Source organism: Variovorax sp. GW821-FHT10D07 (assembly GCF_059415325.1).
In genome coordinates this window covers 782,969-1,134,274 of sequence record NZ_JBWKMZ010000001.1, presented here as the reverse complement: position 1 = coordinate 1,134,274, position 351,306 = coordinate 782,969, and the positions used below count along the sequence as shown (strand labels likewise).

Below are 351,306 nucleotides of genomic sequence, written 5' to 3'. Positions count from 1 at the left end.
AGTGGGGTCGCCTTTCTTTGCTTACTTTCTTTGGCGAGACAAAGAAAGTGAGCCGCCCGCCGGGGCGGGACCCGGCCTACGGCCTCACCAAAGAACAAAACCCCAAAACAAAAGAAGCCTACTTCTTGGCCTCATCAACATAGACATCCGCCAAATTCGACTCCACCCCATCCGCAGTCAACGAATGGTCATGCACCCGCTGATTAGCAATAGTGATGAACACAGGCTGATAGAGATTCAAATCCGGCACATCCCGCGCCACCGTCTCCTGAAACTCCTTGAACAGCTTCAGCCGCCGCGCAGGATCGTTCTCCACCGCCGCATCCTCGAGCAGCTTGTCCACCACAGGACTCTGATAGTGCGTGCCATTCGAGAACGGCACCCCCTTGATGAAGTTCTTCGACCAATACAACCGCTGCACCCCCACGGTCGGGTCGAACAAATTGCTCGCCCCGTTGTGCGTGAACGCGAAATCGCGGTCCGTGTAGATGCGCTTGATGAAGGCGCTCGGGTCCTGTGCCCGCACCGTCACCGCGATGCCGATGCGCGCCAGGGTCGAGCGCAGGTAGTCGGCCAGGCGTGGACCGTCGGCGCCGATCGGGTTGAAGTCCAGCGGCACGCTGAAGCGCACGCCGCCGGCCTTGCGCGGATAGCCGGCATCGTCGAGCAGGGCGTTGGCCTTCTTGAGGTCGAAGGCATAGGGCGAGGGCGCGGGATCGTGGAAGGCCTTGAGGCCGGGCGCGATCGGCGAATAGCTGACCTGGCCGTAGCCGTAGTTCACCACCTTCACGATCACGCCGCGGTCGACGGCATGGGCCACGGCCCGGCGCACCTTCTCGTTCTTGAAGTACTCGTTGTCGAGGTTGAACTCGAGCCGGGTCACGTTCGACGAGTAGCTGTTGCCCTTGGTCTCGAAGCGTAGCGCGGGCACCTTCTTGAGCCGCTCGAGGTCCGCGAGCGGCACCGGCGTGCGATAGCCGAGGTCGACGGTACCGGTCTCGAAGGCCACGGCGGCTGCCGCCGGGTCGGTCACGAAGCGCACGATCAGCTGGTCGATGAAGGGCTTGGGCTTGTCCCAGTACTCGGGATTGCGCTCGTACACGATGTGGCTGCCGCGCACCCACTCCTTGAACCTGAACGGGCCGGTGCCGATCGGCGCGTTGTTGTTTGGGTTGTTCGCCGGGTCGGTGCCCTCGTAGACGTGCTTGGGCACGATCGGCGTCTCGGTCGCGACCAGCGCGCGGATCAGGTAGGGCGCGGGCTTCGACAGCCGCAGGATCGCGGTGTACTTGTCGGGCGTGTCGATGGCCGTGAGGTTGGCAAAAGTGTTGCGGCCGCGCGGATGGATCTTCTTCAGCAGCTCGATCGAGTAGGCGACGTCGGCCGAGGTGAAGTCCTTGCCGTCGTGCCACTTCACGCCCTGGCGCAGCGTGAAGGTGTAGGTCAGGCCGTCGGGGCTGATGACCCACTTGGTCGCCAGCTGCGGCTGCGGATTGACGTCGTAGTCGTACTTGAGCAGGCCCTCGGTGACCTTGGCGCTGACGCTGAGGATCGGCGTGGCGACATTTCCGATGGTCACGAGCGCGGTCGGCTCGCTGGTCGACAGCAGGGTCAGGGTGCCGCTGTGGTTGGGCGGCGCGGCCTGCGTGGTGGCGGCGAGGCCGGCGGCGAGCAGCAGCGCGACGGCGGCGCGGCGGAGGTGCGGGGGGCGGAGCAGGGAAGACATGGTGGGAGGAGCGAGAACGGAAAGAAGAAGAGGAACGAAATCAGGCCAGCGCAGGATCGGTCGCGGGCGCCGGCACGGCCGTCACCAGCCCTTCGCGCAGGTCGCGCGCGATAGCGGCTCCGGCACGCTGGGCGGCATCGCCGAGGCCACCGCCGCCGGGCGTCTCGACCACCAGCTTGTCGCCGGCCGGAATGAGCTGGCGCCCCTTGGCGCGCAGCGCGCGGCCCGAGGCCAGCCGCAGCCGGCCCGGCGCGCCGTCGCCGCCGCCGAGCGCGCCGCGCGCCGGATGGTCGACGCGGTCGAAGGCGGCGGCGATCAGGAAGGCCGCGTCGGGCTGCGCATGGCGCACCTCGATCACCTGGCCCAGGCCGCCACGCACGGTGCCGGCACCGCCCGAGTCGACGCGGAACTCCTTGCGCTCGAACAGCAGCGGTGCCTGGGTCTCGAGGATCTCGAGCGAGACGTTGCGCACGCCGCTCGGGTAGGCGGTGACCGAGAGGCCGTCCTTGCCGGGCCGCGCGCCGGTGCCGCCGGTGCTGAAGCTGATCACGTTGAAGCGCGGCCCGCGGCGCACCGCCTCGGCATCGGCCGGCGCGGTGCCGGCCAGCACCTCGCCGCCCACGAGCTGCAGGTTCCACAGCGACGACGAGCCCTCGGCCGGCACGCGGTCGGGCCGGGCCTGGCGCAGCGCGCCGAACACGGCATCGGGCAGCAGCTGGCCGATGACGTGGCGCGCGGTCACGGCCGCGGGATGCAGCGCATGCAGGATGCAGCCCTCGGGCGCGGCGACGCGGATCGGCGCCAGCGAGCCCGCGTTGTTGGGCACGTCGGCGCCCACCAGGCAGCGGATGCCGAAGGAGGTGTAGGCGTCGGTGTAGGCCTTGGGCACGTTGATGCCGCGCGCCACCGTGCCCGAGGTGCCGGCGAAGTCCACGTCGATGCCGTCGTCGCCGATGGTCACGGCCACCTGCAGCGTGATCGGCGCGTCGTAGCCGTCGGCCACCAGCGTGTGGTGCCAGGTGCCGCGCGGCCATTCGGCCAGCGCCTCGCGCATGGCCTGCGCCGAGCGCGCGATGACGAAGTCGCCGAGCGCCTCGAGGTCGACCAGGCCGAACTCGCGCAGCAGGGTGCGCAGCCGCCGGCCGCCGACCTCGTTGCAGGCCACGAGCGCGAACAGATCGCCCTCGACCTGCTCGGGATCGCGCACGTTGGCGCGGATGATGGCGTGCACCGCCGGGTCGACCGTGCCGCGGCGCACGAAGCGCAGGATCGGCAGGAACAGGCCCTCGTGATAGATCTCCAGCCCGTCGGGACTCGAGCCGATGCCGCCGATGTCGACCACGTGCAGCGTGGAGGCGAACAGCGCGACCGCGCGTCGCGCCGCGCCCTCGCCATGGAACACCGGCGTGACCATGGTCATGTCGAACAGGTGGCCGGTGCCCTTCCACGGGTCGTTGGTGAGGAACACGTCGCCGTCTTCCATGGTCTCGATCGGGAAGCGGCGCAGGAAGTGCTTGACCGACTCGGCCATCGAGTTGACGTGGCCCGGCGTGCCGGTCACGGCCTGCGCGATCATGCGGCCGTCGGGCAGGAACACGCCGGCCGAGAGGTCGCCGGCCTCGCGCGTGGAGGTGCCGAAGGCGGTGCGGATCAGCGTCTGGGCCTGCTCCTCGACCACCGAGAGCAGGCGGTTCCAGGCGAGCTGGTGGCGGATCAGTTGGCGGCCGGCGGGGGCCGCGGGCTTGGGTGTGGAACTCATGCGTGGTGGTCCGAAAGTTCGGGGGCGAAGGAAGACGAAGAAGAAGGAAGGGAAGCCACGGCTGCATGGCTGATCAGCCCGGCTTCGAGGTCGCGCGCGATCAGCGCCGGATCGCGCTCCGAGGGATCGCAGAGGCCGGCACCGCCGGGCGTCTCGACCACCAGCACCTCGCCGGCCGGCACGAGCTGGCGCCCCTTGCCGCGCAAGGTCGTGCCCGCATGCTTGAGCCGTGCGGTGCCTGGCGCGCCATCGCCGCCGCCGAGCGCGCCGCGCGCCGGAAAGCGCACGCGGTCCCAGGTGGCCGACAGCACCATCGGGTCGCCGTCGGCGTTCTCGACCTCGATCACCTGGCCCAGCCCGCCGCGCGAAGTGCCCGCGCCGCCCGAATCGGGCCGGTACTCCTTGCGCCGGAACAGCAGCGGCGCCTGGGTCTCGAGGATCTCGAGGGAGACGTTGCGCACGCCGCTCGGGTAGGCGGTGGCCGAGAGGCCGTCCTTGCCGGGCCGCGCGCCGGTGCCGCCGGTGCTGAAGCTCACGATGTTGAAGCGGCGCGCGCGCCGCAGCGCGTCGTTGGGCCCGCCCTCGATCGGCTGGCCGCCGTACAGGCGGATGTTCCACAGCGACGAGGCGCCCTCGGCCGGCACGCGGTCGGGCCGGGCCTGGCGCAGCGCGCCGAACACCAGGTCGGGCAGCATCTGGCCGATGGCCGCGCGTGTGGCAACGGCCGCCGGCGGCAGCGCATGGACGATCGAGCCCTCGGGCGCGATCACGCGGATCGGCGCCAGCGAGCCCGAGTTGTTGGGCACGTCCGCGCCGATCAGGCAGCGGATGCCGAAGGAGGTGTAGGCATCGGTGTAGGCCTTGGGCACGTTGATGCCGCGCGCCACCGTGCCCGAGGTGCCCGCGAAGTCGACCAGGATGCCGTCGTCGGAGATCGTGACCGCCGCATGCAGCTCGACCGGCGTGTCGTAGCCGTCCACGGTCATGTGATTGCGCCAGGTGCCGCGCGGCCAGTCGGCCAGCGCGGCGCGCATGGCCTGGGCCGAGCGCTCGATCACGTAGTCGCCCTGCGCCCGCAGGTCGTCCAGCCCGAACTCGCGCAGCAGCCGCTGCAGCCGCGTCGCGCCCACCGCGTTGCAGGCCACCAGCGCATGCAGGTCGCCCTCGACCTGCTCGGGCTCGCGCACGTTGGCGCGCACGATGGCCAGCACCGACTCGTCGAGCACGCCGTCGCGCGCGAAGCGCAGCGGCGGCAGGAACAGGCCCTCGTGGTAGATCTCGAGCGCGTCGGGGCCGGCATTCACGCCGCCGATGTCGACCACGTGCACGGTCGAGGCGAACAGCGCCACCAGCCGGCCGCCGTGGAACACCGGCGTGACCATCACCACGTCGAACAGGTGGCCCGTGCCCTTCCAGGGATCGTTGGTGACGAACACGTCGCCGTCGCGCATGCTGTGGGCCGGAAAGGCGCGCAGGAAATGCAGCACCGAGTCGGCCATCGAGTTGACGTGGCCCGGCGTACCGGTCACGGCCTGCGCCACCATGCGGCCGTCGGGCAGGAACACGCCGGCCGACAGGTCGCCGGCCTCGCGCGTCGGCGTGCCGAAGGCGGTGCGGATCAGCGCCTGCGCCTGTTCCTCGACCACGGCGAGCAGGCGGCTCCACACGAGCTGCTGGCGCAGCGCCTGGCGCCCATTGGCGGTACTGGCGGTGTTGGCCGCGGTGGCAGCACTCATGCCGCCACCGCCGCTGCGTGCTCTTCCTCCTCGTGCCGCACGACCGTGGTGTCGTCGAGCACCAGCGCGCCGAGCCGGCTCACGCGCGCTTCGAAGCCCGCGATCAGTTGCGTGGTGGTCTCGTCCTCGACGACCAGCGCCGGGCCCTCGACCCACAGGCCGGGCCGCAGCGCGGCGCGCTCGTACACCGGCACCGCCTGCCAGCGGCCGGTCTCGGCGTCGTAGAGCTCGCGCGTGGCCGAGGCCGTGGCGCGGCCCTCGTCGGCCACGAGCCCGTCGGCCTCCGGCGCGGCGCGGCCGCCGGCTTCCACCGCGACCGACCAGCTCACGGCCTCGGCCGCGATGTGCGGCAGGCTGCGGCCGTAGAGCGCGGCATAGCGCGCCTCGAAGCGCTGGTGCAGCGCGGCGCTGGCGGCCGCGTCGAACGCGCCCTCGGGCAGCTCGACCGGGATCTCGTGGCCCTGGCCCGCATAGCGCATGAACACCACGCGCTGGCGCACCAGCGGCGCGCCCGGCGCGGCGCGCAGCACCACGTCGTCGGCGGTGGCGGTGAGTTCGTCGAGCAGCCGGCCCACGGCCGCATGGTCGATGCGGTCGAGCCGCTGGTGCAGGCTGCGCACCGTCTGGTAGGCCACCGGTGCCCAGAGGAAGCCCAGCGCCGAGCCCACGCCGGCCGAGTTCGGGATCACCAGCCGCGCGATGCCGAGCTTGCGCGCCAGCAGCGCCGCATGCAGCGGCGCCGCGCCGCCGAAGGCGATCAGCGTGCTCTCCTCGGCCACCTTGCCGAGTTCCGAGGCATGCACGCGCGCCGCGTTGGCCATGTTCTCGGTCACGATCTCGACCACCGCCTGCGCGGCCGCCTCGACCTCGAGCCCGGTCTGCGCGGCCACGCCCTGCAGCAACGCGGCGCGCGCGCGTTGCGGATCGAGCCGCACCTTGCCGACCGCGAAGCGCGCCGGGTCGATCGCGCCGAGCGCCGCATGCGCGTCGGTCACGGTCGGCTGCTCGCCGCCCAGGCCGTAGGCGGCCGGGCCGGGCGAGGAGCCCGCGCTGTCGGGGCCGACCTGCACCACGCCCAGGTGGTTGACGCGCGCGATCGAGCCGCCACCGGCGCCGATCTCCACCATCTCGATCACCGGGATGCGGATCGGCAGGCCCGAGCCCTTGAGGTGGCGGTGCACGCGGCCGAATTCGAAGCTGCGGCTCAGCTGCGGCTGGTAGTCGTCGATGAAGCAGATCTTGGCCGTGGTGCCGCCCATGTCGAACGAGAGCGCGCGCGTGGCGCCGATCTGCTCGGCCACCTGGCGCGCCAGCACCGCGCCGCCCGCGGGGCCCGACTCGACCAGCCGCACCGGCTCGTCGATGCCGGCCTGCAGCGTGGTGATGGCGCCGCCCGAGGTCATGAGGAAGGGCTCGGCCTTCAGGCCGCGTTCGCGCGCGCCTTCCCGCAGCCGGTGCAGGTAGCCGGCCACCTGCGGCTGCACGTAGGCATTGGCGCTGACGGTCGAGAGCCGCTCGTACTCGCGGATTTCGGGGCAGACGTCGGAGGCCAGCGACACCCACAGCTGCGGCGCATGCTCGCGCAGCAGCTCGCGCACGCGGCGCTCGTGCACGGGGTTCGCATAGCCGTGCAGGAAGCACACGGCCACGCTCTCGATGCCGTCGGCCACGAGCTGGCGCGCGAGCACGGCCACCTGCGCCTCGTCGAGCGGCGTGACCACGCGGCCGGCCGCGTCGGTGCGCTCGACCACGCCATGGCGCCAGTGGCGCGGCACCAGCGGCGCCGGCTTGTCGAGGAACACGTCGTACTGCGCGAAGCGGTCCTCCAGCCCGATCTCGACCAGGTCGCGGAAGCCGTGCGTGGTCAGCAGCGCCGTGGGCGCGCCCTTGCGCTCGATCAGCGCATTGGTGGCCAGCGTGGTGCCGAGGATCAGCAGCTCGACGTCGGCCCAGGCCGCGCCGGCCTGCTGCAGCACTTCCGCCACGCCGTCGAACACGGCCTGCTCGGGCGCGGCCGGCGTGGTGAGCACCTTCACGGTGTGCTTGCGCTCGCCGCGCAGCAGCACGATGTCGGTGAAGGTGCCGCCGACGTCGACCGCCACGCGCACGCGGGGGTCGATGACGGGGACGGTGGGGGAGGAGGAGTGCGAGGACATGGCGACGGTACGGGAAAAACGGGAGAGGAAGGAAAGGCTCAGAGCAGGTGCGCGCCTGCGCTCAATTCACGGAACGGCGCCGCGGCGGGGGCCGGTGCGGTTGCGGTTGCGGTTGCGGTTGCGATCGGCGTCGCCTTCGCGAAGGCCCGCGCCAGGTCGGCCACCAGGTCGCCCGGATCCTCGAGGCCGACATGCAGCCGCACCACCGGCGCATTGCCCTGCCACTGGCGGTGCTCACGCAGCCGCTCGGGCTGGGCCGCGAGCGCCAGGCTCTCGTAGCCGCCCCACGAGGCGCCGATGCCGAACAGCGTGAGCGCGTCGACGAAGGCATCGGCCTCGGCGGCCGTGGCATCGCGGAACGCGAAGGACACCAGGCCGCTCGCGCCGCTGAAGTCGCGCCGCCACAGCGCATGGCCCGGGTCTTCCGGCAGCGCCGGGTAATACACGCGGCCGACCTGCGGCTGCTGCTGCAGGAAGCGCGCGACCTCGGTGGCATTGCGCTGGTGCTGCGCGAGCCGCACTGGCAGCGTGCGCAGGCCGCGCAGCGCCAGGTAGGCGTCGTCGGCACCGATGGTCAGGCCCAGCGCCTCGTGCGCGCTCAGAAGCTTCGCGGCCAGCGCGGGGCTGTCGACCACCACGATGCCCTGCATCAGGTCGGAGTGGCCCGAGATGTACTTGGTGGCGGCCTGGATCGAGATGTTGGCGCCGAGCGCGAGCGGCTTGTAGAACCAGCCGCCGCTCCAGGTGTTGTCGGTGGCCACGGTCACGCCGCGATCGCGCGCGATCTTGCTGAGCGCGGGCAGGTCGAGCACCTCGTAGAGCAGCGAGGTCGGCGACTCGAGGTACAGCAGCCGCGTGTTGGGCCGCAGCAGGCTCGCCAGGTCGTCGTGCGCGGGCGAGAAATATTCGACCGTGATGTTCAGCCGCTTGAGCAGGGTGCTGTCGACGCGCCGCAGCGGCGCATACACGCCGTCGGCCACCAGCGCATGGTCGCCGGGCGACAGCAGCGCGAGCAGCACCAGCGTGATCGCCGACAGGCCCGAGGGCGTGAGGAAGGCGCGGTGCCCGCCCTCGAGCGCGGTCACTGCATCCTCGAGCGCGCGGTGCGTGTCGAGGCCATGACGGCCGTAGGAGGCCACGCGCTCGCCCGCGGCGCGGCGGTGGTGATGGTCGGCATGGGCAGCGGTGTTCTCGAAGCGCACGGTGCTCGTGCGCACCACGGGCACGTTGACCGGGCCCGAGCCGGCGCGCAGCTGCGGCGCGCCCGCATGCAGCAGCCGCGTCGCGTCGTGCAAGCCATCGGCCGCGCTCATGCCACCGCCTTGCTCGGCTGCAGCTGCGTCGCGTTGTAGTTGACGATCGCGCCGGTCTCGAGGTTCACGCCGATGCGGCGCGACAGTGTCTCGAGCGGCTGGCCGTAGAGATGGAAATGCAGCGTCGGCCGATCGCCGATCACATGGATGCTGTGCAGGTCCTCGGGCAGGAAGGCGATCGAGGTGCCGGGCTGCACCGTCACCTCGCGCTCGAGTTCGAGCCGCGCCTGCGCGGGATCGCTGCCGTCGTCGGTGCGCCGGTAGACGCGGTTCTCCTCCTGGCCCTCGACCGCCACGATGGTGGCCCAGGTCGTGTGGTTGTGCGGGATCGAGGTCTTGCCGGGATTGATCGAGTTCAGGTAGAGCGCCACGTCGTCGTCGCCGTCCCCGGGGTTGAGCCGGTAGCGCGTGGACGCGCCCACGCCTTCGCTCGCGGCCGGCGGCGGGAAATCCTCGCGCGTGAACAGGGCGGCGTTGGCCGCGAGCTTCTCGAGCCGCGCCGTGATGCGCGCGAGCACCGCGCGGTCGAGTGCCTGGGCGGCGGCGATGGCGCGGATGTCGGCCAGGGCCTGGTCGACGGCGATGCGGCGTTGCGCCGCGATGGCGGTCGTGTCGTTCTGGGATGTGGTCATGGGGAGCCTCGGTGGGTCAGAGGGCGAAGCGCAGCCGGTCGAAGGGCGGCGTTTCGGGGAACGGGGCGGGGCGGCGCGCGGGCACGGCGGCGTCCGCCTCGTCGGAGCGGTCGCGCGCGCCGTCGCCGAGCGCGCGGTGCAGGAAGGCGCGCGTGCGGTCGCTCGCGGGTGCGCGGAAGATGCGCGCGGGCGGGCCGTGCTCGACGATCACGCCGGCCTCGGTGAAGTAGACGGTGTCGCTGATCTCCTCGGCGAAGCGCATCTCGTGCGTCACCAGCACGCAGGTCAGGCCTTCGCGCACCAGGTCGCGGATCACGGTCAGCACCTCGCCCACGGTCTCGGGGTCGAGCGCCGAGGTCACCTCGTCGAACAGCATCAGCTCGGGCCGCATCGCGAGCGCGCGCGCGATCGCCACGCGCTGCTGCTGCCCGCCCGAGAGCTCGCCCGGATAGGCCGCGGCCTTGTGCGAGAGCCGCACCTTGTCGAGCAGCTCGCGCGCCTCGCGCTCGGCGGCGGCGCGCTCGCGGCCGGCCACGCGCGTGGGTGCGATCATCAGGTTCTCGAGCACCGTGAGGTGCGGGAACAGGTTGTACTGCTGGAACACGAAGCCCACGCGCTTGCGCAGCGCGATGAACTCGGCCTCGGCGCGCAGCGCGTCCACGCGCGTGTCGCCGACGCGGATCTCGCCGCGCTGCGGGCGCAGCAGCCCGGTGATGCAGCGCAGGATGGTCGACTTGCCCGAGCCCGAGGGCCCGATGATCGACACCGCCTGGCCGCGCTGCACCTCGAGCGAGATGCCGCGCAGCACCGCGTTGGCGCCGAAGGCGAGCTCCACGTCGCGCAGGGCGACCAGGGGCGTGTCGGAGATGGGGGTGGCGGTCTCAATGGCGGGCATGGCGGCGTTCCAGCGCGCGCGTGGCGCGGGCGATCGGGTAGCAGTAGGCGAAGAACACGGCGAGCAGCGTGAAATAGACCAGCACCGTGAAGTCGGTGCGTGCCACCGTGTTGCTTGCGACCTGGGCCGCATCGACCACGTCGTGCGCGCCGACCAGCGAGGACAGCGCCGTGCTCATCGTGATGCTCGCGTAGAGGTTCATCCACGGCGGCAGCATGCGGCGCAGGCACTGCGGCAGCACGATCAGCCGGAAGATCTCGCCGCGCCGGAAGGCCAGCGACTGCGCGGCCTCCCATTGCGCGCTCGGAATCGACTGGATCGCGCCGCGGAAGATCTCGGCCACCACCGCGCTGGTGGGCAGTGCGAGGCCCAGCACCACCTTGAGCCAGTCGGGGAAGGGCACGGTCCAGGCCACCAGCCGCAGCTCGAACGGAAACACGTAGGTGGTGAAATAGATCAGCACCAGCACCGGCGCGTTGCGGAAGAACTGCACGTACCAGCGCGTGGCCCCGCGCACCGGCGCGAACGGCGAGAACGACAGCGCGCCCACCAGCAGCCCCACGGCGGTGCCGATCGCCATCGCGAGCACGCTGATCTGGACGTTGGTGAGCAAGCCCAGCAGCAGCGTGGGCGACCATCGCCACAGGTGGCGCAGCGCGACGGGCGTGGTGCCGGTGGCGGTCCAGGCCGCGACCAGCAGCAGCACGGCGGCCAGCGCGGCGAGCCAGGGATGGCGGCGCGGATCGAGGTGCGCGATGAAGCCGGCGCCAGCATTGGCTCCGAGCGGGGAAGCGGCCGGGGCCGCGGCGATCTCACTGGCCATAGCCGGGCATCCGCCAGCGCGCCTCGAGCCAGCGCCCGGCCAGGCTCACGAGCCAGGTCAGCAGGCCGAAGTACAGCAGGATCAGCAGCAGCAGCTCGAGCACGTTGTCGCGCTGCGTCCAGATCATGATCGACTCGTAGGTCACGTCGCCCACGGCAATGGCGGAAGCCACCGCGGTCATCTTGACCAGGTCGACCAGGTTGTTGACCAGCGACGGCAGCGCGAAGCGCAGCGCCAGCGGCAGCTCGACGCGCCACAGCAGCTGGCGCTGCGAGAAGCCCAGCGAGCGCGCGGCCTCGAGCGTGACGCGCGGCACCGCCTCGATGCCCGCGCGCAGCGCCTCGGCATGGAACACGCCCTTGTGCAGCGCGACCACGATCACCACCCAGACGAAGGGCGTCAGCGGATTGCCGCCCAGGCCCTGCAGCTGCTGCGTGATCAGCATGTTGAGCACGAGGAAGGCGCAATAGAGCTGCACCAGCGTCGGCGTGTTGCGCGTGACCTCCACGAAGGCGCGCGCCGGCAGCGCGACCCAGCGCCGCGGCGAGGTCAGCGCGGCCGCGATCGCCACGCCGGCCGCGAGGCTGCAGGGCACGGTCAGCACGCAGAGCTCGAAGGTGACGAGCAGGCCGCGCAGGAAGGCCTGGCGCTCGCCCGCGTCGAGCACGAAGGCGTAGTTGAGGCCCAGGGTCTTGAGCGCGACCACGGCCTGCGCGAGCAGTCCGGCGTCGTTCATGGCTGGCGCGCCGACGATGGCGTGTCGGTGGAGTGGCGTGGCTTCATGGCGCGAACGGAAAGGGCAGGGCGCGGCGCCGGTTCAGGGGCGCCGCTCACCGCGAACGAAAAGATGCGGTGCGGCCGGGCCGTGTATTCAGGGCGCGGCGCGCAGCTTGGCCTGCAGCTCGGGCAGCAGCGGCTGCGGCGGCTCGATGCCGTTGCGCTTCTCGGTCTCGATCAGCCAGCCGCTGCGGTGCCATTGCTTGACCACCTTGTCGACGGCGGCGATGGTGTCGGCCTCGCCCTTGCGGGCCCAGACCACCGAGGGCGCGGGCAGGATCTCGTCGCGGATCGGCGCGGCGTAGGCGGCCCACTCGGGATTGCTGCGCAGCAGCGGCTGGATCAGCGTGGCGTCGTGCACGGCGGCCACGCAGTTGCCGCCGCGCAGCGCCAGCAGCGACTCTTGCGCGGTCTTGAAGCCGCGCACCTGGGCGCCGTACTGTTCCTGCAGCGGCTTCACGAAGCTGCTGCCCTGCGAGGCGCACACGGTCTTGCCGCGCAGGTCCTCCCACTTGGCGATGCCGCTGGTCTTGAGCACGGCGGCCGTGCCGCCCACGCGGTAGAACGGCGTCGGCGCATGGCCGAGGATCTCGCCGCGGTCGGCGTTGTATTCCATCGAGGCGATCAGCAGGTCGACCTTGCCCGACTGCAGGAACTGCACCCGGTTGGCCGGTTGCACCTGCACCAGCTCGACCTCGGCGCCGAGCTGCTTGGCGAGGTCGCGAGCGAGGTCGGGGTTCCAGCCCACGAGCTGCTGCGTGGCCGGGTCGATCGAGCCGAAGGGCCCGCCGTTGACCACCACGCCGATCGCGACCTTGCCGCGCTGCTTGATGCGGTCGAGCGTGGCGTCGGCATGGGCCGCGCCGGCCAGGCCGAGCAGGGTGGCGAGCGCCGCGGCGGCGAATCGGGAGGAAGAGGGGGAGAAACGCGAACGCGGACGGGAAGTCATCGAATGAAAGGGGCGAAGCAGGGCAGGCGGCGATCTTCCGAGGCCGCGCCTGCCGTCGCAACGAAGGCCTTCAACTATCGATATGCGCTTTTCCGTGCAAGCCTCGGGTCGCTTCGCCGTGCGGCCGGAACACGGCCAGTTCGTCGCCCGCGCATTGCGCGATCAGGCCCAGCTCCCAGTCGAGGTAGCGGCGCGCCGCGTCGAGGTTGCCGTCGTGCCGGTCGTGCACGAAGAACAGGTAGTCGATGGCCTCGGCATCGCCGGGCGACGCGGGCGTGGCCTCGACGCCGTGGCCCGCGGCCGAGAGCGCCTCGTGCGTGGTCCAGGTCGGCGCGGGCCAGCCGGCATCGCGCAGGTCGGCGGCGGCGAGCCGTGCCACCAGCGCGTCGGGCGCGATCAGCAGCAGCGGACGGCGCGTGTCGCCGCCGGTGGCGGTGCGCGCATCGGCCAGCAGGCGCGGGCGGATGGACCAGCGCGCGCCGTGCACGTGGGCCTGGCGGTAGGCCGGCGACGGACGCAGGTCGAGCAGCACCGTGCCTTCGGGCAGCGCGGCCAGTCGTTCGGCCGAGGCCGAAGCGGGCACCGGGCCCAGCGCCGGCGCCGCGCCCTCGGGCACGCGCAGCCCGCTCGCGAGGCCGCCATCGACCAGCGCGGCCTCAAGGCCCAGCCGGCGCAGCCACAGCGCGATCACCGGCGCGCGCACGCCATCGTCGTCGAGCACCAGCACGCGCGCATGGCGCACGCCGATCTGCTGGTCGGTGGCCTGCAGCAACTGGCCGCCCGGCGCATGGCGCGCGCCGGGCAGGCTGCCGGCCGCGAATTCCTCGGCCGTGCGCACGTCGAACACGAAGGCGGTGCGGTTGGCGTCGTCGAGCCAGGCCTGTGCCGCGGCACGCGACAGCACCGGCACGCCGAAGCGCCGCGCGGCGGCCTCGGCACTCGCGCGCGCGGCTTCGTGCTGCGCCGCATCGGGCGCGGCCGGCAGCGCGCGGCGGCTGCCGCGTTCGAGCGCGAGGCCGGCCAGCGCCCAGCCCTGGGTGCCGTTCTCGAGCGCGAACACCGGGTTGGGCACGCCGAGGTCGCGCAGGATCTGCGCGCCGACGATGCTGCGGGTGCGGCCCGCGCAGTGCACCACGATCGGCGTGCGCTCGTCGCTCACCTGGGTGCGCCAGCGCAGCGCCAGTTCGCCGTTGGGCACGGGAATGGCGCCGGGCAGCGTCATCTTGCGGTGCTCCTCGAGCGTGCGGCCGTCGAGCAGCACGAAGGGCTCGGCTTCGCGCTGCCAGCGCGCCAGCGTGGGCGCGTCGATGTGCGGCACCTCGAAGGCATGCTCCGCGACCTCGCCGAAGGTCTTCGAAGGCAGGTTCACGCCCTTGAACAGCGTGCGGCCCGCGCGCTCCCAGGCCGGCGCGCCGCCGGCCAGCACCGAGACGCCGGACCAGCCGAGTGCGGCCAGCCGCACGGCCGCGCGCCGGGCCAGCGCATCGCCGTCGATGCCGTCGTCGAACAGCACGGTGCGGGTCGCGCGGCGCGGCACCAGCCGCGCCACCTCGGGCTCGAGCCGGCTGTAGGCCGCATGCACCGCGAAGAAGGGATGGCCCTCGCCGTACTGGCCGTGCTCGCGGATGTCGAGCAGCGCGAGCTCGTCGCCGTCCTGCAGCCAGCGCTGCAGGGTGGCGGCATCGATGGCGGGCACGCGTTCGGGGAGGGAAGAGGGCGCCGCGCCGGTGGCGGGCGCCGCGAGATCGGCGAGTGAGGACATGGAATGGGGACGGTGAAAACCGGCGGCACCTTAGCGGCCGCCGATGGGCGCGGCTACGAAGCCTTCCGCATAAGCAAATGCGGTTCAGGCCGCGAGCGACTCGGCCACGAAGTCCTCGATGCGCCGTGGTGGCCGGCCCAGCACGCGTTCCACCGTGTCGGTGACGGTGGCCGCCTCGCCGGCACCGATCAGCGCGGCGAATTGCGCATGCACCCGCGCGATGTAGGGCGAGGGCGCTTGTGCCTGGCGCGCCGCGAGTTCCTGCGGCGACAGCGGCTCGGCCACCACCGGCCGGCCGCTGAGGCCGGCGGCGATGCGCGCGAGCTCGCCATGGTCGACGGCGCGCGCACCGGTCAGCACCCAGGGGGCGGGCGGCGCCTCTTCCGCGTCGTTCAGCAGCGCCTCGACCGCCACGTCGGCGATGTCGCGCGCATCGATGTAGGCCACGCGCGGCAGGCCCGGCGGCGCGTGCAGCACATCGCCCGCGGCCAGCTCGGCCGCCAGCCGCGCGAGCACCACTTGCGTCCAGGCATTGGGGCGCAGCACGCGGTGCGCGATGCCCGATGCGGCCAGCGCGGCCTCGATGCGCGCATGCGCGTCGCCCGACAGCGAACGGCCCGGCGGCTCGATGGTCCAGTGCGAGCCCGAGAGCTTGACGATGCGGCGCACGCCGGCTTCGGCCGCGGCCTCGATGGCGGCGATCTGCTGCGCGGCCAGCTCGGGCACGATCGGCGACAGCAGGAACAGGTGCGAGACGCCCTCGAAGGCGCGCCGCAGCGAGGCCCGGTCCTCGAGGTCGCCCACCGCCACCTCGAAGGGCGCGCGCTCGTGTCGGCTCTGGTCGGCCAGCGCGGCGGCATTCGCCACCTGCCGCGTGAAGGCGCGCACCACAGCGCCGCGCTCGCGCAGCCGCGGCACCAGCAGGCGGCCGAGCCGGCCGGTGGCACCGGTCACGAGGATGCGCGGCGCCGGGTTGGAGTTCGCGGCGCTCATGCGGCGGCGAGCACCGCGGCTTCGGGCGCTGCCGCCTTGCCGGCACGCAACGCACGCAAGGGCTCGGCATCGACCCACTCGCCGAGGTCGAAGTCGCCCGGCAGGAAGCCCCACTGCAGCAGGAAGTCCTTGAAATGCCCGATCGCCTCGACCAGCGGCGCGTCGAGACCGATGCCCAGGTGCCGGTGCACCTCGGGCCCGTTCGAGGCCAGCACCGCTTCCTCGCTGGTGGCGATCTCGCGCGCCACGAAGCGCACCGTCTCGTCGGGATGGTCCTCGGCCCAGCGGCCCGCGCGCTCGACCACCTCGAGCAGGCGCAGCACCAGGTCGGGCCGCCGCTCGGACAGCGCCGCATCGACCGTCAGCACGCGCGGCGTGCCGTTGTTGATGCGGATCTTCGGATCGGGATGGCTGCCGAACTCGGACACCACCTGGGCGCCGATCAGGTTCGCGACCACCAGGCCCTCGGCGCCCTTGACGAAGATCGCGTCGACCTCGCCGCGCACCAGCGCCTCGACCTCGCGGAAATAGGGATGGCGCCGGCGCAGCCCGAACAGGCTGGGCTCGCCCTGCGCGAGGATCACCGATTCCTCGATCGGCAGCTGCACCAGCGTGAGGTCCTCGGTCGTGAGGCCGGCCAGCGACAGCGCCGACACCACGCCCTTGAGCGCGGTGGCGCGGTGGAAGTCGATCAGGTCGTTGACGCGGCGCGGCACCGCGAAGCGGCGGCCCGCGAGCTGCTCGATCGACGCGATGCCGCGTCCCGGCAGGGTCACGATGGCCTGGAACTCGTCGGTCCAGGTGATCGCCACCAGCCGCGTCGCGCGGCCGTTGGCGCGGGCCCAGATCGGCGGGATGTTGCCGCCCTGGCGGAAGGACCAGGCCAGGTGGTGGTCGAAGTGGCTCTCGCGGATGCTGCGGTCCTTCGAGTCGATGATCGATTCGATCGCGATGCCTTCCTCGGCGAAGGTCTGGGCCAGCCAGCCCTGGCGCGCGGCGATGCCCAGCGGCGAGGGCACGGGGCAGCGCGTGTACCAGAGCACGTCGGGGCGGTCGGTGGTGGCGGTGGTCATGGAGAGGGTTCCTTTCACTGTCGATCAGGTGCCGATCCACGCACCGGCCAGGTTGCCGGCGATGCCGTCGGCGCTGACCGTGTGGCCGCGCACGCGGCGGTCGGCGATGGTGTAGTTGTCGAGTGCCAATAACGTGATATCGGGCAGGTCGCGCACGATGTGGCGCTGGAACTCGGCGAAGGCCTGGCGCCGGCGCGCCTCGTCGGTCTCGATGGCGGCCGCCTCGAGCAGCCGGTCGACCTCGGGGTTGTTGTAGCCCGAGCCGTTGGAGAACGGCAGGCCCTTCTTGAAGTTCTTCGACCAATACAGGCGCTGGATGCCCACGGTGGGGTCGAAGGTGTTGCTCATCACGCTCACGTGCAGGTCGAAGGCGCGGTCGGCATAGATGCGGCGCACGTAGGTCGCGAAGTCGGTCGCGTTGATCGTGACCTCGATGCCGATGCGCCCCAGGCTCTGCTTCAGGTACTCGGCGGTGCGCTGGCCGCCCTCGTTGGGAATGGGCGTCAGCGCGAGCTTGAGCCGCAGGTTGGGGCCGGCCTTGCCGCGTGTCAGGCCCGCCGCGTCGAGCAGGGCCTCGGCCTGCTTCGGATCGTGCGGCAGCACCGTCAGGTCGGGCAGGTAGAACTTCGCGAGCGCCGGATGCACCGGGCCCGGGATCAGGCGGCCCTGGCCGTACCACACGGTCTTCTGCACCACCTGGCGGTTGATGGCGTGCGCGATCGCCTGGCGCACGCGCAGGTCCTGCAGCGCGGGGTTCTCGAGGTTGAACTCCACGCGCGAGACGTTGTTGATGTACTGGTAGCCGTTCGGCTCGAACACCAGGTTCGGCCTGGCGCGCAGCCGCTCCACGTCGCCCAGCGGCACCGGCGTGCCCGGGCTCAGGTGCACCTCGCCCTTCTCGATCGCGGCCGCGCGCGCGGCGGCGTCGGGAATGAAGCGCACGATCAACCGGTCGACGTAGGGCTTGGGGTTGTCCCAGTAGTCGGGGTTGCGCTCGTAGCTCACGTGGCTGCCGCGCACCCATTCCTTGAAGACGAAGGGGCCGGTGCCCACGGGCGCGTTGTTGGCCGGGTTGGCGTCGGCCTTGCCGTTCTCGTAGAGGTGCTTCGGCACGATCGGCGACTCGGCCGCCGACAGCGCGGTGATCAGGTAGGGCACCGGCTTCGACAGCACCAGGATCGCGGTGTGCGCATCGGGCGTGCGCACCTCCGACACGCTCGAGAAGGTGGCGCGCCCGCGCGGGTGGTATTGCTTGAGCAGGCCGATCGAATGCGCGACGTCGGCCGAGGTGAAGGGCCGGCCGTCGTGCCACTTCACGCCGCGGCGCAGCGTGAAGCTGTACTGCAGACCGTCGGCGCTCACGCTCCAGGCGGTCGCGAGCTGCGGCTGCGGCGAGAGGTCGAAGCCGTAGCTCAGCAGGCCCTCGGTGGTCTTGGCCGAGATCAGCACCGAGGCGCCGGCCGAATGCGCGATGGTGGTGAGCGTGGGCGGCTCGGGATCGATCAGCACGGTCAGCGTGCCGCCGCGCACCGGCGTGCCCGCGTCGCGACCCTGCGCGAGCGCGGACACCGCCGCGAACGGCGAGGCCAGGCCCGCGAGCCCGAGTCCCGCGCCGGCCTGCAGCCAGGCGCGGCGCTCCATGTTCCAGTCCTGCATGCTCATCCCTTGAGGTGAAGATCGGCGAAGTTGCCCGACAGGCCCTCGGCGCCGACCGTGTGTCCGCCGATGCGGCGATTGGCCACCGTGACCTGCGCCACCGCCACCAGCCCGATGGTCGGCAGCTCGCGTGCGATCACGCGCTGGAACTCGGCATAGAGCGCGCGCCGCCTGGCGACGTCGTTCTCGACCGCCGCGGCCTCGAGCAGCCGGTCGACCTCGGGGTTGTCGTAGTGCGCGCCGTTGGAGAAGGGCACGCCGGGGCGGAAGTTCTTCGACCAGTAGAAGCGCTGGATGCCCACCGCGGGATCGAACATCTGGCTCATGCCCTGGTTGTTGAAGTCGAAGTCGCGATCGGTGTAGACGCGCTTGATGTAGGCGCCGAACTCCTGCGTGCGCACCGTCACGTCGATGCCCACGCGCGCGAGCGCCTGGCGGATGTACTGGCCCACGCGGTTGCCGCCGCCGTCGAACACGTCGTGGCTGACGCGAAAGCGCACGCCATCGGCGCCGCGCGCGAAGCCGGCCTCGTCGAGCAGCGCCTCGGCGCGCTTGCGGTCGAAACCCGGCACGCCCGCCGCGGGCTCGTAGAAGGCGCGCAGCACCGGCGAGATCGGGCCCGGCGCGGCCAGGCCGTAGCCGTACCACACGGTCTTGAGGATCACCTCGCGGTCGATCGCATGAGCCACCGCCTGGCGTACCTTGGCATGGCGGAAGTAGGGGTTGTCGAGGTTGAACTCGATGCGCGTGGTCGAGTTGTTGAAGTACTCGTTGCCGCGCGTGTCCAGGCTCAGGTGCGGCAGCGCCTTGAGCCGGTCGAGGTCGGGGATCGGCACCGGCGTCGCGCCGGCCAGGTCGACCGTGCCGCTCTCAAGCGCGGCCGCGGCCGCCGCGGGATCGGGCACGAAGCGCACCACCAGCCTGTCGATGTAGGGCTTTCCGGCATCCCAGTAGTCGGGATTGCGCTCGTAGATGACGTGACTGCCGCGCTGCCATTCCTTGAACACGAAGGGCCCGGTGCCGATCGGCGCGTTGTTGGCCGGATGGCTCGCGAGGTCGCGGCCCTCGTAGACATGGCGCGGCACGATCGGCGACTCGGCGGCCGCCAGCGCGGTCAGCAGGAAGGGCGCGGGCTTGCTCAGCACCAGCACCGCGGTGTGCGCATCGGGCGTGCGCACTTCGCTCACGCTCGCGAAGGTGGCACGACCGCGCGGATGCGACTGCTTGAGCGCGAGGATCGAGAAGGCCACGTCGGCCGAGGTGAAGGGGCGGCCGTCGTGCCACTTCACGCCGCGGCGCAGCCTGAAGGTGTATTGCAGCCCGTCGGGCTGCACTTCCCAGGCCACGGCGAGCTGCGGGCGTGGGCGCAGGTCGAAGTCGTAGCTCAGCAGGCCCTCGACTGCCTTGGGCGACACCAGGAAGGTGCCGGCCGCGGAGTTGACCAGGCCCACCAGCGTGGGCGGCTCGAGCGCGGTGAGCAGGGTGACGACGCTGCCGGGCTTGTGGCGCGGCGCGGCATCCGGCTCGGTATGGGGCGTGGCATTTGCCGCGGCGGCCGGCACCGCGGCCAGCGCGAGCGGCAGCCCCGCGAGCCGCCGGTGGAAATGCCGGCGGCTGATCGGAGGCGTCGGCGTCATGCGGCGGGTGCGGTCGGGGCTGCAGGCGTGGCGGGTGCGGACACGCTGTCCTCGTAGCCCGGCGGCGCGATGAAGCCGCCATAGGCCTCCTCGAGCAGCCGCGCGAAGGCGATGGTGGTGCGGTCCTCGAGGTAGGCGCCGACCGCCTGCGCGCTCACCGGCAGGCCCTCGTCGTCGAGCCCGATCGGGAAGCTGGTGGCCGGCAGGCCCGGCAGCACCGGCAGCCCGGCCCAGGCGAACAGGTCGAGGAAGCGCACCTCGCGCGTGCCGTCCTCGAAGGCCACGGGATAGGTGCGCGCATCCTTGGGCTCGTCGTGGTTGTGGCGGAAGGCCGGCAGTGGCGCCACCGGCGTCACCACCACGTCGAACTGCGCGAAGAAGCGTTCCCACTGGTGGCGCAGCGCCACGCGCGCCTCGTGGTCCTGCAGCCACTGGCTGTGGCGCAGCGTGGAGGCGCGCAGCCAGGCCGCGTCGGCGCTGTCGTCCTCGGGCGAGAGCGCCTCGAACCGCTGCTGCGCGGCCTCGCTGAGCGCCGGCGGCGTGGCCAGCGAGGAGCCCAGCAGGCTGCGGTAGACGCGGTGCGAGCGCACCAGGTCGGGCAGCAGACCCGGCGGCAGGTCGGCCGGCCGGCTCACCTGCACGCCCTGCGTGCGAAGCCGGTCGACCACGCGCTCGCTCACCTGGCGCTCGTGCACGCTGCGCTCGTTGCCGGGCCACTGGTCGATCACCAGCACGCGGAAATCGGACAGCCGCGCATGGCGCGCCGGTGGCAGGGTCGCCTTCCAGCCCTTGGCCAGCAGCGGGTCGCGATTGATCAGCAGGCCGAGCGCGAGCTCCAGATCGGACGCCGTGCGCGCGAGCGGCCCGGCCACCACCAGGTCGCGCTCGGCATGGCGGCCCGAGGGCACGCCGGTGCCGCGCAGCGCCACCAGGCCCGCGGTCGGCTTGTGGCCGTACACGCCGTTGAAGTGCGCGGGAATGCGGATCGAGCCGCCGATGTCGGTGCCGATCTCCAGCGCCACGTAGCCCGCGGCCAGCGCCGCGGCCGAGCCGCCCGAGGAACCGCCCGGCGTGCGCGCCGGGTCCCAGGGGTTGTTGCTGATGCCGTAGACCGCGTTGTAGCTCTGCAGGTCGGCCAGGCCCAGCGGCACGTTGCTCTTGCCGACGATCACCGCGCCGGCCTCGCGCAGCGCGGCCACCGCGAGCGAGTCCTCGCGCGCCACGTTGTCGGCGAAGGCCGGGTTGCCGCTGCTCGTGACCAGGCCCGCCACGTCGAAGGATTCCTTCACCGTGACCGGCACGCCCAGCAGCGGCCGGCGTTCGCCGCGCGCGAGCGCCGCGTCGGCCTCGCGTGCCGCGGCGCGCGCGCGCTCGTCGTCGCGCACGGGCACCGCGTTGAGGGTGGCGTCGAAGCGGTCGATGCGCGCGAGCAGGTGCTCGAGCAGCGCCACCGCGCTGACGCGGCCCTCGGCCAGCGCGCGGGCCTGTTCGCCGGCGCTCGCGAAGCTCAGTTCGTGCAGTTGGTCGTTCGTGATGTCCTGGAGGCTCATGGCGTTGCGTCCGTCTCTGTCTTACTTGCGGGGTTCGATCCAGGCATCGGCGAAGTCGCCGGCCGTGAGGTCGATGCTGTTGTTGAGTTCGTGCACGCGGGTGCTGTAGACCTGCAGCGCCGAATGCACCGTGACCAGCGGCACCACCGGCAGCTCGCGGCCCACGATCTGCTGGATCTGGCGGAACTGGGTGGCGCGCTTCGCGCCGTCGAGCTCGACCGCGGCCTGGCGGAACAGCTCGTCGACCTGCGGGTTGTCGTAGTGCGAGGCATTGATCCAGATCAGCGGATTGCGCACCCCGTCGCCCCAGTAGATGCGCTGCACGCCCACCGTCGGGTCGAACAGCCGGCCCAGGCCGTTGAGGTTGATGTCGAAGTCGCGCGTGCTGTAGACGCGCTTGAGGAAGGTGGGCAGGTCGCCGTCGACGATCTCGACCTTGACGCCGATGCGCGAGAAGGCCGCGCGCAGGTAGTCGCTGGTGCGCTTGAATTCCGCGCCCGGGATGTAGCTCAGCCGCAGCGAGAAGCGCGTGCCGCCCGCGCCGCGCGGCTGGCCGGCCTCGTCGAGCAGGCGGTTGGCCGCGGTCACGTCGAAGGGATAGCGGAAGCTGCTGTCGTCGTAGTAGTCGGCCAGCACGCGCGGGATCGGCGAGTTCACCACTTCCACGCGCTTGTAGTAGATGGTGTCGCGGATGAAGTTGCGGTCGATCGCCTGCGCGATCGCATGCCGCACCTTCGGGTTCGCGAGCACCGGGTTCTCGAGGTTGAACTCGAGGAACGAGGCGTTGTTGAGGAAGGCGTCGTAGGTGGCGTCGACCTTGAGCTTCGGGTTCTTCTCGAGCCGCTCGAGGTCGGCCAGCCCCACGCCGAGCGCCGCGTCGACCTCGCCGGTCTCGACCGCGGTGGAGATCGCGGCCGGATCGCGCACGAACTTCACGATCACGCGGTCGAGGTGCGGATAGCCCTTGCGCCAGTAGTTCGGGTTCTTCTTGAGCACCAGGTGGCTGCCGCGCACCCACTGGTCGAACACGAAGGGACCGGTACCCACCGGCGCCGTGACGTTGGGATTGCCCAGCGGCTCGCCGTCGGCGTAGCGGTGCGAGGGCACGATGGGCAGCTCGGCGGAAGACAGCGACTTCAGCAGGAAAGGTGCGGGCTTCGACAGCACGATCACCGCGGTCAGCGGATCGGGCGCGTCGACGCGCTCCACGTTCGCGAGCGTGATGCGCCCGCGCGGTCCCTGCTTCTTCTGCGTGAGGATCGAATAGCGCACGTCCTCCGCGCTGAAGTCGCGGCCGTCGTGCCACTTCACGCCGGGGCGCAGCTTGAAGGTGTACTTCAGGCCATCGGCGCTGACCTGCCACGACGTGGCGAGCAGCGGCTGCGCGCGGAACTGCGCGTCGTAGCGCAGCAGGCCCTCGGTGATCTTCGCACTGATGTTGCGGTTGTCGGTCTTGGTGTCGAGGAAGGACACCAGCGAGGTCGGCTCCTGCGACACCGCGAGCGTCAGCGTGCCGCCGTCGATGGGTTGGGGGGAGGGTGCGGTGCCCTGCGCGAAGGCGCCCGGGAGCGCGGCGGCCACTGCCGCGGCGAGGGCGACGCGCAGTGCCCATCGATCGAATTTCATTCTCTGACTGGTTAGCGGTTGGGCCGCCGATGGTCTGGGATATCCCCGCGAAATCCAAGCGCGCGCTTAGCATCTTTTCGCGTTTGGAAATGCGCCGTGCTCCACGCGATCCGTGTCCGTTCGCCATTGCAGGAATGCGAGTTTTCTTATGCGGGAAACGGCCATGCCGCGCGCCCATACTGCGTTCATCCTCGACCGCTCGCTGCCCGCACCTTCACCGATGAACGCACCCGACCGCGCCGCGCTGGCGCCCGACCTCCAGACCCTGCTCGATCGCCTGCCCGCGCTGGCAACCGCCATCGCACAAGGCGCCTCGCAGCGCGAGCGCGACCGCGTGCTGCCCTTCGAGGCCTTCGCGCTGTTCCGCGCCTCGGGCCTCGGCGCGCTGCGCGTGCCGCCCGAGCGCGGCGGTCCCGGCGGCTCGGTCGAGGATCTGATCGAGGTCGTTGCGACGCTCGCGGCCGCCGACTCCAATGTCGCGCATGCGCTGCGCATCCACTACAACGCGATCGAGCTCTGGACCACGGCCCCGCCCGATGCGAACAGCGAGCTGCAGCTGGCGCGCGTGCGCGAGGGCGCGCTGTTCGGCGGCGCCTTCACCGAGCTCGGCACGCCCAAGTCGGGCACCGTGACCACCGCGCTCGAGCGCGACGGCGATCGCCTGGTGCTCAACGGCCGCAAGTACTACGCCACCGGCACCGCCTTCTCGGACTACGCGAGCATCGCGGTGCGCGACCCCGAGGGCCGCGACGTCGCCGTCGTCGTGCCCACCCGGCGCGAAGGCCTGCACGTGAAGGACGACTGGGACGGCATGGGCCAGCGCCTGACCGCGAGCGGCAGCCTGGAGTTCGAGGGCCTCGAGGTGCATGCCGACGAGCTGGTGTACGGCAGCCCCAAGACCCTGCAGCGCCGCCATGCATCGTCACTGCGCCAGCTCTACCTGGTGGCCGTGGCCGCGGGCATCGTGCGCAACATCTTTTCCGACGCACTCGACTACGTGCGCCACCATGCGCGGCCGGCCGCGCACAGCCCGGCCGACAGCGCGGCGCAGGACCACTTCACGCAATGGGTGGTCGGCGACCTCGCGACTGCCACGCATGCGGTCGATGCGCTGGTCGCGGACAACGCGCGGCGCCTCGATCGTTCGGCGCAGGCGCTACGACACGATGCGGCGACGGGTCAAGAGAACGAACGCACGCGCCAGCTCGTGCTCGAAGGCGCGCTCGCCACCGCGAAGACCCAGCTCGCGGTGAGCCGCATCGCGCTGCAGGCGGCCGAGCGGCTGTTCGAAGCCGGCGGCGCCTCGGCCACCTCGCGCCGCCACAACTTCGATCGCCACTGGCGCAACCTGCGCACTATCTTCAATCACAATCCGCTGCAGCAGAAGGCACGCGTGATCGGCGACCACCACCTCAACGGCACGACCACGCATCTCGAAGAGGGCAAGGTGTTCTGACAAGGTGTGAATAAACCTACTGCGCGCCCCGATCTCGCACCTGCGGTCCTCACCGTACAGAGTACGGCTGCGGTCCTCGGCGCGACCTCGGGGCGCTCGCTACGGTTTCTTCACACCTTGTTGGCGTTCAGTCAGTCCTCGATTGCCTCGATGCCCGCGCGTCTGAATTCCTCCAGGCGCTCGCGCATCGCCTGCAGCTGCTCGGGCGCATGGCCCTGCCAGTCCTTCACCTCGCCCGTGATCCGCAGCGGCTGCCGCGTGCGGTAGGACTTGGTCGGGTTACCGGGGAATTTCTTGTCGGTCAGGTTGGGGTCGTCCTCGATGGCGCCGGTCGGCTCCACCGTGTAGATCCGGCCGCGGCCCTCGCCGACGGCCAGCTCGGCGCCCCAGGTCGCGGCCTCGAGCGTGGCGCTCAGGTACACATACACGGCCTTCCTGCGCTGGCCGTAGTTGGAGCTGTAGCCGGCCTCGATCAGGTCGCCGATGCTCAGGTCGGCCTTGGTGCCGTGGTAGTAGGGCGGCGGGGTGGGGGTGGCTGACATGTGCGGATGTACCTCCGAGAAAAGTCGAGCCGAAGGAGGTTAGCGGAGTTCCATGCCCACGCTCCTACGCTTTCTCGTGTTCCCACAAAGGCGCCCGCCTTTGCCATTGCGCCTCCCCGCATGTCGATATGCGAATTACGGGCGTGCCATTCCCGCCCCTGCTGGCCAGAATCCGCGCCAGCAGAAAGCAATCCTCCAATGTCCCTGTCACACCGACCCGGTGCCATCGCCGGATGGGAGCGCTTCGTCGCGCCGACCGAATTCGCCGCCAGCCCGATCTCCCGCGCCTTCGAGCAGCCGGTGCTGCTGGGCCTGTTCCTGCCGATCCAGGCCGGCGGCTGGAGCGCGTCGACCTTGCCGCGCACCACCGACTGGCGCTTCGACTACAACCGCGACCTGGTGCTGCAGGCCGAACGGCTGGGCTTCGACCTGGTGTTCGCGCTCTCGCAATGGCTGCCCAAGGGCGGCTACGGCGGGGTCTTCAACGGCAACGCGCTCGACTCCTTCATGACGACGGCCGCGCTCACCGCGGTGACGCAGCGCATCCTGCTGATCTCGACCATCCACGTGCTCTACGGGCCGCTGCATCCGCTGCACCTGGCCAAGTACGCGGCCACGCTCGACCACATCTCGGGCGGGCGCTGGGGCATCAACGTGGTGACGGGGCACCGCGCGGTCGAGCACGAGATGTTCGGCTCGCAGCGCATCGAGCACGACCGGCGCTACGAGCTCGCGGCCGAGTTCCTCGAGGCGGTGCAGCGGCTGTGGGCCGACACCGAGAACTGGTCGTTCAAGGGCGAGTCGCCGTGGAAGCTCGATGGCGCCTTCGTGTCGCCCAAGCCGCGCTTCGGGCGGCCCGTGCTGGTGAACGCGACCGGCTCCGACGCCGGCATCGAATTCGCGGCGCGCTATTCCGACATCGTCTTCATCACCAGCCCGGCCGGCTCGAGCTTTCCGAGCGCGATCGAGGCGCTGCCGGCGCACACGGCGCGCGTGAAGCAGGCCGCGCGCGACGTGGGCCGCGAGGTGCGCACGCTGCTCAATCCCATGGTCGTCAGCCGCGCGACCGAGAAGGAGACCTGGGCCTACCACGATGCGATCGTGGCGCATGCGGACGTCGACCCGCAGGCCAGCTTCAACCGCTTCGACAGCGACGCCCATGCGTGGCGCGGCCGGGTCGGCAACGACGCCGCCAAGCGGCGCGCCATCGGCGGCAACATCGAGGTGATCGGCACGCCCGAGCAGGTGGTCGAGCAGTTCGTGCAGCTCAAGCGCGCGGGCGTCGACGGCCTGCAGCTGAGCTTCTACGACTTCAAGCCCGATCTCGAATTCTTCGGCGACCGCATCCTGCCGCTGATGAAGCAGGCCGGACTGCGCTTCTGATTCCGGCGCGTCACGCGCGCCGTCTCTTCCTACCTCTCTTCTTCCTTCTCCCATGAGCACCATCGACTACCGGCCGCTCGGCCGCAGCGGCATCCTCGTCTCGCCGCTGACCCTCGGCACCATGATGTTCGGCGGCCAGACCGACCGCGTGACCTCGCAACGCATCGCCGACCGCGCGCGTGAGCAGGGCGTGAACTTCATCGACACCGCCAATGCCTACAACCAGGGCCAGTCGGAGACGGTGGTCGGCGAGCTGATCGCGCCGCACCGGCAGCACTGGGTGCTGGCGACCAAGTTCGCCAATGCAGATCCCGACATCGAAGGACCGAACAACCGCGGCACCGGCCGCCACGGCATCGTGCGCTCGGTCGAGGCCAGCCTGAAGCGCCTGGGCACCGACCACATCGACCTGCTGTACCTGCACCGCGAGGACCGCCAGACACCGGTGGAAGAAACCGTGCGTGCACTCGGCGACCTGATCCGCGCGGGCAAGCTGCGCAGCTACGGCCTGTCGAACCACAGCGCCTGGAAGATCGCCGAGTTCGCGCGCACGGCCGATGCGCTCAACGTCGACCGGCCGGTGGCGACGCAGCCGCTCTACAACCTCGCGAACCGCCAGATCGAGGCCGAGCACCTGCCCGCGGCCGAGTACTACGGCCTGGGCGTGGTGTCGTACAGCCCGCTCGCGCGCGGCGTGCTCACGGCCAAGTACCGGCCCGGCGAGGCGCCGCCGCCCGGCACGCGCGCGGGCCGCGACGACAAGCGCATCCTGCAGACCGAATGGCGCCCCGAATCGCTGGAGATCGCGCAGCGCGTGAAGGAACACGTGGAAGGCCGTGGCATCACGGCAGGGCAGTTCGCGCTGGCCTGGGTGCTCAACAACCGGCTCGTGACCTCGGCCATCGCCGGGCCGCGCACGCTCGAGCAGTGGGAAGACTACGTGCCCGCGCTGCAGTACCGCTTCACCGACGCGGACGAGGCGCTGGTCGATGGCCTCGTGACCACCGGCCATTCGTCGCGCCCGGGCTTCAACGATCCCAGCCACCCCTTCTTCGGCCGCAAGCCGCGGCATCGCGCGGCGCCATGAGCGCGCTGGTCGCATCGATCGAGGCCCAGGCGGATCTGCCGCGGACCGCGCGCCGCGTCGAGCCGGCGCAGCGGCTGCGCTCCGATGCCGAGGTGCTCGAAGCCGCGCAGCGCGTGGCCAGGTCGCTGGCCGAAGGCGCGGCCGCGCGCGACAGCCAACGCCTGTTGCCCGAGCGCGAGCTCGACCAGGTCTCGGGCGCCGGTCTGTGGGCCATGAACCTGCCGCGCGCCCATGGTGGCGCGGCCGTGTCGTACGCCACCGTGGCGCGGGTGTTCGCGATCCTGTCGGCGGCCGATGCCTCGATCGGCCAGGTCCAGCAGAACCACAACAGCGCCGTGTTCTGGCTCTCGACCATCGGCAGCGAGGCGCAGAAGGCCTTCTTCCTCGGCGAGATCCTGCGCGGCTGCCGCTTCGGCAATGCCAACGTCGATGCGCCGCGCGACGGCGCCGTGCAGCCGCTGCTGATCGAGCGCACGCCCCGAGGCTGGCTGCTGCGCGGCGAGAAGATCTACGCCACCGGCGCGTTGTTCGCGCACTACGTGTCGGCCATCGGCCTGAACGCGGCCGGCGAGAAGACGGTGGCGATCATTCCGGCGGGCACGCCGGGCCTGACCATCGAGGACGACTGGCAGAGCTTCGGCCAGCGCACCACCGCGAGCGGCCGCGTGCATCTCGACGACGTGCTGCTGCCCGATCTCTGCGTGCTGCCGATCCACCGCGCCTACAGCGAGCAGCCGATGGGCGCGGTCTCGCAGATCAGCCATGTGGGCATCGACCTCGGCATCGCCCAGGCCGCGCTCGACGACACGGTGCGCTTCCTGCGCGAGCAGGCATCGATCGCGCAGCCGGCCGGTGCGCCGCGCGCGATCGTCGATGCACTGGTGATCGCGCAGGTCGGCGAGATCCAGATTCGCCTGCATGCGGCCGAGGCGATGACGCAGCGCGCCGGCCTCGCGCTCGACGAGGCCATCGCCCGGCCTGACCGAGAACGCCGCGCCTCGGCCTCGCTCGCGGTGGCCGAGGCCAAGGTGCTGACCTCGGAGATCGCGCTGCATGCCTCGAGCAAGCTGTTCGAGCTCTGCGGCACGCGTTCCGCGCAGGCGCCGCATGCCTTCGACCGCCACTGGCGCAACGCGCGCGTGCACACGCTGCACGACCCGGTGCGCCACAAGTTCACCGTGGTCGGCGACCACCTGCTCAACGGCATCCTGCCCGAGAGCGCGGGTGCGCTGTGACCCTGGCTCTTTCTCGCTGAATCGATCCCTGCCATGCTGACCCGCCGCCAATTCACTCTCGCCGCAGGCGCCGCCTCGCTGGTCGCCGCCCCTTCCGCCCGGAGCGCCGCCACCGGCCTCAAGGGATCGACCTTGACGCTGGGCTACCAGAAGACCGGCATTCCGCTGGTAGCGCGGCAGCTCAAGGTGTTCGAGAAGCGCTTCGAGCCGCTGGGCATCCGCATCGAATGGGCCGAGTTCACCTCGGGCCTCAACCTGCTGCAGGCGATGGACACCGGCGACGTCGCCTTCGGCAATGCGGGCAACGTGGGCTGCATCTTCCTGCAGGCGTCGGGCGGGCGCGTGGCCTATGTGGCGGCGCAGCCCTCGACGCCGCGCTCCGAAGGCATCCTCGTGAAGGAGGATTCGCCGATCCGCAGCATCGCCGACCTGCAGGGCCGGCGCATCGGCTATGCCAAGGGATCGAGCTCGCACAACCTGGTGGCGGCCGCGCTCGAACGCCAGGGCCTGGACATCAAGGCCGTGACCAGCATCGGCCTGGGCGCGGCCGACGCGGCCTTCGCCTTCGATGGCGGCGACATCGATGCCTGGGCCATCTGGGACCCGTACTTCACCATCGCGCGCCGCCGCAACAGGACGCGCGTGATCGCCTGGCAGGGCGACGTGCTCGAGGACAGCGCCTCCTTCCTGCTCGCCAACACCGGCTTCGCCAAGGCCTGGCCCGCTCATGTGAAGGCGCTGGTCGAGGGCTCGGCCGAGGCCGGCCGCTGGGCCAGGGCCAATCCCGCCGAGGTCGCGAAGTCGGTCGCGGCCGCCACCGGCATGCCGCTGGACGTGGTGACCGAGGTCAATGCCAATGCGGGCTTCGACGTGGTGCCGCTGTCGAACGCGATCCTCGCTTCGCAGCAGCGCACGGCCGACCGGCTGTTCAGGCTCGGCGTGCTGCCGAAATCGGTCGCGGTGCGCGAGGCGGTCTGGGACGACGCGGATCGCGGCTGAGCTTCGCCGAACAGGCGCACAGGATCGCGCGTCGATGAAGCCGGTCAATTGCCTGAATATTAATTAAAAGAACGGCAATTCAGATCAATTGCGACTGATTCCATGGCCTTTCTAAAAGGCATGTGAATTGCTTCTCCGCGCGGTCCGCAATGGCGAGATGCGCACACCACCAGAGACAGGCGTCGCTCGGCGACGCATCGACAGAACCGCATGCGCGAATCGGACACCACTCGGAGCGAGTCGTGCCTCGATCGCGGATCGCTCCCATCGTCGAAACAATGTCTGGGAGAAGATCAATGAATGGACAGCGTTGCATGCGCTTGTTGAAGGCCTGCGCGGTGCTTCTGGGATTCGCGCTCGCGAGCGGATGTGGAGGAGGAGGCGATGGCGGTGCGGGATCCCTGGCCCTGGTTCCACCCGTGTCCACGACCACCGTCACCGGCGGAACGGCCGACCCGGCGCCGACGATTCCGGTGACGACCCCGCCCGAGCCGGAAGATCCTTCCGTCGTCACCCGCTTCACCGCGACCGTGCCCTTCGGAGAGAAGGGCGGCTACCTGTCCTCCGAACAGGTCGTCTATGGCTTCGGCACCACGGCCGTCTCCGATGCGCGCTACAAGGACGTGATCTACACGGTGCCGCTGCAGGGCACGGTGCGCTATCCGACAGGGCCGGCCAGCGTGCAAGGCACATCGAAGGTCCAGCCCTCGGCCAGCGGCGGCCATCCGGTGGTGGTGTTCCTGCACGGCATGCATGATTCCTCCGATCTCAACAATGCCAAGGGCTACGACTACCTGCAGAAGAGCCTGGCCGAGAACGGCTACGTGGCCGTCTCCATCGACGCGGGAAAGATCAACGGGCTCAACGGCAATGCCTCGGATTCCGGTGCGCTGGCGCGCGGGCAGTTGCTGATGACCACGCTCGACCTGCTGCGCGAAGGCAATGAGAGCGGCATCTTCAACGGCGTCGCGCTGCCAGGGCTGAAGGGAAAGATGGACCTCGAGCGCGTGGGCCTGATCGGGCATTCGCGCGGCGCCGAAGCGGTGGCCTATGCGGTGGAACTCAACCGACAGCGCGTGGGCATCAGCTACCAGAACATCGAGGCGACGCGCGCCCTGCGCCTGGCGGCCCTTCCGCTGCAGGCCGCGCAGGAAGCGGCGCAGAAACGGGTCGACGAGGCCCTGACCGCCTCCACCGACGCGGCCGTGCAGCTGCTGCTGGCGAAACTCCAGCTCAAGGCCGCGCAGGATCGGTCACCGCCCGCGCCATCGTCGGAAATCGATGCCCTGGCCCAAGAGGTCGAGCGGCTGCAGCGCGAGGCGCTCGACGCCAAGGCCAGGCTCGACGACGAGCAGTTGGCCCTCGAGAAGGCGGATGCCGCGCTCAGGGACATGAACACGGTGCTTCGACGCATCAACGCGAACAGCGAGCAGTGGCTGCAGCAGATCGCATCCGAGGAGGAGCTGCGCCGCTCCGGGGTCGTGCTGCCCTCGGCCACCGGGCTGCCGCATCGCATCCGCGCGGTGTTTTCGCTGGCGGCGATCAACAAGAAGCAGCTGTCGCGCGTCACGCACGTGCCGTTCATGACCTTGCTGCCGAGTTGCGACGGCGACGTCTACACGCTCGAAGGCGGGCAGATCTTCGACGAGAGCCGCTACACCGCCGAGGACGACAGCGCGCCCAAGTACCAGGTCCTCGTGCGGGGCGCCAACCACAACTTCTACAACGACTACTGGTCCAAGACCGACGATTCGCAGATCCGGGCGCCGCTCTACTGCAAGGCCGCGGAGGCGGAAACCTTGCGCCTGAGCCGCGAAGACCAGCGGCGCAACGGCCAGTTCCTGATGGAATCGTTCATGCGCTACTTCGTCGGCGACGAGTTCCAGTTCGCGCCGTACTGGAAGGGACAGGCGCCGATCCCGGCCGCGGGCTGCCCGGTGGGCGAAAACAGCTGCGACGAACGCGCCGTGCTGACCATCCACCAACCGGCCGCGCAACGCAAGTTGCTGCAGAACTTCCGCAGCGCCGACGCCAGCGCGAGGAATCCGAGCGGACTGTCGACCGCCTACGAGAAGTTCAGCCAGGCCGTGCAATGCCGCTTCCTCGCGCTCAAATCCGATCGCGTCGCAGCATGCAACGATCCCGTGAGCCAGCTCGCCGTCGACCGCCTGTTCAAGGAAGGCGCGCTGTACGACTTCAGCTATGACGCGAAGACGCTGCTGACCTGGTCGATCACGGACCAGGCCCAGCTGCAATGGACCGCGGCCGGCGCCGCGATGACGATCCACACCGGCGACCTCTCCACCAAGGGCTTCGACACGCTGAGCCTGCGCGTCGCCGTGGTGGCACCGATCGGGCAGGAGGTCGAGATCGCGCTGACCGACACGCAGGATCGCAAGGCGGCGATCAAGGGCAGCGACTTCAGCGACGCGCTCTACGGCATCGCGCGCAAGCCCGATGGCGCGATCCCGCTGGTCGACGCGCCCGCGGATGCGATCTATGCCGACACCGGCACCACCCGGCCGCTGCTCAACATGGTGGCGGTTCCGCTGAAGGCCTTCGCGCTGCATGGCGTGGACCTCGCGCACATCAAGCAGGTCACGCTGCGGTTCCCGAAGGCCTCGGGCAGCGTGGCGGTGACCGACGTGCTGCTGCAGCGCATGAACTGAGGATCATGCCCGCCGCTTGCTCGCAAATCACATAAGCAAGCGCCGATTCATCGCTTGGGAGGGCGGCATCGCGCCGCTAACCTGCGCAGCGCCGGACGTTCCTGCGAGGACAGGGCGATCCGGCGTTTTTCATTTCTGACGATGAGGGAATTCCAACCATGACGTTTTCGTTTCAGCGCGCCTTCTCGGTGATGGTGCTGTCGGTGGCCGGTCTGGGCGCGATCTCCGCGCAGGCGCAGGAGACGCTGCGCGTGGCGGCCTCGCCGGTGCCGCATGCCGAGATCCTCGAATTCATCCGCCCGCAGCTCAAGGCGCAGGGCGTGGACCTCGAGGTCAAGGTGTTCAACGACTACGTGCAGCCCAACCTCGCGGTCGGCGACAAGCAGCTCGACGCGAATTTCTTCCAGAACCGTCCCTACCTCGATTCCTTCAACAAGGACCGCAAGACCGACATCGTCGAGGTGCCGAACAGCGACGTGCACATCGAGCCCTTCGGCGCCTACTCGCAGAAGATCAAGAAGACGGCCGACCTGCGCGAGGGCGCGGTGGTGGCCATCCCCAACGATCCGTCGAACTCGGGCCGCGCGCTGGCGCTGCTGGCCAAGCAGGGCCTGCTCAAGCTCAAGGACCCCAGCAACATCAAGTCGACGGCGCGCGACATCGTCTCGAACCCGAAGAAGCTGGTGATCCGCGAGATCGAATCGGCGCAGCTGCCGCGCGCGCTGCCCGACGTGGACCTCGCGCTGATCAACACCAACTACGCGCTCGAGGCCAAGCTCGATCCGGGCCGCGACGCGCTGTTCATCGAGGACGGCCGCAATTCGCCCTATGCCAACTTCATCGCGGCGCGCAAGGACAACCTGCAGTCGCCGGCCATCGCCAAGCTGGTGAAGACGCTGCACACGCCCGAGGCGCGCAAGTTCATCCAGGACAAGTACAAGGGCGCGGTCATCCCGGCGTTCTGAGCGAGCTTCGTTGGCCACACGCATCCGAACATGACATCTCCCTCTCGCAACAAGAACATCGGCCCGCTGCGTCGCCGCACGCTGGCCGCCGGCGCCGCCGCGCTCTCGGCCCTCGCGCTGCTGGCCGCGCCCGCGGCCTGGGCCCAGCCCCGGCAGGGCGGCACGCTGAACTGGCTGGTCAATCCCGTGCCGGCTTCCATCGTGCCGCTGACGACCACGGCCGGCGGCAATGCCGAGATCGGCCCGAAGATCGTCGAAGGCCTGCTGACCTACGACTACGAGCTCAAGCCCAAGCCGCTGCTGGCCACGGCCTGGTCGCTGAGCGCGGACGGCCTGCAATACACCTTCACGCTGCGCAAGGGCGTGAAGTGGCACGACGGCAAGGACTTCACCTCGGCCGACGTGGCCTTCTCGATCCTCACGCTCAAGCAGGTGCACCCGCGCGGCCGCGGCACCTTCGCCAACGTGGTGGAGGTGCGCACGCCCGATCCCTACACGGCCGTGGTGGTGCTGAGCAAGCCCGCGCCCTTCCTGCTGACGGCCCTGGCCGCGACCGAATCGCCGATCGTGCCCAAGCACCTGTACGAAGGCACGGACATCGCGGCGAACAAGTACAACAGCCAGCCGATCGGCACCGGCCCTTTCGTGTTCAAGGAGTGGGTGCAAGGCAGCCACATCATCCTCGAGCGCAACCCGAACTACTGGGACAAGCCCAAGCCCTACCTCGACCGCGTGGTGGTGCGCTTCGTGCTCGATGCCGCAGCGCGCGCGGCGGCGCTCGAGTCGGGCGCAGCCGACCTGGCCAACGGCACCGGCGGCATCCCGCTGTCGGACGTGGAGCGCTTCCGCAAGCTGCCCGGCGTGGAGATCGACACGCGCATCTCGCCGTACCTCGGCAGCCACCAGCAGATCTATTTCAACCTCGACACGCCGGCGCTGCAGAAGGTGGAGGTGCGTCGTGCCATAGCTCAGGCGATCGACGTGAACGCCTTCGCCAAGACGGTCTGGTACGGCCTGGGCACGCCCTCGGCCTCGCCGATCGGCAAGGGGATCTCGCGCTACCACGATGCTAGCATCCAGCCCTATCCCTACGACCCGAAGGCGGCCGAGGCGGCACTCGACGCGGCCGGCTTCAAGCGCGGCGCGGGCGGCACGCGGCTCAAGCTGCGGGTGCTCTACAACCCGTTCCAGGAACGGCGCGCGGCCGACTTCGTGCGCCAGTCGCTGGGCCGCATCGGCATCGACGCCGCGGTCGAGAGCTACGACTTCGCGACCTACGTGACCAAGGCCTACACCGAGCGCGCCTTCGACATCACGCTCGAGAGCCTCACCAACCTGTTCGATCCCACGGTGGGCGTGCAGCGCGTGTTCTGGTCGAAGAACTTCAAGGTCGGACTGCCGTTCTCGAACGCGGCGCACTACGTCAATCCCGAGGTCGACCGGCTGCTGGAAGCGGCTGCCGTGGAGGTGGACGAGACCAGGCGGCGCCAGCTGTTTGTCGACTTCCAGCAGATCGTGCACCGCGACGTGCCTTCGATCGAGCTGGGTGCGAATCCGGCGATCACGGTGCTGGCGAAGAAGGTGCGCGACTACGGGCCTACCGGCGAGCACATCCGGGGAAGCTTCGCGGACCTCTACTTCCAGCCCTGAAGCCGCGCCCGGCCGGCCGCTCAGGCGGCCGCCGGAAAGCGCGGCACCGCCGCGGCCAGCTCGGCGGTGTAGGGATGCCGCGGACGCTCGAACAGCGCCTGCGGTGCCCCTTCGTCGACGATGCGCCCCGCGCGCATCACCAGCACGCGTTCGCACAGCAGCCGCACCACGCCGAGGTCGTGCGAGATGAACAGGATCGCGAGGCCGAGTTCGCGGCGCAGCCCCGACAGCAGCGCGAGCAGGCCGGCCTGCACCGAGACGTCGAGCGCCGCGGTGGGCTCGTCGAGGATCAGCAGCTCGGGCGCGGGTGCCAGCGCGCGCGCGATGCCCACGCGCGCGGCCTGGCCACCCGAGAGCTGGTGCGGCCGGCGCGCCAGCAGTTCGTCGCCGAGCTGCACGCGCCGCGCGGTCTGCAGCACGCGTTCGCGCAGCGCGGCGCCGTCGAGCGCCGCGAGCCGGCGCAGCGGATCGGCGATCGCCTCGAAGGCGCTGCGGCGCGGGTCCAGGCTTTCGTACGGGTCCTGGAACACCATCTGGATGCGATGGCGCCAGGGCGCCTCGGCCGCCTGGCTGGCGCGCACGGTGGCGAGATCGATGCCGTCGAACAGCAGCCGGCCCGACAGCGGATCGGCCAGCCGCGCGAGCACGGATGCCAGGGTCGACTTGCCGCAGCCCGATTCGCCGATGAGGCCCAGCGCCTCGCCGCGCGCCAGCGCGAAGCTCACGCCGTCCACGGCCGGCAGCCAGCGGCGGCGATGCAACAGACCACCCCAGGCTGGCACCGCGGGCAACGCATGGCGTGCGCGCAGGTCCTCGACGCGCAGCAGCGCTTGCGACTCGCTCATGGGTTCAGCGCAGCCCGATGCGTTGTGCGGCCAGCGCCTCGACCAGCCGGTGGCGGCCGCGCAACTGCGCGGGATCGCGCAGCCGTGCCAGCGAGTGGTCGCTCCAGCGCACCGCCGGCATGCCCTGTGAGGCATAGAAGGACTGCATGGTCGCGTCGTAGTGCTTCACATGGCCGACCGTATCGCTGGCCGCATGGCGCTCGTGCGAGAGCACCGCGCGCTGCGGCAGCCGCGGCTTGACGGCCGCGGGCCGCGCCGGATCGGGCCAGCCGATGCACAGGCCGACGACGGCGAACACGCCGGGCGGCAGGCCCAGTTCGGCCGCCACCTCTTCGGGCCGGTTGCGGATCGCGCCGAGGTAGACGGTGCCCAGCCCCAGCGATTCGGCCGCGGTCACGGCGTTCTGCGCGGCCAATGCGGCATCGATCACGGCCATCAGCGAGGTGTCGAGGAAGTCGGCGCCCTCGATCGGCACCGCGGCGTCGTCGGCCAGCGTGCGCAGGCGCGCGACGTCGGCCAGCCACACCAGCAGCAGCGGCGCATCGCGCACCTGGGCCTGCCGACCCGCGTACTCGGCGATGCGGGCCCGGCGTTCGGGGTCTTCGACCGCCACCACGCTCCAGGTCTGCAGGTTCGACGAACTGGGCGCCGACTGCGCCGCGGCGATCAGCCATTCGAGCGTGCCCGGCGGCAGCGCGCGCTCGGCATCGAAGGCGCGCACCGAGCGGTGGGCCAGCAGGGTTTCGAGCACGGGGTTGGCCGGTGGCGGCGCGGACTGCGGCGACTCGCCGCCGTAGCGGCTGCGAAAGAGCGAGGCCAGGGTGTCGGACGTGGGCTGTGTCATGCGGGGATTGCTTCGGATGTCTGATGAACGGGATGCTCGGCGCCGGGCTGCGCGGCCGGCGCCAGCGGCAGCCAGCAATGCACGCGGTGCGCGGTGCCTTGCCGCTGCGCCACCGGCGGCTGCATCCGGCAGCGCGCCTCGGCCTGCGGACAGCGCTCGGCGAAGCGGCAGGCCGGCAGGTCGGTGCGCGCGAGATCGGGCAGGCGGCCATCGACGCCGCGCAACGCATCGAGCGTGTTCGCCGATTGCGGCGTGGCGCGCAGCAACTGGCGCGTGTACGGATGGGCCGCGCCCTCGCGCAGGCGCCGCGAGGGCAGGGTCTCGACCACCTGGCCCGCATGCATCACGGCGATGCGGTCGCAGCGCTGCGCGGCCAGCGCGAGGTCGTGGGTGATCAGCAGGGTCGCCAGCCCGCGCTCGCGCGCGAGGCCGGCCAGCAGGTCGAGCACCCGCGCCTGCGTGACCACGTCGAGACCGGTGGTCGGCTCGTCGGCGATCAGCAGCTCGGGCTCGCCGGCCAGGGCCAGCGCGATCATCGCGCGCTGGCACTGGCCGCCCGAGAGCTGGTGGGCAAAAGCGCGCTGCCGGCGCTCGGGCTCGGGCAGGCCCACGCGCTCGATCCATTCGAGCGCGGCCTGGCGCGCGGCGCGCGCCGACAGGCCGCGGTGCAGCCGCAGCACCTGTTGCAGCTGGTCGCCGATGGTGCGCAGCGGATGCAGCGCGCGGCGCGGACTCTGGAACACGAAGCCGATGCGCCGGCCGCGCAGCGCATCCCAGGCCGCGCGCGCCGGACGGCCGCTGCCGTCGAGCAGGTCGAGCCCCTGGAAGCGCAGCCGCCGCGCGGCCGCGTCGGCCTGCGCATCGAGCAGGCCCGCGAGCGCCAGCGCGGTCACCGACTTGCCCGATCCGCTCTCGCCGACCAGGCCCAGGGTTTCGCCGGCCGCGAGCTCGAGGCTCACGCGGTCGAGCACATGGACCGCGCCCTGCGCGCCGTGGAAGCGCAGGCTCAGCGCATCGACCTCGACCAGCGGCGCGCTCATGGGCCGCTCCGGTCGGCGGCGCCGCGCGGATCGAGCCGGTCGCGCAGCGCGTCGCCCAGCAGCGTGAAGCAGCCCACGGCCATGAACAGTGCCAGGCCCGGGAAGCCCGCGAGCCACCACTGGCCCGTGATGATGTAGGGCGCGCCCTCGCTCACCAGCACGCCCCACTCGGGCGTCGGCGGCTTCACGCCGAGGCCGATGAAGGACAGGCCCGCGCCGTTGAGCAGCGCCCAGCCCAGGTTGATCGAGCCCTGCACCGCGAGCATGGGCAGCACGTGCGGCAGCAGCACGCCGAACAGCAGCCGCGCCGGCCCCTGGCCGCCGAGCCGCGCGGCCAGCACGTAGCCGGCGCCGCGCCGCACGCCGACCTCGCTGCGCGCGAGCCGGATGTAGAAGGGCAGGTTGATCAGCGCCGTCGCATAGACGATGTTGATCACCGTGTTGCCCCAGGCCGCGACCAGCGCCATCGCCACCACGAACAACGGGAAGGCCATCAGCACGTCGACCAGCCGGCCGACCCAGCGGTCGAGCCGGCCGCCGACGAAGCCGCACAGCGCGCCGATGGCGCTGCCCGCCGCCAATGACAGCAGCACCGCGCCCGCGGCCATCGAGAGATCGAGCCGCGTGGCCACCAGCACGCGCGAGAACAGGTCGCGGCCCAGCGCGTCGGTGCCGAACCAGTGCAGCGCGCTCGGCGGCTGCAGCCGCGCGGGCACGTCGGTGGCCAGCGGATCGAAGGGCGCGAGCGCGGGGCCGGCGATGGCGGCGAGCAGCAGCAGCGCGAGCAGCAGCAGGCCCAGCGCCTCGTTGCCGCGCGGGCGCCAGCGCGGCCGCTCATCTGCCTCGAACTTGCCCGGCACCGCGCTCATGCCGCATTCCCCACGCGCGGATCGATGCGCTCGTGCAGCAGGTCGATCGCGAAATTCACCAGCACGAACATCAGCGCCACCAGCAGCACGAAGCCCTGCAGCGGCGCATGGTCGGCCGCCATCAGCGCGTCGAGCGCATAGCTGCCGATGCCGGGCCAGGCGAACACCTTCTCGATCACCACGTTGGCGCTCAGCATGTACGAGAACACCATGCCGGCACTGGTGACCACCGGCAGCAGCGCCAGGTGCAGCGCGCCGGCCAGCACGGCGTGCGGCGGCAGGCCGAGCGCACGCGCGGTGCGCACGGGGTCGCTGCGCAGCACGCCCAGCAGCGACGCGCGCGTGAGCCGCGCCACCGGCGCCAGCGAGAAGGCCGCCATCGCCACGCTCGGCAGCAGCAGCCGGCCGGCCGCGGAAGCGAAGGCATCCCAGCGCAGTGCGAGGGCGGCATCGAGCAGCATGAAGCCGCTGCGCACCGGCGGCGGCTCGATCATCGCGTCGATGCGGCCCGTGGGTTCGGGCGCCCAGCCGAGCAGGAAATAGAAGACGTAGACCAGCAGCAGCGCGATCACGAAGCTCGGCACGCAGCTGCCGCCCACGGTGAGCACGGTGCAGGCGCGGTCCCACAGCGAGCGCGGGCGCAGCGCGGCCGCCGTGCCCAGCGGCAGCGCCACCAGCAGCGTGAGCACGAAGGCCGCAACGGTGAGCTCGAGCGAGGCCGGCAGGCGCTGCCACAGGTCGGTCAGCACCGGCTGCCCCGTCGTGTGCGACTGGCCCCAGTCGCCGTGCGCCAGGGCCTGCAGGTAGTGCCACAGCTGCGTGGGCAGCGGCAGGTCCAGGCCCATGCGCGCGCGGATCTGCGCGATCTCCTCGGGCCCGGCATTCGGCCCCGAGGCGAGGAAGGCCGCGGGGTCGCCCGGCAGCACGTGCGTGAGCACGAAGGTGAAGACGGCCGTGCCCGCGAGCACCGGCACGGTGGCCGCGAGCCGCGAGACGACGCGCCGGGCAAAGCTCATGAACGCGTCAACGGCCGGAAGTCCACCTGGCCATGGATGTAGTAGGTGAAGCCCTGCAGGTCGGGCTGCAGCGCCGCCTCGAAGGTGGGCAGCCACAGCGGCACCAGCGGCACCTGCTCGAAGGCGATCTCGATCGCGCGCTGGATCGCGCGGTCGTATTTCGCGCGGTCGGTCTCCCAGCGCGCCTGCTCGAGCAGCTTGGCGAGTTCGTCGTTCTTGAACGAACCGAAGTTCCAGCGCCAGTCGCCCTGGAAGAAGATGCGGAAGAAGTAGTCGGGGTCGTTGAACCAGGCCGAGGAGCTGTCGATGAAGAAGGGCAGCTTCTTCTCGGTCTGCAAGGTGCCCCACTGGGCGCTCGGCACCTTCTCGATGCTCAGCGCGATGCCGATCTTCGCCAGCGCCTCCTGGATCAGCAGCGCCGCGGGCTCGGCCAGCGTGGCGTCGCCGACGTTGTAGCTGAAGCTGGTCTTGAAGCCCTGCGGATAGCCGGCCTGCGCCAGCAGCTCCTTCGCCTTGAGCAACTGGGTGTCGTAGGGATAGGGCTGCGGAAAGCGGCTGCTCGCGGGCTTGCCGGGCCTGGCGCCGTACAGCGCCTCGCCGCGGCCCAGGTTGGCGCCGCGCAGCAGGGTGGTGTAGGGCAGGGCGTAGGCGATGGCCTGGCGCACGCGCACGTCGTCGAAGGGCTTGGCCTGGGTGTTGAAGGCGACGAAGCGGAAGCTGGTCGTGACCGGCACCGACACCACCTTGGCGCGCGTGGTGTCGGTCAGCGCGTCGAGGTCCTTGGGCGGCAGCTGCAGCGCCACGTCGGCGTCACCCTTGAGCAAGGCGGCCACGCGGTTGGAGGCCGAGGGCACGACCTGGAACACGGCGCGGCGCAATTGCGGCGCGGCGCCGCCCTTCCAGCCGTCGAAGCGGGTGTAGACCACCTGCTGGCCCGGCGTGAAGCTCTCGATGCGGAAGGCGCCGCCGCCGGCCTCGTGCGCCTTGACCCATTCGGTGGCCCAGGGATCGGCCGCGGTGGCATGCGACTTCGCGAGCTCGCTGTTGAGCACCGAGGCGAAGCTCAGCGCGAGGTTCGGCAGCGTGTAGCGGTCGGCGCGCGGCAGCGCGATGCGGAAGGTGTGCGCATCCACCACCGTGAACTGCGAGGGATTCTCGAGCGAGCCGGTCGCGAGCTGGCGCTTGCTGGCCGGCAGCGAGACCGCGCGGTCGAGCGACCATTTCACGTCGGCGGCCGTCACGGGCTTGCCGTCGTGGAAGGTGGCGTCGCGGCGCAGGAAGAAGGTCAGCGTGCGGCCGTCGGCACTGGTCTCGAAGCGCTCGGCCAGCTCGCCGCGGAAGCGTCCGTAGTCGTACTTGAAGACGCCCGGCGAGAGCTGCGCGCGGTCGAAGTTGATGAGGCGGTCGTAGACGTTGAAGAACAGGCCCAGCGATTCGCGGCTCACGCCCTCGCCGTGCGGGTCCTGCGAGTTGGGCGCGCCCTCGGAGAGCACGCGCAGCGTGTCCTTGCGCGCCTGGGCCCAGGCCGACAGAGGCAGGCAGGTGCCGGCGACGGTGCCGAGCGAGAAGGCGGCGCTGCCTTGTTGGATGAAACGGCGACGGTCCATGGTGATGGCTTTCGGAGAGACGATGAGGAATCAGATCGAGGCGTGGCGTTGCGGGCTGGCACCGTTGAGCCAGTGGTTGCCCACGGCATGCGGCTTCCAGCGCACCGGGTCGTGCACGGTGTGGGTGCGCGCATTGCGCCAGTGGCGATCGAGGTTGTGCTCGGCCAGCGTGGACTGCGTGCCCGCGAGCTCAATCAGCGCGGTGGCGGCCTCGAGCGCGAATTCGGTGCTCAGCACCTTGGCTTCGGCCACCGCGATCGAGGCCTCGGTCACGTGTTCGGCACCGGGCTCGTCGCGCGCACGGTCGAGCGCGCGGCCCGAGCGTTCGAGCAGCGCCTCGGCCGCATGCTGCTGGATCACCAGCCGGCCGACGCGTGCGAGCGTGAGCGGATCGTCGGCCGCGCGCGCCACGCCGCTGTCGGGCCAGGGCCGCGCGCGCTCGCGCAACCAGTGGTGCAGGTCGGCCATGGCGGCACGGCCGATGCCGAGATCGATGGCCGCGTGCAGCACTTGCGCGAACGGGCCGTGGATGGTCGGCGGCTCGAACAGCCTGGCGCGCGGCAGCACCTGCAGCGCGCCGACCGCCACGTTGTCGGCCGTGACCGTGCCGCTCGCGGTGGTGCGCTGGCCGAAGCCGCTCCAGTCGTCGACGACCTCGAGGCCCGGCGCCTCGCGCGCGACATAGACCAGCACCTGCTTGTCCTGCTCGTCCTTGGCCGCGACCGGCACCCAGTGCGCGAACAGCGCGCCGGTGCAGTAGAACTTGCGGCCGTCGAGCCGCAAGCCCTCGGGCGTGGCGCGCAGCCGCGCGGTCACGACCTTGGCGTTGGCGGTGCCGCTTTCCGACACCGCATTGCCGAAGCGCCGGCCCTCGATCGCCTCGCGGAAGAAGAAGGTCTGCTGCTGCGCATCGCCGATCAACCGCACCGCGTCGACCAGGCAATAGTGGTTCTGCGGAATCTGGCCGAGCGCGGGATCGGCTTCGGAGATCAGCGCTGTGACCTCGGCCAGCGTGGCATGCGAGACCGCGGCGCCGCCGAAGGCGCGCGGCACCGTGATGCCCCAGAGGCCGCTGGCCGAGAAGCGCTCGACCTCCTCGAAGGGCAGGCGGCGCTGCCGGTCGCGTTCGGAGGCGCCGGCGGCGAAGTCGGCCGCGAGGCGGCGTGCGATGGCGAGGGCCTCGGCATCGTCGCGCACGACATGGACCGGGCCGGTGGGGAGGGAGGAGAGAGCTGTCATGGCGATGTGGAGGTGCGCCGCCGCACCCCGGTGTGGGAGGACGGCAGCCGGGCGCGGCCCGGGCCGAAGATCTTTTCGCGCCAGCTGCCTTCGGCATAGGCGCGCTTGTGCAGGCCGCGGCGCTGCAGCTCGGGCACCACGAGGTCGACGAAATGCTCGAGGCCCTCGGGGCTCACGGTGCGCACGAGGTTGAAGCCGTCGATGCCGGCCTCGCTGACCCAGGCCTCGATGGTGTCGGCGATCTGCGCGGGCGTACCGACCACGGGCGCATGGCGCGCGCCCAGCGGCATCTGCGCGAGCAGCGCGCGCGGGGTCAGCGGCGCGCCGCCGGACCCCTTGAGCGAGGCGACCGAACTCTGGATCGCATCGGCGCTGCCGCCGCCGATGGCGTCGTCGAGGCCATGGCGCGAGAGGTCGTGGCCGATCGCGCTGCTGAACTGCACCAGGCCGGCCTCGGGCTGCGCGTAGCGGCGGTACTCCTCGTAGCGCGCGCGGGCCTCGGCTTCGGTGGAGCCGGTCACGACCAGCAGCGTGGTCACGAAGCGCACCGCGTCGGCATCGCGCCCGGCCTCGGCCAGCGCCGCACGCAGCTTGCGCACCACGGCCGCGGTGGCGGCCAGGCCCTGGTTGGGCACGAACACCACCTCGGCATGGCGCGCCGCGAAGGCCGTGCCGCGCGCCGAGGCGCCGGCCTGGAACAGCAGCGGCGTGCGCTGCGGCGAAGGCTCGCAGGGATGCACCGCATCGAGCCGCCAGCCTTCGCCCGCATGGCGGATGGCGCGCACGCGCGCCGGGTCGGCATAGATGCCGCGCGCGCGGTCGGCGATCACCGCGTCGTCGTCCCAGCTCTCTTCCCAGAGCCGGTAGACCAGCGTCATGAACTCGTCGGCCAGGTCGTAGCGCCGGTCATGGCCGGCGGCGGCGGCCGCGCCCTGTGCGCGCGCCGAGCTGTCGAGGAAGCCGGTCACGATGTTCCAGCCGATGCGGCCCTCGCTCAGGTGGTCGAGCGTGGATATGCGGCGCGCGAAGGCATGCGGCGCCTCGGCCGCGATGGTGGCCGTGATGCCGAAGCCCAGGTGGCGCGTGACGCTGGCCATCGCGCTCACGAGCACGGCCGGGTCGTTGATCGGCACCTGGATGCCGTGGCGCAGCGCGGCCTTGGGGCTGCCGCCCCAGACGTCGTAGACGCCGGTCACGTCGGCGAGGAACAGGCCGTCGAACAGCCCGCGCTCGAGCGTGCGCGCGAGGTCGAGCCAGTAGGGCAGCCGCTTGTAGTCGGTGGCGCGGTCGCGCGGATGCCGCCACAGGCCGTGGGTCAGGTGGCTGGGCGTGTTCATGTCGAACGCGTTCAGCAGGATGGGGCGGCGGGGGAGGGACATGGCTGGCTCGCGCGCGCGCCGCCGCGCGGGGCGGTGGCGCGCATCGCGCTGCGGGTGGGAAGTGCCGGTGGCGGTGTCAGTACGGGCGGCTGCCCGAGAGGCTGATGCGCTTGAGCACGCGGCGCTCGCCGTTGTCGAAGGCGCTGCGCGCGTGCAGCGTGGCCTGGTTGTCCCAGTAGACGATGTCGCCCACGCTCCAGCGGTGCGTGTACGCGAAGCGCGGCTGCAGCAGGTGCTGGCGCAGGCGCGCGATCAGCGCGGCGCCGTACTGCGGATCGACGCCCACCACTTCGACCTCGGTGCGCGCGCCCAGGTAGAGCACGCGGCGGCCGCTGTCCGGATGGGTGCGCACCAGCGGATGCACCTCGAAGGGCTCGAGCGGCGTGATGTCGGGCGTGCGGTAGAGCGGGAAGCCGGTGGTGAGCGGCTTGAGCTTGCGCAGGAAGGGGTTGTAGGTGATGAGCCGCAGGTGCTCGATCTCGCGCTGCGTGCCGGCGTCGAGTTCGTCCCAGGCGGCCGCGAGGTTGTACCAGGTGGTGTCGCCGCCCTCCGAGGGCACCTCGATGCCGTAGAGCAGCGAGCCCGACGACGGCACCGGCGTCCAGTGGTGGTCGGCATGCGCCGCGAGCTCGTCATGGCCGAGCACGCCGCCATCGACATTCGACACCCGCACGATGTCGGGCGTGTTGCCGCCATAGGGATCGGAGCCCAGCACCGGCACGTTCGACGGCGGACGGAACACGGCGCCGAAGTAGCTGGCCAGGCGCTCGAACTGCGCATCGTCGAGCCGCTGCTGCTTGAGCACGAGCACATGCCGCTCGAGCAGCGCCTCCTTGAGCGCACGCACCTGCGCGGCCGGCACCGGGCGCGTGGCATCGAGACCGGTGACCTCGGCGCCGAGCGACGCGTCGATCGCGGCGATCCTGAACGGGACAACGGAAGAAGGTTCGGCAACGGTCGGCCGTTCGGCGGCAAGCACGGAGGACATGGCGTGGGAGCGCGGGCGCGCTGGGTGGAATGGATGCTGCGCCCGATGCTAGGAAAGTTCGCATGGGTTGCATGCGCTCTTTGCGCATGTGCTTATGCGAAGAATCGAAGGGGAGTGGTTCGGGCCGGGCTTAGGCCTTTTTCTTTGGCATTCAGATTCAACCGGAATAGAATGTCCAATATTTTTGACATATTTCGGATTCAATCTTCGCCATGAACCTGATCGACATCGGCCACGCGGTACGCGCCAGGCGCACTGAGTTGGGCTTGTCCCAGTCTCAGCTGGCGCACCTGAGCGGCCTGTCGCGGCAGACCCTGGTCGGCCTGGAGAACGGTGCGCTGAGCGACCTGGGCGTCAACCGCGTGGGCCAGGTGATGGCGGTGCTGGGGCTGGACAGCCCCGCGCCGGATACGCTGGCGCGGCGCAAGAAGCGTGGCCTGTGGATGGCGGCCAAGACGGCCAGCGTCAGCTACGCACGCGAACTCCGCCCCGAAGCGCTGGAGAAGGTCCTGGCGAGCGGCGACGTGCCGCCGCCATTCACCGCGCACCTGACCCATCTGCTCGATGAAGCGCCCGTTCCCGTCGTCGTGATGGCCGTGGAAGAAACTGCCTCGCGCGCGCACCTGCCGCCGCGGCAGGTCTGGCGCAACGTGGCGAAGCTCGCGGAGTCCTTGTCCGTGCACCGGCGGGCGCTGTGGGCATGAAGCCGAGACCATTGCCCAACGGCCCCTGGGAGGCACTGTTCGCGCGGGCGCTGACGCTGCTCGACGACATCGGCCGGTACGGCGGCATCGCCGATCCGTTCTGGACCCTGGGCGGCGGGACCGTGCTGATGTTCCGCTACCGTCATCGGCTGAGCAAGGACATCGATATCTTCGTGCCCGATCCGCAATACCTCGGCTATGTCACGCCTCGGTTGAGCGACACGGCGGCGGACTTGACGCAGGACTACACCGAGCAGCCGGGCGCCTTCGTCAAGTTGCAGTTCGAGGAGGGCGAGGTCGACTTCGTGGCCGCTCCCAATCTGCTGCCGGACAAGGCCTGGGAAATCTGGCCCATCGGCGGCCGACAGGTGAAGGTGGAGACAGCCGCCGAGATCATCGCCAAGAAGATGTACCACCGCGGCCACCGGGTCACGGCGCGCGACCTGTTCGACCTTGCACTCGTGATCGAACGCGAGCCTCTAGCTCTTCTGCCGGCGGCACCGTTCCTGCTGCGCCACCGGGACGCCTTTCTCGGCCAGATCCGGCAACCGCATGCCGGCTTGCGCGCCGCGTTCGATGCCATCGCGACGCTGGATTACGCGCCGGACTTCGAGCACTGTGCGACCACGGCCGAAGAATTCCTGACCGGCCTGTAGCCCCTCAAGCCAGCACGTCCAACGACACGTGGTTCGCGAACCGAACCACGTCCGTGCTCTTCTTCAGGATCCCCGCATTCCGGAAGTCCGTCGCAAACGCCTCCACCTCGTTGCGCAGCGCCTTGCCCGCCGGATGGTGCTTGTAGGTCAGCTCGGTGAACAGCTTCTGCAGGTCTTCCACCGCGACCTTGGGCGCGTACTTGGCATAGATGCGCGCCGACTCGTTCGGGTTCTCGGCCACGTAGTCGGAGGCCTGCGCCAGCGCGCGCACGGTGGCGGCGGCGCGCGGCTTGTCGTTGCGCGCGAACTCGCCGCGCGCGCCGACGATGCAGCACAGGCGTTCGGCGTACTCGCCCTTGGCGCTGTTGGCGATCTCGGTGAAGACGCCGGGGTTGCGCTTCTCGATCAGGTAGACGTTCGGGTCGCCGTCGGCAATGGCCTGGATCTCGCCCTTCTTCACGGCGATGTCGAGCAGGTCGGCCGGATAGACGCGCCAGTCGACGTCCTTGTCGATGTCGATGCCCTTCTTCGCGAGATGGATCGCATAGAACTGGCGCGCCGGGCTGTTCTGGTCCGACACGCCGATGGTCTTGCCCTTGAGGCTCGCGAGCTCGGTGGTCACGCCGGCGGCCTTGGCGCCCACCAGCCGCAGGCAGCCGCCGTGCACGCTGCCGACCACCTTCACGTCGAAGCCGGCTTCCAGCGGCTTGACCCAGCGGTGGATCAGGCCCACGCCGACGTCGGCCTTGCCGGTGGCCAGTGCCTCGAGCATCTGGTCGGACGAACCGGCCCAGTTCAGCAGCTCGACGTCGAGCCCGTTCTTCTCGAAGAAGCCGCGCTCGAGCGCGACCGGTACGGGCGCGAGGCAGAAGCCGGCCTGGCTCCAGGCAAAGGTCAGCTTGCGCGGCTGCGACCAGGCCGAGGCGCCGAGCAGGGCCGCGGAGCCCACGACGGCGGCGGCGGCGCCGGCTTGAAGGACGCCGCGGCGCGAAGGCGGCAGGCGCGAGGAAAGAGAGTCGGTCATCAGGGCTTCTCCACCGGAATATTCGAAGCGGCGAGTGTCCGAGCGCGGTCCACGCGTATCCAACGAATGTTTTCGGTCATGCATATGTCCGGCCTGCAAGAGCGCCAAGAGCGCGACATGGCTTGCTCGGAAAACGCATATCGCGCAGCGCTTTTTTTCGTTCCAGCGGCCCCGGGCAACGCGAAGAATGGCCGGCCTGATCTTCATGCCCCGGGACCCCCACACCATGCCAACACCGATCTCCCGCCAACGCTTCCTGCGCCGGATCGCCGCGCTGTCGCTGGCCGGCGCCGCCTTCGCGCTGTCCGCACCCGTCCTGGCCGCGCCGGCCAGCGGCGAGCCCGTCTGGTTCGGCGTCAGCGGGCCGCTGACCGGCCAGAACGCGCAGTACGGTGCGCAGTGGAAGGCGGGCTTCGACCTCGCGCTCGAGCACATCAACGCGCAGGGCGGCATCCATGGCCGGCCGCTGGCCTACAACTTCGAGGACAGCCAGAGCGATCCGCGCCAGTCGGTCGCGATCGCGCAGAAGCTGGTGAACGACAAGCGCGTGTTGATCGAGCTCGGCGACTTCTCGAGCCCGGCCTCGATGGCGGCCTCGCCGATCTACCAGCGCGCGGGCCTGGTGCAACTGGGTTTCACCAACTCGCACCCCGACTTCACCAAGGGCGGCGACTACATCTGGAGCCCGTCGATCAGCCAGGCCGACGCGCAGCCGCTGCTCGCCGATCTCGCGGTCAAGACGCTGGGCTTCAAGCGCATCGCGGTGCTGTATCTCAACACCGACTGGGGCCGCACCAGCAAGGACGTGCTGGTGAAGGCCGCGCAGGAACGCGGCGCGCAGCTCGCCATCGCCGAGGGCTACCAGCCCGACGAGAAGGACTTCCGCTCCACGCTCGTGCGCGTGCGCGACGCCAACCCCGACGGCCTGGTGCTGATCTCCTACTACCCCGACGGCGCGCTCATCGCGGGCCAGGTGCGCAGCGTGGGCCTGAAGCAGCCGATCGCGGCGGTGGGCTCGGTCTATTCGCCGAAGTTCATCGAGCTCGGCGGCGCCGCGGTCAACGGCATCCACACCAACACCGCCTTCTTCCCCGAGGAACCGCGCGCCGAGGTGCGCGACTTCGTGAAGAGCTTCCGCGCCAGGTACGACAAGGAACCCGACGCCTTCAACGCCTATGCCTACGACGCCGTGGTGTACGCGGCGGCCGCGCTGCGCCAGGCCGGCCCCAACGCCGACCGCAAGGCGGTGCGCGACGCCTTCTACAAGATCAAGGACGTGCCCAGCGTGATCTTCGGCAAGACCAGCTTCGATCCGCAGACGCGCCGCGTGATCGGCGTGAAGAGCGTGAACCTGGTGGTGAAGGACGGCAAGTGGGCGCAGCTCGACGAGAAGGCGGCGCTGGCCTCGACCAAATGAGCGTGCTCGCGCACGGCGCGCCTTTCCGTGAGGAGAGGGCGGTCCTTCGATGAACTTCGGCTCCTTCTTCGACTACACGGTCAACGGCCTGATCATCGGCAACATCTATGCGTTGCTGGCGGTCGGGCTGGCGCTGATCTTCGGCGTCTCGCACCTGATCAACTTCGCGCACGGCTCGGTCTACACCGTCGGCGCCTACATCGGCTGGGCCTCCACCACATACCTGCACACGCCGCTGCCGGTGACGATCGCGCTGGTGGTGCTGGGCTCGGGCGCGCTCGGCATGCTGATCGAGCGCGTGGGGCTGCGCCCGCTGCAGGGCGCGGCACGCATCGCGCCGCTGCTGGCCACCATCGGCATCAGCTTCGTGCTCGACATCCTGGTGCAGCTGGTCTTCAGCCCCGACCCGCGCGCGCTGCCCACGGCGTTGCCCGACTGGCGGCTGCAGGTCGGCAGCGGCACCATCGGCGCGCTCGACCTGCTGATCGCGGGCATCGGCCTCGCGAGCGCGGCCATGCTGTTCGGCTTCCTGCGCTTCACCAGGCTCGGCTGGGCGGTGCGCGCCACCGCGCAGGACCGCGATGCGGCGCAGCAGATGGGTGTCGACGTCGACCGCGTGAATCAGACCGTGTTCGCGATCGCGGCCGCGCTCGGCGGGCTGTCGGGCCTGCTGGTGGGCATGTACTACAACAACATCAGCCCCGCGATGAGCTTCCAGGCCACGCTCAAGGGCGTGGTGGCCACCGTGGTCGGCGGCGTGGGCAACGTGCCGGGCGCCATCGTCGGCAGCCTGCTGCTCGGACTGATCGAGAGCTACGGCGTGGCGCTGCTGGGCACGCCCTACCGCAACCTGTTCGCCTTCGCGCTGCTGCTGGCGATCCTGGTGTGGAAGCCCAACGGCCTGTTCGGCCGCAAGCGCGCGCTGCCGCCCGAGCCGCTGACCGGCACCTTCATCGCGCCGAGCAAGCCCTGGCGCGTGCCACGCCGCCTGCTCGTGGCGCTGTTCGCGGCCGCGGTGCTGCTGCCGCTGTTCGATCCCTCGCCCTACCTGCTGCAGACGCTCACCAATGCCTGGCTCTATGCCGCGCTGGCGCTGAGCCTCACGCTGGTGGCGGGCACTGTAGGCCAGATCTCGCTCGGCCATGCGGGGCTGCTGGCCATCGGCGCCTATGCCTCCTCGCTGCTGGTGCTCGACCTGCACCTGCCGGTGGGCACGGGCATCGTGCTGGCGGGCATCCTCACCTCGCTGATCGGCACCGCGCTGATCTTCCCGGCCTTCCGGCTGCGCGGCCACTACGTGTCGATCGCCACGCTGGGGATCGGCGAGATCGTGGCGCTCACCATCCTCAACTGGGAGAGCCTCACGCGCGGGCCGATCGGCGTCTCGGGCATTCCGCCGCTGTCGCTGTTCGGGCGCGACGCCTCGTCGAACGGCGCGATCTATTGGGCCTCGTTCGGCGCCATGGTGCTGCTCGCGCTGCTGCAGTGGCGGCTGCTGGGCTCGCACCTGGGCCGCACCTTCCGCGCGGTGCGCGAGGACGAGGTGGCCGCGCGCGCCTACGGCGTGAGCCCCGATCGCTACAAGGCGCTGGCCTTCGGCTTCGGCGGCTTCGCGGCCGGCGTGAGCGGCGCCTTCACGGCCCACATGTACTCGTACATCAACCACGAGACCTTCGGCTCGCAGATCTCGATCCTGGCGCTCACCATGGTCATCCTCGGCGGGCTCGGGAACATCAGCGGCGCGCTGCTCGGCGCGGTCGCGCTCGTGAGCCTGCCCGAACTGTTCCGCGTCACCGCCGAGTACCGCATGCTGATCTACGGCGTCGCGCTGCTGCTGTTGATCCGTTTCCGCCCGCAAGGCCTGCTGGGCACCGTCTGAAGAAAGAACCACACACCATGAGCCATCTCAACGACTACCTCGCCGAGAAGCGCGCCGCCGTGCTGGCGCGCAATGCCGCCGTCGACGCGGGTAGCGCGCAGCCGCTGCAACTGAAGGCGAGCGTGAAGGCCGAGGGCCGCAGCGGCGTGCGCCGCCTGCGCATCCGCGACCACCAGGTCATCAGCGACAGCCCGCCGAACTTCGCGGGCTACGACCTCGGCCCGAGTTCGCCCGAGCTGCAGCTCGGCGTGCTCGGCACCTGCGTCACGCACATCTTCCTGATCCAGGCGGCCGAGCGGCAGGTGCCGCTGGAGAGCCTCGAGGTCGAGGTCACGGGCCTCATCGATCCGCGCGGCGGCAAGCCGGGCCACGAGAGCACGCCGATCTGGCCGCACCAGATCGGCTACACGGTGCACATCGATTCGCCCGCGAGCCAAGCCGAGGTCGACGCGCTGTTCGAGGCAGTGGAGCGCAACTGCCCGATCCTCAACCTGCTGCGCAACCCGCAGAACATCCGCGCCGAGGTGAAGCTCGTGAACTCGAAGGCGCAGGCCGCCAACGCGCCGCAGGAAGCGGGCGATGCCATCGCTGCTTGAGATCCGCGGCCTGGTGCGCCGCTTCGGCGGCCTCACGGCCGTGAACGCGGTCGACCTGCACGTGGCCGAAGGCGAACTGCTCAGCGTGATCGGCCCCAACGGGGCCGGCAAGACCACGCTCTTCAACCTCGTGACCGGCCTGGACCGGCCCGACGCAGGGCAGGTGCTGTTCGAGGGCCGGGACATCACGGGCCTGCCCGCGCAGCAACTCGCCGCGCGCGGCCTGGCGCGCACCTTCCAGCATGGGCGCGTGTTCGCCAACCTCTCGGTGCTCGACAACGTGCTGGTCGGCGCGCACACGCGGCTGCGCGCCGTGAAGCCGCGCGTGGGCGGCGTGCCGGGCCTGGGGGCGATGGCCGAGCTCGCGCTCGCGCTGGTGCAGCCCGCCGCCGTGCGGCGCGAGGAGCAGACACTGCGCCGGGATGCGCTCGAGATCGTCGCGCTGTTCGGCGAACGGCTGGCGCCGCGCATCGACCACCCGGCCTACAGCCTCTCGTACGCCAACCGACGCCGGGTGGAGATCGCGCGCGCACTCGCGCTCCAGCCCCGGCTGCTGCTGCTCGACGAACCCACGGCCGGCATGAACGAGAGCGAGACCGCCGAGATGCTCGAGATCATCCGCGGCCTGAAGGCGCGCGGCCAGACCATCCTGCTGATCGAGCACAAGCTCGACCTCGTGATGCAGCTGTCGGACCGCGTGGCCGTGCTCGACGACGGCCGCAAGATCGCCGAGGGCCGGCCCGACGACGTGCGCAACGACCCCGCGGTGATCGAGGCCTACCTCGGCCACCGGCAGGTGGGGCAGGCACGGCCCGAGGCGGTGCCCGCATGATCGCCACCGTCGCCCGCACGGGCCTGCCGCCGTCGCCGTTGTGGGGAGACGGGCGCGACGAGGACCATGCCGCACCGGCCGTGCCGGCCGCTGGCCCCGCGGCCCGCACCGCCGTTCATCCGCTGCTGCAGCTGCGCAAGGTCAACAGCTTCTACGGCCCGGTGCAAGCCCATTTCGGCCTCGACATCGAGGTGCGCAAGGGCCAGATCGTGAGCCTGCTCGGCGGCAATGCCAGCGGCAAGTCGACCACCATGAAGATCGTGCTGGGCCTGCTCAAGCCGCGTTCGGGCGAGGTGCTGTTCGACGGCGTCTCGACGCTGGGCCTGAGCACGCCGCAGATCATCCGCAAGGGCATCGGCTCGGTGCCCGAGGCGCGCCGGCTGTTCCCGGCGATGACCGTGCGCGAGAACCTGCTGATGGGTGCCTACGCGCGCAACGACCGCCGCGCGGTGGCCGAGGACCTCGAGCACATGCTCGAGCTGTTCCCGCGCGTGGCCGAACGCATCGACTTCCAGGCCGTCACGCTCTCGGGCGGCGAGCAGCAGATGGTGGCGATGGCGCGCGCGCTCATGGGCCGCCCGCAGCTCATCTGCATGGACGAGCCGACCATGGGCCTGTCGCCGCTGTACGTGGACAAGGTGCTCGAGCTGATCGCGCGCATCAATGCCCAGGGCGTCTCGGTCTTCATGGTCGAGCAGAACGCCAGCCTCGCGCTGCAGATCGCGCACCACGGCTACGTGCTGCAGACCGGGCGCATCGTGCTCTCGGGCCCGGCCGCCGCGCTGCTCGACGACCCGCGCATCCGCGATGCCTACCTGGGCGGCGACGGCGCCGCGCGCACCGCCTCCTGAACTTCACACGCCCCCAACGGGAGAACACACGACCATGTCATTGAAACTCGACCACATCGTCATCGCGGTGCACGACCTCGAGAGCGCCATCGCCGACTACGCGGCGCTCGGCTTCCAGGTGCTGCGCGGCGGCGACCATCCGGGCCGCACCACGCACAACGCGCTGGTGGTGTTCCAGGACGGCAGCTACTTCGAGCTGATCGCCTGGCGCGCGCCCTCGCCCGAGGAGCGCTGGTGGCAATTGCTGCAGCGCCATGGCGAAGGCATCGTCGACTTCGCGCTGCTGCCGCGCAGCACCGCGATCACCGTCGAGGAGGCCAAGGCGCGCGGGCTCGCGCTCGACGGCCCGCTCGACGGGGGCCGCGTGCGCCCCGACGGCGAACGACTGCGCTGGCAGACCGCGCGGCCCGCGACGGCCGACCTGCCTTTTCTGTGCGGCGACCTCACGCCGCGCGCGCTGCGCGTGCCCGAGGGCGATGCGCGCACGCATCCCAATGGCGCGCTCGGCGTCGCCAGCCTCGCGCTCGCGGTGCACGACCTCGACGCCACGCTCGAGCGTTACCGCGCGCTGCTCGGCGACGGGCATGGCGAGGTGGCGGTGCATGTCGGCGAAGCCGTGGCGCTGCCGGGCAGCGGCGTGCGGCTGGCCGTGATCGCGCTCGGCGGCAGCGCGCTGGTGTTCTCGTCGCCGCGCGCGAGCGCGAAGACCGATGCCGCCACGCCCATCGGCCGCGCGGTGGAGCAGCGGCTCAGCGCGCGCGGCGAGGGGCCGTACGCGCTGGTGCTGCACACCGCCGCCACGCCGTCGCCCGAGGCGCCGGACCTCGCGATGACGCATGGCGCATTGATCGAATTCGCGCCGGGCGCGCGCGAAGGCGCCGCGCGGCGCGCCTCGGCGCTCGACAGCCTCGTGGGCGGCTGAACGGCGCGGGAGCGGGCCGCTTACTTGTCGGCGTGCTCGTCCTTGGCTTCTTCGCCGTCCTCGGCCGACTCTTCCTCCGACTCCTCTTCTTCCTCTTCCGATTCCTCGAAGTACTCGGGGATCGGCTGCTCGGCCAGCGCCTTCGCCAGCTGCAGGCGGAACTCGGCCAGCGCCTTGGCCGACTTGGCGATGTCCTTCGCGCCCTGGTCGGCGATCTTCTCGACCAACAGGGCCGGTTCTTCCGACAGGATGATCTCGATGTAGTGGTCGGCGAGTTCGGCGGCGGCGATGAGCTTGGCGTCGGTGGACATGCGGTGCTTTCGATGAAGTGGAGAAAGACGCCATCCTGCGCAGCGAAGGTGACGCCGGCACTACACACGCCGGCGCGGGGGTGTCATGCGTGCGTCATCGGAAGCGGCGTCAATGCCCGGGTCCGCAACAAACCGGGCCGCGACGCGCGGCCTCGCGTCACGCCATGAATCCTGGCCATCCCGTCCACGTCCTGTTCCTCTGCAACAGCAATGCCGCGCGCAGCCTGATCGCCGAATCGCTGCTCAACCAACTGGGCCACGGCCGCTTCGTCGCGCATTCCGCGGGCCATGCGCCCACGGCCGACGGCCAGGCCGATCCGCGCACGCTCGAGGCGCTACGGGGCGCGGGTCTGCCGACCGAAGGGCTGCGCAGCAAGAGTTGGGAAGAATTCGGTGCGGCCTCGGCCCCGCACATGGACCTCGTGATCACGCTCTGCGACGAATCCGCGGGCGAGACCTGCCCGGTCTGGCCCGGCCAGCCCGCCTCGGCGCACTGGTCGCATCCCGACCCGCGCGCACCGGGCGCGGAGCTTGGCGACGACGCCTTCGTGCAGACCATGCATGCGATCCGTCGGCACGTGGAGCTGCTGGTCAACCTGCCCGACGAACGCATCGACCGCCTCGTGATCGAGGCGGAGGCGCGTCAGATCGGGACTTCCTGAGCCGCTCGCCGCCAGGTCTCAAGCGTCGCGGCGATAGAGCGCCCACCGGACCGTGAGGATGTCGGCGGCGATCTTGGCGGCGTTGGCGCCCGCGTAGTCCTGCGTGGGGTCGAACTCGAAGCCCTGGCGGTAGCGCACCACCTGCCCGTAGTCCCGGTCGAACACCATCGGCCCGGTCAGTTCGGCGGGATCGGTGCCGGACGGAACGGCCATGAATTTCTCGGGATCGGTGACGCTTTGGTAGAGATCGACGCTGAGCTGGGACATGGTTTTTTTCCTCGAGGTCTTGGTCGGAAGAATGATCGGCCGCCGGCGCGGGCGGCGGGCAGTCCTCCACCGGCAGGCCGAGTCGGCAATGACCTACAGAAGACGCGCGGTCCGATCGATACGGTGTATCAAGGCGTAGATGATTGCGACTGCGCCCAACTTCTTCGCTGGGGAACAAGCATGCAAGACAACCGGGACGCCGCCTTCGCGGCATGGGTGGGCGCCGAGGACGCGGCCCAGGCGGCCATTCACGTGCTGCACCAGCGAACGCGCGGCGGCCGCATGAAGGTCGCAGCCCAGGAGATCGAGCAGATCGCGCGCCTGCGCAAGGAAGCCGACGTGCGCTTCGCGGCCGTGTGGGGCGCGCTCGGCACGGCCGCACCCGAGGCCTTGCCCGAGCCGCTGCCGCGCGCGGAACGGCCCCAGCGCATCGTGGTGGGACCACGCGCCGCGCAAGGGCAGGCGCTGCCTTCGATCGCGATTTGAGCGCGGGCCGCGCTGCGCGGCACTCATGAGCCGAGGCGTCCAGAAGAGCTATCTCTTCTTGCGTAGGTGAGCGCGTTTGCGTGGCGAATGAGCCCGCAGAAGACTGGAATCCTCGAAGCGGTCGCTCCTTTTCGACGTGCAGCAGGACTGGCGACGACACCAGCGAGGATCGCGCAATATCCCAAAGGGCGAGTCCCTTGCCGATGGCGCCGATCGTTCGCCGCACAGCAGCTGCTTTCATGACTTTGGTCATTTCGGTTTTCGCTCGAGGCAGCACTAAGATGCCCGCCCATGGCCCACGCCACACCCCTGTCACCGCATGCCGCGTCGCTGCGCAGCGAAGCCGGCCTGCCCCTGCCGGCGCGCGGCATCCTGGTGGTCGACGACCATGAGCTGGTGCGCCTGGGCCTGCGCGCGCTGCTGCTCGCGGAGACCGGCAGCGTGCCGGTGCACGAGGCGCGCTGCCTCGCCGACGCCTTGCACCTCTACGCGCTCCATGAGGCCTCGCACCACCTGGTGCTGCTCGATCTCGACCTGCCCGACTCGCAGGGGCTGGACACCCTGGTGCGCTTCCGGCGCGCCTTTCCTTCCTCGCCCGTGATCGTGCTCTCGGGCAAGGACAGCCATGCGCTGATGCACGGCGCGATGGCGCTCGGGGCGCAGGCCTTCCTGCCCAAGACCGGCCATCTGGGCGAGGTGCTGCGCTACGTGAGGGACAACGACCTGATCGGCCTGCCGGCCCGGCCATCGACGACCTCGAGCGGTGCGCCCACGACGCCGGCGCGCGCCGAGTCGCAGCCGCAGCTCAATGCGCGCCAGGTCGAGATCCTCGACTGGCTGCTGGCCGGCAAGTCGAACAAGGAGATCGCGCAGCTGTCGCACCTGACCGAGGGCACGGTCAAGAACCATGTGTCTACCTTGCTGCTGCTGTTCGGCATGCGCTCGCGGGCCCAGCTCATCAGCAGCCTTCGATAAGCTCTCCGCGCCATGCGGCCTTCGATGGGAGATGCCCGCATGCTCGCGATGACTGAGTCACCCCCACCCGAACTGGCCCGGCGGGTGCTGCGCGAACAGGTGGCGGCGGTCCATGCGAATGCGCCGGCCGCCTATCTCGCGGACATGCTCACGGCCCAGGCGCTGGGCATCGGCCTGTTCGTGGCCACCTGGCGCTGGCAGGTGCTGCTGTGGATGGCGCTGCACCTGGCATTGACGCTGCGACGCGCCTACCGGCGCTACCGGCGCAGCCCCGATGCGGCCGAGCATCCCGAGTACTGGGCGCGCTTCAATGCGCGCAACGTGCTGCTGCGCTCCTGCGTCTGGGGCCTCGCGCCCTGGCTGTGCGTGCCGCCGGGGCGCAACCTCGGGCTCTGGGTCATGGTCATCGTCATGATGATGGGCGGCTGCGCGGGCGGTGCGCTGTCGCTGGCGGTTCTCAAGCGCAACATCCCGCGCTTCATCGTGCCCAGCATGGCGAGCCTGACCCTGGCGCTGGCCTGGCGCGGCGACACGGTGCACCTGTTCCTGGCCACCGGTTGCCTGCTCTACATGTGCGTGATGATCACCTTCGCGCTGCAGCACCATCGGCTGCTGACGGCCTCGCTGACCATGCGCTTCGAGAAGGAGGCGCTGGCCGAGCAGCTGAGCCACCAGATCGCCGCGACGCAGCGCGCCAGCGAGGAGAAGACGCGCTTTCTCGCCGCGGCGAGCCACGACCTGCGCCAGCCCCTGCATGCGATCGCGCTGTTCGGCGCGGTGATCGAGAAGAAGCTGCAGGGCAGCGAGGAATGGGACCACGCGGTGCGGCTGATGGATGCGGTCGGAACGCTCGGCGATTCGCTCGATACCTTGCTGGACATCTCGCGGCTGGACGCCGGCGAGGTGGCACCGCGGATCCGGCCGGTGGAGCTCAATCCGCTGTTCCTCGCGCTCAACAACGTGTTCGCGGCGCAGGCGACCGGCAGGGACCTGCAACTCCGATTGCGCGCCACGCCGTGCTGGGTGCTGAGCGACCCGCAGCTGTTGCAGCGGCTGCTCTCCAATCTGGTGGACAACGCGCTCAAGTACACGCCGCGCGGCGGCGTGGTGGTGGCCGCCCGTGCGCGCGGGCCGCTGGTGTGGATCGATGTCTGCGACACCGGCATCGGCATCTCGCCCGAGCACCTGGGCCGCATCTTCGACGAGTTCTACCAGGTCGACAATCCGGGCCGCGATCGCGCACAGGGGCTGGGCATCGGCCTGTCGATCGTGCAACGGCTCTCGCGCCTGCTGGCGCATCCGCTGCAGGTGCATTCGCGCCCGCGGCGCGGCAGCCGCTTCCGCATGGTGCTGCCGGCGGTGTCGGCCTCGGGTGTCGCGCCGTCCATCGCGCGCCCCGACGCCGTCCTGCCCTTGCCGCGACGCGTGCTGCTGATCGACGACGAGGCGCCGATCCGCCAGGCCGTGACCGGGCTGCTGCAGGCGCATCGCGTGGCCATCGACGCGGTGGCCAGCGAGGCCGAAGCCGAGGCCGTGCTGGCGCAGGCCGCGCAGGCGGGCGCCCCGGTCGACGTGTTGTTGTGCGACGTGCGGCTGGCCGATGGCGCCGACGGGCTGGCCGTGGCGCAGCGGCTGCGCGCGCGCTTCGGCCCCGGCTTGCAGGTGTTGCTGATCACCGGGGAAACCGCGCCACGACGGCAGCAGCAGATGCACGACGCAGGCCTGCAGGTGTTGCTCAAGCCGGTGGCGGCCGACAGGCTGCTGCAGGCCCTCGCAGCGCTGACGCGACACGAAACGACGCCCGTCAGCAGGCACGCCTGAGCGTCTTTTTTCCGCCGAAAGTCGATGACCTTCGACACTAGATCGCAGGTGTCGCGATCCCTACCGTGGAGGCCTTCTCATCCACTCACTTGAAAGAAGGAAGGCCTCTCATGAACACCCGTCTTGCCGTTTGCCGTGCAGCGCGCACACCCGTCGCGTTGCTGGTCATGAATCTCGTGCTGGTGGCCTGTGGGGGCGGCGGCGGTGGCGGGGGCTTTGCCGGCTTCCCGGTCGCTCCCGCTCCCGCTCCCGCTCCCGCTCCCGCTCCCGCGCCTGCCGCGCAGACACCTCCGCCGGCACCCGCTCCAGCCGCGGCCTCGATCACGACGCAGCCATCGAACACCACCGTGGGCCAGGGCGTGTCCGCCACCTTGAAGGTGCAGGCCGTGCACGCCACGGCCTACCAGTGGCAGCGCAGCACCGACGGCGGTGCCCACTGGAGCGATGTCGCCGGCGCCACCGGCGACAGCTTCCGCACGGCCGCCAGCCAACTGGCCGACAGCGGCCAGCAACTGCGCGTGCGGGTGACGGGCGCCAGCGGCAGCGTGACCAGCCGCGCCGCCACGTTGACGGTCAAGCCCTGGGTCGCCACCGTGCTGGCGACGACGGGCGTGAGCTACAGCAGCCCCTATCAGCTCGCGCTCGATGCGAGCGGCGCGAAGCTCTACGTGGCCATGGGCGGCAATGGCTCGGTCTATCGGATCGACACGGCCAGCGGCAGCGGTGCCGAGGTGACGCCGGGGACGACGATGAATGCGCCGGTCGGCCTGGCACTGGCGGCCGACGGCACCCTCTACGTGAGCGACCAGCATCGCATCAGCAGGATCGCGCCCAACGCCACGACCGCCAGCACCTGGGTCGGCACCGGCAGCAGCGGATACGCCGACAGTCCGGCCACCGCGATGTTCAACAACCCCACCGGCATCGCGCTCGACAGCGCGGGCAACCTCTTCGTGGCGGACACGGAGAACAAGCGCGTGCGCAAGGTCGCGCCCGACGGCACCACGAGCACGCTGGCGGGCGACGGCACGCAGGCCTACCTCGACGGCGTCGGCACGGTCGCCCAGTTCGCGCGCCCGCAGGGCCTGGCGCTCAGCCGCGACGGCAAGACGCTCTACGACACCGACACCGACAGTCCCTGCCTGCGCAAGATCGACGTGGCCAGTGCCACGGTGAGCACGCTGCTGGGCGATTGCGCCAACGGCAACGCGGGCGCGGGCGTGGTCGACGGAACGGTGGCCACGCCGGCCAAGCTCGGCTATTCGTACGGCGTGGCGGTGGATGGGCACGACAACGTGTTCCTGACCCACGCCTGGGATGGCGTGGCGCGCGTGGTCACGCCCGCGGGCGAGATCAGCACCCTGCAGGACGGCACCGGCGCGCCGATCGCCTTCAATTTCCCGATCGGCGTGGCGGTGGCCGCCGACGGCACCGTCTATGTGGGCGCGAACCACGGCAACCAGATCCTCAAGCTCACGCTCGCGCCCTGAGCGCGCATGCCCGGTAATGCAACTCGCTCTCGACACGGGGACATTCGTCGAAAAGACGAGGGCGATTCGACGCTCGCCCCTAAGATCGCGGCCTCAGTCATTGGGGAGTAGCTGACCTGCGCAACGCAGGAGCCCGCGTCAACACACTTGGCCTTCGGCCATGGCGCGAGCAGCTTTAGAGCCTGGCAAGACCTTTGACCACGTCACCTCGGTATGGGCCGGGAAGTGGCGTGGTCTTCGCGTCGCTGGCCCAGGGAGTTCTCTTTTCATCATGGAAGCCTTACTCGTATCCACGGGCGTGGTCGCGCTCGGGGAAATGGGCGACAAGACCCAACTGCTCGCGATCATCCTGGCCGCGACCTTTCGCAAACCCTGGCAGATCGTGGCGGGCATCTTCACCGCCACCGTCGTCAACCACGCGGCCGCGGGCGCGCTCGGCGGCTGGGTGGCCCAGGCCATGGGGCCGAACATCCTGCGCTGGGTGATCGGCGCCTCGTTCCTGGCCATGGCCGCGTGGATGCTGATCCCCGACAAGATCGACGACGACGCCGCGAAGACGAAGAGCCGTTTCGGCGCCTTCGGCACCACGGTCATCACCTTCTTCCTCGCGGAGATGGGCGACAAGACGCAGATCGCGACTGTGGCGCTGGCCGCGCGCTATCCCGACGTGGTGCAGGTCGTGATCGGCACCACGCTGGGCATGATGCTGGCCGACGCGCCCGCGGTCTTCCTCGGCGAGAAGATCGCGGCCAAGGTCTCGATGCGGCTGGTGCACGGCGTGGCCGCCGTCATCTTCGGCGTGCTGGGGCTGCTGACGCTGTTCAACGTCGGCAACCTGTTCTGAGCCCCGGCGGGCGGCCGCCTACTTGGCGGCGGCCGCCGTGCCCAGGCCCAGCTTGTCGATCACGGCCTTCTCGGTCTTCATGGTGCGCACCGCGTACTGCTTGTAGGCCGCGCTGTCCATGTAGAAGGTCTCCATGTCGAACTTGGCGAGCGACTCCTGGTAGTTGGGCATCTCCATCGCCTTCTTGAAGGCGTCGTGCAGGATCGCGACCACCTTCGGGTTCGCGCCCTTGGGCAGCACCAGGCCGAAGGGCGAGGCCTGCACCATGTCGATGCCCGACTCCTTGAGCGTGGGCGCGTTCGGATACTTCTTCGAGCGAGTCTCGCCCCAGGTCGACAGCAGCCGCAGCTTGCCCTGGTCGACGTACGGGCCCCAGCCCGGCGTGTCGGCCACCGACATCACGTGGCCGCCGAGCACCGCCTGCAGCGATTCGGAGTTGCCCTTGTAGGGCACGTGATTGAACTCCACGCCGGCCTGGATCGCGATCGCTTCCATCGTCAGGTGCAGCGTTGTGAGCGCACCCGGCGTGCCGTAGCTCAGGCGGCCCGGGTTGGCCTTGGCATAGGCGAGGTACTCGCGCATCGACTTGATCGGCGAATCGGCGGGCACCACCAGGCCGAAGGAATAGCCGGCGAGGCCGATCACGTAGCTCAGGTCGTTGGCCGGGTCCCAGTTGAGCTTGGTGGTGTAGGGCAGGCGGAACACCGGCAGCGGCACCTGCGCGAGCGTGTAGCCGTCGGGCGCGGTGGCCTGCATGGTCTGCGCGGGCAGCACGCCGCCCGCGCCGGGCTTGTTCTCGATGATCACCGGCTGGCCGAGGATCTTCGAGGCGTTCTCGGCCAGCACGCGGAAGGGCACGTCGGTCGAGCCGCCGGCGGTGAAGCCGATCAGCACGCGGATCGGCCGCACCGGAAAGGCATCGGACTGCGCGAAGGCGGGAGCGGCGGCGAGGCCGGCGGCCAGCAGCAGGGCGTGCAGCGCACGGCGGGTGAGGGTGGGTTGTTTCATGGCAGGACGTGCGAACGAGGAAAACGGAAAGGGCGGTGCGGCCGCCCCGCGAACGGGACGGGCCGCACCGGCGCCGTCAGGGCGCGGGACAGCCGCCGCGGCTGGCCGAGGAGAACTTGCAGCCGTAGTCGGCGCGCGCCACGGTCGCGGCGTCGAGCACCTCGTCGCCGGCCGGCTTCACGCCGTTCTGCTCCCAGTTCGTCATCGCGTCGAAGGCCTGGGTCTGTTCCTCGGTCGTGAAGTCGCAGTGGCTGATGCCGCGGATCGCGCGCTGCACGAGCCACTTCGAGGTGCCCAGCGCATCGGCGCGGCGCTTGTAGATCTGCTCCATGCTGAACGGCACGTAAACGTCGCCCAGCGTGTGGATGGTCACCACCGGCACGTCGATGCGCGCATTGGACTTGGGGAACCAGCGCAGGCCGTCGCGCCGCAGCCGGTTGGCCTCGGGGTCGGCATGCAGCCGGTAGGCACCCTGGTTGAAGGTGACTTCCTCCGGGCTTTGCGCCGGGTCGTTGTCGAGCTGGTAGACGATGCCGGTGGTGTCGTAGCCGTCGCGGTTGAGGATGCCGTTGATGGTGCCGTCGCGGCCGAAGGTGCCCCACACGGTGGCGTTCATGCTGCCCGCGAAGCCGGCGTCGAACATCGGGCGCTCGCCGCCCGTGAGGTTCTTGACGATGGCCTTGTACTTCTCGCCCTGCGCGGTCGTCGCGCTCGGGAATCGCGTGAACAGCGCGGCGCGCACCGTGGGCAGCAGGTCATTCCAGTTGCTCACGGGCCAGCCGTTGACGGGCAGGCCCGCCAGCTGCTGCGCCGCGATCTGCGAGGCGCCGAAGTAGTTGTAGAGCTCGGTGTCGCCGAGCACGCCGCACATCGGCACCGCGCCCGCATAGCGCACCTTGTGGTTGGCCGTCTCCGTCGCCTCGGCATCGACCGCGGCCGCGGCCACGTGGCCGCCGAGCGACTGGCCGACGATGTAGGTCTTGCGCGGCGCATCGAGCGTGCGACCGTTCTGCGAGGCGATGCGCTGGAAGGCCAGCGCGAGCGCGTTGGTGTCCTCGACGCCGGCGCGCACGTCGTAGTAGTTCTTGGTGTAGCTCGACGCGGCCCAGGCATAGCCCTGGCCGATCAGGTGCGCGCGGATGGTGGGATCGCTGACGCTCACCACCGGGCCCGTGCCGCCGTAGCCGTGCGCGTACATCACGAGCATGCCGTTCCAGTTCTTCGGCACTTCGACGCGGTAGCCCGCGCCCTCGAGCACGCCCCACCAGCGGTCGGTGTCGGGCGCGCCCGAGATGGCCGCGAACGGCAGCTTGGTCTCGTCGACCGTGAACTGGCGGCCGTCCTGCGCGCGCGTTTCCTCGGGCTCGGGTGCGGCCGGGGGCGGCGGTGCCGGGGGATTGCCGGCGCCCGCGCCGCCTGCACCGGCCTGTTGCGCGGCGATGGCGGCGGCCAGCGCCGCGGCGCTGGCGCCCGACGAATCGCCGCCACCGCCGCCGCATGCGGCCAGCGTCGCGGCGGCGATGAGCGAGAGAAGGGTGGCGCGGCGGCCCGGATGGCGATGGAACTTCACGAGATGTCTCCTGCGTGTGGGGATGGGTTCCGCGTGAATCTTTTAATTTCGTTAAGCGGAATTAGATTTATGGAACGTTCTTTCGAACGACGGCGAGTATCTTTCCGCTCGCGTTTCTCTCGTATAGGGAATTCCATGAACCGTTTCCAACTGCGGAAAATATAATTCCGTCAAACGAAATTAAATTGAGAGAAACGAATGGGCCGCACCAAGCAGATCGACTTCGAGGAGGGTGCCGACAGCCCGCGCTTCGTGACCGCGCTGGCGCGCGGGCTGGACATCCTGGCCGCCTGGGGCCCCGACGAGAAATGGCTCACCAGCACCGAGCTCGCGCGTCGCACCGGCCTGCCCAAGCCCACGATCGCGCGCCTCGCCTACACCCTCGTCGTGGCGGGCTACCTGCGCCACTCGCGCGAGACCGGCAAGTACGCGCATGGCGACAGCCTGGTCGCGCTCGGCATCACGATGGTGTCGAACCTCAAGCTGCGGCGCATCGCGCGGCCCTACATGCAGGACCTGGCCGACCGCTACGACGCCTCGGTGTCGCTCGGCATCCGCAACGGGCTGTCGATGCTCTACGTGGAGAACTGCCGCTCGAGCGCGCCGCTGTCGCTGGGCCTGGACATCGGTTCGCGGCTGCCCGTGGCGCGCTCGGCGATGGGCCACGCCTACCTCTGCGCGCTCGATGCGAAGGAGCGCGAGCGGCTGCTGGGCGAGATCCGGCTGGCCGACCGCGAGCGCTGGCCGCAGACGCAGCAGGCGATCGAGACCTCGCTCGCCCACTGGCGCGAGCGCGGCTTCACGATGGTCGTGCGCGGCTGGGAGAGCGACATCAGCGGCGTGGGCGCGGCCATCCGGCAGGCCGACGGCAACGTCGTGACCTTCAACGTCGGCGGCTCGGCCAGCCGCTTCGGCCGCGAGCTGCTCGAGCAGGACATCGGCCCGCAGCTCGCACGCATGGTCAAGGTGCTCGAGTCCTTCGTGCGCGTAGACGACAACTGAGCGGGCGTTGCCCGCGGTGCGCGCTCAGGCGTGCCAGGCCAGTATCCGTTCGCGAGCGCGACCACGCGTGTCGTGACACCGGGCGTCGCGCCCTGTGCCGCCTTCAAGGGTGGGCTGGAAGTGCTCACGCGCTACATGGCCAAGGAGTTCGGCGTGCGAGGCATCCGCGCCAATGCCGTTTCGCCGGGCGCCATCCGCACGGACATGACCAGCGACGCGCTCGACCAGAGCCCCGGCTTCGAAACCCAGCTCGCCGCGCAGACCGCGCTCGGCCGCATCCGCAGGCCTGAGGCCGCTACGCCGCGAACAGCGTGGGCCGCAGCGCCCGCGCGGCATCGGCCAGCGCCTCGCGCGTTGCGTCGAAGGGCCAGCGCATGAACTCGTGGATCATGCCGTCGTAGCGCTTCACGCTGACCGGCACGCCGGCCTCGCGCAGGCGATCGCCATAGGCTTCGCCCTCGTCGCGCAGCGCATCGAACTCGGCCGTGACGATATGGGCCGGCGGCAGTCCGCGCAGGTCCCCGGCCAGCAGCGGCGAGACCAGCGCATGGGTCTTCAGTGCCGCGTCGCCGAGGTAGTGGTCCATGAACCAGTGCTGCATCTCGCGGCCGATGTTGCCGTACTGCCCTGCATAGGCCTGGATCGAGGTGTTGATGCGGCGGAAATCGACATCGGGATAGATCAGCAGCTGGTGCGCGATCCGCGGTCCCGCGGCATCGCGCGCCTTCAGCGCGACCACCGCCGCGAGGTTGCCGCCGGCGCTGTCGCCCGCGACCGCGAGCCGATGCCCGTCGGCCCCGAGCTGCGCCGCATGCTCGGCCACCCAGGCGGTGGCCGCGAAGGCCGCGTCGACACCGGCCGGGAACTTGTGCTCGGGCGCCAGCGGATAGGCCACCGAGACCACGACCGCCTGCGTCGCCATGGCGAGCGCGCGCGCGAGGCCGTCGTGCGTGTCGAGGTCGCCGAGCACGAAGCCGCCGCCGTGGAAGAACACGATGACTGGCAGCACCTGCTGCGGCGACGGGTGGTAGATGCGCACGTCGAGCGGCCCGGGCGCGGTGTCGATGCGCCGGTCGGCGACCGAGGCCACCGGCGCGCCGGGCGGCAGCGCCGCGAGCATGCGGCGCATGCCCTGTCGGATCGCGTCGGGCGCGAGCGTGTGCATGTCGGAGAAGCGGGTGGCGGCGAGGCGATCCAGATGCGCCTGTGCCTGGGGATGAAGCGGCATGTCCTGTCTTCCGGTGGTGAAGGGGACGGCCAATCTACGACTTGAACTTCGGTTCAAGTCAAGCGCTTCTTCGAGGTTTCTTGCTAACGCACCAGCTCGCGGAAGTTGGCCTTGAACTTCGGGCATTCGACCAGCGAGGCATGCGTGCACACGGCCGCGTGCTTGAGGCTGTCGCGCATGGTCTGCAGTCGCTCGATCTCGTGGTCGAGCTCGGTGGCGCGCTTGGCCATGCTGCGTCGCAGCTCGACGTCCTTGGGCGTGGACGCGAGGAAGCGGCCGATCTGCGCGAGCGAGAAGCCGGCCGACTTCGCGCAGTGGATCAGCGCCAGCCGCGCGACCACCTCGGGCCGGTAGGCGCGCCGCAGGCCGGTGCGGCCCGCGGACTCGATCAGTCCGCGCCGTTCATAGAAGCGCAGCGCCGAAGGCGCCAGGCCGGCGCGCTGCGCGACCTCTGCAATATCGAGCATGGGATGTCTCCATCGTGGATCTCGTCGGCCGGGCCTCAGGCGAATTGCGCGAGGCCATGGCCCACCGACCAATTCTCCTTCGGCGAGTCGACGATGTTCACGAACAGGTCTTCGCCGCGCAGGCCGGGGCTCTCGGCGAGCAGCTCCGCGAGCCGCCGGAACAGCGCCTGCTTCTGCTGCGCGCTGCGCGTGTCGAACACCGTGATCCTGATGTAGACCACGTCGTCGCTGCGCGTCACGCCGTAGGCGTTGCCGTGGCGGAAATTCGCGGGCTCGTGCTCGCTGAGCGTCATGAAGCGGTTGTCCTCGGACACGCCGAGCGCGTCGCTGAGCGCGCGGCCGAGGCCGTCGAGGATCGCCTTGCGATAGGCCTCGGGCTTGCCGGCACGCAGGAAGACATGGCTGATGGGCATCGTGATTCCTTCAAGGGGGTGGTGATGTCGGACGATGCTAGTCATACGGAATTGCTATGGATAAATATATCAACGACAATTTTTTGAAATGATTGCACGCCCCCTCGATCTCGATGCCGTCCTGGCCTTCATCCGCATCGTCGAGCTCGGCAGCTTCACGCTCGCGGCCGAGGCGCTGCAGACCACGCAGGCCGGCATCAGCCTCAAGCTCAAGCGGCTCGAGGAGCGGCTCGGCTGCCGGCTGGTGGAGCGCACGCCGCGGCACGTGGAGCTGTCGGCCAAGGGCGCGGCCTTTCTCGAGCACGCGCGCGAGCTGCTGGCGGTGCACGACCGTGCGCTCGGTGCCTTCGCGCAGGCGCGGCAGCGGCTCACCATCGGCATCAGCGACCACGTGGCGGGCCCCGAGCTGCCCGCGCTGATCGCGCGCATGAACGCGCAGGACCCGCAGCTGCTGATCGAGATCCGCATCGGCTCCTCGGGCGAGCTGCTGCAGAGCTTCGACCGGCGCGAACTCGACACCGTGATCGTGCGCCTGCATGCGGGCCGCAACGACGGCGAGCTGCTGGCCGAGGAACGGTTCGGCTGGTTCGCGGCGCCGACCTGGCAGCACCGCGCGGGCGAGCCGCTGCCGCTGGCCACCATGGCCGAGCCCTGTGGCGTGCGCGCGCTGGCCGCGCGGCTGCTCGACGAGGCGCGCGTGTCCTGGACCGAGGTCTTCGTCGGCGGTGGCGTCGCCGCCGTCGCGGCTGCCGTCATGGCCGGCCTCGGCGTGGCCGCGCTGGCGCCGCGCATGCTGCCCTTCGGCGCGGTCGATGTGGGCGCGCGACTCGGGTTGCCCGAGTTGCCGCGCCTGCCGGTGCTGCTGCACACGCGTGTGGGGGAAGGAAGGCCGCGCGCGGCGCTCGAGGCGCTGTCGGTGGCCTTCCGCAGCGTGGTGCGAAGCTAGTTCAGAGGAAGCCGATCGACAGCCACGGAACCGCCGCCACCACGATCGTCCCCGCCAGCAGCGCCAGCATGTACCCCACGATCGGCCCGATCCCCGCATCGGGCTGCACGCGCCCGATCGCGCAGGCCGCGTAGTAGCCCACGCCCAGCGGCGGCGCGAACAGGCCCAGGCCCATCGACAGCACCACCACCATCGCATAGTGCACCTCGTGGATGCCGAGCTGGCGCGCGATCGGAAACAGCAGCGGGCCGAACAGCACGATCGCCGGGATGCCCTCGAGCACCGAGCCGAGGATCACGAAGATCACCAGCGACACGGCCAGGAACATCCCGGCGCCGCCCGGCAGGTTCGCCATCAGCTCGGCGAGCCAGCGCGAGAAGCCCGACTGCGTGAGGCCCCAGGCCATCGCGGTGGCGGTGCCGATGATCAGCAGGATCGCGCCCGACAGCGAGGCCGTGGCCACCAGCATCGGCCCGAGCCGGCGCCAGTCGAACTGCCGGTAGATCGCGATCCCGGCCACCACCGCGTAGACGATGCCGATGGTCGAGACCTCGGTGGCGGTGGCCACGCCCTCGACCACGGCGGCGCGGATCACGAAGGGCAGGGCGAGCGCGGGCAGCGCCACCAGCGCGAGCCGCAGCACCTGGGACCAGGGCGAGCGCTCGACCCGGCTCAGGTCCTCGTGGCGGCTGCGGAAGTGCACCACCACGCACAGCATCAGCCCGAGGATCACGGCCGGCAGCAGCCCGCCGGTGAACAGCGCCGCGATCGACACGCCGGTGACCGAGCCGATGGTGATCAGCACCAGGCTCGGCGGCACGGTCTCGGTCTGCGCGCCGGTGGCCGCCAGCAGCGCGACCAGCTCGCCGTCGCTGGCGCCGCGCTTCTGCATCTCGGGAAACAGCGCCGGCGCGACCGCCGCCATGTCGGCCGCCTTCGATCCCGAGATGCCCGACACCAGGTACATCGCGCCCACCAGCACGTACGACAGCCCGCCCTTCACGTGGCCGAGCAGGCTCGCGAGGAAGGCCACCATCGCCTTGGCCATGCCGGTCATCTCGATCAGCAGGCCGAGGAAGACGAACAGCGGCACCGCGAGCAGGATCAGGTGCGACATGCCCTCGTCCATGCGCCCGACGATCACGGGCAGCGCGGTGTCGGTGGTCAGCGCGAGGTAGCCGAAGGTGCCGAGGCCGAAGGCGAAGGCGATCGGGATGCCGCCGAGCACGCAGGCCAGCACCACGCCGACGAAGAAGACCAGCAGGTTGAGCCGGCCCAGGTCCTCGAACACGGCGCGCCCGAAGCCGAAGGCCGCGACCAGGATCGCCACCACGCAGACGGCCTTGGTGGTGGTCTTCCAGTCGAAGTCGCGGAACAGCCGCAGCACCGCGAACAGCGCCATCAGCGCCACGCCCGCGGGCAGGGCGGCGGCGCGCCAGGCGTTCGAGATGTCGAGCGCGGGCGTGGTGATGAAGCGTTCCTCCGCGGCGTACTCCCAGGCCGGCCACGCGATCATCGCGAGGAAGGCGAGCGCCGCGCACAGCGCGAGCGCTTCGGCCAGCTGCCGGCGTTCGGGCGCGAGGCCCGACACCAGCGCCGTCATGCGCATGTGCTCGCCGCGCCGCAGCGCGACCACCGCGCCCAGCATCGCCAGCCAGATGAAGAGCATCGAGGCCAGCTCGTCCGACCAGATCAGCGGCTGGTGCAGCACGAAGCGCGCGACCACGCCCGCGAGCAGCACCGCCACGTCGGCCAGCACCAGCGCGCCCGCCGCGACGCTCACCGCGGCGCCGAGCGCCTGCTCGATGCGCGCCGCGAGCGGGTTCGACGCCGCCGGGTCGAAGGTCTGCGCGGGCCCATGGCCGTGCGCGACCACCAGGCGCTGCGTGCTCATGCCAGCTTGCCCACGCTGCGCTCGAGCAGCGCCCAGGCCTCGTCGCCGTACTTGGCCTTCCACTCGGCATAGAAGCCGGCCTTGCGCAGCTGGTCGCGGAACGCGGCCGGGTCGGGCTGGTTGATCTGCATGCCCTTGGCGGCCAGCTCCTTCTGCAGCCCGGTGTTGAGCTCGGCCACGTCGGCGCGCTCCTTGAGCGCGGCGGCATTCACGTGCCGCGCCACGATGGCCTGCAGCTCGGGCGGCAGGCGGTCCCAGGCGCGCTTGTTGGCGAGGAACCAGAAGCCGTCCCACATGTGGTTGCTCATCGAGCAGTACTTCTGCACCTCGTAGAGCTTGGCGGTCGAGATGATCGCGAGCGGGTTCTCCTGGCCGTCGACGATTTTCGTCTGCAGCGCCGAATACACCTCGGCGAAGTTGATCGAGGTCGGCGCGGCCTCGAGCGCCTTGAACATCGAGGTCCACAGCGGCGAGACCGGCACGCGCACCTTGAAGCCCTTCAGGTCGGCCGGCGCCGCGATGGGCTTGCTCGAGGACGTGATCTGGCGGAAGCCGTTGTCCCAGATGCGGTCCATCGCGAGGATGTTGGCCTTGGCGATCTGCTGGCGGATGTGGGCGCCGAGCTCGCCGTCCATCGCCTTCCAGACGCTGGCGTAGTCGGGGAACGCGAAGCCCACGCCGCTGATGGAGGCCGCGGGCACCAGGGTGGCGAGGATCAGGCCCGACAGCGTGAAGAACTCGACCCCGCCCGAGCGCAGCTGGCTCAGCATGTCGGTGTCCGAGCCGAGCTGGTTGTTCGGAAAGATCTGGATGTCGACCTGGCCCTGGGTCTCGGCGCGGATCGCATCGGCCATCTCCTTGGCCCGGATGTTCATCGGATGCGTGACCGGTAGGTTGTTCGCGTACTTGTAGCTGTAGGGCTTCTTCTGCGCGAAGGCGTGGCGCAGCGGCAGGGCCAGCGTGGATGCGGCGGCGGCGGTGCGCAGCACGGTGCGGCGTTGGATGTTCATGGCGCTTGTCTCCTGTTGTGTGGGTTTTCTCTTGATCTGTCGAACGCTGTGGGGGACGGAAATGGAACTTCAGGCGATGGCGGCCTCCGCGATCTCCGCGCGCTCGGCCAGCAGCCGGCGGATGTCGTTCTTCGCGACCTTGCCGTAGCCCGACTTGGGCAGCGCGGGCCAGAACAGCACGTGGCGCGGCCAGCGGTACTTGGCGCAGCGGCCGTCGAGGTGGCGCAGGATCTCCTCGGCGTCGACGTCGTCGCGCTCGCACACCAGCACGGCCACGCCGACCTCGCCCCACTTGGCGTCGGGCCAGCCCAGCACCGCGGCCTCGCGCACCGCCGGATGGGTCAGCAGGATCTCCTCGACCTCGCGCGGATAGACGTTGGAGCCGCCCGATATGTACATGTCGGACTCGCGGCCCGTGATGTAGAGCAGCCCGCGCTCGTCCATGCGCCCGAGGTCGCCGGTGTGGAACCAGCCGCCGCGCAGCGCCTTGGCCGTGGCCTCGGGGTTGTCGAAGTAGCCAGCGAACACGGCGGGGCCGCGGCAGCAGATCTCTCCCACGGCACCGGCCGGCAGGCGCTGCATCTGCGCATCGAGGATCGCGACCTCCATGCCGGTGCGCGGCCGGCCGCAGGAGCCGACGTTCGCGTGGGGATCGGCATCGTCGGTCGAATGCATCGAGGGGGTCAGCACGGTGATGCAACCCGTGACCTCGCCGAGGCCGAAGTACTGCACCAGCACCGGCCCGAGCTTGTGCAGCGCGCGCTTCTGGTCGGCGCGGTACATGGGCGCGCCGGCATAGATCAGGTAGCGCAGCGAGCTGTGGTCGAAGGCATCGACCGACGGGTCTTCCACCAGCATCTTGACGATGGTGGGCACGGTGAAGAGGTTGCTGACCCGGTGCCGCTCGACCAGCGCCCAGATGGCGGGCGGCTCGAGCCGGTCCGAGGCTGGCAGAACGGTGGCCGCGCCGCGCGCGACGTTGAGCAGCGCATGGATGCCCGCGCCGTGCGACAGCGGCGCGACGGCGATCGAGCAGTCGCGCTCGGTGGTACCGGGGATCAGGTCGGCGAGGTGGTTCGTGACCACGAAGGCCAGTTGCCCGTGGGTCAGCACCGCGGCCTTGGGCTTGCCGGTGGTGCCCGAGGTGTAGAAGTACCACAGTGGCGTGCAGTCATCGACCGGTGCCGTGGCATTGGGCGCGCCCGCGTGCGCCGCGAGCAGCGCCTCGTAACCCAACGCACCCTGCGGCGGCACGCCGATCGTCACCACGTGGCGCAGATGCGCCGAGGCTGCGCGCACCGCCTCCACGTGCGCGCCGAAGCAGTCCTCGGCGAGCATCACCGTGGCCCGGCTCGCGCTGCCGAGGTAGGCCACCTCGGGGGGCGTGAGCCGCGCGTTCACCGGTACCCAGACCGCGCCCAGGCGGAACGCGGCCCAGCAGCTCTCGAACAGCGCGATGTTGTTGCGCGACTGCACGAGCAGCTTGTCGCCAGGCTGCATGCCGAGCGCGCGCAGCGCATCGACCAGCGCGTCGACGCGTGCGTCGATCTCGCGCCAGGTCCAGGTCCGGTCCTCGAGGATCAGGCCCGGCCGGTCGGGAAACAGCGCCGCGGTCTGCGACAGCAGCACCGAGAGGTTCGCCGCCTGTGCTGCGCTCACACCGCCTCCAGCACGCTGAGGTAGTTGGCGACTGCCGCGCCGCCCATGTTGAAGACGGCACCGGGCCGTCCCGTGGCCACCTGCATGTCGCCCGCCAGGCCGGCGAGCTGCATCGCCGCCATCACGTGCTGCGACACGCCGGTCGCGCCGATCGGATGGCCGCGCGACTTGAGGCCGCCCGAGGGATTGACCGGCAGCCGGCCGTCCTTGCGCGTCACGCCGTCGAGGATCGCGCGCGCACCCTGGCCGTGCGGCGCCAGGCCCATGGCCTCGTACTCGAGCAGCTCGGCGATGGTGAAGCAGTCGTGCGTCTCGACGAAGCCGAGGTCGTCCAGCCCGAGTCCGGCCGCCTCGAGCCCGCGGCTCCATGCAAGCGCCGCGCCCTCGAAGCGCGTGGGGTCGCGGCGCGACAGCGGCAGGTATTCGTTGACCTGCGTGCGCGAGCGCCAGCGCACGGCCGGCACGCGGGCCGACGGCGTCGGCGCGGCCGAGATCACCAGCGCCGCGGCGCCGTCGGAGACCAGCGAGCAATCGGAACGCTTGAGCGGGCCCGCGACCACCGGATTGCGTTCCGACACCTGGCGGCAGAAATCGAAGCCCAGGTCGCGCCGCATGTGGGCGAAGGGGTTGTGCATGCCGTTGGCGTGGTTCTTGGCCGCGATGGCCGCGAGCGCATCGCCCTGGTCGCCGAAGCGCTCGAAGTAGCTGCCTGCGATGCGGCCGAACACGCCAGCGAAGCCCGCGGGCGTCTCGCCTTCCTCCTTCACGTAGGAGCAGCGCAGCAGCGTCTGCGCGACCACCGGGGTGGGCACCGCATTCATGATCTCGAAGCCCACCACCAGCGCATGGCGCACGCGGCCGCTCTGTACCGCGTCGAGCGCGGCCCAGATCGCGGCCGAGCCGGTGGCACAGGCGTTCTCCATGCGCACGGCCGGCACATGGCGCAACGCCGGCACCGCGAGCGCGACCAGCGAGGCGCTGAAGTCCTGCGGCATGAAGCCGCCGTTGAAGTGGCCGACGAAGACACCGTCGATGTCGGTGGCCTCGAGCCCGGCCGTGTGCAGCGCGGGGTCCACCGCATCGCGGATCAACTGTTCGCTGTCGATCGCGTCGAGCTTGCCGAAGACCGTGTGGCCCCAGCCGGTGATGAAGGCGTTGTCGTTGTTCATGGCGTGCGGCTCCTTCAGGCGTGCGCTGCTTCGGCGGCGCGTTCGGACGGCAGTCCGCGGCGCAGGGTCGGCAGGCCGACGCCCGCGGCGTCGAAGCCGCCATCGACCGCGATCACCTGGCCATTGATGAAGCTGGCGGCATCGCTGCAGAGGAAGCCCACCGTGTTCGCCATCTCCTCCACGCTGCCGTAGCGCCCGAGCGGGATCGCGTCGTAGTAGTCGGAGCGGATCGCCACGCTGTGGACCAGCTTGGCCATCTCGGTCTCGACCGGGCCCGGTGCGATCACGTTCACGCGCACGCCGGCATTGCCGAGCTCCACCGCGTACTGCTTGGTCAGGTGGATCAGCGCCGCCTTGCTGGTGCCGTAGGCCACGCGCAGCGTGCTCGCGCGCAGGCCGGAGATCGAGGCCACGTTCACCACCGCGCCGCCACCGGCCTGCACCATCAGCGCGCCGAAGGCCTGGGTGCAGAGGAAGGCGCCGTCGAGGTTGGTGCCGAGCACCGTGCGCCAGTCGGCGAAGCTGGTCTCGGCCACGCGCTTGAACACCGCCACGCCCGCGTTGTTGACCAGTGCGTCGACGCGGCCGAAGCGCGCGACCACGGCATGCGCGGCCGCATCGACCTGCGCGGGATCGGACACGTCGCAGTTCACGGTCAGCACGCGATCGGGCTGGGCGAGCGTGCGGCCGGTCGCTTCGAGCGTGGCACGGTCGTTGTCGAGCAGCGCGACCTGGTGGCCGTGCGCGAGGAACCATTGGCCGATCGCGAGGCCGATGCCGCGCGCGCCGCCGGTGACGACGGCGACGCGCCGGGAGGAGGAGGTGTCTGTCATGGGAGTCCTGCAGTTGTCGAAATCAGTTGTTGTCGTCGGCGGGCAGCCACTCCTCGAGCGTGACCTCGAAGGTGACGCACACGGTGTTGGCGCCGGCCACGAAGGGCCCGCCATAGACCCGGCCCTCGGTGTCGGCGACCACGCCGGTGAGGGCCGAGCGCAGGCTGCCGTCGGGCTGCCGGCGCACTTCGCCGGCCAGGCTCACGACCTCGATGGCCGGGCCGCGGATCACCTGGCAGGCGCCGTCGGGGCGTTCGAGGCAGGCGTCGATCAGGCTGCCGAGCGCGCCGCGCACGAAGGCGTGGCGAAAGCCCTGGGCCACGCAGAGCTTCTCGACGCCCTGCATCAGGTCTTCGTTGGGGCCGATGCGTGCGTAGGCCACGCGGCCCATGCGGCCGCGTTCGATCCGGTGGACTTCAGACATGGCCGGTCCTGGCCTCGGGGCGCATCAGCGGCATGCGCGTCTCTTCGTCGTAGGCCACGCGCAGCTCGAAGCTGTCGAGCGCGGTCACGAGCACCGTGACCGGCACGCGGCCGACCACGCTGCGGTCGCAGAGGATGTGGCCGCCGCGCACCGCGCCGTCCGCCTCGCAGAAGGCGCCATGGCAATGGACCAGCGGCGTGTTCGAAGCCGAGCGGCCCAGCGTGGCATTGCCGAAGATCAGCCGCGCGCCGCGCAGCGGCACCGGCGCGCCGTAGGTGGCGAGCACGCGGCCCGAGGGGTCGGGCAGGGCCATGCAGAAGCTCAGGCTCTCGAGGTCGCCGCCGAGCAGCGTCATCGAGGCGCTGTGCACCGCCTCGCGCGCCAGGGCCTCGACCAGGCCCTCGTGCAGGGTGCGGCCCGCGGGCAGCGAAAGCCGGAAGTGCCGACCGTGGTCGGCACGCATGTGGTTGATCCTCACGGGGCCGCTGGGCCCAGGGTGGACCACGGTCCTTGCTCGTGGCAGGGCCGTCGTCGACTGCTTGTTCACGTTGTCTCCTGACTGCGCGGCAGGGGGTAGGGCCGGCGCATGGCCGCGGAGTCTAGGAGCCCCAATCCATAGCAACAAATCTACAATTCAGATCGATCAATACAGGATTCAGATCGATGGAACTTCGCCACCTGCGCTGCCTGGTCGCCGTCGCCGAGGAACTCCACTTCGGCCGCGCCGCCGAGCGCCTCAATCTCTCGCAACCGCCGGTGAGCCTGGCGATCAAGGAACTGGAGGAGGAGCTCGGCGTCGCGCTGTTCGAGCGCAGCTCGCGCCGCATCGCCATCACGCGCGCGGGCGAGGAGGCCCTGCGCGACGCGCGCGCCGTGCTCGGCGGCATGGAGAGCCTGCGCCGCCATGCGAAGGACGCGGCGGCCGGCCTCAAGGGCTCGATCGCGGTCGGCTTCATCAGCCTGCCGGCCTACACCTTCCTGCCGCAGGTGCTGCGCGACTTCAACGAGAACCATCCCAACGCGAGCATCGCGCTGCGCGAGGGCATCACCGAGCAGATCCTGGCCGACGTGCAGTCGGGCCGGCTCGACATCGGCCTGATCCTGCAGCCGGCCGAGATGCCGCCGACGCTGGACTCGCGGCTGGTGCAGAAGGACACGCTGATCCTCGCGTTGCCCGAGACGCATGCGCTCGCACGGCCCGGCAGCGTGGCGCTCGAGCGCTTCGCGAGCGAACGCTTCCTGGGCTTCGAGCGCCACATCGGGCCGCAGATGTTCGATGCCATCGTCGCCACCTGCATGCGGCGCGGCTTCAGCCCGCGCATGTTCCCGGCGCGCCAGATGAACACCATCGTGAGCCTGGTCTCGGGCGGCGTGGGCGTCGCGCTGGTGCCGGCCTGCGTGAAGGCGCTGCATCGCGAGGGCGTGGTGTTCCGTCCGCTCAAGGGCGAGAAGACGCATGTCGACACGCTGGTGGTCTGGCGCAAGTCGGACGAGTCGCCGCTGCTCAAGGCCTTTCTCGCGCTGCTGCCGAGACTGCGCGACTGACGCGCCGACTTTCTCAAAAGAATACGGACAGACGGTCCTATCCCTCGAGCGCCCGGGCAATTATTCTTTTCCGCCAGCAGACATCACCCACGCGGTGAGCCTGCCCCGGGTGCGGAACAGGGAGGGAACGCACCCGCGCGTCCATGCGCCATTCATGACTCCAAGACGGTTCCTTTCGGGGGGCCGCGTGGACGCGAATTTCCGATGCCCCTTCAAGACGGTGCCGGCCTGGTTCGCCGTAGCGCGAGCCTGTCCGGTGAATTTCATGAATGCAGCACAGGACAACCCACATGAGAGCTGGTCTTCACGCCGCGCCGCGGCCCAAGCGTCTTCGTCTCGCGATCACCGGCCTGATCGTGCTCGCGCAACTCGCGCCCCTCGCGACCGCGCAGGGCACGGCGAACCCCGCCGGTGCACCGCCAGCGCAGCTCGAGCAGGGCCGCATCTGGTCGGTGCGCGTGTCCTATGCGACGCGCGAGGACATCCAGCGGCTGTCGCGCTGGATCGATCACATGCGGGTCGACAAGGTCGGCAAGACCATCGCGACGGAACTCGACTCGCGCGGCGTCGAACGCTTGCGCAGCCTGGGCTATGCGGTCGAGATCGATGCCGAGCGCTCCGAGAAGATCCGCGGCTTCCAGCATGAGCGGCAGCAACTCCTGAAGCAGAGCACGCCCGGAACGCCGCAGGCTTCGCAGAAGACATCGGCACTGGGCAAGCCTGGCGACCCGCTGTTCGACGGCAACGCCGCCTGCTACCGCACCGTCGAGCAGGCCAACCTCGACATCGATGCGCTGGCTGCTCGCTATCCGAAGCTGGTCCGCGTCGCTCCAGTGGGCCAGACCTGGGTGCAGACGCAACTGCTCTCGTTTCGCAACGTGCTGATCAAGTACCTGCCGCAGAGCGTGCTGAGCACGATCGACTTCGACCTGCTGCCCGACAGCGAGGCCAACCCGCTGCGTGCCGTCGTCATCGGCAACCAGGAACGCATCCAGGACAAGACCGTACCGCGCATGGTCACCACCTCGTCGATCCATGCGCGCGAATACACGCCGGCCGAGATCTCCACGCGCTTTGCCGAATGGCTGGTGAAGAACCACGGCACCGATCCCACGGCCACATGGCTGCTCGATCACAACGAGTTCCACTTCATCCTGCATGCGAATCCCGATGGCCGAAAGCTCGCGGAACAGGCCGTGGCGCAGAACCTCGGAAGCGGTTGGCGCAAGAACGTGAACCTGGTGGACGGCTACTGCAAGTCGCCCGATAACGAGGTGCTGGCCCAGTTCATAGGCCCCGTGGATTCCGGCGTCGACCTGAACCGCAACTTTCCGTTCGGCTGGAACAGCACCAATGGCAAGGGATCGAGCGGCGACGCGTGCGAAGGGGACTTCCGGGGCAAGGCCGCCGCCTCGGAGCCGGAAACGGCCGCGATCGTCCGGTACGTCGCGGGCACGCGCCAGCAGGACGGCAGCTTTGCGGGCGGCCTGCTGCAGGACCGGCGAATCGCCGCGGCCAACGATTTCTCGACCGGCGCGCCCAGCGACTACGAAGGCCTGTACCTCGACATCCACAGCTTCTCGCAACTGGTGTTGTGGCCCTGGGGGATTCGGCGCGACACCTTGGGCGGAGACTCCAAGACCGCGAACGACGACGGCATGGCGGCCTTCGCGCAACGCCTCGCCTGGTACAACGGATATGCCGCCGATCAGATCGTCGGCTACGACACCGACGGCACGACCACCGACACCTTCTATGGCGAGCTCGGCGCGCCTTCGTTCACGATCGAGCTGGGCACCTCCTTCTACGAGCCCTGCGAGGAGTTCGAGAAGGACACCTTCCCGAAGAACGTGGCGTCGCTGCGCTATGCGGCACGCACGCTGAAGGCGCCGTACCAGCTTCCACTCGGGCCCGACGCGGCGGATCTCAAGCTCTCCGCCACCAGTGTCAGGCAGGGCGAGTCCGTCACGCTCACGGCCACGATCGACGACGACCGCTATCGCTACGCCGAGGGCGACAGCGACTGGCCGGTGACCAGGCACGATCCGCAGCCCATCCAGGCCGCCAACGCCTACATCAACACGGTGCCCTGGGACAGCGCGGCCAAGGCGATCCCGCTGAGCGCCACCGCCGACATCGCCTTCGGCGCGGGGCCCAAGGTGACGGTCTCGGGCGTCATCGACACATCGGCCTTCCTGCCGGGCAAGCACCTGCTCTACGTGCAGGGCGTGAACCAGAAGGGCAGGGCCGGTCCGCCCGACGCGGTCTTCCTGGAGGTACTGGCCAAGGAAGCACCGCAGCCCTGCCCGCCGACGCCGTCGGCGAGCTGACCGACCTTGCCTCGTCTTCGACATCGGGAGTCACATCATGCAGATCCAACTCGTGGTCTTCGCGCGGCGCCTGTGCGCGCTGTTCTTCTGCCTTGCGGTTGCCGCCTGCGGCGGCGGCGATGGAGGCGGCGCCAGCTTCATGCCCGTGGGCATCGCCCCCGGCACCGGAACCATCGCGCCGGTCATTCCGCCGGTCACCGAAAGCAACTGCAAGTCCTAGCGTCGTCGCCGTGCATCGCGGCGCCGTTCACCTGCATCCCACGATCGACAAGGAGTGACCATGAAAAGCGATGTTCGTCCGCGCCGCCCCAAGGCGGCCACCCGCGTCTGGTGCGTCCCGCTGCTGTGCCTCGTGCTGTCGGCTTGTGGTGGAGGCGATGGCGCGAGCATCTCTCCGCTCGCCATGGCGCCGCCAGCGACGGCCGGGGATGGCGTTGGCGCGCCGGTTCCACCGACAGTTCCCGCCGTCGTGCCGCCCTCGCTCGAAGGCATCGAGTACCTCGACATCGCGGGCCTGAGCGAGAAGATGGCGCAGGGCGCCACCTCGCGCGACATGGCGGCCTACCTGCTGGCCCGCATCGATGCGCTCGACAAGAAGGGACCGGCCGTCAATGCGGTCATCGAGCTCAACCCCGATGCCATGGCCATCGCCGACCAGCTGGATGCGGAACGAGCCGCGGGCCAGTCGCGCGGGCCGCTGCACGGCATTCCGGTCTTCCTGAAGGACAACATCGACACGGGCGACAGGATGCAGACCGCGGCGGGTTCGCTGGCGCTGGTGGGGCAGCCCGCGCTGCAGGACGCCTTCGTCGCGAAGAAGTTGCGCGAAGCGGGCGCACTGATTCTCGGGAAGACGAATCTCAGCGAGTTGTCGGGCTTTCGTTCCCTCTTCCTCCCCAGCGGATGGAGCGGGCGAGGTGGCCAGACATTGAATGCACATGTGCTGGACAAAGAACCTTGCGGATCGAGCGCGGGATCGGCCGTGGCGGTGGCTGCGGGCTTCGTGCCCATCGCGATCGGCACCGAGACCGATGGATCGATCCTGTGTCCCGCGGCGATGAACGGCATCGTCGGTATTCGCCCTACGCTGGGCTTGGTGAGCAGAACAGGCGTCGTCCCGATCGCGAGCATTCAAGACACCCCGGGCCCGATGGCACGCACGGTGCGCGATGCGGCCCTCCTGCTTTCCGCGATGGCGGCCGCCGATCCGAAGGACACGGCCACGGCCGACGCACAGGCGCACGCGGTGGATTTCACGAAGTTCCTGAGCCCCGACGGCCTGAAGGGCAAGCGCATCGGCTATGCGCCCGGCCCGTACGCCGCAGCCGACATCTACCCCGACTTCATGGGCGCACTGGACACCCTGCGCCGCCTCGGAGCCACGGTGGTAACCGTGGAGAGCCCCAACGAATCCGAGGTCGATGAATGGACGCTGCTGACGTATTACTTCGGCAGGGAACTGAACGCATACCTTGCAACCAGAACCGGGCTTCCCGTCAAGAACATCGAGGAACTGCAGGCGTTCAACAAGACCACACCCTTGCGTCCCGATGGAACACCCTACTCGCAATGGTGGATCGACCAGGCCGTCGCTCTGCTCGGACCTCCCACCGTTCCCTATGAGCAACTGGCCCGCGAACAGAAGGCACGGGTGGCCGGCGAGTTCGATCGCATCCTGTCGTCGAATGGGCTCGATGCCCTCGTGAGCCCGGGGCGCAGCGGCGCCATGGCCGGCTACCCCGGCATCACGGTTCCGATGGGGATCGACAGCGGCGGCATGCCCGTTGCGATCTTCTTCGTCGGCACGCGCTGGAGCGAACCCACGCTGCTGTCGATCGCCTACGGCTTCGAGCAGGCCACGAAGGCAAGGCGCAATCCGCAGTTTCGCAAGAATGCCCCTGTGCCATGAGCCTCAACCCGACGGCAGCAGCAGCTCCAGCACGGCCACCGCCACGCCGCCCAACGCGCACAGCCCGCTGCTGACCCGCAGCGCCCTGACATCGCGTGCTTCGCAGCCTTGCCGCCGGGCGGCCCATGCGGCATAGCCGATGCCCGCCGCGAGCACCAGCCCCATCCAGCCGCCCGCGCCGATCATCGGGCACCTCGCCGATGCGCGGGCGCGAACGACGGCTGCATGCGGTAGTCGAGCCGAACGAGGCCCGGTGTGACCGCTATGCGGCGAAACAGGAAGGGATTCGGCATCGGCTGCGCGCGCAGCGCTCGATGGATGGTCCGCAGGACCCGAAGAAGCTCGGCCATGGCAACACCTCGACAAGGTTGCAGGGCCGTCCCTCAATGTGCGTCAGCGCCGAAGTCGTCCTCGGCGCGTCTCGATGCCGTGCGCATCGAGCGCGCCGAGGATAGCAGCCGCATCCGCGATGTCGCGCGAATCGGCCTTCATGTCGAACGGTTATGCGGTTCAACGCGCCTCGGCCGCCCAGGCGACGGCATCGGCGCCGGCCGGGATGCGCATCGGCGCCGCGGGATCGGTGGCCGCGCGCCACACGGCCTCGGCGACGTCGAGCGCATGGGTGGTCGGGGCGGAAGTGTCCTGGAACTGGGCGAAGACTTTCTGCGCGAGCTCCGCATAGTCCTCATGATCGAAGCCCGCCATGTTCGGCCGCGCGTTGTCGCCGAAGCGCGTTTCGGGCGAGCGGCCCGGCAGCACCAGTCGCAGCCGCACGCCCAGCGGCTCGAGCTCGATCGCCATCGACTCGGTGAAGGCATTGACCGCCATCTTGCTCGCGCGGTAGGCCGCGATCAGCGGCAGCGCCTTCAGCGTCACGCTCGAGGTGACGTTGACCACCACGCCCGCGCGGCGCTGCCGGAACTGGGGCAGCACCGCCTGCATCAGCGCGAGGGTGCCGAAGGTGTTGGTCTCGAAGAGCTGGCGCACGGTGGCCAGCGGCGTGAGTTCGGCCGGCGAGGCCGCGCCGAAGCCCGCATTGTTGACGAGCACGTCGATGGCGCCGGCCTCCTCCACGGCGCGCTCGATGCTGCGTGGATCGGTGACGTCGAGCGCGAGCACGCGCAGGCGCGGCGATGCGGGCAGCAGGTCGGTGCGCGGGGTGCGCATGGTGGCGACGACCTGCCAGTCGCGGTCGAGGAAATAGCGCGCGGTTTCGAGGCCGAAGCCCGAGGAGCAGCCGGTGATGAGAACGGTCCGGGTCATGGAGATCCTTGAGAAGGGGAGTGATCGATGCCTGACGATAGGCCGCGAGGGCCGGACTTGCTACGATCCCGAGTCCGAGTCTCATCAGGAATCGTCCGAACATGGTGGATCCCCTGGCCGAAGTGGTCATGCTGCTGCGGCCGAGCGCGCGCTTCTCCAAGCGCGTGTTCGGCGCCAGCCCCTGGCGCATCGAGCGCTCCGATGCGGGCGAACCCTTCTACTGCGTGATCCTCGAGGGCGGCTGCCGCCTCACGGTCGACCGGGGCGAGGCGATCGAGCTGCAATCGGGCGACTTCGTGCTGGTGCCCGCGGCCCGGCACATCGCGCTCTGCAGCCTCGAGCCGCCACCGCCGGGCGTGCAAACCGCGCCGCCGGTGCCGCTGGGCAATGGCGAGTTCAGGGTGGGCGATGCACAAGGCGCGATCGACCTGCGCATGCTCGCGGGCCACTGCAGCTTCGATTCGCCCGATGCCTCGCTGCTGGTGTCGCTGCTGCCGCGCTTCGTGCATGTGCGCGGCGACGAGCGGCTGGCGATGCTGGTGCAGTTCGTGCGCGAGGAGTCGCGCGAGCAGCGGCCGGCGCGCGAGGTGGTGCTGGCGCGGCTGCTGGAACTGCTGCTGATCGAGGCGCTGCGCTCCACCGGCGGAACCAACGCCTCGTCGGGGCTGGCGCGCGGCCTCGCCGAGCCGCGCCTCGCGGCCGCGATCCGCGCGATGCACGAGCGCCCGGCGCAGGACTGGACGGTGGCCGAACTCGCGCACGAGGCCGCGCTCTCGCGCTCGACCTTCTTCGAGCGCTTCGGCCGCACGGTCGGCGTGGCGCCGATGGAATACCTGCTGGCCTGGCGCATGGCGCTCGCGAAGGACCTGCTGCGGCGCAACGCGGGCAGCGTGGCCGAGATCGCACAGCGCGTGGGCTACAACGCCGCGAACACCTTCAGCAGCGCCTTCGCGCGGCACGTCGGGCTGCCGCCGACGCGGTATGCGCGCGAGCACGCGGGCCTCGCGCAGGTGCCGGACGGCGCCTGAGCGCTTTGTCTACGCCATGTCGATCGGCACGTAGACCACGCCCTCCATCAACTGCCGCGCCGTGCGCTGAAGACCCAGCGCCGTGAATTCCGGCAACGCTGCGCCGGGCCGCGTCGCCACCTTGACCGCCATCACGCCCAGCGGATGCCCGATGCGCAGCACCTCGCCGCGCAAGCGGTCGCCCGTGGCCGCATGGACCAGCGTGCCCGGAATGCGCGAGGCCGCCGCGGTGCAGATCGACCCCGTGCCCGCCATGCTGTCGTGGCACTTGCCGAGGAACACGAGGCGCGCGCGCAGATCGCTGTCCTCGTGCCCGGCCGGTGCCACGATCACGGCCAGCGGCAGGCCCGGCAGATGCACGTCGCGCCAATGCGCGTAGAGCCCGATGCGCTCGCCGGCCCTGGCCTGGATCTCGCCGATGGTCTCGATCAGCGCGCGGTCGCCGCCGATTGCAGTCGGCAGCTCGTCGCCGTGGAGCCCGAGCGACTCGGCCGCGATGAAGACGCAGGGCGTGGCCGCATCGACGATCGAGACCTGCACCTCGCGTCCGTCCTCCAGCGTGATCGCGTCGACCGGCTGGCCCGTCGGCAACAGGCGGCCCGTCTTGGCACCGAGCGTGTCGGTGTAGTCCATGAGGATCTCGGCCCCGGTGCCCGGGACGCCCGCGATGGCGCAGTCGCCCGTCACGCGCGCCTTGCCGTCGCGCACCTGCACGCGCGCGACCAGCACGGTGCCCGTGTTCGTGTTGTGGATGCGCACCACGGTCAGCGGCTCGACCGCCTCGACCAGCCCCTCGTCGACCGCGAACGGCCCCACGGCCGAGGAGATGTTGCCGCAGTTGGCGTCGTAGCCGACCAGGTCGCGCTCCACGTCGCATTGCGCGAAGGTGTAGTCCACGTCGGCATCGGGCCGTGTCGACGGGCCGATCAGCGCCACCTTGGAGGTCACCAGCCGCGAGCCGCCCATGCCGTCGATCTGCAGCGGGTCGGGCGTGCCCATGGCGCGCTTGAGGAAGGCGTCGCGCGCCGGGCCCGGCGGCGGCACGTGGCGCAGGTGGAAGAACAGCGCCTTGCTGGTGCCGCCGCGCATCAGCACGCAGGGCACGCCATGCTGTTCGCCGAAGGTGCTGGGGTCGTCATGCGCCATGGCTTACTCCGGCGTGACACCAGCGGCGCGCGCGGCCTCGCCCCACTTGCGGTTCTCGGCGATCAGGAAGGCCTTGAGCTGCTCGGGCGACCCGCCCTCGAGCTCGCTGCCCGAGGTCTCGGCCGAACGGATCACGTCGGGGCGGCGCTGCGCCTGGAGCAGGGCCTTGTTGAGCTTCTCGACCACGGCGGGCGGCGTGGCGGCCGGGGCCAGCACGGCGGTCCACGACGCGACCTCGAAGCCCGGATAGCCCTGCTCGGCGATGGTGGGAACCTGCGGCAGTTCCTTGTAGCGGCCCTTGCTCGACACGCCGAGCACCTTGAGCTTGCCCTGGCGCACCTGCGGCAGCACCAGTCCGCCCGCGTCCATCATCACGTCGATCTGGCTGCCGATGAGGTCGGTGAGCGCGGCCGACGAACCCTTGTAGGGCACGTGCACGATGTCGGCGCCGGCCGCCTTCTTGAGCATCTCCATCGCGAGGTTGGCCGTGATGCCGCGCCCGCCCGAACCGTAGTTGAGCTTGCCCGGATGGGCCTTGGCATAGGCCACGAGGTCGGCCAGCGTGTGGAAGGGCGAGGCCGCCGGCACCACCACGTAGAGCCGGCCCACGCCGTTGAGCATGACGGGCGCGAAGTCCTTGACCGGGTCGTAGCCGGGCTTGGCGTAGATCGAGGGATTGATGGCCAGCTGGCCCGAGGTGCCCAGCAGCAGCGTGTAGCCGTCGGGCGCCGCGTTGCGCACGTCCTGCGCGCCGAGGATGCCGTTGGCGCCTGCCTTGTTGTCGACGAACACCGGCTTGCCGAGGATCTCGGTGAGCGCGATCGACAGGGCGCGCGCGCCGGTGTCCACGGTCTGCCCTGGCGGATAGCCGACGACGATGCGGATCGGCCGCGAGGGATAGCCGTCGCCTTGCGCCCATGCGAACGAGGGCACGAGCGACGCGGTGGTGGCCGCGGCCGCGCACTGCCCGAGGAAGCGGCGGCGAGAGGGGTTCGAATGCATGAAGTCTCCTTGGAATGTGTTCGGGGATCGGGGACGGCTCAGGCCGGGTCCAGCACCGACCGCGGCGCCCAGGCCGTGCCGTCCATCAGGCGGCGCGCCGTGCGCGCGAAGCCCAGCGCCTCGAAGGCCAGCGGTCGCGAGGCCTCGCAGCGCCCCTGGACATCGACGCGCATCGCGCCGAGCGGATGGCCGATGTGCAGGCTGTCGGGCACGACGCGTTCGCCGATGCCGCGCGCCGCCGCATGCACCACCGAGCCCTCGACGCTCGCGCAGGCGGCGGTGCAGATCGCGCCCGTGCCCGCCATGCTCTCGTGGCAACGGCCGTAGAACACCAGCCGCGCGCACAGGTCGACCTGCGCGGCCGCTACGGTGCGGCCCTGCGCATCGGCATAGGCGGTGGGCGGCGCGACGATCACGACCAGCGGCAGCGCGGGCGACACGCTGTCGGCCTCGCGCCAGTGGTCGCACAGGCCGAGCAGGGCGGCCGCGCGCGCACGCAGCGCCTTCAAGGTCGACAGCAACGCGGCATCGGCATCGATCGCTTTCGGCAGCTCGGTGCCCGAGAGGCCCAGGGCATCGGCCGCGACGAAGACGCAGGGATTGCCGACGTCGCAGAGGCTGACCTCGAAGCGCCGCCCGTCGTCGAGCGCGATCTCGTCGCGCGCATGGCCCGTGGGCATGCCGCGGCCGGTCTTGGCGCCGATGGTGGCGCGGTAGTCCATGAAGATCCGCGCGCCGGTGCCGGGCACGCCGGGAATCGCGAAGTCGCCGTGCACGCACGCATGGCCATCGGCCACGGGCACGTGCGCCACCAGCAGCTTGCCGGTGTTCGTGTTGTGGATGCGCACGCGCGCCACGGGGCCTTCGGCGGGCACCAGCCCGGCATCGATCGCGAACGGCCCCACGCCCGCCGAGATGTTGCCGCAGTTGCTCGTGAAGACCACGCGGCCCTCGCCCGGCGGCACGATGCCGTAGGTGTAGTCCACGTCGGCCTCGGGATGCGTGGGCGGCCCGATGATCGCGAGCTTGGCCGTGACCAGCCGAGAGCCGCCGAGGCCGTCGATCTGCAGCAGGTCGTGCGCGCCGAGCAGCGCCATCAGCAGGCGGTCGCGCCGCGCGCCCGCAGGCGGCAGGTCGGCGGCGTTGAAGTAGAGGCCCTTGCTGGTGCCGCCGCGCAGCACGGTGCACGGCACGCCGACCTGTTCGCCCATGATTTGCATCGCCTCAGTCCTCGAGCGGGAAGCGCTTGACCAGCGCAGCGAGGCGCGCATCGTCCTCGCGGATCATGGTTTCGAAGGCGGCCGGGCTGGTGAAGGCCGGCTCCGCCCCCGCGACCGCCAGGGCTTCGCGCACATGGGCGTCCTTGCCGGCTTCGCGCGTGGCATCGGCGATGGCGCGCGCGATCGCGGCCGGCGTTCCCTTGGGCGCGAACACGCCGTACCAGGTCACCGAATAGGAGTCGGGCCAGCCGGCCTCGAGGCTGGTCGGCACCTCGGGCAGCGCCTGCGCGCGATGCTCGCCGTTGGTCACGAGGATGCGCACGCGCCCGGCCTTGTGCAGCGGCATCGCGGCCGTGATGCCGGTGAAGGCCATCGTGAGATTGCCCGAGACCAGGTCGCCCACGATCGGTGAGGTGCCTTTGTAGTTGACGACCGCGAGGTCGCGCAGTTGGTAGTCGGCCGCGAACTTCTGCGCCCGCACCTTGGAGCTGTTCTCGCCGCTGCCCGCGTTGCAGGGCCTGGTGCGGCAATGGGCGATGAGCTCGGGCAGGGTCTTGAAGGGCAGGGTGGCCGTCATCACCAGCGCCGTCGGCGAGGTCGCCACCGCGGTCACGGGCGTGAGCCGGGTCACGGGGTCGATCGCCTTGAGGCTGCGCTGGTACTTCATCAGCAGCAGCGAGGGCACCTGGAACAGCAGCGTGTAGCCGTCGGGCGCGGCCTCGATCACGCGCCGGGTGCCGATCAGGCCGTCGGCGCCGCCGAGGTTCTCGACCAGCACCGGCTGCTTCCACAGCACCGACAGCCGGCTCGCGACGGCGCGCGCGGTGGCGTCGGTGCCGCCGCCGGGGTTGTAGGGCACGACCAGCGTGACCGGGCGTTGGGGCGCCCAGGCGGTCTGGGCCTGGGCCGTGGCGGCGCCGAGGCCGCAGGCCGCGCAGAGCGCGGGCAGCCAGTGGCGTGCCAGCGAGCGAAGGGATGTGTCGAACATGAAAGGCGGTCTCCGGTGGTCAGGATTGCGGCACGGCGGCCGCCGGCCAGGCCCAGGGGCGGGCCGCGCGGTCGCGCGCCTGCCAGGCATCGACGGCACCGCGCAGCTTGAGCGTGCGGCCGATGTCGTCGAGCCCTTCGAGCAGGGCTTCGCGGCGCAGCGGATCGACCTCGAAGGGCAGCTCGCCGCCGTCGGGCAGCGCGATGCGCTGCGTGCGCAGGTCGACCTGCCACGGCCCGTCGGCGCTGCAGGCCGCATGGGCATGCGCGAGTTCGGCCGGTGCGAGGCGGATCGGCAGCACGCCGTTCTGGAAGCAGTTGGCGTGAAAGATGTCGCCGAAGCTCTCGGCGATCACGCAGCGGATGCCGCGCGCGAGCAGTGCCCACACGGCGCCCTCGCGCGACGATCCGCAGCCGAAGTTGCGGCCGGCCACCAGGATCGGTGCCTCGCGCCAGCGCGGCTGGTTGAGCACGAAGTCCGGGTCTTCGCTGCCGTCGGCGCGACAGCGCAGCGCCTCGAAGGCCCACGGGCCGAGCTCGCCGCGCGCGAGGCTGGTGAGGCGCTCGATGCGCACGATCAGGTCGGTGTCGACGTTGTCGATGGAAAGCGGCGCCGCGGCGCCGCGCAGGAGGGTGAAGGGCTGCATGTTCAAAGGCTCCGTGGATCGGCGATGGCGCCGGCCAGCGCGGCCGCGACGGCGCTGGCCGGGCTGGCGAGGTGGGTGCGCGCGCCCGGGCCCTGGCGGCCGACGAAGTTGCGGTTCGAGGTCGAGACCACGCGCTCGCCCGGTGCCGCCTGTTCGCCGTTGGCGGCCACGCACATGCTGCAGCCCGGCTCGCGCCATTCGAAGCCGGCTTCGCGGAACAGCCGGTCCAGGCCTTCGCGTTCGGCCGCGCGCTTGACGTTCTCCGAGCCCGGCACCACCCAGGCCCGCACATGCGAGGCCACGCGGCGGCCGCGCAGCAGGGCCGCGGCCTCGCGCAGGTCCGACAGCCGGGAGTTGGTGCACGAGCCGATGAACACGCGGTCCACGCGCTGGCCCTGCAGCGGCGCGCCGGCCGCGAGCCCCATGTAGTCGAGCGCGCCCTGCCAGGCCTGGCGCTGCGAGGCATCGGTGGCATCGGCGGGATCGGGAATGCGCGCGTCGATCGCGATCGCATGCTCCGGGCTCGTGCCCCAGGTCAGCGTCGGCGCCACGGCGCTCGCGTCGATCCGCGCCTCGTGCGCGTAGACCGCGCCGGGGTCGCTCGGAAGGCTGCGCCACCAGGCGGCGGCTTCGGCGAAGCGCGCCTCGGGCGGCGCGAAGTCGCGTCCGCGCAGATAGGCCTCGGTCTTCTCGTCGGGCGCCACCATGCCGATGCGCGCGCCCAGTTCGATCGAGAGATTGCACAGCGTCATGCGCTGCTCGATCTCCATCGCACGCACCGCCTCGCCGGCGTACTCCACCGCGAAGCCCGTGCCGGCGCTGGCACCGAGCCGCGCGATCATCGCGAGCGCGAGGTCCTTGGCGCCCACGCCGGCACCAGGCAGTCCGTCGAAGTGCACGCGCAGGGTGCGCGGCCGGCGCAGCACCAGCGTCTGGCTCGCGAGCGCATGCGTGACCTCGGACGAACCCACGCCGAAGGCGATCGCCCCGAGGGCACCGTTGGTGCAGGTGTGGCTGTCGCCGCAGATCAGCGTCATGCCGGGCTGCACGATGCCGAGTTCCGGTCCCATCACATGCACGATGCCCTGGCCGGGCTGCCCCAGGTCGAACAGCCGGATGCCGGCACCGCGCGTGAGCAGCTTGAGGCCCTGGTACAGATGCACGCCGCCCGCGAAGCTCTGGCCGGTGCGGCCCGGCGCGCTCGAGACGGCATGGTCGGGCGTGGCGAAGGCCAGCTCGGGGTTGCGCACCGGCAGGCCGCGCTCGGCCAGCTCGCGCAGCCCGGCGGTGCCCGAGAGGTCGTGCAGCAGGTGGCGGTCGATGTGCAGCAGGTCCCAGCCGTCGGGCAGGGGCTGGACCACGTGTGCGTCCCAGACCTTGTCGAACAGCGTGCGCGGCGCGGTGGTGGAGGAGGTCGTCATGGCCGTCATTCCGCCGCCTGGAAGCGCGTGCGCAGCGCATCCCATTCCGCGGCGCCCAGGCGCCGGAAGCGCTCGGCCACGCCGGGCGCATGGGCCGAGCTCGGCGGCTGGCCCGTGCTGCGCAAGGCAGACAGTGCCTGTTCGCAGGCCGAGGCCGCGGCGCCGATCAGCAGGCTCGGCAGGATCGCGAGGCGATAGCCCATCTGCTGCGCCGTCGCGAGGTCCAGGTCGGGCGTCTTGCCGCCGCGCACGATGTTGAGCAGGCATGGCCCCTCCACGCGCCGCGGGATCGCGGCCAGTTCCTCCATCGACTGCGCGGCCTCGACGAACACCATGTCGGCACCGGCGGCCAGCGCCTCGCGTGCGCGTTCCACCGCCTCGTCGAGCCCGAGCATCGCGCGCGCGTCGGTGCGCGCGATCACCAGGAAGGCCGGGTCGCGCCGGGCCGCGAGGGCGGCGCGGATCTTGGCGACGAACTGGTCGCGCGGGATCACCTCCTTGCCGTCGAGGTGGCCGCAGCGCTTGGGCGCGACCTGGTCCTCGATGTGCAGCCCGGCCACGCCGCGCATCTCGTACTCGCGCACGGTGCGCGTCACGTTGAGTTCGTTGCCGTAGCCGGTGTCGGCATCGGCGATGACCGGCACGCCGACCGAGCGCGCCAGCACGCCCGCGGCCTCGGCCATCTCGTTCATCGACAGCAGGCCGTAGTCGGGAAAGCCGCGCGCCGCCGAGGCGCCGGCGCCGGTCATGTAGACGCAGGCGAAGCCGGCCGCCTCGACCATCTTCGCGGTCATGCCGTCATAGGCGCCGGGGGCGACGACGAGTTCGGGACGGGAGAGCAGCTGGCGCAGGTCGTGGGCGGTGGTCATGGGACGAGGCATCGAAGTGATTTAGTAATGACATCATAATGCTATAACCTTTCGACGTTGTTAGGGTATGCCTGAATGGGCGGGCACAATCGGCCGAACGCGCGGGCGGCCCGCGCCGCCGAAGCAATGCTCTCCATGGACACACCGAACCCTTCCCAACTGCGCCGCGAACCCGGCACCGCGCTGCACCGGCAGCTCTTCATGGTGCTGCGCGACCAGATCGCCCAGGGCGCCTACCGCGTGGGCGAGCTGATTCCGGCCGAGGACGCGCTGTGCGCCCAGTTCGACGTCTCGCGCATCACCGTGCGGCGCGCGGTGTCGGACCTGGAGCACCTGGGACTGGTCGAGAAGCGGCCGGGCCGCGGCACCTTCGTGCGCGCCGTGCCGCGCGCGCAGCGCCCGCAGCCTTCGTTCGGCCTGATCGAGTCGCTGGGCCGGCAGGCGCGCGAGACCGAGGTGACCGTGCTCAAGGTCGAGACGGCCCTCGCGCCGCCGACGGTGGCGCAGCAGCTGCAGCTGGAGGCGGGCGCGGTCGCCGTTCACGCGGTGCGCCTGCGTTCGGCGCATGGCACGCCGATGATGGTCACCGATGCCTGGGTGCCGCAGGAAGTCGGCCGGCACGTGACCGCCTCCGAGTTGCAGAAGCGCGCGCTGTTCGAGATCCTGATGGCCGAGGGCATCAAGTTCGGCCGCGTGATCCAGGAAGTGACCGCCGTCGCGGCCGACCCGGTGCTCGCGGGCCTTCTGCGCGTGGACCTCGGCGCGCCGCTGGTGCGGCTGGTGCGCCTGCTGCACGACCGGCGCAAGCGGCCGGTGCAGTACATCACCATCCATTTCACGGGCGAGCGCAGCCGCGTGCTGATGGAGGTGCCGGCGGAGGCGGTGAACACGATGGGGGCGGGGCAGATCGTGCATGACCTGGAGCTGCCGCCGGGCTGAGCCCATGTTCGAACCCTACCTGCAGCGCTGGGACCTGGTCCCCGACGGCGAACCCTTCTCCTCGTTGAGCGGCCATCTGTTGCCGGTCCGCGCACGCGGCCTGCCGGCCATGCTCAAGCTCTCGCACCAGCCCGAGGAGATGGCCGGTGCGGCGCTGATGGCCTGGTGGGACGGTCAGGGCGCGGCGGCCGTGCTGGCGCAGGCCGGCGAAGCGCTGCTGATGGCGCGCGCCCAGGGCACGGCGTCGCTGGCGCGGATGGCCAGGGACGGGCAGGACGACGAGGCGACGCGCATCCTCTGTGAGGTCGCGACGCGCCTGCACGCCCCGCGCGACAAGCCGCTGCCGCCGCTGGTCCCGCTGACGCGCTGGTTCGCCTCGCTGTGCGCTGAAGGCGCCGGCCACGCGGGCGTGCTCGGTGCATCGGCGCGCACCGCGCGGGCGTTGCTGGCCGCGCCGCGCGAGGCCAGCGTGCTGCATGGCGACATCCACCACGGCAACGTGCTCGACTTCGGCGCCGAGGGCTGGCTCGCGATCGATCCCAAGGGGCTGGTCGGCGAGCGCGGCTTCGATGTCGCGAACATCTTCTGCAACCCCGACGACGCGACCGCGCTCGCGCCGGGCCGTTTCGAGCGGCGGCTGGCCATCGTGGCCAAGGCCGCGGACATCGAGCGCGAGCGCCTGCTGCAATGGGTGCTCGCCTGGGCCGGCCTGTCGTCGGTCTGGATGATCGAGGACGGCGACGAGCCCGGCGGCACGCTCGAGGTCGCCAGGCAAGCGGCCGCGGCGCTCGGCATCGCGCATTGAGGCGCCTTCGGCCGGGGCCGCCGAAGAGGGCGGTGCCCGCTACCCGGCCTCGAGATCCAGGTCGAAATTCAGCTCGACCTTGAGCCCGAGCGGATCGCTGAGGAAGACCTGGTGCAGCGAGGTCCCGGTCAACGGCGTTTCGATGAAGGGCACCTTTGCCGCGCGCAGCGCCTGCCGCGTGGCTTCGAGGCCGCGCGCCTTCAGGGCCACGTGATCGAAGGGGCCGCACTCCCGCGCCGGCGACACCGTCCGCAGCGCGTTGAGATGCACGATCGCGTGCCCGTCGGCATACAGCCAGTAGCCCGGATGACGCAGCGCGGGGCGGTGCCCCTCCTTCAGCCCCAGCGTGCCCACGTAGAAGTCGTGCAGCGCGGGCAGGTCCTCGACCGCGCAGCCGACCGTGAAGTGATGGATGGCGCTGACTTCCATGCTCATGCGGCGCTCCCGGGCGCCGCCGCGCCGCGGCACAGGATGGCGTTCATGACCTCCTGCAGCGCGGCGCGCGGGTCGTCGGCGCCCGATGGCGAGCGCCAGGTCACATGGCCGTCGGGCCGCACGAGGACCGCGCCGTCTTCGCGCAGGCCATAGGCCGCGAGCCAGTCGCCACCGTCCTCCTCGCGGATCTCGTCGCCGATGACGGCAGTGGCGACACTGGGCCCCTCGAGCCGGTCCGCGGCGGCCCGCCAGGCCGAGCCCGCGGGCGCGGTGAGCAGCACGAAGCCGCGGCCCAGCAGGTCGGTGGTCGAGAGCTTCCGCGAACCCTTGCGCAGCGCGACATGGGGCGCGCGGCAGCCGGGCGCGGCGCTCGGCACATAGGCCTCGATCGCGTCCGCGACGGGCGCGGGCTCTTCCTGCGACACGACCGCGCGCGATGCGTAGCGCGCGCCGAACACCAGGCCGATCTCGTTGAGGAACTCCTTGCGCGGCAGCACGGCCTCGGTCTGCCGCGCCGTGCGCCCCATCGACAGCGCGTTCAGCAGGCTGGTGTGGGTGACGGCCTCGCCGACCGGGCGGCGCTCGGCATCGTAGCTGTCGAGCAGCGCGTCGCCGGCCTCGCCGCGCAGCACCGCGGCCAGCTTCCATGCGAGGTTCTGCGCATCCTGCACGCCGGTGTTGAGGCCGAAGCCGCCGGTCGGCGGCATCTCGTGCGCGGCATCGCCGGCCAGGAACACCGGCCCCGCGCGGTAGCGCTCGGCCACCATCGCCGACGCCCTCCAGGCGCTGACGCCCAGGACCTCGACAGCGAGGTCGGCTACACCCACCGCGCGGCGCACGATCTCGGTGCTGAACGCGGGCGTGAACTGCTCGGGCGTGAAGCCGTAGTGCGACAGCGAGGTGACCAGGAAGCCCCAGCGGTCGCTGCCGTTGATCGTCAGAAAGGTGCCGCGCAATTCCGGCTGCTCGATCAGGTACAGCGCCGCCGGGCGCTCCGTGATCCACGGCGTGAGGTCGGCACGCAGGTGGATGTTGATGCTGTCGTAGACATCGGCTTCGCCGCGCCGGCCGATCCCGAGCTGCTGCCGGATGCGGCTCTGCGAGCCGTCGGCGGCGATCAGGTAGCGCGCGCGCACCTGTTCGCCGCGGCCCTCGGCATCCTCGATGCTGGCGGTCACGCCGTCGGCGTCGCAACTCAGTTCGCGCAGCGCGGTGCCGAAGCGAAGCCTGCCGGGACCGGCCGTCTCGGCCCGATGGCGCAGCACCGGCTCGAGGATGTCCTGCGAGCAGCCGCAGTTGCCGGCGATCGACAAGGCCTGGTTGGCCGCCGATCCGCGCCCGGGATGCAGCCGCTTGATCTCGCGGCCGGCCAGGCTCTCGGACCAGAGGATGGTGCCGCCGAAGCGATCGGGCATGGCGACGGCGCGGATCGCGTCCTCCAGATCGATCTGGCGGTACATCTCCATGGTGCGGGCATTGAGGGCCCGCGCCTTGGGAAGGATCGCGGTGCCCGGATGGCGCTCGACCAGCAGCGACTCGATGCCGAACAGCGACAGATACAGGGATGCGGTGAGGCCCACGGGACCGCCACCGACGACGAGGACCGGTACATCAATCATCGAACGAAGACTCCATGCGCCCTGCGGCGCGGAACGGGGGAAATGGAAAAGGAAATGGGGTTCACGCCAGGAACTCGCGCAGATGCAATGCGAGCGCCTCGGGGGCCTGGGCCGTGCCCAGGTGGCCCACGCCGGGCAGCAGCACCGAGCGCGTGTCGCGGATGTGCTGCGCCAGCGAGAACGTGAGCGCGGCCGGCACCACGCGATCGAGCTCGCCCGCGACGAGCAGCGTGGGCCGCTCGATCTCCGACAGCGCGAGCGGGGGCAGGTCGCCGACGACCGCGGCCCGGCGATCGGACCGCGCGGAGCGCGCCGGTGCCGCGGCGAAATGCGCCCTGAAGGCGGGATGCTCGGCCAGGAAGGGCGCGGGAAAGAACAGCGCCGCGAGCTGTTCGGCGCTCGCGGGCAGTTGCGCGCGCAGCACGGCGATCTCGTGCGCGACCTCGGCATTGGCTTGCGCGAGCGAAACGGGCAGGGGCCAGGTGCTCGCCAGCACGAGCCGGCGCACGGCCTTCGCATGGCGCACCGCGAAGACCTGCGCAACCCGGCCGCCGAACGAGGTGCCGAACACGAAGGCGCTCGCGTGCCCGAGGGCCTCGAGCAGTTGCATCGCATCGTCGGCGAGATCGATCAGCGTCGGTGTCCGCTCGGGGCCTGACGTGTCGCCGCAGTCGCGTTGGTCGTAGCGGATCACGGTGTAGCGGTCGCTCAGCGCCGGCAGGATGCGCGCGAACTGCCGGCGGCTGCCTTCGGCGCCATGCAGCATCAGCAGCGGCGGTCCTTCCCCCGCCACCTCGAAGGCGGTGCGGACGTCGCCGAGGTCGATGAATTCGGGCATGGCTGCTCCTAGCCGATCTGGATGTCGAGTGGCGGCAGCAGCCGGCGGTAGCGCCCGATCTCGGCCGTGACGTAGGCCCTGAACGGTTCGGGCGGCATCAGGTCGGGTTCGTCGCCGTTGTCGCGCATGTAGGCGATCAGCGCGGGCGTGCGCGCCGCCTTGACGATGGTGTCGTGCAGCGCATGCACCGCGTCGGGCGCCATCTTTCCGGGACCGAACAGGCCCGACCAGGCCGGGATGTCCTCGACCGTGAAGCCCTGCTCGGCAAAGGTGGCGACCTCGGGCAGCAGCGCCGAGCGCCGGCCGCCTGAGATCCCGAGCGCGCGCAGGCGGCCCGCGCGGATCTGCGAGCCCGCGGTCGACGGCGCGAGGAAGGCGCAGTCGACCGTGCCCGCCAGCAGGTCGTTGGTCGGCGAGCCCTTGAACGGCACGTGCAGCAGGTCCACGCCCACGCCCTTGCCGAAGAACACGCCCATCACGTGCGTGGTGTTGCCCACGCCCGAGGAGCCGAAGCTCAACTGGCCCGGCCTGGCCTTGGCGGCCGCCACGAACTCCGCGAGCGAGCGGTACGGCGACTTCTCGCCGACCAGCAGCGCGAAGCCCGAGGACAGCGCCAGCCGCGTGATGGGCAGCAGGTCCGCGACCGGGTCGAAGGGCAGCTTCTTGATCAGCACCGCGCTGGTGGTGTAGCCGCCCGTGGTGTAGAGCACGGTGTTGCCGTCGGGGCGCGAACGCGCCACGTCGACCGAGCCGAGCACGGTGCCGGCGCCGGGCTTGTTGTCGACGATGACGGTGCGCCCGCTGCTCTTGACGATCGCATCGCCCAGCACGCGTGCCGTCACGTCCGTGCCGCTGCCGGCCGAGAAGGGAACCACGATGCGAAGCGGCTCTTGCGCCCGCACCAGCGCCGGCGCGAAGGTGGCGGCCGCGGCCGCCCCGAGGAATGTTCTTCGATCACATGCCATCTGCTTGTCTCCGTTCTTGTGAAGTCCGGCGCGCCACCCGGTGGGCGGTGGCGGCAGCGGACGGCGCAAGATTAGGGACGCGCGCGGCGCAGGTCCAAGTGAATTTTCTGACCGCCCTCATAACGAAGCGGCATGGCCCGGCGCGGCCTGCTCAGGACAGCTGCGCGTTCGGCCACTTGCCTTCGCGCACGTGCCGCTCGATCACCGTGCGCAGCACGCCCATCACGCCTTCGGTGGCGCGCGACGCGGGACGGTCCGAGGCGCGCGCGAGCACGCGATGCAGGAACAGGCCGTCGATCGGAACGGCGCGCAGCCGCGACGCCGCCAGGTCCTCCTGGACCGCCGCCGCGAAATGGGCCGTGAGCCCGACGCCGTCGAGCACGAGCCGGCGCGCCACCTCGGCGGTCTCGACCTCGACCACGCGATGCAGCTCGAGCTTGGCGCGCGCGGCGGCCGCCTCGAGCTCGAGCCGCACGCCCGACTTCACGAGCCCGGTCATGATCAGCGGCACGCCGGCCAGGTCGCGCATCCGGATCTTCGGCTTGCGCAGCCGGGGGTCGTCGGGCAGGCCGATCAGGCAGATCTGTTCCTTCAGCAGCGGCAGGGTGCTCAGGTTCGATCGCTCGATGGGCTCGATCAGCAATGCGATGTCGACCTCGCCCTGCGCCAGCATGGTCTGCAGCGACGGCGCAAAGCCCTCGATGAAGCGCAGCCGGACTTCGGGCAGGTACTGGAGCACCGCCTTGGTCAGCAGCACCGTGAGCTGCTGCGCAAGACCGGGCGAGAGCCCGATGGCGACCGGCCCGCGAGGCTCCCGCTGCCGGGCCAGCAGGTCGGACTTGATCTGGTCGACGTAGCGCAGCAGGAACAGCGCCCGCTCGAGCAGCAGCCGCGCTTCGTCCGTCGGCGCCGCGCCGCGCGCGTGGCGCTCGAACAGCTGGACGCCCAGTTCCTCCTCGAGCAGGCGGATCTGCCGGCTCAGCGCCGGCTGCGTCACGTGCAGGATGCCCGCCGCCTTGCCGTAGTGCTGCTGGGTCGCGAGCGCGACGAAATAGCGGAGTTGCCTGAGGTCCATCGCGCTATCGTAGCCAGCGGGGGGCGGGAGCCGCGACGCCTCGGCATCGCTTCCGCGACACGGGGCCACGGTAGCATCCACCCCATGCTCCCCAGCCTGCTCTCGACCTTCGCCGACCTGATCCTCTTCATGGGCCTGTCCTGGGCCATCTGGCGCGCCCTCGGCCGCTCGGTGCCGATCGCGGTGCTGCCGATCATCATCGGCCTGCTGCTCGCGGCCACTGGCGTGCTGCCCAAGGCCGCGGGCATTCCGTCGGCGGGCGGCGACTTCATCGGCTGGATCGGCGTGCTGCTGCTGGCCTTCACCGCGGGGCTCGAAACGCGGCAGACGGTGCACCTGCCGGGCGCGACCGACCTGCCGCCGGCGCGGCCCGGCGAGACGTTGCGCTTCGTCGCCAGCGCGGTGATGGCGCTGCTGTTGCCGTTCGCGGTGGGCACGCTGGCCGCCAAGCTCTGGTTCAACCACCTGCCGGGCTGGAGTGCGCCGCATGGCGGGCAGTGGTGGGGCGCGCTGGCGATCGGCCTGTGCCTCGCCGTGAGTGCGCTGCCGGTGCTGATCGGCATCGTGCGCGAGCTCGGGCCGCTGCACCGGCCGCTGACGCGCATCGCGCTGCGCATCGCGGTGCTCGACGACGCGGTGCTCTGGATCGGCCTGGCGCTGCTGCTGCTCGCGGCCGAAGGGCAGGCGCTGCTCGCGGGCTCCTGGGTCAAGCCGGCCGCCGCGATCGCGCTGGCCGCGACGCTCGCGGGCATTGCCGCCGTCGCGCGCAAGGCGACGCGCGAACCACCGGCCTGGGCGATCTGGCTCGCGATGCCGCTGTTCCTCGCGGCCGGTGCCTGGTCGAGCTCGCAGCTGGGCCTGCACGAGCTGCTCGGTGCCTATTTCGCGGGCGCGATCGTGCCGGCGGCCTGGTCCCGGCGGCTGCCGGTGGAGCGGCTGGGCCAGTTCGCGCTGATTGGCCTGGCGCCGGTTTTCTTCGGCCACAGCGGGCTCAAGATCGACGGCAGCGTGCTGGGCTGGGCCTCGCTGCAGGCCTCGGTCACGCTGCTGGTGCTGGCGGTGGGGGCCAAGCTGGTGGCGGTGCTGGCGTGCTCGCCGGCCCAATGGCTGTCGCGGCGCGAGGCGCTCGCGGTGGGCACGCTGCTGCAATGCAAGGGGCTGATGGAGATCGTGGCCGCGACGATCCTGCGCGACAAGGGCTTGCTGTCGGAACATGCCTTCGCGGCGCTGGTCACGCTCGCGGTGCTGTCGACCTTGCTGACCGGGCCGGCCTTCCGCTGGATCGTGCGGCGCGTGGTGCCGATGGAGAACGCCAACGGCCGCTCGGCCTCCCACTGAAGCGCGGGGCTTCCGAAAAGACTTGCCTGCCGTGCACGCGGGACTGCTACAGTAGCGCGGACGACGCCGCAAGGCCTCGACATTGACATGGAGCAGTGAAGCTCCCAGCGGCCTTGAAGGCTGCTGGGGGCTTTTTTCATTGGGAGTCCAGACGTGACCGGATCCAAACCACAACCCTGGCGAGTCGGGGTGCTTTTCTCATCGACGGGCGTGACCGCGGCCGTCGAGCGCACGCAGCAGGCCGCGACCCTGCTCGCGATCGAGGAGGTCAACGCGAGCGGCGGGGTGCTCGGGCGCCCGATCGAGCCGGTGGTGCTCGACCCGGCCTCGCGGCCGCCGCGCTACCGCGAGCTGGCCAAGCAGCTGTGCGACCAGGCGGGCGTGGCGGTGATCTTCGGCTGCTACATGTCGAGCACGCGCAAGGCGGTGCTGCCGGTGGTCGAGGCGCATCGCGCGCTGCTGTTCTATCCCACGCTCTACGAGGGCTTCGAGTACTCGCCGAACTGCGTCTACACGGGCGCGGCGCCGAACCAGAACTCGGTGCAGCTGGTGCGCTACCTCACGAGCCATTTCGGCAAGCGGCTGTTCCTGATCGGCTCGGACTACGTCTACCCTTACGAGTCCAACCGGATCATCGCGGACCTGTTCCGCCAGGCCGGCGGCGAGGTGCTCGACGAGATGTACGTGCCGCTGCGCGTGGCCGACATCGACATGCCCAAGGTGATCCGGCGCATCGAGGCCGCGCAGCCCGACGTCGTCTACTCGACCGTGGTCGGCGACGGCATCGCGCGCTTCTACGAGGCCTACGGCGAGGCGGGCTTCGACCAGCAGACGCATCCGATCGCGAGCCAGTCGACGCAGGAGGCCGAGATCGCGCAGATGTCGGCACGCGCGGCCGCGGGCAGCATCACGGCGGCGCCGTACTTCTCGACCCTGCAGACGCCGGTCAACCTCCGGTTCGTCGCGGCCTGGCGCAAGCGCTTCGGCACCGGCCTGCCGATCACGGCCTGCGCGGAGTCGGCCTACTTCCAGGTGATGCTCTATGCGCAGACGCTGGAACGCGCGGGCAGCGACCGGCTCGAGGCGATGCTGCCGCACCTGCACGAGCACGAGTTCGATGCGCCGCAGGGCCGGGTGCGCATCGACCAGGAGAACCACCACACCTACCTCTGGCCGCGCGTGGCGCGCGTCGATGCGCAGGGCACGTTCCAGGTGGTGGACGATCCGGGCCTGCGCGTGAAGCCCGATCCCTACATGTACGAGAACCGGTTCGATCCGCTCGCGGGACGGCCGGCCTGAGGGAAGCGGAGGCGCCATGACCATTTCGCTGCTGCGCGAACTGCCCGAGCTCAAGATCGTCGTCGTCCATCCGCCGGACGAGGAGGGCGACGCCCTCGTCAGCCATCTGCGCCGCGTGGGCTGCATGGTCAGCATGGCCTGGCCCATGCCGGCCACCGTGCCGCCCAACGTCGACGTGCTGTTCCTGCTGGTGGAGGGCGAGTCGCGCCAGGCCACCGAAGCCCTGCTCAAGTCGATGCCGCGGCCCGAGCCGACGGTGATCGCGATCGTCAACTACGAGGACCCGACCACCCTGCAGCTGGTGCTCGAGAGCGCGGCCTTCGCGGTGGTGCAGAAGCCGATCAAGCCCTTCGGCCTGCTCGCGCATCTGGTGACCGCGCGCAGCCTGTGGGCCGAGCGCCAGGCGATGCTCAAGGAGAACCGCAAGCTGCGCCGCAAGATCACGAGCGACCAGGCCATGAGCCGCGCGAAGACGATCCTCATGGCCTCCAAGGGCATCAGCGAGGGCGAGGCCTACCAGGCGATCCGCGCGCAGGCGATGGCCAAGCGGCTGTCGATGGAACAGATCGCGAGTTCGATCATCAACATGGAAACCCTGTTGCACCCGGCGCCCTAACTCGCTAGCATGACTGCATCGAGTCGGTCCTCCGGCTCGGTGGTTGCATCCCCTTGATTCGTCAGGCGCCGATGCAGCCGGCACCGGGAACCATGTGTGTTCTCCGGTCCACCTGGCAATGAAGCCCACGCCGCGGTCCCCACCGCGTTGTGGGTTTTTTTTCGCCTGCGCCCGACAGTGCTGTCGGCTGGTTCCACCCATCGAGCTCTTCAACCATTCGTCAGCGCATGGTCGCTGCGTCACGTCCTGAGGTCCCATCATGTTGACAACCAACCGTCGCCACTTCCTCGCTTCCTCGGCTGCTTCCGCGGCCGCCCTCGCGTCGCCCGCGCTGATGCGCAGCGCCTACGCGGCCGACACCATCAAGGTCGGCGCGCTCTATTCGCAGACCGGTGGTCTCTCGATCGTCGAGAAGATGCTCGCCAACGGCGTGCGCATGGCCGTGGCCGAGATCAATGCCGCGGGCGGCGTGATGGGCCGCCAGGTCGAGGTGGTGCTCGAGGACGGCGCCTCCGACCCGAAGACCTTCAACGAGAAGGCCTCGAAGCTGATCACGCGCGACCGCATCGAGACCGTGTTCGGCTGCCACACCTCGGCCAGCCGCAAGGCGGTGCTGCCGGTGTTCGAGCGCCGCAACGCGATGCTGTTCTATCAAACGCACTACGAGGGCTTCGAGTGCTCGAAGAACGTGGTCTACAGCGGCGCGGTCGCCAACCAGCAGCTGGCCAACTACGTGCCGTGGATCGTCGAGAAGCTCGGCAAGAAGAAGTTCTTCATCGTCGGCTCCAACTACGTCTATCCGCGCGAGATGTCGAAGGTCAGCAAGAAGCTGATCGAGCAGTCGGGCGCCAAGTGGGTGGCCGACGAGTACCTCGAGCTCGGCCATTCGGAGTGGGCCTCGGTGGTGCGCAAGATCAAGGAGTCGGGCGCCGACGTGGTGCTCTCGCATGTGGTGGGCGATTCGCTCGTGGCCTTCTACCGCGAGTACAAGAACCAGGGCATGTCGCAGGCCGCGGTGCCGATCTGCGCCACCGTGATCAGCGAGATCGAGATCGCGGCCATGGGCGGCGAGTACGCGGCCGGCAGCTACACCTCGGTGCCGTACTTCATGTCGATCGACACGCCGGCCAACAAGTCCTTCATCGAGCGCTACCGCAAGTTCGTCAACGACCCCAAGGCCGTGACCTACCACTCGCTCGAGGCCGCCTACTTCCAGGTCTTCCTCTGGAAGCAGGCGGTGGAGGCCGGCAAGGCCACCACGGCCGACGCCATCCGCGCCAACATCGGCGGCCAGAGCTACGACGCGCCCGGCGGCAAGGTGCGCATCGATCCCGAGAGCCTGCATGCCTGGGTCACGCCGCGCATCGGCCAGTGGCAGGCCGACGGCCAGAGCAAGGTGGTCGACGCCAGCCCGCAGCCGGTGCGGCCGCTGCCGTACTTCGCCTACGGCGAGACCGACGCAAACTTGATCTGCAAGCGCAACGGCGCCGCGCCGGTGAAGGCCTGAAAAAGGCCTGAACAGCCGGCCGCGGGCGCGGCGGCAACCGCCGCGCCCGCACTCACCCTCAAGAGAAAGACTTCCGATGTTGGACGTACTCCTGATCGGGCTCAGCATGGGCTCGATTCTTCTGCTGGCCGCGCTCGGCCTGGTCATCATCTACGGCGCGATGGGCGTGGTGAACATGGCGCACGGCGAGATGATCATGGTCGGCGCCTATGCCGCGGTGCTGGCGCAGATCTGGCTCGGGCTCGGGCTGTTCGCCGCGATCCCGATCGCCTTCGTGGTCGCGGCCGCGCTGGGCCTGCTGATCGAACGCTGCGTGGTGCGGCGCCTCTACGGCCGGCTCGGCGACACGCTGCTCGCCACCTGGGGCGTGGCGATCCTGGTGCAGCAGGCGGTGCGGCTCGAAGGCGGCCTGGCCTTCTTCGGCATCCACATCGAAGGGTTGGGGCCGGGGCTGCAGAACATGCCGATCCCCGCCGTGCTGCAGGGCGCGGTGATGGTCGGCGACACGCCGATCAATGCCTACCGCGCCTTCATCGTGGCCTGCACCGTGGTGCTGACCTTCGCGACCTGGCTGCTGCTCTACCGCACGCGCATCGGCATGCAGGTGCGTGCCATCATCCGCAACCCGCGCATGGCCGCGGCCTGCGGCATCGACGTGCAGCGCGTCAACGCCTGGACCTTCGCCTTCGGCGCCGGCCTGGCCGGCATCACCGGCGTGCTGGTGGCGGGCTTCAAGACCGTCTCGCCCGACATGGGCACGGCACTCGTGGTCGACAGCTTCCTGGTGGTGGTCTCGGGCGGCGTCGGCAGCCTGCTCGGCGCGGTCGTCACCTCGATCGGCCTCGGCGAGGTCACGGGCGTGGTGGCGGCGGTCAGCAACGACATCCTTGCGCGCGCGGTGGTGTTCGGCCTGGTGATCCTGCTGATCGTGGTGCGGCCGCAGGGCCTCTTCTCGTTCAAGGGGCGGTGAGCGGCATGGGCACTCCTCTGGACCGGCGCGCGACCTTCGCCGCCTACGCACTCTTCCTGGCCCTGGTCGCGCTGGCACCGCTGGTGCTCGACGGCTTCTGGCTCAACCGGCTCGCCAAGTACCTGGTGTTCGGCATGCTCGGCATCGCCGTCGCCATGAGCTGGGGCTATGCCGGCATCCTGAACCTGGGGCAGGGGCTGTTCTTCGGCCTCGGCGCCTACATGCTCGCCATGTCGCTGAAGATGGCCAGCCCCACCAGCCTGCAGCATGGCGGTGCCAACCCGGTGCCGGACTTCATGCTGTCGAACGCGCAGCCCGGTGCCACCGTCGACCTGTGCTGCATCAACCCGGGCGCCTTCCTGTGGCAGCCGTTCCAGTCGCAGGGGTTCGGCCTCGCCATGGGCCTGCTGCTGCCGGCGCTGGTGGCCTTCGTGCTCGGCGCGCTGCTGTTCCGCAAGCGCATCGCGGGCGTGTTCGTCTCGATCGTCACGCTGGCCCTGGTGCTGCTGGTGCGCCTGCTGCTGGTCGACGCGCAGCCGATCACCAACGGCTTCAACGGGCTGTCGGACCTGGCCTGGCTGCGCATCGCGGGGCACGAGCTCGATCCCTACGGCGTGTCGACCTACTACCTGGTCGCGGGCGTGCTCGCCGTGGTGCTGGTCGGCGCGCGCGCGTTGCTCGCCACGCGCGCCGGCGTGATCCTGCGCGCCACCTCGGGCGATCCGCAGCGCGCGCGCTACCTGGGTTTCGACGTGGCGCACTACCAGACCTTCTTCTTCGCGCTGTCGGCGGCCATCGCCGCGGTGGCCGGGATGCTCTACGTGGTGGTGGCCGAGTTCGCCTCGCCCACCTTCATGGACCTGAGCTTCTCGATCACCATGGTGGTGTGGGCCGCGGTGGGCGGGCGCGCCTCGCTGCTGGGCGCGTGCATCGGCGCGATCCTGATCAACATGCTCGAGGCCACGGCGAGCGAGACCCAGTCGCTGGTCGAAGCCTGGCGCGTGATCGTGGGGCTGACCTTCGTGCTGGTGGTGCTGTACCTGCCCAAGGGCATGGCGGGCTGGGCGCACGAGCTGCTCGAGCGCATCGGCCAGCGCCGTGCTGGCGGAGGTGCGCCATGAGCGACATCGCACTCGAACTGCATGCGCTGGGCGTGAGCTTCGGCGGCTTCAAGGCGGTGGACGGCGTGTCGCTGCGCGTGGCCGAGGGCGAGCTGCGCGTGCTGCTGGGCGCCAACGGCGCCGGCAAGACCACGTTGATGGACCTGATCTCGGGCAAGACGCGCAGCACCGAGGGCCGGGTCGAGCTGTACGGGCGCGACCTCACGAACTGGCCCGAGTACCGGATCGCGCGCGCGGGCATCGGCCGCAAGTTCCAGATCCCGAGCGTGTTCCGCGAGCTCACGGTGCGCCACAACCTCTGCGTGGCCGCGAGCCGCGAGCCCTCGATCCTGCGCAACCTGCGCTGGGGCTTCGGGCGCGAGACCGACCGCCGCGTCGACGAGATCCTGGCGCTGGCCGGCCTGGAGGAGGTGCAGCAGCAACAGGCCGGCGACCTGAGCCACGGCCAGACGCAGTGGCTGGAGCTGGGCCTGCTGATCGCGCAGCAGCCGAAGGTGATCCTGCTCGATGAACCCACGGCCGGCATGACGGCCGGCGAGACGCGCAAGACCGCGCAGATCCTCAAGAGCCTGCGCGGGCGCCACACCATCCTGGTGGTGGAGCACGACATGGCCTTCGTGCGCGACATCGCCGAGCGCATCACCGTGCTGCACCTGGGCCGCGTGCTGGCCGAGGGCAGCGTCGCCGAGATCGAACGCGATGCGCGCGTGCGGCAGGCCTACCTGGGATCCCACGCCATTTCCCACACCACTGCATCAACATGCTGACACTCGCCAACGTCGACAGCTACTACGGCCGCAGCCACGCGCTGCAGGACGTGAGCCTCGCCATCCCGAAGGGGAAGATCACCGCCATCCTCGGGCGCAACGGCATGGGCAAGACCACGCTGCTGCGCACCCTGATGGGCAGCATGGTGCGCGCCACGGGCCGCATCGAACTCGACGGCCTGCGCATCGACGGGCTGCCCACGCACCTGCGCGCGCGCGGCGGCATCGCCTACGTGCCGCAGGGGCGCGAGATCATCCCGGACTTCAGCGTGCGCCAGAACATCCTGATGGGTGCCTTCTCGGGCCGCGGGCCGCGCGCGATCCCGCCGCTGGCGCTCGAGCTGTTCCCGTACCTGGCGGCCAACCTCGACCGGCCCGGCGGCGTGCTGTCGGGCGGCCAGCAGCAGCAGCTCGCGCTGGCGCGCGCCCTCGCGGCGCAGCCCAGCGTGATGCTGCTCGACGAGCCCAACGAGGGCATCCAGCCCTCGGTGGTGCAGGAGATCGAGGCCGCGATCGCGCGCATGAACCGCGAGCTCGGCCTGACGATGGTGCTGGTCGAGCAGAACATCGACTTCGTGCGCCGCGTGGCCAGCGGCTTCGCCATGTTCGAGAAGGGAACCATCGTCGAGAGCGGTCCCATCGAGCAGCTGAGCGACGAGATCATCGATCGCCACATGACCTTCTGACTTCCCCCCATTTTTTTTCTTCTTTCTCTCTTCATTCACCGCATTCACGAGGAGTTTCTTCGCCATGAGCCAGACCCCCCCCGCCATCGACCTCGCCACGCTGACCGTCGACACCGTGCAGGAAGGCTTTCGCAACGGCAGTTTCACGGCCGAGTCGCTCGCGCGCGCCTGCCTCGCGCAGATCGAGACCTGGAACGGGCGTTACAACGCCATCATCTTCCTCAACGACGAGGCCATCGACGATGCGCGCGCCATCGACCGCCGGCGCGCGGCCGGCGAGGCGCTCGGCCCGCTCGCGGGCGTGCCCGTGGTCGTCAAGGACCCGATGGACATGGTCGGCTTCCCGACCACGGCCGGCTGGTCGCTGCTGCACGGCAAGAGCGGCGGCGTCGACCTGATGCCCGCCACCGACGCCCCCGTGGTGGCGCGCATGCGCGCGGCCGGCGCCGTCATCCTCGGCAAGACCAACGTGCCGGTGCTGAGCCACACCGGCACCCATGCCGACGACAGCTGGGCCGGCCCCACGCTCAACGTGGCGCTGCCCGATCGCGTGCCCGGCGGCAGCAGCGCGGGCACGGCCACCGCGGTCGGCGCCAGCATGGCCGTGCTGGGCCTGGCCGAGGAGACCGGCGGCTCGATCCAGAACCCGGCCTCGGCGCAGGACCTGGTCGGCATCAAGCCCACCATCGGCCTGGTGCCCAATGCGGGCGTGATGCCGCTGTCGGGCAACCGCGACGTGGTGGGCCCGATCGCGCGTACCGTGAAGGACGCGGCGCTGTGCCTCGACGTGCTCGCGGGCTACTCGCCGGAAGATCCGAAGACCTTGGCCGGCGTCGGCAAGAAGCCCGTGGGCGGCTACACCGCGCAGTTCGGCAGCCGCAACCTCGCGGGCGCGCGCATCGGCCTGTACGGCCCGGGCTGGCGCGCCCAGCCGCTGTCGGCCGAGGCGAGCGAACTCTATGCGCGCGCCGCGAAGGAACTCGTGCAGCGCGGCGCGGTGCTGGTCGACGATCCCTTCGCCGACACCGGCTTCGCGCAGCTGCGCCAGCCCACGCTGCCGCTCACGAACTTCGATGCGCGCGGCATGGAGTCGGTGCCCTACGACCTGCAGAAGTACCTCGAGCGGCTGGGCCCCGACGCGGCGCTCAAGTCCTTCGCCGATTTCGCGAAGGCGACCGAGAAGGAATCGGCCTTCGCGCCCGGCGGCGTGCTGAGCTACCTGCACAACCTGCCGCAGTTCGCGGCCGCGCTCAAGTCGCCGGGCACGCCGCCCGACCTGTCGGACTTCATCGCGCTCAAGGAGGCCTACCTGCGCATCGTCGACGCGGTGTTCGCGCGCGAGCGGCTCGATGCACTGGTGTTCCCGCAGATGCGCGAGGAGCTGCCGGTCACGCGCGGCGGCACGATCCAGGAGACCACGGTGGGCGAGCTCAACATCGCGGGCCTGCCGGCCGTGACGGTGCCCGCGGGCTACTACGCCTCGGGCGCGCCCTTCGGCCTGCTGTTCGTCGGGCCGCTGTGGAGCGAGGCAACCCTGCTCGCGCTGGCGCACGACTACGAGACGGCGACGCGGCATCGCAAGGCGCCGCGGCTCGCGGCCGCCTGAGCGCAGCGTACGGAGCGGCGTCTCCGTACTTTCCCGGGCGATGTATAGCTCTGCTCAATACATTGACCGAAAAACTTGAATTGGACGAATAGAAGCTTCGAGCGGACAGTGCACCCAACGCGAGACCACAAGGTCTCCGAGACAAGTCACTGATTTCCAAAGGAGCTTCCCGATGACATTTCAAGCCGAGACCGTCCTGGCCAATGGACGGCACTACGCGAAGCCGCGCGCGCCGGTGGTCGTGGTGTGCGTCGATGGCTGCGAGCCCGACTACATCACGCAGGCCATCCAGGCCGGCGCGACGCCGTTCCTGCAGCGCATGCTGAAGCAGGGCAGCTCGCTGATCGGCGACTGCGTGGTCCCGAGCTTCACGAACCCGAACAACGTGTCGATCGTGACCGGCGTGCCGCCCTCGGTGCACGGCATCTGCGGCAACTTCTTCTACGACGTGGCGGCGGACAAGGAGGTCATGATGAACGACCCCGAGTACCTGCGCGCGCCCACGCTGCTGTCGGCCTTCTCCGATGCCGGCGCGCTGGTGGCGGCCGTGACCGCCAAGGACAAGCTGCGCACCATGCTCGGCCACGGCCTGCGCGGCATCTGCTTCTCGGCCGAGAAGGCCGACAAGGCGACCGTCGCCGAATGCGGCATCGACCGCGTGCTCGAACTGGTCGGCAAGCCCGTGCCCTCGGTCTACAGCGCCGACCTCAGCGAGTTCGTCTTCGCCGCCGGCGTGCGCCTGCTCGAGACGCGCAAGCCCGACCTGATGTACCTGTCGACCACCGACTACGTGCAGCACAAGTGCGCGCCCGGCACGCCCGAGGCCAACGCCTTCTACGCCATGATGGACGGCTACCTCGCGCGGCTCGACGCACTGGGCGCGGTGATCGGCCTCACGGCCGACCATGGCATGAGCCCCAAGACCGATGCTGCCGGCAATCCGCGCGTGCTCTACCTGCAGCAGGAACTCGATGCGCGGCTCGGCGAGGCCAGCACGCGCGTGATCCTGCCGATCACCGATCCCTACGTGGTGCACCACGGCGCGCTCGGCTCGTTCGCGACGGTGTACGTCAACCGCGCGCCGCTGGAGCAGGTGCACGAGGCGCTGGCCGGCCTGCCCGGCGTCGAGCAGGTGCTCACGCGCGATCAGGCGGTGCGGCAGTTCGAGCTCGCGGGCGACCGCATCGGTGACCTGGTCGTGGTCGGCGACCACCTGACGGTGCTGGGCACCAGCGCGGCCCGGCACGACCTCAGCGGCCTCACGGTGCCGCTGCGCTCGCACGGCGGCATCTCGGAGCAGAAGGTGCCGCTGCTGTTCAACCGCGCGCTGCAGGGGGTCGACCCGCGCCGCCGCTTGCGCAACTTCGACGTCTTCGACCTGGCCCTGAACCACGCGGGCGCCGCCCACTGAAGCGATCCAGATGTCCCAGGAATTCTTCAATCCCGTGCGCAGCGTGTACGGGGCAGGGGCCCTGTCGTCCCTGCCGAAGCTGCTGGCCGGCCGCAAGGCCGTGGTCGTGACCTTTCCGGAGGCGCGCCGCTTCGGGCTCGTCGACCGGCTGCAGGCCCTGCTCGGCGACGGCCTGGCCGGCGTGATCGACGCGGTGCTGCCGAACCCCGACGTGGCCGAGCTGCGGGCGCTCTACGAAGCGTTCTGGCAGGAGTCGGCGCAGGCCGAGGTGCTGGTCGCGGTCGGCGGCGGCAGCGCGATCGACACCGCCAAGGCGCTGATGGTCGGCACGCAAAGCGGCCGCTTCGACGACCTGGTGGCGGCCCTGGCCGCGGGCGGGCCCTTCGTGCCGGCGCGCGTGAAGACGCTGATCGCGGTGCCGACGACCGCCGGCACCGGCAGCGAGGTCACGCCCTGGGCCACGATCTGGGACCGCGAGGCGCAGCGCAAGCATTCGCTGCACCTTCCCGAGACCTGGCCCAGCATCGCGATCGTCGACCCCGAGCTGATGCTCTCGCTGCCGGCCTCGGTGACGTTGCAGAGCGGGCTCGACGCGCTGTCGCATGCGCTCGAGGCGATCTGGAACGTGAATGCGAATGCGCTGTCCGACACCTTCGCGGTCGCGGCGGTGCAGCAGATCTTCGAGACCTTGCCGCTGCTGATGGACAAGCTCGGCGACCTCGAGCTGCGCGCCCGCATGGCGCTGGCCGCGCTACAGGCCGGCATGGCCTTCTCGAACACCCGCACCGCGCTCGCGCACTCCATCTCGTACGAGATGACCCTGCGCTACGGCCTGCCGCACGGCATCGCCTGCTCGTTCCCGCTGCCGATGGTGCTGCGGCGCGCGATCGGGCAGGACGCCGGCCGCGATGCGGTGCTCGAGCGCGCGCTCGGCCCGCTGGACCGCGCACCGCAGCGGCTCTCGGACTTCATCGAGCGCCTGGGCGTCAAGACGCATTTCTCGGACTACGGCGTGTCGAGCGAGCAGGCGGACCGCATGGTCGCGCATGCGCTGACCGGCGCGCGCGGCAAGAACTTCATCGGCACCCCACAGAAGGAGGCGGCATGAACGCCATTCTCGACAGACAGGACATCCGCGCCGAAGCGCTGCGCATCGGCGGCGACAAGGTCCACACGCCGCGCACGATCGCCGTGCGCAACCCCTACACCGGCGAGACGGTGGGCACCGTCGCCATGGCCACGCTGGAGCATGTGCGGCGTGCCTACGAGATCGCGCACGCCTACGTGCCGCGCCTGTCGCGCTACGAGCGTTCCGCGATCCTCAACCGCGCCGCGCTGCTGCTGCGCGAGCGCACCGACGAGGCCTCCACGCTGATCACCAGCGAGTCGGGCCTGTCGAAGAAGGACAGCATCTACGAGATCGGCCGCGTGGCCGACGTGCTGAACTTCGGTGCCAACGAGGCGCTGCGCGACGACGGCCAGGTGTTCTCGTGCGACCTCACGCCGCACGGCAAGCAGCGCAAGGTGATCACCACGCGCGAACCGCTGCTGGGCGTGATCACCGCCATCACGCCCTTCAACCACCCGATGAACCAGGTGGCGCACAAGGTGGTGCCCTCGGTCGCGACCAACAACCGCATGGTGCTCAAGCCCTCGGAGAAGGTGCCGCTGTCGGCGCTGTACTTCGCGGACCTGCTCTACGAGGCCGGCCTGCCGCCCGAGATGCTGCAGGTGATCACGGGCGACCCGCGCGAGATCGCCGACGAGATGCTGACGCATCGGCACGTGGAACTGATCACCTTCACCGGCGGCGTCGAGATCGGCAAGTACATCGCGAACAAGGCCGGCTACCGGCGCATCGTGCTCGAGCTCGGCGGCAACGACCCGCTGATCGTGATGGACGACGCCGACCTCGACCGCGCCAGCGACCTCGCCGTGCAGGGTTCCTACAAGAACTCGGGCCAGCGCTGCACCGCCGTCAAGCGCATGCTGGTGCACGAGAAGGTGGCCGCGGCGTTCACCGAGCGCGTGGTGGCCAAGACCCGCGCCTGGAAGTTCGGCGATCCGATGGATGCGGGCAACGACATGGGCACGGTGATCGACGAGGCCGCGGCGCGCCGCTTCCAGGCGGTGGTGGACGAGGCGGTCGCGCAGGGCGCGCGGCTGCTGGCCGGCAACGAGCGCGAGGGCGCGCTGTACGCGCCGACGGTGCTCGACCGGGTGCGCCCCGAGATGACGGTGGTGCGCGAGGAGACCTTCGGCCCGGTGTCGCCGATCCTGCGCTTCGCGAACATCGACGAGGCGATCGCGATGTCGAACGGCACCGCCTTCGGCCTGTCGTCGGGCATCTGCACCAACCGCATGGACGACGTGATGCGCTTCGCGAAGGAGCTCAAGGTCGGCACCGTCAACCTCTGGGAGGTGCCGGGCTACCGGATCGAGCTCACGCCCTTCGGCGGCATCAAGGACTCGGGCCTTGGCTACAAGGAAGGGGTGCAGGAGGCGATCAAGTCGTTCACCAACTGCAAGACGCTCTCGCTGCCATGGTGAGCCCACCGAAAATGGACTGAACGGCGCGCCGCCTCGCATCGATGTGCGATGCGGGCGGCGCGAACCGAAGAGCGCCGACCAGGCGCCCGATGACTGCCAGGAGACACGATGAGACCCAACGACAACTGCCCGATCGACGCCATGCGCCGCCGATTGCTGACGGGCGCCGGCGCCACCGCCGCGCTCACGCTCGGCGAGCTGCTCTTTCCGCAGGCGGCCCAGGCCGCCCCCAAACGCGGCGGCACCTTCGTCTACACCAACACCTACCCGAACAACCGGATGGGCGATGCGCGCACCGGCCGCCATCCCCAGCACTGGCTCGACCTCAACAACCGCAGCGCCTACAACGCGCTGACCTGGGTCGACGAGAACCTCGAGGTGCAGCCCGAGCTCGCCACGGCCTGGGAGCCGAGCGCCGACCTCAAGGTCTGGGACATCACGCTGCGCGAAGGCGTGCTGTTCCACGACGGCCGCGAGATGACGGCCGACGACGTGGTGTCGTCCTACCGCTTCCACCAGACCGCGACCGGCTACGCCAAGCAGATCGTCAAGGTCGAGAAGGTGGGCAGGAAGGTGCGCATGACGCTGGACGCGCCGAACAGCGAGTTTCCCTACGTGCTGGCCGAGTACCACCTGATGATCATGCCGGCGGCCGAGAAGGAGGCGATCGGCCTCGCGGGCATCGGCACCGGGCCGTTCCGGATCGCGAGCCTCGATCCCAAGCGCCGCATCATCCTCGAGCGCAACGAGAAGTACTGGCGCGCCGGCTTCCCCTACCTCGACCGGCTCGAGGTCGTGAGCTCGCCCGGTCGCATGGAAGGCGCGCTGAACGGATTCCGCGGCGGCCTGTTCGATGCCGTGATCGGCGTCGACCCCGGCCTGCTGCCCGACCTCGAGCGCACGCCCGACCTCAAGTACAGCCTGTCGAGCAGCGGCGACCAGGCGCTGATGGTGATTCCCAAGGTCGCGGGATCGCCGCTCGACGACAAGCGCGTGCGGCAGGCCCTGGCGCTGGCGGCCGACCGCGAGAAGATCATCCGCATCGTCTACGGCAGGAAGGCCGGATGGGTCGGCAACGACTCGCACCTGACGCCTGCCAATGCCGTGTTCCAGCCGCTGCAGCGCATGCACGACGTGGCGCGGGCGCGCGCGCTGCTGGCCGAGGCCGGCCATCCCAACGGCGTGAAGCTGCCGACCTTCTACTTCGCGCCCACCTGGCCCGAGGTGCCGCGCGTGTTCCAGGTGCTGGCCGAATCGGTGAAGGAGGCCGGCATCGTGCTGCCGATCGAGCAGCGGCCGAGCGACGGCTACCGCCAGTGGCGCGTCGAGGATGCCGAGAAGACGCGCAAGCACCGCTTCGCCTACACGCCGGCCGGCCCGCGCAATCCGGGCGTGAGCCTGTACCGGCTGCGGCCCGACAACAACGAGAGCGGCTACTGGCGCGGCGCGGGTTGCGACGAGTACATGGCGCTCTACCAGAAGTCGCTGGCCGAGCCTTCCGACGAGAAGCGGCGCGCGAACTACGTGCGCATGCAGGAGATCCTGCGCGACGAGGTGCCGATCCTGTCCGCGGGCGGACGGCGCAACCTGCTGATCCACAAGCCCAACGTGCACGACCTGCGCAACCACTCGCAGTTCTGGTCGATGCGCTTCGACGAGGTCTGGAAATCGTGAGCCGGCCCCGCATCCCCTTCACCGACCCGCGCGCGAACGGCGACCCATCATGCTCATGACCTTCCTGCGGCGCGTGGGCCTCTACGCGCTGACCCTGCTGCTGGCCTCGATGCTGGTGTTCGTCGCGACCGAGGTGCTGCCCGGCGACGCGCTCGAAGTCAGCCTCACGGCCGACGAGATCGCGATGATGAATCCCGAGGACCTGGCGCGAAAGCGCCACGACCTCGGCCTCGACCGGCCGGCGCCGGTGCGCTATTTCGAGTGGCTCACGGGCGCCATGCGCGGCGACTTCGGCAAGACCATCCTCGGCGGCACGTCGGTGGTCGAGATCATCCGCGAGCCGGTAAAGAACTCGCTGCTGCTCGCAGCCGTGACGGCGCTGGTGGCCATTCCGGTGTCGCTGCTGCTGGGCATCGTCGCGGCCTTCTGGCGCGGCCGGTTGCCCGACACGCTGGCCTCGATGGGCGCGGTGATCGGCTACTCGATCCCCGAGTTCGCCTCGGGCAACCTGCTGGTGCTGGTGTTCGCGATCTGGATCCCGGTCTTCCCGGCCGTGATCCTGGCCTTCGCCGACGCGCCGCCGTCGGCGCTGCTGGCCGTGTCGGTGCTGCCGGTCGCGACCATCGTGTTCGGCTCCATCGCCCACCTGGTGCAGCTGATCCGCACCGGGCTGATCGAGTCGCTGGCCAGCGACTACGTCGAGCGCGCCCGCTTCACCGGCCTGGGCGAGCTGCGGCTGATCCTGCGCCATGCATTGCCGGCCTCGGTGATCCCGGCGCTCAACTCGGCCGCGCTCTACGTGGCCGGCCTGCTCAGCGGCATCGTGGTGGTCGAGAAGGTGTTCGGCTACCCCGGGCTCGGAATGATCCTGCTGCAGGCCGTCGACAAGCGCGAGGTGCCGATCGTGCAGGCCATCAGCCTGCTGGCGGCCCTGGCCGTCGTCTCGATGAACCTGCTGGCCGACCTCGCGGTGGCCGCCCTCGACCCCCGCGCCAGGAGCCGCTGAATCATGATGTTCAAGATCAACCACCACGCGCTGCTGCGGCCCGTGGCCCTGTTCGGCATCGGCATCGTCGTGCTGCACCTGGCCGTCGCGCTGGCCGCGCCCTGGATCGCGCCCTACGACCCGATGTCGCTCAACGGCGGGCGCGCCGAGCCGCCGAGCGCCGAGTTCTGGCTCGGCACCGACGTGCTGGGCCGCGACTACCTGTCGCGCCTGCTGTGGGGCGGACGCACGGCGCTGCTGGCCGCCTTCACGGGCGTGGTCGTCGCGGTGAGCGTCGGCAGCATCCTCGGCGTGACGGCCGCCTATCTCGGCGGGCTGTTCGACGACGTGATGATGCGCATCGTCGACCTCAAGCTGGCGCTGCCGGGCATCCTGTTCGTCGCGCTGTTCGCGGTCGGCTTCGGCGAATCGCTGCCGGTGCTGATCGTGCTCATCGGGATGGTGTATTTCCCGGGCGTGATCCGGATCGTGCGGGCCCAGGCACTGACGCAGGTGCAGCTGGGCTACGTGAAGGCCGCGCAGCTGCGTGGCGAGGGCACGGTGTCGATCATCCTGCGCGAGCTGCTGCCCAACACGCTCGACGTGGTCTACGTCGAGTTCGCGATCCGCATGTCGCACGCCATCCTGCTCTTGAGCTCGCTGTCCTTCCTGGGCATGGGCATCTCGCCGCCCACGCCCGACTGGGGGCTGATGGTCGCCGAGGGCGTGAGCCAGCTCGCGTTCGCACCCTGGCTGGTGCTGGCGCCGGCGGTCTTCATCTCCACCCTGGTGGTGGGACTCAACTTCGGCGCCGAGGCGCTGGCACGGGCCCTGGGACTGGACGCCACGCGCGGCCAGGACGCGGCATGAAGGAACAGGCAACGATGAAGCATCCCGAATCCAACGCGCTGGCACGGCGCCAGCAGGCGGCGCGCCGCATCGGCGGACGGCTCGAGGTCCAGGGCCTGGGCATCGGCTACCGGCGCGCCGACGGAGAGATCGTCGGCGCGGTGCGCGGCGTCGAATTCACGGTCGAGGCCGGCAGCAGCCTGGGCATCGTCGGCGAGAGCGGCTCGGGCAAGTCGACCGTGGCGCGCGCCCTGCTGGGCCATTGCCGGCCCGGCGGCGTGATCACCGCGGGGGCGGTGCGCATCGCGGGCGAGGACATCCTGCGCCTGGACGAACCGGCGCGGCGCCGGCTGCGCGGCCGGCACATCGCCTTCGTGCCGCAGAACCCGCTGAGCTCGCTGACGCCGCACATGCGCATCGGCGACCAGGTCGACGAGGCCGTGCGCCACCTGCGCGGCTGCGGCGCCGCCGAGGCGCGGGCGCGCACGCTCGAGCTGTTCGAGGCCACCAACCTGCCCGATCCGAAGGGCATCTGCGCGCGCTTTCCGCACGAGCTCTCGGGCGGCCAGCGCCAGCGCGTGGTGATCGCCGCGGCGCTGGCCGGCGACCCCGGCGTGCTGGTGCTCGACGAGCCGACCACCGCGCTCGACAAGACCACCGAGGTCCAGGTGCTCGAGCTGGTGCGCACCCTGCGCGAACGCTTCGGCACCTCGCTGATCTACGTGAGCCACGACCTCGGCGTGATCTCGCGCATGTGCGACCAGGTGATCGTGATGCACCAGGGCCGCATCGTCGAGCAGGGGCCGGCCGCGCGCATCTTCGGCGCGCCCGCGCATGTCTACACGCGGCAGCTGATCGCGGCCATTCCGCGCATCGATGCCGAGCCGCCGGCGCGCGAGCAGCAACCACAGGCGCAAGGCGCGCTGCTGGTGGCGAAGGACCTCGCGTTCTCGTACCCGGCGCGCCGCCGTACCTGGTTCCAGCCCCCGCCGGCCACGGCGCGGCCCGCGCTGGCCGGCCTGTCCTTCGCGATCGGGCGCGGCGAGACGCTCGGCCTGGTCGGCGAATCGGGCAGCGGCAAGTCCACCGCGGCCTCGCTGGTCGCGGGGCTGATGGCGCCCTCGGGCGGCTCGCTGCACTTCGACGGCCAGCCGCTGGCCGCGAAGGCCACCGACCGCTCGCCGACGCTGCGGCGGCGGGTGCAGATCGTGTTCCAGGACCCGCTGTCCTCGCTCAATCCGCGCCAGCGCATCGCCGCCATCCTCGAGCGGCCGCTGACACTGTTCACCGGGCTGCGCGGCCCGGCGCTGCGCGAGCGCGCGCAGGCGCTGATGCGGGCGATGCACCTCGATCCGGCGCTGCTCGAGTGCTACCCGCGCCAGCTCTCGGGCGGGCAGCAGCAGCGCGTCGCCATCGCGCGCGCCTTCGCGGCCGAGCCCGACCTGATCGTCTGCGACGAGATCACCTCGGCGCTCGACGTGTCGGTGCAGGCTCAGGTGCTCGAACTGCTGCTCGAGCTGCAGCGCAAGACCGGCACGGCCTACCTGTTCATCAGCCACGACCTCGGCGTGGTCCGGCGCATGGCCGACCGCGTCGTGGTGCTGCGCCATGGCGAGGTCCGCGAGGCCGGCGCCACGCGCCAGGTCTTCGACGCCCCGGCCGACGACTACACGCGCCTGCTGCTGCAGGCCACCGCCCTGCATTCCGTGACCGCCTCACCCGAAACCCTTGCCGCATGACCAAGTTCATCCACATCACCGATCCCCACCTCGTCGCGCCCGGCGAGATCCTGCACGGCCTGGACCCGTACGCGCGGCTCGCCGCCTGCATCGACGACATCCTCGAGCACCACCGCGACGCGGTCTGCTGCGTGATCACGGGCGACCTCGCGCACCGCGGCGAGAGCGCGGCCTACGCGGCGCTGCGCACCCAGCTCGCGCGGCTGCCCATGCCGTGCTTCCCGCTGGTGGGCAACCACGACATCCGCGCGCTGCTGGCGGCGCAATGCCCGGGCGGGCCGAGCGACGGCCACGGCTTCGTGCAGGGCCGCTTCGATGTGGCCGACGCGAGCTTCCTGCTGCTCGACACGCTCGACGAGGGCCGCAACGGCGGCCTCTACTGCGAGCAGCGGCTGGCCTGGCTCGCGGCCGAGCTCGACCGGCTCGGCGAGCGCCCCGCCTACCTGTTCATGCACCATCCGCCGTTCGACATCGGCATCCCGTGCCTCGACCGCATCGGCCTCGCGAACCCCGAGCCCTTCGCGCGGCTGGTGGCGGGCCGGCGCAACCTGCGCCACCTGTTCTTCGGCCACGTGCACCGGCCGGTCTGCGGCAGCTGGCGCGGCATCCCGTTCTCGACCCTGCGCGGCCTCAACCACCAGGTGCCGTTCGACCTGCACACCATCTCGCCGGTGCCCAAGAGCCACGAGCCGCCGGCCTATGCGGTGGTGTTCCTCGCGGCGGACCAGGTCACGGTCCATTTCCACGACTACCTCGACAAGTCCACGCTCCCGGCGCCCCGGGACGCTTCGAAATGAGCAGCCGGCGGCGCGCCGTCGTGGTGGTCTGCGACAGCCTGTGCGCGGACCTGGTCACGCCCGACGTGGCTCCCGCGCTCGCGGCGCTGCGCGCGCAGGGCGCCGACTTCGTTTCGGCGCGCGGCGTCTTTCCCTCGACCACACGCACCAGCTCGGCTTCGATGGCCACCGGCTGCCTGCCGGCCGCCCACGGCCTGCTGGGCAACACCATGGTGCTGCGCGAGCAGGGCGCGCTGGTGCGGCTGTCGGTGGGCAAGCCCGACTTCCTCGAACGCCTGCGCCGTGCCACGGGCCGCACCTTGCGGCGCCCGACCTGGGCCGAGCGGCTCGCGCAGCGGGGCGGCGCGATCGTCATGTCGAACGTGTCGCCGGGCGCGGCCTACCTGCAGGACCCCGACGGCTTCGGCCATGTCTACCACCGCGCCGGCTCGCGCGGGCCGGGCGGTGCCGCGTTGACGGACGGCCTGGCCATCGAGGTGGGCGCCGCGGGCGACCGGGCGATGACCGATCGCTTCTGCCGCGAGGTGCTGCGCGAACGCGCGCCCGCGCTGGCCGTGCTGTGGCTCTCGGAGCCCGACCATACGGCGCACAGCGTGCCGCTCGGCTCGAGCGAGCACCTGGCGATGATCGCCCACGCCGATGCCTGCGTCGACCAGGTGCGGCGCGCCGTGGAGGCGCTCGATCCGACCGGCGACGAGATCCTGCTGGTCGCCTGTTCCGACCACGGCATGGAGACGGTGGAGCGCAAGATCGACCTCGACGCGCTGCTGGTCGAGGCCGGCTGGAAGCAGTCGCGCGAATCGCAGGAGGTGGTGGTGGCGCCCAACGGCAATGCCGCGCTGCTGTACTTCGCCGACGAGGCACGCGATGCGATCCCGGCGCTCGTGCGCTGGCTGCAGGACCAGGATTTCACGGGACGCGTGTTCGCCGGCCAGGCCCTCGCCGAGATCGGCCTGCCGACCGAGGGCCCGCTCGGCCTGGCGCTGGCGCTGCGCCATGACGCGCGCGCCAATCCCCATGGCGTGCCGGGCCGCAGCGTCTCGCTGCTGAGTCCGTTCAGCGATTCATCGCCCGTCGGCTGCGCGCAGCACGGCGGACTGGGCGAGCGCGAACAGCATCCCTTTCTCTACCTGAGAGGGGGAGGGCTTCGTCCCGGCGAGCGACGCCAACCCGCGTCGCTGATCGACATCGCGCCGACCGTGCTGCGCCACCTCGGCGTGGCGGCGGACGGCATGCAGGGACGCGCTTTGCAGTAGACGCGCCGCGTCTTTCGTTCCCCCGATGCCGGATGGATTCGTCACGCATGCGCGTGAGGGGCCCGCCTGCGCGTCGCCATCCCCGGGGTCACCCCCACCACTCGAAGAAAAAGATGAAGAGACAAAGAAGATTCACCCCCGTCATCGCCGGCGGCGCCATGCTTGCCATCGGCGCCTGCCATGCCCAGTCGAGCGTCACCCTGTTCGGGCTGATCGACACCGGCGTCGCCCACTACCGCGTGCACGGCAAGGGCAGCCAGACCGCGCTGGCCTCCGACGGGCTCGCGAGCAGCCGCCTGGGCTTTCGCGGCCAGGAGGACCTGGGCGGCGGCCTGAGCGCGGGCTTCTGGCTCGAGGGCTCGCTTGCCGTCGACAACCCGACGTCCTTCGACCTCGCGCGGCGCTCGACCGTGAGCCTGGCCGGTCCCTGGGGCGAGCTGCGACTGGGCCGCGACTACACGCCGACCTACCTGATCCAGTCGGACTTCTCGGGACCCTGGGTCACCAATGGCGTCGGCGAGAGCATCGTCTACCGCGGCCGCGCCATCCTCTACGGCAGCGCCAACGCGGGGCAGAGCTCGCACGTGCGAGTGAGCAACTCGGTCGGCTACTTCCTGCCGCGCGACCTCGGCGGCTTCTCGGGACAGTTCCAGTACGGCCTGCCCGAGGCGGTCGACGGCGGCGACGCGGAGCGCTACCTCGGCGGGCGTCTCGGCTACCGGCAGGGCGCGTTCCGCGTGGGCGCGGCCTACAGCCGGACCATGGGCGGGCCCAAGGCGCCGACCACGCGCCCGCGCGACATCCGCTCGGCCAGCCTCGGTGTCGCCTACGACTTCGGCGTGGCATCGGTCGAGGCGCTGTACGCGCAGGACCGGGTGCAGATGCCGCTGGGCGCCAAGCGCTTCGAAGGCGCGACCGTCGGCGTGACGGTGCCGGTCGGCCCCGGCGAGATCCGCGCGAGCTACGGACAGGTGGCCTTCCGCTACCCGGGCGACCGCTCGCGCGCCAGCAAGATCGCGCTGGGCTACGTGCACCACCTGTCGAAGCGCACCGCGCTCTATGCGACCTTTGCCCATGTGCGCAACCGGCGCGGCGCCGCGCTGACCGTCGGCGGCGACGTCGCAGGCCTCGCCGACCACGCGGCCAGCGGCCAGAACTTCGGCATCCGGCACGCGTTCTGAGCGCGCCCGCCCCGCGCAACCACCCCCACAATCCACGATTGGAGACAAGCATGCACCGTCGCGATCTCATCCGCCTGGCCTCGGCCGCCGCGGCCGCCACCTCCCTGCCGCGCTGGAGCTGGTCGAACACGCTGGCCCAGCGCGACCTGTTCCCGCTCGGCGTCGCCAGCGGGTCGCCGACCCCCGACGGCTTCGTGCTGTGGACCCGGCTGCTCGACGGGCCGGTGCCCGGCACCGTGCCCTTCGACACGCCGCGCCTGCCGCTGCCCGCCGCGCTGACGGTGCGCTGGGAAGTGGCCGAGGACGAGGCCTTCCGCCGCATCGTGCGCGCGGGCCAGGCGAACGCGCTGGCCGAGCTCGGGCACGCGGTGCACGTGGAGGTGTCGGGCCTGCGGCCGGACCGCTGGTACTTCTACCGCTTCATGCACGGCGACGCGGTCACGCAGACGGCGCGCACGCGCACCGCGCCGGCCTTGCACGCCATGCCCGGGCGCACGCGCTTCGCCTTCGTCTCGTGCCAGCGCTGGGAGCAGGGCCACTACGCGGGCTACCGCCACATGCTCGACGAGAACCTCGACCTGGTCGTGTTCCTCGGCGACTACGTCTACGAGTACGCGATGCCGAAGAAGCCGCCGAGCTACCAGCTGGTGCGCACGCACACGCTGCCGGCCGCGAAGACGCTCGCCGACTTCCGCGACCGCTACGCGCTCTACAAGACCGACGCGCAGCTGCAGGCCGCGCACCGCGCCTGCCCCTGGCTCGTGACCTGGGACGACCACGAGGTGCAGAACGACTACGCGGGCCTCGAAGGCACCGGCGCGGCGGGCGACTTCCTCGCGCGGCGTGGAGCCGGCTACCAGGCCTTCTACGAGAACATGCCACTGCGCGCCTCGGTGCTCACGCAGGGCCTCGGCGGGCTCGGCACGCTCGACGGTTTGCGCATCCACGAGCGGCATGCCTGGGGCCGGCTGCTGCGCTTCCACATGCTCGACACGCGCCAGTACCGCGACCGCCAGCCCTGCCGCGTGCCCGGCGAGGAATCGCCGAGCTCGGTGACGCCCACCGGCTGCCCCGAGCTGCGCGACCCCGCGCGCTCGATCCTCGGCAGCTACCAGGAGCGCTGGCTCGAACAGGGCCTGGCGCAGGACGCCGCGCTGGGCGAGCGCTGGAGCGTGGTGGCGCAACAGACCATCTTCGCGCAGCGCAACTACAAGCCGCTGCCGGCCGAGAGCTACCACCCCAGCACCTGGGACGGCTATCCCGCGAGCCGCCAGCGCGTGCTCGACGCGGTGCAGGGCGCGGGCGCGCGCAACACCGTGTTCCTCGGCGGCGACATCCACCAGAACTACGTCAGCCGCGTGCTGGCCGACTTCTCGCGGCCGCAGTCGCCGGTCATCGCGAGCGAGTTCTGCGGCACCTCGATCGCCTCGGCCAGCGGCACGGCGCAGAGCCGCGCGCAGGAGATCGCCGACAACAACCCGCACATCCTGCTCGCGCGTTCCGACAGGCGCGGCTATGCGGTGGCCGACGTGACGCCCGGGCGCTGGCTCACCTCGCTGCGCGTGCTCGACGACGTGGCGCTGCCCGACAGCGGCATCTCGACGCTGGCGCGCTTCGTGGTCGACGACTGCGTGCCGGGCCCCCGGGCGGTCTGACCCCATGCCAGACAAGACCATCCCCATGACCACCGGGGCCGAGTGGCCCTACCTCGAGATCCTGGTGCGGCTGGCGCTGAGCCTGGCGCTCGGCCTGCTGATCGGGCTGGAGCGCGAGCGCCGCGGCAAGGAGGCGGGGCTGCGCACCTTCGGCTTCATCTGCCTGCTGGGTGCGCTCGGCGGCCTGCTGGGCATGCCGGTGGCGCTGCTGTGCCTGGCGCTGGTCGGCGTGCTCGCGGTGCTGCTCAACGTGCAGACGCTGCGCGCCGGGCAGGGCGCCGAGCTCACGACCTCGGCTGCCATGCTCGTGACCTGCCTGGCCGGCGTGCTGTGCGGCCAGGGCCACACCATCTCGCCCGCGGCCGTGATGGTGCTGGCCACCGCGCTGCTGGCGTGGAAGGAACGGCTGGCCGGCTTCTCGGCCGGGCTGACCGAAAGCGAGATGCGCTCGGCGCTGCTGCTGGCGATTCTCGCGATCGTGATCTATCCGGCGCTGCCCGCCGGTGCCGTGGGCCCGTGGCACCTGGTGGAGCCGCGCGCCGCCTGGGTCACGGTGATCCTGATCGCGGGCATCGGCTTCGTGAACTACATCCTCTGGAAGCTCTACGGCACGCGCGGCACCGAGCTCTCGGGCTTTCTCGGCGGGCTCGTGAACAGCAACTTCACGGTGATCGAGATGGCCTCGCGCGTCGTCGCCACGCGCGGCGCCTACGTGGGCACGGCCTACCGCGGCATCCTGCTGGCGACCACCGCGATGGTGGTGCGCAATGCCGGGCTGCTGCTGATCCTGGCGCCGCTCGCGCTGCTGGGCGCCTCGGGCGCCTTCGCGCTGATGATGCTCGCGAGCGCGGTGCTCGTGCTGTGGAGCTACCGCCGCGCCACGCGCGGCCCCGTGCCCGACGTGCCCGAGATCAAGCTCGACCTGCCGTTCTCGCTGCCGCTGGCGCTCAAGTACGGCGTGGTGTTCCTGGTGCTGCACATCGTGGGCGGCCTCACGCAGCGGCAGTTCGGCGACGCGGGCTTCTACTTCGTGAGCGTGGTCGGCGGCCTGATGTCGAGCGCGAGCGCCGTGGCCGCGGCCGCCGCGCTCGCGTCGCAGGGCAGCCTGTCGGCCACGACCGCGGGCACGGGCGCGGTGCTGGCCTCGCTCACGAGCATCGCCTTCAGCATGTCCTTCGTGTTGCGTACGCGCGAACGCCGCCTGACCACGAAGCTGTGCACGGCCATGTTGTGCATCGCCGTCGCCGGTGCCCTTGGGCTGGCCGGTTGGCGTGTGGTCCTGCCGATGCTGCCGATCGGCCACTGAAGGCCGCACCGATACCTCCATCCCTCGAACCCGATACCCATGAGCCATCCCACGAAGAACATTGAATCCGTCCTGGTCGAGAACCGCGTGTTCCCGCCCGATGCCCGCGCCAAGGAGGGCGCCCGCATTTCCGGCATGGCCGCCTACGAGGCCCTGTGCAAGGAAGCGGAACAGGACTTCGAAGGCTTCTGGAGCCGCCAGGCCAAGAGCCACCTGCAGTGGACCAAGCCTTTCAGCAAGATCCTCGACGAGTCGAACGCGCCGTTCTACCAATGGTTCGGCGACGGCGAACTCAACGCCAGCGCCAACTGCCTCGACCGCCACATCGGCACGCCGGTCGAGAACAAGACCGCCATCGTCTTCGAAGCCGACGACGGCACCGTCACGAAAGTCACCTACAAGGAACTGCTCGCGCGCGTGAGCCAGTTCGCCAATGCGCTCAAGGCCTCCGGCATCCAGAAGGGCGACCGCGTCATCGTCTACATGCCGATGACGGTCGAGGGCGTGATCGCGATGCAGGCCTGCGCGCGCATCGGCGCCACCCACAGCGTGGTGTTCGGCGGCTTCTCGGCCAAGGCGCTGCAGGAACGCATCATCGACGCCGGCGCGGTCGCGGTCATCACGGCCAACTTCCAGCTGCGCGGCGGCAAGGAGCTGCCGCTCAAGGCCATCGTCGACGACGGCATCGCGCTCGGCGGCTGCGAGTCGATCAAGACCGTGTTCGTGTTCGAGCGCACGGCCTCGGCCTGGCACCGTGTCGAAGGCCGCGACAAGACCTTCGCCGAAGCGCTGGCCGGCCAGAGCACCGAGTGCGCGCCCGAGCCGGTGAATGCCGAGCACCCGCTGTTCATCCTCTACACCTCGGGCTCCACCGGCAAGCCCAAGGGCGTGCAGCACGCCACCGGCGGCTACCTGCTGTGGGCCAAGATGACGATGGACTGGACCTTCGACATCCGTCCCGAGGACGTGTTCTGGTGCACCGCCGACATCGGCTGGATCACGGGCCACACCTACGTCGCCTACGGCCCGCTCGCGGCCGGCGCCACCCAGGTGGTGTTCGAAGGCATCCCCACCTTCCCGCACGCGGGCCGCTTCTGGCAGATGATCGAGAAGCACAAGGTCAGCGTGTTCTACACCGCGCCGACCGCGATCCGCTCGCTGATCAAGGCGGCCGAGGGCGACGAGAAGGTGCATCCGAAGAACTGGGACCTCACGAGCCTGCGCATCCTGGGCTCGGTCGGCGAGCCGATCAATCCCGAGGCCTGGATGTGGTACCACCGCAATATCGGCGGCGAGCGCTGCCCGATCGTCGACACTTTCTGGCAGACCGAGACCGGCGGCCACGTGATCACGCCGCTGCCGGGCGCCACGCCGCTGGTGCCGGGCTCGTGCACCTTGCCGCTGCCGGGCATCATGGCCGCGATCGTCGACGAGACCGGCAAGGACCTGCCCAACGGCGCGGGCGGCATGCTGGTGATCAAGCGGCCCTGGCCCTCGATGATCCGCACCATCTGGAACGACCCCGAGCGCTTCAAGAAGAGCTATTTCCCCGAGGAGATGGGCGGCACGATCTATCTGGCGGGCGACGGCGCCGTACGCAGTGCCGACCGCGGCTACTTCCGCATCACGGGCCGCATCGACGACGTGCTCAATGTCTCGGGCCACCGGCTGGGCACGATGGAGATCGAGTCGGCGCTGGTGTCCAAGACCGACCTCGTGGCCGAGGCCGCGGTGGTGGGGCGTCCGGACGACCTGACGGGCGAGGCGATCTGCGCCTTCGTCGTGCTCAAGCGCGCGCGGCCGACCGGCGAGGAAGCCAGGCAGATCGCCACCGAGTTGCGCAACTGGGTGGCCAAGGAGATCGGGCCGATCGCCAAGCCCAAGGACATCCGCTTCGGCGACAACCTGCCGAAGACGCGCAGCGGCAAGATCATGCGGCGGCTGCTGCGCAGCATCGCCAAGGGCGAGGCGATCACGCAGGACACGTCCACGCTCGAGAACCCGGCGATCCTCGATCAGTTGTCGCAGACGAACTGATAGTCGCGCCGGGAGCCGTGGGCCGCCGGCGCAATGACGCCAGCGAAGCGGCGTGTCCTACAAGGGGCGATGAACGGACGGGCTAGCTTGCAGCGTCCACACTCACCCCGCACCGGAACACCGCCATGACCCAGCCACCGAAGAACGCGCGGTCGCCCGCCACACCGATCCGCCACGCCGCCGCCGCGCGAGGCGCGACATGATCGGCATCGTCGTCCCCGCCCACGACGAGGAGGCGACGATCCGCGCCTGCCTCGCGGCGACGCGCCGGGCGTCGCTGCATCCCGCGCTGGCGGGCGAAAAGGTCGAGACCATCGTGGTGCTCGATGCCTGCACCGACGCGACCGGCGTGGTGGCGGCCTGCTGCGATGCGCTGACGGTGACGATCCGCGCACGCAACGTGGGCATGGCACGCGCCGTCGGTGCCGAGGCCCTGCTGGCGCGCGGTGCACGCTGGCTCGCGTTCACCGATGCCGACACGCTGGTGTCCGAGGATTGGCTGGCCGCCCAACTGGCGCTGCAGACCGAGGTGGTCTGCGGCACGGTCTCGGTGGCCGACTGGTCGCCCCATGGCGGCAACGCCGGGCTGCTCGCAGCGCATTTCGGCGCGACCTACGCCGACCGCGAGGGCCATCGCCACGTGCATGGCGCCAACCTGGGCGTCTCGGCCGCGGCCTACCGCCGCGCCGGCGGCTTTCGGCATCTGGCCTGCAGCGAGGACGTCGCGCTGGTGCGGGCGCTGGCGGATGCCGGATGCTCGATCGCATGGAGCGCGCTGCCGCGCGTCGTGACCAGCGCGCGCACCGATGCGCGCGCGGAAGGCGGCTTCGCCACCGCGCTGCTCCATGCGGTGGCGCAGCGCCTGGCCGAAGCGGCGGGCGGGCCCTCGGGCGCCGCCGCTGCCGCTTGAGGCTCAGTCCCCATCGGCCAGCGGGCCGACGGGCGGTGCATCCTCGTCCTCGCCGGGACTGCGCGGCCCGATGTTCTCGTCGCGGACCATGCGCTTGAGTTCGGCGCACCCGTCCTCGAAGGCGTCGAGCCACAGGTCGTAGGCCATGGGGCTGGCCGACAGCTCCACCCACTCGGAAGCGTCGTCGCCCTGCTCGTGCAGCACCCAGTGGAAATGGCCGGGCTCCACTTCCTCGACGAACACCGCGATGCGGCGCAGCCGGCTCATTGCAGCCTCCCGACGGCCTTCACCGCGTCGCGAAGCTTTGTGGGATCGTCTGCCATAAGGCCTCCTGAAGGTTGTTCGACCACTGCCGATGCAGGCCGCGAGTCTGCGGAGCGGGCCCGCCCTGGTGCCGTAGGTGTTCGACGCATCGCGACGCAGGAGATGGGCAGGGCCTCGATGCCGGTCGGTTGGTGCGCTGCCGCACAGACACCGGTCGCCCTGGCGCAGAATGATGCGAACTTTGGAAGCGCTCCGCCATGGCATCGGCGCCGCGTTCGTCTTCATTGAATGCGGCTGCCCCGCGCAACGGCCTGCTCGAGGCCATTCCCGCCGAGGTGATGGCCCGGATGGAGCCCTTTCTCGAACGCGTGCCGCTGCGGCTGGGCGAGGTGCTCTACGAATCGGGCGTCGTGCAGCAGCATGTCTTCTTCCCGATCGACTGCATCATCTCGCTGCTGTACGTGCTCGAGAACGGGCAGTCGGCCGAGATCGCCGTCGTCGGACTCGAAGGCATGGTGGGCGTGTCGCTGCTGATGGGCGGCGGCAGCACGCCCAACCGCGCGGTGGTGCAGAGCGCGGGCCACGCCCTGCGGCTGGGCGCGAGCCATGTCCGCGCGCTGACGGAGCAGGGCGGTCCGCTGCTTCACCTGCTGCTGCGCTACACGCAGTCGTTGATCACGCAGATGTCGCAGACGGCGGTGTGCAACCGGCACCATTCGCTCGAGCAGCAACTGTGCCGCTGGCTGCTGCTGAGCCTCGACCGGCTGCCCGGCAACGAACTGGTGATGACCCAGGAGCTGATCGCCAACATGCTCGGCGTGCGGCGCGAGGGCGTCACCGAAGCGGCCGGCAAGCTGCAGCGCCTGAAGCTGATCCGATACGCGCGGGGCCGCATCACGGTGCTCGACCGCCCGGGCCTGGAGCGGCAGGTGTGCGAGTGCTACGAGGTCGTGAAGCGCGAGACCGATCGCCTGCTGCCGCGCCGCCTGGCGACCTGAGCGCGCGGGCACGCACTGCGCCCGTGTGCGCCTTCGCACAGACGCGGCCGCGGCCCTCGGACAGAATGCGCTCGCTCGCGCATTCCCGCGCGGCACTTCGCTACAGGCGGCTCAGTGACACCAGACCCGACCCGCCCCGTGCTCAATCGCCTGCTCGAGGCACTCCCGCCGAGCGACAGGGCGCACCTGCTCGAACGCTGCGACAGCGTGCCGCTCGCGCCGGCCCAGGTCCTCTACGAGCCGGGCGACGTCATCGATCACATCCATTTCCCGACCAGCGCCTTCGTCTCGCTGGTGTCCACCGCCGACGGCCACGATGGCCTGCAGGCGGGCATGGTGGGCAACGAGGGCGCGCTGGGCTGGGAGCTGTCGCTGGGCGTGCAGCGCGCGCCGCTGCGCGCGCTGGTGCAGGGCCCGGGCCTGGCGTGGCGCCTGACGGCGCACGCCTTTGCCAGGGAGCTGTCGCGCAGCACGCCGCTCGCGCGTGTGCTGCATCGCTACGTGTGCGTGCTGCTGACCGAGTTCGGCCGCTCGGGCCTGTGCCACCGCTTCCATGCGATCGAGCAGCGGCTGGCGCGCTGGCTGCTGACCACGCAGGATTGCGCGCATTCCACGCAGCTCGCGCTGACCCATGAAGCGCTGGGCCACATGCTGGGCGTGCGCAGGGTCGGCATCACCAACGCCGCCACCGCGCTGCATGCGCGGCATCTGATCGACTACCGGCGCGGCGTCATCACGATCACCGACCGCGCGGGCCTGGAGCAGGCCGCGTGCGATTGCTACCGGGCCTACCGGCGCAGCTATTCGGAACTGATCCCTGAGGGCTCGCGCCGCTAACCCGTGCTTCGCAGGTCGTGCTCCCGCAGCATCACGGGCGGCGTCGATCCCTGGGCCAGCCGGCGCCGCACGGCGGCATCGATCTCCTCGGCATGCGATGCATAGGTCTCGAGCGGATCGGCGTTGTCGCCGGTGCGGAAGTGGTAGTGCAGGGTCGTCTTGCCGATGCTGGCGTCGACCGAGCGACCGTCGACCGTCACGAAGAAGCGCACCGCGTTCGAGGCATCGTGGAAGAAAGGGGCGTCGGACATCGTGCTAGCTCCCGCGGGCAGCGCGCCGCGTCGTCACAGGCCGAACCCCGACGGGCCGCGGGCCCGCTCTTTCTCGGCCGCGATGGCCGACAACCCCGCCGGCGTGATCTGGCGCACGTACACGGCATACATGGCCGGTATCCGCTTTTCGGACCGGAGCTGGCCCGTGACCTCGATCATTCCGGCCCCGACCAGCCGCCTGGCCGCGGCGATATCCGCCGACAGGGCCAGCATCCGGGGCGGCATCATGCGGCCCAGGCGAACCAGCAACTGGATGTCCATCTCGTCGCCGGTCGAGAACTTCGCTCGCGCTGGTGGCCGCAGCTGCGGCCACCCGGGGGTCTGGGTCATCGGCATGCTCATTCCTTGTCGCTGCCGGATTGCAGCAGTTTCCGTTCGAGTTGCAGTTCCAGGGCCTCGACCATGCCGTAGGCCTCCATGTACTTCTCGTTGGCGCCGACGGCGCGCCACGCGTCGCGCTTTTCTTCCTCCTGCGCGATGCGCTGTTCGAGTGCGGCGATGTCGTGGGCCAGTGTCATGGAGCGTTCCGGGCAGGTGGGACTTCAGCGTGCGCCATCGATGCGCGCCTGTCCGTTCGCTGGCGCACCGAACTGCCGGTGGCTGCATGTCTTTTCCTCGAGCCAACGCCCGCGCGCGCTTTCCGCTCGCAGGCCGCGATGCAGCACATCGAGGTCCACCGAGCACTCCAGCACCACCTGCTGGAGGCGACAGGCGCTCGCGGCCGTCGCCTCCGCCGAACCCGTGCGCACGGCCGAGCGCAGCCGGACATTGAGGGCCTGCAGCAGCGCCATGCGGTGCTCGAAGGCATCGCAGCCCGGGGGCGGTGGCGGCGGGTTCGCCGAGTTCCGCGCGGCGCCGCGGAAGCGGGGAACGAAGGGGGTGGGGATCATGGGATGCCGAGCCGAGCTGCTGCGCGAATGCGCGACACCCGGTTCTAGCCCTCATGACGCGCCGTTGTCTGTGCGCCAACTCGCCTAGCGTGCCCGCGGCAGCGGCTTCGATGCCTAGAAATACGCATCGATCGCCCAGAGCACGAGCAGCACGGCGACGTAAAGCACGCCGGCGAGGATCAGGGCGGCGCGCAGCGATCCCATCTCGGGGGGCGCGGACGCGACGACCGGCGGCTCCACGGTGGCGGGAAGGACGGGGAGGGGCTTTTTCATGGGAACGCTTTCATTGCAAGCCATGGCGTCGAGCGGTGCATCCGGTTCGGGTGTCCGCTGCGCCGGGCAGCGGGCCCACGCTACGCCTGTTTGCTCCCAAGGGCTCGACTTTCGTGCGCGTCGCAGCCGTGCAGTCGCAGCGCGCGCCGCCTTGTAGGCCAACAGGCCTTTCTCGCGCGCAGGCCGATGAAACGAGCACGGGTGGCCGAAAGAGAGTACGGTCGGCAGACGTTCACAGTTCTCGCGATCGCGCGGCAGCTCTTGATCCGTCACAAGGAGCCGTAGCCATGTCAGCCCCCCTCTCGTCCATCCCTTCGCACGCCGACCTCATCGGCAGCGACGTCGATTCCCTCGCCTCCCACATGCGCCATTGCGCGCGCGCGCACGGCCGCTGGTCCTCGCTGCGCGGCCGCCTGCAGCAGCTGCACGCGCTCGCGGCCGGCCGCATCGTCACCCTGGCATGCGCCGCCGTGGTGCTCGGCATCGGCCTGTTCCTCGCGGCTTGAGCGCCGCGGCCATCGTCCACAGGCTCGACGGACTGAGCGCCTACGCGCGCAACCTGCTGCTCAACCCGCACGATCCGGTGGCGCCACCGATCCGCGCGGAGCTGTTCGGTGCCCAGCGTTTCGAACAGCATGGGCGCAGCCTCGCGCGCGCGCAGGCGGTGGTGGCGGACGACGACCGCGCGCGCCACGCGCGCGAGCGCGCGCCGTTCTTCCCGCGCGTGCACGAGAACCTCGAGTCGCTGCGCAGCGCCTTCGACTACATCGCGCTGATCTCGCAGAGCGGGCGCTACGTGTCGCCGGCCGCGGAATGGCTGCTCGACAACTTCCACCTGGTCGAGGCGCAGCTGCAGCAGATCCAGGACGGCGTGCCGCGCAGCTATTACGCGCGCCTGCCCAAGCTCGCGCGCGCGCCGCTGGCCGGCCTGCCGCGCGTCTACGGCATCGCCTGGGCCTACGTGGCCCACACCGACAGCGTGCTCAACCAGGCGCTGTTCACCGCCTTCCTCGATGCCTACCAGGACATCGACGAACTCACGCTGGGCGAACTCTGGGCCCTGCCCACCACCTTGCGCGTGGTGCTGCTCGAGAACCTGCGCCGCGTGGCCGAGAGCATCGCCGAGCACAAGGTGGCGGGCGAGATCGCGCACGCGGCCTGGGACGCGGCCGCGCGGCTCGACGCGGCCGACCTCGACGTGCTGTTCCGCGCGCTGCACAGCCACGGCCTGCAGCACAGCTACCTCACGCAGCTGTGGCAGCGCCTGCCGGGCGAGCATGGCGAGAACATGCCCGCGCTGGTGCGCTGGACCGAGCTGCACTGCCCGAACGGCGCGGCGCTGATCCGCGATGCGCAGGACGCGCAGGTGGCCGCCAACCTGACGGTCGGCAACATCATCACCACGCTGCGCATGGTCGGCCAGGTGGAGTGGAACGACCTGATCGAGCCCGTGAGCCGTTCGCTGCGCGTGCTGCGCGAGCTGCCGAGCTTCGCGGCCGAGAGCGAGCCCACGCGCCAGCAGATCACGCATGCGATGGAGCAGGTGGCGCGCCAGAGCCGGCGCTCCGAGCGCGACGTGGCGCAGGCCGTGGTGCAGCTGGCCATGGCGGCCGCGCACGACGGCAGCTATACGCGCGAACCCGACGTCGACCCGGCGGACGAGACCGCCGGCTACTACCTGTTCGGCCAGGGCCTGCCCGCGCTCGATGCGCTGCTGCGCCCGCGCGCCGACGCCGCGGGCCCTCGTGCACGCCGCGCCGCGCGGCACGGCGCGCGCTCGTGGCGGCTGCCGCTGTACGCCTTCGCGGTCGTGCTGGTCACCGGCCTGCTGTTGCTGGCCGCCGCGCGCGGGCTGCCGCACCGCGGCGACTGGTTGTCGGTGCTGGCGCTCGTGCTGCTCGCCTGGCCGCTGTCGGAAGCGGTGACCGCGCTGGTCCAGCGCATCGTCGCGGAATCGGTGCGCGTGCAGGCGCTGCCGCGGCTCGATTTCGCGGCCGGCATTCCCGCGCGGCACCGGGTGCTGGTCGCGGTGCCGGCGATGCTGGTCTCGGCCGAGGGCAACGCGCAGCTCGCGCACCGGCTCGAGCTGCACTGGCTCGCCAACCGCGAGGCGCACGCCCAGTTCGCGCTGCTGACCGACTGGGTCGATGCGCCGCTGGCGACGCTGCCCGGCGACGCGCCGCTGCTCGAGGACGCGCTCGCGCGCATCGCCGCGCTCAACGCGCGCCATCCCGCGGCCGAGGGCGCGCTGCCGCGCTTCGTGCTGCTGCACCGCCCGCGCAGCTGGAGCGACACCGAGCAGCGCTGGATCGGCTGGGAGCGCAAGCGCGGCAAGCTCGAGATGCTGCTGCGCCTGCTCGCGCAGGGCGAGGCCGACGGCTTCCTGCCGACGGCGCCCGGCAGCTTCGCGACCGGCCGCACGCCCTACGTGCTCACGCTCGACAGCGACACCGTGCTGCCGCCCGGCGCGCTGCGCGAGCTGGTCGCGGTCGCCGCGCATCCGCTCAACGCGCCGCGCGTCGATGCCGCGCGCCGCCGCGTGGTCAGCGGCTACGGCATCCTGCAGCCGCGCATCGTCACGCCCTTCGGGCCGCGCGAGGAGCGTTCGCCGTTCCGCTGGATCTTCGCGGGCGCCTGCGGGCTCGATCCCTACAGCAACAGCGCCTCCGACGTGTACCAGGACGTCTTCGGCAGCGGCTCGTTCACCGGCAAGGGCCTGCTCAACGTGCGTGCCGTGCATGCGGTGCTCGACCGCCGGCTGCCCGACGACGCGGTGCTGAGCCACGACCTGCTCGAAGGCTCGATGGCGCGCTGCGCGGTGGTGAACGACCTGGTGCTGGTGGAGGACTTCCCGCACCACGCGGGCGTGTTCGCCTCGCGCGTGCACCGCTGGGTGCGCGGCGACTGGCAGCTGCTGCCGCTGATGCGGCGCGCCGGCCACTACGGCATCGACGGCGTGGGGCTCTGGAAGATGGGCGACAACCTGCGCCGTTCGATGGTGGTGCCGGCCTCGTTCGCGCTGCTGGTGCTGGTGGTGTTCACGCATGCGCTGCCGCTGGGCTGGACCTTGCTGGCCGTGGCCGCGGGGCTGACCATCGGCCCGGTGCTCGGCGCGCTGGCCGGGCTGGTGCCGACGCGGCGCGCGATCGAACTGCGCCATTTCTTCGACGTCGGCGCGGTCGAACTGCTGCGCGCCCTGGCCGGCGCGGCCTGGCAGTTCGTGCAGCTCGCCGCGCAAGCCCGGATGCTGCTCGACGCGATGGCGCGCGCGCTCTGGCGGCTGCTGGTGAGCCGGCGGCGCCTGCTGCAATGGACCACCGCCGCGCAGTCGCAGGCCCAGTCGAGCCAGCGCCTGGCCGCGTTCCTGCGCGGCGGCGGCGCGGTCGGGGGCGCCTGCCTGCTGCTGGCCGTGGCCGCGCACTACAGCGACTGGCCGGTGCTGGCCCCGCTGCTGTTCGTGCTGTGGGCACTGGCGCCGGTCGCGGCCTGGTGGGGCAGCCGGGTCGAGACCGGGCGTCCCGACGCGCTCGACACCGGCCAGCGCGACTACCTCGAGGCGCTGGCGCGCGACACCTGGCGCTTCTTCGAGCACGTGGTCGGCGCGCAGGACAACCACCTGCCGCCCGACAACCTGCAGACCGATCCCGAGCCGGCCCTGGCGCACCGCACCTCGCCGACCAACATCGGCATGTACCTGCTGGCGGCCGCCTGCGCGCGCGAGTTCGGCTGGATCGGCAGCACCGAGCTGGTGGCGCGGCTGACGGCCACGCTCGGCAGCGTCGACCGGCTGCACAAGCACCAGGGCCACCTGTGCAACTGGTACGACACGCGCACGCTCGAGCGGCTGGCGCCGGCGTATGTCTCGAGCGTGGACAGCGGCAACCTGGCCGGCCACCTGATCGCGGTGGCACAGGCCTGCCGTGCCTTCGCGGCGCAGGACGCGGCCGGCGGCGGCGCGGCCGGGGCACCGAACGGCGAGGCCCTCGAGGCGCTCGCGCGGCGCTGCGAGGCGCTCAGCGACGGCATGGACTTCCGCGGCCTCTACGACCCGAAGCGGCACCTGTTCCACATCGGGCTGCGCGTGGACGACGACGTGCTCGATGCCAGCTACTACGACCTGATGGCCTCGGAGTCGCGGCTGCTGAGCTTCCTCGCGATCGCCAAGGCCGACGTGCCGCGGCGCCACTGGATGGCGCTTGGGCGGCCCTTCCTGCTGGTGGGCTTCCGGCCCGGCCTCAAGTCGTGGTCGGGCTCGATGTTCGAGTACCTGATGCCCTCACTGGTGATGCCCGAGCCCGACGACGGCCTGCTGCAGGTGGCCAATGCCGCCGCCATCGCCGAGCACCGGGCCTTCGCGCGCGCGCAGGACCTGCCCTGGGGCGTATCGGAGTCGGCCTATCACGGCCGCGACCATTCGCTGGCCTACCAGTACGCGCCCTTCGGCGTGCCGCGCCTCGCGTTGCGCCGCACGCCGCCCACCGACCGCGTGGTGGCGCCCTATGCGAGCGCGCTGGCCGCGGTGCTCGCGCCGGCCGAGGCGACCGACAACCTGCGGCTGCTCGAATCGCTGGGCGCGCGCGGCGCCTACGGCTTCCACGACGCGGTCGACTTCACCGCCTCGCGCCAGCACGAGGGCCAGGCCTTCACCGTGGTGCGCAACTTCATGGCGCACCACCAGGGCATGACCCTGGTGGCACTGTGCAACGTGCTGCGCGACGACGCGCCGCGCCGCTGGTTCGGCAGCGCGGCCGTGGTGGAGGCGCATCTCTCGCTGCTGCACGAGCGCACGCCGCGCCAGATCATCGGCAGCGCCGACCCGCGCTCGCCGCCCGAGCCGAGCCGCGGCGAGCTGCCGCCGATGTTCCAGCCGCGGCTGGTCGATCCGCTGGCACCGGGCCCGCAGCCCACGCACCTGCTGTCGAACGGCCGCTACACGGTGGCGCTGCGCGCCAGCGGCGCCGGCGTGAGCCGCTGGCGCTCGTTCAACGTGACGCGCTGGCGCGACGACCCGCTGCGCGACGGCTACGGCACCTTCTTCTACCTGCGCGACGACGCGAACGACACGCCGGTTTCGCTGACCGCGCTGCCCGCGCCCGGCATCGACTGGGACTACCGCACCCGCTTCCTCGCCGACCAGGTGCAGTTCGATGCCAGCGGGCCGGGCCTGCAGGTGCGTACCACGGTGCTGATCAGCCCCGAGGACGACACCGAGCTGCGCAGCATCACCTTGCAGAACACCGGCGAGCGCACGCGCACGCTCGAGCTGTTCTCGTACTTCGAGCCGGTGCTCTCGAACCCCAAGGCCGACGAGGCCCATCCGGCCTTCGCCAACCTGTTCGTCGAGTCGCGCTGGCGTCCGGACCTGCGCGCGCTGCTGATGTCGCGCCGGCCGCGGCTGCAGGGCGATCCGGCGGTGGCGGCCGTGCATTTCGTGGCCTCGGTCGATGCCCACGTGATCGCCATCGACTGCATGACCGACCGGCGCGCCTTCGTCGGCCGCAACCGCACGCTGGCGGCGCCGGCGATCGACATGCAGCCGCTCGATGCCACCGGCGCGCCCATCAACGGGCTCGATCCCATCGCCTGCCTGCGCGTGCGGCTGTCGATCGCGCCGGGCGCCACCGCGCGGCTGGGCTTCGCCACCGCGGCCGACGACAGCATCGAGGCGCTGATGCCCACCATCGACCGCTACCTCGAGCCGATGCACGTGGAGCGCACGAAGCGCATGGCCGCCACGCTGGCGCAGGTGCGGCTGCGAGACCTCACGATCACGCCCGCGCAGAACGTGGCGCTGCAGGACCTCACCACCATCCTCACCTACACCACGCCGCGCCCGATGGGCGAGCGCGGCCTGTTCGACCTGCGGCAGATCTGGCGCTTCGGCATCTCGGGCGACAAGCCGATCGTGCTGGTGCTGATCCACTCGGTGAGCGGCATGGGTCTGGTCAACGCGCTGCTGCGCGCGCAGCCGTGGTGGGGCTTCGGCGGCGTGGCCTGCGACCTGGTGGTGATCAACGGCGAGCCGGCCTCCTACCTGCTGTCGCTGCAGCGCGAGATCGAGACCTTGCGCCAGCGCGTGCTGCAGCAGACCCGCAACAGCTTTCCGCGCAACGACACCGCCGGCTTCTACCTGCTGCACGAGCAGGAGGTGTCGGCCGCCGAGCGCGCGGCGCTGTCGAGCATGGCGCGCGTGGTGTTCACCGCCGACGGGCGTGCGCTCGACGTGCAGGTGGCCGCCTTGCGCGAGGCGCGCGGCATGGGGCCGTGGGCGCCCGAGGCCGTGCTGCCGCCGGCGGTGCCGCTGGCGGCCGGCGTCGCGTCGACGCTGCCGGCCGAAACCGTCGCGGGCGAGTTCGATGCCGCGAGCGGCGAGTTCCGCTTCGAGGTGGGCCTCGCGCGCCGCACGCCGCGTCCATGGATCAACGTGATCGCCAACGCGGGCTTCGGCTTCCAGGTCTCCGAGTGGGGCAACGGCTTCACCTGGGCCGGCAACAGCCGCATGCACCAGCTCACGCCGTGGTCGAACGATCCGGTGCAGGACCCGGCCTTCGAGCACTACCTGCTGCAGGACCTGTCGACGCGCGAGCTGCTGCCGCTCACGCCGGCTGGGCGAGGTGGTGGCGACGGTGCGCCCGACGACCTGCTGCACCGCGTTCGCCATGGCCAGGGCTACACCGTCTTCGAATGCCGGCTGGGCGGGTTGTCATTGAGCACCACCTTCCTGGCCGACCGCGACGATGCCGTGAAGCTGGTGCACGTGCGCCTGCGCAACGAAGGCAGCGGCACGCGCCGACTGCGCGCGCTCGCGATGGCCGAGTGGCAGCTGGGCGCGGCGCGCGGCGAGCGTCGCAGCGTGCGGACCTGGAAGCAGGACGACCTGCCGGCCGTGTTCGGCGAGCAGCGTGAGTCGAGCGGCGGCTTCGGCGGCGGCACGGCCTTCCTGATGCTCGCGGGCCTGCCGGGCGCCACCCAGTGGACCTGCGACCGCAACGAGTTCTTTCGCGGCCGCGGCATCGTCGAGGTGCCCGACAGCCTCGGGCGCCGCGGCGGCAGCGGGCTCGATGCCTGCGCGGCCGTCGACGGCGAATTCAGGCTGGCCGCGGGCGAGGGCGCGAGCTTCACCTTCGTGCTGGGCCATGCCGACAGCGCCGAGGCCGCCATCGCGCTCGCACGGCGCTGGCGCGAACGCGACATGCCGGCCGCGCTCGCGCAGGTCGGCGGCTTCTGGGACGAGCTGCTGGGCCGGCTGCGGGTGCGCACGCCCGATCCGCTGTTCGATGCGATGGTCAATCGCTGGCTGGTCTACCAGACCCTGGCCTGCCGGCTGTGGTCGAAGGCCGGCTTCTACCAGGCCGGCGGCGCCTTCGGTTTCCGCGACCAGCTGCAGGACGCGATGGCCTTCGCGCTCACCGATCCCAAGCGGCTGCGCGCGCAGATCCTGGTCAACGCGGCGCGGCAGTTCCCCGAGGGCGACGTGCAGCACTGGTGGCACATGCCCGGCGGCGCCGGCGTGCGCACGCATTTCTCCGACGACCTGCTGTGGCTGCCGTTCGCGGCCGCGCACTATGCGCAGGTGACGGGCGATGCCACGCTGTTCGACGAGAGCGTGGGCTTCATCGAGGGCGCGGCGATCCCGGCCGGCGCCGAGGACGCCTACTACACGCCGCAGCATGCCGGCCGCGTCGCCAGCCTGTACGAGCACGGCGCGCTGGCCATCGACCGCAGCCTCGCGACCGGCACGCATGGCCTGCCGCTGATGGGCACGGGCGACTGGAACGACGGCATGAACCGGGTCGGCCACGAGGGCCGCGGCGAATCGGTCTGGCTCGCGTGGTTCCTCTGCAGCGTGGTCGAGCGCTATGCGCCGATTGCGCAGGCCCGCGGCGAGACCGAACGCAGCGCGCGCTGGCTGCGTGCGCGCGAGGGCTGGATCGCCGCGCTGCACGACGCGGGCTGGGACGGCGCCTGGTTCCGCCGCGCCTTCTTCGACAACGGCGCGCCGCTGGGCTCGGCCGCCAACGACGAGTGCCGCATCGACCTGATCGCGCAGGCCTGGTCGGTGCTGTCGGGCGCCTCGGACGAGGGCCACACCCAGGCCGCGATGGCCGCCGCGAAGACGCATCTGCACGACGACACGGCCGGGCTGCTGCGCCTGCTCGCGCCGCCGTTCGTGCAGTCGGCCAACAACCCCGGCTACATCCAGGCCTACCCGCCGGGCGTGCGCGAGAACGGCGGGCAGTACGCGCATGGCGCCGTGTGGGGACTGATGGCGCAGGCGCTGCTCGGCGACCGCGAGGCGGCCTGGGCGAGCTTCGAAGGCCTGAGCCCGGCCCATCGCGCCAGCGATCCGCGGCGCGGTCCGACCTACGAACTCGAGCCCTACGTGATGGCCGGCGACATCTACGGCGCCGCTCCCTACGTTGGGCGCGGCGGCTGGAGCTGGTACACGGGCTCGGCCGCGTGGCTGCACCGCGCGGCGGTCGAAACGCTGCTGGGCCTCACGGTGAAGGGCGACGCGCTGTCGCTCGCGCCGCGCGTGCCCGCGCACTGGCCGGCCTTCGAGATCGAATTGCGGCTCGGGGAGCGCGCGTTCACGCTGCAGTGGGGCGCGCCGCAAGGCGCTGCCGCCGCCACCCACCATGCGGTGGAGGGCGACTGGATCGACTGGCGGGCGTTGCCCGCGAAGGCGGTGGTTCGGATCGGCAGGCGCTCGGGCGCCTGAACCGCCGGCGCCCGGCTCACAGCAGCCCGGTCAGGGTCGCGCGGCTCACGGCCTGCGCGCGCGAATGCACGTTGAGCTTCTTGTAGATGTTCTTCATGTGGGCATTGACGGTCTGCATCGAGATGCCGAGACCTAGGCTCACGGTGCGTGTCGCCTGGCCGCGTGCCACGCAGTCGAGCACCTCGCGCTCCCGCGTCGTCAGCACGATGTCCAGCGGATGGGCGTCGGGCGTGGGCCGCTCGACCGAATGCCGCCCCATGTGCGCCAGCAGCCGCCGCGACAGCCTGGGCGTGATGGCCGCGCCGCCATTGACCACCTGCAGCACGGCCTGCGCGAAACTCTGCTGCCACGCGTTCTTCAGCAGGTAGCCCGTGGCGCCGGCCTCGAAGGCACGCAGCACGTGAGCGTCGTCCTCGAGCGCGGAGACCACGATGATCTCGCAGTGGCTCTGCTGCTTGCGTGCATCGCGGATCAGTTCGAAGCCCGAGCCGTCGGCCAGGCGCAGGTCGAGCATCAGCACGTCGAACTCTTCCGACGCGAGCAGGCGCCGCGCATCGCGCGCGCTGCCGGCCTGGCCCTGGAGCCGGATACGCATGTCCGACAGCAGCTCCTGCGCGATGACGCGGCGCATGCCCTCGTCGCCGTCCACCAGCAGCACGCGCACGGGGGCGTCGTCCTGCCCGGTCATGAAATGCGGCCACTGCGGCTCGCCGGGCCGGCAGACCCCGGTCCCGTCACGGGTGCGGTAGCGGGTGATGCGGCCGCCGTCGAGCCTGGCGAACGTCTCGGAATCGGACGATGTTTCGTCGGTCATGAGTAACTCCCTTGTGTCAAAGCGACCTGAATGTTTTATGGGGTCGCGGAATCCACGAATGGAGTACTTTCTAATTGCTTTGAATGTAGGCCAGGGCGCTGTCGATACCGCAAGCGAGGGGTGATGGGTACGTAGTCGAAAGGCCCAAGTTGCCCACCGCCACGGCGGAACTCCTGTACGCTGCATCACGAGTCAACCAAGGAACCGTGATGAAGAAGAAGACCGCGATCGTCACGGGCATCAGTGGCCAGGACGGCGCCTATCTGGCGCAACTGCTGCTGGCCAAGGGCTATGTGGTCCATGGCACCTACCGCCGCACCAGCTCGGTCAATTTCTGGCGCATCCAGGAGCTCGGCATCCAGGACCATCCCGATCTGCATCTGGTCGAGTACGACCTCACCGACCAGGGAAGCTCGCTCAGCCTGGTCCAGCAGACGGAGCCCGACGAGATCTACAACCTCGCGGCGCAAAGCTTCGTCGGCGTCAGCTTCAACCAGCCCGTGGCCACGGCGCACATCACCGGCATCGGGGCGCTGCACCTGCTCGAGGCGATCCGCCTCATCGACCGGCGGATCCGCTTCTACCAGGCATCGACCTCCGAGATGTTCGGCAAGGTGCAGGCCGTGCCCCAGGTCGAGGGCACGCCGTTCTATCCGCGCAGCCCCTACGGCGTGGCCAAGCTCTATGCGCACTGGATGACCGTCAACTACCGCGAGAGCTACGGCATCTTCGGCAGCTGCGGCATCCTCTTCAATCACGAAAGCCCGCTGCGCGGGCGCGAGTTCGTGACGCGCAAGATCACCGACGCCGTGGCCCGGATCAAGCTGGGCAAGCTCGAGGTGCTGGAGCTGGGGAATCTCAATGCGCAGCGCGACTGGGGCTTCGCGCGGGAGTACGTGGAGGGCATGTGGCGCATGCTGCAGACGAGCGAGCCCGATACCTACGTGCTCGCGACCAACCGTGCCGTGACCGTGCGCGACTTCGTTCGTCTGGCGTTCCGGGGCGCGGGGATCGAGGTGGAATTCCGGGGCGTCGACGAGGCCGAGACCGCCGTCGACACGGCGACCGGCAAGACGGTGCTGCGCGTGAACCCGAAATTCCACCGCCCCGCCGAGGTCGACCTGCTGATCGGCGACCCCAGCAAGGCCAGGGACCAGCTGGGATGGGCGCCCACGACCACGCTCGAGCAGCTCTGCCAGATGATGGTGGACGCCGACCTGCGGCGCAACGAGGCCGGCTTCTCGTTCTGAGCGGCGCGCCGTCTCAGGCCGGCTGCGCTTCGGGCAGGGGACGCGGGCTGTTCCACTCCACCGTCGGCGTCGCGACGGCGCCTTCGCCGGCGACCGACAGCAGCGCCTGGTTCTGCGCATCGCCGCGATCCGCCACGATGCCGCAGCGCCCGTAGCTGTCGTCGAAACGCACGATGTCGTCCTCGCCGAGATAGCTGCCGGTCTGCACCTCGATCACCTCCAGCGTGGTCTTGCCCGGGTTCTCGAGCCGATGCACGCAACCGAGCGGTAGGTAGATCGATTCGTTCTCGCGCACCAGCCTGACCTTTCCGTCGCAGGTGGTCTTGGCCGTGCCCTGCACCACGATCCAGTGCTCCGAGCGGTGGTGATGCATCTGCAGCGACAGCTTGGCGCCGGGCTTGACCGTGATGTGCTTGACCTGGAAGCGCTCGCCGTTGTCGATGCTGTCGTACGCACCCCAGGGCCGCACCGTGCGCCGGTGCTCGGTGGCCTCGGGCCGGCCCTCGAGCGCCAGCATGCGCACCACCTCCGCGACCTGCTCCACGCAGCCCGCGCTCGCGACCAGCAGCGCGTCGGGCGTGTCCACGATGATCAGGTCCTCGGTGCCCAGCGCCACCACCGGGCGGTGCGGCGCATGGATGAAGGTGTTGCGCGCGCGCAGGCTGCGGCCCTTGCCGCTCGTGCGGTTGCCGGCCTCGTCGGCGGGATGCAGGGTCGCGACCGCGTTCCAGCTGCCCACGTCGCTCCACGCGCCCTCGAAGCGCACCATCGCGATGTCGGGGTGCTTCTCGAGCACCGCGTAGTCGATGCTCTCGCTGCGGCAGGCCTGGAAGGCCTCGGCGCCGAGGCGGCGGAAGCTGCCGTCGATCGACGAGGTCGCGAGCGCGCGCTCGCAGGCGAGCAGCACGTCGGGCGCATGCGTGCGCAGGGCCGCGACCAGCGTGCCGGCGCGCACGAGGAAGATGCCCGCGTTCCAGCAGAAGCCGCCGTGCGCGAGCAAGGCCGCCGCCACCTCGGCCTGGGGCTTCTCGAGAAAGCGCGCCACCGCGTGGCTGCGGCCGTCGGCCGAGGCGGTCCCCACCTCGATGTAGCCGTAGGCCGTGCTCGCGAAGGTCGGCGCCACGCCGAAGGTCACGATGCGGCCGGCGCGCGCGGCCTCGACGCCGGCGCGCACGGTGTGCGCGAATAGCTCGGCATCGGGGATGTGATGGTCGGCCGGTGCAAAGAGCAGCAGCTCGTCGGCCCCGGCCTGCAGCGCCGCCACCGCCATCGCGGCCGCGGTGTTGCGCCCCACGGGCTCGAGGATCTGGCACCCGCCGACGCGGGCGGCATCCACCGTCTCGCGCACCAGGAAACGATGTTCCTCCGCGGCGATGCAGGTGATCTCGCCATGCAGGCCGCGCAGGCGCTCCAACGTGAGCTGCAGCAGGCTCTTGCCGCCCACCAGCGGCGCGAACTGCTTGGGCAATGCCTTGCGCGACAGCGGCCACAGGCGCGTGCCGCTGCCGCCGCACAGCACGACGGGATGGATGATGGAAGTGGTCATGGCGTGTCCGATGAAAGGAAAAGGAGAAGAGGAGAAGGGAAGGCGGCTCAGAGCTGGCCGGTGTGCGTCGCGAAGCTCACGGCCTGCGCGCGCGAATGCACCTGCAGCTTCTTGTAGATGTTCTTGATGTGGGCATTGACGGTCTGGCCCGAGATACCCAGCCGTTCGCTGATCTCCTTGGAGACGCAGCCGCGCGCCACGCAGCGCAGCACCTCGCGCTCGCGCGTGGTCAGCGTGGCCTCGCGCTGCGGCGCGTCGGGTGGTGGATCGCCGGCCTGCTGGCTCAGGCGCGCGAGCAGGCGGCGCGACAGCCGCGGCGTGATCGCCGCGCCGCCGTTGACCACCTGCAGCACGGCCTGCGCGAAGCTCTGCAGCCAGGCGTTCTTCAGCAGGTAGCCGGTGGCGCCGAGCTCGAAGGCGCGCATCACGTGGGCATCGTCCTCGAGCGCCGAGACCACGATGATTTCGCAGTAGCTGTGCTGCTTGCGCGCCTCGCGGATCAGGTCGAAGCCGGTGCCGTCGCCCAGGTGCAGGTCGAGCATCAGCACGTCGAACTCCTGCGTCGCCAGCAGGCGCCGCCCCTCGCGCACGCTGCCGGCTTGCGCCTGCAGCTGGATGCGCATGTCCGACAGCAGCTCCTGCGCGATCACGCGCCGCATGAACTCGTCGTCGTCCACCAGCAGCACGCGCACCGGCGCGTTCTCCTGCCCGGTCAGGAAGTGCGGCCACTGCGGCTCGGCCGGCGGGCAGACGCCCGTGGTGTAGCTCGCGCGGCGCGCGAAGGTCCGGCCGGACTCCGGCGTCTCTAGAGAGGAAGGAACGGTATCGGACATGAAGGGATCCCTGGTTGAGTGGAAGGCGTTCTGGGTAGCGGGAGCGGTGGGGGTGGCGGCGGCGCGGCCTCGTCGAAGCCGTGGGGATTGCCGACCTGCCAGCGCCAGCTGTCGGCGCACATGTCGTCGAGGCTGCGGCGCGCGCGCCAGCCGAAGCGGGCCTGGGCGCTGTCCGCGTCGGCCCAGTAGGCCGGTGCATCGCCGGGGCGCCGCGGGCCCAGGCGCAGGGCGATCGCACGGCCGCTGGCGCGCTCGAAGGCCGAGACCACCTCGAGCACCGAGGCGCCGCGCCCCGTGCCGAGGTTGGCCATCAGGATTCCCGGCTCGCGCGTCACGTGGCGCAGCGCGGCCACATGGCCCTCGGCCACGTCCATCACGTGCACGTAGTCGCGCACGCCGGTGCCGTCGGCGGTGTCGTAGTCGGTGCCGTGCACCACCAGGTGCGCGCGCGTGCCCACCGCCACCTGCGAGATGTAGGGCATGAGGTTGTTGGGGCGGCCGTTCGGGTGCTCGCCGATCAGGCCGCTCTCGTGCGCGCCCACAGGGTTGAAGAAGCGCAGGCAGGCGATGCCCCAGCGCGCGTCGGCGTGCGCCAGGTCGAGCAGCACCGTCTCCACCATGGCCTTGGTGCGGCCGTAGGGATTGACGGCGGCGTGCGGCGCGCTCTCGGGGATCGGCGAGCGCGCCGTGTCGCCGTACACCGTGGCCGAGGAGGAGAACACCAGCCGGCGCACGCCCGCGCCGTCCATGGCGCGCACCAGCGCCAGCGTGCCCGCCACGTTGACCTCGTAGTAGCCGAGCGGGTCGTCCACCGAATCGCCGACCGCCTTCAGCCCCGCCAGGTGCAGCACCGCGCCGAAGGCATGCGCGGCGAACACCCGCTCGAGCGCCGCGGCGTCGCGCACGTCGGCGCGCACCAGGAGCGGCGCCACGCCCGTGATGGCCGCGATCCGCTCCAGCGAGCGCGCGCTGCTGTTGACCAGCGTGTCGAGCACCACCGGCAGATAGCCGGCCGCGATCAGCGCCACGCAGGCGTGGCTGCCGATGAAACCCGCGCCACCGGTCACGAGGATCTTGGGAGGGGAGAAGGCGGCGTTCATGGCGATGCGGGCTGCTCGCTGCGGTTCGCGAGGCAGCGCAGCAGCTCGGCCTCGAGGCGCCGGAAGATCGCGTCCTGGTCCAGCTCGGCCTCGGCGAAGGCGCGGCCGGCCGCGCCCAGGGCCTCGCGCCGCGAACGGCAGGCCGCGAGCTGCGCGATCGCGTCGGCGAGCGCGCGCGCGTCGCCCGGCGGCACCACCACGCCGCGGCCTGTCACGGCGCGGCCGAGCTCGGTGTCGGGATGCGCGGTCACGATCACGGCGCGGCCGCTCGCGAGCATGCCGGTCAGCTTCGAGGGCATCACCAGGTCGGCGGCGTCGGCGCGTTGCGGCAGCACATGGATGTCGGCGCTGCCGAGCAGCTCGTCGAGCCGCTCGGCCGGCTGCAGGTCGAGGAAGTGCACGTGGCGCAGGCGAAGGCAGGCATCCATCAGCGCCGCGCGGCTCGGTCCGTTGCCGCAGATGACGAAGTGCAGCGCCGGCGCATCGGCCAGCAGCGCGGCGGCTTCGGCCAGCAGCTCGATGCCCTGCTTGTGGCCCAGGCTGCCCGCGTAGAGCACCAGCACCGCGTCGGGCGCGATGCCGAGCGCGGCCCGGTAGCCACCGGCGGCATTGGGCGCCTCGGGATCGCGCGGTGGGGCCGGCCGGATCGCACGCAGGTCGACGCCGTTCGGGAACAGCACCAGCCGCTCCGGCCCCACGCCCTTGTCGCGGGCCTTGGCGAGCATCGCGGCCGAGATCGTCGAGACGCGGTCGAAGCGGCCCATCAGCCAGCACTCGGCCGCCAGCGCCATGCGCCGCACGCGGCCGCCGCGCACCAGGCCCAGGCCGAAGGCGGCGTCCACCTCGTAGTCCTGGATATGCAGCCACGACCTGCCGCCCGCGAGCTTCGACAGCAGCAGCACGCCCGGCGCGCAGAACAGCGGCGGCTCCACCACCATCACCACGTCGGGCCGCCAGCGCGCCTGCGCCAGCAGCAGCGGCAGGCTCGACAGCATGAACGACGCGAGGTGTGCGAGGCGGGCCAGCGTGCGCGGGCGTGCGGGCACCCAGGTCGGCGCGCGCCAGACATCGACGCCCTGCCAGTCGCCGCGGCGGTAGGCCCAGGCTGAATGGCCCTCGGCCACCCGCCACTGCGGAAAGAAGGGCGGCGCCGCGATCACGCGCACCGCGTGGCCCCGCGCGCTCAGCCAGCGCGCCATCTCGCCCGAGTACTTGCCCACGCCGGCCAGCTCGGGCGCGAAGTTCATCGAGTGCAGCAGGATCTTCATGGCCGGCTCCGCAACGCGCCGCGCGCCATGCGCACGATGGGGTAGGTGCCGAACTCCAGCCGCATGCGCAGCTCGTAGAGCACGAAGTCGCTGACGCAGGCGAGCAGGAACACGTAGTGCGGCTGGCCCGGAAAGGCCCGGATCACCACGGCGTACGACAGCAGCCGCAGCGCCACCTCGAGCAGCGCCCAGCGCGCCAGCGAGGCCACCGGCACGCGCAGCGCGAGCAGCATCTCGTGGTGCACGGTGTAGGTGCGCAGCAGGAAGTAGGGCGCGATGCACAGGAAGATCTCGAGCGCCTCGCGGCCGACCTTCAGCAGCGGCGCGGCCAGCACGATCAGCGCGGCCAGCCCCGCGAACAGGCCGCAGCCCAGCAGGAAGGATTGCCGTGCGAGCTTGAACACCGAGGCATCGAGCGCCTCGGCGCTGGCCGTGCGCATCGCCGGGGTCTTGGTGTAGAGGAAGGCCTGCACGAACTGCGAGGGCGCCTCGGCCAGCAGGAACGCGAGCTTGAAGGCGCCCACGTAGCCCAGCGGCATGAAGAAGGCCACCACCAGCAGGTCGGACTTGCGCAGCAGGAACAGCAGCAGCGAATAGACGGTCGCGCCGCCCTGGGCCGAGAGCGCCAAGGTGGCGGCCCCGCGCGGCGGCCGGCCGGCGCGGCCCGCGCGCACGATGGCCGCGGCCACCAGCACAAAGGCGAACAGGTTGATGGCCAGCAGCTGCGGCACGTCCAGGGCGTCGCCTGCGTGGCCCAGCGCGGCGAGGCCGGCCACGCCCAGCACCAGGATGCTCGAGCGCAGGCCGGATTCGAGGTTGAGCAGCCCCGCGTGGCCGAGCCCGCGGCTGTAGGCGAGACGCAGGCTGTTGAACGAGAAGACGGCGAGCGTGGCGGCGACCAGCACCAGCGCCGTGCCGGATGCGGGCACGCGCTGCAGCGCCAGCATGCCGAGCGCGAGCAGCAGCGCGATCGGCAGCCCGATCGCGAGCGTGCGCACCAGGTCGCCGCGCTGGATGCGCGGGCCCGGGCCGGCGGCGTGGCGCGAGAACAGCAGCGAACTGCCGAGCGTGCCGATCACCAGCGCCGCCTCGAGCACCGACTGGTAGATCGAGTAGGCACCGAAGCGCGCGGGCGCCACGTGGGCGGCCAGCAGGAAGACGGCGAGGAAGCCCGAGAGATAGACGTAGAAGCGCGACGCCAGCGCGCCCAGCCCGTGCAGCGGCAATGCGCGCAGCAGCCCCGCGGCGGGCAGGCTGCGCAGCACGGGCGGCAGGCGGAGCGGTCGGATCGGCATGGTGGGTGTCGCGATCGGCGCGTTACTCCGAGGGCGGCAGGTCGGCGAGCCGGTCCGCGGCGGGGGCGCGCCGCGCGAGCAGGCCCATGCCGAAGGCCCGGTTCTTGGCCCGGCGCGCGAACTGCAGCCCGTAGGTCAGCAGCGCGACCCGGCGCGTGCCGCCGCGCAGCGCATGCGCCATCGCCAGCTTCGCGCGGCCCTGGAAATGCAGGGCCAGCGCGTTCACCGTCTCGCCGGCCTGCGTCGTGAGGCAGGGCTGGCCGTCGCGGTAGGTCAGATGTTTGGCGCCACCCAGCAGCCGGAATTCGTTGGCGCGCAGGTTGTGGGCGCTGCTGATGTTGTGGTCGATCACGCAGCCGCCGAACACGCGGTTGATCGGCCGTGCATTGCCGCTCGCCTGGGCCCACAGATGCAGCAGCGTCATGTCCGATACGCCGCCGCGCTCGCCCCGGGCCGCGAAGCGCGCGGCGATCTCGCGCAGCGTCGCGCGCCCCGCGCGGCTGGTGTAGGTGTCGAGCACGAAGGCGACGAAGCCGGCCAGCCCCGCGGCGCTCCAGTAGCTCACGTGCGGCGATATCTGGCACGGGTCCCAGCCATCGAGGGGCTCGATGAACGAGCCCGAGAAGTCGGCCTCGCCGACCAGCCGACGCACATGCGCGCCGAGGCCGCGGAACAGCAGCACGTCGCTGTCGAGCAGCGCGAACTCGCGGCATTCGGGCTGCGCCTCGAGATGGGCCGCCAGCAGGAAGTAGCGTCGGAAGCAGATCTTCTCGAACGCGGGCGTGTTGCTCGACAGGTGCACGTAGCTGCGGCACAGGCGCTCGTAGTCCGCGCCGGCCTCGGTGCCCGCGAGCACCAGCAGGTTTTCCCGCGCGCGGGCTGCCGATTCGCGGCACAGCGCCAGGGTCTTGTTCTGGCGGTCTTCCACCACGATGAAAAGAAGCGGTTGGGTCATGGTCGGCGAGGCCTGGGGCGGGAGCGGTGAATTCAGGGAGCGGGCGCCGTCGCGCTGCGCACCAGCGCGACATGCGCGGGCAGGAAGCGGAAGTCGGCATCGAGCGGCAGGTCGAGCGTGAACAGCCCCTTGCGCGCGACCGCCTCGGCGATCCAGCCGCGCAGCTGGGCCGCGGCGAAGCGCGGCGCGGAGACGCGGCCCCACGAGGCGGCCAGCGGCGTCAGCACGTGGAACATCAGGTCCGAGGGCGGCGCGGCCAGTTGCGCGGGCGGATCCATGAACTCGCCGGCCATCAGGTTCTGGCATGGCGCGGCCTTGAGGCTGAAGCGCTGCGGCCCTTCGCCCGCGTTGAAGGCGAGCCAGCGGTCGCTCGCGCCGCTGCGCGCGGCGCCGCACAGCGCGTTCCAGTCGGAGGGCGTCATGTCGCGCGTGTTGTAGGTGCCGTCGAACCACCAGCCGCGCGCCAGCGTGCCGTAGCGCTGCGACCACTCGCCGATCACCTGCGACCAGCCCGCGATGAAGCGCGCGGGCGGCGGCTGCTGTTCCGAGACGTCGCCGAGGCAGCCCATCAGGTAGCGATCGTCCTGCGGCGCGCGAAACGGCAGGTACAGCACCATCGCGATGCCGCGGCGGCGCAGCGCGCGGCCGATCTCCAGCGGCAGGTCGCGCGGCGGGCGGTCGCGCGCGCTGGCCGGGCACAGCGCTTCGAGCGCGGCATTGGGCGCGATGTACTGGCCGCTGTTCTGCCCCAGCGTCAGCACCAGGTAGGAGGCGCGCATCTCGGCCAGCGTGGCCGCGAAGGCTTCGACGTCGAAGCGCGCCATGTCGGCGATCGAGCGGCGGTCGGGCAGGTAGTGGACCATCACGCCGAAGCCGGGCGGTGTCAGCGCGGGCAATGGCGCGGCGAGGGCCGGCTCCGCGGAAACGGTGGTTTGGGCGGTGGCCGTCGCGGCGAACAGCGTCGTCGCCACGATCCGCGCCAGGAACCAACGAAGCGTGCGGGTCATGGCAGTGCGGCCTCGAAGGAAGCGGCCGTGCGCTGCAGCCCGAGATAGCGCGCCGCCACCGCCGCGGGCGCGCAGGCCGGCGCGTTCGCCCATGCCGGGCGTGCCTGCCGGTGCGCCGCGAGGTGGCGCGCCAGTGCGTCCAGGTCGCAGCACCGCTCGTCGACGAGGAAGGCATAGCCGCCGAACAGCTCGCGGTGCACGGGGATGTCCGACAGCAGCAGCGGCACGCCCAGCGTTGCCGCTTCGGCGGCGGAGAGGTTGAAGCCCTCGAAGCGCGACAGCGAGATGAAGGCCTGCGCGCCGCGGTAGAGGCCGATCAGCTCCTCGCGCGACACCAGCCCGCGGTGGCGCACGCAGCCGCGCAGCGAGGGCGCCTCGGTCGCGACCATGCGCGCCACCTCGGCCGCGCCGTTGCCCGTGATGTCGAGCCGGTCGACCAGCCCCGCGCGCTTCATGCGCTCGAACAGTCGCAAGGTGCCGCCGAAGTTCTTGTGCGGGTAGTAGTGATAGGCCGCGATCAGGTAGCGCTCGCCCGCGGGCGCGGCCTCGGGCGCGGCCTGCATGGCGACCGCGTCGACCGGATTGAAGATCACCGCCGAGTGCCGGCAAGGCCCGAAATGGCGCTCGAAGTCCTGCTGGCTGCTGCGGCTGATGAACACCACCTGCGCGTGGCTGCGCGCGAGCCGGCGCAGGTTCCAGTCGAGCCACAACCGCTTGGCGCGGCTGAAGTGCTCGGGATGGGCCTTGTACTGCAGGTCGTGCACGATCACGATCGCGTCGCGGTGCCGGCCGAACGGGGCGAAGGGCAGGAAGTAGTTCGGGAACAGCGAAGACACCCGCCGTCCCGACAGCCAGGCGCGCAGCTGGTGGGCGTTGTAGAGCAGGGTCTCGAGCACGAAGCGGCTGAGCCCGGTGCGGCGCGCGAGCTCGAACAGCCGCGGGTGCCGCTCGCTGGCCGAGACGATGGCCTGGCCGGCCGACCGCCGCATGCTGCGCAGCAGCACCTCGCAGACGTTGAGCACGCCGCCGGCGCCCCGGTTGAGCCGCAGCGTGTCGTAGAAGAGATAGTCGGGCATCGTGGGGCTCATGCGTGGGTGGCGGGACGGGGTGCGAGCGCGCGGCGCGCGGGACCGAAGCCGCCGGTGCACAGGGCACCGACCAGCAGCGCCGCGATAAGCCCCGAGGCCGCGAACGGACCCCAGCCCAGGATCGGCCCGCGCATGAAGGGCACGTAGGCCGCGAGCAGCACCAGCGCCGCGAGGTAGCCGCGCGAGAGCGGGCCGTGCGTGTCGATCGCGCGGTCGACCCGGCGGAACAGGCTCGAGAGCAGGAAGCCGAACACCAGCGGGCCCGGCAGGCCGAAGTCGAAGAAGACGGTGGCGAACTGCGCCAGCGACAGGTTGCTCTGCGAGAAGTTGCCGAGCACGGCGGGCCAGCCCAGCGGGTCGAAGTCGGGAAACAGCTTCATGTCGCGCGGCAGCACGAACGAGAAGCCCGACAGCAGGTAGCGGCCGAAGCCGAGATCGGGCGACGGTGCGCGCTCCAGCAGGCCGGCCACCACGTACATCGCGTCGAAGTCGGGGCTGTAGGGAAAGGTCGCGAGCGACTCGCCCCACATGCTGCCGCGCGAGAGCAGGTTGAACACCGGGCCCAGGCCCGCGATGGCGGCGAAGACGACGAAGGCCAGCGTCCAGCGCCGCGAGCGGCCAAGGCCGTGGATCAACAGCGGCAGCAGGCCGATCAGCAGGATCTGGCGCGCGGTGTTGACCGGGTTCGCCGCGATCGCGGCCGCGGCCAGCGCCAGCGCGGCCAGGCACCAGGCGGCGGCCGTGCGCTGGCGCAGCGCATGGATCGCCAGCGCGACGAAGCACATCAGCACCACCAGCTTGGGCAGCGTCGAGTAGACGATGAAGTCCAGCGGCGGGTTCTCGATCTCGCCGGGCAGGCCGCGCGCCACGAAGTTGAGGTCCGCGCGCGCCAGCAGTACCGCGAAGGCCGCGCCCAGCAGGCCCAGCAACAGCAGCGGGTGCGCCGCGCCGGGCGCCGGCGCGGTGCCCGCGATGCCCGCGATGTGGCGCAACGGGGGATCGACGACGCCGAAGCGCGCGGCCTCCACGCCGGCCATGTACAGCAGCAGCAGCATCAGCGCCTGCGTGTGCGCCACCGTGCCGATCACGCCGGCTTCCCAGAAGCTCAGGTCCTGCGCGATCTGGATCGCCGGCGCGAGCGAGAAGTAGGTCAGCAGGGTGGTGTAGTGCACGAGCAGGAACACGCTCGCGCCCGGGCCGCCAAGCAGCGCGAGCTGCAGCAGCGACAGCAGGAACACCGCCGCGTAGCCCCACACCGGGTCGAGCAGGCCGCACAGCATCGCCGCGGCGAGGCCGCACCAGAAGCACAGGATTCTCATGAGCGTCTCGCCGTTCGTTGGTTCGCGGGCGGCGGCGCTCAGGCCGGTGCCAGGGTCTCGACCGGCCGCACCGCGCGGCTGTAGTCGGCATAGGTGCGCCGCAGCCCGTCGGTCAGCGGCATCGTGGCGTGCCAGCCGATGCTGGCGGCGCGCGACACCTCGAGCAGCTTGCGCGGCGCGCCGTCGGGCTGCGAGGTGTCGAACTGGATCCGCCCGCGGTAGCCGACCACCTCGCGGATGTGATCGGCCAGCTCGGCGATCGACAGGTCGTCCCCGGTGCCGAGGTTGATGTGGGCGCGCATCGGCTCGGTGTGCGTGTCGTAGACGGCGCGCGAGAGGTTCATCACCGCGATGCAGCCGTCGACCATGTCGTCGACGTAGAGGAACTCGCGGCGCGCGCGGCCCGTGCCCCAGATCAGCACGCTGGGCGCGGCGGTGGACTTGGCGAGGTGGAAGCGCCGGATCAGCGCCGGCACCACGTGGCTGTTCTCGAGGTGGTAGTTGTCGCCGGGCCCGTAGAGGTTGCTCGGCATCACGCTGCGGTAGTCGATCCCGTGCGAGGCGCCGTACTGCCGGTTGTAGCTCTCGCACAGCTTGATGCCGGCGATCTTGGCGATCGCGTAGGGCTCGTTGGTCGGCTCGAGCCGGCCGCCGAGCAACGCCTCCTCGGCGATCGGCTGGTCGGCCAGGCGCGGGTAGATGCAGCTCGAGCCGAGGAACAGCAGCCGCGTGACGTTCGCGAGGAAGGCCTGGTGCGTCACGTTGGCCGCGATCATCAGGTTCTGGTAGATGAACTCGGCCGGGTAGCTCATGTTGGCGTGGATGCCGCCGACCTTGGCCGCGGCCAGGTAGACCTGGTCGATGCGTTCGCTCGCGAAGAAGCGGCGCACCGCCTCCTGGTCGAGCAGGTCGAGCGCCTCGCGGTCGCGCGTGACGACCTCGTGGCCCATGGCGCGCAGGCGCCTCGAGAGCGATTGGCCCACCATGCCGCGATGGCCTGCAACGTAGATACGCATAGGTTCTTTCGTGAAGTTCAAAAATCCGGGATCGATCGATGCGGCGGCTTCGCTAGCCCGAACCGCGCGCGCCGGCCACCACGGCGAAGGTCTTGAACAAAATGGCGACGTCGTGGCGCAGCGACAGCGTGGCGACGTAGTCGGCGTCCATCGCGGCGCGGCGGCGGTAGCTCACCTCGCTGCGGCCGCTGATCTGCCACAGGCCGGTGATGCCGGGGCGCACCGCGCAGTAGTGGCCCCAGTAGCCGCCGTACAGGTCCTTCTGCGAGAACATGCAGGGGCGCGGGCCGACCATGCTCATGTCGCCCTTGAGCACGTTCCAGAACTGCGGCAGCTCGTCGATGCTGTACTTGCGCAGGATCGCGCCGAAGGGCGTGATGCGCGGGTCGCGGTCCAGCTTCTGGTACTTGGCCCATTGCAGCCGCGCCGCCGCGTCCTCGCGCAGGTGGCGCGCCAGCACCCCGTCGGCGTCGGCCACCATCGAGCGGAACTTGTAGAAGCGGAACACGCGGCCGTTCTTGCCGTAGCGCGGCTGCATGTAGATCGCGGGCCGGCCCGAGCTCAGCAGCACGCCGATCCACACCAGCGCATAGGCCCAGCCGAACAGCAGGAAGAAGCTGCCCGCCATGGCGATGTCGACGCCGCGCTTGGCGGCCATCAGCGCGCGCCCCTCGAGCGAAGGCGCGGCCGGCGCGGTCTGCAGCAGGCTCATGCGGCCGCCCCCGTTGCGCCCGGCACGGCCAGCGGCGGCGTGAGGGCCGGATACTCGTGCGCGCGCACCCGGTAGGCGCCATAGCGGTAGGCGTAGCTGCCGTAGTAGCGCTGGCGCGCGTCGAGCGCGTTGAGCACCACGCCCTGGAAGCGCGCGCCCGCGTGGCGCAGTTCCTTGATGCTCTGCGTCAGGTCGCCGAGCTCGTTGTCGCCGGCGCGCGCCACCATCAGCAGCGTGCCCATGTGGACCGCCATCTCGGCCGCCTCCGAGGCCAGCAGCGTGGGCGGCGCATCGACGATCACCGTGTCGTAGCGCTGCGAGAGCCGATCGAGCAGCCGCGCGAAGGCATCGCCACACAGCAGGCCGGTGGGGTCGCGCGGCGGCACGCCGCTGGCCATCACGTCGAGCTGCGGCAGCACGGCGCGGTGGATCGCGGCCCGTTCGTCGATCTCGCCGAGCAGCAGCTCCGCCAGGCCGTCCTGCGGCGCCAGTCCGAAGTACGGCCCCAGGCTGCTGCGCCGCAGGTCGGCGTCGATCAGCAGCACGCGCCGGCCGCCGGCGGCGAGCACCACCGCCAGGTTGGCCGAGACGAAGCTCTTGCCGGCGCCCGGCGTGGCGCTCGACACCATGATGCGGTTGTTGCGCGCGCCCGGCAGCGCGAACTTGAGCGCGGTGCGCAACCGGCGCACGCCCTCGAGCGCCGGGTCTTCGGGGTGCTGCATCGCCAGCACGTGCACGCCGGGCAGGCCGTGCTGCGCCGCGCGGTCGAGCAGGCGCTGGTGCCGGCTCAGCGCCACCGTGCTGTAGACCTCGAGCCCGGTGTGGGCCTCGATCTCGGCCGGGCTCGCGACCGTGGCGCGCCACGAGCGGTGCAGCAGCACCGCGCCCAGGCCCGCGAACAGCCCCGCCACCAGCGCCAGGCCCATCGCGATCGCCGCCCTGGGGCGGATCGGCTTCTCGGGCTGCAGCGCCGGGTCGAGCACGCGCACGTTGCCGATGCGGCCTTCCTTCGCGAGCCGCATCTGCAGCGAGCTGTTGAGCAGCGCCACGTAGAGGTCGGTGTTGACCTTGATGTCGCGCTGCATGCGCAGCGCGTTCTGCTGCAGCTGCGGCATGCGCCGGATGCTGAGCTCGACGGTGCCGAGCCCCTTGCGCAACGCGGCGATCTGCGCGTCGATGGTCTGCACGCTGGGATCGCGCGCGGTGAAGCGCTCGGTCAGCTCGAGCCGCTTCTGGGTGGCATCGAAGAGCTTGGCCTGCAGGGTCACGTTCTGCGTCAGCGCATTGCGTGCCTCGTCGTCCAGGCTGATGGTGCCGTTCTGGTTGCGGTACTGGTTGTAGGCTTCCTCGGATTGCTCGAGCTGCGACTTGAGCTTGGGCAGCTCGCCGCCCAGGAAGTCGAGCGCGCGCTGCGCCTGCGCGGTCTTCTGGTCGATGTTGAGCCGCACGTACAGCCGCGCCACCTCGTTGAGCAGGGTGGCCAGCTGCATGCGGTCGCCGTGCTGCCAGCTCAGGTCCATCACCGAGGACTGCTTGCCCTTCTCGATCACGCGCAGGTCGCGCTGCAGTGCGAGCAACGTGAGCTGCTTCGACTGGCGCACCAGCTCGAACTGCGCGCCCGGCAGGCCGGCCATCGAGCCCACCAGCAGGTGCAGCGGCCCGAGCGCGGTCTCCACGTCGAGCGGCGCTCCCACCGTGCCGACGATCGGTTCGGCCAGCTTCGGATGCGTCAGCGTGAAGCCGCTGCGCGTGCCCGCCGTGAGCAGGAAGCGCGAGCCCTCGAGCTCGGGCGGCACGTCCATCTGCGCGACGACGATGCGTTCGGCGCCGTGGACGTAGCCGCCCATGCCCAGCAGGCCGGGCTGCGACAGTTCCCTGGTGCCGCGCGCGAGCCAGGCGCCGATCAGCGGCAGGTACAGCGGCCGGGCCTCGATGTAGAGCTTGGTGTCCTCGATCGCCTGGCCCAGCACCAGCCGCGACTTGAGGATCTCGGCCTCGCCCGCGGTCGGCGTCTTGGCGTTGAGCGCGCTGCTCGCCGACTCGCCCAGCAGGGTGCCGCCCGAGCGCTCGGCGTCTTCCACCTGCAGCAGCACGTTGGCCTCGTACACGCGCGGACCGAACAGGGTGTAGAGCGCGCCCAGCAGCAGCGCGGCCGCGACGAACTTCGCGATCGTCCAGCGGTTGTCGAGAAAGAGGTCGATGTGTTCCCGCAGGCGCGAGCGCGCCAGGGGAGCATCGGCCGGCGGGTCCGCGGGCGCGGGGGCCGCGATGAGCGATCGGGCATTCATGGGTTCACCTCGTGGTCTGTCGGGGGCGGGAGCGGGGGAGCCTGGCGAACGGCGCGCCATCAGCGGCGGCTCGCCGTGCCGCCGAGGTTCACGACCTGGGCGGCGGGCAGGATCAGGCTGATCACGCGGTTCCAGCGCACCAGCGGCACCGGGTCGATGTAGACCACGTCGCGCGGCCGCAGCTCGAAGCGGTCGGCCAGCGCGAGCGCCACCGGGTTCTTCGCGTCGAGGTGGTAGACGTCGGGCACGTCGCCGCTCGCGTTGCGCACCACGTAGATCTGCCCGGGCGAGGAGGTCTGCAGCTCGGGGCCGCCGGCGTCGCCGATCGCCTCGTTGAGGCTCAGCCGGCCGTTGCGCATCAGCAGGGCCGAGGGCCGCAGGATCTCGCCCATCACGTAGACGCGGCTGTCGTCGCGCGTGCCGACGTTCACGACGTCGCCGCTGCGCAGCGGGATGCGGCCCGCGTCGTAGCCCTGGACCTGCAGCGCCGGCAGGTCGATCGTCAGCGCGCGCCCGCCGCGCGTGAGCACGATGCGCGAGCGGTCGGCGCTGGCGTTGGTGCTGCCCGCGCGGCTCAGGGCCTCGGCCAGCGTCATCGGCACGTCGGTGAAGATCTGCAGGCCCGGCATGCGCACGTCGCCCTCGACGTAGACGCGGCGGCTGCGGAAGGTCTGGATGCGCGCGCTGACCAGCGGGTCCTTGACGAAGGGCGCGATGCGCCTGGCGATCATCTCGGAGGCGGCGCTCTCGGTCAGGCCTTCCACCTTGGTGCGGCCGATGTAGGGAAAGCTGATCTCGCCTTCGCCGTCCACGATGAAGCCCGGCGCGACGCTCACGCCGGTGGCGTCGGTCTGCTGCGAGATCACGGCGCCCTGGCTGGGCATCAGCTCCGGATGGCGGTAGACCACGATGCCGATCACGTCGCCGGCGCCGATCGTGTAGGCCGGCGACTTGCCGAACAGTTCGCGGACCTCGGGCGACGGCCCCGTCGGCTGGCGCGCGGCCAGCTCGCGCACCAGCGCGGGCGTGATCGGCACGATCCGCGGTTCGCCGCGCGCGCCGGTCGGCCCGCTGCCGCCCGTGCTGCCCGCGTTACCCGAACTGCGCCAGGTGCCGCTGTCGGGCGAGCTGAAGCCCGGGATGCCGCAGCCGGCCAGGCCGAGCGCGAGCAGTGCGGCCACGGCCGCGACGCCGAAGCGCGCGCGGTGCCCCGGCTGTGCGGCGGGGGCGGTTGAAACGAGGGGCGTCATGGGGTGTCCTTGGAATTCCGTGAGGGGTTACTGCGGCGCGAGCGCGCCCGCGATGGGCGGCTCGAGCGGGGCCGCGGCGGTGCCGGGGCTGCGGCGCTCGGCGGCGGTGCCGCGGGCGCGGGCGATCACCCAGTCGCCCACGGCGCCGAGGAACAGCTGCTGCCCCCGGGCCGTGCAGACCGTGTGATCGAGGTCGCGCAGGAAGTCGTACTGCGCGGCCTGCAGGAAGGGTTCGTCGCGGAACGCGCCGAGCTGGTCGCGCCCGCGGTCGCTGACATGCAGCGAACCCGAGTAGAGGAAGTGCAGCGCCACCTGGCGCGCCCACAGGCGCCGCATGGTGGCGCGGAACCAGGCTTCGGCGACGACCGGCGGCAGCTCCTCGCTGAAGAAGCCGGGCAGCGGCCGCGCCGCGCCGGAACGCGACAGCCAGCGCGACAGACCGCGCCCGATCCAGCGCCGCACCTTGCCCGCGAAGGCGGGATGGGCGGGCGCGGCCAGCGCGCGGCGCAGCGTGCGTTCCCAGCGCGCGCGCCGCTGCGGAAAGGCGAAGCCGTCGAACAGCGACAGGCCGATCACGCGCGCATCGACCATGCCGGCGCTCATCGCATGCTCGGCGCCCGAGCACATGCCGACGATCACGAAGCGGCGGATGCCGAGCCGCGCTTCCACCAGGTCCATGGCCGCCTGCAGGTCGTGCACCGCGCGCAGCGCCAGCGGCACCGCGCTCGCGCCGCCGGGCGCCTCGCTGTCGCCGATGCCGCCGAGGTCCAGCCGCAGGCTGCTCATGCCTTGGGCGGCCAGCGCATGGGCCAGCTTGACGTTGATGCGCCGCGGCCCGACGCGATGGTTGGCGCCCATGTTGAGCATCAGGCAGCACACCGGCAGCGGCTGGCATTGCACGGGCTCGGTCAGCATGCCGAGCAGGCCGTCGCCGTGGCCGAAGCGCACCGGGCTTTGGGTCATGTCACTCATGGAGGGCCCCTTGCAGGCGATTGAGCGCATCGGCCGGAACCATGGCGCTGTTGGGATAGGGATCGGCGGTCCAGTCGAGCCGGTGCTGGAAGTAGGCAAGGCGCACCGGCATGTGGCGCGACTGCTGCTCGGCCGCCCACTGGGCGGTGTGGGCCTCGTCGGGACGCGCGAGCACCAGCGTGTCGTGCAGCGCGGTCAGCGGCAGCGAGGCCGGTACGAGCGCCGAGAGCTGGGCGCGCAGTTGCGTCGAGAGCGACACGCCCAACGCCTCCTCGGGCACGGCCTGGGCATCGCGCAGGTAGCCGCGCCGCCAGCCGAGGTCGGGGATGCAGAAGCTGGTGTCGACCGCCTCCACGTGCCGCTCGCGCAGCATGCGTGCATAGCGCGGGCCGTCGATCACCGGCTCCCACAGCACCAGCCGGGCCGGGTCGCAGCGCCCGTTGCGCGCCGCGAGCACGGCGAGGGTGGCGCCCAGGCGCGCACCGACCCAGACGATGCGCGCGTCGGGCGCCAGCCCGCGCAGCGTCTCGTGCGCCGAGCACAGGTCGCGGCGCCAGCCGTCGAGTTCGCCCGCGCGCTCGTCGCCCGGTGAATCACCGGTGCCGTGGAAGTCGAAGCGCAGGGTCGCGATGCGCGAGCGGGCGAGCCGTTCGGCCAGCACCTTGAAGAAGCGGTGCGTGCGCAGGCCTTCCTGGCCGAAGGGCGGACACAGCAGCACCGCGGTGTCGCCCGGGTGCGCCTGTTCGGCGGGATGGAACAGGCCGAACAGCTGGCGCGAGGCCGGCCCGAACATGAGCGGGCGGGCCATCATCGCGCCACCTCCACGCCGCGGACCGGGTCGCCGGCGAAGGCCGCGCCCGGGTTCGCGCGCAGGGCCTGCATGGCGAGCATCTGCGACAGCGCCTCGGGCGTGTCGAACAGCGTCTCGGGCGCGCGCCATTCGGCGAGCGAGGCCACGCTGCCGGCCCGCGCGGGCGCCGGGCCCACCACCAGCCACAGGATGCGGCCGCCCAGCGGGACCTCGACGCTGCGCAGCTCGGGCCGCAGACCCACCTCGACCGTGTCGGGCCGCACCCGCAGGCCCAGGCCGATGGCCTTGAGGCAGGCTTCCTTGCGCGTCCAGCAGGTGAGGAAGGCGAGCCCGCGCCGTGCGGCCGGCAGCGCGAGCAGGGCCTCGTACTCGCGGGGCGTGAAGTGGCGCTCGGCCAGCGTCAGCGCGTCGGGCACGGGGCGCAGGTGTTCCACGTCGGCGCCCAGCGGGCCGCGTGTGCCGACCGCGATCAGCGCCAGCGCATGGCTGTGGCTCAGCGAGAAGCGGATGCGCGGGCGCTCGGGCATCCACGGCTTGCCGAACGGTCCGCAGACCAGGCACAGCGTGTCGGCGCGCAGCGCGCTCTGCTCGGCCAGCGCGCGCCGCAGCGCGACGTGGGCGGCGATGAAGCGCTCGCGGTCGATGCCGAAGTGCAGGCGCGATGCGCGCACGCGCTCCTCCTCGGACAGCTCGCGTTCGCAGTCCGGGTCCAGCCGCAGGTCGAGGTCGACGTAGCGGCACACGGGCGCGTCGATCGAGAGGGCGTAACTTGTCACGTTCATGCCCGGTCCCCGCGCAGCCAGCCGCTGAGGGTGCGTCCCAGCAGCCCGAGCGTGCGGCCGGGCGTCGGCGCGCGCTTTGGCTCCCCGGCCCCGGCCGGCGCGATGTCCGCCGAGGGCGGCGAGGCCGCCAGCTGCGCCAGGTTCTCGAACAGGTAGCGGCGCGGCTCGACGCGGTGGCCCAGGGTCAGCGCGGTCCGCTCGACCGAGCGCTGCACCAGCAGCGAATCGCCGCCGAGGTCGAAGAAGTTGTCGCTGGCGCGGATCTCGTTGACGTCGATGCCGATCACGTCGGCCCAGATCTGCGCCAGCCGCGCATGCTCGGGCGGCAGCACGTCGGCGAGCGGCAGCGCCGCCGCCGCGGCCTGCGGTGCCAACGCTTCGGGCGGCTCGGCCGCGAGCTTGCGCAGGTAGGCGGCGCTGGGCGAGCCTTCCTCGCTGGCCAGCTGCGCGAGCGTCGCGTGCGGGCGGTCGGCCGCGCGGCGCAGCAGTTCGAGGTAGCGCTCGCGCAGCCGGGCGCCGGTCTCGCGCAGGTAGATGTCGGCGTTGTAGATCAGCGCGCCCTCGAGCCCGTGCGGGGTGTCGAGCAGCCACACGCCGATGTCGTCGGTGGCGCCGCGCTGCAGCAGGTGCATCTGCTGCGTGCGCAGGCTGCCGATGCGGGAACCGCGTTCGCGCGCATCCTGGAACGAGAACATCGTCTGGTAGGCGCCGGCCGCCCGGGCCGGGCCGCCGGGCTCGGCCACCAGTCGCTCGAACGGCACCTGCTGGCAGGCCATCAGCGCGAGCAGCTCCTGCTTCACGTAGCGCAGGTACGCGGGCAGCGTCAGGCCGAGGTCGATGCGCAGCGACACCGGCAGCATGTTGTTGAAGACGCCCATCACGTTCTCGGTCTCGGGCTGCTGCCGGCCGCGCACGGGGTTGGCGACCACGAGGGTGTCGCTGCCGATGGTGCGGCCCATCGCGAGCGCATGGATCGCGAAAGTGAACATGCTGAGCGTCACGTCGAGTTCGCGCGCGGTCTCGCGCAGCCGCTGGGTGGCGGGCAGGTCGATGGCGATCCATTGGGAACCGCCCTGGCCGCTCCTGCCGGCGCGGCGCGGCATGTCGGTGCGCGGCAGGCGCGGCGCGGCCACGGCGGCGGCGCGCTCGCGCCACAGCGCGCGCTGCGCCTCGAACTCGGGCGTGGCCATCCAGCCGGCCAGCCACTCGGCATAGTCGCCGTGCGTGGTCGCGAGCGCGGGCAGCGCGTGCGGGCGGCCACGCTCGGCCGCGTCGTAGAGCGCGGCCAGCTCGGCCTGCAGCAGGTCGAAGGACCAGCCGTCCCAGACCAGGTGGTGCGGCACGAACACGAAGACATGCGCGTCCTCGTCGATGCGGAACAGCGCGGCGTGCAGCATCGGCGCGCGGTGGATGTCGATCGGGCGGTCGGCCAGCTCCTGCATGCGCTCGGCGAGCTCGGCCTCGCGCTGGTCGGCCGGCAGCTCGCGCAGGTCGATCACGGGCAGCGAGAAGTCGACCGCGCGGGCGATCCGTTGCACCGGCGCGCCGTTGGCCGGATCCACGCCCATGCAGGTGCGCAGCGCGGGCTGGCGGCGGATGATCTCGCGCAGCACGGCCTCGAAGCGCGCGGCGTCGAAGGCGCCGAGCAGCCGCTGCGCCGAGGGCGCGTTGTAGACCGAGCGGCCCGGGTGCAGCTCCTCCATGAAGCGGATGCGTTCCTGCGACGGCGTCATCGGCGCCAGCTCGCGCTCGAAGTGGCAGGGCAGTGCGGTCTGCCGCGTTTCGCCCGCGCCGCGCAGGGCGACGATGGCGGCGGCCAGCCGCTGCGCCGTCGGCGCCTCGAACAGGGTGCGCAGCGGCAGCGCCAGATCGAACTCGCGGCTCAGCAGCGTGGCCAGCCGCGCGGCCAGCAGCGAATGGCCGCCCAGGGTGAAGAAGTCGTCGCCCATGTCCATGCCCGGCAGGCTCAGCACCTGCTCCATCGCCGCGAGCACCTTGCGCTCGACCTCGTTGGCGGGGCCGGCACCGCGCTGCACCGCCGCGCGCGGCAGCGCGCCCGGCGGCGGCAGCGCGACGCGGTCGAGCTTGCCGTTCGGCAACGTGGGCAGCACGGGCAGGGTCACCACGTGCTGCGGCAGCATGAAGGCCGGCAGGTTTTCGCGCAGGTGCTGCATCAGCGCGCCGAGCTCGAAGGCCGCGCCCGCGGCGCCGGGCTGCAGCGCCAGGTAGGCCACCAGCCGCACGTCGCCGGGCCGGTCCTCGCGCGCCACGACCACGCTGCGCGACACGCCCGCCGCCTCGTTGCAGCGCGCCTCGATCTCGCCGGGCTCGATGCGGTAGCCGCGCACCTTGACCTGGAAGTCCAGCCGTCCCAGATGCTCGAGCAGGCCGTCGTTGCGCCAGCGGCCGCGGTCGCCGGTGCGGTAGAGGGCAGTGGCCTGCCCGAGGATGCGCGCGCTGACGAAGCGCTCCGCGGTCAGCTCGGGCCGCTCGAGGTAGCCGAGCGCGAGGCCCTCGCCGCCGATGCAGATCTCGCCCGGCACGCCGACGGGGCAGGGCTGCAGCGCGGCATCGAGGATCCAGACGCTGGTGTTGTCGATCGGCTGCCCGATCGACACGCCATGCGCGGCGATGGTGTCGCGTCGCATGTTCCAGGCCGTGGACCAGACGGTGGTCTCGGTCGGGCCGTAGACGTTCCACAGCTGCGCGCAGCGCTCGAGCAGCTCGAGCGCGAGCCGCCCGCGGACCGGCTCGCCGCCGATCCAGCCGCGCAAGCCGGGCGCGCCGGGCCACTGCGCGTCGAGCAGCAGCTGCCACATGCCGGGCGTGGCCTGCAGCACGGTGACGTCCTCCTCCTCGAGCAGCGCGCGCAGGCGGCGGCCGTCCATCGCGGTCTCGCGCGGGACCATCACGATCTCGGCGCCCGCGGCCAGCGGCAGCAGCAATTCGGCCACCGCGATGTCGAAGGACAAGGTGGTGACCGCGGCCAGCCGGTCGCCCTCGCCGAGGCCCGGCGCCTTGCGCATCGACTGCAGCAGGTTCGCCACCGCACGATGCGGCACGCACACGCCCTTGGGCGTGCCGGTCGAGCCGGAGGTGTAGATGACGTAGGCCGCGTCCTCGGGGCCGGCATCGTCGCCACTGGGCGGCAGCGCGCCCGCGGGCGCGCGCTGCCAGGCGGTGTCGCGGTCGAGTTCGAACACGCGCTCGGCGGCATCGGCACGCCAGCCGCGCGGCGCGGTCGCGATGTCGGACGTGGTGAGCAGCAGGCCGAGGCGGGCATCCTCGGCGTAGTGGTCGAGCCGTGCCTGCGGAAAGCCCGGGTCGAGCGGCACGTAGGCCGCGCCCGACTTCAGCACCGCCAGCAGTGCGACGACCATGTCGATGCCGCGCTCCAGGCACAGGCCCACGCGCTGGCCGCGGCCCATGCCGCGTTCGCGCAGCGCATGCGCGAGCCGGTTCGACTGCGCGTCGAGCAGGGCGTAGCTGCAGCGGCGCGAACCGTCGCGGATCGCGGGGCGCTCGGGCTGCAGCAGCGCGCTGGCCTCGAAGCCGGCATGCGCGAACGGCAGGTCCGCCAGCGGGCTCGGCGCGGGTTGCAGCGCGAGCAGCTCGCGCGCCGCCTCGGGCGAGAGCAGCGCCAGCCGGCCGATGGTCTGGTCCGGTGCCTGCACGGCCGAGCGCAGCAGGCACTCGAACATGTCGAGCCAGCGCCGCACGCTGGCCTCGTCGAACAGGCCGGTGTTGTACTGGGCCTCGACCACCAGGCCGCCCTCGGCCGGCCGCAGGTTGAGGAACAGCTCGAAGTTCTCGTAGCGCCGCGGCACCGTGTCCTGCGTGACCGCGAGGCCGGTGAAGTTCTGCGCGCTGCCGGCCACGTCGGGGTCGAGGTTGAACATCACGCTCACCAGCGGCTGGCGGCTCGCGTCGCGCTCCAGCGAGAGCTTGCCGAGCAGCGCGCCATAGGTCAGCGACTGGTGCTCGAAGGCATCGAGCACGGCCGTGCCGCATTCGCCCATCAGCGCGTCGAAGCGCTGTTGCCCGTGCACCGCGAGGCGCAGCGGCAGCAGGTTCACGCAATGGCCGACCAGCCCCGGCATGTCGCGCGAGAGTTGCCCCGAGGCGGGAATGCCGATCACGATGTCGTCCTGCCCGCTCAGGCGGTGCAGCGTGGCGGCGAAGGCGGCCAGCAACCCCGCGAACAGGCTGGTGCCGGACTTCGCACTCGCGGCGCGCATCGCGCTCACCAGCGTGCGGTCGAGCCGGCGCTCGATGCGTTGCGAATCGAAGCCGCGCACCGCCGGGCGCGGGCGGTCGGTCGGCAGCTCGAGCACCGGCAGGCTACCGGCGAAGCGCGCGAGCCAATGGTCCACATGCGCCTGCATGGCGGGCCCGGCCGCCTCGGCGGCTTCCTCGGCCGCGAAGGCCGCGTAGCTCGGCGCGGCGCGCAGCGGCAGGCCCTCGCCGATCTCGTCGGCATAGAGATGGCCGAGCTGCTCGGCGATGACCGCCCACGACCAGCCATCGCACACCACGTGGTGCGCCGACATCACGAGTTCATGCTCGGCATCGCCGAGCCGGTACAGCGCAGCCCGGAACAACGGACCCTGCTCGAGCGGGAATGGGGTGCACACCGCGGCTCGGTGCGCGGCGTCGAGCGCCTGCGCGCAGCCCGTCGCATCGAGCGTGCGCAGGTCGCGCAGCTCGAGGGCCGGCGCATCGCCGCCGCCGACCAGCATGCTGCGGCCATCGGGCGAGAGGGTGGCGCGCAGCGACTGGTGGCGCTGCACCAGCCGCGCCAGCGCGCGCGACAGGGCCTGCGCATCGAGCGTGCCGCGCAGCCGCAGCAGCACCGATTCGTTGTAGGCCAGCGAGGCCTCGGCGCTCAGCATGGCGCCGAGCCAGACCTCGCGCTGCGATTCGGTGGTGGGAATCACGCACTCGACGCTGCCGCGGGCCGGCGCGGTGTCGATGGCACCGGGGGTGGGGCGAAGCACGGCGTTCATGCGACCGCCTTGGCGTTCGCGCCACCGGCCGGGGCCGGGTCCGTCACCGCGGGCACCGCGCCGCCGTCGGCGACCGGCACGTACCAGAAGGGCTGGCCGTCGACGTCGCGGGCGAGCACCGAGCCGTCCTGCGCGTTCTTGCGCACGTCGAAGCTCAAGGGACTGGGCGCGCGGCGCGGCAGGAAGTCCGACTCCTGCAGCTCGGCCACGGAGGCCTTGAACGCCGCCTGGATGGCCGCGATGTCCTGCGCGCCGTGGGCGCTGGTCAGGAAGCAGGGGAAGTTGTCGAGGATGTGGATGCCGCGGCTGCGCATCATGGCGAACAGCAGGTCCTGCAGCGGATGCTCCTCGAGCCAGTGCACGCGCCACAGCGATCCGCAGTGCCGTATGGCGATCGGCGCGCCGACCTCCAGGCACCAGGCGCTCAGTTCGTCGGCCATGGCGCCGGTGCGCTGGTTCAGGCCCTCCTGCAGCGCCGCGCCGGCTTCCTTCAGGTGCGTGAGCGCGGCCTTGGCCGCGGCCAGCGCGAGCGGATGGCGCACGAAAGTGCCCGCGAAGTAGGTGACGCCGACGCCCGGGATGGAGTCGTCGCCGTACTGCCAGGCGCCGCCGTCGAGCGCGTCCATGTAGGCGCGCCGGCCCGCGACCACGCCGATCGGAAAGCCGCCGCCGATGACCTTGCCGTAGGTGGCGAGGTCGGCGCGCACGCCGAACAGGGCCTGCGCGCCGCCGAGCGCGACGCGAAAGCCGGTGATGACCTCGTCGAAGACCAGGCAGCAGCCCTGCTGCTCGGTGATGGCGCGCAGCGCGTGCAGGAACTCGCGCGGCTGGAAGTCGGGCCGCCGGCTCTGCACCGGCTCGACCAGCACGGCCGCCAGCTCGCCGGCGTGCTCGCGGATGAAGGCCAGTGCCTCGGGCGTGCCGTAGTCGAGCACGCGGATGTCGCCGAACATGCCGCTCATCACGCCGGGCGCGGCGGACAGGCCCTTGGCGTTGCGGCCCGCGCGCACCAGCACCTCGTCGAAGGTGCCGTGGTAGGAGCCGGTGAACACCACCACCGTGCTGCGGCCGGTGACGGTGCGCGCGATGCGCAGCGCTGCCATCACTGCTTCGGAGCCGGTGTTGCAGAGGCCGGCGCGGTCGCTGCCGGTGAGCTCGCAGACCAGGCCGGCGACGTCGGCCGCCAGCGGGTGCTGCGGGCCGATCTCGTAGCCGGCGTCGAGCTGCCGGCGCACCGCCTCCTGCACGAAGTCGGGCTGCCAGCCGAACATGTTCATGCCGAAGCCGTTGAGCGCGTCGACGTACTCGTTGCCGTCGATGTCCCAGAGCTTCGAGCCCTTGGAGCGCTCGACCACGATCTGGTAGACGATCTCCTTGGTCAGCGGCCGGAAGCCGTTGACCACGCGCGGATCGGCCATGTGGGGTCGGTTGTCCTCGGTGAACTGCTTGCTGCGGCGCGTGCGCTCGACATAGCGGCGCACGAAGGCCGCGAGCCGCGCCTGCTGGCGCGCGCTGGGCTCGGCCGTGCGCTGGGTGTGGATGCGCGCGATGGCGCCGAAGGCCTTGGCCACGTCGTAGCGCTGCGGCGGAGTCGCGGCCGGCGCCGCCTCGGCGGTGGGCTGCGGGACTACGGTGGGAGCAGGCGCGACCGAGGCGACGCCGGACAGCAGCGCGAGTTGCTGGCGCATGATTTCCATTTGCTGCGCAATCAGTTGTGGCAGCTGGAATGCGCCCGCGTTTTCATCGAGCCGCGGGACCGCGATCGTGGGTATCACGGCGGCGATCGACGCCTCGTCGTCCGGCAGGCTCTGGCGCAGGAAGGCGCCCAGTGCATCGAAGCTGCGGTGCTTTTCCATCAGTTGCCGGAAGCTCAGCTCGACCTTGAAGTGCTTGCGGATCTGCGTCGCGGCCTGCGTCAGCGTCAAGGAGTCGAGCCCGAGTTCGGCGAACGGCGCATGCCCGTCGGCCTGCGCCATGTCGAGGCCGCAGATGTCCTCGAACAGCGCGCGCAGGCGAGCGTCCAGGGTGGACGCGGGAGGAAGAGGCGAGGGCGTTGCAACGGTCACGGTGGACTCCAGGGCGATCGGGGGGGCGAGGGGTGCGGCGGCTGGCGTGGCGGCCGTGGCGGAAGCGGAAAGAGGGGGCGCGATGTCGACCCAGCAGCGCTGGCGCTCGAACGGCGTGGTCGGCAAGCGCACGCGCCGCGCATCGGTTCGGTTCGACAGGCGCGCGAGCTCGATCTCGGCGCCGCAGGTCCACAGCCGCGCGCAGGCCAGCCGCAGCAGCGCCACCTCGTCGGCCGGATCGCCATGCAGCAAGGACACCGCCGTGCCCGCGTGCTGGCGCGCGAGCGTGGCCAGCGTGTTGCGTGGACCGGTCTCGACGAACAGCGGCTGCGACAGCCGCGCGAGGGTGTCGCGCAGCGCGGGCGAGAAGCGCACGGTGCCGCGCACATGCTGGGCCCAGTAGGCGGCGCTGGTGGCTTCCACCTCACCGAGCGGCTGGCCGGTGAGCGTCGAGACGATGGGAATCCGCGGCGCGCACAGCGCGACCTGCCGCACCAGCGCCTCGAAGGGCGCGACCACCTCGTCCATCATCGAGGAGTGGAAGGCGTGCGAGGTCTGCAGCGCGCGGCTCGCGATGTCTTCCCGCTGCAGCGAGGCCTGCAGGGCGGCGATGGCCTCCGACGGCCCCGCCGCCACGCAGGCCGTGGGGCCGTTGTCCGCCGCGAGCGACAGCGAGGGATCGAGCCGCGCGAGCAGCTCGGCCGCGCCGAGGCGCACCGACAGCATCGCGCCCGCCGGCTGCGCCTGCATCAGCGCGCCGCGGCGCGCGACCAGGCGGGCCGCATCCTCGAGCCGCATCACGCCGGCCAGCACGGCGGCGACGAACTCGCCGACGCTGTGGCCGATCAGCAGCTGCGGCCGGGCGCCGAGCGACAGCAGGCGGCGCGCCAGCGCGTATTCGAGCGTGAACAGGGCCGGCTGCGCGACGGAGGTCGGCAGCAGGGCCTGCGGATCGGCCGAGAACATGCGCTCGCGCAGGTCGACGTCCAGTTCGCCCGCGAAGGCCGCGAGGGCGTCGTCGAAGGCGGCCGCGAACACCGGATCGCCCGCGTGCAGCGCCCGGCCCATGCCGGCGTACTGGGCGCCCTGGCCCGGGAACATCAGCACCAGCTGCGGCACCCGCGCGCCCACGCTGCCGCTCGCGCGCCATGGCGAACCGGGGTCGCGCAGCGCGGCCACCGCGTCGTGCGCGCGGGCCGCCACCACCACGCGGCGGAAGGCGTACGCCTTGCGGCCGACCGCGAGCGTGTGGGCCACGTCGGCCAGCGAATCCTCCGGATGGGTCTCGAGGTGGGCCGCGAGCTGCTCGGTCGCCAGCGCCAGCGCGGCCTCGGAACGCGCGGCCAGCGGCAGCACGTGCATGCCCTCGTCGGGTGCCGAGGGCGCGCGCGCGGGCGCTTCCTCGACGATGACGTGGGCATTGGTGCCGCCCACGCCGAACGAGCTCACGCCGGCGCGGCGCGGCTGCGCGCCACGTGGCCAGGGCTTCGGATCCGGGTTGACACGAAAGGGCGTGCGCTCGAAGCCGATCGCGGGATGCGGCGCGGTGAAATGCGCGGTTGGCGGTATGCATTCGTGCTGCAGCGCCAGCGCCGTCTTGATCAGTCCGGCCGCGCCGGCGGCCGTGACCATGTGGCCGACGTTGCTCTTGAGCGAGCCCAGCGTGCAGAAGTCCAGCGCATCGGTGTGCTCGGCGAAGGCGCTGGCCAGCGCCTCGACCTCGATCGGGTCGCCCATCGGCGTGGCGGTGCCATGCGCCTCGACGAAGGAGATGCTGCGCGCATCGACCCGGGCCGCGGCCAGCGCCGCGCGGATCACCGCCGCCTGCCCGTCCACGCTGGGCGCGGTGAAGCTGGCCTTCGCGCCGCCGTCGTTGTTGACGCAGGCGCTGCGCAGCACGGCATGGATGGTGTCGCCGTCGGCCTGCGCGTCGGCCAGCCGCTTGAGCAGCACCACGGCCGCGCCGTCGCTGAAGACGGTGCCCTGCGCCTTGGCGTCGAAGCTGCGCGTATGGCCATCGGGCGAGAGCATCGCGCCCTCGTTGTAGAGGTAGCCGCTGCGCGGCGGGCAGGTGACCGCGGCGCCGCCGGCCAGCGCCATGTAGCACTGGCCGCTGCGCAGCGCATGGAAGGCCTGGGCCACCGCGACCAGCGAGGTCGAGCAGGCGGTGTGCACGCTGACCGCCGGCCCGGTGAGGTTGAGCCGGTGCGCGACGCGGGTGGCGATGTAGTCCTTCTCGTTGGCCAGCATCGTCTGGAACTCGCCGACCGCCTCGACCAGGTCGGGCCGGGTGCTCAGGTGGCGCTGCGCGTAGCTGGCGTTGTACATGCCGGCATACACGCCGACCGGGCCCGGCGCGGCATCGGGCACGTAGCCCGCGCGCTCCAGGCATTCCCAGCAGATCTCGAGGAACACGCGCTGCTGCGGGTCCATCAGCGCGGCTTCCTTCGGCGCGATGCCGAAGAAGGCCGCGTCGAAGTCCTCGATGCCGTCGATCACGCCGCGCGCCCGCACATAGGCCGGGTCGCGCCGCAGCGCCTCGCTCACGCCGGCGTCGAGCGTGGCATCGTCGAAGAAGCTGATGCTGTCGCGGCCGGCCACGAGGTTGTCCCAGAACTGCTCGACGTCGGCCGCGCCCGGAAAGCGGCCGGCGGTGCCGATGAGGGCGATGGCGTCGACATCGGCGTCGGCGGCCACGGCGCGTTCGCGCGGCGCCTCGATGGCGGCGCGGGCTTTCGCCTTGCCGCCCGGACGCAGCCGGGCCGCGATCGCCGCGGGCGTGGGATGGCTGAAGAACAGGTTGGTCGACAGCGGCGCGCGCCGGTCGCGCTGGAGCACGGCCAATACCTGCAGCACTCGCATCGAGTCGCCGCCGAGGTCGAAGAAGTTGTCGTGCCGGCCGACCTCGGCGAGCTGCAGCGCCTGCGCGAAGGCCTCGCACACCGCCTGCTCGGCGGCATCGCGCGGCGCCTCGTAGGCCTGCGCGAGCGCGGGGCGTTCGCCGGCCGGCTCGGGCAGGGCCTGGCGGTCGAGCTTGCCGTTGGGCGTGAGGGGCAGCCGGGGCAGCCACAGCTGCGCCGAAGGCAGCAGCGCGGCGGGCAGCCGGGCCGCGAGGTGGGCGCGCAGCGCCTCCCAGGGCAGCGGCTGTGCACGCGCGACGAGGTAAGCGACCAGGCGCAACGCGCCGCCCGCATCGGGCCGCGCGGCCACCGCGCAGGACTGGATGGCCGGATGCGCGAGCAGGGCGGTCTCGATCTCGCCGAGCTCGACCCGGTGGCCATGGATCTTGACCTGCCCGTCGCGGCGGCCGACGAACTCGATCGTGCCGTCCGGCAGCCAACGCGCCAGGTCGCCGCTGCGGTAGAGGCGGTCGCCGGCCGCGCCGAAGGGGTCGGCGACGAAGCGCTGCGCGCTCAGCGCGGGCTGGCCCAGGTAGCCGCGCGCCAGGCCATGGCCGCCGATGCAGAGTTCGCCCACCAGGCCCGCCGGCAGCAGCGCGAGCGAAGGGCTCAGCACGCGCAGCACCGTGTCCTGGATCGGCCGCCCGAGCGGCACCGAGCGCAGCGTGTCGGGCAGCACGGCGGGAATGCGGTGGGTCGCCGCGAAGGTGGTGCACTCGGTCGGGCCATAGCCGTTGCTGAGCACCAGCCCCGGCAGTGCAGCGAGCGCGCGCCGCACATGCGGCAGCGACAGCGCTTCGCCGCCGGTGATCAGGTGGCGCAGGCCCGCGAGGTGGGCGGGATCGTCGTCGACCACCGCATTGAAGAGCGCGGCCGTGAGCCAGGCGGTGTGCACGCCGTGCCGGGCAATGGTGCGCGCGAGCCCCGCGCCGGTGGGCAGCCGTTCGTCATGGACCACGCAGCAGCCGCCATTGAGCAGCGGCCCCCAGATCTCGAGCGTGGCCGCGTCGAAGCCCAGCGGCGCGGCATGCAGCATGGACAGGCCATGGCCGAAGGCGGCGAAGTCCGAGCCCACGACCAGGCGCAGGATCGCGCGATGGCAGATCGCTATGCCCTTGGGCGTGCCGGTGGAGCCCGAGGTGTACATGAGGTAGGCCAGCGATTCGCCGTCGACGTCCGGCTCACGCCAGCTGCCGCGTGGGCCGTCATCGGCGCATGCATTCACGCGCAGCAGCGGGGTCGACGGTGGCAGCAGCGCGTCGAACGCCTCGGTCGTGATCGCCAGCCGCGCACCGGCCTGCGCCAGCATCGCGGCGATGCGCTCGCGCGGTTGCTCGGTCGGGATCGGCAGGTAGGCCGCACCGGCCTTGAGGATCGCGAGTTGCGCCACCACCGCGTCGATCGAGCGTTCGAGCACGAGAGCGACCGTGTGGCCAGCCTGCACGCCGTGCTGTTGCAGGCACTGCGCGAGTACGTCCGAACGCCGGTCGAGTTCGCGGTAGCTCATGCGCGCCTGGCCCTGGACCAGCGCGATGGCGTCGGGCACGGCAGCGACCTGGGCGCGGAAGCGACCCGTCACGGTCAGCGCGCGGTCCAGCGGTGCCACGGGGCGGTTCCACTCGGCGAGCTGCCGTTCGCGGTCGGCCTGCGGCAGGCTGCGAATCTCGGCGATCGGGGCGTCGGGGCGCGACAGGAGGTCGGCCGCCGTGTCGGCCACTGCCGCGAGCAGCTGCTGCAGCGAGATGGCATCGAGCCAGCCGGCGGCCGCGTCGGCATGCAGGCAGGGGGGCTGGGCGTTGAAGCGCAGCCGGATCGGCGCGGGCGCCGCCGCGGGGTCACGCAGCCACAGCACGGCGGGCGGGTCGATGGGCAGCGGCGTCGCATCTGCCTCGCCGCGTTGGCGGTCGATGGCGGCAATCCATTCGGCGGCGGTCAGTCCCGCATCCCAGGCGAAGGACGAGGCGAATGCATCGCCGGTGCTCGCGGCTTCATGAAGGATCGGCTCTGCCCGGCCCAGCCAGCGCGATTGCAGCAGCACCCAGGCCGCGGCCCACGGTGCATCGGGGAATCGGTGGGCGCTGGCCGGATGCCGCGCCGCGTCGATCGGCAAGGGCAGGGTGGCCGCCAGCCTCGGACCGGCGCCGAGCCCGGAGCGCGACGCGAACAGGTCCTCCCATGCGAGGCCCCGGCTTTCCGGGAGCTCCGGAAACATCGTCTGAATGTCCATATCACCGTCCGATTCGAAATTGCAAAAGACAGCGAAAAAACAGCTTCGAACGGCTATTGATTCGACAACGAAATAGATTTTTTGCGACTAATTTGTGTCGAAATAGTAGGAGGTTTGCAGATGTGCGTGGGCCCTATTTGGGAGGTCGATTACATTTGCACTTGTTTATTTCAGATCGGAACTACCGAATATCGATTAAACGAGGTAGCCATTTGTCTTTTGAGCCGAAAAAGCGTGGCGAAGGCTCTCGCGATGGGTATGTCGGGCCCGTTTCAGCGTTGGTTTTCCTGGGGAAATCAGCCCTTTTTCCGAAGCGCCGCGGTAAGTGCGAGCGGGCTGGAACAGTGGCTCCCACGGCCCGCGGGAAAAGGGCGAATCGGATCTTCAATTCGGCTCGACGCGATTTCAATTGCCCGATCCGCGGCGCGAGCGTTATTAATTCATCCGATTCGTAAGCGAAATCGAAAGATCGACCGGGGATTTGTAATTTCCGGAAATCGCAAGCAGCATCGGCCTCGACGCGAACAATCAATTCTTTCGAAAGGGGCCTGCAATGCTCTCGAACCTGCTGGCGCGGCTGCCCCGCGCGAACGCCTATAGGCGCAAGTTCCTCGACAACGAAGACGACAACCTCTTCATGGGCTCGTTCGAGAGCTTCGCCGCGGCCGAAGCGGGCGCGCCGCCCTCCAAGGCGGTGGGCTACGACAACGCGCAGGCGGCCACGCAGCTCTACAGCCACCAGGTCTACTTCTACGACTACCCGGCGCTGTTCTGGCTCGGGCGCTCGCTCGAGGACGGCATGACGCGCATCTTCGACCTCGGCGGCCACGTGGGGATCAAGTACTACGCGTTCCGCCGCGTGCTGCCCTATCCCGATGGCCTGCGCTGGACCGTGTGCGACGTGCCGGGCGTGGTGCGCGCCGGCGAGGCACTGGCGCTGCAACGCGACGCGGCGGCCCAGCTGGGCTTCACCACGGCGCTGGCCGACGCCAGCGGCTGCGACGTGCTGTATGCCTCGGGCAGCCTGCAATACCTGCCGCAACGGCTGTCGGAGATCCTCGCCGCGCTCGCGGTGAAGCCCCGGCGCATCGTGCTGAACACCACGGCGCTGCATCCCGATCGCACCCTCTACACGCTCAACAGCATCGGCTTCGCGGTCTGCCCCTATCGCATCGAGCATCACGACGACCTGATGGCGCAGCTCAAGCAGGCCGGCTACCGTCGCCGCGATGGCTGGCGCAACGAAGGCAAGCCGATCGAGGTCCCGTTCGTGGATGGCGGCGACAAGGCCTATTACGCGGGCTGCTGCTTCGATCTGGCCGGCTGATCCGGCACCCGCCCGCGCCGTCCGCATCCCGCCCGCATGCCCGGTGCAGGCGCGGTGTCGGAGGTTCGTTCCCCCATGAATGGAGAGTCGAGCTAGCCAGAACGTCTAGCTATGATTTATTTTCCATCCATCGGAGGACCTAGCCTCTAGACTATGAGCATTCATAGACTGATTCGCGAAGGGCGCCGACGGCTCGGGATGAGCGAGCAGCAGTTTGCTGACGCCGTCGGTGTGAGTCGGGGTGCAGTCCAGCAATGGGAAAAAGCCGGGGGCACCGCACCCAAGCGCGCCAACCAGCCGCGCGTTGCCGAACTGCTCGGCATCTCCGTCGGCGAACTGCTCTCGGGCGGCCCGAACATCAGCCAGGGCACGGTCATGCGCGCTGAGGTGCCGCTCGTGTCCGAGGTCGAGGCCGGCAACTACACGGTCATCGACAACTTCAAGCCACGTGGCAATTTCGAGACCGTCCCCGTGACGGTCCCGGTCAAGCGCCACACCTATGCGCTGCGCGTGCATGGCGACAGCATGGCCAGCGAACTGGGCGACTCTTTCCCCGAGGGCTCGATCATCGTCGTCGAACCCGACCTCGAGGTGCTGCCCGGCGACTACGTCATCGCGCTCAACGAGCACGCGCAGACCACCTTCAAGCAACTGGTCAGGGACGGGGGCGAGTTCTACCTGCGGCCCCTCAATCCGCGCTACCCCATCAAGCCGCTCGGCGCGGCGCGGGTGATTGGCGTGGTGCGCGAATTCAGCAAGCGCTTCCGTTGAGAGCCGCGCGAGCGCAGCTTTGCGGGGCGCCAGGTCGATTCGGATAGATAGAATTGCTACTCATTGATATATTTACTATCAATCCGATCTCTCGAGATACCCCTTCGCCTGGCGAACGGCGCCTGCCTGTCATGACTCCCGACAACGAACTCGACTTCTGCTACCAAGGGTGGCACGTGAAGATTCGCGTGACGACCGCGCAGGGCGCGGCCTTCGCATCGGGCCATGCCGATCTGGATCTGGGCGGCATCGTCCGGCGCCGCCTCGTCGTGGCGGGCACGGATGGCCCCGATGTCATCGATGCGTTGAAGCGGGATGCGAGGACCTTCGTCGAGCAGTGGAGCCGCGAGCGCCATCTCGATTCGTGAAGCGCTGAACGGCGCCCCGGGCCGCGAAGGCCTCGTGGCTCTGGCCTACGACTCCGCCGTGAACCCGATGCGTCTGACCAGCGGCCCCCAGCGCTCGAACTCGGCCTGCTGCGACTTCGCCATCTCTTCCGCGGTCGAGCCGCGCGCGATCAGGCCGACAACGCCCAGGCTGTCGATGACGGCGCGCTCCTTGACCGCGGCATTGACGGCGGCGTTGGCGCGGCCGATCGCGGCCGCCGGCGTCTGCGCCGGCGCATAGAAGCCGAACCATTCCTCGGTCGTGAGCTCGGCGAAGCCCTGCTCCGCGAAGGTCGGCACCTCGGGCGAGAACGGCGAGCGCTGGCGGCCCGAGGTCGCGATCATCCGCAGCTTGCCCGCGCGGTGGTTGGCCAGGAAGTCGCCGCTCGGCGTGACCATGGCGGCGATCTGCCCGCCCACCACGTCGGTGATGCCCGGCACCGAGCCGCGATAGGGCACGTGCCGCAGGTCGACGTTGGCCGTGAGGCCGAGCAGGGCGCCGATGAAGTGCGGCGTGGAGCCCGCGGCCGGCGAGCCGTAGTTCGCCTCCTGCGGGTTGGCCTTGGCCCAGGCCAGGAAGTCCCGCACCGTGACCACGCTGGTGGGCACCTTCGGTCCCACCGCGAGGCCGTGGTGCATGACCGCACCGATCGACACGGCCACGAAGTCCTTGTTCGCGTCGTAGCTGAGCTTCGAGTAGACATGCGGATAGATCGAGGTGCAGGAGAACGGCGACAGCGCCAGCACCGATCCGTCGGCCGGCGCCGACTTCAGCACCTCGAGCGCGATGCGCCCGCCTGCCCCCGGGCGGTTGTCGACCACCGCGACATTGCGCGAGTACGCGGAGCCCGCGACCTTCTCGCCGATGCGGCGCGCCACGCTGTCGCCGGCACTGCCGGCGGGAAAGCCGTAGTAGATCTTGACCTGGTCCAGTGCCTGGGCCGAAGCCGCGAGCGGCAGCAGCGAGGCGAGGGCGCCGCCGCCCGCTGCCTGAATGAAGGTCCGTCGTGTCTGCATGAAAGTCTCCTCGGTCGTTGTGAATGTCGTGGTTCAGGCGGCGGGCGCGATGTCCGCGCCGGCCTGCGGCGTGCGCACCTTGGCGCCCGCGCCGTCGAGGAAGGCCTGCACGCGCAGCTTCGCCTCGGGCGCGCTCTGCGCGATGGCGCTCATCAGGGCTTCGGTCATCAGCCCGTGGTCCGCGGGCTGTTCCGCGATGCGCGGCAGCGCCTGCATCACCGCGAAGTTGGTCAGCGGCGCATTGCGCGCCACCTGGTGGGCCAGTGAGAGCGCGTGCGACCAGGCCTTGCCCTCGGCCACGAGGTACTGCGAGAAGCCGACGCGCTCGCCCTCGTCGGCGCGGTACACGCGGCCGGTGAGCATCATGTCGGCCATGCGCGAGACGCCGATCAGCTTGGGAATGCGCACCGATCCGCCACCGCCGACGAAGATGCCGCGCGTGCCTTCGGGCAGCGCGTAGAAGGCGGTGGCATCGGCCACGCGCACATGGCAGGCCGCGGCCAGCTCGAGGCCGCCGCCGATCACGGCCCCGTGCAGCGCGGCGATCACGGGCACCGGGCCGAACTGGATGGCATCGAGCGCCGCATGCCACATGCGCGAGTGCTGCACCGCCTGCTGCGGATCACGGTGGGCCAGTTCGGACAGGTCGAGCCCGGCGCAGAAGTGCGCGCCCTGGCCGCCTAGCACGGCGGCGCGCACATGGCCGGGCAGGTTCTCGAACGCATGCCGCAACTCCAGCACCAGGCCGTCGTTGAGGGCATTGCGCTTGCCGGCGCGGTTCAGGTGCAGGTGGGCGATCTCCTCCTGGAGTTCGAGGGTCAGGAACTGGTACTGCATGGCTTTCGATGAGGTCGGGGAAGAAGCTTTTTCGCGTTTCTCAATACACGTACAGATGTGTATGGTGAGGCGATGCTATCAGCCGGATCCGGACGGACGGCTCAGGGTTTGCCCAAGGGAATGGGCCCTGACTCTGGTGCATGCGGGCCTCCGCTATCATCGGCGCATGCTGACGACCACCCCTGGCAAACCGCGCCCGCGCAAGGCCTCGGCCGCCCTGCAGCGCAAGAGCGAGGCCGGCGCCAAACCGGCCTCCGAGCGGTCCCAGCTCGGGCCCGCCGACTGGATCGTGGCCGCGACGGAACTGCTGATCGACAAGAGCATCGACGCGGTCCGCGTCGACGTGCTGGCCAAGCTCCTGCAGGTGACGCGCGGCTCCTTCTACTGGCACTTCGTCGACCGCGACGACCTGCTCAAGCGCATCCTCGTGAGTTGGCAGGAGGCGCAGACTGAGCAGATCATCGCGCGCTACCGCAAGCAGGGCGTCGAGGCGCAGGACCTGATCGTCGAGCTGGTCGAGCTGCCGTTCCATGGCCGCGCGGCCATGAAGGGCGCGTCGGTCGAGCTCGCGGTCCGTGCCTGGGCCCGGCGCGACGAGATGGCGCGCATGATCGTCGACGAGGTCGATGCCAAGCGGCTCGCCTACATCGAGGAATGCTTCCTCTCCTGCGGCTTCGACGCCAAGTCGGCGCGCTCGCGCGCCTTCACGCTCTATTGCTACATGCAGTCGGAGTCGCTGTTCAGGAACCAGGGCTCCACCGCCGACAAGGCCGAGCGCCGCCGCTTCGTGGCCCAGATGCTGCTGGCGCCGGAGCCCGGCAAGGCCCCGGCGCGCTAGCACCCCGCTGCTTCAGTCGTAGGCGCAGCTGAAGCTGGCCGCCAGGTTCTGGTCGCCGGCGCCGCGGTACTTCGGCCAGGTCGGGTAGCGGCACAACGGACGCGTCATCTCCACGCGCTTGCCGTCGGCCGCCAGCCGCGCCGCCGTGAGCGAATCGTCGGGCGCCTTGCCCTTCTCGACCCAGTTCTCGAGGATCGCGAGGTTGTCGACGATGCCGGCACCCGGGCCGCCCGGGCCATGGACCACGCCCGGCAGCATGTAGAAGCGCATGAAGGAATCGGTGGTCTCCTGGCCCAGCTTGCCGACCACGCTCTGGTAGTAGTCCGTGGCATAGCCGGGCGGCACCAGGTTGTCGCTCGCACCGGCCCACAGCAGCAGCTTGGCGCCGCGTCCCGCGAAGGCCGACAGGTCGGGATTCGTCGCGTTGACCTTCTCGGAGAGCTCGAGCCAGCGCGCCGGATCGGACCCCGGCGTGTAGCCGAGCACCGTCGTGTTGACGTTCGAGGTCACCTGGTACTTGAGCCACCAGTCGGAGAAGAAGTAGAGCTGGCTCGCCGGCGCCGTCGGGCTGGCGCCGAACTGCGCGATGGTCCAGTTGCCGGCGGCCGCCGCCTCGCCGCCCACGCCCCAGGCCGGCGCCCTGGTGATGCCGTTCGCCACCGGCACGGGCAGCGTGAAGTCCGAGCGCATGAAGTCGACCGACGCGATCTGCGGATCCGACAGGCAGCTGTCGCCGCCGTCCGCGCCGCCCGGGCAGCGCAGCGTGCGCACGTCGAAGCGGCAGGCGCTGACGTTGGAGATGACGCCATCCACCGCGCCGTCGAGGCCGTCGCAGGCCGCCATCTGGGCATCGCCGAACAGCTTGATCTTGGCCGGGCTGAGCCAGCCCGCGCCGTTGTTCGAGAACGCCAGCTTGGCCAGCGCGATCCCGCGCTGGATCACGTTGCTGTAGTCGACCACGGGCTCGCCGGCCACGATGCCGTCGTAGCTCTGCGGATAGCGCTGCGCCTGCAGCAGCGCTTCGCGGCCGCCCGTGGACATGCCGTAGAAGTAGGTCCTGGCGGCGGGCTTGCCGTAGATCGACTGGATCGCGGCACTTGCCACCTTCAACACCTGCGGGTGGTAGGCGAAGGCGAAGTTGTCGAAGGCCGAGGGGTTGTTGAGCGTCGAGCTCAGGTCGGGCACCTGCACGCCGCCGTCCGCGCTGACCCATGCATAGCCGCGCTTGTAGACGTCGCCATTGGCCAGCATCACGAGGTCGGGTCCGACGACCACGCCGTCGTAGCCGCCACCGCCGATCTGCACCAGCCGCTGGTTCCACACCGAGTCCTCGGGCAGGTCGATGCGGAAGTTGATGGTCGAGGTGGGCGAACTCACGATGGCGCCACGCACCTGGCAGGTCTGCAGCGTGGTTGCGGACGCGGCCATCACTTCGGCCGTGGCGATGCTGCCCGGTCCGACGGCCTTGCCGACCAGTCCGCCGCAGCGCTCCTTGAATGCGGCCCGCGGGGTCGGCGGCGCGGAGCCCGGCCCGTTGGCCCCGGCAGCGGCCGCATTGGCCGCCGCGATCGCGGCCGCCAGCGCGGCCGCGTCTCCACCCCCGCCGCTGCCGCCTCCGCAGCCGGCGGCGAGCGCGGCCAGGGTGCACGAAAGAGCAAAGGCTATCGATCTGTTGCGAGTCATGTTGTCTCCGGTTTGGATCGCCAGTTCGATCATTCACCATACACATGTGAATGGTCGGAGCGGATGATAGGGAGGACAAAGCGACACGCAGCCCGGGCTTACCCTGACTTTTCCATACAGTAGTGAATGTTAAAGAACGCAACGACTGCTGCGTCGTCGCCGGCTCAGCGCGCCTCGATCTTCAGCCCGTCGAGCACCCGCCCCCAGCGCTGCCGCTCGTCGGCCACGAAGCGCGCGGTCTCGGCCGGCGTCAACGCACGCGGGAACACGCCGAGTTCCACGAAGCGCGCCGCGAGCCGGGGATCCTGCAGCACCTGGCGGACGTCGCGGTTCACGCGCTCGACCACCTCGGCGCTCGCGTTCTTCCGGCCGAACAGCACGAACCAGCCGCTGAGTTCCGGGCTGCCCGGCAGCGTCTCTGCCAACGTCGGCAGCTTGGGCTCGCCCGGCAGGCGCTCCGAGGCAGTGGTGGCCAGCGCCTTGATGCGCCCGGACTGGCGCATCGCGCCCACGCCCGGAATGCCGTCGACCATCAGTTGCGCATCGCCATTGACGAGGGCATTGAGGGCGCCCCCGGTGCTGCCGAAGGAGACGATGTTGACATCCAGCCCCGCGGCCTTCCGGATGTACTCGGCCGACAGGTGCGGAATCGAGTACTGGCCCGTGGCGGCCACCGTGATCGGCTGCCTGCCCGAACGCGCCAGCGCGAAGGCCTCGGCGAGCGTGTTCGCGCCGAAGTCCTGGCGCGCGAGGATCATCATGGGGCTCAGCGCGACGAGCGCGATCGGCGTCATGTCCGCGTCGACATCGAAGCGCGGGTTCGCCAGCGTGCGCGGCGTCACCGCGATGACGGCCGCCTGCGCGAGCAGGAAGCCGTGCTGGTCGGCCGGCGCCTGCTTGAAGGCCGAGATGCCGATGACGCCGCTGGCGCCCGGCTTGTTCTCCACGATCACGGGCTGGTTCCAGAGCTGGCCGAGCCGCTCGCCGAGCAGGCGCGCGATGACGTCCGGCGCGCTGCCCGCCGCCGTGGGCAGGACCACGCGCACCGGCTTCACGGGCCAGCCGTCGGCGCATGCGCCCGGCGAGAGAAGCAGCGCGGCCGCGGCGGCGGCCAGATGGGCAAGGACTTTCATGCGGCGGGAGTCTAGGCAGCGCCTTCGCACGGCGGCAGATGCCGCGGCGTCGATGAAGATAGGTCGCGGTTATGGCTGCGTCCCGCCGCGGTGGGCCGTGACGTGGTACTCGATGTGCCGGCGCAGCAAGGTCAGCATGTGCTCGGCCGCGGGCGTGAGCGGCATGGCGGCTTTCGCGATCAGCACGATCTCCGCGCCCGGCAGCGTCTCGCCGACCGGGATCTCGACCAGGAAGCTGTCGAAGGGCCGGGCGTCCGCGTACTGGCGCGGAACGATGGCGAGCATGTCGGTGCGGGCCAGCAGCGAGAGCAGGGCCGTCGGGTATTCGCACTGCACCACCGATCGCGGCACCGGCAGGCCCAGCCCCAGGAAGACCTGGTCGTGCTCCGCCGCGGCCAGGCCCATCGCACCGGGCACCAGCCACTGGGCCTCGGTGAGTTCGCCCAGCGATCTCGCATGGCGCAGCGGATGGCCGGCACGGCACACGACGGCGCGCGTGTTGGTGAACAGCTGCTCGACGCAGAACTCCTCGCTCAGCGACACGGCCGGCCGGGGCCCGATCGAGAAGTCGAGCGCGCCCGCGCGCAGCTCGCTGAACATCACGGCGAAGGTGCCCGAGACTACGCGCACCGCGGCATCGGGATAGCGCCTGCGGAATTCGGTCAGCGCCTCGGGCAGGGCCGTGAGCGCGGCGGCCGCCGACACCGCCATGTTCACATGGCCGCCGGCGCCGCCGAGGTGCTGGAGTTCGGAGGCGGCGCGCTGCAGTTCGTTGAGCACCGTCTCTGCGCGCGGCAGGAAGGCGCGGCCCGCGAAGCTCAGCACGGCGCCGCGCGCATGCCGTTCGAACAGCGCGCTGCCCAGTTCCTTCTCGAGCTGCTGGATGCTCTTCGAGAGCGAGGGCTGCGTGAGCCCCAGGCGCCGCGCCGCCGCGCGCAGGCTGCCGGTGGAGGCCACGGCCACGAAGTCGCGCAACTGGTGCAGTTTCATCGAGCGTCCCCGGTGCCAAACGCCACGCGCTGGCGATAGCCGCCGGCGATCGAGCGCGAGAAATTGCCGTCTTCTGGCCCCGCGAGGCCATGGCTACCGTGCGGGGGCCGTCGATGCGGCGCACCCGCGAAGACCGGCATCCACCCCCACGAGGACCAGAAGACATGAGACAAGAAAAACGGGCCGTCATGGCCCTCGCGCTCGTCGCGGCGCTCGCCGCGGCCACGCCCGCGCGGGCGCAGGGCAGCCTGCAGACCTACGGCCTGCTCGACCTCGGGGTCGAGCACGTACAGGGCCATGGCGGGCCGGGCGCGATCGGCGTCACGCGCATGCAGTTCGGCACCCTGCCTTCGCGCCTGGGCTTCCGGGGCGCCGAGGACCTGGGCGGCGGCACGCGCGCGATCTTCAACCTCGAGATGGGCTTCAACGCCGACACCGGGGTCATCGCCAACGGCGGGCGCAGTTTCGGCCGCACCTCCACGGTCGGCCTGGCGGGCGACTGGGGCACGGTCACGCTGGGCCGGCAGCTGACCTTCCTGTTCTGGTCGATGACCGAGTCGGACATCATGGGACCCGGTGCCTACAGCTCGAGCTCGCTCGATCCCTACCTCGCGAACATCCGTGCCGACAACGCGATCGCCTACCGCGGCAGCTTCGGCGCGTGGAGCGTCGGCGCGCTCTACAGCCTGGGCCGCGACGTGGTCGCGACCAACAGCCCGGGCGGCACCAACTGCGCGGGCGAGCTGCCCGGCGATGCGCGGGCCTGCCGCACGCTGTCGGGCATGCTCAAGTACGAGCAGGCGTCGTGGGGTGTCGCGCTCGGCGCCGACCGGATCCAGGGCGGCCCCGGTGCCTTCGGTGGCCTCTCCAGCAGCGACCGCAGCGACACGCGGGCCACGCTCAACGGCTACCTGAAGCTGGGCGAGGTCAAGCTCGCCGCGGGCTACCTGCGGCGCGACAACGAAGGCAGCGCGACGCAGCCGCGCAGCGACCTGTGGTGGCTCGGCGGCACCTACCCGAGCGGCCCGTGGCTGTTCGAGGCGCAGCTGTTCAAGCTCGACTACCGCCACACCGCCAACGGGGCGCGGCTGGCCGTGTTCCGCGCCAGCTACTTCCTGTCGAAGCGCTCGCTGGTCTACGCGACCGCGGGCCACATCCGCAACAGCGGCAGCCTGGCGCTGCCGGTCAACGGCTATCCCGGCCTCACGAACACGCCCGGCGGCTCCCAGAGCGGCTTCATGCTGGGCGTGAAGCACACGTTCTGAACCTCCCATCCCGGGGCGCGATGCGCCCTTCACCCTCGAGAAAGCGCCATGCCATCGAAGTCCGAACCTATCCTCCACCAGGCCGCCATCGCCGAACTGATCCAGCGCTGGGCCTTTTGTCGCGACAACGCGCGCTGGGCCGCGCTGAACGACTGCTTCACGCCCGCCGGCGACATCGCCGTGAGCTGGTTCCGCGGCCGCCATGTCGATTTCGTCGAGGCCTCGCGCCGATTGCAGGGCCGCAGCTTCAACCGGCACCGCATGCTCGGCACGCTGTGCGAGGTGGAGGGCGAACGCGCCTGGGCCGAGTCGGCCGTGATGATGATCGGCTTCGGCAGCCTGGACGGCACGCCGGTGCGATGGGAATGCCACTTCCGCTTCATCGACCTGCTCGCGCAGGAGGAGAGCGCGTGGAGGCTGGCGCGGCGCACCGCCGTCTACGACATGGACAGCCTCGTCGCGGACGCCGAGGGCGCCACGCTCGCGCTCGATGCGAAGCGGCTGTCGCGCCTGCCGCGGCCGTACCGCTACCTCGGCTACCGCCTGCTGCAGGCCGGACACGAGGTTCCCCTCGACCTGCCGACCGCCGACTCGGAGGCCGAGCGCGAACTGCGCGAGCAGGCGCGCGCGTGGCTGCGCCGGCCCTGAACCCGCGCGATGCGGAGAACGCACGCCGCGCTCAATCGAGCTTGACCCGCGCCTCGCGGATCACCTTGCCCCACATCGCGCGATCGGCATCGATGAAGGCCTTGAACTCCGCGGGCGTGTTGCAGCGCAGCTCGCCGCCGTAGTCGCGCCACTTGCGCGCGAGTTCGGGCGACTGACAAGCCTTGCGCATCGCCGCGCTGAGCTTCTCGAGCACGGGCTTGGGCGTGCCCGCGGGCGCGAGCAGCCCTTGCCAGGCGATCGGCGCGTAGTCGGGCAGGCCGGCCTCGGCGAAGGTGGGCACGTCGGGGAAGCTCGGCGCGCGCTCCTTGCCGGTGATGGCCAGCAGCTTGAGCTTGCCGGTGTGGATGTTGCCCGCGGCGGCCGGCAGGCCGTCGAACATCAGCTGCACCTGGCCCGCGATCAGGTCGACGTAGGGGCTGCTGCTGTTGTAGGGCACGAGGTTGGTCTTCACGCCCGCGGCGCTGTTGAACCACAGGGCCGACAGGTGCGAATAGCTGCCGATGCCCGCGGTCGCGACCGCCACCGAATCGGGCCGGGCCTTGAGCGCGGCGATCAGTGCGCGCGCGTCGCGCGCCTCCACGCCGGGCGTGGCGATCAGGCCGGTGTTGAGCACGCCGAGCAGGCTCACGGGCGCGAAGTCCTTCTCGGCATCGAAGGGCAGCTTCGCATAGAGATGCGGCACCACCGACAGCGAACTGGTGGTGCCGATGTAGAGCGAGTAGCCGTCGGCCGGCGCCTTCGCGGCGACCTCGGTGCCGATGATGTTCGAGGCCCCGGGGCGGTTCTCCACATAGAAGCTCTGGCCCAGCAGCTTCGTGAGCTCGGCCGCGATCTCGCGCGCGTTCGCGTCGGGGCCGCTGCCGGCGGGGAAGGGGGCAATGATCCGCACCGCCTTGCTCGGGTAGTCGGCCTGGGCCCAGGCCGCGCCCGCCAGCAGGCCCGCGACGGCGATGCATCCAGGGGCCAGCCAGCGGCGGCCCCGCGTCTTCGAAACGTTCATCGGTTTGTCTCCATTCGATCTTGGGTGCGGTTTGCACCGGTCGCGATGATAGAGAAAACGTAGTTATTGTCAAAATACGAGAATAACTATATTATTTCGACATCGAAACGGAAAAGCTCCGTGCGATTTATCGTTTGGAGACATTGAGATGACGGATTTCGGCCCTTCGGACCTGCAGTTCAGCCACATCGGCCTCTACGTGAGCGACCTGCCGCGCATGGCGCGCTTCTACAAGCAGGCGCTGCGCTTCACGCAGACCGACGCGGGCGACCTGGGCCCGGTGCAACTGGTGTTCCTGAGCCGCGATCCGCGCGAGCACCACCAGCTCGTGCTGGCCACCGGCCGGCCCGCGAACCCGGGCTTCAACGTGGTCAACCAGATCTCGTTCCGCGTGCCCGACCTCGGCGCGCTGCGCCGCTTCCACGACCGGCTGCTGGCCGAGGGCGCGAGCGAGATGCACCCGGTCACGCACGGCAACGCCATCTCCGTCTACTGCCGCGACCCCGAGGGCAACCGGCTCGAGCTGTTCATGGACACGCCCTGGTACTGCGACCAGCCGCTGCGCGAGACCATCGACCTGTCGCAGTCCGACGAAGCCATCCTCGCGCAGGCCGAGGCCATCGCGAAGCGCTTCCCCAAGTTCATGAGCCGTGCCCAATGGCAGGCCGAGGTGGCGCGCCGCATGCAGGAAGACCAGCGTGGCTGAAGCGATGCGCATGCACGACGTCGCGATCGTCGGACTCGGGCCCACCGGCGCCACGCTCGCCAACCTGCTGGGCGCGGCCGGGTTGTCGGTGCTGGTGCTCGAGAAGGAGGCCGGCATCTTCCCGCTGCCGCGCGCGATCCACTTCGACGGCGAGGTGCTGCGCATCCTGCAGGGCGCGGGCCTGCGCGAGCAGGTGCTGGCCATCGCGCGCCCCGGCGAGCAGGGCATGCATTTCGTCAACGGCGCGGGCGAGACGATGCTGATCCGCGGCGGCAGCGCCGCGCTCGGCCCGCATGGCTGCGCCAACAACTACTACTTCCACCAGCCCGAGCTCGAGGCCGTGCTGCGCGAAGGCCTCGCGCGCTTTCCCAACGTCGAGCTGCGTCTGCGGCACGAGCTGACCGGCATCGCGCAGGACGCGGACGGCGCCACGCTGAGCGTGCGCGACCTGCACCGGCAGGAGAACACCACGCTGCGCGCGCGCTATGTCGTCGGCTGCGACGGCGCGCGCTCGCCGGTGCGCCGGCAGATGGGCAGCGCGATGGTCGACCTCGGATTGCGCCAGCCCTGGCTGGTGTTCGACGTGCTGCTGCGGCAACCGGTCGCGCTGCCCGACCACACGGTGCAGCACTGCGACCCGGCGCGGCCCATGACCTACTGCAACGTGGTGGGCGACCGGCGGCGCTGGGAGATCATGGTGCTGCCCGACGACGACCGCGAAGCGCTGGTGCAACCCGACACGCTGTGGCGGCTGGTCGCGCCCTGGGTGAAGCCCGAGCAAGCGCGGCTTGAGCGTGCCGCCATCTACACCTTCCATTCCGTCATCGCGCAGGGCTGGCGCCAGGGCCGGCTGCTGCTGGCCGGCGATGCCTGCCACCAGACGCCGCCGTTCCTCGGGCAGGGCATGTGCGCGGGCATTCGCGACGCGGCCAACCTCGCCTGGAAGCTCGAGGCCGTGCTCGCGCGCGGCGCGCCCGAGACGCTGCTCGACACCTACGAGTCGGAACGCGCGCCGCATGTGCGCGCATTGATCGAGCTCGCGGTGCGGCTCGGCAACATCATCCAGACCACCGATCCCGCGCGCGCGGCCGAGCGCGATGCGCGCTTTCGCGCCGGGCGCCCCGAGATCTTCGAGCTGCCGCCGCAGCTGCTGGGCCAGGGCGCCTTCGATGCCGACGCGGGCTCGCCCGCGGGCCGGCCCTTTCCCCAGCCGCGGCTGGCCGACGGCCGCTTGCTCGACGAGCTGCTGGGCCGGCGCAGCGCGGTGATCGGCAGCCCCGACGCGCTCGCGGCCGCCGCGCCCGCCACCGCCGAACGCTGGCGCCGCGCCGATGCCGTCGTCATCGACCGGCCCGACGCGCCGCTGCGCCACTGGCTCGCGGCCCACGACGCGCGGGCGGTGATACTGCGCCCCGACCGATATATCGTCGGCGTCGCGCGCACGGGGCACGATCTGGATCGCATCTCGCAACACCTCCCCGTCGCGCCATGACACTCTGGAGGAATTGGCGTGCCGGAAAAATCCATGTCCAGCCTGGGGCGCATGCTGGGGGTGCTCGACCTGTTCGACGACACCCACCTGACGCGCACGGCGGACGACATCTCCGCGGCGCTCGAGGTCTCGCTGCCCACGGGCTACCGCTATGTGCGGCTGCTGCTCGAGGCCGGGCTGTTGCAGCGCGTGGAGGACTCGCACTACGCGCTCGGGCCGCGGATCATCCTGCTGGACCACTACATCCGCAATGCCGACCCGGTGCTGCGCGAAGGCATCCCGGTGATGCGCGAGCTGGTGGCCGCCACCGGCTTCGACTGCGTGAGCTCGGGCATCTTCGGCATGCAGGTGCTCGACACCCATCGCGAGATGGGCGGCGCGCCGCCGACGCTGGCCTACGGGCGCGGCCGGCCGCGGCCGCTGTTCCTGGGCGCCGCGCCCAAGGTGCTGCTGTCGACCTTCGCGCCGCCGCAGCTGCGCAAGGTCTTCGATGCCCGCCACGACGAGGTCGTGCGCAGCGGGCTGCCGGCCGAGTGGAGCGAATTCCGCCGTCTCTACGCGAGGATCCGCAAGGCCGGCCACTACGTGTCGATCGGCGAACTCGAACCGCAGCTCGCGGCCGTGGCCGCGCCGATCCCGAAGGCCGACGGGGGCGCATGGGCCGCCATCCAGCTGGTCTTCGACACCTCGCGCCTGTCCATCGTCGACCTCGACAAGATGGTTCACCTGATCACCGAGGGCGCGCAGCGCATTGGAGGTCGGCTGGCGTAGTTCTATTCCCATCACTCCTCACGGACAGACCATGAAACTCATCAGCTACCAACTCAACGGCACCGACAGCTACGGCGCGGTGACCGGCGACCGCGCGGACCGCGTCGTCGACCTGCGCCAGATCTTCGGCGAGCGCGCCGCGGACCTGAAGGCGCTGATCGCGGCCGACCTGCTGGCCGAGGCCGCCACGGCCGTCGGCCAGGCGAGCGCCACGCTGGCGCTGAGCGAGCTTCAGCTGCTGCCCGTGATTCCCAACCCCGGCAAGATCGTCTGCGTGGGCCTCAACTACGGCGAGCATGTGCGCGAAACCGGCCGCGAGATCACCGAGCAGCCCACGCTGTTCCTGCGCGTGGCCGAATCGCAGCTCGCGCATGGCGAGGACATCGTGCTGCCGCCCGAGTCGACGCGGCTCGACTACGAGGGCGAGATCGCGGTCGTGATCGGCCGCGGCGGCCGGCGCATCGCCGAGGCCGATGCCTGGGCGCACATCGCGGGCTATGCCTGCTACAACGACGGCAGCATCCGCGACTGGCAGACCGCCACGCCGCAATGGACCGCCGGCAAGAACTTCTGGCACACCGGCGGCTTCGGCCCCTGGATGGTCACGCGCGACGAGATCGCCGACGGGCGCGTGATGACCCTGGTCACGCGGCTCAACGGCCAGGAGATGCAGCGCACCACCACCGACAAGCTGATCCACAGCATCCCGCGCCAGATCGCGCACATCTCGGCCTTCACGCCGCTGGCCGCGGGCGACGTGATCGTGACCGGCACGCCGGGCGGCGTGGGCGCCAAGCGCAACCCGCCGGTGTGGATGAAGCCCGGCGACATCGTCGAGATCGAGGTCGACGCCATCGGCGTGCTGCGCAACGGCATCCGCGCCGAGTAACCCGCCGGCGGCATTCCCATGAACCGACGATTCGATCGCCGCAGCGCGCTGCTGCTCGCCGCGCTGTGCGCCGCGCTGCCCGCCGCGGCAGCCTCCGACTATCCCTCGCGCCCGATCCAGATGATCGTGCCCTTCGCCGCCGGCGGCGGGCTCGACATCAATGCGCGCAGCCTCGCGCAGGCCATGTCCGAGAACCTCGGCCAGCCCTTCGCGGTGATCAACCGCGACGGCGCGGCCGGCACCATCGGCCTGAACACGGGCGCCGGCGCGCGCGCCGACGGCTACACGGTGGTCTTCACGCCCGCCGTGCCGCTGACCAGCGAGCCGCACCGGCTCAAGGCGCTGAACTACGGGCTCGATTCCTTCCGCTACGTCTGCAAGGTGTTCGACAACATCTTCGCGATCGCGGTGCCGGCCAGGTCGCCGTACCGCAGCGTGCAGGACATCCTGGCCGACGCGAGGAAGGAACCGGGCAAGGTCAGCTACGGCACCTCGGGCACCGGCTCGATCCCGCACCTGGGTACCTCGGACATCGAGGCCGCCACCCGGGTCGCGCTCACGCACGTGCCCTACAAGGGCGACGCGCCGATGCTGCAGGACCTGCTGAGCGAGCGCCTGAGCTTCGGCGCCGTGCTCGCGAGCTCGATCACCGGCCACCTGCAATCGGGCGCGCTGCGCCTGATCGCGGTCTACACCGACAAGCGCCATCCCTCGTTCCCCGACGTGCCCACCCTGAAGGAGTCGGGCGTGCCCGTGGTGCAGGCGAGCTTCGGCGGCGTGCTGGTGCCCGCGAAGACGCCCGACGCTGTGGTCGCGCGCCTCGAGTCCTCGTGCCGCGAGGCCGTGGCCTCGCCCAAGTACCAGGCCTGGGCGCGCGGTGCCAACCAGGTGGTCGACTTCCAGCCGGGCAAGGACTTCGAGCGCCAGGTGCGCGAGGACAGCCGCCTCAAGGCCGCGACCCTCGCGCGCCTCGGACTGGCCACGCCATGACTTAGGATTCGGCGATGACCCGTCCCATCCTCCATACCCTGATCTGCAGCACGCGGCCTGGCCGCGTGGGTCCGGCCGTCGCCCAATGGGCGCACGGCATCGCCGAAGCGCACGGCGGCTTCGACGTCCGTCTCGTCGACCTGGCCGCCTTCGGCCTGCCGGTGTTCGACGAGCCCGAGCATCCGCGCCTGCAGCGCTACACGCACGAGCACACGCGCGCCTGGAGCGCGAGCGTCGCCGAGGCCGATGCCTTCCTGTTCGTGCTGCCCGAATACAACTTCGCGCCGCCGGGCGCGCTGGTCAATGCCCTGAACTACCTCGTGCGCGAATGGCAGTACAAGGCCGTCGGCTTCGTGAGCTACGGCGGCATGTCGGGCGGCATCCGCGCGGTGCAGGTCACCAAGCAGCTGCTCGGCACGCTCAAGGTGGTGCCGATGCTCGAGGCGGTCGCGTTCACGAACGTGGGCCAGCAGTTGCAGGCCGAGGGCGGCCTGTCGGCCAACCCCGCCAACGCGGCGGCCGCGAAGGCGATGCTCGACGAGCTGCTGCGCTGGACCTCGGCGCTGCGGACGCTGAGGTCGTAGGCCTCGGGCGAGAATGCGCGCATGAACCTCATCGCGCGCGAAGACATCACGGGCCTGGTGCTGGCCGGCGGCCGCGGCAGCCGCATGGGCGGCGTCGACAAGGGCCTGCAGGACCACCGCGGCACGCCGCTGGCGCTGCATGCGCTGCGCCGCCTGCAGCCGCAGGTGGGCACGGCCATGCTCAGCGCCAATCGCAACCTGCCCGACTACGAGGCGATGGGCGTGCCCGTGTGGTCCGATTCCATCGAAGGCTATGCGGGGCCGCTCGCGGGCCTGCTGACCGGGCTCGAGCATGCGCGCACCGATTGGCTGGTCACCGTGCCCTGCGACACGCCGGACTTTCCGCCGGACCTGGTCGACCGGCTGGCCGAGGCCGCGGCCGCGCAGGGCGCCGAGATCGCGATGGCCGCCACGCGCGAAGACGGCGAGCTGCGCGCGCAGCCCGTGTTCTGCCTGCTGCGTACCGGCCTGGCGCCGAGCCTGCTCGCCTTCCTGCAGGCGGGCGAGCGCAAGTTCGGCCAATGGACCGCGCAGCACCGCAGGGTGCAGGTGGCGTTCGACGATGCGGCCGCCTTCTTCAACGCCAACACCAGCGACGAGTTGCGCCAGTTGCAGCGCTGAGTGCCGTCGATCCGGCGCCGCGCGCGCCGTCCGTCGATCTTTTGCACCCCTTACCGTTCGCTGACCTCTTTCCCGCCGCGTCGCCCTAAGTTCCATCTCGCGCAGAAGCCGGTCGCTTGTGCCGCGGAACTTCACCAGGGCGCTGACCACGCAGCAAGACGGATCGACGATGGATCAAACGGAAAGCACGAGGCGCCGCCTGCTGACGCGCGCCATGACGGCGGGCATGGGCGCCGCGCTGGCGGCCTGTGGCGGTGGTGGCGGCGGCGCGGGCGGGTGGGCCGTTCCACCGCTTCCCGGCCCGGGCGACGGGGGCGCGGGTGGTGACGGCGGCGGCGGAGGGACCGGTGGCCGGTTCAGTTCGGAACAGCGCTCCGAAGCCACCTGGCGCGTCGCCGAGAAGTACGAGCAACTGCTCGGGGCACGCACCGCCAGGCCCTTCGAGGCGCTGCGCGACTGGGTCCTGCTGCAGCCCGAGTACAACGCCGTGGACATCGACACCGACAGCCTGTGGGCACGCTTCACCGACGGGCGCTACTTCCTCTTCACCGACGACTGGAAGACCGGGGCGCCGGCCGCGCCCACGGCACCGCGCGAAGGCGATCTCGCCGCGCGCCAGCAGCGCGCCGCCCCTCTCGCGGCCGGCGACATGCAGGTGCCCGGCAGCGACAAGGCGCTGCTGCTCAAGCTCAAGGAAGACATCTTCTCGCCCGAGGGCGATGCGGCCATCGCCAAGGCCAAGGCGGCGCTCGAGAAGCGCGGATGGACGGTGCCGGCGCAGCATGTGCTGACGCTCGAGGCGCTCAAGAATGCCGGCGAAGTCGGGCTGCTCTATCTCAACGGGCATGCCGCGGTCTACGGTCCCAAGGAAGGTCCCGACGCCTACCGCGACTTCGCGATGCTGACCGAAAACAACTCGAGCGACGACGCCGACGAACTCTACGCACAGGACCTGGACGACCGCTCGATCATCCTGCACCGCGATCGCAGCCGCTGGAACGAGTACCTGCACGGCCAGCGCCGGCCCAACTACGCGATCACCAGCATCTTCATCCGCAAATACCTCAAGCTCGCGCCCAACTCGCTGGTGGTCCTCATGGCCTGCAGCGCGGGGCTGGCCGAGGCCGCGGTGTTCCGCGCCAGCCTGAGCAACGTGGGCGCCTCGGAAATCATCGCCTGGCAGGGCAGCGCCACCGCCGCCGGCTACCGCACGGTCGATGCGCTGTTCGACCGCATGACCGGCGTCAATGCCAACGATCCCAGGACGCCGCCCAACCGCGCCTTCGACTTCGAGGACGTCTGGCGCTACCTCGGCAGCCGCGGCCTGCTGGAGAACCCGCCGACCGGCGAGCCCGGCTCGCGTCCCGCGCCCATCAAGCGCTTCGGGCAGGGCGGCTTCGACCTGACCAATCCGCTGATCACGATGCTCGAGGTCGACTGGAAGGACAAGCTCGTGGTGCACGGCGGCTTCGGTGCCGAGCCCGGCACCGTGAGCGTGGGCGGCACGGTGCTGCCGGTCACGCGCTGGAGCGAGGCCGAGATCGAGCTGACGCTGCCGACCGGCCCGAACGATCCGCCGGGCTCGCACGGCGACGTGATCGTCACCACGCGCAAGCGCAGCAGCAACGTCCGGCCGCTCACTTCGTGGCGCGGCGAGATCGTCTACCTCGCCGAGGAACTGGCGCAGGAGCACGGGCAGGGGCGGCTCACGCGCGAGCTCAGGCTCGAACTGCATCTGCGTGGCGATGGCCATGCCACCCGCACCGAGGTGGACGGCGCGCCGAAGCCCAACACCTGGAACCTGATCGCCGCGTCCGACAGCCGGGCCCGCCATGTATCGGGCGGCTCCATCAAGTACGGCGTGCTCGGCGGGAACACCACGACCTCGCAGCAGGGGCGCGGGGAACTGAGGATCGTCGGCCCGGCGGAGGCGGCCGGCGGCCCGGGCCTGATGGTGGTGATCGGCCGCGTCGACGCCGTGACGCGCCAGCTGCAGATCCTGCCGCTCGTGAGCGTCGGCGACTACTACGACGTCTTCCTCGATGGCCAGCATTCGAACGTCGGCAGGATCCTGATGGAAGTCCAGGGACTCGGGTTCTGGGATCCCAAGGGCTCGGCGCACTCGCACCTGCCGCTGATGTTCGGCACGACGCTGCCGATGGGCGCGAACGGCGCGATCGCGGCCTACGAGCGGACGATCGTGACGGACACCAGCCTCGAGGGACGCCCGGTGATGCAGCAGACGGTCAGGACCGCGGGGCTGAGCGCGACCCCGGCGCTGCGCGGCGACGTGGGCCTGTGAGGCGGCATGCACCGGCCGGCGTCACAGCCGCGCCCGGTAGCTCGCCGGCGTCTCGCCGAAGGTGCGGCGGAACAGCCCGATGAACGCGCTCGGGGTCGAATAGCCGAGGTCGAGCGCGATCGTCGTCACCGAGACGCCGGCCGCGAGCATCTCGAGCGAGCGCATCATGCGCGCGCGCTGCCGCCAGGCCGTGAAGTTGAAGCCGGTCTCCAGCACGAAGCGCCGGCTCAGCGTGCGCGAACTCACTGCCGCCCAGCGCGCCCATTGCTCGAGGTCGCGCTGGTCCGCGGGCTCGGCGATCAGTGCGTGCGCGATGCGCTGCAGCCGCGGGTCGCTCGGCAGCGGCAGGCCGAAGGGCTCGACCGGCAGGCTGCGGATCTCGTCGAGGATGACCGCGGCCACGTGCGCGCGGCTCTCGTCCAGCGGCTTGGGCGCCTCGAGCGGCCAGCTGCAGGCGCGCAGCACCGCCTCGCGCAGCAGGCCCGAGGTGCGGATGGTGCAGGGCCGTGGGGGCAGGGTGGCGCAGGCCGGCTCCGCCACGTAGACGCTCCAGCCATGGAAGGGGCCGTGCGAACGCCCCGAATGCTCCTGGTGCGGCGGCAGCCAGACCGCGTGGATGGCCGGCACGATCCAGACGCCGTCCTCGACGCCGACCGACAGCAGCCCGCGCAGCGAGCCGAACAACTGGCCGCGCGCATGGCGGTGCGGGCCCGAGGCCAGTTCCTCGCCCTGGCTGCCCTCGGCCGCGATGAGGACCGGGCCGTCCGGTCGGTCGACCAGGCCGGCCAGGCGAAGAATGGGATCGGTCATGGCGGATGAGAGCTATCGATTGGCCGATCCAGTCTACAGCCGCCAAGGCCTTTGTCCGTACGCTGGGTGCCATGAACCCAAGACCTCGCCCTTCCTTCGACGACCCGGCCCCGGAACCCGACCTCGACGCGCTGTACGCCGCGCCCTCCGAGATGACCCAGAAGGCGGTGCTGGATCACCTGGTCGACTTCCATGAGGCCTATCTCGCGCGGGCCACCTTCTTCTGCCTCGCCACCGGCAGCGAGCAGGGGCTCGACGCCTCGCCACGCGGCGGCCCGCCGGGCTTCGTCCATGTGCTGGATGCGCACACGGTCGCCTTCGCCGACTGGCCCGGCAACAACCGCATCGAGTCGATGCGCAACCTGCGGCGCGACGAGCGGCTCGCGATGGTGTTCCTGTTCCCGGGCCTCGAACTCTTCCTGCGCATCAATGGCCGCGGCCGGGTCTCGACCGATGCCGGGCTGCTGAACGAATTGCGCGAGGGCGAGCGCATTCCCAAGACCGCGACCGTGGTGCGGATCGACGAGGTGCTGCTGCATTGCGGCAAGGCCATCAACCGCGCCCGGCTGTGGCAGGACAGCGCCCGCCTCGCGCGCGATGCGCTGCCGACCGTGGGCCAGATGATGGCCGCGCTGGGCAGGCGCGCCGATGCCGCGGCCGAGCTCGGCACGGAGCAGATCGCGCAGATCGACGCGCACTACGACCACGCGGTCAGGCACGAGCTGTACTGACGGATCGAGCGCCCCACGAAGGCTTCCCATTTTTTCTGGAGAGAACGCGATGCTGTTCGACACGACGAGATTTCCGCTGGTGTTCCTGAAGGAAGACCCGCAGGCCGATTCGCAGGACGCCGACACCGAGGCGCAACTGGCCACGCTGCTCGAGCGCGGCGAGCGCTTCGTGCTGCTGACCGACCACCTGCCCGGCGACCACCCCGAGGAAAGCCACGAGGACCGCAAGCGCCGCGCGCTGTTCTTCAAGCGCCACAAGGAGCGCATGCGCGCGTTCTGCGCGGGCCTGGTGATCGTCACGGGCGAGCGCACGATTCCCGCGGCGGTGCGGCTGGCGGCGCAGGGCGCGGGCAAGGTGCTGGGGCTGTCCTTCGACTTCGTGCGCAGCGAGAGCGAAGGGGTCGCGGCGGCCGAGCGCTTCCTGGCGCGCGGCTAGTTCAGGCCGTCGCGTCGAAGGCCTCGCTGTACGCAACGCTGCCCGTTGGCACCGCTCCTGCCAGCGCGAGCGCCATGAAGTACTCGGGCGGCACGCCCGGCAGCGTCAGGCCGGGCTCGGCCCTGAAGCCGAAGCGCGCGTAATAGGCCGGATCGCCCAGCAGCACGCAGCCACCGGCGCGCCGCAGGCGCAGCGCGTCCAGGGCCTGCGCCATCAGCTGCGAACCGATGCCCCGGCCCTGGCAGTCGGGCCGTACCGAGAGGGGACTCAGGCCGTACCAATCGCCCGTCTGGCCATCGATGCGAATGGGAGACACGGCCACGTGGCCGACGATCGCTTCGTCCTCGATGGCGACCAGCGACACCGTGAGCTGGCCCCGCGCGCGCAGCGCCCGCACGATGAACTGCTCGGTGTGGCTGGTGTGCGCGGCGTGTTCGAAGGCCGCGATGGTGACGGCTTCGATGGCCGGGGCGTCGGCGGGCGTTTCCTGGCGGATGCGGATGTTCATGGTGTCGGCCCCTCGGGCTGGCCGTGCACCGCATCGAACGCGCGGCGCCGTTCTCTGAAGCCCTCGGCGTTCTCGATCACCCAGGTCCACAGCGGAATCATCTGGTAGAGCAGGCCGCGGCCCAGGCTCGTGAGCTCGTACTCGACGCGCGGCGGCACCTCCCGGTGGTCGAAGCGCAGCACGAGGCCGTCGCGCTCCAGCGCCCGCAGCGTGCGCGTCAGCATGCGCTGCGTCACGCCCGAAAGCCGGCGCCCCAGCTCGGCATGCCGCAGCCGGCCCGACACGCCCAGCGCATGCACCACGCCCAGCGACCAGCGGCTGCCGGCATGCGCGAGCACTTCGCGCTTGAGTCCGTCGTCGTCGTCGCTGAGCGCATCGCAAGCGGCTTGCGATTGCCGGATCAGCGCTTCGATTTTTTCCTGCGGTATCACGCGTGTGCCTTCTTTCATTGGGGGGGGCCGGGTCCAACTGCCGATTTTGATCGGAGATGCATCCATGCCGCAGACAAGACAAGACGCCCTCGAGATCCTGGTGGTGGGCGCCGGGGAACTGGGATCGCGCGTAATTCGCGCACTGGCCGCGAGGGCCGAGCGCGAGGGCGCGCGGATCTCGGTGCTGCTGCGGCCCGACACGGCGTCGTCGCCATCGCCCGTACGGCGCGCGCTGCTCGAAGAACTGGCGACGTTGAAGGTGGCCGTCATCCATGCCGACATCGCTGCGTCCGATGCGCACGGGCTGGCCCGGATCTTTCGCGCGTTCCACACGGTGGTCAATTGCACGGGCTTCGTCGGCGGTCCGGGCACGCAACTGAAGCTCACGGCCGCGGCGCTCGAAGCCGGCGTCGCGCGCTATGTGCCATGGCAGTTCGGCATCGACTACGACACCATCGAGGCCGGCAGCGCGGGCGGACTGTTCGACGAGCAGATCGCGGTGCGCGCGATGCTGCGCTCGCAGCAGGCGACGCACTGGCTCATCGTGTCGACCGGGATGTTCACGAGCTTCCTGTTCGAACCGGCCTTCGGCGTGGTGGACCTCGAAGGCCTGCGCGTCAACGCGCTGGGCAGCTGGAACACGCGCGTGACGGTGACCACGCCCGAGGACATCGGCCGGCTCACGGCGGACATTCTCTTCACCCAACCGGTCGACCACAGCGGCATCTTCTTCACCGCGGGCGAGACCTTGAGCTATGGCCGGCTGGCCGATCTCGTCGAGCAGCGTTTCCAGACACGGGTCGAACGCATCGAGTGGAGCGTGCCGATGCTCGAGGACGAACTCGCGAAGCAGCCGCAGGACACGATGCGCAAGTACCGGCTGGCCTTCGCGCGCGAGCCCGGCGTGGCCTGGGATGTCGGTCTCACCTACAACGCGCAGCGGGGCATCGCGACCGAGGATGTCGCCCGCTTCCTGCGCGGCCATCGGGGTGTCGCGGCGGTGTAGTAACAAATCAGTCATCGTCGGGCGCCAAGATCGCGGGTTCCCAACAGTGCCTGCGCCGTGTCGGTCCTCCCACTTTTCCCATCGTCCCGCCCGCGGCCACGCCCTGGGTGCGGCACGGCCGCCGTCGAGACCCGCTGCGGATGCGCCTTAACGCGCGCCTCCTGAGCAGGCTCCGGGCCGCGACCTGCATGGTGTGCACGCTGGCGACTCCCGCCTGGGCCGCGGACAACGCGATGCAGCCGCCGGTTCCCGAGGCGGCCACGGCGCTGCTCGACTTCGACATTCCCGCCTTGCCGCTGGACGATGCGCTGGGCCGCTATGCCGCGCAGTCGCGGCGCTCGACGCTGTTTCGCAGCGCGACCGTACAGGGGCGCATCTCCTCGGCCGTGCAGGGCCGCCATTCGCCCGAATCGGCGCTGCGCCTGCTGCTCGAGGGCACGGGCCTGGTCGCCGAACGGCCCGACGAGGGACCGGCCGAGGCCTTCGTGCTCAAGGAGGCGACGGCACCGGCGCCGCCGCCGGTCCTCGGCAATGCGTCGGCCGCCGATGAGGACGACGACGGCTACGACGCAAGGCTCCAGGCCCGCGTCTGGGCCGCGCTGTGCGCCAACCCGCGCACCGCGCCGGGCAGCTACCGTTCGCTGCTGCGCTTCGAGGTGGACGCCGCGGGCAGCATCCTGCGCCCGCGCCTGCTGGGCTCGAGCGGCGACGGCGCGCGCGATGCGGCGCTGCTGCAGACGCTGCGCGGCGTGCGCATGGACCAGCCGCCGCCCGCGGCCATGCCGCAGCCGCTGACCCTGATCGTGCTGCCGCGCACCCGGCGCGACGCGCCTTACTGCAACGCGGCGCGCTGACATGTCCGAAGGCGCGCAACCCGCATTGCTCGACTACCTGGTCGAGCGCTACGCCAGCCTCAAGCTGCGGCTCACGCGCGTGCTGCGCAACGGCGACCTGGCCGGCGACGCGCTGCAGGACACCTGGCTGCGCGTGCAGAGCCAGCCCGCCGACGACGCGATCCAGAGCCCGACCGCCTACCTGATGCACATGGCGGTCAACATCGCCATCGACATCCGGCGCAAGCAGGGGCGCACCCTGTCGAGCGACGACGTCGAGGACCTGCTGGAACTCGCCGACCCCGCGCCCGACCCGGCGCGCAGCGCCGAGGCGCGCTCCGAGCTCGATGCGCTGGTGAAGGTGATGCGCGGCCTGCCGCAGCGCCGGCGAGAGATATTGATCCTGGTGCGCTGGGAAGGCATGGCGCAGAAGGACGTGGCGCGCCTGCTGGGCGTGTCGGTGCGCACGGTCGAGCACGAACTCAAGCGCGCCCACGACTACTGCGAAGCGCGCATGAACCATGACAAGAGATAGTTGGGGGATTTGGCCGGTGCCGAACGTCATAGCAGGTGAAGACAAGGATTCCCGCGAGGCATCGCCGGCCCTGAAGCCATGAAGACATCGCCCCACGACGGCATCGCGCCACCCGAGGAACTGCAGCGCCAGGCCGCGGCCTGGCTGCGCCAGCTCACTTCGGGGCGCGCGAGCGACACCGATGCCGAGGCCTTCCTGCAATGGAAGCGCGCCAGCCCCGCGCACCAGGCCGCCTTCGAGGAGGCGCGGCGCCGCTGGCAGCTGCTCAAGCCCGCGCTCGGCGAGCTGCTGCGCGAGGATCCGCAGACCCTGGCCCATCACCGGCAGGCGCTGCGCGGGGCGATGCCCAAACCGGCCCTGGGCCGCCGCGCCTTCGTCGGCGCGGCCGTGGGCGCGCTGGCGGTGGCCGGCATCGCGGTGGTGCGGCCGCCGCTCGGCCTGTGGCCCGCGGCCAGCACCTGGACCGCCGACTTCCACACCGGCACCGGCGAGCAGCAGGCCATCGCGCTGGCCGAGCGCATCGACGTGCTGCTGAACACCCAGACCAGCGTGCGGCGCGTCGAGGCCGGTGGCCGCGTCGTCGGCATGGAGCTGCTGGCGGGCGAGGCCGCCATCGACCTGCGCGCGGGCAGCCCCGCCTTCCAGGTCGCGGCCGGCCCGGGCCGCAGCATGGCCGAGTCCGGCCGCTTCGAGGTGCGCTACCTCGCGGGCCGGGTCTGCGTGAGCTGCCTCGAGGGCACGGTGCGCGTCGCGCATCCGGCCGGCGAACGCCTGCTGCAGGCGCGGCAGCAGACCCTCTACGACATGGCGTCGATCGGCGGCGTGGTCGGCATCGAACCCGCGGCCGTCTCGGCCTGGCGCAGCGGCGAGCTGGTGTTCAGCCAGGTGCCGCTCGCGCAGGTCATCGACGAGATCAACCGCTACCGGCCCGGCCGCGTGCTGCTGATGAACGAGGCCGCCGGCAGCGATCCCGTCAGCGGACGCTTCTTCGTCGCCTCGCTCGAATCGGCGCTCTCGCAGCTCCAGCACTCGTTCCAGCTCAAGGCCCGGCGGCTGCCCGCGGGCGTGCTCGTGCTGAGCTGAGCGCCTTCGTTTTTTTCCACCCCCGGATGTGACCGCGCGATGACGCGCGCGGCTTCACGCGCGCGCCATTCCCGCCGCGAAAAATAGTTGGGGGATCGCGCCGAGGTCGCACGTCATAGCCGCAATGGGGTGTTGCTTTGCATGGCGTGCGAAGCGAGTGCCTCTGCATCCATGGCTGCCCATCGCAGGGCGGCCGCATGGCATCGACTCAACCACGGCGGAACTGGCATGAACACAAGAGGGCGCGGCGCGAAGGACAACGGAGTGGGCGGGGAGCTTTCCGTCTTCAGGATGGCACCGGTGGCGCGGGTCATCACGCTGATGCTGGCTGCGATCGGCGCGGCGGGTGCGGCGCATGCGCAGCAACGCGCATTCAGTGCCGCCTGGATGGCGCAGAAGAACATCGCGCAGGGACAGGCGATCGCGACGGGGCGTCTGCCCAATGGCCTGCCGGTGTCTTCGCTCAATACGCCGAGCGCGCAACAGCAGCAGGCGCGCGAGCAGTTGCAACGCTCGCTCGGCAATCTGAACCTTGCGGCGCAGTCGATCGCGGCGCAGCAGGCCGCGCAAGCCGCTGCGCGGCAAGCGGCGTTGGATGATCCTTCGTCGGTGCCCGATGGCCTCGCGGACGGTGGTCTTCGTGTCGACACCAATTCGTTGACCGCGGGCTGGCTCAATGCCCAGGCCCCTCTGCAGTCGCAAGGCTCCGATGGCCGCACCACGGTCACCATTCAACAGACCGGCGATCGCGCGATCCTCAACTGGGAGACCTTCAACGTAGGCAAGCGCACGACGGTCGATTTCAAGCAGCAGGCGGATTGGGCCGTGCTCAACCGCGTCAACGACCCACAGGCGCGGCCTTCGCAGATCCAGGGGCAGATCAAGGGCGACGGCACGGTGCTGATCGCCAACCGCAACGGCATCGTGTTCAGCGGATCGAGCCAGACCGATACGCGCAACCTCGTGGCGGCCGCCGCGAAGATCGGTGACGAGCAGTTCAAGACGCGCGGCATCTACAGCGCGCAGGCGAACGGCGCCTACACGCCGAGCTTCACCGATGCCGACGGCAAGGTCGACGTACAGGCAGGCGCTCGCATCAACACCGCGCCGACAACCACGGTCACGCAGGGCGGCGGCTATGCGCTGCTGCTTGGCAAGGAGGTCAGCAACGCGGGTGCCATCACCACGTCACGCGGCCAGGTGCAGATGGCTGCCGGCGACTTCTTCATCGTGCGGCCCGGCCAAGGCACCGCGGCGAACCAGACTTCCACCACGCGCGGCAATGAAGTGGCGCCGCAGTTCAATGCCGACAGCACGGCGGGCGCGGTGACGAACACCGGCCTGCTGCAGGCGCCCGAAGGCGATATCACGCTCGCGGGCCGCAAGGTGGTGCAGGACGGCGTGGCCGTGTCCACGACGACGGTCGACACGCGCGGCACGATCCATCTGCTGAACGCGGCCAGCGACAAGCTCGGCAGCGTCACGGTGACCGCGCGCGGCTTGAACGCCATCCTGCTCGACGACCAGAACGGCCGCACCGCGCTCGACAGCCAGCGCGATGCGCTGATCGCCGACTCCGCCGTGCAGGACCTGGCGCGTCGTGTCGCGGCGGCCGATGTCTTCGACAACCTCGCGCGGCTCGATGACCGGCGCGACCAGTCGCGCATCGAGATCGTCTCGGGCGGCGGCGTGCTGTTCGAGGGCGGCTCCACCACGCTGGCCACGGGCGGCCAGATCGCGGTCAGTGCCAAGACGGGTCGCAGCACCGTCGCCAATGGTGCGCGCCTCGATGTCTCGGGCGCGGTCGGCGTGCAGGTCGCGATGTCCTCGAACAACGTCGAGATCAATATCCAGGGCAACGAGCAGCGCGACGCACCGCTGAACCGCGACACCACGCTGCTCAACAACAGCAACGTGTGGATCGACCGGCGCAAGCTGCTGCGCGTGGCGGCCGGCGTGGGCGGTTACGACAAGGAGCGCTGGTACACGCCGGGCGGCCTGCTCGAGGTCGGCGGCTACCTGGGCCTGCAGGGCCACACGGTGGGCGAGTGGGGCGCGCAGGGCGGCAGCGTGGTGTTCGCGGGCAACGAACTGGTCGCGCAGGCGGGCTCGAACATCAATCTCTCGGGCGGCACGCTGGACGTGCAGACCGGGATGATCAAGCAGAGCTGGCTCAAGGGCGCCGACGGGCGGCTCTACGAGGTGTCGAGCGCGCCGGCCGATGTGCAGTACACGGGCCTCTACAAGGGCTACGAAGACGCGCACAAGCGCTGGGGCGACAAGACCACGGGTTTCTTCTACAACCCGCTGATCGGGCCGCAGCAGCGGCTCGAGAACGGCTATACGGTGGGCCGCGACGCGGGCCAGTTGATCGTCTCGACCGGCGCGGCCGTGCTCGAGGGCGACATCAGCTCGGGCGTCTACCAGGGCCCGCGGCAGACGATCAAGCGCGACGGCGGCATCGATGGTTATGCGCAGTCGCACGACGCCGCGGCGCTCGCCGCGCAACTGATCCTCGGCAGCTACACCAGTGCCTTCAACACCGATGCGAAGAACGGTCCGACCGGCGTGTTCCACAACCTCGCACCGACCGTGGACCACATCGTGTTCGGCGGCGACCAGCCCGCGCTCGGTGACGGTATCGTGCCCGACGGCCCGCTGCCGCAGGCGCGCAAGGACGCCCTGTATGTCGACAGCGATCGCCTCGACGGCTGGGACCTCGGCGCGCTGATCGCCGTGGGCCGCGACAGCGTGCGCGTCGACGGCGCGCTCGCGGTGGTGCCCGGCGGTCGCATCGAGTTGCATGCGCAGCAGGTCGAGGTGAACGCGGACCTCAGGGCGCGCGGCGGCAGCATCGCGCTGGGCAATGTGCTCAAGACGACCTCCACCACCGGCGTGACGGTCGAGACGCTGATGCCGTCCGACCCAACCCATCCAACCGCGGTGACGGTGGCGAATGGCGCGACGCTCGACACGCGCGGCCTGTGGACCAACCTGCAGCTCGATCCGAGCAACGGCCAGGGCCTGCCCTATGTCGACGGCGGCACGGTCGACCTCCGCAGCGCGGGTGCCGTGACGCTCGCGGCCGGCAGCCTGATCGACAGCTCCTCCGGCGCGGCCTTGAAGGCCAATGGCGCGCTGGTCGCGGGCCATGGCGGCGACGTGACGCTGTTCGCGGGCTATGCCGTGCTGCCGGGCGACGCGCCGATCGACGCACCGCTGCGGCTGGATGGCGAGATCCGCGGCTTCGGCGTCGCGGGCGGCGGCACGCTGACCCTGGGCTCGGGCCGCGCGGTGGGCATCGGCGCCGGCGTGCACGGCCTGAACGGCACGCTGGCCGCGGGCGAGACCACCGCGGTCAACCTGCAGCTCGAGCGCGACTACCTGGTGGCGGCCGGCGGCACCGTGCCCGCGGATTTCGCGGTGACGGTGCGCGCGGTGGCGGCGGGGCAGACGCTGGCCGCGGCCACGGCGCCGCAGATCGATGCGGGCGCCTCGCTCACGGTCGCGGCCGACTGGGTGGTGCCGGCCGGCGGCCTCTACGTGCAGTCGACCGGCGGCATCTACTACTTCGGCGGCAGCGTGGTGCCCGCGGGCACCGCCCTGAGCCGCTTCAACGGCACGCTGCCCGCGGGCTACACCATTCCGGCCGATGCCTTCCCCGCCGGCGTGCCGATCGCGCCGGTGACCACGCGCTATGCCGCGGGCACGGTGGTCGACAGCGAGTTGCGCATTCCCGCCGGCGCCCTGGTGCTGGGCGGCAGCACCGCGCTCGCGGCGCTGCCGGTGCGCGCGGGCACGCTGCTCGACACCGGCCTGTTCCAGCAGGGTTTCTCGCGCTACGCGATCCAGGGCCGCGATGGCCTCGAGGTCGGCGACGGCACGCGGCTCGAGGTCGCGATGCCGGTGCTGCGCGTCGATGCCGAGCGCACGCGGCTCGTGCCCACGGGCGCCGCGCCCGAGGCGGCGCTGTCGCGCTGGACGCCGCCCGTGTATGCGGAGGACGCGGAGGCCGCCACGCTCACGCAGCGCGCGGGCGCGAGCCTGTCGCTCACGGCCGGCGCGCTGAACGCCACCGACCATGCGCCGCTGCGCATCGGCCGCGAAGCGCGGGTTGCGGTCGATCCGGGCGCGGCGATCGCGCTGCGTGCCGACGGGCAGCTCAGCGTCGAAGGCCGGCTCGATGCCTGGGGCGGCCGCATCGACCTCGCGAGCCTGCCGCAGGCGCAGGGCGCGAACGTGCTGCTCTCGACCGCGGGCCAGTCGGTGTGGATCGGCGAGGCCGCGGTGCTCGACGTGGCCGGCCGCGCCTACGTGGCGCACGACACGCAGGGCCGTGCCTACGGCGTGGCGCCCGGCGGCGGCACCATCGCCGTGGGCCTCAGCGATGCCTACGTGATCGTGCGCCCCGGCGCCTTGCTCGATGCCTCGGGCGCGGCGGCCGAGGTCGACGCGGCCGCGGGCGCGAACGGCCCGGCGGTGTCGCGCACGGTGACGCTGGCGGGCGATGGCGGCGGCATCGAGATGCGCTCGTACAGCGGCATCGTGCTCGACGGCACCTTGCGCGCGCAGGCCGGCGGCGCCAACGCCTTCGGCGGCTCGCTGGGCCTGTACCTGCAGGAACGGCTGCAGGACCCCACGCGCGAGCCGGTCGGCGCGGCGCGCAACCAGCTCTACACGGTGCGGCTGGTGCAGAACGCCACGCCCAGCGGCCTGGCGTCCGAGCTCGCGCCCGGCGAGGCCGATGCGCGGCTGGTCTACGGCCAGGCCACGCTCGGCGCCGACCAGGTGCACGCCGGCGGCTTCGATGCGCTCACGCTGTCGGCGCACGACCGCATCCTGTTCGACGGCGACCTCGATCTGCAGCTCGGCCGCAGCCTGAATCTGAAGCGCGGCGTCCTGACCGTGGCCGACGGCACGCCCGATGCGCAGGTGCGCATCGCCGCGCCCTACATCCGCCTGGACGGCGGCAACTGGGACCTGAAGGAGACGCTGCCGCCGACCTTCATGCCGGGCCTCGCGCTGGCCGGCGGCGGTGCCGCGCCCGCGGGCCGCAGCGCGCTGACCCTGTCGGCCGACCTGATCGACCTCTACGGCGCGGTGCTCTCGGGCGCCACCGGCGTGAAGGGCGCGGGCTCGCCCGACGGCGTCGGCTCGCTGCCGCAGAACCGGATCGTGCTCGACGGCTTTGCCGACGTGGCGCTGCACAGCAGCGGCGACGTGCGCCTGGCCGGTGGCTTCAACGTGAGCGGCAACCTCGAGGTGCGCGCCGCGCAGGTCTATCCGATGTCGGGCGCCTACGCGGCGCTGGTCGCGGGCAACCGCCCCACGGGCATCGCCCCCGACAGCACGCTCACCATCCGCTCCAGCACCGGCAGCGTGCCCGAGGTGCCGTACTCGGCCTTCGGCCAGCTGGTGCTGCTCGGCGGCACCGTCGACCAGGGCGGCGTGGTGCGCGCGCCGCTGGGCAACATCTCGATCAACACGCTGGGCGGTTTTCTGGGCACCGACTGGCAGGCCGTGCTGGTGCTCAACGGCGGCCCGGGCTTCGGCCCGGTGAACGCGAAGCTGACCGATCCCACGGTGATCCTGCGCGACGGCAGCCTGACCTCGGTCAGCGCCGCCGGCATGGAGATGCCCTTCGGCGGCACGGTGGACGGCGTGAGCTATGCCGGCCTCGCGAAGAACGGCCGCTACACCACGCAGTACAACCTCGCCGACACCTACGTGAGCCGCGGCGACAACAGCGGCACCAAGTCGGCCGACACCGACGCGCTGGTCAGCGGCATCAGCATCGGCGCCACGCGGCTGGTGGGCGAGGCCGGCGCGGTGCTCGACCTCTCGGGCGGTGGCGTGCTGCATGGCGAGGGCTTCACCTCGGGCCGCGGCGGCTCGGTCAACGTGCTCAATACCCCGCTGGTCAACACCAATCCCGCCAATGCCTCGCTGCGCCGCTTCAGCCAGCCCGGCAACGGCGTCTACGCGATCGTGCCGGGCCACGACCCGGGCTATGCGCCGGTGATCCTCGACAAGGGCGCGGGCGATCCGGCCATCGGCGCGCAGATCGAGATCGGCGCCGGCGTGCCCGGCCTGCCCGCGGGCACCTACACCTTGATGCCCGCGAGCTTCGCGCTGATGCCCGGCGCCTTCCGCGTCGAGCTCGGCGCGCAACTGCCGCTGCGCAGCCTGGGCACGGCGGGCACCACCACGGCCGCGGGCGGCTCGTGGCTGGCCAGCGCCGTGCAGCGCGTGGCCGGCACCGCCAAGCGCGCGGCGGTGCCCACGCAGGTGCTGCTCACGCCGGCCGATGCGGTGCGCGACCTGGCCCAGTACAACGAGACCGGCTTCAGCGAGTTCCTGCTCGCGCAGGCCGAGCAGTTCGGCACGGTGCGCTCGCGCCTGCCCGAGGACGGCAAGATCCTCGACCTGCAGCTGCGCGCCAGCGACAAGGTGCAGGAACCGCTGCGCTTCGAGGGCACGGCTTTGTTCGGCGGCGCGACGCGCGGCGAGGCGCGCGGCATCGACGGCCTGATGTTCGTGGGGTCCGACGGCAAGCTCATCGAGGTCCGGCCGCGCGATGCCGCCGACGCGGTGCGCGACGGCAGCCGGCTGTCGCTGGCCGACAGCGCGCTCAACGCCTTCGCGGCGCCCTCGCTGGCGATCGGCGGCGCCTGGCGCTATTTCGACGGTGCCAGCACCCTGGGCGAGAGCGCGCGCATGTACTTCGGCCAGGACGGCCGCGAGCATCCGGGCGTGGTGCTGCGCGACGGCACGGTGCTCAAGGCCGGCCAGGTGTTCCTGGTCGGCGACGCGATCTCGCTCGAGGGCGGCGCCGGCATCGACACGCGCGGCTTCGGCGGCCGGGTCATCGATTCGGCACTCGGCTACGTCTATGCCAACAGCCTCTCGTCGGGGCAGTTCGCGGGCGGCCCGGCGGTGCTGGCCGTGGGCAACGGCCTGCTCGACTTCCTGCCCTCGGCGGGCACGAGCACCATCGCCGTGGCCGACGGCGCGCGGCTGCGCACCGAAGGCACCATCGCCTTCGCGGCACCGGGCGCGCTCGAGCTCGGCGAGGTCGACATGGGCGCGCGCTACCTCACGGTGGCGCAGAACCAGATCAGCATCGGCACCGCCGAGAGCCTGGCCGCGGCCGCGGCGGCGGGCGTGCAGCCGCAGGGCTGGCACCTGACGCAGGCCGTGCTCGACCGGCTGCTGCGCCCCTCGGCCGAAGCCGGCGTGCCGGCGCTCGAGCGGCTCAACCTCACGGCCGGCGGCGCCTTCAACTTCTACGGCACGGTCACGCTCGACACCGGCGACTCGCCGGTGCAGATGGTGTTCGCCACGCCGGCCTTCTACGGCTGGGGCGGTGCCGGCGACACCGTGCGCATCGCCACCCGCAACCTGGTGTGGAACGGCATCGGCACCGGCGTCGGCAGCGCCGACAACCCCTATGCCAGCGTGGCGCCCGCGCCGGTGCAGGCCGGCGGGCCGGGCACCGGCAGCGGCCGGCTGGTGATCGACGCGCAGACGGTGCTGTTCGGCTACGACGCGCTGAGCCGGCCGCAGCGCCAGACCGCGCTCGACCGCCTCGCGCTGGGCTTCGCCGGCGTGGAGATCCATGCCGCGGACCGCGTGAGCGCGAACAACGCCGGCAGCCTCACCGTGGGCGGCACCCAGGCCGCCGACGGCAGCCGCACGGGCGGCGACCTGCGCATCGTCACGCCGCTGTGGACCGGCGAGGCCGGCTCCAGCATGAAGTACGTGGCGGGCGGGCGCCTGGAAGCGATCGCGCCCGACGGTGGCGCCCGTGCCGACACCGCGGCGCTCGACACGCTCGGCGCCAGCCTCGCGCTCGAGGCGCGCTCGGTGCGGCTCGACACCGCGCTGGCGCTGCCCAGCGGGCGGCTCTCGGTGCGCGCCGACGGCGACATCGCGCTCGGCGACGGCGCGGCCATCGATCTCGCGGGCCGCAGCATCGACTTCTTCGACGTGCGCAAGTCGAGCTGGGGCGGCGACCTGAAGCTCGAGAGCGCGCAGGGCAATATCGACCTGGCGGCCGGTTCGCGCGTGGACGTCTCGGCCGCGCGGCAGGATGCGGGCTCGTTCTCGGCCAGCGCCGCCAACGGCAGCGTGAGCCTCGTGGGCACGCTGCGCGCCGCGGGCGGCGGCGCGGACTTCGCCGACGGCCGCTTCGCGCTGACGACCGCGCGCCTCGGCGACGACGCCTTCGCGCAGCTCAACCGCCAGCTCGGCGAGGCCGGCTTCTTCGGCGCGCGCAGCTTCACGGTGAAGAACGGCGACCTGCGCGTGGGCGACGGCGTGCGCGCGCACGAGATCACGATCGTGGTGGACGGCGGCAGCCTGCGCATCGGCGGCACGCTCGACGCGTCGGGCCGCGGCGTCGGCAGCATCGTGCTGTCGGCGCGCGACGAGCTCGCGCTCGAGGCCTCGGCGCTGCTCGACGCGCATGCCACCGCACTGGCCGTGGACAGCCGCGGCGCGCCGATCGATGCCGCGAACCGCGCGCGCATCGCGCTGAGCTCGAGCCAGGGCACGGTGCGGCTGGCCGGCGGTGCCAGCTTCGACCTGCGCGCGGCCGACGGCATCGCGCGCGGCCAGCTCGACATCAACGCGCCGCGCACCGGCGAGACCAGCGGCGACCTGCGCATCGACGCGCCCGCGCCGCTGAACATCCGCGGCGCGAAGAGCGTGGCGGTCAATGCCTTCTGGACCTACGAGCCCACCGACGCCAACGGCAGCGTCAAGCAGAACAACGGCGATGCCAACGGCAGTCCGGTCGGCGCCGACGGCATGGTCGGCCTCGACCAGATCGACGCGCGCAGCCGCGCCTTCATCGACGCGGCCTGGAACAACGCCGGCCTGCAGGGCCGCCTGGCGGGCCTGAAGATCGACGGCGACGCCTTCCACCTGCGCCCCGGCGTGGAGATCCGCAGCAGCGGCGACCTGCACACCGTGGGCGACCTCGATCTCTCGGGCTACCGCTACGGCACCGGCGCGAACGGCACGCGCGGGGCGGGCGAGGCCGGCGTGCTCACCTTGCGCGCGGGCGGCGAGCTGCACATCGACGGCAGCATCAACGACGGCTTCGCGCCGCCGCCCGACTCGCCCGACAGCAAGGTCTACCGCGAGGTGCTGAACTCGGTGACGCTGGAGACCGACTACCAGGTGCCCGCGGGCGGCCTCACGCTCGCCGCGGGCAGCCAGCTGCCGTATGGGGGCGTGCTCGGCTTCGACCTCGCGCTGCCGGCCAACACGCTGCTGACCTTGTCGGACGACACACCGCTGCCGATGGACGTGGTGCTCGGCGGCAACACCCTGAACAACCGCGTGAAGGCGAACGTGGTCACCACGGCCGACATCATCCTGCCGACCGGCCGCGTGATCCCCGCGGGCACCAACACCTCGACGCTGGTCGGCGTGATCGGCACCACCACGGCGAACCTGCGGCTGCCGGCCGGCACCGTGCTGCGCGCGGGCATGAACGCGATCCAGTTCAGCAACGTCGCGATCTACGGGATGCGCATGGCGGCCACGACCTGGCGCGCCGGCACCGACGTGGCCGTGCTCAACGGCCTCGAGCTGGCCGACCCGGTCGAGCTCGCGGCCGGCAGCGTGCTGCCGGCCGGCATGTTCGTGAGCAGCGCGCTGGCGCAGACCGGCAGCCGCGCGATCTGGGCCATCGCGCCGATGCTCGGCGCGGGCAGCGCCTCGTGGTCGATGCGGCTGGTGGGCGGCGCCGACCTCGGCAGCAGCGATTCGCGCGCCGTGCGTTCGCAAGGCGGCGGCATCACGCTCAACGACCCGTTCCAGGTCAACCTGCAGGGCAAGGGCCTGGGGCCGCAGGCGCCCGGCACGAGCGTGGTGCGCACCGGCACCGGCGACCTCGAGCTGTTCGCCGCGGGCGACTACACGCAGCAAAGCCTCTACGGCGTGTACACCGCGGGCACCTGGGTGCCGGGCACGGGCGCCGGCACGGTCTGGAACGCGCCGCGCGAACTGCAGCCCGACGGCACCACGCTGGGCAGCAACCTCGGCGACCGCGACGGCTACCTCGCGGCCATCGACCCGAACCGCATGTGGTACACGACCGGCGGCGGCGACTTCACGCTGGCGGCCGGCGGCAACATCCGCGGCCTGCAGGGGAGCAATTCCGAGTTGGTCGGCGGCTGGCTGCTGCGCCAAGGCGCCGGCGAACTCGGCCAGGCCACCGGCTGGGGCGTGATGTTCGGCTCCTACGTGCTCGACGGCCCCGGCGTGTATGCCGACTACGCGGGCCTCGGTCTCGCGGCCTACGCGGGCCTGGGCGCATTGGGCGGCGGCAATGCGCGGGTGCGCGCGGGCGGCGACATCGGCACCGACCTCGCCGACACCGACCTGCCCACCAGCGGCCGCGGCATCGTGGTCGCGGTCGGCGGCAGCGGCCGCGTGATCGACGGCGCGGTGGCGCAGACCGGCGGCGGCCTGCTCTCGGTGCAGGCAGACGGCCGGATCTACGGCGGCCAGTACGCCAACCTGCGCGGCGACACCGCGCTGCGCGCGGCCAGCCTCGGCGTGATGCAGCTCAAGAGCTACAGCGTGAGCCTCAACGACGACCCGCGCGGCCTCGATCCCTACATCGCCTATTCGGCCGCCAGCCGCGGCGGCGCGGTGTTCGCGCCGGGCGACGGCCGGGTCAGCGTGCAGACGCTGGGCGACCTGGTGCTGCGCGGCGTGATCGATCCGGGCCGCGGCATCCAGCGGCTGGAGACCCGGGTCAGCCTGGCCGACGGCAGCGAGGGCGCCGCCTCGAGCTGGTACACGCTGTGGACCAACGCCACCGCGATCGAGCTGTTCTCGGCCGGCGGCAACCTCTCGCCGCTGGGCACCGCGTCCGACACCACGACCGCGTTCCTGCCCTCGGTGCTGCGCGCGGTGGCGCCCGGCGGCAGCATCTACTTCGCGGGCCGGCAGCAGGACGACTACCTGATGCCGTCGCCCACCGGCCAGCTCGAGCTGCTGGCCGGCAACCGGGTGTCGGGCGTGAGCGCGAACAACAGCAGCAACGCCGGCTCGCCGATCGGCTTGCTGGGCACCTCGGCCGACGCCATCGCCACGCCGTTGCGGCCGGCCTGGCGCGCGATGACGCCCGGCGACTTCGACGATGCCGCGATGCTCGCGAGCAACTACTGGCGCGGCGGCACCTCGGCGATCGACGGCATCGCGAACCTGATCATCTACGCGAACGCCTACAGCCCCTACAATGGGCGCTACAACGGCACCGGCGGCACGCCGTTCATGTTCGGCCCCAACACGCTGAGCGACGACAGCATGGCCGGCAGCGGCACCGTCTCGCACGTCTATGCGCTGCGCGGCGACATCCAGAGCGTCGCCATCGGCGAGGTGCGCAACATCGGCAGCAGCTTCGACGGCACGCAGGGCCAGTACTTCCTGGCCTCGAAGCCGCTGCGCATGCTGGCCGGCGGCGACGTCGTCAACAGCGGCGGCCTGATCGCGCACGGCAGCGCCGCCGAGGTGTCGATGGTGGCCGCGGGCGGCGACATCTTCAACCAGGGCAGCGCCACCGGCTTCGCGATCCTCGGCCCGGGCACGCTGGAGGTGAGCGCGGGCGGCGACATCTACCTGGGCAACCGCGCGAGCCTCACCAGCCTCGGACCGGTCTCGGCGGCCGACAAGCGCCCGGGCGCCGGCATCGTGCTGCAGGCCGGCCTGGGCGCGGGCACGCCGGGCGAGGGCGCGAGCGATGTCGCGGGCTTCGCGAAGCGCTACCTCGACCCGGCCAACCTCATCGATGCTTCGGGCGCGCTGGCCGACCAGCCGGGCAAGGTCGCGAAGACCTACGACGCGGAGCTGGCGGCCTGGCTGGGCGAGCGCTTCGGCTTCTCGGGCACGGCGGCCGAGGCGCTGCGCTATTTCGAGGCGCTGCCCGGCGAGCAGCAGCGCGTGTTCGTGCGCCAGGTGTTCTATGCCGAACTCACGGCCGGTGGCCGCGAGTACAACGACGTGGACAGCAAGCGCTACGGCAGCTACCTGCGCGGCCGCGAGGCCATCGCCGCGCTGTTCCCCACGCTCGATGCGGCCGGCCGGCCGGTGGCGCGCAACGGCGACATCACGCTGTTCCAGGGCGCCAGCACCAACGCGGGCGTGCGCACCGTGGCCGGCGGCGCGATCCAGACCCTGACGCCGGGCGGCAGCACGGTCGTGGGCGTGGAAGGCGTGGTGCCCGCGACGGGCGACGAGGTCACGCCCGCCGGCCTGCTCACGCAGGGCGAGGGCGACATCCAGATGTACAGCAAGGGCAGCATCCTGCTGGGCCTGTCGCGCATCATGACCACCTTCGGCGGCGACATCCTCGGCTGGTCGGCCGAGGGCGACATCAACGCCGGGCGCGGCAGTAAGACCACGCTGGTCTACACGCCGCCCAAGCGCGAATACGACGCGCTGGGCAATGTGAAGCTGTCGCCCAACGTGCCGAGCACGGGCGCGGGCATCGCGACGCTCGATCCGATTCCCGAGGTGCCGCCGGGCGACGTGGACCTGATCGCGCCGCTGGGCACGATCGACGCGGGCGAGGCAGGCATCCGGGTCTCGGGCAACGTGAACCTCGCGGCCTTGCAGGTGGCCAACGCGGCCAACATCCAGGTCAAGGGCGAGTCAGCCGGGTTACCGGTGATCGCGTCGGTCAACGTCGGCGCGCTCACCAATGCCAGCGCAGCGGCCTCGCAAGCCGCGATGGCCGCGCAGGACACGGTGCAGCGCGAACGCACGGCCGCGCGCCAGGCCTTGCCCTCGGTCTTCACGGTGCGCGTGCTGGGCTTCGGCAACGAGCAGCCCGAAAACCGCGACGAGGTGCCCAAGCCTTCGACCGGCGCCAGCCTGTCGCCGAAGGAACGCTACGACCCGGCGAACCTCGTGCAGCTCGTGGGCCGCGGCCAGGACTTCCGCCCCGGCCAGCTGGCGCGGCTCACCGAGGACGAGCGCCGCCGGCTGCTGCAGGACCGCTAGCGCTCCCGCCACGGACCTCCCCGCATCCCGCCTGCCTCGCGCAGCGCGGGCGGGGGAGGGCTTCGCCGCGCACCGCGGCTCCGAACCCAGGTCAAGGATCGAACCGCGATGGACATGAGCATCCAGCACGCGCTGCAGCGGCCCGAGGGCATGCCCCAGGGCGCGGCGCTGCGCGACTTCCTGGTCGCGAACTACGAGCGCCTGCGCCAGCGCCTCGCGCGCCGCCTCGGTTGCCAGGACCTCGCAGCCGACTGCCTGCACGACACCTGGCTGCGCCTGGGCGAACTCGGCGCGATGCAGGCGGTGCAGGCGCCCGAGGCCTATGTGTTCCGCATGGCCTGCAATGCGGCCGTCGACCAGTTGCGCGCCAACCGCCATGCGCGGCAGGGCGGCGAGATCGAGCTCGACCAGCTGGTCGACCCGGCGCCGGGGCCCGAGCTGATCAGCGAGTCACGCTCGAGGCTGCAGGCCGTGGACCGCGCGATGCAGCGGCTGCCGCGCCGCCATCGCGCGGTGCTCGAGGCGCTGCGCATCGAGGAGATGACGCGGCACGAGGTCGCGAGCCGCTATGGCCTGTCGCTGCGCAGCGTCGACACCGCCCTGCAGCAGGCGCTGAGCTACTGCGCGCAGCACAGCGGGCAGCAAGTGCTCGCGGGCCCGAGCACCGCGCGGCGACCGCTGCGCTGAGGCGGCATCAGTCGGCGGCCGCGCAATGCCGCAGCGCCAACCGCAACGCCGTGTCGACATTGCGCAGCGAGAGCTGGTAGTGCCGCGCCACTTCCTGGCGTGTCATCTCCTCGATGCGCAGCGCCTCGAGCACCGCGCGATGGCGGCGCGGCAGCCGCTGCATCGCGCGCTCGAGCGCCCGCAGCTCGGAGCGCGCCTCGGCCACGGCCTCGGGGCCCGGCGAGGGATCGGCGAAGGCCTCGACCGTGAACTCGGGCTCCTGGACCTGCAGCGACGCGCGCTCGCCGCGCAGCCGGTCCAGCGCCACGTTGCAGGCGACGCGATAGACATAGGCCTCGGGCGCCTGCACCGCCGGCAGCACCGCCGTATCGCCGAGCCGCAGCCAGGCATCGTGCAGGCAGTCGCTGGCGCGGTCGGCGCAGCCCAGGTGCCGCTGCAGCCGGCGATGCAGCCGCTGGTAGTTCGCCACCAGGCAGTCGCGCAGCGCGCGGCCGGGCTCGGCGCCGGCCTCGGGCGTGGCCAGGTGAACGTGGATGCTCATGTCCATGACGGGTCTGCTCTCCTGAGGGCGGGAACGGCGGGGCCGCGCCCCGTCCCGCCGGGACAGGGCGCGCTGGCTGCGCGTGACGGACGCGTCAGTCGCGCTGTTGCAGGCGGCGCCGTTCTTCTTCGGTCAGCCGTGCCAGCAGGTCGGGCTTGAGTTCGGCGCCGTGCCCGATCACCTGCACGCGGTGGTTCGGTTCGTAACGCACCACGCCGGGCCGGGCTTCGGGCGGCGGCTCGCGGCCTTCGGCCGGTTCGTTGCCGAAGCCCAGCACGCGCACCGTGAACACCGAGGGCAGGGCCTGGCGGCTCGCGGCGCGTTCGCGCTGCACCGTCTCCTGCGCGGCATTGGCGGCCTGCGAGGCCGCGGCGCTGGCGTTGGTGAGCGCGCCGACATTGACGGCCGTCACCACCGGCAGGCCCTTCGATTCGCCCTTGACCTCGATGTTGGCGGCGTTGAGCACATGCAGCGCGGCGATGTTGAGGTTGCCGCTGACGCGGATGCCCGCGTCGCCCGCGTTGACCGTGCCCTTCGGCGCCACCAGGTCGACGTCGCCCGGCACCACGTTCTCGAAGCCCTCGACGGTGCCGATGCCCGAGCCGGTGATGTCGGCCTTCTCGAGCGCGCGCGTGATGCCGTCGGCGTCGGTCTCGATCACCGGCTGGCGGAACGAACGCGTGGTCTTCGCGCCGCGGCCCGCGTCGATGTCGCCGAGCGTCGACCAGATGATCTCGTCGCCGCCCGCGAAGGTCAGCATGCGCGAGCGGTTGAGCAGCACGTCGCGCGCGGTGAACACGTGGATGTCGCCGTCGCCCAAGGTGACCAGGCCGCGGCCATCGGCCGGCGCCTGGCCCAGCGCCGCCACCTGCAGGCCGCCGCCTGGCGCCAGCACCTCGATGCCGCCGCCCTGCAGGGTGCGCACGCTGCCGTCGGCCATCTGCACGTCGCCCTTCCAGCCGCTGCCGGGGAACAGCGTGGCGATGGCGCCGTAGCCGCGGTTGTAGCCGCCGTTGAGGGGCAGGTCGTCGACGCCGGGCAGTAGCTGGTCGCGCCCGGCATTGCGCAGCTCCTGCATGTAGACCTCGCGCAGGAAGCGTTCGCGCGCGGGCGCGGGCAGGGTCTGGAAGCGGGCCCAGGCATCGAGCGGGGCCAGCGTCTCGCCCACGGCCTCCTGCACGAAGGAGACCAGGCCGCGGCGCTCGAACTTCTTGCCGCCGCCCTCGAGCAGGCGCACGTCGTCGGTGAGGTACAGCGGCAGCGTGCGCCCGTCGAGCGTCTGCGTCAGGTAGGCGGGCATGCTGGCCGCGCGCGCGGGGTCGAGGTAGGCCTGCGCGAAGGCCGCGTAGTCGGGCTCCTTGCCCTGCAGGCCGGCCATCAGCGTGATCGAGGCGCCGCGCTCGGGCAGGCCCTTGACGAGGGTCTGCGTGCGCGGCTCGCTCGAATTGAAAGCATAGCTCTGGTTGCCGACCGACTGGATCGTCAGCGGGAAGGTGTTGCCGTCGCGCGCACCGGGCGCGAAGATGTCGCGCCCCGCGCTCACCAGCAGCGCGCCGGGCCCCTCGATCACGATGCCGGGGCTGCTGCCGACCACGTCGGTCGCGCTGCCGATGACGTCGTTGCCGGCCGAGACGATCGAAACGTCGCTGCCATGCAGGTTGCGCAGGTTGTACGAGACCTGGCGGATGTCGTGGCCGGCGCGGATCCAGCTCTCCTCATTGGTCGCCACGGTGGCGCCGAGGATGGAGCCGCCGAGCGCATAGAGGCGGCTCGGCGAGTGGTCGCCGTCGAGCGGCATCTTGTCGGGATTGTTGAGCCCGAGCTGGCGCGAGTAGGACGAGCCGAAGGTGTTCTGCAGCACGCCGTCCAGGCCGATGCCCGAGCCCGACTCCTCCTCGCGGCCGCGCGGCATCAGCGGCGAGGGGATGAGTTCGGGCGCCGCGCGCGAGAGCACGATGCGCGGCACGCTGACCAGCGATCCGGTGCCCTCGGAGCGGAACACCAGGTCCTGCGCCGCCAGCAGCTGGAAGTCGCCCTGCGGCGCCGGCGCGCCCGGTGCGCGCGCGGCGATGTAGCCGAGCTCCGGCGTCACGGCCATCGGCGCGGTCATGGTGTAAACCGGCCCCTGCACGATCACCGAGCCGCTCATGGCCACGATCTGCGTCGCGGCCGGGTAGCGGTTGCCGCCCTGGCCGATCGCGCTCTCGGCATAGGGCGAGCCGTCGGGGTCGCGGAAGATCGGCATGTAGGGAATCTGGCGGCTCTCGGCATAGGTGGTGTCGACCAGCGTGAGGTCGCCGCCGAGCGAGACCAGCCGCAGCGCCGTGCGGTTGGTATGGCCGCTCATGTAGGCGCCCGGATCGACCGGGCCGCAGCAGGGATCGAACGCCAGCGGCGCCTGCAGCAGCAGCGGGTCGACCACGGTCTCCAGCCGCAGGTTGCCCTGGGTGCGCACGTCGAGCGTGGCGTCGCCGAGCGCGAGGATCGGCGCGATGTCCCAGGTGTGGACGCCATTGGCGTCGGTGGCGGTGACGGTGCGGCCGACCGCCATCTCGCCGGCCGTGATGCTGCCGGCGCCGCGGCCGACGTAGTAGTGGCCGGCGCGGATCGTGCCGCCCGCCTTGATGTCGAACAGGCCGCCGTTGCGCATCTCGAGCGTGGCCGCCTGGCCCGGTGCCAGCGCGCCGCGCAGGCGGGCATTGGTCGGCAGCACCGCCACCACGTTGTCGAGGTCGCCGCCGGCCTCCAGCGCCAGGTTGCCGCCGCCGAGCGCGCCCAGGCCCTGGAACTGGCCCGGGTCGATCCACCAGCTCGGCTGCATGCCCGTGAAGCGCGTGCCCCATTCGTCGGACCAGTCGGAGAACAGGCCGGTGCGCCAGTTGCCCTGGCCCTGGCGCCGCAGCCATTCGACGAAGCTCTGGTCGGTGGGCTTGGCATGCACCGAGCCCTGGGCCACCAGCCGCATGCTGCCGCCGTCGATGCCGTAGGCCGCGTCGGCCGGCGCGTTGAAGTCGTCGTAGGTGGTGGTGTCGCGGCGCCCGGCCGTGTAGATGGCCGACACCTTGTCGGCCAGCACCAGGTCGCGCCCGGCACGCAGCTCGATCTCGCCGGTGCCGGTGCGCACCAGCTTGCCGGCGTCGGCCGCGCCGAGCGTGATCGTGCCCTGGCCGGCCGCCTGTGCAGCCAGCGGCACCAGCGCCAGCGCATCGGCCGAGCCGCGGTCGGCGCCGGCCACCAGCGCGAGGTTCCACGAGCGGCCGGTCTGCAGGCTGCCGGCGGTGGTCGCGTCGGAGAAGCCGTCGCTGATCGATCCGTTGAGCAGCAGGTTGCCGCCGGCGCGCAGGGTCAGCGAACCTTCGCGCGCGGTGGCGAAATCCTGCGCCAGGTTCCAGTCGGACTGCAGCGCCAGATCGCCCGCGCTGCCGATCTCGATGCCGGGCATCACGGCGATGCCGTTGGCGCCGAGCCGCGCCGCGATGGCCTGCGCCTTGCCCTCGAAGCTGCGCGCATGCGCGATCGCGTCGGCCTTCACCGAGTCGACGCTCAGGCCGTCGTAGTTGGCCACGTCGTAGCGCGCCACGCCTTCGAGCACGGCCGATTGCGCGCCGACGATGTCGGCATTCAGTGCCGTCACCCGCAGGTCGTCGTGCGCCGCCGTCTGACCGGCGCGCAGGCGCACGCGGCCGCCCTGGCCGCCACCCACGTCGATGCGGCCGCCGCGCAGGTCGAGCGCGCCATCGGCCGCGTCGAGCGTGACCGAGCCATAGCCCAGCGGGCCGGTGGCGCCGGCGAGCAGCGCGGCGTTCGCGTTCATCGTGATGCCGTCGCCGGCCACCACGCGGATGCGCCCGCCGTAGGCCGAGCGGGTGTCGAGCATGCCGTCGAGCGTGACGTGGCCCTGGTCGGCCACCAGCAGGAAGTCCTCGGCCCGCGTGGTGCCGTCGAGCAGCACGTCGCCGCTGCGCACGCGGAACGAGCGCGAGGCCCGGAAGCCGGCGTCGTTGAGCCGCGCGCTCAGGCCCGCGAAGTCGGGCAGCGAGGCGCTGTCGTACGAGATCGAGCCGGCGCGCTGGCCGCTGGCGGCATGGGCATCGAGCAGGCCGTCGAGCACCACGGCGCCGTTGCCGGTCACGGTGAGCGCGAGGTTGCCGGCCGCGCCGCCGGCCGGGGCACCCGCCAGGCGCAGCGCGGCGCCGGCGTCGAGCCGCACCGAGCCGCCGATCGCGGTGAGGGCGATCGAGCCCGCGTCGCCGTACTGGGTGACGTCGAAGAAGCGCTTCTCGAAGCCCGAGACGTCGATCGCCGCGCCCTCGCGCAGCCGCAGGTCGCCGCTGGCCGCCGTCACGTTGACCGAGCCGCCGCGCGCGAGCACCTGCGACGCGAGGTCGACGCGGCCGCCGGCCAGCGTGAGGCGCGCGCCCTGGCCATCGGCCGGGTCGGCCTCGGTCGCGGCGCCTTCGCCGCCCGCGAGCGCCAGCAGGCCGGTGGTGCGCAGGGCCTGCGTCGCCGCAGCGCGCGCCGTCAGCAGCGGCGTGGCGAGCCGGATGTCGGCCGCGCCGGCATCGAGCGAGCCGCTGCCTTCGCCGAGGATGCGCCGCGTGGCGGCCAGCTCCAGCTGGCCGAAGCCCTGCACCGACTTGTCGCCGGTGCCGAGCACCAGCTCGTCGGCGCGGATCGCCAGCGTGCCGGTGCCCACCGGCAGCGCGCTGGCATCGGCCACCGCCGCCACGCTGTTCTCCAGAGTCAGGCCCTGGGCGCGCAGCACCACGCTCGCATTGCCGTAGCCCGCCAGCGTGGCCGCGTCGAGCGTCACGTTGCCGAGACCGGCGCGGCCGAAGTCGATGTCGCCGTGGAAGTCCATGCTGGTGTAGCTGCGCAGCCGCAGCCGCTCGGCATTCGCGAGCTGGGCCAGCGCGCGCTGGTCGAACACCAGCCCCTCGCTGCCGCCGCCGAAGCCCACGCGCCCGCCGCTCAGCGTGATGCCGCTGCCCGAGACCTGCGCCGACGAGGCGAGGGTGGTGCCGCGCGTGGCGTCGATGGTCAGCGAGGCGCCGCCCTGCAGCACCGCGCCTTCCTGGATCAGCGCGCGGCCGGCTTCGTTCAGGTCCACGCCCTCGCGCAGCACGCGCGCATCGCCCGCGTTCGACAGCCGGATCAGAGCGCCCCAGTCGCGCGCCTTCGCGGTCAGCACGTCGTCGAGCGCATCCTTGGCGTCGATCACGCCGTCGTAGTTGTCGTCGAGCCAGCCGTCGGGGTCGGTGTAGATGGCCTTGGCCTGCGGCGCGATCACCAGGCTGCCGGTGCTGGCCGTGCCGCCGCGCGCCGTGAGCACGCTGCCCGACTCGACCGTGACCTGGCCGCTCGCCGCGAGGATGAGCTCGGGCCCCGACAGCGCCGACTGCCCGTCGTTGCGCACCACGATGTCGCTGGCCGTGACCTCGACGCGCATGCCCAGCGGGTCGCCGGTGCGCACGCCGCCGATCAGCAGGCTGGCCGCGCCGGTGTTCGACAGCGAGGCCGCGTCGATCACCAGGTAGCCCTGGGCGCGCAGCGCACCGCCGTCCTGGCCCGCGCCCACCACGGCGATCTTCTGGGCCGCGATGTCCAGCATGCCGCCGCGCCCGCCGGCCGCCGCCTTCATGTCGAGGCGGCCGTCGAGCTTGAGCGAGTCGGTGGCGCGCAGCACCAGCGAGCCGGCATCCACCGGCAGCCGCGGGATCGCGATGTCGGTGCCGGTGCGCCGGTACTGCGTGAGCCGGAAGGCATCGGACGAGAAGAACTCGCTGGCCAGCGCCTCGTTGTATTCGCTGTAGCCGCGCAGCGCCTGGCCCGGCAGCACGCGCCAGCTGGTGTAGCCGGCCTCGCGCGCGCCGGTCAGTCCGTCGCCGCGGTAGCCCGAGACCACCATCGAGCCGTCGGCCACGGCCACGGTGCGGGTCGCGCTGGCCGAGGCCGCGCCGCCGCCGGGCATGACCGCGAAGGCGCCCGGCAGCGCCGCGTAGCTCGCGGGCAGCACGGCATACCAGCCGGCCTCCAGGCCCTGGCCGCCCGCGAGCCAGATGCGTTCGCCCACCGCGGCGCCCGGCGCCATGGCGGCCCGGCTCGCGGGCAGGATCGCGAACACGCCGGGCATGGCGAGCAGGTCGTGCGAGCCGCCGGTGCCAGGCACGAACTCGCGCGCATGCAGGTCGCCGCCGCCGGCCACGTCGACCACCGAGCCCGCCGCCAGTTCCACGCTCGGCGCATCGAGGGTGATGCGCTTCTCGGGCGGCGCGCTCAGGTCGACCGCGGCCTCGGTCTGGGGCCGGGTCGGGTCGGTCCAGAACTCGTTGTTGCGCAGCGCGCCATAGGGCAGCACCAGACCGTCGCCCGACACCGAGGTGATGCTGCCCGCGCCGAGCGTCACGCTTTCGCCCGCCTTCAGCACGATCTGGCCGAAGGGCGCGCGCAGCACGCCGTTCTGCGCGATGCGCGGCGCTTCCAGCGTCAGGCTGCCGGCGGCCGACAGCGGCGTTTCGGCCTCGCCGTTGCGCTCGATGCGGATCGCATCGGTGGCGCGGATCGTGGCCTTGGCGCCGGTGGCCGGATAGACCTGCGCCGCCTGCATCAGCAGGCGGCCCTCGACGTCGAGCACGGCACCGGGCGCCTCGACGTTGTCGGCGATGCGCAGGTCGCGCGCCGTCAGCACCGTGTCGGCGAAGCCGCGGATCGCGGCGCCGCCGTCGATGTCGATCAGCGTGGCATCGAGGTTCAGGCTGCCGGCGCGCTCGGCGGCCGCGTTGCCGGGCGTCACCGAGGGCGTCGACAGCACGATGCGCGGCGCCCGCAGGCTGGCATCGGCACGGCCCGCGTTCGCGAGCGTGCCGCCGATGGTGATCGAGCGGCCGAGCTGGAGGTGCACGCCGTCGAGGCGCACCGTCTTCGGCGTCTGGATCGCGAACTGGTCGAAGCCGCCCTCGTTGACGGCCGAAGCCAGCAGCACCGAGGGCGGCTTGGCGCTGGCGGCGCCCGTGAACACGCCGCGCAGGTCGAAGCCGGGGCCGAAGTTGAGGATCTCCTCGAGGTAGCCGTCGGCGAAGAAGGCCGTGGCATCGGGCAGGGCAGGGCCGCCGCCGGCGGCCGGCGCCTTGTTCACGACCCGGAAGTCGGCCGCATCGGGCAGGGCCTCGAACAGCTCGACCATCTCGCGCGTGAACACGAAGGGGCCGGCAGCCGTCGAGAAGTAGCTGCTGTAGTCGACGCCGATCGCGTCCTCCCACTTGGCGACGCCTTCGCCGCCCGCGAACTGCAGCATGATCCACTTGAGCTGGTCGGCCGGCGATTCCGCGCCGCCGGCACTGGTGAGCTTCAGGCTGCCGCCGCGCGCGCCGGCACCGCCCGCGCGGGCGCGCAGGGTGCCCAGCACCTGGGCATGGCCCTCGATCTCGATGCTGCCGCCATCGCTGGCCAGCGCGAGCGTCGCGGCACCGCGATCGCGCGCGAAGCCCTGGCGCGGCACGTCGATCTCGCCCGCGCTGCCCGACACGTTGATCAGGCTGCCCGCGTCGAGCTGCACGTCGCCGCGCAGCAGCACGCGGCCGCCGTCGAGCACGCTGCCGCTGCGGCCGACGGGCCCGTCGCGATGGATCGCCGGCACGCCGCGCGCCAGCAGGCTCGCGCCGTCCGCGAGCCGGAGCTCGCCGGCGCTGTAGAGGCCGATGCGGCCGGCCGGCGCCTCGAGCGTGCCGCGCACGACGATGCTGCCGGGCACGACGCCGATCGCGCCGCTGTCGTTGCCGAGCTGGAGCGAGCCGCCGGTGTCGACCTCGATGCGCGCGCCGGTGCCGACCTCCACCGTGTTGCCCGCCAGCAGCAGCGAGGCGGGTGCGCGCGCGAGCCGCTGTTCGAGCGGCAGCGCGCGCAGCGGGCCCAGCTCGGCCAGGTTCGCGCCCGAGGCGATGCGCGTGGCATCGACGCCGCCGAGATCGATGGCCCGCGGCCGCAGCGAGACCGCCACGCCCTCGGGCACCGCGATGCCCTTGGCGTTGTCGACCGTCAGCGAACGGAAGCCGCGCGAGGCGTAGAGGTCCGCGGGCAGGTGCAGCAGCGCGTCGCCGCCGTCGTTGTTGCCACCGAGTTGCACGTCGTAGCCGTTCGCGTTGATCGACAGCGCGCCGCCCGAGCCGGCCGAGAAGGCGCGCAGGTCGAGCCGATCGAGGGTGTCGGCGCTGCCCAGCGTCAGCAGCTGGATCGCGCCGGCGTTGCCGGTCGTGACGCTGCGCTTCGTTGCGCTGCCCGAGACCTGGCCGCCGCCCGATACGTCGAGCACCGCGCCCGCCTCGGCCTGCAGCGCGCCCAGGACGATCGAGCCGCCCTTGATCGCGTGCTGCAGCCGGTCGGGTCCGTCGGCGACCGTGTTGATCCAGGACCCCGAGACGTCGATGCGCGCGCCCGCGCCGAGCCTGATCTGTCCCGACGGCAGGTTGACCGAGCCGCCGGGCGCGCGGACCGTGCCCTCGATGGCCACGGGCACGTTGGTGTCGAGGGTCGCCAGGCCGACGTTGAGCGTGGCGCCGGGCTCGAGCCGGAGCACGGCATCCTTCTCGAGCAGGAAGCCCTTGCCGACGTTGAAGGTCATGGCGCCGAGGCCGGCGGCCTCGAGCGTGTCGGTCGAGAGCCAGCTGGTCTTGGTGTAGCGGCCCTCGCCGTCGACCGTGAAGAAGCGGCTGTCGACCGGGCTCTCGAGCGTGAAGTCGGCCGGCAGCAGTTCGGGCCGGTTGCCCAGGATCAGTTGCCCGGGCGAGAACGCGAACGCGGGGTTGTCGGCGCTGCCCAGCACCAGGCGGCCGCCGCGGCTTTGCGTCACCGGCTGGGTGGCGCGTTCGCCCGCGACCGTGCCGCCCCAGATGCCGCCTTCGAGGATGTAGGCCTCGCCCGCGAAGACCTGGATCGAGCCGGCATCGCGGCCCTCGGTGTAGCCGGGCTCGAAGCGCGGCCGGCCGATCAGCGCGCTGCGCCAGTCGTCGGTGACGCCCCAGCGCGCATGGCTGTCGCTGAAGCGCCCGGCGATGCCGACGTACTGCATGTCGGGCGTGGCGCGGCCGATGTCGACCACGCGGCCGTCGGCGCTCAGCAGCTTGGTGGTGTCGATCCAGCCGTCGCCGTATTTCACCGAGCCGCCCGCGATGTCGAGCATCGAGCCGGCGCGCGTGATGACCGAGCCGCCGGCCTTGAGGTTGATGTGGCCGCCCAGCGTGGCGAGTTCGCCGACCGTGGTCTTGCTGAGGTTGACCCAGGTCGACACGTCGGCCAGCGGCGTGCCGACCCAGGCACCCGGGTCGTTCTCGCCGATCCACAGCACGCCGGCCATCGGGCCGTTGCCGAACACGCCGCGCACGCGCCGGTCGACCACCACCTTCTGGCCGCGCAGCCACGAGTCGCGGTACAGCGGCGAATCGCGCAGCTCGTTGATGCGCAGGTCGGCCGTGACCAGGTTGCTCGCCATCGACAGCGGGATGTCCTGCAGCCCGGCCACGCTGAGCCAGGCGCCATCGTCGATGTAGATGCGGCTGCCGTCGCGCAGGCTGGCGTCGTTGTTGGCGGGCTTGTCGGGCACCACGCCCGAGGGCTGGGCCGTGGCCAGCAGGCGGATCTCGCCCGCGGGCGCGACCAGGCGCGCGTCCTGCTGGACGTCGATGCGCTCGCCGCCCACGACGATGCGACCGGGCCGGTAGCGCGTGGCCAGCGCGCCGAGCTCGAGCTCGGTCTTGTCGGTGAGGTCGGGCATGACCGCGGTCACGCTGCCGCGCCCGAAAGTGACCGTGCCCGCGTCCCAGAACATCGGCACCGCGAACTCGCCCTCGCGGCTCAGCAGGCCCTGGCTCCAGCCCTGCAGCCGGATCGAGCCCTCGCGGTTGTTGAGCGCCGAGCTCGCCTGCAAGATGCCGTTCTGCGCGATGGTGCGGCCGGTGAGCGTGATGTCGCCGCGCGGCGCATCGATCTGGCCGCTGTTGTCGACCTGGTAGCCGACCTCGGCCGCGCGCGCCACCATCGCAGGCATCACGGTGTCGCGCACGCCCTTGACCCAGCGCTGCTGCGAATCGGAGGGCGAGAGCTGGCCGATGCCGTACATCGCGCCGTAGTAGCCGAAGGCGATCGCCGGCACCGCGGAGGCCGCGACCTCGAAGCCGCGCGCCGGGCTCAGGTAGTAGGGCACGGTGTCGGGGCCGGCGTTCGAGGGCACGCTCGACAGCCAGACGTTCTCGCCGGCCGCCAGCACGACCTGGCCGTCGGGCGCCGAGAGGGTGCCGGCATTCGCGACCTTGGGCGCGAACAGCATGAGCTTGCCGCCCTTCTGCGCCGTGAGCCGCGCGCCGGCCTGCACGCTCACGTTGCCGGGCACGTGCGAGGGTGTGAACCAGGGCGCCGAGTTCTCGACCGTGGTGTCGATGGTGTAGGGCGCGACCTCGGGGAACTCGCCGAACTGCGGCGCCGGCGTGTTGGTGGGGCTGCCGTAGGGGTCCTTGAGCAGCTCGTTGGTGTTGATGCCGGCCATGAACTGCCGGTCGGTCAGGCGCAGCGCGCTGGCCACCAGCGAGCGCGTATCGACCTGGCTGCTGCCGGTGAAGACGATGCCGTTGCGGTTGACGATGTAGACCGAGCCGTCGGCCTTGATCTGTCCCGCGATGCGGCTCGGCCGTCCGCTGGGATCATTGACGCGGTTGAGCGCCACCCAGCCGTTGCTGCCGTCGGGCAGGGTGCCGGCGCGCTGGTCGAACTGCACCGTGGTGTTGCGCCCGACGTTGAAGCTCTCCCAGTTGAGGATCGCCTTCTCGGCGGTCTGCTCGATGCGCACCTGCGTGCGGCCCTCGGCCAGGCTCTGCTGCGGCGCCCTGGCGTTCAACCAGCCCGCGCTGAGGCTCTGGCTGTCGACCTTGAGGCCGCCGTCGACCAGGCCGTCGGGCACCGAGTCGTCGTTCTGCGCCGCCTGCCGTGCCGCCGCCTGCGCGGCCTGCTGCGCCGCGATCGACTGCGCGGCCAGGTTCAGGTTGTTGAGCGAGCGCTGCCACTGCGCGTTGTTGCGCTGCTGCAGCGCCTGCGGGTTCGTGAGGCTGGAGGCCGGCTGCCCGTTCGGCAGGTAGCCCGTGGCCGCGGCCGTGCTTTGCGCCGTGCCCTTGGCGTTGAACCAGGCGCCGCTGAAGGCGCGCTGCGCCTGGGCCGGGCCGACCACGCCGCCGGCCATCAGCACCAGCGCGATGGCGCGCGCGATCGGCGCCAGACTGAAATGCTCCCGCCCTGGTTCCAGGGACTGCCGTGGCCTGCCGATGCGCGCGCGCGTGTTCATGTGAGATTCCCGCCAATGAGTGAAGTCGTCGTGTGGTGCCGCCCTTCGCATTGCGAAGGGCCGTCCTTGCAAGACACGGGAGGGCGGTGGAATCCGCCAACTTTTTTCTTCTCTCTTTTTCGCGCGCTCTTTTCTTGCGCGGCCGGCTCAGCTCAAGACCAGCAATCCACCGGGCAGCGAACGCGCCTGCAGCCCGAACGAGTGCTGGATCTGCAGCAGCGCCTCGTCGAGCACGGCGATCGAGAAGCGCCCGCTGACCGGGTCGTCGCGCCGCGAGGCCGCCAGCAGCACCACGCGGCCGGGCCGGTAGCGGTTGATCTCGTCCACCACGCGCGCGAGCGGCGTCTGCCGGAACACCAGTTCGCCGCGGCGCCAGGCCGACAGGTCGGCCGGCTCGATCGCGCGCACGCCGCTGATGGCCTGCGCGTCGTACACCAGCTGCTGGCGCGCCTGCAGCTGCCGCGTGCCCGCGGGATGCTCGAGCCGCACCGTGCCTTCGAGGCAGCTGAGGCAGGCCTTGCCCTGCAGGTAGCTGAGCTCGAAGCGGCCCGGTCCGTCGCCGCCCGCCAGCGCGCGGCCCGCGCCCGCGCTCACGACGAAGGGGGCGCCGGCCTCGGCCGGCAGGTCGATCGCGGCCTCGCCCGCGATCAGCTCGAGGCCTTCGGCCTGGCGGCGCACGCTGGTCTGCGTATTCAGCGTGACGCGCACCTGCCGCGCCAGCACGAGCTGCCGCTGCTCGCCGGTCGCGGTGCGCTCGTCGGCGCGCCACTCGCCGGCCGCGGGCCACAGGCCCAGCGGCGGATGCACGACCGCCACCACGCCGGCCGCCACCGCCGCGCCGGCGGCCGCGCCGAGAAAGGCCCGGCGGCCCGGCTGCGCCGAGGCGCCATGGCGCAGCCGCTCGTGGCGCGCGGCGAGCTTCGGGTCGGTACGCAGCAGGCCGCCGAGCGCGAGCCGCATCGAGGCCCACTGGCGCCTGGCCTCGTCGAAGGCGGCCGCATGCGCGGGGCTGGTGCGCTGCCAGCGCTGGAAGGCCTGCACGTCCATCTGCGTGGGCTCGGCACCCGCCAGCCGGCTCAGCCAGATGCGCGCCTCCTCGCGCAGCGCCTCGGTGGCTGCGGCGGGATCGTCGATCGGTGCGGAGGGTGTCTTCATGGCGTCACTGGTGCAAGACAGTTGGCGGGGCGCGAATCCGCCAACTATTTTTTCTTTCCCATCTGGGCGGCGCAGAAATCCTGCGCGCGCTTGAGTTCGTGCTCGACGGTGTGCAGCGAGATGCCCAGGCGCTGCGCCACCTCCTTCTGCGGCAGGCCTTCCCAGCGCACGAGCAGCAGCACGTCGCGGCGCCGCTGCGGCATGCGCGCGATGATCTTCTGCAGCGCCTCCATCTCCGAGCGCGACTCGGCGATCTGCTCGGGGCCCGGCGCCGCGTCGGGCACCTCGAGCAGCGCATCGACCTCGCTGCGCGGCACCACGCGGCTCTGGCTGCGCAGGTCGTTGATCGCGATGTTCACGGCCATGCGCATCAGGAAGGCGCGCGGATTCACGATCGGCGCCTGGTCCTCGAGCCGCCGCAGGCGCAGCCAGGTGTCCTGCAGCGCGTCGCCCGCGAGGTCGTCGTTGCCCAGCACGCGCGTCAGCCGGCGCTTGAGGTCGCCATAGCGCTGCGACAGGAAGTCGAGCAGCAGCAGCCGGACTTCTTCCGACATCGCTAGCGCCCCCGGCTCGCGCAGGCCGGCGTGCCGCCCTGCTCGGGCAGGATCAGCATCGTCACCGGCTGCGGCATCTGCGGCGGCGGCGCACGCCCGATGCGCACGCGCTCGAGCGCCTCCACCAGCAGCAGGTCGCGCCGCGCGTCGCCACTGCCGCCGAGCAGCTGCGCGCGCTGCACGCGGCCGGCCGCATCGATGCGAAAGCGCAGCAGCGAGCGGTAGCCGCCCTGCGCGGTCAGCGGGGCGGCGCACAGCGCCTCCCAGACCCGTGCCTGGATCAGGCTGTCGTAGTTCTCCTGGCCCGCGCTCGGGGCGGCGGCGACAGGGGCCGAGGGCGACGGGCCTGCGGGCTTGAGCACCAGCGCGGCGACGCGGCCCGCGCTGACTTCCTCGGCCTCGAGTCCCGTGCCCTGCAGCAGCGCCTGCAGCGCGGCCAGCGGCGCGAGGCGCCCGCGCACGGCCGCGGACGTGCGCCCGGCCACCAGCGTGCTGCTGAAGAGCGCGGCGCGGCCCGTGAGGTCGGCGAAGCGGTCGAGCGCCAGCGCGAGCGGCTGCGCGGGCAGGTCGAATTCGAAGGACGGCGCCTCGATGGCATCGGGCGCGGCGGCGAGCGGCGGCGCCACGGCCGGCTCAGCGGCGGCCAGCATCGGCGCCGCGAGCCCGCAGAGCATCCAGAGGGCGGCGCGCCGGCAGCGCGAACGACGCGCACGATCGGAAGAGGAGTCGCATCGGTGCGGCAAAGACGGGGCGCCTTGTGAGAACCGCGCATGCTCGCACCGCCCGGTGACGGTTTTGTTACTGGCGTGACGACGCGGGCAGGTCGAGTTCGATCCAGGCCGGCGCGTGGTCGCTCGCGCCGGGGCGGCCGCGCACGTCGCGATCCACGCCGGCCTCGCGCAGCAGCGGCGCGAGTTCGGCGTTCAGCAGCAGGTGGTCGATGCGCAGGCCGGCGTCGCGCGGGAAGCGGTTGCGCCAGTAGGTCCAGAAGGTGAAGGGCGCGCGCTCGGGATGGCGCGTGCGGATCGCGTCGGTCCAGCCCTGCTTCAGCAGGCGCGCGTAGGCGGCGCGGCTCTCGGGCTGCAGCAGCGCGTCGTCGCGCCACGAGGCGGGGTTGTAGATGTCGGCATCGGTGGGCACGACGTTGTAGTCGCCCGCGAGCACCACGGGCAGGCCGCTCGCGTACAGCTTCTTCGCATGCTTGTGGAAGGCTTCGAACCACTGGAGCTTGTAGTCGAACTTCGGCCCGGGCTGCGGATTGCCGTTGGGCAGGTAGAGGCAGCCGACCAGCACGCCATCGACCACGGCCTCGAGGTAGCGGCTCTGCGGGTCGTCCTCCATGCCCGGCAGGCCGCGCCCGGTTTCGATCGGCTCGCGCCCGCGCGCGAGGATGGCCACACCGTTCCAGGCGGGCTGGCCGTGCGCGACCACGCCGTAGCCCGCGCGCCGGATCGCCGCGAGCGGCAGCTTGGCATCGGGCGACTTGAGTTCCTGCAGGCAGGCCACGTCGGGCTTCGATTCGGCGAGCCATTCGAGCAGCCGGTCGAGCCGGCTGTGGATGCCGTTGACGTTGAAGGTGGCGATCTTCATGCAGCCATCTTCCGGCGCGTGCCGGCGCTTCGCGCGTCGGACAACGCGTCCTCCTGCCCGCAGAAATCACCCGGCCATGACGTCGCGCAGGTAGATGCCCTGCGACAGCGCGCCCTTGACCTGGCGCGTGCCCTCGTCGACCAGCACTTCCTCCTGGCCGGCCTCGATGGCCGCGTACGACTGGCGCACCACGTCCTCGGGCGAGGCCTTGGGCACTTCGAGCGCGCGCACCATGTCGGTATCGATCGGCCCGGCATGAAAGCCCACCACCTGCGCGCCCTGCGCGCGCAGCTCGTGGCGCAGGCCGTTGGTCAGCGCCCAGGCCGCGGCCTTGCTCACGCCGTAGGCGCCGATCATCGGCGTGTTGGCCCAGCTGAAGAGCGACAGCAGGTTGAGCATCGCGCCGCCGCCGTTGCGGCCCAGCACGCCCGCGAAGGCGCGGCTCATGTGCAGCATGCCGAAGAGGTTGGTCTCGAGCTGTTCGCGCAGGACGGCCACGGGGTCGGTCTCGGCATCACCGCCGACGAAGCCGCCGAGCCGGCCGATGCCCGCGTTGTTGATCAGCAGCGTCACGTCGCGGCAATCGGCCGCGGCCTGGGCAACCTGCGCGGGATCGCGCACGTCGAGCCGGATCGGCAGCACGCCCAGCAGCGGGATCTGCGAGGGCTCGCGCGCGGCGGCATAGACCTTGGCGGCGCCGAGCGCCAGCGCCTGGCGGGCGAATTCGAGGCCGAGGCCCCGGTTGGCGCCCGTCACGAATACGACGGAACCTTGGATCTTCATGGTGTTTCCTTGTGCGCCGGAGCGCGGGGTGAGTCAAACGGTGGCCAGGGCGATCTGGTGCAGGAAGAGGGTGCGGCGATGGCGAAAGCCGAGCCGCTCGTAGAGCGCGATCGCATTCGCGTTGTCGCTGAGCACGTGCAGGAAGGCGGTCTCGCCGCGCGCCTCGATGCGCGCGCGCAGCAGGTTCACGAGGCCGGCGGCCAGGCCGCGTCCGCGCCAGGCGTCGTCGACACAGACCGCGCTGATCTCGGCGTGGCCGTCGAAGCGCATGCGCTCGCCGGCCATGGCCACGAGCAGGCCCTGGTCGCGGACGCCGAGGTAGTCGCCCATCTCGAGCGTGCGCGGGCCGAAGGGGCCGGGCCGGGTGCGGCCGACCAGCGCCAGGGCATCGGGCACGTCGGATGTGTTCAGCGGCGTGGCTTGCAGCTGCGCCGCGCGGCCCGTGCCGGGCTGCAGCGCGACCATCTGGTGGACCTGGCCCAGCAGCCTGGCCTGCAGGCCGTCGATGCCGGCGACGGGCGCGAGCGTGGGCACCATGACGCGATCGTCCGGGCCCAGCAGCGCGCGCAGCGCCTCGAAGGCGGCCGGGCTTTCCTCGACCAGCCCCGCGAACGGCGCGACCTCGGGGTGGTAGCGGCGGGCCAGGGCGTTGCCGTGGCCCAGGTGGGCCTGCAGGCCGACCAGCGCGGTCCAGGCCGAACGGTCCAGGGGGGAGTCGATGGGCGATGTCATGGTCCCTAGCGTAGGCGGGCCTTCCCAATGGCGCCATGGTCGTAAATGACAATATTGGTATCATTCGCGCCATGATGAAGCTCGCGATCCTGGCGCTCGATGGCGTGTTCGACACCGGCCTCAGCGTGTTCCTCGACCTGTTCTCCGCGGCCAACGAGGTGGCGGCCGAGCAGGGCGCGGCGCGGCCGCCCTTCGAGCTGCGCGTGGTCGGCGTGCGCCAGCGCATCCGCACGGCGCATGGCCTGACCATGGTGGTGGACCCGGCCGACGCGCTGCGCCAGCCCGACTGGGTGCTGGTGCCCGCGCTCAACACCAAGCAGCCCGCGCGCCTGGTCGAGGCGCTGGGCCGGCGCGACGTGCGCGATGCCATGGCCATGCTGCGCAGCTGGCATGCGCAGGGCAGCGGCGTGGGCGGCGCCTGCATCGCGAGCTTCCTGCTGGCCGAGACCGGCCTGCTCGACGGCCAGGAGGCCACCACCATGTGGCCGCTGGCGCCGCTGTTCCGCGAGCGCTATCCGCGGGTGCGGCTCGACGAGTCGCGCATGGTGGTCGCCTCGGGCCGCGTGGTCACGGCCGGCGCGGCGATGGGGCATCTCGATCTCGCGCTGTGGCTGATGCGCCAGGCGAGCCCCGAGACCGCCGCGCTGGTGTCGCGCCTGATGCTGGTCGACAAGCGGCCCTCGCAGGCGCAATACATCATTCCCGACCACCTCGCGCATGCCGATCCGCTGATCGAGCGCTTCGAGCGCTGGGCCCGCGAACGCCTCGCGCGGGGCTTCTCGCTGCACGATGCGGCGGACGCGCTCGCGGTCAGCCCGCGCACCTTGCAGCGGCGCATGGAGGCGGTGCTCGGCAAGTCGCCGCTGGCCTTCTTCCAGGACCTGCGCGTCGAGCATGCGCAGCACCTGGTCTCGATCGGCCAGGGCCTCGAGGAGATCGCGAGCGAGGTCGGCTATGCCGATGCCGCGACCGTGCGCAGCCTGTTGCGGCGCAAGCTGGGGCGCGGGGTGCGGGAGCTGCGTTCGGCGCTGGCTTAGGGCGCGGTCGTCACTGCGCGGACCGGGTTCGCGCACGCCGATGTCGCGATGGAGACTCGGTCCGCAATGCATTCGAATTGGCGCGCCAATGCCACGGCGCATTGCCATTTCTATTTCCGTTGCTCAACGCATTGGAGAAATAGCGATTTCCCTCGACACGTGCGACGTCCCCGCGGGCATTCGGCGCTCTGCATCACCGCAATTCGACGCATGAGCGGGCGCACGCAGCACGTCCTTTATTCGTAATGAGATAAGTTCTCATTCGAATTGATCGCGTCGTCAGACGGCAACAAGTTCTGCAAACCAAAGGTAAAGATGCCGTAAATCGATAGTGCGAGTCATTATCATTTGCGGATACTTTGTTACGCCGATGTCACCTCCAGTGCACAGCCGCGTGACCGCCGGCGCCGCGCGCCGGCAGCGCTTTCACCTCGACAAATCACTCACACCATGACCTACATCAGAAGCCGCAAGCACTCGACTTCGCGCTATCTCAACGCGCACGCCGCCACCAGGACCGCCGCCACCCTGGTCGCGCTCGGATCGGTCGGCGCGGCGCATGCGCAGGGCGCGCTGAAGGAGGTGCAGGTCGATGCGGCGCCCGACTACAAGGTGGAGCAGTCCTCGTCCTCGAAGCAGACGGCACCGCTGCTCGATACGCCCAAGTCCGTCACCGTCATCCCGCAGGAAGTGATGACGCAGATCAACGCGACGACGCTGACCGAAGCGCTGCGCACCACGCCCGGCATCACCTTCGGCGCCGGGGAGGGCGGCAACCCGGTCGGCGACCGGCCCTTCCTGCGCGGCTACGACAGCCAGGCCAGCACCTTCGTCGACGGCCTGCGCGACATCGCGCCGAGCACGCGCGAGGTCTTCAACCTCGAGTCGGTGGAAGTGGTCAAGGGACCGGACTCGACCTCGGGCGGACGCGGCGGCGCCGGCGGCACGATCAACCTCTACACCAAGGCACCGAAGCAGGAGAACTTCTTCCTCGGCTCGGTCGGCCTGGGCAGCGACAAGTACCACCGCGAGACGATCGACTGGAACCGCAGCTTCGGCGAGAACGGCGCCTTCCGCCTGAACCTCATGGACTTCGGCGCCGACGTCGCGGGCCGCAACGGCCCGAGCAACAAGCGCTTCGGCATCGCGCCCTCGATCAGCTGGGGCCTGGGCACGCCCACGCGCGTGACGCTGTCGCTGTTCCACATGCGCACCGACGACGTGCCCGACGGCGGCATTCCCTACTACCTGCCCGCGAGCTTCCCGCGCTTCGGCGTGGTCGAGCTCCAGCCGACCTACGGCTTCGACCGCAAGAACTGGTACGGCGTCGAGGGCCGCGACTTCCGCAAGGACAAGTCCGACTCGGTCACCTTGCAGGTCGAACACGACATCTCGCCCGAGATGAAGCTGCGCAACATCACGCGCTTCACCAAGAGCAGCATGGACTACATCTGGACCCAGCCCGACGACAGCCAGGGCAACGTGGCGCGCGGCCTGGTGTGGCGCCGCTTCAACGGCAGCATGCGCGACATCGACACCTTCGCCAACGCCACCGAGCTCAGCGGCAAGCTGCAGACCGGCAGCGTCAAGCACAGCTACGTCACGGGCCTGGAGCTGTCGCGCGAACGCGCCGACAACGACAGCTACACCCAGGTCAACCGCGCCTACACGGCGCAGCAGAAGTGCCCGGGCGGCGCCGGCGTGGGCTCGAGCTTCGTCTGCACGAGCCTGTACTACCCCACGTCCAGCGACCCGTGGCTGGGCACCTTCGTGCCCAACGGCAACCCGACCAGCTACCGCACCGACACCGCGTCGCTCTACGGCTTCGACAGCATCGAGCTGTCGCCGCAGTGGATCGTCAACGCGGGCCTGCGCCTGGACAGCTACAAGACGCAGCAGACCAACCCCTATCCCAGCACCACCGCCACCGGCGGCATGGCGCTGCCGGTGCTCACCAGCGGCATCCGCACGAAGTTCGAGCGCAACGACACGCTGCTGAACTACCAGCTCGGCGTGGTCTACAAGCCCGCCAGCAACGGCAGCATCTACGCGTCGATCGGAACCTCCTCCACGCCGGGCGGCAACAGCCTGGGCCAGGGCTCGGAGAGCCAGGCCCTCAGCGGCACCGTGGGCGGCGTGGCCAACACCGCGATCGACCTGAAGCCGGAGAAGAACCGCAGCATCGAGCTCGGCACCAAGTGGGACCTGCTGGAGCGCAAGCTGTCGCTGACCGGCGCGATCTTCCAGATCGAGACCACCAACGCGCGCATCACCAACCCGACCGACGGCACCGTGTCGCTGGCCGGGGACAAGCAGGTGCGCGGCTTCGAGCTCGGCTTCTCGGGCAACATCACGCACCAGCTCTCGGTCTTCGGCGGCTACACCCTGCTCGACAGCAAGGGCAAGAACCTCGGCCAGAGCAGCACCACCGATGCCAGCGGCCGTACGGTCTACGTGCCCAACGCCGGCACGGGCCAGCCGTTCCCGAACACGCCGAAGCACAGCGCGAGCATCTGGGCGACCTACAAGCCCACCTCCGACTGGACCTTCGGCCTGGGCGCCTTCTACCAGAGCGAGGTCTACGGCGGCTTCGCCTGGGCCGCCGGCACGGGCGGCGCCACGCTGATCAAGCGCAGCATTCCGGGCTACACCCGCATCGACGCGATGGCCGGCTACCGCGTGAACAAGAGCTTCAACCTGCAGCTCAACGTCCAGAACCTGACCGACCGCATCTACTACAACACGGCCTACTCGACGCACTACGCGAACATCGCGCCGGGCCGCTCGGTGACGCTGACGGGCAACTTCTCGTTCTGATCGACGAAGCGCTTGATGCGACGACGAGCGTGAGCAGCGAAGGCGCATCCCCCGCGTTCGTGTTCCCCAACGCGAGCGCGCTCAACACCCTGACGCGCGCGCAATGGGACGCGCTGCTCGCCGGCCCGCCCGAGCGCGCCGCGACCTGGCTGTCGGCGGCCGCCCATGCGGGGCATGCCGAAGCGCAGGCGGTGCTCGGGCAATGGTTGCTCGATGGCCGCGGCGTGGCGCGCAACGAGGCCTCGGCCTTCGCCTGGTTCCAGCGCGCGGCCGAGCAGCGCCATCCGATGGCGGCCAACATGCTCGGGCGCTGTTTCGAGCACGGCTGGGGCACCGCGCCCGATCCGCAGCGCGCGGCCAGCGCCTACCGCGCGAGCGCCGAGCTCGGCCTCGACTGGGGCATGTACAACCTCGCCAACCTGCTGGCGACGGGGCGCGGCATCGCGCTGGACCACGCCGCGGCCTTCGACTGGTACCGGCGCGCGGCGGCGCTCGGGCATGCGCGTTCGATGAACATGCTCGGCCGCTACCACGAGGACGGCCTCGTCGTGCCGCGGGACCGGGACCGGGCCCGCGCGCTCTATCGGGCATCGGCCGAGGCCGGCGACTTTCGCGGTCGCTTCAGCCACGCGAGCATGCTGGCCGAGCAGGGCGAGATCGACGCGGCGGTGCGCTGGTTCGAACGCATTCCCGAGACCGCTCCGAAGCACTACCTGGCCGAGGTCGTTCAGCGACTGCGCGCCTCGCCGCTGGCGGCGCTCAGGGAGGTCGCGGACCGCCTGGAGGCCCAGGCGGCGGCGCGCGCCTGAAGTCCGCCCGGCGACCCGCTACCTGCGCAGCCCGCGCAGCACGAACCAGAAGACCACCGCGAGCGGGATCGCCAACGCGAGGTCGGCCGCCCACTTGAGCGCCGCGTCGCTCGTGACGCAGGCCACGCCGAGCCCCACGCAGATGCACAGCGCGAGCAGCTTCGGCATGCGCCAGGTCGAGGGGCTGCCTTCGGTGGCGGCCTCGGACTCGCCGCGCGGACGCGATGGCGGCACCTCCGCGACGCGACGCCGCCGCACGACCCACAGGTACAACCCGCTGACCAGCACCGCGATCGCGAGCAGGTCCAGCACCAGCCACATCCACTTCATCGGCAGCCCGCCGTAGTCGCCGAAGTGCAGCGGCTGCGAGACGAACAGCGCCTTCACGTACCAGGGCATTTCGCGGATGTCGCTCAGGGCCCCGGTGGCCGCGTCGACCAGCGCCGGCTTGAGGATGCGCATCGACAGCGGCGTGGCACCGCGCAGGTAGACGCCGAAGTGATGCGGCGTGGCGAAGCTGGTGCCCGGCAGGAACACGGACTGCACTTCCATGCCCGGCGCCGCGGCGCGCGCGGTGGCGATGGCGGCATCGATCGAGCCGATCCGCCCGGGCGGCGGCAGGCCGCGATAGGGCCCGGTCATCTGCGGCAGCACCTCGGCGCGCCAGTGCGCGGCGATCGGGTCGTGCAGCGTGTTGATCGCGCCCGTGGTGCCCACCACCAGCAACCAGGCCGCGATGCCGATGCCGACCAGGTTGTGCAGGTCGAGCCAGCGCGCGCGCCGGCCGGCGCGCACGGTGCCGAAGCGCAGCTTGCGCATGAAGGGCCCGTAGACCACCACGCCCGAGACCACCGAGGCCACCAGCAGCAGGCCCATGGCGCCGAGCAGCAGCGCGCCCGGCAGGCCCGCGAGCAGGTTCTTGTGCAGCTCGAGCACGGTGTCCATGAAGCCGCCGGTGCGCGGCGGCGGCAACTGCAGCAAGGTGCCGTCGCGCAGGTCGAAGGTGTGGCGGCGCAGTTGCGCGAACGGCGCCTGCGCGTCGGGGCCGGTGGCGATCACGACCGTGGGCGGTTCGGTGGAACCCGGCGCGGGGCGCGAGAAGCCGAGCGACACCGCCACGCTGCCGGGATGCGCCGCGAGCGCGCGCGCCACCAGCGCGTCGAGCGCGGGCGCGACGGCGTTGGTGGCCGGCTGCTGGCGCGCGGGCGGCGGATCGAGCCAGTCCTCGATCTCGTCGTGGAAGATCAGCGGCAGCCCGGTGACGCAGGTCAGCAGCAGCAGGGCGGTCGCGATCAGGCTGGTCCAGCGGTGCACCGCGGACCACAGCCGAAGCCGGGCCGGGCTCACCATTGGTAGCTCAGCGAGGCGATCACCGTGCGGCGGTTGCCCAGGGTGCAGCCCGAGGTGGTGTTGCAGGTGGAGATGTAGTAGCGGTCGGCGAGGTTCGAGGCCGTGAGGCTCAGGCGCGCGCCGCGCAGCGAGGGGCTGGCGCGGCCCAGGTCGTAGCGCAGGCCGATGTCGACCAGCGTGTAGGCCGGCATGCGGTAGAGGTTGCTGGCGTCGAAGGTGGCGCCGATGCGGCGCACGCCGGCCGACAGGCCCAGGCCCGCGAGGGCGCCGCGCTGCAGTTCGTAATCGAGCCACAGCGAGCCCTGGTGGTCGGGCGTGCCGTAGAGCCGCGCGCCCACTTCCGAGGGCGTGTTGCTGCGCGTGATGCGGTGGTGCAGCCAGGCGTAGGCGGCCGTGAGGTTCAGGCCCGGCATCAGCTCGGTCTTGGCCTCGAGCTCGAGGCCGCGCACGCGCACCTCGCCGGTCTGCACGTTGAAGCCGGTGTTCGCGAGGTCGGGCGTGACGCGGTTCTGCTCGGTGAGCTCGAAGGCCGATGCGGTGAACAGGCCGATGCCGCTGGCCGGCTGGTACTTGAGGCCGGCCTCGACCTGCTTGCCGGTGGTGGGCTGGAAGGGCACGCCGCCGAAGCTGCTGCCCGACACCGGCTGGAACGAGGTCGCGTAGCTCACATAGGGCGCGACGCCGTTGTCGAACAGGTAGCCCAGGCCGATGCGGCCGGTGGTCTTGCTGTCGCTCTGCTGCGTGGCGGTGCTGGCGCGGCGGTTCACGGTGCGGGTCTTGGCGTCGTCGTGCCGCAGGCCCAGCGTGGCGATCCAGCCGCCCAGGCGCATCTGGTCCTGGAAGTACAGGCCGGTCTGTTCGAGCCGCGACGTGGTGTTGCTGAGGTTGAAGCCGGGGTCGACGATCGGCTGCCCGTAGACCGGCGCATAGACGTCGAGGCTGGGCGCGGCGCGACGGCCGAAATCGAAGTCGCCGATCTCGCGGCGGTGGTCGATGCCGATCAAGGCATCGTGGCGCACGGCGCCGGTGTCGAAGCGCAGCGCGAGCTGGTTGTCGATGCTGAAGGTGCTGGCGTTGGCCGCGGTGTTGGCGGCGGTGCGACGCAGGGTGCGCTGGTCGGGCAGCAGGCCGCCGGTCTGCAGGATGGTGATGGCGCGGCCCTCGAACTCGGTGCGCGCGGCGCGCATGTTCTGGCGGAAGCTCACGGTGTCGCTGAAGCGGTGCTCGAAGCTGTAGCCGAGCCAGCTCTGGTCGCGGCTGAGGCGGTCGAAGTCCGGCTCGCCCGCGTAGCGCTCGAACGGCAGGCGGCCGTTGATGTTGGGCCGCAGCGTGCCCTGGATCGGCAGGTAGTTGAACAGCGTGTGGGCGTTGCGCTCGGTCTGGTTGTAGGCCTGCAGCGTGAAGCTGGTGCGTGCGTCGGGCTGCCAGGTGATGGCGGGCGCGATCAGCCGGCGGTCGTTGTCGACGAAGTCGACCTGCGTGCCCGCCTCGCGCGCCAGCGCCACCAGCCGGTAGCGCAGCGTGCCTTCCGCGTTGAGCGGGCCGCTGAGGTCGGCCGCGACCTGCTTGCGCCCGAAGCTGCCGGCCTGCAGCTCGAGCTCGCGCTGCGGCGTCTCGGTCGGGCGCTTGCTCACCATGTTCACGATGCCGCCGGGGCCGCTCTGGCCGTAGAGGCCCGACGAAGGTCCCTTGAGCACCTCGACGCGCTCGAGCACGTAGGGATCGACCACCGCGCTCGCGAAGCCGCTGCCGGCGGCGCCGTAGGGCAGCTGCACGCCGTCGAGGTAGAGGTCGGGGCGGAAGCCGCGCACCTGGGTGTAGATGTCGAACTGCGAGGTGGCGCCGAAGGTCTCCGACAGCACGCCGGCCGTGTAGCGCAGGGTCTGGCCGAGGTTCTGCGCGCCCTGGGCGTCGATCTCGCGCGCGGTCACGACGTTGACGGTCTGCGGCACCTCGAGCAGCGGCGTATCGGACTTGGTCGCGGTGGCGCTGCGCGTGGCGGCGAAGCGCACGGGCGGGCCCAGCGGGTTCTCGCGGCCGGCATCGGCCGTGACGCGGATCTCGGGCAGCGCGGCGCCGGCCGCGGGCGAGGCCGGCTCCACGGTGAAGGCCTGGCCGCCCTGAGGCCGCGCCGACAGGCCGGTGCCCTGCAGCAGCCGGTCGAGCGCCTCCTGCGCGCTGAAGCTGCCGCGCAGCGCGGGCGCATCGCGCCCCTGCGTCAACGAAGAGGCGAACAGCACCTGCACGCCGGTCAGGCGCGCGAGCTCGTTGAGCGAGCGCTCGAGCGGGGCGGCCGGCAGGTCGATCGCATGGCGCACGGCCTGCGCCTGCGCCATGCAGGCGACCAGCGCGCAGGCCGAGGCCAGCGCGGCGCGGCGCGGGAGGGGGCCGCGCAGTTGCAGCGGCAGGACGATCTGGTGCCGGGTCTGGCGAAGAAGCCCGGCAATGCGGGCGGTAGGGCGGCTCACGGGGGTCGGTTCCTTCGGAAAGTGATGGGCTCTCTGAAGGTCTGTCGGATCCGGCCGCGGCCAACCCTACCTCGCGGCGAAGAAATTTCTCGAACTCAGCGCGCCCGCACCTCGACCGTGCCGTCGGGCAGGCGCGCGACCTGCACCGGCAGGATGCGCGGCAGCAGTTCGAGCGCGCGGTCGGTCTGGGCGCTGTCGAAGGTGCCCGAGAGCGCGAGATCGCCGATCGGGCGCGCCGGGTCCTCGCGCAGCCGCACCGGTTCGCGCCGGTAGCGCTGCATCTCGGCCAGTGCCTGCGACAGCGGCGTGCGGCTGAAGACCAGCCGGCCCTGTTGCCAGCCGCCCTCGGCATCGATGTCCACGGGCTGCGCCGCGGCCGGCTGGCCGTTGCCGCTGTCGTTGCCGACGCGCAGCGCGCGCCCCGGCGTCACCAGCGCGGCCTGCGCCTCGCCGGCGCGCCGCACCTCGACCTTGCCCTCGTACACCACCACCTGCACCTCGGCCGGATCGCGGCGCACGTCGAACACGGTGCCCACCACGCGCACCTGGGCCCGGCCCGCGTCGACCTCGAAGGGCCGCACCACGGCCTTGGCGACGGCGAAGCGCGCGCGCCCCTGGAGCAGCTCGACGCGGCGGCTGCGCAGGTGCCACGACACCGCGAGCTCGGTGCCGGTGTCGAGCGTCAGGCGGGAGCCGTCGGCCAGCTCGAGCTGTCGGCGCTCGCCGACGGCAGAGGCGAACTGCTCGTGGCGGTAGGCTGGATCGAGCACCCAGAGGCAGGCCAGCGTCGCGAAGGCCAGCGCCAGCGTCGCGAAGGCCAGCGCCAGCGCCGCGCCGACCGCGCGTCCGGTGCGCCGCGGCGCGGCCTTGGCGCGCGCCGGCGGCAGCGGGAACAGGGCTTTGAGCGTATCGCGGCCGGCATCGAGCGCCTCGTCGAGCGCGCCGCCGCCGGGGCGCGCGAGCGGCACGCCGACAGGTTCGCCAGCGAGGGCACGCGGCGATGCGTCGCGGCGCTCAGCCATGGAAATCCACCAACGCACGGGCGCAGGTCTCCATGCCGCGGCGCAGATGCTTCTCGACCGCCTTGACCGAGATGCCCAGGTGCGCCGCCACCTCGGCCTGCGGCAGCTCGTGCACCTTGTGCATCACGAACACCTCGCGGCAGCGCTGCGGCAGTGCCGCGATGGCCTCGGCCAGCACCTCGATGCCCTCGCGCGCGGCGACGATGCGCGCCGGCTCGTGCAGGTCGAGCGCCTCGGGCGGCTCGGCCATCAGCTCGATCAGCGCGTCGCGGCTGCGCTCGGCGCGCCAGCGGTCGACCGCGCGGCGCTTGGAGAGGATGCGCAGGAAGGCCAGCGGCGTGTGGATCGGCGTGCGCGGCGGCGTCTCGATCAGGTCGGCGCAGACCTCGTGCACGATCTCGCGCGCGGCGCCGCGCTCGCCGCGGCCGAAGCTCAGGCGCCGCACGTGGTCCACCAGTTCTTCGTAGTGGCTCACGAGCGCGGCGATCAGCGGGGAGTCGATGGAGTGCTTGTGCGACACGGGCGACGTGGCGGCGGTGCGGGTGTAAGCGTTTGATTCTAATTGCGAATCGTTTGCAACTTCAAACGGAACCGGACCCAGGTCTGAAGTCGACTGCTACAATTGAGAACCATTCGTATTAAATCCTGAGCGCAGCCAGTCGCTGCGGGGAGATGCCATGTCGGCCGCCGAGTTCGCGCCTCCGCACGAAGTGCAATCGCTCTACAGCAACCACCACGGGTGGCTGCAGGGGTGGCTGCGCCGCAAGCTGGGCTGCCCGCACAACGCGGCCGACCTCGCGCAGGACACCTTCGTGCGCGTGCTCGGCAAGAAGGAACCGGTGGCCGCCGCCGAGCCGCGCGCCTACCTCGCGACCATCGCCCATGGGCTGGTGGTCGACTTCCACCGCCGCCGCGCGCTCGAACGCGCCTACCTCGAGACCCTGGCCGCGCTGCCCGAGCCGCAATCGCCCTCGCTCGAAGAACGCGCGATCGTGCTGGAGGCACTGAGCGCCATCGACGCCATGCTCGACGGCATGAAGCCCGCGATCCGGCAGGCCTTCATCCTCTCGCAGCTCGAGGGCCTGACCTATGCGCAGATCGCGCAGCGGCTGCAGGTGACGGTGCGCACGGTCAACAACTACATGCTCAAGGCGCTCGAGCATTGCTACCTGCTCGCGCCATGAGCGCCGCGCCGGGCCGCCCCAAGCAAGCTCGCACCGCAGTGCGAAGCACGAAGGTAGTTCAATGAGCTCTTTCGAACTCGGCCTGCCCGCCGGCCACGAGGCCCGCGTGCGCAAGGAGGCGATCGCCTGGTACGCGCAGCTGTGCTCGGGCGAGGCCACGCCGGCCGACCACGAGGCCTGGCGCCGCTGGCACCGCGCGCATGCGGAACACCGCCGCGCCTGGGAGAAGCTCGAGGCGATGCAGTCCACGCTGCAGCGCGTGCCCGGCCACATCGCGGCCTCGACCCTGCGCGCGGCCGGCGCGGCGCGCACCGACCGCCGGCGCCTGCTGCGCGGCGTCGCGCTGATCGCCTCGGGCGGCGCGCTCGGCTACCTGTCGTGGCAGGTGGCCGATGGGGGCGGGAGCTGGCCCGCGCTGCTGGCCGACTACCGCACCGGCACCGGCGAGCAGCGCAGCATCGACCTCGCCGACGGCTCGAGCCTGCTGCTCAACACGCGCAGCGCGGTCGATGTGGTGTTCGACGGCACGCGCCGGCTGATTCGGCTGCGCGAGGGCGAGCTGCTCGCGGAGACCGCGCGCCACCGCGTGCCCGGCAGCCACGACGCGCGCCCGTTCATGGTCGAGACCGCGCAGGGCCGCATCCTCGCGCTCGGCACCCGCTTCACCGTGCGCAGCGAGGGCGGCATCACGCGCGTCACGGTGCTCGACGACGCGGTCGAGGTCCGGGCCGCGAACGCACCCGAACGCGCGCTGCGGCTGCAGGCCGGCCAGCAGGTCGACATCGGCGGCGACGGCGTGGGCCTGCCGCAGGCGGCCGACGCGGCCTCGGCCGCCTGGGCCCAGGGCAGCCTGGTCGTCAACGACTGGACGCTGCAGGAAGTGGTGGCCGAACTGGCGCGCTACCGGCGCGGCCGACTGGCCTGCGATCCGGCGGTGGCGAACCTCAAGGTGTCGGGCGCCTTCCCGATCCACGACACCGACAGGGCGCTGTCGGTGATCGCGCGCAGCTTCCCGGTGCGCGTGGCCGGCCTCACGCGCTACTGGGTCTCGCTGGTGCCGGCCTGATTCCTGCGTTCGGGTCCGCGTCAAAAAAATCTTCCGCCGCCTTTCATCTTTTCCGATTTCGTTCGGCCTTCCTCCTGAGAACCATGGCGAGCGCCATGGATTGCAGTTCTGCCGAAGGAATCCCATGCACGCGCACCCGTCCTCACCCACCCCCGTCTCCAAGGCGCTGCTGTGCCTGCTGGCGCTGGCGGCCGCCATGCCCGTCGCGGCGCTGGCCGCCGAGCCGGCGCGGCCTGCCGCGAGCGCCAACGCGCCAGGCGCCGCGCGCGCCTACCGCATCGAGCCCGGCTCGCTGGCCGCGGTGCTGGGCCGCTTCGCGGCCGCGGCGGGCGTGGCGCTGTCCTTCGATCCGGCCCACACCCGGGACCTGAACTCGCGCGGCCTCGACGGCAGCTTCACGGTGCAGGCCGGCTTCGCCACGCTGCTCGCGGGCACGGGCCTCGAGGCGGTCGAGGGCGGCGCGGGCGAATTCATCCTGCGTCGCTCGGCGAGCGCGCAGGCCGAGCCCGGCGTGATCGAGGGCGCCGGCGCGCTGCCCGCGGTGCGCGTGGTGGCGCGCGCGGCGCCGGTGCCCGGCGATGCCGACGACCGCTACCAGCCCACGCCCGATGCCTCGACCCTGCGCACCACCGCGCCGGTGCTCGAGATCCCGCAGGTGGTCAACGTAGTGCCCGCGCAGGTGATCCGCGACCAGCGCCCGCGCAACATCGACGACGCGCTCGCCAACGTCAGCGGCATCAACCAGGGTAACACCCTGGCCAGCACGCAGGACACGCTGATGAAGCGCGGCTTCGGCGGCAACCGCGACGGCTCGATCATGCACAACGGCATGCCGCTGGTGCAGGGCCGCGGCCTCAACGCCGCGGCCGAGAGCGTGGAGGTGCTCAAGGGCCCGTCCTCGCTGCTCTACGGCCTGATGGACCCGGGCGGCGTGATCAACGTGGTCAGCAAGAAGCCGCAGCTGACCCAGCGCACCGCGCTGTCGCTGGGCGCCTCGGGCTACGCGGGCGGGCGCAACGGCAGCGGCCAGACGCTCGACACCACCGGCCCCATCGGCGAGAACGGCCTGGCCTACCGGCTGATCGTCGACCGCGTCGACGAGGACTACTGGCGCAACTTCGGCACCCACCGCGAGACGCTGGTCGCGCCCTCGCTGGCCTGGTATGGCGAGGACACGCAGGCCGTGCTCTGGTACGAGTACCGCAAGTTCGTGACGCCCTTCGACCGCGGCACCGCGCTCGACCCGCGCACCAAGAGCCCGCTGGACCTGCCCAAGACCCGGCGCCTGGACGAGCCCTGGAACGAGATGCGCGGCGAGAGCCACCTGGCCCAGCTCTCGGTCGACCACCAGTTCGGCGGCGGCTGGGCCGGCCACCTGAACCTCAGCTACAACCGCGAGACCTACGACGCCAACCAGCTGCGCATCACCGGTGTGAACACCACGCGCGGCACGCTCACGCGCAGCAACGACGCCACGCACGGCGCCCTGAGCACCGACAGCTACGCCACCGCCTATGTCGACGGCCGCGTCGAGCTCGGCGGCATGCGCCACGACCTGCAGTTCGGCTGGGACGCCGAGTACCGCAAGATCTACCGCGCCGACCTGCTGCGCCAGGCCGTCACGCGCAGCTTCAGCTACCTCAACCCGGTCTACGGCCTCGAGTTCCCGTCGGCCACCGTGTCGGCCAGCGACAGCGACCAGACCGACAAGCTGCACAACCAGTCGGTCTTCTTCCAGGACTCGATCCATCTCGGCGAGCGCTGGATCGCGGTGGCCGGACTGCGCTACCAGGCCTGGTCGCAGACCGCGGGCCGCGGCCGTCCGTTCAAGGCCAACACCGACACCGACGGCTCCAAGGTGCTGCCGCGCGTGGGGCTGGTCTACAAGTGGAGCGACAGCCTGTCGCTCTACGGCAGCTACACCGAGTCGCTCAAGCCCACCTCGACCATCGCGCCGCTGTCCTCGGGCTACATCGTCGATGCCTCGGTGGCGCCCGAGCAGGGCAAGTCGTGGGAGCTCGGCGCCAAGCTCGACCTGGCCGGCGGCCTCACCGGCACCGTGGCGCTGTTCGACATCCGCAAGAAGAACGTGCTGGTCTCGCAGTTCAACGACGTGACCAAGCTGACCGACTGGCGCACCTCGGGCGCGGCGCGTTCGCGCGGCCTCGAGCTCGACGTGGCCGGCGAGCTCGGCAGGAACTGGAGCGCGATCGCGAGCTACGCCTACATCGACGCCAAGACCACCGAAGACCCGCTGTACGCCGGCAACCGCCTGTGGAACGTGGCGCGCCAGACCGCGTCGCTGTCGGCCGTGTACGACTTCGGCCAGGTCTTCGGCGCCGAGGGCCGGCTGCGCGTGGGCGGCGGCGTGCACTACGTGGGCAAGCGGCCCGGCGACTCGGCCAACAGCTTCGTGCTGCCGGGCTACACCACCGCCGATGCCTTCGCCACCTACGACACGCGCATCCACGGGCGCAAGGTCAAGTTCCAGCTCAACGTGAAGAACCTGTTCGACAAGACCTACTACCCCTCGGCCGCGAACACCTACTTCATCTCCATGGGCGACGCGCGCCAGGTGTCGTTGCTCACCACCTTCGAGTTCTAGGCATGAAGGACGCCGCTTCCATCGATCGCCGGTCCGCACTGCTGCGGCTCGCCATACCGCTTGCCGCGGGACTGACCGGCACGGCCGGCGCACAGCCGGCACCCGGCCGCAAGCTCGTGCTGCTGGTGCAGCGCGGCAGCCCGAACGCGGCGGTCGACGAGCAGGTCGCGCAGCACCTGGGCGCGCGCGGCTTCGCGGTCGCCGTGCTCGACCAGGCGGTGGAGCCCGGCGCGGCGGCGGGCGCCGAGCTGGTCGTGATCTCCTCGACCGTGGCCGCGAAGGACGTGCATCCGGGCTGGCGCCAGTTGCCGGTGCCGCTGCTGACCTGGGAGAACGACCTGCTCGACGACCTCGCGATGACCGGCAAGCGGCACGACGTCGATTTCGGCGAGGCGGCGAAGGAACGCTACCTGTGGCTGGTCAACGCGCCGCATCCGATGGGCGCGGGCCTGCCGGCCGGCGTGGCCAACGTCTACCAGCGGCAGGCCGGCATGAGCTGGGGCCGGCCCGGACTCGGCGCCACCACCATCGCCACCCTCTACGGCCAGCCCGAGAAGGCGGCCATCTTCGGCTACGAGAAAGGCGCCACCATGGACTACGAGTCGCTCGCGCCGGCGCGCCGCGTGATGGTCTTCCTCGGCAACGACGGCTTCACCAATCTTTCCCCGGCCGGCCGCGCGCTCTTCGACGCGGCCGTGGACTGGGCCGCGGGAGCGCGCTGAATGACGATGCCGACATGGCGCCAGGCCTGGTTCCAGCTGCACTGGCTGCTGGGCATCACCGCGGGCAGCGTGCTGCTCGTGATCGGGCTCAGCGGCGCGGTGCTGTCGTTCCGCGAGGAGCTGATCGACGCGCTCAATCCCGGTGGCCGCCATGTGGCGGTGCAGGACAAGGAAGCGCTCGCGCCACCGCAACTGCTCGCGGCCGTGCGCGAGGCCTTCCCGGGCCGCCAGGTCGGCACGCTCGCGCTGTTCGCCGAGCCCGGCGTCGCGGCCCGCGTGATCTTCGCGCCGCGCCCCGGCGAGCGCCGCGGCGACACCGTCTACCTCGATCCCTATGCGGGCCGGCCGCTGCCGCCGCTGGCGGGCGCCGAGTTCTTCGAATGGGTCGAGGCACTGCACCGCTGGCTGCTGCTGCCGCGCGAGCCGGGCCGCGTCGCGGCCGGCGTGCTGGCGATCGGGTTGTTCGTGCTGGCGCTGTCGGGCCTGTACCTGCGCTGGCCCCGGCGGCCGCTCGACTGGCGCGCCTGGCTGACCTTCGACCCGGCGCTCAAGGGCCGGCCCTTTCTCTGGGGGCTGCATTCGGTGGCCGGCACCTGCGCCTTGCTGCTGTACCTGGTGTTCACCACCACCGGCGTCTACTGGGCCTTCGACGCCGTGCGCGACCGCGTCGATGCCTTCGCGGGTCAGCCGCGCGCGCCCGCGCAGGCACGCAATGCACCGCGCGTGCGCAACATGCAGCGCGACGACGCCGGCGCGGTCGACGTGGCGCCCGCCTGGGCCACGTTCCAGCGCCAGGCGGCCGCCGGCGGCTGGAGCGAGGTGATCCTGCGCGTGCCCACGGGGGCCGCGCCCACGGTGCTGTTCACCTGGCTCGATGCGCATCCGGCCCACGAGCGCGCGCGCAACCGCATGACGGTGCGCCTGCCGGGCGGCGAGGTCACGCAGGACGAGCGCCATGACGCCAAGCCCCTGGGCGGCCGCTTCCTGGCCGCCATCTATCCGCTGCACATGGGCACCTATTTCGGGTTGCCGGGACGCATCGCGATGATGCTCGCGGCGCTGATGCTGCCGGTGTTCACCGTCACGGGCTGGATGCTGTACCTCGACCGCCGGCGCAAGAAGCGCGCGGTGGCCGCGGAACGCGCGGCGCTCGTTGCCACGGCAGGGGCAGGGCGGCCGTCGGTGGACAGCGCGACAACGCCCGAAGGCGTGCTCGTGGCCTTCGCGAGCCAGTCGGGCACGGCCGAGGGCATCGCGCTGCGCAGCGCCGCCGCGCTCGAGGCCGGCGGCTTGCGCGTGACCGTGGCCTCGCTCGCGCGACTCGACCCCGAACAACTGCGCCACCACCAGCGCCTGCTGCTGGTGGCCAGCAGCTTCGGCGAAGGCGGCCCGCCCGATGCGGCGCGACGCTTCGCGCAGCGGCTGGTGCAGGTCGGCGGCGATGCGCTCGCGCACCTGCGCTACGGCCTGCTGGCGCTCGGCGACCGGCACTACGCGCGCTTCTGCGGCTTTGGCCATGCGCTCGACCATGCGCTGGTGGCGGCGGGCGCGCAGTCGCTGTTTCCGATGATCGAGGTCGACAACGGCGACACGGCCGCGCTTGCGCGCTGGCGCCGGCAACTGGTGGCGCTGCGCGGCGCCGATGCGATGCCGGCCGAGGCTCTGACCGATGAACCGCTCGCGCCCGCATTCGAACCCTGGACCTTGAGCGCGCGCCGGCTGCTGAATCCCGGCAGCCTCGGTGCGCCGCTCTACGAGATCGAACTCGCCGCGCCGCCCGAAGCGACCGCCACGTGGCGGCCCGGCGCCTTGGCCGAACTGCAGCCGCGGCTCGCGGCAGACACGGTAGCGGCCCTGTTGCGCGCTACATCGTGGACCGCGGATGCACCGGTCGTGTTCCAGGGCCGGCACTGCACGCTCGCCGAGGCCCTGGCCCGCAGCGCCGTGCCCGCGCCGCAAGCCCTGGTGCAAGGCCTTGACGCGCAGGCGCTGGCCGATGCGCTGGTGCCGCTCGCCACGCGTCGCTATTCGATCGCGAGCCTGCCCTCGGAAGGCCCCGTGCGGCTGCTGGTGCGGCAGGCGCGCCACGAGCAGGGCCTGGGCATCGCCTCGGGCTGGCTCACGGCGCATGCGCCGTTGATGGCGCAGCTGCCGCTGCGCCTGCTCGCCAACCCCGGCTTCGCGCCCGTGGGCGACGACCGGCCCTGCATCTTCGTGGGCAACGGCTCGGGTTATGCCGGCCTGCGCGGCCATCTGCGCGAACGCATCGAGCGCGGCCACCGGCGCAACTGGCTGGTGTTCGGCGAACGCCAGCTGGCGCGCGACGCCTTCTTCATGGACGAGCTGCGCCACTGGCAGGCCGCGGGCCAGGTCGAGCGCGTCGACCTCGCGTTCTCGCGCGACCATGCGCCGCGCATCTACGTGCAGGACCGACTGCGCGAGCATGCGGGCGACCTGCGCCGCTGGGTGGGCGAGGGCGCCGCGATCTTCGTCTGCGGCAGCCTGCACGGCATGGCGGCGGGCGTGGACGAGGCGCTCGAGACCGTGCTGGGGCGTGCCACGCTCGACGACCTGATCGCCGAAGGGCGTTACCGGCGCGACGTGTACTGAGAAGGCGCGCGCGGAGGAGGCGCTTCAGCCGCCGTTCAGCTTGATCGGCAAGCTCGGGGCTTTGGCCATTCTTTCGCGCATGCCCGAGCTTTCCCGTCCTTCCGCCCCCGGCCTGGCCCACCTGTCCATCGAGGGCCTGCGTGCGTTGCACGTCGGCCCCATCGCGCTGCAGGCCGCGCGCGGCGAATGCATCGCCATCCTCGGCCCCTCGGGTTCGGGCAAGAGCGTGTTCCTGCGGCTGGTGGCCGACCTCGACCCGGGCGAGGGCCGCGTGGTGCTCGACGGCATCGATCGCGCGGCGCTGTCGGGCCCCGAGTGGCGCCGGCGCGTGATCTACCAGGCGGCGGAGCCGGCGTGGTGGGGCATGGGCGTGGCCGAGCACTTCCCGGCCGGCCTCGATCGCGACGTGCTCGCGGGATGGATCGCGGAGCTGGGCTTGCCACGCGACGTGCTGCAGGCCGACATCGCGCGGCTGTCGACCGGCGAGCGCCAGCGGCTGGCCCTGCTGCGCTCGCTCGCGCACCGCCCCATGGTGCTGCTGCTCGACGAACCCACCGCCTCGCTCGACCCCGCCACCACGCTCGCGGTCGAAGCGCTGCTGGCGCGCGAACAGGCCGCGGGGCTGACGCTGCTCTGGGTCACGCATTCCCACGAGCAGGCCGCGCGCGTCGCGGCACGTCATCTCGAACTGAACGCGGGCCGGCTGCAGCCGGCGGGGAGCGTCGCATGAGCCCTATCCATCTCGACGCCACCGACCTCGTGCTGGCCACGGTGCTCGTGCTGCTGAACGCGCTCGCCTCGCTGCTGCTGGGGCTGCAACTGCATCGGCAGGTGCTGTGGGCGGCCGCGCGCATGGTGGTGCAGTTGCTGCTGGTGGGACTGGTGCTGCGCTTCGTGTTCGCGGCGGCTTCGCCGGGCGCCACCCTGGCCATCGTGCTGCTGATGATCCTGGCCGCGGCGCGCGAGGTGGCGGTGCGGCCCGCGCACCGGCTGCGCGGCGGCGGCAACTTCGGCATCGGCGCGGCGGCCGTGGGCGTGTCGAGCGTGGCGACGGTGGTGCTGGCGCTGATGACCGCGATCCGGCCGCAGCCCTGGTACGACCCGCGCTATGCGATCCCGCTGATGGGCATCGTGCTCGGCAGCGTGCTCAATTCGGCCAGCCTGGGCCTCGACAGCTTCTTCGAAGGCGTGACCGCGGGGCGCGCGCGCATCGAGGCCCGGCTGGCGCTGGGCGCGACCATTCACCAGGCGATGGCGGCGCTGATCCGCTCGTCCATCCGCAAGGGGATGATCCCGATCGTCAACCAGATGTCGGCGGCCGGCGTGATCACCTTGCCCGGCATCATGACCGGCCAGCTGCTCGCGGGCATGGACCCGGTCGAAGCCGCGAAGTACCAGATCCTGCTGCTGTTCCTGCTCACAGGTGCCGGCGGCGTGGCGGCAGCCGGCGCGGTCTACCTGGCGGCGCGCTCCCTCACCGACGACCGGCAGCGGCTGCGCGCCGACCGCCTGCGCTGAACCGATCATGCGGCTGCGGCCATCTTTACCTGCTGTTTTCAATCCGTCCGGCAGTTTTGCAACTGCGCTGCATCATGCTTTTGGAGAGCGCGCCGCACCGCGGCGGCCACCGTATAGCCCCATCGACCATGCCCATGCCTGCTGAAAAACACCGGGAAGCAACGCTCGACGACGCCGCCATTCAGCGCCGCCTCGAGGACGCGGACATTCGCGTCAACCCCGAGCGCCTGCAGATCCTCGGCCGGCTGATGTCGAACGCGGGCCAGGCCTGCACGGCCCAGGAGCTCTATCCGCGCGGCGTCGAGGAATCGAATGCCGCCGCGGTGTCGCGCGTGTACCGGACGCTGCACCTGCTCGAGAAGAAGCGGGTGATCGAACGGCGGGTGCGGCAGGTGCGCGGGCGGCCCGTGTTCACCTACCTCTATGGCGAGGAGAGCGCCTCGTCGCGCATCCGCTTCCAGTGCCGAAGCTGCGGTGCCAGCGTGGTCGCCGACGACATCCAGTTGCGCGAGCAGGTCGCGAAGGTCGGGGCCGACCAAGGGCTGCCCGTGGCCTCGAAGGAGGACATCGTGGTGTGGATCGCGTGCAACCGCTGCAGCGCGGGCGCGCCGGACTGAACTACTCGACGCGCGCGGCCGTCTCCGACCACCAGCCGCGCAGCACCCAGTAGAGCGGCGGCAGCATCAGCACGGCGCACAGCCAGGCATGGCGCGCGCCCTCCTCGAAGAAGGGCGCCACGGTCAGCGCCCAGGCCACGCCGTCGTCGCGCAGCTCGGGAATGCGCAGCAGGTCGGCCACGCTGTAGAGCAGCAGCTGGATCGCGAGCAGGGCCAGCAGCAGCGCCGAGACGCGGAACGCCTGCAGCAGCCGCGCGCGCAGGTGCAGCCACTTCCACGCGGGCAGCAGCAGCCCGGTGGCCGCCACGCCCAGCAGCACGCCCAGCGCGGCATCCACCATGCCGGCGCGCGCGCCGATCGCGCGCACGAAGACCGCGATCTCGAGCGATTCGCGAAAGGCCGACAGCGCCACGAAGGCGATGACCAGGAAGGGCGCGGCCCGGCTGTCGAGCCAGGCCTCGTGGAACAGGTGGACACGGCCGCGGATCTGCCGCACCGAGGCGCCCATGCTCGTGGCCATGAACAGGATGCCGATCGCCATCAGGGTGCTGAGGCCGGCGCTGACGTTGCGGTCGACGGAGGCATCCATCAGCAGCACCGACAGCGCCGCGGCCGGCGCGAGCCCCAGGCCCAGGCCCCAGCCGACGTACTTGAGCAGCGACAGACGGCGGGATTCGCGCAGGCAGACATGCAGCGAGCCCACGATCAGGATCAGTTCGGCCAGCTCGCGCAGGGTGATGGCGAAGGCGTCAAACATCGATGGATCCGTGCGGCGTCGAGATGACAACGATTCTCATTGTTAAAGTATCGCATGGCCCTCCTCGAACGGCCGCGTGCGACACTGCCGTCGCGCCTTCGACAACAGAAACAGCGCTCAGCAGCACTCAGGGGTATCGCCGTGGCCGTGAACGATCAAGAAATTCTCAGCATCGTCGACCGGGCCGTCGACGAGTTCAACGGCGACCTCGACGACCTCGAAAGCGCGATCGGCATGCTGCTGCTCGGGCGCCACTACGGCTGGCGCGTGGTGCTGCTGATCCACAGCCCGACCACCGTGCGCAAGTACCTGAAGATCCTCGGCCTGAAGAACCTGCGCGACGTGCTGCCCGAGGTCGGCGTGCTCGCGCACCGTTCGAACGCCTGGCGCCTGCTCGACGGCACCAAGAACTTCTGGAAGGTCGTGCGCGGCCAGATCAGCGGCGTGCGCTCCGCGCGGGTCGAGAAGACCCCGACCAAGCCCTCCTGAACCCTTCGATTCGCCTGGATCCGGGACTCGCCGGAGGGGCGGCCGTGCGCGCTTGCGTGGCATTTCCCCAACACCAAAGTAGTTCTCCTGAAGACTACTGACCCTTGGCTTTCAGAGCCGACGCCTTCCGTTTCTCTCCCTTGAACCTGGCTCGGATGACTCGCATCGCGCCGAATCAGTAGCACTTGACAGTACTACTACCTGCTTCTACATTTGCTCGAAATTGCGAATCGTTCGTATTTCCGTCTCTTTCGCGGCCGCGATCAGAAGGGGGAGGTGGCAGCGGCGATGCGCTCTTTCGCAGCCGGCGCGAATGCGCCTTCTCTTCCCTTCATCAGTTCCAAATGAACAAGTCACGCAGCCCGCGCCTTCCGGGCATGGCACCCGCGATCGCGCCCAGCGCCGTCGTCCGGGCGATTCACCTGCTCACCGCCGGCGCCACCCTGGCCCTCGGCGCATCCACCGCCTGGTCGCAGACCGCCGGCGGCAGCGACTCGCTGCCGCCCATCACCGTCACGGGCACCGAGCAGGGCTATGCCGCCAAGCGCAGCACCACCGCCACCAAGACCGACACGCCGCTGCGCGACACGCCGCAGTCGATCAGCGTGGTGACCAGCGACGAGCTGCGCGACCGCGCGGTGCAGAGCATTGCCGAGGCCGCGCGCTACGTGCCGGGCGTGGGCTTCGCGCAGGGCGAGGGCAACCGCGAGACGCCGATCTTCCGCGGCATCAGCACCACCGGCGACTTCTTCATCGACGGCATCCGCGACGACGTCCAGTACTACCGCGACCTCTACAACATCGAGCGCGTGGAAGTGTTCAAGGGCCCGAACGCGATGATCTTCGGCCGCGGCGCCACCGGCGGGCTGATCAACCGCGTGAGCAAGCAGCCCGAGTGGACACCGTCCTACGGCGCCTCGGTCACGCTGGGCTCGCACAGCAACCGCCGCCTGACGGCCGACATCAACCAGCCGATCAACGACCAGCTGTCGTTCCGCCTCAACGGCCTGTACGAGAACTCCAAGAGCTATCGCGACGGCGTCTGGCTCGAGCGCTCGGGCATCAACCCGACGCTGAGCTGGCGCCCGAGCGCGAAGACGCTGGTGACGCTGGGCTACGAGCACTTCAAGGACAACCGTATCGCCGACCGCGGCATCACCTCGTTCCGCGGCGTGCCGGTGGTCACCGATCCCTCGACCTTCTTCGGCAACGCGGCCGGCAGCCCGACCTGGTCCTCGCTCGACGCCTTCAACGCGCTGGTCGAGCACGAGTTCGACAACGGCGTGGTGCTGCGCAACCGCACGCGCTGGTCCGAGCAGGACAAGTTCTACCGCAACGTGTTCCCCGGCGCGGTCAACGCGCTCGGCACCACGGTGGCGATCAGTGCCTACGACAACGCGACCACGCGCAAGAGCTTCTTCAACCAGACCGACGTCAGCTTCACGCTGAACACCGGCGCGGTGAAGCACAAGTTCCTCGTGGGCGCGGAGATCGGCAAGCAGGACACCGACAACTTCCGCAACACCGGCTACTTCAACAACACGGCCACCAGCGTGAACGTGCCGCTGTGGCTGCCGACGACCTACGCGCCGGTGTTCTACCGCCAGTCCGCCACCGATGCCAACAACAGCGGCACCGCCAAGGTCGCGGCCCTCTACGTGCAGGACCAGATCGAGCTGAGCCCACAGTTCCAGCTGATCGCGGGCCTGCGCTACGACCGCTTCCGCGTCGACTTCCAGAACAACCGCAATGGCGACCGCTTCAAGACCAACGACGACCTCGTGTCGCCGCGCCTGGGCGTGATCTACAAGCCGGTCGAGCCGCTGTCGCTGTACGCGAACTACAGCATCGCCTACCAGCCGCGCGCGGGCGACCAGCTGTCCTCGCTCACGCTGAGCTCGTCGGCGCTCAAGCCCGAGAAGTTCAAGAACTACGAGATCGGCGCCAAGTGGGACGTGCTGCCCGCGCTCGCGGCCACCGCCGCGCTCTACCGCCTCGACCGCTCCAACGTGGTGGTGCTCGACCCGACCGACCCGACCGGCGCGCGCACCATCCTCAGCGACGGCCAGCGCACCCAGGGCTTCGAGCTCGGCTTGAGCGGCAACATCACGCCGGCCTGGAGCGTCTCGGGCGGCTACTCCTACACCGACGCCAAGTTCAAGGCCGACACCTCGGCCACGATCCGCGCCGGCGCGCGCGTGGGCCAGGTGCCCAAGCACACCTTCGCGCTGTGGAACCGCTACGACTTCTCGCCGATGTGGGGCGCGGGTGCGGGCGTGATCCACCAGGCCAAGATGTTCGCGTCGAGCGAGCAGATCGTGACCAACGCGGCACCGTTCCCGAACGTGGTGCTGCCGGGCTACACGCGCGTCGACGCGGCCGTGTTCTTCACGCTCAACCGCAACGTGCAGATGCAGCTGAACGTCGAGAACCTGTTCAACCGCAAGTACTTCCTCAACGCGAACAGCAACACCAACATCACGCCGGGCGCGCCGCGTTCGTTCCGCGTGTCGCTGAACGCGAAGTTCTGATGCGCGCGGCCGGCGGGCTTCATCGCCCGCCGGCCGTGTCCGCCTGCGAGCCGAAGGTTTCAGGAGCCCGATGATGAATCCACCCACGAGCCCGCCGTGGCGGCCCGACGCGATGACCCGCCTCGTCAACCGCAAGGCGGGCCTGCGCCATCCGGCGTTCGGACCGCACTCCGGCGTCACCGACCGCAACCAGCTGCAGCACGAGCGCATCCTCGCGGCCATGGCCGAGTCCGAGGGCGGCAACCTGCATCCGCGCGACCTGCACCGCAGGCTCACGCAACGGGGCACGCCGATGAACATGTCGGCCATCTATTCGGCGCTCAAGCGGCTGGCGGCCGAGGGCGCGATCCAGCACCTGCTGGTGGAGCGCAACGGCCGCGCCGTCTCGACCTACAGCCTGCCCGACAGCGATGCCTGCGACGCCGCGGGCCGGCTGGTCTGCACCGGCTGCCGACGCTGGGTCGACCTCCGGGGCACGGGCCTGCTGTCGCGGCTCATCGCCGATGCCTGCAAGGCCCACGTGCCGGCGGCCTCGGTGGAGGCCGTCGAAGTGCAGGTGCTCTGCGAAGCCTGCCGCGAAGCGCGGGACGACTGAGCTTCGCGTTGCCGCCGAACCGCCTCACCAGCGGTGCGTGTAGCTCAGCTTCAGCACGGCACCGGGCGCCGGCAGGCGGCTCGTGTTGTTGTTGCTGCGAAGCAGCTGGCTGTAGAGCGGGAAGTACTTCCGGTTGAAGAGGTTCTCCACGCCGATCGCCAGGCTGTTCTTGTCGTCGATCTTCCAGCGGCTGATCAGGTCGACCGTGGTGTAGCCGCTGGTGTCGCGGCGCCCGAAGCTGCTCACGCCATCGAGGCGGTAATCCTTGCCCGAATACGAAGTCGCCTGCAGCCGGTGGCTCCACCGGCCGTCGGGCTTGTACTCGACGTAGGCCGTCAGCTTGAGCGGCGGGATGCGGTAGCCGGTCATGTCCTGGTAGCGCGCGGCACCCTGCGGCAGCTCGCGGCCCTTCATCCAGGTGAAGCTGCCGCCCAGGGCCCAGCGCTCGTCGTCGCTGAAGTAGTCGAGCGCGCCTTCGAGGCCATGGATGCGCTCCTTGGTGCGCAGCAGGTTCAGGCCGTTGTTGAAGCTCTGCACGGCGCCGAGGTCCGACTGCGACTGGAAGGCCGCGAGGTTCGCGACCACGTTGGAGAAGCGGCCGCGCCATCCGAGCTCGAAGGTGTCGGTCTTGACCGGTTGCAGGTCGGAGCCCGCGATGTTGAAGGTCGGCGTGGCATTGCGCACCTGCAGGCCGATGTCGGGCAGCTCGAAGCCCTGGCTGTACGACAGGTAGAGGTCGTGCGCCTTGGTCGGGTTGAAGACCAGGCCCGCGTTGTAGGTCCAGCCCTTGTAGTCGACCGCGCCGCCGTTGACCGGGCGCGGGTTGGCCACGCGCGATTGCGACAGCGGCACGAAGCTGTCGAAACGCGTGCGGGCGCGGTCGTAGCGCACGCCGCCTTCGACCGACCACCGGTCGTCGAAGCGGTGCTGCAGCTGGGCGAAGCCGCCGAGGCTGCGCGTGGTGATCGGCGGCATGAAGATGCGCGAGCCGGCCTTGAGGAAGCGCAGGCCGCCGCTCAGGTCGTACAGGCGCGGATCGAACACGTCCAGCGGCATGTCGCTGCGCTCCTGGTTGAAGTCGGCGCCCCAGGTCAGTTGCGTCTTCCTGTCCGCGCCCAGCGGCGTCTTGATGGTCAGCCGGCCGCCGTAGACCTCGGAGTTCTGCGTCACCTGGTCCACGTTGGCGCCGCGCACCGACACGCCACGCGCATCGAAGGGCGCGAAGCGGGTGAAGAAGTCGCGGTAGTAGAACTGCGCGGCCAGCGAGCTGCCGGCGATGTCGCGGTGCTGGTAATCGATGCCGACCAGCGTGTTCTTCACGCGGTTCTGCTCGGCCAGCTGCAGCCCGCGCAGCGGCCGGGCCGCGGTGCTGCCCGCGGGCAGCTTCGCCACCGAGGGGTCGGAGCCGTAGTCGGTGTCCTGCTTCGCGTCGTAGTGGCTCGCGGACAGCTGCAGCCGCTGGTTCGCATCGATGCGCCAGCCGATCTTGGCCGAGGCGCTGTAGATGTTCGAGTCGAACAGGTCGCCCTGGCTCGGCTCGGGCGCGATGCGGTTGCCCCGCGCGTCGTAGGAGGCGCCGACGCGGCGCGCGCCGAGGCTCAGCGTGTAGTCGATCTTCTCGCCCGCGCCCGACAGGTAGTGCTGCACCTCGCCGCCGAAGCCCGCCGAGCCGATGCGCGACAGCGGCGTCACGCCGGTCACCGTGGTCTCGGCGCGTGTCTGTCCGTCGGGCTGGCGCGTGCGGATGGAGACAATGCCGCCGGCCGCGCCGCTGCCGTAGATCGCGCTGCTGCCGCGCAGCACCTCGATCTGCTCGACGTCGGCCGGGTTGACGTTGGCCAGGTTGCGCGAGGAATCGCGGTTGGTGTTGAGCGGGATGCCGTCGACCAGCACCAGCATGTTGCGTCCGCGCAGGGTCTGGCCATAGTCGGTGATGGTGTGGCTGGAGTCGGCCATGCCCGGCACCACCTTGCTCAGCAGGGTGGCCACGCTGTCGGAACCCTGGCGCAGGCCCTCGAGCTCCTGGCGCTCGATCACCGTGACCTGGCGCGTGGGCGCCATCAGGTTGCTCTGCGTGCGGTCGGTCACCGTGATCGGTGCCAGCGCATCGCCCGGGATCGCGGGTTCGACGGCTGGCGCTGCGGCACCCGAAGGCGTGGGACGGCTGGCCGGTGCCGCCGCATCGGCGGCCTCCAGCGTGAAGTTGCCGCCGCCCAGCGCGCGCGTGCGCAGGCCGCTGCCGGCCAGCAGGCGGTCGAAGCCTTCCTGCACTGCGAACGCGCCGCGCAGGCCCGGCGTCGAGAGGCCGCGCGTGCGTCCCAGGTCCATGCTGAGGTTGACGCCGGCCTGGCCCGCGAAATTCAGCAGCGCCGGGCCCAGCGGGCCGGCGGGAATGTCGTAGCGTGCGGGAGCCTGGGCCACGGCGGGATCGGCGGCCCGGGCCAGCGGCGCGGCCAGCGTGCCGCACAGGCCGAGCAGGCACAGCGCGCCGCGCACGCTGCGCACGAGCGGGCGCGGCGGCGCCGCGCGGAGGGTTCGGGAAGCGGAAGGGCGGGGCCGTTCGGTCATGAAGAGGGGTCCTGTCGTCGGTCGTTGAAAGCGGGTCTCGTCCTGCATGACAGGCGAGCCGCGAAAACCGGACAGGGCGGCGCAAAAAAAAGAACCCGCCGGGGTGGCGGGCCAAAGGGGGGTGGTGGTCGGGTCGGTCAACGCGCGGCGATGGTCACCCAGTAGCGCGTTCTGGATTCGATGCGCACCGGCAAGGTCCGGGCCAGCAGTTCCAGGATTCGGTCCGTGTCGTCGAGCTGGAAGGCGCCAGAGACCCGGATCTCGGCCGCCGCCGGATCGCAATGCAGGGCGCCGCTGCGGTAGCGCGCGAGCTCGGCCGCGAAGTCCGCGAGCCGCATCTCCTCGGCATAGAGCACGCCGCGGGCCCAGGCATCGGCGCCGGCCGCCAGCGCGCGCGGCGCCGACACGGTCGTCGCGCTGAAGAAAGCCTGGCGCCCCGCGGGCACGATGACGGGTGCGCCCGGATCCCGCGCGGGCCGGATCTCGACCGCGCCTTCGAGCACGCTGAGCCGGCCGCGCGCGTCGTCGCTGCGCACCACGAAGCGCGTGCCCAGCGCGCGCAGGCTGGCATGCGCGGTCTGGACGAGGAAGGGGCGTGCGTCCGGCGCGGTCTCGATGAGGATCTCCCCGGCCCGGTGGCGCAGCAGCCGCTGCGTGTCGTCGAAGTCCAGGCTCACGGCCGATGCGGTGTTGAGGTCCAGCCCGCTGCCGTCGGGCAGCGTCAGGTGCCTGCGCTCGCCGGTGGCGGTGCTGACGTCCGCGCCGATCGCCTGCCAGGGCAGGGTGCGATAGCCGATCCACGCCGCCGATGGCACGCCGAGCAGCAGCGCCACCGTGCGCAACAGCGCGCGCCGGCCGGCCGCGTCCCGGCGCCGGTCGAGCACCGGCATGCCCACGGCCGCGGGCACCGCGCCGAAGCGGCGGCTCAACTGTTCGGCGCTCTGCCAGACGCGCTGGTGCTCGGGGCTCTGGTTGCGCCATGCCTCGCAGCCCCGCAGGTCGGCCGCGCTCGGGCGCCCGGCATGCAGGCGCGCGAGCCACTGCGCGGCTTCGTCGAGCAGCCGGGGATCGACCGGGGCGCCCGCGGGTCTCATGCGCCCTGCGCCAGCATCAGCCGCAGGCATTGCCGGAACCCCTGCGCCATGTAGCGCGTGACGGTGCGCACGCTGAGCTTGAGCCGCGCGGCAATCTCGTCATAGGACAAGCCTTCGAGCTGCGACATCAGGAAGGCGGTGCGCACCGGCGGCGGCAGTTCGTCGAGCAGGGCATCGAGCTCGTGCAGCGTTTCGAGCAGGATGGCGCGTTCCTCGACCGAGGGCACCAGCGACTCGGGCAGCAGGGCCAGCGAGGCCAGGTAGGCGCGCTCGAGCGACTGGCGCTCGAAGTGATTGACCATCAGGCGCCGCGCCACGGTCGTGAGGTAGGCGCGCGGCTCGCGCAGCGGCGGAATGGCATCGGCGCGGTAGCCGGTCCACACGCGCATGAAGGTGTCGTGCGCGATGTCCGCCGCGTCGCAGCTGTTGCCGAGCCGGCTCCGCAGCCACCCGCAGAGCCACCCGTGGTGATCGCTGTAGAGCGCGTGGACCTCCCGCTGCAGGGCTGATTCGCCGACCACCATGCGCTTTCTCGTGCAGACCTGCTGCCGCCCTCTGTTTCTAAATAGGAATCCTTCGCATTGTAGTGCCTTGTGGCTACCTGGCCCCGCGCAATTCAGTGGCCGGCGCGCGGCAGCACGAAGGCGAGGGTGGCTTCGAACCCGTCCTCGTCGGCCTCGCTCCTGTCGCCGCGCGGGCGCACCAGCGAGGCCGCGATCACGTTGAGGCCGCTGCTGCCCAGCGTGAGCGTGGCGCGGCCCGCGCGGTCCGTCTTCACGCGCGGCCCTGCGGTGTTGCCCGTGAAATCGCCGATCACCTCGACACCCGCCACCGGCCGACCCTTCGACAGCACGCGCACCGCGAGGCGCTGGCCGCGCCGCAGCGCGAAGGGGTCGGCCAGCGGCACGATCTCCAGCTCGGCGCCGATCGGCGCGAAGGGCAGGCGGACCGGCGCGAGCAGGGTCGTGCCGTACTTCATGTAGTGCCCGGCCTTGCGCGCATCGGGCACCTGCAGGCGCGAGCCACTGACCCACTTGCCGTCGCGGCCCTGCGACCAGAAGCCGTCCTCGAGCGCCACCCACAGCACGGCCGCGTCCTTCGCCGGCTCGACCACCGCGTTGCGCGCACGCGCCGACACCTGCACCTGCGACGGCGCACCGGTGGCGGTGAAGGCCTTCGTCTCGCGCAGCTGCCGCGGCTCGTAGGCCTCGTCGAGCGCGCCTTCGCCGAGCACCACGGCCAGCTCGCCCGCGCGCTGCGCGACCCACACGCCGTGGGCCAACGACGCGCCGCAGCACAGGGCCGCGAGCGCCAGGGCGATGTACCGCAGGCCACCTCTTGCATCGATCTTCATGCGGGCCTCCGTCAGAAATTGGCCGTCATCGACAACCGGACGATGCGCGGATTGCCCTGCGTCACGCCGCCGTAGTTGACCGAGCTCCAGTAACGCCGGTTCGTCACGTTCTCGATCGACAGCCGCAGGATCGATTGCGCGCCCATCAGCCGCGTGACATAGGCCGCGCCCAGGTCCCAGCGCGTGAAGCTCGGCACGATCAGCGTGTTGGCGCGGTCCAGCGGCCGGTTGCCGACGTGGTAGATGCCGGTGTTGAGCGACAGCCCCGGCACCGCCATCAGCCGGTAGTCGAGGAACAGGTTGGCCTGGAAGCGCGCCACGTTGCTCGGGCGGCGGCCCTCGAGCGCGGGGTCACCGGTCTCGCGCTGCTGCGCGTCGAGCCAGGACACGCCGGCGATGCCACTGAGTTGCGGCGTGATCTCGCCATTGGCCGTGAACTCCACGCCGCGATGCCGCTGGCGGCCCTGCTGGCGGAAGACGTTGTCGGCCGGCGAGACCGCCTGCAGCGGCTTGTCCATGTCGAAAGCCGCGGCGGTCAGCATCAAGCCATCGCGCACGCGGCTCTTCACGCCGACCTCGTACTGCCGGCTCTTGATCGGCCCGAGCTTCTGCAGCGCGTTGTCGGCATAGCTGGGCGCATAGGCTCCCTGCTCGAAGCCCTCGCCGTAGGTCGCGTAGAAGGTGGTGCGCTCCGAGGGCTTGTACATCGCGCTCACCGTGGGCACGGTCACGTCGGTCGTGTACTTCGGCGTGCCGTCGTACTTGCTGCCGATGTCGCTGCTGTAGTCGATGTGGCGCGCGCCGATCAGCAGCTGCCAGTTCGGCCCGAAGGAGATCGTGTCGCTCGCGAACAGGCTGCTCTGGCGCGCCTTGCTCGCGGGCAGGTGCGTGTCCTCGGGGATGAAGGGCGCGACGTAGGGCAGCGGCCGGTAGATGTTGCCGATGTACTGCGGGAAGCGCAGGTAGTCGCCGTCGGGCGACTGCAGGCTCGAGTACGAATAGCCGATGACCGCCTCGTGCCCGACCGAGCCGGTATCGAAGCGCCCGGTCGCGAACACCTGGCCCGCGGTGGTGGGATAGGCCTCGCCCTCGTAGCGCGTGTTGCCGGCGAGCACGTCGCCGTTCGGCGCCACCTTCGAGGCGTTGAAGAAGATCGCGTTGCGCTTGGTGCGGCTCAGCGCGAGCTGCGCCGTCAGGTCCCAGTTCTCGCTGAGCGCGTAATTCAGCCGCGCGCCGAGGTTCCAGGCGTCGGTCTTGTACTGGCCCCAGGGCTGGCCGACCAGCGTGCGCGGATCGAAGCTGCGCGCGGGCACCAGCAGGCCGTCGCTGCGCGGGCCGATCATGCCGCTGGCGGCCAGCGACTTGCGCTGCCAGTCGAAGTCGAGCTGCAGCAGCGCGTCGCGGTTGAGCTTGATGTCCATCGCGCCGCTGAGGAAGTCGCGCCGCAGGTCGCCGAAATGGGTGAAGTCGCCGACCCGCTCGCTCGCGGCATTGAAGCGGTAGCCCACGGTGCCGGCCTCGTTGAGCGGACCGCCGGCATCGACGCTGGCATAGCGCCCGCCGTAGCTGCGCACCTCGGCGCTCACGCTGGCGAAGCGCTCGCGCGTCGGGCGCTTGAGCACGTAGTTGACGATGCCGCTGGGCTCGCCCACGCCGTACAGGAAGCCCGACAGCCCCTTGAGCACGTCGACGCGCTCCTTGTTCTCCAGCGGCACGTCGCTGTAGATGTTCGCCAGCAGGCCGTCGCGGCGCACGTTGTTGAAGGAGTTGGCCGAGAAGCCGCGCACCGCGACGCCGTCGAACGAGGAGAAGCCCGAGGTGGGCGTGACGGAGGGATCGTTGCGCAGCACGTCGAGCGCGGTGCGCGCGCGCTGGTTCTCGATGGTGTCGACGGTGTAGGAACCGACCGCGAAGGGCAGGTCCTGCAGCGAGCGCACGCCGAGCGCGCCGGCGTTCACGTCCTGCACGTCGTAGAGCCGTTCGCGCTGGGCGCTGACCACCACCGGCGCCAGCGTGCCGGTGCGCGCCGCGGCCTCGGCCGCCGCGTCGGGCAGCGCGCTCGCGCCCGTGGCCGGCGCGCCGATCCGGCGCAAGCGCCAGCCGCCGCCGGCCCCCGGCACCGCCTCGAGCCCGCTGCTGGCCAGCAGCCTGGCCAGGGCCTCGTGCACCGCGTAGCTGCCCTGCAGGCCGGGACTCGCGAGGCCCTGCGTCAGGGTCGGGTCGATCGCGATCATGGTGCCCGACTCGCGGCCGAAGCGGCCCAGCACGCTGTCGAGCGAGCCGGCGCCGATGGCATAGCTGCGCGGCGCCTCGGCGACGGGCGCGGGCTGGGCTCCCACGGGAACGGCCGAGGCGCCGAGAAGCGCCAGCGCCGCGCTCAGGCAGCCGGAGCGGGCGAAGGGCGCGAGCGGGAAGGGGCCGGTCCGGGCGGCGGACCGAGCATCGAATGCCATGGGAAGAACTCTCCGTGATCGTTGGAAGATGGGGTCCCACGCGGCCTTCGCCGCGGGGTGTCTCTTCCTGCTTGATGCACGAGGTCTGGAAACCTGCCGTTTTTCTTCGATCTTTTTTTCGCGGCCCGTCGTCCCCGCTATCGCGCCGCGATCGTCGTCCAGTAGGGACCGATCGAACGGCGCCGCACCGGCAGCGTTTCTTCCAGCATGTCGAGCACCGCATCGGTCCGAGCGACCGGAAATGCGCCGCTCACGAGGATGGCGCCCACCGCCGGGTCGCAGCGCAGCACGCCCGGGCGGTAGCGCCCCAACTCCGCGAGGAAGTCGTCGAGCCGCATGCGCTCGACCACCAGCACGCCCTGGGTCCAGGCCGCGGCGTTCTCGCCGCCGGGTTCGGGTGCCGAGATGCCATCCGCCGCATAGCGCGCGCCTTGGCCCGCGGGCAGGCGCAGCGTGCCTTCGCGGCCGGCCACGCCGAGCTCGACCAGGCCTTCGAGCACGACGACCTCGCCCGCGGCGGGTGCATCGGGCGCGCGCACCAGGAAGCGCGTGCCGATCGGCACCACGCGCCCGGGCCCCGCATGCACGACCAGCGGCCGCGCGGCCGCATCGTGGCCCGAGCTGACCATGATCTCGCCGCCGAGCAGGCGGATGCCGCGCTCGGCCGCGCTGAAATCGACGTCGATCGCGCTGCGCGTGTTCAGCACCACGCGCGTGCCGTCCGGCAGCAGCACGCTGCGCTGTTCGCCGGTGGCCGTGCGGTAGTCGGCGCGCCACCAGGCCATGTCGTCGCGCAGCGCCCAGGTGCCCACGCCGCCGCTCGCGGCCAGCACGAAGGCCTTGAGCGCCCAGCGCCGCCGCGCCGCGTCGGCGCCGCGCAATGCGCCGCGGGCCGTCTCGGGCGCGAGGCCATGCACGCCGTCGCGCAGGTCGGCACCGAGGCCGCGCACGCGCTGCCAGGCTTGCTCGTGGTCGGGGTGCGCGCCGCGCCAATGTTCGCAGGCCGCGCGCTCGGCGGCGGAGGCGGCGCCCGATTGCAGCCGCACCAGCCATTCGACCGCCTGCGCGACGATGGCGCGATCGAGCGGCGCATCGCCCGCGGGCTGGAAGACCGCGCGCCGCGGCGCCGTGCCGATCTCAGCCGCCATAGACGGCGTCGTAGCAATGCGCGTAGGCCTTCACCATGTCCTTCTGCACGATGTGGATCGACACGCCGAGCCGCTGCGCGATCTCGGCATAGGGCAGGCCGTCGAGCTGCGACAACAGGAAGACCTCGCGCGTGCGCGGCTTCAGTCCGTCGAGCACGCGGCTGACGGCCGCCAGCGCCTCGAGCACCAGCAGGCGTGCCTCGGGCGACGGGCTCGTGGCCTCGGGCAGGTGGGCGATCGCGTCGAGGTAGGCGCGCTCGAGCGCGAGGCGGCGGAAGTACTGCGCCGCGATGCGGCCGGCCACGGTCGTGAGGTAGGCGCGCGGCTCGCGCAGCGGGCCGGTCTCGTTGGCCGACAGGATGCGCGCGAAGGTGTCCTGCGCCAGGTCGGCCGCGTTCTCGATGTTGCCGAGCTTGCGCCGCAGCATCTGCAGCAGCCACGAATGGTGTTCGCCGTACAGCGTGGCGACCAGTCGCACGGAGGCATCGGAGGTGGACATCGGAGGACGGCAGGCCGCGCAGCTCGTTGAGAATAGTTCTCATTGTACGAACTTCGTCTGCATGCCGGACGCAGGCGTCGCAACCGGACAACGCCGGCGCTCCCGCCGACGGGCGCGCTCAGCCGCCCTGGAGCACCGCCGACAGCGGCGCGATCCGGATCGCGCCCGGCTCGCCGGCCGCGGGCAGCGCCAGCGCGCGCAGCACCGCGTACTCGCGCATGCGCGCCGGGCCGTGCGGGTCGCCGGGCACCCGGCCCAGCGAGGGATGGCACATCAGCACGTCGCCGCGCCCGGCCACCGCGAGCCAGGCCAGCAGGCGCGCGCTATAGGCCTGGCCATCGCCCGAGAAGCCATAGACGCCGAGCAGGCGCCGGCTGGTGGGAATGCCGTGCTCGCGCGCCAGCGCCGCGAGCGCCGCGCCGCCCAGGCCGTGGATGACGGCCGCCTTGAAGCCGTCGCTGCCGTGGCGCCAGCCGGGCTCGGTGCTGCGCAGCCACGGCGGCGTGCCCGGATAGCGGTGCGCGAGTTCCGCGACCAGCAGCTCGCGCACGCCCGCGAACTGGTGCACATGCCGGTGGCCGTCGACGAAGGCGGGCGCGCGGCCCATCGCGTCCTCGAAGCGCGCGAGCTGGGTGCGGATCTCCGCCTGGATCGCCAGCCGTGCGGCCGGGCGCAGCCGAGGAGCGACCAGCAGGCCGAGCAGACCCGGCTCGCGGCCGCCGGGCACGGCCGGGCGGGTCAGGTCCAGGTGCAGGCCGATGTCGGTGCGCTGCCGGTCGAGCCGGCGCAGCAGGCGCGCACCCGACAGCCATGCGGCGCGCCGCACCATGCAGCCCACGGCGCTGATGCGCTCGCGCTCGGCGAGCACGAGCGCCGCTTCGTTGATCGCATGCCCCATGCCGAAGTCGTCGACGCAGATGCAGATCGAGCGCGGGCCCTCGGCAGTGGCCTCGCGTGGCGATGGGCTCATGGCTGCGCGTCCGCGTTCGGGGCCGCCTCGGGAATGCCCGCGCAGTGCGACCCGCGCCGCGTGGCGCCGTCATGGCGCCACACCGCCAGCCGGTCGTTGACCGCCACCAGCTTCGTGCCCGCGAGCCATGGATGCGCGAGCTGCGAATTGTTCGGCCCCACCAGCCAGGTGGTGCGGGGCGCGCACAGGATCGCGGGCAGCTGCGAGGCATCGACCAGCAGCCGCGAGGCCCGGGCCTTGTCGAAGCGCGCCGCATCCGCGAGCTCCTTGCGCCAGTCGTCGCGCTCCGGCTGCTGCTTCCAGTCGCCGAGCACCATCACCGGCGCGCGCAGTTGCCAGTAGAAGGGAATCTCGTAGACGTAGCTGTCGAGCATCAGCACCTGGTCGCCGGGCCCGATGCGCTCGTCCGCCGGCAGGCGCAATCGCGCGCCCGGCGGCGGCATCGCGACCAGCGTGCCCACGCCCGCGAGGCACAGCGCCATCGCAGCCGCCGCGGCCGCCTTCAGGCCCCGTCCCTCGCGCATCAGGCCGCTGGCCAGGATGCGCCGCGCCACCAGAAAGGCCAGCGGCGCGAGCACCGGCAGCACGTAGCCGACGAGCTTGGAACGCGGCAGCGAGAAGAAGACCACGACGACGATCAGCCAGGCCCACATCAGCCGGTCGATGTCGCGCGCGGTGGTGCCAACGTCCGGCGCCGCGTTCCCCCGGCGCGGCAGCAGCAGGCCGAGCGACCAGGGCAGGGTCAGGCCCGCCAGCACCGGCAGGTAGAACCAGAACGGCTGCTCATTGTTGAAGCCGCTCGAGGCGAAGCGCCGGAAGTGCTGCGTGATCACGAAGTAGTCGAAGAAGTCCGGGTACGCGCGCTGCATCGCCACGAACCAGGGCGCCGCGAGCGCGAGCAGCAGCACCCAGCCGGGCAGCCAGCGGCACAGCCGCCACAGCGTGCCCAGCCGCCGCGTCCAGGCGCACCAGGCGAGCAGCACCAGGAACGGCAGCAGCAGGCCGATCAGCCCCTTGGCGAGCAGCCCGGCCGCGGCGCAGGCATGCGCACCCGCCAACGCACCGCGCCATGGCTGCGCCTCGTCGTGGGCCAGCACCGCCCAGGCCGCGAGCAGCACCGTCGCCGAGATGCAGCCGGCCACCAGCATGTCGAGGTTGGCGAACTGCGCGCCGAGGAAGAAGTAGGGCGTGGTGGCGAGCACCACCGTCGACCACAGCGCGAGCCGGTCGTCGGTCCAGCGCCGCAGGAAGGCGAACAGCGCGATGCCGGCGGCGCTCGCACCCAACACCGAGGGCAGCCGCGCGGCCCATTCGACCGGCCCCGCCACGCCCATCGCCGCGGCGCCGATCCAGTAGAACAGCGGCGGCTTGTGGAAGAAGGGCAGGCCGTCGAGCCGCGGCACCAGCCAGTCGCCCGAATGCAGCATGGCGAGCGCGACGCCCACGTAGCGGCCTTCGTCGGGCGCCATCAGGGACCGCGCCCCCGAGGTCGCCAGCAGCCATGCGACCAGCACCACACCGACCCAGAAAACACGTGCCTGCCCTGGCGTGTCCGCTCTCATGAACCCTCCGTGGCGAGACCGCCGCCACGCTCGCCACGCACCACGTACAGCGGCCGCCCCTTCGACTCCTCGTAGATCCGCGCGATGTACTCGCCGAGGATGCCGGTGGAGATCAGCTGGATGCCGATGAAGAACATCAGGCTCACCACGATCGTGGTCCAGCCCGAGACCGCATTGCCGAACAGCAGCCGTTCGGCGCACAGGTAAAGGCCATAGGCGAAGGCCGGCAGCGCGATCGCGAGGCCCGCCACGCTCACCATGCGCAGCGGCCAGGTGGTGAAGGCGGTGAGCCCGTCGAGCGCCAGCAGCACGAGGCGGCGCATGTTGAAACTGGAGCGGCCCTCGGCGCGCGGCGCCGGCGTGTAGGGCAGCGCCACCGCGCGAAAGCCGACCCAGGCATACAGGCCCTTCATGAAGCGGCCGCGCTCGGGCAGGCGCATCAGCGCATCGACCACCTTGCGGTCCATCAGCCGGAAGTCGCCCGCGTCCTCGGGCACCGCGAAGCGGTCCGAGGCATTGAGCAGCCGATAGAAGAGCCGGCTGCCGAGCCGCTTGACGGGGCTCTCGTCGTCGCGCCGCTCGCGCACGGCATAGACCACTTCGGCACCGGCGCGCCACTGCGCGAGCATGGTATGGACCAGCTCGGGCGGATGCTGCAGGTCGCCGTCGAGCAGCACCACCACGTCGCCCACCGCCGCGGCCAGTCCCGCGGTGAGCGCGGCCTCCTTGCCGAAATTGCGCGACAGCGAGATGCAGCGGAAGCCGGGCAGTTCGCACCAGGCATCGACCACCGCGGCCGTGTCGTCGGTGCTGCCGTCGTCGACGATCACGATCTCCCAGCTCATGTGCGTGGACCAGAGGATGTCCTCCAGCAGCGGCAGCAGCCGGCGCAGGTTCGGCCCTTCGTTGAAGCAGGGGATCACGCAGGAGAGGCTGAGCGCTCGCCCTTCGGGGGGCGTGGGCGCCGGCAGCGGCGCCGGTGCCGCTGCTGCCGCTTCGACCGCTGCTACCGCTTCGGGCGCGCGGCGCAAGAATGTCTGCGCGTTCACGGCATCCTCCAGGTGGCCGGAGCCGCGCCTTCGGCCGGCAGGAGCCGGCGCGCGAGCCGCAGCGCGATGGCGAGCGCACCCGCGAGCACCGCGCCCAGGGCGAGGCCGGCGGCGATGTCGATCGGGAAATGCACGCCCACGTAGATGCGCGCCCAGCCCGTGACGATGGCCGAGGCCAGCAGCGCGAGCCCGACACCGCGCAGGCTCGGGCGCAGCAGGCAGGCCACGGCCACGAGGAACATCACGCTCGCATGCGTGCTCGGCAGCGAGCCGCGGCCCGCATGCTCGATGTAGGCCTGGGCCAGGCCCAGCACGAAGGGGCGCGGCTGGTCCAGGCGCAACGCGATGGCATGGGACAGCATGGCGCAGGGTCCGGCGGCCGCGAGCACGATCCACAGGTAGGCCCGGTCGGCCGCCTTTTTCCAGATCGCGACGCCGATGATCCCGGCACTGAGCCAGGCGCCACCGAGCGCGAAGGCGGTGGCGAGCCACAGCGTGGGCCGCGCCGGCGGCGTGCCGGCCGCCAGCCATTGAAAGAGGGTGAGATTCAGGTCGCTCATGGCATGCGCTCCCGCGCAGGGACGAAGAGGAGGGAAGACGGCGGGCTGCTGCGCGCGAAAGGCGCAGGGCTGCGCCGGGCGCGGCTGGCGCGCCCGAAAAGGACGAACACGGGGAACCTCCGTTCGAGGAAGAGATGGGTCGCCGCGGCAGGGCATGCGCGGCGGGAAGGGCGGCGCGCGAGGCGTCGCTTCTCTCAGTGCGTCGGGGGTGGAGCGGTGGGGGGAGGGCGGCGCCTCCAGGGGAAGGCGGGTGGCGGCGCGCCGCCGCGCGGCGGCACCTGCTCGGGGCCGATACGGCCGGTGGGCGCCACCGGCCGGCTGGCGACCCGCGCCAGCGGCAGCAGCGCGAGCACCAGCGCCAGCAGCGTGCCCAGGCCGGCACTCAGCGTATCGGGATGATCGATGCCCGCGGGCACCTGCGCAAAGATCGTGGTCTCGCGATCGCTGGCGTGGTTCTCGCGGTCGTCGGCCTCGAACTGGCTCATTTCCCCGAGCGCGCGCACCCGCAGCATGGGCTCGTCCTCGATGCCGTCGCAGCAGAAGTGGGCGGCGATGAACGGCTGCAGGAACACCAGCAGGATGCCCGCGAGGCACCACGCGCGGTGGTGCGCTTCGGCGAATCGGCGGATGCGTGCGAGCAGCATGCGCGGATGCTAGAAGCCTTGCGTGAACGGAACCTGATCGGCCGGGGCCCGCGAACCATCGCGGATAATCCCGGCGCGTTCGGACGCTTCCGAACCGCATCAGGTCAGCCACGCCGCGCCGAAGCCAACCTGCCCCAGGGACTTCGACCAACCTATTTCAGGACTTCGGCGGGCTGTGTTCGAGCGTTATTACCGCGAATTGCTGGGCTTTCTTTCCCGCAAGGTGTCCGACCGCAGCGTTGCGGCCGACATGACGCAGGAAAGCTATGCGCGCGTCTATGCGGCGCAGGCCTCGGGCTCGACCATCGGCGATCCGCGCGCGCTGCTCTACCAGACCGCGCGCAACCTCGTGATCGATCACCAGCGCCACGGCAGGGTGCGCGCCGGCGTGGAGCTGCCGCCCGCGCAGCTCGAACCCGTCGAAGCGCCGGGCCCGCGAAGCTGGGAACCCGAAACCGCGCTGGCCTCGCGCCAGGGCCTGCTGGCGCTGGTCTCGGTCATCGACAATCTGCCGCCGCGTTGCCGCGAAGCTTTCATGCTCAACCGCTTCGACGGCCTGAGCTATGCCCAGGTCGCCGCGCAGATGGGCATTTCGGTCAAGATGGTGGAACAGCACCTCAAGCATGCGCTCGATGCCTGCGAGCGCTGCCGCAACCTGTCCGCGGGCGGCGACGGCAACGCCGCCACTGTGCCGCGCAAGAAGCTCCACCGCTCGCGGCTCGAGTGAGAAAACCGTATCGCTGTCCGACCTAGGGTATTCGACCGCCCGCACGTCTACCTCGACGAGAACCAACGCCCCATGAGCCACCCCTCGATCCAGCCAGCCGATGCCGCGCGCATGCGCGAGCAAGCGCTGGACTGGTTTGTCCGCCGTCGCGGCGAAGCCTTCGGCGCGCGCGAGGAACAGGCCTTCCAGGACTGGCTCGCGGCCGATCCGCTGCACCGCGAGGCCTTCGAACGCTGGGGCGGCGAATGGCAGGCCTTCGACGCGATCCCGCAGGACATGCGAAGCCTGCTGCAGCGCAACCTGGCCTACGACCGCGCCATGGAGGCCGCCAGCCCCGCCGGGACACCCGCCATGCCGGCCATGCCCTCGCGGCGCCGCGTGCTGGTGCCCGCCGTCGCGGTGGCGGCCGTCGTGGCCGTGGCGGCCGGCACGGGGCTGCTCGCCTGGAACCACTGGGAAGCCCAGCCGGTGTTCGTGCAGGCCATGGCCACCCGGCGCGGCCAGCAGCTCGACGTGCCGCTGCCCGACGGCAGCCGCCTGCGGCTCGACACCGCGACCCGGCTGGAGATCAGCTACTACCGCCAGCGCCGCGAGGTCCGGCTGCTCGAAGGCCAGGCGGCCTTCTCCGTGCAGGGCGATCCCGCGCGGCCCTTCCACGTGCTGGCCGGACCGCTGCGCATCACCGTCGTGGGCACGCGCTTCTTCGTGCGCCATACGCCCGACATCGCCGGCAGCGAAGGCGTGCACGTGGCCGTCGAGGAGGGCCGGGTGCGCGTCGGGCAGGCAGCGCGCGGCGCGGGCACCGAGGCGGACCTGCTGCTGTCGCCCGGGCAGCAGGTCTCGAGCAATGCGCAAGGCGCGCTGTCGGCCGTCTCGCCGGTCTCCAGCGCCGGCCTCGCGCCCTGGCGCGATCACCGCGTCCGCTTCGACAACCAGCGCCTGGACCGCGCGCTGGCCGAACTGGCGCGCTATGGCGATCCGCGGCTCGTGATCGCGGACCCCGCCGTCGCGGCCCTGCCGATCACCGGCGTGTTCGATCCGCGCGACATGGCGACCTTCCGGCGCGTGCTGCCGGCTTCGCTGCCCGTGCGCTTGAAAGAGACCGAGGGCGGCGCCGCGGAAGTGGTGCTGGCCCGATAGAAGGGTCGCGCGCATCGTTTTTTTTCGCGGGCCCGACCTGGGGTATCCGGAAGCTCGCCCGTCTCCACGGCTGACTGCCATCCGTTTCATCTCTGGAGAACCCCTCATGTCCCGCTTTCCGTTGCGCCCCGCGCCGCTGGCCGTTGCCTGCGCACTGGTCTTCGCCGTCGCACCGCTGCACGCCCAGACCGCCGGCATCGATCTCTCGGCCAGCGCCATGCGCTTCGACATCGCCGCCAAGCCGCTGGGCCAGGCCCTCGGCGACTGGGCCCTGCAGACGCGCATGCAGCTGATCGTCCAGCCCGCGCTGGTGCGCGACAAGATGGCGCCGGCCGTCTCGGGCGCCCTGAGCCCGAGGCAGGCGCTGGACCGGCTGCTGGCCGGCAGCGGCCTCGCGGCCCGCGTCGACGGCACGGCGGTGATCGTGCAGGAGTCGACGGCCCCGGCACCGGGCGCGACGCTGCCCCCGGTGACCGTCAACGCGCAGGAAGAAACCGTGACCGGGCCGGTGCGCGGCTACGTGGCGCTGCGCAGCGCGAGCGCCACCAAGACCGACACGCCGATCGTCGAGACGCCGCAGTCGATCTCGGTGGTCACGGCCGAGCGCATGGATGCCATCGGTGCGCGGACGCTGGGCACGGCGCTGGGCTACACCCCCGGCGTGACCTCGGCCTACAGCGCCGACAGCCGCTTCGACTGGATCTCGCTGCGCGGTTTCACCAACTACACGCCCGGCAACTACCTGGACGGCATGCCGCTGCGCAACATGAACACCTGGGGCCTGTGGCGGACCGACAACTACGGCCTGGAGCGGGTCGAGGTCCTGCGCGGCCCGGCATCGGTGCTGTTCGGCCAGGGCAGCCCGGGCGGCATCATCAACCAGACCAGCAAGCGGCCGACCGCCCAGCCGCTGCGCGAGATGCAGCTGCAGATCGGCGACCACGGCCGGCGCCAGGTGGCCGGCGATTTCTCGGGCCCGCTCGACGACGAGGGCAAGTGGCTCTATCGCATCACCGGCGTCGCGCGCGACGCCAAGCTGCCGATCGATGCCAAGGAGAAGGACGACCGGCTCTACCTCGCGCCCTCGCTGACCTGGAAGCCTTCCGCCGACACCAGCCTCACGCTGCTGTCCCAGTTCCTGCGCGACCGCTCGGGCGTGGTCTACAACGCGGCGCCGGTCAGGGGAACGCTGCTGCCCAACCCGAACGGCAGGATCCGCGCCTCGACCTTCCTGGGCGAGCCCGGCTTCGATCGCTTCGACCAGAACCAGTGGATGGTCGGCTACCAGTTCGAGCACCGCTTCGGCGACACCTGGACCGTGCGCCAGAACCTGCGCTACGGCCGCCTGCGCACCGACCTGCAGCAGACCTGGCCCGGCGCCGGATACCGCACCGTCGATCCCGACAACGCCGACAGCCCGGTCAACTTCCGGCAGTTCGACCGCGTGGTGTTCGCGAGCAAGGAGAAGGCGAAGCAGTTCGTGGTCGACAACCAGGCCCAGGCCAGGTTCCAGCTCGGCGCCACGCAGCACACCGCGCTGGTCGGCCTCGAGTACCAGCGCTCGCGCTACGACCAGATCAGCCGCTACGGCGGCAGCTTCGCGCCCATCGACGTGTTCGCGCCCGTCTACGGCGGCCCGGTGCAGGTGCCCGACCCGTACATCTCCAGCGACAGCACGCTGGCCCAGACCAGCCTCTACCTGCAGGACCAGATCAGGTTCGCGCAGCACTGGGTGGCGACGATCGGCGGGCGCTACGACAGCGCCGAAACCGAATCGACCGACCGCCTCGCCGACAGCGTCACGCGCATCCGCAGCCACAAGTTCACAAAGCGCGCGGGGCTGGTCTACCTCGCGCCCAGCGGCTGGGCGCCCTACCTCAGCTACTCCGAATCGTTCACGCCGGTGCTCACGATCAACCCCGACACCCGGCGTCCCTTCGATCCCGAGACCGGCCGGCAGTACGAAGCGGGCCTGCGCTACCAGCCGCCGGGCACCAAGGACAGCTACAGCGCGGCGGTCTTCGACCTGCGGCGCAGGAACTACCTCTCGTACGACCCCGACTTCCAGCCGCGGCAGACGGGCGAGGTGCTGTCGCGCGGCCTGGAACTCGAGGCGCTGTTCCAGCCGATGCCGAAGATGAACGTGTCGCTGAGCTACACCTGGATCCCGCAGTACAAGACCATCGCCAGCAGCAACCCCAAGGACATCGGCACCCAGCCCAACGCGGTCGCCAGGCAGCGCGCCGCGCTGTGGGCCGACTACCGCTTCGCCAACGGCGTCAAGGCGGGCCTCGGCGTGCGCTACTCGGGCTCGACCCGCGGCGAGGGCAGTGCCGCGCCGGCCAAGGTGCCGGCCTACACCCTGTTCGACGCCATGGTCGGCTATGACTTCGAGCGCTGGAGCCTGGCGCTCAACCTGCGCAACCTGACCAACAAGGCCTACTTCGGCGGCTGCGATGCGAACTTCTGCTCCTATGGCGACCTGCGGCAGGTGAGCGCCACGGCGACCTATCGCTGGTAGCTGCGCCCCACCTTCATGGACAGCGAATGAGAGGAGGGCGACCGGCCAAGCGGTATAGCTGATATGGCGCTTCGTACATGGCCTTCACGGGCCATCGTCCCGATACTTCGCGCACTTCGCGGCGGCACCCGGGCCGCGAAGGATGCGTGGCCCTTCGAAGCCATTCCGCTTGATTCCAAGAAATCCAGAAAGAGACACTCCATGAAGCTGTTGGGCCTTGCGCTGAGCGCCTTGCTCGTCCTCACCGTCGGAACCCGCGCCCATGCGGGAACCACCTTCGACGCAGTCAAGAAGCGGGGCCTGGTGCAGTGCGGCGTATCGACCAATCTGCCGGGCTTCGCCTTTACCGACAGCAAGGGCGAATGGCAGGGCATCGACGTCGACACCTGCCGCGCGATCGCCGCGGCGATGTTCGGCGACGCCACCAAGTTCCGCGTGGTGCCGCTCACGACGCAGGCGCGCTTCACCGCGCTGCAGTCCGGCGAGATCGACGTGCTGACGCGCAACACCACCCAGACGCTGACGCGCGACACCACGCTCGGGCTGATCGGCGTGGGCGTCAACTTCTACGACAGCCAGGGGATCATGGTGACCAAGGACTCGAACGTCACCAGCGCGAAGAAGCTCGCGGGCGCCACCATCTGCGTGCTGCCGGGCACCACCACCGAACTCAACCTGGCCGACTGGTTCCGCGGGCTGAAGATGGAGTTCAAGCCGGTGCTGCTCGACACCGTGGACGAGATCAAGCGCGCCTTCATGTCGGGGCGCTGCGACGGCATCACGCTCGACAAGTCGCAGCTGGCGCTGGCGCGCATCAACCTGGGCAGCACCGACAAGTACGTGATCCTGCCCGAGCCGCTGTCGAAGGAGCCGCTCGGGCCGATGGTGCGCCAGGGCGACGAGGCCTGGTTCAACGTCGTGCGCTGGTCGCTCAACGCGATGCTCGAGGCCGAGGAGTACGGCCTGAGCTCGAAGAACGTCGACGAGGCGCTGAAGAACCCGGCGCCGCACATCCAGCGCATCCTCGGCACCGTGCCCGGCATGGGCAAGGCGCTGGGCGTGGACGACAAGTGGGCCTACCGGATCATCAAGCAGGTCGGCAACTACGGCGAGGTCTTCGACCGCAGCGTCGGCGCGGGCAGCCCGATGAAGCTCGATCGCGGGCTCAATGCGCTCTACACCAAGGGCGGCCTGATGTACGGCTGGCCGATCCGCTGATTCGTTCCTGAACGAGAGAGGCCGAGCCGGCGGGCTGCCGCCGGCACGGCCGTACCCGAAGCGAATCGAGGATTTCCCATGATCGAAGAAAACACGGGCGCCATGCCCCCACGGCCGCGCGCGCGCCTGTCGTGGAACGACCCCGGCCTGCGCGCGCTGGTCTACCAGGTCGTCGTGGTCGCGCTGGTGGCGCTGACCGCCTGGTACCTGGTGTCGAACACGCTGCACAACCTGGCGGCACGCAACATCTCCACCGGCTTCGCCTTCCTCGACCGCGAGGCAGGCTTCGCGATCGGCGAGACCCCGATCGACTACACGCCGGCCGATACCTATCGCCGCGCCATCGTCGTCGGCCTGCTCAACACGCTGCGCGTGTCGCTCATCGCGCTCGTGCTGGCCACCGTGCTCGGCACCCTGGTCGGCGTGGCCCGGCTGTCGGGCAACTGGCTGGTGTCGCGACTGGCCGCGGCCTACGTGGAGTGCGTGCGCAACGTGCCGCTGCTGCTGCAGCTGCTGCTCTGGTATGCGCTGATCTCCGAGAGCATGCCGGGCCCGCGCGCCGCGCACCATCCGCTGCCGGGCGTGTACCTGTCGAACCGCGGGCTGCTGATGCCGGCGCTGCTCGGCGACTCGCTCGCATGGATGGTCGGCGCGCTGGCCATGGCGGGCGTTGGCACCTTCCTGCTCGCGCGCTGGAGCAGGAGACGGCAGGCGCTGACCGGCCATCCGATGGCGCTCGCGCCCTGGGCGGCGGCACTGTTCGCGGGCCTGCCCGTGCTGGCCTGGGCCCTGAGCGGCGCGCAGCTGTGGATGGAGGTCCCGCACCCGAGCGGCTTCGGCTTCGCCGGCGGATGGAACCTCTCGCCCGAGCTGTTCGCGCTGCTGGTCGGGCTCGTGAGCTACACGGCGGCCTTCATCGCCGAGATCGTGCGCTCGGGCGTGCAGTCGGTGAACCGCGGGCAGTGGGAGGCGGCCGAGTCGCTGGGCCTGCGGCGCGGGCGTTCGCTGCGGCTGGTGGTGCTGCCCCAGGCGTTGCGGGTGATGGTGCCGCCGGCCACGAGCCAGTACCTCAACCTCGTCAAGCACAGCTCGCTGGCCGTGGCCATCGGCTATCCCGACCTCGTCTCCGTGGTGAACACGACCCTGAACCAGACCGGCCAGGCCATCGAGGGCATCCTGATCATCATGGCCGCCTTCATGACGGTGAGCCTGTGCATCTCGCTCGCCATGAATGCCTACAACCGGCGCATCGCGCTCGTCGAGCGTTGACATGAACCCCACTTCCCTGACCGGCGGCACGACCGCCACCCCGCGCGCGCCGGAGCGAGCGCCACGCGCCCTGCGTGCCTGGCCATGGATCCGCGAGCGCCTGTTCCAGTCGCCCGCGGGCATCCTCGGCACCCTGCTGTGCCTGTGGCTGCTGCTGATGACCGTGCCGCCGCTGGTCGACTGGCTCCTCGTGAAAGCCACCTTCTCGTCGCCGACCGCGCAGGGCTGCCGGAACGCGCCCGGCGGCGCCTGCTGGGCCTTCATCGCCGAGAAGCACCGGCTGATCCTGTTCGGCACCTATCCCTACGACGAGCAATGGCGGCCGCTGCTCGCGACCCTGGCGCTGATCGGCACGCTGGTCTACAGCGCCGCGCGGCGCACGTGGGACCTGAAGCTCACCATGCTCTGGACCGGCGCGCTCGCGCTCGTCGCGCTGCTGATGTGGGGCGGCCTGTTCGGCCTGAGCTACGTGGAGAACGTGCGCTGGGGCGGCCTGCCGCTGACCTTGATCCTCTCGACCTTCGGCATCGCCTTCGCCTTTCCGCTCGGCGTGGTGCTCGCGCTCGGGCGCCGCTCGAGGATGCCGGCCATCAAGGCGCTGTGCGTGGGCTACATCGAGCTGATCCGCGGCGTGCCGCTGATCAGCATCCTGTTCATGTCCTCGGTGATGCTGCCGCTGTTCCTGCCCGAGGGCATGAGCATCGACAAGCTGCTGCGCGCGCAGCTGGCCATCGTGCTGTTCGCCGCGGCCTACATCGCCGAGGTGGTGCGCGGCGGCCTGCAGTCGATTCCCAAGGGGCAGTACGAGGGCGCCGAGTCCATCGGCCTGTCGTATGCGCAGCAGATGCGGCGCGTGGTGCTGCCGCAGGCGCTGAAGGTCGTGATACCGCCGCTGGTCAGCACCTTCATCGCGTTGTTCAAGGACACCTCGCTGGTCGTGATCATCGGCATCTTCGACCTCACGCAGGCCGCGAAGGCCGCGCTGGCCGACCCGGCCTGGGGCGGCTTCGGCGTGGAGGCTTATCTGTTCATCGGCGCGATCTATTTCGTCTTCTGCTTCTCGCTCTCCAAGTACAGCCGGTCGCTCGAGCGCTCGCTCGCCACCGGCCACGCCAGCGACAACGCAGTCAAGTAGCGCCGCCATGACCCCCACAAGAACGAAGGACTCCGCCGTGACCGAACCGATCATCCAGATGCAAGCCGTCAACAAGTGGTACGGGCAGTTCCACGTGCTGCGCGACATCCACCTCGACGTGGCGCGCGGCGAGCGCATCGTCGTCTGCGGCCCGTCGGGCTCGGGCAAGTCGACGCTGATCCGCTGCATCAACCGCCTCGAGCAGCACCAGAGCGGCCGCATCGTCATCGATCGCACCGAGCTGAGCAACAACCTGCGCCATATCGAGACCATCCGCCGCGACGTGGGCATGGTGTTCCAGCACTTCAACCTGTTCCCGCACCTGACGGTGATGGAGAACCTCACGCTGGGCCCGGTCTGGGTGCTGAAGAAGCCGATGGCCGAGGCTCGCGCGACCGCCATGAAGTACCTCGAGCGCGTGCGCATTCCCGAGCAGGCCGGCAAGTTCCCGGGCCAGCTCTCGGGCGGCCAGCAGCAGCGCGTGGCGATCGCGCGCTCGCTGTGCATGGGCCCGAAAGTCATGCTGTTCGACGAGCCCACCTCGGCGCTCGATCCCGAGATGGTCAAGGAGGTGCTCGACGTGATGATCGGCCTGGCGCAGGAGAGCGGCATGACGATGCTGTGCGTGACGCACGAGATGGGCTTCGCGCGCAAGGTCGCCGACCGCGTGATCTTCATGGACCGCGGCGAGATCGTCGAGCAGGGCGCGCCCGAGCGCTTCTTCGCCGATCCGCAGACCGAGCGCGCGCGGCTCTTCCTGAGCCAGATCGTCCATTGACCCGCGCGTTACCTATTCCCAACCACCAGGAGCACAGATGCCATCGAACGAAGCCGCCCACGCGGCGGGATTCCAGACCCGGACCATCCACGCGGGCCACGAGGCCGATGCCTTCGGCGCCGTCTCGCCGCCGATCTACCTGACCTCGACCTATGCCTTCGAGTCGACCGCCGACGCGGCCGCCGTGTTCTCGGGCGAGAGCGAGAAGTACGTGTACGGCCGCCAGCACAACCCCACGCAGGCGCTGCTCGAGCGCCGGCTGGCCGACCTCGAGGGCGCCGAGGCGGGCCTGGTCACCGGCTCCGGCATGGGCGCCATCAGCGCCACGCTGCTGACCCTGCTGTCGGCCGGCGACGAGCTCATCGCGCACCACACGGCCTATTCGACCGTGGGCCTGCTGCTGGCCGACGGCCTGCCGCGCTTCGGCATCCGCGTGCGGCGCGTCGACTTCTCCGATCCGCGCAATCTCGAGCAGGCGCTGTCGGACAAGACGAAGATCGTGTACTTCGAATCGCCGGTCAACCCGACCGGCGAGGTGCTCGACATCCGGGCGCTGGCCGACATCGCCCGCCGGCATGGCGCCAGGGTGGTGGTCGACTCGACCTTCGCGTCGCCGGCCCTGCAGCGGCCCATGGACCATGGCGCCGACCTCGTGGTGCATTCGCTGACCAAGTACATCAACGGCCATGGCGACCTGCTCGGCGGCGTGGTGCTGGGCGATGCCGCCACCGTCCACAAGATCCGCAAGGCCGGGCTGCGCTACCTGACCGGCGCCACGCTGTCGCCGATGCTCTGCTTCCTGGTGCTGCGTGGCCTCAAGACCCTGACGCTGCGCATGCGCCAGCATGGCGAGAGCGCATTGAAGATCGCGCAGATGCTCGCCGCGCATCCGGCGGTGGAGGTGGTGCGCTATCCCTTCCTGGCCGACAACGCGGGCCATGCGATCGCGCAGCGCCAGATGAAGCACGGCAGCGGCATGCTCTCCTTCGACCTCAAGTCGGGCGAGCAGGGCGCGATCCGCATGATCGACCGGCTGCGGCTGATCTCGCGCGCGATCAGCCTCGGCGACACCGAGACGCTGATCACGCATCCGGGCGCGCTGATCCGCGCCAACCAGCAGGTGGAGCCGGGCGCGCGGCTCAGCGAGGGCGTGACCATGAAGCTGGTGCGCCTCTCGGTGGGGCTGGAAGACGTGGACGACCTGATCGCCGACCTGAAGCAGGCGCTCGAGGCGCTGTAGCGCACCGTCGCGGCGCATGCGGCCGTGCATTCGGGCCCGTCACGGGCCGCGCATGAAAGGCCGCAGCCGCATAGCTGCTATCTCGCGCGATGCATGGCTCGCGCGCCGGCCGCGAGGCGCGCCGGCGGCCCGCGTCCATTCGGCGGGAGGCCTCCAGCGCGGGGCCGAACTCGCTCCATTCGAACGACCGTCCCGAAGGCCTGCCCGCTGCCGAAGCAGGACCCAAAGTTTCCTTTTGGCATGAACGGTGCTCCGTTCCTCCACAGGCAGGCACGCCTTCCTTTCCCTCTGACGCATAGCTGTTATTCAACGGAAAACGCTCGTTTCCCGGTTTGACACAAAGTGTCATATGGGACATATTCATCACACGCTACGAGGTATCCACATGCGAATCTCTCCCTTGCTCAAGTCCCTGGTCTGCGCCGCATTCGCCGCGACCGCTGCCGCTTCGATGACCGCTTCGATGGCCGCGGAGGCCTGGCCCACGCGGCCCGTGCGTCTCGTGGTCGGCTTCCCGCCCGGCGGGCCGACCGACATCGTGGCGCGCATCGTCGGCCAGTCGCTGTCGAAGGAGCTGGGTCAGCCGGTGATCATCGAGAACCGCGGTGGCGCGGGCGGCACCGTGGCCGCCGCCTACGTCGCGAAGCAGAAGCCCGACGGCGACACGCTGATGCTCACGGCCGAGTCGGTGCAGACCCGCGCGGCGGCCGTGTTCCGCAAGCTGCCCTACGACCCCGTGGCCGACTTCGAGCCCATCGGCAAGTTCGCGAAGCAGCGCGTGCTGATGGTGGTGAACCCCACGCTGGCCGTGAAGGACGTGAAGGAGTTCGTCGCCTATGCCAAGGCCCATCCCGGCGAGCTCAACTACAGCGCGACCTACAGCGCGTCCTCGCATTTCGGCGGCGCGCTGTTCGGCGTGCTCAACGGCGTCGACCTCACGCTGGTGAACTACCCGGGCGGCGGCCAGCCCATCACCGACCTGATGGCGGGCGTGGTGCAGGTCGGCTTCTTCACCGAGTCCACCGTGGCGCAGCAGGTGCAGGCCGGCAAGCTGCGCGCCCTGGCCATCGCGGCCGACGAGCGCTCGGCGCTGTTCCCGCAACTGCCCACGCTGCAGCAGGCCGGTGCCGCGCGCATGGACATCTCGCCCTGGTTCGGCCTCGTGGCGCCCGCGAAGACACCGCCCGAGATCATCGCCAAGGCCTCGGCCGCGCTGACCCGCGCGATCGCGAGCGAGGACTTCGAGAAGCGTCTCGCGCCCATCGGCGCGGTGGCCATCAAGGGCTCGACGCCCGCGTCCTTCGCGGCCGACATCAGGAAGGAAATCGACTACTGGAAGAAGTTCGTGAAGGACTCCAACTTCCCGATCGTCGATTGAGACGGAAGGCGCTGACCATGAGCTTCTTCGACGAACTGGACAGCGGCCTCACGGCGCGCGAGCTGGCGCTGGTGCGCGACACCGAGCGCTTCTGCACCGAGGTGCTCGCGCCACGGCTCGCGCAGGCGCGTTCGCGCGGCGAGCCCTGCGAACGCACGGTGATCGCCCAATGGGCCGCGCTGGGCATGCTCGGCCTGCAGGTGCCCGAGGAGGGCGGCGGCTTCGGTGCCTCCTTCCTCTGCAAGGTCCGCGTCGCGCAGACCATGGCGGGCCATGGCTTCGCCGCGGCCTTCTGCCTCAACAACATGCAGGGCATGGCGACGCGGCTGTGGCGCCACGGCTCGGCGGTGCAGAAGGAACGTCTGCTGCCGGGGCTGCTGGCCGGCAGTTTGATCGGCGCGCCCGCGATGTCGGAACCCACGGCCGGCAGCGACCTCACGCAACTGCGTTCGCAGGCCGTGCGCACCGAGGGCGGCTGGCTGCTCGACGGCACCAAGGCCTGGGTCAGCAACGGCGCCATCGCCAACCTGCTGATGGTGCTCGCGCGCACCACCGCGGCCGATGGGTCGCAGGCGATCGCGGGCTTCGTGGTCGAGCCCGAGGCCGGCAAGGCCTTCGCCGCGACGCCGCACGAGCTGCCGGGCGCGATGGAGTTCAGGCTCGCCGAGATCCGCTTCGAACGGCATTTCGTGCCCGACTGGGCGCTGATCCATGCCCCCGGCGAGGCCTTCCGCGCCTCGATGGAAGCCATCAATGCGGCGCGCGTGCATGTGGCGGCCATGTGCACCGGCTCGCTGCATGCGGCGCTGTGCACGGCCGTCGCGTACTGCGGCCAGCGCACCGCGTTCGGCAAGCCGCTGCTCGCGCACCAGGGACTGCAATGGGCGCTGGCGGAGGTCGCGGCCCATCTCGAGGCCGCCAATGCGCTCGTGGTGAAGGCGGCGCGGCGCATCGATGCCGGCACCTGCGGCCCCGAACTCGCGGCCAGCGCCAAGAAGATCGCGGTCCAGACCGCCACCGAAGGCATCGAGCAGTGCATCCGCGCGATGGGCGCAGTGGGCGCCACCGCGCCGAGCGGCCTGGTCGCGCTCGCCTCCGAGGTGCGGCTCGCTGCCTTCGCCGACGGCAGCACCGAGATGCTCAACGACCGCATCGGCCGCGGGCTGGCCGCGGCCTATCCCTCGGCACCTGCCCGCGGCGAGCAACAAGGAACGAAGCAACCATGAGCCTGAGACATGTGGTGGTCGACAGCGCCGCGCAGTCCCTCGAGGGCCTGCGCGATGGCGCCACGCTGCTGGTCGGCGGGTTCGGCGGCGCCGGCCTGCCGCGCGCCATCATCCAGGCCGTGCTGGCGCTGGGCGTGCGCGAACTCACCGTGATCTCCAACAACGCGGGCGCCGATGCCGACGACCTGTCGCTCTGGTTCACGGCCGGCATCGTGCGCAAGATCGTCTGCTCGTACCCGCGCAGCGCCAAGGCCTTCGCCGTGGCCTACCGCGCCGGCACGGTCGAGCTCGAGCTGGTGCCGCAGGGCACGCTGATCGAGCGCATCCGCTGCGGCGGCGCGGGCATCGGCGGCTTCTATTCGCCGGTGGGCATCGGCACCGTGCTGACCGAGGGCAAGCGCGTGGAGCGCATCGACGGGCGCGACTACGTGCTCGAGAAGCCGCTGCGCGCCGACTTCGCGCTGCTCAAGGGCAGGCAGGCCGACACCATGGGCAACATCGTCTACAACAAGACGGCGCGCAACTACTCGCCGGTGATGGCCACCGCGGCCGACACGGTGGTGTTCGAGGTCGACGAGATCGTGCCGGTCGGCGGCCTCGATCCCGAATGCATCGTGACGCCCTGCATCTTCGTCGACCGCGTCTTCCTGGGAGATCGGTCATGAACAGACTCACGCGCGAACAACTGGCCGCGCTGGCGGCCTCGCAGCTGCCGCCGCGCAGCTTCGTCAACCTCGGCATCGGCTTCCCGACGCTGGTGTCGGACCACATCACCGCGGCCTCGGGCGTGGTCACGCACAGCGAGAACGGCATCCTGCATATCGGGCCGCGGCCGGCGCCGGGCGCGGAAGACCGCGACCTGATCAACGCGGGCAAGACACCCGTCACCATCCTGCCGGGCGGCTCCTACTTCGACACCGGGCTGTCGTTCGCGATGATGCGCGGCGGCCATCTCGACATCGCCATCCTCGGCGCCTACCAGGTCAGCGCGCGCGGCGACATCGCCAACTGGAGCATGGGCCTCGACGGCTCGGCGCCGCCGGCCGTGGGCGGCGCGATGGACCTGGCCGTGGGCGCGAAGTCGATCTGGGTGCTGATGGAACACCAGACGAAGGAGGGCGCTTCGCGCATCGTCGAGGCCTGCACCTTTCCGCTGACCGCCGTGGGCGTGGTGCGGCGCATCTTCACCGACCTGGCCGTGATCGAGGTCGAGCCCGACGGGCTGGTGGTGAGCCGCATGGTCGACGGCCTCTCGTTCGAACGGCTGCAGGCGTTGACCGCCGCGCCGCTGCGCCCGGCCGCGGCCCTCGCCGCATGAACGCACGACGAATTCCCATAGAAGCCGAGTCCCCCATGCCATTCCGCGTCGCCGACCTCCTTGCCGACAGCCTCGCCCTTCACGGCGTGCAACGCGCCTTCAGCGTGCCGGGCGAGAGCTTTCTTCCCTTGCTCGATGCGCTGCACGGCCGCGAGGACTTCGATCTCGTGACCTGCCGCCACGAAGGCTCGGCCAGCCTCGCGGCAGCGGCCGATGCGCGGCTGACGGGCACGCCGGGCGTGGTGATGGTGAGCCGCGGGCCGGGCCTCGCGAACGCCACCATCGGCATCCACGTGGCCTCGCAGGAGGCGCTGCCGCTGGTGGTGCTGGTCGGGCAGGTCGACCTGCCGAACCTGGGGCGCGACGCGGTGCAGGAGATCGACGCGGCGCGCCTGTTCGGGCCGATGGCGAAGTGGACCGCCCGCATCCACCTCGCATCGCAGGCCGCCGAGACCCTGGCGCGCGCCTTCTCGACCGCGGCCAGCGGCACGCCGGGCCCGGTGATCGTCGAGCTGCCCGAGGACCTGCTGGCCCAGGAGATTCCCCGATGCGCCGCCACGCGCTTCGGCGTCGCGCGGCCCGAGCCGTCGATGCAGGCGCTGGAAGACGCCGCCGCGCTGCTCACGCGGGCCGAGCGGCCGGTGCTCATCGTCGGCGGCGAAGCCTGCGCCGATGGCGCCTTCAGGCAGGCGCTGGTCGCGCTCAGCGAGGCCTGGCAGCTGCCGGTCGCGGTCACGAACAAGAACCAGGACCTCTTTCCCAACACGCATCCGCACTGGCTCGGGCAACTGGGCTTCTTTCCCTCCGCCGTCCACACGGCGCTGTTCGCGCAGGCCGACGTCGTCGTGGGCATCGGCACGCGGCTCGGCGATGTGTCGACGCAGGGCTTCACCGTTCCGCGCCAGTCGCCCGACGCGCAGAAGCTGCTGCATGTGTACCCCGATGCCGGCGCGATCGGCCGCCACTTCGCGACCACGCTCGGCGTGGTGTCGACCGCGCGCGCCTTCGTGGACGCGCTGCTGCGCATCACGCCGCCGTCCACCGACCGCAGCGAATGGCTGCGCGCGGGCCTGCAGGCGCGCGAGGCCGCGCACGGCTGGAACGAAGCCCGCGTGCCCGCGCAGGACGTGCTGGGCCATGTGATCAACGCCGTGCGCGGCGCGATGCGCGACGACACGATCCTCACGACCGATTCGGGCAACTTCGCCGCCTGGGTGCATCGCGCGCTGCGGCTCGGGCCGTCGAACCGCCTGCTCGGCTCGGCCTGCGGCGCCATGGGCATGGGCGTGCCCGCGGGCCTGGCCGCGGGCCTGCGCCATCCGCGGCGGCAGGTGATCGCCTTCTGCGGCGACGGCGGCTTCCTCATGAGCGGCAACGAGCTCGCGACCGCGGTGGACCGCGGCATCGACCTGAAGATCGTCGTTGCCAACAACGCCTCGTACGGAACGATCCGCTCGTTCCAGGAGCGCTCCTATCCGGGCCGCGTCAGCGGCACCGACCTGCGCAATCCCGACTTCGCCGCGCTCGCCCGGGCCTTCGGCGCTTCGGGCCATGTGGTGCGGCATGCGGACGAGGCCGCGCAGGTCATGGCCGAGGCATTGGCCGTGCGCGGCCCGGCCGTGATCGAGGTGCGCTGTGCCACCCACTATGCGCTGGCCGACTCGCTGCGGTCGGCCCTTTGAAGAACAACCCAAGGAATCCCATGTTCAACGCGATCCACCTGACCCAGCAGGACGGCAAGACACTGGCCGCCGTGAAGGCCCTCGAGGCCTCGGCGCTGCCCGCGGGCGACGTCACGGTCGACGTCGAGTTCTCGAGCCTCAACTACAAGGACGCGCTCGCCATCACCGGCCGCGGCCCGATCGTGCGGCAGTGGCCGATGGTGCCCGGCATCGACTTCGCGGGCACGGTCGGCGAGAGCACCTCGCCCGAGTTCAAGGCCGGCGACAAGGTGATCCTCACGGGCTGGGGCGTGGGCGAAGGCCATTGGGGCGGGCTGGCGCAGAAGGCGAGGGTGCCGGCCGCCTGGCTGGTGGCGATGCCCGCGGGCCTCACGAGCCGCCATGCGATGGCGATCGGCACCGCGGGCCTGACGGCCATGCTGTGCGTGCTCGCGATCGAGCGCAACATCGCGCCGCAGGCCGGCGAGGTGCTGGTCACTGGCGCCAATGGCGGCGTGGGCAGCTTCGCGGTCAGCCTGCTGGCCAGGCGCGGCTTCCGCGTCGTGGCCGCCACGGGCCGCCCGCAGGAGGCCGCGCGGCTGAAGGCACTGGGCGCGCACGAGGTGATCGGCCGCGAGGCGCTGTCCGCGCCGGGCAAGCCGCTGCAGAAGGAGCGCTGGGCCGCGGTGGTCGACTGCGTGGGCAGCCATACGCTGGCCAATGCCTGCGCCGCCACCAGGTACGGCGGCGTGGTCGCGGCCTGCGGGCTGGCGCAGGGCATGGACTTCCCGTCCACCGTCGCGCCCTTCATCCTGCGCGGCGTGACGCTCGTGGGCATCGACAGCGTGAAGGCCGGGCTGCCCCGGCGCCTGGAGGCCTGGACGCAGCTGCAGCGCACCCTGGGCGCGGACGAAACGCTCGCGATGACCGCGACCATCGGCCTCGCGCAGGCGATTCCCGCCGCGCAAGACCTGATCGACGGCAAGGTCGCCGGGCGGCTGGTCGTGGACGTGAACGCCTGAACGACACTCCGTGGACTCTCTCGACCGCCAGCTGCGGTACTTCCTCAAGATCGCGAGCCTGAAGTCGCTCTCGCGCGCCGCCGAGGCGCTGGACCAGACCCAGCCCGGCCTGAGCCGCCAGCTGGCGACGCTCGAGAGCTGCCTCGGCCAGCCGCTGTTCGTGCGCAACGGGCGCGGCGTGGAGCTGACGGAAGCCGGCCGCGGCCTGAAGGAGAAGACCGAGGCCGCCTACCGCAGCATCGATGCCGCGGTCGACTGCGTGCGCAAGCACGACGGCGTGTCGCAGGGCACGGTGCGGGTGGCGGCGGTCCATACCCTGAGCTACTACCTGCTCGGCGAGATCGTGGCGCGCTTCTCGGCCGAATGCAGCGACGTCGCGTTGTCGCTGATGTGCCGCAGTTCGTCGGACGCGGCCGAGCTGGTGGAGAACGGCAAGGCCGACATCGGCCTGGTCTACGACACGGCCGTCGCCTCGCAGACGCTGGACACGCGCCCCCTGTTCGACGACGAGATGTGCCTGATCGCCACGCGCGACAGCGCCCATGGCAAGACCATCGACCTCACGGAGGAGCGGCCGCGGCTGGTGGCTTTTCCGGCCCACTATGCGCTCGGCAAGATGGTGCGCCAGGGCAGTTTGAAGCTGCCGATCGTCGCCGAGGCCGAGACCGTCGACACCCTGGTCAAGCTGGTCGCCGCGGGCATGGGCGCCTGCATCCTGCCGACCCGCATGCCCGACAAGCTGCTGCAGGACAACGACCTGCGCAAGGTCCGCATCGAGCGGCCGCTGATGCGCCGCCGCGTGGTCGTGATCACGCGCGCGGGCAAGCCGCAATCGCCGCTGGTCCAGCGGCTGGTCGACATGGTGCTGGCGGCCGTGCCCTGAACGCCGCGCCTCTTCCTTTCACCCACACTTCCTCTTCATCGAACCATGACCCCCGAACTCCGCAGCAAGGAATACTTCGACGAGCGCGCCACCCGCGAGATGGCGCAGCACCTGGCGGGCGCGCCGCGCACCATGAAGCAGAGCCTGGCCTATGCCTGCCGCATCCTCGCGATGACCGGCCAGGAGGCCGGGCTCGCGGGCCAGATCAGCGCGCGCTCGGAACGACCCGGCGCCTACTGGACCTTGCGCTTCGGCCTCGGCTTCGACGAGGCCACGCCCGAGGACTTCATCGAGGTCGACCAGGACCTGAACACCCTGACCGGCACCGGCATGCCCAACCCCGCCACGCGCTTCCACCTTTGGGTGTACCGCGCGCGGCCCGACGTCCAGTCGATCGTCCACACCCACTCGCCCTGGGCCTCGGCGCTCGCGGCCGCGCGCCAGCCGCTGGTGATCTCGCAGATGGACATGACGCCGCTGCACGAGGACTGCGCCTTCCTCGGCGAATGGCCGGGCGTTCCGATCGCCGACCAGGAGGGCGTGATCATCTCGGGCGCGCTCGGCAGCAAGCGCGCCATCGTGCTCGCGCACCATGGCTACCTCACGGCCGGCCAGACCATCGAGGAGGCGACCTACCTGTCGGTCTACCTCGAGCGCGCCGCGCGCATGCAGATCCGCGCCCAGGCCTTCGGCCCGCTGACGCCGGTGGACGACGTGCTCGCGCGCGAGGCGCACGACTACCTGCTCAAGCCCTCGATCGTCAACGCCACCTTCGACTACTGGTGCCGGCAGACCCGTGGCGCCCCGGCGCCGCTCGACTGCTGAGCCCCCGGGCCCCGCTGCGCCGACGCTAAGATCGACCGCATGGACACCACAGACACATGGCGCTGAATCTCAAGTTCCTGCGGGTGCAGAGCGGGTTGACGCTCGAGCAATTGGCCAGCGACTCCGGACTCACGCGCAGCTACCTGTCGAAGGTGGAGCGCGGCATCTCCAAGCCGTCCATCGAGTCGGCACTGAAGATCGCGAGTGCGCTGGGCGTCACCGTCGAGAACCTGTTCGGCCGCTCCACCGTGGCCGATGCCGTGTCCATCGTGCGCGCGCCCGCGCCGTCGGAAGAGGAGGCCCGCACCTACATGTCGCTGGTCGCCGGCGTCAGCCAGGGCCGGCTCATGCGCGCCTTCGTGCTGCGTCCCGGCGAGCGCGCGGGCGGCCACAGCAAGATCATGAGCCACCACGACGGCGAGGAGATCCTCTACGTGCTGACGGGCCGCATCGAGCTGCAGATCGGCAACCGCAAGGAGATGCTCAACGTGGGCGACTGCGTGCAGTTCGATTCCACCATCGCGCACAAGCTGCGTTCGGCCGATGGGGAGGATGCGTCGGTGCTGGTGGTGATCGTCGCGAAGTAGCGGCGGCCTCGCCTACTTTCTCGCCACGGACTTCCGCGCCCCGCCGCCCGCGCCCAGCGCGGCGGCAATGGCGACGATGCGCTCGACCATCGGGTCCTGCGTCCGCGCGCTCCATGCGACCGCGATGGTCACGACGTCGACCTGTTCCTTCAAGGGCTTGATCGCGACCCGCTCGCCGCCGAGCTCCTGCAGCCCCAGCGGCACCAGCGCGATGCCCTGGCTGCAGCCGACCATGGCGATCTGCGAGGTGACCGAGCGCGATTCGTGCAGGATGCGCGGCGTGAAGCCGTGCGCGCGGCAGGCCGCGACGATGCCGTCGAAGAAGCTCGGGCTCACCGCGCGCGGGAACATGATGAATTCCTCGTCCGCCAGCTCGCGCAGCGCGATGGTCTTGCGCGCGGCCAACCGGTGCCACGCGGGCAGGGCGACGCCGAGGCGCTCGGTGCGCAGCGGCCGCGCCTGCACCCCTTGCCCCGCGTCGCCCTCGATGCGCGCGAAGGCCACGTCGATCACGCCCTCGTCGAGCGCGAGCAGCGCCTCGGCACTGTCGATCTCGATCACCGAGATGCTCGCGTCCGGCACCTCGGCCTTCAGCTGCTCGATCACCGCGGGCAGGGGGCTGGCCATGGCCGTGGTGATGGCGCCGATGGTCAGCATGCGCCCGCGGCCGCGCAGCGCCTCCTGCACCGAGACCTCCACGCGGTCCATCTGGAACACCAGCTTCTTCACGGCCGGCAGGATGGCCGCGCCCTCGGCCGTGAGCTGCACGCCCTTGCTCGAGCGCTCGAACAGGCGGACCTTGAGCGCGGCCTCCAGCACCTGGATCTGCTCGGTGAGCGGCGGCTGCGACATGCCGAGCCGCGCCGCGGCGCGCCGGAAGTGCAGCTCCTCGGCGACCACCGAGAAAAGGTAGAGATGGCGGAGCAGGCGGAAGTTGATCATCGATAGGCCGAGCGTATCAAGTTCTTCCCTTCTTGCGAATGGACGTATCGCACCCGGCCCCGGAACATCGGCTTTCCCTTGCACCCGTGAACGCCATGACGGACCCGATCGCCTCCCTCGGCGCCACCAGCCCCTGAAAGACCATGACCACCGACGCCCAACGACTCTCCCGCCTCGCCGACCTGGACACCAACACCGTGTCCGACGCGCTGGACTTCCTCGAACTGCCCGGCGCCACGGTGGGTCTGCGCCCGCTGTGGCAGTGCCCGCAGATCGTCGGCCGCGCCTCCACCATCCAGCTGGCGCCCAAGCAGGCCAGCGGCGGCCTGACGGTGCACCCCATCACCAGCGTGATCGCCGAGAGCCGGGGCGACGACCGGATCCTCGTGATCGCCGGCGGCATCGAGGGCGTCTCGTGCTGGGGCGACATCGTCGCCAATGCCGCCACCATGAAGCACATCCGCGGCACGGTGATCGACGGCTTCAGCCGCGACATCGAGGGCAGCGAGGCCATCGGCTACCCGGTGTACGGCCGCGGCGTGACCATGGTCAGTGCCCGCAACCGCCTGGTGCAGACGGGCTCGGGCGCGCCCGTGAAGGTCGCGGGCGTCGAGGTCGCGCAGGACGACTTCGTGATCGCCGATCGCTGCGGCTGCGTGTTCGTTTCGGCCGCGCGCATCGACGAGATCCTCGACATCGCGGAACGCACCGCCGCGAAGCAGGCCGGCATGGTGTCGCGGATCCGCGCCGGCCAGTCGGTGGCCGAGGCCATGCACGACAGGCACTTCGCGGCGGTGATGGAAGAGCGCCAGCCCGCCGAGGCGCGATAGACCGATCCGCATCGTCCAGTCCTCCGAGGTACTCCATGAGAAAAATCGCAATCCTCCTGGCGGCCGCGCTCGCGCTGGGCAGCGCCGCCGAAGCGCCGGCCCAGACCCTCGAGCGCATCCGCAGCACGGGCGTGGTCACGCTCGGCGTGCGCGACAGCTCGCTGCCGATGTCCTATGTGCTGGGCAGCGACCAGGCCGTGGGCTTCCAGGTCGACATCTGCCAACGGATCGTCGCCGCGATCAAGACACGGCTGAACCTGCAGAAGCTCGAGGTCCGCTACCAGGTCGTGACCTCGCAGAACCGCGTGCCGCTGGTGAAGAACGGCGCGGTCGACCTCGAGTGCGGCTCCACCACCAACAACCAGGCCCGCCAGCAGGACGTCGCCTTCACGCTCACCACCTACATCGAGGAGGTGCGCATGGCGGTGCGCGCCAGCTCGGGCATCCGCTCGATCAAGGACCTCGAAGGCAGGACCGTGGTGGCCACCACGGGCACGACCTCGGTCCAGCATGTGCGCCGCAACAGCCGCGCCACCGGCCTGAAGTTCAACGAGATCCTCGGCAAGGACCACGCCGAGAGCTTCCTGATCCTCGAATCGGGCAAGGCCGACGCCTGGGTGATCGACGCGGGCCTGCTCAATGCGTCGATCGCCAATGCGAGGAATCCGGCCGACTTCGCCGTGGTGGGCGAGGTGCTCAACACCGAGCCGCTGGCGATCATGCTGAGCAAGGACGACGCGCCGCTCAAGGCGCTGGCCGACCGGACCCTGCGCGACATGATGCGTTCGGGCGAGATGAAGACGCTGTGGAACAAGTGGTACGCCGAACCCATTCCGCCGCGCAACGTACGGCTGAACATGGCGCCGCCCGCCGCGCTGCAGAAGCTCTGGCAGGACCCCAACGACCTGCCGATGGAAAGCTACGCGGCCGCGCGATAGACCACGACACCCCAGCGAGCACACCATGAGCCTTTCCAACTTCGACATCGGGCCCATCCCGAAACTGGCGCCCGAGACGCTGACCGCCGCGCTGCGTGACATCGTCACGCCGCACCTCAGCGACAACCTGCGGCGCCTGTCGGGCATCGTCGGCCTGCAGCGCTTCCACCGCGCGCGCAAGCTGGTCGGCACCGCCTTCACGATCAAGGCGCGGCCCGGCGACAACCTGCTGATCTATCGCGCGCTCAAGGACATCGAGCCTGGCCATGTGTTCGTGATCGATGGCGCGGGCGATCCCCACAACGCGCTGGTCGGCGAACTGATCATGCTCTACGCCATGCAGCGCGGCTGCGCGGGCTTCGTGATCGACGGCGCAATCCGCGACACGCGCGCCTTTTTCGAGGCCGACTTCCCGTGCCACGCACGCAGCAGCACGCATCGCGGGCCCTACAAGTTCGGCCCCGGCTCCATGAACCGCGACGTCTGCGTCGGCGGGCAGGTGGTGCATCCAGGCGACGTGGTGGTCGGCGACGAGGACGGCGTGGTCTGCTTCGATCCCGCGGACGGGGAGCGCCTGCTCGCGGCCGTCGCGCAGACCGCCCGGACCGAGGACGCGATCAAGGCGGAGATCGCCACCGGGCGCGTCGAACAGGGCTGGCTCGACCGGACCCTGTCGGCGCACGGCCTCTGAAATCCCTCACCACACTCCCAGCGAAAGCCATTCCCATGCAACAAGAAGACAAGGACCTCGTGGCCCTGTTCGAAGGCCTCGACACCCCCGGCGTTTCGGACGCCATGGACAAGCTCGGCCTGCCGGGCCACTGCTTCGGCCTCGTGCCGCTGGCCGACTACGCCGGCGTGACCGTGGGGCCCGCCTTCACGGTGAAGTACGTTCCGGCCAGCACGCCCGCGGGCTCGGTCGGCGACTTCATCGACGACGTGGCCGAGGGCGACGTGCTCGTCATCGACAACGGCGGACGCACCGACTGCACGGTCTGGGGCGACATCATGACCCAGTACGCGGGCCGGCGAAGGATCGCCGCCACCGTGATCGACGGCGTCTGCCGCGACGTGTCGAAGGCATTGAACGACGGCTACCCGTTGTTCACGCGCGGGCGCTTCATGCGCACCGGCAAGGACCGCGTGCAGGTCGAGGGTGTGAACGTCCCCGTGTCCATCGGCCAGGCCCGCGTGGTCGCGCGCGACATCGTGGTGGCGGATGCGAACGGCGTGCTGGTGGTGCCGCGCGCGCGGGCCCGCGAGGTCGCGGAACTCGCACGCAGGATCGAGACCGCCGAGTCGCAGATCCGCGCCTGGATCGAGCAAGGCAAGACGCTCGGCGAGGCGCGCGCGGCGATGGGCTACCACACGCTGCAGCGGAAGGCGCCATGAGCAACGACGCCGCGGTGGCATCGGCCGCGCGATTGAACGTGCACCTCGCGGCCGCGCAGCCCTCCGCGACCTACCGGATGATGGACCGGGTGGCGGCGCGACGCGCGGGCGGTGCCAGCATCGTCTCGCTGTCGGCCGGCGAGCCCGACTTCGACACGCCCGCGCACATCGGCGACGCGGCCGTGGCGGCCATCCGCGAGGGCCATACGCGCTACACGCAGGTCGCGGGCCTGCGCGCGCTGCGCGAGGCCGTCGCGGCCAAGTTCCGGCGCGAGAACGGCCTGGACGTGGGCTGGCAGGACACGATCGTCTGCTCGGGCGGCAAGCAGGTGATCTTCAATGCACTCGCGGCGACCTTGAACCTCGGCGACGAGGTGATCGTGCCGGCGCCTTACTGGGTCAGCTACCCCGAGATCGTGCAGCTGTGCGGCGCCAGGCCGATCGTGGTGCCTTGCGGTGGCGAGTCCGGCTTCAAGCTCGGGCCCGAAGCGCTGGAGGCCGCGATCACGCCGCGCACCCGGTGGCTGATCCTCAACTCGCCGAGCAATCCGACCGGCGCCGTGTACACGCTCGCACAGCTGCGCGCGCTCGCCGAGGTGCTGCTGCGCCATCCCCAGGTGCTGGTGCTGGCCGACGACATCTACGAGCACCTGGTCTTCGACGGGCTGGCCTTCCACACGCTGGCCCAGGCCGAACCCCGCCTCGCCGCGCGCACGCTGACGATGAACGGCGTGTCGAAGGCCTATGCCATGACCGGATGGCGCATCGGCTTCGGCACCGGCCCGCGCTGGCTGCTCGATGCCATGGAGAAGCTGCAGGGCCAGCAGACCTCGGGTGCCAGTTCGATCTCGCAGCATGCGGCGCTCGCGGCGCTGAACGGGCCGCAGGACTTCATCGCGCGTTCGCGCGCCGCCTTCGAGCGGCGCCGCGATCTGCTGGTCGCGTCGCTGAACGCCACGCCAGGCTTGCGCTGCGACAGGCCATCGGGCGCCTTCTATGCCTTCGTCTCGTGCGAGGCACTGATCGGCCGGACGACCGCGGCCGGTACCGTGCTGGCCAGCGACGAGGACCTTGCGCTCGCGCTGCTCGACGAGGCGGATGTGGGCGTGGTCCACGGCGCGGCCTTCGGACTGGCGCCGTACTTTCGCATCGCCTATGCGCTCGACGACGCATCGCTCGACATGGCCTGCCGGCGCATCGACCGCTTCTGCCGCGCGCTGCGCTGAGCCGGGCTCAGGGCAGCAGCCAGGCCTGCATCCACACCGCCACCGCATCGAGCATCTGCTCGATCACCTGCGCGTCGGTCAGCCCCGATTTCTTCGGCACGTGAAAGCCATGGTCGGCCGCCGCGTATTCGTCGACGCTCGCCCAGTCACCGAGCGAATCGACAACCTGCGCGAAGCAGGGCGGTTCCGCGAGCTTGTCCTGCGCGCCGTGCACGAACAGCATCGGCACGTCGACCTCGTGCAGGTGCGCCGCGCGATCGATCGAGGGCTTGCCGGCCGCGTGCAGCGGGAAACCGAGGAAGACCAGCCCGGTCACCTCGGGCAGCAGGCCCAGCGCCTGGGCCTGCGAGGTCATGCGCCCGCCGAAGGACTTGCCGCCCGCGAACAGGGGCAGTCCCTGGAAATGCGTGGCAGCGCTGGCCACGGCCGCGCGCACCGTGGCATGCGCGAGCGGCGGCGCATCGGGCCGCTTCGAACCGCGTTCCATGTACGGGAACTGGTAGCGCAGGCAGGCGATGCGGCGTTCGGCGAGGCCCTGCGCCACGGCCTCCATGAACGCGTGCGTCATGCCCGCGCCCGCGCCATGCGCGAGCACGAGGGCGAAGCGTGCATCGTCGGCCGCGTCGATCAGGCCCGACACGCGCAGCTCGGCATCGACCTCGATCGTGATCTTTCTCGACGTGCTCATGCGGCGACCTCGACGGGTGGGAGTCCGAACAGCCGCCGGCTGTTGGCGCTGCAGGCCGCGATGACCTCGGCGACATCGCGTTCGAGCAGTTCGGCCACGCCCGCGGCAACCCAAGGCAGGTACGCCGGTTCGTTCGGCTTGCCGCGCAGGCCCGCGTTCTTCGGCATCAGGTAGGGCGCATCGGTCTCGAGGTGCAGCCGGTCCAGCGGAATGGCGGGGATGGCCGCGCGCAAGGCCTGGCCGCGCTGCAGGTCCGTCACCCAGCCCGTGATGCCGATGTCGAGGCCCATCGCGAGAAAGGCCTCGGCTTCGGCGCGATCGCCGGTGAAGCAGTGCACCACGCCGTGCGCGCCATCGGCCACCACGGGCGCGAGCATGTCGTGGAAATCGGCGAAGGCATCGCGGCAGTGCAGGAACAGCGGCTTGCCGGTCTGCGCGGCCATCGAGAGCTGCCGGTCGAAGGCCGCGCGCTGCGCCTCGGGCGTCGAGAAGTTGCGGTTGTAGTCGAGGCCGCATTCGCCGACCGCCACGACCTCGGGGCAGCGCCACAGTTCGGCCAGCTGCTCGAAGGTGGCGGCGTCGAAGGACTTCGCGTCATGCGGATGCACGCCCGCGGTCGCGAAGACCACGCCCCGATGCGCCCGCGCCAGCTCGAGCGCGCGCAGGCTCGAGGCGAGCGAGGTGCCCGTGGCCAGGATCTGCGCCACGCCCGCGGCCTTGGCACGCGCCAGCAGCGGCGCGGTGATCGACGCCAACTGGCCCGAATGGAAGTTGACGCCGATGTCGACGAGGGAGGGGGAGGCGGCTTTCGCTTCGATGCTCATGCATCGATGGTACGAGAACACCGCGCGTGCACGCGGTGCCCGCGCGATGCCGCGGCCCTCAGCTGCAGCTGTAGCTCGCCGCCACGTTCACGTCGCCCGAGCCCTTGTACTTCGGGTACTTGGGGTACTGGCAGGCGGGCATGCTGCGGGCCGTGCCGCCGCTGGTGAAGCTGTAGGTCAGCTGCGTGGGTGCGTCGTCGTTCTCCACCCAGCCCATGATGGCCGAGGCCCAGTCCACTTCCTGCAGGCTGCCGCCCGCGCCATGCCCGCCGCCGGGAACGATGAAGAAGCGCGTGGCGCTGTTCGGATCGGCGAGCCCCAGCGACTTCGCGATGCCGGTCATGGTGGTCCAGTTGCGGTAGTGGTCGTTCGGCGACAGCAGCGCGTCGCTGCCGGCGTGCCACGAGATCAGCTTGCGGCCCGAGGCCACGTAGCTGGCGATGGCGGCCTTGTCGTGGTCGGCACCGATGCGCGCCAGGCCCGCGCCGAGCATGTAGTAGTCGGTCTCGAGCTGGAAGCCGGCCTGCTTGGCCGGCGTGAGCCAGGCGGGGTCGCCGCTCGCGAGCAGCGCGAAGCCGCCGCCGAGTCCGCCCCAGCCGAGCCCGAGGCCGTTGCCCCACGAATAGCCCGAGAGCACGGTCGAGCCGTTCGAGAGCTTGAGCGGCGACAGGAAGGACTGGAGCGTGCCCACCTGCGCGGCGCTCAGGCAGAGGGCCGGATCGCTGCTCGCGCCCGCCACGCCACACTGCAGCACGGCCGGATCGAAGCTGCAGGCCTGCGGATTGCCGATCAGGCCGTCGCTGGCACCGTCGAGCGCATCGCAGGCCGACAGTGCGGCCGCATAGGCCGCGCCGGTCTGCGCGGGGCTCAGCGCCGCGGGCGTGCCGGTCAGCGAGGCCGCGCGCAGCCAGGCGCCGGTCTGGCCCGCCATGTCCATGGTCTCGCAGCCCGCGACGATGCCGTCGAACTCCTGCGGCCAACGCTGCGCGGCGATGTAGGCATTGCGTCCGCCGTTGGAGCAGCCGTTGAAGTAGCTGTGCGTCGGCGCCTTGCCGAAGAAGGCCTGCGCGACGGCCTTGCCGAAGCGCACCGTGGTGCCCACCGCGGCATAGGCATAGTCGGTCGCCGATTGCTGGCCCTCGGCCGTGCCGCTGGCCCAGACGCCGGGCGCGGCCTGCGCGGGCACGCTCGCGCGGTTGCCGCCGTTCGAGGCCGCATACACCGCGCCCTTCAGCGCGAGCGTGGGATCGACCGCCGTCACCGCGCCGCCGCCGTCCTTGGTCACCGCCGAGGCGATGCGTCCGTCGAAGCCACCGCCACCTTGTTGCCAGTAGCGGCCGGTCCAGTTGTCGGGCACGTCGATCTCGATGTCGAGGAAGGGGGCGCGCGTGCCCAGCACCTGGCAGAAGCCCGAGGCGTTGACCGCCGTCTTGGCTTCGAAGCGCGCGGTCTGCGTGACCGTGACGCCCGCCAGCACCTGCCCCTTGAGGCCGTTGCAGGTGCTCTTGAGCTGCTCGACGCTGGGGCCCGCCGGACCCGCGGGCGGCGGCGCGGCCGGTGCGGGCGCGGGCGCCGGAATCGGGAGGAAGCCGCCGCCTCCGCCGCCGCCACCCCCGCAGCCTTGCAGGGCCAGGCCGGCGGCCATCAGCAGGCCCGCCGACAGCAGGGCACGGTTCACACACTTCTCGTCGCGCATGGTTGTCTCCGATATTTTGATGGTTGCCGGATGGCCGGCGGATCTCGCTCGATGGGCTTCGTCGTCAGGTCGATGTGGATCGATCAGAAAACCAACCGACCGGTCGGTTTGGAAGCCGCGCAAGGCTAACGCAGCAGCGCGGACACGGGCAAGCGGCAAGGACTCGGGACTAACCCCTAAGATCGCGGACCGCGTGGCCTCGCGCGCAGCCCTTCATTGCCACCCATGACCGTTGACACCGCTTCCTCCCGCCCCAACGACCAGCGCAGCCTGATCGCCAGGGCCGCCGCCGAGCTGTTCGCCCGCAAGGGCTATGCGGCGACGTCGATGAACGAGATCGCCGAGGCCAGCCACCTGTCCAAGCCCGGCCTCTACCACCACTTCAAGGACAAGGCCGAGGTGCTGCTTCACATCGCCGACGGCCATGTGTCGCGCCTGGTCGACATCGTCACGGGCGTGGAAGCGCTGCAGCTCGCGCCCGACGAGCGGCTGCCCGAGCTGATCGAGGCCTTCATGGCCGAGTACGCCGAGGCGCAGCACGAGCACCGCGTGCTCACCGAGGACGTGCGCTTCCTCGCGCCCGAAGCGCAGGCGCGCGTGCTCGACAAGGAGCGCACGGTGGTGCGGGTGTTCGCCGACGCCATCGCCGCCACGCGCCCCGACCTGCACGCCTCGCAGCTGCACAGGCTGCTGACCATGTTCCTGTTCGGCATGCTCAACTGGATGTTCACCTGGTTCAAGCCCGGGGGCCGCTTCTCCTACGACCAGATGGCGCCGATCGCGACGCAGCTGTTCCTCAACGGCATCACGGGGCTGGAGGTCGCGCCGGCGAAGAAGGCGCCGAAGGCGCGCAAGCCGTGATCGGCTGATCGAACCCATCGCGCGCCTCTCCGTCATGGATCTCGCGAAGGCCGGGCCGCTCAATCGAGCTTGATGCGGCCGCTCGCAAGCAGCGCGCGGTGGCGCGCGATCTCGGCGGCGATGGTGCGCTGCATTTCCGCGGGATCGCCCGAGGCGGGATCGAAGCCCTGCGCGATCAGGGACTGGCGCAGCTTCGGGCTGGCCAGCGCGCGCTGCCAGGCCTGCAGGACTTCGCGCCGCGCCGCCGCCGGCGTGCCGGTGGGCAGCACCAGGCCGACCCAGGAGTGGTACTGGTAGCTGCGCAAGGCCGGCACGCCCGTTTCGGCGTAGCTCGGTACCTCGGGCAGCATCGCCCAGCGTTGCGAGGACGTGGCCGCCAGCGCGCGCACGCGCCCGCTCTGCACGAGCGGGACGATGGGCGCGGTGGCGTAGAGCATCAGGTCCACTTCGCCGCCCGCCAGCGCATTCATCGCCTGGGCCTCGCCCTTGTAGGGGATGTGCCGCGCGTCGATGCCGAGCGTGCGCAGCAGCTCCTCGCTCTGCAGGTGCAGGCTGGTGCCGATGCCGAAGGAGCCGTAGGTCAACTCGCCCGGATGCGCCTTCGCATACCGCACCAGCTCGGCCATGTCGGCCACCGGCAGGTCGGCGCGCACAGCCACCACGCCGGCATTGGCGGCCACGATGCCCAGCGCATCGAAGTCGTTCAGCGGGTCATAGCCGGGCGCCTTGTCGAGCACCGGGTTGACCGAGGCGATGGAGGGCGAGACCGCGATCAGCGTGCGGCCGTCGCGCGGTGCGCGCAGGGCCGCCTGCACGCCGATCTTGCCGGCGGCGCCCAGGCGGTTGTCGACCAGCACGGGATGGCCGAGCGCGGCCGCGAGTTCGGGGGCGAGCAGCCGCGCGACGCGGTCGATGGGGCCGCCGGGCGGCGCGGGCACGATGATGGTAGAGACCTGCGGCGCGGCGATGCAGGCCGTGCCGAACAACAGGCCCGCCGCGAGCAGCAGGGCCGTGCGGCGCTTCGCGGTCCGCCGAGGTGCAGGGGGCTCCTGCGGCTTGTCTCTTCTTGTCATGCGGGCATCGTAGGCATGCCCTCTCATATTCGGAAATACCTTTTGGCGTCACATTTCCATATGCCGCGAGTATGGCCGCGTCGATGCCATGTGCTGCTTCACGCGCCGTGCAGGTACTGCGTGGGGGTGGTGCCGAGGCTGCGATCGAACAGCGCAACGAATGCACCGATGTTGCAATACCCGCCGCTTCGCCGCCGCGGCGCCCCCGCTCAGTGCGATGCCCGCACGTGCGCCTGGTACGACACGTCGAGCAGCTTGCCCTTCTGCACGTAGTAGCGGTCGAGCCGCCACTCCTTGAGGATGTCGAGGGCCAGATCGAAGCTCTTGAGCTTCAGCGCATAGAGGCTGGCCAGGGAGAAATCGACATCCGATTCCAGCGCCAGGACCAGCCGTGCCAGGGTCAGGGACTCCTCGCTGTTCGGGTCGGCCGTGATGAGCCGGCGTGCTTCCTTGATCGCGTTCATGGAGGTCCTTCGTCGCGCTCGTTCGAGCGCTGTCGCGGTGGTGAAACGCAACCCTGGCTTGTCGTGCATTTCGGCGAGGCCGTCTGCTCCGCGTCGGGATTCGGCCCGCCAAGGTCTTGGAGCGGGAAGAGGCAGTCTAGCACCGCGTTTCCAGCGGCCGGACGCGCTGGAACGGCCCTTACACTGCCGCCCATGCGTACGCCGGGCGCCACCTCCACCCCGTCGGGCCCCGTGCCCGGGCCCGCCGATTCCCACGCCCAACTGGTCCGCGAACGCCTGCTGCGCCGCATGTTCGTGATGGGGCCGCCCACGGTGCTGACGGCACTGGCCTCGGCGATCGCGATGGCCGGCGTGTTCTTCGGGATGACGCGCGGCTTCGGCGCGCTGGCATGGGGCGTCGTGATCTGCACGCTGCTGTGCCTGCGGCTGGTGTTCATGCGCTGGAACGCGCGCCTCTATCCCGAGCCCGAGTTCACGCTGCGCCAGCCCGATGGCGCGTGGCGCTTCATGCTGCCGCTGGGTGCCTACATGTCGATGTGGACCCTGGCGCCCTGGGCGCTGATGCCGCCGGGCACCGAGTCGCCGATGCGCATCCTGATTCTGCTGCTGGGCATGTTCGCGGTGCTGATGGGCTCGGTGCCGGTGATCGCCACCTGGCGCGCGATGGTGCCCGTGGTCACGATTCCGCTCACGCTGGGCGTGGTCACGCGCTTCGCCTGGATGGGCGGCACCGATGGCTGGTTCACCTGCGTGGTCGGCCTGCTGTTCGGCGGCTCGATGGCGCGCTATGCGCTGTCGCAGCACCAGCTGATCCGGCGCAGCCTGTCCGACCAGATCGACAAGGAGCTGTTGAGCGAGCAGCTGCTGCGCCAGTCCTTCGAGCTGCAGCGGCTCAACCGCGAGCGCAGTCGCTTCTTCGCCTCGGCCAGCCACGACCTGCGCCAGCCGGTGCATGCGCTGGCGCTGTTCTCGCGCTCGCTCGAACGCGACCTGGCCGACCATCCGCTGGCCCCCGTGGCCGGCCGCGTGGTGCAGGCCACCGATGCGGTGAGCGGCCTGCTCAACGCGATGCTCGACATCTCGAAGATCGATGCCGGCACGGTGGTGCCGCAGCCGGTACGGATGGCGGTGGACCCGCTGTTCCTGCGGCTGTCGCAGATCTTCGAGCCGCGCACCCAGCAGGCCGGCCTCGCGCTGCGCTTCCACACCGCGCCCGAATGGCTGCAGACAGATGGTGACCTGCTGTTGCGCGTGCTGACCAACTTCGTCGACAACGCGCTCAAGTACACGCGCCAGGGCGGCATCCTCGTGAGCGCGCGGCCGCGCGGCGACCGCCTGCGGCTGGCCGTGTGGGACACCGGCCTGGGCATCGCGCCCGAGCACCTGCCGCATGTGTTCGACGAGTTCTACCAGGTCGACAACCCGCAGCGCGACGTCGCGCGCGGCCTGGGCATCGGGCTGGCGATCGTCAAGCGGCTGGTGGACCTGCTCGGCGGCGAGATCGGCGTGCGCTCGCGGCTCGGCCACGGCAGCGTGTTCTGGGTCGACCTGCCGCGCCGCCCGCCCGTGCCCACCGCCTTGCCCATCGTGCCCGCGGCCATGCCCGATACCGCGCAGGCCGACACCACCGAACTGCCGCTGGTGCCGCCACGCGTGCTGCTGCTCGACGACGAGCAGCCGGTGGGCGAGGCGGTGCGCATGTGGCTCGCGCCCTACTGCGAGCGCATCGAAATCACCTGCCGGCTCGCCGATGCCAGCGCGCAGGTGCGCGCCACACCCGACGGCTTCGACGCCTTCCTCATCGACTTCCGGCTCGCCGATCCGCAGGACGGCATCGAGGCGACCGCGGAACTGCGCCGGCTCGCCGGCCGCCGCGTGCCCACGATCCTGGTCACGGGCGATACCGATCCCGAGCGGGTGCGCGCGGCCTATGCCAGCGGGCTGGTCGTGATGTTCAAGCCTGTGCAGCCGGAGGTGCTGCTGCGAACGCTGCACCAGATCATTCGGGGCGCGCAAGACGAGCGCGCCGAGCGACACGGCTAGGAAGCACGCTCCGCCGCCTCCAGCGTCTGCGAGATCAGCGTCGAGATCGTCATCGGCCCCACGCCGCCCGGCACCGGCGTGAGCGCCGCGCAGCGCGCGAACAGTCCCTCGGTCTCGATGTCGCCGACGCCACCCTCGTGGTAGCCGGCATCGATGACGATGGCGCCGTCGCGGATCCAGTCGCCGCGGATGAAGCGCGGCCGGCCGACGGCGCCGACGATCACCTCGGCGCGCCGCACCTCGTCGGCGAGGTTCGCGGTCTTCGAGTGGCACACGGTCACCGTCGCATCGGCGTTCAGCAGCATCATCGCCAGCGGCTTGCCGAGGATCGGGCTGCGGCCGACCACCACCGCGCGCTTGCCGGCGACGTCGATGCCGTAGTGCGCGAGCAGCCGCATGATGCCCGCGGGCGTCGCCGAGCCGAAGGCCGGCTGGCCTAATGCCATCCGGCCGAAGCCGTGGCTGGTGACGCCGTCCACGTCCTTGCGGATCGCGATGCGGTCGAAGCACTGCCGCTCGTCCACCTGCGCGGGCACCGGATGCTGCAGCAGGATGCCGTGCACCTGTTCGTCGGCGTTCAGCGCATCGATCTCGCGCAGCACGTCCGCCGTGGTCGCGCGCGCATCGAGTGTCACGACGCGCGAGTCCATGCCGACGCGGCGGCAGGCATTGCCTTTCATCCGCACGTAGGTCGCGGACGAGGGATCGTCGCCGACCAGGAGGGTCGCGAGGATGGGGGTGCGTTCGCCGTTCCTCGCCTTCAATGCGAAGACCCGCTGCGCAGTGCCTCCTCGTTCGCGGCGGCGACCGATTTGCCGTCGAGCAGGATGCAGGGCGCGGGGGCGGTCATCGCGCACCTCCGGAGCGGAGGGGCGAAAGCCGTGGACGGGAAAGGATGCGCCGGTGCGGCGCGGGCATGCGGACACTCATCGTCGGAACTCCTGAAAAGACGACAGACATGCCCAGGCGATCGGCGTGACGATGGCCGCGTTCCCTGATGGTGCTCCATCCGTTCGCCAGTTGCGCGGCAACGCGATTATCGGACAACGGCCGTGCGGCCCCGCTCGAGGAAGGCCGCCTAGGCCTTCGGCCCCTCGTCGCGCAACCGCCGCCACAGCGTCGAGCGGCTGATGCCGAGAATGGCGCAGGCCTGGTCCTGGTCGCCCTGGACCGACTGCAGCACCTCGCGCACCCGTTGCCGCTCCGCGGCCGTGCGCGCGCCCTTGAGCAGCCGATTGCGCGCGGGCGCCGGGCGCGCCTGCGTGCATTCGGCGAACACCTCGAGCAGCCGGGCGCGGTCCAGCCGGCCTTCGGGCGCCAGATAGCCGTGGCAGGCCAGCAGGCGCTCGACGAGATTCTCCAGTTCGCGCACATTGCCGGGCCAGCCGTAGCCCGCGGCCAGTTCCAGCAGGGCGGCGAGCCAGGCCGACGCCTGGTCCGCGGGCACCCCCGCCGCGGGCGCGCGGCGCGCCATCAGGCCGGCGGCCAGGGGCGCGATATCGGCGCCGCGCTCGCGCAGCGGTGGCGTCTCGATGCGCAGCACCGCGAGCCGGTAGTACAGATCGCGCCGAAACAGGCCACGCTCCACCTGGGCCGCCAGGTCGGCATGGGTGGCCGCGATCACGCGCAGGTCGACCGGCACCGCCGCGGTGGCGCCCACGCGCAGCACCTCCCGCTCCTGCAGCACGCGCAGCAACCGGGTCTGCAGCGCCAGGGGCATGTCCCCGATCTCGTCGAGGAACAGGGTGCCCGTGTGGGCGGCTTCGATCAGGCCGGTCTTGCCGCCGCGCCGCGCGCCGGTGAAGGCGCCTTCCTCGTGGCCGAACAGCTCGCTTTCGAGCAGGCTCTCTCCCAGCGCCGCGCAGTTCACGGCCAGGAAGGGCTGGGTGGCGCGCCGGCTCGCGCTGTGGATGCCCTGGGCCACCAGTTCCTTGCCGGTGCCGCTCTCGCCGACGATGAGCACGGTGGCGTCGCTGGCCGCGCACTGCCGCGCCAGCTCGCGCACGCGCCGTGCCGCGGCGCTGTCGCCCGCGAAGGCCTCGATCCGGTAGCGCGTGGGTGCGCCGCGTTGCCGCTGGTTGGCGCGCAGGTGGCGGTCGGCGCGCTGGATCACGGCCGGGTCGCGGCACACCAGCAGCGCGCCGGTGACCTCGCCGCTCTCGACGATGGGCGCGCGCCGCACGACCAGCGTGCGCATGCCGATCTGCAGCACCTCCTCGACCGGGGCTTCGCCCAGGCGCAAGGTGGCGCCGAGGTCCAGCACGGGCTCGACCTCGCTCAGCACGCGGCCGACCAGTTCCGCCACGGAAGCACCGAGCAGCTGCGCCATGGCCGGGTTCAGCGCCTCGATGCGCTGGCGCAGGTCGACCGCGACCACGCCGTCCTGCAACTGGCCGAGGATGGTGCCGAGCCGCTCGTGGCGCGCGCGCTCGGCATGGCCGTGGCGCGCCAGGTGGAGAGCGTCCTGCAGCGCCTGGCGCACCGCGTCCTCGGAGTACATCAGCACGCTGGCGATGCCGGCCTGCTCGGCCAGGTCGGCCACCAGCCCGGGCGACACCACGGCCTCGATGCCGGCGGCGCGCAGGGCCTCCACGCAGGCCGGCGCGTCCTCCGGGCCGCGGTAGCTGAACTGCGCGATGCCCATGCCGAACAGGGCATCGAGCTGCGCCAGGTGCTCCGACGGACCGTCGAACGACACCAGGCCCACGCGCGGCGAGAGGGCGCGCGCCGCGGCCAATGCGCGCATCAGGTCGAAGCCGCGCACCTCCACGATGGCCACCGGAATGTCCAGGTGCCGGCGCAGCCATTCGCCGCTGGCGCCCGCGGCCACCACCGCGTCGACGGGGCGCCGGGCATGCAGCGCGCGCACGGCCGCCACGGCATCGTCGAAGGCCTGCCCGACCAGCTCGACCTGCGCCTGCCCGGCCACCTCCGGTATCAGCCGCGCCAGCACGCGGCCCAGGCGGTGGCGGGCCACGGCCACGATGTGCAGCGGCCGCTGTGTGGTGGGGGAGTGAGGGCTCGGGGCGGCGGGCAATGTATTCATTTCAATGGATTTCATTGTCTCATTCATGAAATCCGATTGAAATCCAGACCCGGACGAGCGCCCGCCGAGGCAGCGCGAATTCCTTTCGAATCAATGACTTGGCAACGAGGGGTGCGCCCCTCGGGCCGATGGCACAGCGCTTGCGCAAACCCCGGTTCCAAGCTGAAAAACCAGGAGACCTCCGTGCACTTCCATCGCCTTTCCACCATCGCCTGCACGACCGCCGCCGCGCTGGCCTGTGCCTTGCCGCTGGCCGCGCAGGCCCAGGCCTGGCCCGCCAAGTCCATCCGCTTCGTCGTGCCGTTCGCGGCGGGCGGCGCCAACGACCTGCTGGCGCGTTCGGCGGCCGAAGGGGCGGCCAAGGTGCTGGGCCAGCCGGTCATCATCGACAACCGTCCCGGCGCGGGCGGCTCGCTCGGCGCCGACCTGGTGGCGCGCAGCGCGCCCGACGGCTACACCTTCCTGATCAGCGCCGCGGGCGTGATCTCCAACAGCATGATCAAGAAGTCCTTGCCGTTCAAGGACGAGGACCTGGTGCCCGTGGTCATGATCGGCCTGGCGCCCTCGGTGATCGTGGTGCCCAAGTCGGCCCCGTACGACAACCTGCGCGACTTCGTCGAGGCCTCGAAGAAGGGCGCGGGCTTCAACTTCGCGACCGCGGGCACCGGCAGCACGCCGCACTTCGTGGCCGAGATGCTCAACGTGAAGTACGGCGCGAAGCTGCAGGCCGTGCCGTACAAGAGCGGCTCGGAGAGCACGACGGCCGTGCTGGGCGGGCAGGTCGAGGGCACCTCCGAGGCCAGCATCATCGCGCTGCCGCACATCCGGGGCGAGGGCAAGTTCAAGCCGCTGGCCACCACCTGGACCCAGCGCATCTCGGCCTACCCGCAACTGCTCACGGCCGTCGAACAGGGCTTCCCCGAGCTGCAGATCGCGCACTGGGCCGGCCTGCATGCGCCGCGCGGCACGCCCAACGACATCCTGGACAAGCTCGCCGCGGCCGTCGACAAGGCCATGCGCGATCCCGCCACCGTGGCCAAGCTCCAGGGCCTGGGCATCGAGCCCGTGGGCGGCACGCGCCAGGAGTTCGTGAAGTTCACCGATGCCGAGCGCAAGCGCCTGGGCGAGATCGTCAAGGCGGCCCGGATGCAGGAGAAGTGAGCGCAGCGCGGGTTCTCCTTCCTTTTCCTTCCAGCCGATCCATGAATACCAAACAACAACTGCGCGCCCTGGCGCAGGCCCGCCGCGGCATCATCGTTCCGGGCGCCTTCAATGCCCTGTCGGCCCGCGTCGTCGAGGACCTGGGCTTCGAGGCGATCTACATCACCGGCGCCGGCGTCACCAACATGTGGTTCGGCCTGCCGGACCAGGGCTTCGTGGGCCTGGCCGAGATGGCCGACCACACGGCGCGCATCCGCGATGCGGTGTCGGTGCCGCTGATCGTCGATGCCGACACCGGCTTCGGCAACGCGCTCAACGTGCGCCATGCGGTGCGCACCCTCGAGCGCGCGGGCGCCGACTGCATCCAGCTCGAGGACCAGATCGCGCCCAAGCGCTGCGGCCACTTCGAGGGCAAGGCGGTCATCTCGACGGAGGAGGCCGTGAGCAAGATCAAGGCGGCCGTCGATGCGCGGCAGGACCCCGACCTGCTGATCCTGGCGCGCACCGACGCCTGTGCGGTGCTGGGCTTCGAAGCCGCGATCGAGCGCGCGCAGCAGTTCGCCGAGGCCGGCGCCGACATCCTGTTCGTCGAGGCGGTCACCAGCGCCGAGCAGATCCGCGCCTTGCCGCAGCGCCTCGACCGGCCGCAGCTCATGAACATGGTGATCGGGGGCAAGACGCCCGTCTTCGGCGCCGAGGACCTCGGCGGCATGGGCTATGGCCTCGTGCTGTACGCGAACGCCGCGCTGCAGGGCGCCGTGGTCGGCATGCAGAAGGCGCTCACGGTGCTGCGCGATGCGAGGCGGCTCGAGGAAGATCCCGCGCTGGTCGCTCCGTTCGCCGAGCGCCAGCGGCTGGTGGGCAAGCCCGAATGGGATGCCCTCGAGCGCCGCTACACATAACGCGGCCCCTACAGCATCGACTCGGGAATCACCAGCGACTGCCACTGCAGCTTGAGCCGCATCCAGGCATCGGCACCGGGTTCGCTGTCCGTCACCCGCACCGGCGCGGGCCCGTCGATGCGCCACCATTCGAGCGCGTCGCCGCCGTCGCGCGCGAGCCGCAGCTGGTACGCCGAGTGCGTCATCAGCTGATCGAAGAAGCCGTGCGCCTCCTCGGCCAGCGCGGGGCAGTCGATCAGCAGCCCGAACTCGGTGTTCAGCGCATCGGAGCGCGGGTCCATGTTGACCGAGCCGAGGAACAGCCGCCGGCGGTCGACGACCATGGCCTTGGTGTGCAGCCGCACCTGCGCGCCTTCGCCGATGCGGCCCACGAACAGGGCGCGGCCGGCTTTCGGATGGATCTCGTGGATCTGCATCCCGTTGCGCAGCAGCGCGGCGCGGTAGCGGCGGTAGCCGGTGTGGACCACGGGCTCGTCGGTGGCGGCCAGCGAGTTCGTGATCAGGGTCTGGCGGATGCCGCGCGCCGCGTTGCGGCGCATGCCCTCGAGTGCCGCCGCGCCGGGCACGAAGTAGGGCGACGCGGTGAGGATCTCGCTGCGTGCCTGCTGCGCGGCCTCGCCGAGCAGGCGGCGGCTGGTGTCGATCAGCGCGCCGCTCGCGAGCCGCCGCGTTTCCGAGCGGCCCCAGGCCTTGGCGGGCGCATCGGCAAAGGCCTGCGCGGTGCCGAACGCGAGCCGCACGCGGCCCGCCTGCAGCTCGTCGCCGAGCGTCACGCGCCCCAGCGGGTCGACCGTGCGAAACGGCACCGGCTCGGGCGTGTCGGGGCCGTCCACGCGCGCATCGAAGGCGCTTCGCAGTTGTTCGGGCGCATCGGCGGGCCGCAGCACCGAGGCCGCGGTGCGCACCTGCGGCGCGTTCCAGTATTCGTCGAACAGGCTCGCCATCTGCGGCACCGCGGCGCCCGCGACCAGCACGTCGTAGTCGAAGAAGTTCGAGTCGGCATCGCGCATGAAATACACGTCGCCGAGGTTGCGCCCGCCCGCCACGGCCAGCACGCCGTCGGCCACGAACAGCTTGTTGTGCATGCGCCGGTTCACGCGATCGAAGTCGAACAGCGCCATCCCGAAGCGGGTCGCGAGGCCGCCGCGCGTGGGGAAGGGATTGAAGATGCGCACCTCGGCATTCGGATACGCACCCAGGCCGTCGAGCAGCGCCGCGATGTCCTCGGTGTAGAGATCGTCGACCAGCAGCCGCACCCGCACGCCGCGCCGGGCCGCGTCGCGCAGTTCGCGCAGCACCAGCCGGCCGGTGGCGTCGTCGTGCAGGTGGTAGTACTGCAGGTCGAGCGAGCGCCGCGCGCCGCGCAGCAGGGCCAGCCGCGTGTCCATGCTGGCCAGGCCCAGCATCAGGCGGAAGCCGCTGGCATTCGCGGGCGCATCGGCCATCGAGGCAGCGGCGATGCGATCGAGCGGCGTGGGTGCGCCCTCGGCCGGCAGCGAGGTCGTGACGCTGCGCGGCCCGTCGTCGGCCGGCAGGCTCGCGCAGCCGCCCAGTGCCAGGCCGGCCAGCACGAGCACGGTCGGCCAGAAGCGACGCCGAGGTTCGAGGAGGAAGGACATGGCCGGGCGCGGGAGAGCGACGATGCGGCATTCAAGCACGCATCGGCAGCCCCGGCAGCAGCTTGTCGAGCGTGATCGGGTAGTTGCGCACGCGCAGGCCGGTCGCGTTGTGGATCGCATTGGCCACGGCCGCGCCCGAGCCGCAGGTGCCGAGCTCGCCCACGCCCTTGGTCTTGATCGGGCTCGCGAGTTCGTCCGAATCCTGCAGGTAGATCGCGTCGATGGCGGGAATGTCGGCATGCACCGGCACCAGGTACTCGGCCATGTCGTGGTTGACGAAGTAGCCGTGGCGCGCATCGACGATGGCCTCCTCGGTCAGCGCCGCCCCCACGCCGAACACCATGCCGCCGATGGCCTGGTTGCGCGCGGTCTTCATGTTGAGGATGCGCCCGGCCGCGAACACGCCGAGCATGCGGCGCACGCGGGTCTCGCCGGTGTCGATGTCCACGCCGACCTCGCAGAAGTGGGCGCCGAACGCCGCCTGCGCATAGCGGCGGTGCAGGTCGCCGGGCTCGACGCTGCCGAGCACGCTCAGGCCCTCGGCGCCCGCGAGTTCGCCGAGCTCGCGCGAACGGCGCCCGCTCACGACGCGGCCGGCCTCGAAGCGCGCGCCCGCCGCCTCGAAGCCCGCGCGCTGCAGCAAGGCGGCGCGCAACTGCTCGCAGCCGTCGAGCACCGCGGCGCCCGCGCTCGAGGCGCCGATCGAGGCGATCGATCCGGCGCCCGGCGGCAGGGCCGTGTCGCCGAGCCGCACGCCGATGCGGTCCATCGGGATGCCGGTCATCTCCGCGGCGATCTGCGCCAGCACGGTGTAGGTGCCGGTGCCGATGTCGGTCATCGAGGTCTCGATGCTCAGCCGGCCGCGGGCATCGAGCCGCAGCCGCGCGCTCGAGGGGCGCACCGAGTGGTGATGGATGGCGCTCGCCACGCCCATGCCGACCAGCCAGCGACCGTCGCGCACCCGGCCCGGCACGGGATCGCGGCGCGCCCAGCCGAAGCGGCTCGCGCCCTCGCGCAGGCACTCGACCAGCTTGCGGCCCGAGTAGGGCCGGCTCGGGCCGCGCTCGGGATCGCAGGGGCTGTCGTTGAGGATGCGCAGCTGTACCGGGTCCATGCCCAGCTTCTCGGCCAGCTCGTCGAGCGCCACCTCGAAGGCCAGCTGGCCGCTCGCGGTGGCGGGCGCGCGCATCGCCGCGGCCTCGGGCAGGTCGAGCGCGGCGAGCCGGTGCGCCGTCATGCGGTTCGGCGCCGCATAGAGCAGCCGGGTCTGGCGCGACGCGCCCTCGTAGTAGCTGCGGCCCGGCAGGTTGCTGGTCCAGGTCTCGTGCCCGATCGCGGTGAGCCGCCCGTCCGGCGTGGCGCCCAGGCGCACGCGCTGGATGGTTGCGGCGCGCCGCGTCGTGTGATTGAGCAGCTGCTCGCGCGCCAGCGCCGTCTTCACGGGCCGCCGCAGTTCGCGCGCCGCGAAGGCAGAGAGCACGGCATCGGCATGGGTGCGCAGCTTGGAGCCGAAGCCGCCTCCCACGAAGGCCGCGATCACGCGCACCTTCTCGACCGGCAGCTCGACCATCGCCGCCACGTCGCTCGCGGCCCAGTTGGCCATCTGGTGCGAGGTGTAGAGCGTCAGCGCATCGCCGTCCCAGCGCGCGATGGTGGCCTGGGGCTCCATCATCGCGGGATGCTGGTCGGGCGTGTCGTAACGCTGGTCGACCTGCACCGGCGCGGCGGCGTAGGCGCCCTCGAAGTCGCCGACGGCCGTGTCGGCCGCGCTCTCGCTGCCGGCGCTGGGGTCGTCGCCGGGCTTCACCGCCGTAGCCTGCGCGGCCTCGAGGTCGAAGCGGCCGGCGCCGGCCTCGTAGTCGATGCGGACCAGGAACGCGGCCGCGCGCGCCTGCTCCAGCGTCTCGGCGACGACGAAGGCCACGGCCTGCCCGTGGTGCTGCACCTCGGGGCCCGAGAGCTGCGAGACCAGGTTGGCGCGCCCTCGCGGCACCTGGCGCGGCACGTTCTCGTGCGTGTAGACCAGCAGCACGCCCGGCGCCTGCCGCGCTTCGCGGGTGTCGATGCGCGCGATGCGGCCCTTGGCGATGCCGGCCAGCACGATCCAGCCATAGGCCGCGCCCGCCACCTCCTCGTGGTACTCGTAGCTGTAGCGCGCCTGTCCGCTGACCTTGGCCGGGCCGTCGATGCGATCGAGCGGCCGGCCGACGATGCGCTCGCGGTCGAGCGGGCCGGGCCCGGCGGCGGTGGTGAATTGCATGGCGGTGCTCCTCGGTTCAGGTCCGGTCCATCGCCTGCGCCAGCGTTGCTTCGAGCGTGCGGCGCAGCAGCGGGATCTTGAAATCGTTGTGGCCGTGGCCGCGCGCGCCGTCCAGCAGTGCATCGGCGGCCGCGCGGCAGGCCGCGGGCCCGCCGTCGGTGCCCACCAGCCGCCGTTCCGCCGCCTCGTTGCGCCAGGGCCTGGCCGCGAGGCCGCCGAAGGCGAGGCGAACCTGCGTCACCGTGCCGCCCTCGCGCACGACCACCGCGGCCACCGAGACCAGCGCGAAGGCATACGAGGCCCGGTCGCGCACCTTGCGGTAGAGCTGCCGCCCGCCCACGGGCGGCGGCAACACCACGCCGGTGATCAGTTCGTCGGGCGCGAGCACGGTCTCGACCTGCGGCGTCTCGCCGGGCAGCCGGTGCAGCTCGGCGATCGGGATCCGTCGCGTGCGGCCGTCGGCCGCGACGGTGTCGACGCGGGCCTCGAGCGCGCGCATCGCCACCGCCATGTCGGAGGGGTGCACCGCGATGCAATGCTCGCTCGCACCCAGGATCGCGTGGATGCGGTTGAAGCCGCCGAGCGCCGCGCAGCCGCTGCCGGGCGCGCGCTTGTTGCAGGGCTTGGTGGTGTCGTAGAAGTAGAAGCAGCGCGTGCGCTGCAGCAGGTTGCCGGCCGTGGTGGCCTTGTTGCGCAACTGCGCGCTGGCGCCCGAGAGCAGGGCGCGCGCGAGCAGCGGGTGCTCGCGCCGCACGCGGGCGTCGGCCGCGAGGTCGCTGTTGCGCACCAGCGCGCCGATGCGCAGGCCGCCTTCGGCCGTGGCCTCGATGCGGTCGAGCCCGAGCCGGTTCACATCGACCAGGTGCGGCGGATGCTCCACGTCGAGCTTCATCAGGTCGAGCAGGTTGGTGCCGCCCGCGATGAACTTCGCGCCCGGATGGCGCTGCACGGCGGCAGCCGCCTCGGCCGGGCTCGACGGCCGCTCGTAGCTGAAGGCCCTCATGCCGCGGCTCCCGCCACGTCGCGGATGGCCGCGACGATGTTCGGATAGGCCGCGCAGCGGCAGATGTTGCCGCTCATGCGCTCGCGCAGCTCCTCGTCGCTGAGCGAGGGGCGGCCCGCCAGGTCGGCGGTCACGTGGCTCGGCATGCCGCCGCGCAGTTCCGCGAGCATGCCGACGGCCGAGCAGATCTGGCCCGGCGTGCAGTAGCCGCACTGGAAGCCGTCGTGCTTGACGAAGGCGGCCTGCATCGCATGCAGCGTCGGCGGCGCGCCCAGGCCTTCGATGGTCGTCACCGCGTCGCCCTCGTGCATCACGGCGAGCGTGAGGCAGCTGTTGATGCGCCGCCCGTTCACCAGCACCGTGCAGGCGCCGCACTGGCCGTGGTCGCAGCCCTTCTTCGAGCCGGTGAGCCGCAGGTGCTCGCGCAGCGCGTCGAGCAGCGAGACGCGCGCATCGATGGCGAGCGGCCGGGGCTGCCCGTTGACCTGCAGCGTGATGCGCGTCAGGCCCGCGGCATCGACCGGTGCGCTGACCGGTGCGGTGGCCGCATCGTCCGCGGCCTGGCCGGCGATCGGCAGCGAGGCGGCCGCCACGCCCGCGGCGCCGCCGATCAGCAGGCTGCGGCGCGTGGGGCTCGAGGGGGTGTCGACGTCGTCCATGGGCGGCACCGGTTCACAGGCGGGTGTCGGGCGCTGCCAGGGCCTGGGCGCGCGACATGGTCGGCACCACCACGCTGTTCACGCGCGAGCCGGCATTGACGTTCTGGTCGGGCGCATGGGCCGCCGCGACGGCCGCCTGGCGCACCGACTCCCGCGACAGCGTCGAGACCAGCGGATCGGCGCCGCGCGAGCCGCGCACCACGTTCTGGTCGGGCGCGCGCGCCGTGGCAACGGCCTGCGCCGCGACCGCGTCGCGGTCGAGCAGGCCGGCGCCCTGGTGGACGCCGTCGTAGCTTTCGGCCTGGGCCGCGAAGGCGGTGGCGCCGAGGGTCAGGGTGCAGAGCAGTCGGGAAAGGGTTCGCATGGCAGTGAGCTCCTGGGGAGGGAAGGAATCCGAACGGGCCAGGGCGCGTTCGGGCTGGGCTCACTGTAGAAATCGTGCTTTATGCGTTCTTTATGCGAGAGTTAACCCAGCGTTAAGGCGAAGGCAGGTGCACCCGCGCGATCAGGCCGCGCACCCGGCCCTCGTCGTCGCCGCGGTTGATCAGCTCGATGCGCATGCCGTTGCGCTGCGCGGCCATCTGCGCGATCGCCAGGCCCAGGCCGCTGCCCTCGGCCGCGGTGCCCGGCACGCGGTAGAAGCGGTCGAACACGCGCGCCAGCGCCTCGGGCGGAATGCCCGGCCCATGGTCGATCACGTCCAGCACCGGCCGGCCGTCGACCACGTGCAGCAGCACGTCGACCACGCTGCCTTCGGGCGCATGCCGCAGCGCGTTGTCGATCAGGTTGTCGAACAGGCTCAGCAACTCGGTGGGGGGCGCGGTCACGGTGGCGCTGGTGCGGCCATCGAAGCCGATGTCGATGCGGCGCCGGTCGGCGATCACCAGGAGGCGCGCGATGCTGTCGCGCACCGCCGAGGCCGCGTCCTGCGGCAGCGCCGCCTCGAGCGGATCGCCGCCTTCCTGCTGCGACATGCGCAGCAGCTGCTCGATCAGGTGCTGGGCGCGCGTCACGCCGCCCTTGAGCTGCAGGTAGTGCTCCTCGGCGCTCTCGCCGGGCACCTCGGCGCGCATGTTGTCGAGCTGCAGCCCCAGCGCCGCGATCGGCGTGCGCAGCTCGTGCGCCGCGTCCTGCACGAAGCGCCGCTGCGCGGCGAAGGCCTGGCGCAGCCGCCCGAGCAGGCTGTTGAAGGCCTGCACCAGCGGCGCGATCTCGTCGGGCACGTGGGACACCGACAGCGCCGACAGGCTGCGCTCGTCCTTCGCCGCCACGTCGAGCGCCACGCGGCGCAGCTGGCGCGCCGAGGTCCAGACCACCAGCCACAGCACGGCCAGCGACAGCGGCAACAGCAGTGCGATCGGCATGGCCGACTGCAGCGCGCGCCGCTCGACCAGCGTGCGCACGAAGCCGCCGTTCTGGATCACCTGCACGCGGAAGTTCCCGCCGTCCGCGCCCGGATCGGTGGCATAGACGCGCCAGATGCCGGTGTCGCCCGGCGCGAGGCGCACGGTGTGCAGCCCCGGCCGAGGCTGCAGGCCGATCGCGAGCTGCGGCCGGGAACTGGCCAGCAGCCGGCCCTCGGCGCTCCAGACCTGGATCACGAAGCTGCCGCGGCTGTAGAGCGTGGCCTCGTCGGTGGGCTTGAGCACCGGCAAGTTCTCCTTGCCGGCATAGGACTCGGCCAGCATCTGCATCTGGTCGTCCTTGAAGGTGACGATCAGCCGGTCGTAGCTGGTGTAGGTGAACCAGGCCACGCCGAGGGCCGCGGCCACGTGCACCAGCACCAGCCACAGCAGCAGCTTGTTGCGCAGCGAGCCCGGCGAGTACCAGGGGCGCTTCGGGGTATCGCTCACGGCGCTCACGGCGTTCATGGCGCTCATGAATCCACGATGCGCCAGCCGAGCCCGCGCACGTTGCGGATGGTGTCGGCACCGAGCTTGCGGCGCATGTTGTGGATGATCACGTCGACCGCGTTGCTCATCACCTCCTCGCCCCAGCCGTAGATGCGGCTCTCGAGCTGCTCGCGCGAGAGGATGGCGCCGGGCCGCTCGAGCATGGCGTGCATCAGCGCGAACTCGCGCGCGGTGAGCGTCTCGCGCGTGCCCTTGTAGAGCACCTCGCGGGTCGTGAGGTCGAGCTGCACGTTGCCGCTGCCGACGATGGAGTTCGAGGCGCCATGGCGTCGCCGCGTGATCGCCCGCATGCGCGCCAGCAGCTCGGGCAGCTCGAAGGGCTTGGTCAGGTAGTCGTCGGCCCCGAGGTCCAGCCCTTCGATGCGCTGGCCCAGGGCCGCGCGCGCCGTCAGGATCAGCACCGGCGTGTCGTCCCGGAGGCTGCGCGCGCGGCGCAGCACCTCGATGCCGTCGGCCTTGGGCAGGCCCAGGTCGAGCAGCACGCAGTTGTAGTCGCCATCGGCCATCGCACTCTGGGCGAGCAGGCCGTCGCGCACCCAGTCCACGGCCCAGCCCGAGCGCTCCAGGCCGCGGACCAGGCTCTTGCCGATCATCTCGTCGTCTTCCACAAGCAGTGTGCGCACGCAGGGCTCCCGTTGGTTCGCCAACGCGACAGTACCGTAGCGCCCCATCGTTAGGGAAGCGTTAAGCCGGCATTCGGCCGGCGGCGCTCACTGCGGCGGAATGCCGGCCTTGGCGACCACCTCGCTCCAGCGCCGGATCTCCTGCTCGACCATGGCCTTCATGCGGGCCGGCGAGGAGGGCGCGGGCTCGCTGCCGAGCGCGGCCAGCGCGGCCCCGACCCCGGGCGCCTCGAGGGCCGAGCGCACCTGGGCCGCGAGCAGGTCGACCACCGGCCCCGGCGTGCCGCGCGGCGCCGCGAGTCCCAGCCAGGAGCGGATCTCGAAGCCCGGCAGCACGCTCGCCACCGTGGGCAGCTCCGGCATCGACGGCCAGGCCTGCGCGCTGGTGACCGCCAGCGCGCGCAGCCGGCCCGACTGGATGTGCGGCGTCGCCACCGTCAGCGTGTCGGCGAGGATGTCGACGTCGCCGCCGATCACCGCCTGCACCGGCGCGCCGCCGCCGCGGTAGGGCACGTGCAGCAGCTTCGCGCCCGCGCTCACGCCCAGCAGTTCGCCGACCATGTGCTGGGTCGAGCCCACGCCCACCGAGGTGAAGCTGACCTGTCCCGGCGCCTGCCGCGCGCTCGCGAGCAGCTCGGCCAGGTCGCGGGCCTTGTGCTCGGCGCGCACCGCGATGACGAAAGGAAAGCTGGTCACGGTCGAGACGAAGGCGAAGTCGTTCACCGGGTCGTAGGGCAGCTTGCGGCGCAGCGCGGCCGACACCGTGTGCGCGCCCGTGAGCATGGCGAGGTTGTAGCCGTCGGGCCGGGCCTTGGCCACGAAGTCGGTGGCGATCAGGCCGCCGGCACCGCTCTTGATCTCGACGACCATCGGCTGCCCGAGCCCGTCCTGCATCTTCTGCGCGAGCAGGCGCGACACGATGTCGGCATTGCCGCCCGCGCCGAAGCCATGGGTCAGCTGGAGCGGGCGCATGGGGTAGGCGCCCTGCGCACGGGCAGGGGGCAGCAGCGCGAAGGCGGCGGCCAGCGCGAGCAGTTCGCGCCGGGTGGCGATGGCGGTGGTCATGGTCTCGTTGTCTCCTCGAATCAGGCGCGCGCGGGCTGGAAGCCGCGCCACACGGCGTCGTAGCCGGGCTGCAGGTTGTCCGCGGCGAGCGCCCGCGCCGTGGGCCGGAACACGTGGCGGCTCTCGAACATGAAGGCCAGCGTGTCGTCGAGCCTATGCGGCGCGAGCGCGGCGGTGCTGGCCCGCTCGAAGGTAGCGGCATCGGGGCCGTGCGGCAGCATGCAGTTGTGCAGGCTCATGCCACCGGGCACGAAGCCCTCGGCCTTCGCGTCGTAGACGCCGCGCACCAGGCCCATCAGCTCGCTCATCACGTTGCGGTGGAACCAGGGCGGGCGGAAGGTGTCTTCCGCCACCAGCCAGCGCGGCGGGAAGATCACGAAATCGCAGTTGGCCACGCCCGGCGTGTCGCTGCCCGAGGTCAGCACCGTGTAGATCGACGGATCGGGATGGTCGAAGCTGATGGTGCCGATGGCCATGAAGCGCGCCAGGTCGTACTTGCAGGGCACGAGGTTGCCGTGCCATGCGACCACGTCGAGCGGCGTGCCGGCCTGCGTGCCTTCCCACAGGTGGCCCATGAAGCGGTTGACGATGCGCACCGGGCCGGTGTCTTCCTCGAAGGCCGCCACGGGCGCCAGGAAGTCGCGCGCATTGGCGAGGCCGTTCGATCCGATCGGCCCCAGCTCGGGCAGGCGGAACGGCGCGCCGTAGTTCTCGCAGGCATAGCCGCGCGCCTCGCCGTCGGGCAGCTCGACGCGAAAGCGCATGCCGCGCGGCAGCAGCGCGATCTCGCCGGGCGCGACCTGCAGGCGCCCGAGCTCGGTGTGCAGCCGCAGCGCGCCCTGCTGCGGCACGAGCAGCAACTCGCCGTCGGAGTTCACGAGGTAGCGCCCGGCCATCGAGCGGTTGGCGCGGTAGACGTGCACCGCCGAACCGGCCTGCGCATGCGGCTCGCCATTGCCCGCGATGGTCACGATGCCGTCGATGAAGTCCGTGGCCTGCTCTGGCACTGGCCAGGGATTCCAGCGCAGCCGGTTGGCCGGCGTCTCCACCTCGGTGAACGGGCCGCTGCGCCAGTCGCCGTCGTCGATGCGCGCGAAGGCCTCGTGCATGGCGCTGGGACGCCGGCGGTACATCCAGGTGCGCAGGTTGCGATCGCGCGGCGCGGTGAAAGCCGTGCCCGACAGCAGCTCGGCATACAGGCCCAGCGGCGCCTGCTGCGGCGAGTTGCGGCCCACCGGCAGCGCGCCGGGCAGCGCCTCGCTGGCGAACTGATTGCCGAACCCGCTCTGGTAGCGGGGCACCGTTGCGGTCTCGCCCGTGCGCGCGTTCATGGCGACTCCTGCCACTGGGGCGTGAAGAAGGCGGCCGGCAGCAGGATCTTCGATTCCTGGCTCTGCAGCAGCGGCAGCATCTCCACCACGTAGGCCTGCCATCCCGGATCGGCCATCAGCCGCTCGCGCCGCTCGGCGCGCTCGTTCATGTCGAGGTAGGCCCACAGGTGGATCACCTGGTTGAGCGGGCCGGTCTCCGTGCGGTAGTAGCCGACCATGCGCCCGAGGATTCGATGCTGGATCGCCAGCCCCTTGGCCTCGTAGAGCGACAGGTAGGCGCGCCACTGGCCGGGGTGGGTGGTGTAGGTGCGTTGTTCGACGAGCATGGCAGCGGTCCCGCCCCTCACAGGCTGTGGCCTCCATCGATGACGATCCGCGTGCCGGTGGCCGTGCGCAGGTGCGTCACGCAGCCCAGCACGGCGAGCGCCACGTCCTGCGGGGTCACGATACGGCCCAGCGGCGTGGTGGCGGCCTTCTTCTGCAGCTCCTCGCGGTTGCGGCCCTGCACGAAGCCGGTGTCGACCGCCGCGGGCGACACGGCGAGGAAGCGCACCGGCGCGAAGGCGCGCGCCATCGACACGGTCAGCGTGTCGAGCGCCGCCTTGGCCGCGCAGTAGGCGAGGTTGCTGCCCAGGCCCGTGAAGGCCGAGACCGAGGACACGTTGATCACCGCCGCGTCGGCCGAGGCCTGGAGCAGCGGCATCAGCGCGCGCGTGATGGCGTAGGGGCCGCCGACGTTGGCGGCGAGGATCTGCTCGAACAGCGCGGGCGGCAGCGCCTCGAGATCGCCATGCGCGATGCGCTGCGTGAAGCCGGCCGAGTTCACCAGCACGTCGACGCGGCCGAAGCGCTGCTGCAGCGCGCCGGCCATGGCCGCGTGCGCCGCGGCATCGGTCAGCGGAATGCGCAGGGTGCCGTGGTCGGCGCCCGGCAATTCCTCGCGCAGCGCGCGCGCACGCTCGGCGCCTTCGTTGTAGCCGATGACCACGGTCGCGCCCGCGTCCGCCAGCGCGCGCACGCAGGCGGCGCCGATGCCGCTGCTGCCGCCGGTGACGACCGCGATCCGGCCGGCCAAGGGGGTGGCGGCGGCGTTCATCGGCGGCTCCCGCGCGGCGCTGTTGTCTTCATGGAGGTCCTCGGTGGTGGGGCGTTGTCGATGGATGAACCCGCTGCGAGTGCTGTCCGATAGACGGGACACGACGGGGGCGCGAGCGGGAATTGTTTTCTAATGGCTCGCCTCGAACCAGTCGTTTGTCCATCAATCGAACATGAAAACGCCCTCCGATGCCGGCTCGCTCAAACGCGGCGTGGCGATCCTCAAGCTGCTGGCCACCGCGGGCTCGCGCGGGCTGGCGCTGACCGAGCTGTCGGAGAAGTCGCAGATCCCGCATCCGTCGGTGCACCGCATCCTGGGCCAGCTCGCCGCGGAGCGGCTCGCGGTCTTCAACGAGGAGCTGCGCCGCTACAAGCTCGGGCCGCTGGCCTTCGAACTCGGCGTGGCCGGCTCGACCATGCACGACATCCGCGACCTCTGCGAACCCGCGATGGACATGCTGGCCCGCGAGACCGGCGACACCGTCTACCTGGTGGTGCGCAGCAGCTTCGACGCGGTCTGCATGCACCGCCGCGAAGGCGCCTTCCCGATCCGCGCGCTGGTGCTCGAGGTCGGCAGCCGGCGCCCGCTGGGCGTGGGCGCGGGCGGGCTGGCGATCCTCTCGGCCATCGGCGACGAGGAGCGCGCCCACATCATCGAACGGGTGGGGCCCGGCCTCGCCGCCTTCGGCAAGCTGTCGACGCAGGACCTGGCCCAGGCCTGCGAGGAGGCGCGCGCCCTGGGCGCCGCCGTGATCCAGAACCGCGTGAGCCTGGGCGTGAAGGCGGTCGGCGTGCCCTTTCGCGACTCGATGGGGCAGGCCATCGGCGCGCTGAGCGTCGCCGCGCTCTCGCAGCGCCTGGGCCAGCGCCGCATCGCGCAGGTGGCCGGCATGCTGCGCGAAGCCACGCAGTCGGTGGAGATCCTGCTGCGCAAGCGCAAGGCCTGAAAAGGCCGCGACTGCCGCTTCAGCCGCCGTGCTCGCGCAGGAAGGCCTCGCAGCGCGTCACCAGGTAGGCCGGCGTCTCGAGCATCGGGTAGTGCCCGGCATTGGGCAGCGTCTCGATCCGCGCATGCGGGTACAGGCGCGGAAAGGTGGCCTGCACGAAGTCGGGCGACACGCCCCCGTCGTGCTCGCCCACCAGCACCAGCAGCGGCGCGCGCAGCGCGGCCGCGCGGTCCGAGAAATCGGTGGCCGAGAAGGCCTGGAAGTAGTCCGCGAAGGCGCCGGGCTCGGACGTGGCGCGCTGGTGCGCGAGGATGCCGCGCGCCAGGGCGGGCGTGAGGCGCGAACCCAGCGAGGCATCGATCACGCCCAAAGCGGCGCGCTCGTCGGTGCCCGCCGCGGCGAACAGCGCCGCGACCTCGGGCGGCAGCGGCACGCCCGAGGCCGGCACCGGCGTCACGCAGACAGTGGCCGCGATGCGCTCGGGCGCATCGATCGCGATCCGCTGCGCCACCATGCCGCCCATCGAGTGGCCCAGCAGCGAGAAGCGGTCCCAGCCCAGCGCATCGGCCAGCGCGAGGGCGTCGGCCGCGATCTCCGCGATCGTGTGCCGGCCCTCGATGGCGCGCGAGGCGCCATAGCCGCGGTAGTCGGGGAAGGCGTAGGTGAAGGCCTGCTCGTCGAGCAGCGCATAGGTCGGCGCCCAGGCGTGGTGGTCGCCGAACCAGCCGTGCAGGATCATCACGCGCTGCGGGCCGTGGCCCCGGATCTCGTGGCCCAGTGTCATGTGTGTCTCCTTCGTGCCGGGGAATGGGGGGTGGCCTCAATCGACCTTGATGCCCGCGGTGGCGATCACCTTGGCCCATCGCGCCGATTCGCTCGCGATGATGCCCGCGAACTGGGCCGGCGTGCCGGCGATCGGCTCGACGGTCTGGTCGTTGAGTTGCCGGCGCACCTCGGGATCGGCCAGCACCTTGCGCAGCTCGGCCGCCAGCCGGTCGACCACGGCGCCCGGCGTGCCCGCGGGCGCATGCAGGCCGAACCACAGGGCGGCGTCGAAGTCGGCGATGCCCGCCTCGGCGAAGGTCGGCACCTGCGGCAGGGCCGCCATGCGTTGCCGGCCGATCACCGCCAGCGCCTTGACCCGGCCGGCCTGGATCTGCGCCAGCACCGGCGCCGCGGGCGTGAAGGCCAGGTCCACGCGGCCCGCGACCACGTCGGTCAGCGCCTGGGCGCTGCCCTTGTAGGGCACATGGGTCAGCTGCACCTGGGCCGCCTGGTTGAAGGCCTCGCCATAGAGATGGGTGAAGGTGCCGTTGCCCGAGGAGCCGTAGCTGAACTTGCCGGGCGCCGCGGCGGCCGCGGCGATCAGGTCCTTCACCGTGCGCGCGGGAAGATCGGCGCGCGCGATCAGCACCGAGGGCGCCTCGGCCAGCAGGCTCACCGGGGCCAGGTCCTTAACGAAGCTGAAGCGCAGGTTCGGGTACAGGCTGGGATTGATGACGTTCGCGGTGGTGCTCAGCAGCAGTGTGTGGCCGTCCGGCGCGGCATGGGCCACGGCCTCGGCGGCGATGCTGCTGCCGGCACCGGGCCGGTTCTCCACGATCACGGGCTGGCCCAGGCCCTGCGACAGGCGCGGGCCGAGGATGCGCACGATCAGGTCGCCGGTGCTGCCGGCCGGAAAGCCCACGATCACGCGCACCGGCTTGTCGGGATAGGCGGCGGAGGCGGACCCGCAGGCGAGCGCCAGCGTGAAGGCCGCCACCAGCCGCGCGAAGGACGCGAAGGGCGTGAAAGACGCGAGGAATGGAATCCGCATGGCGATGTCTCCTTCTTGTGATGGTCGACCGCGCCGCTTCGGCGCCGCCGTTCAGCGCGAACCGAGCACGTTGGCCAGCAGACTCGCGCCGTGGAGCACGGCGTTGGCTTCGTGATGGCGCGGCGCGCTCGCGAGGAACTGCTTGACGGCCTGCACGGCCGGCGCCGGAAAGGACAGCAGCCGCCGCACCAGCGCCTCGCCTTCGGCGCGCAGGCTGCCGGCGTCGACCACGCGCCCGACGATGCCCGCGGCCAGTGCCGCCTCGGCATCGATGGGCTCGGCGCCGAAGACCAGGTGCGCGAGCGCCTTGGCCGGCATGCGGTCGAGCAGCGGCGCCATCGCGATGCAGGGCGGAATGCCGCGCTCGAGTTCGCGCAGCGCGAAGCTGGCGTCGCGCGCGCACAGCGTGAGATCGCAGCGCGCCGCCAGCACCATGCCGATGCCCCAGGCACGCCCGGCCACCAGGCCCAGCACCGGCGCGCGGCAGCGGCCGAAGGCCTCGTACAGCCGCTGGATCGGCGCGGCGTCGTCGCGCAGCACATCGGCCGCATTGACGCCGGCGCCGGGCGCGGGCGGCGCCATCTCGCGGCCCAGGCAGAAGTCAGGGCCCTCGGCCTCGAGCACGATCACGCGGCTGGCGTGCGCGGCATCGAGCGCGTCGGCCAGCGCCAGCGCCATGTCGTTGGTCAGCCGGTTGCCGGCCTGCGGGCGCTGCAGGCGCAGGGTGCTCACCTCGTCGCGCACCTGGTGGACGATCCAGCTCGGGTCGGCCGTGGTCATCGCAGTACCTTCGTGCTTCGCACTGCGGTGCGCGCTTGTTTGGGGCGGCCCGGCACGGCGCTCATGTGCGCTCTCCCGCCGCCAGGCGCTCGGCCATCCAGTCGCATACCAGGCTCAGCGCGGGCTCGGGCCGGTCGAGGTTCACGTGGGCCGCGCCGCCTTCCTCCTCGGTGAACACGCGCAGCTGCTTGTGGCGCGAGCTCACCGCGTCGAGCAGCCGCTGCGCCTCGGAGGGCGGGGCATGGCGGTCGTTGGCGCCATGCACGATGAACAGGTCGCAGTCGATGCGCGCGGCCACGCCCTCGAGGCGGAAGTCCTCGAGCTTGCGGAACGCGCGCTCCCAGTCCGGCACGCCGAGGATGCGCAGGATCTGCTTGCCCGTGGTGCCCAGCGGCGCGCTGTTGCCCAGCTGCGTCGCGCCCTGGCCCGGCACGTAGCCCACGCGCCGCACCATGCAGGCATGGGTGTCGAAGACCGCGCCCATCACGGCACAGGCCCTGATGCGCTTCTCGAAGGCCACGGCGCGCGGCGCGTAGTAGCCGCCCCAGCTCGCCGCCACCAGCCCGATGCGCGCGGGGTCCACGTCGGCGCGGCGCACCAGCCAGTCGACGCAGGCCGTCACCGGCCGCTCGAAATCGTGGCGCGCGGTCAGGCCGTGCACGCGCAGCGCCGAGCCCTGGCCCGGGCCGTCGAAGGCGAGGGTGGAGATGCCGCGCCGCGCGAGGTTCTGCGCCACGTAGAACATCTCCTCCTTGTTCGCGTCGAGGCCGTCCGACAGCAGCGCCACCGGCCCCGGCCCCTCGCGCCCCACGGCGGGCACCAGGTAGGCCGGGATCACGCTGCCCTCGAACGGGATGTCGACCAGCTCGATCGCCGGGTCGCGATGCCGGGCGAAGCTCGCGAAGCACGACAGGTGCTTCGCATAGGCCTGCTCAGCGCGCGGGTCGTCGGGGTCGAGCAGCCCCTCGGCCCACTGGTGGTAGACCGAGGCGCGCAGCGAGAAGTCGCTGGCGCTCACGCGGTGGCCGCGCGCCAGCGCGTCGGCGGCCGACTGCTCGAGCTGGCGCCCGAGCTCGCTCCAGGCGCCGTGCCAGGCCTCGACGTCGCCCGAGGGCTGCACGCGCGCCGCGTCCTTCAGCCGGGAGCAGGCCCAGTCGATCTCGCCGAACAGGCCGCCCGCGGCGATGGCGCGCAGCACGGCAAGGGACCAGCGGTAGTTGTCGGGAAAGTAGAAGAACATGGTCTTTCGGGCGCGGGACCGGTGTCCCGCGATCCCGCCTCGGGTCGTCGATGCGATCGATTGTTCGCGCACCCCTTTCCCGAAACCATGGCTTTGTCCGATAGATGAACACGAGAATGGCGGTGCTATCCCTGCCCCGCCGCGAACAGTTCCAGGTGCCCGCTGCGCAGCTGGAACTTCTGCACCTTGCCCGTCGGCGTCATCGGCAGCGCGTCGACGAAGCGGATCGACTTCGGCACCTCGAAACGGCCCAGGCGCTCGCGGCAGAAGGCCAGCAGCTCGTCCTCGCCGCAGGCCTCGGCGGCGGGGCGCCGCACCACGAAGGCCGCGACCGCCTCGCCCCAGTGCGGATGCGGCAGGCCCACCACGGCCGCGGCGCCCACCGCGGGATGGGCCAGCAGCACCGCCTCGAGCTTGATGCTCGAGACGTTCTCGCCGCCGGACTTGATCATGTCCTTCTTGCGGTCGAGGAACAGCATCTGCCCGTCGGCCTCGAACATGCCGATGTCGCCCGTGTGGTGCCAGCCGAAGCGGCGCGCCGCGGCCGTCGCCTCGGGGTCCTTGAGGTAGCCGAGGAAGACGTTGGGACCGCGATGGACGATCTCGCCGATCTCGCCCGGCCCGAGCAGGCGGCCGTCGTCGTCCATCACCGCGGTCTCGACGCCCGCCACCGACATGCCCCAGCAGTTGCCGTCCTTGTCGGGATGGTCGCTCGCGCGGTAGACCATGGTCGGCGGGTACATCTCGGTCTGGCCGGTGCCCAGGCGCACGTCGGCGCACATCTCGCTGCGGATCTGCGCGAGCAGGTTCTTCGGTATCGGCGCCAGGCCGTACATGCACAGGCGCAGCGACGACAGATCGGTGGTCGGGCGCTGCGGATGCTTCATCAGCGCGTCGTACATCATCGGCAGGCACGACAGCCAGCTGATGCGCTCGCGCTCGATCGCCGCCAGCATGGCCGCGGGATCGATGCCGCTGGCCAGCCAGATCGTGGCGCCGGTCAGCAGCGCGCCCATGCTGATGGTGTGCTGCGCGCAATGGAACAGCGGCAGCACCGAGCCGACCACGTCGTGCTCGGTGGCCTCGAAGCTCTGCGCGCAGCTCAGCAGCGCGCCATGCACCGAGCGGTGCGAATGCATCACGCCCTTCTGCTTGCCGGTGGTGCCGCTGGTGTACATGATCAGCGCGAGCTCGTCGTCGCCGCCCGGCGCGCCCAGCGGCTGCGCGGGCGCGCGCGAGGCCAGCGCGTCGAAGGGCAGGGTGCCCGCGGCGGCCGGCTGCGGGCCGCCGATCACCACCGTCAGCAGGCCCAGGCGCTCGATCAGCGCACGCAGCGCCGGCACCGCGAGCAGCGGCGCGTCGATGAAGACGGCGCCGACCTCGGCATGGCTCAGCACGTGCTCGATCGCGGCCGCGTCGAGCTGCACGTTGACCGGCACCCAGACATTGCCGGACTTGTGGATGGCCTGGATCGCGCTCAGGTGCTCGATCGAGTTGAGGCACAGGGTCGCGATGCGGTGGCCCGTGAATCCCTGGTCGCGCAGCGCCTCGCCGACGCGCTCGCTGCCCGCGTCGAGCTCGGCGAAGCTGATGCGCCGCTCGCCCTGGATCACGGCCGTCTTGCCGGGATGGCGGCGGGCGCCGCGGCGCACGATGTCGGCGAGGGACACGCGCGCGATGGCCGCGCGTTCGGGGTCGATGGTCTGCATGCGAGGGTCTCCTGAAGGGGGGCGAAGCGAAGAGGTCACGGTTCCACGAAGAAGTCGATCAGCGGCTCGACGCCCGGCGTCACGAGGTAGGGCGCGAAGTCCGTGACGCCGGCCTCGCGCAGCACCTGCTCGTCGAGCAGCAGCTGTCCCGTGAGCTCGCGGCTCGGCCGGGTCAGGATGTGCCAGGCGGCGTCGGCCATGATGGCCGGCACGCGTGCCTGGCCCGCCACCTCGGGCGCCGCGATGCGCAGCGCGCTGGTGGCGATCACGGTGCGCGGCCACAGCGAATTGCTCGCGATGCCGCGTTCGTGCAGTTCCTCGGCCAGGCCGCGGCTCAGCATGCTCATCGCGTACTTCGAGGTGGTGTAGGCCGCATGGCGCGCGAACCACTTGGGGTTCAGGTCCAGCGGCGGCGACAGGGTCAGGATGTGCGGATTGGCGGCCTTCTCGAGGTGCGGCAGGCAGGCCTGCGCGCAGAGGTAGCTGCCGCGCGCGTTGATCTCGAACATCAGGTCGTAGCGCTTCATTGGCGTGCGCTCCACCGTCTCGAGGTGGATCGCACTGGCGTTGTTGACCAGGATGTCGATGCCGCCGAAGCGCGCCACGGCGGCATCGACGGCGGCGCGGACCTGCGCCTCGTCGCGCACGTCGACCACCACCGCGAGCGCCTGGCCGCCGGCCGCGACGATCTCCTCGGCGGCGCTGTGGATGGTGCCCGGCAGGCGCGGGTCGGCCGTCGCGGTCTTGGCCGCGACCACGATGTTGGCGCCGTCGCGCGCGGCCCGCAGCGCGATGGCCTTGCCGATGCCGCGGCTCGCGCCGGTGACGAAGAGGGTCTTGGATTTCAGGGAAGGCATGAACGCTCCGGAATCGCGATCGCTCGATCGCGGGATGCGCAGGCTATGCGCGCCGGGCGGGGCGGCGCTTGCGCAGACTGGCTGGCATGGCGGCGCGCGGCAACTCAGCCAATCGACGCAAGGCGCGCCGGCCCGCTGCGAGCGACGATCAGCGGGCCCACTCCCGGCGCGAGCCCCGCACCCGATGATCACGCTCTACCACTGCGCGAATGCCCGCTCGTTCCGCGTTCTCTGGATGCTCGAGGAACTCGGTGCGCCCTACCAGCTGGAGATGCTGCCGTTTCCGCCGCGCGTGCTGCAGCGCGACTACCTCGCGATCCATCCGCAGGGCACGGTGCCGCTGCTGGTCGATGGCGAAGTCCGCATGAACGAGTCGGTCGCGATCTGCCAGTACCTGGCCAGCCTGCATGCGCCGACGCCGCTGAACGTGGAGCGCGACGAGGCAGGCTATGCGCAGTACCTCAACTGGCTGCACTTCGGCGAGGCCTCGCTGACCTTTCCGCAGGCCCTGGTGCTGCGCTACGGCACGCTCGAGCCGCAGGAGCGCCGGCTGCCCCAGGCCGCGCAGGACTATGCGCAGTTCTTCCACGGCCGCCTGCGGACGATCGAGCAGTTGCTCGAGACGCAGGACTTCGCCTGCGCCGGCCGCTTCACGGCCGCCGACATCTCGCTCGGCTATGCGCTGATGCTGGCGCGCGTGCTGGGGCTGCACGAGCGCTTCGGCCCGGCGGTGCACGCGTACTGGTCGCGGCTGAGTGCGCGCGCGGGCTTCGAGCGCGCGATGGCGGTGCAGGAAGAGGCGGCCGCGCGGCTGGGGCTGCCATTGGTGCCGACCGCCGGCGTGGGCACCGGCAGGCGGCCGCCGGCGCACGACTGACCTGCGAGCAACGGATCGTCCGCCCGCTGCCTCGAGACCGGCGGCCGATTCCGACAAGTTATCAACTCATTCGCAACTCGAAGCATTTGCAAATGTTCTTCGCGCGAATGAAAACAAAATTTAAATAAACCCCTTAATTCCACATGCACTTGTACGCTCGCAATTGTTAATATAGATTCAGCAAATTAGCTTTTGAGAGAATATAATTTCCCTCATATCGATCATTTATATAGTTCATAATCACAAGAAATCCACAAAATCCTTATCCGGAGCTCACCCCATCCAGACTCAAGATTGATAATGCATTGCGATGGAAATGAGTATTCACTCTCATTTTTTAAATTTCATTTTTTATAAACAGACATAAGCGGCCGAAGCCGCGCGGGGCAGGGGATGAGGGAATCAGCAGCAAGATCAGGTGAGGGCGCATGTCGCGAGCCCGCCGACCTGCCGAGCGTACGCAGCGAGCGCTCCATGCGAGGTGTGGAGGGCCGTGCACCATGACGTCGAGCAAGAACACGAAGCCGTCCACGCTCCAATCCATTTCCTCCCTGGCCCTGATCTTCGGCGACGACCATGAGCGCGGTCCCTTGCGCACCGCGCTGGATTCGCAGGGTTTCACGTCGGCCGCGTTCGATTCGGTGCAGGCCCTGTGGGATTCGATCTCCCTGGGGCGTCGGTACGATGCCCTGGTCGCATGCGCGGACAAGGCATGGAACCAGCGACGCTGGGCCAGCTTGCGCGGCATGGTGAAGCTGCCGGTCCTGGTCGTCATATCGCGCGATGCGATGAACGTGGCCTCCACCTTCAACGACGAACCGCTCAACAGCGAACGCATCGAGTTCGTCACCGCGCCCGTCAATGGCGCTGAGCTGTCGATGCGGCTGCAATTGCTGCAATCGCGAAAGCAGGCCCCCGTCGATCTGCCGGCCGAGCAGGACCTGGTCTGCGGCGGCTACTACTTCAAGCGATTGCGGCGCATCGTGATGGTCGATGGCGAGGAGGTCCGCCTGCAGCCGCGCGAGTTCGACATCGCGCTCATCCTGTTCGAGAACCTCGGCAAGGTCATCACCCGTGAAGAGATCGAAACCCGGCTTTTCGATCGGCTCGCCAATCCCGGCTCGCGCGTGCTCGACGTGCACATGACGCGCCTGCGCAAGAAGCTCGAACTCGGGCCGCACAGGGGGGTTCAGCTCCTCACGATCTACGGGATCGGCTATCGCCTGGTCGTGCTGGGCTCGTCATTCACTTCGTAGCGCCCGGCGCGCTTCTCCATCGCCGCCGCGCTCGGCCCGAAAGCGGCGCGTGGGCAGACGCCACCCGAAGGCGCGCTGCCCACGCGACGAACGCCGACTGTCTCAGCGGTATTCGAGCGTGAAGGTCGCGGTGCCGTCGGCGCGACCCGGCCGGATCCTCGCGGCGGTCTGGTAGTAGCGGGCCGAGTAGGGCACGTCGTAGCTGCCGTTCTTCATCGGGCCGACCTGCATGCCCTTGCCGAAGCGCACCGGCTGGGCATCGCCACCCAGGAGCTGGATGCCCACGCCCGTCGCAATGCCCGCGCCGCCCTGCGTGATCCTCAGCACCCCCTGCCGGTTCGACGGGTCCTGCGTCGCATCCATGCGCAGGTCCACCCATTTCTGCAGGTTCGGATTCGCCTGGCACCGAAGCTTGATGCTGAACCTTCGATCGCCCGTCGTGGAGTCCATCCCCTTGAAGTTGCTGAGCGACACGCGCCCGAATTCCACCGGGATGTTGCGCGAGCCCGCATCGACGGAGCACGACGGCGTGATGATCGTGATGCCGCTGACATCCCCCGAGAGAATGGTCGTCAGCGCCGACCAGTAAGGCTCGCCATCGCCGTAGTAGCGGGTGTAGGTTCCGCCGGCCAGCGAGCCGCTGCCGGTGCTGTCGGCCGTCTTGATCAACTCCACCTGGAATGACGTGCCCGCAGCCAGTTGACCGGTGCCGTTGGGGGTTGGCATGGTGTGCGGGTAGTAGACGAGAAAGGAGCCGTCAACGACGCGCGAGAGCCGGATGCCGATGCCCTGCACTTGCGTGGAGTAGACGTTGAAGAAGCCCGGTATGGGCGAGCCCTGCAGCACCGTTCCGTAGACATAGCCGCCGCCCCGACAATTGAACATGAGATCGCCGGTGCCGCTGACCCAGATGGGAAAGCTTTGCGTCTTGATGGTTCCTCCGACCGCCAGTCCGTCGGGAACGTAGACGTTTCCCATGTTCATGTAGACGATGTGTTCGTACGCGCCCGGATAACGCACGCACGCCGCCCATGCGCCCTGCATGCCCGCCAGCCACAGCGTGGCGAGGGGCAGCACGAGGCGCGACACCCTCCACGCCATGGCTGCCGCTCGATGGGCCGATCGACGATGCCAATTTCTCATTCTGTTTTCCTCTCGGCGTTGATGTCCGCATCGCACTGTCCCGCGATCTCGCGGATCGGCGGCGAACTGATTTCTTCGGGCAGCGCGTAGGACACGCTGCATCGGTCGCCCGTGCGGCGGCCCCAGATCACCGTCAACGTCCCGGCCGGCTCGGCCCCGCTGACGAAGGCCTGGCCATCGGGACCGACGATGCCCATCTCCTGGCCCGCTTCGTTCTCGATGCGCGAACCGAAGGGCATGGGCTCGCCCTTGCCCCGCGTCAGCGTCAGCATCAGCCGATGGCCCACCGCGGTCTCGAAGGTCGCGCGCACCACGGCACCGCGCGTGGGCACCACCTCGGTCGCGGCGTTGCGGACTTCCACGGTGTCGCCGAGGTCCTGCGTGCGCACGGCCAGGCGGTTGATCCGATAGGGCGAAAGATTGGAGACGACGGCGATGCCTGCGCCGTCGGTCGCCACGCCGGGTTGCGATTCGATGCCCACGCCCGAGGCCTTGGGCAGATGCACCAGGGCGATGGTGTCGCCCAGCGGTTGCGCCAGGGTCAGGCCATCGCCATGCAGCAGCAGCCCGCCCGCCATGCCGAAGGTGGCTTGCCGATGGCCGGAACTCTGCGAAATCCCGCCCTCGAAACGCCCGATTCGCGACAGGTAGCTGAGGCTCGCATGGCTGGTCGACCCCTGCGCTTCGATGCGGTTTCCCGACAGGTTGTAGGTGAGGCGGGCGTCCTCGAGCGCGGTGCCGAACACGCTGGCCTGCTGGCTGGTGCCGCCGTTGCGCTCGTGCGATACCGAATACTGGACGCTGGCCGCGGAGCCGCCGAGCGGAACGCTCAACGTGAACATGATCTGGTTGTTCGGCGCACGACCCTGGCTGGTGCTGCGGTTGTAGTGGATGCTGTAGCCGAACTGCTTGAAGCTGCCCGAGTAGCCCATCTGCACCAGGCTGTCCTTGGCGCCGGTTCCCCAGTAGCTTTGCTGACGCGCCGAGGCGAACACCGAGCCCCAGTCGCCCAGACGTTGCGACAACTCCAGCCTCAGTTCGTTGCGGCGGTTGTGGAGGCGTTCCAGCGGGTCCAGTCCCTGCATGTCCGCGGCCTCCTGGAAAGTGCGGTAGCCGCTGGTCGAATAGCGATAGCCCGCCACGCGCACGGTGGTTCCCGCATCGAAGGCCTTGGCGTACAGGAACCGCACCGATTGGCCGTTGTAGTGCTGCTCGGCCAGCAGCGGCGTCGACACCGAGGCACGCGCGGCCGACAGGTCGGCGGACACGGCACCGAAGGCGCGCATGTTCTTGCCCACGCCCGCCATCGCCGACAGGTAGCGCCCCGAGGCGATCAGCCCGCCGTAGACGCTGTAGCCCTTGCCCAGGCCACGTGCCACCGTGCCTTGCGCGAAGCTCGGTTCGGCACGCGATGGCCGCTGCCAGGCCCGCAGCAACGACAGACCGCCGTCGCGGAAGTCGGGCGAGAAGGACAAGCTCTGGCCGCGCGCGCTGCGGTACTTGCCGAGCGTGGCCGAATAGCGCCATGTGCCTTCGCGCAGCAGCGTGGGCACCGCGGAGAACGCCTGGATGTAGCGGGTCTCGCGGCCATCGGCCTCGACGATGCTCACCTCGAGGTCGCCGCTCGAGGCCGTGGGATAGAGGTCGTCGATCACGAAGGCGCCCGGCGCCACGAAGGTGCTGTAGATGGTGTAGCCGTTCTGCCGCACCGTGATGCGCGCATGGGTCTGTGCAATGCCGCGGATGGTGGGGGCGTAGCCCTGCTGGCTGTCGGGCAGCATCGATTCGTTGGTGGCCAGTTGCACGCCGCGAAACGCAATGCTGTCGAACAGGTTGCCGGGCGTGCTGCCATCGCCGATCAGCAATTGCGCCTGCAGCGGCAACAGGTCGCGCTGGGCATAGGTGTTGACGGCCTGCCATCGGCCCGCGCCATCGATGCCGCGGTTGTAGGTCGAGAAATGGCGAAAGCGCCAATCGCCGAGGTTGAAGCCGCCGCGCAAGCCGACGAACAGGGTGTCGCGCCGAGGCTGCCTGTCGGGCCCGGGGAAGGGGCTGCCGTCGAACACGCTGCGCGGCGCGGCGAAGGGATCGGCGCTGCGACGGTAGGCGTCGCCACCGTAGCGGGCAAGGTTGACCTGGTAGTCGAGCATTCCGGCCGTGATGCCCCGGTCCCACATGCCGGGGTCCACGGCCCCGCGCGCCGAGCGCTTCATCGCCGCCTGCGGGATGTCGATGCGCAGGTGCATCTTGTCGACGTCGTAGCCGAAAGAGGCTTCGGGAATGGCCGCGCCCAGATCGACGCAGGCCTCGTCGGCCAGCGCCATCAAGGCCGGGAACACCGCCACGTTGACGCCCCATGCATCGAGCATGGCGCGCGTGAGGCAGGGCTCGGCGTCGTTCCTGCCCTCCTTGGCGTCGAAACGGATCGTGGCCTGCCCGGCGCGTCGCTCGTTGAGCGACACGTCGACGGTGTACGAGCCCGGCAGCACGCGATTGCCGAAGGCGAAGAGCGACAGGTCGGCATTCTGCTGGTCGCCACCGACGCCGAGGAAGCTCGGATTGAAGGACGACGCGGCGAACTGCTGCGCGATGACGGGAGCGCCCCACGCGCCGAGCACGGCGGCGCACAGGCCGAGGCGAAAGGGCACGCGCGCGCGCACCCGCAGGGGATGAGTGCGTGTCATGGTCTCAGCGCTGCGCACCGCCGCCGGACGAAGCCGCGGGCGCGCGAGCCGGCTCGGCCTTCAAGGGCACGGGTTCGGCGCCCTCGGGCACCTTGACGAACTCCTCGGGCGATTCGCTGCCGTAGTCGTTGATCGTGGTGAAGTTGATCTGCACGGCCCGCGGCGCCTTCAGCGTCTGGATCGGAAAGCTCAGCTCGCCGAACGGCGGCACCATGCCCGCGTCGAGTTCCTCCTGGTCCTTCCCGTCGGGGCCCTGCCCCTGGTTGACCGTCAGCTTCAGCAGGGTGATGTGGAAGGCGCTCGCATTGCCGACCTTGAGCACCGCGCCCTGTCCTTGGGCCGGTGCGCTCACCGTCCACTTGAGCAGCGCACGCGCCTCTGCAGACGAGCCCGGAAGGCCCGTGGGCCGGTAGAACAGCTTGAGCCGGCTGCGTATCGCCACCTGCAGCACGTTCTCCTGATTCGGCGTCTGGGGAATCTCCTTGACGTTGAGCCAGAACGCCGACTCGCGATCGGCCGGAAGCTCGCCGCCGACACGCATGATGCGCAGCAGGTTTTCCTTGCCGGGATCGAGCCGCGAGAGCGGCGGCGTGACGACCAGCGGGGTCTTGCTCCTGCCGTCGCCGGCATCGACCCAGGCCTGGACCACATAGGGCGAGGTCCCGGTGTTCTTCATCGGCAGGGAGGTTTCGCGCTGCGTCTCGTGGAGGATCACGCGCGTGCCGGAAAGCATCACGCTGGCGCTCGCCGGCCCCTGGAGGCAGAGCATCGCCAGGATGCCGAGCGCCCACCGAATTCGTTCATTGCTGCACATATCTGTTCCTCGGCGCGACCCACGTCGACGACGCGCGCGCGCAAGCATTCCGATGCGCCGGCAGCGGCGCCTCAAAGGAAAAAATCAACGGAAGATGAAGGCGCGAAAAGAGCGCGGCATTGCACCGCGGGACAGCGCGCCCATGACGGCATGAAGCCGCGAGGGCCTCATGCCGTGGTGCCTAATTAGTTATAGGCCACCGTGAATTGCGCGGTGCCATTGGCCGGGCCCGACTTGAGCACGGGATCGGCCGGGGAACCGCCCGTCAGCGGCAAGGTCGAGACATAACGCGCCTGGAATTGCAGCTTGTTCGTGCCTTGGGCCAGGGCGTATTCGCGCGAGGCCGAGCCCAGCGCAATCTTCTGGCCTTCCCAGTCGCCGATCTGGATGCCCACACCCTGGGCCGCCGGCGTTCCGGTGCCGGAGCCATCGATCGCCACCAGATCCACGTTGCGGCTGTCGGCCGTGCCCGAGAAGGTCACCTTGGCCTTGTTGCTGCCCGCGGGGCAATCGGCCAGGTTCAGGGTGAACTTGGCCGGGGTGGAACCCGTTCCCACGGTCGGAAACGCGGTGCGGCTCACCTTGCCCAGCGGCACGGTCAGGTTCTGGCTGTCGGGCGTCAGGGAGCAGATGCTGTCCGTGATTTCGCCGGTGAAGTTGATCTGGCCGTCGGCAGCCAGGGCCGCCTGCGACATGGCGGCGACGATTGCGATCGCAGCGAAGCGAGAGATGATTTTCTTCGACATTGTTTACCTTAAGAATGAAAACAGGAAATTGCCTGCAAAACCAATTGCAGACAGCCGAGATCCTATTCATTCATTCATCTTTATGGGTCGCATCGAAAAACAAAACCGCGTAATACGATTAATTCTCCAAGCCAATCCTTAGAATCATTAGCTGGCGCTAATTCAATTAAAAATCAGCTCCGCAGCCTGGAAATTTCCAGGCACGGGCTCCGCGGTGCTCATCGACGCAGGACGCGCAAATCCGCTGGGCGGCGCGCCAGCCAGGGCTACAGCGCGAGCGTGCCTTCCACGCAGCTCACGCAGGCACCGCCCACGCGCACCTTGCCGTGGGCATCGACGCGCACCTTCACGCGCCCATCGCGTCCCACGCAGCGCCCCTGCGCGGCCACGTAGGCGATGCCGTCGGGCGGCAACAGGCCGCGTTCCCACTGGAAGGCCGCCGCGCTGGCATTGCCGCTGCCGCAGACGGGGTCTTCCTCGACCCCGCTCGAGGGTGCGAAGGCCCGGACCTCCATCGCCACCTCGCCTTGCGCATAGCGGCCGTACACGATGAGGCCGGTGACGCCGAGGCGGCGCTCGAAGGCCGCGAGCCGCGCGAAGTCGGGCCGCAGGTCGATCACCGTGGCCGCGTCGGCCAGCGGCAGCACGACCCAGCGCGGGCCCACGTCCACGATGGCCGGCGCGGCCTCGGGGTTCGGCTGGCGGCCCAGGATGCGCCCGAGCTCCGCGAGGTCGTCGGCCGCCAGCGGCGCCAGTTGCGCGGAGGGCAGGGCGAAGGCCAGCTCGCGGCCCTCGGGGCCGTCCTCCACCGTCACGTCGACGAGGCCCACGCCGCACTGCTGCACCAGCCGGCCGCCGTCGCGCAGCGTGCCGCGTCCGGCTTCGAGGAAGGCATGCGCGCTGCCCAGGGTCGGATGACCGGCGAAGGGCAGTTCGTTGCGCGGCGTGAAGATGCGCAGGCGATAGTCGGCCTCGGGCACGGTGGGCGGCAGCACGAAGGTGGTTTCCGAGAGATTGGTCCAGCGCGCGATGGCCTGCATGGCCTCGGTGTCCAGGCCGTCGGCGTCGAACACCACGGCCACGGGATTGCCGGCCAGCGGCGTGGCTGTGAAGACGTCGACCACGGTGTAGCGATGGGGTTGTTTCATGCGGGGCTCCAGGGGATGTCGGTGCGTGGGTCAGTGTCGTGGATTCACTTCGCTGCGGCGTCCAGCACCGCCGAAAGGGCGGACAGCGCCGGCGCCAGGCGGTCGGGCGGCAGGTAGCCGAAGCCCAGGCGAAAGACGCGCTCGCTCTCGCCGAACCAGGCGCCCGAGGCCAGCTGCAGTTCGTGCCGCGGCAGCAGGTCCCAGAAGCGCGAGACGGCCGCGTCGTCGAAGCGATCGGCGCGCAGGCGCAGGCAGCACAGCGCGCCGCCGTCCGGGCGGATCCATTCGATGCGCTCGCGCTCGGCCTCGCACCAGGCCGCCAGTGCCGCGAGGCCTTCGGCGAGCAGCCGGCGGCGCGGCGCGAGCACGGGCTCGCGATGGCGCAGCAGCGCGGTGGCCAGCGCCTCGTCGAGCACCGAACCCGAGATCACGGTGTTCATCTTGGCCACGACCAGCCGCGCGCGCAGGTCCGCATCGGGCACCGTGAGCCAGCCGGTGCGCAGGCCCGGCGCGCCCAGCGCCTTCGACACCGAGGCGCCCGTGACGATGCGCGGATGCAGCGCGGCCAGGCTTTCCGGCACGGCCTCGTCGCCGTAGCCGGCCTCGCGGTAGGTCTCGTCGATGAACAGGATGGCCTGCGGCACCTGGCGCTGCAGCAGCGCGAGCAGTTGCTCGATGGCGGCGCGCGGCGTGCGCACGCCGCTCGGGTTCTGCGGCGAGGCGAGGCTCACGAGCCTCGTCTTCGGCGACAGGCTGGCCGCGATCGCGTCCAGGTCGAGCCGGTAGCCGTTCTCGAAGCGCAGCCCGACCTCGCGCACGGTGACACCCGCGCCGCGCAGGCAGTCGCGGCTCGGTGGAAAGCAGGGCGTCACGAGCACCGCTTCGTCGTCGGGCCGGCAGACCTCGAAGGCCAGCAGGAACAGCCCGAGCGCCGTGCCCTGGGTCGTGACGATCTGCTCGGCCGGCACGCCGCAGGCCTTGGCGATCTCCTCGCGCAGTTCGACCGAGCCGGCCGAGCGGCCATAGCCCAGCTTCAGGCCGCGCAGGGTTTCGAGCCCGGCCATGTCGAGCACGTCGCCGACCGTCAGGTCCTGCGAGGTGCTCTCGGCCAGGTTGAACGGCCGGTTCACGTCGAGCAGGGAAATGATCTCGTTGTAGGGAAAGCGGCCGCGCCACGCCGGCTGCGCCGCCGCGGGGGCTTCGTGTTCAAGCACTGTCATTCGTTTCCAGGTCGCCCGGGTGGGAGGGTCATCCAGAGCCCGGGGCGTATCGGGCAGCAGGGAATACGGGCCATGCTAGTGATCGCCGGGCCATCGGAACAGCCACAATTTCCGCGAAATCGGACCAGTACAGTTTGCGTGCCTTCGGAAGCCGGTTCGCCCACAATCGAACCTCGTCATGCACGAGCTCCCCATGAACACAGGCACCCTTCAGCGCAACAGGCAAACGGCCGGCAACATGCCCGCACCCCATCGCTACGAGCAGCTCGCGGAACTCATCGTCGACACGATCGACAACGGCACGCTCGCGTCCGGCGAGCGCCTGCCGTCGGTGCGCGCGGTCAGCGAGCAGCACGGCATCAGCATCTCGACGGTGCTGCAGGCCTACCGCCTGCTCGAAGACCGCGGCGTGCTGGTCGCGCGGCCGCAGTCGGGCTTCTACGTCGCCGCCACGCAGGGCGGAACGCTGGCGCTGCCCTCGGCCTCGCGCCTGCGTTCGAAGGCCTCGACCGTGTCGATCAGCGGCGCCGTCGCGGCCCTGCTCGAGCACGCCTCCAACCCGGCGCTCGTGCCGCTGGGCTGCGCGGTGCCCGACGCGGCCCTGCTGCGCTCCCACCGGCTCGACCTCGCGCTCGCGCGTGCCGCGCGCCAGCATGGCGATCGCCACAACGTCTACGGCACGCCGCGCGGTGACCCGCGGCTGCGCCGCGAGATCTCGCGGCGCGCGATGCGCATCGGGCATGCGCTCTCGCCCGACGACGTGGTCATCACCAACGGCTGCACCGAAGCCTTCACGCTCGCGCTGAGCGCCGTCGCCAGGCCCGGCGACACCATCGCGGTGGAGTCGCCGACCTACTTCGGCTTTCTCCACACGCTCGAGGTGCTCGGCCTCAAGGTGCTGGAGCTGCCCACCGATCCCGTCGAGGGCATCCACATCGGGGCCTTCGCGCGGCTGCTCGATGCCGCTCCGGTGGCGGCCTGCCTGCTGTCGTCGAGCTTCAGCAATCCGCTGGGCGTGTCGATGCCCGATGCACGCAAGCGCGAACTGCTGGCCTTGCTCGCGCGGCACGACGTGCCGCTGATCGAGGACGATGTCTACGGCGACATCCACTTCGCGCGCGAGCGACCCACGCCCTTCATCGCGCTCGACGACGGCGCGAACACCCTCTACTGCAGCTCATTCTCGAAGAGCCTCGCACCCGGCTACCGCGTGGGCTGGATCGCGCCCGGCAAGTACGCGCAGCAGGTGGTCGACCGCAAGCTCGCCTTCAGTCTCTGCAGCCCCGTGCTGCCGCAGGTCGCGCTCGCGGACTTCCTGGCCAGCGGCGCCTACGACGCGCACATGCGCCGATTGCGCCGCCTGCTCGAAGAAAACCTGCGGCACCTGACCCGCGCCATCGAGGCGAGCTTTCCGGCCAAGACACGCGTCAGCCGGCCCGCCGGAGGCTTCGCGCTGTGGGTCGAACTGCCGCGCGGCTTCGACTCGCGCGCGCTGTTCGACGCGGCGCTCGAGCTCGGCATCTGCTTCGCGCCGGGGGATGTCTTCTCGGCGAGCCGGCGCTTTCGCAACTGCCTGCGACTGAGCGCCGGCTGGAGCTGGAGCGAGCGGATCGAGGAGGGGGTTCGGCGGCTGGGGACACTGGCTCGCCGACAACACATCTGAATGTCGGCGGCCCTCAGCCTCGACGCAGCAGATCGAGGCCGGAGAACGGACCGCGCCCTTGCTGCAGCCTGCCGCCGGTCGACAAGCCCCCGAGCTCGATCGACACCCAACCCACGGTGGCGATCATCGACGCCACCTGCGCATTCGCATCCACGTGATCGCCCGACACGAAGATCACGCGTCGCCCGCCCTGCTGTTGCGGGTCTTCCGCGAGCAGTGCCGCCGGCAGCGTGTTGAAGGCCTTGACCAGCCTGGCGCCCGGAACGAGATCCGCCACGATCTCGCTCGAGCTGCGGCCACGAAGGTCGGCGACGACGAGCTGGCCGTTCCTCTCCAGGTACGGGTTGCTGGTGTCGATGACGATTTTTCCGGCCAGCGATCCCAGGGTCGGCAGGGCCTCGGGAAGATGACTCCATCGGAGTGCCAGGACCACCGTCGGTTCGGCGGCGGCCTCGGCTGCCGTGCCAGCGCGTGCCTTGGGGCCGAGCTGCCCGACGAGGTCGGCCAGCGAATCCGGCCCCCGGCTGTTGGCGAGGACGACCTCGTAGCCGGCCCGCGTGAACTGCGCCGCGAGCGCCTTTCCGATCCTGCCCGCTCCAATGATTCCGATGGCCATGGGTCCGTGTCCTTCCACTGTCGTGATTGAAACTGTCAGCGCGTCAAGGAATGAGAACGACCGAGCCCATGACTTCGCGCGCCGCGATGGCGCGGTGGGCCGCGGCGGCGTCCTTCAGCGGGTAGCTGCGATCGATGGCGGCGGTGATGCGGCCCGACCTGAACGCATCGAACAGCGCGTCGGCGCCCGCCAGCAAGGCTTCGCGGGTCATCAGGCAGTGGGAGGACGACAGCCCCGTGAGGAACAGCGAGCCCTTGGCCATCAGGAGGCTGGCATCGACGGGCGGCGTCGGGCCCGAACTGAAGCCGAAGCTCACCATCGATCCCAACGGCCGCAGGCAATCGAGCGACGGCAGGAATGTCTTCCGGCCGACGCCGTCGTACACGACATCGACGCCCTGGCCCGCCGTCAATTCGAGCACCCGGGCCACGAAATCTTCCTCGCTGTAGTCGATGACCTCGTCGCAACCGTTGGCGCGGGCCACGGCCATCTTGCCGGCCGAACCGACCGTGCCGATCACGCGCGCGCCGAGCGACCTGGCCCATCGGCATGCGATATGCCCCACGCCGCCCGTGGCGCCGTGATAGAGGAGGGTGTCGCCCGCCGCGATCGGCCGCGCCTTGAACAGCAGGCACCAGGCGGACAAGCCCTTGGACAGGATGGCGGCGACCTGCCGATCGTCGATGTCGTCCGGCACGGCGATGACATGGTCCGCCTGCACCAGGCACTCCTGCGCATAGGTTCCGCTGGCGCTGCGATAGGCGACGCGGTCGCCCGGCGCGATGTCCGTGACCTCCGCGCCGACCGCGACGACCACGCCGACGCCCTCGGTGCCGGGCACGAACGGCATCGGCGCGGGAAGAACGCCCGCGACGTGCCTTCGAGCACCTGTCCCATATCGAGGAGCGCAGCCGGGTCGCGGGCCCCGCCGATGCGCTGGTCGAGGAGATGCGCCATGCGGTGCGCACGCGCACCGATCCCCGTTACGTGCCCCTCGAACTCGAGATCCTGGCCGAGTCCGCCCGGAACAGGAGCGTGGCGAAGTTCTTCCAGCGCGCCGATCGAGCGATCCACGAAAAGATCGAAGGCGTCGTCAAGGCGATTCCGTCGTCCCGCGGGCTCTCCGCGGCCGAGCTGGAAGCGACCATCGACGTGATCGTTGCCATGTCCGACGGCCTGGTGTTCCGGGCCGTCGGCAATCCGAAGATGAACAAGGAGGAGGTCGGGAAGCTCATGCAGAGGGTCGTGCGATTCCTGGTGGAGGATCGGAAGTCCTGATGCGGCATCCGACGCGGTGGATCGCGCCGCCGCCAGGCGTCACCACGCAGGAGCGCGCCGCCCCTCCTCGGCGAGGAACTCGACCAGCGTCGGCAGCGACGCATCCATCGGCCGGTTGGCACGCACGCGCATCACGTAGCCCCATGAGCCGGCCATGCGCAGGCCCGGCGTCAGCGCCACCAGCCGGCCGCGCGCCAGTTCCTCGTCGACCAGCGGCGCGCGGCCCAGCGCGATGCCCACGCCCGCGGCGGCGGCCGCCACCACGGTGCTCAGGCCGCTGAGCACCAGCGGGTCGTGGCCCGCGCCGTCGGGCAGGCCCAGCCGGGGGCGCCAGGTGCGCCAGTCGGTCTCGGGGCTGTCGATGTGCTTCTCCTCGAGCCAGCGGTGGCGCGCGAACACGCGCGGGTCATCGCGTTCGGCGGGCTCGACCAGCGCGGGGCTGCACACCGGCACCACGGTCTCGGTCATCAGCGGGATGTCGCCCGGCGCCGCGAGATGCGGGCCCAGCGCGCGCACGTGCAGGAACGCGAGGTCGATGTCCTGCGCGTCCCATGCGGGGTCCTGGCTGGCATGCAGGAACAGCTGGATGTCGATGTCGGGATGCAGCTCGATGAAGCGCCCGATCCGCGGCGCCAGCCACAGCGCCGCGAGCGAGGGATTGGCCGAGATGTTGAGGCTGTTGCGCCGCCGGCCATGGGCACCGGCGCGCGTGTCGCGGCAGGCGGTCTCGAGCAGGGTCAACGCCTGTTGCACCGACACCAGCAGCGCGGCGCCGGCCTCGGTGGTTCGCGCGCGGCGCACCGTGCCGCCGCGATGCAGCAGGGTCACGCCGAGGTCTTCCTCGAGCGCGCGCAGCTGGTGGCTGATGGCGCTCTTCGTGACGTGGAGTTCGGACGCGGCGCGGCTCAGGCTGCCCAGTCGGGCAACGGCTTCGAAGGCGCGCAAGGCAGCCAGTGGTGGCATGGGGGAGGGTGGAGCGGCAAAGGGTGCAATCTATCTCAACCCAGGATTGAAAAACCATCGCTTTCGCCGCGTGGCGCGATGCATGACGATGACGGCCTTACAGGAAGAACCGATCGCACCACCATGTATTTCGATATTCGACTTTGGCAATTGACGGCGGGCCTGCGCCTGCGCATGGCGGGGGGCATCGTGCTCGGCCTGCTGGCGCTGGCGGCCGGCATCGCGCGCTATGTGTTCCTCGGCCAGCTGCTGGCGCGCGTGTTCGACGGCGCGCCCTACGGCGACTGGATCGCACCGGCGGCCTGGGTGGGCGCGATGGTGCTGCTGCGCGCGCTGTTCGACCATCTGCGCACGGTGCAGGCCAACCGCGCCTCGGCCGAAGTGCAGCAGGCGCTGCGCGCGCGGCTGTACGACCGCATCGTGGCACTGGGCCCGGCCTGGTTCGCCAACCAGCGCACCGGCGGCGTGATGCTGACGGTGGTCGATGGCGTGGAACAGCTGCAGACCTTCTTCGGCCAGTACCTGCCGCAGGTCGTGATCGCGGCCGCGGCACCGTTCGCCATCTTCGCGGTCATCGCCTTCTGGGACCTGCCGACCGCGCTCGTCTTCCTGGTCGCGGCGCTGTTCGCGCTGTTCGGGCCGATGGCCGTCCACATGCTCGACAGCCGCGCGAGCCTGGCGCGCACGCGCTCGCTCAATGCGTTCGGCGAGGAGTTCCTCGATGCCGTGCAGGGCCTGCCCACGCTGAAGTCCTACGGCCAGGGCAAGGCCTGGGGCGAGCGCCTCGCGGCCCGGGCGCGCAAGCTCTCGGACAACACCTTCTGGGTGCTGTCGGTGAGCCTGCTGACGCGCGGCATCAGCGACCTCGGCGTGGCACTCGGTGCCGCGCTGGCGCTCACGGTGGGCGCCTGGCGCGTGACGGCCGGCGACATGAGCGTGGAGGCCCTGCTGATCGTGCTGATGGCCGGCACCGAGATCTTCCGTCCGCTGCGCGAGCTGCGCTCCGTGCTGCACCGGGGCATGCTGGGCCAATCGGCCGCGGCGAGCATCCACGCGCTGATGGATGCGCAAGCGCCGACCGCTTCGCCCGACACGGCGCCGAACGCCGCCGGGCCCGCGCATCTCGCGCCCACCATCGAATTCGACGGCGTGGCCTTCTCCTATTCGCCGCAGCGCGCGGCCCACCAGGGCCTGTCGTTCCGCATCGCGGCTGGCGAGCGCGTGGGCATCGTGGGCCCGAGCGGGGCCGGCAAGTCCACCATCGTGCGGCTGCTGCTGCGCGAGTTCGTGCCGCAGGCGGGCACGGTCCGCGTGGGCGGCCACGACGTCAACGGCCTGGCCACGCAGACCCTGCTGGGCCACATGGCGCTGGTGAGCCAGGACATCACGCTGTTCCACGGCACGCTCGACGACAACCTGCGCCTGGGGCGGCCCGATGCCACCCACGAGCAGGTGCGCGCCGCGGCGCGGGCCGCCAACATCGACGACTTCATCATGGCGCTGCCGCAGGGCTACGCCACCCAGGTCGGCGAACGCGGCCTGCAGCTCTCGGGCGGCCAGCGCCAGCGCGTGGCGATCGCGCGCGCCCTGCTGCGCGACGCGCCGATCCTGATCCTCGACGAGGCGCTGTCCTCGGTCGACACCGAGAACGAGGCGCTGATCCAGCAGGCGCTGGACCGCCTGATGGTCGGCCGCACCACGCTGATCCTCGCGCACCGCCTGGCCAGCATCATCGGCGCCGACCGCTGCCTGGTGCTGGACCAGGGACGCGTGGTCGAAGAAGGCCGGCATGCGGTGCTGATGCAGCAGCGGGGCCTCTACCACCGCCTGATGCACGAACAGGCCGTGGGCCTGGCCGGCGCTGCGCCCGCGCCCGTCGAAGCGCAGGCTGCATCGGCACGGCGCGTTGCCGCGGAAGAGGAGGGCGATCGCGGCCCCGCGCTGCGCCCGCTCGATGCCGATGCCGAGAAGGTCGGCTGGAAGGCCACGCTCGCCACGCTGCTGTCGGTGGTGCGGCCCTGGCGCGGCACGCTGATCGCCACCATCCTGTTGGGCGTGGCGCGCGTCGCGGCCTTCATCGGCGTCGGCGTGCTCAGCGCGCTGGTGGTGGCCGCGATCCGCGACGACCGCGACACCTCGGCGCTGATCGTCGGCCTGCTGGTCGCGGCGCCGCTGGCCGCGCTGTTCCACTGGCTCGAGTCGTGGCTGGCCCACGCCATGGCCTACCAACTGCTGGCCGACATGCGCGTCAAGCTCTACGACAAGCTCGAGCGGCTGGCGCCGGCCTACCTGCTGCAGCGCCGCTCGGGCGACCTGGTCGCGCTGGCCACGCACGACGTGGAGATGGTCGAGTACTTCTACGCCCACACCATCGCGCCCGCCATCGTCTCGGTGCTGGTGCCGCTGTCGGTGCTGGGCTTCCTCGCGCTCTACAGCTGGCCCGTGGCGCTGGCTCTGCTGCCGTTCCTGGCCTATGCGCTGGTGTCGCCGATCCGGGGCCGCCGCCAGGTCGATGCGCTCGGCGACCGCGCCCGCCATGCGCTGGGCGAGATGAGCGCCCATACCGCCGAGACCATTCAGGGCCTGGCCGACCTGACCGCCTTCCAGGCCACCAGCCGCCGCCGCGCGCAGTTCCTCGAGGTGGCGGACCGCAGCCGCGCGCGGCGCCTGGACATCCTGAACGACCTGTCGCGCCAGACCGCCTGGTTCGAGATCGCGATGGGCCTCGGCGGCCTGGCCGTGGCCGTGGTCGGCGCGCTGCAGGTCGCGAGCGGCGCCTTGCCGGCCGGCATGCTGCCGCTGCTGGTGCTGATCGCGCTCGCCACCTTCCTGCCGGTGTCGGAGATCTCGCAGGTCAGCCGCCAGCTCGCCGACACCATCGCGGCCACGCGCCGCCTGCACGTGGTCGAGAGCGAGCCCGAGCCCGTGGTCGACGGCCCGCTGCCGCCGCCGACGGCCACCCACGGCCTGTCGCTGGCCTTCGAGCGCGTCTGCTTCGCCTATCCGGGCAAGGCGCGGGACACCCTGCACGAGCTCGGCTTCGAGGTGCCGGCCGGCGCCACCGTGGCCGTGGTCGGTGCCTCGGGCGCCGGCAAGAGCACCGTGGCCAGCCTGCTGCTGCGCTTCTGGGATCCGCGCCAGGGCAGCGTGAAGCTCGACGGCGTGGACGTGCGCGAGCTGCGGCTCGACGGCCTGCGCGAACGCGTCGCGCTGGTGTCGCAGGACACCTACCTGTTCAACGACACGCTCGAGGCCAACATCCGCCTGGCACGCCCCGATGCCAGCGGCGAGGAACTCGCGCTCGCGCTCGACCGCGCCGCCCTGACGGACTTCGTGCGCACCCTGCCCGAGGGCCTGGCCACGCGCGTCGGCGAACGCGGCATGCAGCTGTCGGGCGGCCAGCGCCAGCGCATCTCGATCGCGCGCGCCTTCCTCAAGAACGCACCGGTGCTGATCCTCGACGAGGCCACCTCGCACCTCGACACGCTGTCGGAGCTGCAGGTGCGCGGCGCGCTCGATGCGCTGATGCAGCACCGGACCACGCTCGTGATCGCGCACCGGCTGTCGACCATCCGCGATGCCGACCTGATCCTCGTGCTGGAGAACGGCACGCTGGTGGAAGCCGGCACGTACGACGAACTGCTGCGGCGGCAGGGCGTGTACGCGAAGCTCGCGAGCCACCAGGGGGCGGGGGCCGTGCAGCAGCAGTGGGCGCGGGCGTGAGAAGAGGGAAGAGGGCGCGCCGCGGCATGCAGGCTCGTCGCGAAATGAAAGAACCGCGCCATCGGAACGCGGACTATCGGGTGAATGCCGGAAGGGGCGCTCTCCAGCCGGCGTGAGGGCGCCGAACTAGCGCCCCAGTTCGATCACTTCGTAGCCCTTGGCGTTCGGCCGAACGCTGTCGATCGCTTCGGTGCCGCCCGGCTTGTCGCCGTCGACGAAGCGCTGGATCAGATAGCGATGCGCCGTCTCGAGCCGGCCACCGGGCGGGAACACCAGCAGGGTTTCGGTCTTGCCCAGGTACAACCAGCGCGGCGCATGGCGCTCGGCGAAATCGAAACGCTGGAAGCGCTGCCCGGCCGCGTCGTGGACCATGACCATGCCGCGCGGATAGCCGGCCGACATGAAATCCCCCATCACCACCAGCGCGCGGCGCGTCCGGCCGGCACAGCGGATGCGGACCTCCGAACCGCGCGAGTCCTCGGCCTCGCCATCGAACAGCAGCCGCTTGGACGCCTTGCCTTCGCGCAGGTGGTAGACATGGGAGTTCGCGATGGCATCGGTACGCGAGACTTCGACGACCCGCGGCGCGCCGGGCGCGCCCAGATCGCAAGACAGGGACGTGCCGGCGAACGCCAAGGCGGGACCGAGCAGGCTCAAGCCAAGGGCGAGGCGGATCATTGCGGGGCCTTCATGGCGTTGCTGCGCGACCCGCCTCGTTCATGCCGTCTCAAAACTTGAAGCCCGCGGGTTTCCGGGGCCCGCGCGGGCCCGGATAGTCAGGCACATAGGCGTCAGAATTGCTGATGACCAGCCGAACCTCGTTGCCGGGCAGGAAGTGCACGTTCATTGTCGACCCGGTGCGGTCATAGCGGTCGATCGGCACGGTCTTCTCGTGCCACGCCTCGTTCAGCGGTCCCTTGGGATCGGAGTTGCTCGTCCTCCAGCGCACGACCGCGGTCAGGCCGGGTGTCCATTGCCGCGGGTACACGATGCAGCACACGAAGCTGCCGCCGCCCCCATAGGCGAATGCGTTGGCGCCGAACTGGCCGTTGACCCAGTACTCGTGGATGTAGTCCGGCGTGTGGTTGTAGGCGCTCAGGTTCGCCGTGGCCTTGACGGACGCGGCGGTCTTTGCGTTCACGCCCGGACTGTCGGGGGCGGCTTGCGCGCAAGCGGCCATCGAAATTCCCAGCACCAGCCCTGTGATCGTCGTATGCATGCGCGCGATTCTCGTGCAGCGCGCTGGAAAACAGGGAAGAGGACGGCGCCTCAGCCATGCCACTTCGACGCATGGATGATGTTGCACATGTCCGCGCGATGGAAATGCGGATCCTTGTGCGCCAGCACGTCGTCGTTGAAGGTGCCGAAGGTGCTGTCGGGACGATGCTTGAGCCCCTGGTAGAAGGCCTCGATGATCCCGTGCTTGAAATCGGCCTCGCGCGGAAAGGCGCGCACGACCGCCTCGCGCTGCGCGTCGCTGTAGTCGTCGTAGCCACGGCCGGCCACGTCCATGCCGGCACCCGCCTGCACGAGCGCGATCTCCGCGCGCATGAACTGGGGGATGCCCGGCGTCGTGTGCAGCGCGACCGCATTCCACACCGTCTCGATGTCGCGCTCGGAAATCCCGTGCCCTTGCAGGAAATCGCGCGCGGCGTTCGCGCCGTCCACCTCGAAGCGCAGCTGGCTGGTCTGGTAGCGCGCGGTCAGGCCGATGTCATGGAACATGGCGGCCGCATAGAGCAACTCGGGGTCGTACTTCAAGCCCTTGCGATCGCCCGCCAGCACACCCCAGCAGTAGACGCGGGCCGAGTGATGAAAGAGCAGATCGCTTTCGGTGTCGCGGATGAACTGGGTCAGCTCGCGCGCGAGCCTGCTGTCGGGGATGCGGATGCCGGCGATGTCGTGGGGTGCCATGGGGTATCTCGAGTCGGTGGTCTGGCGCGAAAGCGGTGGGAACCGATCATGGACGGAACATCGTCCGCTGGGAATTGGCATCTCTGCAATGGCCTGTTGCAGCCCATTCAATATCCCGGAACACAAGACCCGGCCGCACAACCCGAGCGCCTCCCGTGCACAGGGCAGCGGGTGCTTCCCGCAGCGAAATCAAGGAGGAGGCCGAAGGCCGGGGGACATTCGCGGAGGGAAGTACCCGCTGTCCTGTGCACGCGCCCCGAACAGCAAGCCAAGGATCATTGCCGCTCCTGAACGAACCCGATAGCGATCGCCACCTCCATCCGCCGCGGTGGTTTCTCGAACGGCGCGCCGGCCTGCGCCGCCCGCATCGCGCTCTCGTCGAGCACCGGGTAGCCGCTGCTCTTCGCCACCGCCAGCGAGCCCGACAGGATGTTGCCTTCCTCGGTCAGCGTGAAGCGGATCGTCGGCGCGCCGACATAGCCGGCCTCGCGCGCCTCGGCCGGGTAGACCAGCTTGCCCTGGATCGCCTTGCGCAGCCCCGCGAGGTACTTGCGCAGGGCATCCGCGCCATCGTCGCGTGCGCGCACGGTCTGCTGCATGCGGTCTTCCTCGGCGGCATTCGCGACTGGCGGCGGCGCGGCCACCTGCTGCTGCGGCTCCGGCGAGGCGCGCACGGGCTCTTCGGCGCGTGCCACCTGCACCGGGCTCGGCGCGACCTGGCGCGGCACCGGCGCCCGCTCGCGCGTCTCCTTTCGCGCCACCGGCTTCGGCTGCGGCGTCGGAGGGGGCTGCTCCGCAGGCCGTGCCACCTGCTGCTGCTCGACCTGGCGGTTGCTCACCATGCCCAGCAGGTCGACCACCAGTTGCTCGCGCAACGGCGGCGCCGCCTCGGGCCGCGCGCGCACCAGCCACGGCAGCACCAGTGCCGCATGCAGCAGCACCGAGAGGCCGAGGCCGATCGCGAACCTCATCGCGTCGTCGGTTCCGTCTGCACGGCCACCTTGGCGAAGCCCAGCTGCTTCAGCACATCGGCCACGTCGATGAAGCGCTGCAGCTGCACCGTGCGGTCGGCGCGCAGCAGGAAGGGCGTCTGCTTGTCCAGCGCGGCGAGCCGGGTCTTGAGCGTGTCGGCGTTCAGGGCCTCGCCGCCGAAGTGGATCGTGCCCGCCGCATCGATCACGATGGTCTGCGTCTGCGAGGTGTCCGCTGGGCTCGCGCTGGCCTGCGGCAGGTTGACCGGAATCCGCCCGCTCGCGATGAAGCTCGAGGTCGTCAGCACGATGGTGAGCAGCACCAGCATGATGTCGACGAAGGGGAGCATGTTCATGCTGTCAATCGGCTTTTCGGTCACGCGCGATCTCCCATTCGAGGATCAACACCTGCACCTTGCGCAGCAGCGTGTTGTAGAGCACCACCGACACCAGCGCCACCCCCAGGCCCACGGCCGTGGCCTTCAGCGCGAGCGCGAGGCCGACCATGATCTTGCCGGTGTCGATGGAGGCGTCCTGGCCCATGTTGTAGAAGGTCAGCATGATTCCGAACACGGTGCCCAGCAGGCCCAGGTAGGGCGCGTTGCTCGCCACCGAGGCGATGACGAAGAGCTTGCGCGTGAGCACCAGCTCGAGCGACTTGATGTCGCGGATCGCGTGGGTGTCGATGCGGCTGTAGAGCCAGGCGCGTTCGATGCCGATCGCGACCACGAAGACGCTCAGCACCACCAGCAGTCCGATGACGCCGTAGTCGATGGCGCCGGCGAGCCAGTTCATGTTCATTCCGTGCTCCTCGTTGATGCGTCAGAACAGCACGCCGGCCTGCACCAGCACGCGCGTGCGGCTCTCGCGCGCGATCTCCTGCGGCCGCGAGCCGATGGCGCGCGCGACCTGCAGTCGCCCGAACAGCGCGCCGTAGCGGGCCTGGTAGCCCACGCCCACGTCCGACAGGCGCACGCCGTTGCGCGTCGTGTAGTCGGCGTTCTGCAGCCAGGCGCGGCCGAGGTCGGCGAACACGCCCACCGAATGCGTGAGCCCTTCGGGCGCGGGCAGTGCATAGCGCAGCTCGGCATTGAGCAGGTAGCCGTTGTCGCCGCTCACCCATTCGCGGTACGCCTTCACGCCGTTGGGGCCCGAGATGCTCATCTGCTCGCTGCCGTCGAGGTTCTTGTTGCGCAGCGCCTTCTGCAGGCTCAGCGCGCCGCTCGCGGTCCAGCCCTTGGCGAACTCCATGTTGGCGGCGAGCCGCAGGTTCAGGTGCGCGAAGTCGCCGGCCGTGTCGGCACCGGCCCGGTTGAGCGCCGCCTGCGCGGGGTTGTCGATGTCGAGGTGGCCGTAGCTGAATCCGGCGCTGACGCTGGTGTAGCCCGGCCGGCCCAGCAGCTGGCCCCAGCGCTCGTGCTGCACGGCGAAGGTCGCGACCCTGGTGGTCTTGCGGTCGACGCTCTCGACCGCGCCCACCTCGTCGCGCAGATGCCGCTGCGCGAGATTCAGGCTCAGCGACAGGTTCTGCTCGCGGCTGCGCAGCAGCGGATAGCTCAAGGTGGCCTCGACCGTGCGTGCGCGGCCTTTGGCCTCGAGGTCGTCGTAGTCGCCGCCCAGGTGATAGGTGGTGCGCGCGGCGGCAAGCTCCAGCCGCAGGCCGCTCGCGGTCAGCGGAAAGCCGTAGGCCACGCGGGCGTTGTCGAGGCCGCCGCCTTCTGTGCCCATCAGGTTGAGGCTCAGCCGGTCGGCGATGCCGAAGGGCGAGTTGATGTCGAGACCCGCGCTCAGCCGGTTCTTGCCGGTGTAGAGCGAGCCCTGGTTGTCGACCAGCACATAGCCCGCGAGGCGCTTGCCTTCACCCACCTCGGCATCGAAGTCCGAGCTGCCCGGCGCTTCGCCCGGCGAGATCGTGAGGCGGGGCAGGGTGGCGCCGGGCATGTCGCCGACCAGCAGCATCGCGCGCTCGAGCTGCGCGCGAGACACCGGCTGGCCCGCCTGCAAGGGCGCGAACGCATCGGCCACGGTCGCGTCGCGCACCAGCGAGCGGTTCTTGAGCGTGAGCTTGCCGTAGCTGCCGATCAGGACCCGGATCGTCAGCGTGCCGGCGCTTGCGTCCTGCCGCGGCACGTAGGCGCGCGCCACCAGATAGCCGCGGTCGCGCAGCAGCGCCGTGACCCGGCCCGCGGCCTGCTCGATCTCGGCCATCGACAGCGCGCGGCCGCGGTAGGTATCGAGCGCGGCCTGCAGCTCGGCGGGCGGAATCTCGTCGGCACCCTCGACCTTGAAGTCGCGCACCGTCAGCGTCTCGCCGGCCGGCAGCGCCAGCGGCCGCTCGGGCTGCTCCACGATCACCGGCGCGGGCGGCTGGCTAGTGGTGCCCGGCGGGCGCGGCGGCTGGGCTTCGCGCAACGCATCGCCGCTGCCGTAGTTGGGAATGGGCGCCACCTGGGCATGGCCACTGGTGGCGAGCGTGCAGAGCACCGAGAAGGCGGCGAGCGCGGGATGCGCCCGGCGTGAGGACGAGACGGGACGAAGGGGATTCATGTCGCAACGGGAACGGAGAGGAGAAGGGGAGGCGGGACCGGCCAGGCCGTCCCGCCGCGGGGCGGCGATGTCAGCGCGGCGTCGACGGCTGCGCCGCGGGCGCCTTGGCGCCTTCGTCCTCGAGTTCGAAGACCTTGCCGTCGATCTCGATGCGTTCCACGTTGGCGGAGAAGCTGCGCCGGTCGGCGAAGACGATGTTGTCGGCCAGTGCCGCGGCCCGTTGCGTCAGGCTTGCCGTGGTCTGGACGGCGGGGCGTTCCGGCTGGCGCTGGGCCTCCGAGCTCGTGGCGGCCGCGAGACGCGAACCCGTTTGCGCGCGTTCCTGCAGTGCCGCGGCACGCGCTGCGGCTTGCGCGGCGGCGACGGCGGCCGCCTGCGCTTCGGCGGCGGCCTGCGCCGCGGCCTCGCTCGATGCACGGGCGGCTGCTTCTGCAGCGGCTTGTGCCGCCGCGGCTGCGCGGGCCGCCGCTTCGGCTGCCGCTTGCGCCGCTGCTTCGGCCGCTGCATCGCGGTAGGTGCTGTTGGTGATGGTGCCCGAGCCTGTGTTGTTCCCGATCAGGCGGCCCGTGGTGTCGTTGCCGTGGATGACCGACCCGGTGGCATGCGAGTTGTCGACGTTGCCATCCTGCATGCGGCCCACCAGCCCGCCGGTGAAGTCGTAATCGGCGCCGCCCGTCACGTTGCCGCTGGCGCGCGAATTGAGGACCGAGCCACCGTCCATCTGCCCCACCAGACCCCCGGCCGCGTAGGAGCCGAACACGTTGCCGCTCGAGAAGGAGTCCGTGATGAGGCCCGAGTTGCCGCCGACCAGGCCGCCCGCGATCTCGCCCCTGACATTGCCCGTGGCATGCGATCCGGCGATGGTGCCGCTGTTCCCGCCGACCAGGCCGCCCACGCCGGCGCTGACCGGCCCGCCGTTCACGTCGCCGGTGGCATAGGAGTTGGTGATTCTCGCGTCGGGACCTCCATTGCTGCCGACCAGTCCGCCCACCGAAGCGCCGAAACCCGTGACGACGCCGCTCGCATGCGAGCCCGAGATGGTGCTGGCGTTGTTCCAGCCCACCAGGCCGCCGACGTTCTGCGAAGCGTTGCTCGCGCCGCCTCTCACATTGCCGCTGGCATAGGAGTCGACGATGCTGGCACCCCCGAGGTTTTGTCCGGCCAACCCGCCGACGTTGGAGTCTCCGCCCGTCACGTTGCCCGTGGCGTAGCTGTTGGTCACGGACGCGGTGGCGCCGCTGTTGATGCCGACGAGGCCGCCGACGGAGCTTGCGTTGTCCGACACCGACACGTTGCCCGTGGCGTGGGAGTCGGCGATGGTGCCGTTGATGTTGCCGCCGACCAGCCCGCCGATGTTTCCGTTGAGCAGGCCGGCGCTGGTGTCGGTGACCACCGAGACGTTGCCGGTGGCGCTCGAGCGAAGAATCTTGTAGGTCGCGCCGAAGTTCCTGCCCACCAGTCCGCCGATGTAGCTGAAGCCGCCCGTGTAGCGTGTCGATGCGCTCACGGCAGCGGTCGAGAAGGAGTCCGAGATGATGCCGTTGCCGACGATGAACTCCCCGGTGTCGGGGTTGAAGCTGGTCCCGTTGTATCCCACCAGGCCGCCCACGTTGACGACGCCCTGCACCTTCCCGGTGACGTAGGCGTGGCTGATGCCGCCGCCGAAGTTTTCCCCGACCAGTCCGCCGACCCGGCCATAGCCGCTGACGTCGACGCCGATCAGGCCGATGTCGCGGATCGTGCTGCCGACCTGCGCCGTGCCGATCAGGCCGACCGGCGTTTGCAGGTAGTCGTTGTGCACCGGCTCCAGGATGGTCAGGTTGCTGATGGTGTGGCCCAGGCCCGCCAGGGTGCCCGAGAGCGAGGACACCACCGTGTTGTCATAGGTCTTGCCCGAGGCATCGAGATTCCCCGCGAGCGCATAGCGACCCGCCGCGTCACCACCCACATCGTCGATCTTCTCCAGGTCGCTCATGCTGTGGATCAGCGTGTAGGCCTGCCCGTTCATCGCGAGCGTCGCATTGGCGCCGCTCAGCGTGACCGACGCGCCCTGGCCCATGTCGATGCGGTAGTCACCACCGTAGTTGAGCTTCAGCCCCGCGCGCGCGCCCGTCGCGGTGATCGGCGCATCGATGCGCACGTCCTTGGCCGCGCTCAGCGTGAGCGCGGTGTTGGCCGACCAGTTCACGCCTTGGCCGACGTAGAGGTGGCCATCGGCGCCGTTCCCGCCCGTCGATGAAATCGCCACGTTGTTGCTGCCCAGCTGCCTGCCGAGCTGGGCACCGCTGATGTTCGCGCCCGCACCGACGGTGAAGGCATCGGAAGCCAGCGTCCATGTGCCGGTATCGCCGTTCGCGGCCTTGGTCGTGACCGCGGCGTCGTCCGCCACGCGCACGCTGCGGCCCGAGGTCTCGACGGTTCCGCCGCCGCCGGTCGCGGGCGAGGAGGCATCGAGCGTTCCGCCCACGTTGGCCGTGCCGCCGTCGGCGCGCAAGACGATGCGGCCCTTGAGATCGTCCATCGTGCGCGCCTGCACGATGCCCGTGTTGTTGACCTGGCTGCCCAGCAGTTCGTCGGCGGCCTTCGCGGTGAGGATCACCGTGCCGCCGTCGGCCTGGATGGCGCCCTTGTTCTCAATCAGCGCACCGAGCGCGCCTTCGTCGATGCTGAGGCTCACCAGCGAATCGCCGTTGAAGTTGAGGCTGATCTTCTCGCCGCTGCCCAGCGCCACCGTGCCCTTGGTGGCGACGATCACGCCCTGGTTCGACACCGAACGCCCGAGCAGCGCGACATAGCCGCCCGGGGCCGCGGTGAGCGTGCCCATGTTGATGACCGAACCGCTGCCGCCGTTGCCGCTGAACACATAGCGCCCGGCATTGAAGTCCGCGTCGCTGAGGTTCAGCGTGCTGGCCACGAGGCCGGCCGTGTTCACGCTGCTGCCGCGGGTGAACAGCACGCCGTTGGAGTTGATCAGGAAGACCTTGCCATTGGCATTGAGCGCGCCCTCGATCACGCTGCGTTCGTTGCCGACCACGCGATTGAGCGTGATCGCCGAGGCATTGGGCTGGTTGAAATTGACGGTTTCGCCGGCGGCGATGCCGAAGCCCTGCCAGTTGATGCTCGCGCGTTGCGTGCTCTGGTCGATGCGGGTCACGCTGCCCGCCTGGCCGATGGTGGCGCTGCCGCTGGTGACGATGCCGCCCTGCGGCGCGGCCGTGGCGATGGATGAATAAGAACAAAGCAACGCGTAAATGGCCGCGCATACTTTCGAACTCAATTCGGGAACATGGCCAGTGTATTTTTTCGTGGTCTTCTTCATTTGTTCACCTGTCTCGTTATATTTTTGAGAGTATAGCGTCCGTGATTTTTTTCGCGCCATAGGACGATTTACCGGCGCCAGAGCCTTCAATTCAATGCCTATGCATTACCCGAATGCTATGCAACCTATATGCAAGCCTATATAGCGCGAAAGATTCACACGCAGTCATTCATCCAATTCTTCGAGGAGATAACGTGAAAAAGCTTTCGATCAGAAAAATTACCCTGAGCGTTTCGGCATCGGTGCTGATGCTGGGTTCGTCCGCCACCTGGGCGCAGTCGATCACCGTGGCGGTGGCCGCGAATTTCCAGGGTGCGATGGTCCAGCTCGTCAATGCCTTCGGGGCCTCGGGCCTGCCGTTCTCGGGCAGCAGCTTCACCGTGACCTATGGCGCGACGGGCGACTTCCAGACGACGATCAACACCGCGCTGGCCGCGCCCGGCGGCACCACGCCCTATGACCTGTTCTTCGCGGCCGACGACACCACGCCGGCGGCCCTGCGCACCGGCCATCCCACCGTGGTGCAGGTGCCGTTCCGCTATGCCGAGGGCAAGCTGATCCTGTGGTCCAAGTACGGCCCGAACGTGAGCACCAGCGGTTCGAACGGCTTCACCAATCCCGCGAGCTACGCCTATGCGAACGGCCAGGTCGCGATCGCCAACCCGGTCACCGCGCCGTACGGCACCGCGGCCCAGCAGGTGCTCAGCCGCGTCAACGCCATCACCTACCCGGGTGGTGCCTACGACGCCAAGTTCGCCCAGTACACGACCATCGGCACCACCTACACGGCGGTGAACGCGAGCACCAGCGCCACGACCTATCCCAACATCGGCTTCGTCGCCAAGTCGCAGCTGTGCGACAGCAGCACCGGCGCCATCCGCACGCCGCTGACCGGCACCTACTTCGAGTACACGCCGGCCACGGTGAACGGCAACCCGCCGCATGACCGCCTGCTGCAGGACGCCGTGGCGATCCGCGGCCGCGCCGGCTCGACCAATGCCGCGGTCGACGCCTTCATCGCCTACGTGGGCAGCACGGCCGGTCGCGCGATCATCCTGAAGAACTGCTACATCTAGGGCAGAGGCATCGCCGGCGGGGCGGGATCGGGCATCGCTGTATTTTGTAAGATACAGCGACTGCCTCGATCCAGGCAGACGGATACCGCCGATGACCATGATGCTCCCCGAACTGCTCCGATCCGCCGTCACCGAGGCAGGGTTGCCATTGGCGGCCCTGCGGCGCGCACGCTCCCTGTCGCAGCGCGCGGTCCGACAGATCGCTGCGGGTATCCGGCCCGGCATGACGCATGCACAGGCCACGGCCCTGGCGGCGGCGACGCTGCAGGCGCTGGAGATGGAACGCAACTGGCATCCGGTCGCGATCCGCTTCGGCGAAGACACGCTCAAGACCGCCAGGGACGCGTCCGACCCGGCTCGCGTGCTCGGCGAACAGGACATCTTCTTCATCGACATCGGCCCCGTGTGGGAAGGCCACGAGGGCGACGCCGGCGAGACCTTCGTGGTCGGCGGTGATCCCCAGATGGAAGACTGCGCGAGAACCGTGCGCGCGATCTGGCAGGAAGTGAGTTCGCGCCTGTGCACCGAGGGCCTCGACGGCGAGGCGCTGTATGCCTACGCGACGCAGCGTGCGCAGGCCAGGGGATGGCGCCTCAATCTGGGCCTCCACGGGCACCGTGTGGGCGACTTTCCGCCTGCGATCCCTGCGGCCGGGCGCGGTCCGGGACTCTGGGTGCTGGAGATCCAGATCGCGCATCCGACGCGCCCGTTCGGCGCGTTCTACAAGGACCTGCTCATCGCGGACGAAGCGGTGCACGAAGCCACCTGCTAGCGCACACACCCGATGATGTCTACCTTGCCCACGCCACCGAGGCAACGACTCGAAGCCACCGCGGATTCGGTCCTGTCGCTCATCCAGGCGCAGGCCTTCGAGCATGCGCTGCGCGCCCTGAATGCGGCGGTTCCGCACCGCTTCACCGCCATCTTCAAGGTCGACGGCGATCAGGTCAGGAACGTGCTGCTGATCGACAAGCTGGAGCAACCACGGCCCGAACGCTTCGCCGTGTTTCCGCTGGCCGACAGCTTCTGCCGGTTCGTGCTGCGCGACGCGTTCCTTCACGTCGAGGACTCCTCCCAGGAGGCGCTGCTCGACGGCAGTCCCTACCAGGGAATGATCCGCGCCTACCACGCGGTCGCTCTGACGCTGCTCGATGCGCGGGTCGTCGGAACGCTGAGCCACTTCGACACCGCGCCGCAGAAACTCGACGACGCGGATTTCGGCCTGCTCGTGCTGGCCGCCCGGACGCTGCCCGACTACCTGGTGAACGCGGCGATCTGGGACTAGCGCGCGATCAACCGAAGGTGAACGCGAAGGCCTCCACGCCCGCATCGAGAAACTCGATCTCGAAGCGCCGATCCGCCACCGCGCCGCGCTGCCGCACCAGCTGGTAGAGGCGCTGGCCGTCGACCACCCCGTTGCCTTGTGCATCGATGTCGACGCCGTGGTCGTCTCCGGGCGGCTTGCCGTCGAGGGTCACCTTGATGCGCACGGGATGCCCCGGCGTCGTCGATCCGAGCACGAGGTGCAGGTCGCGCGCATGGAAGCGGTAGGCGATGCGCCCCTGTGCCTTGTCGAGCACGGCGCTTTGCCCGCCCACGGTCCAGCGGCCGCCGAGCGCCCACTGGTTGGCTTCGAGCCGGGACGGCGCCGTGTAGCCGTGCGCCTTGGCGCGGACCGCGCCGCCGGGCGAAACGAAATTCTCGGCGCGCTCGTAGCCGATGTAGGTCTCGGGCGATCGCAGGTTCGCGCCGTCCGCCGCGGCCTGCGCGCCTTGCGCCTCGACCTTGACGAGCTCGGCGGGCATCGCGCCTTGCCCGGCTTCGGCCAGCAGCTGCTGGATGACCTGCTCCGACTCGTCGTAGGCGCCTTCGCCGAAGTGGTGATGGCGGATGCGCCCCTGCGCGTCGATGAAGTAGTGCGCGGGCCAGTACTCGTTCCTGAAAGCGCGCCAGATCGCGTAGTCGTTGTCGACCGCCACCGGGTAGTCGAGCTGCAGGTCCTTCACGGCCTTGCGCACGTTGTCGAGCTTCTTCTCGAAAGCGAACTCCGGCGCATGCACGCCGATCACCACCAGGCCCTTGTCCTTGTACTTCTCGGCCCATGCGCGCACGTAGGGGAGGGCGCGCAGGCAGTTGATGCAGGAGTAGGTCCAGAAGTCGATCAGCACCACCTTGCCGCGCAGGGCATCCATGCGCAGGGGCGGCGAGTTGAGCCATTGCACGGCGCCGTCGAGCGAGGGGGCCTGGTCTTCGACCGGCAGCGCCGCGACGCCGCCGCCCTCGGCCCGCATCGCGCTGTTGGCGGCCATCATGGCGTTGCCGGGCGCCATCATCACGGTGGAATCGGGGCCGGTCGTCACCAGCGTCGATTCATCCCTGGGCCGTACCTTGTCGATCAGCGCCTGCTCGACCGAGGCGGTTCCCGCCAGCGAGAGCTGCGCCAGCACACCGGTGTCCAGCCCCAGCGCGATGGCCGCCACGCCGCACAGCAGGGCCGCGCCGATGCCGCGGCGGATCCATTCGCCCGCGCCCAGCGACCGCTTCATGGCCTTGAACAGCCGTCCGCCCACCAGCAGCGCACCGGCCAACGAGGTGGCCGCGCCCGCCGCGTAGGCCAGCAGCAGCAGCGAGGTCCGGACACTGGCGCCACCCAGTGCCGCGCCGGTCAGCACCAGTCCGAGGATGGGGCCGGCACAAGGCGCCCACAGCAGGCCCGTGGCCACGCCGAGCAGCAGCGACGTGCCGAAGGCGGAGCGCGGCGATCCGCCCGCACCGGTGGTTTCGGCCGAGGCGGACAGCCGCTCGCCCCAGCCCACGAGCGGCCGTGCGAGGCGCTCGGACAGCCCCGGCAGCAGCAGCGCCAGGCCGAACAGCGCCATCAGCACGATCGCCACGACGCGCCCGTACTGGTTCGCCTGCACGGCCCAGCCACCGCCGACCGCGGCCAGCGAGGCCACGCCGGCGAAAGTCAGCGCCATGCCGATCAG

290 protein-coding genes, 1 pseudogene and 2 riboswitches (1 of these 293 running past the window's edge) are annotated in these 351,306 nt (G+C 70.9%); of the genes and pseudogenes, 131 read left to right on the top strand and 160 right to left on the bottom strand.

Annotated elements, in window-relative coordinates:
• Window positions 1–118: 118 nt before the first annotated feature.
• The 17 genes from AC07PU_RS05105 to AC07PU_RS05025 form a co-directional block, all read right to left on the bottom strand.
• Complete coding sequence (locus tag AC07PU_RS05105) at window positions 119–1,726, bottom strand: ABC transporter substrate-binding protein (protein WP_495315784.1); 1,608 nt, start codon at window positions 1,724–1,726, stop codon at window positions 119–121.
• A 40-nt stretch (window positions 1,727–1,766) separates the two neighbouring features.
• Window positions 1,767–3,485, bottom strand: coding sequence for a hydantoinase B/oxoprolinase family protein (locus tag AC07PU_RS05100; RefSeq protein WP_495315782.1), 1,719 nt, complete (start codon window positions 3,483–3,485; stop codon window positions 1,767–1,769).
• Window positions 3,482–5,221 carry a hydantoinase B/oxoprolinase family protein gene (locus AC07PU_RS05095; RefSeq protein WP_495315780.1) on the bottom strand — a complete coding sequence of 580 codons (1,740 nt, stop codon included), beginning with the start codon at window positions 5,219–5,221 and terminating at the stop codon, window positions 3,482–3,484. Before AC07PU_RS05095 ends, AC07PU_RS05100 begins: the two co-directional genes overlap by 4 nt.
• Window positions 5,218–7,377, bottom strand: a complete 2,160-nt coding sequence (locus tag AC07PU_RS05090) for a hydantoinase/oxoprolinase family protein (protein ID WP_495315778.1) — start codon at window positions 7,375–7,377, stop codon at window positions 5,218–5,220. Before AC07PU_RS05090 ends, AC07PU_RS05095 begins: the two co-directional genes overlap by 4 nt.
• Window positions 7,378–7,415: 38 nt before the next feature.
• Window positions 7,416–8,690 carry a cystathionine beta-lyase gene (gene metC / locus AC07PU_RS05085; RefSeq protein WP_495315776.1) on the bottom strand — a complete coding sequence of 425 codons (1,275 nt, stop codon included), beginning with the start codon at window positions 8,688–8,690 and terminating at the stop codon, window positions 7,416–7,418.
• Complete coding sequence (locus tag AC07PU_RS05080) at window positions 8,687–9,322, bottom strand: cysteine dioxygenase family protein (RefSeq protein ID WP_495315774.1); 636 nt, start codon at window positions 9,320–9,322, stop codon at window positions 8,687–8,689. Before AC07PU_RS05080 ends, metC begins: the two co-directional genes overlap by 4 nt.
• A gap of 16 nt (window positions 9,323–9,338) precedes the next feature.
• The gene (locus AC07PU_RS05075; protein ID WP_495315772.1) at window positions 9,339–10,217 is read right to left on the bottom strand and encodes an amino acid ABC transporter ATP-binding protein; all 879 of its coding nucleotides are present in this window, start codon (window positions 10,215–10,217) and stop codon (window positions 9,339–9,341) included.
• The gene (locus AC07PU_RS05070) at window positions 10,204–11,040 is read right to left on the bottom strand and encodes an amino acid ABC transporter permease (RefSeq protein ID WP_495315770.1); all 837 of its coding nucleotides are present in this window, start codon (window positions 11,038–11,040) and stop codon (window positions 10,204–10,206) included. Before AC07PU_RS05070 ends, AC07PU_RS05075 begins: the two co-directional genes overlap by 14 nt.
• Window positions 11,030–11,776, bottom strand: a complete 747-nt coding sequence (locus tag AC07PU_RS05065) for an amino acid ABC transporter permease (RefSeq protein WP_495315768.1) — start codon at window positions 11,774–11,776, stop codon at window positions 11,030–11,032. The genes AC07PU_RS05070 and AC07PU_RS05065 overlap by 11 nt, the downstream gene beginning before the upstream one ends.
• Before the next feature lie 135 nt (window positions 11,777–11,911).
• Window positions 11,912–12,766: a transporter substrate-binding domain-containing protein gene (locus AC07PU_RS05060; protein WP_495315766.1), complete on the bottom strand. Its 855-nt coding sequence runs from the start codon at window positions 12,764–12,766 to the stop codon at window positions 11,912–11,914.
• 70 nt (window positions 12,767–12,836) lie between these two features.
• Complete coding sequence (locus AC07PU_RS05055; RefSeq protein WP_495315764.1) at window positions 12,837–14,528, bottom strand: rhodanese-like domain-containing protein; 1,692 nt, start codon at window positions 14,526–14,528, stop codon at window positions 12,837–12,839.
• A gap of 84 nt (window positions 14,529–14,612) precedes the next feature.
• Window positions 14,613–15,521, bottom strand: coding sequence for an SDR family NAD(P)-dependent oxidoreductase (locus tag AC07PU_RS05050; RefSeq protein ID WP_495315762.1), 909 nt, complete (start codon window positions 15,519–15,521; stop codon window positions 14,613–14,615).
• Complete coding sequence (locus tag AC07PU_RS05045) at window positions 15,518–16,594, bottom strand: ABC transporter substrate-binding protein (protein WP_296800268.1); 1,077 nt, start codon at window positions 16,592–16,594, stop codon at window positions 15,518–15,520. The genes AC07PU_RS05050 and AC07PU_RS05045 overlap by 4 nt, the downstream gene beginning before the upstream one ends.
• Window positions 16,595–16,618: 24 nt before the next feature.
• On the bottom strand, window positions 16,619–18,250 hold the full coding sequence (locus AC07PU_RS05040) for an ABC transporter substrate-binding protein (RefSeq protein ID WP_495315760.1): 1,632 nt from the start codon (window positions 18,248–18,250) through the stop codon (window positions 16,619–16,621).
• Window positions 18,251–18,252: 2 nt separating this feature from the next.
• Window positions 18,253–19,887, bottom strand: coding sequence for an ABC transporter substrate-binding protein (locus AC07PU_RS05035; RefSeq protein ID WP_495315758.1), 1,635 nt, complete (start codon window positions 19,885–19,887; stop codon window positions 18,253–18,255).
• On the bottom strand, window positions 19,884–21,437 hold the full coding sequence (locus AC07PU_RS05030) for an amidase (protein ID WP_495315756.1): 1,554 nt from the start codon (window positions 21,435–21,437) through the stop codon (window positions 19,884–19,886). The genes AC07PU_RS05035 and AC07PU_RS05030 overlap by 4 nt, the downstream gene beginning before the upstream one ends.
• 21 nt (window positions 21,438–21,458) lie before the next feature.
• Window positions 21,459–23,063: an ABC transporter substrate-binding protein gene (locus AC07PU_RS05025; protein ID WP_495315754.1), complete on the bottom strand. Its 1,605-nt coding sequence runs from the start codon at window positions 23,061–23,063 to the stop codon at window positions 21,459–21,461.
• A gap of 220 nt (window positions 23,064–23,283) precedes the next feature.
• Between AC07PU_RS05025 and AC07PU_RS05020 the strand changes: the two genes are divergently transcribed.
• Window positions 23,284–24,519: an acyl-CoA dehydrogenase family protein gene (locus AC07PU_RS05020; RefSeq protein ID WP_495315752.1), complete on the top strand. Its 1,236-nt coding sequence runs from the start codon at window positions 23,284–23,286 to the stop codon at window positions 24,517–24,519.
• 131 nt (window positions 24,520–24,650) lie between these two features.
• On the opposite strand, the gene arr is transcribed toward AC07PU_RS05020, so the two are convergent.
• Window positions 24,651–25,061 carry an NAD(+)--rifampin ADP-ribosyltransferase gene (arr, locus tag AC07PU_RS05015; RefSeq protein ID WP_495315750.1) on the bottom strand — a complete coding sequence of 137 codons (411 nt, stop codon included), beginning with the start codon at window positions 25,059–25,061 and terminating at the stop codon, window positions 24,651–24,653.
• Window positions 25,062–25,259: 198 nt separating this feature from the next.
• Between arr and AC07PU_RS05010 the strand changes: the two genes are divergently transcribed.
• The 7 genes from AC07PU_RS05010 to AC07PU_RS04980 all read left to right on the top strand — a co-directional run bounded on the left by AC07PU_RS05010 (window position 25,260) and on the right by AC07PU_RS04980 (window position 35,049).
• The gene (locus AC07PU_RS05010; RefSeq protein WP_495315748.1) at window positions 25,260–26,444 is read left to right on the top strand and encodes an LLM class flavin-dependent oxidoreductase; all 1,185 of its coding nucleotides are present in this window, start codon (window positions 25,260–25,262) and stop codon (window positions 26,442–26,444) included.
• 61 nt (window positions 26,445–26,505) lie between these two features.
• Window positions 26,506–27,531 (top strand): aldo/keto reductase, encoded by a 1,026-nt coding sequence (locus tag AC07PU_RS05005; RefSeq protein ID WP_495315820.1) that lies wholly within the window; start codon window positions 26,506–26,508, stop codon window positions 27,529–27,531.
• Complete coding sequence (locus AC07PU_RS05000) at window positions 27,528–28,766, top strand: SfnB family sulfur acquisition oxidoreductase (protein WP_495315746.1); 1,239 nt, start codon at window positions 27,528–27,530, stop codon at window positions 28,764–28,766. Before AC07PU_RS05005 ends, AC07PU_RS05000 begins: the two co-directional genes overlap by 4 nt.
• 33 nt (window positions 28,767–28,799) lie before the next feature.
• The gene (locus AC07PU_RS04995) at window positions 28,800–29,765 is read left to right on the top strand and encodes an aliphatic sulfonate ABC transporter substrate-binding protein (RefSeq protein WP_495315744.1); all 966 of its coding nucleotides are present in this window, start codon (window positions 28,800–28,802) and stop codon (window positions 29,763–29,765) included.
• A 419-nt stretch (window positions 29,766–30,184) separates the two neighbouring features.
• Complete coding sequence (locus AC07PU_RS04990; protein WP_495315742.1) at window positions 30,185–32,434, top strand: alpha/beta hydrolase; 2,250 nt, start codon at window positions 30,185–30,187, stop codon at window positions 32,432–32,434.
• A 158-nt stretch (window positions 32,435–32,592) separates the two neighbouring features.
• Window positions 32,593–33,399 (top strand): MetQ/NlpA family ABC transporter substrate-binding protein, encoded by an 807-nt coding sequence (locus tag AC07PU_RS04985; RefSeq protein ID WP_495315740.1) that lies wholly within the window; start codon window positions 32,593–32,595, stop codon window positions 33,397–33,399.
• 30 nt (window positions 33,400–33,429) lie between these two features.
• On the top strand, window positions 33,430–35,049 hold the full coding sequence (locus AC07PU_RS04980) for an ABC transporter substrate-binding protein (protein WP_495315738.1): 1,620 nt from the start codon (window positions 33,430–33,432) through the stop codon (window positions 35,047–35,049).
• A 20-nt stretch (window positions 35,050–35,069) separates the two neighbouring features.
• Here the strand turns inward: AC07PU_RS04980 and AC07PU_RS04975 are convergent, their stop codons facing one another.
• The 9 genes from AC07PU_RS04975 to AC07PU_RS04935 all read right to left on the bottom strand — a co-directional run bounded on the left by AC07PU_RS04975 (window position 35,070) and on the right by AC07PU_RS04935 (window position 44,876).
• Window positions 35,070–35,894 carry an ABC transporter ATP-binding protein gene (locus tag AC07PU_RS04975; protein WP_495315736.1) on the bottom strand — a complete coding sequence of 275 codons (825 nt, stop codon included), beginning with the start codon at window positions 35,892–35,894 and terminating at the stop codon, window positions 35,070–35,072.
• Between the two features lie 4 nt (window positions 35,895–35,898).
• Window positions 35,899–36,738, bottom strand: a complete 840-nt coding sequence (locus AC07PU_RS04970; RefSeq protein ID WP_495315734.1) for an NADPH-dependent oxidoreductase — start codon at window positions 36,736–36,738, stop codon at window positions 35,899–35,901.
• A complete protein-coding gene (locus tag AC07PU_RS04965; RefSeq protein WP_495315732.1) occupies window positions 36,735–37,778 on the bottom strand; it encodes an ABC transporter ATP-binding protein in 1,044 nt (347 codons plus the stop codon). The genes AC07PU_RS04970 and AC07PU_RS04965 overlap by 4 nt, the downstream gene beginning before the upstream one ends.
• Window positions 37,775–38,647: an ABC transporter permease gene (locus AC07PU_RS04960; protein WP_495315730.1), complete on the bottom strand. Its 873-nt coding sequence runs from the start codon at window positions 38,645–38,647 to the stop codon at window positions 37,775–37,777. Before AC07PU_RS04960 ends, AC07PU_RS04965 begins: the two co-directional genes overlap by 4 nt.
• On the bottom strand, window positions 38,644–39,663 hold the full coding sequence (locus tag AC07PU_RS04955; RefSeq protein WP_495315728.1) for an ABC transporter permease: 1,020 nt from the start codon (window positions 39,661–39,663) through the stop codon (window positions 38,644–38,646). The genes AC07PU_RS04960 and AC07PU_RS04955 overlap by 4 nt, the downstream gene beginning before the upstream one ends.
• Window positions 39,660–41,270: an ABC transporter substrate-binding protein gene (locus AC07PU_RS04950; protein ID WP_495315726.1), complete on the bottom strand. Its 1,611-nt coding sequence runs from the start codon at window positions 41,268–41,270 to the stop codon at window positions 39,660–39,662. Before AC07PU_RS04950 ends, AC07PU_RS04955 begins: the two co-directional genes overlap by 4 nt.
• A 30-nt stretch (window positions 41,271–41,300) precedes the next feature.
• Window positions 41,301–42,509 carry an SfnB family sulfur acquisition oxidoreductase gene (locus tag AC07PU_RS04945; RefSeq protein ID WP_495315724.1) on the bottom strand — a complete coding sequence of 403 codons (1,209 nt, stop codon included), beginning with the start codon at window positions 42,507–42,509 and terminating at the stop codon, window positions 41,301–41,303.
• Window positions 42,506–43,888, bottom strand: coding sequence for an LLM class flavin-dependent oxidoreductase (locus AC07PU_RS04940; protein WP_495315722.1), 1,383 nt, complete (start codon window positions 43,886–43,888; stop codon window positions 42,506–42,508). The genes AC07PU_RS04945 and AC07PU_RS04940 overlap by 4 nt, the downstream gene beginning before the upstream one ends.
• Before the next feature lie 76 nt (window positions 43,889–43,964).
• Complete coding sequence (locus AC07PU_RS04935) at window positions 43,965–44,876, bottom strand: TauD/TfdA dioxygenase family protein (protein ID WP_209539311.1); 912 nt, start codon at window positions 44,874–44,876, stop codon at window positions 43,965–43,967.
• A 212-nt stretch (window positions 44,877–45,088) separates the two neighbouring features.
• Between AC07PU_RS04935 and AC07PU_RS04930 the strand changes: the two genes are divergently transcribed.
• Window positions 45,089–45,580 (top strand): helix-turn-helix domain-containing protein, encoded by a 492-nt coding sequence (locus AC07PU_RS04930; protein ID WP_495315719.1) that lies wholly within the window; start codon window positions 45,089–45,091, stop codon window positions 45,578–45,580.
• Entirely contained in the window at window positions 45,577–46,236 is a 660-nt protein-coding gene (locus AC07PU_RS04925; RefSeq protein ID WP_495315717.1) for a nucleotidyl transferase AbiEii/AbiGii toxin family protein, read from the top strand. The genes AC07PU_RS04930 and AC07PU_RS04925 overlap by 4 nt, the downstream gene beginning before the upstream one ends.
• A 4-nt stretch (window positions 46,237–46,240) precedes the next feature.
• Here AC07PU_RS04925 and AC07PU_RS04920 read toward each other — a convergent pair whose 3' ends face one another.
• The gene (locus AC07PU_RS04920) at window positions 46,241–47,260 is read right to left on the bottom strand and encodes an ABC transporter substrate-binding protein (protein WP_495315716.1); all 1,020 of its coding nucleotides are present in this window, start codon (window positions 47,258–47,260) and stop codon (window positions 46,241–46,243) included.
• Between the two features lie 226 nt (window positions 47,261–47,486).
• Between AC07PU_RS04920 and AC07PU_RS04915 the strand changes: the two genes are divergently transcribed.
• Genes AC07PU_RS04915 through AC07PU_RS04890 form a run of 6 tightly spaced genes read left to right on the top strand, consistent with a single transcriptional unit; the run spans window position 47,487 to window position 53,757 of the window.
• Window positions 47,487–48,677: an ABC transporter substrate-binding protein gene (locus tag AC07PU_RS04915; RefSeq protein WP_495315714.1), complete on the top strand. Its 1,191-nt coding sequence runs from the start codon at window positions 47,487–47,489 to the stop codon at window positions 48,675–48,677.
• A gap of 49 nt (window positions 48,678–48,726) precedes the next feature.
• Window positions 48,727–50,556 (top strand): ABC transporter permease, encoded by a 1,830-nt coding sequence (locus AC07PU_RS04910; RefSeq protein ID WP_495315712.1) that lies wholly within the window; start codon window positions 48,727–48,729, stop codon window positions 50,554–50,556.
• A gap of 17 nt (window positions 50,557–50,573) precedes the next feature.
• Window positions 50,574–51,152: an OsmC family protein gene (locus AC07PU_RS04905; RefSeq protein WP_495315710.1), complete on the top strand. Its 579-nt coding sequence runs from the start codon at window positions 50,574–50,576 to the stop codon at window positions 51,150–51,152.
• The gene (locus AC07PU_RS04900) at window positions 51,136–51,984 is read left to right on the top strand and encodes an ABC transporter ATP-binding protein (protein ID WP_495315708.1); all 849 of its coding nucleotides are present in this window, start codon (window positions 51,136–51,138) and stop codon (window positions 51,982–51,984) included. Before AC07PU_RS04905 ends, AC07PU_RS04900 begins: the two co-directional genes overlap by 17 nt.
• Window positions 51,981–52,835, top strand: a complete 855-nt coding sequence (locus tag AC07PU_RS04895) for an ABC transporter ATP-binding protein (protein WP_495315706.1) — start codon at window positions 51,981–51,983, stop codon at window positions 52,833–52,835. The genes AC07PU_RS04900 and AC07PU_RS04895 overlap by 4 nt, the downstream gene beginning before the upstream one ends.
• Before the next feature lie 34 nt (window positions 52,836–52,869).
• Window positions 52,870–53,757 carry a VOC family protein gene (locus tag AC07PU_RS04890; protein WP_495315704.1) on the top strand — a complete coding sequence of 296 codons (888 nt, stop codon included), beginning with the start codon at window positions 52,870–52,872 and terminating at the stop codon, window positions 53,755–53,757.
• A 20-nt stretch (window positions 53,758–53,777) separates the two neighbouring features.
• Here AC07PU_RS04890 and AC07PU_RS04885 read toward each other — a convergent pair whose 3' ends face one another.
• On the bottom strand, window positions 53,778–54,068 hold the full coding sequence (locus tag AC07PU_RS04885) for a hypothetical protein (protein ID WP_177239394.1): 291 nt from the start codon (window positions 54,066–54,068) through the stop codon (window positions 53,778–53,780).
• 164 nt (window positions 54,069–54,232) lie between these two features.
• Here AC07PU_RS04885 and AC07PU_RS04880 point away from each other — a divergent pair, with 164 nt between their 5' ends.
• Complete coding sequence (locus tag AC07PU_RS04880; protein WP_495315702.1) at window positions 54,233–54,730, top strand: arsenate reductase ArsC; 498 nt, start codon at window positions 54,233–54,235, stop codon at window positions 54,728–54,730.
• 18 nt (window positions 54,731–54,748) lie between these two features.
• Here the strand turns inward: AC07PU_RS04880 and AC07PU_RS04875 are convergent, their stop codons facing one another.
• Complete coding sequence (locus AC07PU_RS04875; RefSeq protein ID WP_398495634.1) at window positions 54,749–54,997, bottom strand: hypothetical protein; 249 nt, start codon at window positions 54,995–54,997, stop codon at window positions 54,749–54,751.
• A gap of 180 nt (window positions 54,998–55,177) precedes the next feature.
• Between AC07PU_RS04875 and AC07PU_RS04870 the strand changes: the two genes are divergently transcribed.
• The 5 genes from AC07PU_RS04870 to AC07PU_RS04850 all read left to right on the top strand — a co-directional run bounded on the left by AC07PU_RS04870 (window position 55,178) and on the right by AC07PU_RS04850 (window position 60,613).
• Window positions 55,178–55,483: a hypothetical protein gene (locus tag AC07PU_RS04870; protein WP_495315699.1), complete on the top strand. Its 306-nt coding sequence runs from the start codon at window positions 55,178–55,180 to the stop codon at window positions 55,481–55,483.
• A 291-nt stretch (window positions 55,484–55,774) separates the two neighbouring features.
• Window positions 55,775–56,458: a response regulator transcription factor gene (locus tag AC07PU_RS04865; RefSeq protein WP_495315697.1), complete on the top strand. Its 684-nt coding sequence runs from the start codon at window positions 55,775–55,777 to the stop codon at window positions 56,456–56,458.
• A gap of 48 nt (window positions 56,459–56,506) precedes the next feature.
• Window positions 56,507–58,279, top strand: coding sequence for an ATP-binding response regulator (locus AC07PU_RS04860; RefSeq protein ID WP_495315695.1), 1,773 nt, complete (start codon window positions 56,507–56,509; stop codon window positions 58,277–58,279).
• A gap of 110 nt (window positions 58,280–58,389) precedes the next feature.
• Entirely contained in the window at window positions 58,390–59,769 is a 1,380-nt protein-coding gene (locus AC07PU_RS04855) for a DUF8696 domain-containing protein (protein ID WP_495315693.1), read from the top strand.
• Window positions 59,770–59,859: 90 nt separating this feature from the next.
• A riboswitch (yybP-ykoY riboswitch) is annotated at window positions 59,860–60,030 on the top strand.
• A 10-nt stretch (window positions 60,031–60,040) separates the two neighbouring features.
• Window positions 60,041–60,613: a TMEM165/GDT1 family protein gene (locus AC07PU_RS04850; RefSeq protein ID WP_093345903.1), complete on the top strand. Its 573-nt coding sequence runs from the start codon at window positions 60,041–60,043 to the stop codon at window positions 60,611–60,613.
• A gap of 18 nt (window positions 60,614–60,631) precedes the next feature.
• On the opposite strand, the gene AC07PU_RS04845 is transcribed toward AC07PU_RS04850, so the two are convergent.
• Window positions 60,632–61,621: a tripartite tricarboxylate transporter substrate-binding protein gene (locus AC07PU_RS04845; protein ID WP_261210560.1), complete on the bottom strand. Its 990-nt coding sequence runs from the start codon at window positions 61,619–61,621 to the stop codon at window positions 60,632–60,634.
• 76 nt (window positions 61,622–61,697) lie between these two features.
• Window positions 61,698–63,191: an alpha/beta hydrolase family protein gene (locus tag AC07PU_RS04840; RefSeq protein WP_093345909.1), complete on the bottom strand. Its 1,494-nt coding sequence runs from the start codon at window positions 63,189–63,191 to the stop codon at window positions 61,698–61,700.
• 198 nt (window positions 63,192–63,389) lie between these two features.
• Between AC07PU_RS04840 and AC07PU_RS04835 the strand changes: the two genes are divergently transcribed.
• Window positions 63,390–64,193: an IclR family transcriptional regulator gene (locus tag AC07PU_RS04835; RefSeq protein ID WP_495315689.1), complete on the top strand. Its 804-nt coding sequence runs from the start codon at window positions 63,390–63,392 to the stop codon at window positions 64,191–64,193.
• A 30-nt stretch (window positions 64,194–64,223) separates the two neighbouring features.
• The gene (locus AC07PU_RS04830) at window positions 64,224–64,571 is read left to right on the top strand and encodes an SDR family oxidoreductase (RefSeq protein WP_495315687.1); all 348 of its coding nucleotides are present in this window, start codon (window positions 64,224–64,226) and stop codon (window positions 64,569–64,571) included.
• On the opposite strand, the gene lipP1 is transcribed toward AC07PU_RS04830, so the two are convergent.
• The 3 genes from lipP1 to AC07PU_RS04815 all read right to left on the bottom strand — a co-directional run bounded on the left by lipP1 (window position 64,489) and on the right by AC07PU_RS04815 (window position 66,301).
• A complete protein-coding gene (gene lipP1 / locus AC07PU_RS04825) occupies window positions 64,489–65,421 on the bottom strand; it encodes a LipP1 family hormone-sensitive lipase (protein ID WP_495315685.1) in 933 nt (310 codons plus the stop codon). The genes AC07PU_RS04830 and lipP1 overlap by 83 nt on opposite strands.
• Window positions 65,422–65,504: 83 nt before the next feature.
• Complete coding sequence (locus tag AC07PU_RS04820; protein WP_057592651.1) at window positions 65,505–65,888, bottom strand: MerR family transcriptional regulator; 384 nt, start codon at window positions 65,886–65,888, stop codon at window positions 65,505–65,507.
• A 35-nt stretch (window positions 65,889–65,923) separates the two neighbouring features.
• A complete protein-coding gene (locus tag AC07PU_RS04815) occupies window positions 65,924–66,301 on the bottom strand; it encodes a tautomerase family protein (RefSeq protein WP_093345920.1) in 378 nt (125 codons plus the stop codon).
• 88 nt (window positions 66,302–66,389) lie between these two features.
• Between AC07PU_RS04815 and AC07PU_RS04810 the strand changes: the two genes are divergently transcribed.
• Window positions 66,390–67,247 (top strand): LysR family transcriptional regulator, encoded by an 858-nt coding sequence (locus AC07PU_RS04810; protein WP_495315683.1) that lies wholly within the window; start codon window positions 66,390–66,392, stop codon window positions 67,245–67,247.
• 1 nt (window position 67,248) lies between these two features.
• On the opposite strand, the gene AC07PU_RS04805 is transcribed toward AC07PU_RS04810, so the two are convergent.
• The 7 genes from AC07PU_RS04805 to AC07PU_RS04775 form a co-directional block, all read right to left on the bottom strand.
• Window positions 67,249–69,141 (bottom strand): TRAP transporter large permease, encoded by a 1,893-nt coding sequence (locus tag AC07PU_RS04805; RefSeq protein ID WP_495315681.1) that lies wholly within the window; start codon window positions 69,139–69,141, stop codon window positions 67,249–67,251.
• Window positions 69,138–70,151 carry a TRAP transporter substrate-binding protein gene (locus AC07PU_RS04800; RefSeq protein WP_495315679.1) on the bottom strand — a complete coding sequence of 338 codons (1,014 nt, stop codon included), beginning with the start codon at window positions 70,149–70,151 and terminating at the stop codon, window positions 69,138–69,140. The genes AC07PU_RS04805 and AC07PU_RS04800 overlap by 4 nt, the downstream gene beginning before the upstream one ends.
• A gap of 69 nt (window positions 70,152–70,220) precedes the next feature.
• Complete coding sequence (locus AC07PU_RS04795; protein ID WP_495315677.1) at window positions 70,221–71,810, bottom strand: acyl-CoA synthetase; 1,590 nt, start codon at window positions 71,808–71,810, stop codon at window positions 70,221–70,223.
• Entirely contained in the window at window positions 71,807–72,979 is a 1,173-nt protein-coding gene (locus AC07PU_RS04790; protein ID WP_490876364.1) for an acetyl-CoA acetyltransferase, read from the bottom strand. Before AC07PU_RS04790 ends, AC07PU_RS04795 begins: the two co-directional genes overlap by 4 nt.
• Window positions 72,980–72,993: 14 nt before the next feature.
• Window positions 72,994–73,812 carry an SDR family NAD(P)-dependent oxidoreductase gene (locus tag AC07PU_RS04785; RefSeq protein ID WP_057591868.1) on the bottom strand — a complete coding sequence of 273 codons (819 nt, stop codon included), beginning with the start codon at window positions 73,810–73,812 and terminating at the stop codon, window positions 72,994–72,996.
• Between the two features lie 22 nt (window positions 73,813–73,834).
• Entirely contained in the window at window positions 73,835–74,236 is a 402-nt protein-coding gene (locus tag AC07PU_RS04780; RefSeq protein ID WP_495315674.1) for a PPC domain-containing DNA-binding protein, read from the bottom strand.
• The gene (locus AC07PU_RS04775; protein WP_495315672.1) at window positions 74,229–74,699 is read right to left on the bottom strand and encodes a PCC domain-containing protein; all 471 of its coding nucleotides are present in this window, start codon (window positions 74,697–74,699) and stop codon (window positions 74,229–74,231) included. Before AC07PU_RS04775 ends, AC07PU_RS04780 begins: the two co-directional genes overlap by 8 nt.
• A 200-nt stretch (window positions 74,700–74,899) precedes the next feature.
• Here AC07PU_RS04775 and AC07PU_RS04770 point away from each other — a divergent pair, with 200 nt between their 5' ends.
• The 4 genes from AC07PU_RS04770 (at window position 74,900) to AC07PU_RS04755 (ending at window position 80,020) form a co-directional block, all read left to right on the top strand.
• Window positions 74,900–75,781, top strand: a complete 882-nt coding sequence (locus AC07PU_RS04770) for a LysR family transcriptional regulator (protein ID WP_057591871.1) — start codon at window positions 74,900–74,902, stop codon at window positions 75,779–75,781.
• Window positions 75,782–76,071: 290 nt separating this feature from the next.
• The gene (locus AC07PU_RS04765; protein WP_495315669.1) at window positions 76,072–78,111 is read left to right on the top strand and encodes a M14 family zinc carboxypeptidase; all 2,040 of its coding nucleotides are present in this window, start codon (window positions 76,072–76,074) and stop codon (window positions 78,109–78,111) included.
• Between the two features lie 37 nt (window positions 78,112–78,148).
• The gene (locus tag AC07PU_RS04760; protein ID WP_093345944.1) at window positions 78,149–78,331 is read left to right on the top strand and encodes a hypothetical protein; all 183 of its coding nucleotides are present in this window, start codon (window positions 78,149–78,151) and stop codon (window positions 78,329–78,331) included.
• A gap of 60 nt (window positions 78,332–78,391) precedes the next feature.
• Entirely contained in the window at window positions 78,392–80,020 is a 1,629-nt protein-coding gene (locus AC07PU_RS04755; protein WP_495315667.1) for an amidase family protein, read from the top strand.
• 3 nt (window positions 80,021–80,023) lie between these two features.
• On the opposite strand, the gene AC07PU_RS04750 is transcribed toward AC07PU_RS04755, so the two are convergent.
• From AC07PU_RS04750 to AC07PU_RS04740, 3 genes are all read right to left on the bottom strand, one after another.
• Window positions 80,024–80,206: a hypothetical protein gene (locus AC07PU_RS04750; protein WP_495315665.1), complete on the bottom strand. Its 183-nt coding sequence runs from the start codon at window positions 80,204–80,206 to the stop codon at window positions 80,024–80,026.
• Window positions 80,203–80,370 (bottom strand): hypothetical protein, encoded by a 168-nt coding sequence (locus tag AC07PU_RS04745; RefSeq protein WP_495315663.1) that lies wholly within the window; start codon window positions 80,368–80,370, stop codon window positions 80,203–80,205. Before AC07PU_RS04745 ends, AC07PU_RS04750 begins: the two co-directional genes overlap by 4 nt.
• A 160-nt stretch (window positions 80,371–80,530) precedes the next feature.
• Window positions 80,531–81,283 (bottom strand): SDR family oxidoreductase, encoded by a 753-nt coding sequence (locus AC07PU_RS04740; RefSeq protein ID WP_495315661.1) that lies wholly within the window; start codon window positions 81,281–81,283, stop codon window positions 80,531–80,533.
• A 101-nt stretch (window positions 81,284–81,384) separates the two neighbouring features.
• On the opposite strand from AC07PU_RS04740, the gene AC07PU_RS04735 reads away from it, so the two are divergent.
• The gene (locus tag AC07PU_RS04735) at window positions 81,385–82,311 is read left to right on the top strand and encodes an AraC family transcriptional regulator (protein WP_495315659.1); all 927 of its coding nucleotides are present in this window, start codon (window positions 81,385–81,387) and stop codon (window positions 82,309–82,311) included.
• Window positions 82,312–82,320: 9 nt separating this feature from the next.
• Here AC07PU_RS04735 and AC07PU_RS04730 read toward each other — a convergent pair whose 3' ends face one another.
• Genes AC07PU_RS04730 through AC07PU_RS04700 form a run of 7 tightly spaced genes read right to left on the bottom strand, consistent with a single transcriptional unit; the run spans window position 82,321 to window position 89,603 of the window.
• A complete protein-coding gene (locus AC07PU_RS04730) occupies window positions 82,321–83,457 on the bottom strand; it encodes a 2-methylaconitate cis-trans isomerase PrpF family protein (protein ID WP_495315657.1) in 1,137 nt (378 codons plus the stop codon).
• 3 nt (window positions 83,458–83,460) lie between these two features.
• The gene (locus AC07PU_RS04725; RefSeq protein WP_495315655.1) at window positions 83,461–84,459 is read right to left on the bottom strand and encodes a Bug family tripartite tricarboxylate transporter substrate binding protein; all 999 of its coding nucleotides are present in this window, start codon (window positions 84,457–84,459) and stop codon (window positions 83,461–83,463) included.
• A gap of 38 nt (window positions 84,460–84,497) precedes the next feature.
• Window positions 84,498–85,679 carry a 2-methylaconitate cis-trans isomerase PrpF family protein gene (locus AC07PU_RS04720; RefSeq protein ID WP_495315653.1) on the bottom strand — a complete coding sequence of 394 codons (1,182 nt, stop codon included), beginning with the start codon at window positions 85,677–85,679 and terminating at the stop codon, window positions 84,498–84,500.
• Window positions 85,680–85,683: 4 nt separating this feature from the next.
• A complete protein-coding gene (locus tag AC07PU_RS04715; protein WP_495315651.1) occupies window positions 85,684–86,667 on the bottom strand; it encodes a tripartite tricarboxylate transporter substrate binding protein in 984 nt (327 codons plus the stop codon).
• A gap of 19 nt (window positions 86,668–86,686) precedes the next feature.
• Window positions 86,687–87,313, bottom strand: a complete 627-nt coding sequence (leuD, locus tag AC07PU_RS04710) for a 3-isopropylmalate dehydratase small subunit (protein ID WP_495315649.1) — start codon at window positions 87,311–87,313, stop codon at window positions 86,687–86,689.
• 2 nt (window positions 87,314–87,315) lie between these two features.
• On the bottom strand, window positions 87,316–88,734 hold the full coding sequence (gene leuC, locus AC07PU_RS04705) for a 3-isopropylmalate dehydratase large subunit (RefSeq protein WP_495315647.1): 1,419 nt from the start codon (window positions 88,732–88,734) through the stop codon (window positions 87,316–87,318).
• A 5-nt stretch (window positions 88,735–88,739) separates the two neighbouring features.
• Window positions 88,740–89,603: an isocitrate lyase/PEP mutase family protein gene (locus AC07PU_RS04700; protein ID WP_296779856.1), complete on the bottom strand. Its 864-nt coding sequence runs from the start codon at window positions 89,601–89,603 to the stop codon at window positions 88,740–88,742.
• A gap of 135 nt (window positions 89,604–89,738) precedes the next feature.
• Here AC07PU_RS04700 and AC07PU_RS04695 point away from each other — a divergent pair, with 135 nt between their 5' ends.
• Complete coding sequence (locus AC07PU_RS04695; RefSeq protein ID WP_495315645.1) at window positions 89,739–90,542, top strand: GntR family transcriptional regulator; 804 nt, start codon at window positions 89,739–89,741, stop codon at window positions 90,540–90,542.
• A gap of 4 nt (window positions 90,543–90,546) precedes the next feature.
• Complete coding sequence (locus tag AC07PU_RS04690) at window positions 90,547–91,347, top strand: aminoglycoside phosphotransferase family protein (protein ID WP_495315643.1); 801 nt, start codon at window positions 90,547–90,549, stop codon at window positions 91,345–91,347.
• Between the two features lie 39 nt (window positions 91,348–91,386).
• Here the strand turns inward: AC07PU_RS04690 and AC07PU_RS04685 are convergent, their stop codons facing one another.
• From AC07PU_RS04685 to AC07PU_RS04665, 5 genes are all read right to left on the bottom strand, one after another.
• On the bottom strand, window positions 91,387–91,782 hold the full coding sequence (locus AC07PU_RS04685) for a VOC family protein (protein ID WP_495315641.1): 396 nt from the start codon (window positions 91,780–91,782) through the stop codon (window positions 91,387–91,389).
• On the bottom strand, window positions 91,779–93,401 hold the full coding sequence (locus AC07PU_RS04680) for an FAD-dependent monooxygenase (RefSeq protein ID WP_495315639.1): 1,623 nt from the start codon (window positions 93,399–93,401) through the stop codon (window positions 91,779–91,781). The genes AC07PU_RS04685 and AC07PU_RS04680 overlap by 4 nt, the downstream gene beginning before the upstream one ends.
• Before the next feature lie 61 nt (window positions 93,402–93,462).
• Window positions 93,463–94,239 (bottom strand): alpha/beta fold hydrolase, encoded by a 777-nt coding sequence (locus tag AC07PU_RS04675; protein ID WP_495315637.1) that lies wholly within the window; start codon window positions 94,237–94,239, stop codon window positions 93,463–93,465.
• An 8-nt stretch (window positions 94,240–94,247) separates the two neighbouring features.
• Window positions 94,248–95,204 (bottom strand): tripartite tricarboxylate transporter substrate binding protein, encoded by a 957-nt coding sequence (locus tag AC07PU_RS04670; protein WP_495315635.1) that lies wholly within the window; start codon window positions 95,202–95,204, stop codon window positions 94,248–94,250.
• A gap of 151 nt (window positions 95,205–95,355) precedes the next feature.
• Window positions 95,356–96,279 (bottom strand): LysR family transcriptional regulator, encoded by a 924-nt coding sequence (locus AC07PU_RS04665; RefSeq protein ID WP_495315633.1) that lies wholly within the window; start codon window positions 96,277–96,279, stop codon window positions 95,356–95,358.
• Window positions 96,280–96,363: 84 nt separating this feature from the next.
• On the opposite strand from AC07PU_RS04665, the gene AC07PU_RS04660 reads away from it, so the two are divergent.
• From AC07PU_RS04660 to AC07PU_RS04550, 23 genes are all read left to right on the top strand, one after another.
• Window positions 96,364–97,617, top strand: coding sequence for a cation:proton antiporter (locus tag AC07PU_RS04660; protein ID WP_495315631.1), 1,254 nt, complete (start codon window positions 96,364–96,366; stop codon window positions 97,615–97,617).
• Between the two features lie 153 nt (window positions 97,618–97,770).
• Window positions 97,771–98,916, top strand: coding sequence for a transporter substrate-binding domain-containing protein (locus AC07PU_RS04655; RefSeq protein ID WP_495315629.1), 1,146 nt, complete (start codon window positions 97,771–97,773; stop codon window positions 98,914–98,916).
• A 16-nt stretch (window positions 98,917–98,932) separates the two neighbouring features.
• Window positions 98,933–99,532 (top strand): ANTAR domain-containing response regulator, encoded by a 600-nt coding sequence (locus AC07PU_RS04650; protein WP_208510227.1) that lies wholly within the window; start codon window positions 98,933–98,935, stop codon window positions 99,530–99,532.
• Between the two features lie 259 nt (window positions 99,533–99,791).
• Window positions 99,792–101,039 (top strand): transporter substrate-binding domain-containing protein, encoded by a 1,248-nt coding sequence (locus AC07PU_RS04645; RefSeq protein WP_495315626.1) that lies wholly within the window; start codon window positions 99,792–99,794, stop codon window positions 101,037–101,039.
• A 76-nt stretch (window positions 101,040–101,115) separates the two neighbouring features.
• Window positions 101,116–102,009 carry an urea ABC transporter permease subunit UrtB gene (gene urtB / locus AC07PU_RS04640; protein WP_057591911.1) on the top strand — a complete coding sequence of 298 codons (894 nt, stop codon included), beginning with the start codon at window positions 101,116–101,118 and terminating at the stop codon, window positions 102,007–102,009.
• 5 nt (window positions 102,010–102,014) lie between these two features.
• A complete protein-coding gene (gene urtC, locus AC07PU_RS04635; RefSeq protein ID WP_203207383.1) occupies window positions 102,015–103,130 on the top strand; it encodes an urea ABC transporter permease subunit UrtC in 1,116 nt (371 codons plus the stop codon).
• Window positions 103,127–103,897, top strand: coding sequence for an urea ABC transporter ATP-binding protein UrtD (urtD, locus tag AC07PU_RS04630; RefSeq protein ID WP_495315623.1), 771 nt, complete (start codon window positions 103,127–103,129; stop codon window positions 103,895–103,897). Before urtC ends, urtD begins: the two co-directional genes overlap by 4 nt.
• Window positions 103,891–104,583 carry an ATP-binding cassette domain-containing protein gene (locus tag AC07PU_RS04625; protein ID WP_495315621.1) on the top strand — a complete coding sequence of 231 codons (693 nt, stop codon included), beginning with the start codon at window positions 103,891–103,893 and terminating at the stop codon, window positions 104,581–104,583. Before urtD ends, AC07PU_RS04625 begins: the two co-directional genes overlap by 7 nt.
• 64 nt (window positions 104,584–104,647) lie before the next feature.
• Window positions 104,648–106,189 carry an amidase gene (locus tag AC07PU_RS04620; RefSeq protein ID WP_495315619.1) on the top strand — a complete coding sequence of 514 codons (1,542 nt, stop codon included), beginning with the start codon at window positions 104,648–104,650 and terminating at the stop codon, window positions 106,187–106,189.
• A 172-nt stretch (window positions 106,190–106,361) separates the two neighbouring features.
• Window positions 106,362–107,600 carry a phosphonoacetate hydrolase gene (gene phnA, locus AC07PU_RS04615; RefSeq protein ID WP_495315617.1) on the top strand — a complete coding sequence of 413 codons (1,239 nt, stop codon included), beginning with the start codon at window positions 106,362–106,364 and terminating at the stop codon, window positions 107,598–107,600.
• Window positions 107,601–107,610: 10 nt separating this feature from the next.
• Window positions 107,611–108,708, top strand: a complete 1,098-nt coding sequence (gene psrA, locus AC07PU_RS04610) for an iron-containing alcohol dehydrogenase PsrA (protein ID WP_495315616.1) — start codon at window positions 107,611–107,613, stop codon at window positions 108,706–108,708.
• Window positions 108,705–110,150, top strand: coding sequence for a phosphonoacetaldehyde dehydrogenase (gene phnY / locus AC07PU_RS04605; protein WP_495315614.1), 1,446 nt, complete (start codon window positions 108,705–108,707; stop codon window positions 110,148–110,150). The genes psrA and phnY overlap by 4 nt, the downstream gene beginning before the upstream one ends.
• Window positions 110,151–110,258: 108 nt before the next feature.
• Complete coding sequence (locus AC07PU_RS04600) at window positions 110,259–111,824, top strand: ABC transporter substrate-binding protein (protein WP_495315612.1); 1,566 nt, start codon at window positions 110,259–110,261, stop codon at window positions 111,822–111,824.
• 49 nt (window positions 111,825–111,873) lie between these two features.
• Window positions 111,874–112,830 carry an ABC transporter permease gene (locus tag AC07PU_RS04595; RefSeq protein WP_495315610.1) on the top strand — a complete coding sequence of 319 codons (957 nt, stop codon included), beginning with the start codon at window positions 111,874–111,876 and terminating at the stop codon, window positions 112,828–112,830.
• A 3-nt stretch (window positions 112,831–112,833) separates the two neighbouring features.
• Window positions 112,834–113,679, top strand: a complete 846-nt coding sequence (locus AC07PU_RS04590; protein ID WP_057591920.1) for an ABC transporter permease — start codon at window positions 112,834–112,836, stop codon at window positions 113,677–113,679.
• 14 nt (window positions 113,680–113,693) lie between these two features.
• Entirely contained in the window at window positions 113,694–115,397 is a 1,704-nt protein-coding gene (locus tag AC07PU_RS04585; protein ID WP_495315608.1) for a dipeptide ABC transporter ATP-binding protein, read from the top strand.
• Complete coding sequence (locus AC07PU_RS04580; protein ID WP_495315607.1) at window positions 115,394–116,194, top strand: phosphodiesterase; 801 nt, start codon at window positions 115,394–115,396, stop codon at window positions 116,192–116,194. The genes AC07PU_RS04585 and AC07PU_RS04580 overlap by 4 nt, the downstream gene beginning before the upstream one ends.
• Window positions 116,191–117,450, top strand: coding sequence for an alkaline phosphatase family protein (locus AC07PU_RS04575; RefSeq protein WP_495315605.1), 1,260 nt, complete (start codon window positions 116,191–116,193; stop codon window positions 117,448–117,450). Before AC07PU_RS04580 ends, AC07PU_RS04575 begins: the two co-directional genes overlap by 4 nt.
• A gap of 158 nt (window positions 117,451–117,608) precedes the next feature.
• Complete coding sequence (locus AC07PU_RS04570; protein WP_495315603.1) at window positions 117,609–118,631, top strand: porin; 1,023 nt, start codon at window positions 117,609–117,611, stop codon at window positions 118,629–118,631.
• Window positions 118,632–118,681: 50 nt separating this feature from the next.
• Window positions 118,682–120,286, top strand: a complete 1,605-nt coding sequence (locus tag AC07PU_RS04565; RefSeq protein ID WP_495315601.1) for an alkaline phosphatase D family protein — start codon at window positions 118,682–118,684, stop codon at window positions 120,284–120,286.
• 25 nt (window positions 120,287–120,311) lie between these two features.
• Window positions 120,312–121,592, top strand: coding sequence for an MgtC/SapB family protein (locus AC07PU_RS04560; protein ID WP_495315599.1), 1,281 nt, complete (start codon window positions 120,312–120,314; stop codon window positions 121,590–121,592).
• 39 nt (window positions 121,593–121,631) lie between these two features.
• A complete protein-coding gene (acs, locus tag AC07PU_RS04555; protein ID WP_495315597.1) occupies window positions 121,632–123,629 on the top strand; it encodes an acetate--CoA ligase in 1,998 nt (665 codons plus the stop codon).
• A gap of 199 nt (window positions 123,630–123,828) precedes the next feature.
• Window positions 123,829–124,539 (top strand): glycosyltransferase family 2 protein, encoded by a 711-nt coding sequence (locus AC07PU_RS04550; RefSeq protein ID WP_495315595.1) that lies wholly within the window; start codon window positions 123,829–123,831, stop codon window positions 124,537–124,539.
• A 3-nt stretch (window positions 124,540–124,542) separates the two neighbouring features.
• Here the strand turns inward: AC07PU_RS04550 and AC07PU_RS04545 are convergent, their stop codons facing one another.
• Complete coding sequence (locus AC07PU_RS04545; protein ID WP_495315593.1) at window positions 124,543–124,806, bottom strand: hypothetical protein; 264 nt, start codon at window positions 124,804–124,806, stop codon at window positions 124,543–124,545.
• Window positions 124,807–125,060: 254 nt separating this feature from the next.
• Here AC07PU_RS04545 and AC07PU_RS04540 point away from each other — a divergent pair, with 254 nt between their 5' ends.
• Both AC07PU_RS04540 and AC07PU_RS04535 read left to right on the top strand, forming a co-directional pair.
• Window positions 125,061–125,801 (top strand): Crp/Fnr family transcriptional regulator, encoded by a 741-nt coding sequence (locus AC07PU_RS04540; RefSeq protein ID WP_495315591.1) that lies wholly within the window; start codon window positions 125,061–125,063, stop codon window positions 125,799–125,801.
• A gap of 138 nt (window positions 125,802–125,939) precedes the next feature.
• A complete protein-coding gene (locus tag AC07PU_RS04535) occupies window positions 125,940–126,638 on the top strand; it encodes a Crp/Fnr family transcriptional regulator (RefSeq protein ID WP_495315589.1) in 699 nt (232 codons plus the stop codon).
• Here AC07PU_RS04535 and AC07PU_RS04530 read toward each other — a convergent pair.
• The 5 genes from AC07PU_RS04530 to AC07PU_RS04510 all read right to left on the bottom strand — a co-directional run bounded on the left by AC07PU_RS04530 (window position 126,635) and on the right by AC07PU_RS04510 (window position 128,073).
• Entirely contained in the window at window positions 126,635–126,889 is a 255-nt protein-coding gene (locus AC07PU_RS04530; protein WP_093350124.1) for a DUF1488 family protein, read from the bottom strand. The two genes, AC07PU_RS04535 and AC07PU_RS04530, sit on opposite strands and share 4 nt — an antisense overlap.
• 33 nt (window positions 126,890–126,922) lie before the next feature.
• A complete protein-coding gene (locus tag AC07PU_RS04525; protein WP_256222818.1) occupies window positions 126,923–127,240 on the bottom strand; it encodes a hypothetical protein in 318 nt (105 codons plus the stop codon).
• 8 nt (window positions 127,241–127,248) lie between these two features.
• Window positions 127,249–127,428: a hypothetical protein gene (locus tag AC07PU_RS04520; RefSeq protein ID WP_495315586.1), complete on the bottom strand. Its 180-nt coding sequence runs from the start codon at window positions 127,426–127,428 to the stop codon at window positions 127,249–127,251.
• A 24-nt stretch (window positions 127,429–127,452) separates the two neighbouring features.
• Window positions 127,453–127,800, bottom strand: a complete 348-nt coding sequence (locus AC07PU_RS04515) for a hypothetical protein (protein WP_093350118.1) — start codon at window positions 127,798–127,800, stop codon at window positions 127,453–127,455.
• A gap of 114 nt (window positions 127,801–127,914) precedes the next feature.
• Window positions 127,915–128,073, bottom strand: a complete 159-nt coding sequence (locus tag AC07PU_RS04510) for a hypothetical protein (RefSeq protein ID WP_495315584.1) — start codon at window positions 128,071–128,073, stop codon at window positions 127,915–127,917.
• 287 nt (window positions 128,074–128,360) lie between these two features.
• Here AC07PU_RS04510 and AC07PU_RS04505 point away from each other — a divergent pair, with 287 nt between their 5' ends.
• Entirely contained in the window at window positions 128,361–128,579 is a 219-nt protein-coding gene (locus AC07PU_RS04505) for a hypothetical protein (RefSeq protein WP_093350115.1), read from the top strand.
• Window positions 128,576–136,795: a glycoside hydrolase family 94 protein gene (locus AC07PU_RS04500; protein ID WP_495315582.1), complete on the top strand. Its 8,220-nt coding sequence runs from the start codon at window positions 128,576–128,578 to the stop codon at window positions 136,793–136,795. Before AC07PU_RS04505 ends, AC07PU_RS04500 begins: the two co-directional genes overlap by 4 nt.
• 16 nt (window positions 136,796–136,811) lie before the next feature.
• Here the strand turns inward: AC07PU_RS04500 and AC07PU_RS04495 are convergent, their stop codons facing one another.
• A complete protein-coding gene (locus tag AC07PU_RS04495; protein ID WP_495315580.1) occupies window positions 136,812–137,609 on the bottom strand; it encodes a LuxR C-terminal-related transcriptional regulator in 798 nt (265 codons plus the stop codon).
• A gap of 209 nt (window positions 137,610–137,818) precedes the next feature.
• Here AC07PU_RS04495 and gmd point away from each other — a divergent pair, with 209 nt between their 5' ends.
• Entirely contained in the window at window positions 137,819–138,859 is a 1,041-nt protein-coding gene (gmd, locus tag AC07PU_RS04490; RefSeq protein WP_495315578.1) for a GDP-mannose 4,6-dehydratase, read from the top strand.
• A 13-nt stretch (window positions 138,860–138,872) separates the two neighbouring features.
• Here gmd and AC07PU_RS04485 read toward each other — a convergent pair whose 3' ends face one another.
• Genes AC07PU_RS04485 through AC07PU_RS04400 form a run of 18 tightly spaced genes read right to left on the bottom strand, consistent with a single transcriptional unit; the run spans window position 138,873 to window position 169,285 of the window.
• Window positions 138,873–140,405 carry a mannose-1-phosphate guanylyltransferase/mannose-6-phosphate isomerase gene (locus tag AC07PU_RS04485; RefSeq protein ID WP_495315576.1) on the bottom strand — a complete coding sequence of 511 codons (1,533 nt, stop codon included), beginning with the start codon at window positions 140,403–140,405 and terminating at the stop codon, window positions 138,873–138,875.
• 47 nt (window positions 140,406–140,452) lie between these two features.
• Window positions 140,453–141,238 (bottom strand): response regulator transcription factor, encoded by a 786-nt coding sequence (locus AC07PU_RS04480; protein WP_093350099.1) that lies wholly within the window; start codon window positions 141,236–141,238, stop codon window positions 140,453–140,455.
• Window positions 141,211–142,338: a UDP-glucose 4-epimerase GalE gene (gene galE / locus AC07PU_RS04475; protein ID WP_495315574.1), complete on the bottom strand. Its 1,128-nt coding sequence runs from the start codon at window positions 142,336–142,338 to the stop codon at window positions 141,211–141,213. Before galE ends, AC07PU_RS04480 begins: the two co-directional genes overlap by 28 nt.
• Complete coding sequence (locus tag AC07PU_RS04470; RefSeq protein WP_495315572.1) at window positions 142,335–143,606, bottom strand: glycosyltransferase WbuB; 1,272 nt, start codon at window positions 143,604–143,606, stop codon at window positions 142,335–142,337. The genes galE and AC07PU_RS04470 overlap by 4 nt, the downstream gene beginning before the upstream one ends.
• Window positions 143,603–144,901, bottom strand: coding sequence for a lipopolysaccharide biosynthesis protein (locus AC07PU_RS04465; RefSeq protein WP_495315570.1), 1,299 nt, complete (start codon window positions 144,899–144,901; stop codon window positions 143,603–143,605). Before AC07PU_RS04465 ends, AC07PU_RS04470 begins: the two co-directional genes overlap by 4 nt.
• 22 nt (window positions 144,902–144,923) lie before the next feature.
• Window positions 144,924–145,856 (bottom strand): hypothetical protein, encoded by a 933-nt coding sequence (locus AC07PU_RS04460; RefSeq protein ID WP_495315568.1) that lies wholly within the window; start codon window positions 145,854–145,856, stop codon window positions 144,924–144,926.
• A 32-nt stretch (window positions 145,857–145,888) separates the two neighbouring features.
• Window positions 145,889–146,863 (bottom strand): hypothetical protein, encoded by a 975-nt coding sequence (locus AC07PU_RS04455; RefSeq protein ID WP_495315566.1) that lies wholly within the window; start codon window positions 146,861–146,863, stop codon window positions 145,889–145,891.
• Window positions 146,860–147,939 carry a glycosyltransferase gene (locus tag AC07PU_RS04450; RefSeq protein WP_495315563.1) on the bottom strand — a complete coding sequence of 360 codons (1,080 nt, stop codon included), beginning with the start codon at window positions 147,937–147,939 and terminating at the stop codon, window positions 146,860–146,862. The genes AC07PU_RS04455 and AC07PU_RS04450 overlap by 4 nt, the downstream gene beginning before the upstream one ends.
• 8 nt (window positions 147,940–147,947) lie before the next feature.
• Window positions 147,948–149,270 (bottom strand): hypothetical protein, encoded by a 1,323-nt coding sequence (locus AC07PU_RS04445; protein WP_495315561.1) that lies wholly within the window; start codon window positions 149,268–149,270, stop codon window positions 147,948–147,950.
• A 38-nt stretch (window positions 149,271–149,308) separates the two neighbouring features.
• Window positions 149,309–150,286 carry a GDP-L-fucose synthase family protein gene (locus AC07PU_RS04440; protein WP_495315559.1) on the bottom strand — a complete coding sequence of 326 codons (978 nt, stop codon included), beginning with the start codon at window positions 150,284–150,286 and terminating at the stop codon, window positions 149,309–149,311.
• 52 nt (window positions 150,287–150,338) lie between these two features.
• Window positions 150,339–150,998: a sugar transferase gene (locus AC07PU_RS04435; protein ID WP_093350076.1), complete on the bottom strand. Its 660-nt coding sequence runs from the start codon at window positions 150,996–150,998 to the stop codon at window positions 150,339–150,341.
• Window positions 150,995–153,286 carry a polysaccharide biosynthesis tyrosine autokinase gene (locus AC07PU_RS04430; RefSeq protein ID WP_495315557.1) on the bottom strand — a complete coding sequence of 764 codons (2,292 nt, stop codon included), beginning with the start codon at window positions 153,284–153,286 and terminating at the stop codon, window positions 150,995–150,997. Before AC07PU_RS04430 ends, AC07PU_RS04435 begins: the two co-directional genes overlap by 4 nt.
• A gap of 59 nt (window positions 153,287–153,345) precedes the next feature.
• Window positions 153,346–154,536, bottom strand: a complete 1,191-nt coding sequence (locus AC07PU_RS04425) for a polysaccharide biosynthesis/export family protein (RefSeq protein ID WP_495315555.1) — start codon at window positions 154,534–154,536, stop codon at window positions 153,346–153,348.
• A 27-nt stretch (window positions 154,537–154,563) separates the two neighbouring features.
• Window positions 154,564–155,508: an alpha/beta hydrolase family protein gene (locus AC07PU_RS04420; protein ID WP_479669154.1), complete on the bottom strand. Its 945-nt coding sequence runs from the start codon at window positions 155,506–155,508 to the stop codon at window positions 154,564–154,566.
• The gene (locus AC07PU_RS04415; RefSeq protein WP_495315553.1) at window positions 155,501–156,319 is read right to left on the bottom strand and encodes a serine aminopeptidase domain-containing protein; all 819 of its coding nucleotides are present in this window, start codon (window positions 156,317–156,319) and stop codon (window positions 155,501–155,503) included. Before AC07PU_RS04415 ends, AC07PU_RS04420 begins: the two co-directional genes overlap by 8 nt.
• On the bottom strand, window positions 156,316–157,101 hold the full coding sequence (locus tag AC07PU_RS04410; RefSeq protein WP_093350063.1) for a 4'-phosphopantetheinyl transferase family protein: 786 nt from the start codon (window positions 157,099–157,101) through the stop codon (window positions 156,316–156,318). Before AC07PU_RS04410 ends, AC07PU_RS04415 begins: the two co-directional genes overlap by 4 nt.
• On the bottom strand, window positions 157,098–162,107 hold the full coding sequence (locus AC07PU_RS04405; RefSeq protein WP_495315550.1) for an amino acid adenylation domain-containing protein: 5,010 nt from the start codon (window positions 162,105–162,107) through the stop codon (window positions 157,098–157,100). The genes AC07PU_RS04410 and AC07PU_RS04405 overlap by 4 nt, the downstream gene beginning before the upstream one ends.
• The gene (locus AC07PU_RS04400) at window positions 162,104–169,285 is read right to left on the bottom strand and encodes a hybrid non-ribosomal peptide synthetase/type I polyketide synthase (RefSeq protein ID WP_495315547.1); all 7,182 of its coding nucleotides are present in this window, start codon (window positions 169,283–169,285) and stop codon (window positions 162,104–162,106) included. The genes AC07PU_RS04405 and AC07PU_RS04400 overlap by 4 nt, the downstream gene beginning before the upstream one ends.
• Window positions 169,286–169,853: 568 nt before the next feature.
• On the opposite strand from AC07PU_RS04400, the gene AC07PU_RS04395 reads away from it, so the two are divergent.
• From AC07PU_RS04395 to AC07PU_RS04385, 3 genes are all read left to right on the top strand, one after another.
• Window positions 169,854–170,627 (top strand): TIGR04325 family methyltransferase, encoded by a 774-nt coding sequence (locus AC07PU_RS04395; RefSeq protein ID WP_495315545.1) that lies wholly within the window; start codon window positions 169,854–169,856, stop codon window positions 170,625–170,627.
• A gap of 153 nt (window positions 170,628–170,780) precedes the next feature.
• A complete protein-coding gene (locus tag AC07PU_RS04390) occupies window positions 170,781–171,398 on the top strand; it encodes a LexA family protein (protein WP_479669159.1) in 618 nt (205 codons plus the stop codon).
• Between the two features lie 131 nt (window positions 171,399–171,529).
• Window positions 171,530–171,766, top strand: a complete 237-nt coding sequence (locus AC07PU_RS04385) for a hypothetical protein (protein WP_479669160.1) — start codon at window positions 171,530–171,532, stop codon at window positions 171,764–171,766.
• A gap of 45 nt (window positions 171,767–171,811) precedes the next feature.
• Here AC07PU_RS04385 and AC07PU_RS04380 read toward each other — a convergent pair whose 3' ends face one another.
• Together AC07PU_RS04380 and AC07PU_RS04375 are read right to left on the bottom strand one after the other, a co-directional pair.
• Window positions 171,812–172,801: a Bug family tripartite tricarboxylate transporter substrate binding protein gene (locus AC07PU_RS04380; protein WP_495315543.1), complete on the bottom strand. Its 990-nt coding sequence runs from the start codon at window positions 172,799–172,801 to the stop codon at window positions 171,812–171,814.
• Between the two features lie 33 nt (window positions 172,802–172,834).
• The gene (locus AC07PU_RS04375) at window positions 172,835–173,638 is read right to left on the bottom strand and encodes a crotonase/enoyl-CoA hydratase family protein (protein ID WP_495315541.1); all 804 of its coding nucleotides are present in this window, start codon (window positions 173,636–173,638) and stop codon (window positions 172,835–172,837) included.
• A gap of 166 nt (window positions 173,639–173,804) precedes the next feature.
• On the opposite strand from AC07PU_RS04375, the gene AC07PU_RS04370 reads away from it, so the two are divergent.
• Window positions 173,805–174,476 carry a TetR/AcrR family transcriptional regulator gene (locus AC07PU_RS04370; protein ID WP_093350042.1) on the top strand — a complete coding sequence of 224 codons (672 nt, stop codon included), beginning with the start codon at window positions 173,805–173,807 and terminating at the stop codon, window positions 174,474–174,476.
• Between the two features lie 12 nt (window positions 174,477–174,488).
• Here AC07PU_RS04370 and AC07PU_RS04365 read toward each other — a convergent pair whose 3' ends face one another.
• From AC07PU_RS04365 to AC07PU_RS04355, 3 genes are all read right to left on the bottom strand, one after another.
• Window positions 174,489–176,159 (bottom strand): tannase/feruloyl esterase family alpha/beta hydrolase, encoded by a 1,671-nt coding sequence (locus AC07PU_RS04365; RefSeq protein ID WP_495315538.1) that lies wholly within the window; start codon window positions 176,157–176,159, stop codon window positions 174,489–174,491.
• Window positions 176,160–176,323: 164 nt separating this feature from the next.
• Window positions 176,324–177,292 carry a Bug family tripartite tricarboxylate transporter substrate binding protein gene (locus AC07PU_RS04360; RefSeq protein ID WP_495315536.1) on the bottom strand — a complete coding sequence of 323 codons (969 nt, stop codon included), beginning with the start codon at window positions 177,290–177,292 and terminating at the stop codon, window positions 176,324–176,326.
• A gap of 69 nt (window positions 177,293–177,361) precedes the next feature.
• On the bottom strand, window positions 177,362–178,282 hold the full coding sequence (locus AC07PU_RS04355; protein ID WP_495315534.1) for a LysR substrate-binding domain-containing protein: 921 nt from the start codon (window positions 178,280–178,282) through the stop codon (window positions 177,362–177,364).
• Between the two features lie 164 nt (window positions 178,283–178,446).
• On the opposite strand from AC07PU_RS04355, the gene AC07PU_RS04350 reads away from it, so the two are divergent.
• Both AC07PU_RS04350 and AC07PU_RS04345 read left to right on the top strand, forming a co-directional pair.
• Window positions 178,447–179,547, top strand: coding sequence for a porin (locus tag AC07PU_RS04350; RefSeq protein WP_490878679.1), 1,101 nt, complete (start codon window positions 178,447–178,449; stop codon window positions 179,545–179,547).
• 48 nt (window positions 179,548–179,595) lie between these two features.
• The gene (locus AC07PU_RS04345) at window positions 179,596–180,195 is read left to right on the top strand and encodes a nuclear transport factor 2 family protein (RefSeq protein WP_490878678.1); all 600 of its coding nucleotides are present in this window, start codon (window positions 179,596–179,598) and stop codon (window positions 180,193–180,195) included.
• 31 nt (window positions 180,196–180,226) lie between these two features.
• Here AC07PU_RS04345 and AC07PU_RS04340 read toward each other — a convergent pair whose 3' ends face one another.
• The gene (locus AC07PU_RS04340; RefSeq protein WP_495315531.1) at window positions 180,227–181,216 is read right to left on the bottom strand and encodes a Bug family tripartite tricarboxylate transporter substrate binding protein; all 990 of its coding nucleotides are present in this window, start codon (window positions 181,214–181,216) and stop codon (window positions 180,227–180,229) included.
• 148 nt (window positions 181,217–181,364) lie between these two features.
• On the opposite strand from AC07PU_RS04340, the gene AC07PU_RS04335 reads away from it, so the two are divergent.
• The 8 genes from AC07PU_RS04335 (at window position 181,365) to AC07PU_RS04300 (ending at window position 189,571) form a co-directional block, all read left to right on the top strand.
• The gene (locus tag AC07PU_RS04335; RefSeq protein WP_495315529.1) at window positions 181,365–181,922 is read left to right on the top strand and encodes a VOC family protein; all 558 of its coding nucleotides are present in this window, start codon (window positions 181,365–181,367) and stop codon (window positions 181,920–181,922) included.
• Window positions 181,915–183,414, top strand: coding sequence for a bifunctional 3-(3-hydroxy-phenyl)propionate/3-hydroxycinnamic acid hydroxylase MhpA (gene mhpA, locus AC07PU_RS04330; protein ID WP_495315527.1), 1,500 nt, complete (start codon window positions 181,915–181,917; stop codon window positions 183,412–183,414). The genes AC07PU_RS04335 and mhpA overlap by 8 nt, the downstream gene beginning before the upstream one ends.
• Before the next feature lie 33 nt (window positions 183,415–183,447).
• A complete protein-coding gene (locus AC07PU_RS04325; RefSeq protein WP_495315525.1) occupies window positions 183,448–184,185 on the top strand; it encodes an IclR family transcriptional regulator in 738 nt (245 codons plus the stop codon).
• 31 nt (window positions 184,186–184,216) lie between these two features.
• On the top strand, window positions 184,217–185,074 hold the full coding sequence (locus AC07PU_RS04320; RefSeq protein ID WP_495315523.1) for a fumarylacetoacetate hydrolase family protein: 858 nt from the start codon (window positions 184,217–184,219) through the stop codon (window positions 185,072–185,074).
• 18 nt (window positions 185,075–185,092) lie between these two features.
• Window positions 185,093–186,064, top strand: a complete 972-nt coding sequence (locus AC07PU_RS04315) for a tripartite tricarboxylate transporter substrate binding protein (protein ID WP_495315521.1) — start codon at window positions 185,093–185,095, stop codon at window positions 186,062–186,064.
• 14 nt (window positions 186,065–186,078) lie between these two features.
• On the top strand, window positions 186,079–186,648 hold the full coding sequence (locus AC07PU_RS04310; protein WP_495315519.1) for an NADPH-dependent FMN reductase: 570 nt from the start codon (window positions 186,079–186,081) through the stop codon (window positions 186,646–186,648).
• Between the two features lie 21 nt (window positions 186,649–186,669).
• The gene (gene mobA / locus AC07PU_RS04305) at window positions 186,670–187,269 is read left to right on the top strand and encodes a molybdenum cofactor guanylyltransferase MobA (RefSeq protein ID WP_495315517.1); all 600 of its coding nucleotides are present in this window, start codon (window positions 186,670–186,672) and stop codon (window positions 187,267–187,269) included.
• A 169-nt stretch (window positions 187,270–187,438) separates the two neighbouring features.
• Entirely contained in the window at window positions 187,439–189,571 is a 2,133-nt protein-coding gene (locus AC07PU_RS04300) for a hypothetical protein (protein ID WP_495315515.1), read from the top strand.
• Window positions 189,572–189,592: 21 nt separating this feature from the next.
• Here the strand turns inward: AC07PU_RS04300 and AC07PU_RS04295 are convergent, their stop codons facing one another.
• Window positions 189,593–190,381, bottom strand: coding sequence for an AraC family transcriptional regulator (locus AC07PU_RS04295; protein WP_495315513.1), 789 nt, complete (start codon window positions 190,379–190,381; stop codon window positions 189,593–189,595).
• Between the two features lie 71 nt (window positions 190,382–190,452).
• On the opposite strand from AC07PU_RS04295, the gene AC07PU_RS04290 reads away from it, so the two are divergent.
• Together AC07PU_RS04290 and AC07PU_RS04285 are read left to right on the top strand one after the other, a co-directional pair.
• Window positions 190,453–191,112, top strand: a complete 660-nt coding sequence (locus AC07PU_RS04290; RefSeq protein WP_495315511.1) for a pyridoxamine 5'-phosphate oxidase family protein — start codon at window positions 190,453–190,455, stop codon at window positions 191,110–191,112.
• Between the two features lie 49 nt (window positions 191,113–191,161).
• Window positions 191,162–191,548 (top strand): hypothetical protein, encoded by a 387-nt coding sequence (locus AC07PU_RS04285; protein WP_495315509.1) that lies wholly within the window; start codon window positions 191,162–191,164, stop codon window positions 191,546–191,548.
• A 1-nt stretch (window position 191,549) separates the two neighbouring features.
• On the opposite strand, the gene AC07PU_RS04280 is transcribed toward AC07PU_RS04285, so the two are convergent.
• Complete coding sequence (locus AC07PU_RS04280; protein WP_495315507.1) at window positions 191,550–192,056, bottom strand: GNAT family N-acetyltransferase; 507 nt, start codon at window positions 192,054–192,056, stop codon at window positions 191,550–191,552.
• The gene (locus tag AC07PU_RS04275; RefSeq protein WP_296799944.1) at window positions 192,053–192,505 is read right to left on the bottom strand and encodes a winged helix-turn-helix transcriptional regulator; all 453 of its coding nucleotides are present in this window, start codon (window positions 192,503–192,505) and stop codon (window positions 192,053–192,055) included. The genes AC07PU_RS04280 and AC07PU_RS04275 overlap by 4 nt, the downstream gene beginning before the upstream one ends.
• A 46-nt stretch (window positions 192,506–192,551) precedes the next feature.
• Here AC07PU_RS04275 and AC07PU_RS04270 point away from each other — a divergent pair, with 46 nt between their 5' ends.
• The 6 genes from AC07PU_RS04270 to AC07PU_RS04245 all read left to right on the top strand — a co-directional run bounded on the left by AC07PU_RS04270 (window position 192,552) and on the right by AC07PU_RS04245 (window position 209,654).
• Window positions 192,552–193,493, top strand: coding sequence for an aromatic alcohol reductase (locus AC07PU_RS04270; RefSeq protein WP_495315504.1), 942 nt, complete (start codon window positions 192,552–192,554; stop codon window positions 193,491–193,493).
• Window positions 193,494–193,726: 233 nt separating this feature from the next.
• Entirely contained in the window at window positions 193,727–194,347 is a 621-nt protein-coding gene (locus AC07PU_RS04265) for a TonB C-terminal domain-containing protein (protein ID WP_495315502.1), read from the top strand.
• Between the two features lies 1 nt (window position 194,348).
• On the top strand, window positions 194,349–194,861 hold the full coding sequence (locus AC07PU_RS04260; protein ID WP_093349994.1) for an RNA polymerase sigma factor: 513 nt from the start codon (window positions 194,349–194,351) through the stop codon (window positions 194,859–194,861).
• Window positions 194,862–194,939: 78 nt separating this feature from the next.
• The gene (locus AC07PU_RS04255) at window positions 194,940–195,944 is read left to right on the top strand and encodes a FecR family protein (protein ID WP_495315500.1); all 1,005 of its coding nucleotides are present in this window, start codon (window positions 194,940–194,942) and stop codon (window positions 195,942–195,944) included.
• A gap of 228 nt (window positions 195,945–196,172) precedes the next feature.
• The gene (locus tag AC07PU_RS04250) at window positions 196,173–208,967 is read left to right on the top strand and encodes a filamentous hemagglutinin family protein (protein ID WP_495315498.1); all 12,795 of its coding nucleotides are present in this window, start codon (window positions 196,173–196,175) and stop codon (window positions 208,965–208,967) included.
• 108 nt (window positions 208,968–209,075) lie between these two features.
• The gene (locus AC07PU_RS04245) at window positions 209,076–209,654 is read left to right on the top strand and encodes an RNA polymerase sigma factor (RefSeq protein WP_495315496.1); all 579 of its coding nucleotides are present in this window, start codon (window positions 209,076–209,078) and stop codon (window positions 209,652–209,654) included.
• A 7-nt stretch (window positions 209,655–209,661) separates the two neighbouring features.
• Here the strand turns inward: AC07PU_RS04245 and AC07PU_RS04240 are convergent, their stop codons facing one another.
• The 8 genes from AC07PU_RS04240 to AC07PU_RS04205 form a co-directional block, all read right to left on the bottom strand.
• Window positions 209,662–210,195 (bottom strand): RNA polymerase sigma factor, encoded by a 534-nt coding sequence (locus AC07PU_RS04240; protein ID WP_495315494.1) that lies wholly within the window; start codon window positions 210,193–210,195, stop codon window positions 209,662–209,664.
• Window positions 210,196–210,289: 94 nt separating this feature from the next.
• Complete coding sequence (locus AC07PU_RS04235) at window positions 210,290–221,518, bottom strand: filamentous hemagglutinin family protein (RefSeq protein ID WP_495315492.1); 11,229 nt, start codon at window positions 221,516–221,518, stop codon at window positions 210,290–210,292.
• 147 nt (window positions 221,519–221,665) lie between these two features.
• Window positions 221,666–222,673: a FecR family protein gene (locus AC07PU_RS04230; RefSeq protein ID WP_495315490.1), complete on the bottom strand. Its 1,008-nt coding sequence runs from the start codon at window positions 222,671–222,673 to the stop codon at window positions 221,666–221,668.
• Between the two features lie 44 nt (window positions 222,674–222,717).
• Window positions 222,718–223,227: an RNA polymerase sigma factor gene (locus AC07PU_RS04225; RefSeq protein WP_093349976.1), complete on the bottom strand. Its 510-nt coding sequence runs from the start codon at window positions 223,225–223,227 to the stop codon at window positions 222,718–222,720.
• A 2-nt stretch (window positions 223,228–223,229) separates the two neighbouring features.
• A complete protein-coding gene (locus AC07PU_RS04220) occupies window positions 223,230–223,877 on the bottom strand; it encodes a secretin and TonB N-terminal domain-containing protein (RefSeq protein WP_495315488.1) in 648 nt (215 codons plus the stop codon).
• A gap of 148 nt (window positions 223,878–224,025) precedes the next feature.
• Complete coding sequence (locus tag AC07PU_RS04215; protein ID WP_495315486.1) at window positions 224,026–224,817, bottom strand: exodeoxyribonuclease III; 792 nt, start codon at window positions 224,815–224,817, stop codon at window positions 224,026–224,028.
• 66 nt (window positions 224,818–224,883) lie between these two features.
• Window positions 224,884–225,600 (bottom strand): SDR family oxidoreductase, encoded by a 717-nt coding sequence (locus tag AC07PU_RS04210; protein ID WP_495315484.1) that lies wholly within the window; start codon window positions 225,598–225,600, stop codon window positions 224,884–224,886.
• 33 nt (window positions 225,601–225,633) lie between these two features.
• The gene (locus AC07PU_RS04205; RefSeq protein ID WP_495315482.1) at window positions 225,634–226,332 is read right to left on the bottom strand and encodes a GNAT family N-acetyltransferase; all 699 of its coding nucleotides are present in this window, start codon (window positions 226,330–226,332) and stop codon (window positions 225,634–225,636) included.
• Between the two features lie 74 nt (window positions 226,333–226,406).
• On the opposite strand from AC07PU_RS04205, the gene AC07PU_RS04200 reads away from it, so the two are divergent.
• The 3 genes from AC07PU_RS04200 (at window position 226,407) to AC07PU_RS04190 (ending at window position 230,995) form a co-directional block, all read left to right on the top strand.
• Window positions 226,407–227,369, top strand: a complete 963-nt coding sequence (locus AC07PU_RS04200) for a GlxA family transcriptional regulator (protein WP_495315818.1) — start codon at window positions 226,407–226,409, stop codon at window positions 227,367–227,369.
• Between the two features lie 450 nt (window positions 227,370–227,819).
• Window positions 227,820–230,186 carry a TonB-dependent receptor gene (locus tag AC07PU_RS04195; RefSeq protein ID WP_495315480.1) on the top strand — a complete coding sequence of 789 codons (2,367 nt, stop codon included), beginning with the start codon at window positions 227,820–227,822 and terminating at the stop codon, window positions 230,184–230,186.
• A gap of 29 nt (window positions 230,187–230,215) precedes the next feature.
• Window positions 230,216–230,995, top strand: coding sequence for a tetratricopeptide repeat protein (locus AC07PU_RS04190; RefSeq protein WP_495315478.1), 780 nt, complete (start codon window positions 230,216–230,218; stop codon window positions 230,993–230,995).
• A gap of 18 nt (window positions 230,996–231,013) precedes the next feature.
• Here AC07PU_RS04190 and AC07PU_RS04185 read toward each other — a convergent pair whose 3' ends face one another.
• From AC07PU_RS04185 to AC07PU_RS04170, 4 genes are all read right to left on the bottom strand, one after another.
• Entirely contained in the window at window positions 231,014–232,345 is a 1,332-nt protein-coding gene (locus AC07PU_RS04185) for a PepSY-associated TM helix domain-containing protein (RefSeq protein WP_495315476.1), read from the bottom strand.
• Window positions 232,339–234,813, bottom strand: coding sequence for a TonB-dependent siderophore receptor (locus tag AC07PU_RS04180; RefSeq protein WP_495315474.1), 2,475 nt, complete (start codon window positions 234,811–234,813; stop codon window positions 232,339–232,341). Before AC07PU_RS04180 ends, AC07PU_RS04185 begins: the two co-directional genes overlap by 7 nt.
• A 95-nt stretch (window positions 234,814–234,908) precedes the next feature.
• Window positions 234,909–235,835, bottom strand: coding sequence for a FecR family protein (locus AC07PU_RS04175; protein ID WP_495315472.1), 927 nt, complete (start codon window positions 235,833–235,835; stop codon window positions 234,909–234,911).
• Window positions 235,828–236,355 (bottom strand): RNA polymerase sigma factor, encoded by a 528-nt coding sequence (locus AC07PU_RS04170; RefSeq protein WP_495315470.1) that lies wholly within the window; start codon window positions 236,353–236,355, stop codon window positions 235,828–235,830. The genes AC07PU_RS04175 and AC07PU_RS04170 overlap by 8 nt, the downstream gene beginning before the upstream one ends.
• Window positions 236,356–236,512: 157 nt before the next feature.
• On the opposite strand from AC07PU_RS04170, the gene AC07PU_RS04165 reads away from it, so the two are divergent.
• The 8 genes from AC07PU_RS04165 (at window position 236,513) to AC07PU_RS04130 (ending at window position 246,157) form a co-directional block, all read left to right on the top strand.
• Window positions 236,513–237,019: a sigma-70 family RNA polymerase sigma factor gene (locus tag AC07PU_RS04165; RefSeq protein ID WP_093349953.1), complete on the top strand. Its 507-nt coding sequence runs from the start codon at window positions 236,513–236,515 to the stop codon at window positions 237,017–237,019.
• A 61-nt stretch (window positions 237,020–237,080) separates the two neighbouring features.
• Window positions 237,081–238,085, top strand: coding sequence for a FecR domain-containing protein (locus AC07PU_RS04160; RefSeq protein ID WP_495315469.1), 1,005 nt, complete (start codon window positions 237,081–237,083; stop codon window positions 238,083–238,085).
• A gap of 124 nt (window positions 238,086–238,209) precedes the next feature.
• A complete protein-coding gene (locus AC07PU_RS04155; protein WP_495315467.1) occupies window positions 238,210–240,690 on the top strand; it encodes a TonB-dependent siderophore receptor in 2,481 nt (826 codons plus the stop codon).
• 2 nt (window positions 240,691–240,692) lie between these two features.
• Complete coding sequence (locus tag AC07PU_RS04150) at window positions 240,693–241,412, top strand: hypothetical protein (protein WP_495315465.1); 720 nt, start codon at window positions 240,693–240,695, stop codon at window positions 241,410–241,412.
• Window positions 241,413–241,418: 6 nt separating this feature from the next.
• A complete protein-coding gene (locus AC07PU_RS04145) occupies window positions 241,419–244,022 on the top strand; it encodes a PepSY domain-containing protein (protein WP_495315816.1) in 2,604 nt (867 codons plus the stop codon).
• A gap of 79 nt (window positions 244,023–244,101) precedes the next feature.
• The gene (locus AC07PU_RS04140; protein ID WP_495315463.1) at window positions 244,102–244,752 is read left to right on the top strand and encodes an ABC transporter ATP-binding protein; all 651 of its coding nucleotides are present in this window, start codon (window positions 244,102–244,104) and stop codon (window positions 244,750–244,752) included.
• The gene (locus AC07PU_RS04135; protein ID WP_490877875.1) at window positions 244,749–245,540 is read left to right on the top strand and encodes an ABC transporter permease; all 792 of its coding nucleotides are present in this window, start codon (window positions 244,749–244,751) and stop codon (window positions 245,538–245,540) included. Before AC07PU_RS04140 ends, AC07PU_RS04135 begins: the two co-directional genes overlap by 4 nt.
• A 134-nt stretch (window positions 245,541–245,674) precedes the next feature.
• Window positions 245,675–246,157, top strand: a complete 483-nt coding sequence (locus AC07PU_RS04130; protein WP_495315461.1) for a transcriptional repressor — start codon at window positions 245,675–245,677, stop codon at window positions 246,155–246,157.
• A gap of 1 nt (window position 246,158) precedes the next feature.
• On the opposite strand, the gene AC07PU_RS04125 is transcribed toward AC07PU_RS04130, so the two are convergent.
• Window positions 246,159–246,914, bottom strand: a complete 756-nt coding sequence (locus AC07PU_RS04125; RefSeq protein WP_495315459.1) for an FTR1 family protein — start codon at window positions 246,912–246,914, stop codon at window positions 246,159–246,161.
• 147 nt (window positions 246,915–247,061) lie between these two features.
• On the opposite strand from AC07PU_RS04125, the gene AC07PU_RS04120 reads away from it, so the two are divergent.
• The 3 genes from AC07PU_RS04120 (at window position 247,062) to AC07PU_RS04110 (ending at window position 250,529) form a co-directional block, all read left to right on the top strand.
• Window positions 247,062–247,403 (top strand): hypothetical protein, encoded by a 342-nt coding sequence (locus AC07PU_RS04120; protein WP_093350187.1) that lies wholly within the window; start codon window positions 247,062–247,064, stop codon window positions 247,401–247,403.
• Between the two features lie 344 nt (window positions 247,404–247,747).
• A complete protein-coding gene (locus AC07PU_RS04115) occupies window positions 247,748–249,934 on the top strand; it encodes a TonB-dependent receptor (RefSeq protein WP_495315456.1) in 2,187 nt (728 codons plus the stop codon).
• Between the two features lie 73 nt (window positions 249,935–250,007).
• On the top strand, window positions 250,008–250,529 hold the full coding sequence (locus AC07PU_RS04110) for a hypothetical protein (protein ID WP_495315454.1): 522 nt from the start codon (window positions 250,008–250,010) through the stop codon (window positions 250,527–250,529).
• Window positions 250,530–250,553: 24 nt separating this feature from the next.
• On the opposite strand, the gene AC07PU_RS04105 is transcribed toward AC07PU_RS04110, so the two are convergent.
• The 12 genes from AC07PU_RS04105 to AC07PU_RS04050 form a co-directional block, all read right to left on the bottom strand.
• Window positions 250,554–253,097, bottom strand: a complete 2,544-nt coding sequence (locus AC07PU_RS04105; RefSeq protein ID WP_495315452.1) for a TonB-dependent receptor — start codon at window positions 253,095–253,097, stop codon at window positions 250,554–250,556.
• 137 nt (window positions 253,098–253,234) lie between these two features.
• A complete protein-coding gene (locus AC07PU_RS04100) occupies window positions 253,235–254,191 on the bottom strand; it encodes a FecR domain-containing protein (protein WP_495315450.1) in 957 nt (318 codons plus the stop codon).
• Window positions 254,188–254,715, bottom strand: coding sequence for a sigma-70 family RNA polymerase sigma factor (locus tag AC07PU_RS04095; protein WP_093349891.1), 528 nt, complete (start codon window positions 254,713–254,715; stop codon window positions 254,188–254,190). Before AC07PU_RS04095 ends, AC07PU_RS04100 begins: the two co-directional genes overlap by 4 nt.
• Before the next feature lie 92 nt (window positions 254,716–254,807).
• The gene (locus AC07PU_RS04090; protein WP_495315448.1) at window positions 254,808–255,545 is read right to left on the bottom strand and encodes a DUF4198 domain-containing protein; all 738 of its coding nucleotides are present in this window, start codon (window positions 255,543–255,545) and stop codon (window positions 254,808–254,810) included.
• A gap of 11 nt (window positions 255,546–255,556) precedes the next feature.
• The gene (locus AC07PU_RS04085; protein WP_495315446.1) at window positions 255,557–257,998 is read right to left on the bottom strand and encodes a TonB-dependent siderophore receptor; all 2,442 of its coding nucleotides are present in this window, start codon (window positions 257,996–257,998) and stop codon (window positions 255,557–255,559) included.
• Window positions 257,999–258,135: 137 nt separating this feature from the next.
• Complete coding sequence (locus tag AC07PU_RS04080; protein ID WP_495315444.1) at window positions 258,136–259,146, bottom strand: FecR domain-containing protein; 1,011 nt, start codon at window positions 259,144–259,146, stop codon at window positions 258,136–258,138.
• The gene (locus tag AC07PU_RS04075) at window positions 259,136–259,645 is read right to left on the bottom strand and encodes a sigma-70 family RNA polymerase sigma factor (RefSeq protein ID WP_093349881.1); all 510 of its coding nucleotides are present in this window, start codon (window positions 259,643–259,645) and stop codon (window positions 259,136–259,138) included. The genes AC07PU_RS04080 and AC07PU_RS04075 overlap by 11 nt, the downstream gene beginning before the upstream one ends.
• Window positions 259,646–259,763: 118 nt before the next feature.
• Window positions 259,764–260,615, bottom strand: a complete 852-nt coding sequence (locus tag AC07PU_RS04070) for a ChbG/HpnK family deacetylase (protein ID WP_495315442.1) — start codon at window positions 260,613–260,615, stop codon at window positions 259,764–259,766.
• Window positions 260,612–262,177 (bottom strand): ArnT family glycosyltransferase, encoded by a 1,566-nt coding sequence (locus tag AC07PU_RS04065; RefSeq protein ID WP_495315440.1) that lies wholly within the window; start codon window positions 262,175–262,177, stop codon window positions 260,612–260,614. Before AC07PU_RS04065 ends, AC07PU_RS04070 begins: the two co-directional genes overlap by 4 nt.
• Complete coding sequence (locus AC07PU_RS04060) at window positions 262,174–263,226, bottom strand: glycosyltransferase family 2 protein (RefSeq protein WP_495315438.1); 1,053 nt, start codon at window positions 263,224–263,226, stop codon at window positions 262,174–262,176. The genes AC07PU_RS04065 and AC07PU_RS04060 overlap by 4 nt, the downstream gene beginning before the upstream one ends.
• Window positions 263,223–263,786, bottom strand: coding sequence for a phosphatase PAP2 family protein (locus AC07PU_RS04055; RefSeq protein WP_495315436.1), 564 nt, complete (start codon window positions 263,784–263,786; stop codon window positions 263,223–263,225). Before AC07PU_RS04055 ends, AC07PU_RS04060 begins: the two co-directional genes overlap by 4 nt.
• Before the next feature lie 194 nt (window positions 263,787–263,980).
• Window positions 263,981–264,430 (bottom strand): hypothetical protein, encoded by a 450-nt coding sequence (locus tag AC07PU_RS04050; protein WP_296782215.1) that lies wholly within the window; start codon window positions 264,428–264,430, stop codon window positions 263,981–263,983.
• 175 nt (window positions 264,431–264,605) lie between these two features.
• On the opposite strand from AC07PU_RS04050, the gene AC07PU_RS04045 reads away from it, so the two are divergent.
• From AC07PU_RS04045 to AC07PU_RS03965, 17 genes are all read left to right on the top strand, one after another.
• Window positions 264,606–265,157 (top strand): RNA polymerase sigma factor, encoded by a 552-nt coding sequence (locus tag AC07PU_RS04045; RefSeq protein ID WP_495315433.1) that lies wholly within the window; start codon window positions 264,606–264,608, stop codon window positions 265,155–265,157.
• A 72-nt stretch (window positions 265,158–265,229) separates the two neighbouring features.
• Complete coding sequence (locus tag AC07PU_RS04040; RefSeq protein WP_495315431.1) at window positions 265,230–266,297, top strand: FecR family protein; 1,068 nt, start codon at window positions 265,230–265,232, stop codon at window positions 266,295–266,297.
• 106 nt (window positions 266,298–266,403) lie between these two features.
• Window positions 266,404–268,818 carry a TonB-dependent siderophore receptor gene (locus AC07PU_RS04035; RefSeq protein WP_495315429.1) on the top strand — a complete coding sequence of 805 codons (2,415 nt, stop codon included), beginning with the start codon at window positions 266,404–266,406 and terminating at the stop codon, window positions 268,816–268,818.
• A 201-nt stretch (window positions 268,819–269,019) separates the two neighbouring features.
• On the top strand, window positions 269,020–270,036 hold the full coding sequence (locus AC07PU_RS04030) for an amino acid ABC transporter substrate-binding protein (RefSeq protein ID WP_093349860.1): 1,017 nt from the start codon (window positions 269,020–269,022) through the stop codon (window positions 270,034–270,036).
• Between the two features lie 78 nt (window positions 270,037–270,114).
• Window positions 270,115–271,305, top strand: a complete 1,191-nt coding sequence (locus AC07PU_RS04025) for an amino acid ABC transporter permease (RefSeq protein ID WP_495315427.1) — start codon at window positions 270,115–270,117, stop codon at window positions 271,303–271,305.
• A 1-nt stretch (window position 271,306) separates the two neighbouring features.
• Window positions 271,307–272,440 (top strand): amino acid ABC transporter permease, encoded by a 1,134-nt coding sequence (locus tag AC07PU_RS04020; RefSeq protein ID WP_495315425.1) that lies wholly within the window; start codon window positions 271,307–271,309, stop codon window positions 272,438–272,440.
• Window positions 272,441–272,447: 7 nt separating this feature from the next.
• The gene (locus AC07PU_RS04015; protein WP_444814006.1) at window positions 272,448–273,218 is read left to right on the top strand and encodes an amino acid ABC transporter ATP-binding protein; all 771 of its coding nucleotides are present in this window, start codon (window positions 272,448–272,450) and stop codon (window positions 273,216–273,218) included.
• 37 nt (window positions 273,219–273,255) lie between these two features.
• Window positions 273,256–274,458 (top strand): trans-sulfuration enzyme family protein, encoded by a 1,203-nt coding sequence (locus tag AC07PU_RS04010; RefSeq protein ID WP_495315423.1) that lies wholly within the window; start codon window positions 273,256–273,258, stop codon window positions 274,456–274,458.
• 385 nt (window positions 274,459–274,843) lie between these two features.
• Window positions 274,844–275,836 (top strand): Bug family tripartite tricarboxylate transporter substrate binding protein, encoded by a 993-nt coding sequence (locus AC07PU_RS04005; protein WP_495315421.1) that lies wholly within the window; start codon window positions 274,844–274,846, stop codon window positions 275,834–275,836.
• 17 nt (window positions 275,837–275,853) lie between these two features.
• The gene (locus tag AC07PU_RS04000; protein WP_495315419.1) at window positions 275,854–277,062 is read left to right on the top strand and encodes an acyl-CoA dehydrogenase family protein; all 1,209 of its coding nucleotides are present in this window, start codon (window positions 275,854–275,856) and stop codon (window positions 277,060–277,062) included.
• A complete protein-coding gene (locus tag AC07PU_RS03995) occupies window positions 277,059–277,727 on the top strand; it encodes a 3-oxoacid CoA-transferase subunit A (RefSeq protein WP_490875368.1) in 669 nt (222 codons plus the stop codon). The genes AC07PU_RS04000 and AC07PU_RS03995 overlap by 4 nt, the downstream gene beginning before the upstream one ends.
• A complete protein-coding gene (locus tag AC07PU_RS03990) occupies window positions 277,724–278,380 on the top strand; it encodes a 3-oxoacid CoA-transferase subunit B (RefSeq protein ID WP_490875369.1) in 657 nt (218 codons plus the stop codon). The genes AC07PU_RS03995 and AC07PU_RS03990 overlap by 4 nt, the downstream gene beginning before the upstream one ends.
• A 35-nt stretch (window positions 278,381–278,415) precedes the next feature.
• Window positions 278,416–280,062 carry a thiamine pyrophosphate-dependent enzyme gene (locus AC07PU_RS03985; protein WP_495315416.1) on the top strand — a complete coding sequence of 549 codons (1,647 nt, stop codon included), beginning with the start codon at window positions 278,416–278,418 and terminating at the stop codon, window positions 280,060–280,062.
• 20 nt (window positions 280,063–280,082) lie between these two features.
• Complete coding sequence (acuI, locus tag AC07PU_RS03980; protein ID WP_495315415.1) at window positions 280,083–281,063, top strand: acrylyl-CoA reductase (NADPH); 981 nt, start codon at window positions 280,083–280,085, stop codon at window positions 281,061–281,063.
• A 10-nt stretch (window positions 281,064–281,073) separates the two neighbouring features.
• Complete coding sequence (locus tag AC07PU_RS03975) at window positions 281,074–281,946, top strand: LysR family transcriptional regulator (RefSeq protein WP_495315413.1); 873 nt, start codon at window positions 281,074–281,076, stop codon at window positions 281,944–281,946.
• Window positions 281,947–281,991: 45 nt separating this feature from the next.
• A complete protein-coding gene (locus AC07PU_RS03970; RefSeq protein WP_495315411.1) occupies window positions 281,992–282,771 on the top strand; it encodes an aldolase in 780 nt (259 codons plus the stop codon).
• 56 nt (window positions 282,772–282,827) lie between these two features.
• On the top strand, window positions 282,828–283,358 hold the full coding sequence (locus AC07PU_RS03965; RefSeq protein ID WP_296782247.1) for a helix-turn-helix domain-containing protein: 531 nt from the start codon (window positions 282,828–282,830) through the stop codon (window positions 283,356–283,358).
• A gap of 12 nt (window positions 283,359–283,370) precedes the next feature.
• On the opposite strand, the gene AC07PU_RS03960 is transcribed toward AC07PU_RS03965, so the two are convergent.
• Complete coding sequence (locus AC07PU_RS03960) at window positions 283,371–284,300, bottom strand: LysR family transcriptional regulator (RefSeq protein ID WP_495315409.1); 930 nt, start codon at window positions 284,298–284,300, stop codon at window positions 283,371–283,373.
• 143 nt (window positions 284,301–284,443) lie between these two features.
• Here AC07PU_RS03960 and AC07PU_RS03955 point away from each other — a divergent pair, with 143 nt between their 5' ends.
• Genes AC07PU_RS03955 through AC07PU_RS03935 form a run of 5 tightly spaced genes read left to right on the top strand, consistent with a single transcriptional unit; the run spans window position 284,444 to window position 288,686 of the window.
• The gene (locus AC07PU_RS03955; protein ID WP_495315406.1) at window positions 284,444–285,130 is read left to right on the top strand and encodes an RraA family protein; all 687 of its coding nucleotides are present in this window, start codon (window positions 284,444–284,446) and stop codon (window positions 285,128–285,130) included.
• Between the two features lie 35 nt (window positions 285,131–285,165).
• Window positions 285,166–286,068 (top strand): amino acid ABC transporter substrate-binding protein, encoded by a 903-nt coding sequence (locus tag AC07PU_RS03950; protein WP_495315404.1) that lies wholly within the window; start codon window positions 285,166–285,168, stop codon window positions 286,066–286,068.
• A 25-nt stretch (window positions 286,069–286,093) separates the two neighbouring features.
• Window positions 286,094–286,759 (top strand): RraA family protein, encoded by a 666-nt coding sequence (locus tag AC07PU_RS03945; protein ID WP_495315402.1) that lies wholly within the window; start codon window positions 286,094–286,096, stop codon window positions 286,757–286,759.
• Window positions 286,760–286,794: 35 nt separating this feature from the next.
• On the top strand, window positions 286,795–287,460 hold the full coding sequence (locus AC07PU_RS03940) for an RraA family protein (RefSeq protein ID WP_495315400.1): 666 nt from the start codon (window positions 286,795–286,797) through the stop codon (window positions 287,458–287,460).
• The gene (locus AC07PU_RS03935; RefSeq protein ID WP_495315398.1) at window positions 287,457–288,686 is read left to right on the top strand and encodes a pyridoxal phosphate-dependent aminotransferase; all 1,230 of its coding nucleotides are present in this window, start codon (window positions 287,457–287,459) and stop codon (window positions 288,684–288,686) included. Before AC07PU_RS03940 ends, AC07PU_RS03935 begins: the two co-directional genes overlap by 4 nt.
• Window positions 288,687–288,693: 7 nt before the next feature.
• On the opposite strand, the gene AC07PU_RS03930 is transcribed toward AC07PU_RS03935, so the two are convergent.
• From AC07PU_RS03930 to AC07PU_RS03920, 3 genes are read right to left on the bottom strand one after another with little or no spacing between them, the layout of a single operon-like run.
• A complete protein-coding gene (locus AC07PU_RS03930; protein WP_495315396.1) occupies window positions 288,694–289,374 on the bottom strand; it encodes an alpha/beta hydrolase family protein in 681 nt (226 codons plus the stop codon).
• On the bottom strand, window positions 289,371–290,198 hold the full coding sequence (locus AC07PU_RS03925; RefSeq protein ID WP_495315394.1) for a TatD family hydrolase: 828 nt from the start codon (window positions 290,196–290,198) through the stop codon (window positions 289,371–289,373). Before AC07PU_RS03925 ends, AC07PU_RS03930 begins: the two co-directional genes overlap by 4 nt.
• A gap of 58 nt (window positions 290,199–290,256) precedes the next feature.
• Window positions 290,257–291,894, bottom strand: a complete 1,638-nt coding sequence (locus AC07PU_RS03920; protein WP_495315392.1) for a tannase/feruloyl esterase family alpha/beta hydrolase — start codon at window positions 291,892–291,894, stop codon at window positions 290,257–290,259.
• Window positions 291,895–292,119: 225 nt separating this feature from the next.
• On the opposite strand from AC07PU_RS03920, the gene AC07PU_RS03915 reads away from it, so the two are divergent.
• Window positions 292,120–292,755 carry a TetR/AcrR family transcriptional regulator gene (locus AC07PU_RS03915; protein ID WP_495315390.1) on the top strand — a complete coding sequence of 212 codons (636 nt, stop codon included), beginning with the start codon at window positions 292,120–292,122 and terminating at the stop codon, window positions 292,753–292,755.
• Between the two features lie 59 nt (window positions 292,756–292,814).
• On the opposite strand, the gene AC07PU_RS03910 is transcribed toward AC07PU_RS03915, so the two are convergent.
• Together AC07PU_RS03910 and AC07PU_RS03905 are read right to left on the bottom strand one after the other, a co-directional pair.
• On the bottom strand, window positions 292,815–293,828 hold the full coding sequence (locus tag AC07PU_RS03910; RefSeq protein WP_495315388.1) for a tripartite tricarboxylate transporter substrate binding protein: 1,014 nt from the start codon (window positions 293,826–293,828) through the stop codon (window positions 292,815–292,817).
• Between the two features lie 209 nt (window positions 293,829–294,037).
• Complete coding sequence (locus tag AC07PU_RS03905) at window positions 294,038–294,292, bottom strand: hypothetical protein (RefSeq protein ID WP_495315386.1); 255 nt, start codon at window positions 294,290–294,292, stop codon at window positions 294,038–294,040.
• 192 nt (window positions 294,293–294,484) lie between these two features.
• Here AC07PU_RS03905 and AC07PU_RS03900 point away from each other — a divergent pair, with 192 nt between their 5' ends.
• Window positions 294,485–296,335 carry an ATP-binding response regulator gene (locus AC07PU_RS03900; protein ID WP_495315384.1) on the top strand — a complete coding sequence of 617 codons (1,851 nt, stop codon included), beginning with the start codon at window positions 294,485–294,487 and terminating at the stop codon, window positions 296,333–296,335.
• On the opposite strand, the gene AC07PU_RS03895 is transcribed toward AC07PU_RS03900, so the two are convergent.
• Window positions 296,332–297,099 carry a tetrahydrofolate dehydrogenase/cyclohydrolase catalytic domain-containing protein gene (locus AC07PU_RS03895; protein ID WP_495315382.1) on the bottom strand — a complete coding sequence of 256 codons (768 nt, stop codon included), beginning with the start codon at window positions 297,097–297,099 and terminating at the stop codon, window positions 296,332–296,334. The genes AC07PU_RS03900 and AC07PU_RS03895 overlap by 4 nt on opposite strands.
• Before the next feature lie 189 nt (window positions 297,100–297,288).
• Window positions 297,289–297,369: riboswitch (ZMP/ZTP riboswitch) on the bottom strand.
• A 44-nt stretch (window positions 297,370–297,413) separates the two neighbouring features.
• Window positions 297,414–299,408 (bottom strand): propionate catabolism operon regulatory protein PrpR, encoded by a 1,995-nt coding sequence (prpR, locus tag AC07PU_RS03890; RefSeq protein ID WP_495315380.1) that lies wholly within the window; start codon window positions 299,406–299,408, stop codon window positions 297,414–297,416.
• A gap of 180 nt (window positions 299,409–299,588) precedes the next feature.
• Between prpR and AC07PU_RS03885 the strand changes: the two genes are divergently transcribed.
• Together AC07PU_RS03885 and AC07PU_RS03880 are read left to right on the top strand one after the other, a co-directional pair.
• Window positions 299,589–300,542, top strand: a complete 954-nt coding sequence (locus tag AC07PU_RS03885; protein WP_495315814.1) for a tripartite tricarboxylate transporter substrate binding protein — start codon at window positions 299,589–299,591, stop codon at window positions 300,540–300,542.
• Window positions 300,543–300,583: 41 nt separating this feature from the next.
• A complete protein-coding gene (locus AC07PU_RS03880; RefSeq protein WP_495315378.1) occupies window positions 300,584–301,444 on the top strand; it encodes an isocitrate lyase/PEP mutase family protein in 861 nt (286 codons plus the stop codon).
• Window positions 301,445–301,452: 8 nt separating this feature from the next.
• On the opposite strand, the gene AC07PU_RS03875 is transcribed toward AC07PU_RS03880, so the two are convergent.
• The 11 genes from AC07PU_RS03875 to AC07PU_RS03825 form a co-directional block, all read right to left on the bottom strand.
• Complete coding sequence (locus AC07PU_RS03875) at window positions 301,453–303,063, bottom strand: phospholipase D-like domain-containing protein (RefSeq protein WP_495315376.1); 1,611 nt, start codon at window positions 303,061–303,063, stop codon at window positions 301,453–301,455.
• 31 nt (window positions 303,064–303,094) lie between these two features.
• Window positions 303,095–305,323: a molybdopterin cofactor-binding domain-containing protein gene (locus AC07PU_RS03870; protein WP_495315374.1), complete on the bottom strand. Its 2,229-nt coding sequence runs from the start codon at window positions 305,321–305,323 to the stop codon at window positions 303,095–303,097.
• Between the two features lie 16 nt (window positions 305,324–305,339).
• The gene (locus AC07PU_RS03865) at window positions 305,340–306,326 is read right to left on the bottom strand and encodes an FAD binding domain-containing protein (RefSeq protein WP_495315372.1); all 987 of its coding nucleotides are present in this window, start codon (window positions 306,324–306,326) and stop codon (window positions 305,340–305,342) included.
• On the bottom strand, window positions 306,323–306,985 hold the full coding sequence (gene paoA, locus AC07PU_RS03860; protein WP_495315370.1) for an aldehyde dehydrogenase iron-sulfur subunit PaoA: 663 nt from the start codon (window positions 306,983–306,985) through the stop codon (window positions 306,323–306,325). The genes AC07PU_RS03865 and paoA overlap by 4 nt, the downstream gene beginning before the upstream one ends.
• A gap of 13 nt (window positions 306,986–306,998) precedes the next feature.
• The gene (locus AC07PU_RS03855; RefSeq protein WP_495315368.1) at window positions 306,999–307,349 is read right to left on the bottom strand and encodes a DUF4148 domain-containing protein; all 351 of its coding nucleotides are present in this window, start codon (window positions 307,347–307,349) and stop codon (window positions 306,999–307,001) included.
• A gap of 112 nt (window positions 307,350–307,461) precedes the next feature.
• Window positions 307,462–308,865 (bottom strand): ATP-binding protein, encoded by a 1,404-nt coding sequence (locus AC07PU_RS03850; RefSeq protein ID WP_495315364.1) that lies wholly within the window; start codon window positions 308,863–308,865, stop codon window positions 307,462–307,464.
• Complete coding sequence (locus AC07PU_RS03845) at window positions 308,862–309,521, bottom strand: response regulator (protein WP_296782290.1); 660 nt, start codon at window positions 309,519–309,521, stop codon at window positions 308,862–308,864. The genes AC07PU_RS03850 and AC07PU_RS03845 overlap by 4 nt, the downstream gene beginning before the upstream one ends.
• An 87-nt stretch (window positions 309,522–309,608) precedes the next feature.
• Window positions 309,609–310,586: a tripartite tricarboxylate transporter substrate binding protein gene (locus tag AC07PU_RS03840; protein ID WP_495315362.1), complete on the bottom strand. Its 978-nt coding sequence runs from the start codon at window positions 310,584–310,586 to the stop codon at window positions 309,609–309,611.
• Between the two features lie 20 nt (window positions 310,587–310,606).
• Window positions 310,607–311,917 carry a homogentisate 1,2-dioxygenase gene (gene hmgA / locus AC07PU_RS03835; protein ID WP_495315360.1) on the bottom strand — a complete coding sequence of 437 codons (1,311 nt, stop codon included), beginning with the start codon at window positions 311,915–311,917 and terminating at the stop codon, window positions 310,607–310,609.
• Window positions 311,914–312,243: an NIPSNAP family protein gene (locus tag AC07PU_RS03830; protein ID WP_490879404.1), complete on the bottom strand. Its 330-nt coding sequence runs from the start codon at window positions 312,241–312,243 to the stop codon at window positions 311,914–311,916. The genes hmgA and AC07PU_RS03830 overlap by 4 nt, the downstream gene beginning before the upstream one ends.
• A gap of 17 nt (window positions 312,244–312,260) precedes the next feature.
• A complete protein-coding gene (locus tag AC07PU_RS03825) occupies window positions 312,261–313,013 on the bottom strand; it encodes an SDR family NAD(P)-dependent oxidoreductase (protein ID WP_495315357.1) in 753 nt (250 codons plus the stop codon).
• A 172-nt stretch (window positions 313,014–313,185) separates the two neighbouring features.
• On the opposite strand from AC07PU_RS03825, the gene AC07PU_RS03820 reads away from it, so the two are divergent.
• Window positions 313,186–313,959: an IclR family transcriptional regulator gene (locus tag AC07PU_RS03820; protein ID WP_093349751.1), complete on the top strand. Its 774-nt coding sequence runs from the start codon at window positions 313,186–313,188 to the stop codon at window positions 313,957–313,959.
• Between the two features lie 19 nt (window positions 313,960–313,978).
• Here AC07PU_RS03820 and AC07PU_RS03815 read toward each other — a convergent pair whose 3' ends face one another.
• The 6 genes from AC07PU_RS03815 to AC07PU_RS03790 all read right to left on the bottom strand — a co-directional run bounded on the left by AC07PU_RS03815 (window position 313,979) and on the right by AC07PU_RS03790 (window position 320,361).
• Window positions 313,979–314,743 carry an alpha/beta fold hydrolase gene (locus AC07PU_RS03815; protein ID WP_495315355.1) on the bottom strand — a complete coding sequence of 255 codons (765 nt, stop codon included), beginning with the start codon at window positions 314,741–314,743 and terminating at the stop codon, window positions 313,979–313,981.
• Between the two features lie 36 nt (window positions 314,744–314,779).
• Window positions 314,780–315,775: a Bug family tripartite tricarboxylate transporter substrate binding protein gene (locus AC07PU_RS03810; RefSeq protein ID WP_296782303.1), complete on the bottom strand. Its 996-nt coding sequence runs from the start codon at window positions 315,773–315,775 to the stop codon at window positions 314,780–314,782.
• A gap of 51 nt (window positions 315,776–315,826) precedes the next feature.
• Window positions 315,827–316,555 carry an enoyl-CoA hydratase/isomerase family protein gene (locus AC07PU_RS03805; RefSeq protein WP_495315352.1) on the bottom strand — a complete coding sequence of 243 codons (729 nt, stop codon included), beginning with the start codon at window positions 316,553–316,555 and terminating at the stop codon, window positions 315,827–315,829.
• 61 nt (window positions 316,556–316,616) lie between these two features.
• A complete protein-coding gene (locus AC07PU_RS03800; RefSeq protein ID WP_495315350.1) occupies window positions 316,617–317,795 on the bottom strand; it encodes an alpha/beta hydrolase family protein in 1,179 nt (392 codons plus the stop codon).
• Window positions 317,796–317,920: 125 nt separating this feature from the next.
• A complete protein-coding gene (locus tag AC07PU_RS03795; RefSeq protein ID WP_495315348.1) occupies window positions 317,921–319,504 on the bottom strand; it encodes a class I adenylate-forming enzyme family protein in 1,584 nt (527 codons plus the stop codon).
• A 35-nt stretch (window positions 319,505–319,539) separates the two neighbouring features.
• Window positions 319,540–320,361 (bottom strand): SDR family oxidoreductase, encoded by an 822-nt coding sequence (locus tag AC07PU_RS03790; RefSeq protein ID WP_495315346.1) that lies wholly within the window; start codon window positions 320,359–320,361, stop codon window positions 319,540–319,542.
• Window positions 320,362–320,545: 184 nt separating this feature from the next.
• Between AC07PU_RS03790 and AC07PU_RS03785 the strand changes: the two genes are divergently transcribed.
• Window positions 320,546–321,238 (top strand): glutathione S-transferase family protein, encoded by a 693-nt coding sequence (locus tag AC07PU_RS03785; RefSeq protein WP_495315344.1) that lies wholly within the window; start codon window positions 320,546–320,548, stop codon window positions 321,236–321,238.
• A gap of 500 nt (window positions 321,239–321,738) precedes the next feature.
• Complete coding sequence (locus tag AC07PU_RS03780) at window positions 321,739–322,494, top strand: winged helix family transcriptional regulator (protein ID WP_495315342.1); 756 nt, start codon at window positions 321,739–321,741, stop codon at window positions 322,492–322,494.
• Between the two features lie 102 nt (window positions 322,495–322,596).
• Here AC07PU_RS03780 and AC07PU_RS03775 read toward each other — a convergent pair whose 3' ends face one another.
• The 6 genes from AC07PU_RS03775 to AC07PU_RS03750 all read right to left on the bottom strand — a co-directional run bounded on the left by AC07PU_RS03775 (window position 322,597) and on the right by AC07PU_RS03750 (window position 330,249).
• Window positions 322,597–323,571: a fimbrial protein gene (locus AC07PU_RS03775; protein WP_495315340.1), complete on the bottom strand. Its 975-nt coding sequence runs from the start codon at window positions 323,569–323,571 to the stop codon at window positions 322,597–322,599.
• 62 nt (window positions 323,572–323,633) lie between these two features.
• Window positions 323,634–326,321, bottom strand: a complete 2,688-nt coding sequence (locus tag AC07PU_RS03770; protein ID WP_495315338.1) for a fimbria/pilus outer membrane usher protein — start codon at window positions 326,319–326,321, stop codon at window positions 323,634–323,636.
• A gap of 4 nt (window positions 326,322–326,325) precedes the next feature.
• Window positions 326,326–327,090 carry a fimbrial biogenesis chaperone gene (locus AC07PU_RS03765; protein WP_495315336.1) on the bottom strand — a complete coding sequence of 255 codons (765 nt, stop codon included), beginning with the start codon at window positions 327,088–327,090 and terminating at the stop codon, window positions 326,326–326,328.
• Between the two features lie 230 nt (window positions 327,091–327,320).
• Complete coding sequence (locus tag AC07PU_RS03760) at window positions 327,321–327,881, bottom strand: fimbrial protein (RefSeq protein ID WP_490877082.1); 561 nt, start codon at window positions 327,879–327,881, stop codon at window positions 327,321–327,323.
• Window positions 327,882–328,147: 266 nt separating this feature from the next.
• Complete coding sequence (locus tag AC07PU_RS03755; RefSeq protein WP_093349719.1) at window positions 328,148–329,029, bottom strand: PhzF family phenazine biosynthesis protein; 882 nt, start codon at window positions 329,027–329,029, stop codon at window positions 328,148–328,150.
• Between the two features lie 44 nt (window positions 329,030–329,073).
• Window positions 329,074–330,249, bottom strand: a complete 1,176-nt coding sequence (locus AC07PU_RS03750) for a pyridoxal phosphate-dependent aminotransferase (protein WP_495315333.1) — start codon at window positions 330,247–330,249, stop codon at window positions 329,074–329,076.
• Between the two features lie 193 nt (window positions 330,250–330,442).
• Here AC07PU_RS03750 and AC07PU_RS03745 point away from each other — a divergent pair, with 193 nt between their 5' ends.
• Window positions 330,443–331,912 carry an aminotransferase-like domain-containing protein gene (locus tag AC07PU_RS03745; RefSeq protein ID WP_495315331.1) on the top strand — a complete coding sequence of 490 codons (1,470 nt, stop codon included), beginning with the start codon at window positions 330,443–330,445 and terminating at the stop codon, window positions 331,910–331,912.
• A 13-nt stretch (window positions 331,913–331,925) separates the two neighbouring features.
• Here the strand turns inward: AC07PU_RS03745 and AC07PU_RS03740 are convergent, their stop codons facing one another.
• The 3 genes and pseudogenes from AC07PU_RS03740 to AC07PU_RS03730 all read right to left on the bottom strand — a co-directional run.
• Entirely contained in the window at window positions 331,926–332,528 is a 603-nt protein-coding gene (locus AC07PU_RS03740; RefSeq protein WP_495315329.1) for an NADPH-dependent F420 reductase, read from the bottom strand.
• Window positions 332,529–332,571: 43 nt separating this feature from the next.
• Complete coding sequence (locus AC07PU_RS03735) at window positions 332,572–333,225, bottom strand: zinc-binding dehydrogenase (RefSeq protein WP_495315812.1); 654 nt, start codon at window positions 333,223–333,225, stop codon at window positions 332,572–332,574.
• A gap of 3 nt (window positions 333,226–333,228) precedes the next feature.
• A pseudogene (locus tag AC07PU_RS03730) lies at window positions 333,229–333,384 on the bottom strand (alcohol dehydrogenase catalytic domain-containing protein); the annotation flags it as partial.
• A 32-nt stretch (window positions 333,385–333,416) separates the two neighbouring features.
• On the opposite strand from AC07PU_RS03730, the gene AC07PU_RS03725 reads away from it, so the two are divergent.
• Window positions 333,417–333,806: a TetR family transcriptional regulator C-terminal domain-containing protein gene (locus AC07PU_RS03725; protein ID WP_495315810.1), complete on the top strand. Its 390-nt coding sequence runs from the start codon at window positions 333,417–333,419 to the stop codon at window positions 333,804–333,806.
• A gap of 39 nt (window positions 333,807–333,845) precedes the next feature.
• On the opposite strand, the gene AC07PU_RS03720 is transcribed toward AC07PU_RS03725, so the two are convergent.
• Window positions 333,846–334,769: a LysR substrate-binding domain-containing protein gene (locus tag AC07PU_RS03720; protein ID WP_495315327.1), complete on the bottom strand. Its 924-nt coding sequence runs from the start codon at window positions 334,767–334,769 to the stop codon at window positions 333,846–333,848.
• A gap of 123 nt (window positions 334,770–334,892) precedes the next feature.
• On the opposite strand from AC07PU_RS03720, the gene AC07PU_RS03715 reads away from it, so the two are divergent.
• Complete coding sequence (locus AC07PU_RS03715) at window positions 334,893–338,492, top strand: ABC transporter ATP-binding protein/permease (protein WP_495315325.1); 3,600 nt, start codon at window positions 334,893–334,895, stop codon at window positions 338,490–338,492.
• Window positions 338,493–338,618: 126 nt separating this feature from the next.
• Here AC07PU_RS03715 and AC07PU_RS03710 read toward each other — a convergent pair whose 3' ends face one another.
• The 8 genes from AC07PU_RS03710 to AC07PU_RS03675 all read right to left on the bottom strand — a co-directional run bounded on the left by AC07PU_RS03710 (window position 338,619) and on the right by AC07PU_RS03675 (window position 347,168).
• Entirely contained in the window at window positions 338,619–339,170 is a 552-nt protein-coding gene (locus tag AC07PU_RS03710; protein WP_495315323.1) for a hypothetical protein, read from the bottom strand.
• Between the two features lie 49 nt (window positions 339,171–339,219).
• On the bottom strand, window positions 339,220–339,711 hold the full coding sequence (locus AC07PU_RS03705) for a DUF3304 domain-containing protein (RefSeq protein ID WP_495315321.1): 492 nt from the start codon (window positions 339,709–339,711) through the stop codon (window positions 339,220–339,222).
• Window positions 339,712–339,761: 50 nt separating this feature from the next.
• Window positions 339,762–340,406, bottom strand: coding sequence for an HD domain-containing protein (locus AC07PU_RS03700; RefSeq protein ID WP_495315319.1), 645 nt, complete (start codon window positions 340,404–340,406; stop codon window positions 339,762–339,764).
• A gap of 275 nt (window positions 340,407–340,681) precedes the next feature.
• Window positions 340,682–341,377, bottom strand: coding sequence for a TonB family protein (locus AC07PU_RS03695; RefSeq protein WP_495315317.1), 696 nt, complete (start codon window positions 341,375–341,377; stop codon window positions 340,682–340,684).
• Window positions 341,374–341,733, bottom strand: a complete 360-nt coding sequence (locus tag AC07PU_RS03690) for an ExbD/TolR family protein (RefSeq protein ID WP_495315315.1) — start codon at window positions 341,731–341,733, stop codon at window positions 341,374–341,376. The genes AC07PU_RS03695 and AC07PU_RS03690 overlap by 4 nt, the downstream gene beginning before the upstream one ends.
• Before the next feature lie 4 nt (window positions 341,734–341,737).
• A complete protein-coding gene (gene exbB / locus AC07PU_RS03685) occupies window positions 341,738–342,178 on the bottom strand; it encodes a TonB-system energizer ExbB (RefSeq protein WP_093349691.1) in 441 nt (146 codons plus the stop codon).
• A gap of 21 nt (window positions 342,179–342,199) precedes the next feature.
• Complete coding sequence (locus tag AC07PU_RS03680) at window positions 342,200–343,924, bottom strand: ShlB/FhaC/HecB family hemolysin secretion/activation protein (RefSeq protein WP_495315312.1); 1,725 nt, start codon at window positions 343,922–343,924, stop codon at window positions 342,200–342,202.
• Between the two features lie 70 nt (window positions 343,925–343,994).
• Entirely contained in the window at window positions 343,995–347,168 is a 3,174-nt protein-coding gene (locus AC07PU_RS03675) for a GLUG motif-containing protein (protein WP_495315310.1), read from the bottom strand.
• Between the two features lie 269 nt (window positions 347,169–347,437).
• Between AC07PU_RS03675 and AC07PU_RS03670 the strand changes: the two genes are divergently transcribed.
• From AC07PU_RS03670 to AC07PU_RS03660, 3 genes are all read left to right on the top strand, one after another.
• The gene (locus tag AC07PU_RS03670) at window positions 347,438–348,319 is read left to right on the top strand and encodes a substrate-binding domain-containing protein (protein WP_495315308.1); all 882 of its coding nucleotides are present in this window, start codon (window positions 347,438–347,440) and stop codon (window positions 348,317–348,319) included.
• A 91-nt stretch (window positions 348,320–348,410) separates the two neighbouring features.
• A complete protein-coding gene (locus AC07PU_RS03665) occupies window positions 348,411–349,091 on the top strand; it encodes a M24 family metallopeptidase (RefSeq protein WP_495315306.1) in 681 nt (226 codons plus the stop codon).
• Window positions 349,092–349,103: 12 nt separating this feature from the next.
• Entirely contained in the window at window positions 349,104–349,604 is a 501-nt protein-coding gene (locus AC07PU_RS03660; RefSeq protein WP_495315304.1) for a guanylate cyclase, read from the top strand.
• 7 nt (window positions 349,605–349,611) lie between these two features.
• Here the strand turns inward: AC07PU_RS03660 and AC07PU_RS03655 are convergent, their stop codons facing one another.
• A protein-coding gene (locus AC07PU_RS03655; RefSeq protein WP_495315302.1) for a cytochrome c biogenesis protein DipZ crosses the window boundary here: on the bottom strand, window positions 349,612–351,306 show its 3' portion. 126 nt of this gene lie beyond the right edge of the window; only the last 1,695 of its 1,821 coding nucleotides appear in the window; the start codon falls outside the window, past its right edge; its stop codon occupies window positions 349,612–349,614.

What these genes read in the sequence shown, in the direction of transcription:
- acuI (WP_495315415.1), top strand. Translation starts at nt 280,083, where the DNA reads ATGTTCAACGCGATCCACCTGACCCAGCAGGACGGCAAGACACTGGCC.
- AC07PU_RS05000 (WP_495315746.1), top strand. Translation starts at nt 27,528, where the DNA reads ATGAGCGCGCTGGTCGCATCGATCGAGGCCCAGGCGGATCTGCCGCGG.
- AC07PU_RS04090 (WP_495315448.1), bottom strand. Translation starts at nt 255,545, where the DNA reads ATGAAGATCGATGCAAGAGGTGGCCTGCGGTACATCGCCCTGGCGCTC.
- AC07PU_RS04620 (WP_495315619.1), top strand. Translation starts at nt 104,648, where the DNA reads ATGAGCCAGACCCCCCCCGCCATCGACCTCGCCACGCTGACCGTCGAC.
- leuC (WP_495315647.1), bottom strand. Translation starts at nt 88,734, where the DNA reads ATGACGACCTCCTCCACCACCGCGCCGCGCACGCTGTTCGACAAGGTC.
- AC07PU_RS03770 (WP_495315338.1), bottom strand. Translation starts at nt 326,321, where the DNA reads ATGACACGCACTCATCCCCTGCGGGTGCGCGCGCGCGTGCCCTTTCGC.
- AC07PU_RS03930 (WP_495315396.1), bottom strand. Translation starts at nt 289,374, where the DNA reads ATGAGCACGTCGAGAAAGATCACGATCGAGGTCGATGCCGAGCTGCGC.
- AC07PU_RS04070 (WP_495315442.1), bottom strand. Translation starts at nt 260,615, where the DNA reads ATGAGCCCATCGCCACGCGAGGCCACTGCCGAGGGCCCGCGCTCGATC.
- AC07PU_RS03745 (WP_495315331.1), top strand. Translation starts at nt 330,443, where the DNA reads ATGAACACAGGCACCCTTCAGCGCAACAGGCAAACGGCCGGCAACATG.
- AC07PU_RS04725 (WP_495315655.1), bottom strand. Translation starts at nt 84,459, where the DNA reads ATGCATTCGAACCCCTCTCGCCGCCGCTTCCTCGGGCAGTGCGCGGCC.
- AC07PU_RS03780 (WP_495315342.1), top strand. Translation starts at nt 321,739, where the DNA reads ATGACGTCGAGCAAGAACACGAAGCCGTCCACGCTCCAATCCATTTCC.
- AC07PU_RS04520 (WP_495315586.1), bottom strand. Translation starts at nt 127,428, where the DNA reads ATGACACTGGCCCACGACATCGCCGCACTCGAACAGCGCATCGCGCAG.
- AC07PU_RS04560 (WP_495315599.1), top strand. Translation starts at nt 120,312, where the DNA reads ATGACCACCGGGGCCGAGTGGCCCTACCTCGAGATCCTGGTGCGGCTG.
- AC07PU_RS04065 (WP_495315440.1), bottom strand. Translation starts at nt 262,177, where the DNA reads ATGAGAGCGGACACGCCAGGGCAGGCACGTGTTTTCTGGGTCGGTGTG.
- AC07PU_RS04430 (WP_495315557.1), bottom strand. Translation starts at nt 153,286, where the DNA reads ATGAATGCCCGATCGCTCATCGCGGCCCCCGCGCCCGCGGACCCGCCG.
- AC07PU_RS05095 (WP_495315780.1), bottom strand. Translation starts at nt 5,221, where the DNA reads ATGAGTGCTGCCACCGCGGCCAACACCGCCAGTACCGCCAATGGGCGC.
- AC07PU_RS03825 (WP_495315357.1), bottom strand. Translation starts at nt 313,013, where the DNA reads ATGAACGCCGCCGCCACCCCCTTGGCCGGCCGGATCGCGGTCGTCACC.
- AC07PU_RS04310 (WP_495315519.1), top strand. Translation starts at nt 186,079, where the DNA reads ATGACCCGTCCCATCCTCCATACCCTGATCTGCAGCACGCGGCCTGGC.
- AC07PU_RS04020 (WP_495315425.1), top strand. Translation starts at nt 271,307, where the DNA reads ATGAACCCCACTTCCCTGACCGGCGGCACGACCGCCACCCCGCGCGCG.
- AC07PU_RS04915 (WP_495315714.1), top strand. Translation starts at nt 47,487, where the DNA reads ATGCCAACACCGATCTCCCGCCAACGCTTCCTGCGCCGGATCGCCGCG.
- AC07PU_RS03935 (WP_495315398.1), top strand. Translation starts at nt 287,457, where the DNA reads ATGAGCAACGACGCCGCGGTGGCATCGGCCGCGCGATTGAACGTGCAC.
- AC07PU_RS04860 (WP_495315695.1), top strand. Translation starts at nt 56,507, where the DNA reads ATGACTGAGTCACCCCCACCCGAACTGGCCCGGCGGGTGCTGCGCGAA.
- AC07PU_RS04995 (WP_495315744.1), top strand. Translation starts at nt 28,800, where the DNA reads ATGCTGACCCGCCGCCAATTCACTCTCGCCGCAGGCGCCGCCTCGCTG.
- AC07PU_RS04395 (WP_495315545.1), top strand. Translation starts at nt 169,854, where the DNA reads ATGCTCTCGAACCTGCTGGCGCGGCTGCCCCGCGCGAACGCCTATAGG.
- AC07PU_RS04315 (WP_495315521.1), top strand. Translation starts at nt 185,093, where the DNA reads ATGAACCGACGATTCGATCGCCGCAGCGCGCTGCTGCTCGCCGCGCTG.
- AC07PU_RS04250 (WP_495315498.1), top strand. Translation starts at nt 196,173, where the DNA reads ATGAACACAAGAGGGCGCGGCGCGAAGGACAACGGAGTGGGCGGGGAG.
- psrA (WP_495315616.1), top strand. Translation starts at nt 107,611, where the DNA reads ATGTCCCAGGAATTCTTCAATCCCGTGCGCAGCGTGTACGGGGCAGGG.
- AC07PU_RS04440 (WP_495315559.1), bottom strand. Translation starts at nt 150,286, where the DNA reads ATGCGTATCTACGTTGCAGGCCATCGCGGCATGGTGGGCCAATCGCTC.
- AC07PU_RS04080 (WP_495315444.1), bottom strand. Translation starts at nt 259,146, where the DNA reads ATGGCGGCTGAGATCGGCACGGCGCCGCGGCGCGCGGTCTTCCAGCCC.
- AC07PU_RS04645 (WP_495315626.1), top strand. Translation starts at nt 99,792, where the DNA reads ATGTTGACAACCAACCGTCGCCACTTCCTCGCTTCCTCGGCTGCTTCC.
- AC07PU_RS04400 (WP_495315547.1), bottom strand. Translation starts at nt 169,285, where the DNA reads ATGTTTCCGGAGCTCCCGGAAAGCCGGGGCCTCGCATGGGAGGACCTG.
- AC07PU_RS04690 (WP_495315643.1), top strand. Translation starts at nt 90,547, where the DNA reads ATGTTCGAACCCTACCTGCAGCGCTGGGACCTGGTCCCCGACGGCGAA.
- AC07PU_RS04855 (WP_495315693.1), top strand. Translation starts at nt 58,390, where the DNA reads ATGAACACCCGTCTTGCCGTTTGCCGTGCAGCGCGCACACCCGTCGCG.
- AC07PU_RS04485 (WP_495315576.1), bottom strand. Translation starts at nt 140,405, where the DNA reads ATGACCACTTCCATCATCCATCCCGTCGTGCTGTGCGGCGGCAGCGGC.
- AC07PU_RS05060 (WP_495315766.1), bottom strand. Translation starts at nt 12,766, where the DNA reads ATGACTTCCCGTCCGCGTTCGCGTTTCTCCCCCTCTTCCTCCCGATTC.
- AC07PU_RS04720 (WP_495315653.1), bottom strand. Translation starts at nt 85,679, where the DNA reads ATGCAAATCATGGGCGAACAGGTCGGCGTGCCGTGCACCGTGCTGCGC.
- AC07PU_RS04185 (WP_495315476.1), bottom strand. Translation starts at nt 232,345, where the DNA reads ATGGTGAGCCCGGCCCGGCTTCGGCTGTGGTCCGCGGTGCACCGCTGG.
- AC07PU_RS04410 (WP_093350063.1), bottom strand. Translation starts at nt 157,101, where the DNA reads ATGAACGTGACAAGTTACGCCCTCTCGATCGACGCGCCCGTGTGCCGC.
- AC07PU_RS04540 (WP_495315591.1), top strand. Translation starts at nt 125,061, where the DNA reads ATGGCATCGGCGCCGCGTTCGTCTTCATTGAATGCGGCTGCCCCGCGC.
- urtB (WP_057591911.1), top strand. Translation starts at nt 101,116, where the DNA reads ATGTTGGACGTACTCCTGATCGGGCTCAGCATGGGCTCGATTCTTCTG.
- AC07PU_RS03990 (WP_490875369.1), top strand. Translation starts at nt 277,724, where the DNA reads ATGAACAGACTCACGCGCGAACAACTGGCCGCGCTGGCGGCCTCGCAG.
- exbB (WP_093349691.1), bottom strand. Translation starts at nt 342,178, where the DNA reads ATGAACATGAACTGGCTCGCCGGCGCCATCGACTACGGCGTCATCGGA.
- AC07PU_RS04680 (WP_495315639.1), bottom strand. Translation starts at nt 93,401, where the DNA reads ATGATTGATGTACCGGTCCTCGTCGTCGGTGGCGGTCCCGTGGGCCTC.
- AC07PU_RS04240 (WP_495315494.1), bottom strand. Translation starts at nt 210,195, where the DNA reads ATGAGCATCCACGTTCACCTGGCCACGCCCGAGGCCGGCGCCGAGCCC.
- AC07PU_RS03805 (WP_495315352.1), bottom strand. Translation starts at nt 316,555, where the DNA reads ATGACCACGGCCGACCCGAGCTGGATCGTCCACCAGGTGCGCGACGAG.
- AC07PU_RS03785 (WP_495315344.1), top strand. Translation starts at nt 320,546, where the DNA reads ATGATCACGCTCTACCACTGCGCGAATGCCCGCTCGTTCCGCGTTCTC.
- AC07PU_RS03905 (WP_495315386.1), bottom strand. Translation starts at nt 294,292, where the DNA reads ATGAACGCGATCAAGGAAGCACGCCGGCTCATCACGGCCGACCCGAAC.
- AC07PU_RS04275 (WP_296799944.1), bottom strand. Translation starts at nt 192,505, where the DNA reads ATGAAAGAAGGCACACGCGTGATACCGCAGGAAAAAATCGAAGCGCTG.
- AC07PU_RS05075 (WP_495315772.1), bottom strand. Translation starts at nt 10,217, where the DNA reads ATGCCCGCCATTGAGACCGCCACCCCCATCTCCGACACGCCCCTGGTC.
- AC07PU_RS04230 (WP_495315490.1), bottom strand. Translation starts at nt 222,673, where the DNA reads ATGAAGACACCCTCCGCACCGATCGACGATCCCGCCGCAGCCACCGAG.
- AC07PU_RS04945 (WP_495315724.1), bottom strand. Translation starts at nt 42,509, where the DNA reads ATGACAGCTCTCTCCTCCCTCCCCACCGGCCCGGTCCATGTCGTGCGC.
- AC07PU_RS04445 (WP_495315561.1), bottom strand. Translation starts at nt 149,270, where the DNA reads ATGAGAATCCTGTGCTTCTGGTGCGGCCTCGCCGCGGCGATGCTGTGC.
- AC07PU_RS03925 (WP_495315394.1), bottom strand. Translation starts at nt 290,198, where the DNA reads ATGAGCATCGAAGCGAAAGCCGCCTCCCCCTCCCTCGTCGACATCGGC.
- AC07PU_RS04895 (WP_495315706.1), top strand. Translation starts at nt 51,981, where the DNA reads ATGATCGCCACCGTCGCCCGCACGGGCCTGCCGCCGTCGCCGTTGTGG.
- AC07PU_RS04985 (WP_495315740.1), top strand. Translation starts at nt 32,593, where the DNA reads ATGACGTTTTCGTTTCAGCGCGCCTTCTCGGTGATGGTGCTGTCGGTG.
- AC07PU_RS04845 (WP_261210560.1), bottom strand. Translation starts at nt 61,621, where the DNA reads ATGAAACAACCCACCCTCACCCGCCGTGCGCTGCACGCCCTGCTGCTG.
- AC07PU_RS04570 (WP_495315603.1), top strand. Translation starts at nt 117,609, where the DNA reads ATGCTTGCCATCGGCGCCTGCCATGCCCAGTCGAGCGTCACCCTGTTC.
- AC07PU_RS04035 (WP_495315429.1), top strand. Translation starts at nt 266,404, where the DNA reads ATGTCCCGCTTTCCGTTGCGCCCCGCGCCGCTGGCCGTTGCCTGCGCA.
- AC07PU_RS04975 (WP_495315736.1), bottom strand. Translation starts at nt 35,894, where the DNA reads ATGAGCGAGTCGCAAGCGCTGCTGCGCGTCGAGGACCTGCGCGCACGC.
- AC07PU_RS04205 (WP_495315482.1), bottom strand. Translation starts at nt 226,332, where the DNA reads ATGACATCGCCCATCGACTCCCCCCTGGACCGTTCGGCCTGGACCGCG.
- AC07PU_RS04130 (WP_495315461.1), top strand. Translation starts at nt 245,675, where the DNA reads ATGCCTGCTGAAAAACACCGGGAAGCAACGCTCGACGACGCCGCCATT.
- AC07PU_RS04350 (WP_490878679.1), top strand. Translation starts at nt 178,447, where the DNA reads ATGAGACAAGAAAAACGGGCCGTCATGGCCCTCGCGCTCGTCGCGGCG.
- AC07PU_RS04135 (WP_490877875.1), top strand. Translation starts at nt 244,749, where the DNA reads ATGAGCCCTATCCATCTCGACGCCACCGACCTCGTGCTGGCCACGGTG.
- AC07PU_RS04670 (WP_495315635.1), bottom strand. Translation starts at nt 95,204, where the DNA reads ATGGCATGTGATCGAAGAACATTCCTCGGGGCGGCCGCGGCCGCCACC.
- AC07PU_RS04465 (WP_495315570.1), bottom strand. Translation starts at nt 144,901, where the DNA reads ATGCCGATCCGACCGCTCCGCCTGCCGCCCGTGCTGCGCAGCCTGCCC.
- AC07PU_RS04195 (WP_495315480.1), top strand. Translation starts at nt 227,820, where the DNA reads ATGACCTACATCAGAAGCCGCAAGCACTCGACTTCGCGCTATCTCAAC.
- AC07PU_RS04245 (WP_495315496.1), top strand. Translation starts at nt 209,076, where the DNA reads ATGGACATGAGCATCCAGCACGCGCTGCAGCGGCCCGAGGGCATGCCC.
- AC07PU_RS03865 (WP_495315372.1), bottom strand. Translation starts at nt 306,326, where the DNA reads ATGAGGGCCTTCAGCTACGAGCGGCCGTCGAGCCCGGCCGAGGCGGCT.
- AC07PU_RS04360 (WP_495315536.1), bottom strand. Translation starts at nt 177,292, where the DNA reads ATGAAAGTCCTTGCCCATCTGGCCGCCGCCGCGGCCGCGCTGCTTCTC.
- AC07PU_RS03830 (WP_490879404.1), bottom strand. Translation starts at nt 312,243, where the DNA reads ATGCTCGTCGAACAACGCACCTACACCACCCACCCCGGCCAGTGGCGC.
- AC07PU_RS05090 (WP_495315778.1), bottom strand. Translation starts at nt 7,377, where the DNA reads ATGTCCTCGCACTCCTCCTCCCCCACCGTCCCCGTCATCGACCCCCGC.
- AC07PU_RS03740 (WP_495315329.1), bottom strand. Translation starts at nt 332,528, where the DNA reads ATGGCCATCGGAATCATTGGAGCGGGCAGGATCGGAAAGGCGCTCGCG.
- AC07PU_RS03665 (WP_495315306.1), top strand. Translation starts at nt 348,411, where the DNA reads ATGACCATGATGCTCCCCGAACTGCTCCGATCCGCCGTCACCGAGGCA.
- AC07PU_RS03790 (WP_495315346.1), bottom strand. Translation starts at nt 320,361, where the DNA reads ATGCCTTCCCTGAAATCCAAGACCCTCTTCGTCACCGGCGCGAGCCGC.
- AC07PU_RS04280 (WP_495315507.1), bottom strand. Translation starts at nt 192,056, where the DNA reads ATGAACATCCGCATCCGCCAGGAAACGCCCGCCGACGCCCCGGCCATC.
- AC07PU_RS04030 (WP_093349860.1), top strand. Translation starts at nt 269,020, where the DNA reads ATGAAGCTGTTGGGCCTTGCGCTGAGCGCCTTGCTCGTCCTCACCGTC.
- AC07PU_RS04790 (WP_490876364.1), bottom strand. Translation starts at nt 72,979, where the DNA reads ATGAACAACGACAACGCCTTCATCACCGGCTGGGGCCACACGGTCTTC.
- AC07PU_RS03715 (WP_495315325.1), top strand. Translation starts at nt 334,893, where the DNA reads ATGTATTTCGATATTCGACTTTGGCAATTGACGGCGGGCCTGCGCCTG.
- lipP1 (WP_495315685.1), bottom strand. Translation starts at nt 65,421, where the DNA reads ATGCCGCTTCATCCCCAGGCACAGGCGCATCTGGATCGCCTCGCCGCC.
- AC07PU_RS05025 (WP_495315754.1), bottom strand. Translation starts at nt 23,063, where the DNA reads ATGAAATTCGATCGATGGGCACTGCGCGTCGCCCTCGCCGCGGCAGTG.
- urtC (WP_203207383.1), top strand. Translation starts at nt 102,015, where the DNA reads ATGGGCACTCCTCTGGACCGGCGCGCGACCTTCGCCGCCTACGCACTC.
- AC07PU_RS04150 (WP_495315465.1), top strand. Translation starts at nt 240,693, where the DNA reads ATGAAGGACGCCGCTTCCATCGATCGCCGGTCCGCACTGCTGCGGCTC.
- AC07PU_RS05010 (WP_495315748.1), top strand. Translation starts at nt 25,260, where the DNA reads ATGTCCCTGTCACACCGACCCGGTGCCATCGCCGGATGGGAGCGCTTC.
- AC07PU_RS04225 (WP_093349976.1), bottom strand. Translation starts at nt 223,227, where the DNA reads ATGTCGGAAGAAGTCCGGCTGCTGCTGCTCGACTTCCTGTCGCAGCGC.
- AC07PU_RS04660 (WP_495315631.1), top strand. Translation starts at nt 96,364, where the DNA reads ATGCTCCCCAGCCTGCTCTCGACCTTCGCCGACCTGATCCTCTTCATG.
- AC07PU_RS04580 (WP_495315607.1), top strand. Translation starts at nt 115,394, where the DNA reads ATGACCAAGTTCATCCACATCACCGATCCCCACCTCGTCGCGCCCGGC.
- AC07PU_RS04370 (WP_093350042.1), top strand. Translation starts at nt 173,805, where the DNA reads ATGCTGACGACCACCCCTGGCAAACCGCGCCCGCGCAAGGCCTCGGCC.
- AC07PU_RS05030 (WP_495315756.1), bottom strand. Translation starts at nt 21,437, where the DNA reads ATGAGCCTCCAGGACATCACGAACGACCAACTGCACGAACTGAGCTTC.
- AC07PU_RS05100 (WP_495315782.1), bottom strand. Translation starts at nt 3,485, where the DNA reads ATGAGTTCCACACCCAAGCCCGCGGCCCCCGCCGGCCGCCAACTGATC.
- AC07PU_RS04345 (WP_490878678.1), top strand. Translation starts at nt 179,596, where the DNA reads ATGCCATCGAAGTCCGAACCTATCCTCCACCAGGCCGCCATCGCCGAA.
- AC07PU_RS04055 (WP_495315436.1), bottom strand. Translation starts at nt 263,786, where the DNA reads ATGAGCGACCTGAATCTCACCCTCTTTCAATGGCTGGCGGCCGGCACG.
- AC07PU_RS04355 (WP_495315534.1), bottom strand. Translation starts at nt 178,282, where the DNA reads ATGAAACTGCACCAGTTGCGCGACTTCGTGGCCGTGGCCTCCACCGGC.
- AC07PU_RS05105 (WP_495315784.1), bottom strand. Translation starts at nt 1,726, where the DNA reads ATGTCTTCCCTGCTCCGCCCCCCGCACCTCCGCCGCGCCGCCGTCGCG.
- AC07PU_RS04375 (WP_495315541.1), bottom strand. Translation starts at nt 173,638, where the DNA reads ATGCAGTACCAGTTCCTGACCCTCGAACTCCAGGAGGAGATCGCCCAC.
- prpR (WP_495315380.1), bottom strand. Translation starts at nt 299,408, where the DNA reads ATGAATGAGACAATGAAATCCATTGAAATGAATACATTGCCCGCCGCC.
- AC07PU_RS04480 (WP_093350099.1), bottom strand. Translation starts at nt 141,238, where the DNA reads ATGTCCGATACCGTTCCTTCCTCTCTAGAGACGCCGGAGTCCGGCCGG.
- AC07PU_RS04600 (WP_495315612.1), top strand. Translation starts at nt 110,259, where the DNA reads ATGAGACCCAACGACAACTGCCCGATCGACGCCATGCGCCGCCGATTG.
- AC07PU_RS03750 (WP_495315333.1), bottom strand. Translation starts at nt 330,249, where the DNA reads ATGACAGTGCTTGAACACGAAGCCCCCGCGGCGGCGCAGCCGGCGTGG.
- phnA (WP_495315617.1), top strand. Translation starts at nt 106,362, where the DNA reads ATGACATTTCAAGCCGAGACCGTCCTGGCCAATGGACGGCACTACGCG.
- AC07PU_RS03705 (WP_495315321.1), bottom strand. Translation starts at nt 339,711, where the DNA reads ATGCATACGACGATCACAGGGCTGGTGCTGGGAATTTCGATGGCCGCT.
- AC07PU_RS04255 (WP_495315500.1), top strand. Translation starts at nt 194,940, where the DNA reads ATGAAGACATCGCCCCACGACGGCATCGCGCCACCCGAGGAACTGCAG.
- AC07PU_RS04530 (WP_093350124.1), bottom strand. Translation starts at nt 126,889, where the DNA reads ATGTCCGACGCCCCTTTCTTCCACGATGCCTCGAACGCGGTGCGCTTC.
- AC07PU_RS04905 (WP_495315710.1), top strand. Translation starts at nt 50,574, where the DNA reads ATGAGCCATCTCAACGACTACCTCGCCGAGAAGCGCGCCGCCGTGCTG.
- AC07PU_RS04935 (WP_209539311.1), bottom strand. Translation starts at nt 44,876, where the DNA reads ATGTCCTCCGTGCTTGCCGCCGAACGGCCGACCGTTGCCGAACCTTCT.
- AC07PU_RS04200 (WP_495315818.1), top strand. Translation starts at nt 226,407, where the DNA reads ATGAAGCTCGCGATCCTGGCGCTCGATGGCGTGTTCGACACCGGCCTC.
- AC07PU_RS05080 (WP_495315774.1), bottom strand. Translation starts at nt 9,322, where the DNA reads ATGACCACATCCCAGAACGACACGACCGCCATCGCGGCGCAACGCCGC.
- AC07PU_RS04920 (WP_495315716.1), bottom strand. Translation starts at nt 47,260, where the DNA reads ATGACCGACTCTCTTTCCTCGCGCCTGCCGCCTTCGCGCCGCGGCGTC.
- AC07PU_RS03760 (WP_490877082.1), bottom strand. Translation starts at nt 327,881, where the DNA reads ATGTCGAAGAAAATCATCTCTCGCTTCGCTGCGATCGCAATCGTCGCC.
- AC07PU_RS03915 (WP_495315390.1), top strand. Translation starts at nt 292,120, where the DNA reads ATGACCGTTGACACCGCTTCCTCCCGCCCCAACGACCAGCGCAGCCTG.
- AC07PU_RS04785 (WP_057591868.1), bottom strand. Translation starts at nt 73,812, where the DNA reads ATGACAGACACCTCCTCCTCCCGGCGCGTCGCCGTCGTCACCGGCGGC.
- AC07PU_RS04505 (WP_093350115.1), top strand. Translation starts at nt 128,361, where the DNA reads ATGTCAGCCCCCCTCTCGTCCATCCCTTCGCACGCCGACCTCATCGGC.
- AC07PU_RS04950 (WP_495315726.1), bottom strand. Translation starts at nt 41,270, where the DNA reads ATGGACCGTCGCCGTTTCATCCAACAAGGCAGCGCCGCCTTCTCGCTC.
- AC07PU_RS04125 (WP_495315459.1), bottom strand. Translation starts at nt 246,914, where the DNA reads ATGTTTGACGCCTTCGCCATCACCCTGCGCGAGCTGGCCGAACTGATC.
- AC07PU_RS03700 (WP_495315319.1), bottom strand. Translation starts at nt 340,406, where the DNA reads ATGGCACCCCACGACATCGCCGGCATCCGCATCCCCGACAGCAGGCTC.
- AC07PU_RS03690 (WP_495315315.1), bottom strand. Translation starts at nt 341,733, where the DNA reads ATGAACATGCTCCCCTTCGTCGACATCATGCTGGTGCTGCTCACCATC.
- AC07PU_RS04270 (WP_495315504.1), top strand. Translation starts at nt 192,552, where the DNA reads ATGCCGCAGACAAGACAAGACGCCCTCGAGATCCTGGTGGTGGGCGCC.
- AC07PU_RS03965 (WP_296782247.1), top strand. Translation starts at nt 282,828, where the DNA reads ATGGCGCTGAATCTCAAGTTCCTGCGGGTGCAGAGCGGGTTGACGCTC.
- AC07PU_RS03920 (WP_495315392.1), bottom strand. Translation starts at nt 291,894, where the DNA reads ATGCGCGACGAGAAGTGTGTGAACCGTGCCCTGCTGTCGGCGGGCCTG.
- AC07PU_RS03945 (WP_495315402.1), top strand. Translation starts at nt 286,094, where the DNA reads ATGAGCCTTTCCAACTTCGACATCGGGCCCATCCCGAAACTGGCGCCC.
- AC07PU_RS04735 (WP_495315659.1), top strand. Translation starts at nt 81,385, where the DNA reads ATGGTGGATCCCCTGGCCGAAGTGGTCATGCTGCTGCGGCCGAGCGCG.
- AC07PU_RS04095 (WP_093349891.1), bottom strand. Translation starts at nt 254,715, where the DNA reads ATGGTGGTCGGCGAATCAGCCCTGCAGCGGGAGGTCCACGCGCTCTAC.
- mobA (WP_495315517.1), top strand. Translation starts at nt 186,670, where the DNA reads ATGAACCTCATCGCGCGCGAAGACATCACGGGCCTGGTGCTGGCCGGC.
- AC07PU_RS04425 (WP_495315555.1), bottom strand. Translation starts at nt 154,536, where the DNA reads ATGACGCCCCTCGTTTCAACCGCCCCCGCCGCACAGCCGGGGCACCGC.
- AC07PU_RS04730 (WP_495315657.1), bottom strand. Translation starts at nt 83,457, where the DNA reads ATGGCGCATGACGACCCCAGCACCTTCGGCGAACAGCATGGCGTGCCC.
- AC07PU_RS04010 (WP_495315423.1), top strand. Translation starts at nt 273,256, where the DNA reads ATGCCATCGAACGAAGCCGCCCACGCGGCGGGATTCCAGACCCGGACC.
- AC07PU_RS05050 (WP_495315762.1), bottom strand. Translation starts at nt 15,521, where the DNA reads ATGAGCGCCGCGAACTCCAACCCGGCGCCGCGCATCCTCGTGACCGGT.
- AC07PU_RS04875 (WP_398495634.1), bottom strand. Translation starts at nt 54,997, where the DNA reads ATGTCCCAGCTCAGCGTCGATCTCTACCAAAGCGTCACCGATCCCGAG.
- AC07PU_RS03680 (WP_495315312.1), bottom strand. Translation starts at nt 343,924, where the DNA reads ATGAATCCCCTTCGTCCCGTCTCGTCCTCACGCCGGGCGCATCCCGCG.
- AC07PU_RS04405 (WP_495315550.1), bottom strand. Translation starts at nt 162,107, where the DNA reads ATGAACGCCGTGCTTCGCCCCACCCCCGGTGCCATCGACACCGCGCCG.
- AC07PU_RS04005 (WP_495315421.1), top strand. Translation starts at nt 274,844, where the DNA reads ATGCGAATCTCTCCCTTGCTCAAGTCCCTGGTCTGCGCCGCATTCGCC.
- AC07PU_RS04930 (WP_495315719.1), top strand. Translation starts at nt 45,089, where the DNA reads ATGAACCTGATCGACATCGGCCACGCGGTACGCGCCAGGCGCACTGAG.
- AC07PU_RS04755 (WP_495315667.1), top strand. Translation starts at nt 78,392, where the DNA reads ATGAAAAGCGATGTTCGTCCGCGCCGCCCCAAGGCGGCCACCCGCGTC.
- AC07PU_RS04300 (WP_495315515.1), top strand. Translation starts at nt 187,439, where the DNA reads ATGGATCAAACGGAAAGCACGAGGCGCCGCCTGCTGACGCGCGCCATG.
- AC07PU_RS03870 (WP_495315374.1), bottom strand. Translation starts at nt 305,323, where the DNA reads ATGCAATTCACCACCGCCGCCGGGCCCGGCCCGCTCGACCGCGAGCGC.
- AC07PU_RS04460 (WP_495315568.1), bottom strand. Translation starts at nt 145,856, where the DNA reads ATGACCCAACCGCTTCTTTTCATCGTGGTGGAAGACCGCCAGAACAAG.
- AC07PU_RS04880 (WP_495315702.1), top strand. Translation starts at nt 54,233, where the DNA reads ATGAATCCTGGCCATCCCGTCCACGTCCTGTTCCTCTGCAACAGCAAT.
- AC07PU_RS03910 (WP_495315388.1), bottom strand. Translation starts at nt 293,828, where the DNA reads ATGACAAGAAGAGACAAGCCGCAGGAGCCCCCTGCACCTCGGCGGACC.
- AC07PU_RS04235 (WP_495315492.1), bottom strand. Translation starts at nt 221,518, where the DNA reads ATGAACACGCGCGCGCGCATCGGCAGGCCACGGCAGTCCCTGGAACCA.
- AC07PU_RS04545 (WP_495315593.1), bottom strand. Translation starts at nt 124,806, where the DNA reads ATGAGCCGGCTGCGCCGCATCGCGGTGTTCGTCGAGGAAGTGGAGCCC.
- AC07PU_RS04450 (WP_495315563.1), bottom strand. Translation starts at nt 147,939, where the DNA reads ATGCCCGACTATCTCTTCTACGACACGCTGCGGCTCAACCGGGGCGCC.
- hmgA (WP_495315360.1), bottom strand. Translation starts at nt 311,917, where the DNA reads ATGAACGCGCGCACGGGCGAGACCGCAACGGTGCCCCGCTACCAGAGC.
- AC07PU_RS03800 (WP_495315350.1), bottom strand. Translation starts at nt 317,795, where the DNA reads ATGTTCTTCTACTTTCCCGACAACTACCGCTGGTCCCTTGCCGTGCTG.
- AC07PU_RS04525 (WP_256222818.1), bottom strand. Translation starts at nt 127,240, where the DNA reads ATGACCCAGACCCCCGGGTGGCCGCAGCTGCGGCCACCAGCGCGAGCG.
- AC07PU_RS04085 (WP_495315446.1), bottom strand. Translation starts at nt 257,998, where the DNA reads ATGGCATTCGATGCTCGGTCCGCCGCCCGGACCGGCCCCTTCCCGCTC.
- AC07PU_RS03970 (WP_495315411.1), top strand. Translation starts at nt 281,992, where the DNA reads ATGACCCCCGAACTCCGCAGCAAGGAATACTTCGACGAGCGCGCCACC.
- AC07PU_RS04290 (WP_495315511.1), top strand. Translation starts at nt 190,453, where the DNA reads ATGAACCCAAGACCTCGCCCTTCCTTCGACGACCCGGCCCCGGAACCC.
- AC07PU_RS04165 (WP_093349953.1), top strand. Translation starts at nt 236,513, where the DNA reads ATGTCGGCCGCCGAGTTCGCGCCTCCGCACGAAGTGCAATCGCTCTAC.
- AC07PU_RS04515 (WP_093350118.1), bottom strand. Translation starts at nt 127,800, where the DNA reads ATGATCCCCACCCCCTTCGTTCCCCGCTTCCGCGGCGCCGCGCGGAAC.
- AC07PU_RS05045 (WP_296800268.1), bottom strand. Translation starts at nt 16,594, where the DNA reads ATGACCACCGCCACCACCGACCGCCCCGACGTGCTCTGGTACACGCGC.
- AC07PU_RS03995 (WP_490875368.1), top strand. Translation starts at nt 277,059, where the DNA reads ATGAGCCTGAGACATGTGGTGGTCGACAGCGCCGCGCAGTCCCTCGAG.
- AC07PU_RS04955 (WP_495315728.1), bottom strand. Translation starts at nt 39,663, where the DNA reads ATGAGCTTTGCCCGGCGCGTCGTCTCGCGGCTCGCGGCCACCGTGCCG.
- AC07PU_RS04815 (WP_093345920.1), bottom strand. Translation starts at nt 66,301, where the DNA reads ATGCCCATCAGCCATGTCTTCCTGCGTGCCGGCAAGCCCGAGGCCTAT.
- AC07PU_RS03660 (WP_495315304.1), top strand. Translation starts at nt 349,104, where the DNA reads ATGATGTCTACCTTGCCCACGCCACCGAGGCAACGACTCGAAGCCACC.
- paoA (WP_495315370.1), bottom strand. Translation starts at nt 306,985, where the DNA reads ATGGACGACGTCGACACCCCCTCGAGCCCCACGCGCCGCAGCCTGCTG.
- AC07PU_RS04910 (WP_495315712.1), top strand. Translation starts at nt 48,727, where the DNA reads ATGAACTTCGGCTCCTTCTTCGACTACACGGTCAACGGCCTGATCATC.
- AC07PU_RS04565 (WP_495315601.1), top strand. Translation starts at nt 118,682, where the DNA reads ATGCACCGTCGCGATCTCATCCGCCTGGCCTCGGCCGCCGCGGCCGCC.
- AC07PU_RS04940 (WP_495315722.1), bottom strand. Translation starts at nt 43,888, where the DNA reads ATGTCCCTCCCCCGCCGCCCCATCCTGCTGAACGCGTTCGACATGAAC.
- AC07PU_RS04470 (WP_495315572.1), bottom strand. Translation starts at nt 143,606, where the DNA reads ATGAAGATCCTGCTGCACTCGATGAACTTCGCGCCCGAGCTGGCCGGC.
- AC07PU_RS04380 (WP_495315543.1), bottom strand. Translation starts at nt 172,801, where the DNA reads ATGCAGACACGACGGACCTTCATTCAGGCAGCGGGCGGCGGCGCCCTC.
- AC07PU_RS04145 (WP_495315816.1), top strand. Translation starts at nt 241,419, where the DNA reads ATGCCGACATGGCGCCAGGCCTGGTTCCAGCTGCACTGGCTGCTGGGC.
- AC07PU_RS04160 (WP_495315469.1), top strand. Translation starts at nt 237,081, where the DNA reads ATGAGCTCTTTCGAACTCGGCCTGCCCGCCGGCCACGAGGCCCGCGTG.
- AC07PU_RS04015 (WP_444814006.1), top strand. Translation starts at nt 272,448, where the DNA reads ATGACCCCCACAAGAACGAAGGACTCCGCCGTGACCGAACCGATCATC.
- AC07PU_RS03765 (WP_495315336.1), bottom strand. Translation starts at nt 327,090, where the DNA reads ATGCTCTGCCTCCAGGGGCCGGCGAGCGCCAGCGTGATGCTTTCCGGC.
- AC07PU_RS03880 (WP_495315378.1), top strand. Translation starts at nt 300,584, where the DNA reads ATGAATACCAAACAACAACTGCGCGCCCTGGCGCAGGCCCGCCGCGGC.
- AC07PU_RS03950 (WP_495315404.1), top strand. Translation starts at nt 285,166, where the DNA reads ATGAGAAAAATCGCAATCCTCCTGGCGGCCGCGCTCGCGCTGGGCAGC.
- AC07PU_RS03755 (WP_093349719.1), bottom strand. Translation starts at nt 329,029, where the DNA reads ATGAAACAACCCCATCGCTACACCGTGGTCGACGTCTTCACAGCCACG.
- AC07PU_RS04295 (WP_495315513.1), bottom strand. Translation starts at nt 190,381, where the DNA reads ATGACCGATCCCATTCTTCGCCTGGCCGGCCTGGTCGACCGACCGGAC.
- AC07PU_RS04340 (WP_495315531.1), bottom strand. Translation starts at nt 181,216, where the DNA reads ATGAACGTTTCGAAGACGCGGGGCCGCCGCTGGCTGGCCCCTGGATGC.
- AC07PU_RS04325 (WP_495315525.1), top strand. Translation starts at nt 183,448, where the DNA reads ATGTCCAGCCTGGGGCGCATGCTGGGGGTGCTCGACCTGTTCGACGAC.
- AC07PU_RS04510 (WP_495315584.1), bottom strand. Translation starts at nt 128,073, where the DNA reads ATGAAAAAGCCCCTCCCCGTCCTTCCCGCCACCGTGGAGCCGCCGGTC.
- AC07PU_RS04550 (WP_495315595.1), top strand. Translation starts at nt 123,829, where the DNA reads ATGATCGGCATCGTCGTCCCCGCCCACGACGAGGAGGCGACGATCCGC.
- AC07PU_RS04215 (WP_495315486.1), bottom strand. Translation starts at nt 224,817, where the DNA reads ATGAAGATCGCCACCTTCAACGTCAACGGCATCCACAGCCGGCTCGAC.
- AC07PU_RS04100 (WP_495315450.1), bottom strand. Translation starts at nt 254,191, where the DNA reads ATGAGACCCGCGGGCGCCCCGGTCGATCCCCGGCTGCTCGACGAAGCC.
- AC07PU_RS04780 (WP_495315674.1), bottom strand. Translation starts at nt 74,236, where the DNA reads ATGTCTGAAGTCCACCGGATCGAACGCGGCCGCATGGGCCGCGTGGCC.
- AC07PU_RS04000 (WP_495315419.1), top strand. Translation starts at nt 275,854, where the DNA reads ATGAGCTTCTTCGACGAACTGGACAGCGGCCTCACGGCGCGCGAGCTG.
- AC07PU_RS04835 (WP_495315689.1), top strand. Translation starts at nt 63,390, where the DNA reads ATGGGCCGCACCAAGCAGATCGACTTCGAGGAGGGTGCCGACAGCCCG.
- AC07PU_RS04365 (WP_495315538.1), bottom strand. Translation starts at nt 176,159, where the DNA reads ATGACTCGCAACAGATCGATAGCCTTTGCTCTTTCGTGCACCCTGGCC.
- AC07PU_RS05065 (WP_495315768.1), bottom strand. Translation starts at nt 11,776, where the DNA reads ATGAACGACGCCGGACTGCTCGCGCAGGCCGTGGTCGCGCTCAAGACC.
- acs (WP_495315597.1), top strand. Translation starts at nt 121,632, where the DNA reads ATGAGCCATCCCACGAAGAACATTGAATCCGTCCTGGTCGAGAACCGC.
- AC07PU_RS04760 (WP_093345944.1), top strand. Translation starts at nt 78,149, where the DNA reads ATGCAGATCCAACTCGTGGTCTTCGCGCGGCGCCTGTGCGCGCTGTTC.
- AC07PU_RS04745 (WP_495315663.1), bottom strand. Translation starts at nt 80,370, where the DNA reads ATGGCCGAGCTTCTTCGGGTCCTGCGGACCATCCATCGAGCGCTGCGC.
- AC07PU_RS03720 (WP_495315327.1), bottom strand. Translation starts at nt 334,769, where the DNA reads ATGCCACCACTGGCTGCCTTGCGCGCCTTCGAAGCCGTTGCCCGACTG.
- metC (WP_495315776.1), bottom strand. Translation starts at nt 8,690, where the DNA reads ATGAGCGCGGCCGATGGCTTGCACGACGCGACGCGGCTGCTGCATGCG.
- AC07PU_RS04740 (WP_495315661.1), bottom strand. Translation starts at nt 81,283, where the DNA reads ATGACCCGGACCGTTCTCATCACCGGCTGCTCCTCGGGCTTCGGCCTC.
- AC07PU_RS04595 (WP_495315610.1), top strand. Translation starts at nt 111,874, where the DNA reads ATGCTCATGACCTTCCTGCGGCGCGTGGGCCTCTACGCGCTGACCCTG.
- AC07PU_RS04890 (WP_495315704.1), top strand. Translation starts at nt 52,870, where the DNA reads ATGTCATTGAAACTCGACCACATCGTCATCGCGGTGCACGACCTCGAG.
- AC07PU_RS04050 (WP_296782215.1), bottom strand. Translation starts at nt 264,430, where the DNA reads ATGCTGCTCGCACGCATCCGCCGATTCGCCGAAGCGCACCACCGCGCG.
- AC07PU_RS04765 (WP_495315669.1), top strand. Translation starts at nt 76,072, where the DNA reads ATGAGAGCTGGTCTTCACGCCGCGCCGCGGCCCAAGCGTCTTCGTCTC.
- AC07PU_RS04900 (WP_495315708.1), top strand. Translation starts at nt 51,136, where the DNA reads ATGCCATCGCTGCTTGAGATCCGCGGCCTGGTGCGCCGCTTCGGCGGC.
- AC07PU_RS04265 (WP_495315502.1), top strand. Translation starts at nt 193,727, where the DNA reads ATGCAGCCGCCGGTTCCCGAGGCGGCCACGGCGCTGCTCGACTTCGAC.
- AC07PU_RS04075 (WP_093349881.1), bottom strand. Translation starts at nt 259,645, where the DNA reads ATGTCCACCTCCGATGCCTCCGTGCGACTGGTCGCCACGCTGTACGGC.
- leuD (WP_495315649.1), bottom strand. Translation starts at nt 87,313, where the DNA reads ATGCAGCCCTTCACCCTCCTGCGCGGCGCCGCGGCGCCGCTTTCCATC.
- AC07PU_RS04025 (WP_495315427.1), top strand. Translation starts at nt 270,115, where the DNA reads ATGATCGAAGAAAACACGGGCGCCATGCCCCCACGGCCGCGCGCGCGC.
- AC07PU_RS04115 (WP_495315456.1), top strand. Translation starts at nt 247,748, where the DNA reads ATGAACAAGTCACGCAGCCCGCGCCTTCCGGGCATGGCACCCGCGATC.
- AC07PU_RS04715 (WP_495315651.1), bottom strand. Translation starts at nt 86,667, where the DNA reads ATGTTCGACACATCCCTTCGCTCGCTGGCACGCCACTGGCTGCCCGCG.
- arr (WP_495315750.1), bottom strand. Translation starts at nt 25,061, where the DNA reads ATGTCAGCCACCCCCACCCCGCCGCCCTACTACCACGGCACCAAGGCC.
- AC07PU_RS04455 (WP_495315566.1), bottom strand. Translation starts at nt 146,863, where the DNA reads ATGACCCGCACGCTTCGTTGGTTCCTGGCGCGGATCGTGGCGACGACG.
- AC07PU_RS04925 (WP_495315717.1), top strand. Translation starts at nt 45,577, where the DNA reads ATGAAGCCGAGACCATTGCCCAACGGCCCCTGGGAGGCACTGTTCGCG.
- AC07PU_RS03960 (WP_495315409.1), bottom strand. Translation starts at nt 284,300, where the DNA reads ATGATCAACTTCCGCCTGCTCCGCCATCTCTACCTTTTCTCGGTGGTC.
- AC07PU_RS04575 (WP_495315605.1), top strand. Translation starts at nt 116,191, where the DNA reads ATGAGCAGCCGGCGGCGCGCCGTCGTGGTGGTCTGCGACAGCCTGTGC.
- AC07PU_RS04285 (WP_495315509.1), top strand. Translation starts at nt 191,162, where the DNA reads ATGCTGTTCGACACGACGAGATTTCCGCTGGTGTTCCTGAAGGAAGAC.
- AC07PU_RS04650 (WP_208510227.1), top strand. Translation starts at nt 98,933, where the DNA reads ATGACCATTTCGCTGCTGCGCGAACTGCCCGAGCTCAAGATCGTCGTC.
- AC07PU_RS04155 (WP_495315467.1), top strand. Translation starts at nt 238,210, where the DNA reads ATGCACGCGCACCCGTCCTCACCCACCCCCGTCTCCAAGGCGCTGCTG.
- AC07PU_RS03710 (WP_495315323.1), bottom strand. Translation starts at nt 339,170, where the DNA reads ATGATCCGCCTCGCCCTTGGCTTGAGCCTGCTCGGTCCCGCCTTGGCG.
- AC07PU_RS04415 (WP_495315553.1), bottom strand. Translation starts at nt 156,319, where the DNA reads ATGATGGCCCGCCCGCTCATGTTCGGGCCGGCCTCGCGCCAGCTGTTC.
- AC07PU_RS04105 (WP_495315452.1), bottom strand. Translation starts at nt 253,097, where the DNA reads ATGACCGAACGGCCCCGCCCTTCCGCTTCCCGAACCCTCCGCGCGGCG.
- AC07PU_RS04980 (WP_495315738.1), top strand. Translation starts at nt 33,430, where the DNA reads ATGACATCTCCCTCTCGCAACAAGAACATCGGCCCGCTGCGTCGCCGC.
- AC07PU_RS04820 (WP_057592651.1), bottom strand. Translation starts at nt 65,888, where the DNA reads ATGCTCGATATTGCAGAGGTCGCGCAGCGCGCCGGCCTGGCGCCTTCG.
- AC07PU_RS03795 (WP_495315348.1), bottom strand. Translation starts at nt 319,504, where the DNA reads ATGCAGACCATCGACCCCGAACGCGCGGCCATCGCGCGCGTGTCCCTC.
- AC07PU_RS04805 (WP_495315681.1), bottom strand. Translation starts at nt 69,141, where the DNA reads ATGAGCACGCAGCGCCTGGTGGTCGCGCACGGCCATGGGCCCGCGCAG.
- AC07PU_RS03900 (WP_495315384.1), top strand. Translation starts at nt 294,485, where the DNA reads ATGCGTACGCCGGGCGCCACCTCCACCCCGTCGGGCCCCGTGCCCGGG.
- AC07PU_RS04970 (WP_495315734.1), bottom strand. Translation starts at nt 36,738, where the DNA reads ATGACACAGCCCACGTCCGACACCCTGGCCTCGCTCTTTCGCAGCCGC.
- AC07PU_RS04175 (WP_495315472.1), bottom strand. Translation starts at nt 235,835, where the DNA reads ATGGCTGAGCGCCGCGACGCATCGCCGCGTGCCCTCGCTGGCGAACCT.
- AC07PU_RS04770 (WP_057591871.1), top strand. Translation starts at nt 74,900, where the DNA reads ATGGAACTTCGCCACCTGCGCTGCCTGGTCGCCGTCGCCGAGGAACTC.
- AC07PU_RS04495 (WP_495315580.1), bottom strand. Translation starts at nt 137,609, where the DNA reads ATGACCGACGAAACATCGTCCGATTCCGAGACGTTCGCCAGGCTCGAC.
- AC07PU_RS04385 (WP_479669160.1), top strand. Translation starts at nt 171,530, where the DNA reads ATGACTCCCGACAACGAACTCGACTTCTGCTACCAAGGGTGGCACGTG.
- galE (WP_495315574.1), bottom strand. Translation starts at nt 142,338, where the DNA reads ATGAACGCCGCCTTCTCCCCTCCCAAGATCCTCGTGACCGGTGGCGCG.
- AC07PU_RS04590 (WP_057591920.1), top strand. Translation starts at nt 112,834, where the DNA reads ATGATGTTCAAGATCAACCACCACGCGCTGCTGCGGCCCGTGGCCCTG.
- AC07PU_RS04040 (WP_495315431.1), top strand. Translation starts at nt 265,230, where the DNA reads ATGAGCCACCCCTCGATCCAGCCAGCCGATGCCGCGCGCATGCGCGAG.
- AC07PU_RS04695 (WP_495315645.1), top strand. Translation starts at nt 89,739, where the DNA reads ATGGACACACCGAACCCTTCCCAACTGCGCCGCGAACCCGGCACCGCG.
- AC07PU_RS03810 (WP_296782303.1), bottom strand. Translation starts at nt 315,775, where the DNA reads ATGCGGATTCCATTCCTCGCGTCTTTCACGCCCTTCGCGTCCTTCGCG.
- AC07PU_RS04965 (WP_495315732.1), bottom strand. Translation starts at nt 37,778, where the DNA reads ATGAGCGCGCCGCTGGTCGAGGTCGATGCGCTGAGCCTGCGCTTCCAC.
- AC07PU_RS03840 (WP_495315362.1), bottom strand. Translation starts at nt 310,586, where the DNA reads ATGACCACCGCCATCGCCACCCGGCGCGAACTGCTCGCGCTGGCCGCC.
- AC07PU_RS04625 (WP_495315621.1), top strand. Translation starts at nt 103,891, where the DNA reads ATGCTGACACTCGCCAACGTCGACAGCTACTACGGCCGCAGCCACGCG.
- AC07PU_RS04685 (WP_495315641.1), bottom strand. Translation starts at nt 91,782, where the DNA reads ATGAGCATGGAAGTCAGCGCCATCCATCACTTCACGGTCGGCTGCGCG.
- urtD (WP_495315623.1), top strand. Translation starts at nt 103,127, where the DNA reads ATGAGCGACATCGCACTCGAACTGCATGCGCTGGGCGTGAGCTTCGGC.
- AC07PU_RS03855 (WP_495315368.1), bottom strand. Translation starts at nt 307,349, where the DNA reads ATGCGAACCCTTTCCCGACTGCTCTGCACCCTGACCCTCGGCGCCACC.
- AC07PU_RS05040 (WP_495315760.1), bottom strand. Translation starts at nt 18,250, where the DNA reads ATGCAGGACTGGAACATGGAGCGCCGCGCCTGGCTGCAGGCCGGCGCG.
- AC07PU_RS04850 (WP_093345903.1), top strand. Translation starts at nt 60,041, where the DNA reads ATGGAAGCCTTACTCGTATCCACGGGCGTGGTCGCGCTCGGGGAAATG.
- AC07PU_RS04800 (WP_495315679.1), bottom strand. Translation starts at nt 70,151, where the DNA reads ATGAACATCCAACGCCGCACCGTGCTGCGCACCGCCGCCGCCGCATCC.
- AC07PU_RS04140 (WP_495315463.1), top strand. Translation starts at nt 244,102, where the DNA reads ATGCCCGAGCTTTCCCGTCCTTCCGCCCCCGGCCTGGCCCACCTGTCC.
- AC07PU_RS04960 (WP_495315730.1), bottom strand. Translation starts at nt 38,647, where the DNA reads ATGAGCGCGGTGCCGGGCAAGTTCGAGGCAGATGAGCGGCCGCGCTGG.
- AC07PU_RS04775 (WP_495315672.1), bottom strand. Translation starts at nt 74,699, where the DNA reads ATGCGTGCCGACCACGGTCGGCACTTCCGGCTTTCGCTGCCCGCGGGC.
- AC07PU_RS04390 (WP_479669159.1), top strand. Translation starts at nt 170,781, where the DNA reads ATGAGCATTCATAGACTGATTCGCGAAGGGCGCCGACGGCTCGGGATG.
- AC07PU_RS04665 (WP_495315633.1), bottom strand. Translation starts at nt 96,279, where the DNA reads ATGGACCTCAGGCAACTCCGCTATTTCGTCGCGCTCGCGACCCAGCAG.
- AC07PU_RS04210 (WP_495315484.1), bottom strand. Translation starts at nt 225,600, where the DNA reads ATGAAGATCCAAGGTTCCGTCGTATTCGTGACGGGCGCCAACCGGGGC.
- phnY (WP_495315614.1), top strand. Translation starts at nt 108,705, where the DNA reads ATGAACGCCATTCTCGACAGACAGGACATCCGCGCCGAAGCGCTGCGC.
- AC07PU_RS04260 (WP_093349994.1), top strand. Translation starts at nt 194,349, where the DNA reads ATGTCCGAAGGCGCGCAACCCGCATTGCTCGACTACCTGGTCGAGCGC.
- AC07PU_RS04435 (WP_093350076.1), bottom strand. Translation starts at nt 150,998, where the DNA reads ATGAGCCTGCTGCAGACCGCGCCGGCCGCGCCTTCGCTCGAGGGGCGC.
- gmd (WP_495315578.1), top strand. Translation starts at nt 137,819, where the DNA reads ATGAAGAAGAAGACCGCGATCGTCACGGGCATCAGTGGCCAGGACGGC.
- AC07PU_RS04420 (WP_479669154.1), bottom strand. Translation starts at nt 155,508, where the DNA reads ATGAGTGACATGACCCAAAGCCCGGTGCGCTTCGGCCACGGCGACGGC.
- AC07PU_RS04675 (WP_495315637.1), bottom strand. Translation starts at nt 94,239, where the DNA reads ATGCCCGAATTCATCGACCTCGGCGACGTCCGCACCGCCTTCGAGGTG.
- AC07PU_RS04700 (WP_296779856.1), bottom strand. Translation starts at nt 89,603, where the DNA reads ATGACCACCGCCCACGACCTGCGCCAGCTGCTCTCCCGTCCCGAACTC.
- AC07PU_RS05055 (WP_495315764.1), bottom strand. Translation starts at nt 14,528, where the DNA reads ATGTCCTCACTCGCCGATCTCGCGGCGCCCGCCACCGGCGCGGCGCCC.
- AC07PU_RS03820 (WP_093349751.1), top strand. Translation starts at nt 313,186, where the DNA reads ATGAAAACGCCCTCCGATGCCGGCTCGCTCAAACGCGGCGTGGCGATC.
- AC07PU_RS03955 (WP_495315406.1), top strand. Translation starts at nt 284,444, where the DNA reads ATGACCACCGACGCCCAACGACTCTCCCGCCTCGCCGACCTGGACACC.
- AC07PU_RS03850 (WP_495315364.1), bottom strand. Translation starts at nt 308,865, where the DNA reads ATGAGCGCCATGAACGCCGTGAGCGCCGTGAGCGATACCCCGAAGCGC.
- AC07PU_RS04865 (WP_495315697.1), top strand. Translation starts at nt 55,775, where the DNA reads ATGGCCCACGCCACACCCCTGTCACCGCATGCCGCGTCGCTGCGCAGC.
- AC07PU_RS04870 (WP_495315699.1), top strand. Translation starts at nt 55,178, where the DNA reads ATGCAAGACAACCGGGACGCCGCCTTCGCGGCATGGGTGGGCGCCGAG.
- AC07PU_RS04750 (WP_495315665.1), bottom strand. Translation starts at nt 80,206, where the DNA reads ATGATCGGCGCGGGCGGCTGGATGGGGCTGGTGCTCGCGGCGGGCATC.
- AC07PU_RS04220 (WP_495315488.1), bottom strand. Translation starts at nt 223,877, where the DNA reads ATGCTGGCCGCCGCTGAGCCGGCCGTGGCGCCGCCGCTCGCCGCCGCG.
- AC07PU_RS05020 (WP_495315752.1), top strand. Translation starts at nt 23,284, where the DNA reads ATGAACGCACCCGACCGCGCCGCGCTGGCGCCCGACCTCCAGACCCTG.
- AC07PU_RS04110 (WP_495315454.1), top strand. Translation starts at nt 250,008, where the DNA reads ATGAATCCACCCACGAGCCCGCCGTGGCGGCCCGACGCGATGACCCGC.
- AC07PU_RS05070 (WP_495315770.1), bottom strand. Translation starts at nt 11,040, where the DNA reads ATGGCCAGTGAGATCGCCGCGGCCCCGGCCGCTTCCCCGCTCGGAGCC.
- AC07PU_RS04335 (WP_495315529.1), top strand. Translation starts at nt 181,365, where the DNA reads ATGACGGATTTCGGCCCTTCGGACCTGCAGTTCAGCCACATCGGCCTC.
- AC07PU_RS04885 (WP_177239394.1), bottom strand. Translation starts at nt 54,068, where the DNA reads ATGTCCACCGACGCCAAGCTCATCGCCGCCGCCGAACTCGCCGACCAC.
- AC07PU_RS04810 (WP_495315683.1), top strand. Translation starts at nt 66,390, where the DNA reads ATGATTGCACGCCCCCTCGATCTCGATGCCGTCCTGGCCTTCATCCGC.
- AC07PU_RS05035 (WP_495315758.1), bottom strand. Translation starts at nt 19,887, where the DNA reads ATGACGCCGACGCCTCCGATCAGCCGCCGGCATTTCCACCGGCGGCTC.
- AC07PU_RS04585 (WP_495315608.1), top strand. Translation starts at nt 113,694, where the DNA reads ATGAAGCATCCCGAATCCAACGCGCTGGCACGGCGCCAGCAGGCGGCG.
- AC07PU_RS03695 (WP_495315317.1), bottom strand. Translation starts at nt 341,377, where the DNA reads ATGAGGTTCGCGATCGGCCTCGGCCTCTCGGTGCTGCTGCATGCGGCA.
- AC07PU_RS04320 (WP_495315523.1), top strand. Translation starts at nt 184,217, where the DNA reads ATGAAACTCATCAGCTACCAACTCAACGGCACCGACAGCTACGGCGCG.
- AC07PU_RS03940 (WP_495315400.1), top strand. Translation starts at nt 286,795, where the DNA reads ATGCAACAAGAAGACAAGGACCTCGTGGCCCTGTTCGAAGGCCTCGAC.
- AC07PU_RS03985 (WP_495315416.1), top strand. Translation starts at nt 278,416, where the DNA reads ATGCCATTCCGCGTCGCCGACCTCCTTGCCGACAGCCTCGCCCTTCAC.
- AC07PU_RS03875 (WP_495315376.1), bottom strand. Translation starts at nt 303,063, where the DNA reads ATGTCCTTCCTCCTCGAACCTCGGCGTCGCTTCTGGCCGACCGTGCTC.
- AC07PU_RS03815 (WP_495315355.1), bottom strand. Translation starts at nt 314,743, where the DNA reads ATGACACTGGGCCACGAGATCCGGGGCCACGGCCCGCAGCGCGTGATG.